The sequence below is a fragment of the Siphonobacter sp. SORGH_AS_0500 genome, assembly GCF_031453245.1.
Lineage (GTDB): Bacteria > Bacteroidota > Bacteroidia > Cytophagales > Spirosomataceae > Siphonobacter.
In genome coordinates this window covers 493,529-954,901 of record NZ_JAVIYT010000001.1, presented here as the reverse complement: position 1 = coordinate 954,901, position 461,373 = coordinate 493,529, and the positions used below count along the sequence as shown (strand labels likewise).

General features: G+C 44.5%; 367 protein-coding genes, 3 tRNA genes, 1 pseudogene and 1 riboswitch (1 of these 372 running past the window's edge). Of the genes and pseudogenes, 158 read left to right on the top strand and 213 right to left on the bottom strand.

The features are described from left to right. Window positions 1-191: 191 nt before the first annotated feature. From QE357_RS04010 to QE357_RS03975, 8 genes and pseudogenes are all read right to left on the bottom strand, one after another. Window positions 192-764: a hypothetical protein gene (locus QE357_RS04010; protein WP_106635090.1), complete on the bottom strand. Its 573-nt coding sequence runs from the start codon at window positions 762-764 to the stop codon at window positions 192-194. Window positions 765-954: 190 nt separating this feature from the next. Then, a pseudogene (locus QE357_RS04005) lies at window positions 955-2,392 on the bottom strand (TolC family protein). Continuing rightward, window positions 2,385-5,552: an efflux RND transporter permease subunit gene (locus QE357_RS04000; RefSeq protein ID WP_106635089.1), complete on the bottom strand. Its 3,168-nt coding sequence runs from the start codon at window positions 5,550-5,552 to the stop codon at window positions 2,385-2,387. The pseudogene QE357_RS04005 and the gene QE357_RS04000 overlap by 8 nt, the downstream one beginning before the upstream one ends. Before the next feature lie 25 nt (window positions 5,553-5,577). Then, entirely contained in the window at window positions 5,578-6,660 is a 1,083-nt protein-coding gene (locus QE357_RS03995) for an efflux RND transporter periplasmic adaptor subunit (RefSeq protein ID WP_106635088.1), read from the bottom strand. Window positions 6,661-6,825: 165 nt separating this feature from the next. After that, entirely contained in the window at window positions 6,826-7,227 is a 402-nt protein-coding gene (locus QE357_RS03990; RefSeq protein ID WP_309706031.1) for a hypothetical protein, read from the bottom strand. 483 nt (window positions 7,228-7,710) lie between these two features. Continuing rightward, entirely contained in the window at window positions 7,711-8,541 is an 831-nt protein-coding gene (locus QE357_RS03985) for an SDR family oxidoreductase (RefSeq protein WP_309706027.1), read from the bottom strand. A 4-nt stretch (window positions 8,542-8,545) separates the two neighbouring features. Beyond that, the gene (locus tag QE357_RS03980) at window positions 8,546-9,376 is read right to left on the bottom strand and encodes an SDR family NAD(P)-dependent oxidoreductase (RefSeq protein WP_309706025.1); all 831 of its coding nucleotides are present in this window, start codon (window positions 9,374-9,376) and stop codon (window positions 8,546-8,548) included. 87 nt (window positions 9,377-9,463) lie between these two features. Further along, entirely contained in the window at window positions 9,464-10,366 is a 903-nt protein-coding gene (locus QE357_RS03975) for an AraC family transcriptional regulator (RefSeq protein WP_106635085.1), read from the bottom strand. Window positions 10,367-10,494: 128 nt separating this feature from the next. On the opposite strand from QE357_RS03975, the gene QE357_RS03970 reads away from it, so the two are divergent. From QE357_RS03970 to glpK, 3 genes are all read left to right on the top strand, one after another. Next, the gene (locus QE357_RS03970) at window positions 10,495-11,649 is read left to right on the top strand and encodes a DUF748 domain-containing protein (protein WP_309706022.1); all 1,155 of its coding nucleotides are present in this window, start codon (window positions 10,495-10,497) and stop codon (window positions 11,647-11,649) included. Window positions 11,650-11,770: 121 nt separating this feature from the next. Beyond that, the gene (locus QE357_RS03965) at window positions 11,771-12,487 is read left to right on the top strand and encodes an MIP/aquaporin family protein (protein ID WP_106635083.1); all 717 of its coding nucleotides are present in this window, start codon (window positions 11,771-11,773) and stop codon (window positions 12,485-12,487) included. Between the two features lie 68 nt (window positions 12,488-12,555). After that, a complete protein-coding gene (gene glpK, locus QE357_RS03960; protein ID WP_309711309.1) occupies window positions 12,556-14,052 on the top strand; it encodes a glycerol kinase GlpK in 1,497 nt (498 codons plus the stop codon). Window positions 14,053-14,197: 145 nt separating this feature from the next. On the opposite strand, the gene pdhA is transcribed toward glpK, so the two are convergent. After that, window positions 14,198-15,214, bottom strand: coding sequence for a pyruvate dehydrogenase (acetyl-transferring) E1 component subunit alpha (gene pdhA / locus QE357_RS03955; protein ID WP_106635082.1), 1,017 nt, complete (start codon window positions 15,212-15,214; stop codon window positions 14,198-14,200). Between the two features lie 130 nt (window positions 15,215-15,344). On the opposite strand from pdhA, the gene recF reads away from it, so the two are divergent. Beyond that, window positions 15,345-16,556, top strand: coding sequence for a DNA replication/repair protein RecF (recF, locus tag QE357_RS03950; RefSeq protein WP_309706019.1), 1,212 nt, complete (start codon window positions 15,345-15,347; stop codon window positions 16,554-16,556). Between the two features lie 189 nt (window positions 16,557-16,745). On the opposite strand, the gene QE357_RS03945 is transcribed toward recF, so the two are convergent. The 4 genes from QE357_RS03945 to QE357_RS03930 all read right to left on the bottom strand — a co-directional run bounded on the left by QE357_RS03945 (window position 16,746) and on the right by QE357_RS03930 (window position 20,277). Next, complete coding sequence (locus QE357_RS03945) at window positions 16,746-18,119, bottom strand: efflux RND transporter periplasmic adaptor subunit (RefSeq protein WP_309706016.1); 1,374 nt, start codon at window positions 18,117-18,119, stop codon at window positions 16,746-16,748. A 48-nt stretch (window positions 18,120-18,167) separates the two neighbouring features. Then, entirely contained in the window at window positions 18,168-19,610 is a 1,443-nt protein-coding gene (locus QE357_RS03940; protein ID WP_309706015.1) for a TolC family protein, read from the bottom strand. A gap of 301 nt (window positions 19,611-19,911) precedes the next feature. After that, a complete protein-coding gene (locus tag QE357_RS03935) occupies window positions 19,912-20,088 on the bottom strand; it encodes a hypothetical protein (protein WP_157830184.1) in 177 nt (58 codons plus the stop codon). 36 nt (window positions 20,089-20,124) lie between these two features. Continuing rightward, the gene (locus tag QE357_RS03930) at window positions 20,125-20,277 is read right to left on the bottom strand and encodes a lmo0937 family membrane protein (protein ID WP_157830183.1); all 153 of its coding nucleotides are present in this window, start codon (window positions 20,275-20,277) and stop codon (window positions 20,125-20,127) included. Window positions 20,278-20,500: 223 nt separating this feature from the next. Between QE357_RS03930 and QE357_RS03925 the strand changes: the two genes are divergently transcribed. The 8 genes from QE357_RS03925 to QE357_RS03890 all read left to right on the top strand — a co-directional run bounded on the left by QE357_RS03925 (window position 20,501) and on the right by QE357_RS03890 (window position 30,803). Next, window positions 20,501-21,469: a YihY/virulence factor BrkB family protein gene (locus QE357_RS03925; protein WP_106635076.1), complete on the top strand. Its 969-nt coding sequence runs from the start codon at window positions 20,501-20,503 to the stop codon at window positions 21,467-21,469. A gap of 30 nt (window positions 21,470-21,499) precedes the next feature. Further along, complete coding sequence (locus QE357_RS03920; RefSeq protein ID WP_309706012.1) at window positions 21,500-22,360, top strand: hypothetical protein; 861 nt, start codon at window positions 21,500-21,502, stop codon at window positions 22,358-22,360. A 374-nt stretch (window positions 22,361-22,734) separates the two neighbouring features. Next, window positions 22,735-23,796, top strand: coding sequence for a UDP-3-O-(3-hydroxymyristoyl)glucosamine N-acyltransferase (lpxD, locus tag QE357_RS03915; RefSeq protein WP_307142088.1), 1,062 nt, complete (start codon window positions 22,735-22,737; stop codon window positions 23,794-23,796). Window positions 23,797-23,902: 106 nt separating this feature from the next. Next, the gene (locus QE357_RS03910; RefSeq protein ID WP_106635345.1) at window positions 23,903-25,297 is read left to right on the top strand and encodes a bifunctional UDP-3-O-[3-hydroxymyristoyl] N-acetylglucosamine deacetylase/3-hydroxyacyl-ACP dehydratase; all 1,395 of its coding nucleotides are present in this window, start codon (window positions 23,903-23,905) and stop codon (window positions 25,295-25,297) included. A gap of 57 nt (window positions 25,298-25,354) precedes the next feature. Beyond that, window positions 25,355-26,149, top strand: coding sequence for an acyl-ACP--UDP-N-acetylglucosamine O-acyltransferase (gene lpxA / locus QE357_RS03905; RefSeq protein ID WP_106635073.1), 795 nt, complete (start codon window positions 25,355-25,357; stop codon window positions 26,147-26,149). A 56-nt stretch (window positions 26,150-26,205) separates the two neighbouring features. Further along, entirely contained in the window at window positions 26,206-26,823 is a 618-nt protein-coding gene (locus QE357_RS03900; protein ID WP_106635344.1) for an ATP-binding cassette domain-containing protein, read from the top strand. Window positions 26,824-26,894: 71 nt separating this feature from the next. Further along, complete coding sequence (locus tag QE357_RS03895) at window positions 26,895-30,287, top strand: gliding motility-associated C-terminal domain-containing protein (RefSeq protein ID WP_309706005.1); 3,393 nt, start codon at window positions 26,895-26,897, stop codon at window positions 30,285-30,287. A 66-nt stretch (window positions 30,288-30,353) separates the two neighbouring features. Beyond that, complete coding sequence (locus QE357_RS03890) at window positions 30,354-30,803, top strand: DUF4920 domain-containing protein (protein WP_309706003.1); 450 nt, start codon at window positions 30,354-30,356, stop codon at window positions 30,801-30,803. A 494-nt stretch (window positions 30,804-31,297) separates the two neighbouring features. Here QE357_RS03890 and gldF read toward each other — a convergent pair whose 3' ends face one another. From gldF to gcvH, 5 genes are all read right to left on the bottom strand, one after another. Beyond that, window positions 31,298-32,023, bottom strand: a complete 726-nt coding sequence (gene gldF / locus QE357_RS03885) for a gliding motility-associated ABC transporter permease subunit GldF (RefSeq protein WP_106635069.1) — start codon at window positions 32,021-32,023, stop codon at window positions 31,298-31,300. A 52-nt stretch (window positions 32,024-32,075) separates the two neighbouring features. Further along, entirely contained in the window at window positions 32,076-32,621 is a 546-nt protein-coding gene (locus QE357_RS03880) for a DUF4199 domain-containing protein (protein WP_309706000.1), read from the bottom strand. A 50-nt stretch (window positions 32,622-32,671) separates the two neighbouring features. Continuing rightward, window positions 32,672-33,223, bottom strand: a complete 552-nt coding sequence (locus tag QE357_RS03875; RefSeq protein WP_307142083.1) for a DUF4199 family protein — start codon at window positions 33,221-33,223, stop codon at window positions 32,672-32,674. A gap of 48 nt (window positions 33,224-33,271) precedes the next feature. After that, window positions 33,272-34,576, bottom strand: a complete 1,305-nt coding sequence (locus tag QE357_RS03870; protein ID WP_309705998.1) for a dihydroorotase — start codon at window positions 34,574-34,576, stop codon at window positions 33,272-33,274. A gap of 134 nt (window positions 34,577-34,710) precedes the next feature. After that, complete coding sequence (gcvH, locus tag QE357_RS03865) at window positions 34,711-35,091, bottom strand: glycine cleavage system protein GcvH (RefSeq protein ID WP_106635065.1); 381 nt, start codon at window positions 35,089-35,091, stop codon at window positions 34,711-34,713. A gap of 255 nt (window positions 35,092-35,346) precedes the next feature. On the opposite strand from gcvH, the gene QE357_RS03860 reads away from it, so the two are divergent. Then, window positions 35,347-35,496 carry a hypothetical protein gene (locus tag QE357_RS03860; protein ID WP_198555123.1) on the top strand — a complete coding sequence of 50 codons (150 nt, stop codon included), beginning with the start codon at window positions 35,347-35,349 and terminating at the stop codon, window positions 35,494-35,496. Between the two features lie 353 nt (window positions 35,497-35,849). Here the strand turns inward: QE357_RS03860 and uxuA are convergent, their stop codons facing one another. From uxuA to QE357_RS03845, 3 genes are all read right to left on the bottom strand, one after another. Then, a complete protein-coding gene (uxuA, locus tag QE357_RS03855) occupies window positions 35,850-37,046 on the bottom strand; it encodes a mannonate dehydratase (RefSeq protein ID WP_307142081.1) in 1,197 nt (398 codons plus the stop codon). Between the two features lie 219 nt (window positions 37,047-37,265). Next, window positions 37,266-38,918 carry an altronate dehydratase family protein gene (locus QE357_RS03850; RefSeq protein ID WP_309705994.1) on the bottom strand — a complete coding sequence of 551 codons (1,653 nt, stop codon included), beginning with the start codon at window positions 38,916-38,918 and terminating at the stop codon, window positions 37,266-37,268. An 86-nt stretch (window positions 38,919-39,004) separates the two neighbouring features. Then, window positions 39,005-40,519 carry a tagaturonate reductase gene (locus QE357_RS03845; RefSeq protein ID WP_309705992.1) on the bottom strand — a complete coding sequence of 505 codons (1,515 nt, stop codon included), beginning with the start codon at window positions 40,517-40,519 and terminating at the stop codon, window positions 39,005-39,007. Between the two features lie 168 nt (window positions 40,520-40,687). Between QE357_RS03845 and mnmD the strand changes: the two genes are divergently transcribed. The 4 genes from mnmD to QE357_RS03825 all read left to right on the top strand — a co-directional run bounded on the left by mnmD (window position 40,688) and on the right by QE357_RS03825 (window position 45,193). After that, on the top strand, window positions 40,688-41,413 hold the full coding sequence (gene mnmD, locus QE357_RS03840; RefSeq protein ID WP_232793543.1) for a tRNA (5-methylaminomethyl-2-thiouridine)(34)-methyltransferase MnmD: 726 nt from the start codon (window positions 40,688-40,690) through the stop codon (window positions 41,411-41,413). A gap of 183 nt (window positions 41,414-41,596) precedes the next feature. Next, window positions 41,597-42,034 (top strand): Hsp20/alpha crystallin family protein, encoded by a 438-nt coding sequence (locus QE357_RS03835; protein ID WP_106635061.1) that lies wholly within the window; start codon window positions 41,597-41,599, stop codon window positions 42,032-42,034. A 279-nt stretch (window positions 42,035-42,313) separates the two neighbouring features. Next, entirely contained in the window at window positions 42,314-43,837 is a 1,524-nt protein-coding gene (locus QE357_RS03830; protein ID WP_309705987.1) for a trypsin-like peptidase domain-containing protein, read from the top strand. 156 nt (window positions 43,838-43,993) lie between these two features. Further along, a complete protein-coding gene (locus QE357_RS03825; RefSeq protein ID WP_309705984.1) occupies window positions 43,994-45,193 on the top strand; it encodes a hypothetical protein in 1,200 nt (399 codons plus the stop codon). Window positions 45,194-45,250: 57 nt separating this feature from the next. On the opposite strand, the gene QE357_RS03820 is transcribed toward QE357_RS03825, so the two are convergent. The 3 genes from QE357_RS03820 to QE357_RS03810 form a co-directional block, all read right to left on the bottom strand. Next, on the bottom strand, window positions 45,251-46,129 hold the full coding sequence (locus QE357_RS03820; protein ID WP_309705983.1) for an FKBP-type peptidyl-prolyl cis-trans isomerase: 879 nt from the start codon (window positions 46,127-46,129) through the stop codon (window positions 45,251-45,253). A 101-nt stretch (window positions 46,130-46,230) separates the two neighbouring features. After that, a complete protein-coding gene (locus tag QE357_RS03815; protein WP_106635057.1) occupies window positions 46,231-47,103 on the bottom strand; it encodes an FKBP-type peptidyl-prolyl cis-trans isomerase in 873 nt (290 codons plus the stop codon). A 92-nt stretch (window positions 47,104-47,195) separates the two neighbouring features. Further along, entirely contained in the window at window positions 47,196-48,233 is a 1,038-nt protein-coding gene (locus QE357_RS03810) for a bifunctional oligoribonuclease/PAP phosphatase NrnA (RefSeq protein WP_106635056.1), read from the bottom strand. Between the two features lie 346 nt (window positions 48,234-48,579). Here QE357_RS03810 and QE357_RS03805 point away from each other — a divergent pair, with 346 nt between their 5' ends. Further along, on the top strand, window positions 48,580-48,999 hold the full coding sequence (locus QE357_RS03805) for a nucleoside-diphosphate kinase (protein ID WP_106635055.1): 420 nt from the start codon (window positions 48,580-48,582) through the stop codon (window positions 48,997-48,999). A 472-nt stretch (window positions 49,000-49,471) separates the two neighbouring features. Here QE357_RS03805 and QE357_RS03800 read toward each other — a convergent pair whose 3' ends face one another. The 10 genes from QE357_RS03800 to QE357_RS03755 form a co-directional block, all read right to left on the bottom strand. Beyond that, window positions 49,472-51,808, bottom strand: a complete 2,337-nt coding sequence (locus QE357_RS03800) for a hypothetical protein (RefSeq protein ID WP_309705979.1) — start codon at window positions 51,806-51,808, stop codon at window positions 49,472-49,474. A gap of 473 nt (window positions 51,809-52,281) precedes the next feature. Continuing rightward, window positions 52,282-52,650, bottom strand: coding sequence for an SdrD B-like domain-containing protein (locus QE357_RS03795; RefSeq protein WP_106635053.1), 369 nt, complete (start codon window positions 52,648-52,650; stop codon window positions 52,282-52,284). A 59-nt stretch (window positions 52,651-52,709) separates the two neighbouring features. Further along, a complete protein-coding gene (locus tag QE357_RS03790; protein ID WP_106635052.1) occupies window positions 52,710-53,162 on the bottom strand; it encodes a hypothetical protein in 453 nt (150 codons plus the stop codon). Next, on the bottom strand, window positions 53,159-56,386 hold the full coding sequence (locus QE357_RS03785; RefSeq protein ID WP_309705975.1) for a DUF6443 domain-containing protein: 3,228 nt from the start codon (window positions 56,384-56,386) through the stop codon (window positions 53,159-53,161). Before QE357_RS03785 ends, QE357_RS03790 begins: the two co-directional genes overlap by 4 nt. Window positions 56,387-57,429: 1,043 nt before the next feature. Then, the gene (locus QE357_RS03780) at window positions 57,430-59,088 is read right to left on the bottom strand and encodes a hypothetical protein (RefSeq protein WP_309705972.1); all 1,659 of its coding nucleotides are present in this window, start codon (window positions 59,086-59,088) and stop codon (window positions 57,430-57,432) included. 83 nt (window positions 59,089-59,171) lie between these two features. After that, entirely contained in the window at window positions 59,172-59,738 is a 567-nt protein-coding gene (locus QE357_RS03775) for a hypothetical protein (RefSeq protein ID WP_309705970.1), read from the bottom strand. Window positions 59,739-60,443: 705 nt separating this feature from the next. Next, window positions 60,444-64,790 carry an RICIN domain-containing protein gene (locus QE357_RS03770; protein WP_309705968.1) on the bottom strand — a complete coding sequence of 1,449 codons (4,347 nt, stop codon included), beginning with the start codon at window positions 64,788-64,790 and terminating at the stop codon, window positions 60,444-60,446. Between the two features lie 90 nt (window positions 64,791-64,880). Next, on the bottom strand, window positions 64,881-67,265 hold the full coding sequence (locus QE357_RS03765) for an SdrD B-like domain-containing protein (protein ID WP_309705966.1): 2,385 nt from the start codon (window positions 67,263-67,265) through the stop codon (window positions 64,881-64,883). A gap of 394 nt (window positions 67,266-67,659) precedes the next feature. After that, window positions 67,660-70,032 (bottom strand): hypothetical protein, encoded by a 2,373-nt coding sequence (locus tag QE357_RS03760; protein ID WP_309705964.1) that lies wholly within the window; start codon window positions 70,030-70,032, stop codon window positions 67,660-67,662. 1,171 nt (window positions 70,033-71,203) lie between these two features. Then, complete coding sequence (locus tag QE357_RS03755) at window positions 71,204-74,428, bottom strand: DUF6443 domain-containing protein (RefSeq protein WP_309705962.1); 3,225 nt, start codon at window positions 74,426-74,428, stop codon at window positions 71,204-71,206. Window positions 74,429-75,941: 1,513 nt separating this feature from the next. Here QE357_RS03755 and QE357_RS03750 point away from each other — a divergent pair. Beyond that, window positions 75,942-76,571 (top strand): HupE/UreJ family protein, encoded by a 630-nt coding sequence (locus tag QE357_RS03750; protein WP_309705960.1) that lies wholly within the window; start codon window positions 75,942-75,944, stop codon window positions 76,569-76,571. 103 nt (window positions 76,572-76,674) lie between these two features. Here the strand turns inward: QE357_RS03750 and QE357_RS03745 are convergent, their stop codons facing one another. Further along, on the bottom strand, window positions 76,675-77,679 hold the full coding sequence (locus tag QE357_RS03745; protein WP_307142063.1) for a sugar transferase: 1,005 nt from the start codon (window positions 77,677-77,679) through the stop codon (window positions 76,675-76,677). A gap of 158 nt (window positions 77,680-77,837) precedes the next feature. On the opposite strand from QE357_RS03745, the gene QE357_RS03740 reads away from it, so the two are divergent. Next, complete coding sequence (locus QE357_RS03740) at window positions 77,838-79,142, top strand: nucleotide sugar dehydrogenase (RefSeq protein WP_309705956.1); 1,305 nt, start codon at window positions 77,838-77,840, stop codon at window positions 79,140-79,142. A 4-nt stretch (window positions 79,143-79,146) separates the two neighbouring features. Here the strand turns inward: QE357_RS03740 and QE357_RS03735 are convergent, their stop codons facing one another. The 13 genes from QE357_RS03735 to QE357_RS03675 form a co-directional block, all read right to left on the bottom strand. Beyond that, complete coding sequence (locus QE357_RS03735; RefSeq protein ID WP_309705953.1) at window positions 79,147-79,920, bottom strand: glycosyltransferase family 2 protein; 774 nt, start codon at window positions 79,918-79,920, stop codon at window positions 79,147-79,149. A gap of 8 nt (window positions 79,921-79,928) precedes the next feature. Then, a complete protein-coding gene (locus tag QE357_RS03730) occupies window positions 79,929-81,053 on the bottom strand; it encodes a glycosyltransferase (protein WP_309705951.1) in 1,125 nt (374 codons plus the stop codon). Continuing rightward, on the bottom strand, window positions 81,041-81,649 hold the full coding sequence (locus QE357_RS03725) for a hypothetical protein (protein WP_309705950.1): 609 nt from the start codon (window positions 81,647-81,649) through the stop codon (window positions 81,041-81,043). The genes QE357_RS03730 and QE357_RS03725 overlap by 13 nt, the downstream gene beginning before the upstream one ends. Window positions 81,650-81,651: 2 nt before the next feature. After that, entirely contained in the window at window positions 81,652-82,725 is a 1,074-nt protein-coding gene (locus QE357_RS03720) for a glycosyltransferase family 4 protein (RefSeq protein ID WP_309705947.1), read from the bottom strand. Further along, window positions 82,722-83,921, bottom strand: a complete 1,200-nt coding sequence (locus tag QE357_RS03715; protein WP_309705944.1) for an O-antigen polymerase — start codon at window positions 83,919-83,921, stop codon at window positions 82,722-82,724. The genes QE357_RS03720 and QE357_RS03715 overlap by 4 nt, the downstream gene beginning before the upstream one ends. A 152-nt stretch (window positions 83,922-84,073) precedes the next feature. Then, window positions 84,074-84,787, bottom strand: a complete 714-nt coding sequence (locus QE357_RS03710) for a glycosyltransferase family 2 protein (RefSeq protein ID WP_309705941.1) — start codon at window positions 84,785-84,787, stop codon at window positions 84,074-84,076. Window positions 84,788-84,882: 95 nt separating this feature from the next. Continuing rightward, window positions 84,883-85,992, bottom strand: coding sequence for a glycosyltransferase family 1 protein (locus QE357_RS03705; protein ID WP_309705938.1), 1,110 nt, complete (start codon window positions 85,990-85,992; stop codon window positions 84,883-84,885). A gap of 11 nt (window positions 85,993-86,003) precedes the next feature. Then, complete coding sequence (locus QE357_RS03700; protein WP_309705936.1) at window positions 86,004-86,936, bottom strand: nucleotide-diphospho-sugar transferase; 933 nt, start codon at window positions 86,934-86,936, stop codon at window positions 86,004-86,006. Between the two features lie 45 nt (window positions 86,937-86,981). Further along, a complete protein-coding gene (locus QE357_RS03695; RefSeq protein WP_309705934.1) occupies window positions 86,982-87,899 on the bottom strand; it encodes a nucleotide-diphospho-sugar transferase in 918 nt (305 codons plus the stop codon). Window positions 87,900-88,059: 160 nt separating this feature from the next. Next, complete coding sequence (locus QE357_RS03690; RefSeq protein WP_309705931.1) at window positions 88,060-89,139, bottom strand: hypothetical protein; 1,080 nt, start codon at window positions 89,137-89,139, stop codon at window positions 88,060-88,062. A gap of 236 nt (window positions 89,140-89,375) precedes the next feature. Beyond that, window positions 89,376-91,493: an SLBB domain-containing protein gene (locus QE357_RS03685; protein ID WP_309705929.1), complete on the bottom strand. Its 2,118-nt coding sequence runs from the start codon at window positions 91,491-91,493 to the stop codon at window positions 89,376-89,378. Window positions 91,494-91,901: 408 nt separating this feature from the next. Continuing rightward, window positions 91,902-92,657 carry a glycosyltransferase family 2 protein gene (locus tag QE357_RS03680; RefSeq protein ID WP_309705925.1) on the bottom strand — a complete coding sequence of 252 codons (756 nt, stop codon included), beginning with the start codon at window positions 92,655-92,657 and terminating at the stop codon, window positions 91,902-91,904. Window positions 92,658-92,699: 42 nt separating this feature from the next. Continuing rightward, on the bottom strand, window positions 92,700-94,142 hold the full coding sequence (locus QE357_RS03675; protein WP_309705921.1) for a glycosyltransferase: 1,443 nt from the start codon (window positions 94,140-94,142) through the stop codon (window positions 92,700-92,702). A 485-nt stretch (window positions 94,143-94,627) separates the two neighbouring features. On the opposite strand from QE357_RS03675, the gene QE357_RS03670 reads away from it, so the two are divergent. After that, on the top strand, window positions 94,628-95,767 hold the full coding sequence (locus QE357_RS03670) for an acyltransferase (RefSeq protein ID WP_309705919.1): 1,140 nt from the start codon (window positions 94,628-94,630) through the stop codon (window positions 95,765-95,767). Window positions 95,768-95,821: 54 nt separating this feature from the next. Here the strand turns inward: QE357_RS03670 and typA are convergent, their stop codons facing one another. Continuing rightward, window positions 95,822-97,639, bottom strand: coding sequence for a translational GTPase TypA (gene typA / locus QE357_RS03665; RefSeq protein ID WP_106636873.1), 1,818 nt, complete (start codon window positions 97,637-97,639; stop codon window positions 95,822-95,824). Between the two features lie 294 nt (window positions 97,640-97,933). On the opposite strand from typA, the gene QE357_RS03660 reads away from it, so the two are divergent. After that, a complete protein-coding gene (locus tag QE357_RS03660; protein WP_157830336.1) occupies window positions 97,934-98,572 on the top strand; it encodes an alpha/beta hydrolase in 639 nt (212 codons plus the stop codon). A 308-nt stretch (window positions 98,573-98,880) separates the two neighbouring features. On the opposite strand, the gene QE357_RS03655 is transcribed toward QE357_RS03660, so the two are convergent. The 3 genes from QE357_RS03655 to QE357_RS03645 all read right to left on the bottom strand — a co-directional run bounded on the left by QE357_RS03655 (window position 98,881) and on the right by QE357_RS03645 (window position 101,141). Then, the gene (locus QE357_RS03655; RefSeq protein WP_309705916.1) at window positions 98,881-99,960 is read right to left on the bottom strand and encodes a hypothetical protein; all 1,080 of its coding nucleotides are present in this window, start codon (window positions 99,958-99,960) and stop codon (window positions 98,881-98,883) included. Further along, complete coding sequence (locus tag QE357_RS03650) at window positions 99,944-100,534, bottom strand: hypothetical protein (RefSeq protein ID WP_307142042.1); 591 nt, start codon at window positions 100,532-100,534, stop codon at window positions 99,944-99,946. Before QE357_RS03650 ends, QE357_RS03655 begins: the two co-directional genes overlap by 17 nt. A gap of 64 nt (window positions 100,535-100,598) precedes the next feature. Beyond that, window positions 100,599-101,141 carry an RNA polymerase sigma factor gene (locus QE357_RS03645; protein ID WP_106636868.1) on the bottom strand — a complete coding sequence of 181 codons (543 nt, stop codon included), beginning with the start codon at window positions 101,139-101,141 and terminating at the stop codon, window positions 100,599-100,601. 356 nt (window positions 101,142-101,497) lie between these two features. On the opposite strand from QE357_RS03645, the gene QE357_RS03640 reads away from it, so the two are divergent. The 4 genes from QE357_RS03640 to QE357_RS03625 all read left to right on the top strand — a co-directional run bounded on the left by QE357_RS03640 (window position 101,498) and on the right by QE357_RS03625 (window position 105,523). After that, complete coding sequence (locus QE357_RS03640) at window positions 101,498-102,001, top strand: cupin domain-containing protein (RefSeq protein ID WP_309705911.1); 504 nt, start codon at window positions 101,498-101,500, stop codon at window positions 101,999-102,001. A gap of 8 nt (window positions 102,002-102,009) precedes the next feature. Beyond that, window positions 102,010-103,227: a voltage-gated chloride channel family protein gene (locus QE357_RS03635; RefSeq protein WP_309705908.1), complete on the top strand. Its 1,218-nt coding sequence runs from the start codon at window positions 102,010-102,012 to the stop codon at window positions 103,225-103,227. A gap of 105 nt (window positions 103,228-103,332) precedes the next feature. Next, the gene (locus tag QE357_RS03630) at window positions 103,333-104,574 is read left to right on the top strand and encodes a M14 family zinc carboxypeptidase (protein ID WP_309705906.1); all 1,242 of its coding nucleotides are present in this window, start codon (window positions 103,333-103,335) and stop codon (window positions 104,572-104,574) included. 70 nt (window positions 104,575-104,644) lie between these two features. After that, complete coding sequence (locus tag QE357_RS03625; protein ID WP_307142047.1) at window positions 104,645-105,523, top strand: fructosamine kinase family protein; 879 nt, start codon at window positions 104,645-104,647, stop codon at window positions 105,521-105,523. A gap of 456 nt (window positions 105,524-105,979) precedes the next feature. On the opposite strand, the gene QE357_RS03620 is transcribed toward QE357_RS03625, so the two are convergent. Beyond that, window positions 105,980-107,122: a TlpA disulfide reductase family protein gene (locus tag QE357_RS03620; RefSeq protein ID WP_309705903.1), complete on the bottom strand. Its 1,143-nt coding sequence runs from the start codon at window positions 107,120-107,122 to the stop codon at window positions 105,980-105,982. A gap of 230 nt (window positions 107,123-107,352) precedes the next feature. Between QE357_RS03620 and QE357_RS03615 the strand changes: the two genes are divergently transcribed. Continuing rightward, window positions 107,353-109,644 (top strand): GH92 family glycosyl hydrolase, encoded by a 2,292-nt coding sequence (locus QE357_RS03615; protein WP_309705901.1) that lies wholly within the window; start codon window positions 107,353-107,355, stop codon window positions 109,642-109,644. A gap of 17 nt (window positions 109,645-109,661) precedes the next feature. On the opposite strand, the gene QE357_RS03610 is transcribed toward QE357_RS03615, so the two are convergent. After that, window positions 109,662-110,891, bottom strand: a complete 1,230-nt coding sequence (locus QE357_RS03610) for an HD domain-containing protein (RefSeq protein ID WP_106636862.1) — start codon at window positions 110,889-110,891, stop codon at window positions 109,662-109,664. 85 nt (window positions 110,892-110,976) lie between these two features. Then, window positions 110,977-111,345 (bottom strand): periplasmic heavy metal sensor, encoded by a 369-nt coding sequence (locus tag QE357_RS03605; protein ID WP_106636861.1) that lies wholly within the window; start codon window positions 111,343-111,345, stop codon window positions 110,977-110,979. 123 nt (window positions 111,346-111,468) lie between these two features. Between QE357_RS03605 and QE357_RS03600 the strand changes: the two genes are divergently transcribed. After that, window positions 111,469-111,541, top strand: a tRNA-Ile gene (locus QE357_RS03600). 427 nt (window positions 111,542-111,968) lie between these two features. Here QE357_RS03600 and QE357_RS03595 read toward each other — a convergent pair. Together QE357_RS03595 and QE357_RS03590 are read right to left on the bottom strand one after the other, a co-directional pair. Further along, the gene (locus QE357_RS03595; RefSeq protein ID WP_309705896.1) at window positions 111,969-112,355 is read right to left on the bottom strand and encodes a response regulator; all 387 of its coding nucleotides are present in this window, start codon (window positions 112,353-112,355) and stop codon (window positions 111,969-111,971) included. 113 nt (window positions 112,356-112,468) lie between these two features. Continuing rightward, on the bottom strand, window positions 112,469-112,897 hold the full coding sequence (locus tag QE357_RS03590; RefSeq protein ID WP_309705895.1) for a response regulator: 429 nt from the start codon (window positions 112,895-112,897) through the stop codon (window positions 112,469-112,471). 826 nt (window positions 112,898-113,723) lie between these two features. Between QE357_RS03590 and QE357_RS03585 the strand changes: the two genes are divergently transcribed. Further along, entirely contained in the window at window positions 113,724-114,050 is a 327-nt protein-coding gene (locus QE357_RS03585; RefSeq protein WP_309705893.1) for a hypothetical protein, read from the top strand. 576 nt (window positions 114,051-114,626) lie between these two features. On the opposite strand, the gene QE357_RS03580 is transcribed toward QE357_RS03585, so the two are convergent. Both QE357_RS03580 and QE357_RS03575 read right to left on the bottom strand, forming a co-directional pair. Beyond that, entirely contained in the window at window positions 114,627-116,834 is a 2,208-nt protein-coding gene (locus tag QE357_RS03580) for a CocE/NonD family hydrolase (RefSeq protein ID WP_409050260.1), read from the bottom strand. A gap of 1,455 nt (window positions 116,835-118,289) precedes the next feature. Then, complete coding sequence (locus QE357_RS03575) at window positions 118,290-118,619, bottom strand: helix-turn-helix domain-containing protein (RefSeq protein WP_309705889.1); 330 nt, start codon at window positions 118,617-118,619, stop codon at window positions 118,290-118,292. Window positions 118,620-118,727: 108 nt separating this feature from the next. On the opposite strand from QE357_RS03575, the gene QE357_RS03570 reads away from it, so the two are divergent. After that, the gene (locus QE357_RS03570) at window positions 118,728-119,747 is read left to right on the top strand and encodes a YhdH/YhfP family quinone oxidoreductase (RefSeq protein WP_309705887.1); all 1,020 of its coding nucleotides are present in this window, start codon (window positions 118,728-118,730) and stop codon (window positions 119,745-119,747) included. Between the two features lie 208 nt (window positions 119,748-119,955). On the opposite strand, the gene QE357_RS03565 is transcribed toward QE357_RS03570, so the two are convergent. The 8 genes from QE357_RS03565 to QE357_RS03530 form a co-directional block, all read right to left on the bottom strand. Continuing rightward, the gene (locus tag QE357_RS03565) at window positions 119,956-121,326 is read right to left on the bottom strand and encodes a serine hydrolase (RefSeq protein ID WP_309705885.1); all 1,371 of its coding nucleotides are present in this window, start codon (window positions 121,324-121,326) and stop codon (window positions 119,956-119,958) included. A gap of 32 nt (window positions 121,327-121,358) precedes the next feature. After that, the gene (locus QE357_RS03560; protein WP_309705883.1) at window positions 121,359-121,679 is read right to left on the bottom strand and encodes a hypothetical protein; all 321 of its coding nucleotides are present in this window, start codon (window positions 121,677-121,679) and stop codon (window positions 121,359-121,361) included. A 204-nt stretch (window positions 121,680-121,883) separates the two neighbouring features. Continuing rightward, on the bottom strand, window positions 121,884-122,462 hold the full coding sequence (locus tag QE357_RS03555; protein ID WP_309705881.1) for a hypothetical protein: 579 nt from the start codon (window positions 122,460-122,462) through the stop codon (window positions 121,884-121,886). Window positions 122,463-122,608: 146 nt separating this feature from the next. Further along, window positions 122,609-122,884 (bottom strand): hypothetical protein, encoded by a 276-nt coding sequence (locus QE357_RS03550; protein WP_309705879.1) that lies wholly within the window; start codon window positions 122,882-122,884, stop codon window positions 122,609-122,611. 69 nt (window positions 122,885-122,953) lie between these two features. Then, window positions 122,954-123,613 (bottom strand): hypothetical protein, encoded by a 660-nt coding sequence (locus QE357_RS03545; protein ID WP_309705877.1) that lies wholly within the window; start codon window positions 123,611-123,613, stop codon window positions 122,954-122,956. Between the two features lie 112 nt (window positions 123,614-123,725). Beyond that, window positions 123,726-123,998, bottom strand: a complete 273-nt coding sequence (locus tag QE357_RS03540) for a hypothetical protein (RefSeq protein WP_106636853.1) — start codon at window positions 123,996-123,998, stop codon at window positions 123,726-123,728. A 14-nt stretch (window positions 123,999-124,012) separates the two neighbouring features. Further along, window positions 124,013-125,194 (bottom strand): phage integrase SAM-like domain-containing protein, encoded by a 1,182-nt coding sequence (locus tag QE357_RS03535; RefSeq protein ID WP_309705873.1) that lies wholly within the window; start codon window positions 125,192-125,194, stop codon window positions 124,013-124,015. A gap of 68 nt (window positions 125,195-125,262) precedes the next feature. After that, window positions 125,263-125,871, bottom strand: a complete 609-nt coding sequence (locus QE357_RS03530) for an Arm DNA-binding domain-containing protein (protein WP_309705871.1) — start codon at window positions 125,869-125,871, stop codon at window positions 125,263-125,265. Between the two features lie 577 nt (window positions 125,872-126,448). Between QE357_RS03530 and QE357_RS03525 the strand changes: the two genes are divergently transcribed. The 5 genes from QE357_RS03525 to QE357_RS03505 all read left to right on the top strand — a co-directional run bounded on the left by QE357_RS03525 (window position 126,449) and on the right by QE357_RS03505 (window position 130,003). Continuing rightward, window positions 126,449-126,967, top strand: a complete 519-nt coding sequence (locus tag QE357_RS03525) for a hypothetical protein (RefSeq protein ID WP_157830332.1) — start codon at window positions 126,449-126,451, stop codon at window positions 126,965-126,967. Between the two features lie 225 nt (window positions 126,968-127,192). Next, window positions 127,193-127,555, top strand: coding sequence for a hypothetical protein (locus QE357_RS03520; protein WP_309705868.1), 363 nt, complete (start codon window positions 127,193-127,195; stop codon window positions 127,553-127,555). Window positions 127,556-127,841: 286 nt separating this feature from the next. Further along, window positions 127,842-128,711 carry a DMT family transporter gene (locus QE357_RS03515; RefSeq protein ID WP_309705866.1) on the top strand — a complete coding sequence of 290 codons (870 nt, stop codon included), beginning with the start codon at window positions 127,842-127,844 and terminating at the stop codon, window positions 128,709-128,711. A 297-nt stretch (window positions 128,712-129,008) separates the two neighbouring features. Then, window positions 129,009-129,341 (top strand): hypothetical protein, encoded by a 333-nt coding sequence (locus tag QE357_RS03510; RefSeq protein WP_309705864.1) that lies wholly within the window; start codon window positions 129,009-129,011, stop codon window positions 129,339-129,341. Window positions 129,342-129,496: 155 nt separating this feature from the next. Beyond that, complete coding sequence (locus QE357_RS03505) at window positions 129,497-130,003, top strand: hypothetical protein (RefSeq protein WP_309705863.1); 507 nt, start codon at window positions 129,497-129,499, stop codon at window positions 130,001-130,003. Between the two features lie 761 nt (window positions 130,004-130,764). Here the strand turns inward: QE357_RS03505 and QE357_RS03500 are convergent. After that, window positions 130,765-130,956, bottom strand: coding sequence for a hypothetical protein (locus QE357_RS03500; protein ID WP_309705861.1), 192 nt, complete (start codon window positions 130,954-130,956; stop codon window positions 130,765-130,767). Between the two features lie 15 nt (window positions 130,957-130,971). Next, entirely contained in the window at window positions 130,972-131,811 is an 840-nt protein-coding gene (locus QE357_RS03495; protein WP_106636817.1) for an MBL fold metallo-hydrolase, read from the bottom strand. Window positions 131,812-132,053: 242 nt separating this feature from the next. Here QE357_RS03495 and QE357_RS03490 point away from each other — a divergent pair, with 242 nt between their 5' ends. Then, on the top strand, window positions 132,054-132,503 hold the full coding sequence (locus QE357_RS03490; RefSeq protein WP_309705858.1) for a hypothetical protein: 450 nt from the start codon (window positions 132,054-132,056) through the stop codon (window positions 132,501-132,503). Between the two features lie 63 nt (window positions 132,504-132,566). Here QE357_RS03490 and ggt read toward each other — a convergent pair whose 3' ends face one another. The 3 genes from ggt to QE357_RS03475 all read right to left on the bottom strand — a co-directional run bounded on the left by ggt (window position 132,567) and on the right by QE357_RS03475 (window position 136,912). Then, the gene (ggt, locus tag QE357_RS03485; protein ID WP_106636815.1) at window positions 132,567-134,333 is read right to left on the bottom strand and encodes a gamma-glutamyltransferase; all 1,767 of its coding nucleotides are present in this window, start codon (window positions 134,331-134,333) and stop codon (window positions 132,567-132,569) included. Window positions 134,334-134,514: 181 nt separating this feature from the next. Beyond that, window positions 134,515-135,903, bottom strand: a complete 1,389-nt coding sequence (locus QE357_RS03480; RefSeq protein ID WP_157830327.1) for a chloride channel protein — start codon at window positions 135,901-135,903, stop codon at window positions 134,515-134,517. Window positions 135,904-136,012: 109 nt separating this feature from the next. Next, window positions 136,013-136,912 (bottom strand): NAD(P)/FAD-dependent oxidoreductase, encoded by a 900-nt coding sequence (locus QE357_RS03475; protein WP_309705852.1) that lies wholly within the window; start codon window positions 136,910-136,912, stop codon window positions 136,013-136,015. A gap of 153 nt (window positions 136,913-137,065) precedes the next feature. Here QE357_RS03475 and QE357_RS03470 point away from each other — a divergent pair, with 153 nt between their 5' ends. The 7 genes from QE357_RS03470 to QE357_RS03440 all read left to right on the top strand — a co-directional run bounded on the left by QE357_RS03470 (window position 137,066) and on the right by QE357_RS03440 (window position 143,565). Beyond that, window positions 137,066-138,901, top strand: coding sequence for an ABC transporter ATP-binding protein (locus tag QE357_RS03470; protein WP_309705850.1), 1,836 nt, complete (start codon window positions 137,066-137,068; stop codon window positions 138,899-138,901). Window positions 138,902-139,171: 270 nt separating this feature from the next. Further along, window positions 139,172-139,762, top strand: coding sequence for an HD domain-containing protein (locus tag QE357_RS03465; protein ID WP_309705848.1), 591 nt, complete (start codon window positions 139,172-139,174; stop codon window positions 139,760-139,762). 380 nt (window positions 139,763-140,142) lie between these two features. Beyond that, window positions 140,143-140,841, top strand: a complete 699-nt coding sequence (locus QE357_RS03460) for a DUF2589 domain-containing protein (RefSeq protein ID WP_309705846.1) — start codon at window positions 140,143-140,145, stop codon at window positions 140,839-140,841. Window positions 140,842-140,963: 122 nt separating this feature from the next. Beyond that, on the top strand, window positions 140,964-141,788 hold the full coding sequence (locus QE357_RS03455) for a hypothetical protein (RefSeq protein ID WP_309705844.1): 825 nt from the start codon (window positions 140,964-140,966) through the stop codon (window positions 141,786-141,788). 5 nt (window positions 141,789-141,793) lie between these two features. Further along, a complete protein-coding gene (locus tag QE357_RS03450; protein ID WP_309705839.1) occupies window positions 141,794-142,375 on the top strand; it encodes a hypothetical protein in 582 nt (193 codons plus the stop codon). 41 nt (window positions 142,376-142,416) lie between these two features. Beyond that, window positions 142,417-143,193: a C1 family peptidase gene (locus tag QE357_RS03445; RefSeq protein WP_106636807.1), complete on the top strand. Its 777-nt coding sequence runs from the start codon at window positions 142,417-142,419 to the stop codon at window positions 143,191-143,193. 87 nt (window positions 143,194-143,280) lie between these two features. Further along, window positions 143,281-143,565: a protease inhibitor I42 family protein gene (locus QE357_RS03440; RefSeq protein WP_309705835.1), complete on the top strand. Its 285-nt coding sequence runs from the start codon at window positions 143,281-143,283 to the stop codon at window positions 143,563-143,565. A 206-nt stretch (window positions 143,566-143,771) separates the two neighbouring features. On the opposite strand, the gene sprA is transcribed toward QE357_RS03440, so the two are convergent. The 7 genes from sprA to QE357_RS03405 form a co-directional block, all read right to left on the bottom strand. Continuing rightward, window positions 143,772-151,022: a cell surface protein SprA gene (sprA, locus tag QE357_RS03435; protein ID WP_309705833.1), complete on the bottom strand. Its 7,251-nt coding sequence runs from the start codon at window positions 151,020-151,022 to the stop codon at window positions 143,772-143,774. Between the two features lie 186 nt (window positions 151,023-151,208). After that, window positions 151,209-151,802, bottom strand: a complete 594-nt coding sequence (gene ruvA, locus QE357_RS03430; protein ID WP_106636804.1) for a Holliday junction branch migration protein RuvA — start codon at window positions 151,800-151,802, stop codon at window positions 151,209-151,211. Window positions 151,803-151,858: 56 nt separating this feature from the next. Beyond that, window positions 151,859-153,295: a LysM peptidoglycan-binding domain-containing protein gene (locus QE357_RS03425; RefSeq protein ID WP_309705830.1), complete on the bottom strand. Its 1,437-nt coding sequence runs from the start codon at window positions 153,293-153,295 to the stop codon at window positions 151,859-151,861. Window positions 153,296-153,434: 139 nt separating this feature from the next. Next, the gene (gene gatA / locus QE357_RS03420) at window positions 153,435-154,877 is read right to left on the bottom strand and encodes an Asp-tRNA(Asn)/Glu-tRNA(Gln) amidotransferase subunit GatA (protein ID WP_309705828.1); all 1,443 of its coding nucleotides are present in this window, start codon (window positions 154,875-154,877) and stop codon (window positions 153,435-153,437) included. A gap of 86 nt (window positions 154,878-154,963) precedes the next feature. Further along, entirely contained in the window at window positions 154,964-155,164 is a 201-nt protein-coding gene (tatA, locus tag QE357_RS03415; protein WP_106636801.1) for a twin-arginine translocase TatA/TatE family subunit, read from the bottom strand. Window positions 155,165-155,266: 102 nt separating this feature from the next. Further along, entirely contained in the window at window positions 155,267-155,698 is a 432-nt protein-coding gene (locus QE357_RS03410; RefSeq protein WP_106636800.1) for a YkvA family protein, read from the bottom strand. A 172-nt stretch (window positions 155,699-155,870) separates the two neighbouring features. Then, a complete protein-coding gene (locus QE357_RS03405; RefSeq protein ID WP_309705826.1) occupies window positions 155,871-156,290 on the bottom strand; it encodes a MerR family transcriptional regulator in 420 nt (139 codons plus the stop codon). 371 nt (window positions 156,291-156,661) lie between these two features. Between QE357_RS03405 and alaS the strand changes: the two genes are divergently transcribed. Together alaS and QE357_RS03395 are read left to right on the top strand one after the other, a co-directional pair. After that, complete coding sequence (alaS, locus tag QE357_RS03400) at window positions 156,662-159,292, top strand: alanine--tRNA ligase (protein ID WP_309705823.1); 2,631 nt, start codon at window positions 156,662-156,664, stop codon at window positions 159,290-159,292. Between the two features lie 170 nt (window positions 159,293-159,462). Continuing rightward, window positions 159,463-162,027, top strand: a complete 2,565-nt coding sequence (locus QE357_RS03395) for a TonB-dependent receptor (protein WP_309705821.1) — start codon at window positions 159,463-159,465, stop codon at window positions 162,025-162,027. Window positions 162,028-162,165: 138 nt separating this feature from the next. On the opposite strand, the gene QE357_RS03390 is transcribed toward QE357_RS03395, so the two are convergent. Both QE357_RS03390 and QE357_RS03385 read right to left on the bottom strand, forming a co-directional pair. Continuing rightward, window positions 162,166-162,888 (bottom strand): RluA family pseudouridine synthase, encoded by a 723-nt coding sequence (locus QE357_RS03390; RefSeq protein WP_106636797.1) that lies wholly within the window; start codon window positions 162,886-162,888, stop codon window positions 162,166-162,168. Window positions 162,889-162,963: 75 nt separating this feature from the next. Continuing rightward, the gene (locus QE357_RS03385) at window positions 162,964-163,479 is read right to left on the bottom strand and encodes a hypothetical protein (RefSeq protein ID WP_307142011.1); all 516 of its coding nucleotides are present in this window, start codon (window positions 163,477-163,479) and stop codon (window positions 162,964-162,966) included. Between the two features lie 134 nt (window positions 163,480-163,613). Between QE357_RS03385 and QE357_RS03380 the strand changes: the two genes are divergently transcribed. The 5 genes from QE357_RS03380 to QE357_RS03360 all read left to right on the top strand — a co-directional run bounded on the left by QE357_RS03380 (window position 163,614) and on the right by QE357_RS03360 (window position 175,408). Next, window positions 163,614-164,588: a MoxR family ATPase gene (locus tag QE357_RS03380; RefSeq protein WP_309705818.1), complete on the top strand. Its 975-nt coding sequence runs from the start codon at window positions 163,614-163,616 to the stop codon at window positions 164,586-164,588. Between the two features lie 680 nt (window positions 164,589-165,268). Next, window positions 165,269-170,737, top strand: a complete 5,469-nt coding sequence (locus tag QE357_RS03375; RefSeq protein ID WP_309705816.1) for an alpha-2-macroglobulin — start codon at window positions 165,269-165,271, stop codon at window positions 170,735-170,737. A gap of 420 nt (window positions 170,738-171,157) precedes the next feature. Then, on the top strand, window positions 171,158-171,841 hold the full coding sequence (locus QE357_RS03370) for a response regulator transcription factor (protein WP_309705814.1): 684 nt from the start codon (window positions 171,158-171,160) through the stop codon (window positions 171,839-171,841). A 399-nt stretch (window positions 171,842-172,240) separates the two neighbouring features. Further along, window positions 172,241-173,617: a HAMP domain-containing sensor histidine kinase gene (locus tag QE357_RS03365; protein ID WP_106636793.1), complete on the top strand. Its 1,377-nt coding sequence runs from the start codon at window positions 172,241-172,243 to the stop codon at window positions 173,615-173,617. 225 nt (window positions 173,618-173,842) lie between these two features. Further along, window positions 173,843-175,408 (top strand): SulP family inorganic anion transporter, encoded by a 1,566-nt coding sequence (locus tag QE357_RS03360; protein WP_309705811.1) that lies wholly within the window; start codon window positions 173,843-173,845, stop codon window positions 175,406-175,408. 121 nt (window positions 175,409-175,529) lie between these two features. Here QE357_RS03360 and QE357_RS03355 read toward each other — a convergent pair whose 3' ends face one another. Together QE357_RS03355 and QE357_RS03350 are read right to left on the bottom strand one after the other, a co-directional pair. Further along, entirely contained in the window at window positions 175,530-178,736 is a 3,207-nt protein-coding gene (locus QE357_RS03355; protein WP_309705809.1) for a T9SS type A sorting domain-containing protein, read from the bottom strand. Between the two features lie 125 nt (window positions 178,737-178,861). Then, window positions 178,862-180,187, bottom strand: a complete 1,326-nt coding sequence (locus QE357_RS03350) for an aminotransferase class V-fold PLP-dependent enzyme (RefSeq protein ID WP_309705808.1) — start codon at window positions 180,185-180,187, stop codon at window positions 178,862-178,864. Between the two features lie 212 nt (window positions 180,188-180,399). Here QE357_RS03350 and QE357_RS03345 point away from each other — a divergent pair, with 212 nt between their 5' ends. The 3 genes from QE357_RS03345 (at window position 180,400) to QE357_RS03335 (ending at window position 182,749) form a co-directional block, all read left to right on the top strand. After that, window positions 180,400-181,014: a rhomboid family intramembrane serine protease gene (locus QE357_RS03345; RefSeq protein WP_309705806.1), complete on the top strand. Its 615-nt coding sequence runs from the start codon at window positions 180,400-180,402 to the stop codon at window positions 181,012-181,014. Window positions 181,015-181,056: 42 nt separating this feature from the next. Then, the gene (locus QE357_RS03340) at window positions 181,057-181,902 is read left to right on the top strand and encodes a LytTR family DNA-binding domain-containing protein (RefSeq protein ID WP_309705804.1); all 846 of its coding nucleotides are present in this window, start codon (window positions 181,057-181,059) and stop codon (window positions 181,900-181,902) included. A 142-nt stretch (window positions 181,903-182,044) separates the two neighbouring features. Then, the gene (locus QE357_RS03335; RefSeq protein ID WP_309705802.1) at window positions 182,045-182,749 is read left to right on the top strand and encodes a hypothetical protein; all 705 of its coding nucleotides are present in this window, start codon (window positions 182,045-182,047) and stop codon (window positions 182,747-182,749) included. Window positions 182,750-183,157: 408 nt separating this feature from the next. Here the strand turns inward: QE357_RS03335 and QE357_RS03330 are convergent, their stop codons facing one another. Both QE357_RS03330 and QE357_RS03325 read right to left on the bottom strand, forming a co-directional pair. Continuing rightward, the gene (locus tag QE357_RS03330; protein ID WP_309705800.1) at window positions 183,158-183,928 is read right to left on the bottom strand and encodes a hypothetical protein; all 771 of its coding nucleotides are present in this window, start codon (window positions 183,926-183,928) and stop codon (window positions 183,158-183,160) included. Between the two features lie 239 nt (window positions 183,929-184,167). Next, a complete protein-coding gene (locus QE357_RS03325; protein ID WP_106636786.1) occupies window positions 184,168-185,409 on the bottom strand; it encodes an MFS transporter in 1,242 nt (413 codons plus the stop codon). A 392-nt stretch (window positions 185,410-185,801) separates the two neighbouring features. Between QE357_RS03325 and QE357_RS03320 the strand changes: the two genes are divergently transcribed. Both QE357_RS03320 and QE357_RS03315 read left to right on the top strand, forming a co-directional pair. Continuing rightward, window positions 185,802-186,275 (top strand): molybdopterin-dependent oxidoreductase, encoded by a 474-nt coding sequence (locus QE357_RS03320; RefSeq protein WP_309705797.1) that lies wholly within the window; start codon window positions 185,802-185,804, stop codon window positions 186,273-186,275. A gap of 74 nt (window positions 186,276-186,349) precedes the next feature. Beyond that, entirely contained in the window at window positions 186,350-187,387 is a 1,038-nt protein-coding gene (locus QE357_RS03315) for a cytochrome c peroxidase (RefSeq protein ID WP_309705794.1), read from the top strand. Between the two features lie 60 nt (window positions 187,388-187,447). On the opposite strand, the gene QE357_RS03310 is transcribed toward QE357_RS03315, so the two are convergent. The 4 genes from QE357_RS03310 to QE357_RS03295 form a co-directional block, all read right to left on the bottom strand. After that, window positions 187,448-188,062, bottom strand: coding sequence for an OmpH family outer membrane protein (locus QE357_RS03310; RefSeq protein ID WP_106636783.1), 615 nt, complete (start codon window positions 188,060-188,062; stop codon window positions 187,448-187,450). A 103-nt stretch (window positions 188,063-188,165) separates the two neighbouring features. Then, window positions 188,166-188,540 carry a hypothetical protein gene (locus QE357_RS03305; RefSeq protein WP_106636782.1) on the bottom strand — a complete coding sequence of 125 codons (375 nt, stop codon included), beginning with the start codon at window positions 188,538-188,540 and terminating at the stop codon, window positions 188,166-188,168. A 161-nt stretch (window positions 188,541-188,701) separates the two neighbouring features. Beyond that, window positions 188,702-191,134 (bottom strand): penicillin acylase family protein, encoded by a 2,433-nt coding sequence (locus tag QE357_RS03300; protein WP_309705792.1) that lies wholly within the window; start codon window positions 191,132-191,134, stop codon window positions 188,702-188,704. A 414-nt stretch (window positions 191,135-191,548) separates the two neighbouring features. Next, entirely contained in the window at window positions 191,549-192,616 is a 1,068-nt protein-coding gene (locus tag QE357_RS03295; RefSeq protein ID WP_106636780.1) for a glycosyltransferase family 1 protein, read from the bottom strand. Window positions 192,617-193,267: 651 nt separating this feature from the next. Between QE357_RS03295 and QE357_RS03290 the strand changes: the two genes are divergently transcribed. After that, the gene (locus QE357_RS03290; protein WP_106636779.1) at window positions 193,268-195,103 is read left to right on the top strand and encodes an ABC transporter ATP-binding protein; all 1,836 of its coding nucleotides are present in this window, start codon (window positions 193,268-193,270) and stop codon (window positions 195,101-195,103) included. Window positions 195,104-195,186: 83 nt separating this feature from the next. Here the strand turns inward: QE357_RS03290 and QE357_RS03285 are convergent, their stop codons facing one another. Together QE357_RS03285 and QE357_RS03280 are read right to left on the bottom strand one after the other, a co-directional pair. Next, entirely contained in the window at window positions 195,187-196,266 is a 1,080-nt protein-coding gene (locus tag QE357_RS03285; protein ID WP_106636778.1) for a hypothetical protein, read from the bottom strand. A gap of 432 nt (window positions 196,267-196,698) precedes the next feature. Continuing rightward, complete coding sequence (locus QE357_RS03280) at window positions 196,699-199,068, bottom strand: prolyl oligopeptidase family serine peptidase (RefSeq protein ID WP_409050226.1); 2,370 nt, start codon at window positions 199,066-199,068, stop codon at window positions 196,699-196,701. A gap of 223 nt (window positions 199,069-199,291) precedes the next feature. Here QE357_RS03280 and QE357_RS03275 point away from each other — a divergent pair, with 223 nt between their 5' ends. Continuing rightward, window positions 199,292-200,671: a DEAD/DEAH box helicase gene (locus tag QE357_RS03275; protein ID WP_309705788.1), complete on the top strand. Its 1,380-nt coding sequence runs from the start codon at window positions 199,292-199,294 to the stop codon at window positions 200,669-200,671. A gap of 377 nt (window positions 200,672-201,048) precedes the next feature. On the opposite strand, the gene QE357_RS03270 is transcribed toward QE357_RS03275, so the two are convergent. After that, window positions 201,049-201,546: an SRPBCC family protein gene (locus tag QE357_RS03270; protein ID WP_309705786.1), complete on the bottom strand. Its 498-nt coding sequence runs from the start codon at window positions 201,544-201,546 to the stop codon at window positions 201,049-201,051. A gap of 130 nt (window positions 201,547-201,676) precedes the next feature. On the opposite strand from QE357_RS03270, the gene QE357_RS03265 reads away from it, so the two are divergent. The 3 genes from QE357_RS03265 to QE357_RS03255 are packed head-to-tail and all read left to right on the top strand — an operon-like array spanning window position 201,677 to window position 203,585. Further along, window positions 201,677-202,078, top strand: coding sequence for a nuclear transport factor 2 family protein (locus tag QE357_RS03265; RefSeq protein WP_106636775.1), 402 nt, complete (start codon window positions 201,677-201,679; stop codon window positions 202,076-202,078). Then, window positions 202,078-202,689: a GNAT family N-acetyltransferase gene (locus tag QE357_RS03260; RefSeq protein ID WP_309705783.1), complete on the top strand. Its 612-nt coding sequence runs from the start codon at window positions 202,078-202,080 to the stop codon at window positions 202,687-202,689. The genes QE357_RS03265 and QE357_RS03260 overlap by 1 nt, the downstream gene beginning before the upstream one ends. Continuing rightward, complete coding sequence (locus tag QE357_RS03255; RefSeq protein WP_309705781.1) at window positions 202,686-203,585, top strand: carbon-nitrogen hydrolase family protein; 900 nt, start codon at window positions 202,686-202,688, stop codon at window positions 203,583-203,585. The genes QE357_RS03260 and QE357_RS03255 overlap by 4 nt, the downstream gene beginning before the upstream one ends. On the opposite strand, the gene QE357_RS03250 is transcribed toward QE357_RS03255, so the two are convergent. Beyond that, the gene (locus tag QE357_RS03250) at window positions 203,580-203,909 is read right to left on the bottom strand and encodes a hypothetical protein (RefSeq protein WP_309705778.1); all 330 of its coding nucleotides are present in this window, start codon (window positions 203,907-203,909) and stop codon (window positions 203,580-203,582) included. The two genes, QE357_RS03255 and QE357_RS03250, sit on opposite strands and share 6 nt — an antisense overlap. Further along, the gene (locus QE357_RS03245) at window positions 203,909-204,415 is read right to left on the bottom strand and encodes a hypothetical protein (RefSeq protein WP_309705777.1); all 507 of its coding nucleotides are present in this window, start codon (window positions 204,413-204,415) and stop codon (window positions 203,909-203,911) included. Before QE357_RS03245 ends, QE357_RS03250 begins: the two co-directional genes overlap by 1 nt. A gap of 135 nt (window positions 204,416-204,550) precedes the next feature. Between QE357_RS03245 and nadB the strand changes: the two genes are divergently transcribed. From nadB to QE357_RS03200, 9 genes are all read left to right on the top strand, one after another. After that, window positions 204,551-206,128, top strand: a complete 1,578-nt coding sequence (gene nadB / locus QE357_RS03240; protein ID WP_106636770.1) for an L-aspartate oxidase — start codon at window positions 204,551-204,553, stop codon at window positions 206,126-206,128. A gap of 125 nt (window positions 206,129-206,253) precedes the next feature. Further along, on the top strand, window positions 206,254-206,970 hold the full coding sequence (gene trxA / locus QE357_RS03235; protein ID WP_106636769.1) for a thioredoxin: 717 nt from the start codon (window positions 206,254-206,256) through the stop codon (window positions 206,968-206,970). A 108-nt stretch (window positions 206,971-207,078) separates the two neighbouring features. Beyond that, window positions 207,079-209,022: a KUP/HAK/KT family potassium transporter gene (locus QE357_RS03230; protein ID WP_106636768.1), complete on the top strand. Its 1,944-nt coding sequence runs from the start codon at window positions 207,079-207,081 to the stop codon at window positions 209,020-209,022. Window positions 209,023-209,111: 89 nt separating this feature from the next. Continuing rightward, a complete protein-coding gene (locus tag QE357_RS03225; protein WP_309705774.1) occupies window positions 209,112-210,173 on the top strand; it encodes an NAD-dependent epimerase/dehydratase family protein in 1,062 nt (353 codons plus the stop codon). A 117-nt stretch (window positions 210,174-210,290) separates the two neighbouring features. After that, complete coding sequence (locus QE357_RS03220; RefSeq protein ID WP_307141988.1) at window positions 210,291-210,836, top strand: hypothetical protein; 546 nt, start codon at window positions 210,291-210,293, stop codon at window positions 210,834-210,836. A 66-nt stretch (window positions 210,837-210,902) separates the two neighbouring features. After that, entirely contained in the window at window positions 210,903-211,496 is a 594-nt protein-coding gene (locus tag QE357_RS03215) for a Crp/Fnr family transcriptional regulator (RefSeq protein ID WP_307141987.1), read from the top strand. 387 nt (window positions 211,497-211,883) lie between these two features. Then, entirely contained in the window at window positions 211,884-212,444 is a 561-nt protein-coding gene (locus QE357_RS03210; protein WP_309705769.1) for a carboxypeptidase-like regulatory domain-containing protein, read from the top strand. Between the two features lie 10 nt (window positions 212,445-212,454). After that, window positions 212,455-214,242: a TonB-dependent receptor gene (locus QE357_RS03205; protein WP_309705767.1), complete on the top strand. Its 1,788-nt coding sequence runs from the start codon at window positions 212,455-212,457 to the stop codon at window positions 214,240-214,242. Window positions 214,243-214,245: 3 nt separating this feature from the next. Next, window positions 214,246-215,121 carry a DUF4249 domain-containing protein gene (locus QE357_RS03200; protein WP_309705765.1) on the top strand — a complete coding sequence of 292 codons (876 nt, stop codon included), beginning with the start codon at window positions 214,246-214,248 and terminating at the stop codon, window positions 215,119-215,121. A gap of 175 nt (window positions 215,122-215,296) precedes the next feature. On the opposite strand, the gene carA is transcribed toward QE357_RS03200, so the two are convergent. Beyond that, window positions 215,297-216,406 (bottom strand): glutamine-hydrolyzing carbamoyl-phosphate synthase small subunit, encoded by a 1,110-nt coding sequence (gene carA / locus QE357_RS03195; protein WP_106636762.1) that lies wholly within the window; start codon window positions 216,404-216,406, stop codon window positions 215,297-215,299. Window positions 216,407-216,837: 431 nt separating this feature from the next. Between carA and QE357_RS03190 the strand changes: the two genes are divergently transcribed. Next, complete coding sequence (locus QE357_RS03190; protein WP_309705762.1) at window positions 216,838-218,283, top strand: amidohydrolase; 1,446 nt, start codon at window positions 216,838-216,840, stop codon at window positions 218,281-218,283. A gap of 43 nt (window positions 218,284-218,326) precedes the next feature. Continuing rightward, window positions 218,327-219,763, top strand: a complete 1,437-nt coding sequence (locus QE357_RS03185) for an amidohydrolase (RefSeq protein ID WP_106636760.1) — start codon at window positions 218,327-218,329, stop codon at window positions 219,761-219,763. A 51-nt stretch (window positions 219,764-219,814) separates the two neighbouring features. Here the strand turns inward: QE357_RS03185 and rplQ are convergent, their stop codons facing one another. From rplQ to dnaN, 31 genes are all read right to left on the bottom strand, one after another. After that, complete coding sequence (gene rplQ, locus QE357_RS03180) at window positions 219,815-220,381, bottom strand: 50S ribosomal protein L17 (RefSeq protein WP_106636759.1); 567 nt, start codon at window positions 220,379-220,381, stop codon at window positions 219,815-219,817. A 162-nt stretch (window positions 220,382-220,543) separates the two neighbouring features. Beyond that, entirely contained in the window at window positions 220,544-221,533 is a 990-nt protein-coding gene (locus QE357_RS03175) for a DNA-directed RNA polymerase subunit alpha (RefSeq protein WP_106636758.1), read from the bottom strand. A gap of 142 nt (window positions 221,534-221,675) precedes the next feature. Then, entirely contained in the window at window positions 221,676-222,284 is a 609-nt protein-coding gene (gene rpsD / locus QE357_RS03170) for a 30S ribosomal protein S4 (protein WP_106636757.1), read from the bottom strand. 171 nt (window positions 222,285-222,455) lie between these two features. Then, window positions 222,456-222,851 (bottom strand): 30S ribosomal protein S11, encoded by a 396-nt coding sequence (gene rpsK, locus QE357_RS03165; protein ID WP_094816379.1) that lies wholly within the window; start codon window positions 222,849-222,851, stop codon window positions 222,456-222,458. A 65-nt stretch (window positions 222,852-222,916) separates the two neighbouring features. Further along, window positions 222,917-223,294 carry a 30S ribosomal protein S13 gene (gene rpsM / locus QE357_RS03160; protein WP_094816377.1) on the bottom strand — a complete coding sequence of 126 codons (378 nt, stop codon included), beginning with the start codon at window positions 223,292-223,294 and terminating at the stop codon, window positions 222,917-222,919. Between the two features lie 40 nt (window positions 223,295-223,334). Further along, window positions 223,335-223,451 carry a type B 50S ribosomal protein L36 gene (gene ykgO, locus QE357_RS03155; protein ID WP_094816375.1) on the bottom strand — a complete coding sequence of 39 codons (117 nt, stop codon included), beginning with the start codon at window positions 223,449-223,451 and terminating at the stop codon, window positions 223,335-223,337. 62 nt (window positions 223,452-223,513) lie between these two features. Next, window positions 223,514-223,732 (bottom strand): translation initiation factor IF-1, encoded by a 219-nt coding sequence (gene infA / locus QE357_RS03150; RefSeq protein WP_093200805.1) that lies wholly within the window; start codon window positions 223,730-223,732, stop codon window positions 223,514-223,516. Between the two features lie 57 nt (window positions 223,733-223,789). Continuing rightward, complete coding sequence (gene map, locus QE357_RS03145) at window positions 223,790-224,581, bottom strand: type I methionyl aminopeptidase (protein ID WP_309705754.1); 792 nt, start codon at window positions 224,579-224,581, stop codon at window positions 223,790-223,792. 11 nt (window positions 224,582-224,592) lie between these two features. After that, window positions 224,593-225,915 (bottom strand): preprotein translocase subunit SecY, encoded by a 1,323-nt coding sequence (gene secY, locus QE357_RS03140; RefSeq protein WP_309705752.1) that lies wholly within the window; start codon window positions 225,913-225,915, stop codon window positions 224,593-224,595. A gap of 40 nt (window positions 225,916-225,955) precedes the next feature. Beyond that, the gene (gene rplO / locus QE357_RS03135) at window positions 225,956-226,402 is read right to left on the bottom strand and encodes a 50S ribosomal protein L15 (RefSeq protein ID WP_106636754.1); all 447 of its coding nucleotides are present in this window, start codon (window positions 226,400-226,402) and stop codon (window positions 225,956-225,958) included. 46 nt (window positions 226,403-226,448) lie between these two features. After that, the gene (gene rpmD / locus QE357_RS03130; RefSeq protein WP_094816367.1) at window positions 226,449-226,628 is read right to left on the bottom strand and encodes a 50S ribosomal protein L30; all 180 of its coding nucleotides are present in this window, start codon (window positions 226,626-226,628) and stop codon (window positions 226,449-226,451) included. A 74-nt stretch (window positions 226,629-226,702) separates the two neighbouring features. Continuing rightward, window positions 226,703-227,215: a 30S ribosomal protein S5 gene (gene rpsE / locus QE357_RS03125; protein WP_106636753.1), complete on the bottom strand. Its 513-nt coding sequence runs from the start codon at window positions 227,213-227,215 to the stop codon at window positions 226,703-226,705. 12 nt (window positions 227,216-227,227) lie between these two features. Continuing rightward, the gene (gene rplR / locus QE357_RS03120) at window positions 227,228-227,575 is read right to left on the bottom strand and encodes a 50S ribosomal protein L18 (protein ID WP_106636752.1); all 348 of its coding nucleotides are present in this window, start codon (window positions 227,573-227,575) and stop codon (window positions 227,228-227,230) included. A 95-nt stretch (window positions 227,576-227,670) separates the two neighbouring features. Further along, window positions 227,671-228,225: a 50S ribosomal protein L6 gene (rplF, locus tag QE357_RS03115; RefSeq protein WP_106636751.1), complete on the bottom strand. Its 555-nt coding sequence runs from the start codon at window positions 228,223-228,225 to the stop codon at window positions 227,671-227,673. Window positions 228,226-228,298: 73 nt separating this feature from the next. After that, window positions 228,299-228,694, bottom strand: coding sequence for a 30S ribosomal protein S8 (gene rpsH, locus QE357_RS03110; RefSeq protein ID WP_106636750.1), 396 nt, complete (start codon window positions 228,692-228,694; stop codon window positions 228,299-228,301). A gap of 75 nt (window positions 228,695-228,769) precedes the next feature. After that, window positions 228,770-229,039 (bottom strand): 30S ribosomal protein S14, encoded by a 270-nt coding sequence (gene rpsN / locus QE357_RS03105; RefSeq protein ID WP_093200782.1) that lies wholly within the window; start codon window positions 229,037-229,039, stop codon window positions 228,770-228,772. 60 nt (window positions 229,040-229,099) lie between these two features. Beyond that, window positions 229,100-229,654: a 50S ribosomal protein L5 gene (rplE, locus tag QE357_RS03100; protein ID WP_106636749.1), complete on the bottom strand. Its 555-nt coding sequence runs from the start codon at window positions 229,652-229,654 to the stop codon at window positions 229,100-229,102. Between the two features lie 79 nt (window positions 229,655-229,733). After that, entirely contained in the window at window positions 229,734-230,066 is a 333-nt protein-coding gene (gene rplX / locus QE357_RS03095; protein ID WP_106636748.1) for a 50S ribosomal protein L24, read from the bottom strand. A gap of 30 nt (window positions 230,067-230,096) precedes the next feature. Further along, window positions 230,097-230,465: a 50S ribosomal protein L14 gene (gene rplN / locus QE357_RS03090; RefSeq protein ID WP_094816351.1), complete on the bottom strand. Its 369-nt coding sequence runs from the start codon at window positions 230,463-230,465 to the stop codon at window positions 230,097-230,099. An 83-nt stretch (window positions 230,466-230,548) separates the two neighbouring features. After that, on the bottom strand, window positions 230,549-230,809 hold the full coding sequence (rpsQ, locus tag QE357_RS03085) for a 30S ribosomal protein S17 (RefSeq protein ID WP_106636747.1): 261 nt from the start codon (window positions 230,807-230,809) through the stop codon (window positions 230,549-230,551). A 34-nt stretch (window positions 230,810-230,843) separates the two neighbouring features. After that, window positions 230,844-231,026, bottom strand: a complete 183-nt coding sequence (rpmC, locus tag QE357_RS03080) for a 50S ribosomal protein L29 (protein ID WP_106636746.1) — start codon at window positions 231,024-231,026, stop codon at window positions 230,844-230,846. 73 nt (window positions 231,027-231,099) lie between these two features. Continuing rightward, entirely contained in the window at window positions 231,100-231,528 is a 429-nt protein-coding gene (gene rplP, locus QE357_RS03075; protein ID WP_106636745.1) for a 50S ribosomal protein L16, read from the bottom strand. A gap of 55 nt (window positions 231,529-231,583) precedes the next feature. Continuing rightward, window positions 231,584-232,471, bottom strand: coding sequence for a 30S ribosomal protein S3 (rpsC, locus tag QE357_RS03070; RefSeq protein ID WP_309705736.1), 888 nt, complete (start codon window positions 232,469-232,471; stop codon window positions 231,584-231,586). 6 nt (window positions 232,472-232,477) lie between these two features. After that, window positions 232,478-232,861: a 50S ribosomal protein L22 gene (gene rplV / locus QE357_RS03065; RefSeq protein ID WP_106636743.1), complete on the bottom strand. Its 384-nt coding sequence runs from the start codon at window positions 232,859-232,861 to the stop codon at window positions 232,478-232,480. A gap of 86 nt (window positions 232,862-232,947) precedes the next feature. Then, window positions 232,948-233,226: a 30S ribosomal protein S19 gene (rpsS, locus tag QE357_RS03060; RefSeq protein ID WP_093200757.1), complete on the bottom strand. Its 279-nt coding sequence runs from the start codon at window positions 233,224-233,226 to the stop codon at window positions 232,948-232,950. Continuing rightward, window positions 233,226-234,050 (bottom strand): 50S ribosomal protein L2, encoded by an 825-nt coding sequence (rplB, locus tag QE357_RS03055; protein WP_106636742.1) that lies wholly within the window; start codon window positions 234,048-234,050, stop codon window positions 233,226-233,228. Before rplB ends, rpsS begins: the two co-directional genes overlap by 1 nt. Before the next feature lie 84 nt (window positions 234,051-234,134). Next, window positions 234,135-234,422 carry a 50S ribosomal protein L23 gene (rplW, locus tag QE357_RS03050; RefSeq protein WP_106636741.1) on the bottom strand — a complete coding sequence of 96 codons (288 nt, stop codon included), beginning with the start codon at window positions 234,420-234,422 and terminating at the stop codon, window positions 234,135-234,137. A gap of 43 nt (window positions 234,423-234,465) precedes the next feature. Continuing rightward, window positions 234,466-235,092: a 50S ribosomal protein L4 gene (gene rplD, locus QE357_RS03045; protein WP_106636740.1), complete on the bottom strand. Its 627-nt coding sequence runs from the start codon at window positions 235,090-235,092 to the stop codon at window positions 234,466-234,468. A gap of 54 nt (window positions 235,093-235,146) precedes the next feature. Continuing rightward, window positions 235,147-235,764, bottom strand: a complete 618-nt coding sequence (rplC, locus tag QE357_RS03040) for a 50S ribosomal protein L3 (RefSeq protein WP_106636739.1) — start codon at window positions 235,762-235,764, stop codon at window positions 235,147-235,149. An 811-nt stretch (window positions 235,765-236,575) separates the two neighbouring features. Next, window positions 236,576-237,007, bottom strand: a complete 432-nt coding sequence (locus QE357_RS03035; protein ID WP_309705730.1) for a DUF255 domain-containing protein — start codon at window positions 237,005-237,007, stop codon at window positions 236,576-236,578. Window positions 237,008-237,139: 132 nt separating this feature from the next. Further along, complete coding sequence (gene dnaN / locus QE357_RS03030; protein ID WP_307141974.1) at window positions 237,140-238,264, bottom strand: DNA polymerase III subunit beta; 1,125 nt, start codon at window positions 238,262-238,264, stop codon at window positions 237,140-237,142. A gap of 311 nt (window positions 238,265-238,575) precedes the next feature. Between dnaN and treF the strand changes: the two genes are divergently transcribed. The 3 genes from treF to trmB all read left to right on the top strand — a co-directional run bounded on the left by treF (window position 238,576) and on the right by trmB (window position 244,341). Continuing rightward, a complete protein-coding gene (treF, locus tag QE357_RS03025) occupies window positions 238,576-240,183 on the top strand; it encodes an alpha,alpha-trehalase TreF (RefSeq protein WP_106636736.1) in 1,608 nt (535 codons plus the stop codon). A gap of 405 nt (window positions 240,184-240,588) precedes the next feature. Further along, window positions 240,589-243,513 carry an SNF2-related protein gene (locus tag QE357_RS03020; RefSeq protein WP_309705727.1) on the top strand — a complete coding sequence of 975 codons (2,925 nt, stop codon included), beginning with the start codon at window positions 240,589-240,591 and terminating at the stop codon, window positions 243,511-243,513. 90 nt (window positions 243,514-243,603) lie between these two features. Further along, window positions 243,604-244,341: a tRNA (guanosine(46)-N7)-methyltransferase TrmB gene (trmB, locus tag QE357_RS03015; protein ID WP_232793687.1), complete on the top strand. Its 738-nt coding sequence runs from the start codon at window positions 243,604-243,606 to the stop codon at window positions 244,339-244,341. 166 nt (window positions 244,342-244,507) lie between these two features. On the opposite strand, the gene QE357_RS03010 is transcribed toward trmB, so the two are convergent. Further along, a complete protein-coding gene (locus QE357_RS03010) occupies window positions 244,508-246,331 on the bottom strand; it encodes an ABC transporter ATP-binding protein (protein ID WP_106636733.1) in 1,824 nt (607 codons plus the stop codon). A gap of 238 nt (window positions 246,332-246,569) precedes the next feature. Between QE357_RS03010 and QE357_RS03005 the strand changes: the two genes are divergently transcribed. Next, window positions 246,570-247,007 carry a cytochrome c gene (locus QE357_RS03005; RefSeq protein ID WP_309705724.1) on the top strand — a complete coding sequence of 146 codons (438 nt, stop codon included), beginning with the start codon at window positions 246,570-246,572 and terminating at the stop codon, window positions 247,005-247,007. Here the strand turns inward: QE357_RS03005 and lptC are convergent, their stop codons facing one another. The 3 genes from lptC to QE357_RS02990 are packed head-to-tail and all read right to left on the bottom strand — an operon-like array spanning window position 247,008 to window position 249,609. Beyond that, window positions 247,008-247,559 carry an LPS export ABC transporter periplasmic protein LptC gene (lptC, locus tag QE357_RS03000; RefSeq protein WP_106636731.1) on the bottom strand — a complete coding sequence of 184 codons (552 nt, stop codon included), beginning with the start codon at window positions 247,557-247,559 and terminating at the stop codon, window positions 247,008-247,010. Window positions 247,560-247,571: 12 nt separating this feature from the next. Next, on the bottom strand, window positions 247,572-248,879 hold the full coding sequence (locus QE357_RS02995) for a hypothetical protein (RefSeq protein ID WP_106636730.1): 1,308 nt from the start codon (window positions 248,877-248,879) through the stop codon (window positions 247,572-247,574). Then, complete coding sequence (locus QE357_RS02990; RefSeq protein ID WP_309705720.1) at window positions 248,872-249,609, bottom strand: type III pantothenate kinase; 738 nt, start codon at window positions 249,607-249,609, stop codon at window positions 248,872-248,874. The genes QE357_RS02995 and QE357_RS02990 overlap by 8 nt, the downstream gene beginning before the upstream one ends. An 83-nt stretch (window positions 249,610-249,692) precedes the next feature. Between QE357_RS02990 and QE357_RS02985 the strand changes: the two genes are divergently transcribed. Further along, the gene (locus tag QE357_RS02985; RefSeq protein ID WP_309705718.1) at window positions 249,693-250,355 is read left to right on the top strand and encodes a thiamine diphosphokinase; all 663 of its coding nucleotides are present in this window, start codon (window positions 249,693-249,695) and stop codon (window positions 250,353-250,355) included. A gap of 1 nt (window position 250,356) precedes the next feature. Here the strand turns inward: QE357_RS02985 and QE357_RS02980 are convergent, their stop codons facing one another. Further along, a complete protein-coding gene (locus QE357_RS02980) occupies window positions 250,357-252,798 on the bottom strand; it encodes a TonB-dependent receptor plug domain-containing protein (RefSeq protein WP_309705716.1) in 2,442 nt (813 codons plus the stop codon). Window positions 252,799-253,269: 471 nt separating this feature from the next. Between QE357_RS02980 and QE357_RS02975 the strand changes: the two genes are divergently transcribed. Next, on the top strand, window positions 253,270-255,555 hold the full coding sequence (locus QE357_RS02975; RefSeq protein ID WP_106636728.1) for a penicillin-binding protein 1A: 2,286 nt from the start codon (window positions 253,270-253,272) through the stop codon (window positions 255,553-255,555). A 207-nt stretch (window positions 255,556-255,762) separates the two neighbouring features. Here the strand turns inward: QE357_RS02975 and QE357_RS02970 are convergent, their stop codons facing one another. Beyond that, window positions 255,763-259,032: a VCBS repeat-containing protein gene (locus QE357_RS02970; protein ID WP_309705713.1), complete on the bottom strand. Its 3,270-nt coding sequence runs from the start codon at window positions 259,030-259,032 to the stop codon at window positions 255,763-255,765. A gap of 257 nt (window positions 259,033-259,289) precedes the next feature. Here QE357_RS02970 and QE357_RS02965 point away from each other — a divergent pair, with 257 nt between their 5' ends. Together QE357_RS02965 and uvrC are read left to right on the top strand one after the other, a co-directional pair. Beyond that, a complete protein-coding gene (locus tag QE357_RS02965) occupies window positions 259,290-260,429 on the top strand; it encodes a glycerate kinase (protein WP_309705712.1) in 1,140 nt (379 codons plus the stop codon). Window positions 260,430-260,435: 6 nt separating this feature from the next. Beyond that, the gene (uvrC, locus tag QE357_RS02960) at window positions 260,436-262,241 is read left to right on the top strand and encodes an excinuclease ABC subunit UvrC (RefSeq protein WP_106636724.1); all 1,806 of its coding nucleotides are present in this window, start codon (window positions 260,436-260,438) and stop codon (window positions 262,239-262,241) included. A gap of 509 nt (window positions 262,242-262,750) precedes the next feature. On the opposite strand, the gene QE357_RS02955 is transcribed toward uvrC, so the two are convergent. Together QE357_RS02955 and QE357_RS02950 are read right to left on the bottom strand one after the other, a co-directional pair. Next, window positions 262,751-263,584, bottom strand: a complete 834-nt coding sequence (locus QE357_RS02955; protein ID WP_309704883.1) for an IS3 family transposase — start codon at window positions 263,582-263,584, stop codon at window positions 262,751-262,753. Between the two features lie 2 nt (window positions 263,585-263,586). Then, window positions 263,587-264,093: a transposase gene (locus tag QE357_RS02950; RefSeq protein ID WP_309704884.1), complete on the bottom strand. Its 507-nt coding sequence runs from the start codon at window positions 264,091-264,093 to the stop codon at window positions 263,587-263,589. A 546-nt stretch (window positions 264,094-264,639) separates the two neighbouring features. On the opposite strand from QE357_RS02950, the gene QE357_RS02945 reads away from it, so the two are divergent. Further along, complete coding sequence (locus QE357_RS02945; protein WP_309705709.1) at window positions 264,640-264,993, top strand: hypothetical protein; 354 nt, start codon at window positions 264,640-264,642, stop codon at window positions 264,991-264,993. Between the two features lie 110 nt (window positions 264,994-265,103). Here the strand turns inward: QE357_RS02945 and QE357_RS02940 are convergent, their stop codons facing one another. Then, window positions 265,104-267,797: a TonB-dependent receptor domain-containing protein gene (locus QE357_RS02940; protein ID WP_309705706.1), complete on the bottom strand. Its 2,694-nt coding sequence runs from the start codon at window positions 267,795-267,797 to the stop codon at window positions 265,104-265,106. Window positions 267,798-268,213: 416 nt separating this feature from the next. Between QE357_RS02940 and QE357_RS02935 the strand changes: the two genes are divergently transcribed. Beyond that, a complete protein-coding gene (locus tag QE357_RS02935; protein WP_106636722.1) occupies window positions 268,214-269,230 on the top strand; it encodes a type IX secretion system membrane protein PorP/SprF in 1,017 nt (338 codons plus the stop codon). A gap of 53 nt (window positions 269,231-269,283) precedes the next feature. On the opposite strand, the gene gldN is transcribed toward QE357_RS02935, so the two are convergent. From gldN to sucD, 8 genes are all read right to left on the bottom strand, one after another. Beyond that, window positions 269,284-270,366, bottom strand: a complete 1,083-nt coding sequence (gene gldN, locus QE357_RS02930; RefSeq protein WP_307141960.1) for a gliding motility protein GldN — start codon at window positions 270,364-270,366, stop codon at window positions 269,284-269,286. A gap of 21 nt (window positions 270,367-270,387) precedes the next feature. Beyond that, on the bottom strand, window positions 270,388-271,962 hold the full coding sequence (gene gldM, locus QE357_RS02925; RefSeq protein ID WP_106636720.1) for a gliding motility protein GldM: 1,575 nt from the start codon (window positions 271,960-271,962) through the stop codon (window positions 270,388-270,390). A gap of 60 nt (window positions 271,963-272,022) precedes the next feature. Continuing rightward, entirely contained in the window at window positions 272,023-272,844 is an 822-nt protein-coding gene (gene gldL / locus QE357_RS02920) for a gliding motility protein GldL (protein WP_106636719.1), read from the bottom strand. Window positions 272,845-272,993: 149 nt separating this feature from the next. Continuing rightward, window positions 272,994-274,082, bottom strand: a complete 1,089-nt coding sequence (locus QE357_RS02915; protein WP_106636885.1) for an SUMF1/EgtB/PvdO family nonheme iron enzyme — start codon at window positions 274,080-274,082, stop codon at window positions 272,994-272,996. Between the two features lie 296 nt (window positions 274,083-274,378). Then, window positions 274,379-275,329, bottom strand: coding sequence for a type IX secretion system membrane protein PorP/SprF (locus QE357_RS02910; RefSeq protein WP_106636718.1), 951 nt, complete (start codon window positions 275,327-275,329; stop codon window positions 274,379-274,381). Window positions 275,330-275,496: 167 nt separating this feature from the next. After that, the gene (locus tag QE357_RS02905) at window positions 275,497-276,282 is read right to left on the bottom strand and encodes a uroporphyrinogen-III synthase (RefSeq protein ID WP_106636717.1); all 786 of its coding nucleotides are present in this window, start codon (window positions 276,280-276,282) and stop codon (window positions 275,497-275,499) included. 119 nt (window positions 276,283-276,401) lie between these two features. After that, window positions 276,402-277,586: a DUF4271 domain-containing protein gene (locus QE357_RS02900; RefSeq protein ID WP_309705695.1), complete on the bottom strand. Its 1,185-nt coding sequence runs from the start codon at window positions 277,584-277,586 to the stop codon at window positions 276,402-276,404. Window positions 277,587-277,696: 110 nt separating this feature from the next. After that, window positions 277,697-278,587, bottom strand: a complete 891-nt coding sequence (gene sucD, locus QE357_RS02895) for a succinate--CoA ligase subunit alpha (RefSeq protein WP_106636715.1) — start codon at window positions 278,585-278,587, stop codon at window positions 277,697-277,699. Between the two features lie 552 nt (window positions 278,588-279,139). Between sucD and QE357_RS02890 the strand changes: the two genes are divergently transcribed. Next, complete coding sequence (locus tag QE357_RS02890) at window positions 279,140-279,802, top strand: oxidoreductase (RefSeq protein WP_307141956.1); 663 nt, start codon at window positions 279,140-279,142, stop codon at window positions 279,800-279,802. Here the strand turns inward: QE357_RS02890 and QE357_RS02885 are convergent. Next, window positions 279,799-281,022 carry a putative sugar nucleotidyl transferase gene (locus QE357_RS02885; protein WP_307141955.1) on the bottom strand — a complete coding sequence of 408 codons (1,224 nt, stop codon included), beginning with the start codon at window positions 281,020-281,022 and terminating at the stop codon, window positions 279,799-279,801. The genes QE357_RS02890 and QE357_RS02885 overlap by 4 nt on opposite strands. A gap of 227 nt (window positions 281,023-281,249) precedes the next feature. Between QE357_RS02885 and QE357_RS02880 the strand changes: the two genes are divergently transcribed. After that, entirely contained in the window at window positions 281,250-281,411 is a 162-nt protein-coding gene (locus QE357_RS02880; protein ID WP_157830322.1) for a hypothetical protein, read from the top strand. 76 nt (window positions 281,412-281,487) lie between these two features. On the opposite strand, the gene QE357_RS02875 is transcribed toward QE357_RS02880, so the two are convergent. Next, window positions 281,488-282,717: an NADP-dependent isocitrate dehydrogenase gene (locus QE357_RS02875; RefSeq protein WP_309705690.1), complete on the bottom strand. Its 1,230-nt coding sequence runs from the start codon at window positions 282,715-282,717 to the stop codon at window positions 281,488-281,490. 223 nt (window positions 282,718-282,940) lie between these two features. Here QE357_RS02875 and ffh point away from each other — a divergent pair, with 223 nt between their 5' ends. Further along, window positions 282,941-284,272: a signal recognition particle protein gene (ffh, locus tag QE357_RS02870; RefSeq protein ID WP_309705688.1), complete on the top strand. Its 1,332-nt coding sequence runs from the start codon at window positions 282,941-282,943 to the stop codon at window positions 284,270-284,272. Between the two features lie 133 nt (window positions 284,273-284,405). Here ffh and QE357_RS02865 read toward each other — a convergent pair whose 3' ends face one another. After that, on the bottom strand, window positions 284,406-284,861 hold the full coding sequence (locus tag QE357_RS02865) for a sterol desaturase family protein (RefSeq protein WP_232793684.1): 456 nt from the start codon (window positions 284,859-284,861) through the stop codon (window positions 284,406-284,408). Window positions 284,862-285,085: 224 nt separating this feature from the next. On the opposite strand from QE357_RS02865, the gene QE357_RS02860 reads away from it, so the two are divergent. Then, entirely contained in the window at window positions 285,086-285,730 is a 645-nt protein-coding gene (locus tag QE357_RS02860) for a helix-turn-helix domain-containing protein (protein ID WP_106636883.1), read from the top strand. Between the two features lie 124 nt (window positions 285,731-285,854). Continuing rightward, complete coding sequence (locus tag QE357_RS02855) at window positions 285,855-286,346, top strand: dihydrofolate reductase (RefSeq protein WP_106636709.1); 492 nt, start codon at window positions 285,855-285,857, stop codon at window positions 286,344-286,346. A gap of 399 nt (window positions 286,347-286,745) precedes the next feature. Here the strand turns inward: QE357_RS02855 and secDF are convergent, their stop codons facing one another. The 3 genes from secDF to QE357_RS02840 form a co-directional block, all read right to left on the bottom strand. Continuing rightward, window positions 286,746-289,823 carry a protein translocase subunit SecDF gene (secDF, locus tag QE357_RS02850; RefSeq protein WP_309705683.1) on the bottom strand — a complete coding sequence of 1,026 codons (3,078 nt, stop codon included), beginning with the start codon at window positions 289,821-289,823 and terminating at the stop codon, window positions 286,746-286,748. 124 nt (window positions 289,824-289,947) lie between these two features. Next, window positions 289,948-290,304, bottom strand: coding sequence for a hypothetical protein (locus tag QE357_RS02845; RefSeq protein ID WP_157830321.1), 357 nt, complete (start codon window positions 290,302-290,304; stop codon window positions 289,948-289,950). 68 nt (window positions 290,305-290,372) lie between these two features. Next, on the bottom strand, window positions 290,373-290,531 hold the full coding sequence (locus QE357_RS02840) for a hypothetical protein (RefSeq protein WP_309705680.1): 159 nt from the start codon (window positions 290,529-290,531) through the stop codon (window positions 290,373-290,375). Window positions 290,532-290,706: 175 nt separating this feature from the next. Here QE357_RS02840 and nadC point away from each other — a divergent pair, with 175 nt between their 5' ends. From nadC to QE357_RS02825, 3 genes are all read left to right on the top strand, one after another. Next, window positions 290,707-291,558 carry a carboxylating nicotinate-nucleotide diphosphorylase gene (gene nadC, locus QE357_RS02835; protein ID WP_309705678.1) on the top strand — a complete coding sequence of 284 codons (852 nt, stop codon included), beginning with the start codon at window positions 290,707-290,709 and terminating at the stop codon, window positions 291,556-291,558. A 115-nt stretch (window positions 291,559-291,673) separates the two neighbouring features. Continuing rightward, a complete protein-coding gene (gene nadA / locus QE357_RS02830; RefSeq protein WP_307141951.1) occupies window positions 291,674-292,678 on the top strand; it encodes a quinolinate synthase NadA in 1,005 nt (334 codons plus the stop codon). A gap of 141 nt (window positions 292,679-292,819) precedes the next feature. Beyond that, window positions 292,820-293,338: an O-acetyl-ADP-ribose deacetylase gene (locus QE357_RS02825; RefSeq protein WP_309705674.1), complete on the top strand. Its 519-nt coding sequence runs from the start codon at window positions 292,820-292,822 to the stop codon at window positions 293,336-293,338. A gap of 1 nt (window position 293,339) precedes the next feature. Here the strand turns inward: QE357_RS02825 and QE357_RS02820 are convergent, their stop codons facing one another. From QE357_RS02820 to QE357_RS02805, 4 genes are read right to left on the bottom strand one after another with little or no spacing between them, the layout of a single operon-like run. Then, window positions 293,340-294,308: a MoxR family ATPase gene (locus QE357_RS02820; protein ID WP_106636703.1), complete on the bottom strand. Its 969-nt coding sequence runs from the start codon at window positions 294,306-294,308 to the stop codon at window positions 293,340-293,342. A 46-nt stretch (window positions 294,309-294,354) separates the two neighbouring features. Further along, window positions 294,355-295,194, bottom strand: coding sequence for a peptide chain release factor N(5)-glutamine methyltransferase (gene prmC, locus QE357_RS02815; protein WP_309705671.1), 840 nt, complete (start codon window positions 295,192-295,194; stop codon window positions 294,355-294,357). A 3-nt stretch (window positions 295,195-295,197) separates the two neighbouring features. Then, complete coding sequence (locus QE357_RS02810; protein WP_309705669.1) at window positions 295,198-295,443, bottom strand: DUF4834 family protein; 246 nt, start codon at window positions 295,441-295,443, stop codon at window positions 295,198-295,200. A gap of 29 nt (window positions 295,444-295,472) precedes the next feature. Then, on the bottom strand, window positions 295,473-296,105 hold the full coding sequence (locus QE357_RS02805) for an NUDIX hydrolase N-terminal domain-containing protein (RefSeq protein ID WP_106636700.1): 633 nt from the start codon (window positions 296,103-296,105) through the stop codon (window positions 295,473-295,475). Window positions 296,106-296,242: 137 nt separating this feature from the next. On the opposite strand from QE357_RS02805, the gene QE357_RS02800 reads away from it, so the two are divergent. The 3 genes from QE357_RS02800 to QE357_RS02790 all read left to right on the top strand — a co-directional run bounded on the left by QE357_RS02800 (window position 296,243) and on the right by QE357_RS02790 (window position 299,648). Continuing rightward, window positions 296,243-297,751: a capsule assembly Wzi family protein gene (locus QE357_RS02800; protein WP_309705667.1), complete on the top strand. Its 1,509-nt coding sequence runs from the start codon at window positions 296,243-296,245 to the stop codon at window positions 297,749-297,751. 370 nt (window positions 297,752-298,121) lie between these two features. Next, on the top strand, window positions 298,122-298,844 hold the full coding sequence (locus QE357_RS02795) for a ferritin-like domain-containing protein (RefSeq protein ID WP_106636697.1): 723 nt from the start codon (window positions 298,122-298,124) through the stop codon (window positions 298,842-298,844). 18 nt (window positions 298,845-298,862) lie between these two features. Further along, a complete protein-coding gene (locus QE357_RS02790; RefSeq protein ID WP_309705663.1) occupies window positions 298,863-299,648 on the top strand; it encodes a ferritin-like domain-containing protein in 786 nt (261 codons plus the stop codon). A 128-nt stretch (window positions 299,649-299,776) separates the two neighbouring features. On the opposite strand, the gene QE357_RS02785 is transcribed toward QE357_RS02790, so the two are convergent. After that, window positions 299,777-300,634 (bottom strand): alpha/beta fold hydrolase, encoded by an 858-nt coding sequence (locus QE357_RS02785; protein WP_106636694.1) that lies wholly within the window; start codon window positions 300,632-300,634, stop codon window positions 299,777-299,779. Between the two features lie 234 nt (window positions 300,635-300,868). Then, window positions 300,869-303,697, bottom strand: coding sequence for a carbamoyl-phosphate synthase large subunit (gene carB / locus QE357_RS02780; RefSeq protein WP_106636693.1), 2,829 nt, complete (start codon window positions 303,695-303,697; stop codon window positions 300,869-300,871). A gap of 290 nt (window positions 303,698-303,987) precedes the next feature. Between carB and QE357_RS02775 the strand changes: the two genes are divergently transcribed. Then, window positions 303,988-304,872 (top strand): hypothetical protein, encoded by an 885-nt coding sequence (locus QE357_RS02775; RefSeq protein ID WP_106636692.1) that lies wholly within the window; start codon window positions 303,988-303,990, stop codon window positions 304,870-304,872. Window positions 304,873-304,928: 56 nt separating this feature from the next. After that, window positions 304,929-306,401, top strand: coding sequence for a hypothetical protein (locus QE357_RS02770; protein ID WP_106636691.1), 1,473 nt, complete (start codon window positions 304,929-304,931; stop codon window positions 306,399-306,401). 37 nt (window positions 306,402-306,438) lie between these two features. Here the strand turns inward: QE357_RS02770 and QE357_RS02765 are convergent, their stop codons facing one another. Further along, window positions 306,439-308,040 carry a hypothetical protein gene (locus QE357_RS02765; protein ID WP_309705658.1) on the bottom strand — a complete coding sequence of 534 codons (1,602 nt, stop codon included), beginning with the start codon at window positions 308,038-308,040 and terminating at the stop codon, window positions 306,439-306,441. Window positions 308,041-308,187: 147 nt separating this feature from the next. After that, window positions 308,188-309,198 carry an NAD(P)H-dependent glycerol-3-phosphate dehydrogenase gene (locus QE357_RS02760; protein ID WP_198555236.1) on the bottom strand — a complete coding sequence of 337 codons (1,011 nt, stop codon included), beginning with the start codon at window positions 309,196-309,198 and terminating at the stop codon, window positions 308,188-308,190. 320 nt (window positions 309,199-309,518) lie between these two features. Between QE357_RS02760 and QE357_RS02755 the strand changes: the two genes are divergently transcribed. Both QE357_RS02755 and prfB read left to right on the top strand, forming a co-directional pair. Beyond that, window positions 309,519-311,642 (top strand): peptidylprolyl isomerase, encoded by a 2,124-nt coding sequence (locus tag QE357_RS02755; protein WP_106636689.1) that lies wholly within the window; start codon window positions 309,519-309,521, stop codon window positions 311,640-311,642. 128 nt (window positions 311,643-311,770) lie between these two features. Continuing rightward, window positions 311,771-312,863 (top strand): peptide chain release factor 2 gene (gene prfB / locus QE357_RS02750; protein ID WP_157830337.1). Its coding sequence is split into 2 segments (ribosomal slippage): window positions 311,771-311,830 and window positions 311,832-312,863, totalling 1,092 coding nucleotides; the frame shifts between segments, so codons are not numbered across the junction. A 74-nt stretch (window positions 312,864-312,937) separates the two neighbouring features. Here the strand turns inward: prfB and QE357_RS02745 are convergent. Further along, entirely contained in the window at window positions 312,938-314,230 is a 1,293-nt protein-coding gene (locus QE357_RS02745) for a PepSY domain-containing protein (protein WP_106636687.1), read from the bottom strand. A 224-nt stretch (window positions 314,231-314,454) separates the two neighbouring features. Continuing rightward, window positions 314,455-315,975, bottom strand: coding sequence for a hypothetical protein (locus tag QE357_RS02740; protein ID WP_309705653.1), 1,521 nt, complete (start codon window positions 315,973-315,975; stop codon window positions 314,455-314,457). Between the two features lie 526 nt (window positions 315,976-316,501). Here QE357_RS02740 and QE357_RS02735 point away from each other — a divergent pair. After that, the gene (locus QE357_RS02735) at window positions 316,502-317,284 is read left to right on the top strand and encodes an alpha/beta fold hydrolase (RefSeq protein WP_106636684.1); all 783 of its coding nucleotides are present in this window, start codon (window positions 316,502-316,504) and stop codon (window positions 317,282-317,284) included. 85 nt (window positions 317,285-317,369) lie between these two features. Here QE357_RS02735 and QE357_RS02730 read toward each other — a convergent pair whose 3' ends face one another. From QE357_RS02730 to QE357_RS02715, 4 genes are all read right to left on the bottom strand, one after another. After that, window positions 317,370-317,528, bottom strand: a complete 159-nt coding sequence (locus QE357_RS02730; protein WP_198555235.1) for a hypothetical protein — start codon at window positions 317,526-317,528, stop codon at window positions 317,370-317,372. Window positions 317,529-317,747: 219 nt separating this feature from the next. Continuing rightward, entirely contained in the window at window positions 317,748-318,773 is a 1,026-nt protein-coding gene (ruvB, locus tag QE357_RS02725; RefSeq protein WP_106636683.1) for a Holliday junction branch migration DNA helicase RuvB, read from the bottom strand. A 163-nt stretch (window positions 318,774-318,936) separates the two neighbouring features. Beyond that, on the bottom strand, window positions 318,937-319,455 hold the full coding sequence (locus tag QE357_RS02720; RefSeq protein ID WP_307141936.1) for an HNH endonuclease: 519 nt from the start codon (window positions 319,453-319,455) through the stop codon (window positions 318,937-318,939). Window positions 319,456-319,563: 108 nt separating this feature from the next. Further along, entirely contained in the window at window positions 319,564-320,568 is a 1,005-nt protein-coding gene (locus tag QE357_RS02715; protein WP_106636681.1) for an ATP-binding protein, read from the bottom strand. 317 nt (window positions 320,569-320,885) lie between these two features. On the opposite strand from QE357_RS02715, the gene QE357_RS02710 reads away from it, so the two are divergent. Genes QE357_RS02710 through QE357_RS02700 form a run of 3 tightly spaced genes read left to right on the top strand, consistent with a single transcriptional unit; the run spans window position 320,886 to window position 324,111 of the window. Next, window positions 320,886-323,111, top strand: coding sequence for an ATP-binding protein (locus QE357_RS02710; RefSeq protein WP_106636680.1), 2,226 nt, complete (start codon window positions 320,886-320,888; stop codon window positions 323,109-323,111). Window positions 323,112-323,124: 13 nt separating this feature from the next. Beyond that, entirely contained in the window at window positions 323,125-323,547 is a 423-nt protein-coding gene (locus QE357_RS02705; RefSeq protein ID WP_106636679.1) for a response regulator, read from the top strand. Window positions 323,548-323,553: 6 nt separating this feature from the next. Continuing rightward, on the top strand, window positions 323,554-324,111 hold the full coding sequence (locus tag QE357_RS02700; protein ID WP_309705645.1) for a biliverdin-producing heme oxygenase: 558 nt from the start codon (window positions 323,554-323,556) through the stop codon (window positions 324,109-324,111). Between the two features lie 71 nt (window positions 324,112-324,182). On the opposite strand, the gene bla is transcribed toward QE357_RS02700, so the two are convergent. From bla to QE357_RS02685, 3 genes are all read right to left on the bottom strand, one after another. Next, on the bottom strand, window positions 324,183-324,932 hold the full coding sequence (gene bla / locus QE357_RS02695; protein WP_307141932.1) for a subclass B1 metallo-beta-lactamase: 750 nt from the start codon (window positions 324,930-324,932) through the stop codon (window positions 324,183-324,185). Window positions 324,933-325,100: 168 nt separating this feature from the next. Next, window positions 325,101-325,185 (bottom strand) — tRNA-Leu (locus QE357_RS02690). Between the two features lie 39 nt (window positions 325,186-325,224). Beyond that, a tRNA-Gly gene (locus tag QE357_RS02685) sits at window positions 325,225-325,297 on the bottom strand. Window positions 325,298-325,603: 306 nt separating this feature from the next. Between QE357_RS02685 and QE357_RS02680 the strand changes: the two genes are divergently transcribed. The 6 genes from QE357_RS02680 (at window position 325,604) to QE357_RS02655 (ending at window position 332,433) form a co-directional block, all read left to right on the top strand. Further along, complete coding sequence (locus tag QE357_RS02680) at window positions 325,604-326,077, top strand: DUF4293 family protein (protein ID WP_309705643.1); 474 nt, start codon at window positions 325,604-325,606, stop codon at window positions 326,075-326,077. 187 nt (window positions 326,078-326,264) lie between these two features. Then, window positions 326,265-328,574, top strand: coding sequence for a RecQ family ATP-dependent DNA helicase (locus QE357_RS02675; protein ID WP_106636880.1), 2,310 nt, complete (start codon window positions 326,265-326,267; stop codon window positions 328,572-328,574). 102 nt (window positions 328,575-328,676) lie between these two features. Beyond that, window positions 328,677-329,954 carry a phosphoribosylamine--glycine ligase gene (gene purD / locus QE357_RS02670; protein WP_307141931.1) on the top strand — a complete coding sequence of 426 codons (1,278 nt, stop codon included), beginning with the start codon at window positions 328,677-328,679 and terminating at the stop codon, window positions 329,952-329,954. 88 nt (window positions 329,955-330,042) lie between these two features. Next, window positions 330,043-331,248: a regulatory iron-sulfur-containing complex subunit RicT gene (locus QE357_RS02665; RefSeq protein ID WP_309705640.1), complete on the top strand. Its 1,206-nt coding sequence runs from the start codon at window positions 330,043-330,045 to the stop codon at window positions 331,246-331,248. Between the two features lie 42 nt (window positions 331,249-331,290). After that, on the top strand, window positions 331,291-331,755 hold the full coding sequence (locus QE357_RS02660) for a gliding motility lipoprotein GldH (RefSeq protein ID WP_309705638.1): 465 nt from the start codon (window positions 331,291-331,293) through the stop codon (window positions 331,753-331,755). Window positions 331,756-331,809: 54 nt separating this feature from the next. Then, complete coding sequence (locus tag QE357_RS02655) at window positions 331,810-332,433, top strand: LON peptidase substrate-binding domain-containing protein (RefSeq protein WP_309705635.1); 624 nt, start codon at window positions 331,810-331,812, stop codon at window positions 332,431-332,433. On the opposite strand, the gene QE357_RS02650 is transcribed toward QE357_RS02655, so the two are convergent. After that, complete coding sequence (locus QE357_RS02650) at window positions 332,423-333,601, bottom strand: AI-2E family transporter (protein WP_106636672.1); 1,179 nt, start codon at window positions 333,599-333,601, stop codon at window positions 332,423-332,425. The two genes, QE357_RS02655 and QE357_RS02650, sit on opposite strands and share 11 nt — an antisense overlap. Window positions 333,602-333,642: 41 nt before the next feature. On the opposite strand from QE357_RS02650, the gene QE357_RS02645 reads away from it, so the two are divergent. The 8 genes from QE357_RS02645 (at window position 333,643) to ftsZ (ending at window position 343,821) form a co-directional block, all read left to right on the top strand. Beyond that, complete coding sequence (locus tag QE357_RS02645) at window positions 333,643-334,488, top strand: hypothetical protein (RefSeq protein ID WP_309705632.1); 846 nt, start codon at window positions 333,643-333,645, stop codon at window positions 334,486-334,488. 80 nt (window positions 334,489-334,568) lie between these two features. Then, window positions 334,569-335,369: a serine O-acetyltransferase gene (locus QE357_RS02640; protein WP_106636670.1), complete on the top strand. Its 801-nt coding sequence runs from the start codon at window positions 334,569-334,571 to the stop codon at window positions 335,367-335,369. Window positions 335,370-335,507: 138 nt separating this feature from the next. Beyond that, window positions 335,508-336,737 (top strand): FtsW/RodA/SpoVE family cell cycle protein, encoded by a 1,230-nt coding sequence (locus QE357_RS02635; RefSeq protein WP_106636669.1) that lies wholly within the window; start codon window positions 335,508-335,510, stop codon window positions 336,735-336,737. 113 nt (window positions 336,738-336,850) lie between these two features. Then, window positions 336,851-337,954 (top strand): undecaprenyldiphospho-muramoylpentapeptide beta-N-acetylglucosaminyltransferase, encoded by a 1,104-nt coding sequence (murG, locus tag QE357_RS02630; RefSeq protein ID WP_106636668.1) that lies wholly within the window; start codon window positions 336,851-336,853, stop codon window positions 337,952-337,954. A 105-nt stretch (window positions 337,955-338,059) separates the two neighbouring features. After that, window positions 338,060-339,466, top strand: a complete 1,407-nt coding sequence (gene murC, locus QE357_RS02625) for a UDP-N-acetylmuramate--L-alanine ligase (protein ID WP_309705625.1) — start codon at window positions 338,060-338,062, stop codon at window positions 339,464-339,466. 155 nt (window positions 339,467-339,621) lie between these two features. Then, a complete protein-coding gene (locus QE357_RS02620) occupies window positions 339,622-340,371 on the top strand; it encodes an FtsQ-type POTRA domain-containing protein (protein ID WP_309705623.1) in 750 nt (249 codons plus the stop codon). Window positions 340,372-340,622: 251 nt separating this feature from the next. Then, on the top strand, window positions 340,623-342,176 hold the full coding sequence (gene ftsA, locus QE357_RS02615; protein WP_106636665.1) for a cell division protein FtsA: 1,554 nt from the start codon (window positions 340,623-340,625) through the stop codon (window positions 342,174-342,176). A gap of 160 nt (window positions 342,177-342,336) precedes the next feature. Then, entirely contained in the window at window positions 342,337-343,821 is a 1,485-nt protein-coding gene (gene ftsZ / locus QE357_RS02610; protein WP_309705618.1) for a cell division protein FtsZ, read from the top strand. 79 nt (window positions 343,822-343,900) lie between these two features. On the opposite strand, the gene QE357_RS02605 is transcribed toward ftsZ, so the two are convergent. From QE357_RS02605 to mutL, 4 genes are all read right to left on the bottom strand, one after another. Continuing rightward, on the bottom strand, window positions 343,901-344,704 hold the full coding sequence (locus QE357_RS02605) for a porin family protein (RefSeq protein ID WP_232793739.1): 804 nt from the start codon (window positions 344,702-344,704) through the stop codon (window positions 343,901-343,903). A 6-nt stretch (window positions 344,705-344,710) separates the two neighbouring features. Beyond that, window positions 344,711-345,376, bottom strand: a complete 666-nt coding sequence (gene ubiE, locus QE357_RS02600; RefSeq protein WP_106637311.1) for a bifunctional demethylmenaquinone methyltransferase/2-methoxy-6-polyprenyl-1,4-benzoquinol methylase UbiE — start codon at window positions 345,374-345,376, stop codon at window positions 344,711-344,713. Window positions 345,377-345,634: 258 nt separating this feature from the next. Next, entirely contained in the window at window positions 345,635-346,177 is a 543-nt protein-coding gene (locus QE357_RS02595; RefSeq protein ID WP_106637307.1) for a hypothetical protein, read from the bottom strand. A 567-nt stretch (window positions 346,178-346,744) separates the two neighbouring features. After that, entirely contained in the window at window positions 346,745-348,808 is a 2,064-nt protein-coding gene (gene mutL / locus QE357_RS02590) for a DNA mismatch repair endonuclease MutL (RefSeq protein WP_307141919.1), read from the bottom strand. Between the two features lie 218 nt (window positions 348,809-349,026). On the opposite strand from mutL, the gene QE357_RS02585 reads away from it, so the two are divergent. Both QE357_RS02585 and QE357_RS02580 read left to right on the top strand, forming a co-directional pair. Beyond that, window positions 349,027-352,050, top strand: a complete 3,024-nt coding sequence (locus QE357_RS02585) for a glycoside hydrolase family 3 N-terminal domain-containing protein (RefSeq protein ID WP_309705614.1) — start codon at window positions 349,027-349,029, stop codon at window positions 352,048-352,050. 8 nt (window positions 352,051-352,058) lie between these two features. Beyond that, entirely contained in the window at window positions 352,059-352,772 is a 714-nt protein-coding gene (locus tag QE357_RS02580; protein WP_309705612.1) for a phytanoyl-CoA dioxygenase family protein, read from the top strand. A gap of 45 nt (window positions 352,773-352,817) precedes the next feature. Here QE357_RS02580 and QE357_RS02575 read toward each other — a convergent pair whose 3' ends face one another. Further along, the gene (locus QE357_RS02575; protein WP_309705610.1) at window positions 352,818-353,018 is read right to left on the bottom strand and encodes a hypothetical protein; all 201 of its coding nucleotides are present in this window, start codon (window positions 353,016-353,018) and stop codon (window positions 352,818-352,820) included. 305 nt (window positions 353,019-353,323) lie between these two features. Here QE357_RS02575 and QE357_RS02570 point away from each other — a divergent pair, with 305 nt between their 5' ends. After that, a complete protein-coding gene (locus QE357_RS02570) occupies window positions 353,324-353,923 on the top strand; it encodes a hypothetical protein (RefSeq protein ID WP_307141915.1) in 600 nt (199 codons plus the stop codon). A 279-nt stretch (window positions 353,924-354,202) separates the two neighbouring features. On the opposite strand, the gene tnpA is transcribed toward QE357_RS02570, so the two are convergent. From tnpA to QE357_RS02555, 3 genes are all read right to left on the bottom strand, one after another. Then, the gene (gene tnpA / locus QE357_RS02565) at window positions 354,203-354,649 is read right to left on the bottom strand and encodes an IS200/IS605 family transposase (protein WP_106637303.1); all 447 of its coding nucleotides are present in this window, start codon (window positions 354,647-354,649) and stop codon (window positions 354,203-354,205) included. Between the two features lie 323 nt (window positions 354,650-354,972). Further along, a complete protein-coding gene (locus tag QE357_RS02560) occupies window positions 354,973-356,385 on the bottom strand; it encodes a glycoside hydrolase family 125 protein (RefSeq protein WP_309705602.1) in 1,413 nt (470 codons plus the stop codon). A gap of 114 nt (window positions 356,386-356,499) precedes the next feature. Continuing rightward, entirely contained in the window at window positions 356,500-358,584 is a 2,085-nt protein-coding gene (locus QE357_RS02555; RefSeq protein WP_309705599.1) for an alpha-L-fucosidase, read from the bottom strand. A gap of 207 nt (window positions 358,585-358,791) precedes the next feature. Here QE357_RS02555 and uvrA point away from each other — a divergent pair, with 207 nt between their 5' ends. Next, the gene (uvrA, locus tag QE357_RS02550; protein ID WP_309705596.1) at window positions 358,792-361,641 is read left to right on the top strand and encodes an excinuclease ABC subunit UvrA; all 2,850 of its coding nucleotides are present in this window, start codon (window positions 358,792-358,794) and stop codon (window positions 361,639-361,641) included. 127 nt (window positions 361,642-361,768) lie between these two features. On the opposite strand, the gene QE357_RS02545 is transcribed toward uvrA, so the two are convergent. Continuing rightward, window positions 361,769-362,158 (bottom strand): hypothetical protein, encoded by a 390-nt coding sequence (locus QE357_RS02545; protein WP_309705592.1) that lies wholly within the window; start codon window positions 362,156-362,158, stop codon window positions 361,769-361,771. Window positions 362,159-362,470: 312 nt separating this feature from the next. Here QE357_RS02545 and QE357_RS02540 point away from each other — a divergent pair, with 312 nt between their 5' ends. From QE357_RS02540 to QE357_RS02530, 3 genes are all read left to right on the top strand, one after another. After that, window positions 362,471-363,259, top strand: coding sequence for an alpha/beta hydrolase (locus tag QE357_RS02540; RefSeq protein WP_309705591.1), 789 nt, complete (start codon window positions 362,471-362,473; stop codon window positions 363,257-363,259). Window positions 363,260-363,364: 105 nt separating this feature from the next. Beyond that, a complete protein-coding gene (locus tag QE357_RS02535; protein ID WP_309705589.1) occupies window positions 363,365-363,922 on the top strand; it encodes a GNAT family N-acetyltransferase in 558 nt (185 codons plus the stop codon). 404 nt (window positions 363,923-364,326) lie between these two features. After that, entirely contained in the window at window positions 364,327-365,562 is a 1,236-nt protein-coding gene (locus QE357_RS02530) for a glycoside hydrolase family 28 protein (RefSeq protein WP_309705587.1), read from the top strand. A 323-nt stretch (window positions 365,563-365,885) separates the two neighbouring features. Here the strand turns inward: QE357_RS02530 and QE357_RS02525 are convergent, their stop codons facing one another. Both QE357_RS02525 and QE357_RS02520 read right to left on the bottom strand, forming a co-directional pair. Continuing rightward, window positions 365,886-366,209: a hypothetical protein gene (locus QE357_RS02525; protein ID WP_309705586.1), complete on the bottom strand. Its 324-nt coding sequence runs from the start codon at window positions 366,207-366,209 to the stop codon at window positions 365,886-365,888. An 84-nt stretch (window positions 366,210-366,293) separates the two neighbouring features. Then, window positions 366,294-367,373, bottom strand: a complete 1,080-nt coding sequence (locus tag QE357_RS02520; RefSeq protein WP_309705585.1) for a Gfo/Idh/MocA family oxidoreductase — start codon at window positions 367,371-367,373, stop codon at window positions 366,294-366,296. A 431-nt stretch (window positions 367,374-367,804) separates the two neighbouring features. Between QE357_RS02520 and QE357_RS02515 the strand changes: the two genes are divergently transcribed. Beyond that, entirely contained in the window at window positions 367,805-370,315 is a 2,511-nt protein-coding gene (locus QE357_RS02515; protein WP_309705583.1) for a DUF5686 family protein, read from the top strand. Window positions 370,316-370,356: 41 nt separating this feature from the next. On the opposite strand, the gene QE357_RS02510 is transcribed toward QE357_RS02515, so the two are convergent. Together QE357_RS02510 and QE357_RS02505 are read right to left on the bottom strand one after the other, a co-directional pair. After that, window positions 370,357-370,884, bottom strand: a complete 528-nt coding sequence (locus tag QE357_RS02510; protein WP_106637294.1) for a YfiT family bacillithiol transferase — start codon at window positions 370,882-370,884, stop codon at window positions 370,357-370,359. 496 nt (window positions 370,885-371,380) lie between these two features. Further along, window positions 371,381-371,611, bottom strand: coding sequence for a hypothetical protein (locus QE357_RS02505; RefSeq protein ID WP_106637293.1), 231 nt, complete (start codon window positions 371,609-371,611; stop codon window positions 371,381-371,383). Window positions 371,612-371,862: 251 nt separating this feature from the next. On the opposite strand from QE357_RS02505, the gene QE357_RS02500 reads away from it, so the two are divergent. From QE357_RS02500 to QE357_RS02485, 4 genes are all read left to right on the top strand, one after another. Next, window positions 371,863-373,467, top strand: coding sequence for a tetratricopeptide repeat protein (locus QE357_RS02500; RefSeq protein WP_309705578.1), 1,605 nt, complete (start codon window positions 371,863-371,865; stop codon window positions 373,465-373,467). A gap of 270 nt (window positions 373,468-373,737) precedes the next feature. Then, a complete protein-coding gene (locus QE357_RS02495) occupies window positions 373,738-376,488 on the top strand; it encodes a TonB-dependent receptor domain-containing protein (protein WP_309705576.1) in 2,751 nt (916 codons plus the stop codon). A 41-nt stretch (window positions 376,489-376,529) separates the two neighbouring features. Continuing rightward, window positions 376,530-377,786, top strand: a complete 1,257-nt coding sequence (locus QE357_RS02490) for a right-handed parallel beta-helix repeat-containing protein (RefSeq protein ID WP_309705574.1) — start codon at window positions 376,530-376,532, stop codon at window positions 377,784-377,786. Between the two features lie 62 nt (window positions 377,787-377,848). Next, window positions 377,849-378,907: a phytase gene (locus QE357_RS02485; protein ID WP_309705572.1), complete on the top strand. Its 1,059-nt coding sequence runs from the start codon at window positions 377,849-377,851 to the stop codon at window positions 378,905-378,907. Between the two features lie 118 nt (window positions 378,908-379,025). Here the strand turns inward: QE357_RS02485 and QE357_RS02480 are convergent, their stop codons facing one another. Beyond that, complete coding sequence (locus QE357_RS02480; RefSeq protein WP_309705570.1) at window positions 379,026-379,898, bottom strand: aldose 1-epimerase family protein; 873 nt, start codon at window positions 379,896-379,898, stop codon at window positions 379,026-379,028. A 397-nt stretch (window positions 379,899-380,295) separates the two neighbouring features. Here QE357_RS02480 and rpsL point away from each other — a divergent pair, with 397 nt between their 5' ends. After that, window positions 380,296-380,709 carry a 30S ribosomal protein S12 gene (gene rpsL, locus QE357_RS02475; RefSeq protein ID WP_106637308.1) on the top strand — a complete coding sequence of 138 codons (414 nt, stop codon included), beginning with the start codon at window positions 380,296-380,298 and terminating at the stop codon, window positions 380,707-380,709. A gap of 123 nt (window positions 380,710-380,832) precedes the next feature. Next, a complete protein-coding gene (rpsG, locus tag QE357_RS02470) occupies window positions 380,833-381,300 on the top strand; it encodes a 30S ribosomal protein S7 (RefSeq protein WP_106637287.1) in 468 nt (155 codons plus the stop codon). Between the two features lie 433 nt (window positions 381,301-381,733). Here rpsG and gldJ read toward each other — a convergent pair whose 3' ends face one another. After that, window positions 381,734-382,972: a gliding motility lipoprotein GldJ gene (gene gldJ, locus QE357_RS02465; protein WP_106637286.1), complete on the bottom strand. Its 1,239-nt coding sequence runs from the start codon at window positions 382,970-382,972 to the stop codon at window positions 381,734-381,736. 202 nt (window positions 382,973-383,174) lie between these two features. After that, window positions 383,175-386,576: a transcription-repair coupling factor gene (mfd, locus tag QE357_RS02460; protein ID WP_309705568.1), complete on the bottom strand. Its 3,402-nt coding sequence runs from the start codon at window positions 386,574-386,576 to the stop codon at window positions 383,175-383,177. A 227-nt stretch (window positions 386,577-386,803) separates the two neighbouring features. Between mfd and pnuC the strand changes: the two genes are divergently transcribed. The 3 genes from pnuC (at window position 386,804) to QE357_RS02445 (ending at window position 390,037) form a co-directional block, all read left to right on the top strand. After that, a complete protein-coding gene (gene pnuC, locus QE357_RS02455) occupies window positions 386,804-387,385 on the top strand; it encodes a nicotinamide riboside transporter PnuC (protein ID WP_309705565.1) in 582 nt (193 codons plus the stop codon). A gap of 211 nt (window positions 387,386-387,596) precedes the next feature. Next, complete coding sequence (ruvX, locus tag QE357_RS02450) at window positions 387,597-388,010, top strand: Holliday junction resolvase RuvX (protein ID WP_106637283.1); 414 nt, start codon at window positions 387,597-387,599, stop codon at window positions 388,008-388,010. A 197-nt stretch (window positions 388,011-388,207) separates the two neighbouring features. Then, complete coding sequence (locus QE357_RS02445; RefSeq protein WP_106637282.1) at window positions 388,208-390,037, top strand: glycogen/starch synthase; 1,830 nt, start codon at window positions 388,208-388,210, stop codon at window positions 390,035-390,037. A 49-nt stretch (window positions 390,038-390,086) separates the two neighbouring features. On the opposite strand, the gene QE357_RS02440 is transcribed toward QE357_RS02445, so the two are convergent. Beyond that, a complete protein-coding gene (locus QE357_RS02440; RefSeq protein WP_309705562.1) occupies window positions 390,087-391,931 on the bottom strand; it encodes a family 20 glycosylhydrolase in 1,845 nt (614 codons plus the stop codon). A 144-nt stretch (window positions 391,932-392,075) separates the two neighbouring features. Continuing rightward, complete coding sequence (locus QE357_RS02435) at window positions 392,076-393,119, bottom strand: N(4)-(beta-N-acetylglucosaminyl)-L-asparaginase (RefSeq protein ID WP_106637280.1); 1,044 nt, start codon at window positions 393,117-393,119, stop codon at window positions 392,076-392,078. 337 nt (window positions 393,120-393,456) lie between these two features. Between QE357_RS02435 and QE357_RS02430 the strand changes: the two genes are divergently transcribed. From QE357_RS02430 to QE357_RS02395, 8 genes are all read left to right on the top strand, one after another. Beyond that, entirely contained in the window at window positions 393,457-394,686 is a 1,230-nt protein-coding gene (locus QE357_RS02430) for an ROK family transcriptional regulator (protein ID WP_106637279.1), read from the top strand. 67 nt (window positions 394,687-394,753) lie between these two features. Continuing rightward, complete coding sequence (locus QE357_RS02425; RefSeq protein WP_309705558.1) at window positions 394,754-396,163, top strand: alpha-L-fucosidase; 1,410 nt, start codon at window positions 394,754-394,756, stop codon at window positions 396,161-396,163. A 123-nt stretch (window positions 396,164-396,286) separates the two neighbouring features. Next, a complete protein-coding gene (locus tag QE357_RS02420) occupies window positions 396,287-397,159 on the top strand; it encodes an alpha/beta hydrolase (RefSeq protein ID WP_309705556.1) in 873 nt (290 codons plus the stop codon). A 219-nt stretch (window positions 397,160-397,378) separates the two neighbouring features. Continuing rightward, window positions 397,379-397,768, top strand: coding sequence for a hypothetical protein (locus tag QE357_RS02415; protein ID WP_157830373.1), 390 nt, complete (start codon window positions 397,379-397,381; stop codon window positions 397,766-397,768). Window positions 397,769-397,862: 94 nt separating this feature from the next. Beyond that, a complete protein-coding gene (locus QE357_RS02410) occupies window positions 397,863-398,948 on the top strand; it encodes a cytochrome-c peroxidase (protein ID WP_307141896.1) in 1,086 nt (361 codons plus the stop codon). Between the two features lie 19 nt (window positions 398,949-398,967). Then, the gene (locus QE357_RS02405; RefSeq protein WP_309705552.1) at window positions 398,968-399,783 is read left to right on the top strand and encodes an MbnP family protein; all 816 of its coding nucleotides are present in this window, start codon (window positions 398,968-398,970) and stop codon (window positions 399,781-399,783) included. A gap of 1 nt (window position 399,784) precedes the next feature. Then, window positions 399,785-400,801: a cytochrome c peroxidase gene (locus tag QE357_RS02400; protein WP_309705551.1), complete on the top strand. Its 1,017-nt coding sequence runs from the start codon at window positions 399,785-399,787 to the stop codon at window positions 400,799-400,801. Then, complete coding sequence (locus QE357_RS02395; protein ID WP_309705548.1) at window positions 400,802-401,701, top strand: hypothetical protein; 900 nt, start codon at window positions 400,802-400,804, stop codon at window positions 401,699-401,701. 69 nt (window positions 401,702-401,770) lie between these two features. Here QE357_RS02395 and QE357_RS02390 read toward each other — a convergent pair whose 3' ends face one another. From QE357_RS02390 to QE357_RS02370, 5 genes are all read right to left on the bottom strand, one after another. Beyond that, on the bottom strand, window positions 401,771-402,223 hold the full coding sequence (locus QE357_RS02390) for a hypothetical protein (RefSeq protein WP_307141892.1): 453 nt from the start codon (window positions 402,221-402,223) through the stop codon (window positions 401,771-401,773). A gap of 330 nt (window positions 402,224-402,553) precedes the next feature. Next, entirely contained in the window at window positions 402,554-403,087 is a 534-nt protein-coding gene (locus QE357_RS02385) for a YceI family protein (RefSeq protein ID WP_106637271.1), read from the bottom strand. A gap of 136 nt (window positions 403,088-403,223) precedes the next feature. After that, on the bottom strand, window positions 403,224-404,084 hold the full coding sequence (locus tag QE357_RS02380; protein ID WP_309705545.1) for a helix-turn-helix transcriptional regulator: 861 nt from the start codon (window positions 404,082-404,084) through the stop codon (window positions 403,224-403,226). A 126-nt stretch (window positions 404,085-404,210) separates the two neighbouring features. Further along, entirely contained in the window at window positions 404,211-405,167 is a 957-nt protein-coding gene (locus tag QE357_RS02375) for a hypothetical protein (protein ID WP_106637269.1), read from the bottom strand. Window positions 405,168-405,353: 186 nt separating this feature from the next. Continuing rightward, window positions 405,354-405,743 carry a TraR/DksA C4-type zinc finger protein gene (locus tag QE357_RS02370; RefSeq protein WP_106637268.1) on the bottom strand — a complete coding sequence of 130 codons (390 nt, stop codon included), beginning with the start codon at window positions 405,741-405,743 and terminating at the stop codon, window positions 405,354-405,356. A gap of 386 nt (window positions 405,744-406,129) precedes the next feature. On the opposite strand from QE357_RS02370, the gene QE357_RS02365 reads away from it, so the two are divergent. The 3 genes from QE357_RS02365 to QE357_RS02355 all read left to right on the top strand — a co-directional run bounded on the left by QE357_RS02365 (window position 406,130) and on the right by QE357_RS02355 (window position 408,840). After that, a complete protein-coding gene (locus tag QE357_RS02365; RefSeq protein WP_307141888.1) occupies window positions 406,130-407,401 on the top strand; it encodes a Glu/Leu/Phe/Val dehydrogenase in 1,272 nt (423 codons plus the stop codon). A gap of 76 nt (window positions 407,402-407,477) precedes the next feature. Further along, window positions 407,478-408,047 (top strand): Crp/Fnr family transcriptional regulator, encoded by a 570-nt coding sequence (locus QE357_RS02360; protein ID WP_309705538.1) that lies wholly within the window; start codon window positions 407,478-407,480, stop codon window positions 408,045-408,047. A 73-nt stretch (window positions 408,048-408,120) separates the two neighbouring features. Beyond that, on the top strand, window positions 408,121-408,840 hold the full coding sequence (locus QE357_RS02355; RefSeq protein WP_309705536.1) for a sterol desaturase family protein: 720 nt from the start codon (window positions 408,121-408,123) through the stop codon (window positions 408,838-408,840). A 95-nt stretch (window positions 408,841-408,935) separates the two neighbouring features. On the opposite strand, the gene rpsJ is transcribed toward QE357_RS02355, so the two are convergent. Both rpsJ and fusA read right to left on the bottom strand, forming a co-directional pair. Next, on the bottom strand, window positions 408,936-409,241 hold the full coding sequence (gene rpsJ / locus QE357_RS02350) for a 30S ribosomal protein S10 (RefSeq protein WP_094811061.1): 306 nt from the start codon (window positions 409,239-409,241) through the stop codon (window positions 408,936-408,938). Between the two features lie 155 nt (window positions 409,242-409,396). Next, the gene (gene fusA / locus QE357_RS02345; protein WP_106637260.1) at window positions 409,397-411,490 is read right to left on the bottom strand and encodes an elongation factor G; all 2,094 of its coding nucleotides are present in this window, start codon (window positions 411,488-411,490) and stop codon (window positions 409,397-409,399) included. Window positions 411,491-411,936: 446 nt separating this feature from the next. Between fusA and QE357_RS02340 the strand changes: the two genes are divergently transcribed. Further along, complete coding sequence (locus tag QE357_RS02340) at window positions 411,937-412,833, top strand: flagellar motor protein MotB (protein WP_307141847.1); 897 nt, start codon at window positions 411,937-411,939, stop codon at window positions 412,831-412,833. A 255-nt stretch (window positions 412,834-413,088) separates the two neighbouring features. On the opposite strand, the gene QE357_RS02335 is transcribed toward QE357_RS02340, so the two are convergent. Then, window positions 413,089-414,117, bottom strand: a complete 1,029-nt coding sequence (locus QE357_RS02335; RefSeq protein ID WP_309705528.1) for a hypothetical protein — start codon at window positions 414,115-414,117, stop codon at window positions 413,089-413,091. A gap of 134 nt (window positions 414,118-414,251) precedes the next feature. Then, a riboswitch (TPP riboswitch) is annotated at window positions 414,252-414,347 on the top strand. A 114-nt stretch (window positions 414,348-414,461) separates the two neighbouring features. Between QE357_RS02335 and QE357_RS02330 the strand changes: the two genes are divergently transcribed. Beyond that, window positions 414,462-416,882, top strand: a complete 2,421-nt coding sequence (locus QE357_RS02330) for a TonB-dependent receptor (protein ID WP_309705525.1) — start codon at window positions 414,462-414,464, stop codon at window positions 416,880-416,882. 79 nt (window positions 416,883-416,961) lie between these two features. On the opposite strand, the gene QE357_RS02325 is transcribed toward QE357_RS02330, so the two are convergent. The 9 genes from QE357_RS02325 to QE357_RS02285 form a co-directional block, all read right to left on the bottom strand. Further along, the gene (locus QE357_RS02325; protein WP_307141876.1) at window positions 416,962-417,270 is read right to left on the bottom strand and encodes a YtxH domain-containing protein; all 309 of its coding nucleotides are present in this window, start codon (window positions 417,268-417,270) and stop codon (window positions 416,962-416,964) included. Window positions 417,271-417,310: 40 nt separating this feature from the next. Further along, the gene (locus QE357_RS02320; RefSeq protein WP_309705522.1) at window positions 417,311-417,787 is read right to left on the bottom strand and encodes a hypothetical protein; all 477 of its coding nucleotides are present in this window, start codon (window positions 417,785-417,787) and stop codon (window positions 417,311-417,313) included. 380 nt (window positions 417,788-418,167) lie between these two features. Further along, entirely contained in the window at window positions 418,168-419,466 is a 1,299-nt protein-coding gene (gene thrC / locus QE357_RS02315) for a threonine synthase (RefSeq protein WP_309705520.1), read from the bottom strand. A gap of 709 nt (window positions 419,467-420,175) precedes the next feature. Next, on the bottom strand, window positions 420,176-421,321 hold the full coding sequence (locus QE357_RS02310; RefSeq protein WP_309705518.1) for a hypothetical protein: 1,146 nt from the start codon (window positions 421,319-421,321) through the stop codon (window positions 420,176-420,178). 557 nt (window positions 421,322-421,878) lie between these two features. Further along, on the bottom strand, window positions 421,879-423,579 hold the full coding sequence (locus tag QE357_RS02305) for an AAA family ATPase (protein ID WP_309705517.1): 1,701 nt from the start codon (window positions 423,577-423,579) through the stop codon (window positions 421,879-421,881). Further along, a complete protein-coding gene (locus tag QE357_RS02300) occupies window positions 423,579-424,841 on the bottom strand; it encodes a DUF4350 domain-containing protein (protein ID WP_309705514.1) in 1,263 nt (420 codons plus the stop codon). The genes QE357_RS02305 and QE357_RS02300 overlap by 1 nt, the downstream gene beginning before the upstream one ends. Window positions 424,842-424,843: 2 nt before the next feature. Beyond that, entirely contained in the window at window positions 424,844-425,566 is a 723-nt protein-coding gene (locus QE357_RS02295) for a DUF4129 domain-containing protein (protein ID WP_309705511.1), read from the bottom strand. A 141-nt stretch (window positions 425,567-425,707) separates the two neighbouring features. Beyond that, on the bottom strand, window positions 425,708-426,574 hold the full coding sequence (locus tag QE357_RS02290; RefSeq protein WP_309705509.1) for a hypothetical protein: 867 nt from the start codon (window positions 426,572-426,574) through the stop codon (window positions 425,708-425,710). Window positions 426,575-426,602: 28 nt separating this feature from the next. Further along, on the bottom strand, window positions 426,603-427,553 hold the full coding sequence (locus QE357_RS02285; RefSeq protein WP_106638429.1) for a stage II sporulation protein M: 951 nt from the start codon (window positions 427,551-427,553) through the stop codon (window positions 426,603-426,605). Between the two features lie 224 nt (window positions 427,554-427,777). Here QE357_RS02285 and QE357_RS02280 point away from each other — a divergent pair, with 224 nt between their 5' ends. Then, entirely contained in the window at window positions 427,778-428,518 is a 741-nt protein-coding gene (locus QE357_RS02280) for an RDD family protein (protein ID WP_309705507.1), read from the top strand. Window positions 428,519-429,463: 945 nt separating this feature from the next. Here the strand turns inward: QE357_RS02280 and QE357_RS02275 are convergent. From QE357_RS02275 to QE357_RS02255, 5 genes are all read right to left on the bottom strand, one after another. Then, on the bottom strand, window positions 429,464-429,646 hold the full coding sequence (locus QE357_RS02275) for a hypothetical protein (protein ID WP_309705504.1): 183 nt from the start codon (window positions 429,644-429,646) through the stop codon (window positions 429,464-429,466). Next, window positions 429,643-429,921 (bottom strand): hypothetical protein, encoded by a 279-nt coding sequence (locus tag QE357_RS02270; protein WP_309705502.1) that lies wholly within the window; start codon window positions 429,919-429,921, stop codon window positions 429,643-429,645. The genes QE357_RS02275 and QE357_RS02270 overlap by 4 nt, the downstream gene beginning before the upstream one ends. A 66-nt stretch (window positions 429,922-429,987) precedes the next feature. Further along, a complete protein-coding gene (locus tag QE357_RS02265; protein ID WP_106638425.1) occupies window positions 429,988-430,293 on the bottom strand; it encodes a hypothetical protein in 306 nt (101 codons plus the stop codon). A 3-nt stretch (window positions 430,294-430,296) separates the two neighbouring features. Then, on the bottom strand, window positions 430,297-430,842 hold the full coding sequence (locus QE357_RS02260; protein WP_106638424.1) for an RNA polymerase sigma factor: 546 nt from the start codon (window positions 430,840-430,842) through the stop codon (window positions 430,297-430,299). Window positions 430,843-431,102: 260 nt separating this feature from the next. Beyond that, on the bottom strand, window positions 431,103-434,432 hold the full coding sequence (locus tag QE357_RS02255; protein ID WP_309705499.1) for a TonB-dependent receptor domain-containing protein: 3,330 nt from the start codon (window positions 434,430-434,432) through the stop codon (window positions 431,103-431,105). A 449-nt stretch (window positions 434,433-434,881) separates the two neighbouring features. On the opposite strand from QE357_RS02255, the gene QE357_RS02250 reads away from it, so the two are divergent. The 6 genes from QE357_RS02250 (at window position 434,882) to QE357_RS02225 (ending at window position 442,386) form a co-directional block, all read left to right on the top strand. Continuing rightward, window positions 434,882-436,969 (top strand): HEPN domain-containing protein, encoded by a 2,088-nt coding sequence (locus QE357_RS02250; protein WP_309705497.1) that lies wholly within the window; start codon window positions 434,882-434,884, stop codon window positions 436,967-436,969. 10 nt (window positions 436,970-436,979) lie between these two features. Next, window positions 436,980-437,759, top strand: coding sequence for a uroporphyrinogen-III C-methyltransferase (gene cobA / locus QE357_RS02245; protein ID WP_309705495.1), 780 nt, complete (start codon window positions 436,980-436,982; stop codon window positions 437,757-437,759). Between the two features lie 137 nt (window positions 437,760-437,896). Next, entirely contained in the window at window positions 437,897-438,619 is a 723-nt protein-coding gene (gene lipB / locus QE357_RS02240) for a lipoyl(octanoyl) transferase LipB (RefSeq protein WP_309705493.1), read from the top strand. Between the two features lie 70 nt (window positions 438,620-438,689). Then, complete coding sequence (locus QE357_RS02235) at window positions 438,690-439,103, top strand: hypothetical protein (RefSeq protein WP_106638418.1); 414 nt, start codon at window positions 438,690-438,692, stop codon at window positions 439,101-439,103. 613 nt (window positions 439,104-439,716) lie between these two features. After that, window positions 439,717-440,451: a 3'-5' exonuclease gene (locus tag QE357_RS02230; protein ID WP_309705489.1), complete on the top strand. Its 735-nt coding sequence runs from the start codon at window positions 439,717-439,719 to the stop codon at window positions 440,449-440,451. A gap of 54 nt (window positions 440,452-440,505) precedes the next feature. Then, the gene (locus tag QE357_RS02225; protein ID WP_309705487.1) at window positions 440,506-442,386 is read left to right on the top strand and encodes a sialate O-acetylesterase; all 1,881 of its coding nucleotides are present in this window, start codon (window positions 440,506-440,508) and stop codon (window positions 442,384-442,386) included. A gap of 27 nt (window positions 442,387-442,413) precedes the next feature. On the opposite strand, the gene QE357_RS02220 is transcribed toward QE357_RS02225, so the two are convergent. Further along, window positions 442,414-442,824: a hypothetical protein gene (locus QE357_RS02220; protein ID WP_106638415.1), complete on the bottom strand. Its 411-nt coding sequence runs from the start codon at window positions 442,822-442,824 to the stop codon at window positions 442,414-442,416. Window positions 442,825-443,517: 693 nt separating this feature from the next. On the opposite strand from QE357_RS02220, the gene QE357_RS02215 reads away from it, so the two are divergent. Continuing rightward, window positions 443,518-444,444, top strand: a complete 927-nt coding sequence (locus QE357_RS02215) for an AraC family transcriptional regulator (RefSeq protein WP_309705484.1) — start codon at window positions 443,518-443,520, stop codon at window positions 444,442-444,444. Between the two features lie 74 nt (window positions 444,445-444,518). Here QE357_RS02215 and QE357_RS02210 read toward each other — a convergent pair whose 3' ends face one another. After that, the gene (locus QE357_RS02210) at window positions 444,519-447,320 is read right to left on the bottom strand and encodes a putative LPS assembly protein LptD (RefSeq protein ID WP_309705483.1); all 2,802 of its coding nucleotides are present in this window, start codon (window positions 447,318-447,320) and stop codon (window positions 444,519-444,521) included. Window positions 447,321-447,544: 224 nt separating this feature from the next. On the opposite strand from QE357_RS02210, the gene QE357_RS02205 reads away from it, so the two are divergent. Next, the gene (locus QE357_RS02205) at window positions 447,545-448,372 is read left to right on the top strand and encodes an N-acetylmuramoyl-L-alanine amidase (protein ID WP_106638411.1); all 828 of its coding nucleotides are present in this window, start codon (window positions 447,545-447,547) and stop codon (window positions 448,370-448,372) included. A gap of 143 nt (window positions 448,373-448,515) precedes the next feature. Further along, a complete protein-coding gene (locus tag QE357_RS02200; protein ID WP_309705481.1) occupies window positions 448,516-449,181 on the top strand; it encodes a phosphatase PAP2 family protein in 666 nt (221 codons plus the stop codon). A 40-nt stretch (window positions 449,182-449,221) separates the two neighbouring features. Here QE357_RS02200 and QE357_RS02195 read toward each other — a convergent pair whose 3' ends face one another. Both QE357_RS02195 and QE357_RS02190 read right to left on the bottom strand, forming a co-directional pair. Further along, entirely contained in the window at window positions 449,222-450,610 is a 1,389-nt protein-coding gene (locus tag QE357_RS02195; protein WP_309705479.1) for an alpha-L-fucosidase, read from the bottom strand. Between the two features lie 72 nt (window positions 450,611-450,682). Further along, a complete protein-coding gene (locus QE357_RS02190; protein WP_106638408.1) occupies window positions 450,683-451,108 on the bottom strand; it encodes a YraN family protein in 426 nt (141 codons plus the stop codon). On the opposite strand from QE357_RS02190, the gene QE357_RS02185 reads away from it, so the two are divergent. Together QE357_RS02185 and QE357_RS02180 are read left to right on the top strand one after the other, a co-directional pair. Further along, window positions 451,107-451,388 carry a SelT/SelW/SelH family protein gene (locus QE357_RS02185; RefSeq protein ID WP_106638407.1) on the top strand — a complete coding sequence of 94 codons (282 nt, stop codon included), beginning with the start codon at window positions 451,107-451,109 and terminating at the stop codon, window positions 451,386-451,388. The two genes, QE357_RS02190 and QE357_RS02185, sit on opposite strands and share 2 nt — an antisense overlap. Window positions 451,389-451,506: 118 nt before the next feature. Then, window positions 451,507-452,427: an SdiA-regulated domain-containing protein gene (locus QE357_RS02180; protein WP_309705475.1), complete on the top strand. Its 921-nt coding sequence runs from the start codon at window positions 451,507-451,509 to the stop codon at window positions 452,425-452,427. A gap of 495 nt (window positions 452,428-452,922) precedes the next feature. Here the strand turns inward: QE357_RS02180 and QE357_RS02175 are convergent, their stop codons facing one another. Then, window positions 452,923-455,748 (bottom strand): right-handed parallel beta-helix repeat-containing protein, encoded by a 2,826-nt coding sequence (locus QE357_RS02175; protein ID WP_309705473.1) that lies wholly within the window; start codon window positions 455,746-455,748, stop codon window positions 452,923-452,925. Between the two features lie 267 nt (window positions 455,749-456,015). Further along, window positions 456,016-456,261, bottom strand: a complete 246-nt coding sequence (locus tag QE357_RS02170; RefSeq protein ID WP_106638405.1) for a type B 50S ribosomal protein L31 — start codon at window positions 456,259-456,261, stop codon at window positions 456,016-456,018. Between the two features lie 451 nt (window positions 456,262-456,712). Between QE357_RS02170 and QE357_RS02165 the strand changes: the two genes are divergently transcribed. After that, window positions 456,713-459,196, top strand: a complete 2,484-nt coding sequence (locus QE357_RS02165) for a ribonucleoside-diphosphate reductase subunit alpha (RefSeq protein WP_106638404.1) — start codon at window positions 456,713-456,715, stop codon at window positions 459,194-459,196. A 386-nt stretch (window positions 459,197-459,582) separates the two neighbouring features. Beyond that, window positions 459,583-461,373, top strand: partial view of a hypothetical protein gene (locus tag QE357_RS02160; protein ID WP_309705468.1) — the 5' portion only. It continues 309 nt past the right edge of the window; the window shows 1,791 of its 2,100 coding nt (coding positions 1-1,791); the start codon lies at window positions 459,583-459,585; the stop codon falls past the right edge of the window.

Genomic DNA, 461,373 nt, shown 5'->3' with positions numbered 1-461,373 from the left:
AATCTAACAAACGTAAAAAAAATTCAGTTTACTAAAATTGATGCTACCCAACAATCGCAACAGCTTACATTTCTTCAACCTTTACATGTGGGCGTGTCGCTTACCAGATCTTTTTGAATTAGTTAACCATACCTATTCAGGCATCCTTTTGCCTTCTATATTTTAGTTTCCTTTAAACTCACTCCTCTTTTTTAATTCATCAACCGAACCACGTTATATTTTTCATCAATCACATACCGACTCGTATCCATAGTTAACTTTCCTCCGAGCCTATACTTGTTGTAGGTTCTGCTATACAAATACGTTTTGCTGGTGTCCTGCCGCGTTTTAATGCGGGCCTGCAGGGTGGAATCTATCGTTAGGTAATGTTTCAGAGAGTCGTAAAGAATAATCATTCGCTTGGCCGCGTCTTCCATCTCTATTTTATGAGCAGCCGTAGGCTGTACCCCCCTTTTCTGATCGGCTTCTACTTCATTAAGCTTTTCTTCGATCCTCTCTTTTTGATCCTGGTATTTATTCCAGAATACCTTAGTATACACTTCATTCGTAGCCAATCGCATGCGGTCGAGTTGGTTTTCATTGATCGTATCGAAAGCGACGGTCTTGATATCAAAAATAGCCAGGGAAAGCTGATAGGTTTCGGCGATATCCTCCATGTTGGCCCGAATGGCTTCATCAATCTTTGAACAGACTTCTTCTTTCGTAGGCGTGCAGGCCACTAAGGCTGCTAGGAAGGCAAGGGGTAATAAACAAAGTAACTTCACGAGTAATACGTTATGTTGATCACTCAAAGATAACCCTTCATTCCCTGTAATAGAATAATTGGCAGCTATGCATCGCTGAGGCGATCTCAGGTAGCATTACTGAGTCACGACAGAAAGCTATTGTTTTGATTATAAATAAAAAATGCCCTGCTTCTCAGCAGGGCATTTGGGAAACTATTTCTAAACAAACCTAATTCCAGCCACCGCCTAGAGCCTGGTAAATATTTACCATGGCGTTCAGTTGCTGCTTTTTGGTTTCAATCAATTCAAACTTCGATTCCAGGGCATCGCGTTGGGTTAATAACACCTCCATGTAATCGGCACGAGCGGCCTGAAACAGATCATTGGAAATGGCCGTTGACTGCGTCAGAGCTTCCACTTCTCTTTCCTGCAAACTGTAACTCTGCTCCAGGTTACCGATTTTTGCCATCTGATTGGCTACTTCAAAGTAGGCGTTCAAAATGGTTTTCTCGTAGTTATAAACGGCCTGAATCTGTTTTGCGTTCGCATTGGCGTAGGTTGCTTTGATCGCATTCCGGTTTACCAATGGCCCTACCAATTCACCCGCCAGCGAATACAGAATTGACTCGGGCGTTTTAATCAGATAGGCCGGATTGAACGCCCGGTAACCCAAAGCCGCACTGATTCCCAACGAGGGGTAAAACTGAGCTTTCGCTACCTGTACATCCAGTTTGGCTGCCGCCAGTTCCTGTTCCGCCCGTTTGATGTCGGGGCGATTGGCTAATAACTGCGAAGGCAAACCCGCCTGAATGGCCTGAGGAGTTAAGCGATTGAAGCTATCATCGTTACGGGGAATTGGCTGAGGATAACGAGCCAGCAGGAAGTTAATCCGGTTTTCTGTTTCAGTGATTTGTTGCTGAATTTTATACTGCAAACTGCGTGTATTTAATACCTGAGCTTCAAATCGACGAACGGCTAATTCCGTTACCCGCGTAGCCTGCTTCTGCAAGCGAACAATTTCCAGAGCGTTGGTCTGAATGTCGATGTTCTGCTTCAGGATCGCTAACTGGTTATCGAGAGCCAGCAACTCAAAATAGGAGTTGGCAATTTCAGCAACCAGGGAAGTAATGACGAAGTTTTTACCTTCAACCGTCGCCAGATACCGATTCACTGCGGCTTTTTTGAGCATTATGCAGCTTATTCCAGATGTCAATTTCCCAGCGAGCATACGCTCCTCCCAGGAAGTCAGGCACCGGATCAGGCATGGCACGACCAGGCTTCATTTCCGTAGTCGCTTCCATTGCTCCGATGTTGGTATAACGGGCCACTTTATCCACACCTACTCCGGCTTTCAAGCCAACGAAAGGTAAGTACTCCCCTCTTCTGACTCTGATTTCATTCCGGGAAATTTCAATCTCCTGCAACACCATATTTAACTCCTGGTTATTATGCAGGGCGGTGTCAATCAGGGCCGTCAGGTAAGGATCGTTATAGAATTCCTTCCACTTCAACTGAGCAGTGTTGGTACTGTCCTGCGAGTTGTTATAACTCGCAGGGGTTTTTCTATTCTCGGTTTTTGGTACCAGCGAAGGTACTTTACAGGCCGTTGTGTACAGTAAGGTGAACAGCGTAATCCCTACGTACTGAACAATTCTATTTTTAACCATGATGTTCAATTTCTTCAGTGAGGGGATTTTCGTCTTCATGCTTGATGAGTTTACGCTTAGCGGCAATACTGCCGAAGATGTAATACAAGCCGGGCACAATGATTACTCCGAATACGGTCCCGAAAAGCATACCTCCCAGAGCTGAAGATCCAATCGTACGGTTACCGATGGCACCAGGACCGGTAGCGATAACCAGAGGGATCAGACCAGCGATGAACGCGAAAGAGGTCATCAAAATGGGGCGGAAACGTTCTTTTGCTCCTTCAATGGCGGCTTCAAAGACGCTTACTCCCTGCTCGTGTCGCTGGACGGCGAACTCTACAATCAACACGGCGTTCTTACCTAACAGACCTACCAGCATGACCAAACCTACCTGAGCATAGATGTCATTGGCCAGACCCATCGTTTTGATTAACAGGAAGGATCCGAAAATCCCGGCGGGCAGTGAGAAAATAACGGCCAGCGGCAGGATAAAGCTTTCGTACTGAGCTGCCAATACCATGTAAACGAAGGCTAATACAATCAGGAAGATGACTACCGCCTCATTTCCACGAACCACCTCATCTTTGGATAGACCTGCCCAATCAATGTCAAATCCCCGGGGCAGCGTTTTTGCCGCTACTTCCTGAATCACTTTAATGGCCTCACCACTACTATATCCCTTCGCTGGAGCACCCCGGAAGGCCGCAGTTGTGTACATGTTATAGCGGTTAATCTCGTTGGCTCCCTGAGTTTTCTTGATCTTCATGAATGCCGAGAAAGGCACCATTTCATCGCGGTTGTTTTTCACGTAGAGCTGCATCAGATCGTCGGGTAAGCGGCGATATTCTGGACCAGCCTGCACGAACACCTTAAAGAAACGCTGGAACTTGATGAAACCTAATTCATACGAACTACCAATCAGGATGGACAGCGTGTTCATGGCTTTGCCAATCGAGACGCCTTTCTGCATGGCTAGTTTGTTATCAATTTCCAGTTCGTACTGGGGATAGTTCGCACTGAAGAAGGTGAACAGACCCGTCAGTTCTTTACGTTTTTTCAGCTCCGCCATAAAGTCGTTACTCACTTTCTGAAGCTGCTGATAATCGCCAGAGTTCGTTTTATCTAACAATTGCAGCGAGAACCCACCCGCAGCACCGTATCCAGGAACGGCTGGGGGATCGAAGAACTCGATGGTCGCTCCAGGGATTACCTTCGCTTTTTCTTCAAGTTCGTAAATGATCTCGTTTACCGTCTGCTTGCGTTCCGACCAGGGTTTAAGGTTAATCAAACAGGTACCGGCGTTAGAACCACGACCTTCCGTTAATACCTCATAACCTGCTAGTGCTGATACCGATTCGATTCCTTCAACTTTTTCGGCAATTGCCTGCAATTTGCGACCAATGTCATTCGTCCGTTCCAGCGTAGAACCTGGAGGCGTTTGAATAATCGCATAAATCATCCCCTGATCTTCGCTCGGAATAAAGCCAGAAGGGAGTGTTGTACTGATACCGAAAATACCGGCACCAAAAGCTAACAAAATACCGAAGGTGATCACCCGACGATTGACAATCAGTCGAAGCAGACCGGTGTACTTACCCGTTAGTTTATCGAAACCACGGTTAAAAGCATCCAGACCACGATTAAGGATGGTTTTCTTCCGAGGCTTACCGTGATTATTTTTCAGGATCATCGCACAAAGCACTGGCGTCAGTGTTAAGGCCACCAGACCAGAAAGTACGATAGACGTAGCCATGGTAATCGAGAACTGACGGTAGAAGATACCCACCGGACCCGACATGAAGGCTACGGGAATAAACACCGCCGTCATCAATAAGGTAATGGCGATTACGGCCCCGCTGATTTCGTTAAGTACTTTTTTCACCGCTTTATAGGGCGATAAGTGCTCTTCCTCCATCTTGGCGTGAACGGCCTCCACCACCACAATCGCATCATCGACTACGATACCAATCGCTAATACCAGGGCGAAAAGCGTAATCATGTTAATGGTCAGCCCGAAGAGCTGCATGAACATAAAGGCCCCAACCAGCGATACCGGAACGGCAATGGTTGGAATGAGCGTTGAACGCCAGTCCCCAAGGAAGATGAACACCACGAGAGCTACCAGAATAAAGGCATCCCGCAGGGTATGGATTACGTTTTCAATGGAAGCATCCAGGAAGTTAGATACGTCATAGCTGATTTTATAATCCATTCCGGGAGGGAAGGATGATTTTTTCAGTTCGTCCAGCTTAGCTTTTACTTCCTTAATTACATCACTCGCATTACTACCGTAGGTCTGCTTGAGCACGATAGCGGCGGAAGGATAGCCATTCAGGTTCGAGTAAATATCGTAATACTCACTACCTAACTCTACGTTGGCTACGTCTTTCAGATACAGAATTTCACCGTTAGGGTTAGCCCGTACGATTACGTTCTTATATTGCTCTACTTCGTTAAAGCGACCCTGATAGGTCAATACGTACTCGAGTGCTTCGGCCCGTTTTCCATCACTTCGGCCCAAACGACCGGGTGATCCAATCACACTCTGCTCATCCAGAGCATCCATCACTTCTTCAGCCGAAATATTATAGGCCCGCATCCGGTCGGGTTTCAGCCAGATACGCATGGCGTACTGACGGCTACCGAGGATACTCGCCTGTCCGATCCCGTTCAGACGCTGTAATTCGGGAATCATGTTCACCCCGGCAAAGTTGAAGAGGAACTTCATGTCGGCGTGCGGATCTTTACTGTACAAGTTGACGTACATCAACATGTTCGGAACAATCCGGTTTACAATTACCCCTTCCCGTTGAACCAGAACGGGCAAACGGTTCAGAACCTGAGCAATACGGGTATTGATGTTCAAAACCGCCTGGTCAGGGTTAGTTCCTAGGTTAAAAACTACCTGAATGTTAGCTTCCCCCGCACTGGTGGCATCGGAAGTCATGTATTTCATACCAGGAACGCCGTTAATGGCCTGTTCCATTGGAATCAGTACGGATTCCGTTAATACTTTGGCACTCGCTCCGGGATAAGAAGCCCGAACGATAACCATTGGCGGTGAAATTTCAGGGAATTGGGAAATAGGCAAGCTATTGATCGCAAGGATACCCGTAAATACGATTACCAACGATATAACAATAGCAAGTACTGGTCTATGAATGAACTGTTTAAACATGTTCTTGCTCTTTTAAAGGCTTGTACTACTCGGAATACACTTTCAGTTTCGGAATTACCGCTTTGGGGTCTTCGTAATCGAAGGTGATCTTGTCACCATCTTTCACTTTCCGAATACCTTCTAATAGAATTTTCTCGTCCGCCTTCAAACCGTCTCTTACGACGTATAAGTCCGGCATTTCAGCGGCGATATTGATTTCCCGAGTGTGTACTTTATTATCTTTTCCAACTACGAAAACGTAGCGTTTTTCAAGCACCTCGAAGGTGGCTTTCTGCGGAATAATAAGGGCGTTTTTCAGGGGAACGGTCATTTGAATATTACCCGTTTCACCGTGACGTAACAGACCTTTAGGGTTGGGGAAGGTAGCCCGGAAAGCAATGTTACCCGTTTCGTTATTGAAGTCCGCTTCAATGGTTTCAACCACCCCTACGTGTGGGAAAAGCTCGTTATTAGCCATCAACAGATGAACTTTCATTTTATCATCTGTTTGATTATGAGCCTTAAAGTTCAGATACTCAGCTTCTGGAACGTTGAAGTAAACCCAGAGCTGACGGTTATCAGAAAGAGTGGTTAATAACTGACCTTCATCCACCAAGCTTCCTAACCGAACCTGAAAACGGTCGATAATGCCATCAAAAGGAGCCCGGATTTCGGTAAACTGAAGGTGTACTTTAGCTAAGGAAAGTTCGGCTTTGGCTTTTTCCAGTTTGGCATTGGCCATCGCCAGTTCGTTTTTAGCAACGACGTTTTTCTCCGCCAGTGGTCTGGTATTTTCCACTTCGATCTCAGCGGCTTTTGCCTCAGCCTGAGCTTTTTCCATTTCAGCCTGATAGATGTTAGGCATGATACGGAACAACAGCTGGCCTTTCTTCACGAACTTACCCTCGTCTACGTAAATGTTCTGAAGGTAACCTCGCTCCTGAGCTCTTAATTCGATGTGACTAATGGAGTGGATTTGACACACATAATTCTGTGTAATTAAGGTGTCCATTTGAGCAGGACTGGTGACCAGATACTTGGTCTCTTCTTCCTTTTCTTCGTGTTTTGATTCACAGCTTGTTAGGTAGAACAGGCCAGACAAGCTCATCAGCATGAGAATTCTCTTCATAGCGGGAGCGGTTTTGCTTTTAGGGAGCAATACGGTTTTCGAAATGGATATTAAGTAGGAAAAGGGTAATGGGATCCGGCCCACTTAAACTTGGTAGCCAGACTTAAAATCAATGATTAATCTATTTATAATCAGCCATTTAAACACAAATGACTGCTTCTTGAATCATAAGCGAAGCACCCGCAAAACGATGTATTTATTAGCGGATGTACCTGAGGATTTTGTGTAGAAAGAATAAGGATGATTAACGTAACGATGATCATATACGGACGTTAAGGCATCGTAGAAACTGGAGAAATACTGGCTTACTTCCAGGCTTTTCTCCAAGGATTTGAGCTCCTCTTCTTCAACCTTCCTTTCAGCAGTTTCAATTGAATCCGTAGCTTCTTCAGCCGTGAATGGAATGGTTTTGATTAGTAAGGATCCTTCGTTTACAGAAACTTCTTTAACTGACTTTTTAATCTGGACGGGGGAATAATGAATAGGATTCTCATACGACGAAGCGTAGGAGTAACTGTATCCATTTAGAAGGATAAAACTTAGCGATAACAAGAATCGAATTAGCACCTTCATCGTTGATTAAAAAGAACCTGAATTAAGCAGGACACCCGTTATTAAAACACTTTTCTAACCGTTAATGACTGAGATTAAAAAGCATTTATAATCATTATGTAACAAAAAGAAGATAATTTAAAACCTATCTAATAACAGACCTCTAACCAATTACCTATAACACTGATAATCAGAAACTTAACTGTTACATCTACTCCCTTTGTACTTCAAAAGTAGACGCATCACATAAAATCCATCTTGAATACAGATTAAAATGGAATTAAAATGATCCATTTTCTTAATGATATTCAACCTCTTTACCAATGACGTTTGTGGGCTTTATAGGTCAAATCCATACATTCAAAAAATGGATTACTTGAATTAACCAATTGACTGTAAATGATTTACATAAAGTATTTTTAAAAGTTATTTCAATCGTAAAGCAAAAAGGTTATGCTTATTTCTAAGCATAACCTTTTTAAATCTAATTTAATATCATTAAAATCCAGTTGATGTCGCTACGCTTCTCCAGTCTGCCATATCTTTTTGAACGTTCTGAATTTTAGTCTCAGCGGTCGTGTATGCATCTTCTCCTAAGAACAGGTGTAATGGAGGATTCTCTACCTGAGATAAATCAATTAATACCTGAACCGCTTTTTCCGGATCACCGGGCTGGGCTTGATTGATCTGTTCGCGATGCATCTGCTGTGAAGTCCGAACGGCCTGATAGGCTTCAATGGGCTGTTTGGGTAAGCCTAGGGAGTTATCGGTCAGGAAATCTGTACGGAAGTAACCGGGGCTAACAATGGTCACCTTCACACCAAAAGCTTCAGATTCAGCCGCAAAAGACTCGGAAAGCCCCTGTACAGCAAACTTCGTTGCACAATAAATCCCCCAACCAGGGAAAGCCCCTGAGAAACCACCAATGGAAGAAATATTATAGTAACGCCCCGACTGCTGGGCTCTTAAATGGGGCATGGTAGCCCGAATCACATTCAGCAAACCAAAGACATTTACCTCAAAATTGTCTCTGGACTCGGTATCGCTTAACTCTTCCAGACTTCCGATTTGGCCGTAGCCTGCATTATTCACTACTACGTCTATACGACCAAATTTCTCTAGCGTCTGGTTCACCGCCTGTTGTACGGAAGCTTCACTCGAAAGATCCATTTCCAAAGCCAGAAACTGGTCCGTTTCACTCACTGCTTCCTGCAATGATTTTTTATTACGCGAAGTGGCAGCCACAGCATATCCCTGAGCCAATAATTTTTTAACCAGCGAGAGACCCAAACCCTTGGAGGCTCCCGTCACAAACCATATATTTTTCATTTATTTATTGAAAATCAGTTGAATAAGAAATTGCTTTAAACTCTTCTAACTCCCGTTGAAGCAGGTTCACTTTTTGCGTAGCCCGTTTGTAGGCATCACTTCCCATGAAAAGGCGAACGGGCGGATTTTCCATCGTAGTCAGGGAAAGAATAACCTCCGCGGCCCGATCAGGATCTCCTATTTGGGTGCCGTTCATGTGGCGATATTTATCATGAGAATCCCGGATGGATTGATAATCAGCAATCTGCTCCTGGGCGAATACCAGGGATTCTTCGGTAAGAAAACTGGTGCGGAACGCTCCCGGCTCCAGCACGGTTACTTTGATACCCAACTCCCGAACGTCTTCGGCTAATACTTCTGAAAAACCAACCACCGCAAACTTGCTGGCGGCATAAATAGCCCAACCCGTATTGGCCGAAAAGCCAGCGATGGAAGCAATATTAATGATGTGACCGGAACGCTGCTCCCGCAGCAGGGGCATAGCCTTACGAATGACGTTCAGCGTAGCGAAAACATTAACATCAAAACTCGTCCGTGTCTCCGCATCGCTGAGCTCTTCAATGCTCCCACCAATCCCATAACCCGCATTATTAAGGATCACGTCGAGTTTTCCAAAAGTCTGGTGTGTTTGCGTAATGGCTTGCTGAACCGAACTTTCGCTGGTAAGGTCCACCTGAAGGGGTAAAAATGAAGAAGAAGACGCTCCTACCGCCTGCACTAGGCTGTCAAACGAGCGGGAAGTAGCAGCGACCGAGTGGCCTTCTGCCAGTAATTTTTTAACCAGAGCCAGCCCTAAGCCTTTGGATGCTCCGGTAATAAACCATACTTTTTTCATAGCTTTTTCTACCTTTTTTGGTTGACACAAAGGTAGAATCAGGCTAATGGCTGGACTTTACGTAGAACAAACGAATGATTACAAAAATCAAACAGTTCTAAAAACGGTTGGGCTTTGCTGGGTGTGTTTCTTGAAAAAATTATTGAAATGCGTTGCTTCTTCGAAACCCAGACTGTAGCTGATTTCAGAAATATTCCAGTCGGTATGCTTGAGTAAAGCTTTGGCTTCGTTCAATACTCGCTGAGCGATTACGGAAGAAGTGGTCATACCGGTTGTCTGCCGAACGGCCCGGTTCAGGTGATTGACGTGCATGGAAAGCTGGTCTGCAAAGTCGCTGGCCGAACGCATGGTAAATCGTTGTACGGGTGTTTCAATCGGGAACTGGCGTTCCAGTAACTCCGTAAAAACAGTCGTGATTCGCGTGTTCGCGTCAGCATGCTTATAAATCGTCTGCGTTGGCTGCATCTTCAGAGCCGTGTGAATCAACTCCATCGTATAGCTCTGCAAGAGATCGTATTTATACTGGTAATCACCAGCCATTTCATCCAGCATCTTATCATATAAAGCAGAAACCTGCCGATCCTGTTCTTCAGTAAGCACGTAAGCGGGTTTTCCGGCGGGAGTAAACATCGGCATTTCACCGATATTCCCTCGGTACCTTTCCGTATAAAAGGAATCCGTGAAAATACAGAAATAACCCGTTCGCTCTTCGGAAAGAGCCTCCCAAGTATAAGGCACCTGGGGATTGAAAAACATTAAGGTCGTACCGGAAATTTCGATACTCTTGTCCGCATAATGATACAGGTTTCGACCCCGAATTAGCAAAATTTTATAAAACTCTCGTCGACTGTAATGGATGGGCGTACTTTCAGGCCGAAAACAATCTTCCAGCCGGAAGACATTGAAGTGACCCACGCTGGGCTGAAAATTATGGGGTAGTTGATTGAATTTATGATAATAAAAATCCTGAACGCTTTCCGTCTTTTCCATAAAACAAACTTACAAAAATCAAACGAAATTTCTGTATTCTTACTACTTGATGGCAAGCACTAGTCAGGTAACCTCCCTGTTTGGCATTGATTTTTCTACATTAAAAACCTTCCAACAACCTTAGCTTTATGAAAACCACTTCCCGGAAAAAGAAAACCTGGCGGATTGTTCTCGCCGTACTAGCTCTGTTCGTTGTGATTCGGCTGGCTCTGCCCTATGTCATTCTGCATTACGCCAATAAAACGCTGGCTACCATGGATGGTTACCGCGGCCACATCAAAGACATTGATCTGGCTTTGTTACGGGGAGCTTATAAAATTGACAGCGTATATCTTAATAAGTATGATTCAGCTTCGCAGCAGCAAACGGCATTTTTTGGGGCAAAAATGATTGATCTTTCAGTAGAATGGAAGGCTCTTTTCAAAGGTGGAATTGTGGGTGAGCTGGTTTTTGACTCGCCTACGTTACGTTTTACGAAAAATAAGGTTGAGCCGAATCAGGTGCAGAAAGACTCCAGCGATTTCCGTACCCTGTTGAATAACTTTATGCCACTGGATGTAAACCGGGTGGAAATTAATAACGGTCGTATTGCTTACATCGATGAACATTCCAGCCCTAAAGTAGACATTGCCCTTACCAATGCCCATCTGCTGGCTCTCAATTTGCGAAACAGCTACGATTCTACGAGCGTACTGCCCGCCACCGTTACCGCTCAAGCCGATGTGTACGAGGGCACTCTGACCATCAATGCCCGGTTAAACCCGATGAGTCCCCGGCCTACTTTTGACGTCAATGCTGAAGTAAAAAACACCAATCTGGTTAAGCTGAATGACTTTTTTAAGGCTTACGCTAGTGTCGATATTAACCGCGGAAGCTTTGGGCTTTACTCTGAGGCGGCGGCGAAAAATGGTCGTTTTGACGGTTATGTGAAGCCCCTCATTACTAACCTGAAAGTGCTAGGCCCTGAAGACCGGCACGACACCCTTTTGCAGAAAATCTGGGAGGGTATTGCCGGAGGCGTTGCCCAGATTTTTAAAAACCAGCGAAAAGATCAATTAGCCACAAAGATTCCCTTTGAAGGCGATATCAAGGAACCGGAAACCAATGTCTGGTTCGTGATTGGAAATATTTTGCAAAATGCCTTCATCCGGGCCATTCAACCTTCACTGGATCATGAAGTTAGTTTAGGAACGGTGGGTACCCGAAAAGAAGAAAAGAAGACCTTTCTAGAAAAAGTCTTTGGCAGTAAGGACGATAAAAAAGATAAAAAGAAAAAGGATTAACCTTGATGCATGATGCATAGGTAGAGTGATAGAGTTATTTATTAGGTGTTTTCTTGTCTGATTCTTACAAATACTTTTATTTGTACAAGAAAATATTCAAATAATTACTCTAAGTCTACCTATGCAACCTTCTCCGTTTTGGGGTGAATTAGTCGGCACACTTGTGTTGATTTTGTTGGGCGATGGCGTTGTAGCGAACGTTCTTTTGAAACACTCCAAAGGCGAAAACAGCGGCTGGATTGTCATTACAGCAGGCTGGGGTTTTGCCGTGATGCTTGGAATTTTCGTAGCCAAAGCCTTTGGAAGTGCAGATGCTCATCTGAACCCGGCGGTTACGCTAGCCTTCGCCGTTTCCAATCACGATTATTCCAACGTGCTTTCCTACTGGTTAGCTCAGATGATTGGGGCTTTTCTGGGAGCCGTTCTGGTCTGGCTGCACTACCTTCCACACTGGTCTGAAACAAATGATCCAGGCCTCAAACTAGCTGTTTTTGCTACGAGTCCTGCCGTCCGCAAACCAGCGGGTAACTTCATTTCAGAGTTCATTGCCACAGCCTTATTAATTCTGGGCGTTAGTTCTATTTCCGGGGCGGGTGAACTAGCCATTGGTTTAGGACCTTATCTCGTGGGTTTATTAGTCTGGAGCATCGGATTGTCATTAGGCGGCCCAACGGGTTATGCCATGAGCCCAGCCCGGGACCTGGCTCCGCGGATTGCTCACGCCTTATTACCGATTCCCGGCAAAGGTTCTTCCGATTGGTCCTACGCCTGGATTCCCGTCGTGGCTCCTCTACTGGGCGGCGTGGCGGGAAGTCTGTTATTCATGGCTTTTCATTAATTCAGCGTGGCTCCCGGCTTCTTACGCTGCCGAGCCTTCCCTGAAACCCGTAAACCGAAAACTACAAACTGAAGATGTACATTGGCTCCATAGATCAGGGTACGACGAGTACTCGTTTCATCATTTTCGATAAAAAGGGCGAGATTATTTCCATGGCCCAGAAAGAACATACCCAATACTACCCCCAACCCGGCTGGGTGGAACATAACCCCGATGAAATCTGGGCGAATACGCAGGAAGTGATTAAAGAAGCCCTGGCAAAGGCTAAACTGACGACTAAAAGTTTAACCGCCGTCGGCATTACCAATCAACGCGAAACGACCGTCGTCTGGAATAAATTTACGGGGAAACCTTATTACAATGCCATTGTCTGGCAGGATACCCGAACGAGTTCATTAGTGAACGAACTGGCCACCGACGGCGGGCCCGATCGCTTTCGGGAAAAGACGGGCTTACCCCTGGCTACTTATTTCAGCAGCTTAAAAATCAAATGGTTATTGAAGCATGTGGCTACGCTTGAAAAAGACGCGATTAAGGGCGAAGTCCTTTTTGGCACGATGGACACGTATGTCATCTGGCAACTGACGGGAGGTAACAAAAATGCCAAACATATTACCGATGTAACCAATGCCAGCCGTACGCAGCTTATGGATTTACGGACGCTGAAATGGGATGATTCGTTACTGGAAACCTTCGGTATTCCCCGAAAAATGTTACCCGAGATCCGCTCATCTTCGGAAGTGTATGCAAAAGCAAAAGGGGTGCTGGAAGGCGTACCGATAGCCGGAATTCTGGGTGACCAGCAGGCAGCCTTGGTTGGACAAACCTGTTTTCGTCCGGGTGAAGCGAAGAATACCTACGGCACCGGGTGTTTCATGTTATTAAATACCGGCGATGCTCTAACCCAATCGACGCATGGACTCATCACGACCGTTGCGTATCAATTAGGGAATCAATCCGTTCAATATGCCCTGGAAGGTTCAGTGGCTATTGCTGGAGCATTGGTTCAGTGGCTGAGAGATAACCTGGGTCTCATTGAAAAAAGCTCGGATATTGAAGCTCTGGCCCGAACCGTGGAAGACAATGGCGGCTGCTACTTTGTCCCTGCTTTTTCTGGCATGTATGCTCCCTATTGGCGAAGTGATGCCCGGGGCGTGGTGGCAGGGTTAACCCGATTTGTTACGAAAGGGCATTTAGGTCGAGCCGCTCTGGAAGCTACTGCTTTTCAAACGCTGGAAATTCTGGAAGCGATGGAAAAAGACGCTGGAATTCGGTTATCCGAGTTACGGGCCGACGGCGGCATGACGGTCAATGAATTACTCATGCAGTTCCAGTCAGACTTATTAAATGTACCCGTTGTACGTCCAAAAATGATTGAAACCACGGCTTTAGGTGCCGCCTACGCTGCCGGACTGGCGGTGGGTTACTGGAAAGATTTGGACGATTTACGCCAAAACTGGGGCATCGAAAAAACCTGGAAACCCCAAATGCCCCGAGCCAAACGGAACTCCATGTACCGAAGCTGGCGAAAAGCCGTGCGGCGTTCATTTGGTTGGGAAGAATAGTTTTAAGTTGTTGGTTATTAGTTGTTAGAATATTAGAATAAAGGAAACGGGGTACTGACTATCAAAACTGATAATCAGTACCCCGCTTTGCTATTAGTTGGTAACGGTAAGTTATTACGAACAACCCTCAACCAACAACGAATAACTATTCCTGAATGAATGGGTAATCCTCCTGAACGTACACGTCTTTGTACGCTTCGCTTGGATCTGGCCAGGGAGATTCTTCCGCAAACTTCACGGATTCAGCTACCTGCTCTTTTACTTTATCTTCAATCGCAGTCAGCTCTTCTTCCGTTGCGAAACCGTTTTCAAGAATCGTTGCCCGGGTCCACTCAATAGGGTCACGGCGTTTGTATTCTTCTACTTCTTCTTTCGTCCGGTATTTCTGAGGATCAGACATCGAGTGACCACGATAACGATACGTCTTGAATTCCAGGAAGGTAGGGCCTTCACCGGCACGAGCACGCTCTGCCGCACGGCTAACCGCTTCGTGAACGGCTTCAACGCTCATCCCATCTACTGGCTCTGAAGGCATGTCATACGCTTCACCAATCGTGTACAGATCCGTTACGTTTGACGTACGAGCTACCGAAGTACCCATCGCGTAACCGTTGTTTTCTACCACGAAGATAACGGGCAGTTTCCAGGTCATGGCCATGTTAAAGGCTTCGTGCAAAGCACCCTGACGAACGGCACCATCTCCGAAGAAACAGATACACAGGTTTTTCGTTTTCAGGTATTTCTCAGCAAAGGCGATACCAGCACCCAGGGGAATCTGAGCACCTACGATTCCGTGACCGCCAACAAAGTTTACTTCTTTGTCAAAAATGTGCATCGAACCGCCTTTTCCTTTAGTCGTACCCGTAGCTTTGCCGTACAATTCGGCCATGATGGCATTGGGGCTCGTTCCTAAAGCCAAAGGAAAACCGTGGTCACGGTAGGCGGTGATCCATTTGTCATCTTTCGTCAAAGCAGATACTGAACCTACGGAACAGGCTTCCTGACCAATGTACAAGTGGCAAAAACCACGGATTTTTTGTTGTCCATAGAGCTGACCGGCTTTTTCTTCAAAACGCCGTTGAAGCATCATATTTTCAAACCAATAGAGGTAGGTTTCTTTCGGGTATTTTACCTTCGCTTTGGCTTTTTCTTTTGTGGCCATTACACGCGGGATTAGAAGAGTGGAAATAACGTCTGATTTTCCGAACTTTTTCTCCGGCCAAAGGCACGAATTTGGAAAACCTGGTACAAAACTTTCGGCGAAATTAGCCTGCAATCGTCAAAACACAAAGATGCTTTTTCTAGAACGGCTTCATTTAACTCATTATAAGTCCTACGAATCGGGAGCCTTTCTCTTTTCCGAGCGGGTAAATGCCATTGTCGGCGAAAATGGCAGTGGCAAAACCAACCTGCTCGATGCCATTTATTTTTTGTCGCTGACGAAAAGTGCCTTTACCAGCCAGGATGCTCTGTCTATCCAGCATGGGGCGGATTTTATGCTTATAGACGGCGTGTTCTCCCGTTACGAGGCTCACGAGCCTGCCGTTAACCTGGCGAAAATAACGAATGATTCGGAGGAAAACCATTCTCCGATGTCTATTTCTGAAGAGACGATTGCCGAACCCTCCGAAGAGTCCCGAATAGCTGCCCCCCTTCGCTCGTCTCAGATTACCATTTCATTACCGCGAGGTCAGCGAAAAGTGGTGATGAATGATCGTAAAGCGTACGAACGGCTGGCGGATCATATTGGAAAATTCCCCGTGGTATTAATCGCTCCTGACGATACAGATTTGATCCGGGAAGGTTCAGACGAGCGTCGGAAGTTTTTTGATGGGGTATTGTCCCAGCAACGCCCGGATTATTTGAGCGATTTATTGCAGTATAACCGTATTCTGGATCAACGAAATATCTTATTAAAGCAATTCCACGAACGCCATTACATGGACGAAGACCTGCTGGAAGCCTATTCTCAACCGCTGGTGGAGCTGGCTTTACGGCTAAATGCGATCCGAAAAAGCTTTCTACAGGAATTTCTCCCGGTTTTTCAGGAGCATTACGCTCAGTTGAGTGAAAGTCGCGAAACGGTAGAGATTCGTTATGACTCTGAAGTAGACATCGAACAGTTCAAGCATCAATTCTGGCTTAATCGCCACCGGGATGTGGCCGCTCAACGCACTACCCTCGGTATACACCGGGATGACTTTGTCTTTGAAATTGACTCGTATCCGCTGAAAAAATTTGGTTCGCAGGGTCAGCAAAAATCTTTTGTGGTCGCTTTAAAACTGGCTCAGTTTCATTTATTAACCCAGGAAAAAGGCCATCAACCCATTTTACTGCTGGATGATATTTTTGACAAACTGGACGATCGCCGCATTGCCAAGCTTATGGATATGATGCTGGACGGTACCTTTGGCCAGGTGTTTCTAACCGATGCCCGCCCCGAACGAACGCAGTCTTTATTAGCAGAATCGGAGATTACAGCGAATATTATCCGAACGACTTAAAGGTTGAATAGGATCTATGCTGGTGCGAGATTCCATCTCGTACCAGTTCATGAGACCCCGCTGCTCTTTTGGATTTATAACCCGAAAGCAATCGGTCAAGGATTTGCAATCCTTGACCAACTTAAAAACAAAAAAATCTCCACCTATTGAAGTGAAGATTTTCCTAACTACGACCAACAAACTAATTATTTATTTTTTTACTTGTTCTGCCTTCTTCATCACTTTGTCGCCCGCTTTCAGATTTTTAGATACCAGTAAAAACGGCCCTGATACGATTTCTTCTCCAGCCTTCACTCCTGACAGAATTTCGATATTTTCAAAATCGCTAATACCCGTCTTTACCGTTCGCTGCTCCACTACTCCATTTTTATTTACAAAAACTACTTCTTCTGGTTTTGCTTCCTTACGAACCTGATTTACGTTAGCATTTCCCTGATTATCAGAATTATTTACTTCTGCATCTTTTTCGGATGAACGGGTTGTAACGGCTGAAATAGGTACGCTTAACACCCCATTTTTCCGCTCAGTAATCACTTCAACCGAAGCTGTCATGCCGGGTCTGAAGGGAAAACTTCTTTTCTTTTTTCGATCTACTAAATCTCGGTAAGAATCCGGTAAAATCCGCATTTTGACTTCGAATTCAGTAACCGCATCTGTCGAACTTGCTGCCGCTGAAAGTGAACTTCCTGAACCATTGGCTGTATTGGCAATCGAAGTGACCAGACCTTTAAACTTCCGCCCTGAATAACTGTAAGCATCTACGTCAATAATCACCGAATCGCCGACATTGACCCGTACGATATCGTTTTCATTTACATTTACCCTCACCTCCATATTATTCAGGTTGGCAATGCGGAGTAACTCCGTTCCAGCCATTTGTGAAGTTCCAACGACCCGCTCACCCAGCTCGACATCCAGTTTGGAAATAATCCCATTCGATGGAGCGTAAATGGTTGTTTTTCGTAGGGTTTCCACGGCATCCCGTAAGCCGGCATCGGCACTTTCAACGGCATAACGGGCGGCTTCGATATTAGCCTTAGTGGATTCTACGTTCTGCCTGGCTACTTTAAAGTTAGCCTCAACGGTTTCAAAATCCGCATCCGATATTACTTTGTCAGCGTATAATTTCTTATTCCGGTTATAATCAGCCTGAGCCCGAATTAATTGGGCCTCTACTTGTCCCAAACTCGCCTTTGCCTGTTCGTAACTGGCTTTCGCCTGATTAACCGTTGCCTTCGCCCGAGCCACCAGCGACTCGTAGTTATCCGGGCGAATGCGTAATAACAACTGTCCCTTCACGACGGAATCCCCTTCATGAATATTCAATTCGATAATCTCCCCAGATACATCGGGGCTGATTTTTACTTCTACCTCCGGCTGAATTTTTCCCGAAGCACTAACCCTTTCCACAATGTCAGCCGTTTTTACGGTACTGAACGTGGCTTCTTCGGCTTTTTCCTTTCCAATCCAACCGGCGGCTTTCGCTACGAAAAGCCCTCCGACCAGTACCACCACAATACCACCGAGAATCCACCAAATTCGATTTGAAGAACGTTTTGCCATGGCTTTTAGCCCTTATTTAAGTAATAGTCTAGTCAATTAGTAATGAACTCAAAAAGACAAAGGTTTATTCTGATAATAGTCTAATACCTTTATTCTCAACACATAATCATACTTAGCCTGAATTTGATTAATGCGGGAACGATCCAGATTTGACTTCGCCAGATTGTAATCTACGGAGTTGATGGCTCCGGCATTAAACCGACTTTCAGAAGCTTTAAAAGCCAACGCTAAGGCCTCTACCTGACGCGTCAATGAACCATAACGTTTAGCCGCCGCAGTCATGTTGACATAAGCCTGTTCAATATTCTGACGTAACTGCAACCGAACATTGTCGGCCTGATATTGCTGATTTTGTACACTCAGCGAAGCATTTGCCGTCCGATACCGAACCTGAAAAGCATTAAAAATGGGAATACGGAGACTTAATCCGACCCCACCGTTCAGGTTATTCGTTAATTGTTCGGACCAGGGAATATTTTGAGTGGTGTATCCTGGCTGAGTAGTTGTAAACGTGATTGGAACCTGTTGCCCTTGAAAATCAACGTAAGCCGTATTCGTGATAGTGGTGGGGTTACCTGCCAACGAACGGCGGGCGGCACTCGAATAGTTACTACCCAGACTCACGTTAAAAGCCAGGGAGGGAAAGTAAGAGCCCCGGGCAATGGCTACCCCCGTGCGGGCACTCAGCGTTCGAAGATCAGCGGCCTGAACAGCCGCCTGCGTTTTCAGAGCGGAAGCATAAATCTGCTGGATGGGCGTGTTGTACGTATCATCAGGCGTATTCACGCTCATCCGATCCAGTGTAATTTCCTGAATTTCAGGATCATTCATTAATTGAAGCAACTGCAATTTTGAAATAACCAGGTTATTCTCAGCCGTCACGACCGATAACTCATCGTTGGCATATTGAGCTTGTAAATCCAGCAGATTCGCCTGAGGTAAGGCTCCGGCACTAACTAGTTTTTCGGTTCGGGCAACCTGTTGGCCTGTAATATCCACCTGTGTTCGGGAAACGGCCAGAACGTCTTCGTTATTTAATACCTGCAAATAAGCCAGTACTACGTTCAACGCTACCTGATCGCGAGTGGCCTGTACATCTAACTTACTGGCTTCCAGCAATTGCTGATTTTGTTTGATGGTATTCGTAACGATTCCACCGTTGTAAATGATTTCTGAGGAAGTCAGGTTGAGGTTATTATAATTCAACGTCTGGGTTACGTAAGCGTTGGTGAAGGGGTCAATGTTACGCCCCAGGTTCAGGCCCTGAGTAATAGCACTGTTGAGGGTAGGCAGCCGGGTATATTTAGATTGTTCGAAGGTGTTTCGATTGACTTCCACCTGTACTTCACTCTGCTTGACCTGAAGGTTATTTTTCCAAGCAATATCCACGCAATCCTGAAGCGATTTTTTCGGAGCAGTCGTCTGCCCAAAGGCGGGTAAGGTTACCGCCAGACTCACGCCAAGAAACCAAACTTTGAGGCTTGTCATCATCTTTCCAAACTATTGTTCATCAATGATACACAAGCCCAGCCACAGTGACGAATAGTTTTGGGATAAGCGGCGATAATTTAGTTTATGGGTTGTGGGTTTTGAGTTTGGGGTTCAGAGTTAATACTAAAAGTTTATTTATTTAACCTAGTGTATTGGTGATGCAGAAAAATTCACAACTCTAAACACCAAACCCAAAACTCGTCAAAACACAAAAAAGTCCAGAAGAACGACTTCTGGACTTTCCTTTTCCCCCATTGTTTTACCTAACCTAACAAACCCTTTCGGGTAAGACTCTTTATAATTACACGCGAGCCGATTTACTTCGGATGTTTCGCATGAAGTTAGTAAATTCAGTACGCTCTAATCTGTTTTGCGGACGGTAATACCCCAGGTCCTTCTTTGATCCAAAAGCGTCCAGTATTGCGGCGATTGCAGCCCCTACTCCCAGGGTTAACAGCATGATTAGAGCTAATGACATAATTATTTAAGATGTGGTCTTGGTTTTTATGTAATCTTATACTGTGCCTCTACGAATAAAGGTTAACAGGAATGATACCACGGCGATTACTAATAGGATGTGGATAAGACCTCCAGCACTGTATCCTACTACTCCAATAAGCCAGCCGATAATCAGGATAACTGCGATGATATACAATAGACTTCTCATGACGGTTAAAGTTTTTTTTTCGTGATTTGGATGTTGACTAGGTAGATAAAAACAGTTTGCCAGGAGTGCCAGAAGCCCATATAATAGGTCTATACGTTTAAAGAAAAAGAAAACGAGTACAATATTCCCCACGGCGGGGAAATACCCCTGAGGTACAACGGGGAACGGAAGTGGCATTATAATGGTAATTCCATAGATACATCAATTATCAACCCTCCACTGTATGAATCGTCTAAAGTCTATTGGTAACTTTTTTCTGGAAGTTTATAATGAGTTTTCAAATGACAATGCACTAAAAATGAGTGCATCCCTGTCGTACTATACGATCTTCTCCATGGCCCCCATGCTTCTGGTCATTATTTCTCTGTTAGGAATTTTTTATGGACAGGAAGCCATTCAGGGGCAGGTCTTCGGACAGATTCAGGGGTTGGTAGGAAAAGAGGCCGCCCTCCAGATTCAGGATCTAATCAAGAAAGCCGAACTCTCCAATCGTTCGCCCTTAGCCCTAACGGTTGGTATCATTACGCTCGTGATTGGGGCTACCGGGGTTTTCGGTGAAATGCAGGATTCCATTAATCGTATCTGGTCGTTGCGGGCTAAACCCAAAAAAGGATGGCTGAAACTATTAATTAACCGCCTGCTTTCATTCTCTATGATCATCAGCATGGGTTTCGTACTGCTGGTATCCCTGGTACTGAATTCCATGATCGATGTATTCAGCAACCAGCTTGAACGCATCTTCAATAACGATCTGGTTGTCGTTTTTTATGTGGTTAACCTACTAGTCATTTTTGCGGTCATTACTTTACTATTTGCACTAGTTTTTAATGTATTACCAGACGGAAAACTTTACTGGAAAGATTCATTTGTAGGAGCGGGCTTTACCGCCATTCTATTCATGATTGGGAAGTTTTTGATTGGCCTTTACCTGAGCAAATCAAACGTAGGCTCTACCTATGGTTCAGCCGGTTCTATTGTGATCGTACTGCTTTGGGTTAACTATTCAGCAGCCATTCTCTACTTCGGGGCAGAGTTTACGAAAGTTTACGTCAGACGTTTTGGTCGGGGCATTGTTCCCAAAAGCGAAACAGTTATTGTTTACGAACAGGAAATTAGTCCCGATCAGTTAGAAGAAGGCCAGTTGGGCCATGTGAATGTCAACAACCTACGGGGTTATTACGAGCGACGTTAATTATTTACCCACCATCAATTTATCAAGGTCATGAATACGATTTATGAAAAACCCAATTCATTCGCCGTCAAAAGTTTACAGGTTTTAAATCTGCTTACCTTTCTGGTAACCATTGCGGCCAACTGGGCGGCGGTAAGTTTGCCTTTGAACAACAAAACCACCAAGCAGCTTTCGGATCAATACCCGAATCTCTTTACTCCGGCAGGCCTAACTTTCTCTGTGTGGAGTGTGATTTATCTGAGCCTGGGTCTTTTTATAATTTATCAGCTCAAAGGACTCTTCAATCATCAACCGCATGAGTACGTACGGCAGGTGGTAGCCCGGGCAAGCGGCTGGCTTATTGCAGCTAATCTGCTAAATGCCAGTTGGATTATTGCCTGGCACTACGAATACGTGAGTCTTTCCGTAGCAATTATGCTGGGCTTACTGGTGAGTTTATTGGTGTTATTATCTAAAATGTTTGAAGTATCGTCGATAGAAACGAGCTGGTGGCAGCGTTTCGTGGTACGTACACCTTTTGGACTCTATGCAGGCTGGATTTCCATCGCCACTATTACTAACATTGCGGCCTGGTTAGTCGATATGAACTGGAATCAGTTGGGTCTTTCGGAAGAAACGTGGGCAGTTATTATGATCATTACGGGTACCATTCTGGCTCAGATTGTACTTTTCACGTATCGCAGTGTTGCTTATGGCTTAGTGGTTATCTGGGCATTGATCGGTATTATCCTTCAGCGTTACCAGGCAACAGAGCCTAACATGACTATTGTATACGTTAGCGAAATCTGTATTCTAGTCCTTACCATCTCCGTAGTACTGATTGCCTTTACCAATCTGGTTATTCCGATTCGCCGCCGTCCCGTTTTAAACTGGACGCACCCTAAAGTATAACCATCTCATTCATAGACTCATAAACCCAAAAACCTTCGTTCTTGAGTACGGGATCGAAGGTTTTTTCATATAATCTGTCCAATGTTAAAACAACTTATTACCGAGGGACGTTTTTCAGAAATAGGATGAGCTAAAATAAAATCTACTTAAAAAATAGAGTTTTAAAACCTAACCTTCTGAAAACGCCAGTGTTACAAAAAAATATTCATTTTTTACCACCAGAAAGTACTGCATACTTTTTCATTTCAAAAGTCTTGTATCTTTGCCACAAAAAACCCGGTTTTTAGGCAATTTTATTGTATTTTACTAAGTCCGAAGCTTAGTAAACGAGCTACCGAGAAACGCATTCCTAACCGTCGTTTTCTATATTCTCCATGGAGTTTACTATTGCACAGGTGGCCCAGCTATTGGGCGGTGAAGTTAAAGGTCAAGCCGATCAGAAAGTAAGTAGATTGGCTAAAATCGAGGAAGGAACTGAAGGAGCAATCAGTTTTCTTTCCAACCTCAAATACGAACATTTTCTTTATACGACCTCTGCTTCGGCGGTGATTGTAGATAAAGGTTTTGAGCCTAAAAAGGCCTATACTCCGACGTTAATTCTGGTTGATAACGCATACACTGCCTTCACTAAACTGCTGGAGGTTTATCATAACGCCATTACTTTTCGTAAATCCGGCATTGAAGAACCCAGCTCTCGCGGAAAGAATACCGAAATTGGGGAAGGCCTTTATCAGGGAGCTTTTTCCTACATTGGTGATAACTGCCGAATTGGCAAAAATGTCAAGATCTATCCACAGGCATTCATTGGAGATCAGGTAGTTATTGGAGATAACACTATTATTTACGCCGGAGCCAAAATTTACGATAACTGTAAAATTGGAGCGAATTGCACCATTCACGCCAATGCCGTTATTGGCTCAGACGGATTTGGTTTTGCTCCTCAGGAAGACGGTTCGTATAAGAGCATTCCGCAGTTGGGTAACGTGATTCTGGAAGATAACGTTTCCATTGGCTCTAATACCACTATTGACTGTGCAACCATGCCAGAAGCTTCCACCATTATCCATGAAGGAGTTAAACTGGATAACCTGATTCAGATCGCTCACAACGTGGAAATTGGCCGTCATACCGTCATGGCCGCTCAGAGTGGCGTATCTGGTTCGGTCAAAATTGGGGAATATTGCATGATTGGCGGCCAGGTAGGTATTTCTGGTCACCTGCAATTGCCTAATCATACCATTATTACTGCTCAATCCGGCATTTCAAAGACAATTACCAAAGAAGGAGTCGTATTAACCGGGTCTCCGGCCTACGAAAACCGGGAGAACCTCAAATCGCAGGCCGTATTTCGTCGACTTCCTGAATTGGAAAAGCGGGTAAGAGAACTGGAAAAACTCCTGAAAGAATTATCTTTGCCGGCTAATAGCATCCAGTAGTTCAGCAGCGAGTCGATCAAAGCTGGCAGGAGGCTTCTTTTTCAAGAGGCCTTTTGTGTATAAAGCCCATCGAATTTACCAGTCGATAGCTGCTCATTCGTCTAAAATGAATCTTAAACAGCATACTATTCAAAAACCTGTCACCGTATCTGGTGTTGGGTTACATACCGGTGTCGTTGCCTCCATGACGTTCCTACCGGCTCCAGCGAACCACGGTTACAAGTTTCAACGGATTGACTTACCCGGCCAACCCATTATTGATGCTGATGTAGATAACGTAGTGGATGTTTCCCGGGGTACAACGCTTGAACAGAGCGGTGCCCGTGTTCATACCGTAGAGCATACGCTGGCGGCCCTGGTGGGTCTTCAGATTGATAACTGCCTCATCCAGCTAGATGGTCCTGAACCTCCTATCATGGACGGTTCTTCCATTAAGTTCATCGAGGCTCTGGATGATGCGGGCATCGAAGAACAGAATGCCTTACGAAATTACTTCGAGGTTCCTTCGGAAGTACGCTTCCGTGATAAAGACCGCGACGTTGAAATCGCCGCTCTGCCCCTTGACGATTACCGCGTAACGGTCATGGTGGACTATAACTCCAAGGTCCTTAGCAGTCAGCATGCTTCTCTAAACGATATTACGCTTTTCAAACAGGAAATTGCCAAGAGCCGTACCTTCTGTTTCTTACACGAACTGGAAGCTCTGTTTAAAGCAAACCTGATTAAAGGAGGTGACCTTTCAAATGCCATCGTGATCGTGGATCGTGAGTTTGAAGATGGCGAGCTTGACCACCTTTCTTCACTCTTAGGTAAGCCTAAAGTAAGTGTGGTCCCCGGAAAAGGAATTCTTAATAATATCGATTTACACTATGCCAATGAACCTGCCCGCCACAAACTCCTTGATGTTATAGGAGATTTGGCTCTGGTTGGACGTCCCCTGAAGGCTCAAATTCTGGCGGCTCGTCCTGGCCACGCGGCAAACGTTGAAATGGCGAAAAAAATTAAAAAACTGATGCGGGAAACTCAAAAACCCAGTATCCCCGTATATGACCCCAAGGTCCCCCCGGTGATGGATATTAAGCAGATTTCTAATCTGCTGGCACACCGCTATCCCTTCCAGTTGATTGATAAAATCATTCATATGGACGAGACCAGCGTTGTTGGTGTTAAGAATGTTACAATCAATGAGCCCTTCTTTACGGGTCACTTTCCTGAAAACCCGGTAATGCCCGGCGTTTTACAGATTGAGGCTATGGCTCAGACGGGTGGTATCCTCGTAATGAGCACCGTACCAGATCCTGAAAATTACTGGGCGTACCTGGCAGCGATTGAAAACTGCCGTTTCCGTCGTAACGTAGTTCCCGGTGATACGGTCATTTTCAAATGCGAATTCATGGCTCCCATGAAACGTGGCATTGCCAAAATGCACGGACAGGCCTGGGTGGCCGGTCAGCTGGTCATGGAAAGTGACATGACTGCGAGTTTAGTTCGTAAAAAATAAGCCAGAACGTTACGGTAAATAGCTTCCCATACGCTACCGTAATCCGTAAATGAAAGAATGATACAGCCCTTAGCATACGTTCACCCTGACGCCAAAATCGCCCCCAATGTGGTTATTGAGCCCTTTGCGGTTATTCATAAAAACGTTGAAATTGGCGAAGGAAGCTGGATTGGCTCTAACGTTACCATTTTTGAAGGTGCCCGCATTGGAAAAAACGTTCAGATTTTTCCATCTGCCAGTATCTCAGCCGTTCCTCAGGATTTGAAATTTGAAGGGGAAGAAACACTGACCGTCATTGGTGATTATACAACCATTCGGGAATGTGTCACCATTAATAAAGGCACCAAAGCCGCCGGAAAAACGGTAGTAGGCAAAAACTGCCTGATTATGGCTTACTCGCACATTGCTCACGATTGCATCATCGGTGATCACTGCATTATGGCGAATAGTGTGCAAATGGCAGGACACGTAGAATTAGGCGACTGGGCATTCGTGGGAGGTACGACTGCCATTCATCAGTTTTCTAAAATCGGTGCTCACAGCATGATTGGTGGCGGTTCTCACGTCCTGAAAGATATTCCTCCCTACACCAAAGCGGGTCGTGAGCCGATTGCTTACGTGGGTTTAAACTCCATCGGTCTGCGTCGCCGGGGTTTTAGTAACGAGAAAATTGCTGAAATCCAGGAAATCTATCGCTACGTTTTCCAGAAGGGATATAACAACGCCGAAGCTTTACACCGCATTGAAATTGAATTACCAGCCTCGGCTGAACGGGATGAAATTCTACACTTCATCCGCTCTTCCGAACGAGGTATCATGAAAGGCCCTAACAAGAGCTCTTCTGCTGAATAATTAAAAAAGGTCAGGCTATCATGACGATTCCTGACCTTTTTTCTTCTCTGATTCCCATGCAATTAATTCTCGAACAGCTGGGTAAACGGTTTATTCGGGAATGGATTTTCCGCCGATTATCCCTCGAACTTTCTTCCGGCCAGCGAATGGCCATTACCGGTCCTAACGGCTCGGGGAAATCCACGCTCCTTCAGGTCGTGGCGGGAGCTTTAGCCGCCAGTGAAGGAAAGCTCACATACCGCAACGAAAATCAAGACATCCCAGCGGACGACGTGTTCCGACAGGTGGCCATTGCAGCTCCTTACCTGGAGTTGATTGAAGAGTTTACCTTAACTGAGCTGGTTGACTTTCATCAGAAATTCAAACCCTTCAAGAATAATCTTCAAACGGCTGAATTCATCGAAAGACTCGATCTGAAAGCTTCCAGCGATAAGTTCATTCGTAATTTTTCTTCCGGAATGAAACAGCGTCTGAAACTCGGCCTGGCTTTCCACAGTCAGGTACCCGTTGTCATTCTGGACGAACCCACTTCAAATCTTGATGCCCGCAACAGCGAGTGGTATTACCGCGAAGTACAGAAACTGGATGATTCTCAGTTGGTTATAATCGGTTCAAACGTCCCGGCTGAGTATAGCTTTTGTGAAAAAAGGCTTGATATTCAGGCGTATAAATAATTTTCAGGTCCCTGCTTAATCAGGGTTACTGGCATTCGTAGTATCTTCGTTTTCTAACCTCCCATGAAGATATGCGAAACCTTTTTACCTGTCTATTTCTTTTCCTTACCACCTTTGTTCAGGCAGAAAATCAGCCAGTTACCTTCGTTCCTAACAAAGGTCAGTGGGAGGACGGCGTACTGTATCGCGTCCAGATTCCGGGCGGCCAGATGGACCTTCGCCGGGATGGCATGGATTACGTCTTTTACGACACGGATTATTTCCGGAAACTGCACGACCAACAACTGAACGCGGATGCACCTCTGCGACTCCACGGCGTTCGGGTCTATTTCGAGGGTTCCAATACCAGCCCTGCATTACAGCATGATCTTTCCGATGGTATTTCCCGCAATTACTTTCTGGGGAATAACCAGAGCCGCTGGGCCACGGGCGTAACTGGTTTTGGGGAAGTTATTTACAAAGAGTTATATCCCGGCATTGACCTTCGGCTGTATGCTCACCAGGCCACCATCAAATACGAATTCATTGTTCACAGCGGAGCAAACCCTGAGGTGATTAAAATGCGATATGAAGGCTCCGAACAAATGAGCGTTTCGGAGCACGGTAATCTGGAAGTGAAGACTTCCGTAGGCTGGTTTCGGGAGCTGAATCCGTATAACTATCAGGAAATTGGCGGTAAAACCAAGGAAGTCAAAGGGCATTTTTCCATCCAGAATAAAAATACGGTTGGGTTTAGGTTACCCAACGGCTACGACCCCAAGCATCCGCTGGTAATCGACCCGGAGTTAATCTTTGCCACTTTTTCGGGTTCTTATGCGGATAACTGGGGCCATACGGCTACGTATGATGCAGAAGGTAACCTGATTTCGGGTGGCTCGGCTAATGCCTCGGGTTTTCCCGTTACGGCAGGGGCTTACCAGATCAACTACCGGGGGAACAACAGTGGTACTCTTTGGGATGTAGCCATTTTAAAGTATAACCCTACCGGAACCCGCTTACTTTATGCCACCTATCTCGGCGGAACGCAAACCGATGTTCCGCACAGCCTGATTGTGAACAGTAAAGGCGAGTTATTGATTTTCGGAACAACTTCCTCCCAGAACTTTCCTACGCACGAGAAAGCTTACAAACGTACTTTTACCGGAGGTAAATCCTTAGCGGGTGCGGAAGCCCCCCTCTCTGGAATGGATTATAATTTCGGCAGTGATATCTTCGTCGCCAAACTCAGTGCCGACGGAAAAAGCCTGCTGGGGGCTACGTATTACGGCACCACTGCCAACGATGGCTTGAACCTGAACACGGTTCTCGACATCCGTTATTATGGCGATGCCTACCGGGGTGAAATTGTTACGGATGATCAGGATAACGTCATCGTTGCCACGACAACGCCTTCCGAACTTCCCCTAACCCGCCCCGACCGCCTGGCAGCTACGGTTCTCAAATTTTCCGCTGATTTATCTACCCTCGCCTGGGAAAAACCACGACTCATGGGTGGTTTCAGTGGAGCATATGGCATTCGTTCTGCCACTTCCGGTACTATTTACGTATGCGGGGCCGTTCGTGATAACCTTCAAACTCCTGAAGATGGCTGGATTATTAAGCTGGATAGAAACGGAAATGTATTAAAAACCAAACGAGTAGGAACGAACAATGCAGACGTAGCCATGTTACTCGATATTGACAAAAACGAGAACGTCTATATTCTGGGTTTGAGCGATGGCGGACAATATCCGGTTACTTCAGGTACTTATTTCAATCGCTCCAGCGGACAATTTATTCATGCCTTTGACCAGACGCTTGACCGCACCTTATTTTCCACCGTAATCGGCAGTGGTCGCGGTCGCCCTGACCTTGCTCCTACGGCTTTCCTGGTCAATGAATGCGGAAATATCTACGTAGCAGGCTGGGGCGGGGCGGTGAATCATACCTTAAACACCCCCATTGCCTTAGCCAGTAGTACCCGTGGCTTACCCATTACCAACGACGCTTTCCAAAAAGCTACCGACGGTAATAACTTCTATCTGGCCCTGCTGGAAAGTGGAGCGAAGTCGCTGTTATACGCTACTTATTTTGGAAATACGACTGTTTCTGCTCAAATCCGTGGGGATCACGTGGATGGCGGAACTTCCCGCTTTGACAAACGTGGCTATGTCTATCAAGCCGTTTGTTCCTGTCAGCCGTCTTCCTTTCCTACTACGCCGGGAGCCTGGTCCAGTACGAACCGCTCCAACAATTGTAATAATGCCGTTTTCAAGTTCGATATTGATAATCTTGATGTAAAATTTGACATCATGCTGGACGGGAAAAAACAGGATACCGTCAATGCCTGTGCTCCCCTGAAACTGCAATTTGTCAATACCAGTACGGGCGGTAAAAACTATGAGTGGACCATTGGTAACCTGGATCGTTCTACGAATCCATTAATGACGGAATATAACTTCACCAAGCCGGGCATTTATGTCATTTCACTGGTAGGAAGAAATCCATTAAGCTGTAAAAAGGAAGCCGTTTATCAGCGAACCATTCGTATTTCTGAACCCGCTTTCCAGATTAGTAAGGATACTACCATGTGTCTCGGGGGCACTGCTCGCCTATCAGTCACTGGCGGCACCAATTACCAGTGGAACGCCGACCCCAGCCTTTCCAGCACGACGCAGGCCAATCCTAGTGTCAGCCCTAGCCAAACCACGACTTATACGGTTAAAGCTACGGATGCCCAAGGTTGCCGAGGCGAAAAGTCTGTTACGGTTACAATTCAACCCCTGCCGGTAACCGTGCAAGTTTCAGAGCCGACAATCTGCAAAGGTCAAACCGTTCAGATCAATGCCAGCGGGGGTTCGAGTTACCAGTGGAGCGGCGACGGTGTTACGAATGTCACTCAGCCCAATATTAAAGTTACACCCACCCAGACCACCGTTTACACGGTCACGGTACGCGATTCAAAAGGCTGTCGGGGTCAGGCGATGGCTACAGTCACCATCGATGAATCCTTTCGGCCCGATTTTACGGTTGATCGCATTTTTGATTGTACCCGACCTACTCAGGTACGGATTAATCTGGCTAATTCCGGCGGTGAGCAGTATTCCTGGAACATGGGTAACGGCGATTCTTTGAGCGTTCAGAAACCCGACCCTTATACGTATCTCCATCCCGGAACGTATCAGATTACTGGTTCGGCCAAACGAGGTTCCTGTACCTTATCGGCAGCAGCACCCGTGACCATTGATCCCCCCCTTGATGTTCCTAACGTAATAACGCCGAACGGGGACGGTAAAAATGATCGTTTTGTCATTGGCACGAATGGCTTAAAACTGGATGTATACAACCGTTGGGGTAAGGCCGTTTTTCAGCAGGTTAGTTATCAAAATGACTGGAGTCCATCACTAGCCGCCGGAACGTATTATTACCTCATTACCTTCCCAGACGGCAAGCAGTGCAAAAGCTGGGTTCAGATTGTTAATTAACTAGCGGTCAATGCATTGAATTTATTTAATCTTTTATCTTTGTTTCCTACTATCATTCCAATCTCCATGAAAGCACTCGTCTTTTTTCTGGCTTTAGGCCTTTCGATAGCTACCGCTCAGGCTCAGGACTCCTATCACGGAGCAAAAATTACGACAGATCAAGCTCTTTCTACGAAACAACTCGTTGAGAAAATGAAGACTACCGATACGCTGGATACGAAAGTAACCGGTACGGTTGAGTCCGTTTGCAAGATGAAAGGCTGTTGGATGAAAGTGAAATTACCCGAAGGGAAAACCATGCGGGTAAGCTTTAAAGACTATGATTTCTTCGTGCCCAAAGACATTGAAGGAAAAACGGTAGTGTTTGAAGGAAAAGCATTTTCCCGCGTTACACCCGTTAAAGAACTGAAACATTACGCGGAAGACGCGGGTAAATCTAAAGAAGAAGTTGCTAAAATCACCGAACCCGAAAAAGCTCTGGTTTTCGTTGCGGATGGAGTGATTGTCAAGCAATAATACATTTCTCTAATGAAAAAGCCGGATCAGCAGTTACTGATCCGGCTTTCTTTATAAATAATAAAACGGGTGCGAGCTTCCTGTCTGCCATTACTTGTGAATGCAATTTTTGTATAGATGCCCATTCATGGCGTTTGGTAAAAGCAATGTTGACAATGCTGCTCTTTAGGAGGTTGTAATTACTCCAAGCGGATCACAGATCCGAAACAGCCGAATTTTGCTACCACTTACCTTACCATTTTTTGTAGAGACGCGACTTTATCGCGTCTGGGTAGAGGCAATTTTAAGGATACTCTTGCGGATTTATAATTTTTATAAGCGAATCACATACCCACGACAGTCAGGTTTTGGATTGCAAATCCGACAACAGCAAAAGGCGTAAGGTGATTGTATTCTGTTTCGAGGAAATCAGTGCATAAGACGGCCAGAGGCCTACGGTTAGATCGTCACTCGGCAGAGCAAGAGCCGAGCGACTGTAATGGGGTATGAATGGCTTAGTTCCGTTGCGTTAATTTCCAACGCGTGGCGGATAAGGCCAATAGCACCAGGGAAAGGAAATAGATCACATTCCGGGAATCGATTAGCCCTCGTCCCAGAGCATTGTATTGCGTATCAAGACCGAGCCAGCCGAGCCAGTAAGCTGCCCCATTCCATAACTCCAGTCCGGCAATAGAACTGAAGCCTACGTATAGAATAAAGCTGATAAATACGCCCAATAAGAACGCTACAATCTGATTATCCGTTAAAGAAGAAGTAAATAACCCGATGGCTGCAAAAACGCATCCCAATAGAAAAAGTCCCAGATATGAACCCTGCACGCTGGCAGTATCAATATTCCCGACGGGGTTACCCAACTGATACACCGAGAAATAATACAGAAGCGTAGGAAGTAAAGTTAGAAACAGTAAGAAACAGGCAGCCAGAAATTTTCCTCCTACTACTTGCCACTCCGTTACGGGTTTAGTAAACAATAACTCCAACGTCCCAATTTTACGTTCTTCGGCGATGGAACGCATGGTAATAGCGGGAATCAGAAAGAGAAAAACGTACGGAGCCAGGTTGAAGAACGAAGCCATATCGGCATAACCGCCCTCCAGCACACTTGTATCAGGAAAGACCCAAACCAGCAAGCCCATCGCCATGAGGAACACCGCCATCACGACATAACCGACCAGCGAGCTTAAAAAGGAATGGACTTCTTTCTTGAAAATGGTAAACATGGATATGAAAGGAATGCTCGTAGGAGTAACGCAAGGAACGTAAAAACTAATATTAACTAAACACCGGCCGGTCTTTTTTTACTACTGCCGCTACGATTAAACCCAGTAACGTTCCAACCACAACCCCAGTAAAAATCGTCATTACAAAACTAAAGCCAGGATTCGTCATCATGGTTACAAACCGCATAGCCGTATCAATTTGCTCGTCATTCATGCCACGTTCTTCGTAGGCATTTCGTAAAGCTCGTAGTGTTCTTTCCTGAGCAGAGTTATCGATAAACTGGGTATAAATCAGAATAATACCTGCTGAAACCACTCCCCAAACTGCCCCCGTCAAGGCCGTTATTCCTACGCCCTGTCCGTAAGTAATATAACCTTCATTCCAACTTCTAAACTCGCGGGTAGCCATTACTAGTACTAGTACCGTAAAACCAATTTGCAGGAAATTAGCCAGCAAACCCATTCCCATATTAGCCTTCATCGGATCATCTGGCATCAGATTAAAAGCTTGATATCCAATGGAAATAATACCGGTAATAATTCCAGAAATAATTCCCCATTTCAAAGCAATCCGGGCGGTTGAGGGTGTTTGGTCCATGACTCAATTTCCAGTTTAGTATTTTCTGTTTTCAGTTAGGTAATGCTTTGCTAATAATAGGTACTTAAACTCGTTTTTCGAAGATAAACTCCGACTAAAGCTGCATACAGGAAATGAAAAAGCATCCGAAGAACTCCGAAGTTACTCCAGAAAATTGAACTAGGCGAAATCTGTTCAATCTGCTGAAGGAAGACCTGAAAATCAATCGGTCCGCTGGCTTTGTCATCTCCAAATTGTTCCTGAATGGAAGCCTGATCCTGCAAAGCTAATTTCTTGAGTTCAACAATAAATTCAGGAATGAGCGACGGTTCAACCGAAGAAGTGTAATAAGCAACCAAGCCCCCATCTACTGCACTGGCGATCAGAACAACAATGATACAAAAACCAAAGATTTCCAGAAAGTTAACCGTCTGATGAACCGTTTTCCAGTACCGATAAGCTCCTACGGTCATTGCAATCCACATGAATATCATGCCGATATTCCGACGAGTCCCCAGCGGCATAGCGTCGCTGATTTTCAGAATATAGAAAAATAAAAAACACACCAGTCCAGCCACGAGGCCGGAAATGACTGATAATTGAAGAAACGCTTTACTTTTCATGGAGAAAGGAAGGGCTAACATTTGTCAGGCTAACGTTAGCCCTTCTGTTTATACTTTAAAACTCAGGGGCTGACTATGAAACGTACTTTTACCCTGATTAACAATACCATACACTTTTCCGCGTAAGGTCTTGCCCAGGAAAGGCGTATTTTTTCCTTTCGATTTCCATTCCGCTGCGGATACCGTCCATTCTTCATCGGGATTGAAAGCCGTTAACTGAGCAACCTGTCCTTCGGCAATGGTAACGGGGCTACGTTTCAGAATAGAGCGGGGGTGTGAAGTAAATAAGGCTAATACTGTATCCAGCTCTAAATCGCCATAAGTGATAGCAGTAGCAAAGGCAGTTTCCAGGCTACTGATTCCAAAATCAGCTAAATCAAATTCCAGATTCTTAGATTCGGCATCCTGCGGGTAATGATCCGAAACCAGAGCGTCGATGGTCCCATCGGCTAAGCCTGCTTTCAGGGCCGCTACTTCCTCAGCCGGACGGAAGGGAGGCATTACTTTCAGATTGGTGTCGAAACTCACCAGGTCTGCGTCCGTGAACGCCAGGTAATGTGCCGCCGTATCGCAGGTAACGGGTAATCCCTGAGCTTTAGCCTGACGGATTAACTCTACTGAACGAGCGGTTGATACCAGTGAAAAATGCAGTCGAGGACGTAAATCGAACGTTTCCACAGCGTATTCCAGCAAACGTAAATCCCGTTGAATCATTAACTCCTCGGCCATGGTTGGGATACCCCGCATGCCCAGCAAGGTACTTACCTGACCTTCGTGCATTTGTCCGTGAACCGTTAAAGAAGGTTCTTCTGGACGCTGAATCAGAAGTCCGTTGACCTGAGCCAGATACTGAAGTGATTTAAGTAAAATGTCAGGGTTCCAGATGGGTTCTTCGCCATCGGTATATGCCACAGCACCCGCATGATGCAGGTCAAGCATTTCGGTAAAATCCTTACCGTCACAACCCAGCGTTAAGGCAGCCGTAGGCAGGAATTGAACCGCCTGCTGCTCCGAAAAGCGACGGATGTAATTGAGACTTTCCTTACTCTGAATGACCGGTTTAGTATTGGGCAGTAAAACAATCTCGGTAAAACCACCCGCCGCTGCCGCCCGTTTCAGGCTATATAAATCTTCTTTAGACTCATACCCGGGATCTTTGGCGTGCACGCGTAAGTCGCACCAACCGGGAGAAAGGCACAAGCCGGGAACGTTGATTTCCTGCCCCACCGAAGCGGACGAAAGATTTTGACCAATTTTACGAATGACCCCGTCTTCAATCCATACGTCGGCCAATTGACCATGCAGCGGCGAATGAGGATCAAGAATTCGGGCGGAACGAAAGAGAAGATTCATTTCTGAAGGGTCGTATGTTGAACAAGGAACAAAGCAGACCGATGGCTCGATTCACTTTGTTCCTTGTTCAGGATCTTTAATGGAGAAAACGGCGGAATGAAAACTTACCATCTTTCATTCCCATTTCGTTTCTATTAATGTACAGACTGCTGATACGTTGCCGCATCCATCAGGTTATCCAGATCAGCGGGATCGTTTACTTCCAGCTTAATGATCCAGCCTTCACCGTAAGGATCAGAGTTCAGCGTATCTGGATTATCGTTGAGTGATTCGTTCACTTCCAGAACTTTACCAGCTACGGGCAAAAACAGGTCAGAAACCGTTTTCACAGCTTCTACGGAGCCAAATACTTCGTTAGCAGCCAGTTCTTCGTTCAGTGAATTCACCTCAACGAAAACTACGTCGCCCAATTGATCTTGAGCATAATCGGTGATACCAATCAATGCTACGTTACCGTCTACGAGCTTAATCCATTCGTGTTCGGTAGTGTAGCGAAGGTCTGCGGGAAAGTTCATGTGTTTGTGATGCCAATCGGTGCTAAATGGCACGCAAGTTAGTCAAAGAGTTTAGGGTTTTGAGTTCTGGGTTTTGAGTTTTTTTAAACTTTAAGCGTTTAGGGTTGAGGCTACAGGTTTTGATCTGTAGAAATACAGGGTTCTTTACCCCGTCTCTTTGCTTCCGTTTGTATTAGAAATTCATAAAAATTGAACTTCTTCCTCACTTTGGTACGCTGTTTTTACTTTTATCCGTACATCAACCCAATAATCACTATGAAAACGAACACAGCACCCAGAGGCCAAAGCCATATCAATAAACCCGAAAACAAGGATAATCTGGACAGCCGGGTAAAGGAAGAACGCAACAACAACTCCAATAACCAGAAAGACGTGAAACTGCACAAACCAAAGGCCAATAATTAGTTTTCCGTTTGCAGTTGTCAGTTTTGAACTGAATAGGTGATAAAAGCCGCTTTCAAACAAATGGAAGCGGCTTTTATGTATGTACCGCTGCTAGCGTTTTTTGCAGGTAGTAACAAGTTTCCTATTTGGATCACTGGGTAACCCGAAGTAGTTATTAGCCGCTGCCAGCATGGCCCGGCCAGCTTTTTTGCTGGCAGCACTACTTTAGGACTACCTAGTAACAAAACGAGAAGCTTATTGCTGCCAGCGGAAGAGCTGGCCGGACCACGCTGGCAGCGGAGAGAACTTATGCTGAAAAAAGATCCTCGATAAGCAAGTCCTTAGCTGAAAACAGTTAACCGACAACTGAACACTCAAAGACTTTGACTGATGCCTAGTTCTAATCCGCGTAACTCGGCTAAGCCTCTTAAACGACCAATCGCGGTATAACCCGGATTAGTGCGTCTTTCAGGATTTAAATCGTCCAGCATGCGGTGTCCGTGGTCAGGACGCATGGGAATATCAATGTCTGTACGCCCTTCTTTTTCACGGCGTCGCATCTCCTCTACAGCCGCTTTCATGACCTCATACATATCTGCATGTCCTTCCAGGTGATTGGCTTCGTGGAAAGTTTCGGGTACTTCATCAATTTCGCGATGCACACTTCTGAAATGGAAGAAATGAATTCGCGGACCAAATTCCCGAAGCATGGCAGGCATATCATTATCCGCCCGCACACCGAAGCTACCCGTGCAAAAGGTTAATCCATTGGCGGGAGAATCCACCGCAGCAAACATTTCCCGCACGTCATCTGCTGTACTTAGAACACGAGGCAAGCCCAGAATGGGACGTGGAGGATCATCGGGGTGAATGCAGAGATTAATCCCCACTTCTTCCGCTACCGGAACCACTGCCCGCAGGAAGTAATATAAGTTTTGACGTAACTCGAAGTCCCCTACTTCAGCATAATAATCCAGTACTTTCTGGAATTGCTCCACCGTAAAGCTTTCCTCCGAACCGGGTAGTCCGGCAATGATATTCCGAATGAGCTGCATTTTTTCACTTTCGCTCATCGCTTGATAATAAGCCGCTGCCCGTGCTTTAAACGACTCCGAATATTCTGCCTCTGCCGCCGGACGTTTCAGGATAAATAACTCAAAAGCCGCAAAGGCTACCGCATCAAAACGTAAGGCTTCTGAGCCATCTTCTACGACATACGCCAGGTCGGTACGTGTCCAGTCGAGAACGGGCATGAAATTGTAACAAACCGTTTTAATGCCATGTTCAGCCAGATTTCGCAGGGTTTGCTGGTAATTGGCAATAAGCTGATCTCGATCGGGCATACCCCGTTTGATATGCTCATGTACGGGAACGCTTTCTACCACTGCCCAGGTTAATCCGGCAGCTTCAATAATGGTTTTGCGAGACTCAATAGCTTCCGAAGTCCAGACTTTACCGTTGGGAACATCGTGTAAAGCGGATACAATTCCGGTGGCCCCAGCCTGACGAATGTCCGACAACTTAACCGGATCTTTCGGTCCGAACCAGCGGAATGATTGTAATAAAGGCATAATGCGTTTAGAGTTTTCGGTTTAGAGTGGTGAATTAACTTCTAAAACGAGTTTGAAGTAAGAATAGGAGTCTACTGTGGAGTTAAACCTACTAATGTATCAGTAATCGCTTCACCCCTAACTTAAAAAATTCCTAAAGAGTGAAAGTTACCGATTGAAGTTGAAATACGTCGGTGAAACATTCATTCTTTAGGAATCTATGGTAATTCAAAAAGTCAATTACAGCGAAACGCCGCGTTTCCAGGGGATGAAATCATCTTGACCCAGACGTACCGAATGAGGTGTAACGGTTCCGCTCGCTACCTGAATCACATAATCCAGAATACGTTCGCCCGCTTCTTCAATGCCTTCTTCGCCATCGATAATCGTACCACAGTTAATGTCGATAATATCGTTCATTTTGTTGTACAACTTCGTGTTCGTTGAAAGTTTGATTACCGGTGTAATGGGGTTACCCGTGGGCGTACCCAATCCAGTCGTAAATAAAACTACCGTTGCTCCCGAAGCGACCTCAGCCGTAGTGCTTTCCACATCGTTACCCGGCGTACAAACCAGGTTCAACCCCGGTTTCGTTACCTTTTCGGGATAGTCCAGTACGTCAACTACGGGCGAAGTACCTCCTTTTTTAGCTGCTCCGGCAGATTTGATGGCATCGGTAATCAATCCGTCTTTGATGTTTCCCGGCGAAGGGTTCATGTAAAAACCAGAACCCACCGCTTCGGCCCGAGAGTTATAGACTTTCATCAGAGAATTGAAACGCTTGGCTGTTTCTTCGTCTACGCAACGATCTGATAATTCCTGTTCTACGCCGCATAACTCGGGGAATTCCGCCAGAATAACGGTTCCACCTAATGATACCAGAATATCTGACGTATGACCGATGGCGGGGTTTGCTGAAATACCCGAGAATCCGTCGGAGCCCCCACATTCCAGACCAATGACTAATTTAGAAAGTGGCGTGGGCTGACGTTCAATTTTATTTGCTTCAATCAGACCTGCGAAGGTTTGCTTGATAGCTCCAGCCACGAGTTTTTCTTCAGAACCAATTTCCTGCTGCTCAAATACGTACAGCGGTTTGGCAAAATTAGGATCGCGTTTGGCAATTTCTTCCTTCAGAATGGATACCTGAGCATTCTGACAACCCAGACTTAACACCGTAACTCCGGCTACATTCGGGTGCGTGGCATAACCTGCCAGCAATCCGCAAAGAGCCTGAGCATCGGAACGCGTGCCGCCACAGCCCATTTCATGATTGAGAAATTTCACGCCGTCTACGTTCGGGAACAAGCGAGTAGGCGTACCCACTTCCTCTTCAATCGCTAAATCAGCTTCCAGAATTTCGGCTACGGATTTACCCGAACGATACAGGTTGATTAACTGCTCGGTCTGGTCTTTCCAGGTTTGGTTTTTCCCATATCCCAGCGAATCGACGAGAGCTTCCCGCATTACTTCCAGGTTCCGCGTTTCGCAGAAAACCATAGGCAATACAATCCAGTAGTTACCCGTCCCGACGCTGCCATCCTGACGTGGGTAACCCATGAAAGTTCGCTGTTTGAATTTAGACGTATCCGGCTGCTCCCAGTCCAGCTTCCGCGAGCCTAAACCGAAGTCTTCAGAGGCGTGCCGGGTATTGAACGTGTGCATCAAACCGCCCCGGGGAATAAACTGTTTGGCTTTACCCACCAGTACGCCGTACATCGTAATGTCTTCATCTACGGCCCGGTCTTCCGTAAGAAATTTATGTTTGGCCGCAATATCATCGACCAGCTCATACTCAACGCCTTCGAACGTAATGACTTCGCCCTTCTGTAAGTCAGTGAGGGCTACAATAACGTTATCTGCGGGGTGGACTTTTAATACTCGTTGCTGCATGGAGGTAAAAAGATTCTTTCCTTTAAAAGAAAAATCTCAGGAATTGCTACCCTAAATTATCTAAAAAAGAACAGATAGTTTATTAACTACGCCAGAGCCTCTTCAAAGGCAGCTTTAGGGCTCTCCTGGAGCTTACCGATGTAGTACGAAACGCGTTCGTTAAAACCGGGTAAAGCATTCAGATCCGTTCCCCAGAAATCCTGATTGCTTAATACTTCTGACAGATCACCTTTGCGGTTCCACCACTCAAAATACCAGCCTGCGGGCTCATCCTGAATGAGGTAAGAATCACCGTTACGTTCGCCGAAGTATTTGCCATTTTCTTCCTTCAAGGCCTTCATGAATAACACATACGCCGCAAAACCCAGAGCAAAACGCTCGGGAGCGGTGCCTACCTGCTGGTAATGTTTCAGCAATAGCGGTACGTTACGTGTTTTCATCTTAGAGGTATAATACAACGTAATGCTGAGTAACTTATGTTCCAGAAATGGGTTCGCAAAGCGATTCAACAAGCTGGCTCCGTACGTACGAGCCGTTTCCAGATCAATGTCATACGGAATGGCGGGAGCCAGTTCCTCAAACATTAACTCTTTCACATAACGAGCCGAAACGGGATCCGCCATGCTTTCACGAACGGCATTTTTACCCGCCAGGAAATTCAATCCGCAGGTTAAAGAATGCGAACCGTTCAGTAAGCGAAGTTTTAGCTCACGATATCGATCAATATCTGGTTTAATAATTACGCCCAGAGCATTAGTTTCGTCACAATCCGCCTCGTCGAAGCTCAGTACGCTTTTCACTTTCTCGTCGCCTTCAATGGCCCAAAGACGGTATACTTCCGATACGCAGAGTAAGTGATCCTGATAACCCAGTTTCTGCTCATAATCGGCCTGATCGGTAGCGTTAGGTTTGCCCGGAACAATGCGGTCTACCAGGGAATTACAGAACGAGTTAGCTGTTCCCAGCCATTGGATAAACTCCGCTTCCAACTGACCACGTTTGGCCAGCTCCAGCACAATTTTGCGAAGGTTCGTGCCATTATCGGGTACCAATTCCGTTGGAACGATCACCATTCCTTTATCGGCGGCTCCTTCGAAGGCTTTCCAGCGAGCGTATAAAAAGGCGGTTAATTTACCGGGAAAGGATTGCGGCGGCGATGCCTGAAGATTTTCATTCTCATCAAGCTGAATACCAATTTCCGTTGTATTGGAAATGACAATCTGCATATCCGAGTTAGATGCACAGGCAATAATGGCATCCCACTGGCTGGGAGCAGCCAGCGTCCGGGAAATGCTGGCGTTAACAATATACTCTTCAATGGGCTGACCGTTTTCATCCAACCCACGAATGGCCTGCGTGAACAACTGATCCTGCTGATCAAATTCAGACGTATCTGTTCCTGTGGATTTAACAACGACAATCCGACCGTTGAATACGCCCTGGCGGTTGGCTTTGTCAACGAAATAATCGCATAAACCACGTAGTAAAACGCCGGTACCGAATTGCAAAATGCGTTCGGGCAATTCAAAAACGGAGGGATCTGGTAATTGAACCGGTACGGATGCCGAAATTTGAGACAAATTTTCGCGGGAGAGCAACATGACTGAGTAGTTATGATAAGTTTTGGGCGAAAGACCGGACAAAAGATCAGTTGGGGAAAACCCACACTGCCACTGTCCTGCTTTTAATCCATTCAAAAAGTAGCTGTTAAACGTCGATCAATTATAAAAAGGACGGGCGAAACTGTAGAACACCCTGAAGAAAAAGAAATGATGAACGAAAGAACTTGGAAGAATGAAGAGGACGCTAAGGAAAATCCAGCATTTTCGAATGAATTGGTCGTGACTAAAGATGGGAGCCATACGTTATACTCCGCTCGATTTAATCAATGGTATCATTCCGTTTCCGGGGCATTTGAAGAATCTCGCCGTATTTTTCTGGAATTGGGTTTCGATTATATGAAAGCCTCTGGTAAAAGCTCGTTACGCATTCTGGAAATGGGCTTTGGTACTGGCTTTAATGCCTTACTAACCTTATTAAAAGCTCAGGAGGAAAACATTCCGGTGCATTATACCAGTCTGGAGGCGTATCCGGTTAGTGCAGAAGAATATCAAAAGCTGAATTACGATGACTTTATGCATTCGGCGGCCTTGCAAACGCTTCATCAGGCTCCCTGGAACGAAGCGGTAACGATCCAGCCGAATTTTACGCTTTACAAATTACATACAACCATTCAGGATTTTATTCAGAAACAGGTTCAGGACGAACCTTACGATTTGGTTTATTACGACGCCTTCGCCCCTAACTCCCAGCCTGAGTTGTGGACACCTGAAATCTTTGCAGGTTTAGCTCAGCGATTACATGCGGGCAGCGTATTAACGACCTATTGCTCGAAAGGAGATGTTCGGCGGGCCTTACAAGCGGCTGGTTTTCGCATTGAAAAACATCCAGGACCGGGACGAAAGCGGGAGGTTGTTCGGGCTATTCTTCAATGAAATGACATTTTTAATGCAGTTTAAGACATTTTGTCATTAACAAAAATATATATTATCAAAATTTAAGTCATTTTGTCATTATAAATACTTTTTTTACGTTCGGCACAAGTGTTTAAATAAGTAGAGCGTCCGACAATTCATATGTCGGTTACTATCGAAAACAATAAAAACGTAAGAATAGCTATGACACTCGTTAAATTCAATCAACCTGCTTTTCCTTCTTTAGTTAATCGTTTTTTTAACGACGACTTTTTCAAGACTTACAACGGCGTAGCTACGAAAGATGAGTTTCATTCGTTGCCTGCGGTCAATGTGAAAGAAGTAGAAGGTGCTTTTCAGATTGAACTGGCCGCTCCCGGTCTGAAAAAAGAAGATTTCAAAATCAGCGTACACGAAAATCGTCTGTCGATTTCGGTGAAAAAGGAAAGTTCTAACGAAGAAACTACCGAAAAATACAGCCGGAAGGAATTCAGCTACAGCAGCTTCCAACGTTCGTTCATGTTACCCAAAACGGTAGATGGCGAAAAAATCGAAGCTTCTTATACCGATGGAATTCTGAACATTACGCTTCCTAAAAAAGAAGAAGCGAAAGTTCAGCCCCGCGAAATTTCCATTGCCTAACCTTAAATGGTGCCGTTGGATTGTGAGGAAAAGCAGAGAGAGTTTGATAATTCTCTCTGCTTTTTTAACTTTCAGCCCTGCAATTCCCCTATCATCACATTCTGTTGTTAAAAAAGCTTAAAGCCGCTAATTTCGCAACAGATTTTCTCTAAACTGCGTTAAGGTTAGCAAGTCTAAGTACTTACAAAACTTTGGTATAAACTTTTGTTGAATCGATTTGGAGCACTGTTACCCAACTAAATTTTTTGAATTTCCCTCTCCAAACAACGTTTAACAGCTATGAATAACAGCAATTGGAAATCTCTGGCCCTTGTAGGGGTTTTGAGTAGTGGCCTCACCCTTGGAGGAGCCCACTTATTAGGATTAGGATCGAGTCGCGATGTGATTTTCACAGAGGCGAGCTCTTCAGGATCAAACGCGAAGTTCACAACGAACATGGCCGGCATTCCCGGTGATTTCGTTTCAGCTGCGGATAAATCAACGCCCGCGGTAGTGCATATTAAATCGAAAGTCGTTCGGCAGGTAAGCCAGCGGCAGATGCCTAGCTTCTTCGATTTCTTCGGTGATGAAGATTTCGGCGGAGGTAGCCGTCGTCCGCAGCGTCAGGAAGGTATTTCTTCGGGTTCTGGGGTAATTATCAGCCCTGATGGATACATTGTCACCAATAACCACGTGGTAGCCGATGCTTCCGAACTGGAAGTCGTATTAAGCGATAAACGCACCTACAAAGCAAAACTGATCGGTACGGACCCTAACACGGACATTGCCGTTATTCAGTTGCAGGGTGATAAAATCCCTAACAACCTGCCTTACCTGCCCTTTGCCAACTCTGACGATATTAAAGTAGGAGAATGGGTACTGGCCGTAGGTAACCCCTTCGACCTGGAATCAACCGTAACGGCTGGTATTGTTAGTGCCAAAGGTCGTTCGATTGGTATCATTGGTGATCGTGACAAAGCTCAAAGCCCGATTGAAGCCTTTATTCAAACGGATGCAGCTGTAAACCCTGGTAACTCTGGTGGTGCTCTTGTCAATTCGAAAGGCGATCTGATTGGTATCAACACGGCCATTGCCGGTGGTCAATCGGGAACGTATGTAGGTTACTCCTTCGCCGTTCCTTCGAACCTGGTGAAACGTGTCGCCAGCGATCTGCTGAAATACGGTAATGTTCAGCGTGGTTTCCTGGGTATCTCTCAGATGCAAGCCGTGGATGAAAAATTTGCTGCTCAGAAAGATCTGAAAGCCACTTCCGGTATCTACTTCGGTAGTTTCGGTGAAAACGCCAACGCCAGTGCCGCCAAAGCTGCGGGTCTGAAAATTGGTGACGTAATCGTTAAAATTGACGGTAAAGAAGTGCGTGACCTGCCTCGTCTGGTTGAACTGGTAGGTGCTCAGCACAAACCCGGTGACGTAGTAGTAGTAACGGTTAACCGCGATGGTCAGTTGAAAGACTTCAACGTTACCCTGAAAAACATGGAAGGTAACACCGGTATTGTGAAATCCCCTGTGACGTCATTAGTTCAGGTAGAATCCATCGGTGCGAAACTGGATAACGTGAACTCTAACGAAAAAGCAAAATTCCGGATTAACGGAGGAGCGAAAGTCGTAGAAGTTCTGCCAGATGGCTGGATGGAATATCAGGAAGTTCCCGTTGGCTTTATTATCACGAAAATTGATGATACGGCCGTGAAGGATGCCAAACAAGCCGGAGATCTGCTGGCGAACCGCAGAGGTCGCGTACGGATCATTGGTATTGATCCTTCCAGTGGACAACAGTACCGCATTGATGGCACTTTACGCTAATCAATCATTAAAAATTTAAAAAATCCTCGTCATTTGACGGGGATTTTTTGTTTCTCTAGATTTCTAAACATTACTTTCCGTACTTAATTACCTTAGATACTTACTTTTTACATTGAATATTTCGTTTTACCTCGAAGAGAAAACAGTAAAAGCCTTATGCCGAAGTTAGACGTTGCCGCCATTGAAACCTACGCTAAAGCGTATGCGGCACAGCTTTGTAAAGAGCAGTATGCTCATCGGGATCGGATTGACGGAGATACCCTCCTGCGGTTAAGCCCGGTTTCCCAAGTGAATCTGTTTGTCATTCGGGATCTGTACGACGTCTGGAAAGAGACCGCAACGGCTTTCCGTAGTCCTTATTTCAATTTCGAAAGTGAGGAAGTAAAAAAGGCCCTGCAAAGTTTTCTTAATACTGTTTCCAAGCATATTTCCGTTCAGCAAAAAGACCTGGAGCCACTGCTGGCCAAGGCTACACACGAAAGTCTGGAGTTTCTGCTGGCTCCGCAGGAATACCTGGAAGGCTGGTTACGTGAGTTACCTGACTTTCGATTGACAGCCGAAAACCTGAAAGCTTTTCAGAAATATAACCGACTTCACAAGGGAGTTATCAGCGGCCTCAGCGAACGGCTGGGTAACGATTCTGCCGTTTATACTGCACGGGCCATTGAATGGGTACAGGAGTTAACCGCCGATGCCAGCCGTCTGGATTCTATTCCGGCAACCCTTGATCTTTTTGCTTCTACCCTTCCCGTTGATGAGCAATCGTTGTACGAAAAAGAAATTCCAGCCGAATCGGATCAAAGCTTTTTTGATCAGGTGGAAGTAACGACAGCGGGGTCTTCACCTTCGAGAGATGAATACTACGTAGCGACTTCCGGTATTAGCCGTACGGAATCCAGCCCTGACTCTATTGCCTCCAGCATTTCGACTACTTCAGCTCCGGAAACGGCACTGCCCGCTCCCGATTACGCTGCAATTCCAACGGCCCCGGCCATTACCCCTGCCGAAGACGTGACGGCCAGCGTAAACGATCAATTTTCGATGCAGCCGACGATGCTTAATGAAAAACTGAAGGAAGAAAAACCAGCAGAAACGCTGGGCAGTCAGTATCAGCATAGACCCATTTCCAGCATTCATAGCTTCATTTCGCTGAACCATAAATTCATTTTCATCAATCAGCTTTTTAAAGGTGACGCTACCGCCTACCATCAGGCCATTGATGAACTGGAAAAAGCCCAGAGCTTTGATCAGGCCAAGGATTTGATGAATCGGGTTTATGCTCCCCAGTACAAATGGCGGGACGTAGCCGACGAGGCCGACGATTTTTATGAGATTGTTCGAAGAAAATTCAATTAAAAAAGGAAACCCCGACCTGCTCAGGTCGGGGTTTCCTTTTTTTAATCAATCCTAATGCTAATTAGCGGATAATACCTCTAATTCGAATATTAATGGAACACTTGGGTAAATGACGTATTGGCCATACCCATCTCTTCGTCCATTCACACCGTAACCCAAGGCAGAAGGGAAGATGATGATTGCTTTCTCTCCTACTTTCATTTTTTGTACCCCTTGGGTAAATCCACTTACCAAACTAGTTACTCCTACCGTAAAGGAAAAAGAATCGCTTTTATCAAACACAGCACCCGTTACAAGCTTTCCTACATATTTCACCACTACCGCTTTACCTGCGGCGATAGTGGAGCCTGTTCCCTCTTTTAATCGGATGTAATTCAGGTTATCAGTCGTTGATCCTGTCACCTGTAGCTTGTTTTCTGCGATGTAATCCTGAATCTGTTCGGATTCATTACGGGTTTTTATAAGCTTAAGATCAAACCGAACGGGAGCATAAGCCGGTAAAAGAACGTTACCCAGCGTATCTTTAATAGCATCCATCCCAAACGCAATGGAGTAAGGAGATAAAAGGACACTAGACTCACCTTCCTTCATGTAAGACAAGCCCTCGTGGACAGCTAAGGGTCCAGTCGTGTAACCGAAATAGCCTTTGAAAATTTTGTTGGTAGTATCACCAACTACTTTGTTGTTCAATTGGGAAATTACACGTGTATAGTATACCAGTTCTGCTTCCTTAGGAGCCCTTGCGGTAGGAATTGTATTTTTTAACTGATAATATAAACCAGAAGGCGACTTTGTTGGAGCTAAATTGTTACTTGCGATATAAGCCTGAATTTGTTTATCATTTTCATCAAGCTTCTCAGAGGCCTCATTGTTAATTCCTTTGCAACCTGCTAATAAACTTGCTCCTGCCAATACGAAAGGGAGATAGAATTTCATTGCGACACAATTTTTGTTAGTAAACGATGAAAGACACCAAAGCGGTGTCTTTCGGTTGGAAGATTCCTGAAAAGTTTCGTCGAAAAATCGAAATTCAGTGACTAAACAGGTAATTTACCCTTTTTTATGTCAATTAATTGTACGTCGAATACAAGGACAGAGTTGGGAGGAATGGCTCCTGGAGAACCCTGCTCGCCGTACCCATGAGCTGAAGGAATCAGGATGGTAGCTTTTTCTCCTTTTTTCAGGTTTTGAACGGCCTCATCAAAACCGGGAATCATCTGACCCACACCCACGGGGAAGGTTAAGCCTTCTTTGTGGTTTTCGTCAAAGATTTTTCCGCTTAATAATTTACCCGCGTAGAACACTTTCACCGTATCACCTTTGGCAGGAGCCACGCCCGTTCCGGGAGTTGTTACGGCGTACTGCACCCCTGAAGGTAACTTCACCGCGTTTTTAAGGTTATTTTTTGCCAGGTAAGCAGCAATATCCGCTTCTTCTTTCTTCGGACGAGCCGCACGTTCGGCTTCGGCACGTTTCTGGAATGCTTCTTGGGTTTCGATTTTCAGCAGCTTTACCTGAAATTTAAAATCAGTTCCGGGTTTTGCAAATGGAGGTGGAGCCTGCATACTTGCTCCACGGAAGAGTGAGTCCACACTGATATAGAACGTAGCACTGTCACCAGCAGCGAGCATTTTCATGCCATCTTCAAAACTGCCTTTGTAGGGGCCTTTCTGAGCCAGCATTACCAAAGGCTGGCCTTCTTTTTGAGAATCGCGAAGGATAGAGTCACTAGCCGTTTTCACGACCATGTTGAACGTCATTACTTCGCCATCTTTCGCTACTTTACCTTTTTCATCGTGTTCGTGAAATTGGTATTTTACTCCATTTTCAGCGACGCTGACCTTAAATTGGTTACAGGACCACAGGGTGGTGGCAGCCAGAACCGGCAGCATCCAGAGTTTTTTTTGCATGAGAATTAATTCTATTTCAGAGTTTAAAAACAAAAGTACGGAATTGAAGACAATGGAGAAAAAAAGCCTCAACTCCGCCAGGGGTAGACTGGTTAGATTTCCCGATCTAACTGGTCTTTAATTTCAGGTAATAAGGAGACCAATCTGTTAACCGTTCCCTCCAGAGAATCCTGACTACGTCCGCCAGCGGCATTGCGGTGTCCGCCACCGTTGAAATGCTTCCGGGCAAATTCATTCACAAATACGTCGCCCACGGAGCGGAACGATAACTTAACCTCCCGATCCCGTTCGATGAGTAATACAGCCATTACCACGTTTTCAATCGAAAGGATATAGTTAACTACCCCTTCCGTATCGCCCGTTTGGGAATTGAAGCGTTTAAGCTCTTCGTTCGTCAGGGCAACGTAAGCTGCTTTGTATTCAGGTAATACGATTAATTTTTGAGATAATACATACCCCAGAAACTGCATTCGGGTCAGGGAATTGTTATCGAAAATCAGCCGGTGAATGCGATTCGTGTTTACGCCTAACTCGATTAACTCCGCAGCCATCCGGTGAACGGCTGGATTAGTGCTGGGGTGGCGAAACGAACCCGTATCCGTCATCAAACCGGCGTATAAGCATTCGCCAATGCTTACGTCCAGCAGATCTTTTCCGCCCAGTTCACCAATGATCTGGTAAATCATCTGAGCCGTTGCCGCTGCGGTGGGTTCAGAAATAGCGATGATGGCAAAATCTTCGGGATGGTAATGATGGTCAATCATTACCTTAGGAGCCGTAGCATTGCGAATAATGGCCTCCAGATCGTGCAAACGAGCCAGAGCATTGAAGTCCAGACAAAAAATTACGTCTGCCGCCGCTACGGTCTGAGCCGCCAGGGCCGCGTTTCGGTGACTAAACTCAATAACATCTTCATTACCCGACATCCAGGAAAGAAATCGCGGCGACTCTGACGGAGTGATTACCTTAACTGTGTGCCCTTTCTTTTTCAGATAACCAGCCCAGCCTAACGAAGAACCCAGTGCGTCGGCATCGGGATTATAATGAGTGGTGATAACTACCCGTTGTGGCGTGTCGACCAAAGTCTGTAAAGCCTGCAACGCATCCTGATTCATACTCAATTCGTTCATTTTTTAGTCGTAGTCTTTACTGAAACGGCCCATAGGCCTGTTTTCAGCTTGTAAAGATTACTGTTCGTGAATCCCCATACCGTTGGAAAGAAGCGATTTGATCCATCAATATTCTGTGAATCAATTCTTTATCAAACGCATTTTGCTAAGTCTTCCGTCTATTGGGCGGGCAAAGTTATTGAAAAACAGTTCAAAAACCTTTGCATTTCTGCGGAGGTTAGCCTTCTGGTAAAAATGTATCCCTAAATTGCGGCCATAATGGTAAAATTCAAGGCTTTTCAGGTCATGAATCTACCCTTCTTTTCATCACCACTTTAAATTGAATTCTTTAACCCTGTTCAATAGTATGGCACAGAACCGCACCTTTACGATGATTAAACCTGACGCCACAGCCGATGGTCACACCGGAGCAATCATCAAGCTAATTGAAGAAGCTGGATTTCGTATTGTTGCTTTGAAGAAAACACTGCTGACGAAAGAGCTGGCGGGCAAGTTCTATGCCGTGCATGCCGAGCGTCCTTTTTATAATGATTTGTGTGCGTATATGTCTTCTGGCCCTATCGTTCCGATCATTCTGGAAAAAGACAACGCCGTAGCTGACTTCCGTAAACTGATTGGAGCCACCAATCCTGCTAATGCAGAAGAAGGCACCATCCGGAAATTATTTGCAAAGTCGATGGAAGCCAATGCGATCCATGGATCTGATTCAGATGAAAACGCTGAAATTGAGTCTAATTTCTTCTTTGCTCAGACCGAACAGTATTAAGTAATTTTCTTCTTATCTGAACGAGGCTTGAATAAACTTCAAGCCTCGTTTGTTTTTTATGGTATTTAGATCTTGATAAGTTTAAAATGAAAGGGAGAGAATAGTTCTAGTTAGACGTGAACGCTCTAAGGATTTTTTAACTACTAAAGTCTTTATAACAAATCTCGATAGGCAGACACGCTCATTACTACAGCTTTGAGTCATCAACTGGGGCTGACCGAGCTCCTGACTCAGACTGTAGACTTTGACTAAACTACCCATTTTGGCCGACTCAAAGGTATCCAACTGACTATTGATATTCCTCATACGCCCGGCTACTCACTTGAGCAGACAAAGAACCGCTCGCGATCGTTAAAAGGCTTATTAATACAGGTATTTTCATGGTATGATTTACCTTGGATGGTTAGGTAGACGAATGGATGAGTCACGCTTATTCCAATCTTTTCGATGCAAACAAGCCTCAACCCGAAGCCTAAGGATTGGCTCCATAGTCTTCGGAGACTTCTTTGGTTTTTGGCACATAGCCTAATGGCACTTTGTAGGCTTTGGAATTAAACCCATCTATTGTGAATTCATTACCACCTGACCCCGTTATATTTTCAATGTAAATACCTGGAGCTCGGTAAAGTGTTGCTATATTTTTATCCGTAGGGTAGGTATATGTTGTCTTAAATAATGTAGTCCCGGCTTTATTTTTGGTTACAGTAGAGGTATTAAATCCACGAGCAAACTCGTAGCTTTCTGTGGGTCCAGCTGTAGATTCCCGAATAGGGTCATCTGAGGAATCAAACAGGGTATATCCATAATAATCAGGGTAGCCGTTTTCGTAACTTAAAAAAGTATAATAATTAACTCTATCACCTGTTCGTTCTTCTACATTAGAATATAAAATAGGTGTCACTGCCATTGAGTTAATTGGTTCCGACTTCCATACATCTACTTGGTAAGCTGCATAACAATCAGAACTTAACGTAGTTACATAATGGTTATCGGGCCAATCTGCCACAGCTCCGCTAGATAGGTTATTAGAATCGAATCTATTATATTTATACTCTTTTACTTTAGCTACAGTAGTGTCTCCTACGTAATCTGTAATTTTTTTAATTCTCAGACCGCCGACATTAGAAATCAAATCAGTTACTGTAGTAATAAGCGTAACCGTAGCCGTAAGTATATCCCCCGTATTAAACGGAGCTAGCTGACAATGCTTATTCATAAAGTTTTCTGCTGTATAATTACCAGCGGAAAGTACATCAGAATTAGGTAAACCCTGACAACTTTGATACATACTAAGGTTGTTGCCATTTTTGTCTCGCAATGAATACGTTATTTTACAGTTCGTTGCGACAGATAAACTAAAGTTATTACTACTATTTACGTTTAGACTTTGGCCATTATAAGTCCACTCAAATACTTTACCTCTATAAAGGGTTCTAGTTCGTGGACTAACTGCAGCTTGTTTATAACTAGCGGTATTAAGCTCATATTCAAAACTTGATGCTCCTCCCGTTGGATATTGAACCTTGTTTAGCGATCCCATGAGAGTATGGGAATAAGAGGGCTCTCGATTAGAAATAATGTCCCCGTAAGTAATCAAACTATTTTGTTCCCGACCATTGTAATACCCCCAGTAGTCAACAGCTCTGGTTGTTCCAAGCTTATTCAATGATTCATATGAGAATATATATGGATTTGCTCCACTTTCCTGAAAAGATGTTAACAAGTCCAGGCCTTCAGAATCATAATCAAAACTAAAATTTTTGATAGGTATGCTAGTGCCTATGTTAGAGGTAATTTGTATGGCCTTGAGTTTTCGAAAGTAACTAGTACTTCCATTGAGCGGTTTGCTCTGAAGAATAGAATTAAAACTAATTTTTACAGTAGAGCTTTCTATGGATGAAAGATATCGTTCCGCAGAATAGTTAAACTGTATACCATCATAATCCAGACTAGATACGCAAGCGGGAACCGGTAAAATTTTCCTTTGTGTATAACTACATTGTACTCGCTTGTAGGTGTCAGAGGGAGTAGTATAGGAAAAATTAACAGCATTACCTGTTATATCTATTACCTTGGAAATATGCCAAGAAGTAATAGACTTACTATTTTTGATATTATAAGCCCCTTGAGGAGATTCACTCCACCCATATTCGGCGTCTGAAAAGATATACTGAGTTCCGTTTTCAACCGTAAAAATCCATTTGATAATAGATCTGCCAATGGCGGAGTAGGTAGCGTCTAAAGGCTGAGTGGCAATTTCATAGGTTATTTTTAAGGGGAGGTTTGAACTAATATGTATTAGTCCATCAGAACCAAAACTGAATTTGCCGCTGTATGATCCAAACGAAAATGAAAAAAGATCAGGTTCAGCATCTTTAGCTCCCGATGCTACGGTTTTCAAAAAAGCCTGGTTACTCGCATTGTTTTGATGCAGATCAACAATGCTTTTTACAATCGAATATGTAGATAGGTAACCGTCATTTAGGGCTTCATCCCGCAAGCCCCGTATGGTCCTACTTACTGTACCGGTAGAGAAAGCCCAACCTCTGCCAACCCAGCTGGCTTCTTCAGAAGGACGATAGCCCGTATAGGAATACGATAGGTATAGGGGCCAGGTCAATCCTTTCTCCTGAATCGTATAAATGGGAATTTGCAAGCCCACCTGCCCAGTGCTTAAGTTAACGGGAATGTCTCCATACTTTGTAAAACTTGCCACGTTAGGGGACGGAGGAATTACCTCAGGCTTTTGAGAAAAAGAATTTAAGGCCTGAATCAATGAAAGGATGATCAAAAAGTATTTTAATCGCATAGTATTTACGTTTTACTAACTCTTGAATAGCAAAAACCTTTTTACGTTATTTGAATTGATAAGGCTTTAATAACTATGCCTATTTTATCAGGATCAAAGTAATCGAACTGACCATTGACATCCTCATATACCCCTAGATAAAGACCCACCAGCAATCGTTAAAAGGCTTATTAATAAAGATATTTTCATGGTATGATTTACCTCAATAATTAGGTTAGGTTGACGAATGAATGGGTTACGCTTTTTCCAGCCTTTCGATTGGAATTGGACTCAACCCAAGACTAAGGTCAACTTCCTAATCTTCGGGGTACATTTTTAGTTTTAGGCATATGGTCTAATGGAATTTTTTTTCTTAGATTATTACTATTTTTTATATTTCATCGGATGTTGTCCATCAATAGATTGGTCCACTTAATACTCACAACGACGGATGACTATCAGTCTGTAACTGGCAGCAGTTATAAACTGCCTTTTTATCGTTCGTTCCAAGTGGCGTCCTTTGGACGAACACTTGGAACAGGGGGGGCCGGAGCCGTCAGAAAGCGGTTCAAAAGAGAAGCTTTGCTGGGGCTAAGCCCTTTGGGTACGTCGAGAAAACGTAGAGATACAGCCTGACCCACGGTCACCGACAAAGTATACCATCCCTGCCCATCGGTACGGGTCTGATCGATGAGTTGGGATTGGGCATTGAAGGCCGCGATGCGAATGCCCGCAATGCCGGCTTCAAAGGCATCCTGGTTACCGCTGGCGTTGCCATCCTGATAGACTTTGCCCTGAATCTGGGCAAAGCAGGTGCCGCTCAGCAGGCTGAAGGCCCACCATAAAAACACATATATTCGCATAGGTCAATGGATTAATTTGCTAATGTTGAATTAAAGTTTAGATACTGAAGTAAGCTACCTTAGTGAGACTTTGGTAAAGGCATATCTTTAGGATAACCTTTGTTTATGGTAGCAGGTACAGTAAAAAACTCATCATTAACTAAAGCCTTTGAATATATTTTATAATATTCGTCTTTATTTAAAATATGATAAAGAACTTTAATTGTCTTGGTTTTGTCTGAAAGCTTATAATTAACACTATCTTTAAAAAATAAGTTAAGAGTATCATTTTTAAATGAATATAAAAATGGTTCAAGCCCTCTAACTGTATAAGAAGAGTCAGCTATATCTTTAAGCTTATTAGGGTTGTTTGAAATACATGACATCTGATAATCGTTGGTTACACCCCAGTTTACAGTATTTACATAAATAGTTTCACCTTTTGTAGATTTAAGCTGCTTTGATTGGAAGTTATCTCCTTCAGATAAACAACTTGTTAATAAAAACACAAAAATCATTACACATGCTTTCATTTTTTTGTATTTAATCGTTTATATCCTTCCTTAATTCCTTCCAGTATTCGACGCCCTGAATACGGTTCTTCTCCATAATACGGAGCTTTTCCAAATGCTTTGCCATTTAGCATAATTTGAATAATGTTAAGTTTATTATATTTTCTTTGCTGATAAGCTCCGGCCAACTTCATATAGGTTTCTCCACTAATATGATGACCTTGAAAAGTTCCCATAACACCATTCATACCAGCTAGATAGTTGCCAGCTGATCTAGCAGTGGTATATTTACCATTTAGCAGTCTTCCTGTCATTTGCGGAGGATCGCCTGTAGTCCATGCTTTATTATTTTTTATGTCTAACTCAGCTTTAAGTTTAGATTCCTTCTGTGTTATTGTTAAATCTTGGTTAATAGCTCTGTTATTACCCCAATCAATAAGATCATCCCATGAGGTATTGAATATAATTCTACCACCAGCTGTACTAGTCCCTGGAATAATGAACTCATCCCAATAAGCCGTCTCGCCCATTTTTTTCCCTTTTGCTGAAGTATCTTTATTTGAGTGCTTTTTGTCTATATCTTCCTTAGTATTAGCATCTTTGTGTGTATAAACGCCCAAGTCGCCGTCATTATAGACAGCTAATATGTTACCATATAAATCAGTATGTGTTGATTTAATATCCATTCCATCTGGATCGAATAATACAATTGGATTATTTGAAACGTAATTAAACGGTGATATAGATATAAATTTTTCACTTAGAGGATCAATACTCATCCATCGTCCAATAGCAGGATCATACTGCCGAGCCCCATAATCCAGAAAACCCGTTTTCGGCTGTAACTCTTTGCCATTGTAAAGATACTTATTCGAGCCCATCGTTTTCGGAATCGCTAGCCCAAAAGCAAAGTACTCCGTCTCCTGTACTTTATTCCCATTCTCATCCAGCACCACCCGCACGTTGCCCTGGTGATCTTTGAGGTAATACTCCACGGCGTAGTTATTACCGCCATTGCTCACCCTGATCTGCCCTTCCTCCGTAGCGATCCGCGTTAGAAAATTATTTTCATCGTATTCAAAAAGACCTGCATACCGCGTGTGGTACACGCCCCCTCGGGTCATTCTTACTTTGGTTCCTGAAGCGTCATAATCGTAGGTGATTAGGCTGTCCAGCTGAATGGACCCAATCAGATTCAACAGGTTGTATTTGATCCCCTCAGCCGCAATGCCCCGGTTGGCATCCTGAATCAAGTTCCCTGCCGCATCATAACTATAGTCTGTGTTATTCACGGTAGTGCCATTGTCAAAGCCTTTCGCTTTATCACTGCCCGTAGTAGCATCATAGACCTTGCTTAAACGGTTACCGCTATAAGTATACGTGAGATCATCCCACTGACTCCCTTCTCCCCAACGACTCAGGCCGTTAATATTACCATTGCGATCATACGAGGATATCGTCTCTCGATACGTATACGCCTTGATGGAACCAATGGCCCCTACCCCTACCGCCGTCTTCAGCCGATTGGCTCCATCGTAGGTGTAGTTAAAACCCGTCCAGTCATTGGCATTCTTCTTCCAGAGCAGCTGAGCAATGTTCCCGTTTTTCTGAGCCGTCGCTCCCGAACTTACCTGATCGTAACGCAGATCAATGCCAAAGTTGTCCCCCCCACTGCTTTTACCCAGGATCGTACTTAAAAACGCTCGGGGCGTATACTTGTAGTCTAACTGCTCGCGAAACTGCGTCGCATTCACCGAGTGTAAAAACGTTTGCTGAAGCTGACCGATCCCATCGTAGCGGTGAGCCGCCAGCGTTACGTCTTTTTGCAGAACATCTCCTTTTTTCACCACATAACGCGTCGACAGTAGCCGGTCCGCCTGATCGTAGCTGTAGAACTTCTCTACGCTGTGAATACCCGAGGGAAGATTCTGCTTTACTAACTCAGCCAGCACGTGCCCGTCAAAGCGAAGCTGACGGGCATGCACCTCTTTGGCATCCCCCGAAAAACCGTACAGATCGCGAATGGTCTCGATGACCTGTTGACGATCGTTGTAGTAGTGCGTAGTAAAATACCATTTGCTACTGGGCTGATTGGATTCCGCCTGTAGAATACGCGTAGCCGTCACCGTCACTAGTCCCTGCGTAGCTGTCGTCGCACTACTGCCCGCATAGGACTCGAAACCAGGCTGGCTATATTGTTCTAAACTTGTCGAAGTAGGATAACTATCATAACGCGTACGAGTCAGGGGAACCTGAGTACTGCCAATCACCTCCCCCGTTTCCAGGGGACGATTAAGCCCGTCATACGTATAATACGTCGTACGACCCCGGGCATCCGTACTCGTAGCCAGCAGATCCCGCTCATTGTAAGTAAGGCTGGTTTCCCCACCCCCCGGAATCAGCTTCCGACTCAGCAACCCCTTCTTGTTATACGTATAACGGAAGGCAAATAAGTTGACATCCTGCGTAACCTGATACTGGGGTTGCAACACGAAGCTCAGCTGACCTAAACTATTGTACACGTAATAGGTATCTAACGTTTCATTGGCGTATACCCGTTTCAGAATCACCCGTCCAGCTTTATCCTTGTATTCTCTCGCCTTGTTTCCATCCTCATCCTTCGTCTCCGTGTAGGAAAGTGCATTCGCAGGATACGTCTGACTTTGCCCTAAGCTAGGAGGCGTATTCTCACTACTGCTCAGGCTAACCGTATAGAAATTAACCTCACTAGCCGCATTCGTTTGATAGCTAATGTTTACGGCAGTACTGCTGCCTCCCGCATACTGCTTGAGCGGACGGCTCAGTGACGAGGCTTCATATTCCGTCTGCGTAAAACCTCGGGTATTGGGGTAATTGAAGTTCGAGGAGTTATAAAAGGCATTGGCTGCATCGGCCGCTCCACTTTGATAGCTGCCATTCCCATACGCTGGATAAGGCAGGTAGGATTTACTAACCCGGCCCAGGGCATCGTATTCGATATGCGAAATAATATCCTGGGGAGCCGAACTGCCCATGAGGGGACTGGCCTGAATGGAAATGCTTTGCAGGGGTCTGCCTAAGCCGTCCAGGTATTGCACTTGTTGACTCGCCTCTTTCACGTTCGTAGCAAGGGACGTTTGGCGAGTTTTATAAGTACGGGATAAAATGAAGTTCTGATCCGTGCTCTGAGCTCCTAGGTGAAGAGAAAAAAACAGAGAAAATAAACTAACGTATAAAACTATACGACAATAGGATTTCGCATCCATAAATGATGGACAGGTAGGTGGTCAGGCAATGGGCAATAACTGATCAGATATACCTCAAGTAAAGCAAAGCATACCCTGGCAAACTAGCATACACTAGCTTACTTATATAAAGAGAAATTTCCGATTGAAAGATCAGTGGATACCGAAACAATGGAAGGGTAAAAGGTACAGAAGTTTCATAAGCGTTAGGCGGTGGAATCGTTAGATTTTAATGCAATTCTAATTTGTTTTTTCTGAACAACCAATTAAAATTTATTTTTTTTAAAAAGCTTGAGAAAGTAACTTAGCAAAGAGACTTTTCATTGGATCTAGTCATCAAATTCTGGATATAATAAGAACTGAAATTCAATTAGTTAAGCAAGTAAAAAAATAAAATTAACAAATGATTACACTGCTTTAGTATAGCATGTATGATTAATAGATAGACTTAAAATAAAGCTTTTGAAATAAATTTATAAAATAGTGTCAGGTAAAAAAATATGGCTAGATAGGCTTTAAACTAGACAATCCAAGTAACTAATTCAGCTGGTATTTATTACATACAGCGGCCTATTCTTGGATTAGATCTCACTCAAACTTTAACTGATTGGCAGCCTAACATTTGATGTTAGCTTTACACCATAGATATGACTTATTGTAAATCTTAGAAAAAAGACAGGCATTAAAGGTTATCTAAAAATAGTATTTGAAACGAGGATTTGCGAAAAAGCATTTGTAATGCTTAGGATCACAGAAGATTTTCTTAGACATTTACGACTGTGTTGTAAGTTTCGGATAAACAGAAATTAGAACTAAGGACTGACTCTATAGTCTTCGGCTTTAAGCTTATAGCCTAATGGAATGTTCTTTACTTGATCACTACTGTTTTTTATCTTTCACCAAATATTATTTATTTCGGGTAATACATAGCATAGAATGCTTCATTTAATAGTCACAAGGATGATTGTCTGTCTACAACTGACGACAGTTAAAAACTACTTTTATCCTCAAGCTTAACACTTGGAACTACTTAGTTTCGTATACTCCAGCAAGTAATTAATACTTTACTGATATACAGTAATCTGTTCGTTAATTGGCAAAAATGAATGGGCAAGGAATTTATAAGCCGTTGCCTCTTCTACACTTACAACTGTAACACCTGGACATACATTGAAATAGAGGGCACGCAATGCTCGGACCTCAATATCTGTGCCTATTTGTTGATAATTAATGATTTTAGAACGCAGTAGTTTATCGGTAGAATTATAGTTTTGCTCTGATAAAAGCTTACCTCTATTCATTTCACGGTTCGTGTAAGGTTGATAAATTATCCGATTGGGTTGAAGGCTATTATCAGCCGCCAAATCTCGATATGCAGAATTATTTAGGTTAGAATAAGTGTATTTGGTATAGCTGCCATCACTCAGTTTTTCAATAATCTCTGAATATCCTATGTGGCTACCTTGACTATTATAATTACCTGGAAGTACCGATTGTGAAGAAAAAATTGCTTTACTATAGGTTACATTATCATCACTAAATGACTTAACTCGGTAATCGTCAAAGTAATACTTAATTTGTCCTCCAAGAATACCACTTGAACGAAAACTAGTAAAGCTTCCTCCAGTATAATCTTTAACATAATAGTATTCTTTTTCTACTTTTTCTTGAAGCCGAAGGGAGTCATAACTAGAAATCTTTCGAATCCGGAGTCCACCAGCAATTTTATCCTGTTCATACATCACAGGAGCATTTTCACGGTTATCAGCGGCCTGTTGACTGTATTGATTAGGCTCGAACAAAAAATCAGTTATCCCTCCCGTCGGATATTTGATTTTGTTGAGGGTGCCTGCTAACAGATAACCCGCTTTTGATTCTCGATAATTATAATATGCATTTAAATCATTAGTATATGCATATATCCCATTGTAGAATCCCCAATGGTCGTTTGTATTTGCCAAGTAGTCTGGCAGAGGTACAGATGTATTGTAGGAGAATACATAAGGAGGCTTTAATGGATTACTGCTCCCTCCTTGCTCTGTAAGTGATAACAGGGTTAGTCGCTGGTTTATATTTTTACTATAATCAAAATTGAAAGCTTTTTGTAGTACTTTATTTTCTTCAATTCTCACTTGGTCTAACTTTTTCCATTGAAGTTTGTTTAGACAAGCTGGATAAGTACTCCAGCTATTGTCTTCTAAAAAAGGAAGAAAACTTGGGTAATCAGGATTTGAGTAATATTTACTGTATTGCCAATCAAAAACTGACTGTGCGTAACGTAGCTCTGTAGTATTCGTTCGTACGAACTTTACTTTTACATTATTTGTACTAACCTCTGAAAGGTAGACAGGTGAAGTCAACTGGCCTGAATATGACCCGCCAACATCCGTTGTACCTGAAGACTGACAATCGGCATAAGGAGGACCCAAAATTCCTGAAGGGCTAACAACTTTAGTGGTAATATCCTTATAGACAGAAATGTACATCTGTGCAATGAAAGAATCCCTTTCATATGTAAAATCTATTTTTTCTCCATTAGGATGTTGAATTGTTGTTAGATACCAGCTTGTGGCTATCCATTCATCTATGTTTTGTTTAAAAAAACCGATACTATATTCGATAGCGTTTGTAGTCGAGCCGTTAGAGCCAAAGATATACTTTATGCCGTTTTCATCGGTTATACTAAAACCGGCAAAGGTTTTAGTATAACTACCAAATTTCATATAGGTAGATTCATAGGGTGGCGTAAAAGGTGGTTCTAATAAGCTAGTGGTAGTTACCTCCACGGAGATAGGTCTATCACAGCTTACCTTCCATTTCCCTGTATGCGTACATAGAATTTTCCACTTGTTCCATTTGGAAGGCTAAAACTAAACTCATCCGGCTCTGTATCCTTTAGCCAGAGATTTACGTCTCTAGCAATCGTTTGTAGATAAGATGTTTGGTTCCAGTCACTCCTGTTTAGAACAGAAGAGTTATAATAGTAACCTGCTTTTTCTCTTCGGTAAAAATTGGGGTTATCATATTCATCCGTTAAATCGTTCACCTGACGCGTAATAACTCCCCCTGCTTGAAGACTCCAGCCTAAACCAACCCAACCTGGGTGCTGATCTGGACGAAAACCAGAGGCATGATAGCTGAGACTAATTGGAACTTGAAGATTTTTTTCTTGTAATTCATAAAGAGGAATTGTAATCTGTGGAACACCAGTAAAATAGCTTACAGGGTAGTTTCCGTACTGGCCAAGAGAAGCTACGTTAGGACTAGGTAGGGTTACAGGCGGTCTTGGGATGTTATTTTGACTCCAAACATTGCAAATTGAAATGTGCAACCAGAGTATTAACCCTGCTATAAATAATTGAATTCTCATCATATCCCAAAAAAATAAAATTAAAAAAACTACTTTTAAAAATCGTTTTAATAATTACAATCAATGTTCTATAAGAATTTAGAGTTATCTATTTTTAAGCTTATAGACAAGTGAAATATTCTTTCCTTAATCATTATTGCTTTTTATATTTTACTAGGTATTGTTCCGGATGTGCCCCTCATAGCTTGCTTCACTTAATAATCGCAACAATGAATGCCTATTAGTCTATAGCTAAAAGCAGTTATAAATTACCTTTATCCTTAAGCTCGCTGAGCGAGCTTAACACTTGGAACAGTTTGGGGTGATAGAATGAAGGTAAATGTAATTAGCTTATTAGGTAGAAAGTCTGCTGGGATACCATTGAGTGAGTAAATCCATTACGAAACTTCATGTATATGCTATCCTATTTCACAGAGGAAAGCCAGAAGATCATCCACTTGGGGAGATGATTTGATAACTGGATGGAGACGTTTAAACTTTATGATATTTTACAAATGTTTGTAAAATATCATAAAGTTTATCTGGATTTAGGTAGCCTTATCTAGTTTTATAAGTTAAGTTAAAAGCCAAGTCCTAAAATTAGACGGGGTGAAATGAATCAAGTTTTTATTCACATTACCTCGATGGGTTGAACTAGAAAACCCATCGAGGTAATTTAACCCTAACCACTTTTAGATAATCTTAATGTATAAAGTTTGTTTGGGATTATTAGTTTGCAGGACATGTAGCAGGCACGAAGACCCATCGCTGGTTGCCATTGCCCGCATACCCCTGCTGTGCGGCATTACCTCCGTCAGACACACTGAAGCCTCCGATCTCTACGCACTTGTTGCTGGCATGCGAAGGTGTCACCCGGAACCCACCGTACTCGTCATTGACATAGCTGATGCCAAACTGCTGATTGCTGCCCCCCCCATAGCTGTACAGCTTCAGGATCGCTCCGTCACTCTGACTGGCTCCGTCAATATCCCAGCCATACCCCGAGCTAGTCGAAATGATCTTCATCAATCCCGATCCCACCGACTCCACCTTCCAGAGCTGATTGTTCTGACCGTTACTTGTGTACTGTTGCAACTGCGTATTCAAACCCCGATCCTGCAGGTACTTCTCTGACTGAAAGCCCTGGATCCGGTAACAGCCCGCGGCAATACTCGTGGTCACCTGAATACTTACCGTAGCCGAAGCACTACTCGTACAACCATTTGCCGAACACGTCGCCGTGTATTGCATACTCGCGGCGGGACGTACAACAAGGCTACTCCCCGTTTGTCCATTGCTCCAGGTCACCGTGCCCGAACAGCCACTGGCCGACAAGGTTACTTTCTGACCCGAAGTGATGCTCGTCGCACTTGCACTCACACTCGGGGCACCCGTTGCACAGCCTCCACTGCCCTGGCAGACCCCAATCACTTTGGGACTACCCGATAGTTCCGTTTGCGTACCCGCAAATTTCAGCGATACGCTTAGCTGGGTGCCATTCTTCACCGAGGCAGGAATGCTGTAGCTAAAGCCGTACATATTGTAGGAACCCGTTCCATAGTAACTGGCGACATCGGCACGGGACACGTTGGTTGGAATGGTAGCCGTCTTGGTACCATTGATGTACACATCCAGACTTACTGAGCTTTGCGTATTACCACCGTCAAAGGCCCAGCCCCAGATACTCGTACAATCGCCACCATCCACGCTACTGTAAGGTTGGCTCACCTGACCCGTTCCTCCGCAGCTCACCGTCAAGGTCACCTGCTTCTGCTGGGAAGTACATCCACTCTTACTCGCCGTTACCGTGTAGGTGTAGCTACCCGCCGTAGAGGGTGCCGTTACGTTCACTGAGCTACTCGAGCCCGTAAAGCTATTAGGCCCACTCCAGCTATAGACTACCCCCGAACAATCATTGCCCGAGCAGCTAGCCGACAGAGTCACCGTTCCCCCACAACCAGCCGAAGCCGTTGAAGGCGTACTCACCGTGAAAGCACAGTTACTGGCACTGCTCCCAATAGTGAAGGTGTTATAGCCATGCCGAGAGTTCCCTGAATCTCCCGTATCCCCTACATACAAACGATACACCGTTCCCGAAACCAGATTATACGAAGCCAGATCCACATCAAAGATGCCATTGCTACTGGAAGTGTTGGGGCCATTGCTGATGTACTGCATATCCGAATCACGGTAGATGTACCACAAATACGTCCGATTACCCGAGTAAGGATTCGATATCGTTACCCGCTTCTTGGTACTAGCCTGACCCGAAATGCCACTGATGCTAGCCACCACCAGACGATCCGAAGCGGGTGGATTCACCGTAACGGTCACCCCACTCGAAGCCGGGCTGCTACAACTGCCCACCGTACAGGTCGCCGTGTACGTAGTCGTTGCCGTAGGACTCACCTGAATGCTACTACCACTTTGTCCACTGCTCCAGCTCACCGTCCCCGAACAATTACTCGCCGTCAACGTGGACGACTGCCCTGAGTTGATGCTCGTCGCACTCGCACTCACATTCGGAGCACCCGGAGTACTACAACCCCCAGGACAGCTTTCACCCGGCTGCTTGAAACAGACCGGAATCTGATCCGATGTCAAAGGCGTCACCCCCGAAGCCCAACCTCCGTTATTGACTAATACATACAACCAGTCCAGAGCACGAGTTTCTCCCCCTGGTTCAAAGGCAATGTATTTGCAGTTACCTACTACCTTGACATAAATATCCTTCCCTGATGTCGAACCCAAGAGCTGATTGTTCGTGTAGTTACACGTTCCTCCACAACTCACCGTCAAGGTCACCTGCTTCTGCTGGGAAGTACATCCACTCTTACTCGCCGTTACCGTGTAGGTGTAGCTACCCGCCGTAGAGGGTGCCGTTACGTTCACTGAGCTACTCGAGCCCGTAAAGCTATTAGGCCCACTCCAGCTATAGACTACCCCCGAACAATCATTGCCCGAGCAGCTAGCCGACAGAGTCACCGTTCCCCCACAACCAGCCGAAGCCGTTGAAGGCGTACTCACCGTGAAAGCACAGTTACTGGCACTGCTCCCAATAGTGAAGGTGTTATAGCCATGCCGAGAGTTCCCTGAATCTCCCGTATCCCCTACGTACAAACGATACACCGTTCCCGAAACCAGATTATACGAAGCCAGATCCACATCAAAGATGCCATTGCTACTGGAAGTGTTGGGGCCATTGCTGATGTACTGCATATCCGAATCACGGTAGATGTACCACAAATACGTCCGATTACCCGAGTAAGGATTCGATATCGTTACCCGCTTCTTGGTACTAGCCTGACCCGAAATGCCACTGATGCTAGCCACCACCAGACGATCCGAAGCGGGTGGATTCACCGTAACGGTCACCCCACTCGAAGCCGGGCTGCTACAACTGCCCACCGTACAGGTCGCCGTGTACGTAGTCGTTGCCGTAGGACTCACCTGAATGCTACTACCACTTTGTCCACTGCTCCAGCTCACCGTCCCCGAACAATTACTCGCCGTCAACGTGGACGACTGCCCTGAGTTGATGCTCGTCGCACTCGCACTCACATTCGGAGCACCCGGAGTACTACAACCCCCAGGACAGCTTTCACCCGGCTGCTTGAAACAGACCGGAATCTGATCCGATGTCAAAGGCGTCACCCCCGAAGCCCAACCTCCGTTATTGACTAATACATACAACCAGTCCAGAGCACGAGTTTCTCCCCCTGGTTCAAAGGCAATGTATTTGCAGTTACCTACTACCTTGACATAAATATCCTTCCCTGATGTCGAACCCAAGAGCTGATTGTTCGTGTAGTTACACGTTCCTCCACAACTCACCGTCAAGGTCACCTGCTTCTGCTGGGAAGTACATCCACTCTTACTCGCCGTTACCGTGTAGGTGTAGCTACCCGCCGTAGAGGGTGCCGTTACGTTCACTGAGCTACTCGAGCCCGTAAAGCTATTAGGCCCACTCCAGCTATAGACTACCCCCGAACAATCATTGCCCGAGCAGCTAGCCGACAGAGTCACCGTTCCCCCACAACCAGCCGAAGCCGTTGGAGACGTACTTATGGTAAAATTGCAGTTTGTAGAGGTTCCACCCGTTAAGCTTGGTGTAGCAGGAACCGTGACTCCGGGAGAAGTGCTAACCGAAGTAGCGTTATCTAACCCTTGCCCCTGGTAGTGATAACCAAAGCTCTGAATGAGGCTTCCAGACGCGTTGTTTTCCCGAATCTCAGCCAGTCGACTCAATCCATCATACTGGTACGCCGTAACCTTACCCATCACATCAGTCATAGATGCCATGCCCACCCCTACTCGATAGGTATATCCCTTCAAAAGAGCAGGAATGCTTTGAAGAGCATTCTGAATGCTGGTAAACTTAGTCTGAAGCTGTGCATCACTGGTCAGAGCCGAGATATCCGATCGGGAGGTACCCGCTGCACTCAGAGCCGCATCCACTTCTGTCTTATTCGCATTCTGAATTTCGGCGATGGGATACTGTCCATTATAGCCCCACAGGTATGAGGTCTTCTGATTGCCCTTGGAAAGCAGACTCTGCAGATTTCCCTTTTCATCGTAATCGGTATATTCTATTTCTACCTGATACGTGGTAGAAGTGCCAAGGGTAGTAAAATCCGGCGAGTTGCCAGCATAGTCGGTAAACAAGCCTTCTGACAAAGGGGAATTAATTAAGAGGGAGTAAACTTTATAAGGCAGCGGCACTTGTTTGCCGCCCACAGACCAGAGTTTATAGGTAATGATCTGAGCACTGATGACGTCTCGGGAGGAGCCCATCTCACGAATGACCTTTTTCTGAATGACGGGGGTAATGATATTTTGTTGAACGAGTGCTTGTAAAGCGGCATACGGACCGTTGGTATAATCCGGAGGATACGTGTACTGGGTTTCCAGAACCGAACCATCACTTTGGGGCGTACGTTCCTTCGTCACCTGCAGGTGAGTGGAGGAATACTGGTAATCGGTGGTGGTGGTCAGTTGAGCCTGACAAACAGGGCTTAACAAAGGCAGTACCACTAGAAAAGTCCAGTGATAAAAATAGGATAGCAAGTGTTTCACTACAAGGTAGATGCTAAGATTAAGTACTAAGAAACGATAAGCCTATGGTCATTAAGCCTAGTTGCCATTAGAACCATTCAAATGTGTTGGCTACTCTTTGCTGAGTTTAAAAGCAGCATGATGCTGGCCCGTTTCTACGAGTTGCAACATGTACACTCCCGGAGGCAGCTCCCCTAGACTCAGCGTTTGGCGGTACTGCCCCTGACGGGCCGTTAACGTTCGCTCCACTACCGTATGACCACTCAGCGTCGTTACTTTCAACTGGGCCGTCGGAGCTTGGGCCGGAGCTTCTACCTGCACATAACGTGCTACCGGATTAGGATATACCTTCAACGCTCCTTCGCCCTTGGCTAGGATCTCCTGGGGTTTACCCTGTACTACAAATCCGGCATCGAGCTGATGTAAACTCTCGCCGCCAGCCTGGGTGGTCAGGGCGATGAACGCTTTTCCTTCCATCAGCTGGGCATCGTTATCCAGCTCTGCATCGGCTCCCGCTTTTGTTTTCGTGAGCGTCAGGTCTTTGGAAAGTGGAAAGCGAATTTCATAACCCGTATGAGCCTTGATACCACCCGCTACGTTCAACGCAGAAAAAGCGTAACGTCCTTCCTCATCCGACAAGGTCTGGGCTACTTTTTTATCCCCTTGCCAAAGTTCAACCGCTTGCCCTGTTAGGGCCTCTTCCTCGGGGTCCTGAATCCCGTCTTCATTGGTATCGATCCAGAGGCGATCTCCCAGGGTGAGATCGGCCTGCGGACGCACCAGAGCCAGGCCTCCCACCCCATTGGACTTGGAAAAGCTGCCCGCCTGACCGTTCGTAAACAGGTTCCAGCCCTTCGTGCTACTACCTTCCACGGCCGAGAGGGCCTTGATGCCGCCCGTATTGTATTCGTTCGTAGGCTCATGAACGGTCATCAACAGCTCCTGGCTCAGGGGTAGATACACCAGCCCCCCCGAACCCGTTTCTTCATGAATAACCCGGGGCTTCGCTTCCACCGACTCAAAGTGGTCGCTAAAGTAAAACTCCCCGCCCTGAGGCCCCTGGGCGTTGTTCAGACCCTGACTTTTGAGCATTCCCGCCTGAGCGTTGGCCTCCAGCGTATAGTGCAGATTTTGTTTCTGAGGCGTTCGGGGATACACTCGCAATACGTCTCCGGCTGCTATCCCCGTGTAGCTAGACTGTGCCAATGGATCGGGCTGTCCCGTACCCGACTGATGCCCGAAGCGGTCCATGAAGCCCAGAATTAAGGCTCCCTCCCGGTCAAAAGCCAGCGATGAAAGCATAGGCTGGGGTCGAACCGCCAGGGAAGGGTACTCGGGATGCAGAGCCTTGGTAAAGTCATCACTCCAGGGCAACCAGGTGGAAAGACTCAGCCCGTCCACCACTTTACCCCGGGTGTAATCCAATGGAATCGTTACTACCGTTGTGAAGACTCCCGTCGCAGGGTCAAGCTCTAACACGCTCGCCGAGAGATCTTTTACCTGCTGAGAAATCGAAGCATCATAGACCAGACCAACGTAGATTTTGCCCTGATGGGCTTTGACGGCAAAGGGCCGCATCTCTCCGGTCTGATTCGGTAGTTGAGGTAACACATAGGCTTTGAGGTCTTTACTGGTGGGACGAGCCGCCGTATCGGCGGGCAGGCTCAGACCATAGAGCGTGCGATTGGATAGGTTCATGACATAGAGCTTCCCCTCTAGCAGATCCATACCGCCCAAACTGACTTTACCGACCTGATCCATGAAGTGAGGATCGGTACTTTTGCCCCACAAATCCGCCGAGAGCTGTTCGTGGCGATCGATTCCGGTAGGAATGCCCAGAGACTTGAGATCCAGATAGGGAGTAGTCTGTTTGGTTTTCCAGTCCGTGCGGTAGAGGCCGCCGGGACCCAGAGGACCGTAGGCCACGTGGCGTTTGGCTAAAGCCGCCGAGTAAAGCAGGTGGTTAGCGGCATCGAAGGTAACCCCCCAGAGAGCCCCGACCTGTTTCGGACTAGCGAGCGAATACACGCTGTCCTTGCTGGAAACTAAGACGGCTAAAGCCGAAAGGGTATCCTTGGCTAGGCCCTGATGATAAACCGGAGAGATGAGCTCGGGCGTGTCGCTTTGCAAATGACTGGGGTCAAAGCAGCCGTAGTTGAGTTGAGTTCGGGGGCTTTTGACAAAACGAACAGCAGGAGTCGTCCCACTGCTTTGAAGACCCGATCCAGCAGAGCCAAAGACGAGGCGAATGGCAAGGCCCGAAGGAATGGAAAGCTCGTAATACCCCCGCTCATCACTGCGGGTTTGAGTCAGGAGCTGGGGCTGACCGAGCTCCTGGCTCAGGCTGTAGGCTTTGATGAGCAGGCCTGCTTTACCTGACTCGAAGGTATCGAGCTTGCCGTTGGCATTGATATCCTCATACACCCGACCACTCACCTGAGCTGACAAGGAACCGCTCGCGATCGTTAAAAGGCTTATTAGTACAGGTACTTTCATAAGATGATTTACCTTGGATAGTTAGGTTAGGTAGTTTTCTTTCTAAAAGGGGTATGTTTTTCCTACCTTTCGATGGAAACAAGCCTCAACCCGAAGACTAAGGATTGGCTCCATAGTCTTCGGAGACTTCTTTGGTTTTTGGCATATAGCCTAATAGAATATTCTTTCCTTGAATAATTACTACTTTTTGTGTTTCAGCAGTGTCCATACTTTAGTGTTATTGTGAGTGGTCATTGAAGCTTTATTCGCAACTATGGAGACTATCAATATGTCGCTGACAACAGTTATAAATTGAATTTATTCTTAATCTTCAAGTCATCTGATATTACGGTAAAAAGCCTTTACATGCTTATGATTACAAAGTATAAAAATAACGATGAACGACGGATTTTTATTAATAATTAATTTCCTGAACTGATTTCAAAACATTTGCCCGATTGGTTAATAGTTTATATTTGCTATAAATGGTTGCTGAGCAACCGCTAACTAAGCAGCCCATAAAGGAATATATACTAAATCCATATATTTCTTTAACCCCCTTCGTAAGAGAAGCATCATAGATTTTATATGATCTTATAATTTCTTTTACTTTTGATCCCGAGCTGTTAAAAAAGGTTTGTTTTATTAGTTTACCTCTATTCCAATCATAATCCGGATTAGGGGGGTAAGGTTGCATATTGGGTTGAAGATTAAATTCATTTTTCAAAGCAATATATTTAGGATCATTCGTATAGGCCAACTGATCTAGCCATTTGACTTTGCTAACTTCATACAATCCGTAGACAGTATCTGATGGCTGATTATACGTAGCAGGAACACTATATTCATAGATTATACTACCGTTACTTTGACTTTCTGAGGTTTCTTTTACCATTTCATATCCCACATAGCTGCCATTGGTGGTCCCTAATGCATTTTGCGAAGAACTGTAATAAAATAATTGTACTAGAGTTCTCATAACGAATGTAGGCATAGAAATTATGCGACCGGATGACTTTCCTTGATAATCTAGATAGTTATATGATTTTCTTGTTGCTAGTTGAGAGGAAGCTATATAGTTTTTGATATTTTTTATTCTTATACCCCCGCCTTCATATTCACAATTATCGTATAGGAATCGATTAACTTCATATTCAAATTCTGTATATCCTCCGGTAGGATAAACGATTTTATAAAGAGATCCCATTTTCATGAATTCGGAATTAGGCAAACGGTTTCCTCCTTGAACGACCGAAGAACCTGTAGGCAAGGTAGCATTGCATCTAGGATATACCCGGTATCTATCGCTTCCCTGCAAATCAGAATATATATATGTAGTTGGAAAGAGATTTTTGTTGGAAGATTGCCCATTAAAGTAACCCCAAATATCCTGTTGATAAGTAAATCGATGTGGTAATGCTACAGATTCATGATAGGAAAAAACGTAAGGCGGTAACGAAGAACCATCTCCGGCTTTTTCTGTAATGCTATTTAACTTAAGCCTTTTATAGTAAGAAGGGTTCTCGGAGCCAACTAAAGCCACAAACACATTTGACATACCATTAAAAGCTTCAGAAGTAGGGCTTTGAAAATATGAATAATTTAGGTCAAAAATCCTTAAAAACTCACCTGTTATTTTATTCTTAATTTGAATGTTGGTTATAGCATAAGAAGGAAGTGTCTTATCTTGACGCTGATGGTTAGCTATAAATTCAACAATCTCACTATCAGTTTCTATTTTGCTAATCCTTTTTTGCGTGGTGGACTTAGTCCTACTACTATTATTAGATAATAAAAAGTTGTATTCTATATTGACTGTATTATACTTTCCAATTTTACCTGTGGAGCTAGGTCTATCATATTGATCGGAGCTTTCGTCGGTATAAGAATAAATCACTGTTTCTTGATTAATAGTAGTAATTTTAGAGAGAAACCAGCTTGAATTAAATTTAGTTATTACGGTTGATTCCGTCGTTTGAAGATCTGGATCTAAAACTGCTGCAAGAGGAGTGGGATACGTTATTGAAGCATTAATGCGTTCGAGTCTTTCAACTTTGTCAAATAAATACTGTGTACCATCACTATCAATAACTGTAAATGTAGCAATTTCTCCTTTTGTATCTATGGTATGACTGATGGATAATTCCTGATAGGGCAGCATTATGATACTTTGATTGGTTCCGTTTACATCAAACACGAACTTTCCATATTTATCTCCAAAGGAAAAATAAAAAATGTCAGGTTCGAGATCATTCATTCCATCAAGCATAAGTCCTTTATATTTAGACTTCATGTCTGCTATTGATTTACTTACATAGGTCCAGTCTGTGTTGTTAAAATCAAAATTTTTTAATACTTCGTATTTACCCGACCAAAATCTTCCTATTCTGGGGTGTTCACCACTAGGCGAAATATCAAAAGGACGATCTTCTATTCTAGGAATATTTTCATACCTATTATAATCATCAGGAATATCTCTTACTGAACGTGTAATTACTCCCCCTACTACTAAAGACCACGACAGACCTACATTTGATGCTTCCTGTTCAACTTTCACGCCTCCTGCGTCATAAGTAAGAGTAATTGGTAGTTCTATATTTTTAAGTTTAATATTCCATAAAGGAATATTGATTTGTGGAATACCCGTATATGTGCTCACGGGCTTATCTATGTAATTTACTAAAGATGATGTAGTTGGTAGAGGGGGCATAATTGTTTGAGTCTGTGCCCATATCTTTCCTATACAAAGCAATTGCAAACCAAAAGCTACTAGGATCTTTCTATTCATGTGAAACTATTTAAAAAAGGTAGTCGTGTTTTAAAAGTGCAAATCATAAAGAATTGGTTAACTCTCCTAAGTAGACAAGGAACCACTCGCGATCATTAAAAATCTAATGAATTAAGTTATTCTTATGATATGATTCACCTTAATAATTAGGTTAGGTAGACTTTTTTACAAAAGGAGTGTACTTTCCAACCTCAAAATGGAGATAGGACTCAACCCAAGACTAAGGATCAACTTCTTAATCTTCGGGTACATCTTTGGTTTTATGCATATGGCCTAATGGATTTCTTTTCTTAGATTATTACTATTTTTTATATTTCATCGGATGTTGCCCATCAATAGATTGGTCCACTTAATACTCACAACGACGGATGACTATCAGTCTGTAACTGGCAGCAGTTGCAAACTGCCTTTTTATCGTTCGTTCCAAGTGGTGTCCTTAGGACGAACACTTGGAACAGTGGGGAATTTGGGCAAAGCAAGAGCCGCTTAGCAGGCTAAAGGCCCACAGAAGTTGTAGATGTTTTCGCATATTATTTTAATAACTTTGATAATAGAGGCCTAGCTTTCAAAAATTTTGATAAAAAACACATTTTTATGTACATTCATTATACTCCTCGTAAATATGATCTTCTTAAATCAAGTCCGCCGATGTCATTTATCATACTTATAAATAAAATTAAGACTAATATTTACATAGCATTTTGCCTTATTTAGTGTCTGCTTTATACTTAATACATTAAATGCAATAAAAATGATATATGTACTGATAAATCATATGTACTTTATTTTAATTTCTCTATAAAATATTGATAAAAAAACAATTCTAATTAATGACCTTATTAACGCATCATAATCAATATATTGAAAATTATCTGAAGTCATGTATATATAGATATAATGATCTGTTATTATATATAATAAAATACCTATTGAGAAATATAAGAAAACTTTAATTTTAAAAATGTATTTAATGCACATTGTATAAAATAAAAGTTTTATAAATAGAAATGGAAGTATGAATATTAAAAAGTATAAAATCGTATTCCCACTTAAGATGTTATCAATTTCAAGCAATTTATTATTTGTATCTTTTGAGAATAGACACAAATAAAAGAACAATTCACAAACAATGTTGTACAGAAAATATTTTTTATTATTCATTATAAGAGATTTAATTACGTTTATAGAATCTAGATGGATAATAAGGATAATTTGCTCTATTGTTAGCCCCCGAGATAGCAGTAGGGGAAGTCAACATAGGTACGCTATGCGTTTTCCCATAGGATGGCTGTGGGTAATGAAAAAGTTGAATACCATTTGCTGTGAGCGTCGCTGAAGGAAAAATATTTGTATAAGCACTTAGTGAAACTTGGCCTTGATTACTTATGTTCAGGTTTAATTTTTGTGCTACATCAACTATTCTATAGCCCATTGTTGACATTCCTATTTCTTCAATCCTATTTACACTCGCATGTTGTTCAAAGTTTATTGAATAACTGTTGTTAGATTTGACAAGGGTGTATAAATTATTACTTCCTCCTTCTCCAGGATAATAGTCTCTTGCTGACCCTCCTATTGGTGTTGATCCAATAACAACGTTTTTAGTCGCTGTAATTCCTGTTAGTTCTCCACTTGTATTTTCTGAGCCGGTTATAGTAAGAGTAGACGTGAGTTTGTCACCTGTTGGTATATCTCCTAGAGGACCATCCCATAATTTTTCATCTATATAACTATTAAATACTAAATTTAAAGTTTTGCCTAAATAGGTTTCTCCAGCTTTAGTGGATTCTTGAGAATTAGCGTCTTTATCCCAGTAAATATTTTTGTTTTTATCTAATACCCAATCCTTTGCTTCCATTCCATCGGGATCAATGAAGCGGAATGGGTTATTAAAGGCATAGTTAAAAGGGGACCATCTTCTCATCTTTTCACTTAGAGGATCAATACTCATCCATCGTCCAATAGCAGGATCATACTGCCGAGCCCCATAATCCAGAAATCCCGTTTTCGGCTGTAACTCTTTGCCATTATAAAGATACTTATTCGTGCCCATCGTTTTCGGGATCGCTAGCCCAAAAGCAAAGTACTCCGTCTCCTGCACCTTGTTGCCATTCTCATCTAACACCACCCGTACGTTGCCCAAATGATCCTTGAGGTAGTACTCCACCGCATAACTCGTCCCATTGTTACTCACCCGAATCTGCCCTTCTTCGGTAGCTATCCGCGTCAAATAATCATTTTCATCGTATTCAAAGATACCCGCGTATTTGGTATGAAACACCCCCTTCCGCGTCATCCGTAGCTTGCTGCCTGACCCGTCGTAGTCGTAGGTTAGGATGGTGTCCGTTTCAACCTTGCCTATCAGATTCAACAGGTTGTACTTGATGCCCCCAGCCGCAATACCCCGGTTGGCATCCTGAATCAAGTTCCCTGCCGCATCATAACTATAATCGTTGCTGCTACCACTGTTCCCGTTGTTAAAACCCGCCGCATTATTTGTCCCATCGGTTACTTTCAACAACCGGTTCCCAGTATTGGTATAATCATAGCTCAGCTGATCCCAAGTACTCCCATTGCCTGAACGGTTGAGCGAGAGAATATTGCCGTTGCGATCGTAGGAAGGAATACTCTCCTGGTAGGTATTGTCCAGAATACCCGTTGCCGTCTTCAACCGACCGGCTCCATCGTAGGTATAGTTAAAGCCCGTCCAGTCATTGGCATTCTTCTTCCAGAGCAACTGGGCAATGTTCCCGTTTTTCTGAGCCGTCGCTCCCGAACTTACCTGATCGTAACGCAGATCAATGCCAAAGTTGTCCCCCCCACTGCTTTTACCCAGGATCGTACTTAAAAACGCTCGGGGCGTATACTTGTAGTCTAACTGCTCGCGAAACTGCGTCGCATTCACCGAGTGTAAAAACGTTTGCTGAAGCTGACCGATCCCATCGTAGCGGTGAGCCGCCAGCGTTACGTCTTTTTGCAGAACATCTCCTTTTTTCACCACATAACGCGTCGACAGTAGCCGGTCCGCCTGATCGTAGCTGTAGAACTTCTCTACGCTGTGAATACCCGAGGGAAGATTCTGCTTTACTAACTCAGCCAGCACGTGCCCGTCAAAGCGAAGCTGACGGGCATGCACCTCTTTGGCATCCCCCGAAAAACCGTACAGATCGCGAATGGTCTCGATGACCTGTTGACGATCGTTGTAGTAGTGCGTAGTAAAATACCATTTGCTACTGGGCTGATTGGATTCCGCCTGTAGAATACGCGTAGCCGTCACCGTCACTAGTCCCTGCGTAGCTGTCGTCGCACTACTGCCCGCATAGGACTCGAAACCAGGCTGGCTATATTGTTCTAAACTTGTCGAAGTAGGATAACTATCATAACGCGTACGAGTCAGGGGAACCTGAGTACTGCCAATCACCTCCCCCGTTTCCAGGGGACGATTAAGCCCGTCATACGTATAATACGTCGTACGACCCCGGGCATCCGTACTCGTAGCCAGCAGATCCCGCTCATTGTAAGTAAGGCTGGTTTCCCCACCCCCCGGAATCAGCTTCCGACTCAGCAACCCCTTCTTGTTATACGTATAACGGAAGGCAAATAAGTTGACATCCTGCGTAACCTGATACTGGGGTTGCAACACGAAGCTCAGCTGACCTAAACTATTGTACACGTAATAGGTATCTAACGTTTCATTGGCGTATACCCGTTTCAGAATCACCCGTCCAGCTTTATCCTTGTATTCTCTCGCCTTGTTTCCATCCTCATCCTTCGTCTCCGTGTAGGAAAGTGCATTCGCAGGATACGTCTGACTTTGCCCTAAGCTAGGAGGCGTATTCTCACTACTGCTCAGGCTAACCGTATAGAAATTAACCTCACTAGCCGCATTCGTTTGATAGCTAATGTTTACGGCAGTACTGCTGCCTCCCGCATACTGCTTGAGCGGACGGCTCAGTGACGAGGCTTCATATTCCGTCTGCGTAAAACCTCGGGTATTGGGGTAATTGAAGTTCGAGGAGTTATAAAAGGCATTGGCTGCATCGGCCGCTCCACTTTGATAGCTGCCATTCCCATACGCTGGATAAGGCAGGTAGGATTTACTAACCCGGCCCAGGGCATCGTATTCGATATGCGAAATAATATCCTGGGGAGCCGAACTGCCCATGAGGGGACTGGCCTGAATGGAAATGCTTTGCAGGGGTCTGCCTAAGCCGTCCAGGTATTGCACTTGTTGACTCGCCTCTTTCACGTTCGTAGCAAGGGACGTTTGGCGAGTTTTATAAGTACGGGATAAAATGAAGTTCTGATCCGTGCTCTGAGCTCCTAGGTGAAGAGTAAAAAACAGGGAAAATAAACTAACGTATAAAACTATACGACAATAGGATTTCGCATCCATAAATGATGGACAGGTAGGTGGTCAGGCAATGGGCAATAACTGATCAGATATACCTCAAGTAAAGCAAAGCATACCCTGGCAAACTAGCATACACTAGCTTACTTATATAAAGAGAAATTTCCGATTGAAAGATCAGTGGATACCGAAACAATGGAAGGGTAAAAGGTACAGAAGTTTCATAAGCGTTAGGCGGTGGAATCGTTAGATTTTAATGCAATTCTAATTTGTTTTTTCTGAACAACCAATTAAAATTTATTTTTTTTAAAAAGCTTGAGAAAGTAACTTAGCAAAGAGACTTTTCATTGGATCTAGTCATCAAATTCTGGATATAATAAGAACTGAAATTCAATTAGTTAAGCAAGTAAAAAAATAAAATTAACAAATGATTACACTGCTTTAGTATAGCATGTATGATTAATAGATAGACTTAAAATAAAGCTTTTGAAATAAATTTATAAAATAGTGTCAGGTAAAAAAAATATGGCTAGATAGGCTTTAAACTAGACAATCCAAGTAACTAATTCAGCTGGTATTTATTACATACAGCGGCCTATTCTTGGATTAGATCCCACTCAAACTTTAACTGATTGGCCGCCTAACATTTGATGTTAGCTTTACACCATAGATATGACTTATTGTAAATCTTAGAAAAAAGACAGGCATTAAAGGTTATCTAAAAATGGTATTTGAAACAAAATAGGAAGATAGTACGTAGGCATCTCGTTACATTCGAGCTAACAGATAAGATAATACATTATTACTAGCAACCCCTACCTCCCTGTCATCCAAAGCGAAGCGTAGAAACTTGCTTACTTTTCTATGTATTCTCAACTAAGGAAAGTGATCTCAAATTCTAAGTAAGTTCTCTCCCTGCATTCGAGAGGTCAATTTGGAAAACTAGTCTATTTCTCGAACGGGGCGAAAGAACTTATGTATCTTTCTGCGATTCTCAATTGGTGAAGCTTTTTGACGCCTGTTGGGTTGAATGTAGCAAGCCAAAATTAAGGTACTCATCAATTCAGTATGGCTACCCCAGCCCACTTGAATTGCTTGAATCAAACGATACGATTAGACTGCCAAGCCCTTAGCGGAAGAATATAATGCCCTGAACACCATCAAGTGTTCAGCTTGTCTTTCAAATCGACTGAAGGGTATAGTACGAGCACTGTCTGCTCATCAACTGGTTTTCCTTAATAAACAATGAAGCCGCTATTTTCATTTGTAGCACCTTATCCTAAGAAACCTTGCTTCAGATCGTACAACGTTAAATGAAGTTAGTGTGGAAAGTGTTTGAAGCCCTATCCCTTGAAGCTATTCCTGAAAAGAGGGGTTGTCTAGCCCGTGCGAGAGTACTCTTATACTCTAGTCACTACGCTTGTCTTCAATTTTTGCTTCGGTAAGCTCTATCTTTACACCGTAAAGCGGTTTGCCTATTATTTCTTCTGAATGCAGAGTTAGGCTTCTTCTACTTAATTAGAGGACCTATTAGCCTGCTCACAGAGACCTAAAGACTATGAATGAATTTTTTCTGTATTTACAGCTCGGTTTTGATCATATAACGGATCCCAATGGGTATGATCACATTATTTTTATCATAGCCCTTTGTGCCATTTACCAATTAAAAGACTGGCGGAAGGTGCTCATTCTGGTTACGGCTTTTACCTTGGGGCATAGCGTAACCCTGGCTTTGGCCACGCTCAACTATATTCAGTACCGAACCGAAGTCATTGAGTTTCTTATCCCCATTACCATCTTACTGACCGCCTTCACGAATATCTTTCAGAAGACCTATCCCGATAGTCTGTTCATTGAAGATGTTCCGCAAAATCCGGTTCCTCGTTATTTAATGGCCCTATTCTTCGGTTTAATTCATGGGATGGGCTTTTCGAATTATTTGAGAAGCTTACTAGGCCGGGAAGCCTCTATTCTTAAGCCCTTATTGGCATTCAACTTAGGACTAGAACTGGGTCAGCTACTGATTGTCTTAATTATTTTAACTATTTCATGGGTCTTGATCTCTCTATTTAAAGTAAGAAAACACGATTGGAAACTGATTCTCTCGGGAGCGGTTGCCGGCATTGCTCTTATTCTCATCAAAGAATCCGATTACTGGCAGGAGTTGATGGGCCATGTCCCTGAATGATAAGCTTATTCTGTGCAAAGAAGAAGGGAACCCAATATGATTGAGTTCCCTTCTTCTTTAAGTAGTATATGACCAATCAAATAAAACAATTTTATCGGGTCTATTAATAACCACGGTAATCAAGTACAGTGACAACCGTCTTCCAGATAATTTGCATTTCCAGACCAACCGTCCAATTCTTGATGTAATATAAATCGTACATCAGTTTGTGACGGGCATCTTTGGCTCCAGCTCCGTAAGGGTACATCACCTGAGCATAACCCGTGATACCGGGTTTAATCAGATGCCGGGTTGAGTAATGAGGAATCACTTCTTCAAAACTTTCTGTAAAAACCCGACGCTCAGGACGTGGCCCTACCAAAGAGATTTCTCCCCGAAAAACACTAAGCAACTGAGGTAATTCGTCAATACGAGTGGCCCGCATAAAAGCACCGTATCTAAAAACCCGCTTGTCTTTTTTGCTGGAAAATTGAGCACCTGCGGCTTCGGCATCCAAACGCATGGAACGAAACTTAATACAATCAAACTCTCGCTGATTTAAACCTACCCGGCTCTGCCGATAGAATATAGGTCCTGGGGACTCCTGAGCAATTTTAATTCGACTCAGTAACCACAATGGGCTGGATATGGCAAGTAAAACCGACGAAACAGAAAGGTCAATGACGTTCTTACAAATATTTTGAAATCGGTTGTTCGTCTGAATATTACTTAACTTAGGATTATTTTCATTATACGATTCTGGAATATAGACCTTCTTTAAATATTTCTCACAGAAGTCATAAACAGTCGTAATCTTAATGGTCTTATTATGGCTTACGGCAAACTCATAGATAATACGGTAACGTTCATCATACTCGGGGTTTGCAACCAGATGCACATCGTCGTATTCTTCAAAAAGCGGAGCAATAGCCTCCTGAATCAAATACATCTCATCAACATAGCGTGGAATCAGTACTACTTCCTTATACTGAGACAGTAACCATCTTAAATCCTGCTTTTGCAGAAAGTAATCATACCCCGTAAACAAAACAACTTTGCTTTTCGAAGTACGCTTACTTTTGAGATGATGAATAAACTGATGATAGGTTGGATATAAACGTGTAGCCATAAAATAAGTTAATTTCGCTTCATAGGAGGAAGTACTAATTTCAAATAATAGCTTATAATCTAAATAGAGGAAATTGCTATCGATGGCAGTCGCCAGCTAATATAAGGTACAACCGTGAGACATCCAATGCATTTCTTAACAATTCTTAAAAACTAATCATGAATACTAATTTCGAGGCTCAAATTGTAAAAAAATTTAAAATACCAAATCAGGACATTACGATAGCAATCATTGGATTAGGATACGTAGGATTACCACTAGCAGTAGCCTTTGGAACTAAATACAAAACGATAGGATTCGACATCAATCACCTCAGAATCAAAGAATTAAAGAATAAAAATGATTATACTCAGCAGCAAACCACACATCAGTTGCAACAGGCTTCTTTGCTCGAATACACTGACAATATAAATGACATAAAATCTGCTGATATTTATATTATTGCTGTTCCTACGCCAGTAGATATTTATAAACAACCAAATTTATATCATTTATTAACATCTACTAGTTTTATAGGCAAAATACTTAAAAAAGATGATATTGTTATCTATGAGTCGACGGTATACCCAGGGTGCACAGAGGAAGACTGCATCCCCATTCTGGAACAGGAAAGTGGGTTAATTTATAACCAGGATTTTTTTTGTGGTTATTCTCCTGAACGCATTAACCCTGGTGATTCTTCCCGCCCCATCACCTCGATTAAAAAAGTAACATCTGGCTCTACGCCCGAAGTAGCCGACTACATTGACAAGCTATATCAAAGCATCATCACCGCAGGTACTTTCAAAGCTAGCTCTATTCGAGTGGCAGAGGCAAGCAAAGCCATTGAGAATGCTCAACGAGACGTTAATATTTCCTTCATGAATGAGCTTGCTTTGCTATTCGACAAACTTAATATTGATACGCATGAAGTGCTGGAAGCCGCAGCAACAAAATGGAATTTTCTCAACTTCAAACCGGGCCTGGTAGGTGGGCATTGCATTGGAGTGGATCCTTACTATCTACTCCATAAAGCGGAAAGTGTAGGGTATCATCCGCAGGTATTACTTTCTGGACGAAGAATTAACGATCAGATGGGGGTCTATATCGCCAATAAAGTCGTTAAACTCATGATTCGAAAAGGACACAAAATTGACGAAAGCCGAGTACTCATTCTAGGAATAACCTACAAAGAGAACTGTCCGGATACTCGTAACAGTAAAGTCATTGATGTTATTCAGGAACTTCAGGAGTTTGGATTACAGGTAGATATCTGGGATCCTGTCGCTTCTCAAGCAAAAGTCAGCCTCGAATTAGGTATAAACCTAATCCCTGAACCTATACATACTTATGAAGCTGTTATACTGGCTGTTGCACACACACCTTTTTTAACCATGAACTGGAAAAAGATTAGCAACGCTGATACGATTATTTATGATGTAAAATCTGTATTAGACAAAAGTATGGTAAGCGGACGACTGTAGATACTCAAAATTTTAAACCCCATTTTTTAAAGTAAACAAACGCCCCCTCGATGTTATAATACATCAGTTTAAAGTTCTTATACGAACCTTTGGCAAAGTGATGCGTAATCGTAGCTTCTGGATAATAGACCGTTTTAGCATAGCTAAGCGTACGATACGTAATATCGGCGTCTTCCATGTACATAAAAATTCGTTCATCAAAACCGCCTACCTTTTTCAATGTCTCATTGCGAAAAAACATGAAACATCCTGATAAATAAGGTACATTTTCAATAATACTATTATAAGTATGATCTCTATATTCGAATTTATCTAGTTTCTTCTTAAATAATTTACGTATACCGTTCGGCATAAATCTACGTAGAATCAATATGGAAAGCGAAGGCGGATTTTTACAAAGGTATTGAGTCTCGCCATTCGGATACATTACTTTTGGCATCAGTAGTCCGTATTCTCGGTGAGCACTAAGAAAAGAATAAATTTTTTCAAGCGTTCCCTTGGAAAAATACACATCTGGATTCAAAACCAGGTGGTATTCCGCACTACATGCCTGAGAAAGCTTTATTCCAATATTGTGAGCTTTCCCAAAGCCTAAATTAGAGTTATTGAATATATATTCAATTCGACTATCCATGGCTAGTATCCGAATAGAATCTTCAGGTGAATTATCAATTATAAATAATTTGACAACTAATTCGGTATCTAAAAAACTATCGATTGCTTCCTTTAAAACTTTTTTATCGTTGCTATAGGTTACAATTGTTGCTGTAATTTGCATAAACTGTTTTAGTTTTCTAAAAGTAGTAAGTCAAATAATTGTTTCCAATTATTTGTAAATGGCAGATTAACCACAGGTTTAGTATTCCCATGCCAAATACTACTGTCATTATTAATAGCTCCTTCCATTAAACTAGCTAACTGCTCAGCAGAATCAGGATTAAAAAAAGATATGTTTTCATAATCACCAACAGTTTCACGAGCGTAACTTAAATCAGCAGAAATGATATATCTATTAAGAAGTTTGCATTCAGTCAAAGGAAGGCCCCAGGTCTCTAATTTAGACGGAAATAAAAGTATTTCTGATTTTGAATATTCGTCAAACAGCTTCTCTCTCGGTAATATCCCTAGAAATTTGATGTTATCTATAGAAGATGCTTGTTCATAAATTTTACTTGCATATTCATTTTCATTACCTGATATCGTGAATTTTACCTCAAAATTTTTTAGTCCTTTCTTATTTAACAATAGGACTGCCTCTACTATAACTTCATAGTTTTTAAATACTCGTGGAAAAGCAGGATATATAAAAGTAATTTTTTCTCTTCTTTCCAAGTAATTCAATGAAGTTGTTTGCGTATTAATACCTGAAGGATAGGCAACAATAATTTTGTCTATAGGTAATAAAAACTTTTTATAAAATTCGTCACGTATCCATTTTTGTTGCACCACAACAAAATCATTACTCTTAATATTTATTTTATAGAGGAAATAATAAAATGCAGAAAATAAAACATGCTTATAATCATATTTCAATTCCTTTAATGACGGTTTATAGAAAATGGAAGGATTATGGCAATAGACAGCCTGTTTAAAACATGAAGTTAATAGTGGAGAAGTATCATGCAACGAAAACCATAAGTAAGGTTTTATTTTTTTAGACTCTCGGTTAAAATAGATATATTCATAGTAGACTCTGTATAACCAACTTTTTCTAGATAGTGGCAATTCAATCAATTCTATATTCGAATAATCAGGCAGTAGTTCTTTTTTATGAATATATACCTTTACATGGTAAGATTCAGAGAAATATTTATTCAACGAATCCAGACATTCTTTTAGAATAGTTAACGGGCCTCCTTCAAATATATTTATAGCGGAGATAACAATTGTTGGTATAATTATTTCTCCCATTTTAATGAAATTGAATTAAAGGCCTTTACTACTTTAGCAGGATTTCCTGCGGCTATACAATGAGGTGGTATACTTTTACTGACGACAGAATTTGCACCAATGATTGTGCCTTCACCTATAGTAACTCCTGGCAATATTGTTACCAATTCACCAATCCAAACATTTTTTGCTATGTGGACTTTACTACCAGTCACAATTCTAGTTTTTGGGACGGAATCAGGATGGCTATGTAACTGATCCCCTGAATAAATTCCATGATTGTGATCTGTTATAAAAACTTTACTGGCAATAAGGACATTATCTTCAATCGTAATGCCATGTACACAACCAATATGCACATAATCATTTACTTCGACGTTTTCGCCAATCACTAACTTCGGTTCTGAAAAACCCGCTATATGCTCACAATCCAATCTTAATCCAACACCAGATGTAAATCCTTTACCTATTTTTATTCTATTTTTTCCTTTAATATAAATTGGAAATCTGATGATACGAGCCTGAGGGTAAAAAATCTTGGTTAATAAAAAATTACATACCAGCCGAAACAACCCATAAAATGTATTGTCAGACCATATTTTTTTAAAATTTCCCATAATTAGTTAAGGCCCAGTAATGTTTTCCAGTTATCATAAAATATACTTGGAGCAAAACGTTTACCATCTATAATGGCCATTTTACTATAGTTAATTCTTAAATTCACGTTTCCCATTAGATCTATTATAGCGTCCGCCAGCTTGATGTAGTTCTGAGGTTCAATTAATATCCCATCTTGTTTATTGATGATAATCTGTCTGGGTCCAGTATCACAATCAAAACTAACGATAGGCAAACCAAAGCATTTTGCTTCTATTAAGATCAAAGGCAAACCTTCGTACCTCGAAGACATAACAAACAAAGCCGCCTCTTTAAAATGGTCGATTACATGTAAGGAAGGGGCTACAAACTCAATACTATCGCTTAGAATCAAATCATTAACTTGCTGATATAATTGTTCTTTCTGGTCCCCCTCTCCTACTATTCTTAATTTCCAATCTGGATGTTTTTTATTTACAATTTCCCAAGCTTTGATTAATAAATCAATGCCTTTTTGATTAGTTAATCTACCTATATTCAAAACACACTTAGACTGCGAATTGTATTCATGTCCACCCACATCAATTGGTACCGGATTTGAAATAACAAGCACTCTTTTTGCATGAAATTTTTGTTGATAGTAAATTCTATCTTCATCTGTAAGTACCACTATTTTATCTGAAAACTTAGAAGCTAATAATTTAGACAAATAATTGACGTAAAAATTATGGTATACTTTGGCATTAAAATGTTCCCATGAAATAATTTTACTATGTTTACCCAGACTAGCAGGAATAGTTTCTAGGCATAAGTTAACCCCTACATTTATTATAAAGTCCGGTTTAATTTCTGCAATGATTGATCTATATATTTTTATTGTAGTTAAGTATTTTTTATAAATATTTATATCTAAGTCAGTATATATCGAATAAATATTTATTCTATCATCTAATTGATAAAAGCTTTTATTTCCTCCCCTTTTAGAAATAATATATACATTTACGCCAATACTAACCAAATAATTACTTAATGTTGCTGTTAAACGTTCCGTACCTCCTGTTCCATTAAGCGTGTCTATATAGAAACAAATTCTCATATATTATTCCGGGCAGTATTATAACTTGTTGAAAATTGGTAAGGTGACGTTTTAATTATCTCGTATAATACAAGTGAAAAAACGTAGGTTATACTAAGAAAAAATATTCTCCAAAACATATAGTTTGAAAACATAATTATGTCATCTATTAATAGATGTGAGAAGAATGCCATTATAGCCATAATGAAATAATAAAAAAACTTGATCTTTTTAAAGTCTATTATTTTATATAATTCTCTCAAGTATCCCACTATAAAGCCTATAATAGCTGAATAAACAATAGCACCGTAGAATCCAAAAAAGTGCAATGATATGTAATTATATCTAGAATTAGCACCGGTGTTGGTTCCATTCTCACGAACGCTGTAATAATAATCAAAAACATCAACACCAATAATTTCTGGAGGCTTAATATTAAAACCTAAATATTTTAAGATTGTGCCCCACCCTGGGTAAAAGGCATAGTGAATAAAAGACTTCTCATTGATACTGGCTAAAACATCATCATTATAACCGAGTAAAAATATATCACCACTAATTAATACACGAAGATATAAAAGGCTTACGGCCGAATTAAAGTCCGTTCCAGCTAGAATCATAATAATCACTACGGGAAACGAAATGAATAATGCCAGATTAAAAATCGATAGCTTTATTTGTTTAGCTTCCCCTTTTAAGACTGCAGGATAGACAATAACAAAGTACTGAAAAAACAAGCCAAATATAGCACTTTTAGAACCATTGGCTAAAGTTGCTATACACAAAAGGGATATAGCTACAATATTGATCAAATTCAAAGATTTCTTTAGTAGGAATGTTTTATAAAAGATAGTAAAAGCTAAGATTAACCTATATGAAGTCACGAAAGCCATTAATATACCATGTCCTTCATAGATATTAACGTGGTTTATCATTTCATCACTACTGAATAGAGCCAGACCAAGAGATTTTATGTTAATAGATTCTGAAACAATATAAATAACACAAACTATAGTAGCAAAAACTTCAAATAATGCCTTATCTTTTTCAATTACCGTATCATAGCTATTTTTAAACACTTTAATTTTAGGAACATACATTGACGAATAAATACCTATAAAGAAAGCAATTTCAGTAGTAATAAAAGACCATTTATACTTTGAATCAAGATAACCTTCATTATATAAAAAATATACGCATACTGCACTACTAATCATATTTAGTATAGAAAAAAATAAAGGATCAAATATTCCCCAATAAATTTTTCTATAAATAAAAAGATAAACAATCGTCACTATTATATGTACTAGTATATAATAGTTAAATTTATCTAACAGTAACAAGGAAAATGAATAATGATCCATATCTATTAACGCAAAAAACTTGCCATCATACGCCTACATTGAGCATATAGGTTGACAGACATCCCCAAATGTTTATTGATAATAGAGTTAATTTCTTCGGCATAATGCTTATCATTATTGGTAGAACTGACTCCTTGCTCGTTATAGATACTAATAATGTCTTCTATATAGCTAAATTTATCTGCATATAAACCATATAGTTTAATATTATATACGTGATCCGCAAAAATCGGGTAATTCAAATCGTATAAATTATTTTTGTACATGTTCTTTGGATAAAAAATAGCCTGATGAGATATATTCCCATAAGCTAAACGCCATTTATTAGTTTTACCGTTATATTTAATATTTGATTGCTTCAAATAAGTATTACCGTAATACAATATTCCTCCACTTTTAAATTTACCAGATATATTCTCTATTGTATTAGTACTATATAACAGATCATCAGCACCTAAAAACAGTAACCAATCGCCTGTAGCCATTCCTAAAGCCTTATTCATAGCATCATATATACCCTTATCTTTCTCACTAACCCATAAAGATAGTTCATTACTATATTTTTTTATTATTTCTAGAGTCCCATCTGAAGATTCTCCGTCTATAATAATATATTCTATATTTCTATAGGTTTGACTTAAAACGCTACTTATAGTAGCTTCAATTGTCTCAACTGCATTATAGACGACAGTAACAATAGTTATTTTTGGATGACTCATTTTATTTTCTAATCAGCTGTTTATAATTCTTATTTTTCATAACTTAACATATATAAAATCTAAATAATAATCTTTAGCAGATTTTATTATTTTCATTATACTAGTGATTGATAAATATCTACAGTTTTTTCAACAGTCGTTGCCCAATTAAACTTTTTAGATCGTTCTAGAGCAAGATTTTTATATTTATTTCTTAATTCTGAATCGTATAAAAATAGTTTTACTGCTTTATGGATACTATGCGGGTCTTGAGGATCAATATACAAAGCAGCATCCCCTCCTACCTCAGGTAAAGAACTTATGTTACTCAATACTACTGCACAGCCGCAGTTAAAAGCTTCTAAAGTAGGTATTCCGAATCCTTCATATCTACTAGGGAAAACAAACATCAAAGCATTTGAATAGAGGCTTGCTAAACCTTCGTCACTAGTGATAGGCCTATAAGAAATTTGGTTCTCTATACCTAATTTCTTAAAATACTCTATTTCTTTAGCATCAAAGCTTCCCCCGCCTGCACAAATTACACGAATATTTTTGTCTAATTTCAGTAACTCCGAAACCGACTCAATGAAAATTGAAAAATTTTTATATGCCCCTCGATTACCAACGAATAAAATATATGGTAAGTTAGATAAGAGTTTATCAGGTACACTCTTATCTTTTAACGAACTTGCCAAGTAGACAACTTCTATCTTGGCAGGGTCTATTTTGTAATAATCTATAATATCATTTTTTGTGGATTCTGAAATTGCTATAACTTTTGATGCTTTATTTAATAAAAGTTTATTAGCCTTAATCAGATTATCAACCCCCGTTAGGTAGTCAGGATATTCATGCCCAAATTTTTCATGAATTAAATCATGAAAGGTCAGCACAAAAGGTTTTTTAAATATCTTTTTTTCAACAAAATAAGTATCGTAATAAGTTGGATGAAATACATCAAAATCATTTTCTCTTATTCGTTGTATACTGTATTTTTTATTTAAAAAACTTTGCAAAGATCCTTTACCTTTGTAATTATAAAACAACTTCTTACTGTACTTAAAAATATCCTTATCATCAGTAAATACATTTTCAGAGTATTTAATAGTATTTTCTATTTCATGACCCAAGCTTTTTATTCCTCTTGATAATTCATAAAAATACCTAGAAATACCCCCAAATTTTTGATTACTATAAATCTGATGATCAAAAAGAATCTTCATATTCGAATATTTCAATTAAAAAACTCATTTAGTATTTTTTTGAATCTACGATATCTTAATACCCAAATATTTGGATTTGAAAACTGATTTCTCAAAGCATATTCTGTAGCCTCGGCACATTCTATAATAAAGGAGGGGTGTTCTAATTCTAGAAGCTGGCCAGCCTTTATTTCATTATGCATATAATCCTTACTTTGAGTATGAGTAGCCCTTTCATCAAAACCAATATTCATAACCAAATTAACATTGGGCAAAATACATAACCCATTATTAATCCATATACTGTAAGTCCATGGGAAGGCCCATGAGCTAATTTTCCAGCTATGAACCATTTCGAAATTCTTTAGCCAATACTTTCTATCTTTTTTTTTAATAAAGAGATCATCTATAGCCTTCGACTTTTTGAATTTTGGAAAGGACGTCATATCAGCGTCATACAATTTCCAAGCTCTACGCCAACTGGCCCATCCCCACACATGACAAATCTTTGTAAAATAATAAGAGCCCTCCCCTCGCTGTTTCCCATTCTGAAAGTTCACTCCACCAATATGCATTACCTCTGTATGATGCTCATAGCGATACAACAACTCACGACAAAAGCTAAAAAAGCTTGCGTCAGGAACGCAGTCATCCTCTAAAATGATGCCCATCGGCTCCTGTTCGAAAAACCAGCTAATGGCAGAACTCACGGCTAAACCACACCCTAAGTTCTTCTGCCGTACTAGTGTCTTTACCTCACAGGGCCAATCCACTCCTTTCAATATAGCCAGACACTGACTAACTCTTTCCGCATCTAATGGATGAGTCCCTCTTGGACCATCCAATGCTACGTATAATGCCTTTGGTTGTACCTCTCTAATCTTTGCAAATACCTGAACTGATAAATCAGGCCTATTGAACATTAAAAATAAAACCGGGACGTCCAGGTAATTTGCATTATTCATAAGTTTCAATAGGTTGGTAATAATGATCTAGTAATGAGTATACTTTTACTTCATAAGTCTTAGCTTTTTCTTTATTTTAATATATCGTAAATACCAAATATTTCTGCTATTAGAGACTGTCTTTAATGAGAATTTCGTAGCTTCTATATCTTCTTCAATTTTATCTGGATGAACTATTTTTAAAAGTGGCTGAGTTACTTTATTGCTATAAATTACATCGTCTGTCTTTGTATGAGTTGCCTCACTTATAAATCCTATATTAGTGATCAAGTTTTGATTAGGTAATATGCATAAACCTTTATGGCTCCATATGGTATAGACCCACTGATAATCCCAAGTATTTATTTTCTTATTTAAAACTAGCTTAAAGTTATCAATCCAGAGTTTCTGATTCTTTTTCCCTTCTATTACTTCGCTAATACTATTATTTGCTTCAAACTGAGTGAAATCAGCCATTTCATAATCATATAGTTTCCAAGCTCTACGCCAACTGGCCCATCCCCACACATGACAAATCTTTGTAAAATAATAAGAGCCCTCCCCTCGCTGTTTCCCATTCTGAAAGTTCACTCCACCAATATGCATTACCTCTGTATGATGCTCATAGCGATACAACAACTCACGACAAAAGCTAAAAAAGCTTGCGTCAGGAACGCAGTCATCCTCTAAAATGATGCCCATCGGCTCCTGTTCGAAAAACCAGCTAATGGCAGAACTCACGGCTAAACCACACCCTAAGTTCTTCTGCCGTACTAGTGTCTTTACCTCACAGGGCCAATCCACTCCTTTCAATATAGCCAGACACTGACTAACTCTTTCCGCATCTAATGGATGAGTCCCTCTTGGACCATCCAATGCTACGTATAATGCCTTTGGTTGTACCTCTCTAATCTTTGCAAATACCTGAACTGATAAATCAGGCCTATTGAACATTAAAAATAAAACCGGGACGTCCAGTTGCATAAAATATGATATTAGGATTCGGTATTTAAATATGTATAGTATTCAATAGGGCTAGAGAACTCATTAAACAGCACTATTTAATGACTAATAAATTTAGTTATTTAAAAGGTACATTTCAGCTGTATATTTTATTCACATTAAAAAAAACAATAAAAAAAATTTACACTTTATCTATAATAAATAGATGTTTAACTTGGGTATAAACTCTTGTAAGAACTACTACTACTAGTCCTATTATTAAAAATACTATTACTCCTATAGCCACTGTCTTAATTAATCCCGTTCGGGTGAATTCTAAAGGCAAAATAGGGTAATCTACAATTTGTAATAGTATAGGCTGCCTTTGCATAGCCATCTTAGTCATCTGTAAATTTTTTGTTAGTTCTGCTAATAAGGCTTTATTAGTCTCAGCATCAACAACCCTTCTTTGCGATTCCACTCTTACTACTTGTTGCGACGGATTTGCATTCGGTGTATTGTCTATGGCTACCGCTACCCCTCGTATGGAAGCATTTAAAGTATTTTTAACAGAGTCGACCTGTCTCTGCAAAATTTCTACGTTTCTTAGATCATTATTACTTTTCGTTTCTTTATAAAACAATGAAACCTGATTCATTAATTCGTCCATAAACGTTTTACAAAAAACCTGGTCATTACCTATAAATCTTGCGTAAATGATATCGCTTTTTCTATCTGGTTTATCAACAAATAAATTACTTTTTACAATGATTTTATAAATACCATTTATAACGCTATCTTCTTGAATTGTTCTTTTAGATTCCTCAGCATTAAATTTAATTGCTGATATATTATTCTTTGACCATTTATCTTTTATTCCATTAATTTCAATATATCTATCGATAATTAATTTGTCACTATTTTTATAGTTTGAATACAATACTTTGTCCAGTATTGATCGAGATCTAAAAAAAGTAATAATGTTATTTTCATCAAATAGAGAACCAGATGTTCCTCCAACGTCTAGTCCTAATTGAGAAGCAATCCCTGAATACCCACCAGAAGGACCATTTCCGCCAGATACAATAAAAGAATACTCTGCCGTATAGTTACCTTTATGAGTATTGTAATAATAGACTCCTCCAGTTAATCCTATAATAGCAAACAAGGCCAAAACCTTCCATTTACTTAAGATATACCGAATCCAATGAATTATATTAATTATCAATTCATTGGTACCAATCGTTTTATTTGCCTTTATATTCTGAAGATTTTCAGACATTCTCTCAATTAGTTAAATAGAAGTAATATTAACGCCTAACAATGGCAAATATAATCGCAGCTAACGAGGCCATACTGGTACCTAATCCGATCCAGCTTTGAGCACTCATAGTTTCTTTCTTTTCTCGCTTGCGGGGAACGTACACCTGAGTACCAGGCTCAATCTCAGGATAGATTTTCCAGAACAAGAAACGACGAGTTGCTTTTACTTCACCATTGGCATGAATAACATAAGACTTACGTTTTATAGCATTCTGAGTAAAACCCCCCACTATTTATAATATAGGATTTAAAACTTCTTTTGTCGAATACAACGTTCTTGGGCCTTAATACTTCACCACTAACCTTTACCAGTTGACTGATCATGGGAATAACAATGATATCCCCGCTCTGCATCAACAAGTCCCACTTGCTTCTAGGGTTTTGCATGATTGTAGGAAGATCTATTCCTATGTTCTCTGCTCCTCTTTGTAGCGTTGCTGCTTTTGTATAGGCGTATGCACTGAACCCACCAGCTCTTTTCACAATATCAGATACTCTTTCGTCCTTACGACTCAAGGTGAAGTATCCGGGATTCATGACCTCTCCCTGAATCTGCACCGATCGCTGAACTTCATACCCAGATACCGAGAAAACAGAGACAATATCGTAGGGTTCTAACTTATATTTTGAAGATTCTAGTGTTAAATTCCTATCAATCGACAAGGTTATAATTTCAGCCAGTTTCGCATCTTTCGCCTGACGGTCACTGTCTTTAATCCGGCGGGCAATTTCTACTCGTTGCGTATTTGCTCCTTCAGATAAGCCTCCCGCCATTAGAATAAGGTCTTCTACCGTCATTCCTTCGGAGAAGGGAAAGTTTCCGCCTTTACGTACGCTTCCATTAACCGTTACGTTATAAGTCTCTCTTAAATCAAAAATGGAAGGAATGGTGATAATATCCTCTCGTTTAAGCTGCAAGGTATCATATTCACCCTGAGCTGCGTTTTTAACCTGAAACTGAATAATCTGAGTTTCATTCTTTTCATTAAGACGCGTCACATACCCCCTTTCTGCAAAGGCATCCTGCTTTAATCCGTCTGCCTGTCTGATTAATTCGGAAAGCTTAAGTCCTGAAGTTAACTCGAATTGTCCCGGGCGATACACGGCACCGTTAATGGTCACCCGGTTTTCAAAGCGATCCAGGATTTGATCGATGATATACTTATCTCCTTTTTGAGGAATGTATGTTTTAATATCCTGATTAACGATGTCTTTTACTTTTTTCTCTGTATCGGTAAGTTGAACTGCTTTAATGCGAGTGGTATAAGCGGAATCGGTAAGGCCCCCGCCGAAATTAATTACGTCCTGTAAAGTCTCTCCTTTTTTCACTTCATAAATGCCCGGACGTTTGATTTCACCTTCGATTGCTACTCGCACCTGATACACAGGAATGCGGATAATATCGTCGTCCTGTAAGTAGATATTGTTCTCAATATCCGCTCGTTGAAGGATATCATAAATATCCAGCACTTTGTGTACACGACCATTTCGAATGACTTCTATTTCCCGGAATGATCCGTTTTGGGTAGGTCCACCCGAAGCGTATAAAGCATTTAGAACAGTTTGAACCGAAGTCATAGGATAGGTTCCTGGCTTCTCTACTTCACCAATGATGGTTACTTGAATGGTTCTGATGTTGGTTAAACTGACATCGACGAAAGTACCGTTGCCAATGGCGTAGTTATTGGCTCTCAGCCGATCTTTAATCAGGTTTGTAGCCTGTTGAAGTCGCTTGCCACCTACGTAGACTTTTCCCATTCCGGGCAGCATCACAAAGCCTTCCGGAGTCACGGATACACGCCAGTCTACCAAGGATTTACCGTATACATTAATCTGTAACTGGTCTCCAGGACCTACGATATAATTGCTGGGGGTAGGTCTATTGGTATTAATATCAAACAGATTAGGACTGGCAAATATTTGGGACCCGTATAAAGGCAATGTCTCTTTTTCAATGGACTTAGGCTTCTCAAATTTGAATTCTTTTCTCCCTTTGACAGTATTAACAATGTCTTTGTTGTCGACATCCAGCTCTCCTTCTTTTTCTTTTAAAGCACTAATTCTGGTTTTCAGTTTAGCTACTTCCTCCTGAGGTAAGCCACGGGATAATACTACTTTTTCGAGCTGATCATCCGCGATACCTTCAGACCTGATTTGCTCTATAATAGCTCTTATCTGATCATCCGATAAAGCATCTACTTTAATCGATGATAAGTTTTCCTGATTAACTACCTGTGCATACGAATGCTGTCCATTAATAAGTATTACGATTAGGGCTAATACTAGTACATGAACAAGTAATTTAAACTTCATTGCTGGAATGATTCAGTTAAGTATGTACTTAATTTATTGATAATCAGATATAAACCTCCATACAGATTAGATCCAGAGGCAGTAGTAAGATTTTTCGGGATGAGTACTCACTCATTCTCAAAAACCTGCTGAAATGAAGAGTCATGGAAGATGAATACGGACTCCATTCGTTCTCTTCATTAAGATTAGGTTCTAAAAAATCAGAAATTTAGTAAATTATTGTGTTTCTAAAAGCATGCTACTTAAAAAGTAACCCTATCTTAAAAATACAATTCTATCACTCTGATTTTATGAAGGTTATCCTTTTAGGGAGCCAGTAACTATTCGAGTAAGAATCTGCATAAGTCGATGTTAGGTTGGTATATTATGTAATAAACGCCTACAAAGTTAACATATTACATGAAAGCGTCATAAAAACTGTTTAAGTCTATGCAAAAACTTTCGATAATGAAAAGACAAAGGAACTTTTAAACCATGGATTGTCCAAGCCTTCATATTCAATCGGTGTTGATCAATAATGTTTTTAACACTTCGATTAGATTCCCCCCCAATTCGCATATGTACCAAACATTCATCGACCCAGTAGGTAGGTAACTGATAAACTCGCATAGCTCTGAACGTCAACTCATAGTCAGCTCCTAAGCGGAAGTTCATGTCGATGTAACCAATCTTATCATATAAAGATCGACGGGCGAAAAAGGTAGGGTGCGGAGGCATTTCGCCGTACTCAAAAAAAGTCTGGTCATACGCTCTCGACTTCCAATTTCGAATTACTTTAGTCAGAGAGGTATCCATGTATTTCAGATTACCATAGACCGCCTCTGCCATCGGATTCGCCTCAAATGACTGCATTATTTTGGACAACACTCCACTGTGAGCATATACATCATCTGAGTTTAAAATACCGATCACATCGCCCGTAGCTCGCTTTAATCCCTTATTCATAGCATCCCAAATGCCCTTATCGGGTTCACTTACCAATTGAGCGATCCGGTCTCTGTAGGGGTTCAGACGAGCCAGGGTATCGTCTTTGGATGCTCCATCAATAATGATATACTCAACAGAAGGATAATCCTGCGACAAAACCGAGCGAACGGTATCTTCAATCGTGGCTGCACCGTTGTAAACAACCGTTATAATAGAAATCTTAGGCAGATCCGACATAGGTATACATGATTCACCAGCTAAAACGATAGGTGAGCGGGCTTAAATAAATTTAAGTTTGCGGGCCGCAAAGGCACACATTTGAAGAAGGATGAAACCGTGTTTGAACCGGGAAATATTGGTATCCCCGTACGTCCGCTCCCGATACCGAATGGGAACTTCCACGATCTTGAGATTTAATTTGAAAGCTCCAAAAATCAGATCAAAATCTCCGAAAGGATCAAAATCTCCGAAGAACTTGCGGTTTTCTATTAAGCGGTAATAATCCGTCCTGAAAATCACTTTCGTTCCGCATAACGTGTCTTTGAACGGTCTGTCCAGTAACCAAGAAAACAGTAGGCTGAAGAATTTGTTGCCTAGCAGGTTAAGAAAACGCATGGCTTTCTTTTCCATCGGATAAACCAACCGCGAGCCATTTACAAAATCCCCTTTCCCGGAAGCAATGGCATTATAAAATTTGGGCAGATCTTCGGGCGGGACGGTTAAATCCGCATCAAGAATCATTAGAATATCACCCGTTGCCACAGCAAAACCATTTCGAACGGCATTGCCCTTTCCTTTGCCATCCTGCTGAAGAATCTTAATATCAAACTGGTCTTTGTATTGCTCTGCTATGCGTTGAATCGTTGCCCAGGTATCGTCCGTTGAGTTACCCTCTACGAAAATAATCTCCTGATGCTTACCAAATTTAGGCATTCGCAACAATGCATTTTCAATATTTCCGCTTTCGTTACGAGCAGGGATAACGATGCTCGTTGAAAAGCGGTTTTCCCACTGCTCCACTTCCTTGAGTGGCTTGGCAAAACTGTATTGATTAATGGATAAATGCCTGATAATCGGCAGTTTGGCTACGTATTTATTGAGAAACGTAGAAATCAGCGGAATATAAAAAGGACATAACATTCGCAAACTGTTCCGGTACACATCAAATCCGGCCAGATTTAGCAAATTGTCCACATCCATGCGGGAAAGCCAGTTCTGACGGGGAGTTTTTCGTTTCAACCCTAACCACTCAGCAAATTTCAGGAAAGGCTCCCAGAGGAAATTATAGTAGTTAACAATGATTTTTGTGCGATCATGGCACAGCGGTCGCAGCTGTTCAAAAAGAGCCTGAACGTCATCAATGTAACCAATCAGATTAGACAGAATAATAAGATCGTAGGTCTCATTCAAGTGGATTTCCTGGGCTGTCATTAATTCAAAACGTACGTCTGGGAACTGCTGACGAGCCACCCGAATCATGCCTTCGCTGAAGTCAATACCCGTTTTGCGTTCGCCTCTGATCTGCCCCAGGAGCTCTCCAGTGCCACATCCGACCTCTAAAACCGACAAATCTTCGTGGGAGAAGTAATTGCAGTAATGGGTAATCTCATCCCAATAGTATTTTTTCTTACGACGGTAAGAGACCTGACTAGAGGCGATCCGTTCAAAATAATCCAGATGGACGAATTTTTCCTGATTCAAAAGCTGACCTGATTCTTGCATAGGGGTAATACTCGAATTGGCAAAAATACAACGCAACGGCTCCCCGCAATCATTGCTCCCCGGATTAATTACATTCCAACGCGAGAAATACCTCTATCTTACTTCGTAAAACATCTGATCACTTTCATCGGTTATAAACCAGACCTCTAAGCCTTTGCCTTCACATTTCCAGGATCAGCAGGGTGTGTTTAGATGCAATGGTATTTCTGACGTACTAACTTTTGTACTATTGTTAAAGCTTCTTTTGATTGTGATGATACTACTATGATTGCCTGGATCAAAGGCTACTGGAGGATAAAGCCTTATTCCAAGGTCTCAAACGCAAGCATTTAGCATTGCATACGCGGTTGAAACGACTCCCTTGTCGCAGGATTTGTTTTTCTATATGAGTTCTGATAGGTGACACCTTAATCGGTCTATTGATCAGTCACTATTTCTTTGACCTTCAACACAAGTAAGCCACCATATATTTAATTATCATTTGAATGAAATCAAGTTCTTATCCTCAACAGCTTGAACTCTTTGACCTGCTCCGGGGCGTAGCTATTTTGGCTGTTTTCGGATATCACTGGCACATTCATACCGTAAACGATTACTTTCCCATCACTACTGATTTCATTTTTAATGAACCCATTACAATCCATAAACTTTATACTACTTTTTCACCCCTTGCTTTTGGGCATGTGGGCGTTCAGCTTTTTTTAGTGATTAGTGGCTTCCTTATACATTATTCCTATCTGAGAAAAGAAAAAGCATTTAATGGCAGAGATTTTTTTTCACGACGATTCTGGCGTATTTATCCTCCTTATCTTCTGATTCTATTATTTTTTGTTTTTAGAAGCTCCGATCAAATCCTGTATTACTTCAAGGCCCCTATTGGTAAACAAGCCTTTTTTACTCACTTGCTAATGGTTCATAATTTATCGGGAGATAGTCGAATTATTTTTGGTATTAATTCTTCCTTCTGGAGTCTTGCACTGGAAGTTCAGTTATATCTACTTTACCCTTTGTTTTTATACCTACGAAAGAAATGGTCGATTTCTACCCTCTGCTGGGTATTATTCGTTTGGCATTTAATCAGCATCTCTTTTTTAATTTACATTCAAAGCCAAAAATTAAGCGAAATTACTTTTGTAATTAATTCCTGGATTATTTGGGCCTGGGGTGCTTTAATTGCTGAAAATTATTATAATCATAAACGGACGTTTAACATATCAGATACGGGTATTTGTCTGTTTGTTGTCTTCTTTGTCGTTAGTAAGGTTTTCTTATTTCTATTCTCCTATTTATCTTTCTTAATGGCGGCTTTTATGTTCGCATTAATCATCGATCGGTTATTGTTTTCTTCTTATCAACTCAATAGGAAGAAGTACCAATGGATTGAAAAACCCATTGTTTATGTAGGGCTTTGCAGTTATAGCATTTATCTAATTCATCAGCCCATTATGGGGGATTTAATTGATCTCGTTAATCGATTAACCATCCATTCGTATTTAAAAACACCCCTTACCCTGATTATACCTTTTCTAATCACCTTTGCAATTTCTTACGTGTTATATCTCTTCATTGAACTTAAATCAATTCAGATTGGACATTACGTAAGCTCAAGAATGAAGAATAAATAAAAAGGGGCTAATCCAAAATTGGATTGCCCCTTTTTATTTATTGAATAGCTTCTACTATAAATCAGCAAAAGCTCCTTTGCTTTCTGCACGTTTACGCTCGTTTTCGTCGAGGTAAATTTTACGCATACGCATCGATTTTGGAGTAATCTCCAGGTATTCATCTTTCTGGATGTATTCCATTGAATCTTCCAGTGAGAAGTTAACCTTAGGAATGATCCGAACGCTGTCGTCAGAACCTGACGCACGCATGTTCGTTAATTTCTTGGCTTCCTGTAAGTTTACTACGATGTCGTTGTTACGGTTGTGCTCACCTACTACCATACCTTCGTAGATTTCCTCGCCCGCATCGATGAAGAAGCGACCGCGATCCTGAAGTTTATCGATGGTGTAAGCCGTAGCCGTTCCCGTTCCTTTTGAAATGATTGAACCGTTAATACGACCAGCAATGGGGCCTTTGAAAGGTTCGTACGACTTAAAGCGGTGCGTCATTACAGCTTCACCAAATGTAGCTGTTAACACATCCGAACGCAGACCAATCAGACCACGTGAAGGAATGTTGAATTCCAGGTGTTGCACGTCACCTTTAGGTTCCATAATCATCAGCTCACCCTTACGTTGGGTTGCTAATTCGATTACTTTACCAGCCGTTTCTTCAGGAACGTCTACTACCATTAACTCGATAGGCTCGTGACGAACGCCATCGATGTCTTTGTATAATACCTGGGGCTGACCTACCTGCAATTCATAACCTTCCCGACGCATCGTTTCAATCAGAACTGACAAGTGGAGGATTCCACGACCAAATACTAAGAAACGGTCTTCGCTATCGGTTGGTTGTACGCGTAAGGCCAGGTTTTTCTCGATCTCTTTGTACAGACGATCGCGTAAGTGACGAGACGTTACGAATTTACCTTCTTTACCGAAGAAAGGTGAGTTATTAATCGTGAAAAGCATACTCATCGTAGGCTCATCTACCGCGATACGATCCAGCGGCTGAGGATTGTCGTAATCAGTAACGGTATCACCAATTTCGAAATCTTCCAGACCTGTAATGGCACAGATATCACCGGCCCCTACTTCTGCTACTTTCGCACGGCCTAAACCTTCGAATACCTGAAGTTCTTTGATACGAACGCGTTTCACGCTTCCGTCTGCTTTACAAAGACCCATCGAAGCACCTTCTTTCAGCGTTCCCTGGAAAACACGACCGATGGCAATACGACCCGTGAATTGCGAGAAATCTAAAGAAGTAACCTGCATCTGAGGAATACCTTCGGGTTGAGGAGCAGGAGGAACGCTTTCGATGATCGCGTCTAACAGAGGACTGATGTCTTCCGTTTTATTGCGATAATCAGTGCTCATCCAGCCACCTTTACCTGAACCAAACAGGGTTGGGAAGTCTAATTGATCTTCCGTAGCACCCAGGTTGAACATCAGGTCAAATACGTTTTCCTGAACTTCTTCAGGACGGCAGTTTTCTTTATCTACCTTGTTCACAACCACAATTACCTTTAAGCCTAAAGAGATGGCTTTCGATAATACGAAACGGGTCTGAGGCATGGGACCTTCGAAAGCATCGACGAGCAAACATACGCCGTCGGCCATTTTCAGTACGCGTTCTACCTCACCCCCGAAGTCGGCGTGACCTGGAGTATCGATGATGTTGATTTTAACGTCTTTGTAACGAACTGATACGTTCTTTGAAAGAATCGTAATTCCGCGTTCGCGTTCCAGATCGTTGTTGTCGAGAATCAGGTCGTTGAATTCCTGGTTTTCCCGGAAAAGTTTGCTGTAGTGGATGATTTTATCCACCAATGTGGTTTTGCCGTGGTCAACGTGGGCAATAATGGCAATGTTACGGATGCTTTGCATCGGAGAAGAAAGTTTTCTGATGTCGTTGTTTCAATTATCCGCAGCGTGTACCATCGGTGCCATGCACCACCTGCCATTCCATTCTATGAATCACAGATCTTTAAGTTTACGGATAACCGTCAATGAAAATGCCCGCAAAATTAGAAATTTTCCGGCTTTAAATCACTATCTTCCTGAATAATAATTTATTAGAGAAAGTTCCCTCCCCTAAAATATTACTCCTTAAGTTCTATACAAACCTTTTTGAATCAAATTTTGTATGACTATTATATCCTTCATCTTATTTCCATCTCCATGAATTTTACCCCTTTAAAATATCGGTTTGTAGCCGCTAATGAGCAAGCCGCTCAGCGTTATACCCTTGTCCTGCTGCATGGTACGGGTGGCGATGAGAATGATCTCATTCATCTGGCGGAAGAGTTAACCGAAGGTCAAACCAACCTGCTGGGATTTCGCGGTAACGTTCTCGAAAATGGGTATACGACCCGCTTTTTCCGCCGCATGGGAACGGGCATTTTTGATCACGCCGACCTCCATTTCCGAACGGAAGAGCTGGTAAGCAGTTTGCAGGACATTGCTGGCAAACTGGGTTTTGATCAAAGTAAGTTAATCGCTCTGGGTTATTCCAATGGTGCTAACATTGGTGGGGCTATTCTTCAGAAGTACCCTACCTTACTAAGCGGAGCCGCTTTCTGGCGGCCTATGTTACCCTTGCCCGAAGAAAAACCACTGGAATCTAATAAAGCTCCGGTATTATTAACTTCTGGCAGTTCGGACCCTTATTACCAGCCCAAAGCCATGAAAGATTACGAACATCTGCTGGAAACGGCAGGTTTTCAGGTACAGCATGAGCTTATTCCAAGCAGTCATAACTTAACGCAGAAGGACTTGCAGTTAACGAAAGAATGGCTTAAAAAGCATTTTGACATTTAACAAAACAAGCGACGAAGTTTAGTCACCTTTTTTGTTCTACCCGCGGTACCCGCAGTCGCTCGGCTAGAGCCGAGCGACTGCGGAGGGTAGATGTATTTTTTCTATAATGTAGAGACGCGACTTTATGGCGTATGGGTAAAAGGCGGTTGTCGGTGCCTTTGTGGGATTATAAATCCCTTACAGATCGCTTTCGAATTGCAAATCCTAAAGAGCAATAATAAGCTTCTTCGTTCTCTAATAACCGTTAGGAATTAGCAAAAGAACCCTTCTAAAATGAGAAGAGCGACCCAGTTGGGTCACTCTTCTCGTTAATTCACAAACTTTACACCGCCGTAATTAGAGACAATCCGTACGTTACTCCCTCCTTTGCCCACTTTGCCTCTGTAGACTTTGGTGCTTTTAGGTACGTATCGCTGGCGGGTATCGTCGGTTCCGTCGTCCTTGACTTCAAAATTGATTGGTAAGGCGTTGGGATACCCAAAATTGGCGTAGGTTACCGTTACGTCGAAGTCCATATCCTGATTGTCACGGACGGGTAGACGAACGGTGGTATAATTACAACGAACGTCCAGATTCTTCACCGAATTCGTTAAAACGGGTAGCTGAAGATTATCAGAATAGTTAATATTCAACCGTCCCTGCTCTTTCAATTTACCAATTTTCCCCTTTGAATACTGAATCGTTGCATCCAGATCGGAGACTTCTTCCAGCATCAGCGAACCATAGTTAATAATCAATCGCAGACGATCTGCTTTATCCAGTTCCAGTTTCGAATATTGAATTCTCAAATTACCTTCATTCAACTGACGAATCACAGCTTTTCCATAATCCACCCGAATCTCATTATCGGTATTCATTAACCGATCTGCCACAAAATCACCGTACTGGGTATTAGCCCGTAAAGGAGCTGAAAAATCCGCCAGAGTAGCATTGGCAAAACGGCTTTGCAGATCCAGTGGCATGTACTTGGGCATATACACTACATAGCTGATTTTCACGCCCCGCGTCTTGCCATCGCTTTCGTTCGAACGTCCCCAGTTTCGCCAGTTCCAGTTATCACTTTTAGGTTCGTTATACCGGGTTTCCAGACGGATCTGGTTACTCGTGCGGGCTTCGTCAATGCCAATGGCTTCGATAAACCGTTGAGCTTCTTCGTCATCTTTACCATAACCAATGATGACAATCTCAGCCCGGACTTCGTTTTTATCCCAGATATTAATCTTTGTTTCACCGTGCTGATTCGAAACAAACAGGCGATCCCGCTGCGATACGCTGAAAGATTTAACGATACTGCGTTTACGTTCCGAAAGAGTTCCGGTCTGGTCAAAAGCCAGCAGGGGCAGTACCCAAAACAAGGCCAGGCCCACTCCGCTAAATAGTCTTCTCATGGCTAGGTTTGGATATTTTTTGAATAATTTGTAATTGACGATTCAGGATATCAAGCTGCATTTGTAAATTTTGGATCATAGCTTCTACGATTTCTTCCTGATTAGGGGTCTGGGATAATTCCGAACGCAAATTCTGATAATCAACTTCTAACCGTTGAATTTCACCCGCAAATTCTTTGTACAACTGAGGATTCGACCCTTCAATAGACTTAATTTCAGCCCGTTTGGTTTCGATCAGAGAAGCATAACGAAAGGCCATTTTACCTTCTTCTGGACTAACTTCTGCAATAATTGGGTCAGTATGGCTAGGTTTGATCGCGTAGTGACCCGCGAAAAATCCCAACCCCAGCAAGAAGATGATGCCCGCTGCGATGCCCCAGTTTTTGCCGGTAAATGCCTTACTCCAAATTGATTTCTGTTTTCCCAGTGGAATGATTTTCGTTTCCTCCTCCGCTGGAATTATGACTTCGGGTAGTCGCCGCTCAATCTCGGCCCACAGGCCCAGCGGCGGCTCGAAAGAATCAAAGTCCTCCCGATTATCCCGAATAAAACGTTCAATACGATCTTTTTTCATGGGTATTAATGGCTCTTGATTACTAACAATTTATCTTGAAATAATAACTGGACAAGCATCCAGCTTATTCCGTTAATAACTCTACTAATTTGCGTTTGGCCCGCATATACTGCGTCCGCGAGGTTGATTCCGAGATATTCAATATGTTGGCAATCTCTTCGTGGTCATACCCTTCCAGCAGGTATAAACTCAGAACCGTTCTGAAACCATCGGGTAATTGCTGAATGCCCAAACGTACGCGTTCTATCTCCCAATCGGTTTCCTCCTGCGGAATACTTACTTCTTCGCCCACCGAGTCGGCTTCTTCCACATCAACCCATTCCAGCTTACGTTGGCGTAGCTGATTGATGGCTCGGTTAACGACGATCTGTTTCAGCCAGGCCCCGAAGGTGCTGGTTTGCCGGAAGTCATGAATTTTCTGGAACGCGTCCAGAAAGGCTTCCTGCAAGACATCTTCGGCCTCGCCCATGTGATTCAGGATTCGCATGCACACGTTGAACATCGACTTCGAGTACAGCCGATACAGCTCGTACTGAGCCTTACGGTCACCCCGTTTACAGGCTTCAACAAGTGAATAATGCCGATCTATGTACAAAGTCTGCTCCAAATGATTTCAAAAAGACAGGTAGGTTCCGGGTTTTATAGAAATTGATTCAATTACCCCTCTATCCTATCATTTCTCTCTTCTTCAGCCCTTTACACAAAATGATTTGCTCTGCTTTATTGAATCAATTTCGAGGGAAAGACAAGCTCTTCTTCTGAAATGTTGCATGTAACTTTTATAATTTTTCCATTTTCACAGATGGACTATCGTACTTTTAACCAGCACAGTTAATTCGAGTCAAATCGTACCTATACCTAACAAACTGGTAACCAGTGTATTTACATATATTCTTTTGCTGCTTAAAGAATATATACTTCTTTAAAATTTTTAGCTTAAAAATTGGCCTTGACTATTTTGATATGAAACCAGCCACCTATTGGATTGAGAAATACCAGATGCAAGCACACCCCGAAGGGGGTTATTTTGCAGAAACGTACCGTTCGACGGAAACCATTGACCAAAGTGCCTTGCCCGGTCGTTTTACGGGCGACCGTCATTTAAGTACAGCCATTTATTTTTTACTAGAAAGTCATCATTTCTCCGCTCTGCACCGCATTCAGTCCGATGAAGTCTGGCACTTTTACGCGGGTGATCCACTGGAAGTTTTCGTATTTGATACCGATGGTCATCTGGAAATCATTCGTCTCGGTTCGGATCCTGACAAAGGCGAAGTGTTTCAGGCCGTTGTTCCGGCGGGGTATTGGTTTGCTTCACGTCCGGCGGCAGGAACGACGTATGCACTGGTAGGCTGTACAGTCGCTCCCGGGTTCGACTTTGCCGATTTTGAGTTATCCACTCATCAAACCGTTATTTCGACGAATCCTGCGTATCAAACACTCATTCAAGAACTTACGCATTCATAATCGGGACTATGCCCATTGTAACCAAACTGAATCACCCCTTCATTTATCTTCTCCGCTGGCTAGGGTTAAGTGCTCTCGTTGGAACACTAGTGGGTTCAGCTTCTGCCTTTTTTCTGGTTTCGCTCGATGCCATAACGCAGTATCGGGAAAGTCATTTATGGATCATTGCTTTACTACCACTGGGTGGTTTTCTCGTCGGGGCCATTTATCATTACTGGGGAGAAAGCGTCGTGAAGGGTAATAACCAGCTCATTGAAGAATGGCAGAATCCCACGAAAATCATTCCCTTTAAAATGGCTCCACTGGTGTTAATAACCACCTTGTTGACCCATGTATTTGGCGGATCGGCAGGGCGGGAAGGTACGGCTGTACAGATGGGAGGGGCCATTGCCGATCAGTTCACCAAACTTTTTAAGTTATCGAACATTGATCGAAAAACGCTGTTAGTGACGGGTATTAGTGCAGGTTTCGCCTCCGTTTTTGGCACTCCGCTGGCCGGCACCGTCTTTGCTCTGGAAGTTTTCATCATTGGACAATTAGGTTACGAAGCTCTCATTCCCAGTTTATTAGCTGCCTTATTTGCCGATCAAACCTGCCATTGGTGGGGCGTTGGGCATACGCATTATGCCATTAATCTGGTTCCGGCTTTTAGTGTCAGCTTATTTATAAAGATTGCCTTAGCCAGCATGGCCTTTGGGCTAATTAGCAGGCTTTTCGCGGAGTTAACTCATTTCTGGGCCAGACAAGTAAAAACCTACATTAGCTTCCCTCCTTTTCGTCCCATGCTTGGCGGCATTTTTATCGCTTTGGCCATCTGGCTTTCGGGTACAACGAAATACATCGGACTCGGCATCCCTACCATCGTGTCTTCCTTTCATGATCCTCTGCCCTGGTACGACTGGATTATGAAAACGCTTTCCACGACGTTTACGCTGGGCGTTGGCTTTAAGGGTGGCGAAGTAACGCCTCTATTTTTTATTGGAGCAACGTTTGGGAATGCTGCCGCTCAGCTTCTTCAGTTACCTGTGGGGTTAATGGCCGGAATTGGTTTTGTAGCTGTTTTCGCTGGAGCATCTAATACCCCGCTAGCCAGCACGATCATGGGTATTGAGCTTTTCGGAACAGAGAGTGCCCCTTACCTGGCTCTTGCCTGTTTCATTGCTTATCTTTTTTCGGGTAACGCCGGGATTTATCGCTCGCAGAAAATCGGTAGTGGGAAGTTTTAGTTATTAGCTTTAAGTAAACTTTCGGGAAGTTAGTACATCCTGAAAAAACCGTAAACTATTTACTTTTGCGTGATTACCTGAACCGCATAATGCTGATGAATTGCTATGAAATACCTTTTCTTATTGCTCTTATTAGGTTTTGCGGCCCGTACGAATGCTCAGAATATGCTTCAGCAACTTTTTGATTCTCACGAAACTTTTAAAGAAAAAGCCTTAACCGAACGCCGGTTTACCCATAAAGACATCATCCCTTTGCTGAATGCGGCGAAAGCTAGCTTTGAAGTAAAACAGGTAGGTACTTCCACCGAAGGCCGTAGTCTGCATATGGTTAAGATCGGCACGGGACCAACGAATGTGTTACTTTGGTCACAAATGCACGGAGATGAGGCTACAGCCACCATGGCCATTTTTGATCTCTTCCGGTTTTTCTCTGCCTCTAACGATGCTTTCGACGATTTACGTAAAGAAATTCTGGAGAAAACGACCTTATACTTCGTGCCCATGCTGAATCCTGACGGAGCGGAAGCCTGGACTCGGAGAACCGCTTTAGGGATAGACATGAATCGTGATGCCTTACGTTTACAAACCCCAGAAGGCCAGCTACTCAAGTCGCTTCAGCAAAGCATTCAGCCGACGTTTGCCTTTAATCTGCACGATCAGGAACCCCGGTATTCGGCGGGTAAGACGAAAAATCTGGCTACGATTTCTTTTCTGGCTACGGCCTATAATGAAGCCCGGGAAGTCAATGACGTACGGAAACGTTCCATGCAGTTAATCGTTTCGCTGAACCGAAATTTACAGCAGTTCATTCCTAATCAGGTTGGACGTTTTTCGGACGAATTTGAACCTCGTGCTTTCGGAGATAATATTCAGAAATGGGGTAGTTCGCTCGTTTTAATCGAGTCGGGTGGTTATGCGAATGATCCTGAAAAACAGAAAATTCGCCGACTGAACTATGTAGCGTTATTGAGTGGTTTGCACACCATCGCTTCTGAAAGTTATGCCAAAGAAGCCATTGAAGACTACGAAACCATTCCTGAAAACGGACGTTCGCTGTTTGACCTGATCATTCGAAACGTGACGGTTATTAAAAACAATAAACCCATTCTAATGGATATTGCTATTAATCGTCGGGAACTAGCGGTTTTTAATCGGCCTGAAAAATGGTACGTTCGCGGAACGGTGGAAGAACTCGGCGACTGCTCCGTTTTTTTCGGTACCCAGGAAATCGACGCGACGGGTTTACGCCTGGAAACGGACGTAAAAATGGGCAGTAAAGCCGATTTTATTCTAAAATCATCCAAAGGAGTCGTCACCTATAAAATTGAAAATGGATGGGTTAAATAGGGGCCGAATTTGGTCGTTCGCCACTGGCACCTCTATTTTGCAGTATTCCGTATAAAGCCAACCGCTGTTTATGTTTCAAAGTGCAGATCAATATCAATTTCTGGAAAGTGTATTACTCGAAACGCTGGGCTTTCAGCCCGAAGTTCGGGAGTTCCAGTTCATCTATGGCGGTAATTTCAACCTCGCGGCCAAAGTACTAACGGCTGAAGGTTCTTTTTTTATTAAATGGAATCAGGGCGATCATGAAGGCATGTTCGAAAGCGAAGCCCGGAGTCTGAATCGCCTGCGGCAAACGGATGTCCTGACCATTCCCGCCGTGCACGGATACGGTCAGCGAAGTGATGGTTCTTACCTGATGATGGATTTTCTGGAATCGAGTCCGCAACTTTCGAACTACTGGACGGACTTTGGCCAGAAGCTGGCTCAGCTTCATCGGGTAACTACTGAAAAGCACGGGCTGGAATTCAATAATTACATCGGAGCTCTGCCTCAGCAAAATGAGTGGATGGATTCGGGAATTGACTTTTTCGTAGAAAACCGACTGAAAGTACAAGCCGGGCGGGCCTTATATGAAGGTAAGCTTTCGAATAAGTTGTACGATCAGTTTCTGAAGTTTTGTGAGAAGTTACCCAATCTTATTCCCAACGAAAAGCCAGCTTTATTACACGGCGATCTCTGGAGTGGTAACGTCATGACGGGTGCCGATGGAGCTGTAGCCCTGGTTGATCCAGCTACCTACTTTGGATTGAGGGAAGCTGAAATTGCCTTTACCACCATGTTTGGCGGTTTTGATACCAGTTTCTACACGAGTTATTACGAAGCCTTTCCGGTTGAACCCGGCTTTAACGACCGTATTCCTTTGTATAATTTATATCCTCTACTTGTTCATGTAAACCTCTTTGCCGGAGGTTACTTAACAGCCGTTGAACGGATTTTGCGAAAGTATTAAGAGCCAAGTTTTCCATTGGCAGCACAACCCAATGGGCAAGTTATTGCTGCCAGCAAAAAGGCTGGCAGCGGTACTCCCTAATATGGGTGGAGTCAATGATTTTCTTTACTACATTGACCTCTAGCAAAAAACCGTTTTTCAAACGAAAACCCTAAGCCCTACCGCTGCCAGCGGAAAAGCTGGCAGCACAACCCAATGGGCAAGCTATTGCTGCCAGCAAAAAGACTGGCAGCGGTACTCCCTAATACAGCTGGTCAAACGATTCGCTTAACCTTATTCATATCATAAACCAAACCTGTTTCCCAAGTAAAACTTAAAACCTACCACTGGCAGCAAAACCCCTTCCTTTCCAGTAATAGAAAAGCTGGCATAGACAGATCATAAATCCCTTTATTCAAAAAACAAGGCTGACCAAATCAATTGGTCAGCCTTGTTTTTTAGAATTATAGCTGATATTTAGTTACTCGCTGATAATACCTCAGCCAGTTTATCGCCCAGAGCCTTACCGCGAATATTCTTAGCGATAATTTTACCCTGAGGATCTAAGAGATAGTTCTGAGGGATGGCCTGAATACCATATAATTTTGCCGCTTCATTGTTCCAGAACTGAAGATCCGACACGTGCGTCCAGGTTAGGTTATCTTTATGGATGGCCTTCAGCCAGGCTTCTTTCGCTCCAGGCTGATCCAGTGAAACACCGAGAACGGTGAAGTTTTTATCTTTATACTTCTGGAAATTTTCTACCACATTCGGATTCTCGCGACGGCAGGGACCGCACCAGCTTGCCCAGAAGTCCAGTAATACATACTTCCCTTTAAAATCAGCCAGAGAAATCAGACGGCCTGTCGTATCTGCCTGCGTAAAAGCCGGAGCTACGGCACCAATCGCCGTCGCCTTCATAGTTTCCAGCTTTTTGGCGTAAGCCTTACCCGCTTCCGTATTTTTTACTTCGGGAGCAAGTGTTCTGAATAAAGGTTCTACGTCTGCATATTCAGGCACGGAACCGCCCACATCCTGCAACGCGTCCAGACTAACTATACTTTTCGGATTCGCTTTAATAAATTGAGCGTTAACTGCTTTCTGCTCTTCCTGAATGGCTTCGTAACGCTTATCAATCGCTTCTTCAAACTCCTTTGACTGGCGTTGTTCTGGCGTCGCTTTCTGATAATCAGCCATCAATGCAGCCATTTTCTCACTCGAAGCCTTCAAAGATGCTTTCAGTTTTTCGTTTTCGGTATTAACCGCCGGGCCTTTCACGCTCGCATGCACCGCCGAATCAGGACTTTGCACATTAATCGTTCCAGGTTCCAGGTATAAGTACACAATATGATCCCGACCCACTTGACGCAGGCCTTTGTTTTTCGCATCCACGAAAAGCATAGCTTTCTGAGGATTTGCCACCGAACCCTTAAATTCAAAGACTCCATTTTTAATCACGGCTGTATCCAACTGCGATTTGGAATCCTTCACATAACGTAAATAAGCCTTGGCAGGAGCATTCAGTTGTCCCATTTTGCCTTTTAGCGTATAAGCACCACTTTGAGCCCAGCTCAAAGCGGGCAGGCACAGCAGGGCCATTATGACCGTTTTTTTCATCATAAGTTAAGTTTATCGATGATTTTCAAAATCACTTTGAATTGGTGAGGTAAATATAGGCATTTCGCTAGGGTATGATTCATTTCTGAGATAAAACCCTTTGCTTGTCATGCTTTTATAAAATTGAATTTGGTGTATTTGGCAAATATCAAAACTTTATAAATCATTATCACAGGGATTTTTGCCTCGTTCATCGTCACTCTTTTATAACCTGATGCTTTTCTATTTTTTCTATGAAATTTTTATATATCTGGTTAAGCTTCAGTTGTTTTTCGGCCTGGGCTCAGCAAAAATCGCCTGTACAATACGTCAATCCGCTGATTGGCTCGGCTCCCAGCACTACCCTTTCCGCCCAGCGACACAGCGAGGCCGGAAGCGAATTGAAAGGGCAGATCTCTCCCGCCATCGGTCATCCTCACGGTATGACTAGCTGGACGCCTCAAACCCGTCGCACCGAAACTAAATGTATCGCTCCCTATTACTATACCGATACTAAAATCAATGGTTTTCGTGGCTCGCACTGGCTTAATGGCTCTTGTGTGCAGGATTACGGTACGGTAACCCTGATGCCTTTTTCGGGCCAAGCTACCACACGGCCTGAATCCAGTTATTCTCATAATCATGAAATCGTTACTCCTTCGTTTTACTCCATCAACTTACCTGATTATCAAATCCAGACGGAGATAACGGCAACGCCACGGGCTGGAATTCTTCGATTCAAGTTTCAGAATGAAGATACCCACTTCGTTTTGATCGAACCGAATAGTGACGAAGGGGAAGGATTTATTGAAATTCACCCCGAACGTCGGGAAATTGTAGGCTACAACCCCGTTCATCGCATTTATCAGGGCTGGGGTGAATCGGCGGGCTTCAGGGGTTACTTCGTCATTCAGTTTGATACCGATTTTGAAGCTTTTGGCACCTGGCAGAATACGGTCATTCAAATGAACCAAACGAAAGTAAAAGCCCACCTCAAAGAAGAAGCGGTCGGTGCTCTGATTCAGTTTGCGTCTCACGCTCCAACGCAGGTAACCGCCCGCGTTGGAACTTCTTTCACCGACCTGGAAGGAGCGTATCGAAATCTGAAGGCTGAAATTCCCGACTGGAATTTCAAAAAAGTACAGGAATCTTCCGAAGAAGCCTGGAATCGGGAATTAGGGAAAGTACAGTTGAAAGGAAAAGAGGAAAATAAAAGTCTTTTTTACACCGCCCTATATCACACGAAAATTACGCCCCGCCTCTACTCGGACGTGGACGGACGTTACCCCGGCTTTGCGGACGACTCGACCATTCATACAGCCAAAGGATTCGATTACTACTGCGATTTTAGCATGTGGGATACCTTCCGGGCGGGCTTACCCTTGCACGTATTACTTGAGCCCAAACGCTCGGCAGACTTGATGCAGTCGTTCACGCATATGGCGGAACAAGGCGGCTGGATGCCCATTTTCCCCTGTTGGAACCATTACACTGCCGCCATGACCGGCGATCACGTTACCTCCGCCATTGCTGATGCTTACGTAAAAGGGATTCGAGATTTTGACGTTCAAAAGGCTTATAGCTATCTGAGAAAGAATGCTTTTGAAGTCAATCGGGATGTGAAGAGTTATGAGTCAGGGAAGGGCCGCCGGGGCATGGAAAGTTATCTGAAATACAACTATATTCCGCTGGAAGATTCCGTTTGGCAGGCCTTCCACAAGCGTGAGCAAACCTCCCGCACACTAGAGTACGCTTATGATGATTTTTGCCTGGCACAACTAGCTAAAGCTTTGCATAAAACCGAAGATTATCAGGCATTAATGAAACGAGCTCTGAATTATCAGAACGTAATTGATCCGAAAACGGGCTGGGCTCGCGGTCGTTATGCCGATGGTCGCTGGAGTGAAAACTTTGATCCTTTCGCTATTCGGGTGAGTTTCATTACTGAAGGGTCCCCCGCTCAGTATACCTGGTTTGTACCGCAGGATGTGCACGGATTGCTCAAACAAATCGGCGGTCGGGAACGATTCGTCGCCAAACTTGATAGCATGTTTGAAAAGGGTTATTACTGGCACGGGAACGAACCGGGTAACCACACCGCCTACCTCTACGCGTGGGCAGGAGAGCCGTACAAAACTCAAAAATGGGTACGCCAACTGATAAGTGAAGAATACGGACGCGGCCCCGGCGGATTATCAGGAAACGAAGATGGGGGACAAATGTCGGCTTGGCTGGCTTTTAGCATGCTAGGCTTTTACCCCGCCAGTCCCGGTCGCCCGGAATACGTAATCGGTAGTCCGAGCTTTACGGAAGCTTCGATTGATGTAGGCAAAGGCAAAAATTTTACGGTAAAAGCGATAGGTAACTCAACGAAGAACATATACATCCAGTCGGCGAAACTGAACGGTAAGCCTTTTAATAAGACCTTTCTAACGCACGATCAATTACTTGCTGGCGGCACATTAGAGTTAGTCATGGGAGCTTCGCCCAACAAAAGCTGGGGAAGCTCGGCTGAGAACCGACCCAGCTCTATTACCTCTAATTAATACTAACTTCAAATCCGTCAAGAGATGCCACGAATGGCATAAGCGACGTAGAATTTTCTGACGATCTGACTTAAGGCTTTAATCGTTGGTAAGTCCGAAGCTTCCGAAACATCCACCACACCCCGATCTTTGGTTAAAATGCGGATGGGTTGACGGCTGGACAAATAGGCTGAATTAGTCGTTTCTCCCTGCACTACTAAATAGGGTAACTCCTCTTCAGTAACTCCGGGCAGAGCTAACACCCGTTTTCGAAAATCTTCCATCACTTCCTCCGAAGGAGCCGAATCAAAAAAGCGAATTTTGTAAAGTTTACGATCCAGTAACATCGTTGATAAATGGGACAACAAACGATCGGCGTGAACCGTCCATTGCTTAATACAGGCCCAGATGTCGTAATCGTCCAGTCGGGTAAAGGCCTTGATGTATTGCGGATGCGTTTGAAAGTCCTGCAAGCTGGGTTCGTTATATAAAAACGTCTCTAAAGCAGGCGTCGCATAAACCGTTTGACCTTCATGGACCAACTCACGAGCCCGACGAATGAGCTGAATCAACATCGTTTCTGCACAAATGGACGTTTTGTGCAGGTAAACCTGCCAGTACATCAGTCGACGAGCCGTCAGGAAATTTTCAATGGAATAGACCCCTTTTTGCTCTACAACCAACTGGTTATCCACTACATCAAGCAGCTTTACAATGCGTTCTGAGCCAATACTTCCTTCTGTTACTCCGGTAAAAAAGCAATCACGATTGAGGTAGTCCAGTCGGTCAATATCCAACTGACTGGAAATGAGGTCATAAAAAAAGCGACGTTCGTACTGACCCGAAAACATTCGAATCGCCAGGTCAAGAGCCCCGTTGAATTCCTGATTTAGTTCATTCATCAACAATAGTGAAATTCGCTCGTGCGAGACATGATGCAATAACGTATGTTCCAGCACGTGCGAAAACGGCCCATGACCAATGTCATGCAAAAGGATCGCGATTTGAACCGCTTCGCATTCCTGATCCGAAATCAGATGACCTTTACTTTTAAGTGTGCTAATCGCTTCACCCATCAGGTGCATGGCTCCCAGAGCGTGGTGAAAGCGGGTATGAAGAGCTCCGGGGTAGACTAATTCAGCCATTCCCAATTGTTTGATTCGCCGAAGGCGTTGAAAGTAAGGATGTTCAATCAGGTCGAAGATCAAATGACCAGGAATGGTAATGAAGCCATAGACCGGATCGTTAAGTACTTTTTTCTTATTCATAATGAGGGGCTGCCGCCTCGATAAAACGAAAGTAGGAACGCATAAAAATACGTTCCTACTCATTATTACCAAGATTATCTTTGGATTAATTGCCACCACCGGGACGTCTATCCCGCATACGATTTCTTTGCTCTTCGCGAATCTTCTCGTACTTCGTCCACTGCTCGGTAGTTAAAACGGGTTTCAGTTTAGCTTCGTAGTTTTCCTGTAACTCCCGCATTTTCTGACGATCGGGACGAGCACCGTTCGCCCGCATTTCCTGCATTTGCTTCATCCGGTCGTCGCTCAAAGCTTTTACTTTCTCTGCCTGTTCGGTAGACAAATTCAGTTCTTTGATTAGCTGTTCCGTTTGGCGTTGAGCCCGATCTTCCGGCGAGCGTCCCTGATCATTTTGAGCAAAAGTCAACGTAGTGGACAACAAGCCCGCAACGAAGAAAGCAATAAGTTTTTTCATGACTGTTTTTGTTAACGTTCAGGGCCTTGGAAACAAAAAAGAAGCAAAAGGTTTAATCAGCCATTGCAAAAGGCTTTAAAAAAGTGTAAACTTGCGGTTCATTTGGCGATCTAGTGTCAAATCGGGCCCTTAGCTCAGGGGTTAGAGCAGTTGACTCATAATCAATTGGTCGTAGGTTCGAAACCTACAGGGCCCACCCTCATAATCAGGCACTTAGCATTCATTTGCTAGGTGCTTTTTTGTTGATCTCACCAGCAAACTCACCAGCATTTTAAAGAATGGGGTACGTTGAGACTCCTTTGGAAGAGGTCTGGAGCATTTAATTTTTTGCCAAAATGCACTGAAGGGGTACCGACTAAACTGACAGAAGTCTTATTGAAATGACCTCAAATGCAAAACCCCGATAATATATCGGGAAATCTCAGTTTTGCTCTTAAACAAGACAAGCCCGACTCCTGTCGAGCTTGAATGGGGTTCGACCTAAAGAGAACGAAAAGTATATCCTCTTCCCGCAGCTCTCCTTTCCAACCATCGAAGAAAATATCTTGGCTCAGGATTGATTTATGCTCTTCTAGTGGTACGAGTTGATAACGGATAGAATTATGAGGCCTCTACAGGGCAATTTAAAAACCCGACAGATGTTTGTCAATTATTCTTCTAAGTAGATTAGTATCTAAAGGTTTAGTCAAGTGATAGTTAAATCCTGATTGTAAGGCTTTTTTCTTATGCTCATCTGATCCATATCCAGATAAAGCAATAAGTAATACATGCTTGCCATAAGTTTGCTGCCGAATACGGATAGCCGTTTCGTAACCGTCCCATCCAGGCATGCCAATATCTGAAATGACTACATTTGGGTGTAATGCTTCAATGAAAACTAGAGCAGCCTCACCGCTACATTGCGTGTATACTTCATAGCCCAATAACTTTAAAAGCGTAGCTACTATTTCAAGGGCGTCTGTATCGTCATCAACTACTAGAATACGTAAGCAAGAAGTAGTATTCTTCATAAGAATAGCTTTAAAACACAAAGATAATCAATGCATTTAAGGGTTTCCCCTTCATACAAAGGGATTTGCCTCCCTATTTTTGATGGTAAATGACTACCTAATAAGCACAGTTATTACCCTATCATATCTGTATCAGGCAGACTTACGTGTCGTTTCCAGAAAGAGTATGATGTTTCCCAAAGCTTGGCTACGGAATCCTGCTCATTAGGCTTAATGATGAAGGCATTCGCACCTTTCTCATAGGCCTGTTGAACAATATCCTTATTATGCTTACCTGAAAACAAGACTACTGGTAGGGCCTTCCAATGCGAGTTTTTCAAAATCTCGATTACCTGCAATCCGTTCAAGCCGGGCGAGTCATCATCAATCAATATAATATTGATAGCTATCTGACCATTCTCAAGGAGGCCTAACACCTCATCTGAGGTATTTACAAAATGATATTGACAATCATAATTACCTAGTTCATATCCCTTACTGAGTAGATACTCATATTTTTGATTGTCCTCAACGACTAAAATTAAAAGTTTTTCGTAGTCCATAAGCTGACAAGAATAACAAGTTGGCAGGTAGATAGGTACGCTTAACTAATAGTAAGGCCTAGGAGTTTAGTGTATTAAAATGTCCTTAGGAGACATCATAGCTAGATCTGTATATTTCGTCTGGCATCTCATTTTATCAAAATCTTAAAACATGATTCATTGAATTTAAGTATACTTATATGATTATTGAAAAAGGATTAACGAATACCCAACTACTCTTTGGTTAGGTATTTTTTTGAAATGATCTGTAATTAAACAGTCGTGTTGTCTAGTAAGTATCTAATGCATTTTCTAAGGTATTAACGAAAGATTACTTAAGAAATGTACTCATTGTGAGCTAATGTTTAATGACCAGCAAAAAAATAAACACCCCGAAGGGGAGTGTTTATCAGACTTATACGGAAAAGATTCAGCTAACTGGCTGCTCGGAACGTCTTATTAGTTCCAGCGTCCGAAAGGTGTTAATATTCGCTGTGACCATAATTACAAAAAGCCCGACCACCGCCGAGCTTACATGGGGTTCGACATAATGTCGTTTAGGTGAACCGCCTCATAATCAGAGTCCTCAATTTTGAGGAGACCCTACTTTGGCATTGAAATGAACTAGTCTTTACACTTGTACAAAAAGACCCGGGCACGTCCAGTGGCAGGCTTAAGGTCTAGAGAGTAGTAGTCACAAAGCTTCGCTTGGAATATTACGTCTATCATCCAGCCCTGCCCCATCAAAGAGTGCTTAAACGGCCTGAGGGATGTTATTTCTAGGAAAGACCCTTCCTGCTCTAAAGCCGGCAAACACAGTCAAGCATTGGTTGTTCGCTTGTCGTAGATGATTTTTGTGTTTTCCATTTTTATCAAGCAACACCGCCACTATGGCCCCATGGCTCAGGACTTCTATGCCGCTTTTGGTAAGGATGAATTGGGAACCATTGGTGAAGATAAATCTATTAATCAGGCTGATTTTGACGGCGTGAACCTGATTGCCATCAAAGCACTCATTGAGGAGGTGAATCAATTGAAGGCGGAGAACAGTAAGCTACGTTCAAAGGCAAGCACTCTGGAAGAACATAACGCAAACCTTCAAAAAGAAACGGCTTCGTTGAAGTCGGACATTGACTGGATAAAGAAGCAGCTTGGTGGACTGGCTCAAAAGTAAGCCTCTTCATATTTCGTCAATTAAAAAGCCTACTCATCGTTAAGAGTAGGCTTTTAGTGAATCCGCCATCAAAGCCGCCACTTCTCTGACTGATTCAGTGAGGCAAAGATACGCCGGACTATATACCTAAGCCATTAAACTTCGACTAAAGGTTTGATAGTCACTACAAACAGGGTCATATCTCCCATAATGGAGGAGTAAAAGTGACTTTAGCTATCCGACTTAGCTATCTAAATATATATTGGGCCTTGACAAAGACACACTCAGTTCAGAAGTAGTTAAATGCCGGGTTTCGAGTAGGTGCTTGCGTGAGAGTGCAGATACTTCGCATTAGGTCAACATTCGGTCCTGCCTAGACTGAGATTGTCAACGGTAGTATGTTATCATCAATTCCAAGAGAAGATTTACAAACTGCCTTCCAGCTTGTTTTGAGAAGGAATTGGTGAGCCAATACCTGGCCAGGATTTGTCTTTCCTTTCACCTGCCTTAAATTTGCAGATCATTTTCTACCCATTCCTTGCTAAAAAACAAATTACATAAGGGCGGTCTAATACCAACGGTATGGGTTGATAACTCCTATTCTTTAGTCTTGAAATCGATTAGATAAGGCTTTAGTCGATCCCCAGTCTCATTGCGAAAACTTGGACCGATCAATAACTGATAATGCTGATTCGGCTTCACTTCGAGCTCAAAGGAGAACGATGTAGCCTCTTCCGAAAAGCCCACTATTTTTTTCACCCTCGGCATGCTTTCTATACCTAGAGGCCCCTTACCAAAACCATAGTATCGGGAATCCATCTTTTGGGAGAAATGAAGGGTTATTACTTGTGTATTCGTACTGACCCCTTGTGATCCGTTTTCAAAGGGAGTTATACTCATTATGCGGGGTCGGTAGTTATCAAAACTCCAGACAGTTGGCTGAGAATGTTCGGTTAGAGTCCCTTTTAGCACATCTACCTCAATGAAACTGTCGTTGAAAACCGTGTGGGTAGCTTTCACGTAATCCGAAGACTTGGCTTTATAGGGGTTACGCACAAATGTCTGGGGGTTGCGAGCAAATAAGGGAAAGGCGGTACTTTGGACTTGGATCATGATCCGATGCCCTTTTTTAAAAGTATGGAGCACATCCTGCAACGGAAAATGGACGGCCGTTTTCTTACCAACACGGAGTGGCTGGGGCTTTTCAAAGCTGTTGCGAAACCGGGCAGGCATGATTTCCGAACGGACCATCTGCCAGTAATTACTTAAGGTGACGTTTTTGTTAGGCATGTAGTTATGATTGGGTTCGTCCAGAGGATAAACGTCAATCAGTTTGACAAAAAAATCAGCATCTGTACTCGTACTAGCGATATTGAGATACGCCTTAATTTCCCCGCCCAAGGTAACATCTTCGGACAAGCTACCCGTTTGAAACGTCAGCACGTCGGGCCGCCGGCCAGCAAAACGCTGATCTTCGCTCATGTAATGGTAGGGCGTAAAGTTCATCGTCGAGGTCAAATCCTCGGTATGGGGTACTGGCTTGAGGGGATCGCTGGGATAAGAGACGGACCCAGCCTTTTGGGGTGGTTGTCGATCCAATGTACCCGCTTCATTAAGGTAAAGCTTTTGTTTATGTATACTGGCCGCGGGCCATTGATCAAACTGACTCCATTTTTTCAGGCCCGTATCAAACATATAGGCTTCCGGTAAACCCGTGCTGTTGCCGATGCCCTTTAAAAAATGACGAAAGAATTTAGCTTCAATCTCATTCATATAGAAGGTGGCCAGACTATCACCAAAATAGAGGTTACTGTGCAAGGTATGGCCGGTCTCAGTAGCCCATCCCCCGTGTCCAAATGGCCCCATGACAATCGTATTGTAGGTGCCTGGGCTCTTCTTTTCGATCGTCTTGTAGAGATTCAGTGGCCCCGACAGGTCTTCGGCATCAAACCAGCCCCCCACTGTCATAACGGCTGTTTTTAGATGAGGCTGATAGTGCTGAAGTAAGCCTCTTTTTCGCCAAAAGTCATCGTAATTGGGGTGGTTCACTGTTTGCTGCCAAAAGACGTTCTCTTTATAGTAGGTGTCAGCAAACGTTAACGGGCCTTGATCTAGGTAAAGTTGGTAGCCATCTCGGACAACTTTAGCCGTATTGACTGGCTGGCTATCGTACCAAGCAGAAGTGGTCGTGTCTTTCTTTGGAACGCCAAACCAGGGAAATAATAAGAAATAACTCTGCAAAAAAGCTCCATTGTGGTGAAAGTCATCAAAAAAGAAGTCCGAAACCGGTGCCTGCGGACTGGAAGCTTTTAGAGCGGGATGGTTACTCAGCAGACCGGCGGCGGCGTAAAACCCCGGGTAAGACATCCCCCACTGCCCTACATTGCCATTGTTGTTTGGTACGTTCTTGACTAACCAATCGATGGTGTCGAACGTATCGGAGCTTTCGTCCACATCTGTATTGCTCTGATGGGCCGTTAGGGGTGTTAGGTTGGTAAATTGCCCTTCACTCTTGTAGCGTCCCCGTACATCTTGATAAACAAAAATATACCCCTCTTTCATCATCGTCACTGATGGGCCCAATCGGTGAGGATAGCTGTTTATGCCATACGGGGCAATGCCATAACAGGTACGTTGCAATAGGATTGGATAAGGGCGGACGGGCGTTGCTTGTTTTGGAGTATAAATAGCGGTGAACAACTTTACGCCATCCCGCATAACAATGTATGTTTCAACTTTTGTATAGTCTTGCTTAACTTCATCGGTTGTTTGGGCTTCTAATTGACACGACCCGAACAGAAACATAACTGAGAGCAATCTGGCAAAAAGAGAATTCATAACTAATCAGTTTATAAGCTACCGGTTTCGCCACTGTCAGCGTCTATTGGCAGCTGATCTAACCAAAGAGGAGGTATTAGCTAGTTGCGTTGCACGAGTACTTAATATTTAGCCAACTCAGATTTGAGTTGATGTAGTCCTACCTAAAAGTTACTATCTATTTAGGGGAAGCCCCTGATAGTCCGTGAACTACTGATAGTCACTACGGGAAGTCCAAAATTGGACTCTCTAACTACCCACATAAGGTAGTCCAAATTTACCTTTTGCCAAAGGTGGAATAATCCCACATTATAGATAATCCGAATCATCTGTAACGAGTCTGCTGGCAGTGAGAGAAGCGAACGGATAGATAGCTACATAGTCCGCCGTAGAGGCTCGCCATGGTGCTAAATGCCCAGATACCCGCCCGGAGGAAAAATCACATCGCTGGTTATCAGGCAGTTTCGGTATATCGGATTTGAATTAGCCATATAGTACGCTATTGGATGAACAGGATTGCGTAGGTTAGACGCTATAATCCTAGCATCACTCTATGCCTCGTTTATCCATAGCCGTTCTTTTACTGATCACTACTTTTATCACCGCCTGCCAAAGCAAGTATGAGCAGAAAATGCCTGCTGACTTTTTTCTGTAATGATTACGGAGCTACCGTGAAGACTTGATTTAACCTACCGGTCTACCTGCCGATAAAACCCGAAGGATACACCGCAGGTACACCGGTAGGATAACCCGGAGGATACCCAACCAAATAAAAACTATATAACTAATAAAACATTAAAAGGGCGTTTTCACGCCTTTGCGTCGAACTGTTTTTTTTAATTAATGCCTATTGCTCTCAGAGACGAAAAGTAAAGAAAAGCCATCCCCCAGTTCCGCGGCCCCCCTTCTAGCTTTTTGAAATCCTATAGTATTGCCAGTCGAAGAAAGCACGCCTGAAAAGGCCTGAGTTTTGCCAAAGTTTTGAATAGGTAAGCCTAGCATTCTCCTCGCTCTCTCAAGAACCCCCGAATTTGTATCTTCTTTTGGCTTATAATTGATTTGAGCCCCACTGCTAGTACGAGTAGATGATTGAAAGAATTTAAACGCCTCTACGGAGTTTTTCGAAAATAGCAGATTTGACGGAAAACTATCTTAGATAGCCCTTTGATTGATCTTACATTTTGTAACATCAGTAGATTGATTCTCCAGAAAAGAAAAACCTGTCTCTTGGGAGTATAAGACAGGTATTAAAAGTGGATGTACTGAATAAGAAACTGCCTGATTTATTCGCTAGAATGAAGCATTATATAATTTTACAAAAACATTGTATATAATTCGATAAGAAAATTGTATTTGAATGTATAGATTCAGTCAGTAGTATAGTATATGCTGAAGGGTAAACACGAAATTTACCTATCAAAGTAAGTTACTCTCCAGCTGTATCTATGCACTACGCTCCAAGTGAATATAACCCCATCGTCGCATTTGATGTACGATTGGATAGAGTGTTTCTCCATACTCAGTTAATTGATATTCTACTCGTGGGGGAACTTCTGCGAAGCATTCACGACTGATGATTCCGTCCTTTTCCAGTTCGTCCAATTGCTTAGAAAGCATTCGTTCGCTAATAGTGGGCAAAGTTCTTTTCATCTCACCAAAGCGATTACGGCCTTTCTTGATCAAAACAATCAGAGTCGTCTTACACTTCCCTTTTAAGATCTTAAGAAAAACATCAGATGGACAGATGTATTCTTTTTCTTCAATTTCTGTCATTTTTAAAAATTTGATTTACAGCATTACTAAACAAATGTTCCCTATCAGCACGATTTGTAAGTACTTGACTCCACATACAGAAATAGTAACCTTTGGTCAAAAAAACAAATGGATAAGATGTTCAATGCCTTTCTTGTGCATGAGCGAGAAGACGAGTTTGTAGGAAGTTGGGAACAAGTATCGATGCCCTCTCTATCAGCGAATGAAGTATTAATCAGAGTTATCTATTCGTCTCTCAACTACAAAGATGCACTTTCGGCGTCAGGTAATAAAGGAGTTACTCGGCATTATCCCCATGTTCCTGGCATAGACGCAGCCGGAATAGTTGTTCAATCAAGGAGTAATGAGTGGCCGGTAGGTAGCAATGTCATCGTTACAGGCTTTGATTTGGGGATGAATACCTGGGGCGGATTTGGCCAGTATATTCGTGTTCCATCCGCTTGGGTACTTCGTTTACCGTCTGGTGCTACACTCCGCATGGCCATGTGCATGGGAACAGCCGGTTTGACGGCTGCTATTTCTATCAACAAACTAATTCAGGCTGGAATTGTGCCTGAATCAGGGCCTGTAGCAGTTAGTGGGGCCACTGGCGGAGTGGGTAGTATTGCACTGGCAATACTAGCTAAACTAGGCTATCAAACCACGGCTATTTCGGGTAAAACAGATACTGATTTTTTAACCAAAGAGTTAGGGGCTACTCAGGTTGTTGAACGTAATGAGTTCATCCGTATCCATGAGGGTAAAGCAATAAGTAAAACTGAATTTAGTGCGGCAATTGATACTGTCGGAGGGACCGTTTTGTCGGGTCTACTGAAAGCAACTCAGTATGGCGGATCAGTCACTTGTTGCGGCATGGTTAATTCGTCTGAGTTACATACAAGTATTTTTCCGTTTATTTTAAGAGGAATTAACCTATTTGGTGTTGACTCTGTCTCTATTCCAATGAACCTTAGACGCGATCTATGGGATAAACTGTTAACCGAATGGTATCCTGTCAACATGGATCATCTTGTTAGCGAAATAACATCAGATGAGCTCTCTAACAATCTACATCAGCTATTGTCTGGTCAAGCTAAAGGCCGATTTATATTAAAACACGAAGCAGGCTCTAGCGTCGACCAGAGTTAACTACTAGAGGGACCATCTACACCGCATGCAATACGTAAGGTAGTTCTGCCGAATCATACAAAATTCTTCACTTTTCGATTTTGTATGATTGGGCAGCTTTGAAAATTAAGGTTCAAAAATATTACTCGGAATAATATAACTAAGTTAAAATGTTTACCGAAGAGGGGCTCTGCTGGTTGTATTATCAAGCGGTCGAAAACGCCACGGTTTACTTTTCCTTTTTCCAGTCTACATCTTTTGTATTGCGATAGTAACTAGCCATAGAAGTAACGTTTTCTTTGGTATCTCTTTCAAAGCTAAAACTTAGTTCTGCTTCCTTGATAAAGAAAAGACCGTCGCTTCTCGGATGTAATTGAACCTTTGGTAAACGAGACTTAGGATTGGTAGCTCGGATGTATAACTTACTTTCTTCCAGAGTAATGACCATCTGATATGATTTTTTGTACGTATACGTTCCTATGTACGCTTGCAATTGGGGAATCGTCAACGTATATGGTTTTCGCCCGAACACTTGACCAATAATGTCGTTGGTAAGCACGATCCAGTCCATGTCCGTCTCATAGCTATTAAATAGAGTCGTTACGTAAAGATCTGCCTGGGGTAAATACACGGCATTGGTTTGAAACCCATCCGTAGAGCCGGAGTGCTCAATGGTAGGCTGCCCGTCAAGTTCTTTCATGTACCAACCATAACCATACGGAGAATCTGTTCCGTTGTTAAGCTTGAAGGAAGCCCAGGCTTTTTTAAGTAGTGGCCTACTGATTAGTTTTCCTTCCAGCAAAGCCTGATGCCAGGTAAGTAGATCGGTTGCTGAAGAAAGCAAACCTCCGGCGGCATACAACGTAGAGACTTCCTGAAGGCGGGCTTTTTTCAGTTTTCTGTCTACTTTGGTGTAAGCCGTAGGCATCGGGCTTACTGGACTATCAGGAAGAATGTAAGAGGTATGGGTAAGGTTCGCTTTAGCCAGAACATGTTCACGAAGGTACTGCTCGTAGGTTTGCCCTGTAATGACTTCAATGAGGTAGCCTAATAAATAGTAATTGGAATTGCTGTATTCAAACTGACTTCCTGGTACAAAGCTCAGGGGCTCATCTTTAAAATAATCGACCCCCTGTGCGGGCGTATAGGTAGGTCGTTGCTGGGTAGGGTTGTTGATTTCAAAGTAGTTTTTAATGCCAGATGTATTCGTAAGCAGGTGTTCAATGGTAAGCGTGTGACCTTTGCTAGGGAAGTCTTTAATGTATTTCTGAATGGAATCCTGAAGAGAGAGTTTGCCCGCTTCTACGAGTTGAAGGATGGCCACAGCGGTAAACTGCTTGGTCATGGAACCGATGCGAAAGATCATATCGGGCTGCATGAGGGTCTTATTGGATACGTCCGCGTTACCGAACGCTTTATGATACAGGGCATGTCCCTGCCTGGCGATGAGCAACACGCCGCCGGGGGCAATGGCAGGCAGACGTTGGGAGAAAAGCGAATCAATCTCAAGACTTAGATTTTCATCAAATTTTCGCTGAGCGTAAGCGTCAATGAAAGGAAGCAGAAAAAGCAAGGTATAAATCCAACGATTGAAGAGCATCTTTCTGTTTTAGTTGTAGAAATGATTTTATGTTAAAAACCTTCGTTATCGACTGCCATTTTATTATTAACAAATCCAGACCAAGTATCAAAAGACTCGAATAAGGGGAAACGGCTATCTCCAGATCCTAACCAAGTCAAATGCACTACTACCCACTCGCTAGTATCTACCACAACTAATAGATCATCGTTAGCAAAGCTTCTCCCAATAAGTTCAAGGTGTCTTCCAAACAGTGGGTGTCGCTGAGTAATCTCCTTATTTAATTGAAGTAAAAAAGAATCCCTTTGGCTTGCTGGGATCTCCCCCCAAGGTTCTAACCAAGTTCGTTCTTCTGGCCTCTTTTTCTGTTGCATAATCAATTGTTACGTTAATCGCCATAGCAGTAGTTTAATGCAGGTTCTAAAGTGGCAATAAAAAAACTATTTCAGAAAGAGACCTGCACTGATCAGAAAAAATAAACACCCCGAGGAGGACGTTTTTACAAAAAGCTTTACAGGCAGGACAATTGGGTATGGTATAGAAATTGGTAATCTTGTGTATACGCTAATCGTTGCTTCTTAAATAGCCTTCCCTAAGGGCCTCTGTGTCACTCTTATTAACTCTTCATATTGCTTTTGTAACCTCTTCGTCTCCTTCTCAATTAATTCAAAAAACTTTGAAGGCCAGGGCTCCTCATAATGCAAAGGATCTGTTTGAATTCCAATTTCTCTTAGTGTTTGGTATGCAGCTACATGCCTCATATAAAGTTTTATTTGCTCGAATAACTCATCGTTGGCTTGAGCTAAATGGATATTGGCTTCTATTATTTCAACGACTTTTTTATGGTTAGGCAAAATAAAAGCCCCTTCCACATGCTTTCCTACCTTATCACTTAACATCCAAATAGCATCGTCTTTTTCAAGTCTTAAGTAAACGGGCCAATAGAAGTTGGAAAGCTGTTTTTCCAGATAGTCTATTCTTTTGTTGTTAAGAACCCTATCCATGTCCAGAATCTTGTTTTGCTCTCGTTTAAATATCTCAAGCTTACGGCTAAGCCAAAACCCGCACACTAACACAATTATACCGATAATGAATTTATCTGTAATTGTGACTATTAGTTTATCAATGAGATCATCATTCAGAGATTCTAATAACATATGGATTGAGTTATGAGATTGTGATAAACAACTAAACGCCAATATATATCTTAGGTCACCCATTATAGTATTACTGACTATTAAATAAAAACCCGCCTAGCAATATTAGACGGGTTTAGGTAATTTTCCACAAGAGAATATAATGGTTATGCAGCTGCCTGCCGTTTGCCCAAGGCTATGTAGTCCTGAGCATCGACATCATGAATTTCCTCGGCTAATTTGTTCAATAGCTCAACTAGGGCTATGAATGAGCTGGCTGCATCGTAGCGTTCCTCCTCTCCTAGTTGGTGAAAAGGTATTGAGACAGCATAGTGAGCAAACATTTGACTCAGGTGTCCCTGTAATTCACGAACTACAGTGCTGGTAATAAAGCCTTCAGCGATTTGATATACCTTCTGCTGTTTTTGAGATGCGTTTTCCATAGAAGTACTTGGATATAAGAGTAGAGTAAGCTCAGCCTCTTAGAAAGCCCTAAGAGGCTGAGAAAAGAGTTAGTATACATCAATGCAGATCAGGTCCTTAAATCTTTTTTTCTGCTCCGCAAACACTCGATCCTGCACTTTCTGAGCCATTTCATCATACAGAGAGGACATAAAGTATACATAAGATGTGCCTTGCAGATCTGGTTGGGTTTCCATCTCTAACCATACATGATTTCCCCCTTCGATATTATAAGGTACTTCGCAGAAGATAGGCAGATGGAGCTTGAAATCATGAAAGCAGGCAATATCGGCTCGTTTCTTCTCATCCAGGATTTCACTCACCTCTTTGTATCCTTCATGCTCAGAACCAAAATAATGGGTATGGCTTTCAAAGTAGGTATCGGCTTCCTTTGACAGCATCCATTCACGCTTGAAGACGCTTAAATCAGAATAAATTGGATGAGGCGTTAAATGACCTACCACCCAAACTGCCTCTTCGCCTTCACCAGCCGTCAGGTGAATCATTCGCTGCTGGTGGTGGAACTCTACCCGGGGTACTCCCTTTTGAAAGATCTCTGAGTCTTTGTACTTCTCATAGAACTCGGCTGGAAGACTGATGTGACCGGATAACTCTACGGCCTGAGTGATGCGAAGCTCAGAAGTAGAGAAAGAGCCTGAGACGGGCGATACAGGCATGGATGAACCGTTAACTTTTACTTGATTTTTCATGTGAATAGTGAGGAATTAGAAGCGTTTAGGACATAGCTCGCCCAGATCACTAGCGGGTAGTGATGAAGATAAAAGCCTGAGAATGCAAAGATTTAAATTTAAACGGAATGCACTATACGTTATTTGGATTATGCGGGTCTTCAATCTGCCGAGCTATGGTGTCAATCAGGTCCATGACGGCTAGGTGATACTCGGCAGCATGCTGTCTTTCGTCATCTTCCAGATTTGCGTAGAGGGTAGAAGCGGCATACCAGGTATGAGCCCGGTTGAGGTGTTTTCGCAAAGATGGAAAATCATAATCTTCCCGCATGTTTTTAGCACTTTCAAAAATGATCTGGGCAGCCATAGAGTGTTCGGCTGAAATAGAGGCGTTTTGCTTTGCCATGGTGGTTTGGAATTTTAAAAGTCGAAATTGCTCATTTCTTTAATCACCCGCTCTTTGGTAATGTTGCGATAGGTTTTTAGCTCTTTTGTTGATTTATGGCCCAACATGGCGGCTGTGGTCTCATCCGAACGTAGGAACTCATTCTGCATCCGCATAGCAAAGGTCTTTCGACCTGTATGAAACCAGATTCTTCTATTGACACCAATTTGGGCCATAGCGACTTTGAGCATGCAGTTAACTTCTTTATTGGATCGTAATGGGAGTTTAGAGACTCCGCCATATTTGACAATGATAGCTTGAGCTACTTTTGACAGTGGAACGAAATACTTCGTATCTGTTTTCTCACGTGCCCCTTGTAAGTACAATCTACCCCCTACCTCAACTACGTTAGATTCATTCAAAAGCTTCATATCTACGTAGGCTAACCCGGTATTACATGCAAACAGGTAACAATCAACGGTCTCTTGGAGGCGTTTAGGAAACACCGTTGTCGTCAGTAGCGTAAGCTCTGCTTCAGAGAGGTGTTCCAAATTAGGTGTTTTGTCTACCTTGACTTTGTAGTTGTCCAGCGGGTTAATGTCAATATGTCCATTTTCCCAACACCAAATCACGAAGGTCTTTATGAACTGCTGGCACTTCTGGGCGTAGACTTTTTTAGCGTTACGTTTGAGTAGCATGTAATTAATAAAACGCTCCATAATGACCCTGTTTATCTCCTCGACCAGAAGCTTAGTCTTCTTTTCTTCCTCTAGGAAGTATTTTACTAAAGCTAGCTTCTCCTTGCGGGTCTTATGGGTACTAATTGCGTGATCCCCTTTCTGACTCATCTGTTCTGACCATTCTAGGTATTTATCCAGTAGCGTAAATACATCCGTTTGACGAGCAGAAGCTGGACGCAGAGCCTTCTTTAACTGCTCCGGGGTGACCCGTTCCTGACGGGATTCGGCATACAGAATGACGGACCGTACCTGACTTTCCAAAGAATCAAGCTTGGCATTATCCATCATCGACATGGCAGCCGATAGTCGGATACGGCGTCTTTGGGTATCCCAGTTATCTAATGATACCCGAATGCCCGTTGAGCCAATATTAATACGATTGCCATTTAAAGTCGCTTTGGCATAAATGATGGGCAGACCTTGTTCAGAAATGCCTTCAGTACGCAGATGGTAAGTGAAATGAAATTTGTTGATCATGATGGTATGTGTTTAAAATGGAGGAGCAAGTACGGTTTTGACCTGCTCCTTTGATCCGGTTACAAGTACTATGCGTTTACCAATTTGCTACGGAAGGACCAGTGTACGAGCGTTATTATCATTTGCTGACACTTTTGAGCATACACTAAGGATTTTCCGTTGAGTAGCACGCTCGTTTTGAACCTCTCGAGCAGCATGCTAGTAATGCCAGCAGTCATCAAATCAGCTTTCCCTTCTTTGGAAAGAAAGCTCATAAAAAGTGCTAGTTTTTCCTGACGAGCCAGATGGGTTTGGGCTTCAATCTGACCAGTAGCCTGCATACTTTCTGACCATTCCAGGTAGCTCTTCATAGAAGAAGCGACGCTTATGGGTTGATCTTGAACGAGTGAATAAATCTTCTTGAGCTGATCAGGTGTTAAGAGTTGTTGCAGAGAGTTAGCATCACTAGTGAATGAGTGGAGTTGAGCCTCAAGAGCAGCCAATTGAGCGTTTAGCTTTTCACTAAGAGCATTCTGACCTTTTAGACGTTGCGACAGGGCATCCCAGTCTTGCGGATGAACACGAATACCCGTAGGCCCTAATTCGACTGGGTTACCGTTTAAAGTAGCCTGCAAATGGACCATAGCATCTGTTTGCTGAGAAGAGAGGTAAAACAAGAACTGGATGTGGCTAGTCATGATTGTATGTGGTTTTTGTTTAGACAATAGAATTCTTGCAATCAGATATTTGTCTGACCGTGTAAGGAGGTTAAATTATTGCTTTGGGAAGGAGGATTAGTTAATCATAACTCCTGTGTTTTAGAAGGTAGGGTACAATAAAAACAGCGGTGTTCCCCTTGCCGCTGTCTAAGTCCAATAACGGGCTTGCATCAACCATAATAGGAGATGCACGGCAGGTAGAACACCGCTGCGTATAGACACAGAAATGACTATCAGGCACAAATGTAAGCCCTACAACTATATGTTGGGCATTGCTACCCGCTATTGAAACTTAGACACTGCTAAAATACAAGAGAAGAACAAAATGTCAATAAAAAGGAGCAAATATTTTTTACTTAAATATCTATATATCAATTAGTTATGTTCGCAATTGCGAACATTTTACTCTATAACTTGAGAATCCTTCAGTCGCGTGATCTACATCTCTAAGAAAGCATTGCCATAATGCCGACTTTACTTGCACTAACAAAGAAAGCCTACTCATCGTCATGGGTAGGCTTTCTTTGTTATATTGGCTGCTTACAACCTCACCGTTATGAAACGATTCTTACTTCTTGCCGGACTAATGTCTGCCTGTACTTCTGGGCCTAAAGAAAACACGCACCATCCTGATTTTGATACACTCGAGGGAAGTTTTAAAGGCGAATACATTCCTCATAACTATTCCTTTAAAATTGCCAAGGATGGGACAGTGCTATTTTGGAGGCATCGAAATATTGATACTAATTACTTCCAGGGGCAAGTTGACTTAAGTGTCATTCATAAATTAACCACCGCTATTGACTCCCTTTGTTATTATGAAGCGGATAGTGCCTCAACAGGAATAGTTGCCGACGCTTTTACCTACCATCTTTGGATACACCGAGCAAACCGAACCATACGCAAGGCCCGCGGTTATTCTAACGTTGCTTCTCCAAGCATTGTGGCTTTAGCTCATAGCTTAACACCACTCTTTGACACGCTGATGTTGAAACCCACTTCCAAAAAATTTCATTTTGGAAGCTACGTACCCATACCGCCTCCCCCGCCAGCTCCATTGCCAAACTCACGCTGAAAAGCTCTGCAACTATCTGACTTAGCTATCTAATATATATTGGATATATATTGGACCTCGACAAAGAGGTCTTCAACTCAGAAGCGGAGAAATGCCGGGTTTGCGGGTAGGTGCTTGCTTGCGAGTGCATACACCTCACATTTAGCCGAGGGTCGTTTGTAAAACGTTATTATAAGAAAGGCCCAACTAATTTGTATGGATTAGGGTCTATGAGAAAAAGTATTTATGAAAGCTGCCCTACTATTTCTAATTGCAATCTTATTGCTGTTGAGCTGTTCGAAAAATCAGGAACCAGTCTTAGCTCCGGGGTGCAGTAAGCAAGACCAGAACTACCATCGAGTTAAACCATTCGAGAATAACCAAGCAATCATAAGCGAACGCAATACGGGCTACGCCACCTATTATGTGATCGTAAGGAATGACTCCTCCAACGGTTCAACTATTTCAGAGGCTTGCAACCTTCCTGAGGCGTTTAAAAAGGATAGTCTTTTGGTTGTCATTAGTGGCTATACCTTAACTTTCCCAGGAATAGAAAGGGCACTGCCCGCACATCAACCCATTGAATTAACCTCTATAAAAGAACAATAACTCTTTACAAATTTAGCTTTCATACGTTCATTGCTTAGCTACATTAGTGCTTGTATGTTAATACAGGTTTATCTAGCATGAAGCTCAAGAAGTCATTTATAAATATAAGTAAACCATGACTGTTCATCGATGTTTTAGTAATTTTGCCATCAGATAAGAATCTGAACATAGAGTGATCTCTCAACATTAGAGAAGGAATTGGAGAGCTTGCTCATTCTTTTGTGTAGTTCATCCGCACATACTCTAATCACTGGTTTGCCTGTTTCACAAACTTTTGATTAGCACTATGTCTAAAAAACATCTTTATGTAGGACTCTTACTACTCGGTACGGCCTTTTGGGGTATCTCCTTTACCGTCGTCAAAGTTGGAGTCGATCAGTATTCACCCTTTGTATTTTTAACCTACAAATTTCTACTGGCCTGCCTGGCTATTAGTCTTCTCTTTTTCAGGCAACTGAGCTTAATTACCCGAAAAACTCTGGGGATTGGGTTGCAAATAGGTCTTCCTTTGTTGATCGCATCCGTGTTGCAGACGCTAAGTCTACGCTATACCTCCGTTACCAATGCGTCTTTTATTACGGGATTAGAGGTGCTTTTGGTTCCCTTACTAAAGTTACTTTTGTATCGAAAAACAGTTCAAAAACAGTTCTGGCTAGCGTGCGGACTGGCCTTGGGAGGATTGTATCTGATCACCAGTCAGCAGGGAATGCATCTATCTTTCGGCGATAGTATGGCGGCCGCTGGAGCGGTGGGCTTTGCTGTATATGTACTTCAGGTAGGTAGGTATTCCACCGAAAGTAACCCTATGCCCTCCGTCATCGTAATGCTTGGGGTTTGTACTGTAGGTAGTGCCCTTTTAGCCTTAATAGATCCCACGGCCGTTTGGGTACCCAAAGAAACGGATTTTTGGTGGGGGATTGCTTTTGCAGGGTTACCAGCTACGGCTTACATGTATGCTGTACAAAATGCCGCTCAACGCTACATTGAAGAAGAGAAGGTAGCTTTAACATATCTCTGCGAACCCTTATTTGCCACCACGGTAGGAATAGTGGTTCTCCACGAAAAATACAATGAATACATCCTTCTGGGAGGGCTTTTGATTATTGCTGGAATGATCGTCTTAGAACTAAAGATTCAAACCCATACTGCTAACTAACCACAAAAGGTAAAACCAAATTTACCTTCCGTAAAAGGTGGAATAATCCCACCTTATAGATCATCCGAATCACCTGTAACGAGTCTACTGGCAGTAAGCAAAGCGAGCGGACAGATAGCTTATATAGTTCGCCGTAGAGGCCCTTTGTGATGACTAACGACCAATAACTTGCACGGAGGAAAAATCATATCGCTGATTATCAAGCGATTTCGGTTTATCAAATTAGGGTTAGCTATCTAGTATACTGTGAAGGTTGAGGGAATCACCTATATTTACACACTTAGGCTAGCACATCTCATGCTCATCAACATCCTTCAAAGTATCTGGGCCTTAAGCATGCTCACCTTCATCGTAGGATACTTCGCTAAAATGTATTTTAAGCACAACCTGGATCAGAGTCTAAGCCCGGATCGTGTTAAGCCATTTGCTTCTACCTATTTTACACTTACAAGCTGGGAGGAGATCCAACTGTTTTTGAGAAATGAGTATTCTCAGGCTAAGTTCACCTCTCAACAGAAACGCATGTACAAGGCCGTAGACGTCTGCACATGGATCATCTGGCTAAGTGGGTTAACCTTTTGGCTGATAGTACTCCTCAATACGATCCTTGAACGTTTGAAGATCATCTGAGACCATAAATTACTTTAATACAAAAACCTCCTAGCAAACACTCCGGGGGTAGGTCAAACGCTTTTAACTACCGGGGAGGGTCAAGCAAGTACCCTTTCACACGGGTGTGCCTATAGTGAATGCCCTAGTATTTATTTGAATCCAAGCTCTAACGTATGAACTGGCAGGCCAACATCAATACTATTCGAGAAATCTATCCGGGGCATTTTCAAATCATTCTTGATTTTGCTACCAATGCCATTATCAAACATTTGATTCGAGAAGACTATTCAATGGTTTGGGTACACCATCATCAAACCTCCCCCTATGCTGATTGGCATTCTTTTGAACTACCAGTAGCCAAAGATTCAATGAATCTAACCGTTAAAGCCCGACAAGTAAACTTTGACTTTGTTTTGCCAACGCCTGAATTCTTAGAGCTTTTACCTGCTCTAGATAAGGGTATCAATCTGGTTCAACTCAATCGGCTGCCACCTGCGTATCTTGATTCTCAACGAATCCAGGGAAAAACACGCTATGATCTTTTAAAAAGAGAATGCGACTACCTCTTTGAGCTTTATATTCCTTCCGCAGCTGACTACGGAACACTCGTGAGTCATGATCGATCTTGGTTAGAATCTCTCCTTACTAATTCTAACATCAACTGGAAGGACTTACCTTAATTGACTGCATTAAGGGTTCACAGAATCTTTTGAAATGTCTTATGATTTCTTGCCTAATAGCTCAACCGCTTCTATTACAATTACCAAGCTAATCATGATACAAAAAAGCCTGCTTATTTCCATAAGCAGGCTTTTTCTGTAAATCACTCTTCCAAGCCGCCACTCATCTGAATGATTTAGTGATGCTAAAGTACAGCAAAGAAGGCATGTTTGTCCTAGGTTCTCGATTAATGGTTGATTTCAGACTACGAAATGCAGTTTTTACATGCTTTTCGTTCTACTATACCTAGTATACTTAATCTCTACTTGCGATCGAAGAAGGGAAAAACGATACGAAGAAAGGGCTTATATTTTTCCAACCAACCCATATCTCTCCGCCAACCCCACAAAGCCCTATCAGCAGAACTGTCAAAAGTGCCTTTACGTGTCTCTATTTACCAATAGGCTAACCACAAAAAAAGAAAGCCCGACACCATGCCAGGCTTTCTTAACTCCTATCAGGTTTTGCAAACAGAGAGATAGGAGGGGTTGATTCAAAGATAGTAACTCCTGGCATTTTATGCAAGCTTTCATACCGAACTTTTTATGACGTATAAGGTACCGTTCTGGTGGCAAAAATTACTGTCTAACGTATAAACCATACAGTTGATAGAATAACAAATTTCAGTATTGTTCTCCGCTCTACCTTTGAATCATAAATAGGTTTAGAGGTTAAGATTTTGAAACGCTCCTGTGCATCACGGGAGCGTTTTTTATTCTCTCTAATCCTCGTCGTTCCGTTCTACAAAATCATCATTGCCGTTTTTTTCTTCCTCTGGCTCTTCAGATGCTGGATTTAAAGGCAATACATTTTCCTGCGGAATGTCTTCGGGCTTGCTTTTCTTTTCTTCTTCTCCTTCCGCTGTGTTTCGTTGGATAAAGTTGTCTTCGTCGGGTTGTTGCGAATGGTTCATGGCTAACTATTTGGTTTAAAGGAATTCGGTTAAGGGTCCTGCTTCTTTCAAACGATACCCTTTTTCAGTCTGTTGAATGGTCAGAGCTTCGTGAAGCGGATCGTGATCGGAGAAAAGAATCCAGTTTTCAGCAAGGGCTTGTTCATAAAACTTCTCTTTTTCCATCATCGAATCCAGAGGTCGGATGTCGTAACTCATTACGTAATTGATGGGCACGTGGGCCGAGGTGGGTAATAAATCGGCCGTAAATACTACGGTCTGCTCCCCTACTTTGATTTTGGGTAATAGCATTTTCTCGGTATGCCCATTCATCGTCAGTAGCTCTATTTCCGTGCCAAAGGATTCCTGATCCACAAATTTCAACTGGCCGGATTCCTGCATGGGAAGTATATTCTCCTTTAAAAAAGTTGATTTCTCCCGGGGATTGGGTTTCATGGCCCAGGCCCAGTGATCACTGTGAGTCCAGTAATGAGCCTTTGGGAAGGTTAACTCATACCCATCCCGCCGGCTGTTCCATTGCACCGCTCCTCCGCAGTGGTCAAAATGCAGGTGACTCAGCAATACGTCCGTTACTTCATTCGGACTAAAGCCAGCTTTTTGAATGGACTGGATTAAATCGCCTTCGCCGTGACGGTAATAGAAATTTTGCCAGCGAGCTTCCTGCTTATCGCCCATCCCACAATCCACCAGAATCAGCCGATCGCTGGTTTCGATTAATAAACATCGCATGGCCAATGGCACATGATTATTAGCATCCGTCTCGGTAAGTTTTTGCCAGAGCACTTTTGGCACTACACCAAACATGGACCCACCGTCAAGCTTAAAATGACCAGCGTCAATAGTATAAAGTTTCAAGGAATGATTAAAGTCTGGTTTGAAAAGGTAAGGTATAAAAAACAAGCTAATTCAGCCCGTCTTTTGCGGTATAAAAGCGTATTAATGAAGATTTAACCTACCTTAATTTACTGACAATCAAACGCTTGATGACTTTTTAACAAAATTCCCCCAACGGTTCGTACAGTCTTTTTGATGAAGTACCGTTAATGAATAATATTGCCTGAAACAAACTTTAATTTTCAATCTTAACAACCAAGTTTATGAACAAGTTACTGGCCGTAGCTCTACTATTTTTAGGAGTTACATTTACCACGCAGGCTCAATCTGCAGAAGATAAAGTGAAAAAAGCTAAGGCCGATGCCAAGGAAACCAAGGCAAAAGCCGACGTGAAAGCTAAGGAAGTAAAAACCAAGGTCGATAAGGAAGTAAAAGAAGCAAAAACTGACGTAAAGAAAGAAGCGAAAGAAGTCAAAGCGGATGTAAAGCAGGGAGCGAAGGAGGTGAAGGCTGAGACTAAAAAAGTAACTCAAAAGGTAACTAAAGACGAAGCCGACGCTACGGTTCAGAAAAAAGTAGCCGGAACGGACAAAATGGTAGGCAAAGATGCCAAAGGTCGTAACATTTACGTAGGAGCCAAAGGGGGTCAGTATTACATCAACTCCAGCGGTAACAAAACGTATCTGGACAAGGATAGCAAAGTCAAAATGTAGTCAATCCACTAAGAAAAGCAGAGAGCCTGATCGAATCGATCAGGCTCTCTGCTTTTGTATTACTTACCAACCCACGCTGGTATCATCCGCCCGGGGATCGGAACCTCCTTCGAGCGAGCCATTAGGTAATACCAGAATACAATCCATACGGCCCAGTGTTCCGGTCTGAGGTTCGATGACATATCCTTTACTTTTCAGGGTATTGAGCACTTTATCTGAAAAACCACCGCGTTCGTAAGTTGTGCGGTCAGGTAACCACTGGTGGTGGAATTTCAGAGCATTGACCGCTTCCTGCATGCCCATGCCGTGATCAATGACATTACTAATCGTTTGAAAAACGCTGGTAATAATCGTTGAGCCGCCGGGTGTTCCAACTACCATGAATAACTTCCCGTCTTTTTCCACAATCGTAGGCGTCATGCTGGAAAGCATTCGCTTACCGGGTTGAACCGAGTTAGCCTCCGCTCCAACTAATCCGTAAATGTTAGGCACGCCGGGTTTTACGGCAAAATCTTCCATTTCATCATTCATCAAAAATCCGGCTCCGTTTACCACAACCCGGCTGCCGTACCCATTATTAATCGTCGTGGTGATCGACACTGCATTGCCTTCCTCATCGACCACCGAAAAATGGGTGGTTTCATTACTTTCATAACCCGCTATAGCTCCACCCGAAATGGCTTTCGAGTCGCTGGCTTGGGCCCAGTTGAAATCGCTCCAGCGTTTTTTCAGATATGCAGGTTCCAGTAACTCTTTAGCCGGAACTTTGAAGAAATCAGGATCGCCCAGCCACTTAGCCCGGTCCGCATACACCCGACGTTCGGCTTCGATAACAACCTGCGTCGTCGAATCCGAGTGCCAGCCCCAGCGTTTGAGAGGGAATGGTTCCACCATCTTCATTAACTGAACCAGGGCAATTCCCCCCGAAGAAGTCGGCGACATGGAAATGATTTTATACCCACGATAGGTATCCGCGATGGGCGTTCGCCAGGCCGAATGATAGTCATCCAGATCTTTCTGCACAATGGGGGCTTTTGCTACGGACATTTCTTTGATTAACAAAGCAGCGGTCTCGCCTTCATAAAAGCCCGCCCGCCCTTTTTCCTGAATGCGGCGGAGCGTTTTCCCTAAATCAACCTGAACAAAATTTTCGCCTGTTTTCCACAGCGTATCGGGTTCCATTTTCAGGAAATAAGGCTCACCAGGATTGTATTTTTTAATATCTGAACGCACCCGATTCAGTCCTTTGGCTTCATTTTCAGTGAGCGACACCCCTTTTTCGGCCAGATCAATGGCGGGTTGAAGGACTTCTCTCCAACTCATTTTCCCAAATTTCTGATGGGCCATTACCATGCCATCTACCGAGCCCGGTACACCACTTGCCGAAGGTCCCAGCCAGGCCATGTTAGGTACGACGTTACCCAGCGAATCCAGATACATATCACGGAAAGCCGCTGACGGAGCTTTTTCACGAAAATCCAGAGCAAAACTTTGTCCGGTTTTATCCCGAAATACCATGTAACCTCCGCCACCCAGGTTTCCCGCCGAAGGGTGAACTACGGCTAAAGCAAAGAACGTAGCAACGGCTGCATCAACCGCATTACCTCCTTTTTTCATGACCTCCGCCCCTACTTTTGAAGCTGCCGGGTGAGCCGAAGCCACCATCACGTGTTTTTCAAAAACACCTTTTTTATCGGAAATAAAAGGCTTGGCGTTCGGGTCGTCCGTAATGAATTCGTAGGCTCCTTTACTGAGTTTCTGCGAATTTTTCCGACAGGAAACGCTGGTGATTAATAAAACAGGAATAGCTAAAAGGGACAGATATTTCATGGGGAGTACGAAGTTTTGAAAAGGGAAAATACGAAATGTATTTGAGTTGGAGTGCCTTCGGCCTATGGTTTTGACTGGGAGGTTCTTTACTAAGCTCTTCCTAAAGAAAAAGTCTGACCGATTTTTCATGAAATGGGTCAGACTTTTTCCAAGAACTATCAATCAATACCTAAGGATTAAATTAAGCCGGTTGAGTCAGGAATTCTTCTTTTCGAATTTCGTAAAAGGAATGACGGAGAATAAGACTGGCTGCTACATTGGCAATGATGCCCGCCAGTAAAAAGTAGAAAATGGCTGAATGTCGATCGGTCATTTCCAGCACGAGAATGGCGGAGGTAAACGGCGTGCGGGTTACTCCGGTAAGAAAACCAATCATACCTACCAAGATCAATAGGTTATGGTGTTGCGTGGGAATCGTAATGGCATATTCCAGCAAAAAGGAACTTAGCATGGCCCCGGAAGATAATGAAGTAGCAAAAATTCCGGCGGCTCCTCCCGCTGAAAATGACAGGGCATTGCCAATAAAACGAACTGGGAAAGCATACCAGGCAATATGCTGCGTGCCCTCAAACAGAGCCTGATTGATTAACTCCTTACCCGACCCCATGGCCTGAATGCCTGAGAAATAAATAATTCCGGCAAACAAAAGGCCCAGCCCAGTAACGAACAGGAGCTGTCGGGTGAGTCCCTGAAAGCGTTTTCGAAGGGCTGAAATCAACAGTAATAACTTGGTAAAAGCAGAACCCGCCAGGCCAGTTATGAAGGCAATACCAACCACCAGCCAGATATACTCAAGGGGTAAGCGGGTAATTTTAGGAAATCCCAAAAACAGATAAGGCCCGAGTAAAAACTGACTAGTCATACCCGCAATAATCACCGAGCTAAGTACCGCTGTTCGGAAAACGGCCAGGTGAGCCTTGGTAAGCTCTTCCACCACGTATACAATACCACCCAAAGGCGTATTGAAGGCGGCGGCCAAACCGGCAGCTCCCCCGGTAACGATCATCACCCGCTGTGAAACTTTATTCCAGGTAATAGGAATCAGTCGGTAAATCGACTCAAAAATAGATCCGGCAATCTGAAGCGTTGGGCCTTCTCGCCCCGTCGCTCCTCCGCCCAAAAGCAAAACCAGATTGCTAGCTACCTTTACCAAGGCAATGCGGATGCTTAATAACTTATCGACTTTCCAGTGGGCTTTCGTTTCGGCCAAATCTACGGCAGCCATTAATTGGGGAATACCGCTACCCGAAGCCGACGGAGCCATGTAATACGTTAATAACCAGGCTCCGCAAAAACAGAGTGGCGTAGTAATGAAAATCAGGTACGGATGGCTTTGGTACCAGTGCATCCCGGCATGTTCAACCCAGGCAAATATCTTTTCGTAGCCCACAGCCATTAAGCCTACCAAAGCCGAAGCAATCCATAAAGGAGCTGCCCGCAGAGGTGCGGTCGATAGGTTATGGTCGATGAACCAGCGATTGATTTGTTGAAAGCCCGAACTACGGCTGATTTTTTTGAGATACCTGCGTAAACGTATCTCCCAAAAGTTTAAGTGATATTTACCCCTCATTGCCATATATACATGATCGTTCGAAGGTAGGAAGGTTTAATCGGCCCAGGCAAATTGCGTTTGCATTTCCTCGATTTAATAAAAAAGAAGAGCATTTGCTCTTCCTTTCCTAAATATCTTCTTCGTGAATCAACTCATGATTAATTAATGCCCCGGCTTTATTACCCGTAGCAGTCGCCGAAGCAACCGACCGGAAGCCCGTAGTGGCATCGCCCGCCGCGTATACCCCCTGCACTGAGGTCTGCTGTAAATCATTAACCTTTATGTGCCCGTGATCATTAAGTTCGCAGCCCAGTTGTTCGTGCAGATCGGTAGCAAACTGGAAGGGTACGCGTACGAAAATAGCAGTTAATTCCAGCTCTCGCCCGTCTTTGAAAAGGACTTTCTGAAGCTTTCCATTCTCGTGAATCAGAGCTTCAATTTCTCCTTCGATGACGGGAAATTTCTTATAATGCAACTTCTCCAGATTCTCTTCGGGAATTTCGCAATCTCCGTCGGTTAATATCCGAATGTCTTTGGACCAATTATTAATCAACCGGGCAAACTCATAACTCGCATCGCTGTTCGTGAGAATACCGATTTTTTCATTTCGCACTTCGTAGCCGTGGCAATAGGGGCAATGAATAACCGTGTTTCCCCAGCATTCCGCAAAGCCCGGAATGGGTCGCATCTGATCCACAACCCCTGTAGCCAGTACTACTTTTTTCCCCGAAAAACATTTGCCTGATTCCGTCCGAATCTCAAAACTATCGTCCACTTTTTCGGCCTTAATAGCTTTGTCTGTAACAAAAGTAATCGTGGGATACTTTAGCACCTGCTCCTTTGCCAGAGCTGCAATAGCCGCCGGCGTTTGTCCATCCTGGGTAATAAAATTATGCGAATGGGGCGTCTGCCGATTACAGGGTTCGCCTCCGTCAATTACTAATACATTCCGAAGAGAACGTCCTAAAGCCATCGCTGCCGAAAGGCCTGCGTAACTGCCGCCCACAATAATTGCGTCAAATTTCATAAAGATTGATCGTATGATGTCAGGGATAAAAAGGGCGTTCCATATTCCATTTCAGTGGCGAATACGAACCCTGATATATTTTTGCAACTATGTTGCATTTAAAGAAGTTCCGGGCGGGATTTTTTTGGGTATTACTTGCGTTGACTTTATACAATGGCAAGAAAACGTAATACTGAATCTTCTGATACTTCCCTAACCTTCCGCGAACGCTTCGAAGCCCTGCGGAATTTACCGGCTTTTTTTAAACAAATCTGGCAAACTAGTCCTTCGCTTACGTTGCTTAACCTCTTCCTGCGTTTGCTTCGTTCGGCAGTGCCAACGATGAGTTTGTACGTAGGCAAGCTGATTATTGACGAGGTAGTGCGTCTAGCAACCATTCATTCTTCAGACCTTACGCATTTATGGGTCTTGATAGCGATTGAATTTGGACTGGCGATTGGAAGCGATTTATTAAGCCGGGGTATCTCCCTGAGTGAAAGCCTGCTAGGAGACTGGTATGCTCATCAAACTTCCGTTCGGCTGATGAAACACGCCGCCACGCTGGATTTGGCTCAATTCGAAAACCCGACTTTTTATGATAAACTCGAACGAGCCCGGCAGCAAACGGCGGGCCGCACACAGCTATTGACGCAAACCTTCTCGCAACTTCAGGATTTTCTAACCATAACCTCGCTGGCTGTCGGGTTAATTAGTTTTGCTCCGTGGTTATTAGTGCTATTACTGGTGGCAGTTATTCCATCTTTTCTGGGCGAATTACACTTCAACGCTAAAAGTTATTCGCTCCTCTACGGCTGGACACCCCAACGACGAGAGCTGGATTATTACCGTTACCTCGGAGCCAGCGACGATACCGCTAAAGAAGTCAAGTTATTTGGTTTGTCGGATTTTCTGATTAATCGCTATCAAACGCTTTCGGAGCAATACTTCCAGGAAAACCGAAAGCTTGCTGTTGAACGGGCGGGTTGGGGTAGCTTATTACTCGCCATCGGTACGGTAGGTTATTACTCCGCCTATGGTTACATGATTTTTCAGACCGTTCAGGGCCGGGTAACCCTCGGGGACCTGACCTTTCTGGCGGGTTCGTTCCGGCAGGTTCGGAGTTTACTGGAAGGTATTCTGGGACGATTCAACAGCATTTCACAAGGAGCTTTATACCTGAAAGACTTATTCGAATTTTTCGAAATTCAGCCTCAAATCATTTCACCCGTTCAGCCGCGTTCCTTTCCGAGTCCCATTCAACAGGGCTTTGTTTTTGATAACGTGGGTTTCAAATATCCCAACTCCGAAAAATGGGCCGTTCGTAACCTGAGTTTTACCCTGAAAGCTGGGGAGAAAATGGCTTTAGTCGGGGAAAACGGTGCGGGAAAAACGACTTTAGTCAAACTGCTGGGCCGACTTTATGATCCCGATGAAGGTCAGATTTTACTGGACGGGTATAGCTTGAAGGATTACGATCTGGAAGAGTTACGACAACACATTGGCGTCATTTTTCAGGATTACCTACGCTTCCAGTTTTCGGCGGGAGATAATATTGCCGTGGGCGATATTCTGGAACGGGAAAACCGATTGGCCCTCGAAAAAGCAGCCGAACATAGCCTCGCGGATCAGGTCATTGCTGGCTTACCTCACCAGTACGATCAACCGCTCGGACGACGGTTTTCGGGTGGCGTTGAGTTATCAGGCGGCCAATGGCAAAAAGTTGCCCTGGCCCGGGCGTATCTGCGGGAAGCCGATCTATTAATCCTGGACGAACCCACTTCTGCCCTCGATGCCCGGGCCGAATACGAAGTATTCCAGCGATTTGCGGAGTTAACGAAAGGAAAAACGGCGGTTCTGATTTCGCACCGTTTCAGCACCGTTCGCATGGCTGATCGTATCCTGGTGCTGGAAGGAGGCAAGGTTCTGGAAATCGGCACGCACGAGGAGCTCTTACTTCAAAATGGCCGGTATGCTGAATTGTTTGAATTACAGGCAGAAGGGTATCGTTAGTGATTTTCTCATGCCCGCTTCCCGGAAGTTTTAAATTTTCGGGAAGTTAATCGTGCTGTTTCAGGCTTACCATGCATTCGGTTGCCAGTGTTTAGCAAACCATTACGTACCAGACATCACTCACTGATACTATCCTTAGCCCTAGACTGCCCTTTTCCTTCACTCCAAGTAACACTTCGAACGGTACAGGAAAGTATTTCTTGCCAATTGGCAATTGCCCCCCCGCCCTTACTATTCAATTTTGCTACGATCAATTAAATGGCTTAAAGCATGGAAATCGAGAATCTTCTCAAGCAAATTGAATTCATCAAAGAAGTTGACAAACTGAAATACATCCTTCGGAAGACCAAGTTATTCAATAGCGACCGGAACGAAAATGACGCCGAACACAGTTGGCATCTCGCTTTGATGGCTATAGTTTTGGTTGAACATGCCAATTTCCCGGTTGACCTGTTGAAGGTAATTAAGATGTTGCTTATTCATGACATCGTAGAAATCGACGCGGGTGATACCTTTATTTATGACGCTCAGAAAAGCCATGATAATACGGAAGAAGAGCGTGCAGCCGCTCAACGTATCTTCGGTTTATTACCGGAAGATCAGGCTCATGAACTCATAGCTCTCTGGGAAGAGTTTGAAGCTCAGCAAACCAACGATGCCAAGTTTGCCCGAGCCATGGACCGACTCGAACCGCTTCTACAAAATACATCGAATAACGGAGGTACCTGGAACGAGTTCGGTGTGAATTACGACAAGGTCTATGCCAAGAAACAAGTAATTCAACGCGGATCTGACACCCTCTGGCAGTACGCTGAACAGTTGATTAACGATAGCGTTGAAGGAGGAATTTTAAAGAAGTAACTATTTCTGACGAATGCCCGTGCAACCGTCCTAAAAGCGTACAAGACCCTGTTCGCGAAATGCCGGATGCAAACCGCTGCCAGCAAGAAAAGCTGGCAGCTAGAACCTGACCTACCGCTGAATCCCCACCTCTGTTGTATTGAATTTTTCAAAAAACATAAGTAGCATTAACCAATTAATGCTCTCATAATAAGTAAATTAAACCCACTAGTCAATTTCCCTTCGCTCCTCAAGAACTTTACTTAGTAATTGTAAGTAGCCCTATAATTGTCCCTCAATTATGGGATTTTTCCTCATTGAAATTCCTGCCAGTTTTGTTCAGTTATCTCGCTTTTACAAGCAGATCACTGAACCGTTCACCCATTCAAACCTATACAAAAATGGCAGAGGAAGAATCAAAACCAAACAAGCCCAAACCTGCGAAAGAGGACATGCCTTCTGTCCAGCTTTCCGAGGAAGAAACTTTACAGAAAGGGCTCGAACTGGCGAACCAAACCCTGGACAGCATTACCGCCCGGGAAGAGGTTCCGCTGGCAGCTCCTTCGACCAATCTCACCTCCGAGCTCAATAACATCGACTTCAGGAAAATGATTGGTGGCCCACTTCAGGCGGTTGTGGACGCTCAGGTAGCTTCTGCTCTGGCAACTGTCAATTTTATCAATTCGGTTGGATTCACCGAAACGGATCAGGGCAAAAAAGAGCTGGTCATGGTAGATTTCACGCACACTCGAAAGGATGTTAACAGTGACGGTACCCCAAATGACAAGGAAATACACCTTAAGGTACCTCTGTTAGCTATGCTTCCTATTCCGAGTTTACGGATTGAGCACGCCATTATTGACTTCAATGTAAAACTTAACTCCGTAGAAACTTCCAGTATTTCTGACTCAATTAAGGTTGGAGTAGAAGCAAAAGGCGGTTGGGGACCTGTCAGCTTCAAAGTTTCGGCGTCATATCAGCGAAAATCGACCACGGGAGTGGAGGTTAAAAAAGAATACGCCCTCAACATCAACGTGAAAGCCGTGCAGGATGAAATGCCTGCCGGACTAGAGAAAATCCTTGGCATGCTGGCCGCCTAGAAAACAGCTTTGATACCTATCCAGACCACTTCCTGAAAGCCTATCGGCCTCAGTGTTGAAGCTTTCGGGAAGTATGCTGACCAATGCTCTTTTTCCTGAACAACGGCTAACATGTGACCCCCATGTCGAACATCACCCTTTCTGAATACGTTGGGTTTATCTTTTCGGAGATTACCCGTGCCCGCGACCAAGCCGACCGCGTAGCTAAAGAACTTGCTCTGCAATATGCTAAGGATGATATCTTAAAGTTCTTTTCCGTACCTCGGTTTAAGATTCCCGAAATGGATCTGACCATTCCCGTATTAATCTCAGGGGCGAAATTTGTGGCTATTTTGGAGTTTGTTCTGAAGAAAGAAGAATTTCGAAATCTGTTGCTGACTAAGATTTCCAATTGCATTCGAATCATCCTGATACAAAAAAGAGGATTCATACGGGACATCAAACTTATCAATGACCCGGAAATGAAAAAGCCTATTTTCATTCGTCCGATCATTATTAAGCAAATCAGAGGTTGGGGAGAGTTTTCGGATCAGCCGCTTCGGGCCGACAGCATTGATCCGATCATCGATGAATTTTATGAGCTACTTCTCAATAACACCGATCCCGAAGATCCCGAAAGCATTGTTCAGGTAAAATGGGCAGAAATCTTTTATAAAAAACTGGAAGAAAACAGCTTAATGGATGAATACAAACGGCAAAATCCAAGCAATGAGCTGTTTCGGAAAACGCTGAAAGAAATTCAGGATGCTGTTGTTGCGGGTACACAAGTATCTCAAACTAAAATGGCTAACCTTCTGGTGAACCCCGAAACGCAACTAGTGAAAGACGGGAGCAGCGATTCCACGGTATTTACGATCAAGGCAAAAATCATGGAAGAAGGCATTTTCGTAAAAACCATCATCGATGAAGCAACCAACCGCGAAAAGAACATCGTTGAATTTGAATAGAAGACATGCAAAAGTTCTATACCAACGAAAATACCCAACTGACTCAAACACTGGAGCAATTGGGGCGGGTAATGACCTTATATAATCAGCGTGATTTTGAGACGGATACAGCGTTGCTTGCTCTGCTCAATCTTCTTGAAACCTCATACGAAAGGGAGAAAAAAGATGACCTTAAAGTCTGGATTCAGCATCTGAAAATGGAGTTCGTGACCGTTCAGCGAGGTGTAAATCCCTTCACGTTTGAAAAGCTTATCACTGGCAAACGTGACATGCAGAGCACAGCCTATTTTCGTATACTTCAGGCTCTGTATACAAAGATTCAACACCAATTCAATCAGAACGTCGAGCGGCTTCAGGAAGCTCAGGTGCTAGTGACGCAAATTCTCATTGCCGGACTGCAAAACGGAATGATTTCCACAGAACTAATCCAATCCATTCAAAACGAACAGGACATCGAACGTTTGTGGAAACAGCTTTCCACCGACAGTAATCTTCTATTAGGCCAGCGAAGAGTCTTGTTAATGGTCAGTCGATATGACGGCTGGATTCTGATGACCGATGCCATTAATGCTCTGAAAAATTCATAGTACGCGTTCTTATAAAACCCTTCAGCTAACGCTCACAAATCATGGAACAGGAATTCAAATTTGGCTGGTTGCCAGACCTTCCCGATGCCCGGGACTACATTTATGCCGCTCCGCTAAAAGTTATGCAGGCATTGCCGGCCAGCGTGGATTTAAGTCCAGGATGCCCTCCCGTTTATAATCAGGGTGGTCTGGGCAGTTGCACGGCTAATGCTCTGGGTGCGGCCTTCGAATTTGCGAAGACCAAGCAGCAAAAACCCACATTTCGCCCTTCTCGGCTCTTTTTATATTACAATGAGCGAGTGATGATAAATACGGTTCTATCAGACAGTGGGGCTTTTCTGCGGGATGGCGTTAAATCGCTCAACAAAGACGGCGTATGTCCTGAAGCCGACTGGACCTATGATGACTCTTCGGCACCGGGCTCCAAATTCACGAAAAAGCCCCCACAAACCTGCTACAAGAAAGCGTTGAAGAATCAGGTCCTTTCGTATTGGAGAGTGCCGAACAACCTCAATTCCATTAAAGGTTGTTTAAGTGAAGGCTTCCCTTTTTCTTTTGGTTTCACTGTATACGACAGTTTTATGTCGCAAGCGGTTCGTGAGACGGGAATAATGCCCCTTCCGAATCTAGCTACCGAACACGTACGGGGTGGCCATGCTGTATTGGCAATTGGATATGACGATGCGAAACAAGCCGTATTAGTACGAAATTCGTGGGGTGAAAACTGGGGACTAGCCGGAAATTTCTGGATGCCTTATGCCTACATCACCAGTAGCCAGTTTTGCCAGGATTTCTGGACTATTCGTACCGTGGAATAATCTGTAATTTATATTGACCCATTTCAGAGCCACAATCGTTGACAGCATTACAGTCGCTGTCAACGATTTCTTTTCTGTACCAAAACTATGAAACGCATTGAACTCAAAACGGAAGAAACCTATAGTCAGGCGTTTCCCGGAAAAAGTACCTCTGGTTATGAGTGGGAAGCCAAACTCACGGGAGACTCCTGTATCCTGATCAGTAAAAGTTTTCAGTCCGTATCTAACGGTCGTATGGGAGAAAATGCCAGCGAGGTCTTCACCATAAAAGCTTTAAAATCCGGGCGTGCCCGTATCTTTTTCCAACTAAAAAGGCCCTGGGAAACCCAGTCAATAGATGCGTATGAACTGGAAGTGTTGATACAGGATTAATAATTTCCTTTTCGTAATTTGAAAAGCTGATAACATAAAATTCAGACTTTGCTATGATTTGTTTTGAAGAATCTACATGGCTAAAGCCCGGACTGATGCTGCCAGCGAAAAGCTGGCAGCGGTAATGTTACATTCCCGACTTCCGATTTTTAGTTTTTGAAAAAGCTGACCGAATCATGCTGGCAGCACAAGGTCAGCTTTTTCTATTAATTCAAACTCAGTCGTAGCTGAACTCCGCCCTGCGTTAAAGCTCGCCGGAAGGAATTGGATACCAACGGATCATTTACTGTACGATCCAGATACACCCGCACATTTAGCTGACGGCTGGCATTGTAAGTAACGCTGGGGTTAAACTGGAAGAATACGTTACCCGCCGTTGGCGTTGTTTCGCCTTCCAGTTTTCGAATGACTACCCGCTGATCCCGGAAGGTTAATCGGCAATCGAAAGTCAGGTCATTTTTCAGTTTGATCTGACGTCCTCCGAGGTTGAACCGCACATTTTGCTTCGTGAAACCAACCCGACCCGTCAGGTCTTTGTTACTTACTTCATTCACCGAGACGTTCGAAAGGTTCAGACCAACGTTCCGATCCTGGTTATATTCCAACCCACCCGAAATACCATCTTTTGTTCGGAACTGTACGCCGAGGAACGGAGCGAAACGCTCTACAAAAGAAATCACACTCATCACATACACGGGAACGAACTGACCTTCGGCATTAACCCGGTCAGCAAACGGATACATAGGAGCGTTCAGAGCTACGAAAGCGGCATCGTATTCCAGCGATGAAACGAAACTACCCACGTTGTAGGTACTTGAATACGAGTGCGTAATCTGTACCTGTGAGAAGCGTCTTTTCACCCAGGGCACATTCGTCAGACCGTTGTAATTCACCCGCCAGTTAGGCAGAGGAATTTTATAGAAAGGTGAAAATTTTACCTTTTCCGGACTCTTACCCGAGTAAGCCGCAAAGAAGGCTGGAATCAATACATCCTGTGAATTCAGGTTATAGGAATCGCCCGCAGGGTTTGCCTGCTTCAGACGGTCCAGTAATAAATTTCGGTAATCCTTAAAGCGTTCAAAGTTCGCTGAAAAGCTTTCGCGGCTGGTTCGTTCAAAGGCCGTTAGGAACGAGAGGTAACTCATCGAATAACTACCCGAACGCACGGGCGACTGACTTTGAAAAGCTCCATTTACCGTGGCTGGACGGAAAAACTCCTGATAGTTATCCGAGCGGTTATACCGTAAATCCATGAACACCTTGAAATCCTTCCAGGGTTCCAGGTCTGTAGTCGCTTCAAAACGCTTGGTTACCGTCTGTACAAAAGGCTGATTCTGGACTGTACTCTTCGAAATCCAGCCTTCCGCTGCTCCCCGGTATCGAATACTCGCATCCTGACTTCCCAGAATGAAGGGCATACCCGGCACGCCGCTACGATCCCCCAGCAAGTGAGGCGTTGACATAAAGCCGGGCAGAATTGTCGATTCATCAATAGCATACGTGTATCGAATCCCGCGAACCGTCAGTAATAACCGCGACACACTTTTCAGGAAACGGTTATTATCCTGTTCTACTTCGTCAAAATCACCGGGGCTTCGGGCAATGTCCCGACGCGGAGCCCTGGGTGAGTTCACCCAGCGTAAGGCTTTTACGCGGTTATATAGAGCCACAAAATCGATGCGTCCTGTCAATACGCGTTCCTTCCGGTTCTGGATGGTGTTACCGAAAGGAGTTCCCGTCGAATCAACAATGCCGTAACTGTTCGCCTGAAATTTATAGGCTACGTTATACTGCAACTGAGCCGTCATCCAGTCGGTTAGGGGCGTTTTATTTAAAGGAACCTGCCAGGTATTATCAATACGCTGTTCAAAGTTTTTCATCCGTCCCAGGTTCCGCAAACTATTCATAACCGAATCCCGCTTTTCCTGGGTATTAATGTCACCGTAAGGTTCATCAATAATGGCCTGAGCCGTCGCATTATACCGAGCGTTCCAGTTTTTCGATAAATTCCAGGTCAATCCATACAGACGATTGAATAGCCAGTATTTTTCAAACAAAGGCGTAACTCCATCGGTGGTTAACCTGGGGTTACCTGCCGTTGAACCCGCCACCGCACTGCGATACTGCGTCCGAATTAAACTCCGATCCATATCCGCCCGCAGGGTAATGCTGGTTGGAACGGGTGTAAAATTGAAATCTTTAATCAATTGAAAGATATGCCGATCATTCTTCCATTTCTTAAAAGGCTCCCAGGCTCTGGGCACCGTTGTGAAGGCATAAGTAATGCCGCCCCGCCGCGATAACTGACGGTATTCGGCCATGGTGATATTGGAGCGAATCGCGTCTGAATAGGCGTAGGTAAACGAGAAGTTTTCAATGTCGTAAAAATGAGCCCGGTTGCTGGGGTTCATTCGAATTTTACGCACGTTTGAAAAGTTAATTGCCTTGCGGGAATAGTTCTCTTCTACCATTTTCCGGTACGCTTCCCGCTGGCTGGCACTCATGGTGCTTAAGGATAATTCCAGCGGCATATCTGGGTCCAGTGGGTTGAAATGCGGCCGGATATTCTGGCGATCTACGCTAAAATAAAACGGAATCTGTAGGCCCCATTTTTGCGGGAAGAATTTGTCCAGATTGACGTTTGAAGCCATGCCCAGGGCCAGCGAGTTACTTTGAGATCGCTCGGAAATTCGGGTTTCAACGCCTCCAAATCCGTAGGTTTTTACGGCCCCGGTCAGGGTAACTGTCGCAAAATCGGCGAGCTTGATATCGGCCCGGCCAATGGCAGCATAGCCCGATTTCTGGTCAAAATCCGTGGCGTGAAATTCGTTCACCCAAACGCAGAATGATTTCGCCTGCCCATCCGCAGAGGTAGGATTTCGAACCCCTAGCATTAACACTTGCACCGCCGAAATATCCGGCGTACCGACTACGGTAATGTTATACTTTCCATCCTCCGAAACCAGCGTGAATGGTGTAGCATTGGCCGCTCCCAGTCGATTTCGTTCGGATTTCACCCGCCTTAATTCATCAATCGGGAAGTCGAACTTATTATCCAGGGGCCAAACCAGCGTGGGATCAGGAGCTCCTACGTTAATCGAACCGGGATCGGTTGCTTTCAAATCCCGCACTTCAATTTCGTAATAGTTATCCTTGAAATCCGTTCCCAGCCGAATGAATGTTGAGGTTTTTGAACTCTCATTCATGGCGTTTTCCATGTGCACTGACATGGTCAGACGGCGGTACTGATTCAAGTTATAGTTCACCAGTTTGTAAGCTGCCCGCGAATCGCCATCCCGCAAATCAGTAACGCAAAGGCTTAACCCCTGTTCATTGAGTTCGGCATTATTGAGCGTCATGATGTCGCGATCCCGTTCGTACCCTGGAGGAACCACGTAAGGAATACGACCCGCATCCTTCGTTCCCGGTCCATTTTCTTCAATACTTACCGTAGACACCCGAAAATCAGCATCGTAAGGTTCGGGTATTTCATCCAGACCTTTGGCATTCAAATCGTAATCATATTTCCGATACTGAAAACCCGTTAACTGGAATTGAGCAAACCGCAACACAACGGGTTGCTCGAAATCGGTCATTACCATTCGCATGAAACGAACGGATTTGAACCCATTAATGCCCCCCACCGAACGCGTAGGCTTACGAACCTCTACCCGGAATAAATACCATTTCGTTGTAGTCCCATCCTGCTGATTTACGACTACCTCGTCCACAATGTTATTACTTCCTACCTTCAGCTCGCCGGGCTTCAGGGGAATTTCGTATTCGTAATAACTCTCGGTTTCGTTCACCGTATTATCTACGTTCAGGTCTTCCGAATCGGGAAGGCTGGAAGAAGACGGCGTAATTTGTGAGCCTGATGCAGTATTCGCGGGTGAGTTATTTTCCATCCCCATGATTCGCTTATACCGCTGTACCAGCGACCAGTTATTCTGATCGGCTTCCGTACTGAGGTAATAGCGGAAGTCATCGTTGGATGGATCCGAGAGAATCTGATTGAGAGCCGGACCCGTTACCCGCGTCCGTACCTGATTGAGGTAATTCCCGAAGAACGTTTGCTCGGCATTATTGTTCAAACCATCCAGACCAATATCCTGAGCGGCAATATTCTCATTATCGAATGCATTGATAACAAATTGCTGCTTCGTAACCCGGCCCCAGGCCGTTGAGTCTACGTTAGCGGGCTGGCCGTTCACGGGCTGACTACGCACCTCTCCCACGGGCAACCCATTTTCAAAGTTGAAACGTCCATCAGGAACGACATCTTCCGAAATGTCTCCGAGGTGAAGCAGTAACTTACCTCCCGTAGTATTATTCTGATTAACCACCCCGTCTTTTACAACGGCTTTCGCTCCTGTCTGGAAGGGATCCATCACCCAAAACTCCAGCAATTCTATGTTTGAGTTATCAAAGTCATTATCTGAAGTAATGGCTCGGGTAATGGCTCCAAAATTTTGTTTGGGGTTACGTAATAAGCCTTCCGAAGTCAGGTCCGGGTTGTAATTGTACATCCCGCGTTCGGAGGGGAAATAGGCGATGTCGAGCGTATTGAGCGGGAGGTTATAGTTAAGGGTAGCTTTTCCTTTGAAAATATCCTGCGGCATAAATTGGCGTTCGTATACGTTACTAACGTCCAGATTACCCGGTACGGAATTGTTTCCCAGTCCACCCGTTCCGTAAACGGTCTGATCAATATTATATACCGAAATCATGGCTCGGCGATAGGCATATTCCAGTGGGTTCGCAGCATTACCTTTCGGGAATCCATCGGGTGTAGCCCCCAACCTCCATTTGATGGGCTGACGGGTAAAGTCATAAATGGTTCGGCTGCCTTCGAAGTCGTCGAGGTAACTTCGATTCCGGGAACGCGGCGTTACGCCGGGTAATAACTGAGCGTACTCGCCCGAAAAAGCAATCGTTGACATTTCCTTCGTTTGCAGGAATGGCAAAGCGTCCAGAGCTTTCGTCAGGATCGGAACGTCTTTCTTCAGGTTGGCATCCAGCCCAAACAGGAAGTTATTAACGGGTTCGTTTCCTAACGCCACGCGGGTAATGTTACCAGGGGTACTTTCGCGTAAACGCATTACCGTTGCTCCAATGTTGAAGTTCCGGTCAACCCGGTAATCAAAACGCCCCGCCAGCATCGTTCGCACCTGATTATTGAACAGATCCGGCGTTTCCCAACTGATGGTTACGTCTTTACCCGAATTCATCAGCGATTCGTTCAGTATCCGAACGCTTCCGGCTTCCACCACGAAGTCCGTTCCGGGATTTAAAGCAACGCCTCCAGCTGACACCTGAACCGTTTTTTCATCCACTCCAAAACCCAGTTGAATCTGAGCTCCGTTGGCTCCCTGATAACTTCCTGAAATGTAGAATTTATTCTTATCCGTCTCCTGCGTTGCGTCAATCTGCGTACCTCGGTATAATGTGGTTTGTACGTATTTTTCTACCAAAGCAGGATTATCTGCACTCAGCCGATTTCGTAGCGTTGACCCGAAAGGCTCCAACACCGGGAAGATAACCCGACCATTTTTGGAGTCGATGGTTACGTCTTCTACATAATCAAAATTTCCGTCGGGCTGTCGGTCGCTCATCTGGTTGAGTTTATCCAGATTCATGACCTGCACCAGCGGAATTCCGGCAATATTACTTTCCTGAAGAGCGGGGTTATCTACCCCCGTAATATCGTCTTTATAAATAACTCGTAGTTGGAAACCCTGCTTCTGAACACTGACCGTTGTTCCGGTATACGTCGTCGAACTGCTGGTATTATTGGACTGCGTTTGCGTGCTGAGGGAATAAATATTCTTCATCATCAGATCCCACATCGGAATGCTGGTATTATTCCGAATGGTTGACGACTTCAATAATTTCAGAACAATGACTTCATCCTGCTGACGGTTCTGGTAATCTTCTGTTAACTCACCGACTTTGTAACTCCGCCCCTGATAGGTGTACTCGTAGGCAACGGCAATCACTTCATCGTTTCGAACTGGAGTTAATAACGAAATGTACCCCAGCTGCGGATGAAATTTAAATTCGCGTTCGCCGAGTTTCCGGGCTCCCCGTAAGATATCGAAGTCAATACCTCGCGTATAACTGCTGCCCGTTAACTCAGAAGCTACATTATCAATCTGACGAACGACGGGATTTTGGGAAACATTCTGGAACAATCCATTGATGGCATTACTAGCTGGTGAACTGGCCGAACCCGAAATAGGCTGTACCAGCGGAGAAGTGCGGTTATACGGATTTCCTTCACCCATATCCGTCAACCCTACCAGATTTCGCAAGGTCTCCGTACTCTGGGAGCGGTTGGTTACGTACACTTCTACCCGCGTTACATTTACCCCGGAGGTAATCATGGGTAACTGCTGCAAGGAACGTTCGTAATTATCCCGGAAAAAATGGCTAAGGAAAAAGTGACGGTTCTCGTCGTATAAGTCTTCACGAATGCTAAACGGCCTGTTCTGAGCCCCATTTTTCAGGGTCATACTCTGACGTTTAGAACGTTGTTGAGCCGCTACGATATTCACATCCAGTTTGCCAAACCGCAGAGCTACATTGGCCCCAAAAAGGTTCTCAACACTAGGAATTAACTGGCTATTGGTTCGGAAACTAGTGTTCCCCGCTTCCACCCGCTGAATAATGTCTTCTTCCTGATTTCGGAAACCAAGCTTGAGCTTATTCTCAAAATTGAAAGCGGCTTTAGTATCAAAATTGGTATTCAGGTTGAGCTTATCACCAATTTTTCCAGCGAAGTTGATGGCAATCTGTTCATTAAAAATGAAGTTACCCGTCCGACGCTGCCGTACAGGAATAGCCGGGTTATCAATGTTCTGGTGGAGATACCCAAAGTCGAGCATTACCGAACCGTTGGGTAGGAAGTCGATAATATTCGAACCAAAGATCCGGTCGAGCGAAGGGTCCGTCAGCTTTATTTTTGGAAAAAGTCCCCGACCCGAAACTTCACTTTTACCATCTGAACGAGCCGCGTATTCACGAATTAAATCCCGGTAGGAAGCATCGTTCTGAATTCGCAGGTATTCATCCAGCGAAATGGCTTCGCCGGTTCGGTAAGGCAGATGTGTATCCCCTACTCTAAAGTGATCATCTACAATAATCCGCTGTCCGTTGGGATCGTATCTGAATTGGGTTTGTAAGGTTTTAGGATCATGGGGCACTAAGGGCGACTGCGGCAAACGATAGCTGAATCGGCTGCCTAATCGGTCTGGTACTTTTAGATAGGGTCGTCGGCCAGTTTTGGTACGGTACAGTGTATCCTGCTGAACAGAATCAGGGCGAACAACCTGGCCCTTGGCGACCATAAACGTTGTTCCAATCAAGAAGAAAGCCCTTATAAATCCGGGTACCGTAATCCATCGCCTCCGCCGGGAATAAACTCCTGACTTTCGAACGGGTTGGAAAATTCGCATTGTTAGGTATAATGTCCTATATATAAACTGGGGTAGGTACGTGTTAACTATTGAGGGACTGAGGAACCAATGGCAGGTTACCGCAACCTAAACGCAGAAACTGGAGTAAAATTGCAAAAAAAAGTGGGATGGGCTCCCACTTGTTTGCAATTAAGAAATGGTATTTTTTAAAATCTATTTAAAACGTTATCTCAGTGATAATTTGATTAATTCTTCTACTGTACTATCCGGTTGTTTTTTCAGGATGGTATCCACGGATTTTTCGGCAACTGGACGAGGGATTCCCATGACAATCAAAGCTGAAATAGCATCCGTCCGGGCGGCTGAATTAGGGCCGAGGAAGAGGTTGGTTGTCATGCTGCCCGAAGCTAGGTGATCTTTCTTGAGTTTGTCTTTTAGCTCCAGAATCACCCGTTGTGCCGTTTTGGCTCCAATGCCCTTAATTCCCTGAATAACGCGTAAATCTTCGGTAATGATGGCTTGCCGGATTTCCACCGAAGAAAGTGACGAAAGCATAACCAGAGCCGTGTTCGGGCCAATACCGGAAACGCTTACTAAATCCAGGAATAACTGTTTTTCGGTCATCTCCCGAAATCCAAATAGGACATGAGCGTCTTCCCGAATATTCAGAAAAGTAAACAATCGACATTTTTCGTTTACCTCGGGTAAGGTCGAAAACGTTTGCAGGGAAATGCGAACTTCATAACCCACTCCCTGTACATCAATAATAATGTAAGCTGGTTCTTTTAAAGCTAGTTTTCCGTCTAGGTAAGCAATCATGGCAGGCGTGTATAGGGAACGAAAGGTGAGCCTTTCTGACTCACCTTTCGCTGGTTTCAAATCACAATTAACTTCTGGCCGGGTTTTACATCATTCCCCTTAATGCCGTTTAGTTTTTTCAGTTTATCAATGGAGATGCCACCGTACCGTTGCGAAATTTTCCAGAGTGAATCGCCGGGCTGAACGGTATGATATTTCCGAACTTTACTCAACCGATCTTCACGTGAAGCCTTCGTCGTATTTTTCGCTAAAGTAGCCGTCGGTTGTGTACTTACATCCACCTGCTTGTAAATCACCAACGATTGTCCAGCATGAATTTTATTGTAACGGCCCAGGTGATTCCAGTTTTTAAGCTGGGCATCGGCTACCTGATATTTGCGGGCAATTGAAAACAGGGTTTCGCCCCGACGAACTTTGTGGGACAATCGTTTCGACTGCGTTGTTACTTTCGCTTCTGCATCCTGATCTTCATCGCTTTCGTTGCTGGTTGTGTTGAAAGCCAGCATGGTACGCTCCGCAAACGGAGACTGTGTAGCAGACAGCATTACTTCCTGACGGTGAGCGTAAAAATGCTTTAGCTCCTCTTTAGGCAAGCGGATGGGATACCGACGGGTATCTTCTGGTAAAACATCCGTCAGAATCTGTGGATTCAGCTGTCTGAATTTATCGTAGGAAAATTGACCCGCAGTCGCCAGCATTTTCAGATTCATGTAAGAATTGACGTGAATCGTATCAAACGCAGCAATTGAGCGAACCGTATCGGGCTTGATGCCATGATCTGCGGCATAATGCATCATGTAAACAATCGCCGCGTATTGAGGCACATAACCCCGCGTTTCCTTGTGCAGGTAGGGATACACATCCCAATAGCTACTCTTGCCCGAACGACGAACCGCCCGTGAAACATTGCCCGGACCGCTGTTATAGGATGCCAGCATCATTTCCCAGTCATTATTAAAAATCCGACCGAGTTGCAGGAAATACTTACAGGCCGCTTCGGTAGCCTTATAAGGGTCAAAGCGTTCGTCTACGTATTTATCAATCCGTAACTTGAAATCAATGCGTCCAGTGCTGGGCATGAACTGCCATAACCCGCCAGCTCCGGCGTGTGAGATAATCTTGGGGTCTAGCCGTGATTCAATCAGGGAGAGATACTTCAACTCATCGGGTAATCCGTACTGAGCGAGGTATTTTTCAAAAATGGGAAAAAACAAGGCTTTTCGTTCCAGCATTTCCTTCACAAAAGAAGGCTTACGAAACGTAAAAAATTCGACGTACTGATGCGTTACATCGTTGTGATTCAGGGGAATCTCCTTTTGAAGTTTTTTCATCCGCTCGTGAACCAGGTTGTAATCAACCTGTGGCACGGAATCTTTCGTAACCGTAGCGGAAGCAATACTCTTTTGCGTCGAATCGGTCTGTGCTCCTACGGAACAAATCGAAAATGAGGCAATCGCTGCTGCAACAGTCAGGATTCGAATTGGTCTCATCATTGAGAGTTTGTTGTTAGGTGATACTGGAGTTTCCTCGCGAAACTCTCAGGACATACTTTATCGATCAGTGGGGCAGAAGGGTGCTCATTATTGCTCTTCTTGCAAAAAGCAATAACTTTCTATTCATTCGGTTGATTAATTACATCGTTAATTGCGGCTCAGTAATCCCCTCCAGAGACTTGGCAAAAGCAAGTAACTGTTCTTCGCCAAAGGCAGGGGCTATCACCTGAATGCCAACGGGTAAACCCTGCCTATCTTTTCCCAGCGGAAGTGAAATAGCGGGAGTGCCCGTGAGGTTGGCCTGCACCGTAAAGATGTCAGCCAGAAACTCTTTTAAGGGGTCCGAAGACTTTTCTCCTAAAGGAAAGGCAACTGAAGGCGTGGTGGGATACAGAATAAAATCTACTTCCTGGAAATGCCTTTCGATTTCTTCCTTGATTAAACGCCGAACTCGCTGTGCTTTCGTGTAATAAGCGTCATAATAATTTGCACTTAAAACAAACGTCCCCAGCAGAATTCGTTTGCGGGCCTCGCTGCCTAAACCTTCGGTACGACTGAGTCGGTATAGCGAATCCAGATCAACGGCCTGCGGACTTCGGTAACCGTATCTAACGCCGTCGTAACGGGAAAGATTGGAGCTTACTTCAGCCGTAGTCAGAATATAATACGTTGGCAGGTAATAATGAGCCAGCGGAAAATCAATCGGAACTAAGGTATGCCCTTCGGCCTGTAAGCGTTCAATGGTCTGACGAAGAACGGCTTTCACTGATTCGTCTACTCCTTCTGAATCGATACTTTCACGAAAATAGCCAATTTTTCTCAGACCACCCGAAGTTAATTTCTCCGAGTACGCAGGAACCGGGGTTTGCGAGACGGTGCTGTCCTGCTCATCCGCTCCCGCCATGACCTCCAGAATCAGGGCAGCATCTTCTACACAACGGGTAATCGGGCCGATGGTATCGAAAGAAGAAGCGTACGCTAACAGGCCCCAGCGGGATACACGTGAATACGTTGGTTTTAAACCAACTACCCCGCAAAAGGCAGCAGGCTGCCGAACCGAACCACCCGTATCGGTACCAATGGAAGCAAAGCATAAATCGGCCTGAACGGCAACGGCAGACCCACCCGAAGAACCGCCCGGGACCCGACTTTCATCGAAGGCATTTCGCACCGGACCGAAAGCAGAGTTTTCGTTCGAAGAGCCCATCCCAAATTCGTCGCAGTTCTGCCGACCAATAATCACTGCATCGGCATCCAACAGACGTTGCACGGCGGTAGCCGTAAACTGCGAGACGAATCCGTTCAGAATTTTACTCCCCCCTTGTACTCCGTGATCGGCGTAGCAAAGCAGGTCTTTGATGCCGATGACCATCCCTGCCAGCTTTCCAGCCGTTCCGGCGGCTAGCTTGGCGTCTACACGACTGGCCTGAGTACGGGCATCGTCTGCGTAAACGTCCAGAAAGGCATTCAGATGAGTGTGGTTTTCAATACGGTTCAGGTAATAATCGACCATGGCAAGGCAGGAAGTGGTGCCTTGGCGTAAATCCTGCTGAAGCGAACGGAAGGAGGAGTAGTACTTCAAAATATACTGGATAATCTGAGGATTCTGTAAAAAACGACAAAAGGGCCTAGTCGTGTGACTATGCCCTGAAGTAGTAGCAAAAACGACTATTTATTGGCTTCGTCGCCTGCTTTTTCAATTTCGCTGCGGACATCTTTACTAGCGTCCTTGAACTCGCGAATGCCCTTTCCTAAGCCTCTTGCGAGTTCAGGGATTTTCTTGGCTCCAAAGAGGAGAACAAGGGCAAAAATAATCAGGGCGATTTCGGGACCACCGAGGCCAAACGCCAAAATTGTTGCCATTTCCATAATCAATGTCTTTAATAATATGAATGTAAAGTTAAGAATTTCAGGTGAAAAATTCGGTATTTACTCCGAGCTTTTTCTTTTACACCATCGAAGGCTCGAGCCCTATTTTACCTCTTCAACCGTCACTGCTCCCCGTTTCTCCCACTCACTGAAGGCGTCCAGATCGGTGGAAATCGTGCGAAACAACCATACTAACAAGGCTACATCATCCGTAAATCCTACGATGGGTAATAAATCAGGAATCACATCAATGGGGCTGACAAAATAGATTAGCACAGTAACGGTTAATACCAGACTTTTCCAGGGTAATGTGCGGTACTCGCCTTTGGCATAAGCCCGAATCAGCCGTCCTAGTAAACTGATTTTTTCCTGTACATCGCTGATGATTCCAGCTTTGTTGGAAGCCTGGAAAACACGGGTCATTAACTGTAAAAGAAAAGCAGGATTACGAGCCGACTTGCTGGCTTTTTTCTGAGCACTTTTAAAAAAAACGGAATGTAAAATGCGTTCCAGGAGGTTCTTGGTATCAGCCATTAGAGTATGTAAAAATCAAAATTATAGTCGATAAATAACGCAAAAGAATACAACAAGAATGTCTTCTCTCTCCATAATTTCTCTAAAAACCCGTACCCCTGTTGAAAAGTTTTAGTAGCGGCAACAAAAAAGCCCACGAAGATCGCGGGCCTTTCCTTTATGTTCTATTTCTTTATTTCACCTGACGAGCCAGCTTCAAGCTTTGCTCTTCGTCTTTTTCTCCTTTATCGGCCACTTCAAACTTGCGATTACGTCCGGTCTTTTCATCAAGTGTAGCTTTCAGATCCAGCAGAAACTTGCGTAACTCCAACAGGGAATCTACCAGCTCGGTATTATTCTCCTGTTTGAATTCTTTGTTCTCAAGGTATTTGCGGGCTCCTTTTAAGGTATAGCCGCGTTCTTCAACCAGTTGATAGATAATCTCCAGTTGACGAATATCTTCTTTGGTATACATACGGTCGCCCCCCCGATTCCGCTTCACTTTATTTTTGAGCGTGGGGAAATTGTCCGTCCAATATCTCACTTTAGAGATATCAAACGAAAACATATCTGCTACTTCTCGTATGGTATAGTACCGCTTCTCGTCCGTCATAACCGCCGCATAGTAATAAGTTCCGGTGAAGGTGTTGCTAGCCCCAAAAGTCCATAGCCCTGCCCCTATTCTTTCTAACGTAAACTACGTCAGAAGAAATATGGTTGCAAGGTTAGGGAATTAAAAATAGGTCGATTGACCGTATTAGAGCCTTAAAAATGCCTTATTTTCTTTTAACAAATCCTATTTTCAAAAATATAATTTTAACATTTTTCTATAAACAATTGGTTTTCAACAAAAAAAATTCTTCTCCGCAAAATCATTGCTCTTTCACACACCTTTCGCCCGCAAGGAAATTTAAATTACCTTTGCAGGCTAATTTCCAGCGGTTTCCTTTTAGTAACTGAAACCTGCTGACTCACGAATATCCCATGACTTCCAGAGAGATACGCCAGGCTTTCCTTGATTTTTTTGTATCAAAAGGCCATTTAATTGTTCCTTCGGCCCCGCTGGTGGCTAAAAACGACCCTACCCTGATGTTCAATAACTCAGGAATGGCTCAGTTTAAAGATTATTTCCTGGGTAACGGTACGCCTCCCTCCCGCCGGATCGCGGATACACAAAAGTGTCTTCGGGTATCTGGTAAGCATAATGACCTCGAAGATGTAGGGTTTGATACTTACCACCACACGATGTTCGAAATGCTGGGGAACTGGTCGTTTGGTGATTATTTCAAAAAAGAAGCATTACACTGGTCCTGGGAGTTACTAACGGAAGTGTATAAACTTCCCAAAGATCGTCTGTATGTATCGGTTTTTGGGGGTGACGAAAAAGACGGCGTGCCTTTCGATCAGGAAGCGTTTGATCTCTGGAAGGAAATTCTGGGTAGTGAAGACCGCATCATCTTAGGCAATAAAAAAGACAATTTCTGGGAAATGGGCGAAGTAGGTCCCTGCGGCCCCTGCTCGGAAATTCACGTGGACTTACGCGATCAGGACGAAGTGGATGCCATTCCCGGCAAGTCCCTCGTAAACGCCGATCACCCACAGGTAGTTGAAATCTGGAATAACGTCTTCATGCAATTCGAGCGAAAAGCCGATGGCTCGCTCGTACCTCTGCCCGCTCGTCACGTAGATACGGGAATGGGTTTTGAGCGTCTTTGCATGGCGATTCAGCAAAAAAAATCAAATTACGATACCGACGTTTTCACCGGAACGATTGATTTCATTGCAAAAGCAGCCGGTAAGACTTACGGAGAAGATAAATGGGCAGACATCGCCATGCGGGTCATCTCGGATCACATCCGGGCCATTGCCTTCGCTATTGCCGATGGACAGTTACCTTCCAATGTTCGGGCTGGTTACGTCATTCGCCGGATTTTACGACGGGCCGTTCGCTACGGATACACCTACCTGGGTTTCCGCGAACCTTTCCTGTACAGCCTGATTCCTTTATTAGCAGATCAATTCGATGGTGTTTTCCCCGAACTGATTGCTCAGAAAGATTTCGTAGCAAAAGTTATTCAGGAAGAAGAAGCGGCGTTCCTGCGTACGCTGGAAAAAGGGTTGACCTTATTAGATAAGATTCTGGCTCAGGAATCGGAAAGTAAGGTTATCGAAGGAGCTACCGTTTTCGAACTGAACGACACCTTCGGTTTCCCCGTGGATTTAACGGCTCTGATTGCTCGTGAACAAGGTTTTTCCATCGATGAAGCAGGCTACCAGAAAGCTCTTGCCGAACAGAAAAACCGCTCCCGGAAGGATGCGGCTACGGAGAAATCGGATTGGGTGGAATTACAGGAAGGCGGCAAAACCGTATTTCTGGGCTATGACCAGACCGAAGCCGACTCAACGCTCACGAAGTATCGCAAAGTAGAAGCCAAAGGCAAAACCCAATACCACGTAGTACTGGATGAAACCCCTTTTTACGCCGAATCTGGCGGACAGGTGGGTGATACGGGCGTACTGGCCTGGCCCAACGCCGAGCTAATTGTGGTGGATACCAAGAAAGAAAACGACCTTAGCATTCATGTCATTGAAGACGAGGAGTTTGAAGAAAAACTACAGGCTCACGGGACAAAGGTAAAGGCAAAAGTGGACGCTTCCCGCCGGAAACTGATTGCTTCCAACCACACGGCTACCCACTTAATGCACAGTGCTTTGCAGGAAGTATTAGGCTCACACGTGGCTCAGAAAGGTTCGCTGGTGAGTCCTGATTTACTGCGTTTTGATTTCTCTCACTTCGCGAAAATGACGGACGAGGAAATTGCTCGGGTGGAACAACGGGTGAATGAAAAAATTCGTGAGAACATTGCTCTTCAGGAAGATCGTAACGTGCCCATCGACGAAGCTCGTCAGCGGGGAGCTACAGCGTTGTTTGGCGAGAAATACGGTGATTTCGTTCGCGTCATTACCTTCGACCCCAACTATTCGGTAGAGCTTTGCGGCGGTACACACGTACCCGCTACGGGAGAAATCGGCTTATTCAAGATTACTTCCGAAAGCTCTTCTTCGACGGGTGTTCGCCGGATTGAAGCCATTACTTCGGAGAAAGCCTTTGAATTGCTGGAAGAACAGTCCTCGTTACTAAGTCAGTTGAAAGAATTACTGAAAACGCAGGATGTACTGAAATCCGTTCAGGGCTTACTCGAAGAAAAAGCAGCCTTGCAAAAACGCGTAGACTCGCTGGAAATCGAGAAATTAGGCTCCGTTCGGGAAGCTCTGGTTTCGAAAATCAGTGAGAAAAATGGCATTCACTTCATCGCTGAACAAGTGGAAGTGCCCAACGCCGACGCTCTGAAACAACTGGCTTATCAGTTAAAAGATAAAGTAGATAACCTCTTCGCTTTGCTAGTAGCTGAAGTAGGGGGCAAACCTTCGCTAGCTCTGATGATTTCCGAAAATCTGGTGAAAGAACGCGGCCTCAACGCCGGGCAGCTCGTTCGTGAATTAGCGAAGGAAGTCAAAGGCGGCGGTGGCGGTCAGCCTTTCTTTGCCACGGCTGGTGGTTCTGACGTATCAGGTTTACCGAAAGTAATTGAGAAAGCGGCTACGTTAATCTAGGAAGCTTTTTAAGGCATCTATTAAAATAAAGAACCCTGACTTTTATGGAAGTCAGGGTTCTTTATTTTAATACGTCTTCAGTAAAAACAGGTATGGTTTTATTGATTATATTAAGCAACCTTTAACCATTTGTATCCATTACCCTTTTCTACATCACCCCAAACATTTTTATGACAAAAAAAATATTTTTCTTCCTCTTGATTTCCATGTCGGCTTTCGCTCAGCGAATTACCGTTACCGGAAAAGTAACCTCATCCACTGGCGAAGTATTAGCAGGAGCAACCGTTATCGAAAAAAGTACTCATACGGGTACTACTACCGATGCTAACGGTCAATATCGCCTTTCCGTAAGTGCGGCTAACGCCGTACTGGTAGCCTCATTTGTGGGGTATGATAAAGTAGAATTACCGCTGAACGGATTAACCACCCTGGACTTTTCTTTACAGGAAGGTAACCTTTTGAATCAGGTTGAAGTGGTGGGTTCCCGCAGTTTGAACCGATCTCCAACCGACACGCCCGCCCCGGTGGATATTATTGATTTGCAGAAGGTTATCTCACGTACGGGTCAACTGGACGTGAATCAGTTACTACAGTATGCAGCACCTTCCTTTAACTCGAACCGTCAGACGGGTGCTGACGGAGCCGATCACGTGGATCCGGCTTCCTTACGCGGCCTGGGTCCTGATCAGACCCTGGTATTAATCAACGGGAAACGTCGCCATCAGTCTTCGTTAGTGAACCTTTTTGGCACACGGGGCCGGGGTAATACCGGAACCGATTTGAACGCCATTCCGGCTTCTGCCATCGAACGCATTGAAATTCTTCGCGATGGAGCCGCTGCTCAATATGGTTCAGATGCCATCGCCGGCGTAATTAACATCGTGTTGAAAACGACGACTGACGTGCTGGAAGTAAATGCCAATGCCGGAGCGTATCAGGCTAAGTATCGCTTTGATGACAAGAAATTTGACGGTCTGAACTACAACCTGAACGCAAATTACGGGTTCAAAATCAAAAAAGATGGTTTTGTTAATCTCACCGCCGATTATAACTTCCGCGATCATACCAACCGGGCTAATACCACCCCGGGCGATCTAGTCCGTCGCCAGTACGGTGACCCCAAAGCTCAAAACTCGGCTTTATACCTGAACGCTCGTCTGCCTTTGTCGGAACGCACGCAATTGTATGCTTTTGGCGGACTGAATTACCGCAAAGGCGACGCGTATGCCTGGACTCGTTTTGCCGATAATGACCGCAATGTTCCAGCCATTTATCCCGATGGCTTCGATCCCATTATTTCCAGTAAAATCAACGATCGTTCGATTACCGTGGGCGTTCGTCATTTACTCGGAAAAGCAGAACTTGACGTCTATAACAACTTCGGCTCGAATCGTTTTCATTACTTCGTTAACAATACGCTGAATACCTCGCTGGGAGCTTCCTCACCCAGATCTTTCGACGCGGGTGGATTTCAGTTGAATCAGAACGTAACGGGTCTGAAATTCTCTCGTTTCTATAAGGAAGCCCTGCAAGGATTCAACTTTGCTGCCGGAGCTGAATACCGCATGGAGAATTACCAGATTTTTGCGGGAGAAGAAGCTTCCTATCGTAGTTACAAAACGGGCGTAGCTCCCGGTGCCCAGGGTTTTCCAGGTTTCCAGCCAGGCGATGTGATCAATAAAGGTCGGTCGAACCTGGGGGTTTATGTAGATATGGAAGCCGACATTACTAAAGCATTCCTGTTTGGCGTAGCAGCTCGTTATGAACATTACAGCGACTTTGGCGGAACCATTAACGGAAAACTTTCGGCCCGCTACAAAGTAACGGATTTCCTGACCCTGCGGGCCACAGCCAGCACGGGTTTCCGGGCACCGTCGTTACCCCAGATTTACTTCAATTCTACCATTACTAACTTCGTAAATGGTATACCCGTTCAAGTATTAATTGCTCGTAATAACAGTCAGGTAACGCAGACGTTGGGTATTCCTAAACTGAAGCAGGAAACTTCTCAAAACTTAAGTGCAGGCATTACCCTGAATCCGACCAATAATTTGTCATTAACAGTGGACGGTTACCTGGTTAAAATCAAAAATCGGATTGTGTTAACCGGTCAGTTTAGCGATGACGACGATGCGATTGGCAAAGATTTAAAAGCTCTGAATGTTGGACAAGCTCAGTTTTTTACCAACGCCATTTCAACGACAACGAAAGGGCTAGATGTCATCCTGACCCATCGCACGGGCCTTGGCAATGGAAGTTTAACGTCTTCGTTAGCGGCCAACTTTAATCAGTTAACGATCAATGGAGAACCTAACACAACGCCCAAACTGAAAGGCAAAGAAGACATTTATTTCAACTTACGCGAACGTTATTTCACTATAGCTTCCGCTCCTCCTTCGAAGATTAATCTGTCTTTTGATTATACCCTTCGTAAGTTCAACGTTATGCTGCGTTTCGTTCGTTTTGGTGAAATCAAACTAGCGAACTGGAATTATGCCGAAAACGTACCTGACGCCGAGAAATTTGATATTTACAAGCCGAAAGTAACCACAGACGTAACCCTGGGTTATCGCTTTACGCCTAAAGTAGGCTTAGCCCTGGGTGCCACCAATATCTTTAATGTCTATCCTACCATGCACGTTCCCAGCCTGACCGAATCCGGCGGAGCCTGGGACCCTGTTCAAATGGGTAATAACGGTACTTTCTGGTTTACACGCTTGAATCTGAAGTTTTAGTTGATAATTGTTCGTTGATAGAAAAAAAGGGTTACGGAGCGATTCCGTAACCCTTTTGTGTGGTGGTTGGTTATTCGTTGTTAGATTATCCAAGGACAACTAAAAACAAACAACTGTCAACCAAAAAATAACCAACAACTAACCATTTTTCTCCAGCTGCTTCACCAGAACCTCGAAATCTTTTGGGTACGGAGCTTCAATTTTTACTTCTTCCCCATTCAGTAAATTAAAGGTCAGTGAGTACGCATGCAGAGCGACGCGTTTCATCAGAGGTTGCTCGTCAGTATCTTTTTTAAGATTGAATTTCTTCTTCAACTGAGACAGAAAAACGGGCTTCCCGCCGTAGGTTTCATCCGAAACGATGGGAGCTTTCATACACATCAGGTGTACGCGAATCTGGTGCATGCGGCCCGTAATAGGTAAGCATTCCACAATGGTATATTGGCGGTAGGCTTTCAGCGTAAAAAACAGCGTTTCGGCCTCTTTCCCTTTCGCCCGGTCAATCTTCACAACGCCATCGCGGGGCAGGGCCAGAATGGGCAAATACACCGATTCTCCCTGAAAATTGTGTACACCATTCACCACGGCATGATACCGTTTCACCGTCTCACGGTGCTCAAACTGCATGGATAAATGTCGGTATGCTTCGGGGTTTTTAGCAATCGCCAGAGCACCTGACGTTTCTTTATCCAGACGATGGCAAAGCTGGGCGTCATCACTATACGCTTTAGCCATCCTTAAAATACTCAGGGAGTTATCCGCCTGACGCTCATCGAGCGAGGCAATGTAAGGGGGTTTATTAATAACGATGTAATCTTCGTTTTCGAAAATGATTAAATCCTTAAAATTCAGTGGCTTCATGCCGCAAAGGTACGGCTTTCAATCGTTATCTGATTTACAGAACTAATCTTTCCTTTTTAATTTAAGCGATAAAATTCACCCGCCGGGGCTGGGTGTTTTATCATCCAGCAACGTAGAATCGGCGACAATTCCTGTTTCGGGAGCTCCAGCTTCAATCCAGCGGCGAACAAAGTCAATCTGACCAACCGATAGAGGTGAACCACCTAACGGCATGGGACTACCGTAGAATTTTCCCCCGTGGTGCGAAGCATCGAAATTCAATTTATGATAAAACAGGCTTTCCAGGGATTTGTAAGGTTTAACCCGTAACAAACCATCCGAAATAGCCAGTGCATTAACCGGAGCTACATTAAAGAGATTTTTGTAAGCCTGTCCAGCCGCTAATACTAATTGATGAGTAGCATACCCTGGGTCCTGCGGAGAGGCATGGCATCCCGCCGTTGCACAGGTCGGCGTCAGAATTCGGCGTTGAATTTGCGAAAATGTACTGGATGGGGGAACCGTCGGGCTTGGTTCGGGGCTGGGTTTCTTTTTACAGGCACTTATCCCAATTCCCAGCATTAATAGGTAAACTAGTAAATTTCGTATCATCAGCATCGCTCGTAGTAGTCAACGTACTTCGGTAAACGTTACAAATCGCTTTAGTATTGAAATGATGGTTTAAATTCATCGGGAAATTCGGCGTGGATTCTGTATTTTGCCACCTTTTCAACGCAACACAGTACATGGACGCCTTTGAATCTCGTATTGACTTAAGTGAACTTTACCAGACCGTGGCCGACATTCGGACGGAAGTAGGTAAGATAATTATTGGGCAGCAATCCATGATTGACCTGCTTTTGACGGCTCTTTTCGCAGACGGTCACGTGCTTATCGAAGGCGTACCCGGTGTGGCGAAAACGCTGACGGCAAAGATACTGGCGAAAACGATTTCGGTAGATTTCAATCGAATTCAGTTTACGCCCGACTTAATGCCATCAGACGTGTTGGGAACTTCCGTTTTCAATCCTAAAACCTCTGATTTTGAATTCAAACCTGGACCTATTTTCTCGAACATCGTTCTGATTGATGAGATCAACCGGGCTCCGGCCAAAACGCAGTCGGCCCTATTTGAAGTCATGGAAGAGCGGCAGGTAACTAACGCGGGCCATACTTATCACATGACGGCTCCGTTTCTGGTGTTAGCTACGCAAAACCCCATTGAGCAGGAAGGAACGTATCGTTTACCTGAAGCCCAACTGGATCGTTTTCTATTTAAAATTGTCGTTCAATACCCTTCGCTGGATCAGGAAACGGAAATTCTAAAGGGCCACCACCAACGCCGCCAGATTGCGGATGCGATGGATACCATTCAGGCCATTCTTTCGAAAGAACAATTAGCGGCCTTACGCGAAAAAGTTCGGCAGGTATTAATCGAAGATAAAGTTCTGACTTACATCGCTCAGATCGTTCACGAAACGCGTAATTCCAAGTTTCTTTACCTGGGGGCTTCTCCACGGGCATCGGTAGCTTTATTAAATGCATCCAAAGCCTTAGCCGCCCTGCGAGGCCGCGATTTCGTTACCCCCGAAGACGTACAGGAGTTAGCCACTCCGGTCTTACGTCACCGACTGATTCTTACGCCCGAAAAAGAAATGGAGGGCACTACGCCAGATGCGATTATCGATCAGATCATCAAGAAAATCGAAGTGCCGCGTTGAGTTTTCAGTGGGCGGTTTTCTATTTTCAATGAACATCCGTTGCCAGCTTTTTCGCTGGTAACATTGAGTATAAGACCATTGCATCAACAATAACAACTGAGTTGACTGGGTCTATCCAGAACGGGTTTGGATAGACCCAGTCATTCAAGAATACTTTCCTACCAGTAACTCATGCTGCCAGCGAAAAAGCTAGCAACGGCAGGGTAAGCATACACCTCCCCCAGTAGAGTTAACGATGGATAATGGATAACCCCGAAGAGGCATTCTAACACCCAAGGTTATCCGCATTGAACCCCTCTCGGGTTCTTGTTCATGATCAATTGCTTACGATTCTACCATAAGAATACTTTCCACCAGTAACTCATGTTGCCAGCGAAAAAGCTGGCAACGACAGGGTAAGCATACGTACGCCTCCCCCAGTGGAGTTAAAACTATGGGTAATTCCAGGTGCTAAGCCAGGGATTTTTTTAGATCCCCGATCTATATCATAATTCCTTCTTTTGCTGGCAACAGTCATTGTAAGACCATCGCATTGACAACCCCAGCGGGGGTCAATATTAGGTAGCTACGGATAACAACCCGGGGAAATAAATCCTATCTTACAGCCGTTTAGCATTCAGATTTTCATTGAAACTGAAAACAGACAACTCCTTACTTCAATCTAAATTCCTTTATACTCTATGCGTGGGCTTCGGGTGCTTGGGCTGCTGGCTCTGTCTGTCTTTTTTTCGACTTGTTCGAAACTCAATGAGGTCGTTATTCGGGCTACAAACTTTGAAGATGAAATTCAGTTAGCTCAAAATCTGGTTTTTACTTTTAATAAAGACCTCGTTCCTGATGCAGAGCTGGGAACCTGGCAAAGCACGAAGTTCATCGAGTTCGAACCTGCCATTCAGGGCCGATTTAAATGGGTAGGTAAAAACGAGCTGGTCTTTTCGCCCACCGCTTCCTTCCAGCCCGCCACCGAGTATCAGGCCCGGCTTTCCGATAAGTTACTCACGCAGGTAAAAGAGCAGTCTCTGGGTGTTTCTTCCGAAAAGCTCCATTTTCATACGCCTTATCTACAACTTCAAACCACCGAAGCCTATTGGACCAAGGCGAAAACGAGCGGACAGGCCGTAGCCAAACTCCGGCTGAATTTCAATTATCCGATTTCCGGCGGTCAGGTAGGCTCCAAACTGAACGTTACCCGAAAAGATGAAAAGGTGGGCTTTAGCGTAGCTCAACAGGGCACTACGGCTTCCCTGCCTCTTAGCTTGTCCGGCGTTCAGGATGCTCAGACACTGAACTTGAAACTCGATGCAGGCATTCAGGCTGTTTCTACTTCCTACCAGTCAAAAGAACCCATCGAGTTAAAGACGACTTTACCCGACCCCAAAACGCTGGAAATTGTTGGTGTAGAATCAGGTTTCGAAAATAATCGTGGCTTTATTAAAGTAACCACCACCCAGGAACTGAATCCTGAATCCATTACTTCGGCGTATGCACTGAACGCCAGCACCCACACAAAAGCGGTTACTGAATACGACAGTTTAGGAAACCCTTTACCCGCTAAAGAAACCCAAACCAGCGTTGCTACGCAGACGGAGCTATTAGAAAACGGACTTATCATCCGAGGCGATTTCAACGAAACGGATACCTATACCTTAACGCTCAATGAGCAGTTGCGGGGTGTTCTTGGCCCGGCTCTTAGCGAGACGTACACCAAAGATTTATACTTTGGACGAATGCCCGCCGCTCTGGAATTTGTGCATAAAAAAGCGGTATATCTCAGTTCCAAAGGGCACCGGAATGTGGCCGTTCAGGTAACCAACATCCCCAAAGTACAGGTTCGGATTTCGAAGATTTACGAGAACAATATTCTGGCTTACCTCCGTAATAACCGGTACCGTGATTATCGCTACGAGAATGATGCCTACGTTGAAGGGGGCTATGTGTATTCCGAAGATGGTGGAGCTTATTCGGATCTGGTGGTTAATAAAACCATTGAAACCGAAGATTTACCCAAAAATGGCGGCGTTTCCTTACTGAACCTCAGCTTGCCTGACCCGACGAACCAGTTCCGGGGAATTTATCTGGTTTCGCTGCATTCGGCTGACGAATATTACCATTCCGCCACCAAGCTGGTCAGCATTTCTGATATTGGCTTAGTGACTAAAAACGCAGGCGATGAATGCCTCGTTTTTGCTCACTCCATCCGTTCCACCGAACCTCTGAGTAATGTTGAGATCAAGCTGGTCTCTTCGAACAACCAGACCATTCAAACCGCCAAAACCGACTCGAAAGGCGTTGCTTTATTTAAAGACTTAAAAGAAACTTCTTTCACTACGGCACTGGTAACGGCTCAGACTGAAGACGATTTCAATTACCTTTTTCTGGAAGATACGCAGGTGCCCACCAGTCGTTTTGAAGTGGACGGCAAACGAGACAATAGCTCGGGTTTTGAAGCTTTCCTCTACGGCGACCGCAACATTTACCGCCCCGGTGAGACGGTTCATTTTAATACCATTGTACGTAAACACACCTGGGAAACACCGGGTGAAATTCCGTTAAAAATTCGTTTTCTGATGCCAAACGGTCGGGAATACCAAACGCTTCGACTGACTACCAATGCCCAGGGAGCCGTAGCCGCCGATATTCCCCTTGAAACAGCCGTTGTTACCGGGACGTATCAGTTGGAAGTATTGAATGCCAATGATGTCATTCTGACTTCGCAGCCCATTTCGGTAGAAGAATTCATGCCGGATCGTATCAAAGTTGAAGTAAGATCACCGAAAGAACGCTATAATTCCGGTGAAACGGTACCCATTTCGGCCACGGCTACCAACCTCTTCGGTCCTCCGGCATCGGATCGAAATTATGAGATGGATGTACAGGTGAAGCGGCAACTTTTTCAGCCTAAGGGTTACGAAAGTTTTGTCTTCGATATACAGGACAATACCAAGTTTGAAAACATGGTTCGGCAGGGCAAAACCAATGCCGCCGGACTGGCCACGGAAGGTTTCGTATTACCCGCTAGCTGGCAGGACATGGGTTTGCTGGAAGCTAAAGCCTTTGTAACCGTCTTCGACGAAACGGGTCGTCCGGTGAATCGTTTGCAGACGTTTACGATACAGACACAGCCCATTTTATACGGCATCGGCATGCCCGATACCTATGTGGGTACCAATGCTCCGGTTACGATTCCACTCGTCGCCTTAAATGCGGATGGAAAGCTCCAAAATACTCAAGGTCAGCTTGACATCGTCAAGCACGATTACCAGACGGTTATTGAAAAAAACACGGATGGTTCGATGAAATATTCGTCCAAAAAACAATCAAAAATCGTCTTTAGTCGAGCCGTTGCCTTCACCAAAGGCCGGGCTTCGGTGAGTTATGCTCCCCCCGTTTCCGGGGAATACGAAGTTCGTCTTCATCGGGCAGGTTCGCGAAACTGGACGAGTCAGTCGTTTTATGCCTACGGTTACGGTCAAACCAGTTCCACTGCTTTTGAAGTAAATAATGAAGGTCAGGTAGAAATGACGTTCGATAAACCTTCCTATCAGGTTGGCGATCAGGCGAAAGTATTATTCAAGACGCCTTTTTCGGGAAAACTGTTAGTTACCATTGAACGCAATCGTGTGCTTGAGCATCACGTGTTGACCACTGATCATAAATCTGCCGAGTTAAGTTTCTCGGTAGGTAAAGAGCACTTGCCTAACGTTTACGTAGCAGCGACGCTTTTCCGGGAAATGAATGACGAAGATTTACCGCTGACGGTAGCTCACGGGTATGCTCCCCTTATGGTTTCGGATGCCGATAACCAATTAGACGTAGCCATTACTTCCGTCGAAAAATCCCGGTCGAAAACGCGTCAGACGATTCGTGTAAAAACCGCCCGGAATGCTCAGGTAACCCTTGCCGTGGTGGACGAAGGCATTCTTCAACTGAAAAACTACAAATCTCCTGATGCCTATGGCTTCTTTTATCAGAAGCGGGCCCTGGAAGTGAATGACTATGATCTCTACGCCTATCTGCATCCCGAGTTAGGCATTCGCTCGCGAAGCTCTGTCGGTGGAGATGGGTTTGATATGGAAAAACGGGTGAATCCACTAGCCAACGGTCGGGTGAAACTCGTGGCTGTCTGGAGCGGAATCCTGCACACAAATGCCAGCGGTGAGGCCAGCTTTAACGTAGACATCCCCCAGTTTTCGGGTGATTTACGAGTCATGGCTGTGGCCTATAAAGACCAAGCGTTTGGGTCAGCCACACAGCACATCAAAGTTGCCGACCCGCTGGTAATTAGCACGGCCCTACCTCGTTTTGCCAGTCCTTCCGATGAACTGATTGTCCCGGTTAACATTACAAATACCACGAAGAAGACAGCCTCCATAACCGCAACTTTACAAGCGACGGGAGCCTTACAAAACCAGACGCCAGCTCCGCAAACCCTCAGCATTAATCCTGACGCCGAAGGTCGGGTTAACTTCAACATCAAAGCCGCTCAGGCCATTGGCACGGGTAAGGTAAAAGTGTCAGTCAAGGGACTGGGAGAAACGTTTACGGAAGAGGTTGACCTTACCGTTCGGCCTAGTGTTGGCTTAGTGAAAACTTCTGTTTCAGGAACCGTAAATGCCGGGCAAACGGCTACCTTACCGCTTTCGCTTCAGGAATTTGTTCCCGGAACCGTTAAGGCTTCCTTACGAGTAAGTCGCTCGCCACTGGTTTCGCTCTCGGATCGGCTCGATCATTTACTGAGTTATCCTTACGGATGTCTGGAGCAATCGGTTTCGGCGGCGTTTCCACAGTTATACTTCGCCGATCTGGTCAAGACGATTCAAACGGATCGGAAACCGTACCTAAAGTCTGGTACCTCAGACCTGAACCCAGCGGCTAATGTAGCGGCAGCTTTACGTAAAATTGAAACGTTGCAGTTGTATAACGGCGGTTTAGCCATGTGGCAGGCGGGTCAACGCGACGAATGGTGGGCAACGGCTTATGCAGTGCATTTTATGATTGAAGCTCAAAAAGCTGGCTATGAAGTAAATGCCAACACGCTGAGTAAAGCCTTGGATTACCTCAACCAGCAGGTAAGCAAGCAGGCCAATGAGAAGGCTGTTATTCTTAATGAAGACGGCAGCATCACGAATCGAATGCAAGCTCGTCGTGAAACCATTTATAGCCTCTATGTTTTGACGCTGGCGGGCCGTTCCAATCGCTCAGTGATGAATTATTACAAGGCCAATACGTCTTTATTGACCACTGACTCGCGGTATTTGCTGGCAGCGGCCTTCGGTTCGCTTGGTGATGAAACCAGTAAATCGGCCTTATTGCCCAAACAGTATCCAGTCGATCAAAGTCCGCGGCAAACGGGAGGTAACTTTTCAAGCCCCATTCGGAATCAGGCTCTGGTACTGAATACCTTACTGGAAACGGATGCGACTAACCCCCAAATTCCGGGACTGGCTCGGCAGCTTTCGGCAGCGGTACGGCAAAATCACTGGCTTTCTACACAGGAAGAAAGCTTTGCCCTGCTCGCCTTGGGTAAACTGGCTAAACAGTCGGCTGCCTCTACCGCCACCGCTCAAATCAAGGCAGCCGGACGTTCTCTGGTCACCTTTACGGGTAAGGATTTATTCATCAATAAAGGATTACAAACGCCACTCACCCTCGCCACTTCGGGCAAAGGTTCGCTCTATTACTTCGCTCAGGCAGAAGGTCTATCACAGGGGAATACTGTTCCGCTGGGTGATCAGATTCTGGAAGTTCGGAAACAGTATCTTGACCGAAGTGGACAGCCCATTACCCGTAATCTTCGGCAAAATGAGCTAATCGTTGTTCGGGTAACGGTGCGAACGCAGAATGGATTACCCGTTGAAAATGTGGTGATCACGGATATGTTACCAGCGGGGCTGGAAATCGAAAATCCCCGCATTACACCTGAACGCGACCTAAGTTGGATTAAAGGCCAATCCTACCCCGAGCACTTTGATTTACGTGACGACCGGATTCATTATTTTGTATCGGTTTCCGGAAAATCCCAAACGTATTATTATTTAGCCCGAGCCGTATCCAAGGGCAAATTCACCGCTGGCCCGGTATCAGCCGATGCGATGTATAACGGAGAGTATCGAAGTTATTCAGGCGGTGGAATTGTAACGGTTGAATAAGTCTAAGGCGGTTTTTAAGTACCGTTTGGGATTACAAATCCCTGACAGATTGATTTCGGATTACAAATCCGAAAGAGCGGTCTGTCTTTGTGATGGTTATTAACTAGAGATGCCGCTGCCAGCGTGGCCCGGCCAGCCTTTTTGCTGGCAGCACTAACCTAGGCTATGAAGTATATAATGTTTATCAACATAGCCTGAACAACCTTTTCGCTGACATCTAAGGTAACCCCATACATGCCTGACCCAAATATTCTCAATACCACCCCACTGGAAGCCTATCTAACTCTTTCATCACTCGACGAAGCCAAGCGACTGCGAAAGAGGTAGCTGGTTTTTACGCTATGGATCGCGGTCCTACATTCTTGATCGTGCGTGTTTTTCGAAAAAAGGCTTTTATTTCGTAGTGAAAAATGTAGAATTATGAAAATTCTAGTGGTTGAAGACGAGCAGGATGTAGCCTCTTTCATCAAAAGCGGACTGGAAGATTATGGCCTCGAAGCAGATATTGCGGATGACGCTTTCCGGGCTCAGCAGTTGCTGAAAGAACAGGAATACGGAACGGTAATTCTGGATGTGAACCTGCCGATTATGAACGGTTTTGAGCTTTGTAAGATCATTCGGGAAAAATACGAAGACGTGTCTATCCTGATACTAACGGCTTTCGGAACGACCGATAATGTCCTGACGGGCTTTGATGCCGGGGCGGATGATTACCTCGTAAAACCCTTCGAATTTCGGGAGCTAATGGCTCGGTTACGGGCGTTGAACCGACGGCGATTAACCGTTCCGACGGAAGCTGTGATTCTAAAAATCGCTGATTTGGAGTACAATCAGAAAAGTAAAACGCTGAAACGCGATAATCAGAAAATCAGTCTTACCGCTCGTGAGCTGGCCTTATTGGAATTTTTCCTGAAAAACCAGAATCGGGCTTTATCCCGCAGCGAAATCGCTGAGAAAGTTTGGGATGTGAACTTCGATACGGGTACGAACGTAGTAGATGTATATGTGAATTACCTCCGTAAAAAGATTGATAAAGACTTTTCGCCCAAGCTGATTCATACCATCAGCGGCATCGGTTATATCATGCAGGAGGTTCAGGATTAGAACAATCACTAACTATTTTCCTACTGTCATTCAGAGTGAAGCACAGAAACTAATTTAGAGTTGGTGAACTGTTTCTGACTGAAGACCAATTAGCGTTTTTCCAGGTTCGTCTCTTGTCTAAAGAGTATCTAATACCTCTTCCAAGATAACAGATTAAAGAAATGACTATTTCTACTTCTGTCATTCAGAGCGAAGAACCCTATCTAGGTTTGAGTAACACTTTCTAACTGAGGGGGAACCATAATCTCCAGGTTCGTCTCTTGTCTAAAGAATGTCTCTTACTACGTTTGAGATGACAGACTGGAGAATCATATTTTATGGATGAATCACGTCTCTACTAAGGCTAGTCATTGATCAAACTTTCAGACCATCTCAAACGAATCAATCCCTTCAAGTACAATGAAAATCAGATCCAAGCTTTCTGTCACCTTCTTGCTCATCGTGGCAGCCAACCTGGTTCTATTTTCCTCGGTGGTTTACTTCGTTTCTGAATATTTCCGACAAAAGGATTTTTACCTGCGACTAACCGATAAGGCCAAAACTACGGCCCGGTTGCTCATCGAAGAGCAAAAGATTGATGCAAAACTGCTCCAGCTTTTCGAACGGAATAACCTGACTTCCTTGCCGCAGGAGCAGATCATTGTTTATAACCTTCAAGGCAAAATCATTTATGAGAGCGAAAATCGCCCCGATCGTATTGTCGATGAACTGGATTTACTGAATCGGGTTCGCCAGAAAAATGAAGTTTTTGTTCGCTATGGCAAAAAAGAAATCGTTGGGTTAATTTACGAACATGAAGACACCAACCTGATTATCATCGCGTCCGCCTACGATGAATATGGTCTGACCGAAATGAAACACCTTCGAACTATTTTAGGCTTTGGTTTAGTATTCAGCCTGACGCTGGTAGGCATTTCGGGCTGGTTTTTCGCGGGTCGGGCGTTGCAGCCCATTTCGGATGTTGTTCAACAAGTAGGTCAGATTAAGGCTCTTAACCTTAATCAACGCGTAGTGGCGGGTAATGATCACGACGAAATTGCCCAGTTGGCTCACACCTTCAATTCCATGCTTGACCGCGTGCAGAAAGCCTTTGCAGTGCAGCGGGATTTTGTGGCCAACGCTTCCCACGAATTACGCACACCTCTAACCATCATTACCGGACAAATTGAAGTAACCCTCATTAAACCCCGTACGGCGGAAGAACACGAGGCCAAGTGGAAAACGGTACTGGAGGCTATTAAGCGTTTGAATAACCTTTCCAATAACCTGCTCGAACTCGCCCAGGTCAGCCAGGATGATTCTACCGTTACTTTTCAGGAAGTTTCGCTCGATGAGGTCATCTATGATGCAGCCAAGTTATTAACGACCAAACATCCGCATTACCAGATGATTTTCTCTTTTGAGGGCACAACAGCCGAGTTCCAGCCCGAGCTGATTGTCAAAGGGAACCAGTCTTTATTAACGACGGCCTTTCTCAATTTGATGGAAAATGGCTGTAAGTTTTCCGAAAATAAGCAGGTTAAGGTCACGCTTGGCGTGCATTCGGCGGGGGCTACCATTAGCTTCGCCGATCAGGGCGTAGGCATTAGCGAGGAAGACCTCAAGCATATTTACGAGCCTTTCTTCCGGGCCGATAACGTCAAGCGAATTCATGGCTATGGCATTGGCCTGCCCCTCACCCATCGCATCATCGAACTACATCACGGCAGCATTCAGGTTGTCTCTCACCCAGGCGTCGGAACGACCATGACGCTGCACTTACCCAGGGTTTTCTAATCGATTTCTAATCATTTTCTCACCATTCTCTAATAACCTTCTAATGGACTCCTAATGTCCTGTAAAGTAGCCTTGTCTATCTTTGTTCTAAGCTAAAATATGTTCATTATCAGCTTTCTTTGAATAGCGATCTATTTTAGTTTATCCTACCCACGTGAGATTCACTGAATTGATTTCAGCGAATGTTGATCGTAGACGGTGTCTTCATTTAAGCCCTTTCTACACATGAAAAAACATCCTTCTGCTGAATCAAGCCTTATAGGTGACATTCGGGGCGGAGTCGTTTCCTTTCTGGTAGCCGTACCCCTCTGTTTAGGTATTGCACTGGCTTCGGGCGTCCCGCTGTTTGCAGGTATCATCGCAGGAATTGTGGGCGGCCTGATAGTGGGAAGTTTTAGTAAATCAGCCCTCAGTATTTCCGGGCCAGAAGCAGGCCTGATCATCGTCGTGTTATCGGCCATGGACAGCCTCGGAACGTTCTCTACTTTTCTGTTAGCCACCTGTCTGGCGGGAATTATTCAGATTTTGCTGGGTTACGCCCGGGCCGGAATCATTAGTAATTTCTTTCCATCGTCGGTCATTAAAGGAATGCTCGCCGCCATTGGCATCATCCTCATTTTCAAGCAAATTCCTTTGCTTGTAGGTTACGATGGCGATCATGCCGAAGCCTTCACCCTTTTCCAGCCCGATGGAATCAATATACTCAAACAGTGCCAGTGGGCATTTGCTCATATTAATGCCACGGCAATCCTGATTGCTTTGATTTCGATGGGTATATTTTTTATCTGGGAATTCATTCTTCCCCGAAAACAGACCTCACTTTCAAAGATTCCACCGGCTTTGATTGTAGTAGCCACAGCCGTTCTGATTAATACCTTTTTTCAGCTATTTCACCCAGCCTGGGCTCTGAAAGACAATCATTTAGTACAGTTACCCGTTCCGGCTGATTTCTCTGGTTTTCTGAAGTTATTCACCTTACCCGATTTCAGCCAGATCAATAACCCGAGGGTATATACAGCCGCTATTTCCATTGCTCTGGTGGCTAGTCTGGAGGCTTTATTATCAATTGAAGCGACGGATGAGCTCGATCCGCTCAGTCGTAAAACACCTTCGAACCAGGAATTGAAAGCTCAGGGCATTGGGAATCTGATGAGTGGACTCATGGGCGGGATGCCTCTAACCTCGGTTATTGTCCGCAGTTCGATTAGTCTGAATGCCGGAGCCCGAACCAAAAGGGCGGCACTCATTCACGGATTTATGTTACTGGTTTGTGTGATAACCTTGCCGAACCTGCTCAATGAAATTCCCTGGGCAGCCCTGGCGTCAATTTTGTTTATAACGGGTTACCGACTCGCCCGAATTGAGTTATTCAGAAGCCAGTATGAGGCAGGGTTAGTCAGGTTTTTACCTTTTATTACTACCGTAGGAGCTATTCTATTAACGGATTTAATAGCAGGTATTGCCATTGGTATGTTGATGAGTTTATTTTTCATCATCCGTGAAACGTACCTCAAAGCCCATCAAACCTATACCTATGAAATGAATGGCAAAGAAAGTATTCGCATTCGGCTGGGGGATTACGTTTCCTTTTTAAATAAAGCCAGTATCAGTGCCTTACTGGATCGGATTCCGAATGGGACACGAGTAGAAATTGATTATACCCAAACGAGTTATATCGATAGTGACGTACAAGACATTCTCCAGCGATTTGAGACCAGTGCTCAAGCCCGTAATATTTACCTCATTCGGCTGGACACCAATTTAGAAATTCCACACTTCATCAACAGATAGTTGTCTAAAACAGACCAGAGGTATTTTAAAGGTAAGGAGTTAGTTTGATAAGAACCCTTTTCATCCGAGGGTTTTGGTAGTAGAAAGGTAAAGGCCGTATAAGCCTTTACCTTTTTTGTTCTTACTCGTCATTCTTGATCAACCGTCCCTGCCGGGATTGATGGCCAGCCTGAACTTTCCAGATAAACAGTCCCGAAGACAAACTGGATAAGTCTAACTCAAATCGGTGATCTTTTGACACATCAGAGCTCCTCTGTGATACCAGTGGTTGGCCCATGAGGTTGTATAACTGGATCTGAGCCGAAGAAGCCTGCGGCAGCGTAACCGACACTACTGCCCGATTCCGGGCAGGATTTGGGGCAACCAGCACTGCTATCTGAGGTGAGGTGGGCTCGACAGCCGTTGGGGCTTCGATACGAACCATCACTGACTGTGAGGGAACTGAGCACCCATCCCGCGATACAATTACTACATAACTGCCGCTACTTCTGGAACCTTTTAACACCAGACGAGCTCCATTAGCTCCGGTCACATTTGCATTATCCTTCCGCCATAGATAGTTATAATTTAGTCCTGAAGGGGCATTCAGAATCACACTATCAGGCTCCATGACCTGAAGTGACGTAGCTGGCGTGATATTCGATACCAGATCTGCTCCCTTTTCAGTAATGACCTTAACCGTCGAACGAGTATAACAACCTAGCGTATCGGTGACGGTTACGTAGTAGCTACCCGGAGCAGAGGCGTTATACTGTCTCGAGGTTCCACCAGTCACGGGAGCTGAGCCCAATTCCCATTTGTATCTATACGAAGGCTGCCCGCCCGTAACAACTGCAGTCAATAAAGCTCCGCCGCCTTTGCAATACGAGGTATCGCCTGTAATGACGGGTTTGGGAGAATCTTTCAACGTAATCACCTGAATATTAGAGGTGCTCATGCAGCCCTTAGAATCCTCCACACTCAGGTAATAAGAACCGGCTTTGCTAATGCTTACATTTTTACCCGTTCCAACTACTGTATTGCCTTCCCGCCAGCTATATTTTACCGCTCCCAGCGTATCCGTAACCGAGCCTAACAGCGTCAATGTATTACCCGAACACACATAAGTCAGGTTATTGGATGCCCGGATGGAAGTTCTGATTTTACAACTATTGACCTGTACATAGGCAGTATCGCGGGACACGCAGTTTTTACTGTCCACCAGCGTTAGAATTACATTCGTGTTATTTGTAAACGGAGCAAACGTGGGGTTAGCCTCGCTGTAGGACTGCGTCCCGGGGAAAGTGTCCCAGTAATACGTATAGCCGGGCGTTCCGCCGGAAGCAGTAGTAACGTTCAGCTTTTTCAAATCATATACCTCTGATCCCGTCAGCGTGGCACCGGGACCCGCGTTAGCCTTAGGCGAAGGAAAAATCTCTGTTTTAACCAAAGGAGACTTAGCCTTACAGCCATTCGAATTAGAAATTTCAAGCGTGTATTCTGCTGCGTCCTTGACATAAATGGGAGCACTGCTTTTGCTGATTTCCGTTCCGTTCCGCGTCCAGCTATAGGTTTCTGCTTTAAAGTTGGGCCCCGCATAGATTTGGAGTTTAGTGCTATCTTTATCGGCAGAGCAAAGCCAATTTCTTTGGGTGGAAGTATAGGCAGGCGTAATGTAAAGCATTGGCTTGATAATCGTCACAACCGTACTTTGCGGCTTAGAAACGCAGCCATTGGTATCCTTAGCCGTCACGCTATACGTACCGGAGGTCTTTACAGCCAGTGAGGCCAGGTTTGCACCCGAGGAATCCACCTCGTTTCTTTTCCACTGATACGTGTAGACAGACCCCAAACCCCCTGACGCTTTAGTTGCTAAGGTAATTGTCGTTCCCTCGCAGATTTCGTCTTTATTACCCGTAATAGTCGTTAGGGTAGGCAATGCGGTTAAGGTAATGGTCAATGCATTCGAAGTAGTGGTGCAGCTGCCCTGAGTTACGACTACGAAATACTTCCCAGCCTGACTCGCCGTAAATTCGGCGGAGTTTGTCCCAACATTGACACTATCTTTTTTCCACTGATACGAGTAAGCCGTCGAAGCCGTACTGGTGGGTTTCGCCGTCAGTTTCAAGCTCGTTCCCGTACAAATGGCCGTCGATGAGGGAGCAGTAATGAGGGCCGTTAACGAGCAGTCTATACCTAATTTGTATAACTCAGGCACATAATAATTAGTCTGGGTAGACGTATTTTTTCCTTTGAGTTTATAGGCAGTATAGTAAATTCCTCCGTCCGTAGCAGCTACAATTGTTCCGCCAAAACCGATATTCTTAGTCCATTTCAGACTTCCTGTAGTACTATACTTTTTCAGATCAAAGCTTTCCGCACTATTCTTTACCAAAGCCACAATTTCGTTAGTAATGGTCAGAATAATCTGTTCTGCCTGCTGACTAATAGTAATAGACATTTGACCTAAAGCACTAATTTTAACGATACTAGTCCCCGTACGAACCCACAGACTTCCGTCACTTTGCAACAGCCCATTGGCGACTCCGTCTACATTAAGTTTCCAGACTTGATTACCCGTACTGGTTACTTTGGTAATCGTTTTGGAATCATTAATATAAATGAAGGAATCATTACTAATTAGAAAACTACCTGAGTATCCCGACTTGGTCCAGCTTATTTTTCCCGCCGAGTCATATTTACGCAGACCGTCTTTTGCCAGTAATACAAACCCTCCATCTGAGGTAGTCGATAAGGCTGAAATCGTTGGAGAGCCAGCAATAGTTTCAGTTAAAATAGCCGTAATAACCCCAGACTTTAGCTGATAAACGGTCTGTTTATTCGTAACCAAATTGGTATAATAAAAATAGAAAATATCAGACGATGCCTGATAAATGACGGGTAAAGCATTGACTACCCGGGCATCTTGTGGAGTGGCTACTTTCCACTGTAACACGTGGGTATCATTATATCTTTTGATGGAGTCCTGACTACTTAGGATCATCCCATTTTCCTGCACGGCTGTTAGTGCATTGTAGGAAGAGATACATGGAGTGCCTAGGCCAGGCGTTCGGGAACAGCTTTGTAAGGTAGTCGTTAACTTGGCATTAGCCGAATTAAAAGAGGCCAGTTCTTCCAAACCAAACGAAGAAGACGGACCCGTATTAGAAGCCCGAGCTAAAGCAAATACCTTGTTTTTTCCTGAAGCAAGCGACAAATCATAACTAGGTGCATAGTTCGGCATCGTTGGATCCAGGCTATACGTAAATTCCTCCTTTGGAGCCGTCGTCTGGGCCCAGATTTGAAGGCTACTTATCAAAATAAAAACGCCGAGTAAATACTTTTTCATAAAAAACTGATTGGGTTGGGCCTTCGCCACGACTACTTTTCTAACCATTACGTAGATACAAAAAAAGGAAATTCCCCGCAGAAGTTTTTTCTTCCACGGGGAATTTACGGATAAATATCAGCTATTTACTTTCCGGCCTTTGCTAATTTCCCGGAGCTTTCTTTGGCTAAAATCGTTAAAGCGTTCACCAGCCGATCCAGATCCGACGGTAGAATGTACACATGAGGCGTTACCCGAACGCCTTTCACATTTTCCTTATCTATCGGCGTGGTATGAATCTTAAACCGGGTTAGTAACTGACTTTCCAGTTCGCCCGGCTTCAAGCCCTCTACCCCTACCACAGCCAGAGCTCCTGAATAGCCTTTTTTCAGGGAAGTATATAGCTCAATCCCCGGAATATCCTTCACTTTTTCGGCCCAGTAATTCTTGAGATAAAACAGTCGCTCGTACTTCCGGGCCGAGCCGATGGCGTTATTAAACTGAATGGCCTGAGCAATGGCCTGTTCGATGAAGAACGGTCGTGTGCCGAGATTTTCAAATTTGCGGATGTTATCCGATTGCGGCTGTTCATTGGGTACGAGCGGGAATACCTTCGAAATTTTCTCTTTCTTCACCCATAACATCCCCGTCCCAATCGGGGCACTGAGCCATTTATGTAGGCTCGTACCGAAATAATCGCAACCCAGCTCGGGGACTTTATAATCCAGATGCACAAAACTGTGGGCTCCGTCTACCAGCACTTCGATTCCCCGTTTGTGAGCCTCGTCCGCAATTTTCCGAACAGGTAATACCTGCCCCGACCAGTTAATGACGTGCGTCAGATGCACTACTTTCGTCTGGGGTGTCATTTGCTCCACAAAGAGTTTTACCATTCGGTTTTCGTCTTCGCAAGGCATGGGTAACTTCACGTAATTGAGCTTCAGTCCGTCGCGTAACTCGCGTTGCCGCCAGGCACTCATCATGTTGGGATAATCGAAATTGGAAACGACCACTTCGTCACCTCTTTGCAGGGGTAAACCCAGAATCACCGTGTCGAGAGCTTCCGTTGCATTTCGGTTAATGGCAATTTCTTCGGGCGAGGTTCCGGCTAGTTTAGCCAGTTGTTCCCGCAGCGGTTCCCGGCCCTGATCCAGCACCCGCCACATGTAGTAGCTCGGAGCTTCGTTGGAATACCTGAAGTAACGCTCTACGGCCTCCTGCACCAATGTCGGAGCCGGGCTTACGCCGCCGTTATTCAGATTCAGAGTGGTGGGAGAAACCGTATAGGCTTGTTGAATCATCGCCCAAAAATCTTCGTCTGCTGCCAGTGCTTCGGCACTTTTAGCGGATTGATACCGTTTAATTTCGGTAAAGTAAGATTCGGTAAGGGGTTTGAGTGAGGGAAACAGGACCCCGCTGGAAACAGCAATACGGGCCGACTGTCGGAAGAAAGAACGACGAGAGGATATCATAACCCATGACGTAGTTAGGATGAACAGGATTGCGGCCCGTAGGTAAATTAGTAGTTTTTTTCCAAAACCGCTACCGCCCAACGAAAAGAGCTATTTTTACGCGTCAAATTCCCGTTATCTTTCGACTGAAAGTACGTCTCGCTCCGAGTTTAAGTGCATTTTAAAACCCATTTGAGCCCCATAACCCGCAGCAAATCTTAAGTTTATACTGTATGGATATTACGCTAACCACCCTTTTTGTACTACTGGCCGTTGGGGCAAGTATATATGCCTGGAATAATGATTCCATCATGCGTCAATGGATTCTGAATCCCTATCAGGTACATCGTAAAAATGAATACTGGCGTTTTCTGACCTCGGGTTTCATTCACGCCGACATTGGCCACCTGGCCTTCAACATGATTTCGCTGTATTCTTTCGGGAATCTGGTGGAATATATCTTCTCGCAGGTTTCCCCCGTGGGCAGTTGGTTATTTGTGGCGTTGTACATCGGCGGTATTATCATTTCGGACATTCCTACATTCCTGAAACATAAGAACGATCCGGGCTATAATTCCCTCGGAGCTTCGGGTGGGGTTTCTTCCGTGATTTTTGCAGGCATTATGTTTGCCCCTACTACCCCCCTGCGTCTCTTTTTTATTCCGATTGACATTCCCGGCTGGATTTTTGGTGGTCTGTATCTGGCCTATACCTATTGGGAAGCTCAGCGTGGATTAGGTCGCGTTAACCACTCGGCTCACTTATGGGGAGCGTTGTTCGGCATTGTCTTCGCCATTGCTATTTATCCGCCCGTTATTCAGTTATTTATTAATCAGATTACTGGATAAGTTTAAAGCATTTTGAGTTACTTATTCTGTCAATAGATATTCATGTTTCGGCTGTTCTCTCAACCACATCCGATCGTCGAACGCTCCCGCTCCACGTTTTTGCTCTGTGCGGGAGCGGGCCTGTTTGTGGGCTTATTTCTGATGATTTTTCAGCCTTTCGGAAGTTATAATATTCATTCGCCCGACAAATGGATTATGCCCTGGGTGTATGGAGTCATTACGGGCGGCGTTTTGCTGATTCATTACTTCGTTTACCCTCGCCTGTTTCCCAGATTTTTTTCCGAAGAAAACTGGACAGTCGGGCGAAACATCCTGCTGATCTTAGCCCATTTCCTGGCTATTGGTAGTCTGAATTATCTCTATTATGCCCTTCGTTTTGAGGATTCTTTTCAATTTTCTCATCTGATTACCATGATGGGCTTTACGCTCCTGATCGGTGTCTTTCCAACGACGGCGTTTACTTTAACCGAATACGTTAGAAAACTCAAACGGTACAGTAACCCACCGCAACCCGAACCGCTCAGCACTCAGGAAGTCATCGCCGACACTTTTCACACGCTTCAGCTTACTGCCGAGAACGAAAAAGATACCCTGACACTTCCCGTTACGGATCTGCTTTATATGGAGTCAGCAGATAATTATTCAGAGGTAGTTTTCCGGGAAGGATACACGCTCCGCCGGGAGTTAATCCGCAGCAGCTTAAGCCGACTGGAGACACAGATTTCATACGACTTTATTACCCGTTGCCATCGTTCCTTTATTGTTAACCTCCATCAAGTGGAACACGTTACGGGTAATGCCCAAGGCTACAAGCTGCATTTGAAACACGGAGATAAACCTATTTCGGTGGCTCGCAAGTATTCTACGCTGGTCGAACATTTCAAATAAGCTTTGTCAAACATCCCCGTTGCTTTCCGATTATCCCAATCCTTTGTCAAACGTCCCAGCACACTGACAGACAGCCCTTTAAATTGCACTCCTTTTCATTGTCGATTACGTTTGTTCCATCCTTTCTCAAACAACGAATGCAATGAAAACGCTTCATACCCTCTTTCTGGTTATTCACATCATCAGTGGTTTTACGGCTTTGCTTACTGGCGTAATTCCTATGATCACCCGTAAAGGTGGTAACTCCCATAACTTCTGGGGACGAATTTATTACTGGGCCATGTTCGGAGTTTTCACAACCACCATTGGCCTTTTTACACTGGATCCCTTCTCTCTGAAAATGCAGTTTTTCCTGCCCGTGGGGGTTGGTAGTTTTTACCAGACCTTTACCGGAAAACGAATTTTATTACGTAAAAAGATAAGCAGCCAACCCGCCCGGCTGGACTGGGCCGCGATGTACGCCGTTAGCTTTTTTGGATTAGTTACCCTGGCTTGGGCCATTCAGCGATTTAGTTCGGGCGACACTTTTCTGGGAATTCTGTTCATCGGACTTACTGCTTTGTGCTTAGGAAGTGGTTTAGCCGATTACCGAAGTTTTTCGGGTCGCGTGCCGCATGAAAAAATGCACTGGTTTTTCACACACCTGGCCCGTATGTTAGCTTCTTATGCAGCAACGCTGACAGCCTTTTTGGTAACGGTAGTTCCCAAGATCTTACCTGCCCAAACGCCTTCTTACGTTTCATTAATAACCTGGATTTTACCCGGCGTAACCGTGGGGATTGTCATCACTTGGTTAGTGAAACATTACAAGAAGAAAATGGGCGTTTCAACAACTGTAGCGGCGTAGCTTATTCTTACCACGGTTTAATTGTTTGCCGCTGGACCTATTCCTATCAATACCTTCGGTTATCCTACAACTAGAGACATGCTGCCAGCGAAAAGCTGGCAGCGATAATGACCACCGTTTAATCTTCTATCACTGCCAACGTAGCCCGGACAGTTTTACCACTGGCAGCCACTCAAACTAGCATTAAACGACTAGAACAGTATAACTTGTCATTAACCCACCCTTTATTCTTCTGCCGCTGCCAGCCTTTTCGCTGGCAGCATATGTTTAGTTCTAAGGTTGGCCAATAGTGCTGCCAGCAGAATCACCACCGTTTCTATCTTTTACCGATGGTAATGTGGAAAACTAATAAACGACGAAGCCCTGATCATTGCTGATCAGGGCTTCGTATTCAATCTTTAATTACGATTATTCTTTCCCTTTATTGAAAACACCATGCGGATCGGCCTTTTGAGAGGCTAGCTGTTCAATGAAGTTGAAATCTAATACCTGTACGTCGATCTGACGGCATTTATGCAGGTATTCCCAGGATTTATCGAAATCATTTCGCAGATATTCCGCGAGGGCTAATTTCATGAAGGTAGTCCCATTGGTCGTATCAATAGTAGCCGAACGATTTAGTAACGTAAACGCCTGATTTAAATCTTCTCTGTTCTTCGTTTGCTGAAACTGGCCAATGTATAACGTCGCCAGATCGTCAAGTAATATTGAATTACTAGAATCGTAGAGCACGCCTTTGGACAACATCCGAATGGCCTGCGAACCGTCGCCTTTCTGATGGCAAACAACGCCTAAGCCCCAGTATGCATCACTGTTTTTTTCATCCAGCAAATGAGCCAGATTAAAGCGGTAACAAGCCGTATCCAGCTCACCTTCTGAGATATACTCCCATCCTCTTTCAGCAAAAAACCGACTGGCTTCGCTTCTAGTTTCAAAGTTTTGATCACAGGCTTTCAGGAAAGCTGCGTCTTCTTTTTTCTGCTGAACAGATTTACTTTTTTCTCCCCATAAGGGTATACAGTGTAACGTAGCAAGATCGCTGTCTTTAGCGGCTGCAGAAGTCGTTGTACTGCTATTGTTTCTGGCTAGGGAATGGTTTTGACTGACGAATTGTGGGGATTGGCCGAATACTTGCGGAAATACCCCTACGATTGTCCATACAATTAAAATGGCTCTCATCGAATTCACTCTCTCCAAATTGGTTCTGAATTTAAACGCTTCGGATCAAGAATAAGTGTCTATTGGATCAGTTTTAACGTAATTTCCCTGAGATTAACCGAAGTAATCAGGATTTTCGTCGCTGTAAAAGGCTGAAAACTAGTCGCTTTCTTAATGTAAAGCGAAAGTACATCAAAGCATGAACTCTACAAAAAAATTGCCCTTCCCAGAACTAAACCTTTTTGCTAAACAGTTTAAGGTCAATGCTTTGGATGAAGCGTTAATCGAAAAAAGAAAATAGAAACCACCGCTGCGAAGCCAATAATACCGGCAGTCAGGAAAAGAGGGTACTGATAGGATCCATATTGTTCGGACAGCCAGCCCATTACCCAGGGCCCCGTAAGTGAACCAAAATTTTCAAACAAACTTATGGTTCCATTGATTTTCCCAGCCGCTTTCAGACCAAAACTGCGTACGATCAACACATTATACATCGTAAAAACACCACCCCAGCTTAAGGCTGCTACGGCCACGGAAGGAATAATTAAATCCCTGGAAAAACTCGCTAACCCCAACGCTCCCAGCATCAAGCCAACGAGACAGGTGGTGAAGAGCGGATATACCGAAACATAATCGGAAAGGAACGAAACGATAAACTTACCAATCAGGGCTAAGGCAAAGTAAAAAGACAAAGTCCAGGCGGCTTCGGGTGAGCCATAACCCATGTTCCTCAAGTGAAGAAAAAGATTGGACACGATGCCGACGATGCCTAGAAAGGTCAAAAAGCCACATAGGGAAATGAGCCAAAACAGCGGCATTCTTAGAGCTTCGGCGTAAGTCTTTCCCTGTTTTACCAAAGTCTTTTCGGGAAATTTTCTTCCATACGGTTCTAATCCAGCTTTTTCGGGCGTGCTCTGCACCAGAAAGGCCGTGTATATCAAAAGGACAAAAGGCACAAAAGCCAGCCAGTGAAAAGCCTGCCGCCAACCCTGCGTTTGGATCAACTGGGTAAGTATGGGGGGAAAAATGGCACTGCCCAGACTGGTGCCAGCCAGGGTAATCCCCAGAGCTAAACCCCTTTTTTCCTGAAACCAGGCTGATACCAGAATCACCACCGCTACCGAGCCCGCACAAACGTAAGCCAGCCCTAGTAATACGTGGATAAAGTACAGAAACGCCAGCGACTGAGCGTACCCATACCCCGCTAGAGCCAGTGTCATAAACGTTAACCCGGCGACTAGTAACCTCTTCACGCCAATTCGATCAATCAGTATACCTGAAAACAGGATAAAAGTAGCCGAGATGGCGTAAGTAACCGTTTCTCTGGACTTGAGCAAACTGCGGCTCAGGCCAAATTCTTTTTGAAGGACTTCGTCAAAAACAGAAAGCGACGAAGTGGTCAATCCGTTGATGGTTACTAAAATCAGCAATCCAGAACCCGCAATGAGCCAAGGATAATAACGAGAAGTATACGTTTGGGTTAGGGTAGATGTTTGCTCCATACCAGCGGGCGGGAATACATGCAAAAGAACGCTCGTGAAAAGTTAAACAGCAGGAAATTCAGATGGTTCCAGCCGGAGGTTACTACCGAAGAAAACTTTAAACAAAGCATTAAAACCTTTCGTTATATTTACAAAAACATAACGAAAGGTTTTAATGCTTTCCGCTATGGTTGGTGTCCGCACCAACTACTTATCGCGAGTCATGGTGGGGAAATATAACGGACTTAAATACATTTTTGACTACTCCTAATTCTGTCCATTAATGGTTAAATATGTTGTTCTCCCGCCTTGGTTAGTGTCCCCACCAACCACTTATTGCCTTAATTAATGGCTGGTGAAGACACCAGCCATGGCGGAAATATCTCTCTGGTTTAATCTAATTCTGGCTACCGATGGTTAATTATGTAGTTTTATTCTGGCTGATTTTCTCCTCTGCTTTGGCTCAGACGGTTTTGAAAGTTAGTGGTGAAGTTGCCCAACCACTTCATCTTCAGGCTACTGATTTGAAAGTCCTGCCGCACGTCGAAATAAAAGCAGCCGACCGTGATGGAAAAGAGCACCGTTATTCTGGCATTCCGGTGATTGAGTTACTCAGGAAAGCGGGGGTTACCGTCGGCGGGCAGTTACGCGGTGAAAACCTGGTTAAGTACACTCTTATTCGGGCAGCCGATGGGTATGAGGTACTATTCGCATTACCCGAGCTAGACCCTGAGTTTTCAAACCGAACGATTATTCTGGCGGAATCAATGGATGGAGCGGCCCTACCTGCTGGTACGGGTCCGTACCGCATTGTAGTTCCAGAAGAAAAGAAACCCGCCCGCTGGATTCGGGAAGTTCGAGAAATTGAAATCCGCTTCGCTAAGTAGCTGTTGTTCCCTTGCCATTTCAGGAAGCTTCGTATCTTTAGTACATCTTCCCGAAATCATTATCCATACTCATCATGACTCGTTCGCTGCCCCTTTTGCTAAGTTTATTACTTATGGGGATAGCTTTCGCCTTCACAACTAACCCGCCGTATGAACTCCAGATTCCTCCTTCGTTTGGCCATCGGTATACTATCCCGGAAGATAACCCCTTAACTGTTGAGGGCGTAGCGTTGGGACGTTTTCTATTCTACGATTCGTTACTTTCTAAAAATAATACGATTTCGTGCAGCAGTTGCCACCAGCAGGCTCTGGCTTTTACGGATGGATTTAACCTCAGCATCGGCGTAAGCGGGCGGCCTACGTTCCGAAATTCCATGTCGCTGGCGAACTTGCTCTGGGTACGGGATTTTTTCTGGGACGGGCATTCAAAAACCCTCGAAGCTCAGGCGTTGATTCCGATGGATCATCCCGACGAAATGGGTTTGGCCCCCGAGAAATCTGCTCAGAAACTTCAGCAAACGAAATTTTATCCGAAACGTTTTCAAAAAGCATTCGGCACCAATCAGATTACGCCGAAACTCATGGCTAAGGCTCTGGCTCAGTTTGAGCGAACCTTAATCTCGGCAAATTCACCATACGATCAATACCTACGCGGAAAATATACCCTGACACCAGCCGAAAAACGTGGTCTGGATTTGTTTATGCGGGGCAGTAACCCAGATCGAGGCATCCGCGGAGCCAACTGTGCTCATTGTCACGGCGGAGCCCAGTTTTTCCAGAATCGTTTTCATAACAACGGCCTCGACGCCTCCCCACTTGATCCTGGCCGGCAGGAAGTAACTGGTTTTGAAGAAGACTTTGCCCGGTTTCGCGTGCCTACGCTTCGGAACATTGCTCTAACTGCCCCTTACATGCACGACGGTCGGTTTAAAACGCTAGAAGAAGTCGTTAATCATTACAGCGATCACATCGCCCAAAGTCGTACGCTAAGTGCTGATTTACGCGGGATGATTTCCTTAACATCCAGCGAAAAGAAAGACCTCATTGCTTTTCTTCACACTCTTACGGATCGGGAATTTATTCGAAACCCGGCTTTTAGTAACCCTTTTTAGAACCCTAAAAAAAAGCCCCGCTGTATCAACAGCGAGGCCTTCTCAGAAGAAATCAATTCCTTATTTTTTCTCTTCTTTCTTCTCTTCCGTTTTAGGCTGAGAAGCTTTGTATTCTTTGTTCAGACCGTCGATGATCTTCTGGGTGACGTCTAATTTAGAATCAGCGAACAGAATACCGCCTCCTTTCTGGAAGCCTAAAACGTACTCATATTTGTTTTCGCTGTTGTATTTCTTGATGTATTCGAAAATGTTATCGTACAGCTTTTCCGTTTGCGTTGAACGCTCTACTGCCAGATCATTAGCTGCTTTCTGACGGTAGTTTTCGAAATCAGACGCTCTTTTCTGTAATTCCAGTTGTTTCGCCTGAGCTTCGGCCGCTAGCATACCACCAGCCCGTTGTTGGAAAATCTGGATTTCACGCTGAATGGCTCCACCTTTCTGGTTTAGTTCAATATCAAGCTGCGTACCTTTTTGCTCGAAAGCTTTCTGGGTATCCTTGAAGAAATCGTAGTTGCTAAGTAAAGAATCCGCATTTACGTATACAATAGGTTTGCCCGCCACTGTCCCCATAGAAGAGCTCGTCGAAGAAGTGCTTTCTCCTTTGAAATGCAGGTAATACAGAACAGCCACCGCCACGACCAACACGGCATTAAGGGCTAATGAAAGGTTTTTCACTGAGATAAAAAGGGTTTGTTATACGATTAGGTCGGCAAAAATAGCCATTTGCCTTGAAGAGACAAGGCCGGTTTCATACAGTATTTCAGGATTTTACGAACTTTCACCAATAATCTTTCGCTTTTTCGCTGTCAGTTTTCACTTTGGGTAAAATCGCCTGACGGCAATAATAGCCACTCATGGAAGCAAATCCCGCCAGCAAAGCTCCGCTCCAGGTTGTTAGGGTTAAGAGACCAATCGTCCCAATGTTCTGAAAGGTTTCGCTCATGCGGGCCGTTAATATCCCCCCGGATCGAAGGTGTTCGTAATAGGCCATGCAAAACCAGAGCAAGGCCGTAGACAGAAATCCGTTCCAGAAGGCTCCACCACCACTTTCACCCTTCCAGGCCGAAATGGCAAATGGAATAATCATTACCGACCACCAGGGCAGAAAATACTGCACCATGGCAGATAACAAAATCATTAATATAAACTGCATAAGGCTTTCCGCAGGAATTAGGCTTGTACTCGTTTCAGGTAAAGGTTCGCGAAAGGTAAAGACGCGAATTCATCGCGTCTAGTCAGAAATGGGGGTAATTCAAAGATAGAAAAACCGCCTCTTACTCAGACGCGATGAATCCGCGTCTCTACGTTTTAGCATTATTCTTTGGTGATTTTCAGGGTACTCAGCACCTTCCCATTATTCTCCTCCAGCGATTTCAGGTATACCAGTTCCTTTAATTCACCTCTCGACCAGGCATTCACCATGTTGTCATAATACGGGCTACCGGGGTTACCCGACTGACCACCGGGATAAATCCCGTAAGCCGTTGGGCCCTCTTTGCCGAGGGCTACCACCATTCGCCACGACGGTCCCCACTTCCCGCGATAGGCATTGGGTACATCGGCCCCACCCCCTGCCTTTACGCCTGTTCGGCCGAAAGCTTTTAAAGGGGGGATCAAATGGGCAATGGTCGATCCTTTGACATTACCCCAGGCCCAGTTTTTGGAAGAATACGTGCCGTATTGCCGATGAAGCGAATCGATGGTAGCTCGGAAGCTAAGCCGAACAATATCGCTTTTGGTTTCTTTCACTTCGGGGGTGGCCTTCAGGTCAAACCACTTTGATTCGGGTTTCTTTAGAATCAAATGCCATAACTGGTCATCCTGCGGTAATTGAATCGGTTTTTTAGGATCAGATTTGAATTCATCCCAGACAAAAAAGGGAAGGTTATCAATCCATTTTTCAAAAATTGTAGCCTCAACCGATGCCAGCGTATACTCGTAATCCCACTGCTTTAAGGCCGTATAAGCCGAGTATTGATTGGCATTTAGGTCTCCGAAGTCAATATCTTCCAACAGCGTGGGTAACAGGTCACGGGCCAGCACGTTGTAAGTATCATTCTGTAAAGCCCGCATGCTATCAGGTGTAGCCCGTTCCATAGCTTCGAGTCGTTCATTAATACGAATGGCCCGGTTAGCTGGGGCAAACCGCCAGTGCAGGTAATAGGGATACGACTGATCCGTCGGTGACTGATTGGCCGAACTCACAAAACCCCGACTGGGGTTTTTCACGTGCGGATTCTGCTCGTGCGGAATCCAGCCCTGCCAGTCGTATTCGGGCTTGGTACCATCCAATAGATATTTACCCTGTTCATCCCATTTCAGCGGAAATTTGCCATTTACCCAAATAGCAATGTCATCCTGATTACTCGCAAAAACGAAATTCTGAGCTGGTCCGACGTAATGACTCAGCGACCGCACGTAATCATCGTAATTCCGCGAACGATTCAGCATGTAAAAAGTCTTGATGGGGTTACCCGGTTCGTGAGCAATCCATTTCAGAGCCAGACTTGGTTTTTTGTCTTCGGGGTAACGGGGCAAGGCCACGGGTCCGTGGTGAGTATAGGCAACGGTATCAATAACGCTAGGCTTTCCTTTGATCTTGATCTCCTCTGCCCGAAACGTCGTTTTATTCCATAACTCATTATACCAATACTCCTGGCGGGACGCATCCTTGAATCGGATGGCATATAAATCCGAAACATCAGCTGCAACGTTTGTCACACTCCAGGCGACGTCGTGGTTGAACCCAATAATAACGCAGGGAGCTCCGGGTAAGGATACACCGTACGCATTGCTTTCGGGTGTAGCCAGTTGAACCTGATACCAGATGGAAGGCAGGGTAAGCCCCAGGTGGGGGTCCCCCGCCAGAATGGGTAAACCCGTAGCTGACTTCTTCCCGGAAATGGCCCAGTTATTCGAGCCAATGCCTTCTACCCGTTGCGGCCAGTCAGTGGGTTCAGCTACGGCTGCGGTTAGTTCATCATATCCTTTGGGCTGGCGAGGAATTGCTTTCCTACGGAAATTCCATCTGGTCCCTTTCGGAATAATCGGGCTTTCGCGATCGGCGTAATCCGGGTATAAATCCTTGAGAACTTCTATCCCGAATTTTTGCAGCAGGTTAGTCATGGCCGCATCGCCATCTTTTGGGCTGGCCAGCGTATGCGTCATTTCCACCATTAATAACATGGACTTCTCGGGAGTCCAGGCTTCGGGCTCGAAACCCAGCATTTTATACTCTACAGGGTAATCTGCCGGACGTAAGTTTTTGAGATAGGCATTGATGCCATCGCTGTACGCTTCCATCACCGAACGAATTTTTTCGTCCTGCTGGACAAATCGCCACGAGTCTTCAGCAGCCTTCATTGAGCCCGTCCGACGTTTGTATAAATCCAGCGGCAGGGCCTGTTCGCCTACAATCTCACTCAATCGCCCGGAAGCGGAACGAATGGTCAGATCCATCTGGAAAAGACGATCCCGGGCCGTTACGTAGCCCTGAGCATAGTAGAGGTCATGGTCATTGGTGGCAAAAATATGGGGTACCCGATTGTCATCATACCGAACAAACACATCTCCCTGTACACCCGGCAAGTGCACTTCCGAATCCAGTAGCTGAATTCGGCGTTCGTTACTCCAAAAGCCCGAAAAAGGGCTTAAAAAAGCTCCCAAAGCAGGTATAGGACGAAAGGAAGTACCCAGGGCCCACAGTAATCCGGCGGTGAGGGCAACACTAAGAACCGCTTTTTTCATGTGATTATACTTCTTTAAATAAAACAGACCTTTTTTCTGCTTTTCCCGTCAGAAAAACAGCACCTACTGAGCCTTTCATCAGGCTTAAGGTAAGGTATGAAATTTAAAAATAGATAATTATTTAAGCACTTCAGCCCCTGGCGAAGTCAACAGAGAAGGATTTTTTAAATAGTTATTTCGGAAAAACCGATTTAGAAAGTGCATTTTTCAGCAGAAACGAGACGTATTCATTTGTTGAATTACGATCAAAAAATCTACCACACGCCTCTAATCCACTAGTTACCAGATCAGTAATCTATTTCAACCAAAACACTTCAGGTCTATTTACTAGACAGGATGAATCCATCAACTGGTCATCCTTTGTACCGTAACCCTTTTACGAAGATTAATGAAATGTACTTACCACCTACCCGATTAAAACAGCGATTCATACACTTCCAGATACTTCTCCGCACTTTTTTCCAGGCTGAAAAAATTCGCCCGTTGCCGAATCTGTTGTTCCAGAGCCTGGGTCGTATACTGATTCATTCCTGCCTGAAATACTTGCTGCATGGCTTCTGCTTCAAAACTACTGAAATAAAAGGCAACGTCCCCTCCCACTTCCGGTAATGAAGTTCGGTCCGACAGAAAAACGGGTTTTCCAAATGACATGGCTTCCACTACGGGTAAACCGAAACCTTCCGCCAGCGAAGGATGCAAAAAAGCCAGACAATTTTTCAGATACCAGCTCTTTTCCTCTTCCAACACCGGGCCCGGCAGATGCAAACGATCCCGAACGCCTAATTGCTCGGCCAGGGCTTTCATTTGGGCTACGTAATCGGGTTCGTCAAAATGCCCCGCAATGATCATCTCTAACTCTGGATTATGCTGGAGCAGAGGAATTAAAACGTGGTAATTTTTCTTGGCATTCAGATACCCCAGTCCAAAAAGAAACGGTCGGCTGGGTCGATAGGACTTGTGATTCAAACCGGGCGTTGCTACCTGATGCAAGCCATTATGAATGACGTACACAGGCTTGTTGCCGACTTCACAATGTTGCAGTAAATCATTTCTGGTAAATTCCGAGATACAAACGATGGCGTCACTTCGATCAATGAGTGTTTGCGTATGGGCCAGACTTCTCAGTTGTTCTTCGCGGGGTTTGCCTTCGTGTAAGACGTTGAGATCATGAACCGTTAACAGCACGTTGGTACTACTGCTGCGATCTTTTCGGGGAATAATTCGTCCTGACTGAAAGGGAGCATGCCATACCCGGCAACCCACCAGAAAAGGTTTCCAGAGCTTATGCCATTTTTTCTCAATGATATGATGATTCTCCGGGGCCTTTTGTAGATACTTTCGGGGAGGTAAATACATTCGCAAAGGCGGCTGCTGCCGTTTTTCCAATAACTTATTTACCTCCAGACTCATATTCAGACAGTAGTGATACAAGCCTGAGTTCGGAAATTTCATTAAACCACAATCAAGAATTATCGAGGACATAAATGTCTTTGATTTATAAAGGGATGGCCCTCCAATGAATCGGCACCGGCTCGTTTCCCTGCTTCTGAACGTCTGTTCTCAACCAGGAAACTACTCAGCACCTTCCGTGGGCTTCTACAGATAGGTTACTCTAGGGATTTATACAAAGTGTATTCTTTCCTATGACACCAATCTGCCAGAAAGTTAGATTGACTCGTACAAATCCTTCTTTGGGTTAACTAACACTTACCTGTCTGCTCTTTGCTTCCAGAAATCATTTCCGGTTTCCATCGCTTTTTAACGCACGAAACTAATACTTTGAAAACTATTTAAATGTTTCATAAACTTTTCGAGGGTTTTGGTGTCCCTTATACTCCCCAGGAATAAAAAACTTTGATCTAATCTATTTATCAGTAAATCAATCTCTTATCGCTAAAAAATCTTTGTTATCTTTAAATAAATGACCGATTTCCTCCGTACGTATGGATCGAAAAATGACAGAAGCCATACATCGCTTCACGCGAAGGCCGTATTTTTGTCTTTCAACCTCTCCTAAAATACATTAATACTCAGTAAGATTCGTTTTAATCTCCGAAGAACTGTATGCATTCGTTGCGTTTGATCCCTGAGATAGCGGTTCTTCACCTCCCAATTTCACGTAACACCAAGTAAATGGAAATTTACAGTCGACTTTTGGGGTATATAAAGCCGTTTCGGAAGTTTGTAATACCCTTTTTTCTCTTCACACTCGCCGGGGTTTTCTTCAGCATCTTTCAATTTGCTCTGATCATTCCCCTGCTGAATTTCCTTTTTGACTCCTCGCACATTGCGGACGAGGCTCAGAAATACGCGGCTCAGCCCGAGTTTTCTTTTAATCCAACGTATTTTAAAGATTATTTCTATTATGTGGTTTACCGCTTCAAGGTAGGTAACCCCATGTATGCTCTGTATTTCTTGGCCGGAACCATCGTAGCCTCGGTTTTGCTGGCAAACCTTTTCCGGTACCTGGCTCAGCAATGCCTGCTCAACGCCCGAACCATGCTGGTAAAACGCCTGCGAGAAGCCTTATTTGAAAAGATTAACCATCTGCATCTGGGTTACTTCACGAAGGAACATAAAGGTGATTTACTTTCCCGATTAAACGGTGATGTTTACGCCATCGAAAGCGTGGCTTCCAGCTCGCTGGAGGTAGTTTTCAAAGAGCCTTATACCCTGATTGGTTACTTCATTGCCCTCTTCGCCATTTCCGCCAAGCTTACCTTGTTTACACTGGTCATTATCCCGGTTTCAGCAATAGGTATTGCCGCCGTGAACAAACGATTGAAGCGGGAAGCTCAGAACGTACAGGCCTCAATGGGTCGTTTATTAACGATGATGGACGAAACCCTGATGGGCATGCGAATCATTCGTTCGTTTAACGCTACTCCATTCATTATCAAACGTTTCAGTCAGGAAAACGACTTTTACCGTCAGGCTAGCATTCAGGGTTTCAGAAGACGCGAGCTGGCTCCGGCTTTCTCCGAAGCTTCGGGTGTGTTTGTAGTGGCCTGTATTCTGGTATACGGTGGTAGTCTGGTATTAAGTCAGGAAGGTGGTTTGCAGGCGAGTTCATTCATTGCCTTCATTGCCATTTTCTCACAGGTGTTACGTCCGGCGAAAGCAATTGTATTGGCCCTGACCAATATTCAGCAAGGCCGGGCCGCTGGCGAACGGATTGTGGAAATTTTGGATAAACCCATCGAGGTAGAGGATCGTCCTGGAGCAATTGATATGCCTACGTTCCGTGAGTCGATAGAGTTTAAAAATGTTTCCTTCCAGTACGGCGAAAAACCGGTGCTTCAGAACCTGTCATTTTCGGTTGAGAAAGGAAAGAAAATTGCTTTTGTAGGACCTTCCGGCGTGGGTAAGTCTACCATTGCCGATTTAATTCCGCGTTTTTACGACGTAACCGACGGTCAGGTTCTGATTGACGGCGTTGACGTTCGGGATTACAAATCAGAATCCTTACGCAGTCACATGAGTTTCGTTTCACAGGAGATTATCCTTTTTAACGATTCCATTTTTAATAACATCGCTCTTGGTCGGCCCGATGCTACGCTGGAAGAAGTCATGCACGCGGCAAAAGTGGCCAACGCTCACGAATTTATTATGCATACCGAGAATGGGTACGAAACCAATATCGGAGATCGGGGCATTCGTTTGTCAGGTGGCCAACGTCAGCGTTTAAGTATTGCCCGGGCGGTTTTCAAGAATTCTTCCATTTTGATTCTGGATGAAGCTACCTCGGCTCTGGATACCGAATCCGAAAAGTCAGTTCAGGAAGCGTTGGATAATCTGATGCAGGATAAAACGACCATCGTTATTGCTCACCGATTGAGCACCATCAAGGAAGCCGATGAAATCATTATTCTGCAAAACGGTCAGATTATTGAACGCGGTAGCCACGACGAATTAGTGGAGGTGGAAGAAGGCCTTTACCGCCGCTTGACAATGTTACAGCACGTGTAAATTCCCGACTATTCATAAACTATTCATAAACGGAAAGAGCCTCGCCGATCAAATCGGCGAGGCTCTTTCCGTTTTCTACGTATCTAAACTAAGACGGCATCCTGATCGGTTTTGACGAAATCGTAAAAGCGGATGGACATTCGCTCCATATCATTGAATATACTTTCCTGGTAAGCGTCCTGAATAACGGGATCTTTAAAGTTCTGGTAATACAGATGGAGAATGATTTCCGCCAGTTCTTCCATGCTATCGTAGTAATGGCTAAAGCAGGATAAATCCTTGTTGGACGCGTATTTTCGATTCAGTAAAAACGGTTTTTTATATCCCAGCCCTAAATTAAAAGTGCCGGAAATCCGGGTATTGCCATAAAAACCATTGGCTTCGCTATTAATCAGTGGCAACATCAAATCGGATTGCTGAATGTACGAGTGGAACTCATTGTATTCCAGCTGATAATCAAAGGTTTTAATTTGTGAATGCCACAAACCCGAATCCGCTAAAGCCGTTACCAAATCTTCCCGTTCTTTGAATTTACCGAGAAAAATGAATTTAATGTTTTCGGGAAATTTATGTTTTGAGATGTAATTCACCAGCGAGAGATAATCCCTCCGTTCCACCGCAACCGTTCCGGGAATCGTAATCCAGTACTCGTTCGCTGGTTTCATCGGAGCTAACACCTCTACTTTTGGAAAATAGATGGGATAAAACGAAGAAACATGATACTTAGGCAAGGGATCAATCTCAGTTAGCAGGTAATCACTTAAGACCAGGTATTTCTTGATTTTACGATACAATACCTTCGAGAACGTTGAGCTATTTTTAAGTTTCCTGGCATTATGGACCAACCCGATTGTATTCTTTCGAGGTAATACCAAACTCAGATTTCGTACCACTTTTATTTCGGTGGTATTGATAATGATGGTATCTATTTGATGATCAGCAATGTATTTTCTGATCTTGATAAAGGACTGTATTTGCCGGAAAAAATTCAGATGATCGGGTAAATCCAGGATTCCGCTCAGTTGCAGACTCTCAGGTAGCAAACGCACCAATGATTCATTACAAGCGACGTGTACTTCACTATGGTTGTGCGTCAGGAAGTGAACCGTTGAGTAAATGCATTCGGCATGCGATCCCCCCAGTTCTATGATTAATACATTCATGGATCCGCTAATTTTCAACTAATCCTACCAACGTTTTCGGGTATTCTCAGGATTGAATCCTCTTACATCAGGCCAGAAATTACGCTCTAGGTGAGTTTCCAAGGTATCCCGCAGGGGTTGAGGTGGAAAATAGCGAGCCATGGCGGCATTCCAGTGAATTAATTTTCCGCAAAGGAAGTGCTACAAGTAAAGTTTTGGTCATGGTATAGAGGGTGAATGAATGAGGCAACAATTTAATTGACTGTCAATAAATTAACAAACAAACATATGACAATTTTCTAACGCATGAACCATCTGGATACGTTTGAAAATTAGCTAGCTTTTACTAGCCCCTTAGAACGAAAGCAGGATTCATTCTTGCCTGACACTCAATCCATAAAAAACGGGAGCTTCGTCACCGAAACTCCCGTTCACTGCTGAACATCTCTCGTTCTATTTTTTAAGTTTTTCCTGAAATAGCTTCAGAATCCGCTTGTATTCGTCCATCCAGCTTGTGGGTTCTACAAAACCGTGATCTTCCATTGGATAAGCCGCCAGTTCCCAATTTTCCTTACGAAGCTCGATTAACCGTTGCGAAAGGCGTACGGCATCCTGAAAATGTACGTTTACATCAACCATGCCGTGGCAAATCAACAGGTTATCTTTCAGTCCCGCCGCATGATAAATCGGAGAACTCCGACGATACGCCAGTGAGTCATTCTGAGGTTCGTTCAGGATGTTTGCCGTATACCCGTGGTTATATGCTGCCCAGTCCGTTACGGGCCGCAGAGCTGCTCCGGCGTGAAAAGTACCGGGCTTGGTAAAGAGAGCCATGAGCGTCATAAAGCCGCCGTAACTGCCACCGTAGATGCCCATACGTTTCGGGTTAATACCCACTTTCTGCGTCAGGTACTTTGCCCCATCTATGTGATCGTCAAGGTCTTTCCCGCCCATGAAGCGATAAATACCCGTCCGCCAGTCGCGGCCATAACCCGCTGATCCACGATAATCCATATCCAGAACAGTATACCCTTGTTCCAGCAGAAGGTTATGGAACATGTATTCCCGGAAGTAACTACTCCACCATTTGTGGGCGTTTTGCAGGTAACCCGCTCCGTGTACGAAAACCACGGCTGCTCCATTTTTCTTTTTAGGAACGTATAATCGAGCATATATATCCTGCCCGTCGCTGGCTTTGATGGTAATGATCTGGGGGGCTTTCCAGTCGTAAGATTTGAATTCTTCAGTAAGCGAATGGGTAATCTTCTCCGCTTTTGCGGCGGCCTGATTGTCCTGAAGGTATAATTCCCAAGGTTGCGTCGTGCTGGAATAACGGATCAATAACTTCGATTCATCGGGCGATAAAGTCACGTCATTTGCTCCTACCATCGAGGTTAGTTTCGTCCGTTCGCCACCCGTGGTTGCCATTTTATACCAGTGCTGTTCGCCGGGATGCACCTCATTCGACTGAAAATAAATGGTCTTTTTATCTTTGGAAAGATACGTTTGCTGCACTTCGAATTTTCCGCTGGTTAACTGCTTTTTCTCGTTCGTGCGAAGGTTTACACTGTACAGGTGCGAGTAACCCGTCGCTTCAGACTGATACAGCAAGGTTTCTTTATCCAGCCAGGTTAAGGAATAGGAACCAGGACCACCAACCCAGGCTTCGTCCCGCAGACGATCCAGCACTTTCAGTTGAGCTTTGGCCGGGTCAATCTGAGCGATCCAGCGATCTTTGTTATCCTGCGAACGAACAATGACCACACCATAATCGCCCTCTTCCGACCAGCTTGTTCCGTAAAACTGCACCGTTCGGACTTTGGGCTTCGTGCTTTTAGCAGTGGTATCCGCTTTTTTCTTGGCGTATTCCGCCAGGTAAGCTGGTTGTTCGCTGATACCCGTTAATTCTTTCGTGCTTACTTCCCGAATGGTATCTTTTTCAATGTCATAAATGAAAAGCTGATGAGCCGCCATGGGTGCCCCTACTTTCGAACGACCCGAAATGTCTTCCGTAAAACCTGATTCAGTGACGTAATTAGGGACGATGGTATTCTTCACGCCAGTCGCCGATTTCATCAACTGAAATGTGACAAATTTACCGTTCGGGGCGTAGGTTGGAGCCATCAGGTTTCGCTCTTCCAGGTAAAATTCCTTCGGACGTTTAGCTTGATTGGCTTTCGTGATTTTCTCGGCTGCTTTCTTTTTATCAGCTCGTTCTTTCAGGACTTCAAACATGGCTAGCTGATCGTTTTTCAGCCATCTTTCTTCTTCACTGACTTTAGCCTCCGCCTTTTTACTACCGGGTAAAAAGTTCGTTACCTGCGTTACTTCGCCCGAAGCCAGGTTCATCGTAAACAGGTTCATGCCGCGACGGAAGATTACCTGCCGCTCGTCACTGCTAAAGCTGGGGTTACTCTCCGATTCAACGGTATTTGTTAACTGACGAATCTGTTTCGTAGCCAGGTCAAGGTAGAACAGATCACCGTTTTTTTCGTAAACCTTAACCGTTTTCGTCCGGTTATACAGCCCCGACTGGCTCGGCATCCGCAGCCGATCCTGCGGGCTCACTTTAGTGATTTTTTTCGTATTTAACTCGTACGCGTATAAAGAATCGCCGATTGCTTTTTCGGGATTCCAGGAAAAATAGACTTTAGAACCATCTTCAGCCCAAAACGGATCGCTGGGAGCAACGCCCATCCACTTGGGATCACGCATGATTTTTTCGACCGTCAAAGGACCTAGTTTCTGGGCAAAGGAAGAGGCCACGGGCAAGCTTAGCAGAAGACCCACTGCCAAAGCCCGCCGAAAAGACAGAATAGACATAATTTTGTTGATGGGAGTACCGTACAAATCGCTTAAAAATAGCAGATTACCCTTAGCTTCATCGCTATTCCTCGACTAAATCTTGTTTTTCTTTGTCAATACTAGGTTTTTATAAAACGTACCTCATCCATTTTACTGGTAGCTAGGGGCTTGTTTTTCAGGATTACTACTGGATACCAAGGCTTTTTGCGACCTTTGTATTTCGTTTGGAAAGAAAAAGAAGATGACTTTCGAAGATTTTAACCTGAACCGGCAGTTACTGAACGCCATTGAAGACGCAGGCTATCAGCAACCTACGGAGATCCAGCAGCAGGGTATCCCCATTGTTTTGGCGGGTCACGACCTGCTGGGTATTGCTCAGACCGGCACGGGAAAAACGGCAGCCTTTGTGTTGCCCATTCTCTATAAAATTAAGTACGCCCAGGGCACGGCTCCGCGGGCGTTGATCCTCGCTCCTACCCGGGAGTTAGTCATGCAGATTGGCAATGCCATTGAGCAGCTCAGTAAATATACCGATTTACGAACCCTCTGTATCTATGGAGGATTAGGGCCGAAAACGCAAATTGAAGCTCTGAAAGCCGGCGTTGATATTCTGGTAAGCACACCTGGTCGGTTTATGGACTTATACCTTCGCGGTGACATCATTACGAAGGAATTAAAAGTAATGGTGCTAGACGAAGCCGATAAGATGATGGACATGGGTTTCATGCCCCAGATTCGCCGGATTCTGGAAATCATTCCGCGTAAACGGCAGAATTTGTTATTCTCGGCTACGTTCCCGGAAAAAGTAGAGAAATTCTCTTTTGAGTTTCTCGAATTTCCAACCCGCATCGAAGTAACGCCACAGGCCACCACGGCCTCTACGGTAGAGCAGGTTATTTATTCGGTTCCTAACCTGCATACGAAGATTAACCTCCTGGGTTATCTCCTGAAAGATCCGGCTTTGCAGAAGGTTATGATTTTTGTGCGTTCAAAGGAGGTAGCAGACAATATTCATAAGTTTATTTCCCGTAAGATTTTCTCGGAAGACGACGTTCGGGTCATTCACGCCAACAAAGGCCAAAATACCCGCATTAACGCAATGCAGGCTTTTCGGGATAACCAAATCAAGGTATTAGTAGCTACGGACGTAGCCTCCCGAGGCATTGATGTGCAGGAAGTAACGCACGTGATTAACTTCGACGTGCCCCTGATTTATGAAGATTATGTGCACCGCATTGGTCGGACGGGACGGGCTTTTCATACGGGTACTGCTATTACGTTTGTGACGGAAGCAGAGGAATATCACATAGAAAAGATTGAGAAAATCATTGGTCAGGAAATACCGATAGAGTTTCTTCCTGAAGAAGTTGAGGTAACGAATACGCCTTTCAGCGAACGTCAGGATATGCTTCGGGAAATGGACGATCAGCGGAAGAAAGACGACCCGACCTTTAAAGGAGCTTTCCACGAAAAGAAGGTTCAATACTGGCAAAAAGCGAAGCCCACCGGAAGAGGTGGAAACGCCAAATCTGGTTCACCCAAACCTTCGGGCGGACGACCTTCAGGAAAGTCTACGGGTGGCAAGAAATCCAGTTCTGGTCCCAAGCGAGGACGGCGGTAGGATGTTGGTTGTAATGGTTATTAGTTGTTCGTTTAAAATTTATATCCTACGCTCTTTCGGATTTGCAATCCGAAAGCCCTCTATTAGGGATTTATAATCCCTCCGCCATGGTTGGTGTCCTCACCAACCATTATGCTTTATATTAATGCCTGGTGAAGACACCAGCCATGGCAGGAGATTGGCGTATAGTCGCATCCAACGTTTACCCCGGGTTTTACCCGGGGCTATTCATGTTCAACCCTTCCGGGGTCATGATTCCCATTTCCAAACCTCTTACCTACCTTTATAGGTTTCCAAACTCCAAACCGCAGCGGCAGCCGCTCAAAACCCATTTGCCATGGTTGGTGTCTCCACCGACCATGCCGAAGTTAGCAACTTCAAAACATCTCAATCTCCATTTTTTGTCCCGGCCAGACCCCAAAAACCTCTTCTGCTTTTTTATACCGGTACGAAAAAATCTCCCGCAGTTTTGATTTGACCAGAATGGCATACGCCAAATCTCCAAGAACCCAGAAGGGAATGCGAATATGAACAATGTCCGTCATTTCGACGCCGCCTTCAATTTCCCGAAAATGGTGCTGATGATGCCATAAACTATAGGGCCCAAAACGCTGCTCATCCACGAAATATTTCTGGTCTTCTACGTGCGTAATTTCCGTCATCCAGTACAGCGGAATCCCCAACAACGGCGTTACAGTATATTCAATGATTTGTCCGGCGTACATTCGTTCGCCGTGATAGCGACTTCTGATATCAAACCCCATGCTGGAGGGTGTAATATCTTTCAGATTTGCGGGTTTACTAAAAAAATCCCAAGCTTGCTCCAGCGTAACGGGCAGTTTCTGGATCGTTTTGAGTGAGTATGTTTTCGACATAAAGAAGGCTATAGCTTACGAACAAATTACCAAATCAAAAGTTATTCCAGACCAACCTTCTGATTTGAACTTTTCGCCGGAAAGGTAGCTTTGCCTAATTTAGGCTGTTCATTTAAAAGTTTTATTCATCATGACCGCACTGGAAATCGTTCAACAGTATTACACCTACTTCAATCAGCAAAATTGGCAGGGCATGCTAAGCCTCGTTTCCCCAGACATTCGGCACGAAGCCAATCAGGGCGACGTTCGAATTGGAATTGAAAAGTTTACCGAGTTTCTTCAGCACATGGATACCAGTTATGAAGAAACCCTGACGGATCTGGTTTTCCTGAGTGAACCTACAAACACGCGGGTTGCTGCAGAATTCGTAGTAAATGGCGTTTATAAACAGGGTGAAGAAGGATTACCCGAAGCTCACGGCCAGAAATACGTATTACCCGCCGGGGCTTTTCTGGAAGTAAAAGAAGGCAAAATCACTCGGGTAACTACCTATTATAACCTGCCCCTCTGGATTAAACTTGTTTCTGAATAGTGCAATACATTACCAAAACAGGCCAGGCCATCGAGCAGGTTTTCGATGACCTGGCCCAGCTTCGTATTCGGGTTTTTCGGGATTTTCCCTACCTCTACGAAGGCTCCATAGCTTACGAAAAAGAGTATCTGAAAACCTATACCCAGGCCGAACGATCGTTTTTATTTGCGGTGTACGATCAGGACCGAATGATTGGAGCAACGACCTGTATTCCGCTTGAAAACGAAATGCCTGAAGTGCGGGAGCCTTTTGAGCAAGCAGGCATGGACGTCAGCCGGATTTTTTATTTCGGTGAAAGTATTCTGTTACCTGAATACCGGGGCCACGGCTTAGGACATCGTTTTTTCGACGAACGCGAAGCTCATGCTCAAAGCTACGGAACCTTTGAAATGGCCTGTTTCTGTTCGGTAGTAAGGCCTGAAGATTACCCGGCTCGTCCGGCGGATTATCGCCCGCATGATGTTTTCTGGAAGAAGCGGGGGTATCATCAGGAACCCGCCTTGCAAAGCAAAATGGAATGGCCTGACTTGGGAGAAACTGAATCGACGGCCAAATCCATGATTTACTGGATTAAACCCATTCCACCCACCTCTAAATTAGTCTCGCATTGAACGTTACCATTGCCGCTGCCCAATACCCGATTACTGAACATAAAAGCTTGTCTGACTGGCGGGTTCATACCGAAGGCTGGGTAAGCCGGGCAGTTCAGCAACAGGCCGAGATACTGGTCTTTCCTGAATACGGTTCGATGGAGCTGGTCAGCCTGTTTTCTGAGGAAATCCGGCAGGATATTCGTCGGCAGGTGCGGGAAATGGATGCTCTGAAAGTAGACTTCTGTCAGACATTCGCGGATTTAGCTCGCCAGTATAAAGTCGTAATCGTCGCACCCAGTTTTCCAGAACTGGTAGGGCAAGAGTTATACAATCGAGCTTATGTTTTTTCGCCGAAAGGACTCATTGGTTATCAGGATAAGTTTTTCATGACTCGTTTTGAGAATGAAGAATGGGGCATTGCCAGTGCTCCTAAATACCTGAGCCTGTTTGAAGCAGACTGGGGAAGTTTTGGCATTCAGATCTGTTATGATTCAGAGTTCTCCATCAGCTCTCAATTATTATGTTCTTTGGGAGCTTCTGTAATCATAGCTCCAAGCTGTACCGAAACCATTCGTGGAGCCACGCGAGTGCACGTCGGTTGCCGGGCCAGAGCTTTAGAAAATCAGTGCTATACCGTCGTCTCGCAGACCGTAGGTAATGCACTCTGGTCGCCCGCGGTGGATATTAACTATGGCTTTGCGGCCTTTTACACTACCCCCGACAAGGGCATGCCTGAAGAAGGAATCATTGCCACGCATACGCCTCAGGCCGAAGAATGGCTGATACAAACCCTGGATGTGTCAAAAATTCAGGAAGTTAGAACCGACGGACACGTCTTCAATTTTAAGGACCATAAGCAGTTGCACATGGGCTTTATGGAAGATCAGGTGAAGATTCGGCGATATACGCTATAACAGCGTAACTCCTGTCGCCTTTTCGATAGCACTCCAGATGACTTTTACGGCGGCGTTCCAGGCTTTTTCAATGGTTACTTCAAGAATTCCCCGGAGTGTTTTCAGGAAGTTAAGCACCATGTCTTCCAGACCATCCAGAAAAAATTCGCGGGTTTCTGGCGTAATATCACCCGTCAGAATACCCGCCGAAACTAACGCCGACTGCTGGGCAATGGCCTTTAGCTGACGCTCCTGAAAACCCCGAATGGTGGTCAGGTCTTTGCCTACAATTTCGGAGATGGCCGTTTTCAAATCGGCTATGAGTTGAGTAAGGTCGAGGGCCATTAGCGTTCCAGAGCGTTTTCGTAGGTTAATGCCTGATCCATATAAATTTTTATCTGGCCTTTAAAAGCCTGTACTTCCGTAAGGGTTACCCCCTGTTTCTGATCGGTCTCCCGCATTTTCACCAGCGTGGTATAAATTCGCTCCAGAGCCGTCGCACTCGGAATTTCTCCTTCTTCCAGCACCGGAATTCCTTTTTTCTTCAACGCTTCATTCGCTTTCTGACGAACCTTATTCCGGGGAGTAAAGCGGGCGTTTGCCTGCGTAACCAGAGCATCGAAACTACCAATCAATTGGTTGTAATAAGGCTCCCGATTCGCATAGGTACTCTGTTTTGTACCGAGGGCTACCATCGCGAAAAATTCCATGGTTGCCTTATTCTGAGCAGTAATACCCGTTACTAGCTCCTGGTTATAACTCGGTGCTAACTGTACGGTACAGCTCGAAAAGCTGCCCAGAAGTAAAAGGAACAAGCCGCAGACTCGGGCCAATTTTAGCAGGGATTTCATGAAAAGATAACGTCAGGGTCTGTAGCCAAAGTAAGCCCGTTTTTAGCGAAATACCTTCACATTTCCCCCGGCAAATTCCAGCCATTCCCAAATATCTCCTAACTTTCGAGCCACTAAATCGTTTTTGATTTAATTATGACGCACCAATACGACTTCCTTGTGATTGGTTCGGGTATTGCCGGACTAAGTTATGCTACTAAATTGGCCCGTTACTTCGAAAGCCGCCAGGAACCTGTTTCCATTGCAGTAATCACCAAAGTACAGGCCGATGAGACCAATACCAAATACGCTCAGGGCGGTATTGCCGCCGTTTGGTCGAAGGAAGATTCTTTTGATAAACACATTGACGACACGATGGATGCCGGAGACGGCATTAGCAATCGCAAGATTGTGGAAATCGTCGTTACTGAAGCTCCCGCCCGCATTCAGGAGTTAATCGACTACGGCACCCGCTTTGATCGCCACGGTGAAGAATACGATCTGGCCCGGGAAGGCGGTCACTCCGACCACCGGATTCTGCATTTCAAAGACATCACCGGAGCCGAAATTGAGCGGGCCTTGCTGGAAGAGGTACAGCGGCACGACAGCATTACCATTTTCACGCACTATTACGCCGTTGAGTTAATCACCCAGCACCATTTGGGCGAAACGGTTTATCGCTACCGACAGGACATTAAATGTTTCGGAGCATACGTTTTAAATACTCAAACGGGCGAAGTGGATAAATTTCTGGCGAAAACCACCATGCTGGCCACGGGCGGCATCGGTAATATTTACCAGAGCACCACCAATCCTACCATCGCTACGGGAGACGGCATTGCGATGGCCTATCGGGCTAAGGGCATTTGTGATAACATGGAGTTTATTCAGTTCCATCCGACCAGTTTATACCAACCCGGCAAAAAACCTTCGTTCCTGATTTCGGAAGCCGTTCGGGGCTTTGGCGGCGTGCTGAAAAATGCGGACGGTTCGACCTTCATGGAAAACTACGATCCACGATTATCGCTGGCTCCCCGCGACATTACGGCTCGGGCTATTGACTCCGAAATGAAGCGAAACGGTACCGATCATGTCTATCTGGACGTTCGGGATACGGATTATGAGAAGTTTCTGGAACACTTTCCAAACATTACCCAACATTGTCTTGATCTGGGCATTGACATTCGAACGGACATGATTCCCGTCGTTCCAGCTCAGCATTACCTCTGTGGTGGCGTTCGGGTGAATGAACACGGGCAGACGAATATTCTTTTTCTGTACGCCGCAGGCGAGTGCTCCTGCACGGGCTTACACGGAGCGAATCGACTTGCATCCAACTCTTTACTGGAAGCCGTCGTTTTCGGTCACCGGGCCTTTTTAAGTACCATTGAGCATTTACACAAAGCGGTAATTCCCGCCAACGTTCCCGACTGGGATGATTCAGGTACGACTCATCCCGAAGAACAGGTACTGGTCACCGAAATGACGCGGGAATTAAACAGCATCATGGCTAATTACGTGGGTATTGTGCGAACCAACCGCCGTTTACGCCGGGCTTACGAACGCGTCGAGTTACTCTATAGGGAGCACGAGCAACTATACCGTGAATCGAAAGTTTCCGTTCCTATTTGTGAATTACGTAACATGATTAACGTTTCGTATCTTGTGATAAAAATGGCCATGTCCCGCCGCGAAAATGTAGGGCTGCATTATAATTTGGATAATATCAAGTGAGTTTCGAGTTTGGGGTTTTGAGTTATGCTGACGTTGATACTCTTAACCAAAGCACTTCTGTAACTTCCAACCCTAAACTCAAAACCCCAAACTTTCCTCGTACTAGTATCTAAAAACGTATCTCCATGCTTTCTTTAACTAAATTCAGAATCTTGATGGGGCTGGGCTGGCTTTGCAGCCTTTCGGCCTTTGCTCAGACCAACCTGGATGTGAATGCTTTCGAAGGAAAACTCAGCAGCAAACCCCAGGTACTTGACGTTCGGACGGCTTCTGAGTATGAGCGGGGTTATTTACCCAACGCTCAAAATATCGACTGGAAAAAACAGGACGCCTTCGCTGAGCAAGTTGCCAAACTTGATAAAAATAAACCTGTACTGGTGTATTGTTACTCCGGCGGACGTAGCGGTCAGGCCGCCGAATACCTCGCCAAGGCGGGTTTCAAGGAAGTATATAACCTCGACGGTGGCTACCTGAAATGGACGAACGCCAACAAATCCGTTATTGCTCCAACCGAACGTCCGGCAATGATGCCTGCTCCCAAGGGCAAAGACGTATTAGCTCAGACCCTCAAGGATAACAAAGTAGTACTGGTTGATTTTTATGCCGTTTGGTGCGGACCCTGCAAGCAACAGGCTCCTATTCTGGAAAAACTAAAACATGACTGGGCCGGGAAGGTAACGATTCTAAAAATCGACGCCGATCGTGATCCTGATGTCGCGAAGCAGTACAAAGTGGATGCTATTCCTACACTGTTATTATTCAAAGACGGAAAGCCTGTTGACCGGATGATTGGTTTACGGGATGAAGCCAGTTTACGAAGAGATGTAGAAAAAATCCTATAACCCCAGGCCGATTCGTTACGTAACCCTTCGAGTCGGCTTTTCTATGATTGAGCGAAACGGCTCATCGCATTAATACTTTAACTTTGCGGTTCTTTAGTCAATTTCCACATGGATCATAAACACCTGGATAAGGTGAGTGCCGCCGGGCTTTTGATTGCCCTCGGCATCATTTACGGAGATATTGGTACCTCTCCCTTGTATGTAATGCAAGCGATTATGGGTGATAAGCCCATTTCTGAACGTCTGGTTTTAGGAGCCGTCTCCTGCGTGCTCTGGACGCTTACCTTACTGACCACCGTCAAATACGTAGTGCTTATTTTACGGGCCGATAACCGAGGTGAAGGCGGTGTTTTTGCCTTGTACACGCTGGTTCGGAAGCACGCCCGCTGGTTAACCATTCCCGCAATTATTGGCGGAGCGGCTCTGTTAGCTGATGGTATCATTACTCCACCCATGTCCGTAGCTTCGGCGGTGGAAGGATTGGAAATGCGGTATCCTCATCTGGATCATTACATTATCTACATCATTCTGGCCATTATCACGGTTCTGTTCCTGATTCAGGCCCTGGGCACGCAATTGGTAGGCCGCTCGTTCGGACCAATGATGTTCATCTGGTTCAGCATGCTGGCCTTTTTCGGTATTATCTGGATTGCACAAGACTGGACGATTCTCCGGGCCGTCAATCCCTATTATGCCTACGACATGCTGGCTCATGAGCCTTCTGGTTTCTGGTTATTAGGTTCGGTTTTCCTTTGTTCGACCGGGGCGGAAGCTTTGTACTCGGACATGGGTCACTGTGGCCGTGGAAACATTCGGGTCTCCTGGGTGTTCGTAAAGGCCTGCCTCATGTTACAATACTTCGGCCAGGGAGCCTGGTTAATGGCTCATAACGGCGAATTTCTTCGCGGGCGGAAACCCATTTACGAAATGATGCCCGACTGGTTTTTATTACCGGGTATTACCATCGCCACAATGGCGGCAATTATTGCCAGTCAGGCCTTGATTACGGGTTCATTTACGCTGATTTCTGAAGCCATCCGGTTGAACTTCTGGCCTAAAGTAAAGTTGCGTTACCCTTCCAATGAAAAAGGTCAGTTATACGTCCCTAGTGTCAACTGGTTACTTTGGGCGGGTTGTATGGCCGTCGTTTTATACTTCCGTGAGTCCACCAATATGGAAGCGGCCTATGGTCTGGCCATTACCCTGACCATGTTAATGACTACCATGCTGATGGCGTACTACCTCTATACGCATCGGTTCATGTTCTACGGAGTTATTCTCTTTTTGGTCGTTTACCTAACTATCGAGTCTTCGTTCCTGGTTGCGAACCTGCTGAAGTTTACGCACGGCGGCTGGGTATCTCTGCTGATCGGTTCGACCATTGCGATAGTCATGATTATCTGGCTGCGAGCCTTTAATATCAAAGCCCGTCTGACCGAATACGTCAAACTTTCCGATTATATCGACCCATTGAAAGAACTGAGTCGGGATATGTCGATTCCTAAGTATGCTACCCACCTGATTTTCATGTCTAATGCGTCACGGGTGAGTGAAATTGAATCGAAAGTGATTTACTCTATCTTCCAAAAACGACCCAAACGGGCGGATATTTACTGGTTTGTGCACGTTGATACCGTAGATGATCCGTATACGATGGAGTATAAGGTAAACGTAATTGCTCCCGACGATGTCATTAAAGTGACTTTCCGACTGGGCTTCCGGGTCGAACAACGGATTAACCTCTACTTCCGCCGCGTGATTCAGGATATGGTAAAAAATAAGGAAGTGGATATTACCAGCCGTTACGAGTCGTTAAGTAAACAAAACGTCATTGGTGATTTCCGTTTCGTTGTGTTGGAGAAATTCCTGTCGTTCGAAAACGATCTTCCCTTCTGGGAACGCATGACCATGCAGGCTTACTTCTACATCAAAACGTTTACAACTTCCGAAGACCGCTGGTTTGGTCTGGATAGTTCGGCAGTTAAGATTGAAAAAGTACCGCTTATTATCCGCCCCGCCCAAACATTTAATTTAAAAAGAGTTACGGATTAGAAACCATCCCTATACTAAATTTTATGGGAAGAATAGGTCATCAGAAGGTGACATTCTTCCCATAAAATTTAGCTGATTTATTACTACTTATGAAAATCTTAATTACCGGAGGAGCCGGTTTTGTGGGTTCCTCTCTGGCCCTCAACCTTAAGAAGAATTATCCTTCTTACGAAATTTATGCCCTTGACAACCTGAAAAGAAGAGGCTCCGAACTGAACATTAACCGTCTGAAATCAGCGGGTATTGAGTTTGTTCACGGCGACATTCGCTCCAAAGAAGATTTCGACGTTATTCCTGCCGTGGATGCAGTTATTGAAGCTTCCGCCGAGCCTTCGGTTTTAGCGGGTCTGAATGGTTCTCCCGATTACCTGATCAATACCAACCTTGTTGGAACGATTAACTGTCTGAACTTCGCCTTAAAGCACAAAGCCACTTTTGTTTTTCTGTCCACCAGCCGGATTTACCCGATTAAACCGCTGGAAAAACTGACTTATCAGGAAGAAGAAACCCGCTTTGCCTTAACCGAAGAACAGCCTTTGCCCGGAGCCAATGCCAAAGGGATTAGTGAGTATTTCCCCCTTGATGGAGCCCGTTCCTTGTACGGAGCAACCAAACTGGCTTCGGAATTGATGATTCACGAATACAACGAATTTTACGGCTTGAAAACCGTTATTAACCGTTGCGGCGTGCTGACGGGTCCCTGGCAAATGGGTAAGGCCGATCAGGGCGTTATGGTGCTTTGGGTTGCTAAACACTTTTACGAACAACAACTGGCGTATATTGGCTTTAATGGGACGGGTAAGCAAACCCGCGATATGCTCCACGTAGCCGATTTATACCGTTTGGTAGACTGGCAGTTACACCATATTGATCAGGTTAATGGCGAGATTTTGAACGTAGGAGGCGGCGTTGAAGTCAGTACTTCGCTCGTGGAATTAACTAAAATTTGTCAGGAAGTTACGGGTAAAACCATTCCGATTAAACCCATTACTGAAGGTCGTACGGCAGATATTCCATTATACATTACTGATAATACCAAAGTAACAGAAATGACGGGCTGGAAACCCGAAATTTCCATCCGCCAAATCGTGGAAGAAGTGCACGAGTGGCTAGAAGAAAACGCAGAACAACTGAGTTACGTATTAAAATAAAACAACAGGCCGTTTCTAAAAACGGTTAGTAATACGCCGGAGAATTGAGAAACTTTGAATGGAAAAAGCTTTTTTTCTGTTCATCTATTCTCAATTCTCCTTCTTTATTTTCTAGGCATGAAAAAACTATTATTCGGACTTTTATTGATTACGGTGGGCTGTCAGAATAGTCCCAAACAGTCCAGCTCCAAACCCCAGACTTACTTTGATCTGAAAGGCTACGTTGAGTCTCAGATTGCCATGCTAAAAAAGACAAATCCGGTGGTTCGTAAAGAGGTTAGTGTGAATGAAGAATCAGAAACATTGGTAACCCCTAAAATCGACTGGACGAAAGAACTAGAACTTTTTCTTCAGGCGGATATTAACAAACCCGCTTATACTCAGAGCTATTTCATAGATACTTTATCGGCTAATACCGTTTCTTACCGACTTCGTCAGGGTGAGCATTTACCGATTCAGTTTCTGGAAGTTATCCGGGACGAACAGAACCGTCCTAGTAAGATAAAAGCAACCATGCTGGAGAAAAATTATCTGTTTGAATCCGAAAAAATACTCACGCTGGAGAGCACGGATGGACGCCTGAGCTCTTATCAAATAGAGGGTTTTCAACAACTATTTATTGGAGATCCCAAGCCCTTCCGAATCACTACTCTTGTACAATAATATCAAATTCATGTGCTAGATTATCAGCATATATTTGTAACATTGACGACTCGTATCGTATAACATATGGTATCCAAGTCCGAAAAAGCCAGCCCATTAGCAGAAGCCTTAACCCAGTTATATCCTCTTTCGGATCTAACGAAAGAAGCGTTATTGCAGGTTCTTAGGCCCTGTATCTACTCTAAAGGTTCGTTGATTTTAACACCCGGACAACGGAGTGAATATTTTTATTTTATTGAAAAGGGCTTAATGCGAGGGTATTATCTGGAAGAAGGTAAAGAAGTAACGGCCTGGATCGTAGCGGAAGGAGGGGTTGGAATGGCCACGGAAAGTTTTTACCGTCAAACCCCCTCCGATCTATATCTGGAAGTACTGGAAGAAAGCATTGTATACCGCCTGCATTACCAGGATTTTTTAGAGCTTCGTTTGAATTATCCTGATTACGTTCATTTCATTCTTCGCTTTACGGAAGAATATCTCATTTATAATAATATTCGTTTACAACTGCTTTGTACGCGTTCGCCCGTCGAAAGATATAAGCTCTTCGATTCCAAATACGCCAACCTTCGGGGAAGACTCCCTCAGAGTGTTCTGGCCAGTTATCTCAACATGAGTTATTTCCAGATCAGCCGTATCCGTACCCAATTAAGCAAGGTCTAAAAATAGCTGTACATACATTTGTTGCGAAAACGCAACTCCTTTTTTGCGTTTTCGCAAATTTCCTTCCGTTCTAATCCTCTTATTTTGTAGCATTAAAAGAAGCAAATGTGCTGCTTACTTTAAAGACTTCTACGTTCAACCCTCCACCTTTCCTGATTTCGCTTTTAGGGCGGCTGTATTCACCAACCCACTTTATTGTTAACCTCATTCAGTGGCTACGATCTTTTGACCGTAGCCACTCTTGTTTTAGTTTGACTCCAATTCGCGTTTTAGCCCTAGAGAACTCATTTCCTTGGCTGAAAGTCAATATTTTATAACAAGTTTGCGGTACAAGCGTTTTTCGTTTACATTTCTAAACCTCTTACTGTTGCCCTGCCTCGTATTTGCATGAGAGTATATGTTACCCTGGGTTTATTACTTCTTACGTTTTTTACCAGGGCTCAGTCTGGACGCGTCACTATTAGCGGTTATGTTCGCGAAAGCGGCTCGGGCGAATCCTTGCCCGGTGTTACCGTATCCGTTCCGGCTGTTCAGAAAGGAACCACCACTAATACATACGGCTTCTACTCCTTAACCTTACCCCTGAGTGATACCCTGGAAGTCATTGTCTCCAGCATTGGATTTCAAAGTCAGTCCCGAAAACTGGCCCTGACGAGGAATCTCGAAATGAACTGGCAACTTCTGGTCAGTAATGCCGAATTGAAGGAAGTGGTGGTCTCCGGAAATTATCAGACTCGCGAATCGCAGAAAGTGCAGATGTCAGCCATTTCCGTACCTATCGAGCAAATGAAAGATGTTCCGGCTCTACTGGGAGAAAAAGACATGCTGAAAGTCTTACAACTGTTACCGGGCGTCCAAAAAGGCTCCGAAGGGAATTCGGGACTTTATATTCGCGGCGGCGGGGCCCGATCAGAATCTCTTAATTCTCGACGAAGCTCCGGTTTATAATGCCTTTCACTTGTTTGGTTTCTTTTCCATTTTCAACGGTGATGCCTTAAAATCCGTTGAACTGATCAAAGGCGGATTTCCGGCCCGTTACGGAGGGAGATTATCTTCCGTTATTGAAATGCAAATGAAGGAAGGCCATAAGGAAGAATTCCACGGCGAGGGGGGCATCGGTCTGATTTCCAGTAGACTTGTTTTGCAGGGACCCATTCAAAAAAATAAATCTTCCTTCATCATCTCTGGTCGTCGAACCTACGTTGACATTTTATTAAAACCCTTATTACCGGCGGAAAACCAGGGAAGCTATTACTTCTATGATCTGAATGCGAAACTGAACTACGACTTTGGACGAAAGGACAAAGTATACCTGAGTGGTTACTTAGGACAGGACCGATTTTCATTCCGGTCTCAAATCAGGAATAACCAGCAGGGCGGCGGGCTTGACTGGGGTAATAAAACGGCCAGCCTTCGCTGGAATCATTTATTCAGCAATCGCTTATTCGCTAATACTACTCTGCTTTTCAGTCATTATGCCTTTCAGGTGAATGCTCAGAGTTCGCAAACTTTTAATAACCTTACGAGTCAGTTTAATTTACAAAATTCATCGACCATTCGGGACTTTACCTTTAAAACAGATTTCGATTGGTCGCCCATTCCTCAGCATAGTATTAAGACGGGTTTAGCGGTAACGTCTCACCGGTTTCTGCCCAATACCATCACACTGGAGAATTCCATTATTTCTCAGAATGTATCCCAAATTCAGCCGCTGGATAGCTATGAAGGAGGCATTTACCTGGAAGATACCTATCACCCTTTCTCAGCTCTTCGGATTAATGTGGGTCTTCGCATGAGTTACTTCGCTACCGAGGGACGAACCTACAGCCGCCCGGAGCCTCGGCTGGCTTTGTCTTACACTTTTCCTCGTCACTGGGCATTGAAAGCTTCCTACGCAACGATGAATCAGTACATCCATCTGCTTTCTAACTCCAGCGTAGGCTTGCCAACGGACTTATGGGTGCCGACCACCCGAAACGTGGCTCCTCAACAATCGCAGCAGATTGCCTTGGGCGTTGCTAAAGATTACTCCCAGTTTTCAGTTACGATAGAAGGTTTTTATAAGAAGATGGATAACATTCTCTCCTATAAAGAAGGCTCCAGCTTTCTGGCTAGCACGGGCCTGGAATCACTCACGGAAGCTTCTGATTCACGTTCCTGGGAAGAACAGATTACGGCTGGGCAAGGCTGGAGTTACGGCAGCGAATTTTTCGGCCAGAAAAAAACGGGTCGCCTGACTGGCTGGGTGGGGTATACGCTCTCCTGGATTCAGAATCAGTTTGCGGAACTCAATGGCGGCAAAAAATTCTGGGCTCGTTATGACCGTCGTCATGACATCTCAGTGGTGGGAATTTATCACCTGAAACCAACCATTACCCTCTCGTCTACGTGGGTATACGGTACGGGGCAGGCAATTTCACTACCTCAGAGCACGTTTGAAATCAGTGGACCCACGCAGCCAGGATTTGTGCCTTCGTTTCCTACCCGCATTTCTGATTACGGCCAGCGAAACAGTTTTCGTGCGGCTCCTTATCATCGCCTGGACGTAGGCATTCAGTTTCACAAAAAGAAAAAACGTTTCAGCCATACCTGGGAAGTAAGCCTCTACAATGCGTATAGTCGTAAAAATCCGTTTTTCTATTACATCGATGATTCCCAAAGCACGCCAACCCGTAACAACCGGGTGCTGACGCAGGTTTCGTTATTTCCTATTATTCCCAGCGTGTCGTATAGTTTCAAGTTTTGAGCCATGAAGACATTACTACCTCTACTACTGCTGTCATGCTTCGTGGGCTTATGGGCCTGCCAGGAGCCTGTTGATTCTATTCCGATTCCTTATACCCCCAAAATGGTAGTGGAGTCTTACCTTAACCCCACCGAGGCAACTATCCGGGTTTCGCTACGTACGAACGAACCCATGGTGGGCTCTTCTGACGCCAGTATCATTACCGATGCAACGGTTACCATTAGCGACGGCCAGCAAACGGTTACTTTACCTTTTCACGGAGATGACTACTGGATTGGAACGCTCACTAACGCCAAAATACGTCTGCGAGCCGGTACTACTTATACCCTTAAAGCTTCCGCTCCGGGTTACGAATCTATTGAAGCCACTTGCACCATTCCTACCCGGGCGTCTAACTTACGCTGGCGAATCGATGGCATTGAGTACATTCAGGATAACCGGGGCTATCGGGTTTATAATAACTATTTGTTAGTGTGGGGTGGAAACATTCCAACCGAGCGGCAATATTTTGCATTGGGACGGCAGTGGGCCTACGCCGATACCCTTCAAACCACCAGCGGACAGGATTCAGTCTTTAACGGAATTCAGACCGTCTGGGATCATTTTGAAACGGATGATGTCATTCGTAACAACCAGCTTTATGCTCGAACTTTTATGGGACGAATTTCCGGGCGGGATTCTACCATACGAAATCCGAGAAGTACGGATTTATTACTGATGCAATTTGACGTAAATGCCTATAACTTCCTGAAAGCTTCGCAGCTTCAAAAGCAAAATGGAAATAATCCCTTTGCGGAGCCTTCGCTGGTACCTTCCAACATCAGGAATGGATTAGGGGTGTTTGGAGCCGTATACCAACGAAGGCAAACGGTACCTTAATGGCCCTCGTCCTAGCATAAATTGACAGTTATTAGCTACTAGGTATAGCCTTGGAGATATGCTCTGAGGCTCTTTTGTGCCAACTTAATTTTAGGACTATATCTAGTAAACGAAAAAGCCGATTCTGTATTGAATCGGCTTTTCTATCGCAAGTGATCGTGAATCACGAATGATCTTAAGCTTCTACCTGAGCTAACATGTTCACAAACTGATCGAACAGGTAACGAGAATCGTGAGGACCAGGAGCGGCTTCGGGGTGATACTGTACCGAGAACGCAGGCTTATCCGTCCGGCGAATGCCTTCGATTGTCTTATCGTTCAGGTTTACGTGCGTGATCTCGACGTTAGGGTGATTTTTTACTTCCTCAGCATTAACCGCAAAACCGTGGTTCTGAGAAGTAATTTCACACAGACCCGTAATCAGGTTTTGAACAGGGTGGTTCAGACCACGGTGGCCGTGGTGCATTTTATACGTCGAAATACCGCTCGCTTCTGCCAGTAACTGGTGACCCAGGCAAATCCCAAACAGAGGCTTTCCGGTTTCTACCATCTCTTTCACGGTATCAACCGCATAGTCCATCGCCGCTGGATCGCCAGGGCCGTTGGAGATAAAGAAACCGTCTGGATTCCAGGCTAACACTTCTTCGATTGGTGTTTTAGCAGGGAATACTTTACTGTAACAATCACGGGTAGCGAAGTTATTAAGAATGCTTTTCTTCGTACCATAATCCATTACTGCCACGCGATATTTCGCGTCCTCATTCCCTACGAAATAAGGTTCTTTCGTACTTACCACTGAAGAAAGCTCCAGACCTTCCATCGAAGGCAGCTTTTTCAGCTCAACCATTAATTCTTCAGGATCAAGAATTTCCGAAGAAATAATGCAGTTCATCGCTCCACGTTCGCGGATGATACGTACTAACTGACGCGTATCCACGTCGCTAATTCCCACGATGCCAGCTTTTTCAAAATACTCCTGCAAAGACGAATCGGCGACGTTCCGGGAATGAATGGGCGAAAAGGAATTACAGATCATACCTGAAATTTTCACGCTATTCGACTCCTCTTCCGTATCCAGCAATACGCCGTAATTTCCGATATGTGCATTGGTATTGACAACCACCTGACCGAAATAGGATGGATCGGTATAGATCTCCTGATAGCCGGTCATGCCCGTGTTAAAGCAAATTTCGCCACCGTGTGTGCCAATTTTGCCTAATGCGGTACCCCGAAAAGTCGTGCCGTCTTCTAATAAAAGGAGGGCTTCCTTGGTTTGATTGCTCATGCCTGGTTCGTAAAGAAGCCCTTGCGAGCCGAAAAGACTAACAAGGGCATTATGTGCGATTAGTTATTTACTCCACAAATTGGACAAAGATACTTCTTCTAGCTGAAAAGCTTCAAAGCTAAGCTCCTTAAAAAATAAACTTTTGAGAAAAATAGTTCAGTTTAATTGGAATTAGACCCTAATTACAACTATTCAAATATGGAATTGAATAAAACCACTAAAGGTCATATAGCCAGAATAATATTTCATATATATACAATTGCAAAGAATGAACAATATGTATTTTTATGTTTAGCAGTTGATTAGTAGTATCAAATAGCAGATACTAGCGATTTATTCGATTTTCTGCTATACGCATTCCTGATAATGTGAGGGACAGAGAAGCTAAACTTTCTATACCCTATTGACTAAATTTCATTTTTATTTCTTTTATGAATAAGCAAATCCTCCTTAGTTTCGGTATGCTTGCCCTTACCATAGGCTTTTCTCAGGCTCAAGCCGACAAGCAGAAAGTTATTTCCAGTCTGCAGGACAAAACGGACTACTACGGGGCTATATCCAAAAAAATCTGGGATTACGCCGAAGTAGGTTACCAGGAAACGAAAAGCTCCGCTCTTTTGCAGGCGGAGTTAAAAAAGGCTGGGTTTAGCATTGAATCAGGCGTGGCGGGTATTCCGACGGCCTTCATTGCCACCTACGGAAGCGGAAAGCCTGTCATTAGCATTCTGGCTGAATACGACGCCTTACCCGGACTGGCTCAGGAAGCTACCCCCGAACGTAAGGTCATTGAGGGTCAGCGGGCGGGTCATGCCTGTGGTCACCATTTGTTCGGAACGGGTTCATCCGCAGCTGCCATTGCGGTAAAAGACTGGCTTAAACAATCCGGCAAAACTGGAACCATAAAACTCATCGGAACACCCGCAGAAGAAGGAGGTTCGGGTAAGGTATATCTGGTTCGGGATGGAATTTTCAATGATACCGACGTGGCATTGCACTGGCATCCGGGCGATGCGAATGCCGCTAATCCTTCTTCTTCACTAGCTAATATTTCGGGCAAATTCAGATTTAAAGGTATTGCCGCTCACGCCGCTGCGGCTCCCGAACGCGGTCGTTCCGCTCTAGATGGTGTAGAAGCCATGAATGACATGGTGAACATGATGCGGGAACACATTCCACAGGACACCCGAATTCATTACATCATTACCAAGGGCGGTGAAGCTCCCAACGTAGTGCCCGATTTTGCTGAAGTCTATTACTATGCCCGTCATAAGGACCGGAGTATCTTACAAAACGTTTGGAAACGCATTACTAAAGCTGCCGAAGGAGCCGCTCTGGGTACAGAAACACAAATGGAGCTGGAAGTAATTGGTGGGGTGTATAACCTGCTTTCCGTAGACGCTTTATCCAGCGTTATGCACAAAAATCTGGAAGCTGTTGGGGGCTTTACCTACACCCCTGCCGAACAGCAATTTGCCGATAAGATTTCAGAAACGTTCGGAGCTTCTTTTGGCTCCCTACCTAAACGCGGCACGGCTCAGCAAATCGCTCCTTACTCGGCAGCCAGTTTATTAGGGTCTGCCTCTACTGATGTCGGGGATGTCAGCTGGGTGGTACCAACCGTAGGGTTAACGACCGCTACCTGGGTTCCGGGAACGGCGGCTCATAGCTGGCAGGCGGTAGCCGCTGGTGGTACCAGCATTGGCGTGAAAGGAATGATGGTCGCAGCAAAAACCCTCGCATTAACCGCAATTGATCTCTATAATGATCCTTCTTTAGTGAAAAAAGCGAAAGAAGAATGGGAGGAATTACGGGGTAAAAACTTTAAATACGAAGCGTTACTGGGTGATCGCAAGCCCGCTTTGGATTACCGGAAGTAACATGATCAGTACCTATTTCATCCCTTAACTAATCAATTTTTGCATGAAAAAATACTTCTATCTCGCAGTTTTACTGCTAGGCAGTTGGGCTGCACAGGCTCAGAAAGACAATAGCCAGCAGTATCTTCTAAATCAGATTGACAAAAAGTATCAGGATTATTGCCAGGTGGCCCGACAAATCTGGGGTTTCGCTGAACTGGGTTATCAGGAATCGAAAAGCTCCGCTTTGCTTAAAGAAACATTACAGAAATCTGGATTTCAGATTCAATCCAATGCCGCAAATATTCCAACGGCTTTCGTAGCTTCATACGGTAGCGGCAAACCCATTATTGGCATTTTAGCTGAGTACGATGCCTTACCAGGTTTGTCCCAGGATTCCGTACCGGTTCAAAAACCATTAAAAGAAGGGGCATCGGGACACGGTTGCGGCCATAATTTATTCGGAACGGCTTCGGTAGCTGCGGCCATAGCCTTGAAAGATTGGATGATTCAAACCAAACAGGCTGGCACGATTCGCTTATACGGAACACCTGCCGAAGAAGGGGGTGGAGGAAAAGTGTTCATGGCCCGCAGTGGTCTTTTTGATGACGTAGACGCAGTTTTACACTGGCATCCAGGCACTAGTAATAATGCTTCGGCTACTACCTGTCTGGCGGTAAAATCAGGACTATTTCGTTTTTACGGAAAAACGGCTCACGCTGCCGCCGCTCCCGACCGGGGCCGTTCGGCTCTTGATGGCGTAGAAGCGATGAATTACATGGTGAACCTGATGCGGGAACACGTTCCCGAAAAATCACGGATTCATTATGTCATTACCAAAGGTGGTTTAGCCGCTAACGTTGTTCCCGATTATGCGGAAGTAGAGTACGTGGTTCGTCATCCTGATGTAGAGGAAACGGAAAAAATCTGGGATCGTGTGGTGGAAGCAGCCAAAGGGGCAGCCCAGGGAACCGGCACTCGAATGGAGGTAGAAGTACAATCAGGACTTTTCAATTTATTACCCAACGAAACCCTGTCCAAAGTAATGGATGCCAGTTTGCAGAAAGTCGGTGGTGTGATCTATACCCCTGCTGAAATGGAATTTGCCACCAAGCTGCGGGAATCTTTCGAGGGAAAAGTTGCCCCCCTTTCCGAAGCAGCCACGGTTCAACCCTTTAAAATGGGTTACTTTCCTGCCTCTACCGACGTAGGAGACGTTAGCTGGCTAGTACCAACAGCAGGGTTGTCAACGGCCACCTGGGTACCGGGAACGGCTGCTCATACCTGGCAGGCCACTGCTGCCGACGGAATGAGTATTGGCTTTAAAGGAATGAGTAATGCTGCTAAAATTATTGCCCTCTCAGGAGCTCAACTGTTTAGTAACCCTGCTATTATTAAACAGGCGAAAGAAGAACTAGCCAAACGCCGTGGGGCAGAATTTCAGTACAAACCTCTGATTGGTGATCGGCAACCACCTTTTGATTATCGCAAAGTTTTATAAAAAAAAGGTAGAGATCGCTCTCTACCTTTTTTCATTACTCAGAAATGAAGACTATTCTTCGTTTTTCTTTTCTTCTTCTGAAGCAGGAGCTTCAGGAGCTTGCTCTTCCGTAGCAGGAGCTTCTTCAGCAGCAGCTGCAACTGGGATTGTTTCTACTACTTCAGCAGAAGGCGTATCTTCAGTTGTTTTTTTAGCACCTGTACCACGACGGCTACGACGAGTCGTTTTCTTTTCTTCCACTTCTTTCGCACTGTAGATTTCGTTGAAATCAACCAGCTCGATCAAAGCTACTTCAGCGTTATCACCTAAACGGTTACCCAACTTGATGATACGCGTGTATCCACCGGGACGATCCGCTACTTTCTCAGCTACGGTACTGAACAATTCTTTAACGGCTTCTTTGCTTTGAAGATAGCTAAATACCGTACGACGGTTGTGTGTAGTATCTTCTTTAGCACGGTTGATCAGAGGCTCAGCATATTTACGAAGTTCTTTCGCTTTAGCTAAAGTAGTCTCGATACGTTTGTGAAGAATTAAAGAAATAGTCAGGTTAGCTAATAAAGAGCTACGATGTGAAGCCTGACGGCCTAAGTGGTTAAATTTTTTCCCGTGTCTCATGGGAGTCGTAAGTTGCGGTCAGGACACCAGTTTGCAGCGATCTACTGCCCCACCTATTACGAATTGATTGAAAAAACTATCGAGTGCTGCCCGTTCGATGTTTATAAAAATTGGTTAGAAATGGTTAGCCAACGCTAACATCCCTAACCAATTGCAAATCTACTATTCTTCTTCCAGACGGTACTTAGCCACGTCCATTCCGAAGTGAAGATTTTTATCTGCTACTAGTTGCTCCAACTCCGTAAGAGATTTCTTACCGAAGTTGCGGAACTTCATCATATCAGAGATTTCCAGTTTCACCAGATCACCTAAGGAACGAACGTCAGCTGATTTTAAACAGTTGTACGCACGAACCGAAAGATCCAGATCTTGCAGAGGAGTTTTGAGTAATTTCCGCATGTGCAGGAATTCCTCATCCACTACATTTTCTTCTTCTGGTTTAACCGTTTCGAAAGTCATCGTTTGATCGCTGAACAACATGAAGTGTTGAATCAGGATGTAAGCGGCACCTTTCAATGCGTCTTCGGGGTGGATCGAGCCATCAGTCATTACTTCAATGATCAGTTTCTCGTAATCCGTCCGTTGTTCAACGCGGAAGTTTTCGATGCTATATTTTACGTTTTTAATGGGCGTATAAATAGCATCAATAGCAATATGACCGAAAGATAATTCCGTTGTACGAGGCTCGTCCGCAGGAACGTATCCACGACCTTTTTCCAGGATCAATTCAATGTCTAATTCCTTAGACTCGTCGATATGGAGAAGTTCTAATTCGGGATTAAGAATGGTGAAGTAAGGAGTGAACTTCTGGATGTCTCCGGCAGTCAGAACCTTTTGGTTTTTCACCTTCACGTTAATCTTATTATCCAGTACTTCAGAGGCCGCTTTGAAACGAACCTGCTTCAGATTCAGAATAATATCAGTTACATCTTCCATTACACCTTCAATGGAAGAGAACTCATGCAGCACCCCTGAGAACTTTACGCTTGTGATGGCGTAACCTTCCAGAGAGGAGAGCAGGATCCGACGGAGGGCATTGCCAATCGTGACACCGTAGCCCTTTTCCAAAGGCTTAAACTCAAATACACCGTGAAAGTCGTTGGCTTTTTCCATTACGACTTTGTCGGGCATTTGGAACGCGAGTATTGACATACGGATTGGGTTTTTAGCGTAATACTTGGATGGTTAACCTTGACGACGCAAAGGATTGAAAGATGGACCAATCCATCTTCCAATCCTCCATGGTCGATAACAAGGCTCTGGAGAACTCCAGAGGAAATATATTCGACCCTAATTACTTCGAGTACAATTCGACGATTGCCTGCTCGTTGAAGCTCTCAGGAATCTGGTCGCGTTCTGGGTAAGTTACAAACTTACCTTGTAATTCAGAATTTTCCCACTCTAACCAGTTGTAACGTTTTGTGTTACGGCCAGCTAAGCTATTCTGAACTGCTTCAAGAGATTTTGATTTCTCACGTACTGAGATCAATTGACCAGGACGCAAAGAATAAGAAGGTACGTTTACAATTTCACCGTCAACAACGATGTGTTTGTGAACTACTAACTGACGGGCCGCACGACGCGTAGGAGCAATACCTAAACGGTAAACCGTGTTATCCAGACGAGCTTCGCATAATTTCAGCAGGTTTTCACCTGTGATACCTTCACGTACGGCTGCTTTATGGAAAAGATTTTCGAATTGTCTTTCCAAGATACCGTAAGTATATTTCACCTTTTGCTTTTCTTGCAATTGGAGAGAGTATTCGGACTTTTTACCCCGCTTGCCCTTGCCATGTTGGCCGGGACCATAGTTCTTGCGAGAAACAGCTTTACCTCCACCGAGAACGGCTGCATCGCCGAAACGACGAGAGATTTTTGCCTTGGGACCTGTGTAACGTGCCATGAAAATGTGTTGGATCGGATACTTCTGAAGTTATACTCCTGGAATCTATCCTGTTTCCTGTATCTTTTGAGTTGTCAAAAAGACAAGGTGATTGTTTGATTAATTGTTCGGCCCGATACTGATAATCACCAACCAGTGGAACCTAAATAGAGTAAGCGTACTCGTCGTTAACTAAACGCGACGACGCTTAGGAGGACGACAGCCGTTGTGTGGCAGGGGAGTAATGTCTTTAATCAACGTTACCTCAATACCTGAACCTTGGATCGTACGGATTGCTGATTCACGTCCTGAACCGGGTCCTTTTACGAAAACCTCAGCTTTACGCATACCAGCTTCATGAGCAACCTGAGCACAGTTGGCAGCAGCAACTTGAGCCGCATAAGGAGTGTTCTTTTTAGAACCCTTGAAGCCCATTTTACCAGCCGAAGCCCATGAAATTACCTGACCTTGGTTGTTGGTAATTGAAATGATAATGTTGTTAAACGTAGCTCTGATGTGAACCTGTCCAACAGGTTCTACCACTACGACCCGCTTTTTGGCTTTGTCTTTCCGTTTTGCCTGAGCCATTTCTGATGGTGTTGTTTGAGTTTTAAGTTTAAAGCCTGATTACTCAAACTTTAAACTTAAACTAATTATTTCGTTGCTTTCTTCTTGTTAGCAACCGTCTTACGCTTACCTTTCCGAGTACGAGAGTTGTTCTTCGTTTTCTGACCACGGAGTGGTAATCCTTTACGGTGACGAAGACCACGGTAACATCCGATATCCATCAAACGTTTGATGTTTAATTGGATTTCTGAACGCAAAGGACCTTCCGTCTTGTATTCAGAACTAATGACGTTACGAATCGCGGTTGATTCTTCATCATTCCATTCGCCAGCTTTTTTATCAACGCTAACGCCAGCTTTAGCTAAAATAGTGCGAGACAAGCTACGGCCGATGCCGAAGATGTACGTGAGAGCGATTTCTCCTCGCTTTTTGTCGGGAATGTCTACCCCTGCAATACGAGCCATATTTGGTCGGATAAGTTTGTACGCTCAAAATCGAGCGGAATTAACCTTGACGTTGTTTGAACTTAGGGTTTTTCTTGTTGATCACGAAGAGCTTTCCTTTGCGACGAATTACTTTGCAATCAGCACTACGCTTTTTGATCGAAGCTTTAACTTTCATTTTATTCAAGTTTTTCAGTCTTCAGATTTCAGTTAACTCCTGAAAAATGGAAACCAATTTGATTACTTGTAACGGTAGGTAATACGAGCCTTGGACAAATCATAAGGAGACATTTCCAATCTCACCTTATCTCCGGGAAGGATTTTGATGTAGTGCATCCGCATCTTTCCAGAAATGTGAGCGATTACTTCGTGCTTGTTTTCGAGCTGAACCCGAAACATTGCATTGGATAATGCTTCTAAAATGATTCCGTCAGTAGTTATAGAGCTTTGCTTTGCCATGTTTTTGGCTTAGGATAGGGATAATAATGTTAAGAAGTACTCGCCCTATCCTAATGTTTATGCGATGGCCATACTTCTTTCAGCCAGGACTTGCTCAATGTATTCGAAGGTAGTTAAGATCTCAGCTTTCCCTTTACGAACCGCTACAGTATGCTCAAAATGAGCTGCAGGCAGGCGATCGCTTGTACGGATAGTCCATCCATCTTTTTCTTGTACTACACTACGTTTACCCAGGGTAATCATAGGCTCAATTGCTAAGGTCATACCTTCTTTCAATTGAGGTCCCTGACCACGTCTTCCATAATTGGGGACTTCCGGGCCTTCATGAAGAAATTTGCCTACACCATGTCCGACTAACTCCCGGACCACTCCGTAACCAAACTGCTCCACATAACTTTGTACTGCAAAACCAATATCACCAATCCGGTTGCCAGCAACGGCTTTGTCTATTCCCTGAAAAAGAGACTCATACGTTCTTTTCAAAAGGGCCTTGACTTCAGGTTTTACTTCTCCTACGGGATAGGTAAAAGCACTGTCCGAATGGTAATCATTCAAAAAGACACCACAGTCAACTGAGATGATATCGCCTTCCTTTAATCGGTATCCGCTAGGGAAACCGTGCACGACTACTTCATTTACTGAAATGCAAAGTGCTGCAGGAAAGCCATTATATCCTTTGAAAGAAGGAGAACCCTTATGGTCGCGAATAAATTCCTCCGCTACTTTATCGAGTTCTTTTGTGGTAACTCCTGGATTAATCAGTTTAGCTACTTCCGCGTGAGCCTTACCCAAAACCTGAGCACTGATTTTGATTAATTCAATCTCCTCGTCAGTTTTGAGATAAATCATCTTCTAAAGAATTAAATAGTCGATACGCTTTCGGTAGTTCTACCTTGAACGCGACCTGATTTCATTAATCCCTCATAGCGACGCATGAGCAGATAACTTTCAATTTGTTGTAAGGTATCTAATACTACCCCTACCAGAATCAGCAGAGAAGTACCACCAAAGAATTGAGCAAAACCTTGAGAGATACCAAACAAGCGAGCAATAGAAGGCATTACGGCTACTAAAGCTAGCATGATAGCTCCTGGAAGAGTAATACGATCCAGAATCTGACCAATATATTCTGATGTTTCGAAACCAGGTTTTATACCAGGAATGAAGCCACCACTTCTCTTCATATCATCAGCAATTTGTTGAGGATTGACTGAGATCGCCGTATAGAAATACGTGAAAATAATGATCAGGAAACCGAATAGAACGTTATACTGCCAGTGATCATAGCTGTTGAATGCCTGAGCAATCGACTGAGCGGTGTCACTTTTTTCAGCAAAATATCCTGCTACTAAACCGGGAACGAACATCAAAGCCTGTGCGAAAATGATAGGCATTACACCTGCTGCATTCAGCTTTAATGGAATGTATTGACGCTGTCCACCTACTACTTTATTTCCAACAACCTGCTTCGCATATTGAACTGGAATTCGACGTGTAGCCTGCGTGATTAAAACTGCACCCATTACTACAAAGTAAAGAGCCACAAGTTCAACAACGAAAATCAAAGCACCACCAGTTCCTCTTGAGCCAGCTTCCTGTAATAAGGCTACAGGGAAACGAGCTACGATACCAATCATAATCAACAGAGAGATACCATTTCCAATACCTTTATCAGTGATACGCTCGCCCATCCACATACAGAAGATAGTACCAGAAATCAGGATAATAGTAGAGTAAATAGTAAACCAACTACGCTCGATCATCAGAGCTTCAGCTGGAATTTGTGACTGGGTATAAGCAATAGCCTGGGCTGTCGTCACGAAAATGGTTAAAACCCGAGTAATCTGGTTAAGCTTACGCCGTCCTGATTCTCCGTCTTTCTGCATTTTCTGGAAATAGGGTAATGCAATGGTCAACAGCTGAATTGCAATAGACGCCGAGATATAAGGCATAATCCCAAGAGCGAAAATTGATGCGTTTTGAAAAGCACCTCCTGAGAAGGTATTAATCAAATCAAGCAATCCGTTTCCCTGGCCTTTGGGAAGTCGAGCTGGATCGATACCAGGCAGGACAATGTATGACCCTATACGATAAACAGTAATGAACAACAGAGTGTTGAGGATCCGAGTACGGAGCTCCTCAATGGACCAAATGTTCTTGAGTGTAGTTATAAACTTGTTCATTCCCGCGAGGATTCAAATTCACCTGTCGTTCAACCGGATATTAAACCGTAACTGCTTTACCACCAACTTTTTCGATAGCTTCAGCAGCAGTTTTTGAAAAAGCGTGAGCTTTAATTTCTAAAGCTGATTTCACTTCTCCACGGCTTAAAACTTTAACGAGGTCGTTTTTACCAACCAGACCGTTATTGTAGAGCAGTTCGATGTCAACAACGGTAGCGTTTGTTTTTTCAACCAGCGATTGAATAGCATCAAGGTTGATACCTTTGTATTCAACACGATTCAGGTTGTTAAAACCAAACTTAGGTACGCGACGTTGTAAAGGCATTTGACCACCTTCGAAACCTCTTTTACGGCTATAGCCAGAACGAGACTGAGCTCCTTTGTGACCGCGAGCAGCAGTAGCTCCTTTACCAGAGCCTTGTCCACGACCCACACGCTTACCTACTTTCGTAGAGCCGGGGGCTGGTTTCAAATTGCTAAGATTCATTTTAGTATTGATTCAAAGAGTAAAACGAAGTTTACCCACTGAGTTCTTAGATTTCTTCTACTTGAATGAGGTGGTTCACTTTACGAATCATACCAGCAATGGCATCATTCAGCTCTACTTCCACACTCCGATTGATTTTGCCCAAACCCAGGGCTTTGATAGTACGCTTTTGGTTTTCAGGACGTTCAATCGTGCTGCGAACCTGAGTAAGTTTAACCTTTGCCATTTCTTTAAAGTTCTCTGTCTTTAATTCTTTATTCCTAAAAGTTTCAGGAATAAAGAATTAAGGAACTCTATGACTTATCCATTGAATACTGTTGCGAGCTTCACTCCACGCTGACGAGCTACCTCATGAGGAGCACGCATCTTAAGTAAAGCATCTACCGTAGCTTTAACTACGTTGTGAGGATTTGAAGATCCCTTAGATTTCGCTAATACGTCGCGGACACCAGCACTTTCCAGTACGGCACGCATGGCACCACCAGCGATAACACCCGTACCAGGAGCAGCAGGCTTCAGAAGAACGAATCCACCTGAAAACTTACCTTCCATGTCATGAGGTACCGTATGCTTCAGCAGAGGAACCTGAACGATGTTTTTCTTAGCATCTTCGATTCCTTTTGCAATTGCGTCTGTTACTTCATTAGCTTTACCTAAACCGTAACCCACAACGCCTTTGCCATCACCAACCACTACGATAGCAGAGAAGCTAAAGCGACGACCGCCTTTTACTACTTTGGCTACACGGTTGATAGCAACAACGCGTTCCTTCAAATCTGACTCGTTATACTTAGTAGGTCTGTTCGTTTGCATGATTCTTTGAAATTAGAATTGAAGTCCTCCTTCACGGGCTCCATCAGCTACTGCTTTAACTTTTCCGTGATACAGGTAACCGTTCCGGTCAAAGATTACAGCTTCAATACCTGCAGCTTTTGCTTTTTCAGCTACTTTCACGCCTACTTGCTTAGCCGCTTCAACATTATTTCCAGCTACACCTAATTCAAAAGAAGAGAAAGCGGCAATGGTTTTACCAGCTTCATCGTCAATGATTTGAGCATAAACACCTTTGTTAGAACGAAATACCGTTAAACGTGGACGCTCAGGTGTACCGGCTATTTTACTACGGATGCTACGCTTGATGCGTAACCGCCGAGAGTCTTTTGTAGTTGCCATTGTTTACTATGATTTTGTGGATTACCGACCCACTTACGTTGAAATAAAAAGCTTTAAAAACTTCTATGAAGCGTTCAAAGCTTTTTATTAATAATTTATTTCTTACCAGCCGCTTTACCAGCTTTACGACGCACGAATTCACCAGTGAAGCGAATACCTTTGCCTTTGTAAGGCTCAACTTTACGCAGAGACTTAATTTTGGCAGCGACCTGGCCGATTAGTTGCTTATCAATACCTTCCAAAACCACTTTAGGGTTTTGACCTTTTTCCATTGCTGTAGAAACCTTCAATTCAGAAGGAATAGCAACGAAAATGCTGTGTGAGTAACCTAAAGCTAATTCAAGGATGTTACCTTGGTTAGAAGCTTTATAACCTACCCCAACGATTTCCATTTCCGTACGGTAGCCAGTGCTCACACCGATTACCATATTGTTGATCAGGGCACGGTACAGACCGTGAAGTGCCTTATGACGTTTTTGCTCGGTAGGGCGAACCACTTGTAACTCGCTTCCTTCGATTTCTACCGTGATGTCTGGGTCGATAGCTTGTGACAGTTCCCCTTTAGGTCCTTTAACTGTAACCAGGCTTTTGTCAACATTTACCGTTACGCCAGCGGGCAGAGTAATGATTTTTTTACCAATGCGTGACATGGTATCTTTCTTTTAAAATGAATTAGCGGAGGTTTTCAGTGGTAAGATTACCCTCCGCTAATTCAAATGTTAATTAATAAACGTAGCAAAGTACTTCGCCACCCACATTCAGGGTACGAGCTTCTTTGTCCGTCATAACACCTTTCGACGTTGAAAGAATAGCGATGCCTAAACCATTCAACACCCGAGGAAGCTCTTTCGAACCAGAGTACTTGCGAAGACCTGGCTTACTGATCCGGGTTAACTTCACAATGGCCGACTGTTTCGTCAGGGGATTGTATTTTAAGGCAACTTTGATGGTTCCTTGTACGGAAGCCTCATCGTCGAATTTGTAACTTTGAATATAGCCTTTCTCAAAAAGAACTTTTGTAATCTCTTTCTTGAGATTGGAAGCCGGGATCTCGACGATTCTGTGGCGAGCCTTGATGGCATTCCTCAGACGGGTCAAGTAATCTGCAATCGGATCCATGAAAGAATATGATTTTGCTACGGGCCGCTCAAACGGCTCGCAAAATTAGAGAATCAAAATGGATACACCAAAAAATTACCAGCTGGATTTTGTTACGCCCGGAATTTTTCCATCAGAAGCCATTTGACGGAACGTAACACGGCTGATACCAAACTTCCGCATGTAACCTCTTGGACGACCGGTCAGTTTGCAACGATTGTGCAAACGTACGGGGGAAGCGTTACGGGGAAGTTTATCGAGACCTTCGTAATCGCCGGCCTCCTTAAGAGCTTTGCGTTTCGCTGCATACTTAGCTACCAGACGCTCGCGTTTCCGCTCTCTTGCTTTGACTGATTCTTTTGCCATTTTGTTTGCTTATAATTGGTCCCCGTCCTTTTCAGAATTGAAGTAACGGGGGATCAATAATTACTTTTTTTGTCCAGCAAAGGGCATTCCTAAAGCCTTCAGCAGTTCTAAGCTTTCAGCATCAGAGTTAGCTGTAGTAACGAACGTGATATCCATACCTGAGATTTTCTGAACCTTATCGATTGAGATTTCAGGGAAGATGATTTGTTCTTTTACACCTAAAGTGTAGTTACCACGACCATCAAAACCTTTGTCGCTAATTCCTTTGAAGTCACGAACGCGGGGCAGAGCGATTGCGGTCAGACGATCCAGGAATTCGTACATTTTTTCGCCACGAAGCGTAACTTTTGCTCCGATAGGCATGTTCTCGCGAAGTTTGAAGTTCGAAATTGCTTTCTTAGAGATCGTTGCTACGGCTTTCTGACCCGAGATAATCGTAAGCTCTTCTACACCTACGTCTACCAGTTTCTTGTCAGCTACGGCAGCACCGATACCTTTATTGATCACAATTTTTTCCAGCTTCGGTACTTGCATCACCGATTGGTACTGGAATTTCTCCTTCAACGCAGGAACTACTTCGTCAAAGTACTTTTCTTTTAATCTGGGAGTTGCCATTGATGCGAATGGTTTGTGGATTTCCGACCCACGATTTGAAATGGAAACTAAAAACCGGTTGAATCCGATTCTTAGCTAATTAAATAAGGTTACCGCTTTTCTTGCTGTAACGTTGGGTTTTACCCTTTTCGTTCAGTTTGCGGCCCGTGCGGGAAGCTTCTCCGGTCTTCGGGTCTACCACTTTCAGGTTACTGATGTGGATAGGACTTTCGATTTCCTTGATTTCTCCCTGAGGGTTAGTCGCTGAAGGTTTCACGTGTTTCTTAACCAAGTTAACACCTTCAATGATAGCCCGTTGCTTTTCGCGGTCTACAGATTTGATAACGCCTTGTTTTCCTTTGGCATCACCGGCGATTACTAGAACCGTATCACCACTGCGGACGTGAAGCTTCACTTGCTTTTGCTTTTCCATTGTTTGATTTCGTACGATTATCCTGAGTGATTAGAGCACTTCAGGAGCCAGCGAAACAATTTTCATGAATTGCTTTTCACGCAATTCGCGAGCAACCGGTCCGAAGATCCGGGTACCCCGAGGTTCGTCCTGGTTATTAAGAAGTACAACGGCGTTATCTTCGAAACGGATATAAGATCCATCTTTCCGGCGTATTTCTTTTTTCGTACGAACCACAACGGCTTTAGACACCGTTCCCTTTTTCATGTTTGAAGAAGAGAGGGCCTGCTTTACGGTTACCACGACTTTATCGCCGATGGATGCATAACGCTTGCCCGTACCGCCCAACACACGGATTACCAGTACCTCTTTGGCACCACTATTGTCCGCTACGCTACATCTAGATTCTTGCTGAAGCATGTCTTTGCTGAGATTTCAGTTTTTCAGTTTCCAGTTTAGCTACCAGAAGTATGCCCTATCCTGCAAACTGAAAAACTGCCTGATTACTTGGCTTTTTCGATGATTTCAACCAAACGCCACCGTTTGTTTTTAGACAAGGGACGGGTTTCCATCACTTTGATAGTATCGCCGACGCCACAATCATTGTTTTCGTCGTGTACCATCAATTTGGTCGTTTTCTTTTGGAATTTACCGTAGATTGGGTGCTTCACTTTCCGCTCGACGGTAATTACCACCGACTTATCCATGCTGCTGGATACCACCCGACCAAATCTGACTTTTCTGAGCTTACGTTCTACTTCCATTGTGGAATTTGCTTTATGCCTATTGAAGGCAGTTCTAGCGAGCGTTTAGTTCGGTCGTCATCCGGGCGATAAGCTTACGGGAAGTCCGAATACGCATCGGGTTTTCGATTGGAGAAATAGCATGAGCAAATTGTAAGCGGCTCAGTGCTTCTTTTTCCTGGGCAATTTGTTGACGGAGATCCTCCGTGCTTAACGCCCGAATGTCTTGAATTTTCATTGTCTTAATGTAATTACGTTATCAGTTATCTACTGGGCTGTTTTCCATATGTCGGATAACAGTTAACGAATCACTAGTTAGCTGCTTCCTGATAATCCCGACGTACTACGAATTTCGTACGAAGAGGTAATTTTTGAGCGGCTAACCGGAGAGCTTCCTGAGCCAATTCTAAGGGAACACCCGTTGATTCAAAAAGAATAGTTCCGGGTTTTACGTTCGCTACCCAATACTCGGGAGCACCTTTCCCTTTACCCATCCGAACCTCTGCTGGTTTCTTAGTGATAGGCTTATCAGGGAAAATACGAATCCATACTTGGCCTTCCCGTTTCATCGCACGGGTAACGGCGATACGAGCCGCTTCAATCTGGCGAGCCGTAATACGGCCGGGCTCCAGCGATTTGATTGCAAACGAGCCGAAGGAAATTTCGTGGCCCCGCGTTGCAAGACCCTTGATCCGACCTTTCTGCTGTTTGCGGAATTTGGTTCTTCTAGGTTGTAACATGATCGTTGAGTTCTTTAGAGTCTGAAGCCATAATAACTTATGACTTACAACCTAATTAGCGACGTCCTCCCTGGCCACCGCCACGGTTTCCACCACCCTGGCCACCGCGATTGTTTCCACCGCCACGGTTGTTGTTATTGCCGCCACGGTTGTTGTTACCGCGTCCACGGTCGCCACCACCTTCACCACGACCGCGACGATTTCCACCATCACGATCATCACCACCGCGTCCGCCACGACGATCACCACGATCAGAACCTCCACGAGTTTCAGCGTTACCAGCGTTTAAGCCAGCGTTAACTACTGAAAGATCACGTTTGCCGTATACCTCTCCTTTGAAGACCCAGATCTTGATACCGATCTTTCCGTATACAGTTTGAGCTTCTGAAATAGCGTAGTCGATGTCAGCACGTAAAGTATGCAGAGGGACACGTCCTTCTTTGTACTCTTCCGTACGAGCCATTTCGGCTCCACCTAAACGGCCTGACAAGCGAACTTTGATACCTTGTGCTCCTACACGCATGGCTGAAGCGATTGCTTGCTTCATCGCACGACGGAAAGAGATACGAGCTTCTAACTGTTGGGCGATCGTTTCGCCTACCAGTTTCGCATCGACTTCAGGACGCTTGATCTCGAAGATATTGATCTGAACATCTTTGCCAGTCAATTTCTTGAGCTCTTCTTTAATTTTATCAACTTCATTACCACCTTTACCGATGACAACACCTGGACGAGCCGTGTTGATCGTTAAAGTTACCCGCTTCAGCGTACGCTCGATGATTACTTTCGAGATCGCACCTTTTGGAATACGAGCGGCAATGTATTTACGAATCGTTTCGTCTTCTACCAGCTTTTCAGCGAAGTTCTTTCCACCGTACCAGTTGGATTCCCAACCACGTACAATACCTAGACGAAGACCTACAGGGTTTACCTTTTGTCCCATGGTGTGTTACGCTTCCGTGTTTTCGGTTTTAGTTTCTTCTGCCTTGGCTTTACTAGCTACTACAAGCGTTACGTGATTAGAACGCTTACGTACCCGATATGCACGACCTTGTGGAGCCGGACGAAGACGTTTCAGGAATGCTCCACCATCTACGAAAATAGTTTTTACGTAGAGATCAGCATCTTCCAGCTTTACTTCTTCGCCGAATTTCTCCTGCCAGTTTGCAATTGCCGACAGCAGCAACTTTTCCAGACGCGGAGAGCCCGACTTAGGCTGATATTTTAAAATCGCCAACGCTTTGTTTACTTTCTGGCCACGAATTAAATCGGCAACCAGACGCATTTTCTGAGGCGACGTCGGGACGTTATTAAGTTTTGCGATTGCTTCCATTACTTAGTTGTCAGTTTTTGGTTCTTAGTTTTCAGTAACCAGTGATTAAGCATCCGTCAACTGAAGACTGCCAACTGTAAACTGGTTTATCGTTTTCCTTTGTCCTTTTTAGCGACGTGGCCACGGAAATTACGAGTCGGAGCGAATTCGCCCAGTTTATGACCCACCATGTTTTCCGTCACGTACACAGGGATAAACTTATTACCGTTATGCACGGCGAAAGTGTGACCCACGAAGTCAGGAGAAATCATCGAACGACGCGACCAGGTTTTGATAACCGATTTCTTTCCTGCTTCATTCATTACCTCCACTTTGTTGGAGAGGCGAAAATCAATATAGGGGCCTTTTTTAAGTGAACGTGCCATTATTTCTTCCGCTTGCTAATGATTAACTTGTTGGATGCCTTCTTCTTGTCGCGAGTTTTCTTACCTTTCGCTAAGAGACCCGTACGTGAACGAGGGTGACCTCCTGAGGCCCGGCCTTCACCACCACCCATGGGGTGATCAACTGGGTTCATTGCTACACCACGTACACGAGGACGACGACCTAACCAACGCTTACGACCGGCTTTACCCAGGCTTTCGTTCATGTGATCGGCGTTAGATACTGAACCTACGGTTGCAACACCATTGCCTAACACCATGCGAGTTTCGCCTGAAGGCAGTCGCAGAATTACATATTTTCCATCACGACCTACAATCTGAGCGTATGTTCCGGCACTACGAGCCAATTGGCCACCTTTGCCAGGCTTTAACTCAATATTGTGAACAATCGTACCGATTGGTAATGCAGAAAGTACGGATGCATTTCCTACTTCAGGAGCAACACCTTCGCCAGACAAGATCGTCTGACCTACGGTCAAACCTTGAGGAGCGATGATATAGCGTTTTTCTCCGTCGGTATATTGAACTAAAGCGATACGAGCTGAACGGTTAGGGTCATACTCGATTGTCTTTACTTCTGCGGCTACACCTTGTTTATCGCGTTTGAAATCGATAATACGGTATTTACGCTTGTGGCCACCACCGATATAACGCATGGCTCGGCGACCCTGATCATTACGACCACCTGATTTTTTCAGAGGCTCTAAGAGACTCTTTTCAGGTTTGCTAGCCGTAATCTCATTGAACGTCGGGGCCGAACGAAAACGGGTTCCCGGCGTAACAGGCTTCAACTTCTTGATTGCCATTGGGATTATTTGCTACGGTCAGGCTATGTCCTCCTATGCCAGCCTAACCTGTTCAAAACGCATCCTGGAGGATGGGGATGTTTATTAAATACCTTGATAGAAATCGATTACTTCACCTTCGGCAACAGTAATGATCGCTCTCTTGATGGTGGAAGTTTGACCAGTCGTGATACGAGTACGCGTGCTACGAGATTTTTTCTTCCCGATTTGACGGATCGTGTTCACAGACTCAACTTTCACACCATACATCTTTTCGATGGCCTTCTTAATTTCGACCTTATTGGCCTTAAGAGCCACTTCGAAGCCATACTTACCCTGCTCGTTCTGAGCCGTAGACTTTTCAGTCAGCAAGGGGCGAATGATGATGCTCATAATTTTTTGTCGTCAATCGTTAGGTACCTTTCGGACCAACGGATTAGTTCAATAATGCTTCGATTTTTTCTACTGCACCTTCAGCAATGATCACACGATCAGCATTCAGTAATGCGTAGGTTGTCAACTGATCTGCGGGAAGCACATTAGCTTTAGGCAGGTTACGAGCCGACAGGAATACATTGTTGTCAGCCGTTGGCAAAACCAGCAAAGTTTTCGCTTCAGCGATCTGAAGTGCATTCAGAACTGAAATGTATTGCTTGGTTTTAGGTCCTTCAAAAGTGAAGTTTTCTACGACTGTCACTACGCCTTCTTTCGCTTTAGAAGCCAAAGCAGACTTACGAGCCAGACTCTTCACTTTTTTGTTCAATTTAAAGGAGTAATCGCGGGGCTTAGGACCAAATACACGAGCACCACCTTTAAAAATGTTAGCTTTGAAAGAACCGTGACGAGCTCCGCCGGTACCCTTCTGACGCATCAGTTTGCGGGTTGAGCGAGCTACCTCCCAACGTTCTTTAGACTTGTGCGTACCCTGACGCTGATTAGCCAAGTACTGCTTAACGTCGAGCCACATTACGTGCTCATTAGGTTCGATTCCGAACACTCCGTCTGAAAGCGTTACTTTCTTTCCCGTGTCTTGGCCTTGAATATTAAATACGGACAGTTCCATTTTCTTGTCAAGTGCTACTATGAGAGTAGATTAAGGTGAGGATTCACGTTAATCCTATTTCTCAAGAATTACGAACGAATTTTTTGCACCCGGAACTGAACCGCTGATAACGATCAGGTTTTGCTCAGGATACACTTTAAGTACTTGCAGGTTTTGGATTTTAACGCGGTTGTTACCCATACGACCTGCCATGCGAAGACCCTTGAATACTCGTGAAGGGAATGAGCAAGCTCCGATAGAACCTGGGTGACGTTGACGGTTGTGCTGACCGTGAGTCTGGCCACCAACTCCACCAAAACCATGACGTTTTACTACACCCTGGAAGCCACGACCTTTAGCCGTTCCGATAGCGTCAACGAATTCGCCTTCAGCGAATAAAGTGGCGTCAATCGTTGCTCCTAAATCCAGAGATTGTTCGAACGTTTTGAACTCTACCAATTTCCGCTTGGGTGTAGTTCCGGCCTTTTTGAAGTGGCCAGCCAAGGGCTTAGAGGTATTTTTTTCTTTTTTGTCGCCGAAACCTAATTGAACAGCTTGGTAGCCATCCGTTTCGACGGTCTTTACTTGCGTCACGACGCAGGGACCGGCTTCAATCAGCGTACAAGCAACGGCAGAACCGTCAGCATTGTAGAGGCTGGTCATGCCAATTTTCTTCCCAATAATACCAGACATCTTCTTGATTTTTAATTGGTTATCAGCTCTCCCACCCGGGGGCCTCAGAAAACGGACTGCAAAAGTAGCACTTTTTCCGCTGTTTCCCGTATCAAGACAGAAAATCCCTTATATTTTTTTGAAAACCAGTAATGTACCGAGAAAAGAAAGCAGAGAGGAGACTTGCCTATGGAGTGCGTCAGAAGATTTCTACAGTACTATAGAGACACGCACCTCATTCCCTTTGCCAGGGAAAGCATCCTGTCAGCTTACTACTCAACTCTAAATAATTGGGCATTCAATGATTAGAGCCAGTAACAGTCCTGACGTTCAAAATCGGGAAATTGCCGAATTTTAACGTTGAATCGAACAACAATCGCTTGATAATCAGTAACTCAGGCAGTTCTGCCAACCACTCTGAGCAAATAGCTTTTTGTTCGATTCCTAAACAGAGTTGCAAAATAACAGCGTTTCTATTTGATAAACAAGTATTTACCTAAAGATTTTATAAATATTTTTGAAACGTCTCTATTCCCTTCTTTTTCTTAAAATTCTTCTATCTGAAAAAATTATCTATCAGCGTCTTAAACTAGTAATTTTCTCAGTTTCAATGTGTTGACTTTATGTTCGCCTTACGGCTCTTTTCTATTTATTGATGACCTTATCAATAGGCCTACTCTTTAGTGAAAAGGTGGTCGATTATACGCTGTATACGTTGCTAATCCGCACTATTCTGGCCATTGTTCGTATGAGTTAGTAAGGTATAGTTATAAAAAATCGGTAAGCCTGCTTTCGCACCCTTACCGATTCACTAGCGTCTATAAACCTATTCTTATTGAGCAATGGCCTCTTTAGCCATTGCGATCAATTGTTCAGGCGTTTTTGCTCCAGCTTCGGTTAATACCACTTCTCCTTCAAAATCAATGAAGAACAACGTGGGATAACCTCTTACGGGATAACGATCCAATAGCCTTGGACCCTCTCCCGATTCCATATCCATCTTCACATTAATGAAATTGCTATTATAAAACTCTCCCAATTGTTTATTGGGGAATGATTTCGTTTGCATCCATTTGCAGGGACCACACCAGGTTGTATACGCATCCAGGAAAATCATCTTGTTTTCGGCCCTTGCTTTCGCTAAAGCCTGTTTCCAGGTGCCGTGAAAGAATTGGATTCCCTCTTTTTTAGGTTCATCCGAAGCATTGGTTTGGAAAGTCAGCCCGGTTAGCAGCAGGATTACTACAAGTCGAAGTGTTTTCATATCGTTAAACAAGAAGGGATTTATCAGAATTAATAACGTGAAGTTCGCTGGGAAAAGTCTTTTGTCCAACTAATTAACAAATAAAAAGAGCCTTTCTTCCGAAAGGCTCTTTTTATTTGTTACTAAACTTCTTTATGCGTAAGTATTAAGCATTACCGGCATCACCAGCATCAGAATATCCTCGTTTTCGTCCTGCTCGTTCGGAACCAGAATTCCGGCCCGATTGGGTGCAGATAAACGAAGTTGTAACTGATTTGTGCTTAAGTTGCTTAGCATCTCAATCAGGAACTTAGCGTTAAAGCCAATTTCCAGATCATCTGCGTCGTATTCGCAAGTTAAACGTTCCGATGCTTCGTTGGAGTAATCTAAATCTTCGGCAGAAATTACCAGCTCATCTTTAGAAATCCGCAAACGAATCTGATGCGTCGTTTTGTTGGCGTAAATCGAAATCCGGCGTAAAGAACCTAATAACTCCAGACGGTTAATGGTCAGAATGTTAGGATTATTGACGGGGATTGCATTTTCATAGTCCGGGAAACGCTCATCGATCAATCGGCAAATCATTTTGATATTACCAAACGTGAAAAACGCATTGGACTGACTGAAGTCTGCCTTCACCAAAGTATCATCCGAAGGTAGGGTCGACTTTAGCAGGTTTAAAGCCTTCCGGGGGATAATCATCGTACTGGTATTCGACGATTTCAGATCCTGACGACGGTAACGCACCAGACGGTGACCATCCGTAGCCACGAAAGTAGCATTAGCCTCACCCAGTTGCAGGAACATTCCTGTCATGTTCGGACGCAGATCGTCTGTACTTGCTGCAAAGCTTGTGTTCGCAATTGCCTTGCCTAGTACTTCAGCCGCTACTTCGATGGATAAGGTTTTATTAACTGCTGGAACTTTCGGGAAATCAATCGGATTCTCACCGGAAAGTTTGTAACGCCCATTTTCAGAAATGATTTCTGTACCGAAGGTCTCGGCATCAATTTTGAAGGTAATGGGTTGTTCCGGTAAACCACGGAGGGTATCGAGCAATAATTTGGCAGGAACTGCAATAGAGCCTTTATCGGAAGATTCTACCTCTATTTCAGTAATCATAACGGTTTGTAAATCCGAGGCCGTTACGGTCAGTATAGTCCCTTCGAGCTGAAACAGGAAGTTTTCCAGAATCGGAACGATCGGATTGGATGCTACGACCCCGTTGATAGCCGCCAATTGTTTCAACAATGCCGAAGAGGAGACAATAAATTTCATTGACTATCAGAAGTTTAAACGAGTTTAAACAAAAAATTTCCGGATACCCGAAAATAGAATTTAGAGAGCGAAAGTACAACAATTTGTTAAACCTTATGAGATTTATTTACCAGTGCTAAAAACTTTACGTAGATTTTAATAACAGGCTTTCCTGAAATTGACTCAACTCCAAGGGATGTCTACCTTTGCTTTGCTAAAGAAGTCTGGTCATTTTTCCCCATTCTTCTCCTCAATGTAGATGAAGCTCTACTATCATTAATCTGAAAGTCAGAAAGTTTCCTGGAATCAATTAAGCATTATTATTTAGCCTTATGCCCTTTATACCTCATCGTTGTTTAGTACTTATTTTGGCTATTCCCTTGTTACTACTAGAATGTACACCGGCAGAACTTCAGACTCCCCCGAGCCCTGATGAAGAACTTGGACAACTCTTTGTGGATGTCCAAATGAAGGAGCTATTCCCTGACTCCAAGACCTTTGCGGATGCCGAGCCTCTGATTCCTGCTAAGCAGATTCTGAAGGCTTACGAAGAGGAAAAAACGAAAGACGGTTTTGATTTGCGAGCCTTCGTGAATCAGTACTTCCGTTTTCCTGATGCTCCCAACAGTCACTTTGTTTCGGATACCTCTCTTTCACCCGAAGCTCATATTAACGCCCTATGGCCTATTCTAACTCGCAAGCCTACGGGTGATGTGAAAGGGTCGCTTTTGTCCCTTCCCCGCAGTTATGTAGTTCCTGGTGGACGTTTCGGCGAGATTTATTACTGGGACAGTTACTTTACTATGCTGGGACTTCAGGTTTCGGAGAAAGATTCGCTCATAGAAGGGATGGTTTCCAACTTTGCCCATCTGATTCGTTACCAGGGTCATATTCCCAACGGAAACCGAAGTTATTACCTGAGTCGTTCGCAGCCTCCCTACTTCTCATTAATGGTGAAGTTGCTGGCCGAAACTCGGAATAATGATCAAATCGTGGTTCAGTATTTACCCGAAATGCTGAAAGAATATTACTTCTGGATGGGTGCAGCCAATGAGGATGATCTGAAAAAGACAAATGACCTCAAACCAGGTGAAGCCTATCGGCGGGTGGTTCGCCTTTCAGGGGGGTATAATCTGAATCGTTACTATGATGATAGTCCGACGCCACGCCCGGAGGCTTACAAAGAAGACGTCTCTGTAGCTCAGCATACAGGGCGTAAAGCCGAAGATGTTTACCGGGACATTCGGGCGGGTGCCGAATCCGGTTGGGATTTTTCTTCCCGCTGGTTACGCGACGGCAAGTCGCTGACCAGTATTCATACGACGGACATTATTCCGGTAGATTTGAATTGCTTGTTGTATGAGCTTGAAATGACGCTTTCGGAGGCTTATGCTCTGATGGAAGATCAGCAGCACAGTCAGAGTTTCAAGAATCTGGCTGAAAAGCGTAAAAAAGCCATTTTACAATATTTCTGGAATCAGGAGGATGGGTTTTTCCACGATTATGACTTCGTTGAAGAAAAGCAAACCCCTATCCTTTCGTTAGCAGCGGTCTATCCCCTTTTCTTTAAAATTGCCACTGACGAACAAGCTCAGAAAGTAACTCAGCGGCTGAAAGACGAATTTCTGCAACCCGGCGGGTTAACGACTACGTTAATGACTACGGGTCAGCAGTGGGACGCTCCCAACGGTTGGGCTCCTTTACATTGGATGGCTATTGTGGGTTTGCGTAATTACGGCCAAAAAGAATTCGCCGAAAAGGTAAAGGATGTTTGGGTAGAAGAAAATATCCGGGTCTATAAAGCGACGGGTCGTATGGTGGAAAAGTATAATGTATACGATATTTCGCTCTTGGGCGGCGGCGGTGAATACCCGCTTCAGGACGGCTTTGGCTGGACAAACGGCGTATTACTTAAGTTACTCTCAGAAGATAAAAAGTAATAATTTAACGTATTAAAAATAAGAATTTACCGAAGCGATCTGGCGAAAGTCCAGGTCGCTTTTTTCGTATACAAATGTTTCCAACGGCATTAATACGTTTGAATTAGCTATGCTTTCACGGCAGGCAAAAACCATAAATTTAAGCAATTTTTAGTAATCCTGAAAAGCATTATACCTAATCATTTTTCTACAAAACTTAACGATTGAAAAATTAGGTTTTTTCCCCGGCAATCATAAAATTGCCATTCGTTTGCCTTTGAAATAAGCACGGTATCAGGGGGTTTAACCGCATTTTTTCTCTCCTGAAAACCGAATATCAATCATTTTTAAACCTCAAAACAGGATGAATTTTTACTAGTTCTCCCGTTCACTGATTGATCTGGCGGTCCTTCCCGCTTTAAACCTATGAAAGTCGCTACCTCCCAACCCTTCTGCCTCATTTATTCGCTCTATCAACACGAGTACCTGGGCTATCTGTGGGAACCCTTTATTGTGCAATTAAATGACCGGAATGAGCTGACCTTACTTCATCAGTCCATCTCCTCTAAAAATATTGATGAATTTGCGGAACGACTCGACGAAGCTGATTTTGAACTTGTTCGACTGATCGACGCCATTCAGCAGGAAGTGGTTATCAAGAGGTTCAGTTCGAAGAAGACTACGCCAACGGATTTTTTTCTTAAGGTATTTGATAAGCATAAAGGCGATAAAAATCTTCAGGACTCCATCTGCCATTACATCGAACATCACCGGGCCAGGATATGTCCGCTATTACCCGGCAAGCGGGTTTTTGTGATGGGTAACGATGGCAACCCGATTCGTGAAGAAGTCGAGATTTTAGCCGAACCCGCCAGTGTTCGTTTTCATGTGATGCGAAACGCGGATAACACCCATTATTACCCTACGATTCGCCATCAGGGTGTAAAGGTAGAGTTTCAGCACCGGGATGCTATCTTACTCGGGGAAGACCCGGCGTGGTTATTACTGGATTCTAAACTCTATCATTTCAAGCCAGCCGTTGATGGAAAAAAGCTTAAACCCTTTTTCCATAAGAAGTTTATCGTTATTCCGAAAAGCATCGAAGAAGACTATTACCGCAAGTTTGTGTCTTCGTTAATCACGCTTTTTGACGTATATGCCAAAGGGTTTGAAATCCGTTCGGAAGTCTTCCGCCCTACCCCTTTACTGAACCTCAGCGAAGCTGTTTCAAGTGTAGATTCGGTAGCTGCGGCGAATGGGGCCGCTGTGGCTACTGATAACGACGTTACCCTGACTTTGTCCTTTCAGTACGGCGATTACAGTTTCCGGCTGGATAACTTCTCGCATACTTCCAACGTAAGTATGGAAACGCAGGGGAATGAATACATTTTTCATAAAATCAAACGGGATATCCTCAAGGAAAAGGAAACCGTTCGTATGCTTCGCGAGCGTAACCTTCACCTTAAAAACGGTCAGGTTGTTCTCCCTAAATCCGAAGCGTTCACCTGGATTCAGGATCATTATGAACCTTTGAAAGAGCAGGGATTCGTGATTAGTCAGAACCCGACGGATCATAAGCGTTATTTTCTGGGTTACTCTTCGTTGCAACTGTCCATTAATGAAAATCGCGACTGGTTTGACATTTTCGCGGTGGTTCGTTTTGGGGAATTTGAGATTCCATTTTTGCAGTTAAAACAGCTTATTCTGGATAAAAAACGCGAATTCAGCTTACCAAACGGCGAAATCGCAGTAATTCCTGATTCCTGGTTTACCCAGTATTCCGAGCTTTTTGCTTTTGCTAACGATCATGAAGATCAGACCCACCTCATTCTTCAGAAACACCACATCTCGCTGGTGCAGGAGTTACAGGAAGAAAGTCTGGCTGACACCATCATTAACCGTAAACTGGAAAAACTACGGGATTTCGAAGAAATTGAGGAATACCCCACACCTGCTGGCCTCAATGGAACTTTACGTCCTTACCAGAAAGCCGGGTATGACTGGCTTCGATTCCTGAATCAGTACCAGTTTGGCGGCTGCCTGGCGGATGATATGGGTTTAGGCAAAACCCTGCAAACGCTTTCCTTATTGCAATCCCAGCACGAGAACGGAGCCCGTGAAGCAACCTTAATTGTGATGCCTACGTCGCTGCTTTATAACTGGCAACTCGAAGTTCAGAAGTTTACGCCCCAGTTACGAGTGCTGGTTTATACGGGCACGTACCGGGAAAAAAATACAGAGTTATTCAATCAATACGACATTATATTAACCTCTTATGGCATTGTTCGGATTGATGTCGATTTACTAAAGCATTATCATTTCCATTACATCATTCTGGACGAATCTCAGGCGATTAAAAACCCTGGATCTAATATTTCTAAAGCCCTTAGCCAGCTTCAGAGCCGTCATCGGCTTATTTTAAGCGGAACACCGCTGGAAAACAGTACGATGGATTTATGGAGTCAAATGAACTTCGTTAATCCGGGCTTATTGGGCAGTCAGTCTTTTTTCAGAAACGAGTTTCAAATTCCAATTGAGAAAAAAGGCGACGATAAAAAGCGTCAGCGTTTGTACAGCATTATCAAACCTTTTATGCTGCGAAGACACAAATCGCAGGTGGCGACGGAGTTACCCGAAAAAGTCGAATCAATTCAGTATTGCGAAATGACGGAAGAGCAGGAAAAAGCTTACGAAGAAGCGAAATCCTATTATCGAAACATGATTTTGCAACACATTGAAGAAGAGGGGATTGCGAAGTCACAAATGGTAGTATTACAGGGCTTAACCCGATTGCGGCAGTTGGCCAATCACCCGCGAATGATTGATGGTGAATACGAATTCAGCTCCGGGAAACTCGAAGAAGTATTGGCCAAAATTGAAACTGTAGTGGGCGAAAAGCATAAGATTCTCATTTTTAGCCAATTCGTTAAACACCTGGATATCATTCGAACCGAGCTGGAAGAACGCGGATTTTCGTACGCTTATCTGGACGGAAACACACAGGATCGCCAGGGACAAGTGGAATTATTTCAGAATAACGAAGAAATTCCCATTTTCCTGATTTCGCTAAAAGCGGGGGGCTTGGGACTTAACTTAACTGCTGCCGACTACGTTTTCATTCTCGATCCCTGGTGGAATCCTGCCATCGAAGCTCAAGCCGTAGATCGGGCTCACCGCATTGGGCAGGATAAGACCGTTTTCACCTATAAATTCATTTCGCAGAATACCGTTGAAGAGAAAATTCTGGCCTTGCAGCATTCCAAACAACGACTGGCCAGCGAACTCATTACCACCGAGGATACCTTCGTAAAATCCCTGTCCCGGGAAGACGTGCTAACCTTATTAGCATAGAAATCAGGGATTTTACTTCTCACAACCTGACCACTGTACGTGAATACTGTGAAGACCATGTATCTTTGCAGCATTAAACTTACAGTGGTCGTGGCACGTCAGAAACTTCAATTTTTTGCTCATAACATCCAGGCAGATAATGTGCTGGAAGCTCCCAAACCCATCTTCCAAGAAATCAAAGGACAGTGGAATGAACGCTATTTCAAAAACAACAATCCCATCGTCGTTGAGATTGGTTGTGGAAAAGGCGAATACAGTAATGGACTGGGAAAACTCTTTCCAGAAAAGAATTTTGTAGGGGTAGACATGCGAGGCGATCGCCTTGCCCGGGGCAGTAAAGTCGCAATCAATGCGGGCCTTACCAATGTCGCCTTTCTCCGCACTCGGGTTCAGGATATTTATCAGTTTTTCGCGGAAGACGAAGTAGATGAAATCTGGGTTACCTTTCCCGACCCGCGTCCGCGTAACCGTGACATCAAGCGTCGGTTAACACATCCCCGTTTTCTGAACATGTATGCTTCCATGTTAAAAAAAGACGGCTTATTTCACCTGAAAACGGACAGCGATAGTCTCTTTGAATATACTTTAGAAACGCTGGAGCCGTTTGGCTGTGAAAACCTGACTCACACGTGGGATTTGTACGAATCGGATCTGAACATGCGTCACTTTGGAATTAAAACCAAGTACGAAGCCTTATTTTATGATCAGGGATTCAGCATCAAGTATCTGAGCTGTAATCTTACTCCTAAAGTCATCGTAAGTCCCCTGCAAATGGCAATGGATGCGGCTGACGAAGAAGTAACCTCCGATCTGGAAAATAACGTTTAGAGACTATCTAAAAGGATTTCCTTTCCTTCAAGATGACAGGTTGGGTGGTGTTTATTTTACCCACAGCGAAGGAGCTTACTTACCTTTCGTACGTATGAGATCAATACCAAAAGAGAGGGCGTGGAATCGAATATTCCACGCCCTCTCTTTTGGTAGCTCTGGTTTGTTAAACGCCCTGCATCATACTCAGTTTTCGATACATCCCTTCTTGCTGACCCAGTAACTCGGCATGCGTACCTTTTTCAATGATTCGGCCCTGCTGAAGTACTAAAATCTGGTCGGCATGCTGAATGGTACTTAAGCGGTGGGCAATGACCAGGGTGGTCCGATTTTTCATCAGACGGGTCAAGGCTTCCTGCACCAGCTTTTCCGATTCCGTATCCAGAGCTGAAGTGGCTTCATCCAGAATCAGAATCGGTGGATTTTTCAAAATGGCCCGGGCAATGGAAATCCGCTGCCGCTGTCCACCCGAAAGCTTTCCACCCCGATCCCCAATGAAAGTCTGATACCCATGCGAAGTCTGGGTAATAAACTCATGAGCGTTCGCAATACGGGCCGCTTCCTCTACTTCCTCCTGCGTGGCCTTACTTCCAAAAGCGATGTTGTTAAAAATCGTATCATTAAAGAGAATGGATTCCTGGGTAACAATACCCATCAAATCACGCAGAGAATGCTGGGTAACGGTTCGGATGTTAACCCCGTCAATCAGAATTTCTCCTTTGGTTACATCAAAAAATCGCGGGATCAGATCGGCAATGGTTGACTTTCCGCTACCCGATGAACCCACCAGAGCAACGGTTTGTCCTTTAGGAATAGTCAGGGAAATGTTTTTCAGTACTTCAATGCCGGGCTGATACTCAAAGGAAATATTCCGCAGTTCAATCCCCTGTTTGAAATCTTTGATCACTCCTGCATTCGGAGCATCCTCCACAGCCATCGGCGTATCCATCAAAGCAAAAATCCGGTCAGCGGAGGCCTTTCCCCGCTGCATACCCGAAATAGAATTGGAAATCTCCTTTGCCGGACGAGTTACCTGTGAAAACAGCACGATGTAAGCAATGAAATCTTTGGCATCCATCCCGCCGCTGCCTGATAACACCAGGCTACCACCGTATAACAAAACGCCTGCTACGACAAAGACGCCCAAAAACTCGGACATGGGAGAAGCCAGTTCCTGGCGATAAATCATATTCCGCCAGACCCGGTAATAGCGAGTATTCTCTTTATTAAACTTTTCCGCGATGAATGGTTCTGCATTAAACCCTTTCACCACCCGAATGCCCCCGAACGATTCTTCAATGACGCTCAGGATGTTTGCCATTGTTAATTGCACATCGGCAGCGTGTTCTTTCAGTCGTTTGCTCAGTAAGCCAATAATGGCTCCTGACAAAGGAATAACAATCAGTGAGAAAAACGTTAGTTCTACCGAGAGGTAAAAAAGCGTAATGAAGTAACCAATCAAGAGTATGATTTCTTTGAAAATGGCCCCGAAAGCCCGACCAATGGAGCCTTCTACTTCCAGGATATCCGTTGTGAGGCGGGCCATTAAATCCCCTTTTCGTTCGTTATTAAAAAAGCCCAGGTGCAGCCGAATAATCCGATCAAATACAGAAGAACGCAAATTTCGAATGGTGGCTCCTCTCATCTTCTCGATAATGCGACTGGAGAGGTAACGAAAGATGTTTGATAAAAAAACGGAACTGATAATAACGATGCAGACAAATTGCAGAGCCGCCATTTTACTGTGATTGACGGTTGAATCGTACAATTGATACTTGAACAGTTCGATGAAGTATTCTGGGTTGAAATGGAATTCGGGCTTGGCGACTACCTCGGCAGGCTTGACATCGAAAAGCACGCCTAACAAAGGACCAATCAGGGCAAAATTAAGGATACCAAAAATGCTTCCCAACAACGAAAAAACCAGATAGGGAGCTATAAAACGTCCTAAAGGTTGGGCATACTGCAGAAGTCTTAGATATGTTTTCATGGGTAAACACCAAAGGTTAGCAATGCGATGGGCGGATTTTCAGACCAATTTCAGGGAAGTTATGCACAAAAGTACACAGATACCTTACAGTTACTTCTACATCCAACCGCTCGCTCTTGCTTTTGTTCTAATAAATAATCCGAGTACGGTCGTTTTTTTGATACGCTGAGGCCCAATCAATCCTCCCGTCAGCGGTGCTTTTTAGTTAACTTGCCGCCTTTCTGAAGTAACTTCTACCATGAGTAACAACACGAGCATTCATAAATTTCTGATTGGCCTGAGCTTATTAAGCTCGTTTTCGCTGTTTTCCTGCCAGTCCGAAGAAGAAGTAAAACGCCAGCAATACGTGGCGGAGGGCTTCGAGTTATATAAAAACAGTTGCATGAACTGCCATCAGGCTCAGGGCGAGGGAATGGCCAAACTATATCCGCCCCTGGCGAATGCTGATTTTCTTACGGAGAAGAATAAAGCTTTGGTAATCTGTGGCATTCGTCACGGATTCCAGCAACCGTTGACCGTCAATGGCCAGGTTTATCACCAGACGATGCCGGGTAACGCCGCTCTGAAAGCCCTGGATATTGCAGTATTAACTACGTTTTTATACAATGAATGGGGTAAAGAGAAGAAAATCACGGATGTACAGGAAGTGGAAAAAGCTCTGGCAAAGTGTCCCTAATTATTCGGGCAGATCATTCACCTGCATCTGGCTGTTACGCACTTTTCCTAAACCATACTGTTTGAAATCTTGTGTAGCCACCAGACCTGTGCCATGGGTAACGCCCGTTGGCGTGCGGCTTGTGACGGGCCGATCTGTATAAATTCGTTTCTGATCGGGGCTCCAGAAAAGTTCGTCGGTTTCGAGCGTTTCCTGCTTGATTCGGTTTTCAATTCGCACGTTACCAATCATGCGATAAATATTCTGCATACGAATGTAACGACCTGAATCGGCTCGCAGCCAGGTATGCTCCGTTCCGGCTTTATCGTAAAAGTATAACTTGACCTCCTTCGTAAAAACGCGATCACCGTTGAGCATGTCCAGTTGAACGGGCGTTAACATACGAATGACTTTGTGTCCTGAGTCACTGTAAATCATCTGGATGTCATAGGTTTCCTGCTGCGGACCCAGGTAGGTCGCAGGCTTGCTTTGTTTTTCTTCTTCGCAAGACCCTAAAAAGAGCATACTCACAAGCATTAAGCCCGTGAGTATGAAATATTTAAATAGCTTCATGGGTTATGACGATTAGTCAACCACCTGACGATAGAACCAGCGGTCGCTAATGGTAAATCCAAGATTAAAGCGGAAGAATTGTTCCTTGATCACCCCGATGGCATCCCGACCACGCTGACCTACGGTTACGCCAAGGTTAGCATCCGAAAGACCCACTTTGGTTAAGGGCAAACCTAAACCCGCTGAAATACTGGCTTCTGTAATTCGCTGGCCAGCAATCGTATAGGGTAACTGACCATAACTTAAACCAAAACGATAAGGGATTCGGTTCCAGAAAGACGAAGAGTTCCAGGAAGGCGTATATTCTAAACCCGCTTTGATGTGATAACTATCTTTCAGATTCTGGTTACTCCGGTCAAAATCCCGGAATTGTGACCATTGTTCCATTCCGAAATCAACAGAAACGGCGAGTTTATACGGGTTTTCGAAGGTTACTCCTACTTTATAACCGCCGGGTACGGTAATGCGACCTTGACTGTTAAAACTCAGTGTATCCGTACCATTCACGACGGGTACATCGCCAATCAGCGTTCCAAGTGTACGAACGCGGGTAGTACGCAGGCGGGCAGGTAAGTCATAAGTACCGCCTACGTTCAGGTAACGTTTGTCGTTTAACTTGAATCGATAAGCCAGGCCGCCTTTCAGTAAAAAGTCACGGTGCTGGTCATTATCAGTCAACAGAAGCGTGTAATCGTTAGTACCATCTTTCACGGTACGAGTGGATGCTTCGCGGGTCAGGTTTCCAAACAGGAAAGAAGCCGAAACGCCAGCGTACAAGTTTTTATACACTCGAACGCCATTCACCAGCGACACTCGGTTGGTTCCGCCAGAGCCTTTGTATTCGGTGACGTAAGGATAAATGTCTCCGGGAATCTGGCCCGTGGTTTGACTCTGATAATCCAGATAACTATGGGGTGCGTAGTTAGCACTGATTGTCCAACGGCTATTCAGCGGAAAAGCCATTGCCAGGTAATTCAGCGTCCCACCCACTACCTGCTGGCTCAGATTGCCCTCACGCAGTTGTTTGGTTTGAATCAATGTGCCTACTTCCAGGGTGGTAATACGGTTTCGGGCTATTAAAGCTGGATTTAACCCATTAATAAACAAACCATTGGCATAACTAACTCCCGTTCCGCCCATCATTTGTTGAGCGGCTACTGCTCCACTGTAGGTTTCCCCAATACCGTAGGTTGAGTAAGGCGTGTTACCTAACCCTTGTCCCACCGCGTTCAGCGAACAGAGTCCAGAAATAACCACCATCGCATAGACCCGGCGGGAAACTGACGACTGAAGACGGGTAAAGATTGACTTTTTACACATTATAGTTTAAAATTCGGTATAGGCCCCAAAGGACCAGTTCGGGGGCTGCAAATATCGGTTCTTTCAGCCGAGATTCAAACAAAGGGGCATCACCACCGCATAAAATGACTTGAAAATCAGGATAAATCCTACGGTATTGCTCGATAATACCCTGTAGTTCTGCGATTAATCCATTCATTACGCCGCTTTGCATGGCGTGGGTGGTGCTCTTACCAACCAGAGACGGGAATTCTTGAGAAGGTTCAATCAGGGGTAATCGTTGTGTAAACGAATGCATCGCCTTGAATCGCATACGAAGACCCGGAGAAATCAGCCCACCATGAAAATTATCCTGCTTATCCACATAATCATAGGTAATGCAGGTACCCATGTCAATGATCAAACTATTCTGATCCGGAAATAGACCCCGGGCTCCCGCCGCCGCCGCTACACGATCTGCCCCTAACGTCTGAGGCGTATCGTACAACTTAGTTAAGGGTACGGGGGTTTGAGGGGTTAACCACACAATCGTAGCGGGCAAAAAGGCAAACCACGAACGGACGATTTCTTCCGAATGCCCAGTAGATGATATAATGAGCCGTTTAGGTTGCTTGGCCCTGACATAATTTATTAATTCGGCAACAGTGAAGCTTCCATGCGTCTCCTGCAGGATTCCGGCGGCATTGAATAGGCCCGTTTTAGCGTAGGTATTACCCAGATCTACCGCTATGGCGTACTTTTCTAATTTCAACTTTAAGCTTTGTTAGTCATCTTTGCCCTTCGCAATGAGCCTGCGAACTTCAAAATAGAAACCCGAAACTCAAAATAAAAGCCGTGTCTTCTCATCATATTATTCGAGATAAACAGGAACCTGCACTGATTATTGCCAATGGCGAAGCCTGTAGCTGGGATTTGCTGGCCCAATTGCTGGAATGGTCTCCCTTCATTGTAGTGCTTGACGGAGCCATTAATCGGGTACTGGAGCTGGGTATTAAAATTGACGTTTTACTCGGCGATTTTGATAGTAGCCTGAATCACGAAGAAATACGGCAGGCTCAGCATCCCATTGAGTTCGTGCACACGCCCGATCAGGAAAAAACAGATCTTGAAAAAGCCTGCGACTTTCTTATCGAACGCGGGCATCAGGCAGTTAATGTCGTATGGGCTACGGGCCGGAGAGCGGATCATACCATTACGAACATTACTAATATCGTTCGTTTTCGGGACAAAATTAAAATCGTTGTGCTGGATGACCACTCCCGCATTTTCCTGCTCGACCAGACGTACGAAAAATGGTATCCGGCGAAGACGCCTCTGTCGCTCATTCCGGTTGGAACGGTATCAGGCATTAGAACGTCTGGCTTGACCTATAATCTTTCGGATGAATCCCTGCAAATCGGGTACAGAACTGGTAGTAGTAACGAGGCCGCCCAGGACGGCCTCGTCAAAATTTCCTATACTTCCGGTGATTTGCTATTAATGGAATGCTGGGACTAACTTACTTCACCAGGTAAGTCATGCGGGTAGTGCCCACTCTTCCATCCCCGGAAGTCCCTTCCAGACGAGCCTGAATGTGAGTCTCGTGATCAGAATTCCAGAAGGTAACGGTGGCCTTGCCATTTTCGTCGGTTTTGATCCGGGGGTTCCAGTACAACGTAGGGCGGTAATCGGGGCGGTAGTTTTCGGGATTGTCTTGGCTATAATCGGGGCTATAAAACTCACGAACTTTGGCATACCCATTGATCGTTCGAATCAACTGCCCTGGTACCACTTCTTTGGAGGGATCGTAGCTACTGCTTCCACGTTTGGTCAGAATAGATATGACTCCCCCCCCTCCTCTTGAACCATAAATGGCCGCAGCAGCTCCTTTCAGCACATCCACATAATCTACATCCCGGGGGTTAATACTATTCACAATTTCTTTGTCTACCGGCATTCCATCCAGTACGAATAGTGGTTCCACTGCTCCATTAAAATTAGCCGCCCCCCGAATTTGAACCGTATAATTGAACCCACTCCCCGTTACTACCATTCCCGGTACTCTGCCCTGAAGTACCTGAAAAATGGAAATGGCTCCTGCGGTATTCATGTCATCAAATTTGACGGTATTATCAGGAGTACCGTAAATTTTTCGGCTATCGCTTTCCTTTACTTTTTTAGCTTTTACTGTAATTTCCTTCAAAAGTTTGGCCTTATTCAGACGCAATTGGCGAGCAATGTCCAGCGACTGGTTGGCTCGATTTAAGTATTCCATAAATTCATCCGCCTTCATTTCTACAGACTGAAAAGGAGTTTTCGTAATTCGAACCGTGGGTTGCGGGAAAGGATTGAGGGTAACACTAAGATTACGGTCATTTTTCCCGGCCACAGCCTGAATCATAACGCGGGTAGAATCGCCAAAACTCAGTTGATGAAATCCATAAGAACCATCCGCTTCGGCACTTTCTACCCGTATCAAAGTTTCCTGATTCGGTCTTCTCATTAATAAGGTTACGGCAATTGATTTTTTCTCAATAATCTGCCCCCGGGGCCGGGTTACTTTACCTTCCAGCGAAAAGCCCCGTTCGATCAGATGAGGGGTTGGCAGAGCTTCGCCTGCGTTCACCTGCTTCCAGACAAATCGTCGCCAGCCCTGAGTCATCAGTAATAAATCCAGATGGTAAATCGCATTGGGATTGTTAGGATTGAAATAATACCCTGGCTGCTCAATGCGGCCTTTCAGATCTGAACTCATGAGTAAGTACGACACCAGCGTTTCATCCGAAGAATCCGGTACCACCTGACCTGCGTCAGTCACTGCCAATGAGAATTCTCCCAGCACAGGCCGCCCCGTTCGATCTTTTGCTTCCAGTTCAAGCGTAACTTTTTCGCGGGGCTTGTACTGGGTTTTCGTAGGTTTAATACTCAAATCAAGGCTATTACCAGGATTATTCAGGTAAACCAGACGCTCGGCTAGCGGCTCCCCCTTTTCATCGAATAAGGTAAGATGCACAATGCCTCCTTCCGAAAATTTATTCCGGGGAATATTGGCGACGAACATACTTTTTTCGGTATTCCCTTTCGCCGTAGCCATCACTTCTCCCCGCATCTGAGCAAGCACATACAAGGGTTTGGGTGAACTTTTTGGTAACTGGTTGAAAACAAAAATTCGGATAAATTCTTTGTTGGAAAGGTTATCCACAATCAGCACGTGCCCCTCGGGTTGAGCAGCTGGCAGAGGTATTCGTTGCTGCGTATCTTTTAAAACGGCAGTATACGTTTTACCCGGTTTAGGCTGAAGGCTAATCCGACCCATGCCCAAATGTTCGGATTGAAAAACGGTAACCGTATCCCGATCATTCTCCAAAATAACGCCTTCTACGTCCACGCCCTGTCCTAGAGCGTCGACGGCTTTAAAAGCCACGCGTGACTCTATATCATTGACCAACGTTCCACCTTCGGGAAAAAACGTAAGCGAAACCGTGCGATTTATTTGTACCGCAGGTCGGTCCGTAACGGAAGGCTGATACACGCGAAACTCTTTAGTAAAGAAGAAATCTTCGTCAAAATTTCGCATCCAATTGGTATAGGCCCGCAGTTGATAGACGCCTTCTTTCAGGGTATCTGCCAGATAAAAATCACCTTCTGCCGTTCCACCCTGGGGCAGTAACCGTTTTTGAAGAAGGATTTTGCCTTCTGTCGCATTAATCAAATCCACGTAAAGGACTTTACTAACGGTATCGGACTGGTGGCTGGAAGCATCAAAGAGGTAACCCTTAAACCAGATTGATTCGCCGAGGGCATAGTACGAACGGTCGCAATGGAGATAGACTTTTTCTTGAGGAAATTGCTGATGATAACGATCAAACTGACTAATAATCCGGGTTAAGGGATCGTCGGCCACGAAGGCATAAACCAGGCATAAACTACCCAGCAGCAGAGGGAAGATTCGTAATCGCATAAAGTAGACCAAAGGTTAGGTTGAGGCGATATTACTAAAAAGAGCTGAATTTTAGTAATGGAAAAGAGTAAGGCTTGTACGAAACAAGTATTAAATGAAATTTTTCAAAAAAACTTCTCTTTTTTCGACATTTTTTTTGAGGTAAGTGAGTATAAATTTAAAAAACTCCACTCTTGTAAATAGAAGTAATTGTATTAGGTTTTGTTCAAAAATCCCTTTTTCTGTGAAGAAGGGATTTTTTATTTTCTTCCCAACCTAAACATTTCGGGCCATTATTAAATTTCTACTTTGAAGCCAGAAAAGCCAATAGTCGTTAGGACTGGGAATAATCCAGTGAACTAGTCCCTTATTCGCTAATATTCTTTCTGGAATACAATCTTACGTAAGCCCTATCGTTGAAGCCATAAGGTCTGCTTTGGTCTTCCGCTGGTTCCTTTGCACCTTTGCATTTATACACCTTTATTAGTAGCTATGTTTCAATTTCTCCCGGGTCCTTACAAGCAAATGATCCGTCAGATCTGGCGGTTTACTTTGTTTGGCTTAAGTTCCTTTCTGCTTTATATTCTGGCTGTTTATTTCAATCTGTTCAACCTCTTTGGAGGAATGCCCAGTCTTAAACAGCTGGATAACCCTCGTAATGAACTAGCTTCCGAGGTTATCTCTTCCGACGGGGTAGTTCTGGGTAGTTACTTTCTGGAAAACCGTAGTCCGGTTGAATTGCAGGATATTTCACCCAACGTTATTAATGCCCTTATCGCTACCGAAGACGTTCGTTTTGTTAAACATTCAGGTATTGACCCCCGAAGCATTGGCCGTTCCGTAGCCGGGATGGGGAAAGCAGGGGGCGGTAGTACGCTGACACAGCAGTTAGTAAAAAACCTTTTTGAAGCCCGCAGTGAACGTTACAAAGGGTTTCTGGGTGATGTTCCGCTAATTAAGTTACTCATCATCAAGACTAAAGAATGGATTACGGCTATTCGGCTGGAACGCCGGTACACGAAGCAGGAAATTATGCAGATGTACCTGAACACAGTCGAATTCAGTGATAATGCGTATGGAATTCGAACGGCTTCACTGCATTATTTCAGTAAAGAGCCCTCGCAACTTTCGGTTGAAGAAGCGGCAGTTTTAGTGGGGATGTGTCAGAACCCGGATCGTTTTAATCCTCGCATGCACCCCGAAGCTTCCAAAACCCGCCGGAATATCGTAATGCAGCAAATGGTGCATTACGGATTTTTGAGTGCTTCCCAGTTCGAAGCTTATCAAAATGATGCGATTGCCTTAAAGCTTAAGTCCCTGAATCATAATAGCAATCAGGCTCCTTACTTTGTGGCTGTCATGCGGGATCGCCTGTTGAAAGAAATTGAAGAGCTCAACCGCCAGCGTTCCAGCGACGATCCTCTGGATTTATACACCAGCGGTCTGAAAATTCACGTAACGATTGACTCGCGGATGCAACGCCACGCCGAAGAGGCCTGCATGGAACATATTAAAGAACAGCAACGCCTCTTCAATGCACACTGGAAGGGTCGTAATCCCTGGATTGACGAAAATGGTCGGGAGTTACGGGGCTTCATTGAAAACCGGATTGCCCCCCGCACCGAGCGGTACCGAACACTGAAACAAAGTTTCGGAGATGACAAAGAGAAGATTATGAAGGGCATGAATACGCCCGTTAAAATGCGAATCTTTACGTATCGGGGCGAGCGTGACACCACCATGACCCCGATGGATTCCATTCGGTATTACAAACGCTTCCTGCACATTGCCATGATGTCGGAAGATCCTAATACGGGTCAGGTAAAGGCCTGGGTAGGTGGTATTAACTTCAAGTATTTCAAGTACGATCACGTACGTCAGGCCCGACGTCAGCCTGGTTCTTCATTTAAGCCTTTCGTCTATGCTACGGCGATTGATAAAGGCTATACTCCCTGCGATATAGTGAGAGACGAACCAACCTGTATTGGGAACTGGTGCCCCAATAACTACGAAGGGGGAGCTTCGGGGAATAGCATGACGTTGCGACAGGCCATTGCAAAGTCCGTCAATACGATTTCAGTACAGTTAATGAAGAAATTCGGGCCGGAAACTATCATCGAATACGCTCACCGGTTGGGGGTTCAATCCGAAATCCCGAAGGATGTAACCATCTGTCTGGGTACGCCTGACGTGAATTTATTCGAAATGGTAAACTCATATTGTACGTTCGTTAACGGCGGCGTGGCCTGGAATGAACCTCAAACGCTCGTTAGTATTGAAGATCGATACGGTAATGTTTTACGGAAGTTTGAAACCACTACGCACGATGCCTTAAGTCCGGAAACGGCCTGGCGGATGGTTTATATGTTACAGGGAGCCACGCAGGAACCCGGCGGCACTTCCGTTCGTCTTAACCGCGAACCTTGCGGACAGAATAACCAAATTGGTGGCAAAACCGGAACTACTTCTAATTACTCAGATGGCTGGTTCATGGGGGTTACGCAGGGACTGGTAACGGGTGTTTGGGTAGGTGGCGACGAGCGTTCCATTCACTTCCGCACGGGTGCCCTAGGTCAGGGTGGACGTATGGCTTTGCCTGCCTGGGCAAAGTACATGAATCGTGTCTATGCTGATCAGTCCATTGGGTTGAAGAAAATACCTTTCAAAAAACCCGCCAACGATAAGATTTGTGACAATCCCTTTGGGGATCGCTCTTATGGAGATTCAACCATTGTGATTCCAAACGAAAAGCGGCCCGCTGACGGCGAATTACTCTAATTAATCAAAAAAGGCAGCTATTCGCTGCCTTTTTTTGTAACTATTCAATGCTGTTCATCGAATGGTAGTCATTGTCAGGTTCTGTTCAAAAATCACACAATTTTATCCAGTCCCTCGACCATTTCAAAATAATATTAAATTTTTTATATACTTATTTCAATAAAGCCCTCAGATTTTGCGATTTACCTCCCTTATTCGCTAGAATTGCTAATCAAGAGCATAAATGAGTAACCTCCCATTATTTCGGCCCACGAATAGTCGATATTGGCTTAGGTAAGGTACCAGAGCAAAATCCCGAATCTGTCCCGTCAGCAAGCCCCGCGAAGGTTTATATTCATTAAATTTCAACCTTGATTCATTAATCAACAGCGTCCCCCGGTTTCCATCCAGTCGCCCACGATCTATGGGCATCCCCCAAAGGTTCCCCCCTAATAAAATATCCGGTTTTCCGTCTTTCGTAAAATCATGAATCGCAATACCGAAAATCGGGCTGTTCTGAGCGTTACCGGGCAGGGCCTGCAACCGGAAGTTCCCATTGCCTTCATTAATCAGTAAACTCGTTCTGAATTCAACCGCTTTCTTTTCCAGAGTTCCCCGGCGTTGTGAAGCCGTAATGAGCTGATGAAAGGATTTCTCGGCGAACTTTTTATTACTCAACAAAGGCGTATTCCAGTTGGGTAACTGTTGTTTCCACTCCTGCCGCGTCGCCACCGGGTATTGCTCTCCATCCGCATCGGCCCTGGTTAATAAGGCATCCAAACTACCATTTCGATCAAAATCGTTGACTTGCAGATACATGGGTTGCTCCAGAGAAGCTTTGTATTCGGAATTCAGGCCCCAGTTACCCACCACAAAATCCATGTCTCCATCCCCATCCAGGTCGGCCTTTTTAAGAGCCGTCCACCAGCCTTCCGAATTAGGGATGGTCTGGTTATCTGAATACGTAAATTTTCCACCTCGGTTATAGAAAATAGAAATCGGCATCCATTCCCCCACCACTACTAAATCGGGGTATCCATTTCCATCCAAATCCTGCCAAATGGCATCTGTAATCAAACCAATTTTGCTTAAAACTTCGGGCGTTGCTGCTTTGAAAAAGCCTTTCTCATTTTTCAGCAGATAACTTTTGGGGGTAACTCCATACGTACCGGGTACGCTTCTGGCCCCTACGAAGACATCCATATCGCCATCTTTATCCACATCCGCCACTGCCAGACAGGAAGCGTTTAGGGAAATATCCGGCATTCGTTCTTTTTCAAACGTAAACGTCCCCTTTCCATCATTCAGGTACAGCCGAACAAAAGAGCTATCCGCCGACTGATTTCCTCCCGACGCCACGATTAAATCCAAATCATGATCCTGATCTATGTCCACGAAAACGGCAGCTACTTCTTCCGAATACTTATTTTCCAGAAAAGCCTTCTGCGTGCTGGGAATCCATTTTCCGGTCTTCGTTTGCAGTAATAACTGCCCCGCCTGATTCTTCACTCCGGTAATGAAAAGATCCTCCAGCCCGTCGCCGTTCACGTCGCCAACCGCCATTTTAGGTCCTTCTTTTGACAACGTTCGGGGTAAATACGGTTGCAGAGCTAAATCGCTGAAGGTATCTTCCTCATGCCGCACTTCCTGCTTCAGTAACTCCGCCGAAACATCGCTGAATAGCTTCACTATCTGAGGATTCGAAACCACGGTTTTCTTCGGAACGGCCTGAGCGGCTATTACCTCAAGCGTTTGTTTGGCCGGAACATTCCGTAAAGTTTGCGTGGTAAATCCCGGCCAGTTAATTACGATGGAATCAGCCTGGGTTTCTTTCTCCAAACCCACCAGTAACACGGGTTCCTGACTGGATTGATACCCCTGGTTGGGTTGCATTACCATTTTCTGCTGAGTATTACCCGCATAAATCCGAACTTCTGTGCCGTAACCAAAGGGATTGCCTGCCGGACCCTTGAATTTGATTTTCAAGGATTGAATTTCTTTCTCCTGTTCATATTCATTGCGGAACATACGGGCCGGCTTTCCCATCTGATTCACGATCAAATCCCAGTCGCCATCATTATCCAGATCAGCGTAGGCGGCTCCGTTGGAATAACCCGGTTCGGCTAAGCCCAGCCGTAAGGCCTGATTGTCGAACGTGAACGCTTTCTGGTTTAAGAAGGCAAAATTCGACTGAGGCGTCGTCGGCATCGCATCCAGTAACTGCCGCATCGTCAGTCGTGAGGTGGATTTGTCGGTTATTAGTTTTTCCAGAAAATCCAAATCCCGAACGTCCCGGTTGTTCCCATTCGGAATAAATATATCCTTCCAGCCGTCAGCATCCATATCAAACACTAAAGCCCCATGACTAATATCCGTTGCGGCGACACCCGCCATCCAGGCCCGATCTGAATAATTACCATCACCCCGATTTTGCTGAAGTGTATTATGTGGAACCGTTGGAAAAAGGCTTCGATTATCGCCAAACTTGACCTGTGTCCGGCTCCGAATAGCATCATCCGATAAAGCAGAAGTAGCCAGTACATCGGTTTGAGCGTCATTATCCAAATCACCCGCTACTATACTCAAACTTCGTTGGGGCGTGTGCAGAAAAGGCCGGGTTTCCTGAAAAAGTCCTTTTTGTTGATTCAGGTAAATCACATCTGTTTCCGGGAAATCCCGAGAAAGGGCAATATCCGGCCATTGGTCACCATTAAAATCGGCAATGGCTACGCCCGTTGTGGTCAGGCTTTCGGCTAATCCTGCTTTCAGGGATACGTCTATGAAAAGCCCTTTATCGTTTCGATACAGGCGATTGGAGCCGTTTGGCCAACTTTGCAGCGAGTCGGGCTGAAGAGCTTTGATTTGGTTATTCACTACGAAACAATCCAGATCGCCATCCAGATCATAATCAAAAAAAACGGACTGAACAGCCTGACGATTATTAGTTAAGCCCAGGGCCTGAGCTTGTTCGGTAAATTGAGGAATTCCATTTTCGGTCAGTTTCCCGGAATGAATGAATAACTCATTCTCAGCTTTTGGTCCGAAGTGACAAACGTATAAATCCAGCCAGCCGTCCCCATTCACATCGGCCATAGACACTCCAGCAGACCACTGTTTATTACCCAACAGACCTGCCGCTTCAGTAACATTCTCGAAACGCCAGCCCCCCCGATTGAGGTATAACTTGTTTTTACCTGAGGAAGCCGTAAAGAAAAGATCGGGTAAGCCGTCATTATTCAAATCACCAGCCGCAACGCCACCGGCTCCCAGAAGGCGTTCGGCTAATCTCAGAAAATTTTCTCGTTGAACAGAATCGGTGGGAAAGTCCAGATATAGGCTGTCCAGATTGGGAAGCTGGTTTTGAAAATCAAGGCCCGTTTTGTTCACGGAAACACCCACGAAGATGGGATCGTCGGGAGCCTCGTAAGGCCGCTTGCGTTCCGAACGCTGACAGGCAACGACGAACAGCATTAGCATACCGAAAATCCAATATTTCATGCGGGAGGGGAAAATGTTACTTTCGCAATTTACCACTCCGGGCTTAAAAAACGTAATTAAAGGGCTGCTTTCCCCGCCTAAAAAGCCAGATAAACAATGAATAAGCCTTTGCATCCGTTCTGGGGGCTTTGTTGGGTCTTAACCTGTATACACAAGGTGTGAGACGCTATGAATCGCTTATCTGCTGTACCTTCGCATTTCGAACTCCGCGTTCCGAACTCCGCGTTCCGAGCAAATTCCTCTAAATCCATTAATGCATGAAGATTATTCTGGCTCCTGATAAATTTCGTGGTTCGCTGACGGCTTCACAAGCTTGCGAGGCGATGGCCGCTGGGGTTCGGGAAGCATGCCCCGAGGCGATCATTCAATCCCTTCCTTTATCAGACGGTGGTGAAGGCTTTCTGGAAACGCTTGTTCAGGCTACGCAAGGTACTTTTCACGATGTTCAGGCACATGACCCCCTGATGCGAAATCTATCTGCCTCTTACGGTATTTCAGGCGATAGGCAAACCGCCTTTATTGAAATGGCTACGGTTTCGGGCCTGGCTTTACTGAACCCGAACGAATATCAGGCCACTCAAACCAGTACCTACGGAACGGGGGAACTCCTGAAAGCAGCTATCCAGACCGGAGTTAGTAAAGTAATCCTAGGCATTGGTGGCTCGGCCACGACCGATGGCGGTATGGGTATGGCTCAGGCCTTAGGCTGGCAGTTTTTTGACGAAAAAGATCAGTTACTTGAACCTACGGGAGCTTCATTAATCCTGATCCATCGCATCGAACCCCCTTCCTTTCTTCCGGAAGTGGAGTTACTCATTGCCTCGGACGTTACGGCTCCGCTGTTCGGGGCAACCGGAGCAGCTCAGGTGTACGGTCCGCAGAAAGGAGCTTCACCCGAAGAAGTCGCATTACTCGACAAAGGATTGCAGAATCTGGCCCAAAAAGTAGCTGAAAAAGGACTTGGCATAAGTTCTTTAGCAGAGGTTCCGGGAGCGGGAGCTGCCGGTGGTTTAGGCTTTGGATTAATGGCTTTTGCCGGAGCAAAGATTCGTCCCGGAGCAGCGTTAGTGATGGAACTTACCGGCTTTCAGGAAGTGTTATCTAATGCTGACCTGATTCTAACCGGGGAAGGTAAACTCGACGAGCAAAGTTTACAGGGCAAGCTGATTGGACGAATTTGTGAAACAGCCCAGCAACGGAATATTCCCGTACTGGCCCTGTGCGGAACGCTAGCAGCCCAGCCTTCACAACTAAAAGCCCTGGGGCTAAGTTATGCGGCCTCTATCCTCCGTTCACCCGTGCCTTTGGAGGAAGCTTTGCAAACTGCCGCCGAGCGACTCCGGGAAGCCAGCTTCTGGGCCGTTCATTTGTATTGTGTTGGAAAAAAATTGATTTGATCATTCATGGCATTTGATTATAAAACCGAACTCACCAAGATTCCTCATCAACCGGGCGTGTATCGGTACTTTGATGAGGAAGGAACCGTCATTTATGTCGGTAAAGCAAAAGATCTGAGAAATCGGGTGAGTAGTTACTTCCAGAATTCCCGCGATCATGATCGTAAAACCAAACGGCTGGTTTCGTACATCCGTAAGATCGAATTCACGATTGTTCCTACGGAATTTGATGCTTTATTACTTGAAAACTCACTAATTAAGCAATATCAGCCCCGCTTTAATATTCTTCTGCGGGATGATAAAATGTATCCGTTCATTTGCATCACCAATGAACGTTTTCCCCGCATCATTACCCTTCGCCGGGTTGATCGAAAATTAGGTACGTTTTTCGGCCCTTACGCTAACGTGAAGGCAATGCACAGTCTGCTGGATATGTTTGGACAACTCTACACCATTCGTACCTGTAGTTATGCCTTAACGCCCAGTAATATCGAAAACCGAAAATTTAAGGTTTGTCTGGAATACCATATCGGGCGTTGCAAAGGCCCTTGTGAAGGACTGGAAACGGAGGAAAATTACAACCGCAACATTGAGCAAATTAAACATATCCTGAAAGGCAACCTTCAGATTCCCAAGCAGTTTTTTCAGGAACAGATGGCTTCTGCTGCCGGTCGGCTTGATTTTGAGGAAGCTCAGGAGTGGAAAGAAAAGCTGGATCGAATTGAGAGTTTCCAGAGCCGCAGTACGGTTGTTAATCCAAACATCGGGAATGTCGATGTCTGTACGATTGTATCGGATGAAACGACGGCTTTTCTTAACTTCATGCGGGTAACCAATGGTTTTATTACCCTCACCCAAACGGTTGAAGTTAAGAAAAAACTTGACGAAACCGACGCTGATATTCTTACCATGTGGGCCTGGGAGTTACGCACGCAGTATCAATCCGAATCGAAAGAGATTATTTCCAACTTACCACTCACGATTGAGCTGAAAGGTATTACCAATACCGTCCCCCAAATCGGCGATAAGCGGAAGTTACTGGATGTTTCGCTGAAAAATGTATTATTCTTCCGAAAAGAAAAGAATGATCGTAAGGTAGCCGAAGACACGGCGGGTAACCCCAAAATGCGGGTATTGATGACGCTGAAAAATGATCTTCAGCTCAAGACGATTCCCCGCCACATCGAGTGTTTCGATAACTCGAATATTCAAGGCACAAACCCCGTTTCGGCAATGGTTTGTTTTATGGATGGCATGCCTTCCAAGAAAGATTACCGACATTTTATTCCCAAAACCGTTGAGGGCCCGAACGACTTTGCCACGATGAAGGAAGTAGTAGGACGGCGTTACCATCGTTTGCTGGAAGAAGAAGCCCCACTCCCCGATCTAATTATTGTCGATGGAGGCAAAGGACAGCTTTCGGCGGCCTGTGAAGCGTTAAAGGAGTTGAAACTATATGGTAAAGTTCCTATTGTGGGCATCGCTAAACGGCTGGAAGAAATTTATTTCCCGGAAGATTCCATTCCTTTATACATCGACAAACGCTCCGAAAGTCTGAAGCTAATTCAGCGACTGCGAGATGAAGCTCACCGTTTTGGTATTACGCACCACCGCGACCGTCGCAGCAAAACTTTCCTGGTAAGCGAGCTGGAAGATATTGAAGGTATTGGAAAAATCACGGCTACCAAGCTGCTTAAACACTTCAAAACCATCAAGGCTTTGAAAGAGGCGTCGTTTGAAGATATTGAGAAAGTAATGGGTAAGGATAAAGCCCAAAAAATCAAACATCATTTCGACACGATGAAAGCCTGATTTTTGTCTAATGCCTAACGATAAAGAGAGAGCTGGTAAACGCGATTTAACCCGAAGTTTGGTTTGGAAAGGGTAGAGACGGGACTTCATCGCCTCTGGCTCTCCCCTCCCGCAGTCGCTCGGCTCTAGCCGAGTGACCACCTAGCTCTAGGCCTCTGGCCGATAGGATCCAAGCCCATATCTAGTCACAAAACACGTTTATCAACCCAAAACAAGCTTTCTAATCTCGGCCAGAGCCCTGCCAAGTTACATCGTCACTCGACTAGAGCTGAGCGACTGCGGGAGGGTGTTAACAATTGGATGTTAGACGAATGATGCCAGCGAAAAAGCTGGCATCGGCTAGGCTGAAGTATATGGATTTGTCCCTTTCATTCTTTCGCAGTCGCTCCGCTAGAACCAGCGACTGCCGGAGACTATGTAAGGTAGGAAAAGCCGTTTGACCCAAAAATTTGGCAATGAAAGGGTAGAGACGCGACTTTGGACTAGCCCCAAGAAGTTGGACGGTTGTTTTAAAAGCCAGCGTTGATGCGGAAGTCTACGGGACTCATACCCTGTAGGTTCAAACGGATTCGCTGGTGATTGTAATAGTGAATGTACTGCCTGATGTCTTTTTCTAAAGCCTGGATACATTCATAACTGTTAAGGTAAAATAACTCACTTTTAAGCGTACCAAAAAAATTTTCCATCACCGCATTATCCAGACAATTCCCCTTTCTGGACATACTTTGGATCAGACCCTGCTTTTTCAGTCTTCTCTGATAGGGTTTCATCTGATATTGCCAGCCCTGGTCCGAGTGTAACAAGAGCCTCGTAGGAGCAGGCAATTTAGCTAAGGCCTCTTCCAGCATCCGACTTACCTGTTTAAAATTGGCTCGCTCCGAGAGATCATAACTGACAATCTCACCATTGTAAAGATCTAGTATGGGGGATAAATACAGTTTTTGAGCACCCACTTTGAACTCGGTGACATCGGTCACCCACTTGGCAAAAGGCTTTTCTGCTGTAAACTCCCGATTCAGTAGGTTGGGAGTGGTGGGAGCCTTTTCTCCCCGATAGGACCGGTATTTTTTGAGGCGAATCCGGCTTCTGAGCTGCAACTCTCCCAAGAGTTTGAACACCGTTTTATGATTGAGCGTATAGCCTTCTGCCCGTAGAACAGAGGTCAGGCGTCGGTAGCCATAGCGTCCCTGATGTTGCTGATAAAGCTGGCTCAGCCGCTGTTTATGGGGAGCATACTTGCCTAACCTATCCCTGCTTTTGAGTTGATAGTAGTACGTACTGCGGGCGAGCTGAGCGGCCCTTAGTAGCAGCGATAGATCATAATCAGGCCTTAATTCATGCACAATCAGGGCTTTTTGCCTTTTTTCTGGGCCTGAATCAAGGCTCGTAACTTTTTTAGGTAAGCCACCTCCGCCTGCAGTCGTTTATTCTCCTCAACGACTCGCTCGTATTCACTGGCGGGCACTCGACTCGATTGGGATGAAGCCATAGGGGGGAAATCGTTAAGCTCATCGCTCTGCTGGGGGTAATTTGCCAGGGCCCTGTTAATCCAACCCCGAAGCACACTAGTCGAGCGAAGAGAAAAAGTCAAACAAACTTCCCGCAAAGATAAGTCTTGAGTCAGAAAAGCGGCAACGGCGGCAGTTTTGATCGATTCGGAATAGCGATGTTGATGCGAAACGCATGCCAGAGCCGATGGCCCAAAGGCTTCATACCCATCGATCCATCGTCGTAGCATGGACTCGTGAATACCGTAAGCTCGGGCTAGGGCGTGAATCGATGCTTTACTCGACTTGGCCGCTTCCACCGCTGCTTTCTTAAAGGCATAACTATACTTCTTTTTCTTTTGCATTGCTCCTTTCAGTTAATGTCTAACTTTTCGGGGGCAATCCACTTCATCGCGTCTCTACTTGGGAACCTGTGAGGCAGGCAGCTTCATCAAGGATTTTGGTTTCAAACATAGAGACGAATTACGACCCTGGAGCGAGATTCCATCTCGTTCCTTCAATCAAGCAGATTCTTGCCTGCCTTTATACCCCCAAGGCTGGCATCCATAGCGAAGTTCATTTGTGAACTTAATTGAAAATGAGGGAGTCCTTACCGCTTCATAGCCGTCTCCTACCACAGAAGGCCTCTTTCTTCGTTCGAGATGACAGCGGAAGAAGTACGTTTATAATACCCCCAAGAGCGAACCAGAGTTGACATTAGCGTTCGACTTATAAATCTTAGATAGCTCCAGAAAAAGCTAGTTATGGAGCTACGCTCTACAACTGGCTTTTGTTAGTTTAGAAAAAAAGGCATAATTCCAGACTTATTAATCTCATTTCTGGAACTGACTTTTGTCATTAGTAAGCTCATGGAGCTACTGTAGTTTTGTGTTATCAAACTGGTAATCAAAATGGTACGCACAGAACTCAATCATACAGCACAGGGTATTAATCTTAACCCTACCTCCCCCAGTCTCTGGAATCGTTTCATCGCTTTTTGCGATAGTCAGGAAGTCGAAAATCACTGGCTTTGGGCCGGAGCAACCGTAGCCATTCAGGGTTGTATCCTAACCCCTCTTTTGCTATGGACCATTAATTATTTCGGCCTCGGAGATGGTTATTTACTCGTCGCTGTTATTTCTATCTTCAGCGTAGTAGTGCCTAATCTTTCGGCTTTATCAACGAAAACTATACTGCCTATTTTTGCCACGAGTTTTCTTATTCACGTGGGCATCATTCTTAGTACTTTACTTACCCACGCTTAGTCTATTACACTTCACAACTCAGGCCACTTCTACCTGGAAGTGGCTTTTTTGTAGTAAACCAAAAGAGCCTTCACAAGGAAGGCTCTTTGGACTTGAAATGGTCTTTGGACTTAATTGCGTTGGCCACCACCTGGACGGTTTCCAGGAGTACCGCTGTTGTTTTGCGGGGTTCCTTGTGGCTGGCCACCGGGCATTCCACCCCCTTCATTTCCATCACCGCCTTTGATATCGTCGTTGTTCACACCACGGCCCTTGCGACGGGGTTGTTGGTTGAAGCTCATTTTACCGATGCGATAGCTAAACGTTACCCGAACACCCGTGTTGTAACGAATATTAAGGGTTTGTTGGGTAAATACGGGTGAGGTATAGCTGCTGCGAACCTTGAAACCACCGAAATTCAGGAAGTTCTCGAAACCAAAACCTAAGCTGGCTTTTTTGTCGTTGAATTCTTTCCGAATCCCCAGGTTATAGAAGGCCATTCCACCTCGGCTACCCTGCAAATCGATATCCCGACCGCGAATAAAGCCGAAGCCTTGCATGGCCCAGTTGTTCTTCATCGTGAGTGAGACGTTGAAACGGCCCCCAATCACCATGCCCGAATTAGAAGTACTTAAAGTGGTATTACTGCCGTTACTCAGCATTTTATACTGCATGTCCAGACTACCACCAATAGAGAATTTAGAGGTAAAGTTAATGTTTCCGAAGATGTTCAGGCCCACCGATTCTTCCCGACCAATATTACTTGAAGTCGTTACAATCGCGTCACTTGATACATTCGTTAAGGCTGTGTTCAGGATATTACCGTAATCAGTTCCTGCAAAGATGGTCCGAATATCAGAGGCATTCGAACGAACAGAAGTAATAGAATTACCCGTGTATCGATAGAAACCGCTAAAGTTCAAATACGTTTTATTGATGGACGTACTCCAGGTCATTTCGTAATTATCCGTCAATTCTGGTCGCAGATAAGGGTTACCCAGGCTGATGTTCAGCGGGTTCGCCAGATTTAGGTTAGGGTTCAGCGACTGAATACCCGGACGTTGCAGACGACGGTTATAGCCCCATTTCAACGTACTGTTTCCAAGCGTTTTAGACAGGTTGATGCTAGGAACCAGATTGGAGTAATTTGGAATATTCAGAGCGTCAAAACCTGTACTGAAATTACCCGTAATGGAGGTATATTCATACCGGGCACCCGCTTTAAAATACCACTTATTGTTCGTTGAATATTGGTAGGTCGCATAACCCGCCGCTACGTTCTGATCATAATTCAACTGGTTGTTGGTCCGGCTAGTATCCGTACGGTAGGCTCCGTTTTCACCCTGAGCGATAAAATATTCGTAGTTACTCTGTACCTGACGCAGAATTGTTTTCGCTCCTACTTCAAACAACTGGTTTTTACCCGTAGGCATCTGGTAATCGATCTGAATTGTCGATTCCTGGTTGTAACTATCGTTGTCGTTTCTCTGACGCGTCCCTATCAGTCCTTCGGCATTAAGTGAATCAGCGATGTAATTATTAGTTCGGTTGTTACGGCTAAACTGTCCCGAAATACTCAGCTCTTGTTGAGGCTTGAAGATTTTGGTATAGTCTATGTTCGCATCCAGGGTTCCCGATTCATCCTTTGAATCAATTTCCCGGCGGTTGGTCGTTGCTAATACGCCACCCCGGTACACATTCGTCAGCAGATCCTGCGTGTTCCAGCCATTGCGAGTACCGAAACGGATATTACCAGTCAACGATGAATTTTTAGAAATATCATAATCCAGGCCTAAAGAGTAATTACCAAACAGGTTACGATCCAATGTATTGGCCGTCTGACTCGTCAGCGTTTCTACGCCATTACGCGTAGCCGTCTGGTTATTTTCGTTTTTGCCTTTTATGTTATAATTCGAGCGGCCAAAGCCGTTCAGGGTAATTCCAAGCTTGCCTTTGCGATAACTGCCATTCAGCCCTAAGTTAGCTCCCCGGTTACCCACACCTGAATCAATGTTGAGCGTTAAACCCTGTAAAGTATTTTTCTTAGTAATGATGTTAATGATCCCGCCCGAACCTTCTGCATCATATTTTGCCGAAGGAGAAGTAATCACTTCAACAGTCTTAATCAGGTCAGAAGGAATTTGCTTTAGGGCATCTCCAATGTTCTGAGCCATGATGGTCGAAGGCTTACCGTTGATAAGTACACGTACGTTTGAATTACCCCGTAACTGTACGTTACCATCCAGGTCAACGGATAGCATCGGTACTTTCCGAAGAATTTCCGTAGCATCGCTCCCCCGGGAGGTAATATCTTTCTCGGCATTATACACCAGACGATCCACTTTCTCTTCGACCAGTTCCCGCTGACCTGTTACGGTTACTTCCTGTAAAGTTCTTGTGGTAGGAGTTAACTTAACTACTCCCATATCGAGGTCTTTACCTCCTGCAACAGTTACATTATCAATCGTTTTTGAATTAAACCCAATGAAAGTAAAAACCAGTTTATAAGTACCGTCTGCCACGCGATTCAGGGTAAATTTCCCTTTATCATCCGCTACAGATCCGTCTATAGGCTTATTAGTAGCCTTGCTGTATAAGGCCACACTGGCGAATTCCACTGCACTGGTAACGGTCGAATCTACGATGAAACCCGTAATCTTGGCATTACCTTTAGGAGTCTGATCCTGAGCCGTTCCCGGAATGGCCTGAGGCTGTTGCCCCGGTTGGGAAGCTCCAGGAATCTGGGCAAACGCCGATCCAATGGAAAGAATGGAAAAGAGAAAAAATAGATACTTAATCATGGCTCGTTTAAAAAATAGGTTCATAGCTGTGCGTATCCAAATGGATAAGGTGTGGTTACTCTAACAGAAAATATCAGGAGGTTTACTCAGTTTATTAATCCAGTTGTGCCAGGATTATTCGTCCAAAAATGTTGATAACAATCTGATTACTGATGTAAACTCGACGAAAGGTTGTAGTTCATAGATCAACCTACAGGAGGCATTTTGGAGATTAAATCCTGATTATCAAGGATGAAATAAAAATAATATTGTACAAAAGGGAAGAGTCCCGCGACCAATTCATAGAAATCATCGTCATTTTTAAAAGCTCAATTTCAGACTAATGCCTAAGTATTTTTACAGTTAATACATCTATGCCACCTCAATTAATCAGGCTAATTTTTCAGGTAACTAAAGAATGTAAATGATTTTCGTACATTACTTCTTTCAAAGGACCTTATATGAAGCATTCTTACTGGTTTTTGCTCTTATTTCTGGGGAATGGAATTGCTCAGGCCCAACAACGGGCTCAGTATAGTCAGTATATGCTTAATGCTTACGTGCTTAACCCAGCCGTAAGTGGACTTGAAGATTTTATTGATGCCAAAGTAGGGTATCGTAATCAGTGGAGCGGTTTGGAGGGAGCTCCCAAAACGTTTTATGCTACGGCTCACGGAGCTCTTGATAAGGCCGACCGAACCAGTTCCTTAGCCGTTCGCGGGCCTAATGGCAGGCCACTTCCCCGACCCCGGGTTTTTCGATCTCAACCCGCTGCTCCTGGGCATCATGGCATTGGAGGGATGGTTCTTTACGATGAAATGGGCCCTACTTACCGTACTTCGTTAACTATTAGTTATGCCCGTCATATTCCATTGAATAATCGAATCAAATTATCTGCTGGCCTGGGCACTGGCGTTACCCAGCATACCATTGATTTTGATCGCCTGCATCTGCTAGACCCTTCCGATCCCGTTTTACAATATGGGAAACAAAGTGTACTAATGCCTGATCTATCGGCTGGGGTATTGCTCTATGATCCTCATTTTTACGTGGGCCTGTCAGCAAGCCAGCTACTTTTCAAAAATATCCATTATCGTACTTCAGGTCAATCAGCCTATGAGTGGTTAGGCACCCTCTATAATCATTACTTTCTAACGGCGGGTTATCGCTTTGATGTTACTGAAGATTGGGCATTCCTACCCTCCCTATTAGTTAAGTCGGTTAGACCCGTTCCTCTTTCGTACGATGTTAATGCCAAGTTTTCCTATCAGGATCGGATTTGGGCCGGGCTTTCCTATCGCCACAAAGATGCCATTGTAGGTCTCGTTGGCGTTAACATTAACTATCAGATCAATCTGGGTTATTCGTATGACTTTACGATGTCAAATCTTCGAAATGTATCTCGGGGCACGCATGAAATAGTAATCGGGATTATGCTGAATAATCGTCAGCGAATCATTTGTCCACGATTGTTCTAAAACGAGAAAACCCGCTTCATCGGCGGGTTTTCTCGTTTTACTTGATCTGCTGATTAATATTCCCACAGGTTGTGTTCCCACTCCATGAGTTTATATTCCAGTTGCTGAGCTTTCACCAGACCTTCTTTCTCACCACCATAAATCTGTGACAAGTAAGCGTTTTTAGAATTTGACTGCTTCAGAATTCGAGAAGAGAATAATCTCAGGTCGAATGCATCAGCCATGTTCAGGTGTCTGGCATTATTCTGGTTATTATACCAGATGAATTTGGTTGGATTGCTACGGAAGTACTGATCTACATCGCGATAACGGAACGTAGCAACTTCACGATCCAGACCCGTAGAAGTTTTAGCCGCTGGAATAATTAACGTAATGGACTTCATGTCATAGTACTGACGTGAACGACGTTTGTCAAATACGTAATCTTCTTTCAATTCCAGCACGGTGATGTCCGTTGGAAAGTATTCATAAGCCGAGTTATCATTCGCGAAAGAAGGCTGATCAAAACCGTTAGAGTCGGTTTTTGCAGGTGTACTACCACCCCAGCCATCATCTACACCCCCAGCGGGAGCCGCAGGCTTTTTAGCAGCAGCGGGTTGCTTTTTATTCGCAGCATCGCCCCAGCCATCATCACCACCAGCCGGAGCAGGATCGCCAAAACCAGCTGCTTTTTCCTCGTCTGAAAGTCCGGCACCGATCCCTTCCATTCTCAGGTTAGCCTGGAATTGTTCAGGAGTCAGCTCCGTAACTAATGAATCATTTTTATAGGCTTTCAATACACCCGCTTTCATTCCATCAATCAGGTAACGAGTTACCTCGTTGTTGGTTGAGAAAAAAGGCTGGTTTTGAATCTCCTGTAAGTCCATCCGACGCCAAAGCGTTGTTTTGAACATAATGTCCTCATCATCAATCGGACGGAGAGATTCTGAGGTACGGTTACGTTCCGCCATTGAAGCCCGCTGGCTATTCATCGAAGCTCCCTGTCCCCCTCTTAACACCTGATTTTGCGTATTTGGAGCAGGCTGTAAATTGGCCGGAGGGGCTTGCTCTGGCATAGGGGTAGGCTCTTGAGCATAGGTCGCCCCTGCCACCACCAGTGACAGCATCAGACCCCCAATTCCTTTCAATTTTGTCATGGCAACGTGAATTTTACGCCGTTAGTTTAATGGAACAGTAATAGGTTCGTTAATCGCTGTAGTCGAAACTTTACCCTGGAAATTCTGACGTTGATAGCCTTTTACTTCAATCACGTAACGATCTCCAGGTTGAGCCGTTGCAGCCAGAGAAGCAATGTTACCCTGACCCACAGGACCAGCTACTCGCTTCGAACCACGGGCTAAGGAAATTTGAACATCACTTACCCGGAATTTAGCATCTTCAGGATTAGAAGCAGCAAAATCTTCATCCGCAATGGCTCTTACTTCCAGTACACGTAACTGGCTGGCTCCAATGCCCTTACGAACATCTAGCTTCGCTCCATTACCAAACGGAACTAACTGAGGAGCTGGTACACGACGAACATTAAATTTTTCAGTACCTAAGGTATTACCCATGTTTACTACGTTCAGACTTACCTGACGACTGTTCGGAACAATGGTAACTTTTCCTTGTCCGCCCGCAATGGTTTCCGCTCCTTGTGCATTAAAGGATGGATTCCACATGGCTCCCATTTGAGGGCTTACAAATTGCAAACGGTTTGCACAACCCAGATACAGAGGAGGTAATGAAGCCGATTGAATGCTGTAAGAAGGTTTCGCTACAAAATATTCACCCGTAACCGTGAAGGTTTTCATCGCACCCGTTGGATCAGGATAGTTAACCGTAGCTGTGTACGATTTCTTGGCTAACCCATCAGGACCATAAGCACCGCCCTGAGCCGTAAACTGAATCTGACCGCGACCATCTTTCATGGGTACCGCCGCTCCGTTAAAGCTCATGCGAGGAGTAATGGCTGAAGAAGTAGCAGCTACGTACATTTCAGCTTCGTACTTCATACCTGCCACAACCGTACTGGACTTAGCAGAGATAACTGGGAAAATCTTATCAAACTTGATTTCTTTCAAACCCACTTTCGCAGCTAACTGGTCCAGAACCGTATTCTCGTAACGTAATACTTCAGACTGTTTCTGGCTTAATACCGCCAAAGCCGCAGGAACTGGGGTTTGAGCGAAATTCAACTCAGCAAAATCCTTATTCCGTTGCTCAGAGCTTTTGCTGGTAATAGGATCATCTTTGGCATCCAGAGCTAAAGGACCAAACTGTGTTCCTTTATCAGCATAAGCCTGAAGATCTGTTACGTACTTGTTAAGTTTATTTTTCAACTCGTACGCCTTACCATCTTCGTTTGTTCCTACCATTAGGATAGCAACTTTGTCTTCTTCTTTAGGGTTAACTAAATTTCCCTGGTTGTCATATCCGCCGCCCGCTTCAATCAGTTGCATTTTCAAGGCGTCCAGATCATTATAAATGGCAGAAGAAATTTTGCGAACCGCGTCTGCTTTTGCCATCACATCGGCATAAAGGCTTCCGCTTTCTGCTGCTTTATCCTTAATGCCCTTAACTGATTGTTGATTCGTAGCACTAGCGGTACTATTGGCGGACTCCAGACTTCGGTTTAACAAAACGAATTTGTCAATTAAAGCCGAACTTACCTGCAAAGCCAGCATTGCCGTTAGTACCAGGTACATCATCCCGATCATTCGCTGCCGGGGTGTTTCTTTGGCACCTGCCATATTCCTTATTTAGTTTTTCAGTGTCAGAAAAAATGAGCATCAGTGTAGGAGAATCACTGACTATTGTACGCCTTTCATGGCCGACAACATACCGCCATAAATATTATTCAGCGACTGTAAATTGTTGGTCAGACGGCCCATTTCATTCTTGAATTGCTGGGCATCTTTAGAAGCTTCCTGCATATTATCCATAGCTGAAGCCAGGTTACCGTAGAAAGCATTCATTGCTTTCAGGTGTTTCTGAGTATCCTGTAATTCAAGCTCATATACTGCATTCAAAGCACCCATTGTCTGCGTGATTTGCTGGAATTTCACGCGGTATTCTTTAGCATCCATGGTTGCTGAAGCCATATCAGACATAGCCGTTACAGCTGTTCCGTAAGACTTGTTCATTTCCTGTAATGAACCCGCAGCAATCTTCACGTTTTTCGCGTATTCGTTAGTAGCTACCGTAGCGTCGGTTAACTGACCAATTTTACCAACGGTATCCGTCAGGCTACGTAAGCCTGTACCTAAGTTATTAAATACGTCCGGCGTCACTTTCGCGTTAGCCAGCATGTCATCCATTTTAGACATTAATCCCAAGTTGGGAGAAACGGCTACGGGAGCAGCAGCACTACGCGTAGGTAATTCGCCTTTATAGTTGTCATCTAATTCAGGATATACTTTTTCCCACTGATACGAGTTGTCGGGGGCAACAAATTGCTGAAAAGCGAACAGGAAGAAGATAACAGCTTCAGTACCCATTCCGATGGTCAGCATCGTATCGGCACCTTCACGGTGTTGGATTTTAAAAAGGGCCCCCAGAATTACAACAGCGGCCCCAACGCTATAAATTACTGGAAGAATTTTGTCGAAGAAGACGCTACGTTTCGCCGCCATGAGTAAATAAAAAGGTTTAAACGTGAAAAGGACTGGATTAAATCTTTAAAAAACAGCTCTTTTTAAGAGATGGTAAAGGGATAGCGGTTTTAAACGCATAGAAAAGCATCTATCTCAAGAACCCATGAAATAGATGCTTTTATGAAATTCTAACGGAATTCTCTTCCTGAAGACATACCCAGGTGTTGCATCACACAACGGAAGCCAATGTAAGAGCGACGAGCATCTTTATACTCCCAGCTTCGGGTACCCGTTTCAAGGAAGTAAGCTACGTCTTTCCAAGAACCGCCACGAATTACTTTGCGAGGCTCGTCATCGTTGATATTATCGGAGTTCAAATCCCAGGTAACTACGGCAGCGTTATCAGCCCAGGCATCCAGACACCATTCAGCTACGTTACCAGCCATGTTATACAATCCATATTCATTAGGGTTGTACATGTTAGCAGGAGCGGTATAAGCATAACCATCCGCGTCGTAGTTACCACGCTGTGGTTTGAAGTTGGCCAACATACAACCTTTGCCATTGGCTACATAAGGGTTACCCCAAGGATACTTGGCACCAGCCTTACCACCGCGGGCAGCCCATTCCCACTGAGATTCCGTGGGTAGCTCAAACCGAGGCATGGCAGCCTGGTTTTCATTAGCCCGGTAATCGTTCAGTACTGAGGTACGCCAGCGGCAAAAGTCACGAGCGGCATCCCAGCTTACGCCAACCACCGGATAACGGTCAAATGCAGGACTAGAGTAATAATACTCCGTCATGGGGTCACCATTGTGGTAGGTAAAGTCTTTTTTCCATACGGTGGTATCTGGATATACCTTACTCATGATATATTCTTCTCCAAGCACCGAAACAGAATCCGTCAACATCGCATTTACATACTGACGGTATTCGTTATTGGTAATCTCCGTATCATCCATGAAAAACTGGCTGATTGTTACCCGCTTGTTAAAGTTCACCTGAGCGGTAGCAACATCTTCATCCGCCTGCCCCATCAGATAAGAACCCGATGGAATCAATACCATTCCATAAGGGGTCGGTTGTTTCCAGCCTTTTCGGGCATCGGCAACAATTTCTCCATTGTAGACACCAACATCTCCTTTGCGACTGCCTTTTCCACCTTTTCCCCCATTGCTAGCATTGTTGCCTTTTTTACCGCAACTCTGCATGATCAACATTGGGAAGAGAATCAAAAGACTCCAAATGAGGCGTTTACTCATATACCGCTCATTCATAATCATATAGTTGTTTTTCTTATTCAATCGCTATTTGTGAATTATTACCAAATGGTTACGTTTACCAGAGACTACGATGCCGCAAAAAAACGATAAATACGCTGATATCGTATTTAACTTAGCTGGCAAAAATAAAAAATTTATTTCTGGTGCTTTCTTCCGTTCGCTAAACTTACGTTAATCAACAGGGTTGGCGTTTTCAGAAAATTTGATTTTTATTCAAAATGCCCTACCCTGTAAATAGCCTGTCCTTACTCTTGAAGAAGTATAAACTTCATGTTGGATTAATGTTGGTCTCAAAAACGGAAACGTGGAGTCCGTACGGGAATTCTTTTGTTAGGCTTTGGTGCTGGTAAAGCATAACTCAATAATATGGAATAAGATCCGGGCGATTTTGCACTTACCCCCCCCAGAATAATATCGTAGGAGGCTCCCAGACGGAATCGATTCCAGTTTACTCCGGCAAAAACGGGAATACCGTCTCCCTGCCGCCAGCCTGCTCCTACCCACACGAAATTACGCCACATGGCTAACAACGAAGCTTCAATCGAAAACGTATTTATATCTGACTTTAAAATTGCAGCCGGATTTAATTCTACATCTTCGTTCACATAATACTTGTAACCTCCATTAATAAAAAAGGTTTTTTGAGCCTGATTAACGGCACCTTCCTGACCAAAGGAATAACGAGCTCCGTTCAGGTGAATCATAGAAGCTCCGATGTAATACGTTGGTGTTGAATAATGTACCCCTGCCGCAACATCTGGATTGGCTTCGTTAACTTTTCCGCTACCAATTAAAGGATCATTGGGATCGCGGGCTCTGAGTTTATCAAAATCAATGGATCGAATTAATAAACCACCCTGAGCTCCAAAAGCCAGCGTTCGTTCTCCGCCCAAGGGAATGCGGTATGCATAGGCCAACTGTACTTCCTGGTTTCGCTGCGGACCAGCCTGATCATTAAATACATTCAGGCCAACGGCTGACTTGATTCCTGGAAGTGGTAACTGAAATGAGAAAAGCTGGGTTGTAGGGGCTCCTCCATCATCGGAGAAACTGCTCTGATAACCCATATATTGCTGACGATGAATCAATTGAAAGCGAGTTACTCCTTCATAACCTACCGCCGCAGGATTAAAAAACGATTGGTTATACATGTACTGACTGAACTGAGGATCCTGTTGAGCCCTCAACGCACCAGAAGAAACCAAGAAGAGTACTATAATGAAGTATAGCGTTTTTTGCATGGCGAAACATTCACAATCATAAAACTATGAAACTATTTTGGTAAATCGACATTTCTGTTGGATTTCCCCGGCATAGTACCAAACGCCAGAACAGACAGATTGTTACAGCAACATAAAAAAAACCTCCGACGAATTGAGTCAGAGGTTTTCTTTCTATTAAAGTATTATTATTTCAAGCCATTTGCCTTTTTGATGTATAAATCTAAAGCTCCGGTCATGGAGGGAGCATTAGGCATGGGAGCTTCAATATCAAGGATTAATCCAGCTTCCGTTACCGCTTTGGCCGTGGTAGGCCCCAGGGCAGCAATACGGGTTTTGTTTTGTTTGAAATCAGGGAAATTATCAAACAACGACTTGATACCAGAAGGGCTGAAGAAACAGATGATATCGTAGAATACGTTTTCCAGGTCTGACAAATCCGCTGATCCCGTTTCGTACATTACGGCTTCGCTCAAATGAATGTCATTAGAGACCATAAAACCGGGAATGTCGTTACGACGCTTATCCGAACAGGGGAAAAGGAATTTTTCAGTTTTGTGTTTCTTAATCAAATCCAGCAAATCAGCAGCTGTTTTCTGACCCACGAAAATCTTACGCTTCCGAATGACAATGTATTTCTGCAGGTAATTAGCCGTTTGCTCCGTTACGCAGAAATATTTCATCTCGGGAGGCATTTCCATTTTTGCCTCTTTGCAGATCCGGAAAAAATGGTCTACTGCATTACGGCTCGTAAAAATGATAGCCGTATGTGCCAGAATATCTAGTTTCTGCTTGCGGAAGTCTTTGTACGATACGCCATTTACCTCAATGAAGGGTCGGAAATCAATCTTGATATCGTATTCCCGTGCCAGATCAAAATAGGGAGATTTATCGTCAGCAGGACGAGCTTGGGTCACTAGAATGCTGGAAACTTTCGTGAGCCGTTCGTCCGCCTTGTTCGTCGTTTCACTCATTCAGATTCAAAAAAATATGTACAAGATGTGATGGTAAAACCTGATAACGTATAGATAACCTGGAAACTACCTAAATGTTTCGGTGTCAATCAAACTACGCCTTTTGAGCTGCTTTGCTTTCACAAGGCAAACTTCAGGCCGATGATGAATGGAACTAGTTCAACGATGCAAAGGTAAGAAAATAAGTACAGATTTTTAGCGTCAGACAATTTATTAATGGAAAAGTACAATAACACTAACCGTCCTATGTAAAAGCCTGTGATGGGTATTAGCAGTAGATTGTCCCAGTGAAAGGTTAAGGATGGAAAAGTGTTTAACATGAAGAGCATTAATACACTAATTCCGGTATAAAAGATGGCAGAGGACTGCATTGATTTAAAGAAATGTATATTAACTATTTTATCAAATTTATAGATATGACCTAATACATTAACCATCACATATTTCAATAGAAATACGATGAAAATCAGAACACCAATGAAAATAAAGTAGAAGAATAACTGCCCCATCGTCTCTTCCTGCTGAAAGAGAGCCTGAGTTTTAAATAAATCAATCCCTCGGTATCTAATTAACTGATACAGAAAGGATAATACAAAACTGATGAGTAATAAAAATAGTAGGTTAGCGATTTCCAGAAGCCCTCGGGTTACGAGTGGAGCTCCTTCTCTGGGGTGAATGGTTAGTAAATCCTTAATGCTTAAATACCGTATAAAATCCCTCGGGAATCTACGGTAAATAGAGGCATAGGCTAATAACAACAACAAGGCTCCTAACACATAAAAATCTTCAAATGGGGAGTCGTCTCTGGGTCTAGCCTGGAGGAAGGATTCGGATACATAAATAGGCTTCTGCCCTACCCCTATTTTATGGCCAATCTGTAAGGTCTTCTGATCTATACCTGGCTGTGGGCCATAAAGGGTAAGCAAGACCCGCCGATCTGGAGAGACTTTATAGAGGCTATCCAGCTTAAAAATAGTCCAGGTTTTCTCGGGTAATTTTTTTTGCAGTGAGCCATTGATAAACAGGTAGTTTTCCTGATCGGATCGATACAAAAGGTAATAATGCCGATTTTGAGCGATGTCCAGAATAACGCTGTAAGAGCCGTATTGCTGGTGCATTTCCCGAATGTAAGGGACATAGGTTTTCGCTTGTTCATCATACACTCGCCAGTCGTTGCGAAAGTCATGAACAAGGAAGTAACCGTCCTCTGGCCCCGTTGTCTGAGCGAAGGCAGAAGTCCCGGCAAGGGCGAACAGGATAAAAATCCAAAAACAGTGAAGCCTGTGGGTTAGAAAACTACCCACAGGCTTTCGTGCTGTCGAAAAAGTGAAATTAGAATCCACCAAATCTCGCTCTCAGTAAGTCTGCATTCAATGATCAGATCAAAGAACCAGAACTATTACAGAATAATCTCTTACGCGTTTGCCTTGCGGTCAGCTAAAGCTTTCAGCATGGTTTCACCAATAACGGCAGGCGATTCTGCAACGTATAAGCCGCATTCACGCATGATTCTCATTTTAGCTTCAGCAGTATCGTCTGCACCACCTACGATGGCACCTGCGTGACCCATCCGGCGTCCTTTAGGAGCCGTCTGGCCAGCGATGAAACCTACTACTGGTTTTTTGTTACCGGTTGCTTTGATCCAGTGAGCAGCTTCGGCTTCCATGCCGCCACCAATCTCACCGATCATTACGATTGCTTCCGTTTCAGGATCGTTCATCAGTAACTCAACGGCTTCTTTCGTTGTCGTTCCGATGATTGGGTCACCACCGATACCGATAGCCGTCGTCTGGCCTAAACCAGCTTTCGTTAACTGATCTACGGCTTCGTATGTCAGCGTACCTGATTTTGATACCAGACCAATGGTTCCTTTTTTGAAGATGAAGCCAGGCATAATACCTACTTTACATTCTTCAGCCGTGATAATACCGGGGCAGTTAGGGCCAATGAGGCGAATATCTTTACCCTGTACATATTCTTTCACAGCAACCATGTCTTTCACGGGGATACCCTCTGTGATGGTTACAATAACTTTGATACCTCCGTCAGCGGCTTCCATGATGGCGTCAGCAGCAAAAGCGGGGGGAACAAAAATGATGGATACGTCAGCACCCGTTTCTTTCACGGCATCTGCTACCGTGTTAAATACGGGTCTGTCCAGGTGTTTCTGGCCGCCTTTACCGGGCGTTACACCGCCAACAACCTGGGTACCATATTCAATCATTTGCTGGGCATGGAAGGTACCTTCCGAACCCGTAAAGCCTTGTACAATGATTTTTGAATCTTTGTTAACTAATACACTCATAGAGATGGGATTTGCAGTGGCCAGTTCGGAAAGAATGTGGCTGTTCTGGCAAAGAACAGAAAAATCCGGCGTAAAAGTAGAAAGCTAAGACCAGTTCGGCAATTTCCCTGCTAATATTTTTGGGTGAATAGGTATAGGTACTCCCTTTTATTTTCTGGAAATGTGGGTTTTGAACTTTTCAGAGGCTTAAAATTTTCTTAGAGCCTGCCTGAAATGACATTTTAAATAAACTAAGGATAGCGTGAGCTCATCCCCTCCTATCTTCGAAATAATCGTTGACCCAGGAGCCTGTCATTCAGAGCAAAGCGAAAGAGTTAGCCTCCCATTCACTCTCCCTCAGGAAAGAAGATAGCAAATCATGAGCATTATCTTTCATGCATTCGAGAGAACCGTTTGAAAGAGTTACTTTATACACCAATATTCTCAATTGGCGAAGGTTTCAGAATCTATGATTCGCTATTAAGGTCCGAAGGCTATAAATTCAGATAGTTTTCGACTTATGCTTCTTCGTACGGATTTTTAAACCTTTTATCTGTCTTATCACGTATAGCTATGCATTCTTCTAAAACTGCTCTGTTGATCGGAGCTTCGGGCCTAGTGGGAAATTATCTGGTTTTTAAACTCCTGCAATCAGATCGGTACGAAAAGGTAATCACGTTGGTCCGCAGGCCCATGCATTTGAAACACCCCAAGCTCGACGAACGGGTAGTAGATTTTGATCAACTTAGCTCTGAGGACGTTGCTGGAGCTGATGACGTGTTTTGCTGTCTGGGCACAACAATCAAGCAGGCAGGTTCGAAAGAGGCTTTTCGGAAAGTAGATTTAATCTATCCGGTAAAAATCGGGAAACTAGCTTTAGAAGCTGGAGCCAAGCAATACTTACTCGTTTCCTCCATCGGAGCCAACGCTCAGTCTTCCATTTTTTATAGTAAAACCAAAGGCGAAGTTGAAGCTCAGATTGCCGCTTTGGGTTATCCAAACTATACTATTTTCAGACCTTCCATGTTATTGGGAAAACGGAAGCAGTTCCGTTTGGGTGAAGAACTAGGCAAAGTAGTAGATCTGGTCTTATCTCCCATCACTTTACTCGTTCCACCCTTGCGAAAATACAAGGGTATTCAGGCCAGTAAGGTAGCCTCGGCGATGTTAGATATAGCCAGCCAGGAAGTCCCTGGCCAGCATATCATTGAATCGAATGATTTACAAAGGTATTAACGATCGCTTTCGTCGTCGTCGGTATAATGAATGGATACCGTTTGCTCCAGAGCAAAAATGGTTCGCCAAATGTCCTCTTCAATTTCGGTAAAGAGCTTACCGCGACGGTCCATCGTATTGCGGGCTACATCTACCGCTTTGGTAAACCGATAGGGTTCAAAACCCGTATCAGCTCCGCCCCAGCTAAACGAAGGAATATGCTTAGGAGGGAAACCCGCTCCGAAAACGTTGACATTAACGCCCACGACGGTTCCGGTATTAAACATGGTGGAAATTCCCGCTTTGGAGTAATCGCCCATGAACAATCCCACAAATTGGCGACCCGTGTCTTCGAGTTGCTTGGTGGTATAATCGTAGAGTTTTACGTTACCGTAGTCGTTCTTCAGATTGGAGTTATTGGTATTCGCTCCGAGGTTACACCATTCGGCCAGATAGGAATTCCCTAAAAAACCGTCGTGGCCTTTATTCGAGTACCCCATGAGAATACTCATGCTGATCTCTCCCCCTACCTTGCAATGCGGGCCGATGGTGGTGCTTTTTCGCATTTTTCCACCTAGATTAATAACGGCTCCTTCTAAAGCAGCAAAGGGTCCCTGGATGATTACACCGTCCTGCACCTGAACGTCTTTGCCCAGATAAATCGGGCCGTTTTCAGCATTCAGAATCGCCGAACGTAACTCTACGCCTTCTTCAATAAATATCTTTGATTCATTGTAATAGGCCGTAAATCGATCCGTAATAGGCTGGCTGGTTCGGCCTTCTGTAATGCGTTCAAAATCCGCCGCTATTTGTTCGCCATTATAAGCCACCAGATCGGGCAGGCGTTGAACTACAGTTACTTTATCCCAGTAATATTGCTTATGAAAAGCAGGATTATCATGTATTAAACTTTCCAGAGGCAGGTGTTTTCCCCGTACCGCCAGCAGAATGGGACCTTGTAATAAGGCTTCGCCGGGTTCTAGCTCTTCCAGGGAACGAATGAGCCGCTCACTGGGGCAGAGGCCACCGTGGATATAAATAGTATCAGAACCTTTCTTGTAAGGGTACTTTTCCTGTAAATAGGACTGCGTATAATGCGTGGGTTGTACTCCCAGCCAGTCTGTCCATTTTTCGGTAATGGTTCGAATGCCTATCCTTAATTCAGCCATGGGCCGGGTAAAAACCAGTGGCAGTAAATGGGGACGAACTTCCGGGCCATCAAACAGTACATAATTAATCATAAGACCGTGTTAGGATTTGCTGCCAAAGTAAAGCAAAAATTAGGCGTGGGGATAGACTTGCCTTAATATTATGCAAATACAATCATTAATTCATCAACTATTTTTACAGACTTTTTCAGCCAGACTGTTCCTTTCTTAAATTTCATAAAACAATAAAAGGCCTTTTGAGTCTTTTATGATTGATTTCATTACGTTTACATTTGAGTATAATCTAACACCTAAAACTTATGAATATACCAGAAGACGATTTCGAATTTTTTGATGAACCCATGGACGAAAGCGGAGATATCATGGACCCTGCCGAAGAGATGGACGAATTCACAGCGGAGCAGGATTATGAATATGAAGACACGGATGACTTCGAAGAAGAAGAATTAGACGATATGTAATCTTACGCTTTCTCGCATAAAAAAGGCACTTACCCCTGTGGATAAGTGCCTTTTTATTAGCTCAGACGATCTCTAATTACTTCGCCAGTTTTACCTGCAAGCCTTTGTCCAGCTCATCCAGGAATTCTTCGGTGTAGAGATAGTGCTCACCGTGGTTTACTTTGTTACCGTGGATGGTAATGGCTAAATCTTTAGTCATTTTACCTGCTTCAACGGTTTCAACGCAAACTTCTTCCAGTGCCGTTGCGAAACGAATCAGTTCTTCGTTACCATCCAGTTTACCGCGGAACGCCAGACCACGCGTCCAAGCGTAGATCGAAGCGATGGGGTTCGTAGACGTACGGTTACCTTTTTGGTGTTCGCGGTAGTGACGAGTTACCGTACCGTGAGCAGCCTCTGCTTCCATTACAGAACCATCGGGAGTTAACAGTACAGAAGTCATCAGACCTAAAGAGCCGAAACCTTGAGCTACGGTATCAGACTGAACGTCACCATCGTAGTTTTTACAAGCCCAAACATAGCTACCGTTCCATTTCAGAGCTGCGGCAACCATGTCATCGATCAGGCGGTGTTCGTAAGTAATGCCTGCTTCTTTGAATTTCTCAGCGAATTCAGCATCAAATACAGCCTGGAATACGTCTTTGAAACGACCATCGTATTTTTTCAGGATGGTGTTTTTCGTAGACAGGTATACAGGCCAGCCTTTTTGCAGACCTACCTGGAAGCAAGAACGAGCAAAACCAGCAATTGACTCGTCCAGGTTGTACATACCCATGGCAACACCAGCACTGGGAAAGTTAAATACTTCATATTCCTGTACCGTTCCGTCTTCGCCTTCGAATTTCATCGTCAGCTTCCCTTTTCCGGGAACTACGAAATCCGTTGCACGGTATTGATCACCGAAAGCGTGACGGCCTACGATGATAGGAGAAGTCCAGGTCGTTACCAGACGAGGAACATTCTGCATAACGATAGGCTCACGGAATACAGTACCATCCAGGATGTTACGGATCGTTCCGTTAGGTGATTTCCACATTTGCTTCAGGTTGAATTCTTTCACCCGAGCTTCATCTGGAGTAATTGTGGCACATTTAATACCAACGCCGTATTTTTTGATAGCGTTTGCTGCATCTACCGTCACCTGATCATTCGTCTCGTCACGGTATTCGATTCCTAAATCGTAATATTTAATATCGACATCAACATAGGGAAGAATAAGCTTTTCCTTGATAAACTTCCAGATGATTCGGGTCATTTCGTCCCCATCGAGTTCAACGACTGGGTTCGCTACTTTAATTTTCTGCATGATTAGACGTCGGAAAGAGTCAGGTAATGAATTGAACCCCAAAGGTAAGCAGGACAGGGAAATGAAGCTAAAAAAAAACAGTTTATACCATTTTATCTATTCAATTACTCAATTGGGAATGGTAACTTTGCAGGAAAATACAAAAAATACGATCTGTAGAGGGATTCTAAAGCTTATGCAAGGCTCTCATTAGGCCACACTTTACAGCATTTCCTTATTCACCATGTTTGATAATTTACAGGACAAGCTCAATAAAGCCATCCGTACGCTGAAAGGTAGCGGCAAGATTACGGATGTAAACGTGGCCTCGACCGTTAAAGAAATTCGCCGGGCCCTGACAGACGCCGACGTTAACTTTAAAGTAGCTAAAGATATTACGGACCAGATCCGGGACGAAGCCATCGGTCAGAAAATCATGATCGCGGTAGAACCCGGCCAGATGCTGGTAAAGATTGTTCACGATAAACTGACAGCTCTGATGGGCGGTCAGGCTGAAAGCGTCAATCTGAAAGGTTCTCCTGCCATTGTTCTGATTGCGGGTCTGCAAGGTTCGGGTAAAACTACCTTTACTGGAAAGCTAGCTAATAGCATCAAGAAACAAGGCCGCCAGGTAATCGTTGCTGCTTGCGATATTTATCGTCCGGCGGCTATTGCCCAGCTTCAAACCCTGGGAGAGCAAATCGGTGTAGAAGTTTACGCAGAGCCTGATAATAAAAACGCCGTTGAAATTGCCCGCAATGCCGTTGAATACGCCAAGAAGAACTCCAAAAACGTAGTCATCATCGATACCGCCGGTCGTCTGGCGATTGATGAGGCCATGATGCAGGAGGTTGAGAACGTGAAGAAAGCCATTGAACCCACCGAAACGCTTTTCGTAGTGGATTCGATGACGGGTCAGGATGCCGTTAATACGGCCAAGACCTTCAACGATCGTCTGAATTTTGACGGCGTAGTCTTAACTAAGTTAGACGGGGATTCTCGCGGGGGTGCGGCCCTTTCGATTCGTCAGGTGGTTAATAAGCCCATCAAATACATGTCGACGGGCGAGAAAATGGAAGATTTGGACATCTTCTACCCTGATCGTATGGCAAGCCGTATCCTTGGCATGGGGGACGTGCTTTCGCTGGTGGAGCGGGCTCAACAAGCCTTTGACGAAGACGAAGCCAACCGCATTAACAAGCAGATTCGTCAGAACCAGTTCAACTTCGAAGATTTCTACTCGCAGTTGCAGCAGATCAAGAAGATGGGTAATATCAAGGATTTGATGGGCATGATTCCGGGTCTGGGTGGAGCGATTAAAGATGTGGATATCAGCAATGATTCTTTCAAACCCATCGAAGCCATTATTAGCTCAATGACGTTGAAAGAACGTAAAAACCCGGATTTAATTGACGGTTCACGTCGCCGCCGGATTGCCGCAGGTTCAGGAACAAGCATTCAGCAGGTGAACAACCTCATGAAGCAATTCGAAGAGATGCGGAAAATGATGAAAACCATGAACAAAGTCCAGGACGGCAAAATGAAACTGCCTAACATGAATATGCTCAAGAAGTAAGTTGTCGGTTTACCGTCTTCAGTTTTCAGTTAAAAAAGAGAAGTCCTTCCACACATGGGAAGGACTTCTCTTTTTATTTGAACCATACTATTGCTGCTAGAACTGAAAACAGTAAACCGACGACTGAAAACTACTACATTTTCATCTTTTCAAACTTCTTAGGGGCATATAGGAAGCCGAAGGCTTGGGCTCCCCGCTTGGTATGAACTTTATGATGAATATAATGAGCCCGCATCATACGTTTCATATAGCGGGATCTGGCTACAAATTTGATCTTGATGCGACGATGTACGATTACGTCATGAAAGATAAAGTAGAAGATGCCGTAGCCCGTAACTCCAACCCCCATCCATAAAAGAAAACCCAAACCGGGGACTTGTAATCCAGCAATAATCAAAGAAATCGCTACGGTAGCAAACACCACGGCGAAATAATCGTTTTTTTCAAAAAAGCCGGGATGATGATTATGGTGGTCTTCATGCCAGGACCACAGCCAGCCATGCATAATGTATTTATGCGTAGACCAGGCTACAGCTTCCATGAGAAAAAACGTTCCGATAGCAATTAAAATATTCCAGAACAGCTCCATAATGTGATCGAATGATACCTGAAATGAAACGACAAATCAGGTCGAAATGTTTGGAATTTTTCGGGAAGAAAATCCTTTTTCAGAAGTAAAAAATATTTCAAAGAGAAGGCTTTTTTCTTTGAATCGATTAAGTAAATTTGAGAAACCCTCTAACTACGATGGTCATGAAGGATGGCTGGTCGGGAATGGCGGAGAAAACCGCAACCCGCAGTGTACGTGGCACGATGGATCTTCGAGCCCTGAAAGAATTGGTGAAGAAAGGTGAAAGCGAACGGCTGGAATTCAAGCTCAAAGCAAACCATCCCGAAAAAATTATCCGCGAGATTGTCGCTTTCGCGAATACACAGGGGGGGCTCCTATTAGTCGGAGTAGGCGACGACAAATCCGTTCCCGGTTTGAAATTCGCCGACGACGATGAGTTTATCCTCTGTCGGGCCATTGAAAAGTATTGCTTCCCTGAGATTGAATATACCCTCGAACGAGTTTACGTCGAAAATGACCGCGAAGTGCTGGTCTTTCGTATTCCCCGCAGTCAGCAACGTCCGCATTATGTAAGTTTGGATGCTGCCAAACAGGAAAAGAAAACCTACGTCCGGGTCAATGACCGTTCGATTCAGGCTAGTAAGGAAGTTCGGCAAATTCTGAAATGGGAAGACCGTGTGCAGGACATCAAGTTCAAATACGGTCGGAAAGAAGAAGTATTAATGAAATATCTGGGCGAACATGCTGATATTACCGTTGATCTTTTCTCGCAAATTGCCCGAATTCCACTTTGGATGGCCTCCAAAACGCTCATTACCTTAACGCTTGCCAACGTTCTGAAAATCAGCCCCGACGAAACTGCTGACCATTTCAGCATGGCGGCCTGATTTCAAAATCATACCCCAATGTACTGAACTGCCGGCTCTTTGCTGGCAGTTTTAGTTTGGATACTTAACCAAGAGCTTACTATTTTTGAAGTAGAAGCCTATCTTTTACCTCGATATACTTGGCATGAAAATTACACTCGTAGCTGCGATGGATTCCAATCGCCTAATTGGCAATCATGGGATACTTCCCTGGCCTTCTTTACCAAACGATCACGCCCACGTTGAGCAACTGATCCGCGGAAAGAAAACCATCATGGGACGAAAGAGCTATGATACCCCTGATCGTCTCTGGTCGGAAGTAGGCAATATTGTGGTTACCAGTCAACCAAATTATGAGGTAGATCCGGGTTTCGAAGTAGTAAGCAGTATTGAAGAAGCATTAGAACGATACCGTGATGAAGCAGAGGTCATCGTTTTGGGGGGAGCTCAAATTTATACTGAAACCTTACCCAAGGCCGATCAACTGGAGTTAACCTTCATTCACGGAGCATTCAAAGGCGATGCTTATTTCCCGGCATTCGATCCGGCTGATTTTGAGTTAATTAAGCGAGAGGATCATCCCGCTGACGAAAAGCATTCTGTAGCTTATTCTTTTGTTACCTTCGTTCGTAAGTAGTCATGCTTCGTTTGGGGTAGCTTTTTTACTTTAGAAATCTGTTTCGCAGCATTGATTACTCTCCTGTTTTCGTATAACTGTTCTCTTGCCGCAATCAGCAGTTATGCAAGATTATCTATTCATTTCCTATTGATTTCAGGCCGCAACCTGAAGTAGTGCTGGACGCAGTTAGCATTCGTTTCCCCTCTGGTTATCCTTTCCCAGAGCCGCTATTTCTTTCATTTCCGGTACGTATTACCCGTAGAGTTTTAATACATGTATTACGATTCGTTCAGAAAGCAAACAGGCCTACCGAACTTCGGCAGGCCTGTTTTATGATAGTTGTCAGTTATTCGTTTTCAGTTGTCAATTTATACAGTATCATTACCTGTCAACTAACAACCAAAAACGGTTAACTGATTAAAGTTTCGGCTTAATGATGCGATCCTTTTTCTCTTTCTTCGCTTTTTCCTCAGGAACCTGCTGCTCTTCACCTTCGATCAGGAAATCTTCGGGAGAAGGAACTGCAAATTTATCCACAGGTTTTACCACTTTCACTTCATTAGCGGCCAGAGCGTTTTTCTCCTGATCTTTTTTCAGGAAGTCAACCACGATTGGCGTTGCTACGAAGAGCGAAGAATACGTACCTACGATAACCCCAATCAACATCGCGAACGAGAAACCACGAATGGTTTCACCACCGAAGAAGAATAGTACGATCAGTACCAGCATCGTCGAAAGACCCGTTACGGCCGTACGGCTCAGCGTAGAGTTCAGGGCGTTGTTAATAATCGTTGGGATCGACTCGTTTTTCGCACTGCCTTCCCGCAGGTATTCACGAACCCGGTCAAATACAACGACCGTATCGTTCATGGAGTAACCCATAATCGTCAGTAAGGCTCCTACGAACGACTGATCTACGTCCAGTGAGAAAGGCAGGAAGCCATTGAAGATCGAGAAGATCGCCAGGATAATCAGAACGTCGTGCGATACGGCCACCATTGCTCCATAACCGAAGGCCAGCTTCTTGAAGCGAAGGAGGATGTACGCAAATACAACAGCAATACCCGCCAGGATGGAGTACAGCGATGAGAAAATCATGTCGTTGGCAATCGTAGGGCCAACTTTGGATGAACTCAATACTTCTGCTTTACCAATTTTGCTAACACCCTGAAGCAATTTGTTCTGAGCTTCACGATCAGACTCAACAGTCGTCTGATCTACGAGGTAATCCGTTGTAACTAATACCTGATTACCACCGATACCGCTACCACCGTACGTTTTTACTTCAGGAGCACCATCCAGAGGAGCAGTCAGGGCATCACGAACTTCATCCGTGCTTACACTCTTGTCGAAACGTACCACGTACGTACGACCACCTTTAAAGTCTACGCCTAAACCAAATCCTTTGATTACTACAGAAATAATACCCGCCGCGATGATTACCGAAGAAATGGTGTAGTACAGACGACGTTTCGATACGAAGTCGAAAGATGAATCTTTGAACCAGTTTTTCGTCAGATTAGAAACGAAGTTGATTTTCCAGCCTTTATCTACCCAGGTATCCATCAATACGCGGCTCACGAGGAATACAGCGAACAGCGAAGTAATGATACCAATTACCAGCGTTACGGCGAAGCCTAAGATCAGACCCGTTCCGAAGAATAACAGAATCAGACCAGATAACATCGTCGTAGCATTGGAGTCAATGATTGAGGACGTAGCGTTTTTGAAACCATCCGCTACGGCCAGTTTCATGGGCTTTCCGAGAGCCAATTCTTCCTTAATCCGCTCGAACACCAGTACGTTCGCATCCACCGCCATCGCAATCGATAACACGATACCAGCAATACCAGGCAGGGTCAATACCGAGCCTAAAGAGGCCATGATACCCAACAGGAAGAATAAGTTGATTAACAGAGCGATATCGGCAATAAATCCTGATCGGTTATAGTAAGCGATCATGAACAACAGCACTACTACCAGACCAATTACCGATGAAATAATACCCGCGTTAACAGCTTCAGAACCCAGAGTAGAACCAATAACGGCCTCTTCTACAATAGTGGTTGGAGCAGGCAGTTTACCCGCTTTCAGTACCGTTGCTAAATCTTTACCTTCTTCCAGCGTGAAGTTACCCGAGATGCTAGAGTTACCGTTAGGAATCTCGCCGTTTACTACGGGAGCTGATTGTACATAACCATCCAGCAAAATAGCAATACGACGACCTACGTTAGCACCCGTCAGGTTTTTCCATTTACGAGCACCTTCGGCGTTCATTTGCATGGAAACGTCCACGCGACCACTCTGATCGTAATCCTGCGTTGCGTTGGTGATTACTGAGCCATCTAAAGGAACTTCACCGTTCGGGCCGCGTTTTACCGCCACCAAAGCCATAATGTCCTTATTGTTGATGTTACGAGGCTTAGACTCATACGCAAAGTTCAGATCTGAGGGGAATAAGGCACGAACGTCGTTACGAGCTAAAAGAGCATTCACGCGAGGCGTATCTTTTACCGCCACACCCAGTCCATCCTGCATAGGGATGAACAGTTTCGTTAAAGCCGTACCCGCATTAGCTGACTTCGCGGTATCGGTTTTAGCAGTACCTGAATCTTTTTTTGTTAAAGCAGAAGCTAAGCCCCCATTTGCTTTCGCAGCCGTATCGGCAGAAGACTTTTGCGTAGCGGGGCTTTTCAGGGCCGCACTTTGCTCACGCTCTTCTTCCAGTAAGATGTTACCCAGTCCGTCTAAAGCAGGAGCATATTCCTGTAATTCGTATACTTCGCAGAATTCCAGTTTCGCAGAACCCGTCAACAGTTTACGCACCCGAGCAGGATCGTCTACCCCAGCTAATTCAACCTGAATACGACCTGAGTTAGGAATACGCTGGATGTTAGGGTTAGATACCCCGAATTTATCCACACGTTGCTGAATAACGCGGAAGGCACGATCCACAGCACCGTCCATTTCCGTTTTGATCATCTTCACTACGTCTGCATCAGAAGTCTGGAAGTTGATTGTCGCACGGTTCGTGGCGTTTGCAAAAATGTCAGCCAGTCTTTTGTCTGGGTTCAGACGTTTGAAGTTACTGGCAAAGGCATCCACGAAGTTAGACTGTGAGTTACCCTGTTCTTTCTGAGTAGCGGCCAAAGCTTCCAGAAATTTAGGATCACGGCTATTACCTGAAAGGGACTTGATGATGTCCGCCGGAGAAACTTCCAGCATCACGTGCATACCGCCCTGGAGGTCAAGACCCAGGTTCAGTTCACGCTCGGTAACTTGTTGAAGCGTACTTCCCAACCATACATCTTCTTTCCACAAAGAGTCGATGTAGCGTTGTTTTTTAGCTTTGTCTACTTCACCCGTTTTGAGGTCAGTAGCGTATTCGATCGCTTTTTTCTTGTAATCCTGCGACACGAACGTGAAAGAGAGGTAGTAGAGGCATAACGCGGCAAATACGCCGGTTAAAGCCACTATAACACCACGATTTTGCATGGAGAATTGAGCTTTTGACTATTCGCAATTACGAAAAGTCATTGGAGTATAAATAAAAGGGAAAAGGGGGTTACTAATAGAAGGAGGAAAAGGAAAGCGAAACAGGCTGCCCATTCACCCGAAACTACGGAGCGTTCGGAGATATGACATGCTCAAAAAGCACCTCATGATAAGGAAGTCGGAATTGGGTAATTCCAATCGACGTCGGTTGCGGTTTTACCGTTTCAAAACTATAAACCGCTGGTGGCAGCAGGTAGAAGTCCTGCGTAAATGAAAAATCGGCCACCGTGACTGTCGCCATCGGGGAAAGTGCCTGCACGGTTGCTTTAGGCGTACCGGAAGTATGGTCTGATTTTTCAGTCTGAGCGGCGGGAAGCGGCAAAGGTCTTGCCGACACTCCTTTCACTGCAACCGAAGCAATCAGTAACACACTTGCCAGAAACAAGCTGAATACCCGTGCTATGGAACGTGATTTTTTCATTTGGGGGACGAAAATAACAATTTCCTTGGAAAGGCAAAGCATCTTTCCCTGATTTCTTCAAAAATACTTTACTCAACTGATTCCTTTCGCTGATTTTCTCCCGGACGAATGCATTCATTTCTCACGTTCAGCCCTTTCTGCCAAAGTTGTTTGCGTAAGTCGAGCCATTCTTGCTCGCTTAATCCTTCCGCAATGAATGATTGTTTTTGAAAGTCTTCTTTAACCAAGGGAAGTATTTTTATAGCAACAGCGGGTTAGCGTTTTTCATTAATTTTCAAAGAACGAATTATAAATGGCTTCTGAAACCATTATAGGATAAAAGGCCTGAAAGGACTTACTCTTTACGAAATCCATTATTTTCGCCCCGGAAACGAGGCTGTATTGGACCACTCACGATTCATTATGTACGGACAAGATATTCACGAATTTATACGCCTGGCTCTTCAGGAAGACGTTGGCGATGGCGATCATACCTCGCTTTCAACCATTCCCGCTGAGGCCACGGGGCGGGCTCGGTTGCTGGTAAAAGATACCGGAATTGTGGCTGGTGTAGAACTGGCTCAGCTCATCTTTGCCGAAGTAGATCCAGAGCTAAAAGTAGAATTATTACTGAACGACGGTACGGCTATTCAGAAAGGCGACATTGTCTTAACAGTAGAAGGTCGTTCCCAATCCATTTTGAAAGCGGAGCGGCTGGTATTGAACTGCATGCAACGCATGAGCGGTATTGCCACCTACACCCAAAGCCTCGCTGATCTGATTGCAGATTTACCATGTAAGTTGCTCGATACCCGTAAAACCACGCCAAATTTCCGCATTTGCGAAAAATGGGCAACCCGTATTGGTGGAGCGGTAAATCATCGGTACGCCTTATACGATATGATTCTGATTAAGGATAATCACGTGGATTATGCCGGAGGTATCGAGGCCGCCATTACCAAGGCGAATAACTACCTGAAAGAAACGGGTAAAAATCTGCAAATTGAGATTGAAGTACGAAACCTGAAGGAGCTGGATGAGGTTTTACGCGTAGGTGAAACGCAGTTGCTGCACCGGATTATGTTCGATAACTTCAGCTTTGAAGACATGCGGGAAGCCGTTCGTCGGGTCAATAGAAAATACCCCACGGAGGCTTCCGGTGGCATCAATGAACAAACCATCCGCACTTATGCCGAATGCGGCGTAGATTACGTGTCGGTAGGAGCATTAACGCATCAGGTCAAAAGCCTAGACTTAAGCCTGAAAGCCTGGTAACAACGAGAAAAATGTTTTGGGTTTAGAGTTTTGCGTTTGGGGTTAGGAGTTAATAGAACGCTACAACCCTCAACTCAAAACTCAAAACTTCCAAAACTCCAAACTAAAAGAATTTATGCCTGCTGTATTTCCCATGAGCCCTGAGGAGGAAGTCAATCGAATTGGCTATATCAGTCGCTCTGTCCCTAAAAATGTTGATTTAAAGGCTGAAATCCTTCGGATGAAGAAGGAGAAAAATGCGGTTATTCTGGCCCATTATTACGTTGACGGTGAAATTCAGGATTTAGCCGATTTTGTGGGGGATAGTCTTGGTCTGGCTCAGGCTGCCGAGGAAACTACTGCCGATATGATCGTCTTTTGTGGGGTTCACTTCATGGGTGAAACGGCCAAAATCCTCAATCCGAATAAAAAAGTCGTAATTCCTGATTTCAACGCGGGTTGCTCACTGGCCGATTCGGCTCCTAAGGAAGATTTCGCAGCCTTCAAAGCTCAATATCCCGAAGCTTTGGTGGTGAGTTACATCAACTGTACTGCCGATATCAAAGCCATGACGGATATTATCTGTACGTCGTCAAACGCTCTGAAAATCGTTGAATCCATTCCAAAAGATCGTCAGATCATCTTTGCTCCTGATGCGAACCTGGGCCGTTTTGTAGCGAAGAAAACAGGACGTGACCTGATTCTCTGGGACGGTGCCTGCATTGTTCATATCGATATTTCCCGGGAGAAACTGGCTAAACTCCGGGCCGAACATCCGAACGCTTTATTAGTCGCTCACCCCGAATGTAAAGAAGATATTCTGATGGAAGCCGATTACGTGGGAAGTACCACGGGTTTATTGGCTTATGTGCAAACGTCGCCGAATAAGGAGTTTATCGTAGCAACGGAAGCGGGCATTATGCACAAGATGAAAATTGCCAATCCCGACAAGCTGATTATTCCAGCTCCGGCCAATGAAAATAACTTCTGTGCCTGTTCGGAATGTCCCTACATGAAGATGAATACGGTTGAAAAGCTTTATAACTGCATGTATTACGAAATGCCCGAAATTCAGGTTCCCGAAGAAACCCGCGTGAAAGCTCTGAAAGCCGTAAAGGCCATGTTGGAGATTAGTAAGTAGTTGATCGTTGCTGGTTACTAGTTGTTATAAATTTAACATCCCGAAAGTTTTAGAACTTTCGGGATGCTTCGTTTACTAGGGTAATCAATCCGAATGGTATATATATTTACCCATTCCAACAACGACTAACCAACCACTCAAATGATAGAAGTTATTCAGGGAGACATTACTAAACTGGCAGTCGATGTCCTTGTTAACGCAGCCAATTCTTCCTTACTCGGCGGAGGTGGCGTTGACGGTGCCATTCACCGGGCTGGAGGACCAGCCATTCTGGAAGAATGTCGAGCCATCCGTGCTTTACAGGGCGGCTGTATGCCGGGGCAGGCAGTTATCACTACAGCCGGAAAGTTACCCGCTCAGAAAGTAATTCATACGGTAGGGCCTATCTGGCACGGAGGCAAGCAAAAAGAGCCAGAAACGTTGGCTAACTGTTATACTTCCAGTTTGAAACTAGCCGTTCAGAACAACCTGAAAACCATTGCTTTTCCAAACATTAGTACCGGAGTGTACGGTTACCCCAAAGCTGCTGCTGCGGAAGTCGCCGTTGAAACCGTTCGGAGTTTTATTAACCAGCATCCAGACGCTTTCGAGCGGGTAATTTTCGTTTGCTTTGAGGCGGATAATGCCGCTCTTTATCGTAAACGATTGGAGGAATATTGAGTTATCGACCGATGGCTACTCTTCGTAGAATGGAATCAATTACCTGCAAACTGGAAATGCCGTCGGCTTCGGCTTCGTAGTTTAGAATAACCCGATGGTTCAATACATCCGGGGCTATTTCCTTGATATCTTCGGGTAAAACGTAATCGCGTTCATCAAAGTAAGCCAGCACTTTAGCTCCCAAATTCAGAGCAATACTGGCCCGGGGAGACGCTCCAAACTGAATGTAACGGGCTTCTTCTTTCAAGCCATATTGGAGTGGCCTACGCGTCGCAAAAACCAGCTCGATGATGTAATGTTCAAGGGTTTCTGAAATGGCAATCTGGTTAATTTCTTTCCGAATCGCGAAGATTTCTTCCTTACTCAAAATGGGCTGTACTTCGTAGACGGCCTCCATATTGGTCATCCGTCGCATGACTTCCAGCTCGTCCTGCTTATCCAGATAGTCTACGAATACTTTCATCATAAAACGGTCTACCTGGGCTTCGGGAAGCGGATAGGTTCCCTCCTGTTCCACGGGGTTTTGCGTCGCCATGACGAAAAAAGGCTTATCTAGCGGAAAAGTCTGATCTCCAATGGTTACCTGCTTTTCCTGCATGGCTTCCAAAAGGGCCGACTGTACTTTAGCAGGAGCCCGATTCACCTCATCTGCCAGAATTAGGTTGGCAAAGACAGGGCCTTTCCGAACCCGAAAATCATCCAGTTTTCGGTCAAAAATCATCGTCCCGACCAAATCGGCGGGTAATAAATCGGGCGTAAACTGAATTCGGTGGAAATCCAGATCCAGCACTTTCGCCAGTGTATTAATCGTTAATGTCTTTGCTAGTCCGGGTACTCCTTCCAGCAAAATATGGCCACCCGTAAATAAACCAATCAGCAGGCGATTAAGCAGACGTTCCTGTCCTACCACGACTTTGCTCATTTCAGCAAACATCTGCTTGATTTTCCGGGCATGTTGCAAATCGGCCATAGAAGTATTTAACTAATTCAGGTAAAATATTTAATGAAAATTCCGTTTAAAGCCGGGCCATAACCATCCGATCCCGACCCGATAAATCCTGCCGTAACTCCACGTTTGAAAAACCTGCTTTTTTAAACTCCTCAACCGTTTCCAATCCCAAAGCCTGATTGATTTCTACGGCACAGAAGCCCTTGCTAGTCAAATGTGAAAAAGCGTACTGAGCAATAGCCCGGTAGAAAATAAGCGGATCGTTATCTTCTACAAATAAAGCCAGATGAGGTTCATGTTCCAGCACGTGTGCCGACATTTCCTGCGATTCTGATGCTTTTACGTAAGGTGGGTTTGAAAGAATGGCGTCGAAAAGCGAAGCGGGTAACTCTTCAGGGTCTAATGCATTCCCCTGCTGAAACGCTACCGTAACAGCTAGCCGCTGAGCATTTTCCCGGGCAATAGTCAAAGCTTCTTCCGAAATATCAAAAGCCGTTACCTGAGCATCCGGGCGTTCGGCGGCCAGGGTCAGAGCAATACAGCCCGAGCCCGTTCCAATATCCAGTAACTGTGGAGTTTTCCTCGTTTTCAATTCCTGTAAAGCCCAGTGAACCAGTTCCTCAGTTTCGGGTCTGGGAATTAATACGCCGGGAGCTACGGTGAAGGTTCGCCCGTAGAAATGGCCTTCACCCAATACATACTGCACGGGTTCCTGGTTTTTCAGGCGTTCGATAATGCCTTCTATATCCATAACTGGTGCAGTCACGGGTAGGTCCATTAAAACCTGCGTTCGGGTAAGGCCATAACGCCCCTCCAAAACCAGATAAGCAATGGATTTGGCTTCGTTGGTATCGTAGAGTTCAGAAAGCGGTTGGGTAAGCTGACGAAAGAGTACCTGGGCGGTCATAAACTAGTCCTTCACCTCCTCATAATCAATGTAATCGCCCCCTTTATAACCCTCTTTTCGGGGAGGTGCATAATCTACATTGATTTTTCCTTCGCGGGGACGCGACTGGCTGGATTGCTGCTGATCCTGACGAAACTCCCGTTCAACACGGGAAAATTGTTCTTTCAAAAATAAACGGAATACCCAACGCACGATGCGGGGAAATATGAAACCAATGGCCATGATGACCAAAAAGATCTTGAATATCATTTCGTTAAGTCTAAATTTTTAACGACACCTTAATCACACAACGCCGGAGCATCGGGATTTGTTACAAATGTAAATAGCATTTCGAGCTGTGAAGCCGTGACACGGTCTTCTGACAACGAAAGCTCCGGTAATTCCGTTCGGCGAACCCAGCGAACTTGCCCAATGTCGTGTCCATCGCTACGAATTTCGCCACTAACTACTTCACAACGAATAAAAAATTTATAAACGTACCAGGGCTGTGGTGGATGGGGATGCTGGCGTTTATCCAAGACGGCCAGGAGGCGAACAGGTTTAACGATCAGGCCCGTTTCTTCTTCGGTTTCTTTAACGGCAATTTCCGAGGGCGTGTACCCCACATCGGCCCAGCCACCCGGTAAGGTCCAGCGTAAATGGTCAATTTTTTCCTGAACCATTAACAACTCATCTTCTCCCCGAAACACCACTGCTCGAACATCAACTTTGGGCGTTGGGTATTCTCCTATTCCACTAGCAAAAAGCGGAGCTATTTTTTCAATGGGTTCATCCGTCAATTCATGGAGCAGTTCCACACTGATTTCCCGAATCTCCGAAAAACGCTCCAGATCATACGCATTAGGCGAATAGGTTAACCCTGCCTGAGCCAGTGCGTTAAGCCTTTTAGCGATTTCAAGTAGTTTACTCATAGCTGTTTGGAAGAGGAATATATCTACAAAAATAGAAGGCGACCTAAAGAGTTCACGGAAAATTCATAAACAACTTTTTATTTATTCTGTTAGTATTACTGCCTTTAGGTAATTATTTTATTCCTCTATATTATAACATGGCCCTCCGCCCCCACCCCTTAGAATTATTTCTTTTTAGCTGCGGATTGCTTTTGGGGGCAACGGGCAGCTTGTCTGCTCAATTCAGAAAACCCTATGAAATTCACATTCAGGCCGATGGCTTAACGGGCGGAGATCAACAAACTCCTTTCTGGTTAAGAGCCAATGAATTTGGGCTAATACCCCTCAAAGGCCCAGCGGGTATCTTCCGGGCTGGAGCCTCGCTGAATTTTGCCACCGCCTTACCCGATTCAAATAAAGCTAATCGTCGTAAACTTGATTGGGGTTTAGGCGTAGAAGGCGTTCAGATTACCGGACCTGAAAAACAGTTTGTATTACCCGAAGCTTATGCCAAGTTGCGTTACGGAAGAGTAGAACTCTGGGGAGGTCGCCGGAAAGAATTAATTGGCATTACTGATACCACCCTTACTTCCGGTTCTATCGTCTGGTCAAATAATGCGTTACCCATTCCTAAAATTCAGATCGGAACAGCCGGATTTATTCCTCTGAAATTCCTCAATAACTTCGTTGCTTTAAAAGCAAGTTTTGCTCACGGCTGGTTTGACGTTCCTTATATCCAGGGAGCTTACCTGCACTACAAATCACTGCATGGCCGTTTCGGAAAACCCGGCGGCAAGGTTGCCTTCTACTTCGGCATTAATCACATGGTGCAGTGGGGTGGGCATGCAGAGTATCTGAAAAACTCCCCCGTAGCTGTAAATGGACACCTGACTACGGCTCCCAAAGATTTCTTATGGGGCATCTTACTTGGGCAACTTTCTCAGGAACGCGAAAACGATCGGTTTACGGGCTTTGACGGCGAAAACCGGGTAGGCAACCATTTAGGAAATTATGACATTGCCTTGACGGTGAAAGGAGAAAGACAATCATTGTTATTCTACCACCAGCATATTTTCGAAGATCTTTCGGGTTTATTATTTCTTAATCACTTTGACGGATTATATGGATTAAGCTGGAGCCTTCCGCATGCTTATGATAAGTCTACCCGGCTCAATAAATTACTTTTTGAGTTTCTGACCACGAACGACCAGGCCGGATCAACTTTTGATATTACCGCTCGTTTTCAGGGAGGGGATAATTACTTCAATCACTCCCAGTATGTACAGGGCTGGTCTTATTATGATAAGGCCATTGGAACCCCATTACTACCCTTGCATCGGGAATTAGCTAACGAAAATTTACCGCACACTGAAAATTATTTTCCAGTCAATCGGGTAACAGGATTTCATTTGGCAGGTGATGGGTTACTGTTGGGGAAAATAATTCTCCAGGCCCGATTAACCTATACCCTCAATCGAGGTACGTACAGTTTTCCTTTTCCTACTCCGGCCCATCAGTTTTCTTCTCTCTTACTACTAAAGACTAGTCCTAACTATCTAAATGGCCTTTCCATAGCAGGTAAAGTTGCTTACGACCAAGGTGATTTATATCGTTCCCGCATTGGGGCATTTCTGTCTTTATCCAAAACGTGGAAAAATGGTAAGTAAGAAATAAATTACTCATTTCTATTCAAAATATATTTATAAGCCTTTGGTAAGGTTTTTTACATGAAGATTTGGCAATTTCTCGTAACCTACCAATAGTTAAGTACTAATTAGAGTCCATTCTATTGAAAGTATACTATTTATTATCAATAGTTCACTTTCAGTAAATGAGTTAAAATAATTTCTATTTTTTTTCTAAACCGCCAATCTAAGTACTCAATAACAACGTATATCTTTGCGATCATAATTGACTTTTGTTAATTGCAAGATTTTGATCAATAGTATCTAGTAAAGACGTTTTCATTCATTAAGTACAATTACTATCAACCCAAGGTATTAATCTATATTTACTAATCCTTTTTCAATAAAATTTATGATCAGTTCATCAAACAAGTCTACTTCTTCCGGTACGACTTCGGAAAACAAAGCGGCTTTAGGTCGCCGGACCTTCCTCAAATCTGCTAGCTTAGCCTCTCTCTCCGCTGCTGCTATCTATGCTTCTTCTTGTACGGATCACAATGGTAACCCCATTCCAGACGGTACGGTTGATTTAGGTTCAGGAGACGTAGGAATTCTTAACTACGCTTATGCACTGGAACAATTGGAAGCCGCTTTTTACACGCAAATCGTAGCTACTCCGTATTCGGGTATCACTTCACAGGAACTGACGGTCATGACTGACCTCAAAAACCACGAAGTAGCTCACCGCGATTTCTTTAAAACTGCGATTTCTGCTGCTGCTCCAAGCCTGGTTATTCCTTCGCTGGAGGTTAATTTCTCAGCCATCGATTTCACAAGCCGTGCCAGTGTTTTGGCAACAGCAAAAGCGTTCGAAAACCTGGGTGTAGCTGCCTATAATGGAGCAGGTAAATTTCTAAAAACACCTGTTTACCTGCTTCTTGCTGGTAAAATCGTTTCGGTGGAAGCTCGTCACGCAGCCATCATAAGTACTTTACTGGAGGGTTTCAATGGTCAGTTTACAGGCGGCCAGGTTGATGCCAATGGTTTAGATAAAGCAATGACCTTCGCAGAAGTATTGCCTATCGCTCAAACGTTTATCAAAACCAAAATTTCTGGTGTAAACTTACCTAAATAACTAACCCTATTTGCTATTATGAACTTGTTTGAACTTTTCGCAAAAATTGATGAACTTGATCCTGAATCAGGTGAACGTTTATCCTTCTATAATCGCCGTCACATCCTGAAAAATGGAGCTAAAGCTACTGCTCTGGCGGCACTACCTACTCTTTTCGCATCCGTAGTTAATAAAGCTTATGGTGCTGATTTACCCACTCAAACCCGCGGTGTACTGGAGTACGCATTAACGTTAGAATACCTCGAAGCAGATTACTACATGAAGGGTGTTCAGAGTGGCATCATTCCTCAGAGTCAGCGTGAAGTCTTTGAAACCATCAGCAAACATGAAACGGCACACGTTCGTTTATTGGAAGGTGCATTAGGCTTATCTGCCGATGCTAAAAAGCCTAAGTTTACTTACGCAGCTTATCCAGACGTATTCACCAATTACCAAACCTTCCTGGTTGTATCGCAATCTTTTGAAGACTTAGGTGTACGGGCGTATAAAAACGAAGCTAAAAACCTGATGGAATCTCCTGATTTATTACAGGTTGCTCTTCAGATCCATGCGGTTGAAGCTCGTCACGCGGCAGTTGTTCGCAGTATCCGTGGCCAGAAAGGCTGGATTGTGGGGAATGGCATGGAAAATGGCATGGCTCCTGCGGTTCCTGCTATTTATGAAGGTGAATTGAATACTGAGCAAGGCGGTGTTGAACTGGTAGGCAAAATTGCTGGCCAAGATAAAAATACGCTTAGCGAAGGTTTCGATGAACCCCTAGGTAAAGATCAGGTATTAAGCATCGCTAAATTGTTCCTTGCTTAATTCGGGCAAAACTTATTTATAAAAAGAAAAGGGGCTTTACAGTCCCTTTTCTTTTTATCCGACCTTAATAAAACAGAAAAAGGAAGACCTAAATCTTCTTTTTTCTATTAATCATCTATTCTGGTTTACTACCAGGTAGTCGTAGTCGTGATTGTTTCTGTTAATACCGGAGTGGCAAAAAAATCAAGTAAATCCTGATTCAGTCGAGGCCATTCGGTATAGAAGAATCCGTGAGGAGCTCCTTCGTAAGCTATCAATTGCGAATTAGGAATATTCTCTGAAAGTAACTTACCAGAGATTTCAAAAGGCACTACTTGGTCACTTGTACCATGAATGATAAGCGTTGGCACAGTAATACCTGGCAAGTCGGCCCGAAGATCCGCCTGGCTGAAAGTAAGTACGTTTTCTACCGTTGCCTTGGGCGAAGCTTCCATAGCAAGGCTGTGGAACCAATCGGCTAATTTGCTGCTTACCGGGTTGTTGAGTAAACTAACCCCAAAGAACTGCTTTGAGAAATCTTCAATGAAAGCCGCCCGGTCCTGAAGTGACTTCTCAATCATTTCATCGAACGTACTTTTGTCCACGCCATCGGGGAAGTCTTCCGTTTTCAGCATATGAGGAGCAGCAGCTCCTAACAATACGAGCTTTGATACGCGTCTGCCTTGATGACGGGCCATGTAATGAATGGCTTCAGCACCTCCCTGCGAGAACCCAACCAATGTTACATCGTACAGATCCAGAGCGTCCAGCACAGCAGCCAGGTCGTCCGATAAGGTATCGTAATCATAACCCTGCCAGGGTTTATCAGAATCCCCGAAGCCGCGACGGTCAATCAGAATACAGCGATAATGATTTGCGATCTGATTAACCTGATATTCAAACATTTTATGATTTAAAGGCCAGCCGTGAAGAAAAACGACAGGTTGTCCTTGTCCCCAGTCTTCTACAAAGACCTGAACACCGGGAGCGGTTTCAATATAAGCCATACATAGGTGAGTTGAGACCAAAACAATGGTCGATGGTACATAATACGGCTATTATCAGAAAAAAGACGTTCCCTCGCAGAGGAAAATGAGCCTTATAAAAGTTGATGAACAGAATCCCCAATGTTCAGAGTATCAGTTCATACCCTGGGAAATATTATCTCAAATCATGATAAGTTAATTCATAAAAAAGCCTCGCTCCAGAAGAAGCGAGGCTCGTAAGAAAAGCGGGATTATTTATCGACTCAGATATAAGTTACGCTCGGCGTAAATCTTCTGGAAGACTTCATCCGTCAGATCATCAATGAAGTAAATGGCTTCACCCGTTGACTTCATTTCAGGCCCGAGTTCTTTATTTACTCCGGGGAATTTGTTAAATGAGAATACCGGAATCTTAATCGCATACCCATTTTTCACCGGATTGAACTTGAAGTCCGTTACCTTATTCTCACCCAACATTACCTTCGTTGCGTAATTAACGTAAGGTTCCTGGTAAGCTTTACAGATGAAAGGCACCGTACGAGACGCCCGGGGGTTAGCCTCAATGATGTACACTTTTTCATCCTTAATGGCAAACTGAATATTCAGTAAGCCTTTGGTTTTCAGAGCAACCGCGATTTTCTTAGTGTATTCCTCAATTTGCTTGAGTACGTTTTCGCTCAAATCAAAGGTTGGTAATACCGCGTGAGAATCTCCCGAGTGAATACCTGCGGGTTCAATGTGCTCCATAATTCCGATGATGTATACATTTTCACCGTCACAGATGGAATCAGATTCCGCTTCGATTGCGTTTTCTAGGAAGTGATCCAGAAGGATTTTATTGCCTGGAATGTCACGGAGTGTATTCACCACGTGTTGTTCCAGTTCTTCTTCATTAATCACAATCTTCATCGACTGGCCCCCTAATACGTAGCTAGGACGCACCAGCAGCGGGTAACCCAGCGTGCGAGCTACTTCCACCGCATGATCAGCGGATTCAACCGTATCGAATAATGGATAAGGCACATCCAGTTCACGAAGCAAGCTTGAGAAGGCTCCGCGATCTTCGGCTAAATCCAGAGCTTCGAAGCTCGTTCCGATGATTTTGATACCGTATTTGGAAAGTTTTTCTGCCAGTTTCAGAGCCGTCTGACCACCCAACTGAACGATTACCCCTTCAGGTTTTTCATGCTGAATAATGTCGTACACATGCTCCCAGAATACGGGTTCAAAGTATAATTTATCAGCAATGTCAGGGTCCGTCGATACTGTTTCAGGGTTCGAGTTAATCATGATCGTTTCGTACCCTGCTTCTTTCGCCGCTAACACGCCGTGAACGCAGGAATAATCGAATTCGATCCCCTGACCAATCCGGTTCGGTCCTGAACCTAAGATGACTACTTTTTTCTTATTCGAAACAACAGACTCGTTATCTTCTGCCTGTGAACCACTAGCAAACGTTGAGTAGAAGTAAGGCGTTTTCGCTTCGAACTCAGCCGCACAAGTATCTACGCATTTGTAGACCCGTTTGATACCCAGCTCATTACGTTTCTCATACACCTGGCTTTCCAGACAGTCGATCATGTGAGCAATCTGACGGTCGGCGAAGCCTTTTACCTTGGCTTCTTCCAATAAATCTTTCGAAATCGTATCGAGTGTATGTTTCTCGATTTCCTTCTCCAGACGAACCAGATCTTCCACCTGATACAGGAACCAGCGGTCAATCTTTGTTAATTGCTGAATTTTCTTGAACGAAATTCCTAAACGGAAAGCATCATAAATATGGAACAGACGATTCCAGGAAGGATTAGCCAGGGAGTGTAGGATGGCATTCTGATCCGTCAGTTCTTTCCCATCAGCACCCATGCCATTTCGCTTGATCTCCAGCGACTGACAGGCTTTTTGAAGAGCCTCCTGGAAGTTGCGGCCAATACCCATGGCTTCGCCTACCGACTTCATTTGAAGTCCTAGACGACGATCTGAACCTTTGAATTTATCGAAGTTCCAGCGGGGTACTTTAACGATCACGTAGTCAATGGCAGGCTCGAAGAACGCTGACGTGCTGCCCGTAACGGGGTTGATCAGTTCGTGCAAACGGTAACCGATGGCCATTTTCGCAGCAATTTTCGCGATAGGATAACCGGTCGCTTTTGAAGCCAGAGCCGACGAACGTGAGACGCGAGGGTTAATCTCAATGGCGATGATAGCGTCGTTTTCGGGGTTAACCGAGAACTGAACGTTACATCCACCCGCAAATTTCCCGATGCCATCCATCATCATGATAGCCATGTCACGCATTTTCTGATACAGGGTATCAGGCAGCGTCATGGCAGGAGCCACCGTTACAGAATCGCCGGTGTGAACTCCCATTGGGTCAAAGTTTTCAATCGAGCAAACAATGATGAAGTTACCATCACCATCGCGGAGTAACTCCAGCTCGTATTCCTTCCATCCCAGAATCGATTGCTCAATCAGTACTTCATGCGTTGGCGAAGCGTGCAAGCCCCGATTCAGCATTTCATCAAATTCCTTGGGGTCATTCACGAAACCACCACCTGTTCCACCAAGGGTAAATGAAGGGCGGATTACCAGAGGAAAACCTACCTCCTGAGCGATTTCTTTTCCTTCCAGGAACGAACGGGCGGTACGTCCTTTACAAACACCAACGCCCAATTCCAGCATTTTCAGGCGGAATTTTTCGCGGTCTTCGGTCGTCTCAATGGCGTCAATGTCAACCCCAATGATTTCCACCCCGTACTTTTTCCAGATACCGGCCTTGTCACAGTCGATAGCTAAATTTAACGCCGTCTGGCCTCCCATTGTCGGCAAAACGGCGTCAACCTTGTGTTTTTCAAGAATCTCAATGATGGACTTTCGCTCCAACGGCTTTAGATACACATGATCGGCACTAATGGGGTCCGTCATGATAGTAGCGGGATTGGAGTTGATCAGAATGACCTCGATGCCCTCTTCTTTGAGTGAGCGGGCTGCCTGAGAGCCAGAATAGTCGAACTCGCAAGCCTGACCGATGATAATGGGACCAGAGCCAATGATCAGGACGGATTTGATGTCGGGATTTTTGGGCATTTTTTCAGGTATCTGTTAACAAGCCATTATCAATGATAATTCGTTGATTTTCAACGCAGACATCATTAACACGGACTAAATAACGATCAACATCCCGGAAGTGGCCGGGCAAAATTCGTGCAAAATTAGGAGTTTGCCGGGAAACGAAGGAATTTGTTTTTATATTTCTATAAAACTTTCTTACCTGTCGAGAGGTTTGGCCTTAATAACCTTTCTTTGTGAGAGGGACCTTACAGCCTTTCAAAGTCGAGCCTCTTTTCTCACTCAATTGTTTTATTTAGTTGTTATTTATGCCATCTCGCCCTTCAGTAGATGTAGCCATTAACGTTTACGGCAAGCCTTACCAGACTGCAGTCACGCTATTATCCTTATTAAAGCATTCGGGTCAATGGATCGATAAAATCTACTTCATAGAAGAACGCAAACAGCCCGAAGGAACAGATTTCTCCTTTCTATACCCTTTGCTAGGCAAGCGTCTAATTAGATATAAACCCTGGTTCTGGTTATGGACCAATCCTTTCAAAAAAGAATGGTTAATGAAGATTCCTTTCATTCGCCATGCAATCCGTTACCAATACGCCTGGGAAAAATCAGATAAGAAATTTTTAATGGTTACCCATAATGATGTACTTTATACAGGAGACTTGCTAGGTGTATACCTGGATCAGATTGGTGACCATATTGGGGTAGGTAAAGTAGGACAGTGTTGGAATTGCCCGGCTTATACGGCCCAAAAGTGTGATAGCGAAACTTACTGGAACTATCGTCCTTCTAAAGAGGAGGTTTTGACGCTGGTAGAAGAGTATCCAGGAGCAAGGACCCAGCACTTTGAATATGAAATGAATCGAAGAAGTTCATGGCCCATCCCTGAATGTCGATTAAACGAGTATACAGCATTAATTAACCTGCACCTTGCTCGTCCTGTTACCATCCCTCAGGGGGCAGCAACAGCCTTTGGTAATATTGACGGACTAGATACTGCAACAGGCTGGTTTTGGCACATTAGTAACGCTGGCTACAAAGTAAAGCATGTTGATTTTGATCCTTATGCTACACACGATTGGGCTAATGGACTAAATAGCGGCCACGCAGCTCTTTTTGATAAGAATCTATACAAAAATGGTGAAAGTATAGCGAAAGAGTTATTAATCAAAGAATACGGTTTAAAACTTTAAAGTGTTGGTTTCAAAACTCCTTCTCACGAATTATAAACTATAAATGTAAACCGCTTATGAAGCGATTTAACTTCCTTACAAACGCTTTAACTCTAATCCTATTCAGTAGCGTTCTAGTCAGTTGTGGAGATTTAGACTTTTTAATATCTAAAAAGAAGCAAAGTTCGGTAGACCCTGCGGGAAACGGTGATGGATCAGGTGGTGGGACTACTCCTACTCCTCCTGAAGTAAAGCCCTCATCTATGGTTTATCTAACTAGTGAAACTATGAAAGTAGGCTTTCATATGGACTATGGTGGGGCTATAACCTATCTTTCTCCTGCAAACAGCTCTAAAAACATTATTAACAATCATGATTTAGGGCGACAACTCCAATATGCTTATTACTCTTTCCCTATTGAAACCTACAAACCTAATGGGGTATCTCCTCACCCTGCCTGGCAGGGAATTGGATGGGATCCTATTCAAACTGGAGACGTTTATGGGAATGGCTCACGAGTAATAGAAAGGCGACAAGATGGGAATAAGCTTTATTTCAAAACTATTCCTATGCAATGGGGATATAATAACGTTCCGTGTGAGTGTACCGTTGAAACTTATGCTGAGTTAAAAGGCAATGCTCTGGAGATACGTAATGTATTGCAAGTAAATCGTACAGATAATTTTCCACTTTTAGGCCGAGGACAAGATTTGGGTGGAGGTTTCCTTACTTCTGATTTTACCAGAGCTAAAGCTTATTTAGGTTTAGCTCCCTATACAGGATCCAATATTACTGATATCGACCTAACTGCACCTCCTTTTACAAATAATAATACAGCGAGTGTTGAAATGTATTTACCTGAAGGATGGACTTATTTATATAATAGCAAGGGGGTCGGTTTAGGCCTTTGGGCTCCCCATACTCACTACTTTAGTGTAGAGCTTATGGGCAAGGCTAATGAAGGAGACGAATACAGCGGAAATACGGGACGCTTTGGTGCTCACATGCCTGAAGTGCTGGATCGCAATATTCGGTATGAAAGCAAAGTAGCCTATATTATGGGATCAGTGGAAGATGTTCGTCAATATGCAGTAAGTCATAAAGAAGAACAAATCAAGCCTAACTTTTATTTCACATCTGATCGGCAACACTGGACTTTTTATACAGATACTGATGACGGGGGATTTCCCTTCAATGGCGAGTGGAGTTTTAAACTGGATAAATATCCAGTTATTCTTTTCAGCCCGGATATTTTCTGGGATTCACAAAAAGATAAAAAGCTTTATTTCCAGGTTGCTTATGATGGTACTGGTAAACAAATGAACGTTTCATGCTTCAAACAACGATCTTCGAGACTTAACGATTACAGTGACGCCAGTACAGCTTTTAATTTAATTAATGATGGCCAATATCATACATACGAATTACCTGTTGGCGACATGGAAAACTGGCAGGGTATCATCAGAAAGATCATCATCAGCGTTCCAAATGAGTCAACAACAGGAAAAAGGTTAAAAATTAAATCTATCTCTATTACAAAACCCAACTAAAAAGGGAAAGCCAATGGCTTTCCCTTTTTAGTTGGGTTTATTGCTTTTCCCATTTTTGAGCTAACCATTTAACCTGATTATTTGAATATAACCCAAATTGATAGGTACCCTGAGGTAATGTTTCAACGAGAATGATTGCGTTCCCTCCCTTAGAGAATAGCAAGCCCGTTCGTAAAAAATTTTTAATAGAATTAGAGTTCGCTTTCAGTGGAGCTAGAAATATTCTTCCTGATGAATCTTTCAAAATCAAATAACTAGTCTTTATATTCTGGTCTATATCAGGCACCTCCACTACAAGTGAATTTCCTCCAAAATACATCTCATCAGGATGATACTGAAAGTTTATTACTTCATCTGAACTTGTTTTGTCCTCATCAGGAGCATACATATGCTGTGGAAAAGTATACAAGCGTTTTTTAACTAAATAGGGATAGAATCTTGCAGTAGCTAAATTATGGTCCTGGTCTACAGTCAAGAAAAATCCATTTTGTTTCCAATTAACTGTCTCAGCCACCAAAAGATCCTTCCGGTAGCAAATGATAGGCCAGTATATAAACCAGATTAAAGATACATATAATCCAGTTCCTATTATTAAAGGAACTTTAAGATACTTTTTCCAGTCGTATTTATTAATTAACGCTACGAACAACACATAAGCAGTAGTAACAGCATAGGTAGCATAAATCTGATACCTTGCAGTAATACCTACACCAACCCAGGATCGCGATAAAGACACTAATCCTGCAGACAAAATCAAAAATGTTAATAAACCCCAGATGGGTAAAAATTTATTATCTTTTGTACGTATAATACTTATAAATGCTATTCCCCATACTAGTAAAATTAAAATTCCTAAAAAGATAGCCCTGTTCACATAGTTAAGGGAGACATTTGCTCCAAGAAACACAAGAATATATTTTATAAATTGTATTGGATTTAATAAACTTTCTGTGACATGCGTATGCCCTCCCTTAGTAAAATCAATGAAGTAACAGATTATTGCTACAATAACACCGATGCTCCAGATTACCGCAGCTATTTTTCTTTTCTGAAATAATAGTAGCAATACGCCTGGAATTAGAATCAAAAGTCCATTGCCACTAGTGTATATAGCAAGTACGGCGAAAATGATTGATGTCATTAAAAACCATTTCCCTTCTTTTTGCAGTAATTGCAAGGATACCAATACTAAAAAAATAACTAGACTATGTTGTAAAACACAGATAGGCCAAAGAGCATCTTCCCAATAAACTGGCTGAAATAGCAGGAAGCTAACAGGAACAAAAAACCAAAGAGATAGCTTAGATATTTGAAAGTATCTTAATACAATAAAGAAACAACCAAGTATACTTAAATTACCTATTAATATTACTGATCTTAAATTAATCTCACCTTCTATTAAATAAATCAGATACATCACTACTCTTGGCACAGCAATTCTGTGATCTGCATGTACAGAAAAAGTCTCAATTAATATTTTTTTAAAATTAGAACTACTCTCCTCATTCTGATATACATAATGCATAAATGTTGAATCATCAGTCCAAGGTAAATTCACTGAAAAATGATACAACATTAAATAAAAAGCAATAATGGGGATTAGGCAAATAATTAACGGAAAGGTACGTCTTAAAGTCATTGGTTAATTCATTAAATATTGCTACCTATTCTTTAAATAAAATAAGAGTTGGCTGGCATTTTAAAGACGGTTTCAAATTTAATATTTTTCTTCTAATAAAAATAGCTACTTCTAAGAAGTAGCTATTTTATAAACACTGTAAATTATTTACCGCAATAAATTCTTCAATATCTCCACTTCAATCACTGGTGAAGAGCGTTCGTATAAGATTGAATAAACGGCATTCACTATGGGCATATCAACTTCATATTGCCGATTGATTTCGTAAATGGATTTAACAGCATAATACCCTTCAGCAACCATGTTCATTTCCATTTGAGCGGAGGTAACACTGTACCCCCGGCCAATCATGCTGCCAAAGGTTCGGTTTCGGCTGAACTGCGAATAAGACGTTACTAATAAATCCCCCAGATACGCCGAACCCATCAGATCCCGATAATAAGGATAGATTACATCCAGAAACCGCTTTATTTCCTGCATGGCATTTGACACCAGTACGGCCTGAAAGTTATCGCCATACCCAATTCCGTGACAAATGCCACAGGCCAGAGCGATAATGTTCTTCATTACCGCACAATATTCCACTCCGTATAAATCCGTTAAGGGCTGGGTACTTACAAAGCGACAAGTCATTAAATCGGCAAAGGCCGTTGCCCGCTGGATTTCGGGCGAGGCAATGGTCAGATATGACTGTTTCTCCAAGGCCACTTCTTCGGCATGACAGGGACCTGCAATGACACAGAATTGATCCTGCGAAACGCCGTAGTTTTTTTCCAGCCAATCCGTTACTAGCAAGTTTTCTCCGGGAACCATGCCCTTGATGGCGGATACGATTGTCTTTCCCGTAAAATCTTCCGGCCTTAATTCAGCAAGGGCTTCTGTAATAAATGCAGCAGGAACCGCCAGAATCACTACCTGACTTCCCTTCATAGCTTCGTGTAAACGAGTAAAGGGCTTCACCCGTTTGGGATGCAGCACTACGCCGCTCAAGTAGCGGGGGTTGCTGTGAAACTTACGAATATGCTCGGCATCTTTCCGATTTCGCAACCACCAGCGAATCTTGACTTCGTTTTCTGAAAGAATGCGGATAATGGCCGTTGCCCAGCTACCTCCACCAATAACCGTGATGGTTGTAGTATTTTTATTTGCTTCGTTCAATGCGGCTATCAAAAAATGTTCAATGCCAGACGTTAAAGAGGGTCATTCAAAAGAATTAAGCTCATGAAAAGACGGAGTGATCCCGAATTTCAAGGCTTCATACGCTCAGTATACAACGCTAACTACACGACAGGTTTCCTATTTCAAGTCGGTGAAAATACGGCATCTCCTTTAAAACACGCCCATTCGGTGGACAAAAACGTAGAATACTTTTTAATTTCTAACTTTTTTTCAATGTAAATATCAAACAAAAGGCCTTTGCATTCGTTTGGGAATCATCGAAAAAAACCCTTATTTTGCGGTTCTAATAAAATGGTCGTATGGCTTTAGTTAACAAAATCAGAGAACGTTCAGGAATTGCAATTACCATTATTGCCATCTCCCTCATCTTATTTATTGTGGGCGGTGACCTCCTCGGATCACGGGGACTTTTTGGAGGGAAGACTCAGAAAGTAGGTGAAATTGCCGGAAATAGCATTCTGGCCCAGGATTTCCAGAAAAAATTAGACCAGGCTCGTATGGAATACGAAGCTCAGTCCGGTCAATCCGCGAACGATCAGGTGATCGCTCAGCTTCGCGAGAAGGTTTGGAATGATCTGTTAATTGATTATGCATATCAAAAAGAATTTGATGCCCTGGGACTGACGCTTTCAGAAGATGAAAAGCAGGACATGTTCTTTGGTAAATACATTGATCCCGCCGTTCGTCAGAGCTTCACCGATCCTCAGACGGGCATTTTCGATATCAATCGGGTAAAACAACAGCGTGCTCAAATTCAGCAATTACCTGCGGGTTCTATCCAGCAGTTGGGCTGGCAGGCGTTTGTGCGTGACATTCAGCGTCAACACCTGATGACTCGTTACGTGAACCTGATCCGCATGTCCAGTTACGTAACTACAGCAGAAGCGAAGAAGGATTACGAAGCACAAACGGCAAAAGTTGACGCGAAATACTTGTATGTTCCTTTCTACTCAATGGCGGATTCAACCATCAAGGTTACGGATTCTGAATTGAAAGATTACCTAAACGCTCACAAAGATGAGTATAAGGGTGCCAATACTCGTAGTCTGGATTATGTCGCTTTTGGAGTTGTTCCTTCGAAAGCCGATAGCCTTGCTCTTAAGAATACATTAACGCAATTAGCCAAAGATTTGGCTAAAGCTACAAACGATTCTTCGTTTGCACGTATGAATTCTGACGTACCGCATCCGCTGTACTGGAGTCTGCGTGACATGGATGATCAATTGAAAGAAGCGGTAAAAGGCTTCTTCCCCGGTCAGATTGCAGGTCCTTTCCGTACCGACAATACCTATACTATCTATAAGTATACAGGTATGAAACGTGACTCGCTTTATACCGTTAAGGCCAGCCACATTCTGATTCGTCCTACCAATCAGTCCGATTCGGCAAAAGCTTCGGCTCGCGTTCGTGCAGAGAACATTCTGAAAGAATTGAAAGGCGGAGCTGATTTCTCAGCAATGGCCGCTCAGTATGGTACAGACGGTACCGCTCAACGTGGAGGCGACTTGGGTTACTTCCAGAACAACGGTTCGATGGTGAAGCCTTTCGAAACCGCCGTATTTGCTTACAACGGCACGGGCCTATTACCAAATCTGGTTGAAACGGATTTCGGTTTCCACATCATTAAAGTAACAGAGCCTAAAAATAACGTTCAGTACCGTGTAGTGGCTGTTTCGAAACAACTTGGACCCAGCCAGGCTACTCGTGATGAGGTTTATCGCAAAGCTGATGAATTTGCTGCCGCTAATAAAACGCTGGAGCAGATGGAAGCCGCTGCTAAGAAAGATAAATCTATCGTTCTTTTGAAAGCAAACCGTGTTCCTGAAGGTTCTACGAACCTGAACATGATGCAAAACGCTCAGCCTGTGATTCGTTGGGCTTTTGAAGACAAAACGGATGTAGGTGATGTTTCTCAGGTTTTTGAAGTAAACGATGCGTATATCGTAGCTGCCCTGACGGGTAAAACCTCTGAAGACGAAGTAAAAGTAGACGACTTCCGCGATGAGTTAACTGCGAAAGTTCGTAATCAGAAGAAAGGCGAAGAAATCCTGAAAAAGTTAAGCGGCTTAGCTGGTGCAGGTAGTTTGGAGCAAATTGCTCAGAAGTACGGTGCCGGTGCTTTAGTTGAAACAGCAAACGACCTGACTCTGAACAGCGGCTTACTGAACTCCGCAGGTGCTGATCCTACCGCCTTAGGTAAAGCATTTGGGATGAAAGCTGGTCAGAAATCGCAGCCCTTCAAAGGTGAAAGTGGTGTATTCATCATGGAAACCCTGAAGAAAATGGATGCTCCTGCCATTGCTGATTATAGCCAATACAAAAAGACCGCCCTGCAAACGGAATTACAACGCTCAGGTTACTTCGTAAACGAAGCCGTTCGCGAGAAAGCGAATGTGAAAGATTACCGGGCTAAATATTTTTAATCTCTACGGAGACGAAAGCACTGAAAACCTGGCTTCGGTCAGGTTTTCGCTTTTTAGAGCCTTGCTCTTTACTTTTGTATCTCTAATCACTAACGATGAAAGGCCTCTGGCCCAGCATCCAATCCATTATGACACAAGACAAGTTGAAAGACTTGAAGGCCAGCATAGAGGCCTTGAGGGGGTATCTTTGACTACGATGGGAAAAAGTACCAGATAGAAGAATTAGAACAAAAAACGCTTGATCCTGAATTCTGGAATGAACGGGAACGGGCGGAAAAAATTCTCAGAGAAATTCGTGGGCTAAAATTCTGGACGGATGGTTTCGATCAGCTCAATCAGCTTTTGGGCGATACCGAAACCATGATGGAATTTCAGGAGTTAGGCGAAGCGTCAGAAGCTGATGTCGATGCCGAAGCGGCCAAGCTGGAAGCTAAATTGGCTGAAGTAGAGTTCCGGAAAATGATGTCGGATGAAGGCGATAATATGGATGCCGTGCTGGAAATTAATGCCGGAGCGGGCGGAACTGAATCGCAGGATTGGGCGAACATGCTGTTGCGAATGTACACCATGTGGGCTCAAAAAAATAACTTCAAGATTAACGTCGTGAACGTGGCCGATGGCGATGTCGCGGGTGTTAAATCAGCAACGATTGAGATTTTGGGTGAATATGCTTACGGTAACCTGAAAGCAGAAATTGGCGTGCACCGTCTAGTTCGGATCTCTCCATTCGATTCTAATGCCCGTCGTCATACGTCCTTTGCTTCAGTCTTTGCCTATCCTTTGGTGGATGATACCATCGAGATTGAAATTAACCCGGCCGATATTGACTGGGATACGTTCCGAAGCGGTGGAGCCGGTGGCCAGAACGTGAATAAGGTAGAAACGGCTGTACGTTTGAAACACAAACCTTCGGGAATTATTATCGAGTGTCAGCAGGAACGCAGCCAGCTTCAAAATAAGGAAGTGGCGATGCGATTGCTGAAATCTCGACTTTATCAAATGGAGCTGGAAAAACGGCTGGCAGCTAAAGCTGAATTGGACGCAACTAAGCGAAAAATTGAGTGGGGTAGCCAGATTCGCAGTTATGTACTTGATGATCGCCGCGTGAAAGATCACCGCACGAATCACCAGACTTCAAACACTGACGCGGTGCTGGACGGAGAAATCAATGATTTCATCAAAGCATACTTAATGTCGGACGTAAGCGAAGAGCAGAGCTAAGCTCGGAGTAACGTAAAAAGGGACAAAACCAAACGGCTTTGTCCCTTTTACTTTTTACCTGTTTGAATACTCTTTTACTCTACTTCTGGTTTAATTACCGTTACTTCATCCGTAACCGCCAGGGGTTGAGCTACCTTGCGACGCACTACCGGAGCCGATCTACGGGGAGAATCAACCGCTGTTCTTCTTTGAACGGGCTTTTTACCTTCTTCCTTCTTGCCGCCTTTTTTTCTTCTCCCCCACCAAATCAGGAATCCGGTAACGGGCAAACTAGCTGAAATCAAACTGGCTAGGAAGGCCAGGATCTTCGTAGGTAAGCCCATCACAGCTCCCACATGCAGATCATAATTCATCCGACGGAGTTTATCGCCACCGTCCGCATCTTCGTATTTTCCACTGAAAGGTCCCGCCGCCTTTAGTGGTTTGAGAGTGAATTGATCGTACGTATAAACATCCGTTTTATAATAAGTCCCCGGCTTAAGATATACCGTGACACTGATGGCATCCTTGGGCGTTTGCGGCAGGTTCACAAACATGGCCTTCTGTGATTTTCCCTGATCCGTCAGATTCAGCCATACTTTATCAACACTAGTAATAGTAACCGGAAGGTTTTGGGTTGTATCAGACAGGGCTGTATTCCGTTCAAACGACAAACTGCGACCACCTGTAGTTACCCAATATAAGCCCTTACTAAACCACTGGAAACTGTATACCAGACCCGTTAAGGAAATAATGAGTAAGAAAAAGGTACTGTAAAATCCCCAAACATTATGTAAATCATAATTCATCCGTTTGAAGGTTCCATCCCATTTTACCTTGAAGCTTTTATCCCGATTGGCCTTATTCCACTTTTTAGGCCACCAGAGAATCATTCCACTAATTAAAAGGATAACAAAAATCAGGACAGCGACACCAACAACGGGCCGACCAATGTCATAAGGCATCCATAAAGCCCGGTGGCCATTGAGTATAAAACGGAAAAAGTCAAAGTCTCCGTCGTTTCCCCCACGAGCAATGGATTTTACCTTCAGCACCTCGCCTGTATAAGGATTTATATATACTGAAGTGTATTTGCTACCCCGTTTTTTGCGATCAAACTGACCCACAACGGCTGCTTCGTTCGGCTTTGTATAGGTTAGCGAAGTAGCTTTCTTCCCTTCTAATTTCTTCTCAGCAATGGCTATTAATTGTGAAGGAACCAGATAGGGTTTAGGTTGCTCTTTAACAAAACGCCAGCTTTCGGTCATATCACGGATTTCTTCCTGGAAGACGTAAATACAACCCGTAATACTGACAATAAATACAATAATTCCCGAGGCCAGGCCGAGCCAGAGGTGAACTTGTCCGATGGCTTTTTTAAAAGTCATGGCTAGATTTGACTAATTAGTTATGAGAAAACTATACTTTGTGGAAGTACGCATTAAGAATCTAGTGAGCGACTCTCTAGAGGTATGACTCCAAAGGTAGTATATAAAATTTATATCTATTTAGTATAAATAAAAATAAGCTAAGACATTCTACAAAAATGCTGGTCGTAAAACATCGACTATCTATTTTCTAGAATGTCTTAGCTGGAAATAGTCATTAGAATTTATCTCCTTGGTATGGGCTCTATAGTAATAATTGCTTTACCAGTGGAAAATTCTTTTGTTCTTGCCCAATGCTCGTTAAAAGGAGGATTAGGATACCCTGGAATTGCCTCTTCATCCCAATATAAGATCTTATCGTCCCACCGAATGATGGCATCATATAGCATATCATGTCCACCTGAAACCTGTAGACTATACGTAGAAGAAACATTATTGGTATTACTGGTATTGCTTCCAAAATTTGGCCCATCTTTTATTGAATTGGAATAATTGAATCCAAAAGTTGAGCTTATTCCTATCGTTATACTTTGTGTATAAGAAGTGGTAGCATCTTCTTCCATTAATACTACTTTTATTTGGTCACCATACTGCTGCATGTTCCATGGTACCAATTCCAATGGAGTTGGCAAAATATACTGCTTAGTACTTGATCCATAATACCATTGATTATTTTGATGATATAAATTTACAAGCCCTAGGAAAGGAACATCAAACCATTTATTAACTATTTCAACAGCATTATTCTGATTATTTATACCTATTACTTTTACAATAAATTCTAGGTCACCATCTGCAAAAGAAGGATACCCATCATAATCTGTTATTTGGTCGTCAACAAGTTCTTTTATTATATCAGAGTTAACCAACTGTATAGTAGTTAGATGTTCTGCATATGAGCTATTAAAGCTACCCGTAGCATTACCAATAGTAGGTGCTATATTATAATAAATGTAGTCCCGAGGATACTGTAAATTATTCTCATAAGCTAACTTTACTTTCGAATCAAACTTGTCATAGGTTGCAAGGCGACTACCTGAACTTAATTTAGTCCCATTCAGATTGTTGAATGACTCGTCAATAAATGAGTAATTTAAATCCCTGATTACAAATGAGTTCAGTTGTTTTACTCCTCTAACCTTCCCATTGTTCACCTGTATTCTTTCATTATCCTTAACCACAATAATCGGATAATCTGGAAAAATATTTAGTGCTAATTCTTCTTCTTTGACATTAACATCATAAGTCATCATAAACTTATGGTTATTTTTTTTTCTGTAAACTTTATTAGGGAAAACCGCTACTTTAGGTATTTGAATAGATGTATTCCAACTTTCTGCATTGAAATTCACAACACTAGGAACTAAAATTGTCAATACTGGCATACTATTGACAATTCTGATAAATTCTTCTTTATCTCCATAAATAGAAGCTAAGTATTCATGAAAACTAATATTTTTTTCAATTATTTCATCTTTTACTAAATGAAATAATACGTCCGTATCTTTATTAATCCGTTTGAGAGAGGCTTTTTTTAATAATATTCTTACATTTTCATTCTTTAGAGATCTCGCAAGGACTTGAGAAAATATATTTCTGTTTTTCTCAATTTGTTCTTCTGTCAAACCAGAACCATTTTCATTTTTAATTGGGTCTACTATCGGGCTTTCTTTATTACAAGAAAGAATAGTAATCATTGTCAAAGCTACGGCAAAAATTGCCTTAATTAGTGTAAATTTAAGCATAATAATAGAGATTTAGTTAAAAGATAATAACCCAATAAACTAGCTTGTTAATAACAATATGTTATTAACAATTATTTAATAGTTAGAAGGAAAAAGGATATTTACACTTAAAATCTATAGGTGTTTAAAACAATCAATGCTCTGTCAGAAAAATCTATTAATAAGCATTTCAACTTATTATACTTTATCGCTCAATGTTATAATAAAACAAATATAGTTTATTTAGACTTAATAAAAATAATTATTTATAAATTTTATTATCCTCTCTGAAAATAACCCTCAATGAAGTATTAGGCTTCTCTTCTAAAGATGTAGATCACTAAATTTGTATAGGGTAGATCAATGCAAGCCTTATGGCCATCATTCATTAGCATTAGTAAAACAGTACGGGTAATGCCAGGAGGAAAACTTAGACTTTGTTGTCATCATTACTTGGCATTTGCAATAGCTGATCAAAGAGTAGTGTAGAAAATATATCTTTAATAGGCTCTTTTTAAGCCATTATAATCATCGCGACTTTATTTGTATGCAGTTAGTAACATATACCAAGTCAGGAAATGGCCCGGAACCTTTGCTGGCTTTTCATGGCATTGGGCAGGATCATACCGCTTACGAACCTTGGGTGAAGCTTTTGGGAGACCGATATACGATTTACGCCTTCGATTTACCTTTTCACGGCATGAATACCAAACGGCAGGTTCATCCCATTACGCTCGATAAAACTCAATGGAAACAGCAAATTTCGGACTTTCTGAAAAAAGAAGGCATTGTCCGCTTTAGCGTAGTGGGTTTCAGCATGGGTGGGCGATTTGCCCTGACTACGGTTGAAATGCTGCCTGATCAGGTTAACAAGCTATACCTGCTGGCTCCCGACGGCATTCTAAAGAATCCTTACTATACCTTCGCCGTTCGAAATCGATTAACCCGGCGAATTTTCAAATACGTTACTTTCAACCCTTCTCTGGTCATGAAATGGACGGGCGTTGGCGAACGTATGAAAATCATTCATCCGAGCATGTCCCGTTTTGTACACTGGATGCTGGATTCTCCTGAGAAACGGAAGCGGATTTTTTTATCCTGGGTTTCGTTTCGGCATTTCCATTTTTCGTTGTCCTCCCTCATCACCCTTTTTAATCGGCATGCTTTACCCATTCAATTTTATATGGGTGAATTTGACCGGATGATGCCTCCCGATTCTGTTCTACCCCTTACCACTAAGATTCCCACAGCCCAGCGATTTATTCTCAACTCGGGTCATAATCACATGATCGAAAAAACAGCAGAATTTCTAGCTCAACAGAATCCATAAAAAAAGCCCTGGATGTTGATCCAGAGCTTTTTAAGAAAATATATTTATCAATTAAGGTTGATGTCAATCAGAAGAGGAAGACAAGTTAAGCAACATCTGTTGTCACGTCTGTCTTGATTTGCTGGATTACTTTTCCAAACGTATGCTGAATTCCTTCCCATGCTCCCGTCAGGATACAGATTGGAATCAGAATCGGTGAAAAAATGATCCACTGCAAGAGCCGATAATGGTTCAAATTTTTCATTTCACTAGGGATTTAGGTGGTGTATTATTCAACTCCAGTAATTCCGCTAAAAGGTAATCATTGTTCCAGTCGAGTATAAATATACTGAATGGTGCTTCTTGCTTACTTTCTTTCTTAGCTATGAATTCAAAATTAATAAATTATCGAATAAAACAAAAAATTCTTGCCATAATTCAATAAAATATTCTCATAAAATCTAGTAAAATGAGCCATTGAACTTTAAAAAAGCTCCCCTGTCCGGTATTTTGGCAAAATCCCCAAATGACTATACGCCTTTTCCGTCGCTTCTCTACCTCGGGAGGTACGCTTGAGATAACCTTCCTGAATCAGAAAAGGCTCATATACCTCTTCAATCGTTTCTGCCTCTTCTCCTACGGCCGTGGCAATGGTAGATAAACCCACAGGTCCCCCTTTGAATTTCTCGATGATGGTGCTCAAGATACGATTATCCATATCATCCAGACCATTATGATCGACATCCAGAGCCGCCAGGGCCATTTCCGCGATGTCAACGGTGATACGCCCGCCGCCTTTTACCTGAGCAAAATCCCGCGTGCGTCGCAGGAGGTTATTAGCAATCCGTGGTGTTCCGCGACTCCGCCGGGCAATTTCAAAGGCTGCCTGTTCTTCCACTGGCATGTTAAGAATACTACAGGAACGCTTGATGATGGTTGTTAGTAACTTCGCATCATAATATTCAAGTCGGGCATTAATTCCAAAACGAGCTCGCAAAGGTGAGGTTAATAAGCCCGCCCGCGTAGTTGCTCCAATCAGCGTAAAGGGATTCAGTCCAATTTGTACACTTCGAGCATTCGGCCCTGAATCCAGCAGAATATCGATTTTATAATCTTCCATCGCAGAATATAGGTATTCCTCTACGATGGGATTCAGTCGGTGAATTTCGTCAATAAAAAGAACATCGTGCGGTTGCAGGTTGGTCAGCAAACCCGCCAGATCACTCGGTTTATCCAACACGGGCCCTGACGTAATTTTAATACCCGCCCCGAGTTCATTCGCAATAATGTTGGATAAGGTCGTTTTTCCCAAACCCGGAGGGCCGTGTAGCAACACGTGGTCCAGGGCTTCTTCCCGCATTTTTGCCGCCGAAACGAATATTTTCAGGTTTTCAAGAATCTTATCCTGGCCCGTAAAATCGCCAAAACTTAAAGGCCGAAGGGCTCTTTCTACTTCCCGATCATCTTTCGATAGGGTTTCTCTGTCCCCTTTCAAATAATCTTCCCGCATGCTTCAGTCACAGTTTAATATCTACTAGTCAAATTTAGCAGATTCTGTGCGGCAAAAGCCAATTCCCGGATGGAATGTCAAAAATGATCCTGAATTACCCGCAGGATTCCGAAGAAAATCAGTGGGCCACTCTTCACATGCACTCGGCTCAAGCTTTCGTAACTTAATTAACAAATTTCTTCTCTTTTCGAGTGAGAAAGGGTAACCAGCTTTCATCATTAATACCCGAGAAGTCCCGGATGAACATAATAAATGAAGGCTTATAAGGTCGCTGCCGCAGCACCATTCCGGCTTCCTCAGGGGTGAAATCACCTTTGCGGGAGTTACAGCGTTTGCAGGCCGTAGTAAGGTTGTCCCAACTGGATTTGCCGCTTCTGGATTTAGGTAGTACGTGGTCCAGCGTCAAATCATCCGATGTTCCACAGTATTGACACTGGTGGCCATCGCGTCTAAAAATATTCTGACGCGTTAACATCACTCCCCGATAAGGCAAGTATACGTACTTGTGCAGGCGAATAACCGTCGGCAAGGGAAAAGATTGAGAAATGCTCCGAAGGTTTTCCGTTTGAGACTCTGAAATCAAATCGGCCTTTTTAAGGTAGACTAGTAAAAAAGCTTTGGCGACCGAGCATATCGTCAAGGCTGAGTAATCCTGATTCAGCACTAATACTTTTCTGCCCATGGTATTACGAGAGTTTTGACGCTAAGCAAGTTAACGTTTTTACTTTACAATAACGGAGCGGACACAGAAAAATAATATATGGGTAAAGAAAAGCTTTTCCGCTGGCTTTCAACGGGAATGAAGGGGGAGGGTTATCGTCAACACCGTTCCTTTTTGTGGGATGGAATGAGCGACTATTTTTCCCTGGTGACTTTCTACAATTTTCTTACAGAAGGCTAAACCCGCTCCGTAACCCGGCGAATTGCGGTTGAGCTGATTGAATAACCGGAAAATATCTTCCTTATATCGGTCATCAAAACCGATACCATTATCCAGAATTCGAATTTCAACAGATTGGGAATGTAATTCGGCTTCAATTCTGATCTGCAAAGGCCGACTGGGGTGTGCGAATTTGGCGGAGTTATCTAAAAGCTGATAGAAAAGGGTCTGAATCATCGTTCCCTGCCCTTTAATAACGGGTAACTGGGTTTTCTCCAATACTGTTGTGTTGAGTCCGTTTTCATCACTTACACGTAGCCAGCTTTTTTCTACCATCTCGTTGAGATCTATAGATTTCAACGTCCGTTTTTCATTGGTTGCAAAAGACGTGTATTGGCGAATGGAATCCAGCAATTGCAGAGCCTGGTAGCTTTGATCGTTGGTTACCTGAAGTAACATTAGGCTTTCGGCAGTAATCTGATTCTGGGTATTCCCCCGAATCATATCTATATAGAGTAAAATCTTACGCAGAGGCTCTCGCAGGTCGTGAGCAAAGATTTTATTCATTAATAACCAGTCGTTATCCAGCGAAGTAAACGAAGCAGGTTGCCGCTCTTCATCTTTGGGCTTTAGGGTAATTTGAAAAGTCTTCTGATCGGCCAACCGGGTTTCATGAATCTGGTAATGAAACTCAATACATGTAATTTCCGGGTTTAGCAAAGTCAAGGTTCCCGTAGGTTGGGCTTGTAAGCGTTCCCAGGTTGCTTGTAGAAGAAAAAGATCTAAGGGTTGGTCAAGAATATGAATAGCTGAAAGCCCGGTTATCTGTAGCAGATGATAACTGAAATCTAAGATCATTCCGGAAGAAGATACAGTGATGAAGCCAGCGGTCTCCTTCGTATCTGAGTGATTCATACCTTAATTAATTCCTATCAAATGGGAGCAGTTTCCAGCACAATACTGAGGAATCCAACCTACCCGATTAATTACCTAACCTGCATAAGCAGTCAAGTGTTTTATCAGATGATAATTACTTAAACCTCTATTTTATGAGCCAACAAATTAAGATTCAATCTTTTGGATCCGGTTTAATTTCCTCGTCTGTCCTGAAATAAAATCGTAATTTTAAAACTCCATGCTTTTGTCTGGTGTTAAGTATGAACTTTCCCCCGGCTTTTAATTTATCCTGGCTTTAATACTGGCCAGCACTGATTGAACAGTATCCCAAAGATATGCAAAATATAGATATTCAGGCTTGCGAACACGAACCCATCCGGCATTTGGGACATATTCAGGCTCATGGTTATTTATTAGCCGTTGATGCCTCTTTTCGAGTTCGTCAGCTCAGTACTAACTTAGAAGAATTACTCGCCAGTACGGCCGAAAATATTATTAACCAGCCGCTCCAATTGCTTTCAATGAAGGAATTAAAAGGAGGGGAGCTGGTTCAGTTAATTCAGATTGCCCAAAAGCAGGGCTCTTTTGAAGGCATGACGCCCTTTAACGTCCATATTGATGGCCGGGAATATTACCTGGTTATTCATCTCATGGATGATTTATATATGCTGGAATTTGAACCCAAAAATGAGGTTCTTTTTCCGGGCACTTTGCAGGTTTTGGTCAGCCGGGTCATGTCCAGTATGCAGCAAAGCAAAAGCATTCAGGAGCTACTGGAACGCGTGGTCGTGGAAATGAAGGCTATCACACAGTATGACCGGGTCATGATTTACCGTTTCGACGAAGATTGGAACGGCGAAGTAGCGGCGGAGGCCAAAGAAGACCATCTGGAAACTTTTCTGGGCCTGCATTATCCTGCCTCTGACATTCCTAAACAGGCACGTGAGTTATATAAAACGAACTTTGTTCGGACGATCATTGATTCCCAAGCTCGCTCGGTTGCGATTTATCCGGGCATGAATATGGAAACCCGGCAGCCTCTGGACCTGAGTCAGTCTATTCTGCGGGCCGTTTCTCCCGTTCATATTGAGTATCTGAAAAATATGGGCGTTCGCTCCAGCATGAGTTTCTCGCTTTTATACAAAGGGGAACTCTGGGGGCTGATTTCCTGCCATCATTACGATGATCCACGTCTGGTTGACTATAACTCCCGAATGTCTGGGAAAATGATTAGTCAGCTTCTTTCAGCCGCCTTGGAATTCCGCAAGGACGAGGAAGATTTGAGCATGGTTAATCGTCTCTGGCGGAATGAACAGATACTTTTCGAGCAAATGCAACGCGACTGGAATGTCGTTCAGGGCTTAACCCAAAAGGCCACTACAGTTCTGGATATATCGCTAGCCTCTGGAGCAGCTTTGCTCTTTGAAGGGAAGGTACATACCGTTGGAAAAACGCCGTCTGAAAGCCAGATTTTAAAAATAGCTGATTGGCTAAAAAATAATAAGGTAGATACCATCTTTCACACCCATCAGTTTTCCAAAGTTTTCGGCCCCGCCATTGACTACCGCGACGACGCATCGGGCATGATGGCTATTGTGATTTCACGACAGTTGGAAGAATACCTGATCTGGTTTAAGCCGGAGGTTATGCAGCAAGTGGCCTGGGGGGGAAATCCAGATGATAAACAGGTATGGACGGACGAAGCTGGAAGAAACCGCCTGAGCCCACGGAAGAGTTTCGCGAAATGGACGCAATTGGTTAGAAATACCTCCGAATCATGGAAGCAGGCTGAAATCAATACGGCCTTGAAAATTCGAGAGGATATTCTTCAGATTGTTACTCAAAAAGCCAATCAGATCCGCATTTTAAATGAGCAGTTAAAGTTAGCTTACGAAGAACTAGACACGTTCAGTTATACTGTTTCGCACGACTTACGGACGCCGCTGGCTTCGATCAAGACCTATTCAGAAGTATTTCTGATGGATTATGGCGATCGGCTCGATGAGGAAACAATTCCCCTTTTTGAGAAAATTGTTTCTGCCAGTAATAAGATGAGTGATCTCATCCGGGAAATTTTACATTATGCCCGTAGTGGTCGCACGGAAATGTCGGCGGAGCCTCTTCCTATGAAAGATTTATTATATAACTTAAGGGAAGAACTGTTAGTTACTAACAAAAATGAATTACTAACCATTGACATTGGAGAGACCCCACCGATCAAGGGCGATAAAACCATGATTATGCAGGTTTTCACCAATTTATTGACTAATGCCATTAAGTATTCCCAAACGGCCGAACATCCTTGCGTTACTGTTAAGGGCATTCAAACGAACGAGGAGGTTATTTATTCCGTCACGGATAATGGCATTGGTATTGATATGAATCAAAGTGGTAAGGTTTTTGATTTATTTAAACGGTTAGATAATGCAAAGGAATATGAAGGGCATGGCGTAGGGCTGGCCATCGTTAAACGGATCATGCAAAGGCATCATGGTAAAGTATGGTTCTTTAGTGAGCCGGGCCGTGAGACTACCTTTTATGTTTCATTTCCCCTAGCCTAAACTTAATACAGGTATGATTGATGTATTGTATGTAGAAGACAATCCAGATGATGTTGACATCTTCAAACGGGTTATTGGAAAAATAAATCAGCCTCCTACTTATAAAGTTATTACAACCGGTAATGAAGCCGTTGATTACGTGTTGAGCCGGGGTAACTACCAAACAGAGGAAGCTATTCTTCCTAAAATGTTATTACTTGACCTAAATCTACCTGGTAATAACGGTTTTGAAGTTTTACAGCAGATTCGTTCCAATGCCAAAGGACGTTATCTGCCGATTGTCGTTTACAGTACTTCAGACAACCCTAAGGATATGCGGGAAGCTTTCGATCTGGGGGCGAACGCCTATCTGGTGAAACCCGGGGGTTACCGCGAGGTAAGCGATATGTTGCAACGGGCTCTGGATTTCTGGCTCGCTCAAAAAGCCAATCAATAATTATTCATGGGAGAAATTTTAAGTCAGCTTAAAGAACAGACTCGGGAGTTACACGAACAAACCGAACAATTGTTTTATACCGATGCTTTGAAAGGCGGAACTTTAACTACCGATCAATATAAGCATTTATTACAGGCTCATCTGGCCTTTCATAAAGCTCTAGAAGTTGCCTTAAGTACAATTGATAACTATCCACTGGAAGAACGCCGGAAAGCCGCCTGGATTGAAGCCGATTTAACGGCCATACAAGCATCTCCCAAGACCGCTCCTAGCACCGTTTTCGAAGGATGGAATACATCAGAATTACTGGGGGCCGCTTACGTAGCGGAAGGCTCCATGCTAGGTGGACAGGTCATTAAACGCTGGTTACAGGCTCATCCTGAATTAGGGACATATGCCGTAGAATCAAAGTTTTATAATGGATACGGTAAAAATACAGGCGAACGCTGGAAGTCTTTTGGTACCTATCTGATAACAAATGCAGCAGGACATGAGCCTGCCATTGTAGAAGGAGCGAAGAAAGCATTTAAAGCTTATCAGGCTATTTTCAAGGCAGTAGCTTAAATAAAGCTGTATAAAAAGAGGCTGTTTCACCCTAATGAAACAGCCTCTTTTTTGTGTGCATGAATGCCTGTTTAAGGCTTGGAAGCACTGAATTTTTCCACCAAATGGAACGTATGCTCCAGGGCTTTATGGTCTCCCCAGGTATCATGTCCTGGAATGACCCACCTGGGAGAGCCAAATGCTTGCATCAGTCGTTTCATCGACTTTCCCCATTCTTTCAGGTTCGCATCCGCGATGTTACCCATGCCGAAGGTGGCTACGCTTTTCACCAGACATCCTCCGTGCAGAATTTTATAGCTGGGTAACCAAACCACTATGTTATCGCTGGTATGGCCTTCTCCGGGAAAATAACACCGGAAAGGTACTTTTCCGATGGTAAAGCTCGTATCAGACGGCAAAATGGCCTCAGGTGACTCATAACCTTCTTTGATTGATTTCTGAGCCGTCAGGGGCGTGCTAATAACACGAACGCCCGCTTTCTTTAATTCGCTTATGCCCCCTACCCGATCGTCATGCGAGTGCGTCACGATGCAGAGCTTTACAGGCTGATGCAAATGCTGGTCGACCCAGTGCAGAATTTGTCGGGTATTATCGGTATCTGCTTTCGTATCCCAGCCAGTATCGATTAATACGACACCCTCTTTTGTGTTTACGATCAGTCCATTGGAAGGAATCGCCTGATTCTGATAGATGCCATAAGTAACGTGAACATAGACATCTTTCTGAAGCTGACTCACTTCTAGAGGCGGCTTTTTGATAGTCTGGCCTTGCGTTATTCCCAACGAGAAAGCGGAAAGAGCAAGAATAATCAGAATACGCATGAGTATTAGGTAAAGATTTGTATTGAGAAGGAAAGTTAATACATCTCTTTCAAAAACGAAGCTCACGAAAAAGCAGGATAGAGAATGAAACCCGATGATCAGACTTCATTCAAACCAAAAGGATATATAAAGAAAAAGCCTGACAAGCGATTGCTTATCAGGCTTTTGTACCCGGGACGAGACTCGAACTCGTACAGGCATCACTGCCCAAAGGATTTTAAGTCCTTCGTGTCTACCATTCCACCACCCGGGCCTCACAAAAAAAGCTCCGACCTGCGGAGCCTTTATGCTGAGCGAAAGACGGGGTTCGAACCCGCGACCTCGACCTTGGCAAGGTCGCGCTCTACCAGCTGAGCTACTTTCGCTTGTTATTATTTTTACTGTGTTACCCGTCGTTTGGGAATGCAAATGTACGCTCGAAAAAGGGGGTTTGTCAAGAGTAGAGTAAAAAAAAGTTACGGTTTTTTTTACTCAAGTTATTTCTCAAGCCAATAAATATCTAAAAATCAATAACTTATTTCTTGAAAATATTTTTAAAAAATCTATTTAACTTTGATACTAGTCATTTCATTAATTCTCCATTTAACTTTACACACTCATCACCTAAGCGAGTTGGGAGGTTTTTGTGATGATCCTTTATCGATGTTTAATAACTCCCATTTGAAAAGTATATGCTTCAGCGTCCCCAAACTTTATTTCTAGCTCTGATTATTGTTTCTATGGGTCTGTTTCTTGGTTTTCCCATTTGGGAAAAAACCATCGGAGGACAGTCCGCTACTTTAAGTGCTTTTTCTCTAACTTATACCAACGCAGCAAGTCAGGTTGTAGAAGAATCCAAGTGGTATCTAGCAGCTTTAGCCATTCTTGCGGCGGGTCTGGCTTTGTTTTCGCTGGTTCAGTTTACGAACCGCGTTCGGCAAATGCTCTTGAATCTGGTAAATACATTGGTAATGATTGCCCTGCTGGGTCTTTCTACATACGAATCTCACATTAAAGCAAATGGCTTATTTAATCCTGAAACGCCCGGTAGCTTTAAAATAGGCTTTTTTGCCATTGCTGTGGCTCTTCTTGCCAATGTAGCAGCCAATCGCTTCATCCGAATTGATGAAAGAAAAGTGAAAGATGCCTTCGAACGTCTTCGCTAGTAAGTCAATTACTGACGAGGCGTAAGGCTTTACTGCCTCATTTTCTTTCCTAATAGAAAAAGATTTTGGGTCTGTCCAGAGTTTTTTTATTAATTTCAATTCTGATTCCCGACGTATAGCGTCAGGATATATTTCCCCTTAATAGCATCTAACCATCAATTGATGTTGAAGAAAAGTACGAATGGCCATGCTCGTTGATGCGTCGTTGAAGGAAACCCTCAAGACGAAGTTGAAAGAGGTTTTCGGCTTCTCACAGTTCCGGGGTGAGCAGGAAGACATTATTTGTAATCTCCTGGCAGGAAACCATACCTTCGTTATTATGCCTACCGGGGCTGGTAAGTCCATGTGTTACCAGCTACCAGCAGTCGTTAGTGAAGGAACTGCGGTTATTATCTCTCCATTGATTGCTTTGATGAAAAATCAGGTCGATCAGCTTAATGCAGTGGGGGTAAATGCTCAATTTCTAAACTCTACGCTCAGTAAATCTGAAATGACCCAAGTCAAAAAGGATGTACTGAATGGCGAAATAAAACTTCTATACGTAGCTCCTGAATCGCTGACGAAGGAAGAAAACCTGGCTTTTTTACAAAAAGCTAATATTTCCTTTGTTGCCATTGATGAAGCTCACTGTATCTCGGAGTGGGGGCATGATTTCCGACCTGAATATCGCCGGATTCGGCACATCGTTGAGACGATAAACCCGGAATTACCACTCATTGCTTTGACCGCTACGGCAACGCCCAAAGTTCAGCAGGATGTTATCAAGAACCTGCAAATGGAGGATGCCTGCGTTTTTAAGTCTTCTTTTAACCGGAAAAACTTATACTACGAAATCCGCCCGAAGACGAAGGATGTTAACAAGCAATTGATTAAATACATCAAGAGTCAGGCTGGGAAATCGGGCATTATTTATTGCCTGAGCCGAAAGACGGTTGAAGAAATTGCGGAGTTACTGAACGTAAACGGCGTAAAAGCCCTGCCCTATCATGCCGGACTCGATCCGCACACGCGGATGGGTAACCAGGATGCCTTTTTGAACGAAGAAGCGGAAGTCATTGTCGCAACGATTGCTTTCGGAATGGGCATTGACAAGCCAGACGTTCGGTTTGTTCTTCACTACGACGCTCCTAAATCCCTCGAAGGCTATTACCAGGAAACGGGTCGAGCTGGTCGCGACGGACTGGAGGGTAACTGCGTGATGTTCTATAGCTACGACGATATCGTCAAGCTGGATAAATTCAACAAAGACAAACCCGTTACGGAACGAGATAACGCCAAAGCTCTGTTAATGGAGATGGTAAGTTACTCAAACATCGGGCTCTGCCGCCGTCGTCAGTTACTGGGTTATTTTGGTGAATACTTCCCAAAAGATTGCGGTTTCTGCGATAACTGCCTGAAACCTACGCCGAAATTCAAAATGCAGGATGAGGTGGAATGGATTCTGAAGGCCGTTCAACTGACGGGGAGTCGATTCGACTGTAACCACATTGCGGATATATTACTGGGCGTTGAAAATCCTTATGTCGTTAGCCACGGCCATAATAAGCTGGACGTTTTCGGCAAAGGCAAATACAAGCTGGGTTACGAGAACGATCAGGACGACGATGATGCCGAAGAAGAAGACGAAGACGGTAACGTAATCGTAAAAGCGAAAACGAAGGCTACGGATAAAAAAGACGACGGCTTGCAAACGCCCGAGTTCTGGCATTCGATTATCAAGCAACTGACGATTTTAGGTTTTCTGGATAAAGACATCGAGAATTACGGAACTCTGAAAATCAGCGAAAAAGCGATTCAGTTCCTGGAAGCTCCCTATGTCGTTTCGTTATCGAAAGATCACGATTACACCCATCAGCCCGAAGAGAAAGAAGACGACAAGGAAGAGATTAGCTCGAATGCGAAAGCTTACGACGAAGCTCTTTTTGAGATGCTTAAAAATCTTCGAAAGAAGATTGCCAAGGAAAAGAACATTCCTCCGTATGTAATTTTCCAGGATCCTTCGATGGAGGAAATGGCCACTACCTATCCTTCTACCGTTCAGGAGTTAGCTCAGATTACGGGCGTAGGCATGGGTAAGGCCGTCAAATTCGGAAAGCAGTTCATTGAAGTCATTACCCGATACGTTGAAGAAAATGAAATCGAAACGGCAACCGAAGTAGTAGTAAAGACTACCACGAACAAGTCGAAAGTTAAGATTTTCATTATTCAGCAAATTGACCGAAAAATCAATCTGGAAGAAATTGCAGAGGCTAAAGACCTCGGCATGACGGAGCTGATTGAGGAAATCGAGCACATCTGTTATTCAGGTACGAAGCTCAATCTGGATTATTACATTAATCAGTTAATGGATGATGATCGTCAGGATGAGATTTATGAGTACTTCATGAGTGCCGAAACCGATTCGATGAGTGTAGCCCTACAAGAGTTAAGCGGCGAATATTCAGAAGAAGAACTTCGGTTGATGCGTATCAAATTCCACAGCGAGTTAGGTCATTAATCTGATCTTGTTTTCTGTTCATTTTTACATATTTACGTTAACGCTTCTGATGAGTTGGGCTTCGGTCTAAGTTATTAACAACAGCAGCAATAAAATTATCCGATGAACATTCTCATCGTAGGATCTGGCGGCCGCGAGCACGCTTTTGCCTGGAAAATCGCCCAGAGTCCTTTGTGTCAAAAGTTATTTGTCGCTCCCGGAAACGCCGGGACGGCTCAATTAGCAACCAATTTATCCATCGGTGTCAATGACTTTGAAGCCATTGCTGCTGCTGTCCTCGAAAACAATATCTCACTGGTGATTGTGGGTCCCGAAGAACCGCTGGTTCGGGGCATCCGTGATTATTTTGAGAGTCGGGAAGACCTCAAAAAAGTGTTAGTACTGGGTCCTGATAGTAAAGGGGCTCAATTAGAAGGATCGAAAGATTTTTCTAAAAACTTCATGGTTAAGAACCAGATTCCAACCGCAGCTTCACGGACTTTCGTGAAAGAAACGCTGGAAGAAGGGCTAGACTATATCACCCAACAACAGTTTCCGCTGGTTCTGAAAGCCGATGGCTTAGCTGCTGGCAAAGGCGTTATCATTGCTGCTGACGTAGCAGAAGCTCAGACTACGCTCCGCGAGATGCTCGTGGAAGCCAAGTTTGGTGACGCTTCTCACAAAGTAGTAATCGAAGAATACCTGCATGGAATCGAGTTGTCGGTATTCGTGTTGACCGATGGCGAACATTACCATATTCTGCCTGAGGCCAAAGATTATAAACGCATTGGTGAAGGCGACACAGGCCCTAATACCGGAGGCATGGGGGCCGTTTCTCCCGTACCTTTCTCAGACGATGCTTTCCAGAAAAAAGTAGAGGAACGAATTGTTCGTCCTACCATGGCTGGACTGAAAGCGGAAGGGATTCGTTACGTTGGCTTTATTTTTATTGGTCTGATGAACGTTAATGGAGACCCTTACGTCATTGAGTATAACTGCCGTATGGGCGATCCGGAAACGGAAGTAGTGTTACCCCGGATTGATTCAGATCTGCTGGTGATTTTAAAAGCCGCTGCAGAAGGCAAATTGAAATATGTAAACTTCGCCGTTTCCAACAAAACAGCCGTTACTACCGTTGTTGTAGCGGGTGGTTACCCGGGTGAATATGGAAAGGGTGACATTATCCAAGTACCTGAAAAACAAAATTATACTACTATTTTCCACGCCGGAACCAAGCATTCCGAAACGGGTGCGGTAGTAACTAATGGTGGTCGTGTACTGGCCGTTACGGCTCTGGGCACGTCCATTGCTGAAGCCCGCCAGCGTTCGCAAATGGCGGCGGCTGCGGTTCAATACGAAGGCAAGTACTTCCGACGGGACATCGGCCTCGATCTTTTATAATTTTGGATGGTAGAATACCTGAATGAATGAAAGCTCTCTCGGGAGTCGCGTTCAAACTTTCTATCATTCAAAAATTCTACATACAAAAATGGGATGTGCATCATGTGGAACGGGTGGCTGTGGAAGCATCCGTACCAAGGGGAATAAAGATGCCACTTCCGTATCAGGTTGTCAAAACAATGGAGCCTGTGGAACGGGTGGCTGTAATAAAATGAACGTATTCGACTGGCTGTCGGATATGGAAGCTCCGGGCTTAGGTTTGCCAATGAATCAACGGAGTAACCTGGTTGAAGTGAAGTTCAAAGGGGGTCGGAAGGAATATTTCCGTAATACGGCTCAGGTTGAACTCTACACGGGCGATCCGGTAGTAGTTGAAATGCAAAGCGGTCATCACCTGGGTTTTGTTTCGCTTCAGGGCGAGCTGGTTCGTTTACAGATTGTCAAACGAGGAATTAAAGACCCCGAAATTCGTCAGGTGTACCGCAAGGCCACCTCAAAGGATATCGAAAAACATGAGCAGAGTGTTGCTCGTGATTTGCCTACGATGTACCGGGCCCGCGAGATTGTGAAAGAGCTGAAACTCAACATGAAGTTATCGGATGTTGAGTTTCAGGCTGATGGAACGAAAGCTACGTTTTATTACTCTTCGGATGAACGCGTAGACTTTCGGGAGCTTATTAAAGTTCTGGCTAGTGAGTTCAAGGTGCGGATTGAAATGAAGCAGATTAGTCTGCGTCAGGAAGCCGCTCGTATCGGTGGTATTGGCGTTTGTGGTCGGGAACTCTGCTGCTCTACGTGGTTGACAGATTTCAAAAACGTAACTACCTCAGCTGCTCGTTATCAGAACCTTTCGCTCAATCCAGTTAAACTTTCCGGTCAGTGCGGACGGTTAAAATGTTGTCTCAACTATGAGCTGGAGACCTACATCGACGCTCTGCGGGATATTCCTACGCTGGAAACGCCGTTAAGAGTTCAGAAAGGCGAAGCCAATCTGATTAAAACGGATATTTTCCGTAAAATCATGTGGTTTAGCTTCCGGGGCGATGACAACTGGTATCCGGTTGCCATTCCGCAGGTAATGAAAATTGTAGCTTTGAATAACCGTGGAATTATTCCAGCCAATTTTGAAGAACTGGAATTAATACCAGTGGCCGAACCCAAATCCTCGGGCATTAATAGCGATCTGGTGCGGATGGATAAGAAATTCCAGGCACAGAATCGTCCTGCTCCTAAAAATAAGAAAAAGCGTTCTGGTGGCGGAGGTAACTCCAATCAGGGACGTTCTCAAAAATGATTTTGCTCCCGGAGATGAATCGTCTCCGGGACTTTCATTCTTATGCGAATCTTTCTCTTTTTTCTCGCTCTGGTCTCCTTGACTGCCTGTGAAACGAATGCCGTTTTCAAGGATAATATTGATTTACAGGACGCGAAATGGCCCATTAAGACGGTTCCTAGCTTTACGTTTGAAATTAAGGATACTACGAAGACTTATAACCTGTACTATAACCTTCGTAATACAAAATCCTATCCCTATTACAACCTTTACGTTACCCGTACACTGACGGGGCCTGATGGAAAAACGATTGAACGTAATCTGGATGAGTTAATACTGGCAAATCCGACGACGGGCAAACCGACCGGAAACGGATTGGGAGATATTTATGACCATAAGTTTTTAGCTATCAAAAACTTACGTTTCTCCAAAGCGGGTTCGTACACGTTTAAGGTAGAACAGTATATGCGTCAGGATCCACTGCCTGAAATTCAGAATGTGGGACTTACTGTAGAAACCAATCCCTGAAAAGTCAGGAAAGGTTCACTTCCTTTGTCCACCCAAGCCCCGTACCCTGAACCTATGCCTTTCCTTCCATTATTTCCCCTGAATCTGGTCGCTTTTCCGGGCGAAGCGTTAAATCTGCACATTTTTGAGCCAAGATATATTCAGCTCATTAGCGAATGCCTCGCTTCGAATCAGCCCTTCGGAATTCCGGTTTATCTGCCGAATCATGTGATGCATTATGGCACTTCAATCCAAATCGTTCAACTGGTAAAGCAATACGACGATGGCCGGATGGACATTCAAACGCAGGGACTTGACGTTTTCAGAATTACTACGTTTCAAAATCCGGTTCAGGACAAACTGTACGCAGGCGGCGAAGTTGAGTTTTTGCAGGCCATACCCAACCACGTTATCCTTCCCGGCCTAGTTGAACGCCTGAGAGAATTATACCATCACCTGCAACTTTCCTTTGAGTTCGATCAGCTTCCGCTCAATTTTTCTTTTCAGATTGGTCACAAAATCGGATTGTCCATTGCCGAAGAATACCAGCTTATTCAAATACCTTCGGAAGTAGCCCGTCAGGAATTCATTCTTCGGCATTTAAACCGTATTATGCCGATTATGGACGAACTGGAACGAACCAAAGAACGCATCCGGCTGAACGGCCATTTTAAAAATTTTGATCCGCTTAATTTCTAGTATCTTCCTGATTTTGAGGTTGCTCTTCGTTAGCCAGAGCTTTTTCTACTTTGTCTTTTCGTTTTCGCAAACTGTCTAGTTTGGGTAACCGGGTCGTTGGTTTTAATTCCCGGCTGTATTCTGGGTCTCCCAGCAGAAAACCGTAAGGTTTCAGCCCGTCTACGTGATCACAAATGACCTTCATAATAGCCGTTACCGGCAAGGCTAACACCAGTCCTGAAATTCCCCATAACTGCCCCCCCATAATCAATACGACCATCGCTGCCAGCGGATTAACGCTTACCTTCGAACCGACTACGTTGGGTGTAATGAAGTTCCCTTCCAGAATTTGCACGAAGCTAAAGACCCCAATAACGCCAACGGCATACATGGGAGAATCCTTGGTGACCAGGGCATAAATGGTGGGTAGTAATGAGCCTACCAAAATGCCGATATACGGAATTAATAATAGCACCGCTGCTAACGTTCCAAAGAACCAGGCGTAGTCAATGCCGAGAATTAATAACCCAGCCGTATTCAATCCTGCTACGATGCCAATTACCAGTACCAAACCCGTTAGATAGCCCTGCACCACCACATAAATTTTTCCCAGGACATCATCCAGACGATGGCGACGGGTTTTGGAAAAAAGTTTATAGAGAAAGCTTCGGAAGAAATCGCGGTATAAAAGAATAAAGAAAACGAAAATGGGAACGAGTGATAAATCAGCCAGGGTTGAAGTCGTTGAAGATAGAAACGTACCGATGTAGCTTCCGCTGTTGTGCAAGACGTCATTCGTAATCCGTTTGATTTCGTTATTCTGACGCGTTTTATCCAGTCCAAACTGATCGTCAGCCATGCGTTGAGCCCGATCAATCACCGCATTCATTTTATCCTGAAACTTGGGAAAATCGTCTGTAAAATTAGCCATCTGCATGGAAACCAGCCAGACGATTCCGGCCAGTACACCGATCAGTACCACTAGACAAACGAAAATGGCCGCGACCCGTGGCAGTTTCCAGCTTTCCAGCTTACGGCATAAGGGAAAGAGTAACATCGCCAGTAGCAGCGAATACAGCATCAGCGTAACGATGCCTTGCAGGGCGTATAACCCGTAGATAATCAGTAAGACGCAAATCAAACTAGCGGCTAATCGAATCGGATAAGGGAAAGTAGATTCTGAATTCATAGTACATTCGTACTTCAAAAGGTTGAACTCTTATTTTAGGTATGCTTACAAAATTGTTTTTGTTTCTTTTTGGGTTAAAAACGAGTCTTTGCTCCTGCCAGTCCGACCGCCATCGCCATGGATTCTCGCGAGCCAAACGACAGTATCGCATCGAGCAGGTAGGCCATATGCCAGCCGTGGCTAATGAAAATTCCGGTCTGGCAACGGCTTCGGGTAAACCCACATTCTGGACGCATAATGATTCTGGCGGAAAACCTGAACTCTATGAGGTAGATTCGGTAGGTAATTTACTCTACACCTGGGCTCTACCCGATCTTCAGAACAAAGACTGGGAGGAACTGAGTCGTGACCCACAGGGAAACATTTACATCGGTGATACGGGTAATAATACCAACACGCGTAAGGATTTATGCATTTATAAAGTCTCCGATTCTCATTCCTCAACTAAAGCTGAAAAAATCACATACCATTACCCTGACCAAAAGGATTTTCCGCCGCAGAAGTCCGAAAAAAACTTTGACTGCGAAGCTTTTTTCTTTGCCAACGACAGCTTGTACCTCTTTTCCAAAAACTGGGGAAAACCTACCGCCAAACTTTATACCCTACCCGCCCGGGCGGGTGATTATACGGCAATACTCAAAGACAGCATTCGACTGAATGGAATGATTACGGCCGCCGATATTAGTCCCGACCAGCAAACGTTCGCAGTGCTTACCTACGGAAAAGTATTTTTCTTTGCGATTGAAGAGAAAAAAATTGATTTTAAACATCCACTTTCGTGTCTAAAAATTGGACGTGGTCAGGTAGAAGCACTGGTTTTCGTAACCAATCATGATTTATTAGTTACGAATGAAAAAGGTAAAATCTACAAAATAACCCGACGCTAAGGAACCTATTCATGCGTTTTAGAATAGTCTAATAGATTTCAAAAGTTATTGATTGCTACACTTGTATAAACGAGCTTTACATGTTACCCCGCGACTTTCTGGAAACTTTGCATAAGATTCACTCTACTACGGATTCGTTTCCGCCTACGTCAGCGGTAGCCCGTTTAGTTACCCGCCTGATTCTGCTACTGTTTCCCGAACAAACCAAGATTCATTATCACTCAGTCGATAAACTGGGAGAAGCTTTCATCCGCCTGGAAAGGGATTTAACGGATATGCTTCAATCCATGCACAGTCATTTGCCTGATTCTCCGTCGAATGTGTCAGCTCAGTTTATCGAGAAGATTCCAGAAATTTATCATTTGCTCCGCACCGATGTTTCAGCAATTCTTTCAGGAGATCCGGCTGCCACGAGCGAATACGAAATCGTACGGGCCTATCCCGGCTTCTATGCGGTTGCTTTTTATCGCATTGCTCATGCGTTTTATGATCTGAATATTCCGCTGTTACCTCGGGTATTAACGGAATTTGCCCACTCCCGCACGGGTATCGACATTCACCCTTCCGCCGAAATTGACGAATATCTTTTCATCGACCACGGCACCGGCATTGTGATTGGAGAAACGACCGTAATCGGCAGAAATGTAAAGTTATATCAGGGCGTTACCCTTGGAGCGTTAAGCGTAAGTAAAGAACTGGCTTCCCAAAAACGCCATCCAACGGTTGAAAACGACGTAGTTATCTATTCCGGTGCGACAATTCTGGGCGGCGAAACCGTGATTGGCCATCATAGCATTGTGGGAGGTAATGTCTGGTTAACCCATAGCATTAAACCTTACACGAAGATTTACCATCAGGAACAGGTATTAATCAAGGGCTAAAACATTTCTACCTATTTTTTGCTTCAATCTTGTGAAATTCAAGGTTGAAGCTTTTTTTATACATTATATTTTTATTTCCAATTGTAAATAATTTACATTTGTAAACAAATCATCATTCAGCCTTCCTCTGTAGTACTTATGACACTCGAACGAATCCGTGCTTTTTTTCGTCTGGAAGGTGACCGTGCCATCTGGAACATTGTATTTGCCCTGCTGGCCATTGGTACTATCGTCGTTTTTTCCGCCCGGGGAACCTATGCGTTTCAACACCTTCCCGGTCGAGAGTCATTCTTATTCAAACATTTAGGGAGTTTAACCCTTTGTTTGGGAATCATTCTGGTTTGCCATCGCCTCCCCTTTGGTATGTATTCCGGCCTTTCCAGATTTTTGCTGTATCTCTCCGTTCTGTTGTTAATTCTGGTGCAATTCTGGGGCATTGAAAGTGGGGGAGCCAAGCGGGCTTTGCCTATTCCGTTTTTTTCGGGTTTCATGCCTTCCGATTTAGCCAAATTCGCTCTAATTGCGAATCTGGCTTCCATGCTAGCCAAGCGTTTAAAGGCAAATTATCGGGACCCACTGGTGTTCGTCCCCCCCATTTTCTGGAGCGGATTCCTAAGTTTTTTACTGGCCCTGAACTCCGGTAGTGCGGCCTTGTTATTAATGGCTCCCTGCTGGTTATTAATGTTCATTGGCCAAGTACCCCTTCGTTACCTATTTTACCTCACCCTAGCTGGAGCGATTGCCCTTGGTGTCGCGTATGCGTTGGGTTCCCGAGGAACAACCTGGGAAGGCCGTTTTAGTCGTCCGACCAACGTGGTGTCTCAAATGATTCAGAAAATCAGGCCTCCCGAGCGTCTGACTCCCGAAGATCGTCGCATTGATTCGCAGGAAGAATACAGTCTGGTTGCTGTGGCTTCTGGCGGCTGGGTAGGTCGTGGCCTCGGTAACAGTCTTCAGAGAAACTTTATGACGCAGGCTTATTCGGATTTTGCTTATGCCATTCTGATTGAAGAATGGGGCTTTCTGGGCGGCGTTTTCACGCTAATACTTTATCTGTTTTTACTGTATCGCAGCGTTCGATACGTGGCATTCCGAAAGCTGAAAAAAGCAGAGATTGAAAGTGGCCAGGCCTTTGGTTATTTTCTGGCGGCGGGTCTTGCCTTCAGTTTGGTCATACAGGCGTTGGTACACATGGCCGTATCCGTCCAGCTCATTCCGGTAACGGGTCAAAACCTTCCACTGATTAGTTGGGGTGGCTCTTCGCTCCTCTTTACGGGTATCTCCATCGGAGCTATTTTAAGCGTTAGTCGGGAAGCGGCAGAAGCGAATTCAGCAAAAGTCATTGGAAAAGAAGCTCTTGCCGCTTAATTCCTATTGACTTATCAGGCGTCACGTTGTTTTTTTGTGAGAATTTTACTGAGGCTGAACGATTATCTATTATCAATAAGTCTTTTTTTAGTAATTATTAGCAGTTAAACGACGTGTCAAAACGCATCATCATCAGTGGAGGTGGAACAGGCGGGCATATTTTCCCGGCCATTGCTATTGCCAACGCTTTAAAGGAGAATGATCCCTCGACAGAAATTCTTTTTGTCGGAGCGAATGGCCGCATGGAAATGGAAAAAGTGCCGCAGGCAGGTTACCAGATTGTGGGGTTGGATATTGCGGGAATCAATCGTTCAAATCCGATTGCTAACCTTGGTTTTCCACTGAAATTAGCGAAAAGCCTTCTGGCTGCACGTCAGATTATCCGGGATTTCAAGCCTAATGCTGCCGTTGGGGTCGGCGGTTATGCCAGTGGTCCTTTACTGCTAGCCGCCAGTATGGCTGGTATCCCTTACCTGATTCAGGAGCAAAATTCATACGCAGGGATTACCAATAAATTTCTGGCCAAAAAAGCCAGTAAAATCTGTGTAGCCTACCCTTCGATGCAATCGTTTTTCCAGGCTGACAAACTGGTTATGACGGGAAATCCGGTACGAAGCGATATTGGTAGTATTTCTTCAGACGATCCGAAGGTTTGGGAGTATTTTGCAGGCCTCTCTCCACAGGTTCCTACGTTATTAATCATTGGCGGCAGCCAGGGAGCCCGTACGATCAATGAGAGCATTGATGCCGGGCTGGAGCAATTACTCGCGGCGGGGTATCAAATTATCTGGCAAACCGGCAAGTTATATATCGACCAGGCCCGACAACGGGTCAAGTCTATCGGTTCAAACCGTATCTGGGTTTCTGATTTTATCAACCAGATGCCTTACGCTTATGCTGCTTCGAGTGTAGTCATTTCACGAGCAGGGGCGTTATCTATTTCAGAGTTATGTCTGGTAGGAAAACCAGCCATCTTTGTTCCCTTACCAACTGCCGCTGAAGATCATCAAACCCAAAATGCTCTAGCTCTGGTTCGGGAAAATGCGGGTCTTCTGGTGAAAGACTCCGAAGCTCGTCAAACCCTGATTCCCACAACGCTGGAGCTCGTAAAGAATCCCGAAAAACTTCAGATCATGAGCCACCGCATTAAAACGCTCGCTAAACCGCAGGCTGCCAGGCAAATCGCACAGGAAGTTTTGAAGTTAATTTCTCAATAAATCCTATTACCTATCTGTTAATCAGTACTTTGAGTTTTTTTTTAAATTAGTGTAAACAAAAACTAAATCTCAGAGTCTCTTTTAAAGGTTATTTCAGTTCATTACATGACCCAGTCTAAGCCGATTCGCTCGTATAAGTCTATTTACTTCCTCGGTATTGGAGGAATTGGAATGAGTGCCATCTCCCGGTGGTTCCATGTAAATGGCTACCAGGTAGCGGGTTACGATAAAACAGCGACCCGACTTACGGCCACTTTAGAGCAGGAAGGCATTGCCATTCATTTTACGGACGACGTTTCGCAAATTGACGATACCTATAAAAATTCAGAAGATACGCTGGTAGTATTAACGCCCGCTATTCCTAAGGATCATACCGAGTGGGCCTATTTCCGCGAACATGGATTTACCATTCTGAAGCGTTCGCAGGTACTGGGTTTATTAACCGAAGAAATGTTTCTGATTGCCGTAGCGGGAACGCACGGAAAAACGACCACTTCTTCTATGGTTGCTCATATTCTGAAGCATAGCGGACGAAATGTAGCAGCTTTTTTAGGCGGAATAACCCAGAATTACCATACTAATTTTTTACTGAACGACCCCACTGAACACTTACGTGACGTTTTGTGCGTGGTGGAGGCAGATGAGTTTGATCGTAGTTTTTTAACACTCCATCCCGATCTGGCAATCGTTACCTCAACGGATGCGGATCACCTGGATATTTACGGCTCCGGCGAAGAAGTGTTAAAGTCTTTTGGTGATTTTGTAAGTCAGATTAAGCCCGAAGGGACTTTATTTTTAAGAAATGGTTTGTCGTTGAGCAATCAAACCAGGGCTCAGATTCGTACATACAGTTTCGAAGCCGGAGCCTTTCACGTTGAAAACTGTCGAATTGCTGACAATCGGTTCAAGTTTTCAATTGTTTATCCAGAAGGAATTTGTGAAGACATTGCCCTGCTGGTGCCTGGTTTTCATAATGCCGAAAACGCAGTAGCGGCTTTTGCCGTTTGTTTAAAAGCTGGGCTTTCGCCCGAAGAAATTCGGGAGGGTATTAATTCGTACCGGGGCGTAAAGCGAAGATTTGAATATCATTTACAACATCCTGAAGCCATTTATATTGACGATTATGCCCACCACCCTACGGAAGTGGAAGCATTTCTGAAATCAGTAAAGGCATTATATCCGGGGAAAAACGTGACTGCCATTTTCCAGCCACACCTATTTACTCGTACCCGGGATTTTCAGGAAGGTTTTGCCGAATCGTTATCGCTGGCAGACCGGGTTATATTGCTCGATATTTATCCAGCCCGGGAGTTACCCATTCCTGGAATTACCTCGGAAATTATCTTTGAAAAGATCACCAGTGCTGAAAAAATTCGTTGTCAGAAAGACAATGTTTTAGAGGTACTGAAGACTATTCCGATTGAAATTCTGGTAACGATTGGAGCGGGAGATATAGATACCCTGATTGACCCCATACGATTCTATCTGGAAGGTCAGATTGCCGGGAAATGATCTATTTCTCATTGAAATAAAGGTCAGCAAACGCCCGAAAGGGCCTAATCGCTGCACCGCACGATAAATTTTGAAAATCAGGCCCTAAGGACTTGGAGAAGTTTTCTATCTTTCGGTTAAGAAACTGGGTGAAGGCCGTTTTGGGAATCATAGTTATGGTTCTTCTGGTGATTTTCGCCGAAAAATGGTATGCTTCCCAATCCTGTAAAAAGGTTAGTATTGTGTTCAATGATGAGCAGAAGCAATTGCCTTTGTTAGCACAGCAGGATATACGTAATTTATTATCAGAGTCAGGCAAAAAGCCGCTGGAAGGAAGACCGTTCGATCAGATTGATCTGAACTTTCTGGAAAATCGGGTAGAATCTAGTCCTTTGGTAAAAGACTGCCAGATTTCCCGAAACCTGCGGGGTTGGCTAGAAGTACGCGTAGAAACGCATCGGCCCGTTGCCCGCTTGGTTCAGCCTGATTTACCGGACAACGGCTTAGATAAGTATTTGAACGAAGAAGGTCGTTTTATGCCTTTGTCGGAGCGATATACAGCTCGTGTGTTATTAATTTCGGGTCCTTATTTTGATCGTAAGAATCATTTACAGGCTCCTCAGGACACGGCTCTGCTGAATCTGGTCAGAGCCATTGATCAGGATTCTCTGTGGAAAGCCCAGATTGAATGGGTGGAGGTAGACCAAAAGGGTGAAATTACGATGTGGCCGCAAGTGGGTGATACGCCCATTGAATTTGGCTCAGCAAGTTCGAGAGACATTAAATTCCAGAAGATAAATTTATTCTTCCGGAATATTTTACCCTTACGGGGCTGGAATAGCTTTTCCAGAGTAAGCGTAAAATATAAAAATCAGGTAGTCTGCACGCGGGCAACAGCAGACAGCCTCGCAATAGCCACCCCTTAGAAGGCTTTGCTAATATTTGCTAGTAGTAAATTTATTTTGACTAATTTTAGAAAGCTTTTTTACTTTAGTGGGCTGTCTTTTAGGCAACTATTTTCTTATTTCTGAGTAATAAGGAAAGCTTTCTACTAGTCAATGCCCGATTTTTTTTATTACTTTAAACTATAATCGGATTTACATCCTTTTATGGATACCAATAATAGTTAGGCTAAGTTGATGAATACTATCACCAATCAACCCTAAAGCTGTGCCGTATGGAGAAAAAGATTGTTTGCGGGATTGATGTAGGAACGACAAAAGTCTGCGTGGTGATCGGTCAGAAAGATCACGACGACAAGCTGGACGTGCGTGGCGTAAGTCGGGTTGAATTCAAGGACAAGAAATTCAAAAATCTTGTCACGAAAGGAGCTATCCTTAACCCTGATTTTGTCAGTAAGTTTATAAAGAAAGCATTAGCCGAGGCTATTGAGCAGGCTGGTGTTACTCCCAATCAATATTTCATCAGTGTAGCCAGTCATCAGGTTACCTGTATACCTAAAGTCAGCGATATTTCCCGCGATTACGTATCGGAGGGAGATGAGGTTCGTCATGACGATTTACAGCGTTTACTGGGTAGTGTAGGCCGTACTAAAATTGATGGATCGGCCATTCTCCACGTACTACCTCAGGAATACAGCGTTGACGGAGATTCGGAAGAACATTATCACATTGTTGGGGTAACGGGAACGCACCTGCGGGGTAAATTTCAGGTGATTACCATGCCCTTAAAACCCCTCAGTACCTTACTGAAAAGTTTGGACTGGGCGGGCTTACACGTTCCTCCTAAAAACGTTTACCTGTCTTCTCTGGCCTCTACTATGGCCGTTCTGAGCGATGAGGAAAAAGAGCACGGAGCCGTTCTGGTGGACATTGGAGCCGGTAAAACCGACGTAGTTATTGTTCAAGGCGAACTTGTTCGTTACGTAGCTTCATTCCCCGTTGGTGGTAAATCCATCACTAAGGATATTGAAGTGGGTTGTGACGTTTCAGAAAACGTAGCGGAAGATCTGAAGTTACGATTTGGAACAGCCACGCACAAAGAAGTTCGCATCAATGAGGTTGTTGCCGTACCGAATGTACTGGAAAGCCTTCCTCCCAAAAATGTATCTCTGAAAAACGTAGCCGTCATTATTGAGGCTCGCGTAAAAGATATTGCTACGTTCGTAGCAGCTGTGGTTCGCCACGCAGGTTACGAACGCAAAATTAAAACGGGTATAGTGTTAACGGGTGGTGGTGCACGTCTGGATAGTATTCAGGACGTATTCCGCTCAGTTACGGGTATGCACGTACAGGTAGGCCGGCCTAATCAGGGTTTCAATAAACAGAAACCGGAGGCAACCAATAACCTGTCGTATGCGACGGCTCTGGGTCTGGTTCGCTTAGGCTTCCGTTCACTGGATCCTCGTGATGAATTGTATGAATCGCTGGTGTCAGTGCCAAGTCCTGTCCAGCCTCCGGTTCAACATATTCCACATACCTATTCTACGAGCCAGCATCATAGCCCACAACCCACTAGTAACGGCACTAACAATGGAGGTGGGTACTCCAATGGGGGTGGCGGTTATTCCAATCCACCCAGACCCCAAACGCCTGAACCCGTAGCTCCTCAGGAACCCTCGAAAGAGCAGGATCAGCCAGAAAACGAGCAGGAGTGGAAATGGTGGCGTTTACGAATGGACCTGAATTCCTGGTATAAAGCCATTTTCAGAGACGAATTTGAATCAAGGGGTGGCCAGCGACCTGATAGCTGGGAACCCAAAACAGTATAATAAAAACTCAAACGGCCCATTTATAAGCCGTTTGAGTTTCTCTTTTTCCCCACCTATACTTTATACCTAAGCTTATACTCATTTTTACTATAAGTCCTCAAGCTAACTTAGTACGAAACTGAGTCTGCCTTACTCAGTTTTACGTAACCAACCTTAAAATATGCTTCTTGACCATAATTATTCCTTTAGCTCCGTTAAGCACTTTCGTTCGTACATCAAAGTTTTTGGTGTAGGCGGTGGTGGCTGTAATGCAGTCCGTCACATGTTTAACCAAAATATTGGAGACGTAGACTTCATTGTTTGTAATACTGACCGTCAGTCTCTCGACGAAAGTCCTATTGACTATAAAATTCAATTGGGTAATCAAACGGTTAACCAAAAAGGAATTGGAGCTGGTATGGATGCCGCTCAGGGTCGGGCAGCAGCAGAAGAAAGTGAAGCCGAAATTCGGAAAGTACTCGAAGATAACACCGAGATGTTATTCATTACTGCGGGTATGGGCGGAGGCACCGGTACGGGAGCCGCTCCGGTTATTGCCCGTATTGCCAATGATCTGAACATCCTGACAGTAGCCATTGTTACGGCTCCTTTTGATGATGAAGGAGAAGATAAAATTGAGCAGGCTCGCGAAGGGATTCGTGAACTGCAAAAGTATTGCGATACAGTAGTAGTGATTCTGAACGAAAAATTACTTGAGCTGTATCCTGACATGACCGTTGACGACGCCTACGCAAAAGCCGATGACGTCTTAGCCAACGCCGCTCGCTGTATCTCTGAGATCGTTACCAAGTCGGGTAAGATCAACTCCGATATGAATGACGTAAAAACGATCCTCAAAGGTGCCGGACAAGCCGTAATTGGTCTGTACAGTGCCGAAGGAGAAGATCGTGCCGTCACCTGCGTAGAAGAAGCATTAAGTTCACCTTTGCTTGATAATCGTGATATTAAAGGTGCGAAACGCATCCTGATTACCATTTCGTATAGCAAAGACAATCCGATGCGGATGATGGAGCAAAAGGCTATTACGAAGTACATTGAGGATAAAATTGGAGGAAAAGCCCGACTGCTGAAAATCAGCCCTATCCCTGATGAAAGCCTGGGTAAAGCCATGCGTTTCACCATCATTGCGGCAGGTTTTGATTTACCCGGCAACTCGGTTTATCAGCGTCCTATTGATGAACCTTTGATTCAGCAACCTGCGTCACGTCCATCGAACCCAGGTAACTCGCAGGGTAGCTCTGCCAAGCCAACTACACCCATTACCAATAGTTCACCTTCGTACGGCTACGGAAGTTACTTACAGGATAAAACGCCTCAGGCGTCTTTTAATAATCCCGTTACTGCTGGTTCAACCGAAGCCGAAAGTGAAGCCCTGACGGAAGCAGAAACCATTTTCGAGTTTCCCGAACCCACTACGCTGGAAGAAGACGTAAAGACGCTGGAAAAAGAAATCTGGCGGGAAGAAGATACTTCGGTTACGAATGCACGCATGATTCAGGAATTCATTACCAAACTGGATCACCACGATCAGGGTTGGGAAACGGATCTGGAAACGCCCGCGTACATTCGGCAAAATATCCCTCTGGCTGATCTGGCCGTTATTTTACGAGGTGAAAAAGTTAATCATTACAATCTGAACGATTAGTCATCAAAAGGCATACAAAAAAGACCCCTCAGAAAGCTTTCTGAGGGGTCTTTTTTGTATGCCTTTTATCTAACAGCTCTTATTCGAACATCAGGTAAAGTGTTACGGTATGCGTAGTCATTCGGCGGATTCCGGCGTTATAAATGGAATTACTGGGCTGAATCATATTGGCAATGCCATGCGAGAAATGTAACTCCGGCGTAAATTTGAAGTATTCGAAAAAGCGTTCCAACCCTACTCCATATTCCACAGCAAAATCGGCCGACTTCGTTGACATTTGTCCATTACCCCGATTGATATTCTGTCTTCTCCGCACGTTGGCTTCCAGCCCCGCCCGAAACCCGGCTACCGCATACATTCGTGTATTCCCCCGACGAATGGATTTATACTTTAACATAAACGGAAACTCAACCCAAGTCGATTCCCGAATGAGTTCCTGTTCCTTCCCACTAACAAACGTATAGTCAACCGGACGGCTGTAAATGGAAATCGTTAAGGGTGAAAAACGAAAATCCAGCCGGGGGCTCATGTAAACGTTCATCAGGAAACCCATTCGAAAGCCAATCGAGTTGGGTGTATTCATCGAACGGATTGAATCCTGAGGAGGGCTATTATAGGCCTCGTTATGTTTAATTTGAAAACGTGTATTCGGTACGCCAAAAAAGAAACCGTAATGCACCATTTTGTCGTCATAAAACTCCAGGTGCTTCCGCTTGTAAAGCGTATTCTGAGCGAAGGTTTTCTGAACCATTAGCGTACACCCCAGCAGAGCAATCCAGAGCGGAAGCTTCTGAGGATTGGGTACGGCTTTACTAATGTATAAAACCACAGATTGGACATCTGTTGACTTCAAAAAGTTATTCGCTTGTAGCTTACGCTTCATACGTTACTATTTCTTACCGATATAAATGGAACTGATGCCGAAGGTTAATGGAATCGCCCGGGTCTGACTAAACCCTGCCTTTTTGTAAACGGCCAGGAAATCATCGCCATCGGGAAAAGCCTGAACAGACTCGGGTAAATACGTATACGCTGAATTGTCTTTGGAAAACCAGGAGCCAATTACCGGCAGAATACGGTTGGAATAAAAACTATACAAATGCTTAAAGAAAAAACCACGGGGTTTAGAAAACTCCAGAACCACGCAGGTTCCGCCCGGTTTTAACACGCGGTTCATGTCCGTCAGGCCTTTTTCAAGATTCTCGAAATTCCGTACTCCGAATGAAACGATCACCGCATCAAAGGAATTGTCCGAGAAGGGAAGCTTTTCTGAATCGCCCTTCTGCAACTCAATGATTCCTTCAAGCCCCATCTTCTTGATCTTCTCACGGCCATGAGCCAACATTCCTTCCGAAATATCAACACCGATAATTTTTTTAGGCTTCAGAGCCAGGGCCTCCAGAGCAAAATCACCCGTTCCGGTCGCAATATCAAGAATGGTTTGAGGTTTCTCGGCTTTCAATAAGCGAATTGCTTTTTTCCGCCAGAGAATATCAATACCCATGCTCAGAAAGTGATTCAGGAAATCATAGCGGTGCGAAATGTTATCGAACATTTTGGCAACCTGTTCCTTTTTTACTGCTATTCTGTTCTTCTTTATACGGTAAGACCACGTCAGTCAAAATTTTATAGAACCTGAAAATCACAGGCTTCGGTACTAAAAGTATACGATCTATTCAACAAGAAAGTTCGACAAAGGTACGTTTTGACGGTTAATGAATACGCTTCGAAACAAAAAAACAGCGGCCCCAGAGAAGCCACTGTTTCTAGCGTTTTTAATCAGAACCTTCAGGGTTCGTGCCAATCATTCTGATTATTTGATTTCCACATCAAAATCAATATTTGCATCATCCGAACCTGGCGTAGCAGTGCCGTCTTTAGTTCCGGGTTGGTGACGCAATTGTATCTTTAGTTTTCCAGTACCAGCAGAAGACTGCGTCTGAATCGTTCCGGCTAAACCGACATTCAGGTTTTTGCTGTCTTTATCGGTAATCGTAACCGTTAATAAGCTGGAAGGTGTAGGTGTAAAAATCACCAGGTGTTCATCTTTTTTCTCCTGAATTTCTTCAGTAATATCTTCTATCGGTGATTTTGATTCATCCAGGAATCGCAGCGAATAGGTATAGGTTTTGCCCTTATCTAAACTGATGGGAGTAATAACCGGAGCATTACCACCATCACCATCGGGATCATTCCAGGTAAATACCTTTGCTGTTTCATTACCTGCCTTTAGCGTTAATTCTACAGTAGTAATCAACTCATTTTCATCGGGTTCTGGATCTTTGTTATCTTTTTTACAGGAAGATAAAGTGACCAGTGCCACTAAAGGAAGATAAAGCCAATACGTACGTTTCATGCCTTTGTCATTTTTACAGATGCTCCAGCCTTCTGGAGTTGCTTCTCAATTCTGAAGACAAATATATTCATTATTTGCAACATGGTTGCAAATAATGAGATTTAATGTTTCCTATTCTCTTTGTAAGACTTATTTCTGAGGATTTCGCAGATTATTATCATCAAAATGCTCTGCTCTGGGTTATCATCCAGACCGGGTCCATCCAGACCGGAGTTAATACATAGCCATCCCCGGGTTATCACCCGGGGCTAATACATAAGTTCACCCCCTTGGGGTTTTAAGTTTTTAGAAATAGTTAGTCCGCGTTTTCAACGCGGATTTTGGGAATAGCGTCTGCGACGCTAAAGCGTTAAAAACACTTTTTCCAGCATCCACGATTGCGTCGCGGATCAACATTTGGGTGGTGGAGTTAGCTACTACTAAAATCACCTCTTACCCAGACGCGATGAAGTCGCGTCTCTACATTGTTCACAGAAACTGCTCTTCGGACTTTTAACCTTTTACATATACCTACAAAAGACCTCTTTTGGCAAAGAGGTCTTTTGTAAATATTTGACAGGCAATGTATTACCGTAATAATCCCGCGATTTTATCTAAGCCTAAAATCGTAAAAGTAGGGTCGCCGCTGGGTGTGTAAGACGGATTACTGGATGCAAATAACTGATCAACCAGAGCACTCATTTCTTCCGCTGATAGTCGGGTTAAGTAACGAGCCGCCGAACGTTTGGCAAACGAACGAGCCAATGCTTCGGGGCGATCCAATTTCAATTCTGAGTAATGCTGACGAAACTGAGACAACAGTCCTTCGAATAAGTCCTCTTCGTTTTCATCCGTGACATCCGCCGGAATGCCATAAAGGATAAAAGCATCTTTACCAATCTCCGCAAAGTCAAAACCCAATGCTTTAATCTCGTGCTCAATTTCAAGCACCAACTGAAAATCAACGGGATTTAGACTAACCGTTTTCGGGAACAATAGCTGCTGGGAGGCCGCATTACGTTTATCCAGCGAAACCCGGTATTTATCGTACAGAATGCGTTCATAAGCCGCTTTCTGATCAATGACCATTAATCCTGACTTTACCTGCGAGAGTACGTAACGGTTATGTACCTGAAACAGCATTCGTTCGTAATCCAGCAAAGAAGGTTTCGCTGATGCTTTGGATGGAATGGCTTTCGAACTAAATGTCTGTCCTAAACTAACCGTTTCCTGCGGTTCAGATTCTGGCGTAGGCGATTCTTCCGGAAAAGTTTCCTCCGTCTGGATGCGATTAGCTTTACTCTGAAAGGTAATGCTCGACGTCGCTGGCAATGTTTCTGCTTCTTCGGAAACGGGCGGCGTGAAAGGTTTCACCGTAGGTAATACCTCTTCGGGAAGGTCAAAAATACTGTGACGTTCATTTTTGACCGGGCCTTCCAGTCCTTCAAATAGCTTTTCCCAACTGTTAATATTCCGCTTCGGAGCCGCCGATCGAGCGTGGTAGGTATCACGGGGAGAATGCTCATTTTCCTCGTCAGTTACCTTCCGATTTTCATTAGCAGAGGCTTCGAAATGAACGGCGTAATCTTTTTTCTCAAACGAAAGTGACTTTGCCGGGCTCAGCAAATTTACGTCCATCTCAAAATCAATTGCTGGAGCAAGTCCGTACACTCCCGTCGCCCGTTTGACCGCCGCCCGAACGATGGCATAGACCGAACGTTCATCATCAAACTTAATTTCTGTTTTTGTGGGGTGAACGTTAATATCAATATGGGCCGGATCGATTTCAATATTTAAAACATAAAATGGATGGCTTCCATCGGGAATCAGTCCTTCAAAACCACTCAGAACGGCGTGGTGTAAATAAGCATGACGGATGAACCGCTGGTTCACGAAGAAAAACTGCTCTCCCCTCACCTTTTTGGCAAACTCAGGCTTACCAATAAATCCGCTCACCTTCACAAAGGGTGTTTCTTCGCGGGTATCGGCCAGTTGCTCACGGTAATTTTTTCCGAATAAATCAACAATCCGTCGGGACATTTTCCCGGCAGGTAAGTTATACACTTCCGTTTCCCCGTGATGCAGCGTAAATGTTACATCAGGGTACGAAAGAGCTACGCGTTGAAATTCGTCGAGAATATGACGCATTTCAACAGGATTGGATTTCAGAAAGTTACGTCGAGCCGGAACGTTAAAAAATAAATTCTTTACGCAAATATTCGTCCCCGTCAGCGTTTGGCAGGGTTCATGAAGTTTGAGTTCAGAAGCTTCAATTTTCAGGTGTGTTCCCAATTCGTCGGCTTCTCGACGCGTCCGTAACTCTACCTGAGCCACGGCAGCGATGGAAGCCATAGCTTCACCGCGAAAACCCATGGTACGAATTTTGAAAAGGTCTTCAGCCGTGCGAATTTTAGAAGTCGCATGTCGCTCAAAACACATACGGGCATCGGTTTCTGACATACCAAGCCCGTTATCAATGACCTGAATCAGCGTTCGCCCTGCGTCTTTTACTAGCAGTTGAATCTGCGTAGCCTGGGCATCAATGGAATTTTCAAGCAACTCCTTCACCACCGAAGCCGGTCGCTGAACGACCTCGCCAGCCGCAATCTGATTCGCAATGGAGTCGGGTAGGAGTTGAATAATATCTTGCATGAAAGTGTGTTCGGAGTCTATAAAAACGAATTCCGATTTAAACTTATTTCTTCGGTAAGAATCTGAATAAATTCTAAACCGGGCGTGTTGGATAATGTAGGAACGCGAATTTCGCCCAAATCCCCCGGAAAAGCGAGCCTATTTTTTTAAATATATATGTTTTGATGCAATTGTTTAGAGATAATTTCGCGTTCTCGTAGTACGTATTGATGATCAGGATGTTGAAGAATAAGTTAGTTTTTCTGGGAATGTGTGGCCTGCTGGCTCTGACAGCCTGGAAATCTCCGATAGATACCTCTAGTTTTAGTGAAGTAATGCTTGCCGACTCTACCCATGAAGTTCGCTCAAACGCGGATGTCACCAAAGTTTCTGCGGCACAGTTGTGGGTAGACAGTACGCTTGCCGGCATGAACCTGGACGAAAAAATCGGCCAGTTTTTTGTGATTGGAACTTACTCCAATCGTTATGAATCGTATTATGCCAGCATTGATCGATTGATTAAGGCTTATCATATCGGTGGCGTCATTTTCTTTCAGGGCGATCCTTACTCGCAGGCGGAGCTGAGCAATCGTTACCAGAACCTTTCCAAAGTACCCCTACTGGTCTCTCTGGATGCTGAGAATGGGCTGGGCATGCGGTTAGCTCTGGGCACCTCTTTTCCGCACCAGATGACGCTCGGAGCAATTCAGGATAATAACCTGATCTATGACATGGGCATGGAAATTGGGCGTCAGTGCAAACGCATTGGCGTTCAGATGAATTTTGCTCCGGTGGTAGATGTAAATTCTAACCCCCTTAATCCGATCATCGGGTATCGTTCCTTCGGAGAAGATCCGAATAACGTTGCCGAAAAAGGGAAAGCGTATGCCCGAGGATTGCAAGCGGCAGGTGTACTGGCCTGTGCCAAACACTTTCCTGGTCACGGCGATACGCAGACCGATTCGCACCGCACCTTACCCAAGGTTGGGCACGATCAGACTCGTCTGAATCAGTTTGAATTACCGCCTTTTAAAGCTTTGATTGACGATGGGGTTGCCAGCATTCTGGTAGCTCACCTGGAAGTTCCGGCGTATGAATCCCGGCCTATTGCTTCTACGCTCTCTGCTCCTATTGTAACTGATTTACTGAAAAATCAGCTCAAATTCAATGGCTTAGTCGTTACCGATGCCATGAACATGCGGGGTGTTACGAAAGGGAAACCAGCTCCCGATGCCAATTTACAGGCCCTACTGGCGGGTAATGATCTTTTGTTACAACCAGAAAGTGTGGGTGCTTCCATTGTGAAAATCAAGCAGGCTATTACCAGCGGACAGATTACGGAAGACGAGATTAATCGCCGCGTTCAGAAAATTCTTTACGCCAAATACAATGCCGGACTCGTTCCTTTCCAGACCATTCCTGTGGACAAAAACCTGGTGAAGGAATTGAAAACGCCGCAGTCGGAAGCCCTACGGGAACGCTTGTACGAAAATGCCATCACGCTGGTTAAAAATGACCGAAAGCTGGTACCGCTGGTTCAGTTAGATACGCTGAAAATTAGTGCGGTTGCGGTGGGTGAAAGCGAAAACAACGTTTTTCAGAACACCTTACGTAAATACGCCAACGTGAAGTGTTATACCAACGGCACCAAAACCGACGAACGTTTTTACGCCGAAATGCTTAGCAAGCTTGATTCCAGTGAGGTTGTAATTGTGAGTTTGCACGAAATGCGGCAGAAAGTAACTCAGAATTACGGCGTATCCTGGGCTTCTGTTGACTTTGTGAAGAAACTAGTCAAGCGAGGTAATCAGGTTATAGTTTGTGCGTTTGGCAACCCTTACAGCCTGAAAAATTTCCCGGAAGTGCCTACCTTACTCTGCGGTTATGAAGGCGATCCCTTCGCTCAGAAAGCCACCGCAGAAGTAGTGTTCGGAGCTTTACCCGCCCTGGGTAAGTTACCCGTTTCGGTGGAAGGACTTTTCCCGGTTGGGCATGGATTAACGACGCAGGCTATCGGGCGACTTACCTATGGCCTACCGGAGGAGGTAGGCATGAATAGTGGCAAGCTTCAGACGATTGATAACATTATGAACGAGTCCATCCGAAAGGGGGCTTTTCCCGGCGGGCAGGTGGTGATCGCTCGAAAAGGCCGGGTCGTTTGGGAAAAAAATTACGGAAAACTCACCTACGCTCTCACGCCGTTCGAACCCGTGCGAGACACCACACTATACGATCTCGCGTCCGTCACTAAAGTGGCGGCAACCCTGCAAGCCCTTATGCTGCTGAACGAAAACGGGGATCTGGACTTGAATCAAAAGCTTTCGTATTACCTGCCTGATTTGAAAGGGACGACAAAAGAAAACCTCATCGTTCGCGACGTATTAATGCACCAGTCAGGCTTGCTGGCGTATTTACCTTTCTGGGAAAAAACGAAACCCGAAGGCATTTTTAGTCCTGATTTTGATTTACGGGTCGATACGCTGAACTATACCTTAATGGTTGCCCGCGACCTGTGGACCAAACCCGCCACCATTGATTCCGTCTGGAAATGGGTCGTACAAAGCCCCATGACTACCCAGCGGGATCGCAGTGGTCGATACAAATACATTTACTCGGATTTGGGACTGATTATGCTGCGTCGTCTGGTTGAAAAAATTTCTAATCAGCCCCTTGATGCATTTGTACAGCAGAATTTTTACGAGCCGCTGGGCATGTATAATACCCTCTTCAGTCCGTTGATGCACGGAGTCATTGACTGGAAAATTGCTCCAACCGAAGATGATCGAGTTTTTCGGGAGACGCTTCTTCGCGGCACCGTTCACGATCAGAATGCCGCCATTCAGGGCGGTGTTTCCGGTCACGCGGGTTTGTTCAGTACCGCCAATGATCTCGCCATTTTGATGCAGATGAACCTGCAAAATGGGTATTACGGAGGTCGCCGCTATTTCCTGCCCAACACGGTTCCGATGTTTTCCTACAACTATACCCTACGCAGTTACCGTGGCCTGGGCTGGGATCGAAACCCCGATGGGAATGGGAATGCCTATATTTCTTCGTACGCATCCAATCGCAGTTTCGGACACTCCGGTTTTACGGGTACACTCGTTTGGGCTGATCCGGCTCAGGAACTAGTCGTTATATTTCTCTCCAATCGGGTGCATCCTAATGCGAACAATAACCTCATTACCAGCCTTCGCATCCGTCGCCGGATTATGGATGCGGCTTACGAAGCCATCGAAAAAACGACGCTTTCGCAGAAATAATAAACCGTATGGATACCTTACAGAAACAGATTGCCCAAGAGGGCTTTGCCGTTACTGAACCGATTTTTGAACCCTCGGAAATTCATACGCTTTTAGAACAAATTGCGGAGTTAGACACCGATAAATCGACATTTCGTAAGACGAATGATTTATTTGCGATTCGTCAGTTTTTTAAAGAGGCTCCCGAAACCCTGGCAACCGTTTTCAATGAAAAATTAAAGACGTTAGTAACACAAACTTTCGGCAAGGATTTTTTCATCGTTAAATCCATTTACTTCGATAAGCCCGAGCAATCCAACTGGTTTGTTGCCTATCATCAGGATTTAACGATTTCAGTAGATCGGAAAGTAGAGGAAAAAGGGTTTGGCCCCTGGACGGTGAAACAGAACCAGTTTGCGGTACAACCGCCCCTGACTATTCTGGAAAACAACTTCACCATCCGCATTCATCTGGACGATACTCACGAGCAAAACGGAGCCTTGAAAGTAATTCCGGGTTCGCATTTGAAAGGAATTTATCGGCCAGATACCATTGACTGGACTCAGGAAACCGAAGCAGTTTGTTCGGTTTCCGCAGGAGCCGTTATGTTCATGAAACCCCTGTTACTACACGCCTCCAGCCGAACAACGAATCAGCAACGACGTCGGGTCATTCACATTGAATGTAGTAACACCCCCTTACCGGAATCCATGCAGTGGTCCGAGTACCTGGACCCGTTTTGAATGGTTACTCAGCCCTAATCAAAGTTACGCTCATTAACCCAATCACTACGTCATTCGCAGAGCGGTTAATCTCAGCTCCTTCAAAGTTTTCGCAGGGTTTAGCGGTAGATCCAGAATCGTTGTGGCTCCGCCTTCCATTTCCTTTCCATTGAATTCCCCTGCTTTTTCACCATCCATTACTTCAACCGTTTTTAGATGCAATCGAGGTGAATGGACGGCTCCGGTAGAAAAAAGAGAAGGCCACATGTACCTTGGCGGGTGCCGTTTATGATGACAAATTCTTCGCCGTCGGGTCGGTAATTCTTTATGACAGTTCTCTTTGGCTAATTGAATGGGGTACCATTTCTAAGCAGCTAGCGGAAATACAATTCTTGCATAGATGAACAAACTGAACCGAAGAAATTGCTGATGTATTTTGGTCATTACTTATCGACTAATCGTTTTCAGGAATGAGGTTTTTTCTGCGAAAAGGAGAAAGAATGAATTTGTGCTTACGGTCTTGAAAACATAAATTCCCGCTTTTAGCGTTACATTACTTCAACCGACCTTCTATGCGTTTTCCATCTTTTGCCCTGTATTTGAGCTTCTTTCTGGGGATAGGACTGCTTTTCCAGTCCTGCGTACCTGACTTTCTATTGTCTAATCCAGACTGGGTAGTGATTGAAGCCTTTAATCATGAACCTACTTTCAAGCGAAAAACGGGGGTTTTGATCAGCCCGCGGGAGGTTTCTGCTACGGTTACGTTTGATAGTTCCTGCATTTATGATTTGCAAAGCGTAGATCAAAACGACTGGAATAAGGTCATTGGGTTGGGCTTTGTAGGTTCTAAAAATCAGAGTTTAGGTTCAGCCCCCCATCAAGTGGATGGAGCTCGCGTAGGCTGGCGGTGGAATCCGGAAACGCAGAAAATTGATCTGGCCTGCTATGCCTATGTAGACGGCCAACGGACGGCTTTCAAGGTAGGTGAAACTGCGATTAACCAGCCCGTTCATTTGAGTATCAAGATTGATTATCACAAGAAAGAATACCGCGTCATGGAAGGCGAACCTGTACGCTTTACGCATAACAAGAAGTTTGCGTATAAGACGGGTTTATACTTTGGCGGCAATCGCCCCGCTCCGCATAGCATTCGGGTGAAGATCGTGGATTGAGTTTGGTCTGGAATTGATGATTAGCTGTGTAGTCTTTTTTGGTTGGAGCATGCTAATTCCAGCGTGGTGAATTTGGGTAGCCCCGGATGATAATTTGGGGACTCCTATTTCCCCGGGTTAACACCCGGGGCTATTTATATTTGACCCCGCTGGGGTCTTGTTGCATAAAGTTGCATAAATAAGTTTAAATGGGTTTATCCTGAATATCGTGGCTGTTTTCCCTTGGTATCATCCAAATCCATCCCTACCGGGGATATTCATATTGCACCCATCTGGGCTTTATAGCAGGTATTTTTCGTCAAAGTCAATTCCGTGGATTTTTAGTAACTCCTTATATTCATCTGTGAAAGTTTTTCCCTGATGGTGTTCTTCCTGATTTTTAATGTATTCGATTAAAATCCATTTCTCTGTTTGAGAATAGGTAAAAGCTCCGTAACCCACCTGCCAGCCCCGAAAATCTTTGAATAGATTTTGTTCTTTAATATAGCTTGAACTGGAGAGTTTTAAGTTCTTAACCAATGCTGCTAATGCAACGGAGGGGTGAAGATTAATAGCTAAGTGTAAATGATCTTCAACACCATTGATTCGGTACACATGGCAGTTATACTTTTTCAGCACTCCCCACATATAAGAAAATAGACTACGCCGATTTTCTTTAAGAAGTGTAGGTTCTCTATGCTTAGTACAAAATACAATCTGATATAAGGTCTGCGTATAAGTATGCATTATTTTTTGATTGAAGGTTAACGCAAGATATTAAAATCAACCAAAAAAATAAGCAATTATACTCAATTTTTATATCTTCATATTTGGCAAAAGACCCCAGCGGGGTCAAATACGAATAGCCCCGGGTGCTAACCCGGGGACTCTCCCGATATGAATCCAGCTATTCCCTCACCGGTTTATCATCCAGGGCTATCCAGACCGAGGCTACCCAAATTCAACCCCTCCAGGATTAGTAGTTAGTATGCCCAAATCAAAAACCCTCCCAAAATCAGACCTATGCCTAATCCCGGAAGGGTTTAATGAAATGATTACACCATTACCAACTATAACTTCCCTTTCAAAATCGCAGGGCGTTCGTTGGCTACTTTCAATACCATCTCACCGAACAGCGTGTTTGACCAGGCAAACCACTTCCGGGTGAACTTAGCGGCATCATCTTTATTGAATGATTCGTGCATAAAGCCCGTTCCGGCATGCGTCGCTTTTTGTTGGCGTAACTGATCGCGAATCTCCGTATCACTTGTTGAAGTTAACGCACGCATCGTTACCGCAATCGGCCAGATGCTGTCTACCAGCGTGTGAGGGCTACCAATTCCTTCACCTTCTTTCCCTTTCGCGAAGTAAGGGTTTGAATCGCTTAAAATCAGTTTACGCGTATTCTGATAAATCGGATCTTTTACCGAAACCGAATCCAGGTAAGGTAAGGCCAGTAAACTAGGCACATTTGCGTCGTCCATGAACAGGGCGTTACCAAAACCATCTACTTCGAAAGGATACACCTTACCGAATTTCGGGTGCTCCACAATAGCATATTTCTTCAGAGCCTGATCCACTTCATCCGCCAGCGTCTTACATTCTTTTGCCAATGCCGCGTCACCAATTTTCTGGCTAATTTCGGCTGCCTGACGTAAGGATGCTACCGCGAAAAAGTTAGAAGGCACCAGGAAAGGAAACGTCGTAGCGTCATCCGAAGGACGGAAAATACTGGTAATCAATCCTACAGGCTTCGTTGGGTTACCCCATCCATCTCCAGGAACAGTATCCGTAGCCCAGGCCGTTTTACGGGTGAAACTATAAGGTCCGCGATTTTCCTTGCGTTGCTGTTCTTTGAACGTCTGAACGATCAGTCGAATCGCCTGTTTCCACTCATTATCAAACGGACTGGTATCGCCCGTCGTTTTCCAATACCCGTACGCCAGCCGAATGGGGTAACACAGCGAATCAATTTCCCATTTCCGCTCGTGCAGTTCGGGCTTCATTTTGGTGTTATCCGAATACCACTCACTATGCCCAGGGCCGTTGTAAAAGGCGTTCGCGTAAGGATCAATCAGGATACACTTCGTTTGCCGACGAACTACCCCTTCAATCAGTTTTTTCAGAGGCTCATCGTCTTTCACCAGTGAAAGGTAAGGCCACACCTGAGCCGTACTATCCCGCAGCCACATGGCATCGATGTCACCCGTGATGACGAACGTATCGGGCTTGCCGTTTTTCTCGCTGTAATGAACCGTAGTGTCCAGCGTATTAGGAAAGCAGTTGCCGAACAACCAGGCCAGTTCTTCATCGGCAATCATTTTTTGTACCCGTTGAATAGTGGCTTCTACTGCTTTACTCGTGAAATTCCGCTTGGAAGCCGGAACCCGCACTTCGGGGAAACTGGCGGCCATACCCGACAGGGGAAGCATCAGACCCGCTCCGGCCAGAGCCGTGTTTTGTATAAAATCTCTACGATTCATGATTAAGTTGACTGTTTTCCGTTTAGAGTTTCAGGAAATATAGTTCGGAAACCCCTTTTCAAACTCAGATCGTTAAGGATCATTTCCCGGCGATCCTTAACGATCTCCTCCTAACTACTTAGTAATAACGCCGAGTTCAGCTACGTTGGCTACCGTCTCGCTAGTATCTGTGGCTTCAACCGCTACAAAACGCAGGTATTGTGCCGAATGAGCTTTTTTAAACAACACGCGTTGTTCCAGCGGGTTATTCTGAATATTGTCGAAACGTCCTTCCGCTACCGCCTGCCCCCAGTTTTGTCCATCATCCGACAGGAAAACCTGATATTTATACACGGTACCACGACGATGATCCGAAGCATCCGGCGTGTACGTGAAACCTTTCAGCGTCATTTTTTCTCCCAGATTCAGCGTTAGGGTGTGGGGATATTTTTCATTTTTATCCGAAACCCAGATGGTCTTCACATCTCCATCAATGGCCCGATCTGCTTTTTGATCAATGCTCCATTTCGTCGAAGGAATGTCAAAATCAATCGAGGCAACCGGACCGCTCTGAGCCTTACCAAACGCTCGGGCTTTGACCGTTGCCGCCTGCGGTAATAAGAAGCTCTCCGTGTATAAAGCCGAACTAGCCCTGGGCTCTGAACCGTCCAGCGTATACCGAATTTCACGCACCGAAACGGGTGATTCAATACTCACCATCCCTTTCTGATTACGCTGAATGACCGGAGCTACTAACTGTTCGGGTTCTGCGTAAACGCCTAATTCACTAATCGTTACGGCAACGGGTGATTTCGTCACACGAATGCGGACTTTTTCCGTGGAGTAATACTTCGGCAAACGCACCAGTCGTAAAGCACCCACGCTTGTTCCGGTATGTATTTCTTTCCACTGTCCGTTTTCCCAAACATCCAGCTTAAACTCCTCGATTCGCTGCCCTAAAGCAATCGCCTCCCGAAGACTCAAAATATTGAATGTAACGGGTGTTTTCCAGGTCAGGATGATTTCCGGTTTGGTTGCCTGGTCTTTGCTGGCCCAATAGGTCTGACGGTTATTATCGAGAATATTTTTCGTAGGGAAAGCCGCTCCGCGACCTTCTGTAGCCGAAACCTGAGCCGTTTTCGCCAGGTTTGTTGCGAAGGTTTTGCGAAGTATATCACCGAAAGCTTTCAGAATAACTACATCGTCATTATGCAGTTGTCCGGTTTTATCAGGCGATAACCCTAAATCCAAAGCCGCTCCGCGACCTACGCTTTTGTAATACAGTTCAAGTAACTGCTGAGGCGTTTTGGATTTCCCATCCTGACTGGCATGATAAAACCAGCCTGGACGCAGGGGAACGTCACATTCAGCCGGAATCCATTTCTCACCATTCCGCGTTCCTGTGGGAGCATCGTAGTCGTTAGCGTTGCCGGGTACGCCTTTGCTTTTACCATCGGCAGAAGTTGGCGTAAACGTTGCCCATGACGTTTCGTTGGCAAAACCTTTTTCGTTGCCCACCCAGCGAACATCCCAGCCTACATCGCTGAAAATGTTGGCATTAGGCTGTAGTTTCCGGGTAATCTGCCAGGTATTATCCCAATCGTAATACGTCAGGTTATTAATTTTCCGGGATTCGCGGGCACCGCCGTAATAGCCGTCCCCCCCGTTCGCTCCATCGTGCCAGGACATAAAGAGCGGGCCATAGTTCGTATATAATTCCTTCAGTTGAGCCTGATAAATTGCGAGGTATTGATCTGTTCCATAAGCCGCATTATTCCGATCCCAGGGCGAACAATACAGGCCCAGCTTCATACCATATTTTTGACAAGCCAGCATCATTTCCCGGACCATATCACCCTTTCCGTTGCGGAACGGACTTTTTGAGATGTTATAGTCCGTCGTTTTGGTAGGCCAGAGACAAAAACCGTCGTGGTGTTTCGCTACGAAGACAATTCCTTTAGATCCCCCTGCTTTAGCCGAACGAACAATTTGCTCGGCATCGAAATTAGTAGGATTAAAGGTAGTAGGATTGGCATCCCCATAGCCCCATTCTTTGTCCTCAAAAGTTGTGGGCGTAAAGTGGACGATGTTGTAGACTTCCGTCTCATGCCATTTCAATTGACGGGCAGAAGGGACGGCTCCGTAGGGTTTAGGGGCTTGCTGGGCAAGACTGCTGAGGCTCAAGAAACAGCCTAGAATAGGTATGACGAGCTTTTTCATTCGTTCTTGGAGGAATAGTGGGCTAAGCAGTGAAGCATCGCTTTTTTATGATTAGAAGAGCAAAGGTGGCGTTTCAGACTCTATCCAATAATAAAAAATTTTATTAATCTACGAAGGTATCTATTTACCCGAATTCGTTTCGGTTTGGACACTGAAAAAAATACTTAAAAGCGGTAACTTTACTTGTTTTTACGTTGTTAGGACCTCATGGCAGAAACCACTCTTCCCACAATATCCACCGAATCCAACGGTCAGGAACTTATCGAAATTTTAGGTGCCCGCGAGCACAATCTCAAAAACGTTGATTTAACCATTCCCCGAAACAAACTGGTGGTCATTACGGGCATCAGTGGTTCGGGAAAATCTTCGCTGGCATTTGATACCATCTACGCGGAAGGCCAGCGTCGGTACATGGAAAGCTTCTCGGCCTATGCCCGGGGATTTATTGGCTCGATGGAGCGGCCCGATGTTGACAAAATTGAAGGCCTCTCCCCCGTTATTTCCATTGAACAGAAAACGACTTCCAAAAACCCACGGTCAACGGTAGGAACCACGACGGAAATTTACGATTTTCTGCGTCTGCTTTACGCCCGTGCGGGTGAAGCCTTTAGTTATGTAACGGGCGATAAAATGGTGCAGTTTTCACAGGATCAGGTCATTGATCAGATTTTGAGAGACTACGAGAACCGTAAAACGATCTTACTGGCTCCCGTCATTCGGGGCCGGAAAGGACATTACCGCGAGCTATTTGTTCAGATTGCCAAACAGGGTTATACCAAAGTTCGGGTCGATGGCGAAATTCAGGACATCGTACCGAAAATGCAGCTCGACCGCTTCAAAATCCACGACATTGAAGTAGTAATTGACCGCATTATTCCCAAAGACGAAGACCGCTTCCGGCTGAGTCAGTCCGTAGGAAAAGCTCTGCAAATGGGTAAAGGTTTGATGTTGCTTCAGGATGACCAGGATCAAACCCGCTGGTTCTCGAAAAACCTGATGGACCCCGTTTCAGGCATCAGTTATGATGAGCCTGCTCCAAATGCTTTCTCGTTTAACTCCCCTTACGGCTGGTGCCCGACGTGTCAGGGTTTAGGCGTGATTGAAGAAATTACCATTGATTCGATCATCCCCGATAAAAAACTGAGCATCAGCCGAGGAGCCATTGCTCCCATTGGCGAATACCGGGAACTCTGGATTTTCAAACAACTGGAAGTGTTACTGAAGCCCTTCAAGGTTGGGTTGACGACACCCATTGAAAAATTCCCGCCCGAAGCTCTGGAAATGATGATGTATGGAACGGATGAACCCGTACCCGTACCGTCTAAAAAGTACGAAGGAACCGAGTGGAATACTAAGTACGAAGGAATCATTAACTTCCTGAAACGTCAACAGGAAAGTGGTTCGGACAAGATTCAGGACTGGCTCAAAGACTTTCTGGTGATTAAATCCTGCCCGGAATGTAACGGTGCCCGACTGAAGAAAGAAGCCCTTTGGTTCAAGATTGATAACAAAAACATTGCCGAACTGGCAAACATGCAAATTTCAGAGCTGGCGTCCTGGACCATGGGGCTGGAAGACCGCATCAGTGATCGTCAGCAGGTAATCGGTAAAGAAGTATTGAAAGAGATTCGCAAACGAATTGGCTTTCTGCTCAACATCGGGCTGGATTACCTGACGCTGAATCGGCCCCTGCGAAGCTTATCGGGTGGCGAGGCTCAGCGGATTCGTCTGGCCACACAAATCGGCACTCAACTCGTTGGTGTTCTGTACATTATGGATGAACCCAGCATTGGCCTTCACCAGCGGGATAACGTCAAACTGATTCAGTCGCTTAAAGATTTACGCGATTTGGGTAATACGGTTCTGGTCGTCGAACACGACAAAGACATGATGCTCGAATCGGATTATCTGGTTGATATTGGACCCGGTGCCGGTCGCCACGGCGGCTCGGTCGTTGGACAAGGAACACCGCAGCAATTCCTCGAAAATCATTCCACTACTTCCGACTACCTGAGCGGACGCCGGAGCATTGAGATTCCGGCGGAACGTCGAAAAGGAAACGGCAAAACGCTGAAGATTAGCGGAGCGAACGGTAATAACCTGAAAAATGTAACCCTCAAGTTGCCGCTCGGCACAATGATTTCCATCACGGGTGTTTCAGGTTCGGGGAAAAGTACGCTGATTCACGAAACCTTATTCCCGATTCTGAATCAACATTTTTACCGCTCCAAACGCGAACCGATGGTCTACAAATCCGTTGAAGGATTGGAGCATCTGGATAAAGTAATCGAAGTTGATCAGTCGCCGATTGGTCGTACCCCGCGTTCGAACCCTGCTACGTATACAGGTATGTTCAGCGACATTCGTACTTTGTTTTCGGAGTTACCCGAAGCAAAAATTCGGGGATACAAAGCCGGTCGCTTCAGTTTTAACGTCAAAGGCGGTCGCTGCGAAGGTTGCGAAGGAGCCGGGATGAAAAAGATCGAAATGGAGTTTCTGCCGGATGTTTACGTCCCTTGCGAAGTGTGTAAAGGCAAGCGTTTTAACCGCGAAACCCTGGAAGTACGTTTCAAAGGTAAATCCATTTCCGACGTGCTGGACATGACCGTAGAACAGGCCGTAGAGTTTTTTAAAAACCAGCCCAAGATCCTCCGTAAAGTTCAGACCCTGAACGAAGTAGGCTTGGGTTACCTGACGCTCGGGCAGCAAGCGACTACCCTTTCCGGCGGTGAAGCTCAACGAGTGAAGCTGGCCGAAGAGTTATCGAAAAAAGACACGGGCAAGACGCTGTATATCCTCGACGAACCTACCACGGGCTTGCACTTTAAAGACATCGAGCATTTGCTCAACGTGCTTCAAAAGCTGGTTACGAAAGGAAACACCGTCCTTATTATCGAGCATAACCTAGACGTAATTAAGGTTTCCGACTGGGTGATTGACTTAGGCCCCGAAGGTGGTAACGGCGGCGGCCAGATCATCGCCGAAGGAACACCCGAAACCGTAGCTAAAGTAAAAGGTAGCCACACGGCGAAGTTCCTAAAGATGGAGTTAGCTTAATCACTCATCCAATAGCAACAAAAAAGCTCTTCGAACGGAAGAGCTTTTTTGTTGCTATTCATTTCCCTGGCCTTCTTGTATATAGGGCAAAGCGAAGGACCTTTTCTATAAAATCTCATTAACGTTATCAGGATCGTTTTCTTTCCACCCGTAGTCGATCAAACAAACGGATGAATTCCTGACACGCTTGTTTGGAAGCCAGCTTTACCTCACCATAAGCTCGTCGAAAGCCCGGGTCCTGTTCCATTGTTATAGCCGTCCCTTTTTGCAGAAAAAACTGGACAGCATACGCTCCATCCTGCTTTTTCCAATCCATTAACGTCGTTTCATCCAGCGGAATAATCCACTGGTTGATCTGCACCGCATACTGCTTTTCAGGTACATAGACTTTTGCAGTATCCGAGGTTTGCTGGAGTAAAGTCTGCATACGAACCACACTCGCCGTAGGATGGCTCTGAGCCAGGCCTTCAACCGTTGCCAGACTCATCATAAGTAAGATACAGGTGATGAACTTCATGCTTATCAAGTTGTTAGTTTGTCCGAAGATGTCAGTTTTGTCGAATAGGTTGCTTCGATCTCCTGCCCCAGATGCTTTTTATTGTACCTGTCATCCAGAGCGAAGCAAAGGAACTTACTTACTTTTCGAACGTACTTGATCATGAGGGAACTTTAGTAATGCTGAAGTCGCCTGATTCCACAGAAGGTCTTCATTCGAGAGGACAAGTTAATGAATCTTCGATGAAGCTATTCTGATTTTTGTACGATCATTAAATCATTTAGTAAGCTTGAGGTTTCACGGGCTTTGAAGATTTTACCCACTCTATTACCTTTGGCAATACGTATACTTTTCCTGATTCTTTATTTAGAAATGAGATATTTTATCATAGCCCTTGCTCTTTTTATTTTCGCTCAATGCAGCAAACAAAAGCCCTTAGCTAATACAAAAAAAAACGTTCAATTTGATACATTAACTCTATTCGATACGAGCAGAAACAGAAGTATTCCGATTGCTATATATAAGCCTAAAAGTAACCTAAATGGTATTCCTATAATCTTCAGTCATGGGTATGGGCAGAATAAGGGTGGAGCGTATTTAGAATATTCGTACCTGACCGAATTTTTAGCATCAAAGGGATATTTTATCGTTAGCATCCAGCATGAATTACCAACGGATAGTCTTCTACCGAGCACTGGAAAACCGCAACTAGTTAGACGATCCAACTGGGAAAGAGGAGTTCAGAATATTCATTTCGTCTTACAGGAAATGAAAACCAAATATCCGACATTGAATTATGCTAAATTAGCACTAATGGGTCATTCCAATGGAGGCGATATGACGGCTTTATTTGCTCATCAATATCCTGATTTTGTAAGCAAGGTTATTACCCTGGACAATCGAAGAATGGACTTACCCAGAACATCTAAACCTCAACTATTTACCTTACGATCCGCAGATTATCCTGCCGATGATGGGGTGTTACCTACGGATACAGAAGCTCAACAACTCGGTATTAGGATTCAGTTCACCCCTATTAAGCACAATGATATGGATAATGATGCCAGGCCAACAGAGCGGGAATATATTCAGAATAGAGTATTAGCGTATCTAAGGAAATAATAAATCCTTACAGTTAACTTATTCACCAAAGCCAGTAAAGCTATTTGTTTGGGCTTGTATATGTTCAACAGCTAGACCTTATTTCAAACTAACCTATACTCAAAAATGGAACACGACAAGAAATACCTATTTACATCCGAACGACTTGGATTTAGGAATTGGGAACTGGCAGACATTGACAAAATGCACGAAATAAATTCAGATGAAAAAGTAATGGAATTTTTCCCAGGTATTCCAACAAAAGAACAGACTACTGAATTTGTTGGTCGAATGAAAAAGCAATTTGACGATAAAGGATTTTGCTACTTTGCAGTGGATAAACTTGAGACTAATGAATTTATTGGTTTTATAGGACTTTGTGAGCAAACGTATGAAGCTGAATTCACTCCCTGTATTGACATCGGCTGGAGAATAACAAGCAGTGAATGGAATAAAGGTTTCGCAACAGAAGGGGCGAAGAAATGCCTTCAATATGCTTTAAATGAATTAAAACTTGAAAACATATATTCAGTTACACCAAAAATCAATACAAAATCAGAACGTATTATGGTAAAAATAGGGCTAGAAAAACAATATGAATTTGAGCACCCGTTGTTAATCAATAACGAAAGACTTAGAACTTGCGTCTTATATAAAACTGAGACACAAGCTAAACTATTTTAGAGCTATTAAAATCAGGTAAAGTCAAATGCTAGTAAGATAAATTTAAAAACTGTCTCTATAACATCCGATCTAATTCAAGTATTAACTCTAAATAGGAGCCCCTTAAATTTTAGAGCCGTGAGCGTTTACAACTGGTAACTGAATGCATCTACCATGTCGAGTGATACCTGGCATGGAATACTCTTCGAGATGAATACTCGGACCCGTCTAAAGTCATCCAAATATTAATAACTCCTCTTTGCTTTTTTGTCAGCAATGCATCCCCTCTAAATCTGTGTTCATGGTTACTAAACCAATGACTAGCTGATGAGTCATACCACGACCTGAGGAACGATCATCAAACGTGCCCTATCTACTTCCCTTGTTAGATAAGGGCACTGCGAAGGATTCAAAAGCAAATAGTAATGAACAACCGAAACAGTTTAATTGCCCTGTTTCCCACGCTCATCATTAGTAGTCTGTTAGGAGTATTATTGGCCTGTAGGCCGCAGGATCAGCCCCATCCCACGAACCCATCGGTAACCCTCCAGTTGCTAGCCGATGGCGTTACCGACCAGGCTAAGCCCCTACAACGGGCCATTGACTCCTGCGGAGCAACCGGGGGCGGTACGCTGATTTTGCCCGCCGGAAAGTATCTGATCAGTCCCATCATTCTACGTAGCCGGGTAACTCTGCAACTGGAATCTGGGGCCACGCTGCTGGCCAGCACCAACGCTGCTGACTACACCAGTAAACTCCCCAACCTGATCAATGGTGATTCATTGACCGATGTGAGCCTGAAAGGACAAGGCACCATCGACGGGAACGGGGCCATCTGGTGGCAACGGTTTCGGGACAGTGGTAAAACCCTCAGCCGCCCCCGCCTGATTTACATAACCCGCTCTACAAACCTATTGATTGATGGACTCACGCTCATTAATTCACCGTCATTTCACCTGGTTGCTAGCCAGTGTCGGTATGTGACGATTCAGAATCTGACCATCACCGCTCCGCCTGACTCACCCAATACAGACGGCATCGACCCGGCTAACTGCACACACGTGCTGATTCAGCACTGTACCATTGACAATGGTGACGATAATATTGCCATCAAAGGTGGACGCAGCAATGGGCAGATCATCCAGCCCTGTCAGGACATTCAGATTCGAAATTGTCAGTTTCTGCATGGACACGGTTTGTCAATAGGTAGTGAAACCTCTAGCGGCGTAACGGGTGTGTCAGTGACGAATTGTACGTTTAACGGAACGACCAATGGTATCCGCATTAAATCGCAGTCAGGACTCGGTGGGTCTATTCAGAACCTGTCTTATAAGCAGATTACCATGACCGACGTGCCCAGTCCGCTGATTATCGACCTGGCGTATTCACTCAACAGTAATAATGGGTATCCCAATGATATACCATCGGTATCAGGCCTAACTATTGACCAATTGACGGTAACGGGTGCCAAAAACGCGGGTAGTCTGGTGGGATTGACGAACAGCCTGCTTCAGAACCTGACGTTGTCAAACCTGCACATCAACGCCCGTACGGGATTAGTTCTACAAAATGCCCGCAATGTAGCAATGAATGCCTACCATATTGAGGTCAGCAGCGGACCCTCTGTTATTGCCCAAAACGCAACCGGCACTGGCTTTTGAGTGGTTTTCATCTGCTATTCGGCTGAAATGGTCAGCCATGTATGTGCCTAAATTCTTATAAGCATTGTTAGTGACATTACTCAAAACAGCGGAATTATACTGTTCGTCCGCGACTGTGTCGCGGATGCCTGAGGAAAGCGTCTGCGATAGAAAACTTATATACAGCAGGTTCCTACCCTAAAGGCAGGTTCCTACCTGCCTTTAGGGTAGGAACGAGATAGAGTCTCGCACCAGCGGGCCATATTGTTTAGAACATTCATTCCAAATGTTACTATTCCATAGTATCATTTAGACCTTTGTCTTAATAGTAGTTTACAAAGTTGTTAATCTTTCGAAATGTACCTAGGGTAGAAACTTCCTGTTCCTTTGGCATCTAACCGTCCAACTATCACTTCAAATGAACTTTTACTCAGTTCAATATTAGGCCTTAAATGGAAATGTTCTCTAGCACCTACGGGTAGGTTATGCATTGTTTCTTGATTCATTTCAGCCAAGTGAATTAATAAGCGGGCAAGTGATTTCAAACCCTCAGGATCACCGTGAATTAAAACCTCTCTCTTTTCTGTTATTTTACCTTCTTCGTCATCTTGATTATCAATAATAATGATATCCAAGTGACCCGTGAGTTCAGACTTCTTCCCTTTCATCGTTATAGTTTTTTAATAAATAATCTAACTGTTCCGAAGAACACCCAACTTGGTATGCTCTTTGATCTTCACACTTGGAACAGATTATAACTTCACCATCTTCCCTGTCTTGGCCGATTCCCGGGCGGCTTCCAGAATGCGTACGACTATGAGATTATTCTCCAGCGAATACAAGGGATGAGGCTTTATTTTGCCGCGAATTAAGTCCGCAAAATAGGCGAAAGGATCGTCGTAAACGGGTAGTTCCTGCTTGGTAATATTCCGTTTTTCCTCCTTCTTTTTACCACTTCTAACTTTATATTTCTCCTGATTTTCGGTAATTACATACCCACCATCGCCGTATACTTCTAAATCTTTACGGCTATACGGCCAGTTCCAGGAGGCCTGCACGATGCATTGGGCATGGGGGTATTCAATCACAATGGTGGCATCGTCGTCTACTTTGGGATACATATGAGGTTTGAATTGATGCGTAACGGCTGTTACCGAAAGCGGCTTTTCATTCTTCATGAAGTAAGTCATCAAATTGGCTCCATAACAACCAAAATCAATGAGGGCCCCACCGCCGTTTTGCACGGGGTCGGTTAGCCATTCAAAAAACTCTGGATTAACATTGATTTCTTTGGGCCCTTCGTGCCCCGTATGCACCACCATTTTTTTGAATTTTCCAACCGCTGTGCTGTCCATCACTAGTTGATACGTTTTCTCAATGCTTGGGTACCACGAGGTTTCGTAATTAGTGAGTAGTAAGGTGTGATGTTTCCTGGCTAACTCTGCCATTCGCTCAGCATCTTTCACGTTCGTTGAAAGCGGTTTCTCTACCATGACATGAATACCTCGCGGAGCACAGGCTTCCACAACTGCTTTATGTTCATAAATCGACCCAAAGGCTACCACCGCTTCGGGCTTCGTCTGATCGAGCATAGTTGTCAGGTCTTTATAAAACAGCTTCGGGTCGAGCTTATACCGGGAAGCGTACCGCTGAGATAACTCCTGATTACTTTCAGCAATACCGACGAGTTCAATATCGCCCACAGGTTTTCGACCCAAAATCCAGGGCACGTGTCCGTGGGTAATACCCGCTACGGCCACGCGAACGGGTTTCTGAGCTATCGCAATAGTGCTGGTTAGAACTAGCAAGCCCAGGAAGAGGAATTTTTTCATAGTGTTCAGAGGAGTTTGATTACTTCGTCTAATAGGTTCGGCTAGTTACTTAATTCTGCGAGATTAAGCTAATATTCCTCCGCAAAGCCTTCCTTAAAGGCACCACTTCGCTCTCGATTTTTCAATCGAATTTTAATGGGTCGACTCATTCATTCAAGCTATAAATCGTATATTTTTTAAAGTCTTAATTATACCCTGCCTATCTAAGCTATTTGAGCAGAATAAGAGTAAAAATTCTTAGAAATACATCCGCTAAACGTAATAAAATACATACCTCCTAATCCTACTACTTGGTAGTATTTAATTGTCAATTAATGTTAAAAATCTACATTCAAGTTAATTTATCAGTAAATTGGCTGCTCATTTATATAGTGTATTTTTAGTCAAAATTACCTATATAAGACACCCCATTACTTTATCAATCAGAGTTTATGTTTTCTTTATTCTCAAAAGGAATATTCATTCTGTGTGCCTTCTGCGTACCCTCCGTTGCTTTTGGGCAGTACCTCATCAAAGGTCGGGTTACAGACGCCTCTTCGGGAGAACCTATTCCTTTTGCCAATGTGGCCCTACGAGGGAAAGCCATTGGTACAACTACCAATTTTGAAGGCTACTATTCATTCAAAACCAGTCAGTTGAGTGATTCTCTGATTGCCACGAACATCGGCTATCGCATGCGTTCGAAAGCTTTACAAACTCAGGTAACCGAACAGGAGATTAATATTCAGTTAGAACCCGGCACGGCTCAGTTAAGAGAAGTAGTGATTCATGCTGGCGAAAATCCGGCCTACGCCATCATTCGAAACGCTCGTAGTCAGTTCAAACATCGGCAACCCGTTGAAGCTTATGAGTATACCAGTTACACCAAAATCGAACTGGATGTAGACAATGTCTCCGAGAAGTTTCGTAAGCGTAGAATAGTCCGCAAGATGACTGAGGCAATTGAGCAAGCCGAGTTTCTGGCAGGCGAGGACGGTCAGCCCATCTTACCCATGTTTGTTTCCGAAACTTTTTCACGTTTTTACTACCTGCATTCGCCGGAGTTACGCAAAGAACATATCCTTAAAACAGCTACGAAAGGGGTAGGTGTTAAGGACGGAAATTTCATTTCACAAATCACCGGCGGGAGCTTTCTTCAGAGTTTAAATTTCACACATAACTACATTACGTTTTTAGGAAAGGACTTGCTTTCCCCCATGGGTGAACACTGGAAAAGTACGTATGACTTTTATCTGGAAGATACCCTGGCGGTGGGTAATGAAGTATGCTACGCCATTGAGTTCAAACCCCGACGCAGCTCTGACCTGGCCTTCACGGGGAAGATCTACATTGATACTACACGTTATGCCTTGCGGGAAGTGGAAGCTACCATTGGCAAAGAAGCTAACCTGAATTTTATTGACAAATTAAAAATAGATCAGGAATTAACGATGGTGGTTAACGGGGCTGACTCCACGTGGTTACCCAACAAAACCCGCTTTATGATTGACGTTGCTCAGCTTACCAATAAATCCGCGGGGATGCTGGCTAAGTTTGATCTGTACAATCAGGATTTTGTCCTTAATAAGAAACATCCGCTCAGTTTCTACAATCCAAATCTGGAAGTAGCCGAAGATTTCAAGGAAGTGACGCCTGAATTCTGGGCCAAAATCCGCCCCGAAAACCTTAGTTCGGAGGATCTCCTCGCCAGAAAACTGATTGATACCCTTCAGAATCTGCCCATCGTCCGAACGTATGTGGATGTAGCAGAGCTTATTTCCACGGGCTGGAAAAAGTATCCTTACGTGGAATTTGGCCCTTACCTGTATTCCGCTGCCTGGAACCGAATTGAAGGCCTGCGGTTACGAATGGGCGTCCGCACCAATTCTGATTTCAGTAAGCACTGGATTTTACGCGGCCATCTGGCCTACGGTACGCTCGATCAGCGATTTAAGTATAGCGGAGAGGTGAACTATCTGTTCTCACGAAAAAGATGGACCGTTGCCGGAATTCGCTATTACCACGACCTTGAACGCATCGGTTTAACGCCTGATAAAATTGGCGATAACAAGCTGTTTTATGCATTTACGCGTTTTGGGAAAGTCCGTGGCTCTTATATGCAAACCGATTATGAGCTCTTTTTCAAGTCCGATGTTATTCGTAACCTTACGCTTTCGGGTTCCATAGACAATCGTAAGTACGAGCCACAATTTCCTTTCTTCTATAAAACTGCCCCGCATCTGGGTGAAAATTCACCCCGCCAAACCAACTTCTACGATACCTTTGTTACCCTGGAAGCCCGTTATGCCAAAAATGAGCAATACTTAATGGATGGCAACGAACGGATCACACTGGGCACCAAACGAATTCCAGTGATTTCGTTCCGGTACGTAAGGGGTTTTGCGGGCTTAGTGCATGGCAATTTTAATTACCACCGCTTCCAGTTATCAGCCTACCAGACATTACAAATGGGATTATGGGGACGATCTAATTACTCCTTTTCGATGGGTTATACGCCATCGGTTGTCCCTCCCATGTTGCTATTTCCTCATTTGGGTAATCCAACCTGGCTGTTCAACCGGAATGCCTTTAACCTGATGGACTTTTTTGAATTCGTCTCCGATCGCTATGTTTCTCTACAGTTTAACCATTCCTTCGAAGGGCTTCTCACCAACCGTATTCCGGTCATCCAGAAGTTAAAACTGAGAAGTTTTATGCTTTTCAATGCCTTAGTGGGTCAGCAAAGTCTTCAAAACCACGAATTCATCGATCACCATAAACTTCCATCCCGTACGCACTATGACTATGGCTCTCTGGATCCAAGCATCCCTTACATGGAAATTGGGTACGGCATTGACAATATCTTCAAATTCATCAAGATAACGGCCCTCCACCGATTAACCTACCGGGATACCCGTTCGCAGAATTTTGCGATTAAAGCCAGTGCTCATTTTGGTTTTTAAAGAAACCGGGGCGGGTCAATTGATCCGCCCCGGTTTATTTATTACCAGCCCATCCGCTCTTTCAGACGGGTAACATGAGCCAGATGATGTCGGCCATGCCAGTCGTAATTACCCAACTGATAGTCCAGCGTTACGCTTTGCTGTGAGCCGGGATGAAAGAAGGTCTTCTGATAATCAGCCTCCTGCATGGTTTTGAATACATTGACCCAGCGAACGTGTAAGGCTTCCAGCAGCGACAGCGAAACGTCCAGTGGTGTTTCGAAAGTATCGCCCAGATCGGCCCAACGGGCTTCTTCATAAGGCTTGATGCTTGGATTGGCTTCGGTCAAAGCCAATTTTGTACGAACATAGCCGTTCATGTGACTATCCGCTACGTGATGCACCACTTGCCGAACCGTCCAGCCGCCTTCACGGTAAGGCATATTCAGTTGCTGTTCCGATAAACCTTCCAAAGCTTGACGATATTGACTCGGTACGTGAAGGATGGACTTGATTAACTCGCTTCGTTGCTCAGGCGAGTAAGGGCCTTCGTAAACGAACAGGCCAATAGGATAGCGTAAGTCTTGCATGTATTGAATTTGGGGTTTGAATTCGTTTGGTCAGGTTTAAAGTAACTTGATCAGATTCATCTGATTTTGTCGGCACATCCTTTATCAAGGAAGCCACGTTCAAATAAATTCAAACTTATCAAACCTTCGCAAATTATTGTCAAAGGACTCAAACAAATCCAGATCATACTCCGCTCCGTAGTCGTTTGGCTCTGCCGAGTGACTGCGGAAGTTTACAGCTTGCCTTCAAGAAGCCTTCACGAAGCTAAGTAAGGTCCTTCGCTTCGCTCTGGATGACAGTTAGTGAGTTTATCTTAAGACTGCCAGCGAAAAAGCTGGTCGGGCCACGCTGGCAGCCTTAGCACTAGTTCCTTCGCCCACTCCGCAGTAGTCGCTCAGCCAAGCGGCTGCAGGAAACCATGTTAAAATAAAAATTAGCCCGTGTCTCATCAGAAACACGGGCTGCGATCATGGTGGCTTCGTACGGGAAATGCTCTTAGGTAAAGGTTAATGCCTATTAATTCTGATTCAGAAAATCAGTAAAGTAAATCAGCTCTACTTCGAAGAATAAAGCCGTTCCCTCCCGAACCGGATCGGAGGTGATGGCGATACAGGGATACTGTTCCGGTTTAGGAATGGGTAACCATTCGGGTACCGAACACCCTGGGCTTTCTTCCTCGTGCTGCAAGCTGGTCGATAAAATGTGGCGAAGGTAATCTTCCTTGCTACGAACCAAGTTCTTCTGCATAATCGTGGCGTTTGGAATAGGCGGAAACGATTGACTTTATTTTTTACTCATATCGTGTATCAAAAATGGCAACTAGAATTAACAAATACAAATAAAATAGACAAATTCTTTGTATTTGATTCAAAAATCTCTGATTTACTCTTTTTTGAATATACTTCTTATTCGCCCAGCATTCCATCCCTTAACAATTTGTTAATCTCTACGGCCATTCAAAAGTCTTAACTTCCAGATTCAAACGATCCCTATGAACCATGATTTCAGCCCTTTGGCGTAGCGGCTTATTACTAATTTTGTTGTCTTATGGTTCAGGATTTGGACAAAATATACGTTCAAATCAAGGCCGATCAGACTCAACATTCATCCAGGCGAAGGAAGAATATGCAATAGCTCTTCAGTCCGAAAAACCACTGGTAGCAGCGAAGGCACTTCAATCGCTCGGACGACTTTATTTTCACGCCGGGCAATACCCGCAGTCGCTCAGTTATTATGCTCAGGCAGGTCAAAAACTAGAGCAGTTGGGAGAAAAGAAATGGCTCGCTGAAAATCATAATGCACTCGGTGAACTTTACTACTACAGCAAGCAACCCCAGCAGGCCCGACTTCAATACGAACAGGCCTTACTACTTTTCAAAACAGTATCGGATGCCTCGGGTATAGCGACTACCTACGGAAACATCGGGCATTTGTACGAAAAAAGACAACTCTACGACAGTGCTTTTTATTATCAGCAGCAGGCACTCCATCAGTATCTCTCCGCTCACAATCGGGAGGGAACGGCCAAGATTTACGAAAACATGGGGAGCATTTTTGAGGATCTTGAACGCTACGACTCGGCCCAGGTTAACTTTCAGCGGGCACTAAAAGTTAATCTTCAGACGAAAGATTCGCTACTCCGCATTGAAATCTATAATAACCTCGGCGACATTCTTCGCAAAACGGGTCACTTTCAGAAAAGCCTAATTTATAGCCGAAAAGCCTACGAACTAGGCCTGCAAACGCATGAACGCCATTACCTGAGTGGTTCGACCAATGACATTGGAAAAGCCTATCACCTGATGGGTCTGAACGACAGTGCCTACCATTACGTATCCTTGAGTCGGGCTTACGAAGCCGAAATTTATTCACTCGAAAGTAGCCAGCAACTGGCCCTGACCCAAACGCTTTTCGATACGGAAAAGAAGAATAATGAGATTGAGCGACTGACTAATGAACGTCAGTTCAACCAACTCATGACCATCGCGGTAATTATCGGTCTTTTGCTACTGATTGGTTTGGTGAGCCTGGCTTACAATCGGCAAAAAATGAAAGTTCGAAATGAGCAGACCCTCAGTCGACAAAATCAATTGGTATACGAAACGCAGCGGGAACTCATGCAATCGAAGTTACGGAATCAGCAGTTGCAGGAAGAGCAGTTAAAGAATGAACTTGCTATTCGTTCGAAAGAATTATCCACTCACATTTTACATATCATTCAGAAAAATCAGGCATTGGAAGATTTGAAAGGTAACTTAGATAAACTAATAAAAGACGATAAACGTGATCACAAAAAGCAGATTAAGAAAATTGTTCAGCAGATTAATGATAGTTTTAGCCATGATCAATACTGGCTCGAATTCAGCAGCACATTTGAGCAGGTACATCAATCTTTTTTTGAAAAGTTAAGGCTCCATTCGGATCAATTATCTATTTCTGATTTACGATTGGTAGCCTTATTGAAAATGAATCTGACTTCATCTGATATTTCCACTTTATTAGGTATCTCGCAGGACAGTTTACGCGTTACCCGGTATCGTCTGCGGAAAAAACTTAACCTGGCCGCGGGTGAAAGCCTCACAGCCTTTATTCAGGGAATTTAGGGGCTTAACATTTTGGTAATATTGCCATAACGCAAACTTAATGGCGGTTTTGTAACGGTATAAATATTTAAAAATCAACAGCTTAACTACTTTTTGTTAACACTGTTGCTTTCGTGCTAACGGAGGCTTCAGTCACCGAACTTCTTTCGGCTTTCCATTTCCTTGACTCCTAATTTTTCATCCTGCACCTTCGACCCATCAAACGAAAATCAGTAAGAATACCGAGCTGATTCTCGTGCTGATTTTGCTTACTCAATCAGTACTCATTCGATGGGAAAGATTTATAGTATTATTGTTTTTATCAGCCTTATTTCATTTTACAGTTGGGCTGGATCTATTAAAGGGAAAGTTTCTGAATTATCTTCCGGTGAACCTGTTACTGGAGCCGTTATTCGCGTAGAAAATACGATGTATCATGATCTTTCGGGATATGATGGCAGCTATACGATTAAAAACTTACCAGCCGGAACCTACCGGGTTACCATCAGTTTTATCACCTTTCAATCTACTACTAAAGAAGTTAAAATTTCCGGCACTGAAACCGTTGTTCTTGATGCATTCCTAGAACCTTCCCACAAACAAAATTTACAGGAAGTAGTCGTAAAGACGGGCCGTGAAGGAGCGACGGATCAAACCGCCCGTCACCTGGAACGTTCGGCGGATCAGGTGATGAATATCGTTTCGGGACGATCCATCCAGTTATCTCCCGACCTTACCGTTGCCAACGTTATCCAACGGGTTTCGGGGGTATCCATCGAACGAAATAGCAACGGCGACGGTCAGTACGCCATCGTTCGGGGGATGGACAAGCGGTATAATTACACGCTGGTCAATGGCGTGAAAATTCCAAGCCCGGATAACCGCTACCGCTACGTTCCACTCGACATTTTTCCTTCCGATCTTTTGGATCGGCTTGAAGTTTACAAAGCCCTCACCCCAAGCATGGAAGGCGACGCGATTGGAGGAGCCGTCAATCTGGTTATGAAAGACGCTCCGAATCAACATTTGTTCACCGCTAACGTTTCGACGGGTTACAGCGAATTGTTCATGGATCGGCCCTTCATGAGTTATGACTGGAAGTCCGTTACTAAGAAATCGCCTTACGAACGCAACGGTAATCAGTACAATGCCACGCCAGCCGATTTTTCGAAAGTTACTTCGACCTATAGAAAGCAGTCGCCGCCACCGAATGTACTGGGTGGATTCTCCTGGGGTAACCGCTTTTTAAATCAAAAACTAGGCGTTATCGTAGCCGGAAGCTACCAAAACACCTATCGCGGAAGTAATAGTTTATTTTTTGACTCTGAAACCGTTAACACTCAAAAAGGAGTAACCCTTACCAAGTTAAGCGAGCGTCAGTATTCCGAGCAGCAGTTACGCTACGGAGTTCACACGAAATTGGATTACCGGCTGAATGATCGACATAAACTCTCTTTATATAATGCCTTTATTAACCTGAACAACAGCCAGATTCGGGATACCAAATCAACACAATTAACCATTGGCGGGTACGATCCGATTGCCGGAAATGCGACGCTGGGGTATGATACCCGGAGCCGCTTGACGCAGCAGCAGATTTTGACGAGCACCTTGCAGGGTAAACACCAGATCAGCGATCCTTTTGAGGTGCAGTGGTCAGCAGTGTATTCGAAGGCAACGAACCAACAGCCCGATCAAACGCAGGTTCCGTTACTAGGCGAACGTAAAAACTTCATCGAAACCCAAACAACCGTGCAGGATGCGTACCGTCGCTGGGAGCATAATTCAGACACCGATCTGGCGGCTTACCTGAATTTTAGTTATCGTTCTCATTTGGGTCAAACGCCCGTGGAATGGAAGGCGGGTGGGCTCTATCGCACGAAAAACCGGAGTAATTTCTATAATAACTACCAGCTTCGTCCCACCAACCTGTTTGCCCGTTACGGCGAAGACTTCACATCCTACGATCAGATTAACTGGACGATTCAGAACCCGCGAGGTTCGGTTGGTAGTGCAATGACCTACGATGCTTCCGAGAAAACAGCTTCGGGTTATGTACAGGCCAAGGCAACGCCTCTACACTGGGAAATTCTGGGCGGCGTGCGAGTAGAGAATACGGATCAGGGATATGAACTGAAAAATCAGATGGGAGAAGATCGTCCGACGGGTCATCAGATTTACACGGATGTATTACCCAGCCTGCACCTGAAATACATGCCGAATGGACAGACCAACTGGCGGGCCTCGTACTTCCGTTCGCTGAACCGTCCGGGCTTCTTCGAGATCGTTCCCTATAACGTCGTTCAGGAAGAATATCAGGAGCGGGGTAACCCCGATTTGAAGCGGGCAATTGCGGATAACATCGACTTGCGTTATGAACACTTTCCCACTCACACCGATCAGTTCATGGTGGGACTGTTCTACAAATACCTTCAAAATCCTATCGAGTATACGTTACAACGGGATCCCGTTCGTGGGCAGTCTATCTTTTACACGCCGGGTAACTTCGGGAATGCTCAGAACGCCGGGCTTGAACTAGACTACATCAAATACTTCAGCAAGTGGGGAATCAAGGCCAATTATACCTATACGCTGTCCCGAATTACCTCCGCCAAATTTATCCGAACCCGTGACGAAAACGGGGATTTGGTACCTATGTACGTCAACCAAACGCGTCCTCTGTATGGTCAGTCTGCCCACATTGGTAACCTGACTGTGCTGTACAGAAATGATGGCTGGGACGCTCAGGTAGCGGGTAGTTACACCGGCGAGCGAATTAATACGGTTTCTCAATTCCTCAATAACGACCTCTGGCAAAAAGCCTTCATTCAAATGGATGCTTCGCTGGAAAAAGCCATGGGTCATCGGTGGGTCGTTTTTGCGAAAGCCAATAACCTGCTCAACACGCCGCTGGAAGTGTACATCAAAAACGCTGAGTCAGTTAACGAAGGATTGCCCTATCAAAACGAAGCGGGCAAAACCCTCATCCGTCGGGATTATTACCAGCGTAGCTACGTCTTTGGTTTACGCTTTAAATTCTAGCATTCAAGCTTTTACAAAATCTTTATTATCCAGAAACAATCATGAACAAACTGTTTATTGCAACCGGTCTGGCAATGGCCTTTTTAACCAGTTGTAGCAAAAATTCCGAAAAAACGCAGGTTACCCCAGCCCCTACCGAAGAAAGCGTAAGCGGTAACGTGGAAGGCGTTTGGAAAAAAGGGAATACCTACAAAGTGACGGGACACCTCCAGATTGCCGAAGGCAAATCCCTGACCATTGAAGAAGGCGTAACCGTTCTGATGAGCGATTCGATTGTGAAGCCTGAGATCCTCATCAGAGGGAACCTCTACAGCATGGGAACGACGGCCAACCCCGTAAAATTCACCGTGCCTGATGCCTGGAAAACGGCGGCTAATAACTTCGGTAATCTTTGGGGTGGTTTGATTGCCGGCCCCACCAATACGGAATTAGTCCTTTCAAACACTGTTCTTGAATACGGTGGAGCTGTCACTACGGAAGAATCTCCTTCGGTTAAGGCTCAGTTATACAAAGCTAAAGCGGGTGAGCACGTTCCGGTATTATATACTTCAAACACAGGCTCTAAAATTGTCGTGGCCAACAGCACCATTCGTCACTTCAACGAAGACGGTTTTTACCTCGAAGGTGGTAAAGTGTTAATCATGAACAACACCTTCCACACCACGGGCGTGTCGGGTGGCGAAGCCATTAACATCAAGTCAGGGGTACAGGCTGAGGTAGCTTTCAATGTCATCTATAGCCCCAACACAAATGCTCTGAAGCTTTCCAACGCGGGTGACAAAACGCCTCAGGCTTACATCGTGGCTTACAACAACACGATTGTGAACGCAGGCTGGAGACGTCCAACCATCAAAGGTGGTTCTATTTGGTTAGAAAAAACGGTTCGTGCGGACGTTTACAATACCTTACTGGTGAACGACCGTTTCGGTATTAAGCGGGACAAAGGTGCCCCTGAAGATACCCGTTCCGTCATTGCAAATAACTTCTATTACGGATACACGCAGACGGGCGTGGATCAATTTCAGCCTTCAACCGAAATCGTAAAAGGAACGAATGATATTCTGAGTACGAAAGCTGGAGAAAATGATCCTAAGCTGGTGAATTACCCCCTGTCTACGTCCAGCATGAATTCCAGCTACGACTCCTCCTGGGATTTTCACTTACAAACGGGCTCTCCAGCGTTAGGCAAAGGCAAAACAGACTTTACCCGTCTATATGCAAACGGTCTAAGTGTAAATGGGGTAACCTATACGTCACCCGCTCCCGGTTCTTACATCGGAGCGTTGGGGACGAAATAAGTCATTACTAGTCCCCATGTCAGCCGGCCTTTCGTGGGGACTTTTTGTATCTATATAAAAGGATGTTACTGAAAACGAGTGCGTTATTATTAACCGGACTGGCTCTGTTCACCAGTTGCCAGCGGAATACGATTTCCCGTCAGGCGGTCAAACCGCTGTACATTACCGAAAAACTGGCTCACGATTCTGATGACCCGGCCGTGTGGATTAACCCTCAGGACCCGGCCAAAAGTCTGATTGTCGGGACGGATAAAGACGTAGAGGGAGGACTGTATGTCTTCAACCTTCAGGGAAAAATTCAGCAAAAAATAGGAGGACTGAAGCGTCCCAATAACGTTGACATTGAATACGGTTTGATGCTGAACGGAAAGGCCACGGACATTGCCGTTACCACCGAACGCATGACGCACCAACTGCGAATTTTTTCTTTACCCGACCTGAAACCCGTGGACAACGGCGGTATCGAAGTTTTTGAAGGAGAAACCCAGCCAGAATACCGCGATTTAATGGGCATTTCGATGTATAAAAACAAAGCAGGCGTAATCTATGCCATTGTAGGTAGAAAGACGGGTCCTACTACGGGAGGTTACCTCTGGCAGTACCGCCTTGACGATGACGGAAGGGGCCAAATTAAAGCCACGTTAGTTCGGAAATTCGGTGCTTATAGCGGTCTGAAGGAAATTGAATCCATCGTAGTGGATGACAAGCTGGGTTATGTGTATTATTCGGACGAAGGCAAAGGCGTTCGCCAGTACTATGCGGATCCTGAAAAGGGGAATGAAGAGTTAGCCTTATTTGCAACCGAAAACTTCAAAGTCGATCACGAAGGCATTTCGATTTATGAACTAACCGACAGCACGGGTTATATCCTGGTATCGGATCAGGGAGCGAATCGCTTCCAAATTTTCAGCCGCGAAGGAACGCCGAATAAGCCTTTTGAACATAAGCTGGTTAAAATTGTGGACGTGCGGGCCATGGAAAGTGATGGCTCGGAAATGGTTTCCGTGCCTTTGAATAATGACTTTAAACACGGCTTGTTTGTCGTCATGAGTACGGATCGAACCTTTCACTTATACCGCTGGGAGGACATTGCGGGAAAGGAATTAAAGTTACGCCCTTAATGAAAATTGCCAGCTTCTCGGCTGGCAATTTTTGTATCATCCCATTGCGAAAACCCGGGTTCATGACGCTGAGTTATTCATTTTCAATTCTTTTGGGATTCTCTTACTTCTCCATTTTTTAAGAAAGAGTTACTTTCCAGGTGCGTTCGAATACTTCTCCGGCAGCCAGACGATTAATCCCCTCCTTCGTTTCTAAATTCTGATCGTGTGTAACGCTATCGGCAATACCGCACCAGGGTTCGATACAAACAAAAGGGGCCTTCGGAGCGGCCCAAATGCCGAGGTAAGGAAAGTCCTCAAAATCAAATTTCAACTGATAAGGAACCTGATCTGATTTCAGGGTTACCGAAGTAGATTTCAGATGCTTAAACACCAAAGCATCTTCCGCAAAAAGCTCATGAGATAAAGCAATGCGGTTACTATTTTCTACGACAGGTTCGGGGGTTACGTCAATCAGGCCCCCTTCGGCCAGCGGCCAACGATGGAAGTCTTCCGTTTCATTAAACTCCAGGTAATAATCCGTGTATTGCGTTTCGTCTGTGAAAGGAACGCGGAACGCCGGGTGTCCACCCACGGAGAAAAATAAATCCTTTGAATCGTGATTGGTTACCTTGTACTGAACGGATAATTCATTCTGACGCAACGTATAGATCACCCGCAGCCGAAATTCAAAGGGATAAACCGCCATCGTTTCGGCATTACTCTTCAATAAAAACGTCAGATCAGATTCACCTTCGGCTTCCAGTTCAAACTCCATATCCCGGGCAAAACCGTGTCTGCTTAGCTTGTACGAGTTCCCTTCGTAGTGATACTCGTTGTTTTGCAAAGCTCCTACGATTGGAAATAAAATGGGGGAATGTTTGGCCCAGAAAGCGGGATCCCCGCTCCAGAGGTATTCCAGATGCGTTTCTTTATGATAAAGGCTTACCAATTCCGCTCCTTTCTGGCGGATGGCTACTTTGAGATAATCATTTTCGAGGAAATAAGTCATAGGTCTATTGAAATTGTATTTGATGTAATAAACACAGTACAGCCAAAGTTGATCGGAATCTTTGAAAAAAGAAAGACAGCTTCAGAAGGGATTAATGATTCGTAATTTGAAACCGTTACCCTAGGCTAGGTCCACGTTATTCATACGGATCCACCTTTGGGGTTTTATTTCTTCTTTAAAATCATTCTCTGCCCGAACTAAATTAACCCCAAACCCTCAACGCTAAACTTCAAATTCCAAACTCAAAACCCCAAACACTACCCTTAATCGTCTGGTAGTCTGACTAATTAAATCCGCCCCGGAACTAAAAAAACGAAAACAAGCTTGTCTTTTTTACGAAAAGAGAGTACTTTTGCAGTCCGTTTTTCAAGACGAACATTTTTTATTTTTTTACATCATGCCAACTATTTCACAACTAGTACGTAAGGGTCGTGAGCGTGTGACTTGGAAATCAAAGTCTCCAGCTCTTGACGCTTGCCCTCAAAAACGTGGTGTGTGTACTCGTGTATACACAACTACACCGAAGAAGCCTAACTCTGCTCTTCGTAAAGTAGCTCGTGTGCGTTTGTCACATGGTAAAGAAGTTAACGCCTATATCCCCGGAGAAGGCCACAACTTACAGGAACACTCTATCGTACTGATCCGTGGTGGTCGTGTGAAAGATCTTCCTGGGGTTCGTTACCACATCATCCGTGGTGCTCTGGATACTGCAGGTGTTAAAGGTCGTATGCAAGCTCGTTCTAAATACGGTGCGAAACGTCCTAAACCCGGTCAGGCTCCCGCAGCTCCTGCAAAAGGTAAGAAGAAGTAATCTTTTTCTGATCCATCGTCGTCAGTTCGAAAGACTGAGGGCTTAACACATCCGAGAATGCAGTAAGCCACTGTTACGGGCAGAAGCGACGCGTTCTCATCAACATTCAAACGTAACTTAGTCATGCGTAAGGCAAAACCAAAAAAACGGTACGTATTACCGGATCCTAAATTCAAGGAGACGCTCGTAACGAAATTTGTAAACAACCTCATGTACGAGGGCAAAAAGTCTACTGCTTATAACATCTTCTACGGTGCTCTGGAATTAGTAGAGAACCGCACCAAAGAAAATGGTCTGGAGACTTTCAAAAAGGCGTTGAACAACGTTATGCCTACGGTAGAAGTAAAGAGCCGCCGTGTAGGTGGTGCTACCTTCCAGGTTCCAACCGAAGTTCGTCCCGAGCGTAAACAGTCAGTAGGCATGAAATGGCTGATTAAATATGCTCGTGGTCGTAACGAGAAGACCATGGTAGAGCGTCTGGCTAGCGAAATCGTAGCAGCTGCTAAAGGCGAAGGTGCTGCGGTGAAGAAGAAAGACGATACGCACCGGATGGCTGAAGCTAACAAAGCTTTCTCTCACTTCCGCGTATAGTTCTGAGGAATATATTCTCAAGAAAAGAGTTGCAGACTTTCGGGTTTGCAACTCTTTTTTCGTTTGAATAGGTTTGAAATCATTGCTTTTGCAATGATTTCAAACCTATTCAGCCTGTCATTTAGAGCGAAGCGAAGGACCTTATTTCTCACAGTCGCTCGGCTCTGCCGAGTGACGCACTGGAGACCAGGCCTCTGGCCGGCAAAACACTTTGGTTAAACAGGCCATACTTCGCTACTTTGATTATTCTGCGTCAGACGGCCAGAGGCCTACAACTATAGGGTCACTCGGCAGAGCCGAGCGACTGCAGAGCTTTTAGAATTCTCTCACCTCAAACCTTCTCTAGCCACTTCAAACAATCAAACTAACCCACTTCAAACAAAAAAAAGCCACCCAAGTGGGCAGCTTCTTTTCAACTAAACTGGAAATTAAATTATCTCTTTCTTCCTGAAGCAATCATCGAGCAACGGAAACCGATGGTAGCCGTTGACGAATCCTGATCTAGGTAACGACGAGTTCCGGGAGCCAACCAGTAGGCAATATCTGCCCATGAGCCACCTTTATACACCCGCGTACGGTTGTCCAACAGGGAGTTGTTATCTTTTTTACCGTAGTTTTTCTCATCATCCAGGTAACCATCCCGACGAACAGGGTTCAAATCGCTGAACGTCTGGAAGGTGGTGGGGCGGTATACATCCCATACCCACTCATTTACGTTTCCAGCCATGTTATACAGACCAAAATCGTTAGGAGGATATGAATACACTTCATCCGTGATGATGGCACCGTCGTTCGTTTTACCGGCAATACCCGCATAATCCCCGCGACCCCGTTTGTAGTTAGCTAACATTGTACCTTTTTTCTTACCTGAGCTTTTACGCATCGAAGAACCATCCCAGGGATAAATCCGCTGATTCGACTGGTTTTCATCCAGGTATTGCGTACCGATCAAAGCTTTCGCTGCGTATTCCCATTCTGCTTCTGTTGGCAGACGGTAATTCGGCAGTACGAAGCCCGTTTCAATGGCAGCTCGGCCTCCGGTATATTGCTGGCTAGAAGCTTCTGCTGTCGCCTCTTCCCCTTTCTTGCCTTTTTTCTTACCGCCGCTGGTTGCTTTACGAGCCAGATCATTGTTTACGGCTCCTGTACGCCAAGCTGAGTAATCCTGTGCCTGTACCCAAGAAACACCCACAACCGGATACATACGGAAACCAGGGTAACGCAGATATTGATCTACGTAGGTATCGTTGAAGGCCATTTCGCCCGCCCATACGGTGGTATCGGGTAAAGCCGCTTCGTAAAACTCCTGAGTCGAGTCTTTCTGAATGGCGTGCAGATATTCGAGGTAGTGAACGTTAGCTATTTCGGTTTCATCCATAAAGAAGGATTGTACCGTTACTGTACGCTCTACGTTATCGTGAACACCCGCTACGTCTTCTTCCAGCGAACCCATCACAAAACGACCGCCTTCGACGTACACCAGGTTAGGACCCGTTGGCTGCCCTTTAAAGCTTTTAGGCGTTGAAAAACCTTCTTTCGTGTTATACGCAATGCCTGTTGCCGTACTATTCTTCCCGATATGGGCACTATCGGGCGTTTTGTTCTTTTTGCAAGCCGTTGTCAGTAGCACCATCGCCCCCAACAAATAATAAACTGACGCAATTCTCATCATTGCTATGTATATGGTTTGGAATATCGCTTTTGGTTTCTGTTTTAAGTGAACGTCCAATTCTGCTTTAGAGATGGACGTTCACTTAAAATCGCTTACAAAATCGTACAAAAATAGAAGATTGGCTGGAATTACTTGATAACCGTTCAGTCATTCCTATTACCTAATCTTTGAAAATCGGTTTAAATACTCAAATCGGCCTTCGTTAGGCTTTCATTTTTTCGGGCGAGGCGACCATGTAGCCCAATAACTCATCGAGGTCTTTTACCTGCCGGATATTTTCGGCTTGTAGTAATAACTTCCCTTTGACATCCCGCAGAGCAACGCGTTTGGGTTGAGCCTTCACAAAATCAAGTACTCGGCCAAATCTTTCGGATTGGAAGTAAGCTTCTTGCTCACCTGAAACGAAAGTTCCTTTCAATGTATTTTGTTTAAGCGTTAATTTTTCAAAACCAATTTGTTCTGCTTTCCAACGAACCTTCACCAAACCAATCAAATCACGAACTTCTTCTGGAGCCGGACCAAATCGATCCGTTACTTCGGCCTGAAATTTCTGTAACTCGGCTTCCTCTTTCAGGTTATCCAGACGGTTATACAAACTGAGCCGTTCGGATATGTTAGATACGTAATTTTCAGGAATCAGGACGGGTAAATCCGTTTCAATCTGACATTCCACCCGCAGATTTTTAGCGGCTTTGGCTAATTCGTCCGCAAAGAGGTCTTTAAACTTCGTTTCCTTCAGCTCCTGGACGGCTTCGTCGAGGATTTTATGATAGGTTTCAAAGCCTAAATCGTTTATGAAGCCACTTTGTTCAGCTCCAAGCAAATTTCCTGCTCCACGAATGTCCAAATCCCGCATGGCTACCTTGAATCCATCGCCCAGTTCCGTGAATTCTTCCAGAGCCTGAAGGCGTTTACGGGAATCACTGGTTAGTAACGAAAGAGCAGGGGTCAGCAGGTAACAATACGCCTTTTTATTGGATCGGCCAACCCTTCCCCGCATCTGGTGAAGATCGCTCAAGCCAAATAAATGGGCCTGATTAATCAGAATCGTATTGGCATTCGGGATGTCCAGTCCGGCTTCGATGATATTCGTTGAAATCAGAACGTCATATTCTCCTTCAATAAATTTCATCATTACCTTTTCCAGACGATCGCCATCCATCTGGCCGTGGGCAATACCAATTTTAGCGTCTGGCACCAATTTCAGAATCATATTACCCAGCGTTTCCAGATCACCAATCCGGTTATGGACAAAGAAAACCTGCCCGCCGCGTTTCAGTTCAAGCATGACGGCATCGCGGATTTTTAGTTCGTCGAATACCATTAATTGCGTCGTAACGGGCTGACGATTCGGCGGTGGCGTAGCAATAACGGATAAGTCACGGGCTCCCATTAACGAGAAGTGAAGCGTTCGGGGAATAGGCGTCGCCGTGAGGGTTAATACGTCCACATTGAGTTTAAATTCCTTCAACCGATCTTTGACCTTCACGCCAAACTTCTGTTCCTCATCAACGATGAGCAGACCCAGATCTTTAAACTTGACGTCCTTTCCTACAATCCGGTGCGTTCCAATGAGAATACTCGTTTCGCCAGACTGCACCCGCTTCAGCGTTTCCTTAATCTGCTGCGTGGTTTTGAATCGGTTAATGTATTCGACTTTCACTGGAAAACGCTCAAAACGGTCACGAAAGGTACGGTAATGCTGCATGGCTAATACCGTGGTTGGCACCAGCACCGCCACCTGCTTATTATCCGCAGCGGCTTTGAAAGCGGCTCGCATCGCTACTTCCGTCTTACCAAACCCAACATCCCCACAAACCAGACGATCCATAGGGTGCGGTTTTTCCATATCTTCTTTTACCGCCGCCGTTGAAGAAGCCTGGTCGGGGGTATCTTCGTAAAGGAACGACGACTCCATCTCGACTTGTAAGAAACTATCCCGCGAATAGGCATAACCCGGAGCAAATTTCCGCTTGGCGTACAGCTCGATCAGCTCCGCCGCGATGTCTTTGACCTGCCGCTTGACCTTCGCCTTTTTGTTTTCCCACTCCGGTGACCCTAACTTACTCAACGAGGGTTGAGTGCCTTCCTTACCCGTATACTTAGCGATTTTGTGCAAACTCTGCACGTTCACTACAACGGTATCATTATCCCTGAAAACCAGGCGAATTCCTTCCTGTTTGTGATCACCTACATCAATCTTCACGAGTCCGGCGAAACGGCCAATGCCGTGGTCAATGTGGGTAACAAAATCGCCAGGAGCCAGTGTTTTGAGTTCGCGAAGCGTAAGGGCTTTGGACTTACTGTACTTATCCCGAACGCGATACCGATAAAACCGATCAAAAATTTGGTGATCGGTGAAACAGGCGATTTTCAGGGTATCATCAATATACCCTTCCCGCAGGGAAACATTCACGGCCTGAAAACGAACCGAGTCATTGGATTCTCCTACGATGGTATTTAATCGTTCCAGTTGCTTCTGGGTTTCAGCAACAATAATGTTCGTATACCCCCGGTATTGTTGTTCATGAAGGGTTTCAATCAGCCGATTGAAATCTTTATTGAAGCTGGGCTGGGGTTTCGAAGCATAATTAACGCGAAGGTCTGCTGGTGATTCGGTTGCCCCGTCGGCGGCTTTGAAATAAAACCGTTTCCCAAATTCTACGCTCGGATATTCATTGATATGATTCAGGAAACTGCGACGGGTTTCAAACAACTGGGAAGGTTCATGAATCACCTTGATACCGCCGCTCCGCTCTACAATTTCGTTGAAGCTTTTCTCAACATTCTCAAAACAGATTCCGATCAGTTCGAGGGTTAACTCCACATCCTTAAACCAGAGTCGGGTTTCTCTGCCAAAAAAGCTGAAAAACGATTCCCGGACCTCCTGAATAAGCTTGGTCTGAACGTCGGGAACGATATTAATCTGGGAAACGGATTCTTTGGAAAGCTGCGTATCGGGATCAAACGTTCGGATGGATTCTACCTCATCACCGAAAAGGTCAATCCGGTAGGGGAATTCGTTAGCGTAGCTATATACGTCAATAATTCCCCCCCGCAGGGCAAACTGACCCGCTTCGTACACAAAATCGGTTCCCTCAAAATCCTGGCTAATTAAAAATTCAGTCAGGAATTCAGTATCAATTTTTTCGCCCACCGAAACCGTAAATGTATTCTTCACGAGTGACTTCCGGTTGATAACCTTTTCACTCAGAGCTTCTGGATAGGTGACGATTAATAACGGATGTCCCTTTTCATTCAACCGGTTCAGAACTTCGGCCCGCATCAATACGTTCGCATTATCAATCTCTTCGTATTCGTAGGGCTTTTTATAAGACATTGGAAAAAACAGGACGTGGTCTTCGCCCAGCAAATTCTGAAGGTCATTATAGAAATAGGCCGCTTCTTCTTTATCCGACAAAACCAGCAAAGAAGACGCCGGCTGGTGCTGATAGAGGGATGCCACCAGAACCGAATCCAGACTTCCGGCTAATCCTTTGATCTGAAGATGGTAATCATTAGGCTGTTTACTTTGAATTCGTTCGCTAATGAGACGGATAAACGGATCATTGCGATACAGCGTTAACAAATCTTTAACTAGCATCGAGTTTATTTTAAAAATTCGCTTTTTGCTACCGGGTTTTCACACAACTTTGTCTGGAAATGGATCCCCGGTTCCTGCGTTTATGAATCGTATGCATGGGTTTTCAAACGCAACAGAACGCAATAAACCCCGCCGTAAGCCGAATTTCTCGGTACCGACAGGGAGACTATTAGAAAACTCTGAGACCCGGAGCAAAGTTCAGATTTTTATCAAATTAGCCCTACTGAATGGACGTATTTCTAGCCTACATAAAAACCAACTGGCTTGAACTGGCCGGCTTAATTACCGGCGTCATTTGTGTCTGGTATAATACCCGTCAAAATGTATGGGGATTTTTCTGGGGCATCATCAGCGTCGTGATTTACGCAGTCATTTTCTGGGAAGCCCGGCTCTATGGTGACATGGGTTTACAGATCGTTTTTACCATCCTGAGCGTTTATGGACTTTACCAGTGGCTATACGGCGGAGAGGGCCATACGGAACTCCAGGTTCGCACCTTGCCTCGAAATCTCATCGGCTGGCTGGTGCTAATTACGCTGAGCGGCACGGCCTTTCTGAACTGGCTACTAAGTCGGTTTACCGATGCCAGTCTGCCCCTGGTCGACTCGTTTACCACTACCATCAGTTTGATTGCCCAGTGGATGCTGGGACGAAAATTTCTAGAAAACTGGTGGTTATGGTTGTTCGTAGACGGCATTTACGTCTTCGTTTACGCGTATAAAAGTTTATACTGGACGGTTCTTTTATACGCCATTTATCTGGCTCTTTGCCTAGTTGGTTATAAAGACTGGAAGAAAGATATGAGATAGTGGTTTTAAGATACTTGTAATACTTATAAACTTTCTTACCTTTTCACACTTTCAAACGGTTCCCAGCAAAAACCCTGAAGCTATTTATTTTAGCTGATCCGAATTGTTGGGTTAATTAATTATTAGTCAATTTTTTACGTTAAATCCCGGAGGTTATTTTATCTGGTTTTTCATTACCGTTTACTAAATAATCCCTTAATTTTTTAAACTATTGGCACGAATTCTTGCTATAGACTATGGAACCAAACGCGTAGGGCTCGCCGTGACGGATCCTCTGCAACTCATTGCGACGGCTCTGGATACCGTGCATTCAACGCAGGTCATCCCTTTTCTGAAAGACTACTGCCAGCGGGAAGCGGTAGAAGCTTTCGTAGTAGGAATGCCCACTAATCTGGATGGTTCGGACACTTCCAATACGCCACATGTGCGGGGATTTTTACGAATTCTGAAGAAAACCTTTCCGGAAATCCCAGTGCATGAACACGATGAGCGATTTACTTCCGTCATGGCTATGCAGTCTTTAATTGCGATGGGAACTACTAAGAAAGATCGTCGGGATAAAGGCGTTATTGATCGCGTTTCGGCTACTATCATTTTACAGTCTTTTTTAGCTAGTCGTCCGTAGTTCATTAATAGCCTTTTAATAAATAAAAATGAGCCAGAGTATGGTGTATCAAAAAAAATCCTACTCTTTTGGCATAAAACTTTAAGATTATTTTAGACGAATAATTCCCTTGAAAAATACCATTCTATATTTGGTAGCTCAAAGTAGTTTAGGCACAAAGAACTTTCAATTCACATTGTTTACATTAATACTCGGCTATGGCTTTCGAAGTTGAACCCATTAAGCCCAAGATACGACCTCGCCTACTGATTGAAATAGCCTGGGAAGTATGCAATCAGGTTGGGGGTATTTATACAGTAATCCGCTCCAAGGTTCCGGCAATGGTCGAAAAATGGGGCGATGATTATTTTTTACTTGGGCCTTACTTCCCGGAAAAAGCCTTGGCTGAGTTCGAACCCATATCGGATCTCGACGATTCAGCGTTGGGTAAAACCGTACGAAAAATGCGGGAAATGGGCTTCGATGTGCAGTATGGTTACTGGCTCGTCACCGGAAAGCCCCGCATTGTGCTTTTTAATTTTTACACGCTGTTTAATCAGCTGGATCAGTTAAAGTACGACCTCTGGGAAAAGCATCAGCTTTCTACGCTTAACGCGGAAGATCTGGTTAATCAGGTCATTGCTTTTGGAGAATGCACCCGTATTTTCCTCAATGAGCTATCCCGTGATCATAGTGGTCGATATGACATAACCGCTCATTTTCACGAATGGATGGCCGCTACGGCCCTTCCCTATATTGCTCATGAATCTCCGAAATTAGCGACGGTTTTCACCACGCATGCTACCATGCTGGGACGCTACATGGCTCCCAACGTTCCTAATTTCTACGAGTTATTACCGACGTTCAACTGGCGGGAACAAGCTCAGCATTTTGGCATTGCAACGCAGGCAACGATTGAATACCTGGCGGCTCAGAACTGTCACGTCATGACGACGGTTTCGGACGTTACGGCTAAGGAATGCGAGTTTTTGCTAGGTCGTAAATGCGATCTAACCTTACCTAACGGCCTGAATGTTACCCGATTCACAGCGACGCATGAGTTCCAGAACCTGCACGTTCAGTATAAGGCAAAAATCCATCAATTTGTGATGGGTCACTTCTTCCAGAACTATTCCTTCGATCTGGATCGCACCTTATATTTCTTTACTTCAGGTCGATTTGAGTATAATAACAAGGGCTACGACTTAACACTCGAAGCCCTGAGCCGACTGAATGCCAAATTGCAGGCAACCAATTCGGACATGACGGTGGTGATGTTCATCGTCACTAAAAATCCGGTGTATTCGATGGATGCCGATGTGTTGCAAACGCGGGCCGTAATGGCCGAAATCCGGCAGACCTGCGAAGCGATTGAGCGACAGATTGGTGAGCAGTTATTCATGGCTTCAGCCACGAGTAATGAGCTAAAGATGCCCGATCTGAATCAGTTTGTGGATGAATACTGGCAGTTGCGTTTACGCCGAACTATTCAGTCGTGGAAGACCCATCAGTTACCTAAAACGGTAACGCATTATCTGAAACAGGAAGATGCTATCGTTGATTTCCTTCGGAAATCGAACATGCAGAACCACGAAAGTGACCGCGTGAAGATCGTCTATCACCCTGATTTCATTGCCTCAACCAACCCCCTATTTGGGATGGATTACAGCCATTTCGTGCGGGGTTGTCACCTGGGAATTTTCCCAAGTTATTACGAGCCTTGGGGTTATACACCACTGGAATGCGTCGTGCGGGGCGTTCCTACCATTACCAGTGATTTATCCGGTTTTGGGGATTATATGAACCAAATCATGGCCGATCCGGAAAACTGGGGTGTTTATGTGCTAAACCGCAGCCATCAGGATTTTCATCAGGCCGCAGAAACGCTTTCCGAGTTACTGTTCAAATTTGTACGTACCTCCCGCCGCGACCGGATCATGCAGCGAAACCGTACCGAAAGCATTTCCGAAGTATTTGACTGGAAAAACCTCAGAAGCTATTACGATACCGCTCACGACCTGGCTCTGAAACGCCGGAAACATGGGTAACAAAAAATCCCGGCCTTGACGGTCGGGATTTTTTTATGCCAGAACTGTATTACTTCTTCGGTTGCTTGTCGGGCATGGGGGTACCATTGACCAAAGTCGTAGTCGAAACGATGCTGCGATGGCCTGCGGGCGTTACCACAATCGTTTTCAAATCAACCCGGCGATTCTGCGGAATCGTTAATGAAATGGGCTTTGAATAGGGATACGTTGCTTCACTTGGCATATACCCGTCAATCGTGTAGTAAATTTTGGCTCCTTCTACGGGAGCTTTCAGGTTAATCGTAAACTGACTTCCCCGAAGCATATCCTCTTTCGGCATTCCAATCGCCTCCGGTACCCGGAAGTATAAATTCCGTTTCTCCAGCTTGCGTAAATAGACGGGTAAGCGTTGTTCCGAAAACTCCGTGAAATCTTTACGATTTAAGGGAGACCAGGCTACTTCGGCCAGAGCCATTGCTCGGGGGAAATACATGTACTGAGCTTTACCCGCCGTTGGAATATATTCTGTCCATAAATTAGCCTGAACGCCTTTGATGTGCTTCTGCTGCTCAGCCGTCAGCTCTTTTGGCGTTGGGTTATAAGAATATACTTTTTCCAGCGGTAAAAATCCGCCAATGGCCAGTGGCTCCTGTTTGCGATCTTTGCTTTGGTAATGATCAATGTACACATAACCATTGGGTGACATGATTACGTCGTGATTTTCCTTCGCTGCCGCAATTCCACCTTCTTCACCCCGCCAGCTCATCACCGTTGCGTTGGGGGCCAACCCTCCTTCCAGAATTTCGTCCCAGCCAATGATGTTACGACCTTTTGAGTTTAGGAATTTCTCGATCCGGCGAATAAAATAACTCTGTAAGCCGTGCTCGTCTTTCAGGTTTTCTTTCTTGATCAGATTCTGACAAAACTCCGATTCCTTCCAGCGATCCTTCGGACATTCATCCCCACCAATGTGAATGTAGGGCGAAGGGAAGATGTCCATTACTTCTGTTAAAACATTTTCCAGAAACTGGAAGGTTTCTTCTTTCGGGCAGAACACGTCTTTATGCACCCCCCAGGTCGTCTGAACTTTGAACGGACCGGGCGTGCAGCCTAATTCGGGATAAGCCGCCAAAGCCGCCGTGGCGTGACCGGGCAACTCAATCTCAGGAATGACGGTAATGTGTCGTTCTGCCGCATATTTTACCACCTCACGGGCTTCATCCTGCGTGTAAAAACCGCCGTATTTAATCCCATCAAATTGCTGAGGCATGCGGTCTCCGTACCCTCCAATGAGGGTTTCATCCCGGTAAGCTCCGACCTGAGTTAGCTTCGGGTATTTTTTGATTTCTAATCTCCAGCCTTGGTCTTCGGTTAAATGCCAGTGAAAACGGTTGAATTTCAGCATTGCCATTTCATCAATCATCTGCTTGATAAACGAAAGCGGCATGTAATGGCGACCCACATCCATCATTAATCCCCGGTACCCGAAACGCGGATGATCTTCGATGGTAACAGATGCTATTTCGGGTTTAGCGTCGCCCGTAATCAATTGCATTACCGACTGTAATCCGTAAAACAAGCCCGCATCTTTACCCGAAATCTGTACACTCTGTGGGGTAGCTTTTAGCTCATAGCCTTCAGCGGGTAAACCCGTCTTTTCAATAAAGGCTATATAATTTGAAGCGGGAGCTTTACTGACGATTTTCAATTCAGCACCCGTCCGTTTCTTCAGGTATTGATTAAGCAAACCCGCCAGACGTTTTGCTTCGGGCGTAGAAGCTACCACCTGCGTTTGATTCGTAAACTGAAACTTACCCGACCCCTGCTGCAGAGAAACGGGCTGGGGAATAATGGACTGACCAAAAGAGGTTAGGCTGGCCGCCGCCAAAAAGGCTGAAAGAATAAAACGTTTCATGAAAAAGAGGTTTCTTTCCCTGCTCGGCAGGGCTTTTGACCATCAAGATAAGTGATGAATAAGTCGAGGTTGATGAAGTATTTTTAGGTTAACCCTGAGCAAACGATTGTACTAAGCAGAACAAACGGTTGCACAATTTTTACCTTATTTGTAATAGCTCTCCGCCATAAAGACTTTTCCACCATCATCGGCTTTGGTGACGGCATAGCTGAAGCCTTTGTTCACGGAGTAAGCTCCTACCTCACCCTGAAGGTTAATGGCAATAAAACCTACCTGGAAATCTTTGGCCTTTTTAGGATTAATCTTCACCAAACGCTCCACGGCTTTCTTGCAGGCCTCCATCGGCGTTGCTCCATTTCGCATGAACTCCACCACAAGGTGAGTACCTCCCAGTCGGATTACTTCTTCACCCTGCCCGGATGAGGTCGCCGCACCGACTTCACCATCCACATATAAGCCCGCACCAATAATGGGTGAATCACCAATGCGGCCCCGCATTTTGAAAGCCATACCGCTGGTCGTACAGGAGCCAGAAAGACGGCCTTTGGCATCCATGGCAACAGTTCCCATTGTATCATGGTTGAACGAACCATCTTCAAACTGATTCGGAGCAAAGGGGCCTCCGGCAGCACGCTTGGGAGTTTTCCCCTGTTGCTGCTCAATATTCATCAGCGGCTTATACTCCGATTTTTTCAGCCATTCTTTGTACGATTTCTCTGCATCAGCCGAGAGTTTATCTTCTTCAAGTTTAAAGCCATTTGCTACGGCAAATTGCTGGGCTCCCTCTCCAATCAGCATGACGTGTGGCGTCGTTTCCATCACTTTACGAGCAACTGAGATGGGATGAAGAATTCGCTCCAGACCCGCTACTGATCCGCAATCGTACTTTTCATTCATGATGCAGGCATCCAGCGTGACATGCCCCTCGCGGTCGGGATTGCCGCCCAGACCCACGCAACAACTGATTTCTTTTTCGATGGATTTAGCCGACTCTTCTACGGCATCCAGAGCATACCCACCGGGTTTAAGCACTTTCCAGGCCACTGCATTAACCGCTAATCCGCTGTCCCAGGTTGAAACGACGATGGGTTTAACGGCAGCCGCTTTAGGCAAGGCAAATAAAGAACGTACTGGACTTAAGGATACGGCTAAAGTAGACCAGCGAAGAAAGGAACGACGCGTTGTCATGTGGTGTAGAGAAGTGATAGAGTGTACAGTGAAATGTTATAAAATTCTGTAAATCAGCCAAAAACAAAATCTTTAAACAATCTATAGCGTAAATTTTATAGATTCGTTTTATGGAAATTGATGGATGCCGATGGTTACCGTGTGAAATTTTAATGTGAAGATGAAGAATACTTTTCTGACATTTCCTATAAAATCGACCACATTGTAAATAATTTGTTAATATTTTTATAAAACAAGTGTTTATTTACAATAAATTTTTAAAAAGTAGTCTATTACTATCGTCCCACTGGTTTCCAACAAAATTATTTGAAATCTATCGCTCTAAATCATTACTGTGATGTATGTGTCTCCACCCGATGAAGAAATTGAATCCAAAAAAAGTGTAGTTGATTACAAGAAAAGCGTTTCCCGCCGGGGCGTTTTGGCTGAATTGTATCAATCGGAAGTTTCTACACTGGCTCAGCTAGCCAAAAGCCTGCACAGCAGCGTTCCTTCCATTACCAATATTGTTGAAGAACTGGTAAACGAAAAGTGGGTTAGCACTTTCGGCACTGCCGTAGGGAATCACGGTCGCCGCCCGGTTTTGTTCGGACTTAATGTTCAGGATAAATACGTCGTTGCCCTAGACATCAGCACGCATGATACCAAAGTGGTCATCATGAATCTTCAGCGGGAAGTTATCTTCAGAAAAGACATCAAATTAGGTCTGGAAGATAACCCTCGTTTTGCCAAAGCGTTGTTGGAATTCACCCGCCAAGCCCTCGAAGAATCGCAGGTCGAAGCCTCTCATTTTGTAGCCATTGGCATTTCCATGCCCGGTCTGATTCAGTTTCAGACGGGCACGAACATGACTTATCGGCGAATTAATCAGGAAGAAAAACCGCTCAGTACTCTGATCTCTGAAGAGTTTAATCTGCCCGTTTTCGTGATTAATGATACCAAAGCCACCGTTTTGGGCGAACACCGATTCGGGCTGGCTCGCGGCAAAAAACACGTACTGGCCATTAACATCGACTGGGGCGTTGGCTTAGGTATTATTCTGAACGGTGAAATTTTCCAGGGAGCTTCCGGGTTTGCGGGCGAGCTAGGTCACATTCAGATGGATCCCGATGGCGAGTTATGCCACTGCGGTAAAGTAGGTTGCCTCGATACCATTACTTCGGCCCGTTCACTCATTCGCCGGGTGCAACGCGGACTGAACGAAGGACGAGTTTCGAAGCTTTCCGCATATATGGATCATATCGAAGACATTGATATCGAGATGATTATTGAAGCCGCTCTGGAAGGAGATGCTTTTGCCATCGATATTCTTTTTGATGTGGGCACGGTATTAGGCAAAGGCCTTTCCATGGCTGTTCACTTATTCAATCCTGAGATTGTGATTGTAGATGGAATTGTGGTAAAAGCCGATCAGTTTATTACTAATCCGATTGGTCAGGCGATCAATAAATATTGCCTGAGCGATTTCAGAAATGATTTAAGTATTGAAATTTCCCAGCTTGGCGAAAGGGCCAAATGGATTGGCATTCACATCTACGTGATGGATCAGTTACTGGCTACAATATAACCCTTTATCCCCCCGCCGTTCGGATTTTCTCAGGAGAATTCGGGCGGTATTTTTCTCTTTCTTCCAGATGAAACGTTTGATTACCACTCTTTTGCTGGCCGCTACCACTCCCTTACTAGCCCAGCAACATTCCGAGCAAAGCTTCGGTTACGTCGCTCCCAAGGATCCCGCCGTTCAGCAAAAACTAAAGCAATGGCAGGGAATTAAGTTTGGCTTACTGATGCACTGGGGTACCTATAGCCAATGGGGCATTGTGGAATCCTGGTCATTATGCCCGGAAGACGAAGGATGGTGCGAACGTAAAGGACCCTATTCTAAAGACTGGTACGAGTATAAAAAAGCTTACGAAGCCATTCCTCAGCAGTTTAACCCCGTTAAATTCAATCCTGATCGCTGGGCAACGGCGGCTAAAAATGCCGGGATGAAATACGTGGTGTTCACCACCAAACACCACGATGGATTCTGTATGTTTGATACTAAACAGACGGATTATAAGATTACTAACACGCCTTTCGGCACAAATCCTAAAGCGAACGTAGCGAAGGAAGTTTTTAAATCTTTCCGCGATCAGGGATTTATGGTAGGGGCGTATTTTTCCAAACCCGACTGGCATACGGATGATTACTGGTGGAGTTACTTCCCTCCGAAAGATCGCAATTCCAGTTACGCCCCTAAAAAGTATCCTGAAAAGTGGAATAAATTCAAGCAATTCACGTACAATCAGATCGAAGAGTTAATGTCTGATTACGGGAAAATGGACATTCTCTGGCTGGATGGCGGTTGGGTAAGACCCTTTAGCACGATTGATTCGACCGTTAGCTGGCAGAAATCCATTCCGTTCGATCAGGACATTGACATGGCCAATATTGCAAAAATGGCTCGCAGTCACCAACCCGGATTGTTAGTGGTGGATCGGACGGTAACGGGCGAATATGAGAATTACGTTACCCCTGAGCAATCCATTCCTGACAAGGCTCTTCCTTTCCCCTGGGAGAGTTGCATGACCATGGGCGATTCCTGGAGTTATATTCCAAAAGAAAATTTCAAATCCACTCGCAAGCTGATTCATACCCTGGTAGACATCGTCTCGAAAGGTGGTAACCTCTTGCTGAACGTAGCCCCCGGCCCCGACGGCGAATGGCACGAAGAAGCCTATCAGCGGCTTGAAGAGATTGGGAAATGGATGAACGTAAACGGTGAAGCGATCTACGAAACTACAGCCGTGTCTCCGTATCAGTCTGGCAAGTGGGCGTATACGCAGAAGGGCTCAACGATGTATGCATTGTACCGGGCCGAAGAAGGCGAAAAATTACCCGCTTCACTGGAGATTCCCGTCCTGGAAAAAGGACAGTCCGTTCAGTTACTGGGTTCTAAAGAATCTTTGAAATCGAAAGACAAAACCGTAACGCTGTCAGATTCTTTCCGTAAGAAAGTAAAGGAAAGCCCAGTGTATGTCTTTAAGTTAATAAAAAAGTAATACTTCGGGCGTAAACGTTTTCCGGGTGGATACGTTATAAAAAGGGTATAGAATGTTCTGCATTTTATACCCTTTTTTTATGAACAAAACTCTGACCCAGTGATCCTATTGTTCCGTTTGTTTTTGCTTCGAATAGTAGTAGGTATACCATTCCTTTTTCTCCTTTCAGGTTGTTTCGAACACCGACGTTACTCCCGGCGGGAAATTCGTAAAGATTTGATTGAGAAAGGCATTCCGGTAAAAATCGTGTATTACGATACGCTGGGACGGACCATTCGCTACCTGAAAATCGGCTCGGATACCTTACCCCGGAAGATGGTATTGATGCACGGTTCGCCCAGTTCACTCGAAGGCTTACGTTCGTATCTGAACGACCCTGATTTACAGAAAAGTACGCAGCTCATTGCTCCCGACCGACCAGGGTATGGGGAATCGGATTATGGCTGGGGAGAGAAGTTCATTGGGCAACAATCGGCGGTATTAACTAAAATGCTGTGGCAAATTCAGGATAAACGTCCGACGTTACTGTTCGGAACTTCGTACGGAGCGACGGTAGCGGCCCGCATAGCAATGGATCATCCCGATTACTTTGATCGCTTATTACTCGTTTGTGGTTCGTACAAACCCGGAGCCGAACGCATTTATCCGATCTCTAAACTTGTTCCCATTTTCTCCGCCTGGATTCCCGGATTTATTCACGTAGCCGACGACGAAAAGCAGAATCATTACCCGCATTTAGTAAGCATGGTTCCCCTCTGGAAAAAGATTCACATTCCAGTTACGATGGTGCATGGGTTGGAAGATCGATTGTTATATCCTGAGAATCCCATTTGGGCAGCCCGGCAGTTGACGCAGTCGCCTCAGGTGGAAGTGATTTACCTGGCGAACCAGCGACATGGCATTATGTGGACCGCTCGTCCCCGCATTAAATCGCTAATGATTCGGGAACTGGATCGGTTGACAAACCCTGACCCGATGGTTATGTCTCATGAATAATCCCGCTGAATACTTGGATTACTTGACCCCTAAAATTCGTTAGTAAGGTATTATATGTGGTCTGGACGGCCCCAGATGTAATTCAATAGAATTTATTTTCCTATTCGAAATCATAACCCCATATTATAACCCCATCGAGGTTATTAAAAATAACTACCTCCTCCGAGTTTTTTCACAAAAATTCCAGCCTTTCATTTTTCCTGCTATAGTTTTGTACCCATGAATTCAACGTTACGGAAACTCAGTGTGTACTTGCTGACATCGCTTCTGATGTTACGCACGCTCGTAGTCCCCGTTATTTTGGTTGACTTCGAGTTAAGGAGGGATTACATCGCTCACTACCTCTGCGAAAACCGTTCTCATCCCGAGTTACATTGTGATGGCAAGTGTTACCTGGCTAAAAAGTTAAAAGCCACTCAGGAGCACCAAGAACGAGAAGCTGGCTCCCGTCTGGTGCAGCAATTGCTGGAACTTCCGGCATCGATTGCTTCGCTGGAAATCCGTTTTGAGCCCGCCGTTTTTGCTGAGTTACGTTCCGACCTTCCCCCTTATCAGCTCCCGGCCTATTCTTCCTTCCTGTCGGCCTGTTTCCGTCCTCCCCAAGCATAAGCTTTCGTTACTGCTCTGACTTTGAATGAAAAACGTTCGTTTTTCCTGATTTGCTGCGTCTCGAAGGTTCGTTCACCTCTTTATTTTCTTGACTATGAGAAAAGTATTCCTGCTTTTCCTCATTCTGTCGGCTTGTTCCAAAGGGACTTCGCCTTCAGAACCTATGCCCCTGTTTTCAGTACCTAAAAACTTTCCGGCACCCGTTTATCCGATTGACCAGAAACCACTGTCGGAAGCAGGCGTCGCTTTAGGGAAACAGCTTTTCTACGACGGTATTCTCTCGCGGGACAGCACCATTGCCTGTGGCGAATGTCACCGGCAGTATTACGCCTTCACCCACCATTTGCATGAGTTAAGTCACGGCATTGATAACCGGATTGGCCTGCGGAATTCGCTGGCTCTTCAGAATCTGGCCTGGCAAAAGCATTACATGTGGGACGGAGCCGTCGAAGATCTGAATAAACAGGCCATCGTACCCATTACGCATCCCGATGAAATGGATGATACCATGGAAAACGTAGTCAATAAACTAAAACGGACGAAGGGTTACCCACCGTTATTCAAGGAGGCTTACGGAACGGAAGACATTACGGCTGAAAAAATGCTGGATGCCCTCACCCAGTTCATGTTAACCTTCGTTTCAGCCAACTCCCGGTATGATAAGTACATTCGCAAGGAAGGCGAAACGTTGACGGCAACCGAACTTGAGGGCCTGAAGCTCTTCGAAAGTAAAGGCTGCAAAAGTTGCCACGCGGGAGAACTATTCACCGACGGTAGCTTCCGAAATAACGGCTTACCCAAATACGAACGAACCAAAATTGTGTACGTCAACGGCAAACCGACCCTTCAAATGGTGGTCGACGAGGGCCGGTATGCCGTCACGAAGCAGGAAAGCGACCGCTTCAAATTCAAGGTTCCCAGTTTGCGAAACATCGCCGAAAGCTTACCCTACACGCACGATGGTCGCTTTATAAATCTGGACGAAATGCTCGAACATTATTCGTCCGGGGTACAGGATACTCCTACTCTTGATCCTTTACTCAAGCAAAATGGCAAACTGGGCATTCCATTAACCGCCGATGAAAAGCAGAAAATCATTGCTTTTCTACGTACCCTTAGTGATCCTGAATTTTTGAAAAATCAGCGTTTTGCCGAACCTCCGGGCTTCCCGGTTCGGTGAGACTTTATCTCATATTCACATGAAATTCCATTCTTTTCTCTTCATCACTTTTGCTTTCCTCACTTCCGTGCTAAGCTCTTGCACGAAAGAAACTCCATCGCCTGTTACCGCGGGTGATACCAACGACGTAATTCTGGAATTTGATAACCGCGTCGGGGCTCAGAAGCTAGTATTGGGCGAAACTACGTATCAGACCGGCACGGGGGAATCGTTTACAGTCAGTACCTTCAATTACTTCATTAGTAACGTTTCTTTGAAAAAAACGGACGGTTCAAGCATCAAATTCCCCAATCAATATTTTCTGATTCGTCAGGTCGATAATAAAACCTGGGAACCTGTGTTGAAGAACGTTCCGGCGGGAGATTACCAGGAGGTTACCTTCACCATTGGTGTAGACAGTGCGAAGAGTGTTTCACCCGTGGCTGAACGTACGGGCGTGCTGGACGAAGGGTCGTACGGTGAGGACGGTATGTACTGGGGCTGGAATTCAGGCTACATTTTTCTGAAACTGGAGGGTACTTCACCCACAGCTCCCGCGAACGGTGCGGGTATCCGTCGCTTTCAGTTCCACGTAGGTGGTTTTGGCGGCATGACTGGTGCCACCGTCAATAATCTTCGTACGGTTACCCTTCCCTTCCCGCAGAATCAGTTGGCTACGGTGCGGAAGAACATTGCTCCAACGATACACGTCATCACCAATCTTCAAAAGCTTTTCTCGGGCAAGACTACGGTTAAAATTGCCGATACCCCAGCCATTCACATGCCCGCTGCCGCCGTGCCACTGGCGAACAATTATGTGAATATGTTCACGGTTGACCATACGCATAATGATTAGAATGGGGCTTCTTTCCGTAAGCTTACTTCTGGTGTGGGGCTGTTCTTCGCCGAACGAATCTAACCCGGAAGTAAGCTTTACGGTTCCGGCTAATTTTCCGAAACCCGTGTACCCGTTTGAACGTAATCCAATGACTACCGCTGGCGTAGAACTTGGGAAAGCCCTATTCAATGAACCTTTGCTTTCGCGGGATAATACCTTCGCCTGTGCCGAATGCCATTCGCAGCCGTACGGGTTTACGCACCACGGCCATGATGTAAGTCACGGCATCAATAATCTGATGGGTACGCGAAACTCCTTACCCCTTCAGAATCTGGCCTGGGAATCTAGTTTCTTCTGGGACGGTGGTGTTTTCGATCTGGATTTAGTACCGATTGCTCCGATTACGAACGAAGTAGAGTTGGGCGAAAACACGAAAAATGTACTGGATAAGTTACGAGCGACGAAGAAGTATCCTTTGCTGTTTAAGAAAGCGTTTGGTTCCGAAGAAATCACAACCGAGCGTTTCCTCAAGGCTTTTTCCCAGTTCATGCTTACGCTGGTTTCGGCCAATTCCCGGTACGATAAATTCATCCGCAAGGAAGGCGAAAACCTGACGGCTGACGAGCAGGCGGGGCTGAAGTTATTCGAACAAAAATGTTCTTCCTGCCACCAAGGAGCCTTATTCACCGACCATAGTTTTCGTAATAATGGCCTGTTCATTCAGGGGGTAAAAGACGTGGGTCGAGCCCGGGTAACTGAACTGGAAAAAGATAAGTATACCTTCCGGGTACCTAGTTTGCGAAACGTGGCAGTGACCGGTCCTTACATGCACGATGGTCGTTTTTATACGCTTGAAGCCGTGTTGGATCATTATGCAGAAGGCGTTCAGGATACCCAAAATTTGGACCCGCTTTTACGCCAGAATAATACCCGGGGTATTGCTCTTACTTCGCAGGAACGCCAGCAGATCGTGGCTTTCCTGAAAACGTTAACCGACGAAGAATTTCTCAAAAATAAACGCTTTGCCGCTGAGTAAATGAAACGACTCTTATTTCTTCTGCTCTTTTCCATAAGCCTTCCGGGCCGGGCCTGCGACATTTGCGGCTGTGGCGTGGGGAATGCTTATTATGGCATCATGCCTCAATCGTACCGCAATTTCATTGGCGTTCGCTATCGCTATCGTACTTACGATTCACACCTGAATTCACAATTGCTTCGCACCAAAGAAACCTTTCAGACGACGGAGTTATGGGGACGGTTCTATCCAACCCAACGAATTCAAATGCTGGCTTTTGTACCTTATAATTTCAACTTTCAGCAGGATGCAGCTACTTCCGCCCGGCTGAACGGATTGGGTGACGTTACGATTCTAGCTAATTACAATGTACTAAATACCAACATGGATACGCTGGATCGGGCTTTCAATCATACCTTACTGCTGGGTGGAGGCGTAAAGCTGGCAACGGGTCGCTCTAACTTTGTGGACGATGGATCGCTCGGAGCGAATGCCAATTTTCAGTTGGGTACGGGAAGTACGGATTTTCTGGTGAATGCCATTTATACCTTACGCTATCAATCCTGGGGCTGGAACTCGGATGTCAGTTACCGCATCTCTACTACCAATTCTGATCATTATCGCTTCGGTAATCGTCTCAGTGGTTCCACTTCGGTCTTTTATGTAACCAGTGCCGGAAAGAATCTGACGCTGATGCCTAATGCAGGACTCACCGCAGAATACTCCGCAAAGGATTTAAAAAACGGCGTTCGCAACGCCCAGACGGGTGGGTATGCTACGTTAGCCACGGCGGGTGTGGAAGCTTATTGGGGAAGGTTTGTGGCGGGAGTTAACGTTCAGCAACCCCTGGCTCAGGAGCTAGCCAATGGTGATAGCAAGGCCAAACAACGCCTTCAGGTGCATCTAACGGTTTTGTTATAGAGGAAAACCAAAAAGGGTTCTGGATGTAACCAATCCAGAACCCTTTTGATCTATATAGAAACCTATTTTTTAGAAAACTTCGGAGATTTTATAGGTCTGATCGGCAAATTTGACGGTATCACCAGCCTTCTTACCTTCCAATACTTCGTAAATAGGAGCGGAAGTAGAAATACCCGTGTATTCTACGCCGTCTACTTCGAAATTGCGACTGATCGCAATGTAAAAATTTCGTTGATCGGTTAACACCACAGCTCCAACTTGTACGGTATCGTGCTGTTCTTCGGTACCGAACTGATCCAGCGTTACCAGATCACGACGTATGGTGTCGGCATGACCTTCCAGATCCCGACGGTCATTCATCAACATTTCGCTATTAGACTCATAAGATTCGCTCATGGCTTCATCCTGATCGTCCATAACGCTTGAACGAATCGTCTCCATCTGGCCTACCAAATCATTCAGGGCAGCCTCCGTTGCAGCCCGCAGTGCCGCATATATTGCTTCTTTTCTTGAACTACTCATATACTTTGTAATTAAGGTTGAGTGTAGGAACTAATGCTAAAAATTCGGGCCAGCTTCGAATCAATTTTCCCTGATAACCCTGAAGAGGTCTAATATGAATAGCTCGAAAGGGGGGTTGTCTTTTCATTCCCCCAGATGAAATTCGAGACTATCCAGCCTGGCACTATCCAGTCTGGGACTATCCATGTTTGACCCTGCTGGGGTCTTTTCAAGGAGAGTTAAGATTATTCCATTGGATCATATGACGAAGGAAGAGGATATTACACTTCATAAAAGAAAAAAGGGTTACCCTCTTCCGAAGGCAACCCTTTTTTCTTTTATGAAGTGTAATTAGGCTTGTTTTACAAATTGCACGTTAGCAATCAGACGAACTTCGTCGCTTACGACGGCACCGCCCGCTTCGGTAACGGCACTCCAGGTTAATCCGAAATCTTTACGGTTGATTTTTCCTTTCAACTCGAAACCTGCTTTCGTTTGTCCGTAAGGATCAACAACTGTTCCGCCGTATTCTACCTCAAGAGCAACGGGCTTGGTCACGCCACGTAGCGTCAGATCGCCGTTCAGAACGAAAGAATCTTCGTCTTTTTTAGTAATGCCTGTGGAGACGAATTTCAGCGTTGGGTATTGATCAGCCGCAAAGAATTCTTCGCTTTTCAGGTGACCATCCCGAGCTTCGTTATTCGTCGAGATCGAATCAATTTTCGCTTCGAAGGAAACTTGAGCGTCTGAAAAATCATCACTCGCCGTTGCTTCGCCGCTAAATTCATTGAACTGGCCCGTTACCGTTGTGATAACGAGGTGCTTTACTTTGAATTGTACTTCTGAGTGAGTGGGGTCGATGACCCATTTGGCTGGAGTTGACATAGCTTTGTGAATGTTTGATGATACAAATGTATGTATATACATATATTTTATCATTGTCTAAACCACGGAATTCCTTGTCAGAATTACGGATTGAGACCAGAAAGCTTCTCAACAAAAGTATTCCAGCGGGTTAACTTTACTTATTACGGATGGTTTTTCGGTATTCTGTGAAGGTTTGACCCGTATTAGCTTTAAAGTATTTAGAGAAATGAGCTTCATCTTCAAAGCCTAAATCAAAGGCAATTTCTTTCGCTGAAGTCATTCCGAAGAAGGCTTTTCGCTTCGCTTCCAGAACCACACGTTGCTTGATATGCTCGGAAGCGGGCTGCCCGGTTACTTTCTTCACCGAATCATTCAAATGACTGGGCGTGATGTGCAGTAACTCGGCGTAATCGGAAACTTTGGTCTTGCGGGTAAAATCGCGTTCTACCAACTCCTGAAACTGACGAGCCAGACATACCGTTTTTGAAGTTTCCGCCACCATGAGTAATTGATGGTCGAACGTTCGAGAGGCCTGAACCAGAAAAAGTTGTAACCAGGCTCGCAACATATGCTCCCGCAGGGGCCGCTTTGCCTCGTATTCGCCCTGGATCGATTGCAGGGAAGGCTCCAGTAAATCCAGTTGCTCGGGCGGAATGAAGTAGGGTTTGAACTCCAGCAGGTTATGAAAAAGTCCGGTATTGATGAGCAACTCGCGGTTAGCTTCCGAAACGCAGAAAAAATCAGGCGTAAAGCTGACGACCCAACCTTCATGCGGACCATTCATTTGCAACTGATGAGCCTGACCGGGCGATAGAAACCACCAGCTTCCGGGTTTAACCTCATAGGTCTGAAAATCGACAATATGCGTTCCTGTGCCCTCGGTTACGCCAATGATCACGTAATAATCATGGCGGTGCGGACTTTCGGTATGTACATGCCGTTCATGATCAATCCATGACATGGCATGAATTTCAAACGAAACAGCATCATGTGAAGACAGGTGAAGCGTTTCCAAGAGAGTTTAGAGTTTTGTGTTTGGAGTTGAGAGTTATGTATCGACAACTCTTATGATTCTGGTTCTAATACTATCTTCCAAAATTGGTCAAAAACTCAAAACTCTAGACTCAAAACCCGAAACTCTTTACAAAACTGACCCGAAACCTCTTGAATCCAGGATGGATTTGGAGAGATTGAAATAGCAGGAAACGGCCATGAAAGGACTGCTATTGATAGTAAACTTTTCCAGCACATCCCCCGCTCGCATGGTCTTTAGCGTTCGCAGACCTGTCATACCTGCTTCAAAAGACAATTGTACGGGTTTAATGGGACTGTAGTTAACTGTAAAACTCGCTTTTGCCTGTCGGTACGCCAGTCGCAGGGCATTAGGGTTCAGGTTAGGCGTCAGGTATCCGGCGTTAAAACCACCCGCAGCAACGCCTACTTCTCCCCAAACTTTCTTCGTTATTTTCTGAGAAACTGAAGCCTGTAAGGGCAATACCAGCATCAGACGAGTCCCTTTAGCAATGCGGGTATTGATGCCGGCAATGGGGATAGGCGTAATGCGACCGGGTTCAAAAACTACGGCCCCACCATAAAACCATTGCGTTCGCGGACCCGCAATGCGTACCCGAACGGCTCCACCCATTCCGTACGGACGGGCTTTGCTGAAATTCAGTAACTCATCGGTTTCGCTGACACCCAAACCCGCCGCATACAACCAAATTTTATCCCGCAAACTGGCGTGAATCCCCGTTAATACCAGCGAACCCGTATAAATGCCCTGATCATTTTTATCGAATGAAAAATTCGGTTGCCGATAGCCCGCATTTACCACCAAAAACATCTGATTAATCTCTACGTCAATTTTGCGAAGATTGAAGTTATGAAACTTCACCCCCGCCCCCCCGCGAATAGGAACAATGCCCTGGACGTTGAACCGGGAGTAACCCAGCCTTGCGGTATCGTTCATTTTTGCCGCTGGGGTTACTTCGGCCCTAATGTTTACCCCTGACGCAAAAATGCGAGTAGGCGTAAGCGACAATTGAGCGTAAGTGCTGCTGGTAAGTAATAAGGTAAAGAGCGTAAGAAGAATTCGCATGAAGAAAAATTAAAGGAACGAACGGATGAAGCTAAAACGAAGGATGCCTTTTTTCCGTACAATTACGTTGCAAATGGGCCGAATTTATAAAAAACAGTAACAAAAAAGGCCAGCATGCTGGCCTTTCTGAACACTAACAAATAGTGTGTATATGCAAGGGGAAAAGAAAAGCGATCAATACTCTGATTAACTCTGTTTCCGTAATTTAGCTTCAATGGTCTGCTGCGTGTGAGGCACTACCCGCAGACGCTCTTTAGGGATCAGTTTTCCCGTGTCTACACAAATGCCGTAAGTACCATTTTTGATACGAATCAGAGCATTCTCCAACTGAGTCGCATACTTCTGTAAACGAGCGGCTAACTGGCTAAGGTTCTCACGTTCGCTGGTATCCGCACCGTCTTCTAACGACTTGTTACTACTTGAAGTTGAATCCGTACCAGGGTCATTTCTCTTACTCAGGGCTTCACGAATGTAATTCAATTCTGTCCTGGTATCCCCAAGTTTTTTCTGGATGATCTCTTCAAACTCTTTTAATTCTTCTTCAGAATAGCGGGTCTTCTCTTCTACTGGGGACATATTTCACGGGGTTTGTTGGGAATATAAACGAACTTTAGCGATAAATAGTTTCTATTCTAGGGCAGCCTCACGTTAGGAATACTCATTTAGTAAAGCCCCTTACCTCTCCGAAAAGAAGGTAACAAAAATAACTTTTTAAGCGATTTAAGCAAATAGTTTAAAAAATTATTTAGCCCTTTTATCTTAGAAAAGCATTATTTCTTTGGCTTGAATGACTTTTATCAAAATTACCCTTTGAAATTTAATTCATTTGCTTTACAGGTTGCCAAATCGCTCGCCTAACCATTGGTAGAGTTTTTTGTTTTTCTAAGAATAATCCTGCTAAGTTTGCGACCAATGGGGCAAATATTATTATAGTCCTATTTAATAACAAAATTAACATAGCCATGACTTATATAGAGCCAGCACCCTTGCAACAGGAAAATCCACTTGAATCCATGATGCAACGGTTCGATGTGGCCTTTAAATTGCTCAATATCTCTCCGGAGATGTATGATATTCTGATGGTGCCCCGTAAACAAGTGGTTGTGGGCTTACCCGTTACCATGGACGACGGTTCCGTTAAAGTGTTCGAAGGCATCCGCGTGGTTCACTCCACCATTTTAGGTCCATCCAAAGGTGGCATTCGCTTCGATATGGGGGTGACGATGGACGAGGTAAAGGCCTTAGCTGCCTGGATGACCTGGAAATGTGCCGTGGTTGATATTCCTTACGGCGGAGCCAAAGGTGGTATTCGATGTAATCCTCGCGAGATGTCAGCCGGAGAAATCGAGCGGCTGATGCGGGCCTATACCGGAGCCATGCTCGACGTTTTCGGCCCCGACCGCGATATCCCCGCCCCCGACATGGGCACGAGTGAACGCGAGATGGCCTGGCTGATGGATGAATATTCCAAAGCCTACGGCATGACCGTAAACGGCGTTGTAACGGGCAAACCGCTGGTATTGGGTGGTTCGCTGGGCCGCAAGGAAGCCACGGGCCGGGGCGTAATGACTGCCGCTATTTCGGCCATGGAAAAACTTCGCATTAACCCCTACCGGGCCACAGCCGCGGTGCAGGGTTTTGGGAATGTAGGTTCACATGCGGCTGCTTTATTACAGGAACGCGGTGTCAAAGTAGTAGCCATCAGTGATGTAACTGGAGCGTATTACAACGAAAATGGGCTGGACATTGAGAAAGCCATGCAATACCGCGACCAGCATAAAGGACAACTTGAGGGCTTTGAAGGGGCTACGAAAATTTCCAATGAAGAGTTACTGGCTCTTCCTGTGGATGTACTCGTTCCAGCCGCCAAAGAAGACGTAATCACCGATGATAATGCTGGTAGCATTCAGGCCAAATTGATCGTGGAAGGAGCCAACGGCCCGACTTCTGCCAGTGCTGATGAAATTATCAATGATAAAGGCATCATGGTAGTCCCTGATATTCTGGCGAATGCGGGTGGAGTAACCGTTTCTTACTTCGAATGGGTACAAAACCGCATCGGTTATAAGTGGACGCTTGACCGGATTAACCGTCGGTCGGATCGTGCCATGAAAGATGCTTTTGATAAAGTATATGCTACGTCACAGGAATACAATGTTTCCATGCGAATTGCGGCGTATATGGTAGCCATTAAGAAAGTAGCCGATACGTATAAATTCCGGGGTGGGTATTAATCCCTATCCTTTCGTAACTTAAATTAGAGCCTTGCCCGTAAAGGGGCGAGGCTTTTTTTATACCCATCCACCTATCATGAAATCATTTCTGGACTACGCGTCAGCGTTCATGCCTTTATCTGCCGAATCTGTACAGGCCATTGACCAGATAGCCTGGCGACGAAACCTCCCTAAACGAACGATTCTTCAGCGAGCGGGTGACATCTGCCCTTATTTCCATTTCATTGAAAAAGGCGTCGGCCGGGTCTATTATTACCATAATGAACAGGAAATAACCGCCTGGTTAGGCTTCGAAGGTCAGATCATCAGTGCCATTGATAGTTTTTTCACCGGAAAGCCAACGGATTACTGGATTGAAATACTGGAAGACGCCCAGATCTGTTCGATTTGCAATACAGATATTGACTGGTTATTCACCCATTTCCCAGAAACCGAGCGGCTGGGCCGTCTGATGATTACGGAAAATTATCTTCGTCTGGATGAACGCATGAAGCTTTTCGCCTTTCATACCGCCGAACAGCGATATGAAATTCTACTTCGTCAGTTTCCTGATATTCTGCAACGGGTTTCACTCCGTTACATTGCTTCTTACCTGGGCATCACTCAGGTAACCCTTAGCCGCATACGAGCAGAGTTTCGGCAGTGATTATTTAACATTTGTAAAAGGATTGTAACCCCCAAAGCATGAGTTTTGAGTCGTTCAATAACGCTCTACCTTCATGCTAGTCTACATCTTTTTAGTATTTGGTTTTTGTTTTATTCTGGAAAGAATGCTCCCTGGCTGGAAGCTTCCAGAGGTTCCAACCTGGACCGTTCGGGTACTAGGGGTTAACTTTATTCAACTCGGTGTTGTAACCCTGGCAGGGTATACCTGGGAAAAGTGGTTATCTGCTTGGAGTGTTCTACATGTATCGTCTTACATCGGCAATGTTGGAGGCGGTGTCTTGGCTTATTTTATTGCAACATTCGTATTTTACTGGTGGCATCGCTGGCGACATACCAATGATTTTCTGTGGCTGCATTTCCATCAAATCCATCACAGTCCTCAACGGCTGGAGGTAATTACTTCCTTTTACAAACACCCGCTGGAAATGACCGTCAATTCTATCATTGGCAGTTTATTGGTATACACCTTTCTGGGGCTTTCGATGGAAGCAGGAGCTATTTATACGCTTTGTACGGCTTTAGGAGAATTTTTTTATCACACCAACGTCCGAACGCCTCAGTGGATTGGTTATGTTTTTCAAAGACCCGAAATGCATCGCATCCATCATGAGTATAATAAACACACCAATAATTACGGCGATATTGTCTGGTGGGATATGCTTTTCGGCACGTATGAAAATCCCAAAGAATTCAAGACCTCCTGCGGTTTCGATCCAGAAAAAGAAGAACGGCTACTAGATATGATTAAGTTTAAAGATGTGCATAAAGAATGATTACTAAACTCAATCCAATGGTATTATTAGCTTTTCTGTAAAACTAAAAAAGCCCGTCTTCGAAAGGAGACGGGCTTTTTTAGTACTTAAGCTACTTAAACTTTGATCTCTACGTCAACACCTGAAGGAAGTTCCAACTTCATCAGGGCGTCTACCGTTTTAGCTGAAGTCGAGTAGATATCAACTAAACGTTTGTACGTACAAAGCTGGAATTGCTCGCGAGCTTTTTTGTTAACGTGAGGTGAACGCAGTACGGTATAGATTTGCTTATCAGTAGGCAAGGGGATAGGACCACTTACCACAGCACCCGTAGCCTTAACGGCTTTCACGATGCGTTCAGCCGATTTGTCCACTAAATTGTGGTCAAATGACTTGAGCTTAATGCGAATTTTTTGGCTCATCAGAGTTAATAACTGGTTCGTTAAAAAATGCGTTTCCGCAAACCCTTCGCCGAAAGAACCATTTACTCCGGCAGGGAAGTCTTGGTTTGGTTGTTGGTTATTAGTTGTTAGATTTTAGTACTATCAACTAATAACCATTAACTATCAACTAAAAATTATAAGCCTTTTGCTTTCTTCACTACTTCTTCCGCAATGTTTTGTGGAACGAATTCGTAGTGAGAGAAGGTCAAGTTAGCCGTGGCACGACCTGAAGACATCGTACGCAGATCCGTTACATAACCGAACAGTTCTGACAGAGGTACATCGCCTTTGATTACCTGAGCACCGTTACGAGTATCCATACCTTTCATGATACCACGACGACGGTTCAAGTCACCCGTGATAGGTCCGGTGTACTCATCTGGAGTCAATACTTCAACGGCCATGATAGGTTCCATCAGTTTCGCACCAGCGGAACGAGCTGCCTCTTTGTAACCCAGACGAGCAGCCATTTCGAATGACAGCGAATCTGAATCGACATCGTGGAAAGAACCGTGGTACAGACGAACTCGCATAGAATCCATTTGGTAACCAGCCAGAGGACCATTTTTCATAGCCTCTTCGAAACCTTTCTGGATCGCAGGAATGAATTCCCGGGGGATCGTACCACCCACGATTTCGTTCACAAATTCCAGACCTGGCTTACCATCTTCCCGTGGCCCGATTTCGAATACGATATCGGCGAATTTACCACGACCACCCGTTTGTTTCTTGTAAACCTCACGGTGTTCAGCACTCTTCGTCAGAGCTTCTTTGTAAGCTACCTGAGGAGCACCCTGGTTTACTTCCACTTTGAACTCACGACGCATACGGTCAATGATGATCTCCAAGTGAAGCTCACCCATACCACGCATAATCGTCTGACCTGTTTCTTCGTTGGTTTCAACTTTCAACGTAGGATCTTCTTCGATCAGTTTTGTGATCGCTTTAGAGAAGTTATCCTGATCAGCCGATTTCTTAGGCTCGATGGCATAACCGATAACGGGATCTGGGAAATCCATGGATTCCAGAATGATTGGGTTCTTCTCATCAGAAAGGGTATCTCCCGTTTTGATGTCTTTGAAACCAACTACTGCACCAATATCACCAGCCGCTAAACGATCGATTGAGTTTTGCTTGTTAGCGTGCATCTGGAAGATACGAGAGATACGCTCTTTGTTTCCTGAACGCGTGTTCAGAACGTAAGAACCAGCCTCCAATACACCAGAGTAAGCACGCACGAAACACAGACGACCTACGTAGGGATCCGTAGCAATTTTGAATGCTAAACCTGCGAAAGGATCCGCTTCCGTTGGGTGACGAACTACTTCAGCATCCGTGTTAGGGTTTGTACCAACGATTGCTTCTTTGTCCAGCGGAGAAGGCATCAGAGCCATCACGTAGTCAAGCATCGTTTGTACCCCTTTATTTTTGAATGAAGAACCGCACAACATAGGTACGATTTTCATTTCGATCGTAGCGGCACGAAGAGCAGCCAGGATTTCATCTTCAGAGATCGACTCAGGATCTTCGAAGTATTTTTCCATCAGCGTTTCGTCGTATTCAGCTACTGCTTCGAGTAATTTCTCGCGGTATTCAGTAGCTTCTTCCAGCATATCTTCAGGAATGGGGACCACTTCGAAGGTCATACCTTTGTCAGCTTCATTCCAGATGATACCACGGAAGTTTACCAGGTCAACTACGCCACGGAAACCATCTTCCGCACCGATAGGCAATTGCAGAGGTACTGCATTGCTACCCAGCATTTCTTTTACTTGCTTCACTACATTCAGGAAGTCAGCACCTGAACGGTCCATTTTGTTAACGAAACCGATCCGGGGAACTTTGTAGTTATCGGCCAGACGCCAGTTCGTCTCAGACTGAGGCTCAACGCCGTCAACTGAGCTGAAAAGGAATACCAGACCATCGAGTACACGTAATGAACGGTTTACTTCTACCGTAAAGTCAACGTGACCCGGAGTATCGATGATGTTGATGTGATAAGAGTTATCACGATACTTCCAGTTTACTGTCGTAGCAGCGGAAGTAATGGTAATACCACGCTCCTGCTCCTGCTCCATCCAGTCCATGGTAGCAGCACCATCGTGTACTTCACCGATTTTGTGGCTAACACCCGCATAGTAAAGAATACGCTCCGTAGTGGTCGTTTTCCCGGCATCAATGTGGGCGGCAATACCAATGTTTCGAGTGAATTTTAAATCTCTTGCCATTATTGGTTTTTGATTGTGTTTGTTTCCGTACGGATCCCTTGGCTGCCGGGAATTTCGAGAACTAACGAAATTTTACAGTCCGGCAATCGGGGTGCAAAAATAGACGAATTATTAGAAAAATACTAGTGCTAATTCAAGGTAATTTTTTGGCTCATTGGAAGTTAACTTTTATTTCTGCCCGAAATACTGATTTTCGGGCATTGAGCCGGGACATTGCAGATACGCTGGGGGTCATTATCGTAATAACGCGAAGCTCCTCCAGATCATTCCCATTCTGTATAATTTTATTTACCAGTCACTTACCTTCCAACTTTTCGGGGTAAGGTATTTAGGCTACTTTAACAAGTCCTTAACATGAAAGGGTTTGACATCGTAGCATTTTTTTATCTTTTTTGCGAGTCTTTTTACAACAGTGAATCCATTTCGCTAAACCTTACCACACAATTATGAGAAAAATTTGGGTAATGCTGGCTCTGTCCACAGCCGTAATGACCAGCTCCTGCGTGAGCAAGAAAAAAGCCCGGGCCCTGCAAACCCAGGTCAACGACCTCCAGGCCGAAAACGCCCGCCTGGCTGAACGCATCCGCGTCGAACTCGGCGACTGCCAGCAAAAGTCCGCTTCCCTGCAGGCTCAACTCGATTCCAAAAACTCCGAACTCTCGGCTAAATCTGCCCGCGTCAAAGAAGTCGAAGATCAACTCGACTACCTCAAACGAACCAACGCCGGGCTCCTCGACCGCATGGCCGATCTCTCCATCGTTTCCAAACAGGGGGCCGAGTCCATCAAACGTTCCCTGGAAGCCATCGATCAGCAGAGTAAATACATCCAGAGCCTCAACTCTTCCATTCAACGCAAGGACTCTTTGAACATGACCCTGGTCATGAACCTCAAGCGGTCCCTGGCCAATGTCAATGATGAGGACGTGGAAGTACAAGTGAAAAAAGGAGTCGTTTACGTTTCCATCTCCGATAAACTCCTCTTTGCTACCGGTCAGTCCAATGTCAATGCCCGGGCTGAGGAAGTCTTAGGAAAAGTAGCCCGGGTCATCAACGATCACAGCGAGCTCGAAGTCATGGTGGAAGGCCACACCGATGCCGTCCCCATCGCTACCGAAGTCAACAAGGATAACTGGGACTTGAGCGTACGCCGGGCCACTTCCGTGGTACGCCTGCTGCAAAGCAAGTTCAAGGTCGATCCCGCTCGTTTGACCGCCGCCGGCAAGGGTGAGTACGAACCCAAGGACTCTAACAAGAGTGCGGCTGGACGTAAAGTCAACCGCAGAACCGAGATTATCCTCACTCCACGTCTGGATGAGTTCTTCCAGTTGCTGGAGAAAAAATAAGGCATTCCTTGAAGAAGGATACACGTGAAAACCCCGGCTCACCAGGAGTGAGCCGGGGTTTTTTATGACCGCTCCTCTTATTCAGACCCAACTTGACCGCCTCTGGGTAAGAGGCGGTTTTTCTTACCTCTCATTCATTCTACCTACCAGCCAGACGAGCATCCATTGCGTCTGGTTAAGAAGCGGTCTTGTTACCCTTTTATTTATCTTCTTCTCCCGGCCAGACGCGATAAAGTCGCGTCTCTACAGAGGGAATTAGAAACTTTTCAACATCGTTATTCGAATCCCAGACTTAGGTAAAGCGGTTACCCCGTACCGGGTACTTGTTTGAAAGTGCTTCTGATTCTCTTCTTTCTTATGAAATAGATTCCAGGAACTTAAAGCCATAGTTAAGGCCCCTAAACTTACGTTTGCCCAAGAGAGTATTTCCTGATGCCGATTTGTGTAGTATACTTCGGTGAGTGTACCATAGCAGCCCCCGCAAATCATATTCTTCATATCCACATACTTACCATCAATTTTATAAGCTGTACCTAAAGGCTCTGGCCGATTGATTAATCCTAATACTATTTCCCCTGCTCCAGATAACATTCCTATTGCTGGTATCCATTTATCATTACTTCCTGTTTGAAGCTGATGTATATTCAAAGCACTTATTCCCAGACTTAGCCCCCCTGCAATCCCGGAACTAATTCCGTACGCAGTTGAAATACGATTTCGAGATACGTACTCACTGGAACCATAACTAAAATAACTCGGCTGAATCATCGCACATTCCTCTTCCGTTAATCCTGATTGCTGAATCCATTCTTTCACTTCCGGCATATCCATGTCCTGAATATAATCATATTGATGCCGGGCGTTTATTCGCTCGGCTACTTCCCGGCCCGCGGTTTGCTCAATCAGATACCCTACCGCACAGATGGCTCCGTCGCGATCAATAAAACAGGGGCGACGTTCGTCAGGATGATCGTAGTTTTTAGGGAACCGCCCTTCATCCCGATACTGCTGTAACAATTCCAGCATCTGCTTTCGCTTTTTTTGGAGATTTTCAGGCAGGTAACTGACATTACGAGAACGCAGTTTTGTGGTCACGTAAGCCAGATGGGTTTCAATTCGAAAGGTTTCCGAAGTCTGGTTATCCGGGCAACGGCCAAACGTTTCGAGGTAACTCTCGTCGCCAATGACAGCATTAATAGGTTGAACCTGTTTTTGGGTAGAGGCGAGCGTCATACCCAGGAAGGCTGCTATGCCCATAAAGCAAAGCATGGTGAAAACTTTCATGGTAGGTAAGGTTATGGAAGGACCATCTAAAGACCCCAGGTTCTTTCCAAAGGTTGGAACGCAGGCGATTACCCTATAAAATAAATTGGTTTTAACCCTTTGAACTAAACACAAACGCCTACCTTTGTTCTACTGATCGCATAAAGGGGTGCCCTACCCAACGGGCTGAGATCATACCCATTGAACCTGATACGGATAATGCCGTCGAAGGGAAAGCGTTGAAAATTCAGCATGTACTGTCAATAGTCCGCCGAATTTTTCACATCATCCATCGTTTCATTTACTAGTATTACTGAACCCAGACGGGATTCAGCCCCTTTACCTGTCGCTTGGCGTTACATCCTATGCATGCGACTTTTATTACTTCCGCAAGAAGCACAACGGCCTTCCTTAGAGTCCTGCTGTGCGGTCTTTTCTTTCTTTCCTTCACCACTTATGCCCAGAAAAATAGTACCGGAACGGTTATCGATGCTGCCGACCGACAGCCTTTACCCGGTGCTAGTGTTCGGGTCATTGGAACCCAGCGAGGCATAACAACGAAGTCCGACGGTACTTTCTCCTTAAGTAATCTTCCCGCTACTGCTCAAACGCTGGAGGTTAGTTACCTTGGTTACGAAAAACAACGCGTTAATCTGGATCCGTCACAACCACTTCAGATTGCATTGGTTCGTAGTTCGTACATGGCCGATGAAGTCGTGGTTTCAGCCACACGGGCCAATCAGCGGACGGGTATGGCTTTCACCAACGTCGGTGGAGAAGAGATTCAGAAGCAGAACTTGGGACAGGATTTACCCGTGTTATTGAATTTTCAGCCTTCTCTGGTCAGTACAAGCGAAGCTGGAGCGGGTATTGGCTATACGGGCTTTCGCATTCGCGGTTCGGATGCCACCCGCATTAACGTAACCTTGAATGGTATTCCTTATAATGATGCCGAAAGTCAGGGTTTGTTCTGGGTAAACATGCCCGATTTTGCCAGTAGTACCACCAGCATTCAGATTCAGCGGGGGGTGGGAACTTCTACTAACGGAGCAGGTGCTTTCGGAGCGACCGTAAACGTACAAACCAATGAATTTCGCAAGGATGCTTACGCCGAAACGAATCACAGCGTCGGTTCTTTTCATACCATCAAAAATAATGTTCTGGTTGGTTCCGGCCTGATTAACGGCAAGTTTACCGTTGATGCTCGTTTATCCCGACTTACTTCCGATGGATACATTGACCGGGCGGGCTCTAATCTCAAATCGTTTTATCTGTCAGGGGCTTACTTTGGCAAGAAATCGTTCGTTCGTCTGAATGTTTTCTCCGGTATTGAAAAAACCTATCAGGCCTGGAATGGCGTACCTGAAGCGTTGCTAACAACCAATCGGACGTATAACGAATTTACTTACGATAATCAGACAGATAACTATCAGCAGGATAACTATCAGTTGCTCAGCTCCCATCAGTTGAGCCGTAACTGGACCTTCAATTTCAACCTGCATTACACCAAAGGCCGTGGGTATTTCGAGGAATACAAGCCTAAGCAAAACCTAAGCGATTACGGTTTATTACCCGTAGTCATTGGTGGAGTTACGATAGACACTACGACGTTGATTCGTCGGAAATGGCTGGATAATGATTTCTACGGGACGGTCTTCTCCTTTGATTATGATTCCTTCAAAAAGCTGAAAGTGAACATTGGTGGGGGCTGGAATAAGTACACCGGCAAACATTTTGGGGAAGTCATCTGGGCCCGTTTTGCGAGTAACTCTAACATTCGTACGCGTTATTACGAAGACGACGCTAGTAAAACCGATCTTAACTTTTACGCCAAAGCGTATTACCAGTTAACCGAACAACTCAATGTCTTTGCGGATGCTCAATTCCGAAAAGTAAATTATGATTTTTACGGGATTGGAAGCCTCGGTCAAAACACGCAGCAACAGGCGGCTCTTCGTTTCTTCAATCCTAAACTTGGACTGAATTATCAGATCAATGAGCATCACTCCGCTTATGCCTCCTTTAGCGTAGCTCACCGGGAACCTAACCGCGACGATTATACGCAATCTACGATTCAGAGTCGCCCCAAAGCGGAAGGGTTGCAAGATTGGGAAGCTGGGTATCGATACCAGTCCGGGAAGCTGGCTTTGAATGTAAATGGCTATTACATGAATTACCGCGATCAGCTTGTATTAACTGGAAAGCTGAATGACGTAGGAAGCCCTACGCGAACGAACGCGGGCAAGAGTTACCGCTCTGGTATTGAAGTAGAAGGAGCGTTTCAATTCACGAAAACACTTACGCTGAATGCAAACGCAACTTTTAGCCGGAATAAAATCAAGACGTTTACGGCTTATTACGATAATTACGATGTGTACGACGCATTGGGTCGTCCTACCCAAACGCAGGCTACTTTCAATAATACGGACATCTCATTTTCTCCTAATGTCATTGCCGGTGGACAGTTACTGTGGAAGCCCGTTACAAACCTGGAATTAGGCTGGCTGGCGAAGTACGTAGGGAAACAATATCTGGATAATACGCAGGATGAAAACCGCAAGTTAACCAGTTACTTCACAAACGATGTTCGGGCGATTTATAGCATTAAGCCCAAATTTGTGAAGGAAATAAACCTGAGTTTACTGCTCAATAACGTTTTCAATAGACTTTATGAATCGAATGGCTATACGTTCAGCTATACATCAGAAGGACAGTTTACTACTGAAAATTATTACTATCCACAAGCCGGATTTAACTTCCTGGCGGCAATAGGAATCAAGTTCTAACGTCCATTTATCCAATCCATAAAAAAAACCGGTAAGCAAGCCTACCGGTTTTTTTTATGGATTGGATAAACAGCCTCTCTTAAGAGAAAGATTTGTTAACATCCGATTTTGCGTCAGCGTACGTATGACGAACATCATCAGCAAAATCCTCAGCTTTCGCCTGTGCTTTTCCTTTCAGTTCAAATGCTTTGTCGCGAGCTTCATCTGCGTAATCTTCCAGGTTGTCTTTACCAGCCTGAATTTCATCCAGCATCTTGGTTGCCCAATCGTTAATGAAACGCTTTACGCTTTTGAAATTTTTACTGCCTTTTTCAGGAGCAACTACGATTCCAATCAGTACGCCTACCGCTCCGGCAGCTGCGTATCCTAATAAACTGTTTTTAGCCATGGTTGAATGGTTTTACCTTGAATTAACTCGAATGATATGTTTAGTTTTTCAAGTCTTTCTTTACATCATCAAACGTATTTTCAACGTCTGATTTGAACGATTTCCAGTCGCGTTTCAAACCGCCTTTGAGTTCGTCCATATCGTCTTCGATTTTGTCTTTACGTTTTTCGAGACGGTCTTTTCGGGCTTCCCAGCGAGCTTTCTCTTCGCCCTTGGTTTCATCAATTCTTGCGTTAATCTGTTTCAGCTCGGCATCAATGTTATCTCGTTGAGCTTCCATACGAGCCATGAATTCCCGCTCCTCGCCTTTCAATTCAGCATTTACTTCCGCTTTCTTGGCTGCTGCATCATTTTCTGCCTCTGCCAGATCTTTGTTAATTTCAGCCTTTTCTTCACGAGCGTCTTCCTGAGCTTCGGCTAAATCTTCACGAGCACTTTTTGGTTTTTCTTCGCAGGAAGTGAGCGTAAAAGCACTCACCAGCAAAGCAGCACTAATGGTCATCAAACTCTTTTTCATGGCAAAAAATAACGTAGGTTGGAATGAATGATAATGACAGGTTGAAAAGATAATTTTAATAATTAATAAAACGTAGGTTGGATTATAAATTTCAATTGTAGGTTGATGTACTGAATAAATGATTGGTTGAACGTGGTGATAAATTTCAAGTTTTGTCTCAGGTTGACGAACGGGTTATTAAAATCAAAAAGTGATACCAAACGAATAACAAGGTGCTTTTTGGGGAAAAAATTCCCACTTTTCTTTCTATTTATTACCTTAACTTACTTTTCGTTGACTGCTATACACGGTCAAGACTCAATTTCCCAGAGCTGTTACTACTTAATACAAACGAAAGAGCCGGACTTTCGCCCGGCTCTTCACTATACATTGGGAAAGGGTTATTGCAACAAATACGCCTTAAAATCGGCGAAAGTGGTAGTCATCGGTGTGGCTACTTTAGGTTTGTCCAGTAACTCCGCCAGACGCTCTGGTACGGGTAAAGTCGTTCCTAAGGTTGCTTCCATCGTTGGAAGGAATTTAGCGTAATGAGCAGTCGACAGGAACACACCCGTTACGTCCTCATTCATTTCAGCAACCACGTCTTTCAGTCCCTGGTAAGCAATGGCAGTGTGCGGACAAACGAGGTAAGCCGTGTTTTCGTACACCCGACGAATGGTATCCTGCGTTTTCGCATCGTCATACCACACACCCGTAACCAGATCTTTTACGCTTTCCCAATCGCCACCCCCCAAGAGTAATAAACGGGGGAAGTTACTGGGGTTACCCACGTCCATCGCGTTAGAAATCGTTTCCTGCGAAGGTTTTGGTTCAAAGGTACCCGTTGCCAGATAGTCAGGAACGATGTGATTGCTATTCGTAGCGGCAATAAATTTGCGAACGGGCAGACCCATCCGATACGCAATAATCCCCGCCGAAAGATTACCAAAATTACCACTAGGCACACAGAACACTAAGGGTTTACCCAAGTGTTTCAGGCGGGCGTAGGCATTGAAGTAATAAAACGACTGCGGAATCAAGCGGCTGATATTAATGGAATTAGCCGAAGCCAGATTGAACTTCGCTCGTAAATCAGCGTCCAGAAATGCTTCTTTTACCAGTCGCTGGCAATCATCAAACGTACCGTCTACTTCCAGAGCCGTTACGTTGGCTCCAAGCGTGGTTAACTGCTTTTCCTGAATGTCAGAAACTTTTCCACTGGGGTAAAGAATCGTTACTTTGATACCGGGTGTTTGGTAAAAACCCTGAGCAACGGCACCACCCGTATCGCCCGAAGTAGCCACCAGAATATGAATTTCCTTCGCTGATTTTTCCAGGAAGTACGACATCAGTGAAGCCATAAAGCGACCACCAAAATCCTTGAACGCCATGGAAGGACCGTGGAATAATTCCAGCACATAGGTGTCAGGTTCCACCGCAACGACGGGAGCATCAAAGGTAATGGACTGGTCAATGATTCGCTTTAAATCCGCTTCCGGGATATCATCACCAATTAATGCTTTTGAAACCTCCAGAGCAATCTCGGTTAAGGACAGATTCTGAATATTCTCAAAAAACGAAAGAGGAAGCGTGGGAATATGGTCGGGCATATATAGACCATTATCAGGGGGAAGTCCCCGGAAAACAGCCTCTTCAAGACTAACGTCTGGACTCTGGTGTTTGGTGGAATACAGATTCATCCGAGTTTGCTTTTCATAATCAGTGGAAGTCTAAGTCCTAAGTAATTGGGGTCGGAACTCAACTCGCAGCAGCTTTCATCGAAAGACTTTCCACTGAAACCAGTAACTATTTTAGTATTAGAGCCGCAAAATTCGAGTTTTCCCTCGGGCTTGCCAAATAGAGTTTGGTTTTTTAATGAAACCACCAAGCATACTAACTGTGGATAACTCCGAAACCTGGGGATATCGGGAGTGGGTCAAGCTAGTTACAACCGCTATTTCTTGTTCGTGCACGAATGCGATCGAAGGTCTGTGCTTGGCACGGTAGCTTATGGTAGCAGTCGCTTGGCTCTGCCGAGTGACCACCTGATTGTAGGCCTCTGGCTGGCTGACTCAAAAAGTCTAGGTACCTATAATGCTTATCTGAACCCAATGGTTTTCTATACCACCCGGCCAGAGGCCTATAGCTATTTCGTCACTCGGCTTTGCCGAGTGACTGCGGGTAGATGTTTTTTTCTGTAATGTAGAGACGTGACTTCATCACATCTGGGTAAGAGGCGGTTATCGTTGCTTTTCGAACTTAAACCCTTTACAAAACTGCTTCGGATTGTAGAGCTGGTAATTAACGAATAAGAATACTGCTACCAGCATTTTCTCTGGCAGCAATAACTTGGCTTATATCATTGTATTGTTTTTGAATTTAAAATTCAAATAGCCAGATTCGAATAAACTACAACTTAAAGTGATAACTCAAGGAAATACGGGGCGGAACTAATAAATGTTTATCTGCTATACCAAGCAGAGACATGAAATCCATAAACCGCGTAACTTCCAGTTCAATTTTTTTCTTGTACGAAACGCCTACACTTGGGAAGAAAACACCTCCAACATCGTATTTGAGTTTATACATGCCTAGACCAAGCGAATAAAAGGGCTGTACGGATGAATGACCCAGATAATAGCCAGCCGAGAACTCAAAGGCTTTCAGGAGTTCATTTTCATACATCTTTTTATCATAATTCCATACAGATAGGCCAGTAGTAATATGATACGAAGCTTTTATGAATGCATTGTTGAAATTACGAGGTAAGTTCACTCGAACACTTGTTCCACAAGTAGGATTATTACCCTTACTATTTTCATCAAAATTAAACGTCTCCAAGCTACCCGACAAGCCAATATACCAATCGTATTTATCTTTTACGGGCGTGTATTCTTTGGTTCCATCAAGGGCCTCATTGTATTCATGTAAGTACTGAACCAGCGATTGTGAAGTATACGAAGGCTTTTTTCCTGAAAAATGAGTAGCATCTTTCGTTAGCTCTTTGAGTTGTTGTTCGTATTCAGAAATGTTAGCTTCATAAACAACATTATTATACTGCCTCCTGAAAGTATAATGAACTAATTCTGTCATTACGCCATTTTTCTTTACCCAAAATCGATCTTTATGACCTTCGCTAATGTTTGCGTTATATAAAAATACCGTCCCATTACTCCACAATCGTTGAAGAAATAGATTTTTTAAAACCCGATTGTAAGGTAGCTGCCTATATACAATATCAGGGTAAATAGGGATATAGCTTAGTTGATGAGCATCATATAATTCTCTATTTTTTTCAATAAAGAAAGTAGCTACATCATATGCTGTGTAGATTTTTGCTTCTTGGTCAAGTGAAGTTTTAAAAGCTATTTCAGAAGGGCTATATTCCCAGTTTTTGTAGTCAATAAATCCCTGAACTGTATCTTGTTTAGCAAAAACGACATAACCTTTTTCGTAAGTACGTTGACAAAATCCGGGCATTTTTATTCCTAAAAACAGAAAGATTAATAAAAAAATTTCCCTTTGTATGGGCTTAAACATAGACTTCATATTCATTAGTTAGGTAGAAAATTAAATTCAATTTCACTTGGGAATTAACATATAATATCCACTTCATTTTATTCCCTAAATGTAACGAATACAAAGTTATTTCTTAATTTTTCATTCTATGAAACAAATACACAGTGTTCCTTTTGGCGGTTCTTAATTATGATTTTATAACTCAATCAATCAATTCATAACCAATATGTTATAGTAGGTTTAACACAGAAAGAGCTGGGATTACAAATCGCCGACAAAGTAATTTTTGATTCTAAATACCAAAAAGCTGTTCAAACCTAGTCACGTTGGTGGCAACAACTCAGACTCTATAAGCTTATAGAATCTGCCTCAAAATGTAACTCCATGCTTGCCTCCCCCAATGGTTTTCTATACCACTCGGCCAGAGGCCTATAGCTATTTCGTCACTCGGCAAAGCCGAGCGACTGTGGGTAGATGTTTTTTCTGTAATGTAGAGACGCGACTTCATCACGTCTGGGTAAGAGGCGGTTATCGTTGCTTTTCGAAAGTATAAATCCCTTACAGCCACTTTCGAAAGCAGCGACATAGCCTAGCTATTCCTTCAACAAAAACTGGATGTATTCTTCCGCCAATTCGGGCTGATCAAACCAGTATTCCCGTAGTAACGGAGCGATTTCTAGTTTAATAATCCGCTTATACCATTCCTGAAAAGGCTCCTGCGGATGGGTGAAGTAGCTATGTCCAATGAGATATCCACCGCCCAACTGCCGATCATTGTGGATAACTTCGTTGATAACTTTTATTTTATCCACTAATTTGTGGATAACTCCTGTAGATACGTTCTGATTTTCCAAATGCTTCTGAAAATCAGCTCCAAACTCCGGGGATAAGTCTGCAAAGGCAAAACGACGACGTAAGGCATAATCCACCAATGCCAGCGAACGGTCGGCGGTGTTCATGGTGCCAATCAAATATACATTTGCCGGAACGTAGAAACGCTCTTCCGAATAAGTCAGGGTAATGGCATTTTCGGGACCTCGTTTGTCGCTTTCGATGAGTTGAAATACTTCACCAAAAATCCGACTCAGATTTCCTCGATTAATCTCATCAATGATGAAGACAAAAGGTTGCGTTGACTGACGGGCTCGCTGACAAAATTCATAAAAAACACCGTTACGTAAATAGAAATTTCCGCCGCCGTCCGGGCGAATGCCCTGTAGAAAATCTTCGTAAGCGTAGGACTGATGAAACTGAATCGTTTCGATTCGGCTTTCGTCTTTTTGTTCCAGCAAGGTATAAGCCAGCCGCTTGGCAACAAAGGTTTTGCCTACTCCGGGCGGCCCTTGCAGGATTACATTCTGCTTGTAATGCAAGGCTTCCAGCAACTCCCGGAAACGTTCGTCCGAAAGAAATAACTCAGCCTGAGCATCGGACTGGGTATACGCCGGTATTTCATAGGGAACGTCGGGTTCTTCTACTACTGCTGGCTGGATTACCTCCATCGGAACCGAAGCTACTTTCTCCTGAAGTTGAAGCTCCCGCTGATTCCAGACATAATAGTCGCTTTTCAGACGCTTCAGAAAGGCCAAAGCTGTTTCGTAGGTATGAAAACGCTGCACAGATCCTTCGAAAGAAGGCTTGTTTTGTTCCCCCGACCATAAGCCTGCTTTTAATCCCTCTGCTTCGATAGTAATAAACAAATGGTGACAATGCCGGTGCGAAGAACAGTTTTTAGGAAACAACGCTAACCAGCAGTTGAGCGTACCCATGTTGGTACTGCCCCTAAAATCGACGTGGTGGGTTTTATATTTCTCTATCCCTAGCTCGTCAGCAATCGTTTCGGCAATATCCTGTAGAGTCTGGTGAATTTTTTGGGACTCAATTCGCCGGTAAAAGAGCGTGTATAATAATCGAAAGTATAAATGCTTTCCCTGTTTGCGGTACAGACTAAAGGAATCTTTCTTGGTATGATTAGCCAGGCCATCCACGACATTAACGCCGTATTTCAGAAAGTAATCCGTGTCTTTCCGCTCGATTCGTTCGCGGTAAAAATCCACGTCCTGAGCACTCAGCGGCGGACGCTCTTCCTGAAGCTGATTTAATACTTCGTAACGTAAAAGGTTAATGGGCTGAAAATTCTGGGTAACCTGTTTATAATCTTCCAGTAACTCCTCAACGGTAGCTTTTGGAATCTCATTCAATCGGGAAAATAAAGCCGCATCGTCTGCTTCCAGTGTTTGTAAATACTGAGCAATCTGCTGAATACGCTTAATTTTCTCCTCAATGTCTGTCATTACTTCGTACGCTGATAAAATTGTTCAATCTGATTGCTGAGGTCTACTAACTGATTTTCAGGAAGATTTCCCGAAAAGTATCGTACCTGACCAATCCGTCCCAGCAGACGGTCAATTTCGGACCGCTCCAGTCCACTTTTGGCCGTTAGGGTTTCTTTAAATTCTTCATCCAGTTCGGTAGTAGATATGTTGAATCGCTGTCTTACATACGCCAGCCAGTACTGAATTTTTTTCTCCGCAATCGAGGCGTGATCGGCCTGCTGGTAATATAACTGACCCACCGTCTCTACAAATTCTAGCGATTTATTTTTGACGGGTTCAATCACCGGAATGACCCGTTGGCGGCGTTTACTTTCAAAAATCATGAATAATCCCAGCCCTGCCAGGGTGAGGTAATAAGCCCAGGTCAGGCTTGGGGTGGTGAAGAGAAAACGTAACAAACTTTGTTCACCTTCGCGGCCCTGTTTACTGTATTCATCGTAATAAATCGGCAGGTTAGGTAAATACGACAAAGCTCTAAAGGCGTAATTATCCGAACCCTGTTTTAATACATAATAGTTCGTAAAGACTTCAGGAGCCGAATGCAGGAATAGCTCGCCCTTCCCCAGCCGAAAATGCAGAAAGTTATACTGCCCGTGCTGGTTTACCCCCAAAGCTGTTCCCATTCGGGTAGAGTCCGTGGTAATAAAATGGTTTTCAGCCGTTTCTTTTTCCATGACATACCCCTGCCCTACCTGAGCAAACACTGGGTTTAGAAAATTAATGGTCATCGTATCCAGCCGAAACCGGTTGTAAAACGACTCCTGACTTTCTTCTGCCTCCTGCTGGCTCTGATACGCCCGATTGAAATCGATCAGGTTATGCGTCCCCGTTTTCAGGTGAAGTGTATCGAGAATGGCTTTCGGGAAACTGTTCGCCGATAAAAACACGACATTACCCCGCTTGATAAATCGGAATAAAGCTCGAATATCGGGCGTTTCAAACGTAGAATTCTCGTTGATATACAGATAGGTACTTCGCAGCGGCCACTCGTTTTCCTTTTCCAAATTATAAAAAGGAACCCGTACTGATTTAACCGGCTGGCTGGGGAAAAGGCCGGGTAATAAATCAAAAATAGCTTCAGCGGCAAAGGGTATTTTTTGGTCATTACGGTACGTACGCGTCCAGTCAATGGGGCGAGGGCGGAAATATTCTACTGCGATGAACAGAGCCACAATGCCCAGCAGAATGAGGCTAAATTTGGAATTTTTCAGTTTCATCATTCTTACTGAGTTACGGGTTTGAAGGAATCAAACTCCCGCTTTATTTCCTGATACCGTTCTTCATTAATGGGAAAGTCGCCGTACCAAACGTACTCAAACGAAGAGGTTAACTGCTCGAAGCGACTGCGTACGGAAGGTTCCGTTATTTCGTAGACGTAAGTGCGGTTCGTCTTGTTGATCTGCCAGCCAATTAACTCCTGATCTGTCAGGGTTTTGAGGGCACGCAGGTATAATAATCGCACGGCCAGCCGGAAATTTCGCTGGCTACTGGCTTCTTCAATGGCTTCCTGAAAATTAATGGCGTGAATGTCCTCGTAAAGCGTATCATACGGCAAAGCAACACCGTCGGATTTTCGTTTGAAAAGCCCCATTTTATCCATGCCGATCAATTTATAGATTACAAAAACAACGATAGCAGCAATAAAGGCTATCTGAATCCATTCGCGACCGGTGCGGGTAGTAGAACTATAAAGAAAGTCAAATAACCAACTTAGAAAACGCTGCCAGATTTCATCCAGAAAACCCGTCGGTGGTTCAGGATCATAGCTGTATTTGTAATCGCGGGAGGTAGTAATGTCTTTCCAGAGTTCAGCATTCGGCTGACGCAAAGCCGGACGAGCCGCTTCTACCGGAAGGACTTTCTTTCCAACCCCCAGTGAATCGCTGCCCGACTGAGCCCAAACGGACTGAGTAACGATTATAAAAAATAGTATTAAACGTCTCATTTGTTCAATTATCTGTTTTCAGTTTACGGTTTTCAACTGAGCATTAACCCTAGCGTAACTTGTGCCGAACTCCGTGCAACTCTGCGGTTAAGCCATAGGATATACAGCACCTAACCTCCATTGAAAACCATAAACTGAATATTACTCTTCTTCATCGCGTCTGGTTTGGATACCAATCTGACTGATTTCTTCCATTAAGCCAATGCCTTCTTTCTTCTCCACCAAAGAGAAATATTGAAAACCGAGAGCAACATCTACTAATCCGCCCAGAATGGCTGCACCGCCAACCGAAATAATGGACGTTAACATCATAATCCATTGCAGGTTCTCTCCCAATACTTTCAATCCCTGAAGAAACATAATTAGGTACATAGGAACGGATAAAATCGCTCCCAGAAAACTCGCGGCAATGGTTACCAGAATCCGAATTCCGAACGTCGACAGTCCATCGCTCCAGCTAAGCTGAGCCAGTTCCTGCGAACGCTGCAAGGACCCAATGGGCGATAAATCTTCCTGCACCATACTGATGGTTCCCATACTGAAGACGGTATAGGGATAGACCACGGGTAGAAAGCAGAGAATGGCTCCCAGCAACAGACTCAAGCCATATAGAATATACATTCCTAAGGCAGGAAGTAGTTTACGGGAAACCACCCGCCAGATGTCAGCGGGCTCAATGGGGCCGTCTGTGTTGAGGTATTGAACGAGGTACGTGCTCACCACCAGCGACATCACGATGTGTGCCAGTAGATTGAAAAACATACTCAGCAGGTATTCTATCCCCCAGCCCGCCGTACTGAAGGAGGAAGCCATGCCGTAGCGATCACTCGCCAGGCTGAAAAGCTGGGACTGAAACAAGCCCGTAGCAATGCCCGAAATCAGAGAAAACGGAGCCGCAAAGTAAAGCAAAACGGGTCCCAGCGTACGCAGGTTTTGAAAAGTGAACTGGAACGTAACGTTGATAATTTCACTAAAATCTCGCTCTTCGCGAAGTCGGATCGGACGCATGTTTCAGGTAGGTAATTAAGGTAGAAGATTATCGGTTTACCTGAGCCTTGCGGTTCAGTTGAATGGGATACCAGACAAAATACCAAAGTATAAAGCAAGCCGAAAGGGTTATGATCAGAATGCTAACCAAGGGATATAAAGGTTGCCGAGTAACAAAGCCTTCAAGAAAGCCCGCGGTTATGAAAATCGGCATCAGGCCAATGGCAATTTTCATTCCCTGTCGGGCTCCCCGCTGAAAAGACTCCCAGCGGGAATACGTTTTCGGGAAAAGGATGCTATTACCGATGGTTAACCCGGCACAGCCCGCAATGATAATAGCCGAGATTTCCAGCGTTCCGTGAATCCAGACGGTTAATAAGGCATCCCGAATCACGCCTTGCTGAAACAGAAAAGTAAAAAAAGCCCCGAGCATTACTCCATTTTGAAATAAAACGTAAACCGTTCCCACCGAAAACACGATGCCGTACACAAAAGCCGCAAACGCCACCCGAATGTTATTGATCGTGATGGTCAGAAACGAAACCGTCATTTGCTGGGACTTATAGACGGCCATCGGGTCGCCCTTCTGAATATTATCGAGGGTCATATTAACATACCCATCCCCCAAAATCAGACGAACAAAACTTTCGTCGTATAAACTCGAAACCGTACCCAGAATTGTCGCTGCAAAGAAAAACAGGAAAGCATAGAGCAGTTGTCGCTGGGAGTTATAGAAGAGGAAAGGCAGTTCATAGGCCCAGAAGCGAAACAGGCGATTACTCTTTTCCTTCCGATTGGCGTAAATTTTCTGATGAAACCGCGTTGCCAGCGTGTTGAGGTAACGCGTCACCGGCGAGTCCGGGTAGAAGGTACGGGCATATGACAGATCGTCTGTCAACTCAATGAACTGCTCGGCCAGCTCATCAGGATTCTGGGTACGATCTTCTTCGTAGTGTTTCCACTTTTCCGTATTCTGTTTGATAAAAACTGCTTCCCGCATAAGAATCCAGCGAAAGACCTGTGATAAGAGTAAAGTATTTGGCCTTCGAGCCAAATTAGCAAAAACTTTTTCGTAATTCGCTCTTCGCTCAGTGATACTGTTTAGAGTTTTGCATTTTGTGTTTAGCGTTCAGTATAAATTGTTAAACAAAGGAAAGTGTACTTAAACCATAGAGAGATCATCATTAACTCTCTGCTCTAAATCCCAAACGCTCAACGCTACCCATGAATCCGACCATTGCTTTTCAGACGAATCAGAACGTTACCCTGGAATTTCTTCCCGCCAGCATCGGCGACCGCATACTGGCCTTTCTTCTTGACTCGCTCATCATGGGAGCCTGGGTGTTGCTGGGTTCTTTACTGATTGGGAAATTGATCGGCGGTAAGATTATGGACAGCAACCTGACCATCAGCCTGTATCTTCTATTCATTGCTTTACCCGTTATGTTTTACAGTCTCCTTTCGGAGGTTTTCATGAATGGACAATCCATTGGCAAGAAAGTATTGGGGCTACGGGTGGTTCGGGTGGATGGAACGCCGACTACCATCAGCGATTATCTGCTTCGCTGGTTGTTACGCCTCGTGGATGTTTGGGTGCTTTCAGGGATGATTGGGCTGGTTACCATGGCCATTTTCAGTGGTCAACGCCTCGGCGACCGGGCAGCTAAGACGGCAGTGGTGAAGCTTCGAGCTCCTGTCAAGCTGGGTGATTTGCTGCCTACTCAAAACGAGTACCCAGATTATGAAGTTACATTCCCGCAGGCATTGCTTCTGTCTGACCGTGATATTACCACCATTAGAAAAGTGATTCGAAAAACGCAGCAACACCACACTTTCGATCTGTTAGCTCAAACCGCCGAACAGGTGAAGCAGGTAACCAGCATTCAAACGGATCTCGACGACTGGGTTTTCCTCAATACATTAGTGCAGGATCATACGGTACTGGCGGTGCGAGAAGGCGTATAAAAACTTTGCAGTCACTCGGCAGAGACTAGTTAATTTCCAGAAAGAACCCATCCTACCATTTTAAAGTAAGATTCTCCGCAGTCGCTCGGCTCTGCCGAGTGACGACCTAGCTGTAGGCCTCCGGCCGTCTTATACAAGAAACTTACCAGGTAACAAATAACCATTCTAATACTCCGGTCAGAGTTTAGTTACTCGGCATAGGCTAGTTAATTTCCAGGAAGAAACCATACCGCCATTTTAAAGTAAGATTCTTCACTGGGCAGAGCCGAGTGACTTTGGGGAAATGACTTATAGAAGCTAATCCATTACCTATGAAACTTTATACGTATCTAAATGAGGTGAAAGACGGTTGCTTTTTCTTTTGGAGAAAGTACACCACTGTTACTCTATTAAAATCTCAAATTAACACTGCGATAGGGGCTATGTTCATATTCTACTACCTAGCTATTCAATTACTTATTACAGGGTTACTTTATCATCAAGGAATCATTCTGTCTAATTATCCTCTATATAGTATCTTTTGCTTCGTGAGTATTATAGGGCTATTGCTAGCCTATATGCTTTTTATTAGTCCGCACATTTCAAAAAATATTTCCACGCGATTAACCGAGCAAGAAAAGGACATTAGAATCCGTAGGTTCCTCTGGTTTACTGCAGGCGGTTTTCTACTATTTTTGGGTGTGATCTTCTTGAATCAGCTTGTCTTTTTTTCTCATACGCTCAGTGACTGAAGGGGTAAACTGCACTTCTCCCGCCGCAGTTACTCGGCAGAGCCGAGTAACTGCGGCGAGTGCAAAAGCCATTCCCTAATCCTAAAGTAAGACTCTTTGCTTCGCTCTAAATGACAGCGAAGGATTAGAATTGCGGTGGCAATTCATAGCAACGGGACTCTGCGTTAACGCAGAGTCCCGTTTGTTTTCATGGCTTTTGAAAGACTCAATGTAGTTACTTATCTTGGGGTAAATCTCCCGGCGATGGATGTCCGTAATACCGTTCGTGGCAGGTATCATGAAACATGCCTTGTTGACGGAAAGATTCGAATCGGCGGGGGCCTATTACGGCCGTTAATCCACCGAAAGTAAGGATAGCCACTACAGCAACAATCCAGGGATTCAGGTTACGTTTCATGCGTTGGGTTGTGGATTGGTAGTTGCAAAGGGACGGCAAAATCCTCGTTTTTTAAACTCGGCATATTCTTCATCGCTCATCTGGCGAATTCGGTCGGTAAAGTCACTACGCCACGGTCTGCGATGTCCCCAGTGACGAGGGCCACGAAAGAGTCTAAAAATGGCTCCGATGAATAAGAAAAAGAGAGCGATTCTCAGCAGAAAAAAAGGTAGGACAAACAGGGCACCGCCCAGTAATATTCCCGCCAGAATAGATTTTAAGATGGTGTTATTCATGGTATCATTTGTTTTCAAAAGGGAGGACGAACCTGCGAAAGAATTACTTTAACTGATGTTGATTTTTTATTCATCTCTTCCAAACCGCCTTTTCCATTCGCTTCGGAAACGAGTCCGTTCATCCTCATCCATGTTTTTCCACTTCTCCCGCCAACGCTGGTGGCCACCAAACGGCGTACGTTGAGGTCGCGGCCCGAAGCCCCCGAATAGAATTTTACTTAATACCAAAATCCCCATGGCCTGTGGATACGTCAGGGCTTTCACTGTGGTTACATCCACCAGAATATGATTCCAAAGCGTCTGTACCATGAAAGAAAGTCCGAAAAAAGCGGCCACGAAAAACAGGGGAAAGAAAAGGCGTCGGCGTCCCATGACTTATAGTTGATTCAGTTCGTTATAAAGCTTTTCCAGTCGTTTCCGTAAATGCTGTACGGCGTATCGTTTCCGGGAAATAATCGTTTTTAGGTTTTCGCCCGTTTCATCGGCAATTTCCTGTAAGGTTTGATCTTCCAGTTCATTCCAGATAAAAACCTGTCGCTGTTTTTCGGGAAGCTCATCCAAAGCCTGCATTAGTTCTTCCCAGAAAAGATCTCTGAAAAACTGGTCTTCCGGCGTCTGAGGTTCCGTCAGTAAAACCTGCCGAATGCGGTGGTCGTCTTCGTCCTCTTCGTACATGGAAAGGGGTTCTTCTTTTTTCTTTCGGTACGAGTCCGTGATTTTGTTACGAGCTACCTGAAAAAGCCAACCGCTGATACTTTCGATTTCATCCAGATTTACCACCTTACTTAGCTGATACCAGACTTCCTGTAATAAATCCTCCGCGTCTTCGTCGTTACGCACCTGCCCACGGATAAACCCCAGCAGTTTTCCACCGTATTGTTTTACGGTCGAAAGAACAGTACGCGTGGAGGTTTCAGCCATGAATCAGTCCGCTTGAATAGTCGGTTACAAAGGAGAAGACGAAGGCGGGGAGAAATTACTTTAAAGAAGTTTATATTTTATTGAACTCTGTTTTTAACAGCCTGTAGAGACGTCCATTTATAGCGTCTTAGCTGGGAAATGAAAATAGTTGAAAGGTAATAAAACCGCCTCTTTCCCAGACGCGACTTCATTGCGTCTCTACCAGAGTAATAAAAAAGGCCGCTAAATTTCTTCAGCGGCCTTTGGGTTAATGACTTAAATTAATTTTTCGAGGCATTACTTCCTCTGAAATTTCGCAGGTTATACGTGAACGTCAGCATAAAGTAGCGACTCAGCACCAGTGTGCGATTATCTTCTACGTAGGACGCGGTAATGTTCCGACTAATGCTGTTGTTCTGTTTCAGTAAATCGAAAATCGTCAGACGGATTTCGCCGCGTTGATCTTTAAGAATCTTCTGTCCAACCCCCAGATTAACCAGCGTAAAGCTACGGTCGTACCCTGCTCCCAGCCCTTTGTAAAGGGTATTGGTAACGTCAGGATTAACGGTAAAGCCCTTGCGAGAAATCCAGTTTAGACGGAAACGAGCCGTGTGTGAGAAGTAGTTACTGTTCTGCTGCGGCTGAATGGAGTAACGAACAATGTTATAAGAACCATTATACGATACCGAAAAATCCAGGTTTTCGCTAATGTTACTGCCCAGCACCGTTCCAGCATTGAAGGCGTAATTATTTGAAATGTTTGATACCTGATTGATTAAACCGGGCGTGCGGGTATAATTTACGCCACCGTTCAGGTTCAGGTTACTTTTGATGGACTGAATGGGTAAGCCCAGGTTCATAAAGGCCCGCATACTACGATAGCCCTGCAAGTTTACCGGACGCGAGTACTGGGACCCACGCGTTAACAGAACGCCCTCGGCCAACGTCGTATCCCGATTGGCAATAAAGGTGGAGTTAGTGATGTTATTCTGCGTAAACGTAGCAAACAAACCCCCAAAGAAGTTCACCGATTTAGCGACGTTCGTGCTGTTGTAACGCAGCGATAAGTTATTGCTGTACTCCTGTTTCAGCTCAGGGTTACCACTGGAAATAAAGAGCGGGTTCGTGATGTCATACACGTTTTGTAACTGCGTAATGGAAGGAGCGTTGGTCGAAGTACGGTAGTTAAAACGCAGGTTTTTCGTTTGCGTAAACTTGTAGTTCAGATCCGCATTTGGCAGGAAATTCTGGAACGTTTTATTCACCGAAAATTCTCGTGGATACACCTGATTACCTGACAAATCTGCCATTTGATAATCGCCGCCCAAGGTCAGGAACGCTTTGCTCGTGCGTAACCGATACGAAATGCCACCTCGATTGGTCGTGTATTGGTTATCGAAGCGATTACTTAAAATCGTGTTGAGATTGGAATAGGACTGTGCTTGTTCGTTATAGTCAAACGTTTCTTTGTTACTCTTACTATTGGTAATTGAACCGTTATAACTGAATTGTAACTGGCTCGATTTGGAAATCGGCTCGGTATAATTCACATTAGCCGACCAGTTATTACTGTTCGTATGCGTTTCCGATTGCTGATTAATCGTGGCCAGTGAGTCATTGATATAATAACGGTTCTGTGAAAGCTGGAAACCATTCCGGTTATTCGTGTTCAGCGTTGTTCCTACCCCAATTGAAATCGTACGTCCGGGCTTAGCAAAACGATAGCGGTATAAGAGGTTTTGCGAGAAATTGTAGCCATTGCTATGAGCCGAAGTATTGGTATTCGTTTCCGTTAACTTGGCTCCGGTTTCACTTTCGGTATTTATCCCGCTTACATTGCTGTTGCTGTTATTATTCTGAATACTGATACGCGGCGTCCAGATTAACGAGCTACGGGAATTGATTTGATATTCCAGCCGTAAGTTAGCCCGGTGGTTCTGGTTATTATTGGAAGAAAAGCTCGACTGATCGTAAATCTGACCTCTGTTAGCCGTTGAAAAATACGTCCGTTGCAACACACTTTCCGTAGTATTCCGGGCCTGATTGAAAAAGTAACTGCCCGTTACCTTGATTTTTTTACCCCAGTTGTCGGTATAGTTCAAGCCCAGAGCATTCGTAGAGGTAATACCACCCTGTTGACCCGTCAGGAAGTTACCGGCGGAGTTACCGCCAAATCCTCCTCCGCCACCACCAGGGTTGCCCCCACCGCCGCGATTACCACCAAAATTTCCACCACCGCCAGGACGACCGCCACCACCACTGGAACCCAGAGCACCGAGTAAGTCCTGCATGGCGAAGTTTTGCTGGTTTACGTTGTTACTCAAGCCAATCAGAGAAATCCGGCGAGCTCCACTAAAGAAGTTGATATTTCCCCCCGCCGAGTAACGGTTGTCGGTTCCATACCCGCCGTATACTTTTCCAAACTGACCGTTGTTCTTACCCGTACGCGTAGTAATATTAATCGTCCGTTCAGCATTACCGTCATCAAAACCCGTAAACTGGGATTGGTCGCTCAGGCGGTCGAAGACCTGAATTTTATCGACAACTTCGGAAGGTAAGTTCTTCAAGGCCAGCGAAGCATCATCACCAAAAAATTCCCGACCATCCACTAATACCCGTTTCACATCCTGCCCCTGAGCTTTGATTGTACCGTTTTCAATGGTAATGCCGGGCATTTTTGTTACCAAATCCTCCACGTTTGCATCCTTGGTTACCTTATAGGCATCAGCGTTGTAAATCAGCGTATCGGCTTTTTGTTCCACGCGTTCCTGCATGCCTTTGACCGTTACTTCTTTCAGGTTTCTGGAGTTGGAAGAAAGTTGTAAAGTTCCCAAATCCTGCACGCTGTTAAAAGGACGAATCTGAACCTGCTCGGTGTTATACCCAATGTAGGAAAGTCGTAAGCGATACGCTCCACGGCTCAGGTTGGGGAAGGCAAATCGGCCATCGGCATCCGTCGTTGTGCCACTGCGTTGCGTAGAATCGCGGGCATTTATTAATAAAACCGTTACTCCGAAAAGCGAAGAGTTATCATTTTTATCCGTCACCCGACCTCTCAATTCAATGCCCTGCCCAGCCGTTGCAGGGGTCGTCGTTCGGGCCGGAACCGTCGGAGGCGGCGTAGTGGCGTCGGGCGTAGGCGTGGTATCGCGGGGAGCCGTTTGACGGGCTACATTCGCAGGAGCGGACGTTACCGGAACCACCGGAACCGCAGGCGTGTTGGAAGGCACGGCCGATACCGGAGTGGAAGCTGGTTTAATCGTATCTGTAGTAACGCTGCCGCCCACCGTGGTTAAGGGAATCACGCCGACATCCGTAGGTACCCGCAAAGGGGCTACCTCTACTTCTTTGGCTTGAAAACCCGCCTTAGCTACCCGCAAGCGGTAAGCTGGCCCGTATTCGAGTCCTCTGAATAGAAATTTACCGGAAGTGTCTGTCTGGCTTGCCAGCCGCTTGGTCGTGTCTGCGGGCTGGATGAGAACTACCTTAGCTTCGGCAACGGGTTTGCTGGAAGGCTGCGTTACGCGGCCCGAAATAGCTCCTTGCTGAGCCATAGCAGCCGTGAAATTCAGACTGATTATAAGTAAGTAGAGATAGGATTTCGTTTTCATTGTTTAACACCAGGGGTGTATCATAGAAGGCTTTTTTGCTACTGAATTGACTCTCTGATAGGGAAGGGCTGTTTAGGTTTACTAGGCTCAAAAACGGATTATGACCCGTTTCAATAATTCATCGATGAAAAGTTGTTTTGAGTAGATGAGGGATGAGTTTAGGGTTGTGGGTTTGGAGTTTAGGGTTTCGTTAGTTAGTAGATTATGGTATCCCATACATGTGCTGTATATTAGTATCATTTACTTCGAGTTATAAACAACATAACAACTCAAAACTTTAAACCCACAACTCAAAACCCTAAACTCCCCTTCTTAATCGTCTGATTTTAAGAAAATACTTTCCTTATTCCGCACTAAAATATTCGTACTAGGGTTTGGGCTTTACGAGTAAGAGTCCTACGTTTGTAAGATAATTCTATTTATTCGATAGAATAAAAGCCTTATTGCATATGCAAAGTTTTCGCACTGAACTTGAAAATCCCCTGGTTGAAAAAGATATCGTTGATTTAGAGCGTAAAATCCGTCTTTTCCGGGAGGGCCAGATTCATGAAGAAAAATTCAGAAGTCTGCGGCTGGCTCGTGGTGTCTACGGACAGCGACAGCAGGGCGTTCAGATGGTACGGATTAAGTTGCCCTACGGCAAAATGACTTTCAAACAGTGGAAACGGATTGCTGATATTTCGGATGAATATTCAACGGGAAATCTTCACCTGACCACTCGCCAGGATATTCAGATTCACTTCGTAAGTCTGGATCGTACGCCTGAACTATGGGCTAACCTGGAGAAAGATGATATTACCCTGCGGGAAGCTTGTGGAAACACGGTTCGAAACGTAACGGCTTCTCCAACCGCGGGTATCGATCCCCAGGAGCCTTTTGACGTAACCCCTTACGCGGATGCTACTTTCCGTTATTTACTGCGTAATCCGATTTGCCAGGAAATGGGCCGTAAGTTTAAGATGTCTTTCTCCAGTACAGACGAGGATACGGCCTTAGCTTACATGCATGACCTGGGCTTTATTCCTAAAATTCAGGATGGGCAGCGGGGCTTCAAGGTATATGTAGGCGGCGGATTGGGTGCTCAACCAGCTCTGGCTCATCTGTATTATGAATTCCTGCCAGCTAATCAGTTGATTCCAACAATTGAAGCGGTTTTACGAATTTTTGATCGTCATGGCGAGCGGAATAGCCGTCATAAGGCCCGTCTGAAATTCCTGCTCGCTAAAATTGGTCTGGATGAATTCAAGCGTCTGGTGGAAGAAGAATGGACGGCCCTGAAATCCAAAACTTTTGAAATTGAAGCCCCAGAAAACGAAGTGGCTCCTTTAGCGACGACGGAACCTGCCTTCGATTCGGTTGAATTGACCAACTGGTATCAATCCAACGTATTTGCTCAAAAACAGGCGGGTTATTATGGCGTATTTGTTCGCGTACCCCTGGGTAATATTCGTTCCGAAGTAAGCCGTAGTCTGATTGAACAACTGAGTTCTTACGTGGCTGATGACGTTCGCGTTACGATTAATCAGGGCTTGTTACTTCGCTTTGTGAAAGGTGAAGATTTACAAACGGTTTATACCATCCTTGCGGCTCATGGTTTTGCTCAGGCAGGAGCCAACAGTACAGCCAATATCACCGCCTGCCCCGGAACGGATACTTGTAACCTGGCTATTTCAGATTCGACTTCGATTTCACTGGAACTGGAAAAAGTCATTCAGAACGAATTCCCTGATCTGATTTTTAATAACGACCTGTTAATCAAGATTTCGGGTTGTATGAATGCCTGTGGTCAACACAGTATGGCTCACATCGGTCTGCATGGCAGCTCGATGAAAGCTCCTGACAAACGGGTATTACCGGCTCTGCAAGTATTACTCGGCGGTGCGACGCTTGGCGATGGACAAGGTCGGGTGGCTGACAAAGTCATCAAGATTCCATCCAAACGCGGTCCGCAGGCCCTGCGTTGGTTGCTGAGCGATTACGATGCCAACGCCGAAGAAGGAGAATATTTCCACAATTATTATGACCGTCAGGGCGAGAAGTACTTCTACGGCTTACTCAAACCCCTCACCGATCTGACTACCGTAGTTGACAGCGATTTCGTTGACTGGGGCCAGACGGGTGCATTTGCCACCGAAATTGGAGTTGGAGAATGTGCCAGCGTCATTATTGACCTGGTAGCAACGCTGATTTTTGAAGCGGAAGAAAAATACGACTGGGCCAAGGCCGCTTTTGAAGAAGGTCGTTACGCCGATTCGATTTACCACAGCTACAGCGTCTTTGTTTCGGGAGCGAAAGCTTTATTGCTCGATAAAAGCGTAAACGTTAGCACGCAGCACGCGGTGATTAAGGAATTTGATAAGCAGTACGTAGAGACGGGAGAATTTACCTTTGGTGGTAAAACGTTCACCGAAAAGACGCTGCAAATCAACCAGAATGAACCCTCGGCAGAATTCGCAGCTCGTTTCCTGGCCGAAGCACTTGAATTTATTCAACGGGCCCGTAGCGTACGCGAAGAAGCCGTCGCTACCAAGGCCTGAGTTTATACGAATGAGCAAAAAAATAAACCCTAAACTGACCGTCGTTGGAGCAGGGCCGGGAGACCCCGATCTCATCACCCTGAAAGCGGTGAAAGTCCTGAAACAGGCTCAGGTAGTACTTTACGATGCCCTGATTGATCCCGTATTACTCGACCATTGTTCTCCCGATACGGAGAAGATTTACGTTGGCAAACGCCCCGGACAGAGTTTTTCACAGGAAAGTATCAATGATCTGATTGTGGAGAAAGCCTATGCGTCGGGTCACGTCGTGCGGCTCAAAGGCGGCGATCCTTTCGTTTTTGGTAGGGGTCAGGAGGAAATCGAATACGCCCGTCAATTTGGGATTGAAACGGATTATGTCCCGGGTATTTCTTCGGCTCTGGCCGTGGCCGGAACCGCCGGAATTCCCATGACCGCCCGGGGCGTAAGCGAGAGTTTCTGGGTCATTACTGGCACCAAAACCGACGGTTCGCTTTCTCGTGATCTTTGCCTGGCCTTATGCACCACCGCAACCGTAGTGGTACTGATGGGCATGAATAAGCTGGAAGAAATTGCTGAGCTTTGCTGCAAAATGGGTAAAGCTGATTTACCCGCTGCCATTCTGCAAAACGGCACCACGGCCGAGCAACGAACGGCTCTCGGCACGGCTCAGGAGTTACCCCGGCTGGCATTAGAACACAAGCTATCTAATCCAGCAGTGATTGTTCTGGGAGAAGTCGTTCGTTATGGGTATCGAAGTAACGACGCCGAATGGCAGGATTTCCTGAAAAACGGTAACTTATTTTCGTAACATTTTACGAAATTTTTGAATACACCAGGCAGTCGGGATTCCCGGCTGCCTATTCTTTTTACGCCGAACCTTTCCAGAATCGGAACCGTTTTATCAGGAATGCTACATTTGCAGATTGATGGAAGGCAAAGAAGATCATGAATAAAGAAGTATTCTTTCAGGACTGGGGCCTACGGGATTATCAGTCCTCCTGGGACGAGCAGGAACGCACCTTAGCAGCAGCAGTAGCCCGAAAAGTAGAGAACCGAAAGTTACCCGAAGCGGAACAGGTGCCTACGTCGAATTACCTGTTTTTTGTGCAGCATCCGCCTGTTTTTACCTTAGGCAAAAGCGGTAAACCTGAGCACTTGTTACAAACCGAGCCCGAGCTGGAAAGCAAAGGTATTCATTACTATAAAATTAATCGGGGCGGAGACATTACCTTTCACGGGCCGGGCCAACTGGTAGGTTACCCCATTCTCGACCTGGATAATTTCAAACCCGACATTCACTGGTACATGCGGACGCTGGAAGAAGCCATCATCCGTACCTGTGCCGATTACGGTCTTGCCGCGGGTCGCATTGATGGCCTAACGGGCGTCTGGCTGGATTATTTGGAACAGAAAAACCCAAGGAAAATCTGTGCGATGGGCGTGAAAGCCAGCCGCTGGGTAACCATGCACGGTTTCGCCCTGAACGTAAATACTGAACTCGCTTTCTTTGATTACATCGTTCCCTGCGGCATTGAAGATAAAGCCGTTACCTCGTTGGCGAAGGAAGTAGGCCATGAGCTTGATTTCAACGAAGTTGCTCAACGCGTAAAAACGCACTTGGCCGAGTTATTTGAAATGACTATTATCGAATCCAAGGCACACGCATAAGTCCTTCCAGGAATGGGCTTATCATTCGCAGAAATGTGAGATTGGATGCCTTGAAAAAATACGTTTACCAATGAAAAAAGACATTCCTTTTTTACCCGTTGAAGGAGTAAAAGTAGCCATCACCCGCGATATTAACGAGGCCAATGCAGCCGAATGGCGGGTGTATCTGATTAACAAAAATGAGGTTCCCATTACCAATGTTTTCGTCACTTCCCGGGGTTATAGCAATTCCGATCAGTTGGGCGAAGCTCCTCAGCAAACCTCTACTTTACGGCATTTTTATAAAGAAATTCCCGCGAATGGGCATCAGGCAGTCGAGTTAATTGACCCCGCCGTTTTTCATTTGACGAACGAATACTGGGTAAGTTACTTTATTGATAATCAGATTTATGACAAGCGTTTCATTTTCGTTCCGGGTAGCCTCGACGAACAACATCTGATTTCCATTACCCAATTGCAACGCGAAGGCGTCCTTCACGATTAATCTCATTGCTTATACCTAGCAAGCTATCTAAAATTTATAATGGAAGACATTCATGTGAAACAAGGCTTCTGAAACTTTGGGGGATAACGGCAGGTAAAATCTGCCTTATCGTGGGAATGAGATGAAATTTCGCACCAGTGATTAACCCTCAACTGTTCTGTCAAATGCAGGGAGAGACCTTGGGCGGAATGGGGCGGAGCTGACTTAATAAAGTTACCGCCTAACCAACAAGCCAGCAAAAGGTCATAAGGTTCTTCGTTTCGCTCTGAATGACAGACATTGGTGATAAGTAATGATGTGTCCTTCAGGTATGAAATGGATTTCAATACACAATCGTGTCCCCGGATTTCATCCAGAGAAGCAGCATTTATTTATATCTTATTTTTAGACAATCTGTAAAAGCGGTTCTTTTTTGAATAAGAGCCGCTTTTTAGGTAGAACAGATATTTATTTAAGATCTTGTAATGATTTCATAATCTATAATTCGGCTATAATATACTGACTATCAATTTATTAACCAATAACTGTCAACTAGTTACTAAATAGGTTTTACAATAGAGGGGCTTCTTCGTTATTTCGGAGCATGATTTAAAAGCCACCTACACCCTACGCTATGTCTCCCCTTGAGTTTCGGGCCTTTACCAAACAGTTATTATTCATCGATATTGAAACTGTTGCCGGGAAAGCCGATTTTACCGAACTTCCTGAACGCCTCCAGAAAGAATGGATTCGAAAAGCCGGAAGGCTAAAAAACGATGAAGAGCGTACCGAAGCCGAGCTTTACCCGGAACGGGCCGCGATTTACGCCGAGTTTGGCAAAATCATTGTCATCGGCCTGGGCTTTTTTCATTGGGATGAAAACGACGAACTCACCTTCCGTGTCCGCACGTTTCACGGTCATGAGGAGGCCGAAGTTTTGCAACAATTCTGTGATCTGATTGAAAAGCGTTACTCACCCAAACTGACCCTTTGTGCCCACAATGGCCGCGAGTTTGATTACCCTTACCTATGCCGCCGACTGATGGTGCAGGGCTTGAAAATTCCCAAACCGCTGTGGAATCCGAACTGGAAACGTTATGACACCCCCCATCTGGACACAATGGAGCTCTGGAAGTTTGGCGATTATAAAAACTTCACCAGCCTGGAGTTACTAGCGGCTCTATTTGAAATCCCTTCCAGCAAAGAAAATCTTTCCGGCGACCAGGTTAATGCAACCTATTACCAGCAAAACGACCTTACCGCAATCGCTGAATATTGCCGGGAAGACGTCGTTGTTTTGGCTCAGCTTTACTTACGTTTCAATCGTTTCCCCCTTCTTCCAGAAGAGCAGATTTTCAGACTTGCCTAATGGATGCTTTTACGTACTTTTGTCTGTCCCCGTCTTAATAAAACCTACATCTAAATGTATCATCGTTACTGTCTCATTCTTTATTCATTAGTTCTGTTTCCTCTCCTCTCTCATTCTCAAATAACCCTCACTTCTCCAACTTCTAGGTCTGTTTACCAGCGTAACAATCAGAACCAGGCTACGATTACCGTTGCAGGAAATTATTCCGAACCCGTTGATGAAATCAAAGTTCGTTTTCAGACAGCTTCTGGTACGAATATTGGCCCTAATGCGGCGGAAGATGAAGGCTGGAAATCCCTCTGGCAGTTTCCGGGTACGACTACCGCCACCCCCTCCAATGGTTACTTTCAAGGGAACGTAACGGTGAAAGGAGGCTGGTATGACTTGAAAGTACAGGCCTATCGGAACGGCTCACAGCTGGGTTCTGAAGTAACACTCTCCAAAGTGGGGGTTGGCGAAGTATTCATCATTACAGGGCAGTCTAACGCTACTGGCAATGGCGATGCCAATAATACTGGTCCCTCAGCCAGTTACGATCAGGTAAGTGCCGTAGCCATTGGCTATAGGCCCAATCCAGAACCGAACCCCGGCGACCCCAGCACCTGGAGTGGATGGGGCTATAGCAGCGTTAAGGATCGGGTCGCTATTCCATCTTTCGTTCATCTGGACGCTACTACGCCCATTTCTCCCTTTGGTCTTTCTTCCTGGTATTGGGGAGCCTTCGGCGATAAACTGGTGGATCAATTGCGGGTTCCAGTAGCTTTCTTTCAAGCCGGCTGGTCTGGTTCAGCTACCGCTAACTGGTTTGAAAGTTTAAACGAGAATGCCACTTCTACTTCGGCCTTTGGATACAATTACCCTGCGGGGCAACCTTATGCCAATCTTCGGATCACACTTAATAACTATGCCGCTCAATTTGGAGTCAGAGCCGTTCTGATGCACCTGGGCGAAACGGATAACTACCTGAATACACCCAGTGACGTTTTTGCCAATCGCTGGAGTCAAATCATTGCTCAAAGCCGCCAACAAAGTAATAAGCCTAATCTGGCCTGGGTAGTGGCTCGAGCCAGTCGCTTCGCTATTTCAGGGCCGTCAACGGTAAACCCCAACATCATTGCCGGACAGAATAGTCTGATTGCAAACAACACGAATGTATACGCTGGTCCTGCAACCGATGGCATTCATAACGACAGTACGCATACCTACCGTGATGCTAACGACATTCATTTTAGCGGAGCCGGGCATTATGCGGCTGCCCAAGCCTGGCTCGATGCTCTGAATCCCATTTTTTCAAGCCTTACGCCCTACGAAGCCTTGCCGTCTACTCGCCTGTATCCATCCTGTACTAATGGTCAGATGGTAGTTAAAGGAGATGCAAACTGGACTTCGTATACCTGGGTTAATACTGCTGATAATTATGGAGTTAATACCACCGCTAGTGGGTCACAGGCAACCTTGAGCCAGGGAAGTTATCAACTGAAAGTACGAGACGCTTATGATAATGTCTTACTCTCTCCTCGTATTAATGTCCCTAATTCTCTTGGCAGTGTCTCGGCAGCAATTACGGCTAATTCTCCGCTTTCAGCAGGAAATAATTTACAATTACAGGCCTCTGGTGGGCTGTATTACAGTTGGGCGGGTCCTAATAACTATACCTCTTCAGTAGCTAATCCAGTCTTAACTGGGGTAACCGGAGCCACTTCGGGTACCTATACCCTCACGGTTGCAAACCTGTACGGATGTAAGGCTACCGCGACTCAACAGGTGACTGTCATTACCGACTATATTTCCGCTAAAAGTGGTGACTGGACTGATTACACCACCTGGACTGCCAACTGTCCTGGATGTATTCCTACCCGTAAAACGAACGTAACGATAAAACCCCAGCATCAAATTCAATTCAATGCTGGGGCAGGTACTGCAAGTCAAAACTAGGACTAGCGGCAAACTAGTCACTCATCCTTACGATTTAATGGCATAGAAGCTCTTGGAAACCGGAGCTTCTATTTTTTTAGCAGGATCTACTGCAGCCATCAGTTCCGAAAGATTGGAGATTTTTCCAGCCAGAATTCCCTGCTGCTTGGCAGGTAACTTGCAGAACGTAACAATGGCTTGTGCTTCATCTTCAGCCAGGCGACGGCTTTCAACCAGTACGTAGGTGCGATAAAGAACCCGAATGGTGAGGTAATTGAGAATGATTAGAGCCGTTCCCGTTCCATGACGAAACGCTCGCTGGAAATACGCGGGATGATAGGCTTCTCCTTTCAGTTCAAGACGGACGTGACTGTGGGGAAAATATTGTTCCGTCACTTCACGAAATCCGTTCTCAAACAACAAGTTGATAAGGCTGTCAGAAGGAGTATACTGGTGCATAATCAAAGAGGGCAATTTGTACCAAAGATAATGAGAGATATACTCTATTATAAATCGCTTTGTTTCAGACCTTTTACTGAAAAGTAATACCTCTTTTTTTGAAAAATGATTGCATAATTTTCCTCTCCCATTCATTACTAAATTGTAAAGTACTTTTTGCTAAAGCATTGCTTTATAATCAGATAGCCTAAAAAAATGTATGCAAGCATACATTTTCCATAGAGTAAGCTTTTCTTGTCAGCCATCTACTTCTGTTTCCACAACATCAGGCCTTGCAATAAAAAGCTACGGGAGTGAGTATGTGAGTAGGCGTATGTTCGTATTAGCTAATCCTCTCTAATAGCTAAGGACCGGTAAGGTCATCAACAGGTGCAGTCAACAATTAACAATTTTTTAATAGATAAAAAACTCGTCTCATTAAGACGTATAGTCTAGTAAATAAATTTCACGTTATTGCGTTCTATTACCTTGAATGTCTTTAGGGAACCTTAGAAATGCAATAAAACGTTAGGGTCTTGTAAGGTCCTTATTCTATTTTCTGTTTTACAAATAGGCATTATTTTAAAATAAACGCAGATTTCTAAATGCATTTATTTTTTTTGTCCAATTTGCTTTTAAAAATACAATTATTAGTTTTGTCCTATATTCAGAAAGGCCACACTTTCGAAATTCACCAGGCCTTACCCCATCGCAATGGAAGATTACAATAAAATCATTGAGTCGCTGGGCGTCCGATTTATCAAGGCCCGGCACATTCGGATGCAACAAGCCATCCGTATCAAAAACTTTTATGACATCGAAAACTCCCTGTTGATTCTATACGACGGAGAGGTGTCATTTGGAGAAGATGGTATCCGGGCAGAGCCTGGCGATATGCTCTTCATTCCTGGGGGTAAAGCTTTAAGCATTACTTACGGCAGCAGCGAAAACCCTAAAAGCATTTCCAACGAAGAGTTTCTGACCTTCCGGGAACGCTATTTCGACTCCCGTCGTGACCCTGCTGAAATCGGGAAAATCCCCCATTCCTTTGGTCTGGTGGCATTTGAAGCTAAAGTTTTCGACTCGGTTAACTTTTTTACGTCCTTAGATGTACCTCCCTTTCTCATCAAAGGCGAGGAGTCACTGACTCACGCTCTGAAAGAAATTCTCGCGGAGGATTTCCGTGACGAAGCAGGCCGGGGCCGGATCATCAAGATCAAGACGGAAGAAATTGTTATCAATATCATTCGTTACATCCTGAAGCACCGTCTGTTTGTAGAGCAATTAGCCACCAACAGTACGTACTTCAAAGATCCTCGTCTGATCGATATTTTCACGTACATCAAAGACAACATCGGCGGCGATCTGTCTAATAAGGTACTAGCGAACGTAGCTAACGTATCGGAAGATTACGTAGGTCAGTACTTCAAGATGCTGACGGGTATTAACCCTCAGGATTACATCGAGTATCAACGCATGGAAGCTGCCGTAAACCTGTTACGCACTTCGAAGAAGAGCATTCGGGCTATCGGTGCGGAAGTAGGCTACAAAGACACCGCGTATTTTTGCCGTCGCTTCAAAATGATGTTTGGCATTCCTGCGGGCAAAATGCGTCGTCGGGAATCGCTGATGAATCTGTAAGCGAAGTTCTTTACAAAGAAAAATCCCCGATTAGCCCTAGGCTGATCGGGGATTTTTCTTTGTATTCAAGGCTATTAGAAGCCGCCCTGATCGTAGAAACTCCGGCGGCGGGATAGCTTCAGGTCTTTCAGCATGGCCGAACGTACGCGTAATTCGAAGTTATAGTTCCCCCCCCGCAGGTTCTGGGCAATAGGCGTCCAGTTGAAGGAAGCTTCCCAGCAGTGCAGGTTACGGGTCAGACCGATGTTGGTTAATGACGGAGCGTTCTGCACGAAATCCCAGCCCGTAGTAAACGTCATGGCCCAGTTTTCCGTCAGTTTAATATCGCCGTTCATACTCAGCGTCTGGAACTTTTGAGCCCGAGCCAAACCGTATTTGGTATAGCTAAAGTTGTAACTCACGTTGACATTCCAGGGGACATCCCAGTCAATATACAACTGTGGATTACTCTGAATGAACCGCATTTCGGCATCACTAACGCCTTCGGGTTTCTTCTTTTGCTGGTCTTTATTATCTTTATTTTTCTTCTGGCCCCCTTTAAAACCCGTGCTGAAACCAATATTCATGGTTTGCAAAGCGGCCAGTCCTTTACCACTCGCTACTCTCAATCGGTTCACCCTTCGCCCACTCAACAGGTATTCATCCTGAACAACGTCGTAAGGGTCAAAACTGGAAGCAAAGTTCACATTATACTTTTTAAGGATAACGGTATTTGCCACCAACGACAGATTCGAGAGATTAAAGGAGTCCGCCAGGAAGTTATAACTCCCCGAAAGGCCGAAGTTATCCAGCAGGTTCACTTTCTGAAAAGCCTCTTTGGCCGTATCTGATTTGGCCCGAACTTTCATTTCCAGCTGGTTGGTCAAACTAAAGCTGGCCGAAGCCGCCTGACCTACCCCCCCACTGTAGTTACTAAATTTGGATAATAGACGCGTATCGCCCCGTTCGTTAATCTGTACTTTCTGATAAAATTTACTCGATAAGTCTGGCGTATAGCTCAAACTGATGGAAGGAGCAAACGTATGGCGAATGGCCTCCAGACGACCTAGCTTTTTGAAGTAATACGTTCCGTATACCCGTGTGTTAATTCCTAACGAAGTAGAATAACTATACGCAGGAGCAATCCGGTTTAATGTATCTACGTATACCCCGCCACTATCTGATCGAACGCCATACACTAGTTCTCCGGGTTTGATATAACGATAACTAAACTGCTTGGTATAAAGGTTACCTTGCAAACTTACGCCTGGCGTTACGTTGATATAACGGGCAATTTTGAAGTTAGGTAAGGATATAGGAATGGAAAACGTAGTAGTTACCTGGCTGTTTCTCAGAATCTTGGGGAGGTTTTCAATATTGAACGGTATATTACCTGTCACTAAAGTAGTTGCAGTAGTTGAAGAAGTTGTCGTAGTATTTACCGTATCAGGAAAGTAGTTCGCGATTCGGAACTCGTTGCCATAGGAACTGTTACTCACAATCTGAGGCTGAATATTATTTGAGATATCCACATTACTAGCCAGGTTCAACCCTAAGCGGAATGATTCATACCAGGCCGGAGTAACGGCTTTTTTCCTACGGAAAGGCTGGAATTGCGTAACGGCTGCATTCACCCCTACCCCTGCCGTCAATGCTCGCGTCGTTACGTTCTGGTTTACCCGGAAGTTGGCACTGGTTTGAATGAACTGACCAAAATTATGGGAATACTGAACGGAAGACCCGAAGACGTTCTGCTGGTAACGCCCCAAACCAGTCGAAGTCGTCAGGTTTTGTTCGTTATTACGGGTATAGTTACTACTGGCAATGTTAACCGAAGCCGAAAAACTATAGGGCCGACCTAGCGTTTGTGGGGTGTGAGACCATTGCACGCTGAAGTCATTCGAAATCGTACGGTTTGGACCGATCTCATCTCCTGACTTGTTATGGTTATAAATCAGACTGAAGTTACCGCTGTATCTGTATTTTTTGATGTAATTCCCCTGCGAACCAGCTCCCCAGCCTCCTTTGGAATAAAGCTGGCCCGTAAACCTTAGCCCCAGGTTATCATTAGCCGCCCAGTAATACCCGAAGTCCCGAAGATAAAACCCCCGGTTTTGCGGTTCCTCGCCGTAGTTTCCCAGAATAAAACCAGATTTACGTTTTTCGGAAAAAGGGAAGAAACCAAACGGTAATCCCAGCGGTAGCTGAATTCCCGCAATAACTAAGTTGAAAGGCCCGGATATGACCTGCCTATTATCGCCTTTCCCCTGCACAAGCTTGATCCTCGGAGCCTGAATGCCGTAGTGCGGATGTAATAAGTCGCAGGTGGTATAAAAGGCTCCCCGCAGGAAGAAGTTATTAGAGCTATCTTTTTTGACAATTCGCCCCCGCACGTTTCCTTCGCCCTGCTTGGTTACGATGGTTTTAATGGCGGCTCGTTTGGTCTTGAAATTGTAACGGATTTCGCTGGTATTGTAGGTGTCGGCTCCCTGCTCGAAAATAGGTTCACCGATAACTTTCCCAGTCGAATCTTTCCGGCCAATGGCGTAAACCTCATTCGTTTCCCAGTTAAGCTTGATATAATCCGCTTTGAGATGAATGTCCTGATAATCCACTTTGGCATCCCCGAAAAGTTCGACAATCTTTTCATCAGCCGTCATAATGGTGGAATCGCGGGCGAAGTATTCGACTTTAGCCTGTAAATCACTATCATCAGCCAGCGAATCAGGTTTGGCAATCTTCGCGGAGTCGGCGGGAGTAAGCGGTTTTAAAGAATCGGCGGCTACGGGTCGTCGAACACCTCCAAAAGGCAAAGCCATACGTTTTGATCCCGGACGTTGTCCCCAGGCCTGCAAACCGAGCAACACAAAAAAGATCAAAAGAAAACTGTTCTTCAACGTTTCTGAAATTTAATAACCATTCAATGAGCCCGTTTTTTAGACAGGGGATTGGAAAACTTTCTAAAGCATTTTCCGTTGACACTTAATAAATCATTGAGAATTCCCAACTAAAATAAAAGCGAAGATAAGACACTGACTTTGGCTTTGCCGGTCATGTAATAGCTTTTTCCTTTAAATTTGTCGGGCAAAAATACAGAGTAACTCTTCCAACCTTTTGCAGCATGCGTGAAAAAAGCCAGTTAAAGTGTGTTAATGTATGGCCCCTTCTGGGTTTAGTAATCTTTCTCTTTAGTTTTCAGGCGAATCAATCGTCCGAAAGGCCCATCCCTACCCATACAGCTCCCAGTGAAGAAAACCTGCGGACGGTAGTGATTGACGCGGGTCATGGCGGCAAAGATCCGGGGGCTATCGGCAAAAATGGAACCCGTGAAAAGAACGTCGTACTGGCCATTGCTCTGGGTGTTGGGCAGATGATTAAAGATCATTACCCCAACGTCAAAGTTATTTATACCCGAAAAAGCGACGTTTTTGTAGAGTTACACGAACGTAGTGCTATTTCTAACCGAAATAAGGCGGATCTGTTTATTTCCATTCACGCCAACGCCCTCACTCGCCGGGATTATTACGGAACGGAAACCTACGTAATGGGTTTGCACAAATCCGAACAAAACCTGGCCGTAGCAAGGCGAGAAAACGCCGTAATTCTTCAGGAAGCCAACTATCAGAAGAAGTATAACGGCTTCGACCCTTCTTCGCCGTTGGGAGCAATCATGCTCGAAAACTATCAGAATGCTTATCTGTCAAGTAGCCTTAATTTTGCCTCGAAAGTAGAACGTTATTTCAAACGAGCGGATCGCATTAGCCGCGGCGTAAAACAGGCTGGATTCCTGGTTCTGTGGGAAACGGCTACTCCGTCCGTACTGATCGAAACGGGGTATTTATCTAACCCTACGGAAGAAGCCTTTTTGGCCAGCGAAGAAGGGCAGGATAAGCTCTCAAAAGCCATTTTCCAGGCCTTCGAACAGTATAAAAATGATATGGATAACTAGGTTAGTTGTTAGTTTTGGGTTGTTAGTAACCACCTACTACTTTGCGTGATGAGGCTACTTGTTCAATCGAGTTACCAGTCACTACTCTGATTATCAACGATTCACCCAACAACGAATAACCATCCACTTACAACTTCACCCAAATGCTTCTCCGACTGATTCGTCAGAATTATTCGTTTTTTCTGCCTTATGTAATCCTTCTGATTGTGGTGGGAAGTATGCTGTCGCAACTGGACCGAACCGTACTCATGCGATGGATAAATGGGTATAATCATCCGTTCTGGGATCGTTTTTTCTATTACCTGACCGATCTGGCCGATGGAGCCACTGGTTTTGGTGTAGCCGTGGGTTTATTATTCGTCCGCTTCCGCTGGGCTTTAGCGGCGGGTTTATCTTTCCTGCTGGCGGGCGAGTTTACGCAACTTCTTAAACACGTTTTTTACGAAGGCGAATTACGCCCCAGTGCTTTTTACAAAAATTCGGGCTGGGCTTTTCACACGGTTGAAGGATTGAACCTGCACAGCGTTAACAGCTTTCCCTCGGGCCATTCTACCTCGGTTTTTGCTCTTTGCTGCTTATTAACGCTTCTAGTTACCAACAAAAACTGGGGTTGGCTTTTTCTGGCAATAGCCGTCTTGGGAGCGTACTCCCGGGTCTATTTATTTCAGCATTTTGTGGTTGACATTTACGTCGGCTCCATCATCGGAACAGTAACCACTTTAGTCGTTTTCGCCGGGCTGGAATCCTATTGGAAAAATCACCCCAAGACCTGGTTAGACCGAAGGGTACGACTTCGAAGATCCCTATAACTAAAAAGGCAACTGCTTGAGTCAGTTGCCTTTTTAGTTATTACTTCGCCGCTCCTTCGAGCTTATATACCCAGGCATACTGACAAGGTATCGTCACTGGGGTCAGGCTAGGTGCCGTAATGCTTAATTTGCTACCCTTCATACTGGTTTTAACTTCGCCTTTATACCCTAGCAGCGTTACGCGTTTCGGCGTGTTAATGTTTTCTACGGGAATGGTATCCATCCATTCTGTCGTCAGTACATAAATATCTTTTCCTTTTTGGGTGAAGAAAACTTTGTTACCCTTCCTGAAGGCTGGAGCCTGTGCCCAGGCACGCGTACCGTAGATCGCCTGGTCATTCACTTTCAGCCAATCGCCCATATCTTTGAGCCGTTGCTGCATAATGACTGGAATTCGTCCATCGGCGGTGGGGCCAATATTCAGTAGTAAATTTCCTCCCCGAGCTACTTTTTCCACAAGTATGTGGATAAGTTGAGCGGAAGACGAATAATCTTCTAAAATCTCCGCCCGGTTATACCCAAATGAACCCCCAATGCCCCGGCATTCTTCCCAGGGACGGCTGAATTTCATGTTATCTGCATTACCCTCGTGCACTAAATCGTACTCTGTAGTGTAGAAGCCTCCGTGCTTGGAACGCGTTTCCTTGCCCCAGCGGTCATTTACCACTACCGTTTCCTTCACAGGCGACTCATTATAAAGCCAAGCCAGGAACTCCGTACTTTTCCACACCTCTGATGGATGATCCCACTCCCCATCCGTCCAAACCACATCGGGCTTATAGGTAGTCACTAAGTCTTTTAACTGCGGAATCATGTGGTTATCCACATACTTATCCACATCTTTTCTATATAAGGGGTTATACCATTCATACAGCGAATAGTAGTAACCCATATGCAAACCTTTCTCTTTTACCGCTGTCGTTAGATCCCCCAGCAAATCGCGGTGTGGGCCGACATCTACGGCATTCCAGTTCCAGGACTGGGCACTGGGCCAAAGGGCAAAACCCTCATGGTGCTTGGAAGTCAAGACCACATATTTGGCTCCCGATTGCTCAATGATTTTCGCCCACTCATTCGGTTTAAATAACTCGGCCTTAAAATCTTTCACAAAATCCTGATACCTGAAATCCGCTCCGTATACCCGATCATGAAATTTCTGGAAAATAGGAGACGTCCGGCCTTTCTTATCCTGCCATTTCCACCAGTACCATTCAGAATACTGGTCGTAAACGCCGTCAATGTCACGGGCGGTGGGAGCAAAAGAGGGCACCGAGAATAAACCCCAGTGAATAAAAATTCCAAATTTGGAATCCTCAAACCAGCCGGGAATGGGCCGGGAGTCGATAGAAGCCCAGTTGGCTTCGTATTTTTTCTGGGCAAAAGCTTCCATCGAACAGAGGAGTAAAAGCGATAAGAAGATTTTTTTCATGTGTTTAGAGGAATAGAGATGTACGTACAAAAGAGTACGAAATAGAATTCCTACTCTGAGGATTAATGTTTTCTATAAGGCATCTTCAAAATGTTCGATTTCAGTTTTTGTTCGACTCATACTGATGGCAATGACATCAAACCGGATATTTCCCCGCCAGTTGGTTTCGTAGACAAATTGATCCGCCGCTTTTTTGATGCGTTCTATTTTTTTAGGCGAGACAAACGACTCAGGATAACCGTAGGAAAGATTGGTTCGGGTTTTTACTTCGACAAACAAAATCCAGTCGTCTTTTCGAGCGATCAGGTCAATCTCGGCCCGCCCAGCCCGGTAATTCTGGTGAATGATTTCATAACCTTTAGCTTGCAGGATCTGAGCCGCCAGTGCTTCGCCTTTTTGGCCTAATTGAGTCGTGGTTAACACAAAATTTAGGGTAGGTTGGTGGAACGTAAAGGAAAGATGGCAAGATTTGAAGGTAAACCCAACGATTGGCTTCATGAAACCCCGATTAACCATTGAATATTGCCCCAAATGCGGCTGGCTATTACGCTCGGCCTGGCTGGCACAGGAGTTATTGACCACCTTTACCGAAGAACTGGGGGAAGTCGCCCTGAGGCCCGCCGAAGTTTCCGGTCGATTCAAGATTTACATCAATGACGAAGAAATTTTTGACCGGAAACGAGCGGGCGGTTTTCCCGAAATAAAAGAACTAAAACAGCAGGTCCGCGACCTGATTGCTCCCGAAAAACCCCTCGGCCATTCCGACAAGAAAGCCTGATTAATAGCTGATGGTTTTTAGCTGCTGCGATTGCCAAACTATCAACTGACATTCAACACTTTGCAACCGTCTGTTATTTATTACAAGAATTTCCATACTTACTAACCACTCAGCCTTTATGAAGAAGTATCTGTTGATAACCAGTTTAAGTTGGTGCTTTTTAAGTTGTCAAACTGCTGAAACGAAGCAGGAGCCTCAGAAAACAAAAGTTAAAGTAGTATCGGAGTCGCGTACGCTCGAGCCCCTGAGTTACGATCTGCAAAATCCCATTCAGACTTTTAAAATGCCCGCTTCGCTTAAGGAAATCTCTGGCATTACTTATGTAAAGGCGGGTCAGTTGGCAGCAATTAATGACGAAGAGGGCGATTTATTTCTCATCGACGCCCAAACCGGAAAAGTGACCGATCAGCGAATGTGGGGGACGAAGGGAGATTACGAAGATATTACCTATCACGAAGGTAAATTTTATGTGCTCCGAAGTGACGGTCGTTTATTCGTTTTCACCCTCGGGCAAACTTCACAGCCGGGCGGTTTTCTGACGAATAAGTCTACCCATATTCAAATGCTGGATCTTAGTTTGCCCGACAAAAATGAACTCGAAGGTCTTTGCTTTGATCCCAAAACAAAAAACTTTTTCATTGCCGCCAAAGAAACCAAACGCAAAGGCGTGGATAAAGACAGTCGTTACGTCTATTTCTACGATCCTGTACAAAAAGAATCCCGTCGGGGACTGGTTTTACGGAAGCGTAGTTTCGAGAGCGTGGGGTTTACAGGTGAAGACGCCAAATTCCGGCCCTCTGCCATCGCGGTGCATCCGATTACCCAAGAGGTGTACATTTTAGCTGCTTCCGGTCAGAAGCTACTAGTACTAGATCGCAAGGGCGGTAACTTTATCCACGTAGAAAAACTAAATCCGAAAGCATTAGAGCAGCCCGAAGGCCTTTGCTTTAGCCCTGACGGTACCTTATATATTTCCAGTGAAGGCAAAAAAGGGTCGGGCGTTATTCAGGTATTTAAATGGAAAGGAGAGCAGAAGTAATGCGGTAAAACCGCTAGTGAACCCATCAAGCTGTTTAGAATCAGGCTAAAGCAGAACCGGTGCTACCCCAAACTGTACGCTTTATTAGACCTGAGTCCTGCTGGCAGCATAAATGAGGGAACAGGTTATCCCTTCTGCATGAAACGAGCAAGCGAGCGTTTGCCGGAGTGAGTGATTAATGTTCATTTGCTTCAATTACTCGTATACTCAATCAATCTAATACTTAAGCAGTTTTATAATTAATAAAATCATTACAAACTATAAGGAAATTGCAAAACCAGCCATTCAAACTATCATATACATACGATGAGATTATATGATATTACTAAGTAAGTATTTCTATATCAAGCGAAAATAATTATAGGGTAAACAAAAATTTCCTATAAGAGCTAACTATAAAAATATAGTAGCTCCTATAGGAAACAGTATTTGAAATACACTATGCTTACCCTACTATTTTTGGGCAGGTATAGCGTTTCGTAAATATCTAAGTAGTTAATACTTAATTACTTTTTGGGTTAAGACCCCGTCCTGTGTAGGTATGGAAATCATATACATACCTACAGGCAATTCTTGTAAGTCTAAAGATACCTTAGTGCCTACTAAATTTTGGGTACGTAATAGATGGGACTGCATGTCATACACATATAAATACTGTAAATGACCGTCTGGTACACTCACCGATACTTTATTAGAGAAAGGATTAGGAGAAATACTGAGCGTACTTGTTGCATCACTTTCTATAAGCTCACTTTGTTTTACAAAAGAAAGTGAAGTGGCGATAATCTTTTCGTAACAGCCAATATCGTAGGAACCTTGCTGAGGTCTAGCTGTGCCCAATAAGTCAGTTACTATGCCCAGAGAATCAATTTTTATACCACTGTTAACCAGAGGAGAATCATCCTTAGGAAGGTAATCTTGCAAATTCTCAAACTTCGTATTTGGGATTGTATTTTGATAATTCCCCGCTTGTAATAGATTCACACCAGACGCATACTGTAAATATTGACCGTTAGGACTAGCCATTGCATTATTGTATACCTGAACTTTTGGTAACGTATTTGTTAAATGAATGGCAGCCTGCCCCGTAGGTACGACAGTATTATTTAGTATACGTAGCTTGGTACCGTTAACTCCTCCAGCCCCAGAGGTAGACACGATTCCGTAAGCACTATTTTCAACTACTAAATTATTATGTACGGAAAGATCAGCTACCATACTTGTGATGTAAATTCCACTTCCAGTAGTTTGCCTGATTTTATTGTTATAGCAGTATCCACCGGTCCCATCCCCAATCTGAATACCCATATTATAGTTTTGATACCCGGCCTGAGTTATAGTATTTCCGTAAACTTCAGCATCGGCAGCACTGGCATATAAAATACCCGTTGTTCCGGTTCGGCTTAATACATTCCGAAAAACCTTTAAGCCTTGCATGAGATGAGGGTATACGTTTTGACTAGCTCCAGAGCAGGTAACAGTCACTCCAGCCCCATAGGAAGTATGACCTGCAAAAATGCCTGGGCCACCAGTGTCATGAATGTAATTATCGTGTAACTTAATTCCTTTCATCACAAATTGACCTCTCTGGGTAGATGGATCACAGGTTGGGTCCGTTTTAGCCATGATTCCCACATAGCCTGCATTCCCAATTTCTACATGATCAACTTCTACATCTGTACTTAGAGAGCTTATCAGCATTCCCATACGGCCAGAGCCTGTTTTATTTACTACTATTCCATAGGCTATAGAATCAACACCTGAACCTGTAAAGACGATATTCTTACAGTTATTAAAAACGATTCCGTCATTATTCGTATTAGAAATGCTTACCTTGCCACCAAAATTTTTAAAAGTAATGGGAGCGGAAGCAGTTCCACTAAAGTTAGCCAGGTAAAGATTGCTATAAGACCCGGCCTGGATGCAGACGCGTTGTCCGGGTTGTACATTTAGCGTACTAGCTGAATAATAGCCGCTGGTAGTGATTGTTGCATGACAGGCTGTTGTATCAGTATTAAGTGTTGATACAACTTCATAACAGCCAATATCAAAAGCATTTTGCAGGGGACGTACATTCCCATCCCGATCAAACGTAAGGTCAGGAATCGATAAACCCTGGTTTAATAATGGCGATATAGATGTAGGATGAAAATCATTAGCTCCTACAAATGAGGCAGCGGAAACCCCACCCATAAAGTTGTTGTTATTCTGAGTATTTACGCCCGCTGCCGTTTTAATGTATTGTCCTGATGCTGGGGCTATTAAAGCGTTATTAGTAATATAATGAGCATTCTCTGTACTATATAAAAGAATAGCATCCCCTCCCGGAGAAATAAAGGTGTTATTATATACTTTCAGTGTAGATTCCGGGAAGGACCCAACGCGTTTATCGGCAAATAGACCTGTACTTCCAGAACGTACAATTAAGTTGTTGTATATTTTCTGATTAGCAGCAAAACTTAAAAAAATAATTCCTACTCCCGGGGCATCTTTAATCGTATTATTATAAAGTTCACCGCCAGACCCATCCCCAATTTGGATGCCATTATTTTGATAATTAGCGAAAGGAGAAATACCTGGTGAATTAACAATATTATCATGCACTTTCGCATCTGGAGAACAACCATATTGAATTCCTTCAGCTCCTGTACGTTCTACTAGATTATGGTGAATAGTTAAACCCACTATTTTATGTGGATAAACCGTAATGCTTGTTCCATTACAATTGATGGTTGATCCTCCACCCCAAAACGAGTTCCCGGCATAAATTCCTTCGCCACCGCAGTCGTGAATGTAATTGTCGTGAATATTGACATTATACATGGTAAAATTTTCACGCCAAGTGGCAGGATCGCACCAAGGATCCGTTTTGGTCATAATTCCAGCAAAGCCTGCGTTGTTAATTTCTAAATGGTCGATTTCACAATTAGTACTTTTATCCATAACCGATAACCCCATTCGGCCACTTCCAGTCCCTTTGACGTGAATCCCATAGGTTTGTTGAGAGCTTCCAGTACCCGTAACTTTGAAGTATTTACAATTAGCAAAGGCCAAGGCATCCGTAGAGGTATTATTTTCTATTTCGACTACACCTCCACAGTTTTTAAAGATAATTGGGTTTGCTGGTGTTCCAGAGAGATTAGAAAACTGAAGATTTGTATATTGACCTGCCTGAATACAAACGGTTTGGCCGGGTTGGACTGGTAAATTGCCGGGGCCATAATAGCCACTACTTGTCACCGTATAGTCACATCCACACGTCTGGGCATGAGAAGAAAAAGTCCATAAAAGGACTAATAGCATAGGTAAAAAATGCTTCATGAAAATTTAAGTATAAAGGTGTGTGTATTTTATACCCTGCATATTTAGGTACTTAATTTTGAATATTACCGAGGCAGTTATATTATCTTTTTGTGATTAGCTCACTGGAAGAAAAAATTATGTATCCTACTAATAGTTGCTTAAAAACGATGGTTGGGAATAGACGCGATTGCATTAGTAACATATACCCATTTTCCCAGCCGCATAATAAAAAGAGGCGGTTACCCGAACAGGTAACCGCCTCTTTTGGAGTTCGTTAAAAACGGACTATTTCTTACCGTAACGTTTGTTGAATTTATCAACGCGTCCAGCCGTATCGAGGAGTACGTTTTTACCAGTGTAGAAAGGGTGAGATTGTGAAGAAACCTCAACTTTCACTACAGGATACGTCTTTCCTTCGAATTCTACCGTCTCTTTCGTGTCTGAAGTTGAACGGGTCAGGAATTTATAGTCGCTTGAAAGGTCCCAGAATACTACCTCGCGGTACCCAGGATGAATGTCTGCTTTCGCCATTATATTGATAGTTAGTCAGTTACGATTCTTTATGAACGGGCCGCAAAAATAATCATCTTTTGGGAATGTTACAAAATTTTACTAGAATGTTTTTTATTAGCTATCCCACTGAAAATCTTTTTATTGGACTTTTTAAAGTTTCTTCAATTCTATCGCTCCAGTGGGCGAATAATCATTCGAGTCGTAACTTTTTGTCTCTGAATTCAATGCGTTCGAGAAGCCTTCGCGGCACGGAATTTTAGTGAGTTAGATGAACTTTCAGGCAGTTGCAAGTCCACGTTCTTAACATTAATTTCACATTTGAAAAGTTAAGGTTCAGTGGGAACGATTGTAAAAGATATGCAGTTCAGCTTTTCATGTTTGCTTAATACTTACCCGCTCCCTTAGTGAGCATCTTTACCTCAACCCAAGTTTTTAAGTTATTCCCGAAATATTCTAACTCGCTGAAAATATGCATGTTATTAAACGAGACGGCCGACGCGAATCGGTAAAATTCGACAAAATAACCGCCCGCATCGAGCGGCTTTGCTACGGACTTGACCCGGCTTTCGTTCAACCCGTTGAAGTGGCAATGAAAGTAGTTTCTGGTATCTACGATGGTGTCAACACCGTAGAGCTGGATAACCTGGCAGCAGAAACGGCGGCCTCTTTAACGACTCGCCACCCCGACTACGCAACCCTGGCAGCTCGTATCGCCATTTCTAACCTGCATAAAAATACGCAGAAGTCATTCTCGGCAACGATGAAGCAATTGTATCATTACGTCGATCCCAAGACGAATGAAAATGCTTCTTTGATTTCTAAGGATACGTACGATGTAGTAAAGAAAAATGCTGGATTACTGGATTCTACTATCATCTATGATCGTGATTTCGGTTACGACTACTTTGGCTTCAAAACGCTTGAGAAATCATATCTACTTAAAGTAAACGGTAAAATTGCCGAGCGTCCTCAGCACATGCTGATGCGGGTAGCGATTGGTATTCATGGCAGCGACATTGAGTCGGCTATTGAAACCTATAACCTGCTTTCAGAACGCTGGTTCACGCACGCGACACCAACGTTATTCAACGCCGGTACGCCGAAACCTCAGTTATCTTCCTGCTTCCTGTTAACCATGCAGGACGACAGCATTAACGGTATCTATGACACGCTGAAACAGTGTGCCCTGATTTCGCAGTCGGCGGGCGGTATCGGTCTGAGCATTCATAACATCCGGGCCACGGGTAGTTACATCAAAGGCACGAATGGTACTTCCAATGGTATTGTTCCTATGCTTCGCGTGTTTAACGACACGGCTCGTTACGTAGATCAGGGAGGTGGAAAACGCAAAGGCTCCTTTGCCATGTACATTGAACCCTGGCATGCCGATGTGTTTGAATTCCTTCAGTTAAAGAAAAACCACGGTAAAGAGGAACTCCGGGCCCGCGATTTATTTTTCGCCCTCTGGGTACCTGATTTATTCATGAAGCGGGTGAAAGACAATGACGTTTGGTCATTAATGTGCCCCCATGAGTGCCCTGGTTTATCGGATGTATACGGGGATGAATTCGAGGCTTTATACGAAAAATACGAGCGTGAAGGCAAAGCTCGCCGTACGGTAAAAGCTCAGGATCTGTGGTTCGAGATCATGGAATCGCAAATCGAGACGGGCACTCCTTACATGCTGTTCAAAGACCACGCGAACCGCAAGTCGAACCAGAAAAACCTGGGTACGATCAAGTCTTCGAACCTGTGTACTGAAATCATTGAATACACCGCAGCTGATGAGGTAGCCGTTTGTAACCTCGCTTCTTTAGCTCTGCCTAAGTTCGTGGAAAAAGGTGAGGATGGATTCCTGCGTTTCAACCACGAAAAACTGTATGAGATTACGAAAGTAGCTACGCGTAACCTCAACAAGATCATTGATATTAACTATTACCCCGTCCCTGAAGCGGAACGTTCGAACAAACGCCACCGTCCGATCGGCTTAGGAGTACAGGGTCTGGCAGATACGTTTGTATTGCTACGCATGCCCTTCGAAAGCGAAGAGGCCCGCCAGTTAAACAAAGATATTTTCGAGACGATCTATTTTGGAGCCATGGAGGCTTCGATGGAAGAAGCTCAGAAATACGGCACGTACGAAACCTGGGCCGGAAGTCCCATTTCTCAGGGTATCTTCCAGTTCGACATGTGGGGTGTCAAACCTACTTCGAATCGTTGGGACTGGGAATCGTTGCGTGAAAAAGTAAAAACCCACGGGGTACGTAACTCCCTGCTGGTAGCTCCGATGCCAACGGCTTCGACGAGCCAGATTTTGGGTAACAACGAGTGTTTCGAGCCTTTTACTTCAAACATCTACGTACGTCGGGTACTTTCCGGCGAATTCGTAGTAGTGAACAAGTACCTGCTGCGTGACCTTGTGAAAATGGGCTTATGGAACGAAACGATGAAAAATAAACTCATCGCAGCCAACGGTTCCGTACAGAACATTGCTGAAATTCCTGCCAACCTGAAAGAACTGTACAAGACGGTTTGGGAAATCAAGCAGAAAACCATCATTGATATGTCAGCCGACCGCGGTGCATTCATTTGCCAGAGCCAGTCGCTAAACATTCACATGACGGATGCCAATTTCGGTAAAATCACCTCCATGCACTTCCACGCCTGGGAGCGGGGACTGAAAACGGGTATGTATTACCTGCGTACCAAAGCCGCTGCCGATGCCATCAAGTTCACGGTAGAAACGCAGGCTCAGGTAGCCATTCAGCCCAGTACGGCCACTGTGCACGAGAAGGCAATGAACTACCTGGCAACGCCTGAAGCACAAGCTGCTCTCTCAACACCTGTGATGACGAAAGAGGTGGAGCCTATCAAGTGGTCAGAAGAAGATGCAAAGGCAGCTATTGCCTGCTCGCTGGATGATCCTGAAGGTTGCGAGATGTGTGGATCATAATCGCGATATTTAGTCTAGATGAGCTTTATAAAACCCGCTTTAGAGCGGGTTTTATTTTTTCTGTATAGGACCTAAAACTCCTTTGTAAGTTCTTTCTATAAAACAATACGCATTGTATTCCGCTTTGAAAACGACTCCGTTAACTTTTAAGCAGCTCGCCCAACTCAAGGTCAAGGAAAACCCTGAACTTGATGAGCAATTCAGGAGAAAGGTTTTATTTTCCGAAAAGTTAGCTTTAGCCCATGAAGAAATTAGAAAATATGGCTTAAGCTTTCATTCCAAGCATAAATAAATCAAAAGGCAGACGGCAGCGTCTGCCTTTTTTCATTTCCTACAGGGCTATCTCGCCTCTCCACCGTCTCTTCGATAACTTACTCGTTAAATCGATGAGAAAATACCTCTGGACTTTGGTGCTCTTACCCGATCTATTATTTGCCCAACGGATTAACCGACAAGCACTGGTAGAGCGTCATTCGGTTATTACTACCCAAATGGATACGTTGGCCTCGGTCTCGGTAGGTAATGGTCGTTTTGCCTTTACCGTTGATGCAACGGGTTTACAGACGTTTCCAGCCTATTACGCTCAGGGCGTTCCCCTGGGGACGCAGTCGGAATGGGGCTGGCATAGCTTCCCTAATCCTGACAACTACAAACTGGAAGAATCGCTGAAGCCTTACCCGCAACAGGGAAGACAGGTAACTTATGCGGTTCAGAAAGGCTCGACGGCCCGCGAAAAAGCAGTCATTGATTTTGCCCGCCAGAATCCGCACCGCCTTCAGTTGGGGAATCTGGGCCTGGTATTACTCAAGAAGGATGGAAGCGAAGCCCGACCCTCGGATCTGACGGGTATTCGTCAGGAATTGAACATGTGGACGGGAGCCATTAAAAGCCATTTTAAGCTAGAAGGTACGCCAGTAGAGGTGTTAACCTACGGTCACCAAAGCAAAGACGCCGTAGCGGCTCAAATCAAATCCCCATTGTTCGCTCAAAAGCGTCTAAGGATTCGGTTACGCTTTCCCTACCCTACGAATCAGTTTGTCGATGCTGGAGCTTATTATGAGCAGTCGACTAAGCATACGTCACGAATAGTTACTAAATCAAGAAACTCCGCCCTGCTTGAACATAAGCTGGATCAGGATCAATATTTTGTTCATCTGAACTGGAATGGGCAGGCCACGCTTCAGTCCGCACAACCCCATGAATTTTTGCTTACTTCAACCGAACCGACACTGACATTATCTGCCTTATTTAGCCCCCAAAAAGCTCAGGTTCCTACTTTCGCAGAAACGCAGACCAGTAGTCGTAACGGATGGAAAAGCTTCTGGACCTCTGGAGCGGCCATTGATTTTTCTGAAACTACTGATCCACGAGCGAAAGAACTTGAACGCCGCATTATTCTTTCCCAATACCTAACCAAGATTAACTGTACCCAGTCCATGCCGCCGCAGGAAACGGGCTTGACCTATAACAGTTGGTACGGCAAACCTCACCTGGAAATGCACTGGTGGCACGGGGTCCATTTTGCTCTCTGGGGGCGAACAGAATTAATGGAAAGAAGTCTGGCCTGGTACAGAAAAACGGTAAATCAAGCAAAGGCTATCGCCGTTCGGCAAGGATATAAGGGCATCAGGTGGCCGAAAATGACGGACCGCGAAGGTAATGAAACGCCTTCGTCCGTCGGAGCTTTCCTGATCTGGCAACAGCCGCATTTTATTTACCTGGCTGAATTAGGTTACCGGGATAAAGCTAATGCCAAAGTTTTGAAAAAATATGCTGATCTGGTCGAAGCTACGGCTGATTTTATGGCCTCCTATGCCACCCTTGAAGGGAACCGTTATGTTTTGGGCAAAGGCTTGATTCCCGCTCAGGAATGTTTTCATCAGGAAGAAACCTTTAACCCTACATTCGAACTAACCTACTGGCGTTGGGCTCTGGAAACAGCCCAGCAATGGCGGGAACGGCAAAAGCTAGGTCGTAAAAAAGAATGGGACGATGTACTTCAGAAACTTTCGCCTTTGCCTCAAAAAGACGGCGTTTACCTGGCTACCGAAAGTGCTCCAGATTCCTATACCAATCCCAACTGGATGACTGATCACCCAGCCGTATTAGGGGCTTTAGGCGTAATGCCCCAGCAAACTGGAATGGATTCAACGATCATGCACCGAACGCTGGATTTA

Bases quoted from the DNA above. Each gene is read 5' to 3' on its own strand.
- QE357_RS04000 (WP_106635089.1), bottom strand. From the start codon at position 5,552: ATGTTTAAACAGTTCATTCATAGACCAGTACTTGCTATTGTTATATCG.
- QE357_RS03995 (WP_106635088.1), bottom strand. From the start codon at position 6,660: ATGAAGAGAATTCTCATGCTGATGAGCTTGTCTGGCCTGTTCTACCTA.
- QE357_RS03985 (WP_309706027.1), bottom strand. From the start codon at position 8,541: ATGAAAAATATATGGTTTGTGACGGGAGCCTCCAAGGGTTTGGGTCTC.
- QE357_RS03980 (WP_309706025.1), bottom strand. From the start codon at position 9,376: ATGAAAAAAGTATGGTTTATTACCGGAGCATCCAAAGGCTTAGGGCTG.
- QE357_RS03975 (WP_106635085.1), bottom strand. From the start codon at position 10,366: ATGGAAAAGACGGAAAGCGTTCAGGATTTTTATTATCATAAATTCAAT.
- QE357_RS03970 (WP_309706022.1), top strand. From the start codon at position 10,495: ATGAAAACCACTTCCCGGAAAAAGAAAACCTGGCGGATTGTTCTCGCC.
- QE357_RS03965 (WP_106635083.1), top strand. From the start codon at position 11,771: ATGCAACCTTCTCCGTTTTGGGGTGAATTAGTCGGCACACTTGTGTTG.
- pdhA (WP_106635082.1), bottom strand. From the start codon at position 15,214: ATGGCCACAAAAGAAAAAGCCAAAGCGAAGGTAAAATACCCGAAAGAA.
- recF (WP_309706019.1), top strand. From the start codon at position 15,345: ATGCTTTTTCTAGAACGGCTTCATTTAACTCATTATAAGTCCTACGAA.
- QE357_RS03945 (WP_309706016.1), bottom strand. From the start codon at position 18,119: ATGGCAAAACGTTCTTCAAATCGAATTTGGTGGATTCTCGGTGGTATT.
- QE357_RS03940 (WP_309706015.1), bottom strand. From the start codon at position 19,610: ATGATGACAAGCCTCAAAGTTTGGTTTCTTGGCGTGAGTCTGGCGGTA.
- QE357_RS03935 (WP_157830184.1), bottom strand. From the start codon at position 20,088: ATGTCATTAGCTCTAATCATGCTGTTAACCCTGGGAGTAGGGGCTGCA.
- QE357_RS03930 (WP_157830183.1), bottom strand. From the start codon at position 20,277: ATGAGAAGTCTATTGTATATCATCGCAGTTATCCTGATTATCGGCTGG.
- QE357_RS03925 (WP_106635076.1), top strand. From the start codon at position 20,501: ATGAATCGTCTAAAGTCTATTGGTAACTTTTTTCTGGAAGTTTATAAT.
- QE357_RS03920 (WP_309706012.1), top strand. From the start codon at position 21,500: ATGAATACGATTTATGAAAAACCCAATTCATTCGCCGTCAAAAGTTTA.
- lpxD (WP_307142088.1), top strand. From the start codon at position 22,735: ATGGAGTTTACTATTGCACAGGTGGCCCAGCTATTGGGCGGTGAAGTT.
- QE357_RS03910 (WP_106635345.1), top strand. From the start codon at position 23,903: ATGAATCTTAAACAGCATACTATTCAAAAACCTGTCACCGTATCTGGT.
- lpxA (WP_106635073.1), top strand. From the start codon at position 25,355: ATGATACAGCCCTTAGCATACGTTCACCCTGACGCCAAAATCGCCCCC.
- QE357_RS03900 (WP_106635344.1), top strand. From the start codon at position 26,206: ATGCAATTAATTCTCGAACAGCTGGGTAAACGGTTTATTCGGGAATGG.
- QE357_RS03895 (WP_309706005.1), top strand. From the start codon at position 26,895: ATGCGAAACCTTTTTACCTGTCTATTTCTTTTCCTTACCACCTTTGTT.
- QE357_RS03890 (WP_309706003.1), top strand. From the start codon at position 30,354: ATGAAAGCACTCGTCTTTTTTCTGGCTTTAGGCCTTTCGATAGCTACC.
- gldF (WP_106635069.1), bottom strand. From the start codon at position 32,023: ATGTTTACCATTTTCAAGAAAGAAGTCCATTCCTTTTTAAGCTCGCTG.
- QE357_RS03880 (WP_309706000.1), bottom strand. From the start codon at position 32,621: ATGGACCAAACACCCTCAACCGCCCGGATTGCTTTGAAATGGGGAATT.
- QE357_RS03875 (WP_307142083.1), bottom strand. From the start codon at position 33,223: ATGAAAAGTAAAGCGTTTCTTCAATTATCAGTCATTTCCGGCCTCGTG.
- QE357_RS03870 (WP_309705998.1), bottom strand. From the start codon at position 34,576: ATGAATCTTCTCTTTCGTTCCGCCCGAATTCTTGATCCTCATTCGCCG.
- gcvH (WP_106635065.1), bottom strand. From the start codon at position 35,091: ATGAACTTTCCCGCAGACCTTCGCTACACTACCGAACACGAATGGATT.
- QE357_RS03860 (WP_198555123.1), top strand. From the start codon at position 35,347: ATGAAAACGAACACAGCACCCAGAGGCCAAAGCCATATCAATAAACCC.
- uxuA (WP_307142081.1), bottom strand. From the start codon at position 37,046: ATGCCTTTATTACAATCATTCCGCTGGTTCGGACCGAAAGATCCGGTT.
- QE357_RS03850 (WP_309705994.1), bottom strand. From the start codon at position 38,918: ATGCAGCAACGAGTATTAAAAGTCCACCCCGCAGATAACGTTATTGTA.
- QE357_RS03845 (WP_309705992.1), bottom strand. From the start codon at position 40,519: ATGTTGCTCTCCCGCGAAAATTTGTCTCAAATTTCGGCATCCGTACCG.
- mnmD (WP_232793543.1), top strand. From the start codon at position 40,688: ATGATGAACGAAAGAACTTGGAAGAATGAAGAGGACGCTAAGGAAAAT.
- QE357_RS03835 (WP_106635061.1), top strand. From the start codon at position 41,597: ATGACACTCGTTAAATTCAATCAACCTGCTTTTCCTTCTTTAGTTAAT.
- QE357_RS03830 (WP_309705987.1), top strand. From the start codon at position 42,314: ATGAATAACAGCAATTGGAAATCTCTGGCCCTTGTAGGGGTTTTGAGT.
- QE357_RS03825 (WP_309705984.1), top strand. From the start codon at position 43,994: ATGCCGAAGTTAGACGTTGCCGCCATTGAAACCTACGCTAAAGCGTAT.
- QE357_RS03820 (WP_309705983.1), bottom strand. From the start codon at position 46,129: ATGAAATTCTATCTCCCTTTCGTATTGGCAGGAGCAAGTTTATTAGCA.
- QE357_RS03815 (WP_106635057.1), bottom strand. From the start codon at position 47,103: ATGCAAAAAAAACTCTGGATGCTGCCGGTTCTGGCTGCCACCACCCTG.
- QE357_RS03810 (WP_106635056.1), bottom strand. From the start codon at position 48,233: ATGAACGAATTGAGTATGAATCAGGATGCGTTGCAGGCTTTACAGACT.
- QE357_RS03805 (WP_106635055.1), top strand. From the start codon at position 48,580: ATGGCACAGAACCGCACCTTTACGATGATTAAACCTGACGCCACAGCC.
- QE357_RS03800 (WP_309705979.1), bottom strand. From the start codon at position 51,808: ATGCGATTAAAATACTTTTTGATCATCCTTTCATTGATTCAGGCCTTA.
- QE357_RS03795 (WP_106635053.1), bottom strand. From the start codon at position 52,650: ATGCGAATATATGTGTTTTTATGGTGGGCCTTCAGCCTGCTGAGCGGC.
- QE357_RS03790 (WP_106635052.1), bottom strand. From the start codon at position 53,162: ATGAAAGCATGTGTAATGATTTTTGTGTTTTTATTAACAAGTTGTTTA.
- QE357_RS03785 (WP_309705975.1), bottom strand. From the start codon at position 56,386: ATGGATGCGAAATCCTATTGTCGTATAGTTTTATACGTTAGTTTATTT.
- QE357_RS03780 (WP_309705972.1), bottom strand. From the start codon at position 59,088: ATGAAATTTGGTAGTTATACTAAAACCTTTGCCGGTTTTAGTATAACC.
- QE357_RS03775 (WP_309705970.1), bottom strand. From the start codon at position 59,738: ATGATGAGAATTCAATTATTTATAGCAGGGTTAATACTCTGGTTGCAC.
- QE357_RS03765 (WP_309705966.1), bottom strand. From the start codon at position 67,265: ATGAAAGTACCTGTACTAATAAGCCTTTTAACGATCGCGAGCGGTTCC.
- QE357_RS03760 (WP_309705964.1), bottom strand. From the start codon at position 70,032: ATGAATAGAAAGATCCTAGTAGCTTTTGGTTTGCAATTGCTTTGTATA.
- QE357_RS03755 (WP_309705962.1), bottom strand. From the start codon at position 74,428: ATGGATGCGAAATCCTATTGTCGTATAGTTTTATACGTTAGTTTATTT.
- QE357_RS03750 (WP_309705960.1), top strand. From the start codon at position 75,942: ATGAATGAATTTTTTCTGTATTTACAGCTCGGTTTTGATCATATAACG.
- QE357_RS03745 (WP_307142063.1), bottom strand. From the start codon at position 77,679: ATGGCTACACGTTTATATCCAACCTATCATCAGTTTATTCATCATCTC.
- QE357_RS03740 (WP_309705956.1), top strand. From the start codon at position 77,838: ATGAATACTAATTTCGAGGCTCAAATTGTAAAAAAATTTAAAATACCA.
- QE357_RS03735 (WP_309705953.1), bottom strand. From the start codon at position 79,920: ATGCAAATTACAGCAACAATTGTAACCTATAGCAACGATAAAAAAGTT.
- QE357_RS03730 (WP_309705951.1), bottom strand. From the start codon at position 81,053: ATGGGAGAAATAATTATACCAACAATTGTTATCTCCGCTATAAATATA.
- QE357_RS03725 (WP_309705950.1), bottom strand. From the start codon at position 81,649: ATGGGAAATTTTAAAAAAATATGGTCTGACAATACATTTTATGGGTTG.
- QE357_RS03720 (WP_309705947.1), bottom strand. From the start codon at position 82,725: ATGAGAATTTGTTTCTATATAGACACGCTTAATGGAACAGGAGGTACG.
- QE357_RS03715 (WP_309705944.1), bottom strand. From the start codon at position 83,921: ATGATTAGTAGTGCAGTATGCGTATATTTTTTATATAATGAAGGTTAT.
- QE357_RS03710 (WP_309705941.1), bottom strand. From the start codon at position 84,787: ATGAGTCATCCAAAAATAACTATTGTTACTGTCGTCTATAATGCAGTT.
- QE357_RS03705 (WP_309705938.1), bottom strand. From the start codon at position 85,992: ATGAAGATTCTTTTTGATCATCAGATTTATAGTAATCAAAAATTTGGG.
- QE357_RS03700 (WP_309705936.1), bottom strand. From the start codon at position 86,936: ATGAATAATGCAAATTACCTGGACGTCCCGGTTTTATTTTTAATGTTC.
- QE357_RS03695 (WP_309705934.1), bottom strand. From the start codon at position 87,899: ATGCAACTGGACGTCCCGGTTTTATTTTTAATGTTCAATAGGCCTGAT.
- QE357_RS03690 (WP_309705931.1), bottom strand. From the start codon at position 89,139: ATGTCTGAAAATCTTCAGAATATAAAGGCAAATAAAACGATTGGTACC.
- QE357_RS03685 (WP_309705929.1), bottom strand. From the start codon at position 91,493: ATGAAGTTTAAATTACTTGTTCATGTACTAGTATTAGCCCTAATCGTA.
- QE357_RS03680 (WP_309705925.1), bottom strand. From the start codon at position 92,657: ATGTCGGATCTGCCTAAGATTTCTATTATAACGGTTGTTTACAACGGT.
- QE357_RS03675 (WP_309705921.1), bottom strand. From the start codon at position 94,142: ATGCAAGAATCAGGTCAGCTTTTGAATCAGGAAAAATTCGTCCATCTG.
- QE357_RS03670 (WP_309705919.1), top strand. From the start codon at position 94,628: ATGAAATCAAGTTCTTATCCTCAACAGCTTGAACTCTTTGACCTGCTC.
- typA (WP_106636873.1), bottom strand. From the start codon at position 97,639: ATGCAAAGCATCCGTAACATTGCCATTATTGCCCACGTTGACCACGGC.
- QE357_RS03660 (WP_157830336.1), top strand. From the start codon at position 97,934: ATGAATTTTACCCCTTTAAAATATCGGTTTGTAGCCGCTAATGAGCAA.
- QE357_RS03655 (WP_309705916.1), bottom strand. From the start codon at position 99,960: ATGAGAAGACTATTTAGCGGAGTGGGCCTGGCCTTGTTTTGGGTACTG.
- QE357_RS03650 (WP_307142042.1), bottom strand. From the start codon at position 100,534: ATGAAAAAAGATCGTATTGAACGTTTTATTCGGGATAATCGGGAGGAC.
- QE357_RS03640 (WP_309705911.1), top strand. From the start codon at position 101,498: ATGAAACCAGCCACCTATTGGATTGAGAAATACCAGATGCAAGCACAC.
- QE357_RS03635 (WP_309705908.1), top strand. From the start codon at position 102,010: ATGCCCATTGTAACCAAACTGAATCACCCCTTCATTTATCTTCTCCGC.
- QE357_RS03630 (WP_309705906.1), top strand. From the start codon at position 103,333: ATGAAATACCTTTTCTTATTGCTCTTATTAGGTTTTGCGGCCCGTACG.
- QE357_RS03625 (WP_307142047.1), top strand. From the start codon at position 104,645: ATGTTTCAAAGTGCAGATCAATATCAATTTCTGGAAAGTGTATTACTC.
- QE357_RS03620 (WP_309705903.1), bottom strand. From the start codon at position 107,122: ATGATGAAAAAAACGGTCATAATGGCCCTGCTGTGCCTGCCCGCTTTG.
- QE357_RS03615 (WP_309705901.1), top strand. From the start codon at position 107,353: ATGAAATTTTTATATATCTGGTTAAGCTTCAGTTGTTTTTCGGCCTGG.
- QE357_RS03610 (WP_106636862.1), bottom strand. From the start codon at position 110,891: ATGAATAAGAAAAAAGTACTTAACGATCCGGTCTATGGCTTCATTACC.
- QE357_RS03605 (WP_106636861.1), bottom strand. From the start codon at position 111,345: ATGAAAAAACTTATTGCTTTCTTCGTTGCGGGCTTGTTGTCCACTACG.
- QE357_RS03595 (WP_309705896.1), bottom strand. From the start codon at position 112,355: ATGAAGAATACTACTTCTTGCTTACGTATTCTAGTAGTTGATGACGAT.
- QE357_RS03590 (WP_309705895.1), bottom strand. From the start codon at position 112,897: ATGGACTACGAAAAACTTTTAATTTTAGTCGTTGAGGACAATCAAAAA.
- QE357_RS03585 (WP_309705893.1), top strand. From the start codon at position 113,724: ATGATTTTTGTGTTTTCCATTTTTATCAAGCAACACCGCCACTATGGC.
- QE357_RS03580 (WP_409050260.1), bottom strand. From the start codon at position 116,834: ATGTTTCTGTTCGGGTCGTGTCAATTAGAAGCCCAAACAACCGATGAA.
- QE357_RS03575 (WP_309705889.1), bottom strand. From the start codon at position 118,619: ATGACAGAAATTGAAGAAAAAGAATACATCTGTCCATCTGATGTTTTT.
- QE357_RS03570 (WP_309705887.1), top strand. From the start codon at position 118,728: ATGGATAAGATGTTCAATGCCTTTCTTGTGCATGAGCGAGAAGACGAG.
- QE357_RS03565 (WP_309705885.1), bottom strand. From the start codon at position 121,326: ATGCTCTTCAATCGTTGGATTTATACCTTGCTTTTTCTGCTTCCTTTC.
- QE357_RS03560 (WP_309705883.1), bottom strand. From the start codon at position 121,679: ATGCAACAGAAAAAGAGGCCAGAAGAACGAACTTGGTTAGAACCTTGG.
- QE357_RS03555 (WP_309705881.1), bottom strand. From the start codon at position 122,462: ATGTTATTAGAATCTCTGAATGATGATCTCATTGATAAACTAATAGTC.
- QE357_RS03550 (WP_309705879.1), bottom strand. From the start codon at position 122,884: ATGGAAAACGCATCTCAAAAACAGCAGAAGGTATATCAAATCGCTGAA.
- QE357_RS03545 (WP_309705877.1), bottom strand. From the start codon at position 123,613: ATGAAAAATCAAGTAAAAGTTAACGGTTCATCCATGCCTGTATCGCCC.
- QE357_RS03540 (WP_106636853.1), bottom strand. From the start codon at position 123,998: ATGGCAAAGCAAAACGCCTCTATTTCAGCCGAACACTCTATGGCTGCC.
- QE357_RS03535 (WP_309705873.1), bottom strand. From the start codon at position 125,194: ATGATCAACAAATTTCATTTCACTTACCATCTGCGTACTGAAGGCATT.
- QE357_RS03530 (WP_309705871.1), bottom strand. From the start codon at position 125,871: ATGACTAGCCACATCCAGTTCTTGTTTTACCTCTCTTCTCAGCAAACA.
- QE357_RS03525 (WP_157830332.1), top strand. From the start codon at position 126,449: ATGAAACGATTCTTACTTCTTGCCGGACTAATGTCTGCCTGTACTTCT.
- QE357_RS03520 (WP_309705868.1), top strand. From the start codon at position 127,193: ATGAAAGCTGCCCTACTATTTCTAATTGCAATCTTATTGCTGTTGAGC.
- QE357_RS03515 (WP_309705866.1), top strand. From the start codon at position 127,842: ATGTCTAAAAAACATCTTTATGTAGGACTCTTACTACTCGGTACGGCC.
- QE357_RS03510 (WP_309705864.1), top strand. From the start codon at position 129,009: ATGCTCATCAACATCCTTCAAAGTATCTGGGCCTTAAGCATGCTCACC.
- QE357_RS03505 (WP_309705863.1), top strand. From the start codon at position 129,497: ATGAACTGGCAGGCCAACATCAATACTATTCGAGAAATCTATCCGGGG.
- QE357_RS03500 (WP_309705861.1), bottom strand. From the start codon at position 130,956: ATGAACCATTCGCAACAACCCGACGAAGACAACTTTATCCAACGAAAC.
- QE357_RS03490 (WP_309705858.1), top strand. From the start codon at position 132,054: ATGAACAAGTTACTGGCCGTAGCTCTACTATTTTTAGGAGTTACATTT.
- ggt (WP_106636815.1), bottom strand. From the start codon at position 134,333: ATGAAATATCTGTCCCTTTTAGCTATTCCTGTTTTATTAATCACCAGC.
- QE357_RS03480 (WP_157830327.1), bottom strand. From the start codon at position 135,903: ATGAGGGGTAAATATCACTTAAACTTTTGGGAGATACGTTTACGCAGG.
- QE357_RS03475 (WP_309705852.1), bottom strand. From the start codon at position 136,912: ATGAAATTTGACGCAATTATTGTGGGCGGCAGTTACGCAGGCCTTTCG.
- QE357_RS03470 (WP_309705850.1), top strand. From the start codon at position 137,066: ATGGCAAGAAAACGTAATACTGAATCTTCTGATACTTCCCTAACCTTC.
- QE357_RS03465 (WP_309705848.1), top strand. From the start codon at position 139,172: ATGGAAATCGAGAATCTTCTCAAGCAAATTGAATTCATCAAAGAAGTT.
- QE357_RS03460 (WP_309705846.1), top strand. From the start codon at position 140,143: ATGGCAGAGGAAGAATCAAAACCAAACAAGCCCAAACCTGCGAAAGAG.
- QE357_RS03455 (WP_309705844.1), top strand. From the start codon at position 140,964: ATGTCGAACATCACCCTTTCTGAATACGTTGGGTTTATCTTTTCGGAG.
- QE357_RS03450 (WP_309705839.1), top strand. From the start codon at position 141,794: ATGCAAAAGTTCTATACCAACGAAAATACCCAACTGACTCAAACACTG.
- QE357_RS03445 (WP_106636807.1), top strand. From the start codon at position 142,417: ATGGAACAGGAATTCAAATTTGGCTGGTTGCCAGACCTTCCCGATGCC.
- QE357_RS03440 (WP_309705835.1), top strand. From the start codon at position 143,281: ATGAAACGCATTGAACTCAAAACGGAAGAAACCTATAGTCAGGCGTTT.
- sprA (WP_309705833.1), bottom strand. From the start codon at position 151,022: ATGCGAATTTTCCAACCCGTTCGAAAGTCAGGAGTTTATTCCCGGCGG.
- ruvA (WP_106636804.1), bottom strand. From the start codon at position 151,802: ATGATTGCTTACCTAGACGGAAAACTAGCTTTAAAAGAACCAGCTTAC.
- QE357_RS03425 (WP_309705830.1), bottom strand. From the start codon at position 153,295: ATGATGAGACCAATTCGAATCCTGACTGTTGCAGCAGCGATTGCCTCA.
- tatA (WP_106636801.1), bottom strand. From the start codon at position 155,164: ATGGAAATGGCAACAATTTTGGCGTTTGGCCTCGGTGGTCCCGAAATC.
- QE357_RS03410 (WP_106636800.1), bottom strand. From the start codon at position 155,698: ATGGCTGATACCAAGAACCTCCTGGAACGCATTTTACATTCCGTTTTT.
- QE357_RS03405 (WP_309705826.1), bottom strand. From the start codon at position 156,290: ATGACGGACGAGAAGCGGTACTATACCATACGAGAAGTAGCAGATATG.
- alaS (WP_309705823.1), top strand. From the start codon at position 156,662: ATGACTTCCAGAGAGATACGCCAGGCTTTCCTTGATTTTTTTGTATCA.
- QE357_RS03395 (WP_309705821.1), top strand. From the start codon at position 159,463: ATGACAAAAAAAATATTTTTCTTCCTCTTGATTTCCATGTCGGCTTTC.
- QE357_RS03390 (WP_106636797.1), bottom strand. From the start codon at position 162,888: ATGAAGCCACTGAATTTTAAGGATTTAATCATTTTCGAAAACGAAGAT.
- QE357_RS03385 (WP_307142011.1), bottom strand. From the start codon at position 163,479: ATGATACGAAATTTACTAGTTTACCTATTAATGCTGGGAATTGGGATA.
- QE357_RS03380 (WP_309705818.1), top strand. From the start codon at position 163,614: ATGGACGCCTTTGAATCTCGTATTGACTTAAGTGAACTTTACCAGACC.
- QE357_RS03375 (WP_309705816.1), top strand. From the start codon at position 165,269: ATGCGTGGGCTTCGGGTGCTTGGGCTGCTGGCTCTGTCTGTCTTTTTT.
- QE357_RS03370 (WP_309705814.1), top strand. From the start codon at position 171,158: ATGAAAATTCTAGTGGTTGAAGACGAGCAGGATGTAGCCTCTTTCATC.
- QE357_RS03365 (WP_106636793.1), top strand. From the start codon at position 172,241: ATGAAAATCAGATCCAAGCTTTCTGTCACCTTCTTGCTCATCGTGGCA.
- QE357_RS03360 (WP_309705811.1), top strand. From the start codon at position 173,843: ATGAAAAAACATCCTTCTGCTGAATCAAGCCTTATAGGTGACATTCGG.
- QE357_RS03355 (WP_309705809.1), bottom strand. From the start codon at position 178,736: ATGAAAAAGTATTTACTCGGCGTTTTTATTTTGATAAGTAGCCTTCAA.
- QE357_RS03350 (WP_309705808.1), bottom strand. From the start codon at position 180,187: ATGATATCCTCTCGTCGTTCTTTCTTCCGACAGTCGGCCCGTATTGCT.
- QE357_RS03345 (WP_309705806.1), top strand. From the start codon at position 180,400: ATGGATATTACGCTAACCACCCTTTTTGTACTACTGGCCGTTGGGGCA.
- QE357_RS03340 (WP_309705804.1), top strand. From the start codon at position 181,057: ATGTTTCGGCTGTTCTCTCAACCACATCCGATCGTCGAACGCTCCCGC.
- QE357_RS03335 (WP_309705802.1), top strand. From the start codon at position 182,045: ATGAAAACGCTTCATACCCTCTTTCTGGTTATTCACATCATCAGTGGT.
- QE357_RS03330 (WP_309705800.1), bottom strand. From the start codon at position 183,928: ATGAGAGCCATTTTAATTGTATGGACAATCGTAGGGGTATTTCCGCAA.
- QE357_RS03325 (WP_106636786.1), bottom strand. From the start codon at position 185,409: ATGGAGCAAACATCTACCCTAACCCAAACGTATACTTCTCGTTATTAT.
- QE357_RS03320 (WP_309705797.1), top strand. From the start codon at position 185,802: ATGGTTAATTATGTAGTTTTATTCTGGCTGATTTTCTCCTCTGCTTTG.
- QE357_RS03315 (WP_309705794.1), top strand. From the start codon at position 186,350: ATGACTCGTTCGCTGCCCCTTTTGCTAAGTTTATTACTTATGGGGATA.
- QE357_RS03305 (WP_106636782.1), bottom strand. From the start codon at position 188,540: ATGCAGTTTATATTAATGATTTTGTTATCTGCCATGGTGCAGTATTTT.
- QE357_RS03300 (WP_309705792.1), bottom strand. From the start codon at position 191,134: ATGAAAAAAGCGGTTCTTAGTGTTGCCCTCACCGCCGGATTACTGTGG.
- QE357_RS03295 (WP_106636780.1), bottom strand. From the start codon at position 192,616: ATGTCCTCGATAATTCTTGATTGTGGTTTAATGAAATTTCCGAACTCA.
- QE357_RS03290 (WP_106636779.1), top strand. From the start codon at position 193,268: ATGGAAATTTACAGTCGACTTTTGGGGTATATAAAGCCGTTTCGGAAG.
- QE357_RS03285 (WP_106636778.1), bottom strand. From the start codon at position 196,266: ATGAATGTATTAATCATAGAACTGGGGGGATCGCATGCCGAATGCATT.
- QE357_RS03280 (WP_409050226.1), bottom strand. From the start codon at position 199,068: ATGTCTATTCTGTCTTTTCGGCGGGCTTTGGCAGTGGGTCTTCTGCTA.
- QE357_RS03275 (WP_309705788.1), top strand. From the start codon at position 199,292: ATGACTTTCGAAGATTTTAACCTGAACCGGCAGTTACTGAACGCCATT.
- QE357_RS03270 (WP_309705786.1), bottom strand. From the start codon at position 201,546: ATGTCGAAAACATACTCACTCAAAACGATCCAGAAACTGCCCGTTACG.
- QE357_RS03265 (WP_106636775.1), top strand. From the start codon at position 201,677: ATGACCGCACTGGAAATCGTTCAACAGTATTACACCTACTTCAATCAG.
- QE357_RS03250 (WP_309705778.1), bottom strand. From the start codon at position 203,909: ATGGCCCTCGACCTTACTCAACTCATAGCCGATTTGAAAACGGCCATC.
- QE357_RS03245 (WP_309705777.1), bottom strand. From the start codon at position 204,415: ATGAAATCCCTGCTAAAATTGGCCCGAGTCTGCGGCTTGTTCCTTTTA.
- nadB (WP_106636770.1), top strand. From the start codon at position 204,551: ATGACGCACCAATACGACTTCCTTGTGATTGGTTCGGGTATTGCCGGA.
- trxA (WP_106636769.1), top strand. From the start codon at position 206,254: ATGCTTTCTTTAACTAAATTCAGAATCTTGATGGGGCTGGGCTGGCTT.
- QE357_RS03230 (WP_106636768.1), top strand. From the start codon at position 207,079: ATGGATCATAAACACCTGGATAAGGTGAGTGCCGCCGGGCTTTTGATT.
- QE357_RS03225 (WP_309705774.1), top strand. From the start codon at position 209,112: ATGAAAATCTTAATTACCGGAGGAGCCGGTTTTGTGGGTTCCTCTCTG.
- QE357_RS03220 (WP_307141988.1), top strand. From the start codon at position 210,291: ATGAAAAAACTATTATTCGGACTTTTATTGATTACGGTGGGCTGTCAG.
- QE357_RS03215 (WP_307141987.1), top strand. From the start codon at position 210,903: ATGGTATCCAAGTCCGAAAAAGCCAGCCCATTAGCAGAAGCCTTAACC.
- QE357_RS03210 (WP_309705769.1), top strand. From the start codon at position 211,884: ATGAGAGTATATGTTACCCTGGGTTTATTACTTCTTACGTTTTTTACC.
- QE357_RS03200 (WP_309705765.1), top strand. From the start codon at position 214,246: ATGAAGACATTACTACCTCTACTACTGCTGTCATGCTTCGTGGGCTTA.
- carA (WP_106636762.1), bottom strand. From the start codon at position 216,406: ATGAGCAATCAAACCAAGGAAGCCCTCCTTTTATTAGAAGACGGCACG.
- QE357_RS03190 (WP_309705762.1), top strand. From the start codon at position 216,838: ATGAATAAGCAAATCCTCCTTAGTTTCGGTATGCTTGCCCTTACCATA.
- QE357_RS03185 (WP_106636760.1), top strand. From the start codon at position 218,327: ATGAAAAAATACTTCTATCTCGCAGTTTTACTGCTAGGCAGTTGGGCT.
- rplQ (WP_106636759.1), bottom strand. From the start codon at position 220,381: ATGAGACACGGGAAAAAATTTAACCACTTAGGCCGTCAGGCTTCACAT.
- QE357_RS03175 (WP_106636758.1), bottom strand. From the start codon at position 221,533: ATGTCAATACTCGCGTTCCAAATGCCCGACAAAGTCGTAATGGAAAAA.
- rpsD (WP_106636757.1), bottom strand. From the start codon at position 222,284: ATGGCACGTTACACAGGTCCCAAGGCAAAAATCTCTCGTCGTTTCGGC.
- rpsK (WP_094816379.1), bottom strand. From the start codon at position 222,851: ATGGCTCAGGCAAAACGGAAAGACAAAGCCAAAAAGCGGGTCGTAGTG.
- rpsM (WP_094816377.1), bottom strand. From the start codon at position 223,294: ATGGCTCGTATTGCAGGGGTAGACATTCCCGACAAAAAGCGAGGAGAA.
- ykgO (WP_094816375.1), bottom strand. From the start codon at position 223,451: ATGAAAGTTAAAGCTTCGATCAAAAAGCGTAGTGCTGATTGCAAAGTA.
- infA (WP_093200805.1), bottom strand. From the start codon at position 223,732: ATGGCAAAGCAAAGCTCTATAACTACTGACGGAATCATTTTAGAAGCA.
- map (WP_309705754.1), bottom strand. From the start codon at position 224,581: ATGATTTATCTCAAAACTGACGAGGAGATTGAATTAATCAAAATCAGT.
- secY (WP_309705752.1), bottom strand. From the start codon at position 225,915: ATGAACAAGTTTATAACTACACTCAAGAACATTTGGTCCATTGAGGAG.
- rplO (WP_106636754.1), bottom strand. From the start codon at position 226,402: ATGAATCTTAGCAATTTGAAACCAGCCCCCGGCTCTACGAAAGTAGGT.
- rpmD (WP_094816367.1), bottom strand. From the start codon at position 226,628: ATGGCAAAGGTTAAACTTACTCAGGTTCGCAGCACGATTGAACGTCCT.
- rpsE (WP_106636753.1), bottom strand. From the start codon at position 227,215: ATGCAAACGAACAGACCTACTAAGTATAACGAGTCAGATTTGAAGGAA.
- rplR (WP_106636752.1), bottom strand. From the start codon at position 227,575: ATGGCAACTACAAAAGACTCTCGGCGGTTACGCATCAAGCGTAGCATC.
- rplF (WP_106636751.1), bottom strand. From the start codon at position 228,225: ATGTCACGCATTGGTAAAAAAATCATTACTCTGCCCGCTGGCGTAACG.
- rpsH (WP_106636750.1), bottom strand. From the start codon at position 228,694: ATGGATCCGATTGCAGATTACTTGACCCGTCTGAGGAATGCCATCAAG.
- rpsN (WP_093200782.1), bottom strand. From the start codon at position 229,039: ATGGCAAAAGAATCAGTCAAAGCAAGAGAGCGGAAACGCGAGCGTCTG.
- rplE (WP_106636749.1), bottom strand. From the start codon at position 229,654: ATGGCAACTCCCAGATTAAAAGAAAAGTACTTTGACGAAGTAGTTCCT.
- rplX (WP_106636748.1), bottom strand. From the start codon at position 230,066: ATGGAAAAGCAAAAGCAAGTGAAGCTTCACGTCCGCAGTGGTGATACG.
- rplN (WP_094816351.1), bottom strand. From the start codon at position 230,465: ATGCTTCAGCAAGAATCTAGATGTAGCGTAGCGGACAATAGTGGTGCC.
- rpsQ (WP_106636747.1), bottom strand. From the start codon at position 230,809: ATGGAAGTAGAACGTAAGCTCAGAAAAGTCAGATTTGGTCGGGTGGTA.
- rpmC (WP_106636746.1), bottom strand. From the start codon at position 231,026: ATGAAAATTCAAGACATTCGGGCGTTAAGCACGGAGGATCTCCGTCAA.
- rplP (WP_106636745.1), bottom strand. From the start codon at position 231,528: ATGTTACAACCTAGAAGAACCAAATTCCGCAAACAGCAGAAAGGTCGG.
- rpsC (WP_309705736.1), bottom strand. From the start codon at position 232,471: ATGGGACAAAAGGTAAACCCTGTAGGTCTTCGTCTAGGTATTGTACGT.
- rplV (WP_106636743.1), bottom strand. From the start codon at position 232,861: ATGGAAGCAATCGCAAAACTTAATAACGTCCCGACGTCGCCTCAGAAA.
- rpsS (WP_093200757.1), bottom strand. From the start codon at position 233,226: ATGGCACGTTCACTTAAAAAAGGCCCCTATATTGATTTTCGCCTCTCC.
- rplB (WP_106636742.1), bottom strand. From the start codon at position 234,050: ATGGCAATCAAGAAGTTGAAGCCTGTTACGCCGGGAACCCGTTTTCGT.
- rplW (WP_106636741.1), bottom strand. From the start codon at position 234,422: ATGAGCATCATCATTCGCCCCTTGCTGACTGAAAAGTCTACGGCTCAG.
- rplD (WP_106636740.1), bottom strand. From the start codon at position 235,092: ATGGAACTGTCCGTATTTAATATTCAAGGCCAAGACACGGGAAAGAAA.
- rplC (WP_106636739.1), bottom strand. From the start codon at position 235,764: ATGTCTGGTATTATTGGGAAGAAAATTGGCATGACCAGCCTCTACAAT.
- QE357_RS03035 (WP_309705730.1), bottom strand. From the start codon at position 237,007: ATGAAAACACTTCGACTTGTAGTAATCCTGCTGCTAACCGGGCTGACT.
- dnaN (WP_307141974.1), bottom strand. From the start codon at position 238,264: ATGAAATTTATTGTCTCCTCTTCGGCATTGTTGAAACAATTGGCGGCT.
- treF (WP_106636736.1), top strand. From the start codon at position 238,576: ATGCCCTTTATACCTCATCGTTGTTTAGTACTTATTTTGGCTATTCCC.
- QE357_RS03020 (WP_309705727.1), top strand. From the start codon at position 240,589: ATGAAAGTCGCTACCTCCCAACCCTTCTGCCTCATTTATTCGCTCTAT.
- QE357_RS03010 (WP_106636733.1), bottom strand. From the start codon at position 246,331: ATGAAAACATATCTAAGACTTCTGCAGTATGCCCAACCTTTAGGACGT.
- QE357_RS03005 (WP_309705724.1), top strand. From the start codon at position 246,570: ATGAGTAACAACACGAGCATTCATAAATTTCTGATTGGCCTGAGCTTA.
- lptC (WP_106636731.1), bottom strand. From the start codon at position 247,559: ATGAAGCTATTTAAATATTTCATACTCACGGGCTTAATGCTTGTGAGT.
- QE357_RS02995 (WP_106636730.1), bottom strand. From the start codon at position 248,879: ATGTGTAAAAAGTCAATCTTTACCCGTCTTCAGTCGTCAGTTTCCCGC.
- QE357_RS02980 (WP_309705716.1), bottom strand. From the start codon at position 252,798: ATGCGATTACGAATCTTCCCTCTGCTGCTGGGTAGTTTATGCCTGGTT.
- QE357_RS02975 (WP_106636728.1), top strand. From the start codon at position 253,270: ATGTTTCAATTTCTCCCGGGTCCTTACAAGCAAATGATCCGTCAGATC.
- QE357_RS02970 (WP_309705713.1), bottom strand. From the start codon at position 259,032: ATGAAATATTGGATTTTCGGTATGCTAATGCTGTTCGTCGTTGCCTGT.
- QE357_RS02965 (WP_309705712.1), top strand. From the start codon at position 259,290: ATGAAGATTATTCTGGCTCCTGATAAATTTCGTGGTTCGCTGACGGCT.
- uvrC (WP_106636724.1), top strand. From the start codon at position 260,436: ATGGCATTTGATTATAAAACCGAACTCACCAAGATTCCTCATCAACCG.
- QE357_RS02950 (WP_309704884.1), bottom strand. From the start codon at position 264,093: ATGCAAAAGAAAAAGAAGTATAGTTATGCCTTTAAGAAAGCAGCGGTG.
- QE357_RS02945 (WP_309705709.1), top strand. From the start codon at position 264,640: ATGGTACGCACAGAACTCAATCATACAGCACAGGGTATTAATCTTAAC.
- QE357_RS02940 (WP_309705706.1), bottom strand. From the start codon at position 267,797: ATGAACCTATTTTTTAAACGAGCCATGATTAAGTATCTATTTTTTCTC.
- QE357_RS02935 (WP_106636722.1), top strand. From the start codon at position 268,214: ATGAAGCATTCTTACTGGTTTTTGCTCTTATTTCTGGGGAATGGAATT.
- gldN (WP_307141960.1), bottom strand. From the start codon at position 270,366: ATGACAAAATTGAAAGGAATTGGGGGTCTGATGCTGTCACTGGTGGTG.
- gldM (WP_106636720.1), bottom strand. From the start codon at position 271,962: ATGGCAGGTGCCAAAGAAACACCCCGGCAGCGAATGATCGGGATGATG.
- gldL (WP_106636719.1), bottom strand. From the start codon at position 272,844: ATGGCGGCGAAACGTAGCGTCTTCTTCGACAAAATTCTTCCAGTAATT.
- QE357_RS02915 (WP_106636885.1), bottom strand. From the start codon at position 274,082: ATGAATGAGCGGTATATGAGTAAACGCCTCATTTGGAGTCTTTTGATT.
- QE357_RS02910 (WP_106636718.1), bottom strand. From the start codon at position 275,329: ATGCAAAAAACGCTATACTTCATTATAGTACTCTTCTTGGTTTCTTCT.
- QE357_RS02905 (WP_106636717.1), bottom strand. From the start codon at position 276,282: ATGAGTGAAACGACGAACAAGGCGGACGAACGGCTCACGAAAGTTTCC.
- sucD (WP_106636715.1), bottom strand. From the start codon at position 278,587: ATGAGTGTATTAGTTAACAAAGATTCAAAAATCATTGTACAAGGCTTT.
- QE357_RS02890 (WP_307141956.1), top strand. From the start codon at position 279,140: ATGCATTCTTCTAAAACTGCTCTGTTGATCGGAGCTTCGGGCCTAGTG.
- QE357_RS02885 (WP_307141955.1), bottom strand. From the start codon at position 281,022: ATGATTAATTATGTACTGTTTGATGGCCCGGAAGTTCGTCCCCATTTA.
- QE357_RS02880 (WP_157830322.1), top strand. From the start codon at position 281,250: ATGAATATACCAGAAGACGATTTCGAATTTTTTGATGAACCCATGGAC.
- QE357_RS02875 (WP_309705690.1), bottom strand. From the start codon at position 282,717: ATGCAGAAAATTAAAGTAGCGAACCCAGTCGTTGAACTCGATGGGGAC.
- ffh (WP_309705688.1), top strand. From the start codon at position 282,941: ATGTTTGATAATTTACAGGACAAGCTCAATAAAGCCATCCGTACGCTG.
- QE357_RS02865 (WP_232793684.1), bottom strand. From the start codon at position 284,861: ATGGAGCTGTTCTGGAATATTTTAATTGCTATCGGAACGTTTTTTCTC.
- QE357_RS02860 (WP_106636883.1), top strand. From the start codon at position 285,086: ATGGATCTTCGAGCCCTGAAAGAATTGGTGAAGAAAGGTGAAAGCGAA.
- QE357_RS02855 (WP_106636709.1), top strand. From the start codon at position 285,855: ATGAAAATTACACTCGTAGCTGCGATGGATTCCAATCGCCTAATTGGC.
- secDF (WP_309705683.1), bottom strand. From the start codon at position 289,823: ATGCAAAATCGTGGTGTTATAGTGGCTTTAACCGGCGTATTTGCCGCG.
- QE357_RS02845 (WP_157830321.1), bottom strand. From the start codon at position 290,304: ATGAAAAAATCACGTTCCATAGCACGGGTATTCAGCTTGTTTCTGGCA.
- nadC (WP_309705678.1), top strand. From the start codon at position 290,707: ATGTACGGACAAGATATTCACGAATTTATACGCCTGGCTCTTCAGGAA.
- nadA (WP_307141951.1), top strand. From the start codon at position 291,674: ATGCCTGCTGTATTTCCCATGAGCCCTGAGGAGGAAGTCAATCGAATT.
- QE357_RS02825 (WP_309705674.1), top strand. From the start codon at position 292,820: ATGATAGAAGTTATTCAGGGAGACATTACTAAACTGGCAGTCGATGTC.
- QE357_RS02820 (WP_106636703.1), bottom strand. From the start codon at position 294,308: ATGGCCGATTTGCAACATGCCCGGAAAATCAAGCAGATGTTTGCTGAA.
- prmC (WP_309705671.1), bottom strand. From the start codon at position 295,194: ATGACCGCCCAGGTACTCTTTCGTCAGCTTACCCAACCGCTTTCTGAA.
- QE357_RS02810 (WP_309705669.1), bottom strand. From the start codon at position 295,443: ATGATATTCAAGATCTTTTTGGTCATCATGGCCATTGGTTTCATATTT.
- QE357_RS02805 (WP_106636700.1), bottom strand. From the start codon at position 296,105: ATGAGTAAACTACTTGAAATCGCTAAAAGGCTTAACGCACTGGCTCAG.
- QE357_RS02800 (WP_309705667.1), top strand. From the start codon at position 296,243: ATGGCCCTCCGCCCCCACCCCTTAGAATTATTTCTTTTTAGCTGCGGA.
- QE357_RS02795 (WP_106636697.1), top strand. From the start codon at position 298,122: ATGATCAGTTCATCAAACAAGTCTACTTCTTCCGGTACGACTTCGGAA.
- QE357_RS02790 (WP_309705663.1), top strand. From the start codon at position 298,863: ATGAACTTGTTTGAACTTTTCGCAAAAATTGATGAACTTGATCCTGAA.
- QE357_RS02785 (WP_106636694.1), bottom strand. From the start codon at position 300,634: ATGGCTTATATTGAAACCGCTCCCGGTGTTCAGGTCTTTGTAGAAGAC.
- carB (WP_106636693.1), bottom strand. From the start codon at position 303,697: ATGCCCAAAAATCCCGACATCAAATCCGTCCTGATCATTGGCTCTGGT.
- QE357_RS02775 (WP_106636692.1), top strand. From the start codon at position 303,988: ATGCCATCTCGCCCTTCAGTAGATGTAGCCATTAACGTTTACGGCAAG.
- QE357_RS02770 (WP_106636691.1), top strand. From the start codon at position 304,929: ATGAAGCGATTTAACTTCCTTACAAACGCTTTAACTCTAATCCTATTC.
- QE357_RS02765 (WP_309705658.1), bottom strand. From the start codon at position 308,040: ATGACTTTAAGACGTACCTTTCCGTTAATTATTTGCCTAATCCCCATT.
- QE357_RS02755 (WP_106636689.1), top strand. From the start codon at position 309,519: ATGGCTTTAGTTAACAAAATCAGAGAACGTTCAGGAATTGCAATTACC.
- QE357_RS02745 (WP_106636687.1), bottom strand. From the start codon at position 314,230: ATGACTTTTAAAAAAGCCATCGGACAAGTTCACCTCTGGCTCGGCCTG.
- QE357_RS02740 (WP_309705653.1), bottom strand. From the start codon at position 315,975: ATGCTTAAATTTACACTAATTAAGGCAATTTTTGCCGTAGCTTTGACA.
- QE357_RS02735 (WP_106636684.1), top strand. From the start codon at position 316,502: ATGCAGTTAGTAACATATACCAAGTCAGGAAATGGCCCGGAACCTTTG.
- QE357_RS02730 (WP_198555235.1), bottom strand. From the start codon at position 317,528: ATGAAAAATTTGAACCATTATCGGCTCTTGCAGTGGATCATTTTTTCA.
- ruvB (WP_106636683.1), bottom strand. From the start codon at position 318,773: ATGCGGGAAGATTATTTGAAAGGGGACAGAGAAACCCTATCGAAAGAT.
- QE357_RS02720 (WP_307141936.1), bottom strand. From the start codon at position 319,455: ATGGGCAGAAAAGTATTAGTGCTGAATCAGGATTACTCAGCCTTGACG.
- QE357_RS02715 (WP_106636681.1), bottom strand. From the start codon at position 320,568: ATGAATCACTCAGATACGAAGGAGACCGCTGGCTTCATCACTGTATCT.
- QE357_RS02710 (WP_106636680.1), top strand. From the start codon at position 320,886: ATGCAAAATATAGATATTCAGGCTTGCGAACACGAACCCATCCGGCAT.
- QE357_RS02705 (WP_106636679.1), top strand. From the start codon at position 323,125: ATGATTGATGTATTGTATGTAGAAGACAATCCAGATGATGTTGACATC.
- QE357_RS02700 (WP_309705645.1), top strand. From the start codon at position 323,554: ATGGGAGAAATTTTAAGTCAGCTTAAAGAACAGACTCGGGAGTTACAC.
- bla (WP_307141932.1), bottom strand. From the start codon at position 324,932: ATGCGTATTCTGATTATTCTTGCTCTTTCCGCTTTCTCGTTGGGAATA.
- QE357_RS02680 (WP_309705643.1), top strand. From the start codon at position 325,604: ATGCTTCAGCGTCCCCAAACTTTATTTCTAGCTCTGATTATTGTTTCT.
- QE357_RS02675 (WP_106636880.1), top strand. From the start codon at position 326,265: ATGCTCGTTGATGCGTCGTTGAAGGAAACCCTCAAGACGAAGTTGAAA.
- purD (WP_307141931.1), top strand. From the start codon at position 328,677: ATGAACATTCTCATCGTAGGATCTGGCGGCCGCGAGCACGCTTTTGCC.
- QE357_RS02665 (WP_309705640.1), top strand. From the start codon at position 330,043: ATGGGATGTGCATCATGTGGAACGGGTGGCTGTGGAAGCATCCGTACC.
- QE357_RS02660 (WP_309705638.1), top strand. From the start codon at position 331,291: ATGCGAATCTTTCTCTTTTTTCTCGCTCTGGTCTCCTTGACTGCCTGT.
- QE357_RS02655 (WP_309705635.1), top strand. From the start codon at position 331,810: ATGCCTTTCCTTCCATTATTTCCCCTGAATCTGGTCGCTTTTCCGGGC.
- QE357_RS02650 (WP_106636672.1), bottom strand. From the start codon at position 333,601: ATGAATTCAGAATCTACTTTCCCTTATCCGATTCGATTAGCCGCTAGT.
- QE357_RS02645 (WP_309705632.1), top strand. From the start codon at position 333,643: ATGCTTACAAAATTGTTTTTGTTTCTTTTTGGGTTAAAAACGAGTCTT.
- QE357_RS02640 (WP_106636670.1), top strand. From the start codon at position 334,569: ATGTTACCCCGCGACTTTCTGGAAACTTTGCATAAGATTCACTCTACT.
- QE357_RS02635 (WP_106636669.1), top strand. From the start codon at position 335,508: ATGACACTCGAACGAATCCGTGCTTTTTTTCGTCTGGAAGGTGACCGT.
- murC (WP_309705625.1), top strand. From the start codon at position 338,060: ATGACCCAGTCTAAGCCGATTCGCTCGTATAAGTCTATTTACTTCCTC.
- QE357_RS02620 (WP_309705623.1), top strand. From the start codon at position 339,622: ATGGTTCTTCTGGTGATTTTCGCCGAAAAATGGTATGCTTCCCAATCC.
- ftsA (WP_106636665.1), top strand. From the start codon at position 340,623: ATGGAGAAAAAGATTGTTTGCGGGATTGATGTAGGAACGACAAAAGTC.
- ftsZ (WP_309705618.1), top strand. From the start codon at position 342,337: ATGCTTCTTGACCATAATTATTCCTTTAGCTCCGTTAAGCACTTTCGT.
- QE357_RS02605 (WP_232793739.1), bottom strand. From the start codon at position 344,704: ATGAAGCGTAAGCTACAAGCGAATAACTTTTTGAAGTCAACAGATGTC.
- ubiE (WP_106637311.1), bottom strand. From the start codon at position 345,376: ATGTTCGATAACATTTCGCACCGCTATGATTTCCTGAATCACTTTCTG.
- QE357_RS02595 (WP_106637307.1), bottom strand. From the start codon at position 346,177: ATGAAACGTACGTATTGGCTTTATCTTCCTTTAGTGGCACTGGTCACT.
- mutL (WP_307141919.1), bottom strand. From the start codon at position 348,808: ATGCAAGATATTATTCAACTCCTACCCGACTCCATTGCGAATCAGATT.
- QE357_RS02585 (WP_309705614.1), top strand. From the start codon at position 349,027: ATGTTGAAGAATAAGTTAGTTTTTCTGGGAATGTGTGGCCTGCTGGCT.
- QE357_RS02580 (WP_309705612.1), top strand. From the start codon at position 352,059: ATGGATACCTTACAGAAACAGATTGCCCAAGAGGGCTTTGCCGTTACT.
- QE357_RS02575 (WP_309705610.1), bottom strand. From the start codon at position 353,018: ATGTGGCCTTCTCTTTTTTCTACCGGAGCCGTCCATTCACCTCGATTG.
- QE357_RS02570 (WP_307141915.1), top strand. From the start codon at position 353,324: ATGCGTTTTCCATCTTTTGCCCTGTATTTGAGCTTCTTTCTGGGGATA.
- tnpA (WP_106637303.1), bottom strand. From the start codon at position 354,649: ATGCATACTTATACGCAGACCTTATATCAGATTGTATTTTGTACTAAG.
- QE357_RS02560 (WP_309705602.1), bottom strand. From the start codon at position 356,385: ATGAATCGTAGAGATTTTATACAAAACACGGCTCTGGCCGGAGCGGGT.
- QE357_RS02555 (WP_309705599.1), bottom strand. From the start codon at position 358,584: ATGAAAAAGCTCGTCATACCTATTCTAGGCTGTTTCTTGAGCCTCAGC.
- uvrA (WP_309705596.1), top strand. From the start codon at position 358,792: ATGGCAGAAACCACTCTTCCCACAATATCCACCGAATCCAACGGTCAG.
- QE357_RS02545 (WP_309705592.1), bottom strand. From the start codon at position 362,158: ATGAAGTTCATCACCTGTATCTTACTTATGATGAGTCTGGCAACGGTT.
- QE357_RS02535 (WP_309705589.1), top strand. From the start codon at position 363,365: ATGGAACACGACAAGAAATACCTATTTACATCCGAACGACTTGGATTT.
- QE357_RS02530 (WP_309705587.1), top strand. From the start codon at position 364,327: ATGAACAACCGAAACAGTTTAATTGCCCTGTTTCCCACGCTCATCATT.
- QE357_RS02525 (WP_309705586.1), bottom strand. From the start codon at position 366,209: ATGAAAGGGAAGAAGTCTGAACTCACGGGTCACTTGGATATCATTATT.
- QE357_RS02520 (WP_309705585.1), bottom strand. From the start codon at position 367,373: ATGAAAAAATTCCTCTTCCTGGGCTTGCTAGTTCTAACCAGCACTATT.
- QE357_RS02515 (WP_309705583.1), top strand. From the start codon at position 367,805: ATGTTTTCTTTATTCTCAAAAGGAATATTCATTCTGTGTGCCTTCTGC.
- QE357_RS02510 (WP_106637294.1), bottom strand. From the start codon at position 370,884: ATGCAAGACTTACGCTATCCTATTGGCCTGTTCGTTTACGAAGGCCCT.
- QE357_RS02505 (WP_106637293.1), bottom strand. From the start codon at position 371,611: ATGCAGAAGAACTTGGTTCGTAGCAAGGAAGATTACCTTCGCCACATT.
- QE357_RS02500 (WP_309705578.1), top strand. From the start codon at position 371,863: ATGATTTCAGCCCTTTGGCGTAGCGGCTTATTACTAATTTTGTTGTCT.
- QE357_RS02495 (WP_309705576.1), top strand. From the start codon at position 373,738: ATGGGAAAGATTTATAGTATTATTGTTTTTATCAGCCTTATTTCATTT.
- QE357_RS02490 (WP_309705574.1), top strand. From the start codon at position 376,530: ATGAACAAACTGTTTATTGCAACCGGTCTGGCAATGGCCTTTTTAACC.
- QE357_RS02485 (WP_309705572.1), top strand. From the start codon at position 377,849: ATGTTACTGAAAACGAGTGCGTTATTATTAACCGGACTGGCTCTGTTC.
- QE357_RS02480 (WP_309705570.1), bottom strand. From the start codon at position 379,898: ATGACTTATTTCCTCGAAAATGATTATCTCAAAGTAGCCATCCGCCAG.
- rpsL (WP_106637308.1), top strand. From the start codon at position 380,296: ATGCCAACTATTTCACAACTAGTACGTAAGGGTCGTGAGCGTGTGACT.
- rpsG (WP_106637287.1), top strand. From the start codon at position 380,833: ATGCGTAAGGCAAAACCAAAAAAACGGTACGTATTACCGGATCCTAAA.
- gldJ (WP_106637286.1), bottom strand. From the start codon at position 382,972: ATGATGAGAATTGCGTCAGTTTATTATTTGTTGGGGGCGATGGTGCTA.
- mfd (WP_309705568.1), bottom strand. From the start codon at position 386,576: ATGCTAGTTAAAGATTTGTTAACGCTGTATCGCAATGATCCGTTTATC.
- pnuC (WP_309705565.1), top strand. From the start codon at position 386,804: ATGGACGTATTTCTAGCCTACATAAAAACCAACTGGCTTGAACTGGCC.
- QE357_RS02445 (WP_106637282.1), top strand. From the start codon at position 388,208: ATGGCTTTCGAAGTTGAACCCATTAAGCCCAAGATACGACCTCGCCTA.
- QE357_RS02440 (WP_309705562.1), bottom strand. From the start codon at position 391,931: ATGAAACGTTTTATTCTTTCAGCCTTTTTGGCGGCGGCCAGCCTAACC.
- QE357_RS02435 (WP_106637280.1), bottom strand. From the start codon at position 393,119: ATGACAACGCGTCGTTCCTTTCTTCGCTGGTCTACTTTAGCCGTATCC.
- QE357_RS02430 (WP_106637279.1), top strand. From the start codon at position 393,457: ATGTATGTGTCTCCACCCGATGAAGAAATTGAATCCAAAAAAAGTGTA.
- QE357_RS02425 (WP_309705558.1), top strand. From the start codon at position 394,754: ATGAAACGTTTGATTACCACTCTTTTGCTGGCCGCTACCACTCCCTTA.
- QE357_RS02415 (WP_157830373.1), top strand. From the start codon at position 397,379: ATGAATTCAACGTTACGGAAACTCAGTGTGTACTTGCTGACATCGCTT.
- QE357_RS02410 (WP_307141896.1), top strand. From the start codon at position 397,863: ATGAGAAAAGTATTCCTGCTTTTCCTCATTCTGTCGGCTTGTTCCAAA.
- QE357_RS02405 (WP_309705552.1), top strand. From the start codon at position 398,968: ATGAAATTCCATTCTTTTCTCTTCATCACTTTTGCTTTCCTCACTTCC.
- QE357_RS02400 (WP_309705551.1), top strand. From the start codon at position 399,785: ATGGGGCTTCTTTCCGTAAGCTTACTTCTGGTGTGGGGCTGTTCTTCG.
- QE357_RS02395 (WP_309705548.1), top strand. From the start codon at position 400,802: ATGAAACGACTCTTATTTCTTCTGCTCTTTTCCATAAGCCTTCCGGGC.
- QE357_RS02390 (WP_307141892.1), bottom strand. From the start codon at position 402,223: ATGAGTAGTTCAAGAAAAGAAGCAATATATGCGGCACTGCGGGCTGCA.
- QE357_RS02385 (WP_106637271.1), bottom strand. From the start codon at position 403,087: ATGTCAACTCCAGCCAAATGGGTCATCGACCCCACTCACTCAGAAGTA.
- QE357_RS02375 (WP_106637269.1), bottom strand. From the start codon at position 405,167: ATGCGAATTCTTCTTACGCTCTTTACCTTATTACTTACCAGCAGCACT.
- QE357_RS02370 (WP_106637268.1), bottom strand. From the start codon at position 405,743: ATGTCCCCAGTAGAAGAGAAGACCCGCTATTCTGAAGAAGAATTAAAA.
- QE357_RS02365 (WP_307141888.1), top strand. From the start codon at position 406,130: ATGACTTATATAGAGCCAGCACCCTTGCAACAGGAAAATCCACTTGAA.
- QE357_RS02360 (WP_309705538.1), top strand. From the start codon at position 407,478: ATGAAATCATTTCTGGACTACGCGTCAGCGTTCATGCCTTTATCTGCC.
- QE357_RS02355 (WP_309705536.1), top strand. From the start codon at position 408,121: ATGCTAGTCTACATCTTTTTAGTATTTGGTTTTTGTTTTATTCTGGAA.
- rpsJ (WP_094811061.1), bottom strand. From the start codon at position 409,241: ATGAGCCAAAAAATTCGCATTAAGCTCAAGTCATTTGACCACAATTTA.
- fusA (WP_106637260.1), bottom strand. From the start codon at position 411,490: ATGGCAAGAGATTTAAAATTCACTCGAAACATTGGTATTGCCGCCCAC.
- QE357_RS02340 (WP_307141847.1), top strand. From the start codon at position 411,937: ATGAGAAAAATTTGGGTAATGCTGGCTCTGTCCACAGCCGTAATGACC.
- QE357_RS02335 (WP_309705528.1), bottom strand. From the start codon at position 414,117: ATGAAAGTTTTCACCATGCTTTGCTTTATGGGCATAGCAGCCTTCCTG.
- QE357_RS02330 (WP_309705525.1), top strand. From the start codon at position 414,462: ATGCATGCGACTTTTATTACTTCCGCAAGAAGCACAACGGCCTTCCTT.
- QE357_RS02325 (WP_307141876.1), bottom strand. From the start codon at position 417,270: ATGGCTAAAAACAGTTTATTAGGATACGCAGCTGCCGGAGCGGTAGGC.
- QE357_RS02320 (WP_309705522.1), bottom strand. From the start codon at position 417,787: ATGAAAAAGAGTTTGATGACCATTAGTGCTGCTTTGCTGGTGAGTGCT.
- thrC (WP_309705520.1), bottom strand. From the start codon at position 419,466: ATGAATCTGTATTCCACCAAACACCAGAGTCCAGACGTTAGTCTTGAA.
- QE357_RS02310 (WP_309705518.1), bottom strand. From the start codon at position 421,321: ATGAATATGAAGTCTATGTTTAAGCCCATACAAAGGGAAATTTTTTTA.
- QE357_RS02305 (WP_309705517.1), bottom strand. From the start codon at position 423,579: ATGACAGACATTGAGGAGAAAATTAAGCGTATTCAGCAGATTGCTCAG.
- QE357_RS02300 (WP_309705514.1), bottom strand. From the start codon at position 424,841: ATGATGAAACTGAAAAATTCCAAATTTAGCCTCATTCTGCTGGGCATT.
- QE357_RS02295 (WP_309705511.1), bottom strand. From the start codon at position 425,566: ATGAGACGTTTAATACTATTTTTTATAATCGTTACTCAGTCCGTTTGG.
- QE357_RS02290 (WP_309705509.1), bottom strand. From the start codon at position 426,574: ATGCGTCCGATCCGACTTCGCGAAGAGCGAGATTTTAGTGAAATTATC.
- QE357_RS02285 (WP_106638429.1), bottom strand. From the start codon at position 427,553: ATGCGGGAAGCAGTTTTTATCAAACAGAATACGGAAAAGTGGAAACAC.
- QE357_RS02280 (WP_309705507.1), top strand. From the start codon at position 427,778: ATGAATCCGACCATTGCTTTTCAGACGAATCAGAACGTTACCCTGGAA.
- QE357_RS02275 (WP_309705504.1), bottom strand. From the start codon at position 429,646: ATGAAACGTAACCTGAATCCCTGGATTGTTGCTGTAGTGGCTATCCTT.
- QE357_RS02270 (WP_309705502.1), bottom strand. From the start codon at position 429,921: ATGAATAACACCATCTTAAAATCTATTCTGGCGGGAATATTACTGGGC.
- QE357_RS02265 (WP_106638425.1), bottom strand. From the start codon at position 430,293: ATGGGACGCCGACGCCTTTTCTTTCCCCTGTTTTTCGTGGCCGCTTTT.
- QE357_RS02260 (WP_106638424.1), bottom strand. From the start codon at position 430,842: ATGGCTGAAACCTCCACGCGTACTGTTCTTTCGACCGTAAAACAATAC.
- QE357_RS02255 (WP_309705499.1), bottom strand. From the start codon at position 434,432: ATGAAAACGAAATCCTATCTCTACTTACTTATAATCAGTCTGAATTTC.
- QE357_RS02250 (WP_309705497.1), top strand. From the start codon at position 434,882: ATGCAAAGTTTTCGCACTGAACTTGAAAATCCCCTGGTTGAAAAAGAT.
- cobA (WP_309705495.1), top strand. From the start codon at position 436,980: ATGAGCAAAAAAATAAACCCTAAACTGACCGTCGTTGGAGCAGGGCCG.
- lipB (WP_309705493.1), top strand. From the start codon at position 437,897: ATGAATAAAGAAGTATTCTTTCAGGACTGGGGCCTACGGGATTATCAG.
- QE357_RS02235 (WP_106638418.1), top strand. From the start codon at position 438,690: ATGAAAAAAGACATTCCTTTTTTACCCGTTGAAGGAGTAAAAGTAGCC.
- QE357_RS02230 (WP_309705489.1), top strand. From the start codon at position 439,717: ATGTCTCCCCTTGAGTTTCGGGCCTTTACCAAACAGTTATTATTCATC.
- QE357_RS02225 (WP_309705487.1), top strand. From the start codon at position 440,506: ATGTATCATCGTTACTGTCTCATTCTTTATTCATTAGTTCTGTTTCCT.
- QE357_RS02220 (WP_106638415.1), bottom strand. From the start codon at position 442,824: ATGCACCAGTATACTCCTTCTGACAGCCTTATCAACTTGTTGTTTGAG.
- QE357_RS02215 (WP_309705484.1), top strand. From the start codon at position 443,518: ATGGAAGATTACAATAAAATCATTGAGTCGCTGGGCGTCCGATTTATC.
- QE357_RS02205 (WP_106638411.1), top strand. From the start codon at position 447,545: ATGCGTGAAAAAAGCCAGTTAAAGTGTGTTAATGTATGGCCCCTTCTG.
- QE357_RS02200 (WP_309705481.1), top strand. From the start codon at position 448,516: ATGCTTCTCCGACTGATTCGTCAGAATTATTCGTTTTTTCTGCCTTAT.
- QE357_RS02195 (WP_309705479.1), bottom strand. From the start codon at position 450,610: ATGAAAAAAATCTTCTTATCGCTTTTACTCCTCTGTTCGATGGAAGCT.
- QE357_RS02185 (WP_106638407.1), top strand. From the start codon at position 451,107: ATGAAACCCCGATTAACCATTGAATATTGCCCCAAATGCGGCTGGCTA.
- QE357_RS02190 (WP_106638408.1), bottom strand. From the start codon at position 451,108: ATGAAGCCAATCGTTGGGTTTACCTTCAAATCTTGCCATCTTTCCTTT.
- QE357_RS02180 (WP_309705475.1), top strand. From the start codon at position 451,507: ATGAAGAAGTATCTGTTGATAACCAGTTTAAGTTGGTGCTTTTTAAGT.
- QE357_RS02175 (WP_309705473.1), bottom strand. From the start codon at position 455,748: ATGAAGCATTTTTTACCTATGCTATTAGTCCTTTTATGGACTTTTTCT.
- QE357_RS02170 (WP_106638405.1), bottom strand. From the start codon at position 456,261: ATGGCGAAAGCAGACATTCATCCTGGGTACCGCGAGGTAGTATTCTGG.
- QE357_RS02165 (WP_106638404.1), top strand. From the start codon at position 456,713: ATGCATGTTATTAAACGAGACGGCCGACGCGAATCGGTAAAATTCGAC.